Consider the following 443,791-nt stretch of genomic DNA (forward strand, 5'->3'; position numbering starts at 1 on the left):
TCCTGAGCGGGGTCGCACCGCCCCGCCACCCGGGGATCGAGGGGTGGGGACCGAGGACCCGTCGCGGGCGGTGGATACTTGCCGCCGTCCCGCGAGGTGGGGCCATGTTCGCACTGACCGCCGAGCAGGAGATGCTCCGGGACTCGATCGCGGATCTCGCCCGGGAGGAGTTCGCCGAGGACGCCTTCACCTGGGCGGGGGAGGTGCCGTGGCCGAACGTCGACCTGCTGGCCGACCGGGGCTACCTCGGAGTCAACATCGATACGGAGTACGGCGGCGGCGGGATGAGCGAGTTCGAGGCGATGCTCACCGTCGAGGCCGTCGGGCGGGTCTGCCCGGACACCGCCGAGTTCCTCTACAACCAGCAGCTCGTCGCCCCGCGGGCGATCGAGATGCACGGCTCCGAGGAGCTCAAGGAACGCTACCTGCCCGGGGTGACGGCCGGCGACACGGTGATCGCCATCGGCATCTCCGAGCCGGGCGCGGGTTCCGACGTGGGCGCGATGAACACCCGCGTCGAGGAACGCGACGGGGAACTGATCGCCAACGGGGAGAAGACCTGGGTCAGCAACGTCCCGCACGCGGACGCGGCGGTGATCTGGGCGAAGTTCGACGACGGCCTCGGCGCGTTCGTCACCGACATGGACGCCGAGGGCATCGAGGTCCAGCAGCACTACACGAACATGGCCGAGCACACCCAGACCCACTTCTACATCGAGGACGTCGCGGTGCCCGAGGAGAACGTGCTCGCCCGCGGTCCCGAGGGGTTCAGGCGGATCCTCCAGGCGCTCAACTGGGAGCGCCTGGGGAGTTCGACGCTCGCGAACGCCATCGCCGGCTGTGCGCTCGAGCACGCCCTGGACTACGCCGAGGACCGCGAGCAGTTCGGCCAGCCGATCGCCGAGTTCCAGGGTATCGGCTGGAAGTTCGCGGACATGGTCACGGAGCTCGAGGCCTCGCGGACGCTGGCCTACCGGGCGGCGCTGGAGGTCCGTGATTCGGACGAGCCGCCGGACCGCCTCCAGACCTCGCTCGCGAAGCTCTACTCCGGCGAGATGGCAGAGGACGTGGTGAGCGAGGCCCTCCAGATCCACGGCGCGAACGGTTACCAGCGGGGCCACCCCCTGGAGTACCTCTACCGACTGGCCCGGGGCCGACGGCTCGCCGCCGGGACGGACGAGATACAGAAGAACGGCATCGCCGACGCGCTACGGGAGGACGGGTTACCCTGGTAGGGATTTCCGGGCGTGGGCGTTCTTCGGGATCGGGGTGAGGGTTTGATGAGGGTCTTCCCGTAAGGAGGGGTATGGATACGGATCGACTGATCGAGATCGTTCCACACTACGTCGCGATGTTCGTGCTGGTCTTCCTGGTCCTCGGGATCGTTCAGGCGGTCGTGGGCGAGGTCGGGTTCTGGGTCGAACTGGGGATCATCGTCGTCGCCGCCTCCGCGTATCGCCCGCTGGTGACGAGGCTCGGTGTCGCTCCCAGTAGCTGGGAGGAGCGGTGAGGAGCGCGCACACCGCTCGACGGTGCCGTCCCTTTCAGAGGACGAACCGCGTCTACGACGCCCGCACCGGCCCGTATCAGTACTCCCGATCGAACTCGGGGTCGCGTTTCTCGCGGAACGCCGCGACCGCCTCGTCGTGCTCGGGATCGTTCACGCACTCCCACTGGTACTCGATGGCCCGCTCGCAGTAGTCCTCGAACGTCATCCCCGGATCCACGAGCCGGTTGGTGTTCCGGACCGCGAGCGCCGGTAACGAGAGCAGTTCCTCGGCGAGCGAGCGGGCCTCCGCCAGGGGATCCTCGGCGACGGTCGTCGCCAGTCCGACGTCGACCGCCTCCGCCGGGGGTATGTCGACCCCACGGAGCAGGTACTCGCGGGCCTTCGACTCGCCGATGAGCCGGGGGAGGAGCCACGCGCCCCCGTCGCCGGGGACCAGTCCGACGTTGACGAACCCCTCGCGGAGGATCCCGCCCTCGCCCATCACACGCAGGTCACAGGCGAGCGCGAAGTCACAGCCCGCACCGATGGCCGGGCCGCCGACGGCCGCGACTGTCGGCTTCGGTGTTCCCCGTAGCTGGCGGACGACGTTCTGGACCGTCCAGAGGTAGCCCGCGTACTCCTCCTTCGTGAGCGAGGACCAGTCGGGCATCTCGGTGACGTCCGCGCCGGCACAGAACCCGTCGCCCGCACCCGTGAGGATCACGACGTAGACGGCGTCGTCGTCCGTGGTCCGCCTGATGGCGTCGTTGAGTTCCTCCAGCGTCCGTTCCCGAAACGCGTTGTACGTCTCGGGCCGGTCGATAGTTATGGTGGCGATGCCGTCCTCCGTCTCGTAGCGTACGTCCTCGTACATGGTGCTGTCCCGTGCGCTCGACGCCGGGTGCCGACGAGGACCCGTCGGACGTACTTCAACCCGACCCACGGGGAGCGATCGACCCGTTTGGCGACCACCGACTCCCGGCGGTCGTCGGGATCGTATCGGAGACCGTGTGGTTGAGGACCCCTCCCTCCGAGGCCCCGGTCGATGCGACTGGAGGACTACTGGGGCGTCGGACCGAAGACCGCGGCGCTGCTCCGCGAGTCGCTCGGCGAGGAGCGTGCCGTCGAGGCGATCGAGGCGGTCGACTCGCGGACGCTCGCCGAGGCCGGGCTCGCGCGCGGGCGGGCCACGCGGATCCTCCGGCGGGTCGCCGGCGGCGAGGGGATGGACCTGCTGGCGACCCGGGACGCGCGCGCAGTCTACCGCGACGTCGTCTCGCTCGTCGAGTCCTTCGCGGTGACCGACCGCGCGGCCGACCGGCTCCGCGTACTCACGCCCCTGACCGACCGCGAGGCCATCGAGGGACGGCTCGACGGGACGATGGCGGCCGTCGAGGCCTGGCGTGGACTCGACGAACGGACCCGCGAGGCGGTCGCGGAAGCGTTCGCCGACCACGACGCCGAGAGCGAGGTCGGGGCGGTCGAGACGGCGCTCGCGCTCCTGGATCTCGACCTCTCCGAGGGACCGTTCGCCCCCCTCGAATCGCTCGACGAGGACGCGCTCGCGGCGGCGGCGACCGCGCTCCGGGCGCTCGGCGACGGCGAGAGCGGACGAGTCGGCGAGGGTGCCGACGACGAACTGGACCGCCTCCGGACGGCGCTGGGGAGCGCGGAGGACGTGGCCGCCGATCCGGCGGGCGTCCTCGAAGCGGTCCAGGGTGACGCCCGCGACGCCTCGGAGTTCCGCGACGCCGTCCGCCGACACCTCACCCGGGAGACCGCCGTCGAGGAGGAGTACGTCAGGGAGGCCCTCCCGGGCGAGGCGGCCGACGCCGACGGGTTCGTCACCGAGACGCTCCGGTCGCTCACGGGGGTGCTCCGCGAGCGGGTCGACGAGCGCGAGTCCGAGATCCGTGCGGGACTCGAAGCCGACGTCGAGGCCGCCCGCGAGGACGTCGACCTGGCGATAGAGGCCGTCGACGACATCGCGTTCTCGGTGTCGCTGGCCCGCTTCGCCGTCGCGTTCGATCTCACCCGGCCGGAGTTCGCCCCGGCGGGAACCGACCGGCTGGCGGTCCGCGGGGCGCGAAACCTCGACCTCCTCGCGGGCGGGGAGGGGGAGCGCGTCCAGCCGGTGGACTACGGCCTCGGCGATCACACGCTCGACGTCGACGCACCCACCGGCGACCGGGTGTCGGTGCTGACCGGGGCGAACTCCGGCGGGAAGACGACGCTGCTGGAGACGCTCGCGCAGGTGGCGCTGCTCGCACACATGGGGCTCCCGGTACCCGCCGAGGCGGCCGAGGTCTCGGAGGTCGACCGACTGGTGTTCCACCGCCGGCACGCCTCGTTCAACGCGGGCGTGCTCGAATCGACGCTTCGCTCCGTCGTCCCACCGCTCACGTCGGGGGGCTCGACGCTGATGCTCGTCGACGAGTTCGAGGCCATCACCGAACCCGGGAGCGCCGCGGACCTCCTCCACGGCCTCGTGACGCTGACCGTCGAGCGCGGCGCGCTCGGGACGTTCGTCACCCACCTCGCCGAGGACCTCGAACCGCTCCCGGACGTCGCTCGCGTGGACGGGATCTTCGCGGAGGGGCTCACGCCCGACCTCGAACTCGAGGTCGACTACCAGCCCCGGTTCGGGAGCCTGGGCCGCTCGACGCCGGAGTTCATCGTCTCCCGGCTGGTCGCCGAGGCGAGGGACGCGAGCGAGCGACAGGGGTTCGAGACGCTCGCCGCCGCCGTCGGCCAGGAGGCTGTCCAGCGGACGCTCGCCGACGCCCGCTGGAGCGGCAGCGAGTGATCCCCGGATCCGCGAGGGGACGATCGGCACGGGGCGACCGAACCGTCGGCGCCCGGTGTCGACCGCCGATCACGTTATGCGTTAGCACTGCATATCGTTCGGGGCGTGGAACGCGGAACGGATCGCGAGACCGAGGCGCTCCGCGAACGCTGGGCCGAACTGGACCGCGAGCGGGCGCTGGCCGACCAGCTCGTCTACGGGGCGGCCCTCGTCGGTGTCGGGGTCCTGCTCCTCCTGCTGTCGCTCCCGGAGGAGGCGTGCATCCACGGCGGCGGCGTCGCCGGGTCGGCCTGTAGCGCGGTGGAGGCTCCGCCAGCCGTCGAGGCGGTCCTGGTGGTCCTCGGTGCGGTGTCGCTGATCGCCGGAGCGTGGCTCTGCTGGAGCGTCGTCGGTGAGATCCGGGGCCGAACCGTCGTGCTGGAGGTCCCGTGACCGGGCGTGACGATCAATCCCCGCTCGCCCCGCCCGCGGCGAGGTCCTCGAACGCGCGGGGGTCCTCCCAGAGCTCGCGGAGCGTCGCCGCCGCGAGGAACCTCGTGGGGGCGGCCACCCACTCGGTCGTCACCGAGGAGTCGATCTCGGGGGGTTCGTCGGCCTCGAACCACCAGGCCACGTACCGGCCGTCGGCCAGCTCGGCGGTCGGGTAGATCTCCCCCTGGACCGCGACGTCGATCCGCGTGTGCGACTCGACCGTCGGCCGCTCGTCCGCCTCGTCGGCGACCGTTATCTCGATGGGAACGTGGCTGTCGGATATCATGTGTTCGCGACCGCTCGGCGACGGTCCGTCCTTCGGGAGTACCCTGATCGCCGAACCACAAAAACCCGCGTCAGGCGTCCGTCTGACGGCCGTCGAGCGGTCGAAGGACTCGCGTCGCGAGTAACGACATTATTAACCGTCCACGATCCGGAGCGACGCCCATGTCGCTCGATGCCAGCGGCGGGACCACCGCGCTCGATCGCCTCCGGGACCGGCTCGATCTCCGGTGTGCGGAGTGTGGGTACGAGGACGACGGCGGTCGGTGGACGGCGGCGACGTCGGGCGCGCGGGTCACCTACCAGCACATCTGCCCGAGCTGTGCCGCGGTACGCCAGCGGACGTTCCACCTCGACCGGTAGTCAGGAGGTCGCTACGCCGCTTCGACGCGATCGAAGAGCCACGCGCCCACGAGGACAGTGACGGTCGCGGCGAACGCGACGACCGCGGCGTCGACCCAGAGGGGGTAGGTCGTGGCTCCGGAGCCGACGAGCGCCCCGCGTAGCCCGTCGATACCGTAGGTGAGGGGGTTCAGGTAGCCCACCCACCTGACGGCGGCGGGGAGGTTCGAGAGGGGATAGAACGCCCCCGAGAGGAAGGCGAGCGGGAAGAGGACGAAGTTGACCACCAGGGAGTAGCCCTGGGTGTCGCGGAACCGGGCGGCGAGCGCGAGCCCGAAGCCGATGAACGCCGTCGAGAGCCCGACGAGGAAGAGCGCGGCGAGGAGCAGTCCCGAGAGCGAGACGGGCCGGAACCCCACGAGGAGCGTCCCCGAGAGGACCAGCCCGGATTGGAGGAGGCCGGTGGTCGCGCCGCCGGCGATGCGTCCGAGCACGACCGACGTCCGGGGGACGGGCGCGACGAGTATCTCCTTCAGGAACCCGACCTCCCGGTCGGAGAGGACCGCGAGCCCCGAGAACGACGCCGAGAACAGCGTCACGAACCCCAGGATCCCCGGGACGAGGTACTCCAGGTACGTGACCTCCTCGGGGACGCTCGCGAAGCGGACCCCCTGGAAGCCAAAGCCGAGGAAGGCCACCAGAAAGAGCGGGGTGACGAAGGTGCCGACGAGCCGTGAGCGGGCGCGAACGAACCGGCGGAGGTCGCGCTCCCACAACGCGTAGATCGCCAGCGGATCGATCCCACCCATCAGCGACCGCCCCGGCGACTGTGCCCGGTCGTGGTCGCGCGTCGGTCGGGGACCGCCCTCGCCACACCTTCGTCGGCCTCGTCGAGCGACCGCCCGGTGAGTTCGAGGAACACCTGCTCCAGCGTGGGTTTCCGAACGGAGACGGTCGAGACGGTGGCCACCTCGCCGGCGGCCGTGAGCAGTGGAGCGATGCGGCGCTCGCCGGAGTCGACGACCACCTCGATCCCACCCTCCACCTGGACGACCGTCTCCACCCAGTCGAAGGTGGCGACCCGCTCGCGGGCGGCGGCCGGGTCGTCGACGCCCACCTCCACGTGGTCGCCGCCGAGCCGCGAGGTCAGCGCGTCCGGCGAGTCACACGCGACGACCGATCCCTCGTCGACGACGGCTACCCGATCACAGAGCGCCGCCGCCTCGTCCATGTAGTGGGTGGTGAGCACCACCGTGACGCCGGTCCGCGCGTTGAGATCCCGGACGTACTCCCGAACCGCGTTGCGGGTCCCCGCATCGAGCCCCACGGTCGGCTCGTCGAGGAAGAGCACCTCCGGGCCGTGGAGGAGCCCCCTGGCGAGTTCGAGCCGGCGGGCCATCCCGCCGGAGTAGGCCCCGACGCGCTCGTCCCGTCGGTCGGAGAGATCCACGAGGTCGAGCACCTCCTCGATCCGCTCCCCTCGCCGGGGGTCGCGCATCCCGTAGAGCCGACCGTGGAAGGCGAGGTTCTCCGCGCCGGTCAGCTCCTCGTCGAGCGCCGGCTCCTGGAAGACGACGCCGATGCGTTCCCTGACCGACCCCGGCGCGTCGCGCACGTCGTGACCGGCGACGGTCGCCGACCCCGCAGTGGGTTCGAGGAGGGTACAGAGCACGTTGATGAGCGTCGACTTCCCCGCCCCGTTCGGCCCCAGGAGTCCGAACAGTTCGCCCGACTCGACCGAGAGGTCGAGCCCGTCGACGGCCACCACGTCGCCGTAGCGCTTCGTGAGCCCGTCGACCTCGATGGCTCCCATCACCGGCCGTTCGGCTCGGGGCGGTTTGAGGCCGTCGCTCGGGGAAGTGCCGTCCCTCTACCGTTCCCTCCGCCGAAGGTCCTCGGGCCGGCCGGTCACGCTCACTCCAGGTCCTCCGGTTGAGTCCCGATACCCTCCGGCCAGCCCGGCGGGCGGGCGGGCGTGGGGTCCGCGTGTTCGCGCTTGAGGACCATCGGCGTCCGCTTCAGCGAGAGGACGAGTTCGTCCTCCTGGTTGAACCCTCGAACCTTCGTGGTGACGATGCCGACGTGCTCGCGGGAGTCCGACTCGCGCTTCTCCGTGACCTCGCTCTCGGCGAACAGCGTGTCGCCGTGGAAGACCGGCGCGTGGTGTCTGATCTCGTCGTAGCCGAGGTTCGCCGTCGCGTTCTGGGAGACGTCGACGACGCTCATCCCGACGACCGTGGCGATGACCACCAGCCCGTTGACAAGCCGCTCGCCGAACTCCGTCCCGGCGGCGTACGCCTCGTTGAAGTGCATCGGGTTGAGGTTCATCGTCACGTTGGTGATCCAGACGTCGTCGGTCTCGGTCACCGTCCGCCCGTAGGGGTGCTTGTAGACGTCCCCGACCTCGAAGTCCTCGTAGTAGCGTCCCTGCCAGCCCGACACCAGTCGCCGCTCCGCCGGTTCGTCCTCGCCCATGGGTTCCCCACGCGGTCCAGGGGATAAGCCTGTGGGACGGCGGCGAACCGGCGGTCGGCACCTGACGCCTCACCTGGAGGCACGCGAGGCCGGCCAGCACGGGTGGTCGGCCGGTCGCGTCGCTTCGCAACCTTGATACGCCCGATTCCAGTACTCGGGGTATGGACCTGCGCGTCATCGAGAACCGGGAGACGGAACTCTCGATAGAGATCGCCGGCGAGGACCACACGTTCATGAACGTGCTGAAGGGGGCGCTGCTGGAGACCGAGGGGGTCGCCGCCGCGACCTACGACATGAACCCCGAGCAGTCGGGCGGACAGACCGACCCCATCCTCACCATCAAGACCGAGGGAGGGGTCGCCCCGCTCGACGCCCTCGAGGCCGCCGCCGCCAACGTCAAGGACAAGGCGACGGCGTTCCGCGAGGCGTTCGAGACCGCCGCGTAACGAACGGCGAGCGCGCGGCTATTCGTCCTCGGATCTCGTTCCTAACAGGCGTTTTCGGCCGGAGGCGACGCTCCTCCGACTCAGCCGGTCGCGGTGAAGGCACCGTGGTCCGGACACCAGTAGCGGTCGACACGGACCCGGGGACACTCCTCCCCGCAGTCCGGGCAGGTCGGGGCGTCGCCCTCGGCGTTCGTCGAGACCGACATCGCGCCGTACACCTCCTCCCACCCGCCGGAGGGGGAGGTGCCCTCCTCAGGCATCGGGACCACCCGGGGCGTCCCCACACCGGGGACAGCCCCGCACGAGCGCGGGGTCGGTGGATTCGAGGCCGCACCGCTCGCAGCGGTAGTAGTAGTGATCGAAGCGGCCGTAGCGGTCGTAGCCGGCGTGAGGGCCGGTGACGTGGGGGTCGCGGTCGGCGGGAGCCGGCCGGTCGCCCTCGGGTGAGGTGTGCATGGTGAGTCTCGTGTGTTGGGTACGACTCGGATCGCGCCACGCGCCGCTGGTCGACGCGCGTCGCGGACGACTGAACGTCCGTGGTCCCGGGCGGTCCGGGCGACAGCCGAACTAGCAGCCTGGCGGGGATAAGGCGGCGGCTAGCTCGGTGAAAGTGAACAGTTTCGAGACCGGAATACCGGGATATCGGGATTCAGAGGGCCTGAAAGAGCACTTTCTCGTGTAAGGCGAGCGACGGGTGCCGTCTCAGTCGTGCATCCGCACCGGAACCTCGCGCTCGTCGAGATACTCCTTGACCTCCCGGATCGAGTACTCGCCGAAGTGGAAGATGGAGGCGGCGAGCGCGGCGTCCGCGCCGGCCTCGGTGAACACCTCGTAGGCGTCCTCGGGGCCGCCACAGCCCGAGGAGGCGATGACCGGCGTCGAGACGGTGTCACAGACCGCCTTCGTCAGCGGGATGTCGTAGCCGTCCTTCGTCCCGTCGGCGTCGATGGAGTTGACGAACAGCTCGCCCGCGCCCCTCGATTCGGCCTCCCCGGCCCACTCGACCACGTCGATCCCGGTCCCCTCGCGTCCGCCCTTCTTCGTACACTCGAACCAGACCGACTCGCCGTCGACCTCGACGTAGTGCTCGCCGGCCTCGTCGTAGCGCCGCCGGGCGTCGACGCTGATGACGATACACTGGCTGCCGAACGCTTCGGCGCCCTCGGTGATGAGCGCGGGCCGTTCGAGCGCGCCGGTGGTGATGGAGACCTTGTCCGCGCCCGCCCGGAGCGTCTCCTTGACGTCCTCGCGGGTGCGGATGCCGCCGCCGACGGTGAGGGGGATGAACACCTCGTCGGCGACCTCGTTGACGACGTGGAGCATCGTCTCGCGCCCCTCGGCGGAGGCGGTGATGTCGAGGAAGACGAACTCGTCGGCACCCGCCTCGTTGTACCGTTTGGCCATCTCGACCGGGTCGCCCGTGTACTTCAGGTCCTCGAAGTGGACGCCGGTGTAGACCGCGGGGTTCCCCTCGTCGTCGAGGTCGACGTCGATACAGGGGATGATGCGCTTGGTGAGGGTCATCCGATATTCCCCCTCGGCGGCCGGGTGACAAAAGCCGTCTGGAACGCGCAACGACTCGACCGGTCATCGTGTCGGTCGACCGTTCGTCCCCGATCCTGGTGACCACGTTCCACTCGTATCCGGGGCACGACCGGGTTCCGACAGGTCGAAGTACCCGCTCGTACAGATCCGATGTATGGCCGACCACACGGACGAGGACCCCGCGGAACGCGCGAAGGGCCACGAGGTGAAGGAGGGGCACACCTACGCGGACCCCCACGAGGAGGCCGAGCGGTCGACCGCCCCGCAGAGCCCCTACACGGACCGCGAGGTCGGCATCGGTGCCGCCATCGCGCTCGCCGGGATGGTCCTCGTCTTCCTCGTCCCGATCCTGTTGACGTAGGGCGTCCGACCGACGGCCCGGCACGAGCGGTCGATCGGCTCGACCCGATCCGAGCGCCCCCTTTCTTGACCCGACCGGACGAGGCGGGACCATGCGCGTACTCTCCGAAAGCGACGTGCTGGGACTCATCGACCTGGAGACGCTGCTACCCGAACTCGAGGCGGCGTTCGTCCGGGACTATCGCGGCGAGGTCGAGCGGCCCGACCGACCACACTTCCCGATCGGCGCGGGGATCGACGACCACGAGGAGCCCGCCGGGACGGGCCTCACCATGTCGGCGTACGTCCACGGCGCGCCGTACCTCGCGACCAAGCTCGCGACGGTCCACGAGGGCAACGCCGAGCGGGGCCTCCCGACGGTCCAGTCCCAGCTCGCGGTGACCGACGCGGGGACGGGCGAGCCGCTCGCGTTCATGAACGCGGCGGGGGTGACGAACGCCCGGACCGGGGGTATCGGCGGCCTCTCGGCGAAGCACCTCGCCAACGGTGGGGTCGTGGGCGTCTTCGGCGCGGGCGTCCAGGCCCGCTGGCAGACCCGGGCCATCGAGGCCGCGCTCGGAGTAGAGGAGGTGCGCGTCTACTCCCCGAGCGACTCCCGCGAGGCGTGCGCGGCGGACCTCCGCGAGGACGGGATCGACGCCCGCGCCGTCGACTCGCCCGACGAGGCCGTCGACGGCGCCGACGTCGTCGTGACGGCGACCACCAGCACCGAGCCGGTCTTCCCGGCCGACGCGCTCGAAGCGGGAACCCTCGTCGTCGCCGTCGGCTCGTTCAACGCCGAACTCCGGGAGCTCTCACCGGCCGTGTTCGAGCGGGCGGATCGGGTGTTCGCGGACGTCCCCGAGGAGGTTGCGGGGATCGGCGACCTGCGCGAGACGGGGCTCGACGCCGACGACATGACGCCCCTGGGGGCGGTGTTCGCGGGCGACGACGGTCGCGGGTCGCCGGACGAGATCGTAGTCGTCGAGAGCGTCGGGACCGCGGTGCTCGACGCGGCCGCCGGCGAGTACGTCTACGACGCGGCCGTCGAGGCCGACGTCGGAACCGACGTCGAGCTATAGCCTACTCGAGCTCCCGCTCGATCACCGACCGCAGTTCGCGTATCTCCTCGTGGCCGTACGCGAGTGACTCCCCCGACGTGTCGAACGATACCGTGAGCGATCCCGAGCCGTCCGCGTCCCCGAGCGTCTCGACCGGCGCGACGCCGTCGAACGCCTCGGCCACCGCGTCGGGGTCGGTCGTCTCGATCACCGCGCGGCCCGCCCGCTCGGAGAACAGCGCTTCGAGCGGCGAGCCGGGGAGCGACACCTCGGCCCCGGCGTCGGCGGTGACCATCTCCGCGAGCGTGGCCGCGAGGCCGCCGTGGCTCGCGTCGTGGACCGCGAGCGTCGTCCCCTCGTTCGCCACCGACGCGAGCGTCTCGATGCGCGGGGCGGCGGCCGCCTCGACCACCGGGAAGGTGTCGCTCCCGCCGACGCGGGCGAGGAGTTCGGACCCGCCGAGCGGGTTCCCGACCTCGCCGACGAGCACCAGCGTCCCCTCTCCCGAGAGCGCGGCGGGCGGGGCGTCGTACCCCCGCTTCGTGCCGACCATCGCGAGCGTCGGCGTCGGCGGGACGGGACCCGCGGCCGAGTCGTTGTAGAGCGAGACGTTCCCGCCGACGACCGGGACCGACAGGGTCCGACACATGTCCGCGAGCCCCTCGACGGCGGCGGTGAACCCGCCGTAGACGTCGGGCTTCTCGGGGTTGCCCCCGTTGAGGCAGTCGACGGCCGCGAGCGGGGTCGCCCCCTTCGCCGCCAGGTTGGTCGCGTTCTCCATCGCCACCGCCCGGGCACCCTCGTAGGGGTCGACGCTCGTCCAGTTCGGCTCCGCGCCCGCCGACAGGGCGAGCCCGGTCCCCGACTCGCGGACGGCGACGACGACCGCGTCGTCGCCCGGCCGGAGCGCCGTCCGAACCCCGACCTCGTGGTCGTACTGTCGGTAGACCCACCGCTTGCTCGCGGTGTTCGGGCTCCCGACGACCGCTTCGAACGCCGCCCCGATCCCGACGTCCGGCAGGTCCCGCTCGGGCTCCGGCGGGCTCGTCGAATCGAGGTCGTTCATCGGCGCGCCCTCGGCGAGGTACTCGGCGGGGACGTCGACGACCGTCTCCCCCCGGAAGCTGCAGACGTAGTTCCCTTCGGTGACCTCCCCGATGACCGAACAGCCGAGATCGAACCGCTCCGCGACCTCCCGTACCGCCTCGACGTTCGAGGGAGCGACCTCGTAGCACATCCGCTCCTGTGACTCGGCGAGCAGTATCTCCAGGGCGTTCATGTTCGGCTCGCGCTGGTGGACCCGTTCGAGGTCGATGTCGGCCCCGAACCCGCCCTTGGCGACCATCTCGCTCGACGCTCCGCCGAGCCCCGCCGCACCGAGGTCGCGGGCGCTCTCGACCAGGCCCTCCTCGACGAGCACCTCGTTGGCCTCGATGAGCAGCTTCTCCGTGTAGGGGTCGCCGACCTGAACCGCGGGTCGGTCCTCGGTTTCCGCGTCCTCGGCGAGATCCTCGCTGGCGAACGACGCGCCGCCGAGACCGTCCCGGCCGGTGGCGTTCCCGACGAGGACGAGCGAGTTGCCCGGTTCCTGGGCCTCGGCGGTGACGAGCCGATCGGGCGGGAGCAGGCCCACGCAGGCGACGTTGACCAGCGGGTTCCCCTCGTACCCGGGGTGGAAGGCGACGCTCCCCCCGACCGTCGGGACGCCGATACAGTTGCCGTAGTGGGAGATGCCCTCGACGACTCCCTCGAAGAGGTACTTCGAGTGCTCGCGGTCGAACTCGCCGAAGTAGAGCGAATCGGTGAGCGCGATGGGGTACGCGCCCATCGACATGGTGTCCCGGACGATGCCGCCGACGCCGGTCGCCGCGCCGTCGAACGGGTCGACGTAGGAGGGGTGGTTGTGGCTCTCGATACCGAGCGTGACGTAGGTCTCCTCGCCCTCACCGTCCACGTGGTCGTCGTGAGTGGGGAGCGCGACGACGGCGGCGTCGTCGCCCGGACCGACGACGACCTGCGGACCCTCCGAGTCGAAGTTCGTGAGCAGCGGCCGCGAGGAGCGGTAGGCACAGTGCTCGCTCCAGAGGTTCTCGAACAGGGCCGCCTCGGCCGGGGTCGGCTCCCGACCGAGCTCCCCGACGATCAGTTCGCGGTCGGACGGGTCCAGGCTCATTGCCGGTGTGTGCGCGAGTGCGACCCAAAGCGCTTTCCATCGCCCGTCGAGGGCACGTTCGCGGGCTCCGAGTGACCTCTCCGTCTCGTCCGGGTCGTACCCGTTCTCGCTCCTCGCGGCTCTGCGGTCGCCGCTCGCCGATACGAGGGCTCGTTGCCCCGCGTTGCTCGTCCGACGACGCCCTCGTTCGCTCGCGCTCACGGGAGCTACGCTCGCTACGCCCTCGCCCTCCGGCCGGTATCGGACGCCTTTTCTACCGGCCGGGCGAACCGGCGCGTGTGCTCTCGGTCGAGCTCCACTGCCACTCGTCGCTCTCCTACGACGGGCGCGACCCGGTCGATATGCTCCTAGAGCAGGCGGCGGCGGTGGGTCTCGACGCCATCGCCGTCACCGACCACGACGAGATAGACGCCTCGCTCTCGGCGGCGGAGCTCGCGCCCGACTACGGCCTCGTGGGTATCCCCGGGATGGAGGTGACGAGCGCCGCCGGTCACGTCCTCGGGATCGGTGTCACCGAGCGGATCCAGCCGGGACTCCCGTTCACCGAGACCGTCGCACGCATCCGTAAGCAGGACGGTATCGCCGTCATCCCCCACCCGTTCCAGCGCTCGCGCCACGGTGTCGCCGCGCAGATCTCGAGGCGGGAACTCGCCGACGTCGACGCCATCGAGGTGTACAACTCCCGACTGCTCACGGGGCTCGCGAACCGGTGGGCCGAGCAGTTCGCCGAGCGCAACGGCCTCCCGATGACGGCCGGGAGCGACGCTCACATCTCCGAGATGGTCGGCCAGGCAGTCACGGAGGTCGACGCCGACGAGCGGAGTGCCGAGGCCATCCTCCGGGCGATCTCGGCGGGGCGGACCACCGTGATCGGCAAGCGGACGCCCTGGCGGATCAGCCTCCGGCAGTTCGGCGGCGGCGTCGGCCGGCGGATCGTCAACGGCATCCGGAGCCTGTAGATGCCCCACGCGGACGCCTCGTCCGGCGAACCGCCGGCCGTCCACGGGGGACCCGTCGAGGGGGTCGCGGGGGCGGCCGCGGACCGCGATCCGCTCCCCGGACGTCGCGGCTCACCTCGTCGCGGCTTCGCCGCCGCGCTCACCGGGCCCGAGGGTCCGGTCCTCCTCCGGGACGTCCTCGGGCGGTACCCCCTGTTCGTCGAGCACGACGGCTCCGGGTGGGCGTTCGACCGGACGGAGCTCGCGGAGCCCGTTTCGGTCCCCGCGGGTCACGCGAGAGGACGTGTCGACGGCGAGGTGATCGAGGAACGGGTTTGGTCACTCCCCGACGCTCCACCCGAGGGAGACCACGAGTGGGCCGTCGCCGCCGTCGCTGACGCGATCGAAGCGGCACTGGCGACGGCCCGCGAGGAGCCCGGCGAGACGGCCGTCGCGTTCTCCGGCGGCGTCGACTCGGCGCTCGTCGCCACCGGGATCGGCGGTCCCTGCTACGTCGCCGGCTTCCCCGACAGCCACGACGTCGAGACGGCCCGAGCAGCCGCCGACGAGATGCACCTCGATCTCGGGGTCGTGGAACTCACCCACGAGGAGATCGAGCGGGCGGTTCCCGCGATCGCCCGGGCGACGGGGCGGACGAACGCGATGGACGTGAGCATCGCCCTCCCGCTCTACCTCGTCGCCGAGCGCGTCGCCGCCGACGGGTTCGACCGCCTGGCGGTCGGACAGGGCGCGGACGAGCTGTTCGGGGGCTACCAGAAGGTCGCCCGCGCGCCGGACGACCGCCGTGTCGAGGCCGATACGGTACGCGGGGCCCGAACCGAGACGGTCCGCGCACTCCCCGAGGGGCTGGAGCGGGACGTCCTCACGCTACGGGCGGCGGGGGTCGAACCCGTCGCGCCGATGCTCGACGACCGGATGGTCGCCGCCGCGCTCTCGCTCCCCGGCGACCTGCTCGTCGACGGCGAGGAGCGGAAGGTCGCGCTCCGGCGCGTCGCGCGCGACTGGCTCCCCGAGTCGGTCGCCACGCGCGAGAAGAAGGCTGTCCAGTACGGGAGCCTCGTCTCCCGCGAACTCGACCGTCTCGCGCGACGGGCAGGGTTCAAGCGGCGGATGGACCGGCACGTCGACCGCTACGTCGAATCGCTACTGTAGGGCGACGTACGATACACGTACGTTCGATGTGCATCGATAAATGACCGGCAGGACGGTCGGAGGAGTCGAGTTCCGAAGCGACGACGGGTCCGCGCACTGGAGACCAGGACTGGCACAATACGCCCGTTCGAGCGGCGGGGCCGGGAAACGGATTTGTATACGGCCTCGTATACGCGACTGTATGAGCAAGAGCATCCGGGTCGAAGACGACACGCACGCTGCACTCGCGGCACTCAAGGGGGAGGACGAGACGTTCGACGAACTCCTCTCGCGCCTGATCCGGGTACGGCGCGAGAGCGCCGAAGCGGGAGCCGGACTCTGGGAGGGGACCGACGCGGCCGAGAGAGCCCGGGAGAAACGCGACGAGATGAAGCGAGGCGTCGGCTCGCGGTGACGGTCTACGACAGCAGCGTCCTGATCAACTACCTCGACGGCGAGGAGCGCGCCGTGGACTACGTTCGGACACATCTCGATGAACGAGCGATTGCCCCACCGCTCGTGATGTTCGAAGTGTATCAGGGGGAGGTGTTCGGATCGGGATCCGCGGATTTCGACGCCGTCGACGGAGCGCTCGAGTGGCTCACGGTGATCGACGAGACCGCCGAACTGGCGCGATCGGCGGCCGAACTGCAGGACGAACTCCACCGTCGGGGGGAGCCGCTCTCGGCTCGGGACGCGTACATCGCCGGGGTTGCGAGGGGACTCGACGAGCCGCTCGTCGTGGCCGACTCGGACTTCGACGTCGACGGCATCACCGACACCATCGACGTCGACCTCCTGTGAACCCTCTGTGGCGGACGTGCAGTTCCTTTCGGGAAAGGCCGAAGTGATGTGTCGGTGGTCCTCGTGCGTGGAGATCCGGGTGGTCGGCGGCAGGATCGTCGGATAGAACGCCCCGTGCGCTCCGTTACTCCCTACCGGTCTCCTTCGAGACCATCTCGATGGCCCGCGTTCCGGCCTCGACCACGTCCGCCGGCAGGTCGTCGGCCCGCTCGTGCAGTTCCTCGGGCGTGAACCACTCCCACTCGTCGGGGTCGGCCTCGTCGTCCCCGTCGGGGTCGATCTCCCGGCCCCCGGCCCGGCCGTAGAAGACGAAGTCGACGTGCTGGTGGCTCACGCGACCGTCGGGGTGGACGTCGATGTCCTCCAGGAGGAAGTGCTGCGGTTCCGCTATCGAGCGGACGGTTTCGCTCTCCAGGTCGCCACGGGGCGCGACGAGTTCGACGTCCAGTCCGGTCTCCTCGCGGCACTCGCGGAACGCCGCCTCGTGGGGGAGTTCGTCGCGGTCGAGGTGGCCCCCCGGCGGGAGCCACATCCCGAGACGGTCGTGCTCGTGGAGGCAGGTCGCGCCGTCGGCGACGACGTAGACCGTCGCGACGAAGTGACGTGTCGTCTCCATCGAGCGGTTCGAGACGCGGACCCGGCAAGTAGCCTCCCCTCTCGATCAGTCGTTCGTGAGATCCACGCGGTCGTGGATCGGGCCCTCGCGCCGCGAGAGGTGTTCCGGCGTCCGGTCGTGCGCCACTGCGAGTAGTTCGCCCACGATGCTGTAGGCGATCTGGTAGGGCGTGTCGCCGCCGAGGCTCAGCCCGATCGGTGTGTAGATCCGCTCCATCTCCTCCTCGGAGAAGGTCCGACCCTCCTCGGCGAAGTCATCGGTCATCTCCTCGAAGCGTTTCTTCGGGCCCATCAGCCCGATGTACGGCACCGGCGTCTCCAGGAGCGCCTCCAGCGCGATGCGGTCGTCGAGGAAGTTGTGGCTCATGATCACCGCGTAGGTGTCCTCGTCCCACTCGCGGAGGTCGCCCACGTCCCGCGGGGAGGTCGAGACCACCTCGTCCGCGCCGGGGAATCGCCCGGAGTCGGCGTGGCCCCCCCGGAACGGGACCACCGTGACGCGGAAGTCGACGAGTTTCGCGAGTTCGACGACCGGTCCCACGTCGTGCCCGGAGCCGAACACCACCAGCTCCGGGGACGGGCGCACGCCCTCGACGAACACCTCGATACTCGCCCCGTCGGTCTCGACGCTCAGCGTCTCCCCCTTCCCGTCGGCCACCAGCGTCTCGGTCGGCTCCGAGAGTCCGGAGAGGAGGGCTTCGGGGAGATCACCGCCCTCGAACCCCTCGCCGGGGCGGTAGTACGCGCGGTCGCCGAGCGCGACGTCGCTCCCGTCCGCGCCGACGACCGTGGCGACCCCGATCGGGTCGCCGGCCAGCCGGGCCTCGACCACCGGTCGGTACGACTCGCCGAGCGGTTCGAGCAGGACGGTGATGACGCCGTTACAGCCGACGCCGAGCCCCCAGACGTCGTCGTCGCCGGTGAGATCCCACGTCTCGACGCGGGGCTCACCTGCGTCGAGCACGTCGGCGGCCAGCGCGCGTACCTCGTCCTCCAGGCAGCCGGCGGTGATGCTGCCGGCCCCGCCACCGTCGGGGTCGAGCAGCATCTTCGCGCCGGGGCGTCGGTAGGCGCTGCCCTCGACCGCGGTCACCGTGGCGAGGACCGCCTCCGAGCCCGTCTCGAGTGTCGTTCGTATGCGGTCGAACACGTCCGTCTCGGGGATGCTCCATTCGCTCTGACTCATGCGTCGTTCTCCGTTCGGGCGGTCGTCTCTCGGTGCGTCGTGCGCGGGTCGAACTCATAACCGATCCGTCCCCCCGGCCCCTGCCGGCGGAGCTGTCGCGCCATCTCGGTGACGTCGGCCGGGCGGGCGAAGGCGAACAGGCCGTCGACGTAGGGGAGGGCGGCGGCCATCCCCCGCGCGGTCGGTTCGTACCGCCCGCTCGCGGCCAGCGGGTTCAGCCAGAAGACCCGCTTCGCTCGACGCGAGAGCCACGAGAGTTCGCGTTCGAGCGTGTCCACGTCGCCCATCTCCAGCCCGTCGCTGACGACGAACACGACGGTCCGTCGGTCGACGGCGTCGGGATCGGACTCGTGGAGGCCCTCGATGGAGCCGCCGATCCGCGTCCCGCCGCCCCAGGCGGTCTCGGCGGCTTCGAGCGCCGCCATCGCCGACGAGGTCGACGGCGCGTCGAACTGTCGGGAGACCTCCCGGACGTCCTCGTCGAAGAGGAACACCCGCGCCTGCCGCCAGTCCCGGCGCGCCCGCCGGAGGAAGTCGATCAGGAACCCCCGGTCGACGACGTCGAGGACCGACTGGCTGACGTCGACCAGCACGAGCGCGCGGACGGCCGTCCGCCGGCGCTCGCGCCGCGGGACCGAGAGGACGGTCCCGCCCGTGCTGACGCTCGCTCGCAGCGCGCGGCGGACGTCGGCGCGGTCGGTGCCCCGTCCGAATCGGCGGCCCTGCAGTCCGGCGAGCGACCGGGTCAGGTCGCCGAACGCCGGGCCGAGGCCGTCGCCGTCGGACAGCGGCCCGCTCTCGATCGGGCTCGCGCGCCCCGAGGGGCTGTACATCGCTGTCGTCGTTCCCTCGGCGTCGGCGTCCGCGTCCCCCCCGACCGGCCCCGCCGAGAACGACCCGGCCGGCGACCCCTCGTCGTCCCCGCGGTCCCCGTCGGTCCGATCGTCGGTGTCCCCGTCGACCGCCGCGCCGAGCGGTGCGAGGTCGCCGTCCATCTCGTCCCCGTCCGATCCCGACCCCCCGGCGTCGAGTCCGGCCGTCAGCCGCCGCCAGAACGTCTCGAACAGCCGGTCGAACGCCTCGAAGTCCTCGCGGTCGCTGAGGAGGCTCGCCCGGAGCGCCGTCCGGGCGCGGTCGCGCTCGTCGAGACCCACCTCCGCGAGCGCCCGGGCGGCGGTCGTGGCGGCGTTGGCCGGCACCGACGCCCCCGCCCGGCGGAGCGCACGGACGAACCGGACGAGCTCCTCCCGGACGCGGTCGTCGACGGCCGCGTCCACGTCCGCGCGACCGGTCCGGTCCGTCCGGTCGGTCACGACTCACCCCCCGCTCTCGCCCGCTCGGCGGCCTCGAGGAGATCGTCGAGGAGGTCGCCGTCGACCCGCTCGACGTCCTCGACCTCCTTCAGCAGGCAGCCGAGCGTGTTCCGGATCGTCTCGGTCGAGAGCCGCCCGTCGGCGTTTCCGTTCTCGCGGAGCGCGGCGACCGCCCGCGCCCAGTCGATGGTCTCGGCCGCACCCGGCGGCTTCCGGAGGGGTTCCTCGCGGAGCCGCGCGGCCATCGCGCTCAGCTCCGCGGCGACCACACCGTCGAGGTCGGGGACCTTCCGCCGGAGGATCGCCGTCTCCTTCTCGAAGCTCGGCGGGGCGACGTGGAGGTAGAGACAGCGCCGCTTGAGCGCGTCGCTCAGCGCGCGGGTCCGGTTCGAGGTGACCACCACTACCGGCGGTCGCTCGGCCCGGATGGTTCCCAGTTCGGGCACCGACACCTGAAAGTCCGAGAGCACTTCGAGCAGGAGGGCCTCGAACTCGTCGTCCGCGCGGTCGATCTCGTCGACGAGCAGGACCGGCGGCCGCTCGTCGCCGGCGCGCAGCGCGCGCAGCAGGGGACGCTCCAGCAGGTACTCCTCGTCGAACACCGAGGTGTCGGGATCGTCGCCGGTCTGGACCGTCAGGAGCTGTTTCGTGTAGTTCCACTCGTAGAGGGCGTGCTCGGCCGTGAGCCCCTCGTAGCACTGGAGCCGTATCAGCTCCGAGCCGAAGCCCGAAGCGAGAACCTTCGCCAGTTCGGTCTTGCCCGCGCCGGGGTCGCCCTCGACCAGCAGCGGCTTGCCCAGCCGCAGCGCCAGCAGGGTCGTCGTGACGATCTCGTCCTCGGCGACGTAGTCCGCCGCCTCGAAGGCGGTTCGCACGTCCGTCTCGGTCACGTCGCCGAACGCCGTCGTCGGTCCGTCGGTCATGCTCGTTGGTGTATGGGTCGGTCTCGTCGGTCTTACGGTCGTCGCCTCTACTGCTCACCGGACGGCGACCGGGTCCCGACCGGCGGGCGCTAGCGGCGCGGGCGAGGGACTCCGCGTGAGGAGACTCCCGCGGGCGTCCCGGCACGCGCGGTGACCCCCGGCCCGCGGCGGCGGATGCCCCGCGCCCCCGGGACCGGGGTGTGTCACCTCGTCGCCTCGCCCGCGCTCGGGCGGGCCCTCTCGTAGTCTTTCACCGGTGAGCGTCCGGGCGGGACCCGCGCTCACCGGTAGATCGTTACGGCCGTCCGTATCAGTCGGCCGCCGCGGGTGCCGAGAGGCGGTCCATCGCCTCGCTCAGCGCCCGCTCCGTGTACACCTCCAGGAGCCGTCCACGGAACTCGCCGGACGCCTGGAGGTCGTCCATCATCATCGCTTCGTCGAGGTCCTCGCCCGCCCGCTCGGCGGCGGCCGCGATCGTCTCCTCGTCGAGGGACTCGCCCGCGAGCGCGTCCTCGACCGGCCCGAGCCGGACCCCGCTGTCCATCACGCCGTTCGCGCCCACGCGAGCCGACGTGACGGTCCCATCGTCGACCTCCAGTAGCGCGGCGACGCCGACCATCGCGTACCCCGAGGAGGGGCTCGCCTTCTTCGCGTACGTCCCGACGGCACCGGCCGCCGAGGGTACCTCGACGCGGGTGAGTAGCTCGCTCGGGCCAAGGTCGGTCGCGTACATCCCGAAGTAAAACTCCTCGGCGGGTATCTCCCGCTCGCCGTCCGGGCCCTGGACGATCAGCGTGACGTCCGAGGCCATCGCGGTCCCGGGGAGATCCGACGCCGGGTCGGCGTGAGCGAGGTTGCCGCCGACCGTCCCCCTGTTGCGGACCTGGCGGTCGCCGACCTGCTCGACCGCCGCCGCCAGCGCGGGGGCGTGCTCGTGGGACGCATCGGCGCCGAGGAAGTCGCTGTATGTCGTCATCGCACCGACGACGAGCGTGTCGTCCTCGACCGAGACCCCCTGGAGCGCCTCGATCCCGCTGATGTCGATGAGGACGTCCGGGCTCGAGAGCCCGGTCTTCATCGCCGGGATCAGGCTGTGCCCGCCCGCGAGCAGTTCCGTCTCCTCCATCGCGTACTCCTCGAGCAGGTCGATCGCCTCCTCGACCGTCTCCGCCCTGTGGTAGTCGAACTCGTCGGGATACATCAGTCCTCGCGCCCTCCGTCGGGCCAGCGCACTTCGCCGGAGCCGGTCTCACAGCCCGAACCCGGGACGTTCCCGGTCCGCCGACCACCGTCGGTCACGGCACCGCTGCCCATCGCCTCGGCGGCGTTCTCGACCGCGTTGACGATGTTCTGGTAACCGGTACACCGACAGAGGTTGCCCTCCAGGCCGTGGCGGATCTCCTCGCGGGAGGGGTCGGGGTTCTCCGCGAGGAGGTCCGTCGCCGTCATCATCATCCCGGGGGTGCAGTAGCCACACTGGAGGCCGTGCTCCTGCTGGAACCCCGTCTGGATCGGGTGGAACTCGCCGTCCTCGGCGAGCCCCTCGACGGTGTCGATCTCCTCGCCGTCGACCTGGGCCGCCAGGAGGGTACACGACTTGACCGCCTCCCCGTCGACGTGGACCGTACAGGTCCCGCAGGTGCTGGTCTCGCAGCCGACGTTCGCACCCGTGTACCCCAGTTCGTCACGGAGGGCGTGGACCAGGAGGGTCCGCGACGCAACCGTGAGGTCGTGTTCCGTACCGTTGACCGTGAGCGTGATGTCGTGTTCCGTCATGCTTATTCACCGTCACTCTTGCCCCGACCGAGCACCCGGTCGACGAGGCCCCGTCCGCCGTCGTCGGACCCCACCTCGGACGCCTCCCGCCCCTCGACGTCCACGAGGGCGAGTTCGTGGAGCCGCTCCTGGACCGAGGAGAAGAACCGCTTTACGACCCGGTTGGCCACCGGGTTGACGACGCGCTGGCCCATCTGGGCGACCTTCCCGAACACGTCGGCCTCGGTCTCCCACTCGACCGCGACGCCGTCCCCGGTCTCGGAGAGGACCATCCCCGAGGACATCTCGAAGGAGCTGTCCCCCGAGGAGCCCTCGCCGGAGGCCGACATCTCCGGGTACTCCCGGTGGTCGATGGTCACGATCGTCTCGAAGGTGGGGTTCACCGGGCCGACGCTGATCTGCATCAGCGCGGCGTAGTGGTCGCCCTCCTCGAACGCCCGCTCGGCGATCACCTCCGGGTCGCCCGTCAGTTCGACCTCCCTGTCGGCCGTCTCCTCGCGCAGTTCGTCGAAGTCGGGGTCGGTGTCCGCGACCTGAACCAGGAACTGGCACCCCGGCAACGACTCCTCGATCAGCACCGGATCCGAGAGCGCGAGCCACACCTCGTCGACCGTCGTATCCTCGAGTTCGAACGTCCCACTGAATTCCATGGTATCGGTCTGGCGTATGCCAGTCTCCTCCACGGCACCCACTGACTCCGTAAGAATAATACTTTGCAATAGAGGGAGCTCCGGCCGGAGAGTAACCACGAAGGGTTAACTCGAACCATCCAGTAAGCCGCTCGCGCGAACCGGGTAACAAGATATATTGACGGGGGCGAGCGTCTCCCCGGCATGGACGGCCACGAGCCGGTCGCCCGGTCGGTCGCCGTCGAGCGACTGCTCGGGCTCCGCGAGGGCGCGAGCGCCGGCCCGAGCGAGCGGGTCGACGCGCTAGAGACGTCCCCGAGAATGACCACGCGACGATGGACACGTTCGCGGTCATCCATCCCGTTCGAGATCACATGACTGATCACCCCGACACCGCCACGACGATCCCGATCACGGTTCTCACCGGGCCACTCGGGGCCGGGAAGACGACGCTCGTCAATCACCTGCTCGCGGATCCGGCCGGCCACCGGATCGCGGTCGTGGTCAACGACATGGGTGAGGTCAACGTCGATGCCGAACTGCTCGAGGCGGACGACGACGGGATAGTCGACCTCTCGAACGGCTGCATCTGTTGTCGGCTCCAGGGCGACCTCGTCCAGCAGGTGACACGCCTCTCCCGGATACGGGAGTTCGATTACCTCGTGGTGGAAGCGTCGGGCATCTCCGAGCCGCTACCGATCGCGCGGGCACTGACGGGGAGAGACGAGGCCGACGGACGAGCCGCCCGATACCGCCTCGACACGCTCGTCACGGTCGTCGACGCCTACGGATTCTGGAAGGCGTTCGACCCGGAAGCGGGCCTGCCCGATACCGCACCGGATCCGGATCGACCGCTGACCGAGATCATGGTCGACCAGATCGAGTTCTGCGACGTACTCCTCCTGAACAAGTGTGACATGGTCCCCGGGGAGGCGCTCGATACCGTCGAGCGGGCGGTTCGAGAACTCCAGCCGCGGGCACTACTCCACCGGACGACCTACTCCGAGGTCGATCCGGGGGTGGTCCTCGGGACCGGCCGGTTCGACTTCGAGGCCGCCCGGCGCGCGCCGGGATGGAAGCGCGAGCTCGCAGGGAGCGGCGAAGCGGACGCCGACCGGGGTCACGATCACGGCTCGGGGGAGGCCTCGGCGGCGGAGCGTCACGGCGTCGAGTCGGTCGTCTACGAGCGCGACCGGCCGTTCGACCCCGACAGACTCGACGCCTGGCTCGACGACTGGAACGAGGGCATCATCCGAGCGAAGGGGTTCGCCTGGGTAACGAGTCGTCCGGGAACCGTGCTCGGGATCAGTCAGGCCGGGCCGTCGATCCGGGCCGGGCCGATCGGCGAGTGGGGCGGGGACCGTCCGACCACTCGGCTCGTGTTCATCGGCCGGGATTTCGACGCCGATAGGCTGGCGACGGAACTCGATGACTGCCTGGCGACCGACGTCGAGCGTACTGCGGATCGGTCACCGGCGAACGATCCGTTCCCGCGGGAGGGTTAGAGGACCTCCTCGCGGAGCTCCTCCCACGACTCGTGGAAGCCGTAAGTCGACTCGCTCTCGTCGACGATGACCTCGCCGTAGACGTCGTCGTACTCCAGAAGCGTCGTCCAGCCGTCGTGGAAATTGTAGTTACAGTACTGACACATAGGGTCGAGTATCGACGGAGGGAAATAATCCTTCGGGTGCCCGGTCCTGGTCGTCGTACCCTCAGGGCTCCAGAAGGACCTTGATGACGCCCTCCTCACGATTATCGAACCGTTCGTACATCTCCGGAGCCGCCTCGAGGTCGACTCGATGGGAGACGACCCAGCTCGGGTCGGCCCTCCCCTCGCTGATGAGATCACGTAGCTGGCGGTTGTACTCTTTGACGTTACACTGGCCGGTGCCGAGCCGCTGTCCCTTCTCGAACAGCAGCCCGAAGTCGATGCCGAGCCGGCCCTGTGCGGCCATCTCGTCGGGGGCTCCGGGATCCTCGGGGACGTATAGCCCGGGGATGCCGAGTTCGCCGGTCGGTCGGACCGTCCGTATGAGGTTGTTCAGCACGATCGCGGGGTTCTCTCGGGCCGGGTCGTAGGCGTCGTCGGCCTCCTTGGCCGGGTCGACGGCCTGATATCCGACCGCATCGACGCCTTTGTCGACGCCGCTGCCGTGTTCGTCCTTGATCTGCTCGACGGGATCTGCCTCCTCGAAGTTGATCACGTGGGCGTCGCAGTGCTCCTCGGCGAGTTCGAGCCGACTGGGAACTCGATCGACGACGTAAATCTCCGAGGCACCCTTGACCTTGGCGCTGTAGGCGGCCATCAGCCCGACCGGCCCCGCCCCGTAGACCGCGACGGACTCCCCCGGCTGGAGGTTGGCTAGCTCCGTCCCATGCCAGCCCGTCGGGAAGATGTCCGCCAGCAGTGCGAATGCGTCCTCGTGCTCGTCGCCCGGTGGGAGCTTCAGAGCGTTGAAATCGGCGTACGGGATGCGGAGCCTCTCGGCCTGACCGCCCTTGTACGGACCCATGGCGACGTACCCGTAGGCTCCCCCGGCGAACCCGGGGTTGACGTTCGTGCAGAACCCGGTGTAGCCGTTCTCGCAGTTCCGGCAGAACCCGCAGGCGACGTTGAACGGTGCCACGACCCGGTCACCCTCCTCCAGGGTCGACACCGCGTCGCCGACCTCCGAGACGGTACCCATGTTCTCGTGGCCGAATACGATCCCCGGTTCTGCGGCCGTCCGACCCTCGTACATGTGGAGGTCCGACCCACAGATACACGTCGTCGTGATGTCGATGATGACGTCGTTGGGGTGTTGGATCGTCGGTTCGTCCACGTCCTCGATTGCGACCTCGTGTGGACCCTGGTAGACAACGGCTTGCATCGACATCCGTCTCACCCCCTGAGCTCCTCCCACCGCTGGACACCTTCCTCGGCGACCTCCATGTCCTGCTCGACGGCCCCGCCGGAGACGCCGAAGGCACCGATGACGTTCTCACCCCCGTCCATCAGCGGGTACCCGCCGCCGAAGATCACGATCCGGCTGTCGTCGGTGGTCTGGAGCCCGTACAGGGAGTTGCCGGGCTGTGACGGTTCGGCCAGCTCGTGGGTCGGCATGTCCAGCGCCGCCGCCGTGTACGCCTTGTTCCGGGAGATCGAGACGGACGCCAGCCACGCGTCGTCCATCCGGTGCTGGGCGATCAGGTTTCCTTCGCTGTTTGCGACCGTGATGACCATCGGGTTATCGATCTCCTCGGCCTTCCGTTCGGCCGCATCGATCAGTTCCTTCGCCGTGTCGAGATTGATTGAATCGACCATGACACAGTTAGTTAACGGCGATCCCAGAACTATTAAACTTCCCCAGGTGGAGATATTTATTCCCCAGTGATCGTTTCGATCGCCATTATGCGGGAGACGGTCCAGGCGTCAGCGAGAACGCCCCTAATCGCCGAGCGGCGATGAAGGGGGCGACTCAGCCGGGAGCGTGTCCAGTGGTCGGGACTCATCGCCTCATCGGGACCGACATCGTGTACCCATGGTACTGGATTACAGAAGCGCTCCCCTCGAGTCGGACGAGTCGCTTCCGAGCACTGCTCTGTGGCCGTATCGGAGCGACCGGGGTCGGACCCGAGTTCGACGCGAGCGGTAGATGGGGTTGACCAATGTACGGCGCCACTCGAGCGCGGAGTACTGTGCGAAGCGTACTGGTCACTGGCTGTACTCTTCTTCTACTGTCCTGGCGATGTCGTCCGGATCGATGCCACGGGCGCGAAGTTCCTCCTCGACACGCCCCATCCGGTGGACCGTCCGCTCGTCGAAACCCCGTCGACGGAGATCACGGCTCAGACGCAGGTACCTTTGGACCAAGCGCCCGTCGGCCCAGCACTGCGGCCGTTCGTCGTCGCTGACGGAGTCTATCTCTTCGCCGTCCGTGGTGAAGTCGTTGGAGCGCATTCGTGGGGGTCTCTCGGTGTACAATCGGCCGTTGCTCCGCTCCTCGTTCCACCGGGGCGATTCGGTGACGGAACGTGAGGGCTCACGTTCGGTGTCGTCTGTCCGGCCAGAGGCCGTGAAGGTGCTCGTTGTGTCGACGAGCATGGATACGAGTGTGCGAACACGGTCGACCGCGATTCCGTTCGCTCACTCGAGCGGTCGACCAGCGCCGAGTCGTGGGGCAACTACTCGGGACCATCGTTAGCTCTCCGAGGAGCGGTGTGACTGCCGGTACTCGTGGAACAGTTCCGCATCGTCGGGCAGTTCCTCGTCGACAGGTCGTGCGACGCGGGTCGTCGTGAGGAAGTGGCGGTAGGTCAGGTTCTCGTCGAGCTGATTACCACCCCACACGCCGGCACCGAGACTCACTGTCGTATCCAGCCCGTTTCCGTAGCCGGGGAGACCGAGCCCACCGGGCTGGTTCACGACGGCACGGCAGACGTCCACCTCGCGGGCGACCCGTTCGATGCGATCGTCACGTTCGGTGTGGAGCACGCAGGAGTGACCAGCACCCTCGACTTCGAGGATCCGGTTCGCACGGGCGACCAAGTCCGTGAACCCGCGGCCGACGTAGACTGTGAGAACCGGTGCGAGCTTCTCGCGGGCGAACGCCGGTCGGTCGACGTGGGTTCCGCCACGGAGAACGAGGAATTCGGTGCTTTTGTCCGCGTCGATTCCGGCAGTGTCGGCGATATCGGTCGCCGACTGGGCCACGAGTTCCTTGGTCCGGTGGCCGTCCTCGAACAGCGCGGTCACGACGGCCGCGGACTCGTCGTACGAACAGACGTATCCACCCTGTTCGCGGAGCCCTTCGAACACCCCGTCCCTTACCCTTTCGTCGACGACAAGGTTGCTCTCGCTCGTACATATCGCGCCGTTGTCGAACGCGGCGCCGGTCGCGAGCGCAGCCGCTGCGGTTTCCACGTCGGCCGTCTCATCGACGAGGGCCGTCGCGTTGCCAGCTCCGACGCAGTAATTGGGCGTCCCCGACGTCTCCCCGGCCCGGACGTTCCGTATTGATCCCGTGACATGAGCGAAGTCGGCCATCTCGAGTAGTTCGTACGCTTTCTCCCGGGTGATCGGACGATCAAGCAGTTGGACGAGGTCCTGCGGCGCGTCTACCCGAGCCAGCTCCGCTCGGACGTACGAAACCGTGCGCTCGGCGGTTTCGACGGCCATCGGTGGCGGGGAGAGGACTATACTGTTTCGGCCCTTCAGGGCCATCATCGACAGGAACGCCGCCGTCGAAGCGGGATTCGTTGATGGGATCAGGGCTCCGATGACGCCGACCGGCTTGATTACTTCGACCACGCCAGGGCGATCATTTTCGATCCGTCCGACCGATGGCTCTCCAAGAGTCTCAGCGAGGGCATTACGGATGAGCCGCTGGAGCTTTTCGCGAGTTCCCTGTTGGGTCCCGATCCCAGTTTCGCGCGCACAGCACGCCGTCAGATCCGTACAGCAGTCCTCCCGGAGGACTCCCCACGCGACTGCTCTAACCAGTTCGTCCACCGCATCTTGGTCGTATCCTGCGATTGCCGACATTGCGTCCCGACTGGCAGCTATCCGCTCCGAGACCTGGGGCTTCGGATCCTGACTGCCCGTCTCAACGGAGGTCACTCGCACCACCCCCCTCGCTTCCTCTACTCGAATTGCATCCGGGCGCCCGGAGTGTATCGACCGAATCGGTCAGCGTACTGTTGCGTGGAAGCAGCATCTCGGCTACACCGGGATCGGAACTCGGGACAGCAACCACATCTACGAGCGACACCTTCCTCGACGGATCGGTATTGGGCGTTCCAAACGCCGTATAGGACGGCTGGGTGCGCTCTGCTAGCATACATCACATAAAATTCGTCAAATAGATAAATATTTTATTCAGGGAATTTTTTAAAAGAATTTCTATAATTATTGTATGTGTCAGACAGTCGGCGATGTAATCGATGGGCAAAACGCTGAGAGGTGGGTGAACGCTACCCCTTGATAGATGCGACCGCTCTTCGATGAAGGATCGGCGTTGTAGCCGTTCGGTCATCCGATCCTCCAAACCTCAGGCCGGTGTCGGTAGAGCCTCGGTGTGTTCCCAGATTTGCGCGACTCGGTGTTCGCTCCGGAGGTGCGGACGCTACAGGGTTTCGAAGGGAAGAAGTGATAATCAGTCCCTTCCAAAGAGCGTTCTCAGCGACTGACAGAGAGAAACCTCCACCGGGTTCTCCAGCGAACAGAAACTACGACCCGGATCAGGTCCGGTCGAGACGCCCCCCGCTCGGACGCCACTACGGAGCCCACCAAGCTGAGATGGATGCACCATCAGGAGCGGAGAAGGGAAGATCGCGATATTGCTGGATCGAGCTACCGTCGTGGTCGAGGTAGCTGAGGGGAAAGAGTGCCAAGGCCTATTGACGGGGGCGAGCGTCTCCCCGACATGGACGGCCACGAGCCGGTCGCCCGGTCGGTCGCCGTCGAGCGACTGCTCGGGCTTCGCGAGGGCGCGAGCGCCGGTCCGAGCGAGCGGGTCGACCTCACAGCGGTAGCCGGGCGGACCCTCGCCGAACCGGTCGCCTCGCCGGGGGACGTCCCCCGGCACGACCACGCGACGATGGACGGGTACGCCGTCGCGGCGGACGCGGAGTACCCCCCTGGAGGTCGTCGGCGAGGTGTTCCCCGAGGACGACCCCCCCCGAGATCGGTCGCGGGGAGGTGGTCGCGGTGGCGACGGGCGCACCGCTGCCCGCGAACGCCGACGCAGTGCTGATGCGCGAGGACGCAACCGTCGAGGACGGGACGCTATCGGGACCTTCGCTCGACCCGGGAACGAACGTCTACCCGGCGGGGGCGACCGCAGGTGCGAGAGAGCGGCTGTTCGAGGCGGGCCGGACGCTCGCGCCGCGGCACGCCGTCCTGCTCAGGGACGTCGGTATCGGGACGGTCACGGTGCGTCGACCGCTGGAGGTCGGGGTCGTCGCCACCGGGACCGAGATCCACGAGGGTCGCCAGCCAGACCGGGACTCGGAGATGCTCTGTAACCTGCTCGGCCGGTGGGGACACGATCCGACGATCACCGATCCGGTCCCCGACGACGCGGCGACCGTCCGGGAGGCGATAGCGACCGCGGTCGCCGAGCACGACGCCGTCGTCACCACCGGGGGAACCAGCGTCGGCCGCGCCGACCACGTCGTCGGTACGCTCCTCGATCACGACGTCCTGTTCCGTGGGGTCACGCTCCGGCCCGGTCGCCCGGTGACGGTCGCGTCGGTCGACGGGACGCCCATCCTCGCGCTCCCCGGCAAGCCGGTCGCGGCGCACGCGGCAGCGACGCTCGTCTGCCGGTCGTTCTTCGTCGGCGAGCACCGCCTCCCGACGGTCGATGCCCGCGCCGCCTCGCGCCTGACCGTCCCCGACGAGAACGTGGAGTTCGCGGTCCCCGTGACGCTCGACGGCGAAGGGGCGACACCACTGGGACACGCCGACTCCGCGCTGTCGCTGTACGGCGAGCGGTTCGCCCCCGGCCGCGTCTCGTCGAGCACCCGCGTCACGCTCGCCGACGGTCTCGTCCTCACCGCGGAGGGGTTCGACGCGGGCGAGCAGGTGTCGGTGATCCCCTACGGGGTGGTGGAGTGACCGACGACGAGCGAGAGCTCCCGAGCTACGACCACGAGGCGGTGGGCGAGGCCCTCGCCGGGGTCGAAGGGGAACGGCGGGTCGTCGGCGTCCTGCTCGCCGGCGGGACGAGTTCGCGCTTCGGCGAGGCGAACAAGCTCCTCGCGGAACTCGACGGCGAGTCGCTGCTGAGACACGCCACACGGACCCTCTTCGACGCCGGCCTCCCGGACGTCGTCGCCGTCCTCGGGTACGAGGCCGAGGCCGTCGCGTCGGCGCTGGACGGCCTCGACGTCCGGATCGTCCGGAACCCGGACTACGAGGAGGGCCTCTCGACGTCCGTCGCCAGGGGAGTGGAGGCCGCACGGGACGCCGGGGCCGACGCCGCGCTGTTCCTCCCCGGAGACATGCCGGCGGTCGATCCGGCCACCGTGACGCTGCTCGCGGACGCCTACCGCGCGGGGCTCGGTACGGCGCTCGCGGCCGCCTACGGGGGGCGGCGCGGGAACCCGGTCCTGTTCGACGCCGCGCACTTCGACGCGCTGCTGGCAGTGGAGGGCGACACGGGCGGCCGGTCGGTCCTGCTCGGGAGCGACGACGGGGCGCTCGTCGAGACCGGAGACCCGGGAGTCGTCGAGGACGTCGACACGACCGGGGACCTGCGACGGCGACAGTGAGCTACGGCCCCCGGGCACCGGTGGCTCGCTCGTTCGGGCGGGTGCGTGCCGACCGAGTGCGACGCCACACGGGGATCGTCGTCCCGAGCGGTCGGCAGGGTGAACGGACACGGCTCGGCCCGCGAACGCCACCGTAGGGGCTGGCGAGCGGAGAGGACCCGGGGAGGGCGAACCATTTTTCATGTGGTGGGGTGTTTGGTTCCACAACACATGCGCCGAAGTATCACGCGGATCAGGACGAGCGGAGACGAGGACTCGAACTGATCGGATGTCCTTCGAGACCATCGAGGGCGGCGACGCCGTCCCGAGCGAACTCGTCGGCTCGGCCGTCCAGCGCCGTGAGGACCCCCACCTCATCACCGGGGACGCCGAGTACACCGACGACCTCCAGTATCAGGGCGAGGTCCACCTCGCGCTGCTGGGCAGCCAGTACGGCCACGCACGGGTGAACTCGATCGACACGAGCGCCGCCGAGGCGATGGACGGCGTGCTCGCGACCGTCACGTGGGAGGACGTCGAGGCCTCCGACGCGCCCGGCTACATGCGCGTGGACAACCCGGCCGGGTCGGAGGAGTCCGACACCGACACCGGTGCGACCGCCCCCGACCACCCGCTGCTGGTCGACGAGAAGGTCACCTATCAGGGCCAGCCCGTCGCGGCCGTCGTCGCGGAGGACCGCTACGTCGCCCACGACGCCGTCGGGGCCGTCGACGTCGACTACGACCGCCTCGACGCCGTCACCGATCCCGTGGAGGCCCTGGAGGAGGGAGCCCCGCAGATCCACGATATCGCCGAGGGGAACGTCGCGTTCGACTGGGACACCGGCGACGAGGCGGCGGCCGAGGAGGCCCTGGAGAGCGCGGACAACGTCGTCGAGTTCGACCTCGAGATCAACCGGGTTAGCCCGACGGCGATGGAGCCCCGGACGGCGGTGGCGCAGTACCGCGCCTCCGACGACGAGCTGTTCGTCGAGATGTCCACGCAGAACCCACACCAGGTCCAGGCGGACCTCTCGAAGACGCTCGGGCTCCCCGACCACCGCATCCGGGTGCGTCCCCCGGACGTCGGCGGCGGGTTCGGCGCGAAGCTCTTCCCCTACACCGGTCACCTGCTCGCGGGCTGGTGTGCGATGGAGCTCGAACGGCCGGTGAAGTGGGTCGCCCCCCGGACCGAGGACTTCCAGACGATGGTCCACGCCCGCCACCACCTCGTCAGCGCGAGGGCGGCGGTCGACGACGACGGTACCCTCCGCGGGTTCCACGCCGACACGACCGTTCCGGTCGGCGGGATCCTCGCCCCCGGCGGATCGGGCGTTCCCACGAACCTCGGCGTGATGGCCAACGGCCAGTACGACGTCCCGGGGGCGTACGTCCACACCACGGGGGTGTTCACCAACACCGCGCCGACGTCGGCTTACAGGGGCGCGGGTCGGCCGGAGGCGACGTACTTCATCGAGCGGCTGGTCGACACCGTCGCCCGCGAACTGGACATGGACCCCGCGGAGTTCCGCCGGAAGAACTTCATCGACCCGGAGGACTTCCCGTTCGAGTCGGGGCTCGGGCGGACCTACGACTCGGGTGACTACGAGAAGACCCTCGACCGGGCCATGGAGATGGTCGACTACGAGGGGTTCCGCGAGCGCCAGGCCGAGGCCCGCGAGGAGGGCCGCTACCTCGGTCTCGGACTGTCGTGTTACGTCGAGGCCTGCGGGGCCGCCCCGGGGATGTTCGAGACCGGCGACGTCCACGTCCGACCCTCCGGCACGGTCGTCGTCCGGATCGGCACGGCCGAGATCGGGACGGGCCACAAGACGGCTTACACGCAGATCGTCGCGAACACCCTCGGCGTACCGTTCGAGGACGTCGAGATCCTGGAGGGGGACACCGCGGAGGTCTCGGAGGGGGGCGGCACGGCCGGGAGCCGGGCCGTCCCCGTCGGCGGCGGCGCGCTCAGGGAGAGCTCCGGGAAGGTGCTGGAGAAGGCCCGCGAGATCGCCGGCCACCGGCTGGAGGTGAGCGAGGCCGACCTGGAGTTCGAGGACGGCGAGTTCTCGGTGACGGGTGCCCCGAGCCGGTCGATCACCATCCAGGAGGTCGCCGAGGTCGCCTACGAGGGGGCCGACGAACTCCCCGACGGGATGGAGCCGGGGCTGGAAGCCACCACGTACTTCGACCCCTCGAACTACACGTTCCCGTTCGGCACTCATATCGCGATCGTGGAGGTGGATCCCGACTCGGGGGAGATCGCGTTCGAACGCTACGTCGCCGTCGACGACGTCGGCACGCAGATCAACCCGAAGATCGTCGAGGGGCAGATCCACGGGGGCGTCGCCCAGGGGGTCGGCCAGGCCCTCTACGAGGAGGCCGTCTACGACGACAACGGCAACCTCCTGACGGGGTCGCTCCAGGACTACGCGATGCCCAAGGCGATGTACATTCCCGAGATGGAGTGGGACTCGACGGTCACCGAGAGCCCCGTCAACCCGCTCGGGGCGAAGGGCGTCGGCGAGGCCGGCGCGATCGGCGCACCGCCCGCCGTCGTGAACGCCGTCGTCGACGCGATCGCACCGCTCGGCGTCAGGACGCTCGACACGCCGCTCTTCCCGGAGAAGGTCTGGCGGGCGATCGACGAGGCGGACTGACCGCCGGGTACGCTCCGATTCGACGGGGCTCAGCCCCGGATGTCCTCCAGGGTGACATCGCCACGGCCGACCGCGACACGGAGCCGCTCCTCGCCGGAGAGTTCGTCCCAGTCGTCCGGTCGCTCGGCTTCGGGGACCCGCTCGGTGAGTTCGAGGAGATCCTCGCGGAGGAAGTGGACGAACCCGCAGCCGTTCTCGCAGGTCCGGACCACCGACGGGACGCGGAAGTCGCGTTCGGTCGTCGACCCGCAGACCGGACAGACGTACGTCTCCGTCACCGCTCTCTGCGACCTGTGGATCGCGCGCTTGGCCCGGTCCGGGTAGTCACGCCGCGATGCCGTCCTCGGCCTCGAGCAGTTCGTGGTACCGGTTCCGGATGGTGACCTCCGAGATGTTCGCGACGTCTGACACCTCGCTCTGGGTCACCTTCTCGTTGGTCAGCAGCGCGGCCGCGTACACCGCCGCCGCCGCCAGCCCCACCGGGGACTTCCCGGAGTGGATGCCCGCCTCCTTGGCGGAGGAGAGCAGTTCGCGGGCGCGGCGTTCGGACTCGTCGGAGAGGTCGAGGTCGCTGGCGAACCGCGGGACGTAGCTCTCGGGGTCGGCGGGCCTGATCTCCAGGCCCAGCTCGCGAACCACGTACCGGTACGTGCGGGCGATCTCGTCCTTCTCGACGCGGGAGACACCCGTGATCTCGTCGAGCGAGCGGGGCGTTCCGGCCTGCCGGGCCGCCGCGTAGAGGCTGGCCGTCGAGACCCCCTCGATCGAGCGGCCGGGTAGCAGGTCCTCGTCGAGTGCGCGCCGGTAGATGACGCTGGCGGTCTCCCGGACGTTCTCGGGGAGTCCGAGCGCGCTCGCCATCCGGTCGATCTCGCCCAGCGCCTGTTTCAGGTTGCGCTCTTTCGAGTCACGGGTGCGGAACCGCTCGTTCCAGGTGCGCAGCCGCTGCATCTTCTGGCGCTGCCGGTTCGACAGCTGGCGGCCGTAGGCGTCCTTGTCCTGCCAGCCGATGTTCGTCGACAGCCCCTTGTCGTGCATCATGTTCGTCGTCGGCGCGCCGACACGGGACTTCTCGTCCTTCTCCTTCGAGTCGAAGGCGCGCCACTCGGGGCCGCGGTCGATCTCGTCCTCCTCGACGACGAGCCCGCAGTCGACACAGACCGTCTCGCCGTGCTCGGCGTCGTTCCTGAGCCGGCCGCCGCACTCCGGACAGGTCAGTTCTTCGGTCTCTTCCTCCTCGGGGTCGGTCCGTTCGGACTCGCCTCGCTCGCGCTGGAGTCGCCTGACGTTGGTGTCTGACATTGTGTGTGAAAGGGGGCGGACTGGGGGTTCCGCGGGGTAAAATCCGCTCGTATCCATCACAAGGAGTCCGAACGACTTAAATTCTTCGACACGTCCCCTAATAGTCTTTCCTGCACGATTTCGCCACGATAATGTCAAATTAGATACTGTCGGCGGTGAGGTCCCAGGGTCGATGACGGCCGTCGTCTCCCTACGGTGGCCATCCGAAATCCTTACCGCCGGCCCGGGCGGGTGTCCGTGTATGCCAGACCGCGTGGACGACGCGGAGGTCCGCCACGTCGCGGGCCTCGCCCGGGTCGACCTCGACGACGAGGAGGTCGAGCTGTTCGCCGAGCAGTTCGCCGACATCCTCGAGTACTTCGACGCCCTCGACGACGTCCCTGAGGTCGAGTCCGACGAGGAGCTAGACAACGTGATGCGCCCCGACGAGGTCCACGATGGGCTCACCCAGGAGGAGGCGCTCCGGAACGCCCCGGAGACCGAGGACGGCTACTTCAAGGGACCGAGGGTCGGCTGATGGCGGATCTCAACGCGTTCGTCACCCGTGAGGAGATCCCCTCCACCGAGGAGGGCCCGCTCTCGGGACGAACCGTCGCGGTCAAGGACAACATCTCCACCGAAGGGGTGCGGACCACCTGCGGGTCGAACATGCTCGCGGACTACGTCCCGCCCTACGACGCGACGGTCGTCGAGCGCCTGCGCGAGGCGGGCGCGACCGTCGTCGGCAAGACGAACATGGACGAGTTCGGCATGGGCACGACGACGGAGACGTCAGCGTTCGGACCCACGGAGAACCCCGCCGCACCCGGTCGGGTCCCGGGAGGCTCCTCGGGCGGGTCGGCGGCGGCCGTCGCCTCGGGTGAGGCGGATCTCGCGCTCGGGACGGACACGGGCGGGTCGATACGGTGTCCGGCCGCGTTCTGTGGCGTCGTCGGCATCAAACCCACCTACGGGCTCGTCTCGCGCTACGGACTCGTCGCCTACGCCAACTCGCTCGAACAGATCGGCCCTATCGCGCCGACGGTCGAGGAGGCCGCCGAACTGCTCGAAGTGATCTCCGGGCCGGACGACCGGGACGCGACGACCCGCGAGGAGGGTGGGCGTGCGGACTACTCCGGTGCGGCCGACGGCGACGTGGACGGTCTCGATATCGGCGTCGCCCCGGAGCTCGTCGAGGGGGCCGACGAGGGCGTCGTCGAGGCGTTCCGCGCCGCCGTCGACGACCTCGAATCGCGGGGCGCGACCGTCCACGAGGTCTCGCTCCCGTCGGTCGAGACGGCCGTTCAGGCCTACTACGTCATCGCCATGTCCGAGGCCTCCTCCAACCTCGCCCGGTTCGACGGCGTGCGTTACGGCGTCTCCGGTGGGTACGACGGCGACTGGAACGAGTCGTTCGCCGCCTCCCGCGAGGAGGGGTTCGGCGCGGAGGTCAAGCGCCGGATCCTCCTCGGGACGTACGCGCTCTCGGCCGGATACCACGACAGGTACTACGCGAAGGCCCAGGACGCCCGGGCGTGGGTGAAACGCGACTTCGACGAGGCGTTCGAGGACGTCGACGTCGTCGCCTCGCCGACGATGCCCGTCCCGCCGTTCGAGATGGGCGAGAGCCTCGACGACCCGCTCACGATGTACCTCGCGGACGCCAACACGGTCCCCATCAACCTCGCCGATCTCCCGGCGATCTCGGTTCCGGTGGGCGAGACCGACGGCCTCCCGGTGGGACTCCAGCTCGTCGCCCCGGCGTTCGACGAGCGCACGCTCGTCCGGGCCGGGTCGGCGCTGGCCTGATCGGTCACCGCCAGCGAACGGCCGGACGGGCCGAACGCGCGGCTGACGGGGACGCGAAGCGCGTGACCCCGGCTGCGGGCTCCGCCCCACCGAGGCGTGGTTCACCGGATACTGACAGAGCTGTTTCAGTGCCCGAGAACGCTCGTGTGTGTTCATGCTTCCGGACGGCGACCCTTCGACCGGACCGACGATGACGGAGGGACGAGGGGGAGTCGGGCGGGAGACGGGGAGGAGCGGCGGCCGGGACGGGAGCGCGCGAGCGCTGACACCGGTCCTCGGTGTCGTCCTCCTGGTCGCGATCGCACTCCTCATGAGCGCGATCGTCGCGTCGATGGGATTCGGTTTCATCGACCACCTGGTCGACCCCGCAGGGATCGCCGGCCTCGGGCAGTCCGTCGAGGTCACCGTCGGGGAGGACGAGACTACCCACGCGCTCCAGGTCGTCCACCGATCGGGGGAGACGCTTCCGGTCGAGGAGCTGACGGTCGTCGTCTCGGGCGCGGGCACGACGACCCGGACCGCAGTCCCGCCGACGGGTGACCTCGCCGACGGCCAGTGGTCGGCCGGCGAACGGGTGTCGCTCGCGCTCGACGCCGATACCGTCTGTGCCGGCGACCCCGACTCGGTGGAGGTCCGACTCGTCCAGCGGACGAGTCCGGATCGGAGCCAGGTCATCAGCTCACGGACTGTCCCCGTCCGGCCGGGCCAGTTCGTCATCACGGAGGGGTCAGTCGAACCGACGGTCGACTACTCCGCGGCGGTGGAGCTTCTCGGAACGGCGTTCACCTACGGAGCCGGCGGCCCGGACATCCCGGTCACCGTGGAGGTTGCCGTCGGGGACGACACAGACGAGCCATGGCCGGGGAACGTCAACGACGGGGGAATCCACGGGCGACCACGTACGCCGACCGGACTGCCGGCGAGCGGATCGTCGTGACGGCGGAGGGGCAGTCGTACGGTGGTTACGCCGGCCACGAGGTGAACTCGAAGGACGACGAGGGGACGTACGTCCACGTCCTCCGGGACGGGTCGGAGGCACCCGACGTCGAGGGGTTCGGCGACCAGGAGGACGCCGCGGAGTTCGTCGCGGACTACGTCGATGACGGGGAGATCGTCCTCGACGACAACCAGGCGATCTACCTGTTCGAGCTGAGCCACTCGACCGAGGGCTCGGGAGCCGACTTCCAGGACGCCGTCGTGCTCGTCTCGCTGGAAACGGAGTCGAGCGCCATCACCGTAGACGAGAACGGCGAGGGCGAGAGCGTCATCCTGTGCCCGGCCGAGGCCTGAGCGGCCGGGGGTCCGGAGTCGGGGGCGCGGCGTTCCCGATCGCGGATCCGGGTGCCCGAAGGCGCTCCGTCCGGGCGACTCAGAGGTCCTCGACGATCTCGCCGAAGTGGTCAGTCGAGGTTATCTCCATCGTCTGTGCGTCCAGCCCGTGCCGTTCGAGGGTGACGCCGGCCTTGAAGGCGACATCGGTCGTCGGGGCCTCGAAGATCACGGCGAAGTCGATCTCGCCGAGCACCGCGTACGTGTCCTCGAGCGTCGCGTCCAGGCCGTGGAACTCCTCGCGGATCTCCCCCCAGATCCGCGTCAGGTCCTGGACGTTCTGGACGTCGGCGTCTTCGACGGTCACCAGGGTGAGGAACTTCGTGAACGAGTCGTCGTTGTTCAGGGACATGGTGGGGTTCTACTTGTGTCGTCGTCGGTCAGTGCGTCTCGTCGGGCGGCCCCGGTCAGAACGAGAGCTCGTACTCCCGGGCGGGCGTCCGCGAGCGGTCGTCGTAGTGCTTGCGTCCCACGTGTCGCTCGTCGAGGTTCGCCAGCACCGAGTCGTGTAGCTCCCGACTCGAACGGTACGTCGTCTCCTCGTCGCGCTCCAGTACCGTCGACAGCTCGACCGGCTCGCCGTTCGGCGGATCGAGGCGGACGTTCTCCAGGAGAACTGCCGCTCGATCGGTCTCCAGGGGGAACGTACACTCCTCGTCGAGGCGGTCACGGAGTTCGGGGAGACGCATGCACCCCGTTCTCACGGCGTTCGGATCATGGATGCTACGCTTGCATATGACGGACTCAGTGCGCGCGAGGGTTCGAGGCGACCGTCGGCGAACGCTCGCCGGCACGCCGGCGACGGGAAACCCCTAAACCCGGCGACTCCCCACGACCGGGTATGGAGTGGAGGCTCTTCGCCAACCTCGCCGAGACGGCCGGGACCAAGCGGGTGGAGGTCGACGCCGGTCCCGGGGACACCTTCCGTGACGCGTTCGAACAGCTCCTCGAGACCCATCCCGAACTCCGGGAGGAGGTGCTCGACGAGGCGGGAGAACTCCGCGAGCACATCCGCGTCCTCCGGAACGAGCGGAACCCGTTCGTCAGCCACGAGGGCTACGACACGGTGCTCGAGGAGGGGGACACGCTCGCGCTGTTCCCGCCGGTCAGCGGCGGGTAGTCCCGGACGGGCGGCCGGGCCCGACCGCGTGCATCAGTAGTTCGGGCTCGTTCACCGCCCCCTCCAACCCGCCGACCAGCGCCTCCCCGAACAGCCCATCGGACTCCGAGACGACGTCGTCGGTCGCCGCTTCGTAGACCTCGATCACCCGATCTACGTCCTCGGCCTCCATGTACCACAGCAGGTAGTCCGTCCCGTTCACCTCCTCGACGAACAGCGACTCGGTGTACATCCCCTCACGCCCGAGCAGGTCGAGTACCTCCGCCTCGCGGTCGCGCGTCCCTTTCAGAAACTCGCGGAGCTCCGCCGTCTTCCCCTCGGCGATCTCGCACCGCAACAGGATCACGTCCATATCTCCGAAGGGGGCAGGGAGCGTCCTGGTCGTTCCGTCGAACTGTCTAGGGGATTCAACTGAAGTCCGACGGAACGGTTGCCCGTGCGGTTCGTCCGACTTACCCTCTCGCGTCCACCGGATGACCGTCATCCGGTACAGACGTTCGTGGAGACGTCCAACGCGGTCGACCGCGAGCGCAACCTCGGCGTGGCCGACCTGCCGGGCGAGCACTGGGCCCACCTCTCGCACGTCGAGGGTGACATCGCGGCCTTCCGGGAGGTGCTCGCCCGCGCCGACACCGTCGAATCGTTCGACCTGACCTCGGTGATGGAGGGATCGTTCTTCGCCTACGTGGTATACCGGATGCGGCCGATCGACGAGGCGTTCCTCGAAGCGTTCGACGATCACGGTGTCGTCGTCGTGATGCCCGTCGAGGTGGGTCGCGGAGGGTCGACGTTCACGCTCGTCGGTCCGGACGACGCGCTTGGATCGCTCGTCGAGACGTTCGAGGACGAGATGGTCGTCGACGTCCGACGGGTCGGCGAGTTCGATCACTGGCACGCACCGCTGGCGGGACGGCTCACCGGCAGACAGCGCGAGGCCGTCGAGGCGGCGCTCGCGCTCGGCTACTACGCAGTCCCGCGAGAGGCGAGCCTCGATTCGGTCGCCGAGTCGCTCGACTGCGCTCCGGGGACCGCCTCGACGCTGCTCCGGCGCGCGGAACGGGTGGTGATGGAGGCCGCGGTAGGGGACTAGTCCCGCCCCGCGAGGTCCTTCGCCAGCACGAAGTCCGGCTCGTCGCCGATGCCCGCCCGCGCGTAGGCGGCGTCGGTGACGTGCCGCGGGGTCTCGGGGATCAGTACGCGCGTCCGGTCGGCACCGACCGAGGCGGCGTCCCGGGCGACGGCGGCGAACAGCCCGCGAGCGGCCGCGAGATCGGTCCAGACGCCGACGCCGTACTCGGCCCACGTCTGGACCTCGCCGTCCTCGTCCTCGCGCTCGTACTCCCTCGTTCGGTAGCTACACGCCCTGATCCGCTCGTCGTCGACCAGCGCGATACTCGCCGTCTCCTCGGCCGCCCACCGGAACCGATCGATCGAGCACTCCGAGAGGGCCCACGACTCGCCGGGGTCGAGCGTGAGTCCGCGGAGGTGGCCCGCCGCTTCCGAGCCCTGGAAGCGCGTCCACGCCGCCTCCGGGACCCCCGTGACCTCGAACGCCTCGAACTCGTCGACCGCCGCGTCGGGGTCCGGATCGGGGTGCGCCCACCGGAACTCCGTGACGGGCTCGAACCCCACCGATCGGGAGTGGCCGAGGCCGGCCTCGTTCCACGAGAACACCATGTTGCGACACACGGACGCGCCCGAATCGGCCGCCCAGTCGAACAGCCCGTTCGTGAGCCGCGGGGAGACGCCCAGCCCACGGTAGTCGGGGTTCACCCGCATCGCCTGTGCCCACGCCTCGTGTCCCGAGAGGAGCGTCACCTGGGCGATACCCGCGAGGCCCTCCGACCCGACGGGGTCGAGCACGAGCGTCCGCTGGCCCTTCCCCTCCGTCTCCATCCAGTCCTCGTAGACGTGGGGGACGTAGTCGCCGCCGCGTTCCGGCCAGGTGTCCTCGGTGAAGGCGACGACCGCCTCGCGGTCCTCGGGACGGGCACCGCGGAGTTCGAACTCGCGAGTCGGGTCGGGCGTCATCGAACGGGGGACGGGGACGCGCTCGCGGCCGGTCGGGTCGGACCAGTCACGTTCACAGCCACGGGGTCGACCGCGCCTGTATCTCGCCGGCGAGCGAGCGGCCCATCGCGTCCTCGATCGACGCCCCCTCCAGGTTCGCCAGCACCCACATCAGCTTCACGACGGCCGTCTCCGGGAGGGTGTCCTCCCCCTCGATGACCCCCGCCTCCAGGAGGTCGCGCCCGGTGTCGTACACGCGATCACAGACCCGCCCCTCCAGACACTGGGAGGTCATCACGACGGTCGTCCCGTCCTCGACGAGTTCGGCCAGCCGCGGGATGAGATCGGTGTTCACGTGGCCCAGACCGGTGCCCTCGACGACGAGCCCCGCCTTCCCCTCGTAGACGTCGAGCACGGCGGGGTCCATCCCGGGGACGAACTTGAGCAGCTCGACCTCCGTCTCCAGATCCGGGTGGACCGCGAGGTCGGCCTCGCCGCGTTCGGCGTACTCGCGGCGGAAGGACACCTCGCCGGTCGCGTAGTCGACCTTGCCCATCGGCTCGGCACCGACTGTCTCGAAGGCGTCACGGCGGGAGGTGTGGTTCTTGCGGACGCGGGTGCCGCGGTGGAGCGCACAGACGTCGTCCGAGGACGTGGCGTGCATGCAGACCATCACCTCCGCGGCGTCGGATTTGGCAGCTTCGACCGCACAGACCGCGTTCATCACGTTGTCCGAGGAGGGCCGATCGGCCGACCGCTGGCTCCCCGTGAACACCACGGGGACGGGCGTATCGAGCGCGAACGACATCGCCGACGCCGAGTACTGCATCGTGTCGGTGCCGTGCATGACGACCACCCCATCCGCGCCGGCCTCGATCTCCTCGTGGATGGCGTGCGCGAGGTCCTGCCAGATGGCTGGACGCATGTTCTCCGAGAGGATGTTGGCGACGACGCGTCCCCGGTAGTTCGCCCGACCCGCGAGGTCGGGGACCGCCCGGAGGACGTCCTCGGCGTCGAACTGTGCGGTGACCGCGCCCGTCCGGTAGTCGACCGTCGAGGCGATGGTCCCCCCGGTCGAGATGAGCGCTACCGTGGGGAGGTCGTCGTCGAACTCGATCGCGGAGGTCCCGTCGTCGTCGGCGTCCTGGGCCGACTCGACGTCGTAGACGTCGGATTCGAGGACGTCGGCGTCGGCGTCGTCGCGGGCCACGCCGACGTTGTAGCCGCCGTCGAGCTTGACGACGAACTCCTCGGGCGTCGTCGAGGGGAGGAGGACACCCTCGTAGACGGTCCCGCCCCGTTCGACGCGGACCCTGTCTCCCGGATTCATGTCCCGAGGTTCCCCGTCGCCGGACTTGAAAGCACCTATGCGTCCGGACCTCGGTCCTCCCGGATCTCCTCGACGATACTCTCCCCGGAGCCCTCACGCGAGTCCCACGACCAGTCCTCCCGGAGGCGGAGGCGACCGTCCGCGAGGCCCTCGATCCGGCTCTCGGTGTGACCCGTGGCCGTCCCGCCGTCGACCGTCACCTGCGCGTACCGCGCGGAGAGCGAATCCCCCCGTCGAACGCCGACGAGGAAGCCGAGACGGATCACGCCGCCCGAGTATCGTGCCCATATGAGGTCGTCCTCCTCTAGTAGCGTTTGGAAGTCTTTACTCACGGACGAGAGGACCGTCCCCGTCCGGCGTGTGTCATCGGTTCCAAACGCTACTATCGTGGTACTCGAAGGTCGTCGACCCGCCGACCTCGCCATCGTGGTTCTCCACCGGCCGGAACAGCCGTCCGTCGAGCGAGACGTCCGTCATGGCCCTCCCACGCGGTGGTCCGCCCTCAACCCTCCGACCCGACCGGGTCCGGGAAAGACCGATGTATCCGCGCGACCAACGGCAGGTATGAGCCAAACGGACGACCTCCTCCAGGATCTCGACCAGGAGGTGGTCGGTGACGACCTCGACGGGGACGCCGACGCCGACCGCGAGCCCGACGGACGGCGGGGAGAACGGAGCCGCGGTCGCGGCCGTATCCGGGGTCGACTCGGCGGCGTCTTCTCTCCCCGCGGGTTCCTCCTCGCGTTCGTCCTCACGCTCGGCGGGTTCCTCCTCGGGAGCGCCGTCCCGCTCGTGGGCGCGGTCCCGTTCCTGGGTGGGATCCTGGGACTCGTCGGTATCTTCGCCGCGGGCTTCCTCCTCGGGACCCTCGGCCGCCGGGGCTACCTCGAACTGCTCGTCGCGGGCGCGGCGACCGCGGGCGTCGGCCTCCTGCTCGACCAGTTCGTGCTCTCGATCGTGGCCGACCTCGCCCTGCCGCTCGCCGCCGTCGGCGCGACCGCCGGCGCGCTCGCGGCCGTCCTCGGTCACTACTTCGGCCGCGACCTCCGCGACGGGGCCACCCGTTCGCTCTGAGCGGTCTCTCGCGGGCACTCACTGACGCTCGGGCCGGACGGCTGTCGTCTCGTCTCACGCCTCGGTTATCTGCCAGCGGTCACCGTCGTGACTCACCACGTCGTAGCGCGCGAGTACCGAGAGGGCCTCCTCGACCATCTCCGGGGCCGCGTCGACCCGTCGGGAGAGCTTCGGGACGGTGTCGACCCCGTTCGCCATCGCCGAGAGGACCTCCGCGTAGAACCGGCCGTCGAGCCCGCCCCGGGTGTCGAACTCCTCGGAGAGGCGGTCCATGACGTCGGTCAGACGGCCCTGTACCCACCGCTGGGCCATCGAGAGTTCGTTCTCCAGGCTCTCGAGCCGGTCGAGTTCGGTCGCCAGCGATTCGAGCCCCTCGGGGTCACCCCCGGGCTCGGACTCCCCCGACCGGCCGACGTCGAGCGAGAGGTAGCGACACCGGTTCATATCCAGCCCCCTGGACGCGGGATAGGCGGACTTCGCGCCGAAACCGTACGGCGTGACGTTCACCTCCAGCCGGAGGTTCCGCGCGATGGAGAAGTACTTGCGGCGCTGGCTGTCGACGCGCGAGTCGACCAGCCCCGCCTCCTCGAGCTTGCGCAGGTGGTCGATGACCGCCTTCGGACTCACCCCGAGGTAGTCGGATATCTCGGTGACGTAGCACGGTTTGCGTGCGAGCAGGCGGAGGATTCGCCGACGGTTCTCGTTCCCCAACAGGTCGAGCAGCGCGGCGGAATCCATCGACGGTGGTTGGGGCCGAGCGGAAAAAAGGGTGTCTCCCCGCGACAGACCGGTCGGCGGCAGTCGACCCCGTCGCACCCGCGAACGCGAGCCGGGGCCACGTGTCGGTATCAGTTCCCCCGGTCGCTCCCACGCCCGCCGTCGCCGCCCTCGTCGGCCCCGTTCCCACGCCCGTCCCCGTCCTCGTCCTCCGAGTCGTCGTCCTGGCTCTCGTCGTTCCCGCCGGGATCACCGCGTACGGGGGGCACGTCGCTCCCCGAACGACCCTCGTCATTCCCCTGGCCGGGGGCCTCCGCGGGGTCGGCGTCGTCACCCTCGCCCTCGTTCCCGTTCTCCCCCTCCACTCCAGGGGTCTCGTCGTTTTCCGACTCGTCGTCTCCCGCGTCCCCGTTCGATCCCCCGGGAGCCCCCGGACTACTCGGTGGGGCGTCGTCGGGCCGACCGTTCTCGCCTTCGTTCACACCGCCCTCGGTGTCCTCACTTCCCTCCCCCGGATCGCGCTCGGCAGAACCGTTCCCGTTACCGTCACCCGTGTCGTCGTCGCTCCCGTTCGCCCCTTCGACGCCGTTCCCGCCGTCGGCGCGTCCGTCCCCCACCCCCCCGGAGTTCCCGCTCTCCCCGGGGGCGTCACCGTTTCCCTGACCACCGCCGTTGCCCGACGCTCTCTCGCCGTCGTCCGCCCTCTCGCCGTCGTCATCCGTCTCCTTCCCGGGCGGGCCCTCAGTCGGCCCGCCGTCCTCCCCGACGCCCTCACTGCCGGGGTCGTCGGGAGGGCCGGCGTCGGTCCCGTTCCCCCGTTCGCCGGGTGGTCCCGGTTGATCGGTCTCGGTCCCGTTCGCGGTATCGCTGCCGTTCGCCGGACCCACGTTCTCCGGTGGGCCGGCGTCCTCGGGGGGTCCGCGCTCGTCCCCCTCGTCGTCGCCGTCGGCGACACCGGTCGCGAGCTCCTCGACCCGGCCCTCGGAGATGTTCCGGGCGCTCCGCCGGAGCTCCTCGATGTCGTCAGGGTCGACGGACACGTTCTCCCGCTCGGCCGCCTCCGACACCTGATCGAGGACCCGGGCGAGGTTGCGCGCATGCGAGGCGAGCCACGCGGCCTCCGATCGTTCGCGTGCGCTCACGTTCTCGGCTTCGAGCAGTTCCTCGCGCTCCTCGCGGAGTTCGGCGATCCGCGTCATGACCTCCTGGCTCCGCTGGCGGACGAGCCGCGTACGCTGGCTCGCGTTCGACCGGTTCCACCTCGCCAGGAACATCCCGGATTCGACCTCGTTCTCGGCGTCGGCGGCCGAGGCCGACATGAACGAGGAGAGCTGCCCACCCAGAGGCGCGTCCGAACTCCCGTTCGACGCCCCGTCCGTCCCGTCGGTGTCGTTCGTCGCGTTGCCGTCCTCCGCCTGCGAGGCGGCGACGGTGACACCCGACGACGGGGAGCCCCCTGTCCCATCCGGGTGAGCCACCGGCGCACCCCCGACCGTCGCGGGCGTCGCCACGCCCGCGAGGACGACCAGGGCCACGAGCACGACGACCGACCCGACGTTCCCCTTCATCTCTCGTCACCCACTACTGGCTCCCTCCCCTAAAAAAGAGAGCTTCGTTCGATCCGTTCACGCGAGCTCGAAGACGCCCGCAGGTGCGGCGAGAGCGTTCAATCGATGTTCTGGTGCCTCCTCGTCCCTCGCGTCGGGAACGCCGCCCACGCGAGGCCGACGGCGACGACGGACAGGGCGACGGTGAGGATCGGGAGGGCGAGTCCGGGCTCGTACCGGAGGGGCGGGTGGAGCCCGAACCCGTAGTCGACGAGGTCGTTGAGAAGCGAGAGGACCAGCGCGGTCGCGAGCGCGCCGCGCGTCGTCGTCCCGTACCGGGGGATGAGGTACGCCAGGGCGACGAACCCGGCGTGGCTCAGGACCACCCCGAAGTAGCCGAACGGGTCGGGAAAGTACGCCGAGAACCCGAGGTTCAGCGCGAGCACCGTCCAGAGACCGTACTTGACGAGCCAGACGAACGCGACGGTGTGGAGGTACGCGAGCGGGAGGTTCGCCGGTGCTCGCTCGACCCCTCGACCGAGGTTCGGCAGCAGCGTCGCGAACGAGAGCGTCGCCAGCGCCGTCGCGGTCGGCGAGTCCGCGAACAGCGGCCAGAGGAACGTCGACACCTCCGCCAGTCCCCGGTCGACGTAGAACCGCAGCCCGACGAGGCTCAGGACGGCGTTCCCGAACACCAGCACCGAGAGCGAGGGTGCCGCCTCCAGGTAGTACCTCGCGTAGCGCTCCGGGATGGGGTTCACACCCCGGATGCGTGGCCGGCCCGCAAAGGCGTGTCGGGACCGCTCCCCCGGCGACCGCCGCGGCCCTCGACCGATCGTCGGCCATCGAGCCGCGCGCCCCACCGGCGTCTCCCGGACCGACGAACCCCCTGATTGCGAGTCGATAAAAGAGGTCCGGCCAACCCTTATGTGTGAGAGTGACACACAATCCATAGACGATGTTCGAGGAGTTCTCGAGCGGCTACTACCTGGGGCGGCTCTACGTCGAGCCGCACAGTGGGGATCGCGCGGTCATGCACCGCGACCAGCACGAGCGGGTCAACGAACAGCTCTACGCCGAAGGCGTCGGGGTCGAGCGACTGGACCTCCCGCTGGTGATGAAGATCGGCGGGGCGCACCTCCCGATCCACGGGGCGGACGGCGTCCCCGAGCGGACGGTCGCACTCCCCGACGAGGTGGTCGAACGGACCGGCGTCCGGAACCTCCCGGCGCTGAGCGAGGTGTTCCTCGCCAAGGCCGACCGGGCGCGACAGCTCCTCGACATCGAGTCCGAACTGCCGGGCGTGGGCGTGTAGGCACAGTCGCGCCCGCCCGTTCCCGCTCGTGGGCTGGGGGCGTTCGTCCGCGGGGGGCCGACGGTCGCGAGCGCGACTACAGGTTTAACTGCTGGCGGCCGTCTCGCCGGGTATGCTCGACGACCTGCTGGGTCGCACCGCGCTCCGCGAGCGGATCGACGAACTGGAGGAGGAGCTCCACCACCGGGAGCGGGAGCTAGAGGCCGAGCGCGAGCGCCGGCGCGAGGCCACGACCGCGCGGCAGGACGCCGAGGAGCGCGTCAACCGGCTCGAGGACCGGATCGCCGACCTCGAGGGTCGGGTCGAGGCGGACGCGAACGGGGGCGAGACCCGCGACCTCGCGTTCCGCCGGGAGGAGCGGCTCCGCGGGACCCGACTCGAATCGGTCCTCTCGCGGCTGGAGTCGTTCGACGCCGGCCCGGAGGGGGTGCTCACCGCGATGATCGACGGGACGGTCCCCGACGAACTCGCGGACCTGCTCAGCGACAGAACCCCGCTCCTCCGGCGCGCGGCGCCGTGTCTCGCGGTGGCCGACGACGCCGGCACGCTGGCGGTGGCGCTCCGGCCGCCGATCGCCCCCGACCCGTTCGTCGAGTGGGGCGCTACCCCTCGAATCGAGCAGTCGTGGTTCCTGCCCACGGGCGAGCACGCGGTCGGGATCGTCCGCGCCGACGTGTTCGCGCTCGGCCGGTTCGACGGTCCCGAGCGGGTGGGCTTCGAGGGGTTCGAGTCGGACGTGAAGGGCGATCACTCGAAGGGCGGGTTCTCGCAGGGCCGGTTCGAACGCATTCGTGACGGGCAGATCGACGACCACCTCGATCGGTGCCGGGAGGCGCTCGAATCGGTCGAGGGACCGCTCTACCTCACCGGCGAGCGTGCGGTTCTCTCGGAACTCGACGACGTGGCGCGCATCACGAAGCCGGTCGACGCCACGGGCGATCCCGAGCCCGCCCTCGACGATGCGGTCCGTGACCTCTGGACGACGACCTGTTACGGGCTCTGATACGGGTTGTTGTAGTCCTTTACCGGCGAGCACTCGAACGGGGTCCGTGATCGCCGGTAAATCGTTACAACAACCCGTATGAGCCGCCGGTCTCGCCGGCGAGACTCGCCGCTCGCCGGGCCGTTTATACACCCACCTGCTGAGGGGCCGGGTATGCAGGACGGGACGCGTATCGCGATACTCGCACACGAGAAGTTCCCCGGGCGGGCGAAGACGGCCGTCGGTCTCCTCCGGTACAGCGACCACGACGTCGTCGCGGTCCTCGACCGGGAGATCGCCGAGTCCGACCCCGACGCCCGGGTGCACGACTACCTCCCCGACGTCCAGGACGCGCCGATCCTCGGGCGGGCGGCCGACGCCCCCGAGTTCGACGTCCTCGTGGTCGGGATCGCGCCCATCGGCGGCGGGTTCGACGAATCCTGGCGGGGTGACGTCGAGACGGCCATCGAGTCCGGCGCGGACGTCTGGGCCGGCCTCCACTACTTCCTCGCCGAGGACGAGCGGATCGCGGGGATGGCCGAGGAACACGGTGTCGACGTCTGGGACGTCCGCCGTCCCCCCGAGGACCTGACGGTCGCGGAGGGGACAGCCGGCGATCTCGACGCGACCGTGGTCCTCACGGTGGGCTCGGACTGCTCGACGGGGAAGATGACCACGACGATGGAGCTCTACGAGGAAGCGCGCGACCGTGGCTGGGACGCGGGGTTCGTCCCGACGGGTCAGACGGGCGCGATGATCGCCGGCGAGGGCATCGTGATCGACCGCGCCCCCGCGGACTTCGCCGCCGGCGCGACCGAGGGGATGGTGCTCGACGCGGGTGCCGAGAACGACTACGTCTTCGTCGAGGGTCAGGGGAGCATCGTCCACCCGGCGTACTCGGCGGTCACGTGTGGTATCCTCCACGGCGCGATGCCCGACGCGATGGTGCTCACCCACGAGGCCGGACGCGAGGTCATCCACGGCTTCGAGTCGTTCTCGCTCCCCGACCCCGGGGCGCTCGTCTCGCTGTACGAAGATCTCGCCAGTTCGGTCCACGACGCGTCGATCGTCGGGGGGGCCCTGAACACGAGTGCGCTCGAACCCGCGAACGCCTCCGACGCAGTCATCGAGTACGCCGACGCCATCGACGCGCCGGCGGCCGATCCCGTCCGGGGCGAGGTCGGCCCCCTGCTCGACGCGATAGAGGAGTCGACATGACCCTCGAAGCGTCCTTCGAGCGGGTCGAACTCCCGCTCGACGTGCCGTTCGGCATCTCCCGGGGGACGACGGCCACGACCGAGAGCGTCGTGGTTCGCATCGACGACGGCGAACACGTCGGCGTCGGCGGGGCGGGCCCCTCGGCACACTACGGCGAGACCGCCGACACCGTCGAGGCGGTGCTGCCCGCGCTGTTCGAGGCGGTCCACGAGGTCGACGACCCGCTCGCGCTCGACGCGGTCCACGACCGGATGGAGGGGGTAGTGCGAAACAACCCGGCGGCGAAGGCGGCGGTCGACATCGCGCTCCACGACCTCGCGGCCAGGCGGGCCGACCTGCCGCTCTACCGCTACCTGGGTCTCGACCCCGAGCGGACGGTCACGTCGTCGTTCACGGTCGGGCTGGCCGAGGTCGCCGAGATGGGCGAGCGTGCGGAGGAAGCCGTCGAAGCGGGCTACGGGACCCTGAAGGTGAAGCTCGGTTCCGACCCGGACCGGGACCGGGAGATAATCGAGGCGATACGGGAGGCGGCCCCCGACGCGACGGTCCGGGTGGACGCGAACGAGGCGTGGACCCCCCGCGAGGCGGTCCGCAAGAGCGAGTGGCTCGCCGACCTCGGCGTCGAGTTCCTCGAACAGCCCGTCCCCGCCGAGGACCCCGAGGGGCTGAGGTTCGTCTACGAGCGGAGTTCGGTACCGATCGCGGCCGACGAGTCCTGTATCACCGCGACGGACGTTCCGGAGGTGGCCGACCGGACGGACATCGTGACGCTGAAGCTGATGAAAACAGGAGGGATCCGCCCGGCGATCGAGGCGATCCACGCGGCACGCGCGCACGGTCTGGAGGTGATGCTCGGGTGTATGCTCGAATCGAACGCCTCCATCGCGGCCGGCGCGCACCTCGCTCCCCTGCTCGACTACGCCGACCTCGACGGCTCGCTCCTGCTCGCCGAGGACCCCTACGAGGGGGTGCCGATGCCCGACGGACGACTCGACCCGACGAGGTTCGACGCGCCCGGAACGGGGGCGCGCACGGCGTCCGATCGGGAGGGGACCGACGGGTGAGCGGGACCGAACATTACCGGAAACTCGAACGGATGTTCGCGGGGACGCCCTGTAACCAGGGGCTCGACATCGACATCGACGTCGAGGAGGGGGCGGCCGAACTCCGGCTGACCGCGGAGGAGTCGATGCACCACCCGGCGGGCGGCGTCCACGGCTCCTACTACTTCAAACTGCTCGACGACGCGGCGTTCTTCGCCGCCAACTCGCTCGTCGAGGACGTCTTCCTCCTCACCACCGACTTCCACCTCTATCTCGAACGGCCGGTCTCCTCGGGCACCCTGACGGCCACCGGTGCGGTCGTCAACGACAACCCCCGGCAGACCATCGCCGAGGCGGTCTGTCACGACGAGGAGGGGAACGAACTCGCCCGCGGCTCGGGAACGTTCGCCCGGTCGAGCGTCGAACTCGGTCCCGAGATCGGTTACGACTGAGCGCCGATCCCGGGACCGGTGACCGAGGTCAGAGAGCCCGACCCCGACGCAGTAGGCGAGTTCGCCGGGAGACCGGGGTCGGGAATTCGGGACGCCGTTCGGGACTCACTCGACGACTCGGATCGATCGTTTATGTACCGGTGATCCCTGACGGACGGTCGGGGAAGGGGGGAGATGGAACGAATATCGACGAACATCAGGATGCTGGATCACCACCTGGGCGGTGGGATCCCGGTCGGGAGTATCACCGCGCTGGTCTCGCCGCCGGCGAGCCAGGTCAACCCGCTGTTCTACGCGCTGATGGGGGAGCGCTCGTGGCTCTACCTCTCGACCTATCGGTCGGAGCGCGCCGTCAGCGACGAACTGGACGAGCTGCTCTGGGGCGACGTCGACATCGAGTTCGTCGGCGTCGAGCGGCCCGCACGGCGGACCCACGAGGCGCTCCAGCGGACCGACGAGGACCGGCACGTGATCGTCGACACGATGAACCCGCTGGAGAAGATCGCCCACGAGAGCCGGTACGTCGACCTGCTGAACGGGCTCAAGGAGTACCTGCTGGACCACGACCGGGTGGCGGTCTGTCACTGTACCCGGCTCTGTGACCCGCCGCCGCTGCGCGAGTCGACGCTCACCGTCGCCGACATGGTGTGGAAGCTCGACACCACCGTCGAGAAACAGGGGATAGAGAACACCCTCATCGTGCCCAAGCACCGCTCGCGCGAGACGGTCGAGGACGTCATCAAGCTAGATCTCGGTGAGGAGGCGGCCGTCGACGCCTCGCGGAACGTCGCGTAGCCGCCGGTCGGTGGCTCCGTTCGGCAGTCCCCGCCGGTCGACGGCACTCCGGGACCCTCCGACTGCACACCCCGGTCGTAATATCCCGTCGCTAGCCGCGACACCGCCCGGGTCCGGCCGTCGGCGCGACGCGGCTGCTGACGTCCGGACCATCGGTGAGACCACCGATTACTCGGGCGAATGCCCGACGACGGCGACCCGCTCTTCGCCCGAGTGGGGCACTCCGACGGGTCCCAGTGGCCGACTGCCGGTCGTGAGGCGGGTCGGCGGTCGCCGGGCGGCAGGGGAGGAGGTGTGAGGAATTGGTGGACATGGGCAGAGATAAGTGGAGGTATAATACCTATATCTCGCAATTATACCCATATTCTACTCCGACCAAACACTTTTACGCGGAAAACATATCCGTTCACCCATGTCGAGCGCCCCGAAAGTCGACGGCCGATCGCGGCCGAAGGCCACCCTGTTCTGTCCCGGCTGTGACCACGAGAGCCACGTCGACGGCGACTGGGTGGTCCGGACGACCGCAGCACGGGTCACGACCGAGTGCCCGGACTGTGGGACCCGTATCGACGAGCGATCCCGGCGGCCGGGCCGCTCGGACGAGTGTTCCCCCTCGATCGGGCCCGCTTCGGCCCTGGGGGCCTTCGTACCGGTGAACGTCGTCATCAGGTTCCAGCGCTACGTGCTGGGCTGGTGGTCGAGACACCGGACGCGCTACGCGTCGTCCCGCTCCTCGGCATAGGACGGCAGGACCGGCACTCCGGTCAGACCGCCACGAACCCCGACCGGACCGCCCGTCCGGTGAAGGAGTGTATCGCCGTCGCAGGGTCTCAACACACTTATCCCGGCCACACGACTCCGTGATGGTATGAGCGACGTTGCGGTCACGTTACCCGACGGCTCCGTCCTCTCCGTCGAGGCGGGGTCGACGGTCGAAGACGTGGCGTACGAGATCGGCCCCGGCCTCGGACGGGACACGGTCGCGGGCGTGGTGGACGGCGAACTGGTCGACAGACACACCCCCCTCGAGGCGGACGTAGACCTCGTCATCGTCACCGACCAGTCCGACGAGTACCTCCGCGTGCTCCGTCACTCGGCGGCGCACGTCTTCGCCCAGGCGCTCCAGCGGCTCCACCCCGAGGCGAAGCTGACCATCGGTCCCGCCACCGACGAGGGGTTCTACTACGACGTCACGGGCGTCGACCTCGACCAGGAGGACCTCGCGGAGATCGAGGCCGAGATGGCCGAGATCGTCGAGGCCGACCACGAGATCGAGCGGGTCGAACGCAGTCGGGAGGAGGCGTTCGAGATCTACGAGGACAACCCCTACAAGCGCGATATACTGGAGACCGAGGCCGCGGACGAGGACCCCGTATCCTTCTACGTCCAGGACGGGTGGCAGGACCTCTGTCAGGGCCCGCACGTCGACTCGACGGGCGAGGTCGAGGCGTTCGAGCTGCTGGACATCTCGGCGGCGTACTGGCGGGGCGACGAGTCGAACGACTCGCTGACCCGCGTGTACGGGACGGCGTTCCCGAGCGAGTCCGACCTGGAGGAGTACCTCGAACGGCGCGAGCAGGCCAAGGAGCGCGACCACCGGAAGATCGGCCGCGAGATGGATCTCTTCTCGGTCCCCGATCACTCCCCGGGCTGTGTCCACTTCCACCCCAACGGGATGCGCATCCGCCGCGAACTGGAGGAGTACATCCGCGCGAAGAACGACGAGCTCGGTTACGAGGAGGTCTGGACCCCCGAGCTCAACAAGGCCGAACTCTGGAAGCCCACGGGCCACTACGACAACTTCACCGCCCAGGGCGAGATGTTCAACTGGGACCAGGACGACACGGAGTACGGCCTGAAGCCGATGAACTGCGCGAACCACGCCTACATCTACGACCGGGAGAAACACTCCTACCGGGACCTCCCGATCCGGTTCTCGGAGTTCGGCACCTGCTACCGTAACGAGCAGTCGGGCGAGCTCTCGGGGATGCTCAGGGTTCGAGGATTCACCCAGGACGACGGCCACGCGTTCGTCCGCCCGGACCAGATCCAGGGGGAGATCGTCGACGCGCTCGGCGTGATCGAGGAGATCTACGGCGACGTGGATCTGGACGTGAAGTACGTCCTCGAGACGCAGGGCGAGAACGCGGTCGGCAGCGACGAGATCTGGGAGCAGGCCACCGAGTCGCTACGGGACGCCCTCGAGAACGAGGGGCTCGAGTACGCCGTCGACGAGGGCGAGGCGGCGTTCTACGGCCCGAAGATCGGCATCAACGCCGTCGACGCCATCGGACGGGAGTGGACCGTCGGTACGGTGCAGGTCGACTTCAACATCCCCGAGCGGCTCGAACTCTCCTACGTCGGCGAGGACAACGAGGAGCACCGCCCGGTGATGCTCCACCGCGCCCTGCTCGGGTCGTTCGAGCGGTTCATGGGCGTCGTCATCGAGCACTTCAACGGCCGGTTCCCGCTCTGGCTCGCCCCCGAGCAGGTCCGCGTGCTCCCCGTCACCGACGGCAACCTCGACTACGCCGAGGAGGTAAAGCGCGAACTCGGCAGCCGGGGGTTCCGCGCGACGGTCGAGGACCGCGACCAGACCGTCGGCCGGAAGATCCGCGGGGCCCACGACGACCGCGTGCCGTACATGCTCGTCGTCGGGGACGACGAGGAGGCGGCCAACACCGTCTCCGTGCGGGACCGTCAGGAGCGCGAGCGCAAGGACGTCGACCCGTCGAGGTTCTACGACCACCTCGAAGCCGAGCGTGCGGAGAAGCGGACGACCCCGGACTTCCTGGCGGACGGATAGGAGATCGCTCCGACGTTCCGACTCCGGTGGTCGAGAGGTGACTTCGCCGTCAGTGGAGGCGTGCGGGGAACGCACGCGAGGATCGCTCGACGGCCGGGAAACCGACGAACCGACCCGTTATCGCCGTACGTTCAGACCACCTACTAATAGTTCAAAATATACTCTAGATAAAAATTATCCACGAGCTATATATACTATTGCCTGTCATTTATTGCAGTACGGTACGACGGGTCACTCACATGTCGGATCCCACGTTCACGCTGGAATGTAGCTGTGGGAGGAGCCAGGCGTTCGCCCCGAGCGCGGATCGTGTCGAGTGTGAGTGCGGTGCGGTCTACGCGGTCACGATCACGGAGCTCCGGGCCCCGGAGAGCGACACGGGGTCGTCCGCCGACGGCTGAGGTCGTCCTCGGGGCCCGTTCGTCGAGCGAGGTGCCCGGAATCCGCCCGGCGGACGGGTATGCTTGGTGGGGGCGGACGGAACCGCGTACACTCGTCCTGGACGCGGACCGCACGTTCCCTGCACGTCACGTCCATCGATCGTCTACCGACCCACACACGGGGGATCTGGAACACACGTCCCCGGGGAGCGGCGGGACTACTCGTCGGTCGAGCGGTCGGTCTGTCGGAGGATGAACGGGCCGATGGAGAGCGTCCGGCCGGTCACCGTGGCGATCCGGAGGACGTAGGCGAGGAGGATGACGAACGGCGCGACGGCGACGGCGACGACGGCGCTCACGGCGATGGCGGTGATCGGAACCCCGAGGACGTTCCCCGAGTACTGTGCGATGTCGACGAACGTCAGTGCGGCCACCGTGACGACGAGCGACGGGAGGGCCGCGGCCAGCACCGATCGCGAGAGGGAGGTGAGTTCGGACTGGAAGTAGAGCGTCTTGAAGTGCTCCCGGGCCGGCCCGAACAGCCGCAGCGCCTCGGCGAGGTCCCCGAGCGGGTCGGCGACGGGGTCGTCGTCGTCGAGTTTCGCCAGGGCCCGCCGGGCGGCGTAGAGCTTCCAGGAGTAGTTGAAGTCGAGCGCGGCCGAGACGACGTCGAACTGGCCGAACGTCGCGTCGTCGAGTTCGTCGGTGATCTGATCCGCGTTCTCCTCGGTGCTGTCGAGCAGCGTCTCGAGTTCGTCGTCCGGCTCGTCGACGACCTCACGGACGGCCCGGGCGCGCTCGGCGGCGAGTTCCACGAGCGCGAGGAGGAACGCGGAGGGCTCGGCCGGGCTGACCGGGTCACCGAGGGCGTCCGCGGTGTCGTCGCGGAACTCGAGCGCGCCCTCCATCCGCTCGCGCTGGTCGCCGGCGGCCCCGAGCTCCTGTGAGAGGACGAGCTGGTTGAGCGTCAGGACGAGCGTGACCCCGGTGATCGTCGTGCCGATGAACGGCTGGAAGGCGGTCTCGACGGCGTCCCCGGATCGGATCGCCGCGGTCGGGTTGGGAAACAGCACCGCGAAACCGACGAGACCGAAGAAGACGCCGAGCAGGAGTCCGCCCGCGACGACCTTCCGGTCGGCGTCGAACAGGACGTACGCCCAGGCCGTGCTCCGTCGCGAGCGCTCGCGCATCGTGTCAGCTGGCTCCTCGGGCATAGCGGTGGGTCGGGTCCGGGGGTGATAACCCCCCCGAGTCGGACGGACCGGGCGCGAGCGTGGAGTGGGATTTTATACACCCGGCACCCCTACGTGGCCCATGGGAATCCTCTCTCGTGCATCGTACGTGATCCGATCGAAGCTGAACGCCATCATCGGCTCCGCGGAGGATCCCTCCGAGACGCTCGATTACAGCTACGAGAAGATGCGCGACGAGCTCCAGGACGTCAAACAGGGCATCGCCGACCTGACGACCCAGAAGAAGCGCCTGGAGATACAGAAGCGCCGGCTGGAGGAGAACGTCGAGAAGCACAACGAGCAGGCCCGCGAGGCGGTGCGCCAGGACCGCGAGGACCTCGCCCGGCAGGCCCTCGAGAAGAAGAAACAGAAGATGCAGCAGATCGAGGAGCTGGAGGGGCAGATAGCGAACCTCCAGAACACGCAGGACGACCTCGTCTCGAAGAAGGACCAGCTCCAGGGGCGCATCGAGCGCTTCCGTACGGAGAAAGAGACGATGAAGGCCCGCTACGAGGCCGCCGAGGCGTCGAGCCGGGTCTCGGAAGCGCTCTCGGGTGTCGGCGACGAGATGGAGGACACCTCGCGAGCCATCGAGCGGGCCCGAGAGCGGACCGAGGAGATGGAGGCCCGTTCGGAGGCGATGGACGAACTCGCGGACACGGGGGCGTTCGACGACGCCCTCTCCGACGAGGACGAGATCGACAAGCAGCTACGGTCCTCGCGGGCCGACACGGAGATCGAGGCGGAGCTCGACACGCTCAGAGCCGAGATGGGCAAGGAGCCCGAAGCCGAGACCGAGGCGGAGACGGAACCGGAGGCGGAGACGAACGGCTCGGGGTCGGCGGGGGAGGACGGCTCCGAGGACCCCGAGGTCGAGGCCGAACTCGAGGAGCTCCGAGAGGAGGACTCCTGATCCGAGCGACCGACCCGAGCCGATCACTCGAGGGGCCGCCCGTCGACACGTATTTGGGGCGGTACGAGGAAGACGTACCGGACGACCGTCGGTGAGCACACATGGGGGAGAACACTGATACGTCGGAGCCCGACGACCGGAGGCTGTCCGAATCGCTCCCGAGCAGGCCGATCGGTGAACAGGTGCTCGACGCGGTCCCGGAGATCGTCATCGTCTTCGACCCGGAGGGGCACGCCGTCTGGTGGAACGACCAGACGGTCTCGGTGACGGGCTACGACAGCGCCGAACTGGCCGAGGGTGACCCGCTGTCGATGATCGCGGAGGACCCGGAGGGGCTACTGGAGCGGTTCCGGACGGCCGCAGACGAGGGGGAGCCGGCCCCCATCGAGGTCGACGTGGTGACGGCCGACGGCGAGCGGCTCGCCTACGAGTTCGTGGGGGCACGGCTCCCGAACGCCGACGGCGACGCGATCGGGATCGTCGTCACCGGCCGGAACATCGCCGACAGGCGGGCGCGCCGCGAGCTCGAGCGACAGAACGAGCGGCTCGAGGAGTTCGCGAGCGTCGTCAGTCACGACCTCCGGGGGCCGCTGTCGGTCGCGCAGGGCTACATCTCGCTCGCCCGCGAGGACGGCGACAGCACCGAGCTGGAGCGGGCGGCCGACGCCGTCGAGCGGATGGGCGCGCTCGTCGACGACCTGCTCGCGCTGGCCCGCGAGGGACAGGCCGTCGGCGAGACGACCGCCGTCGACCTGGGGGACGCGGCCGAGCGGGCGTGGGAGGGACTCGGCCAGGTCGGGCGGCTCGAGGTCGAGTCCTCGCCGACCGTCGAGGCCGATCCCTCGCGGCTGCGCGAACTCCTCGAGAACCTGTTTCGGAACGCCGTCGAACACGGCTCGACCGACGTCGAGACGGGCGACATCGACGAGGTGGTCCGACAGGGCGAGGACGGCCCGGCCGGCGAGGACGCCGGAATCACCGTCCGTATCGGGGCGCTGGAGGACGGCGAGGGCTTCTACGTCGAGGACGACGGCCGAGGCATCCCCGAGACCGATCGGGAGCAGGTGTTCGAGTCCGGGTATACGACCTCGGAAGACGGCACCGGGTTCGGGCTCGCCATCGTCCGGACCCTCGCCGAGGCACACGACTGGTCGGTCGACCTCACCGAGAGTGACGACGGGGGAGCCCGGTTCGAGTTCTCGGTCCGACCGAACTGACCCGATAAACCCACCCGAACCCGTCGAGACCGTCGGACCCGCAGCTAGCGGATCTCGCTACGCCTCCCTACTCACGGCTCACTGTGACCTCACTCCTCGCGGTTCACTGCGCTCACCGCTCGGTTTCCGAGGTTCTCCCTTCGGTCGAACCTCGCTACTCCTCCCGTCGCTGCCTGAGGTTCTGCCGGGTGAACTGCGGGGTCGCGCGGATGCCACGACGGCGGCGGAACGATCGGTAGAGCAGCCCGAGGGCGACGACCGAGCCGCCGGCCGAGACGGCCGCCGCGATCGGGTCCGAGAACGCCCAGAGGATGGCCGTCGAGAGGAGCGTCCCCATGAGCAGGAGCCCGAGGACGAGCCGGCGGGCGAGCCGATCGAACACCCGTTCCTCGTCGACGATCTTCGCGTCGACCGCCAGCGACTCCCGGTTGACCCGATCAAGCGCCTCCTCCAGTTTCGGGGGGGTCCTGATCGCGGATCGCGTCGACTCCTGGACCTGCTCGGCGCGTTCCTCGACGTAGTCGCGGACGCCCTGCTCGATGAAGCCGTGCTCGCGGAGGTAGTCGGTGGCCACGTCGACGAAGTCGAACTCCGGGTCGAGCGTGACACAGACCCCCTCGACGACGGTGGCGACCCGGAGGACGAGTGCGAGGTTCGCCGGCAGCCGGAGGGGGAAGTCGTAGAGGGTGTCCTCGACCTGCGAGACGATCTGGTTGACGCGGTACTGCTCGATGTCCTCGCCGCGGGCGTCCTGGATGGCCAGCTCCATGATGTCGCTCATCAACTGGCGGTCGGCGTCGGGGCTCAGCGTTCCGAGTTCGATGAGCGTGTCGAGGATGTCGTCGATGTCCTGGCGGGCGACGGCCCCGTAGAACTGGACGATCTTCCCCTGGACGAACTCGTCGACCCGGCCGGACATCCCGAAGTCGTAGAAGACGAGCGTTCCGTCGTCCTGCACCGCGAGGTTGCCGGGGTGGGGGTCGGCGTGGAAGGTGCCGTCGACGATGAGCATCTGGAGGTACGCCTCCTGGAGCCGCCGGGCGAGGGCGGTCCGGTCGACGCCGAGCGAGTCGAGGTCGGCTATCCGGGAGATCTTCGTCCCCGGGACGTACTCCATGGTGAGTACCCGCCCGGTGGAGTGTGATTCGAGGACGCCGGGGATACGGATCTGTGGTTCGTCGGCGAAGTTCGCCTTTATATCCTCGAGCATCCGGCGCTCGCGCTCGTAGTCCATCTCCTCGCGGATCGTCTTGTCGAACTCGTCGGCGAGCGTCTCGAGCGAGAACGACCGGGCGTCGTCGACGAACCGCATGAGCAAGGGGAGCGAGAACCGGATGACCTTGAGGTCCGCCTCGACGAGATCCTCGACGCCGGGGCGACGTACCTTCACCGCCACCTCCCGCCCGTCCACGGTCGCCAGGTAGACCTGTCCGAGCGAGGCACCGCTGATGGCCTCGGTGTCGAACGCCGCGAACCGCTCGTCGATCGGGCCGAGGTCCTCCTCGAGGACGCGCTTTGCCCCCTCCCAGGGTGCCGGCGGGACGTTGTCCTGGAGGCTCTCGAACTCCTCGACGTACTCGGGGGGGAGGACGTCCGGTCGGGTCGAGAGGAGCTGGCCGAGCTTGATGAACGTCGGCCCGAGCGTGAGCATCGAGTCGAGCAGCGCCCGGGCGCGCCGGCGGCGGGTCTCGGAGTCGACCCGACGGCGACCGCCGAACAGGAGGAACCGGCGGCGGTCGCGGGCGTAGGCGAGCAGCAGCGGGAGGAACTGGTAGGCGACGACGAAGAACCGCCGGTAGGCTCTGAGGTTTACCACTCGGGGGTCCCCTCTACGCGTCCGTTACCTCGATCGACGTCGTGTCCCCGTGTGTCGTCTTGGGCAGGCGGAGTTCGAGTACCCCCCGCTCGATCGAGGCCTCGGCGTCGGTCCCGTCGGCGTCGGGCGGGAGCGGGAGTTCGGCGTCGAGGAACAGCGACCGGCTCTCCTCCAGGTAGCGGAACTCCGGCGGGAGCGCCTTCTCGCGCCGCGCCTCGATCCGGAGCCGCCCGTGTTCGACGGAGACGTCGACGGTCTCGGCGGTCGTCCCCGGCAGATCGACTACCAGGAGGTACGCCTCCTCGGACTCGAGCAGGTCCGCGAAGACGGCATCCGGCAGGTCACGCAGGGCGTCACGCAGCGCACTCATACTCCGGAGGAGGGGGCCGGGGGCGAAAAAGCCCCCGAAAGAGGCCGAACGCACACGCCGAGCACGGTCACCGATCGCCGCTCACGTCCCGATCCGACCCGAACGGTCTCGTTCCGGGAGCGTCTCGGCGGAGCCGTGACGCGTTCACAGGGCAGTTCAACCGACCGATCACTGCCAACGGAAGCCGACAGTGGGTGGGTCGATCTCTCCAACGAGGGGCCCGCGGATCGCTCGGTGGCGGTCGTGGTCCGCCACCCCGACGATCGGACGAGCGTCGAGCGGGTCCGCCTCGCCGCCGGGAGCGCCGCCCGCGTCGGTTTGCCGGCGTCCGACGGCCACCTCACGGTGGGCTGCTACAGCGACGACGGCCACGGGGGGGTCAGCACGTACCACCCTAGAGAGTCGACGACGGTCGGGTTCACCCTCCGCGAGGGGTCGATACTGCTCGAGTCCGGCTGAACCGGTCGGGGGATGGCCGGGGACGGTCGGGCACCGGGAGCCGGTCGCGATGGGCTTTTGAACACCGACCACGGGGTAGCGACACACGCCATGCAGACACGACGGCGGTACCTCCGGACGGTCGGGGCGGGAATCGGGGCGGCGACCGTCCTCGCCGGGTGCGTGACGTCCGCGGACGGGGACGGGGAGTTCGACCCGCTCGCCGGGACGCCCCTCGACCGCTCGGCTACTACCCAGTTCAGAATGGGGCTCCGTAACCGGGGCTACGTCGACGCGGCCGTCCCCGAGCGCGTGACGGTCGACTGGACGCTACCCGTCAATCGCGGCGAACACACCGCCGCGAAGTCCACGCCGGTCGCGGTGGGGGACGGTGACGGCGACATCGTGATCGCCGGCGACACCGGGGACGTCAGACGGGTGACTCCGGGGGGGGAGGTCGAGTGGAGTTCGTCGGTCGAGCGGACGACCCGGGGGATCCACGGCACGCCCGCGGTCGCCAACGGGACGGTCTACGTCGGCGCGTACGACGGCGCCATGTACGCCTTCGACCTCGAGACGGGCGCGCGCCGCTGGCGGACGGGTATCGGCGACGCTATCGGCTCCAGCCCGGTCTACTACAACGGCGTCTGCTACATCGCCGTCGAGTACTCGCCCCCGGACGGGAGCGTCGCCGCGCTCGACGCCGAGACGGGGGACGTCCGCTGGATCGACCGCCGACCCACGGACCACCCACACTCGACGGTCGCCATCCACCGCGAGGCCGATCGGCTGGTCGTCGGCTCGAACGACGGGGTCTGCTACGCCTGGACGTTCCCCGGGCTAGAGCGGGCGTGGACCTTCGAGACCGGCGGGGCGATCAAGGGCCCCGTCGCGACCCACGACGGCCTCGCCGTGTTCGGCTCCTGGGACGGGAACGTCTACGGGATCGACCTCGAAGACGGGAGCGAGGCGTGGTCGTTCGCCGCCGAGGAGGACGTCATGTCCGGGCCGGCCGTCGCCCACGACACCGTCTACGTCGGGAGCCACGACGCCCGGCTCTACGCGCTCGACGCCGCGACCGGCGAGGAGCGGTGGCGGTTCCAGGCCGGGGGGTGGATCATCGGCTCGGTGACGGCCACCCGCGAGCACGTCCTCGCGGGGGCGTACGACGCCCGGATGTACGCGCTCGACGCCGCGACCGGCGAGGAGACCTGGTCGGTCGAGGGTCGCGGCCACGCCACGAGCGCGGTGCTCGTCGACGAGGGTGCGCTCTACTACGCCGAGCGGGCGACCGGGGAGGAGCCGGGACTCCTCTACCGGCTCGTCGAGCCCTGAGTGGGTCGAGTGGGGCCGACCGACTCGGAACCGCACGTCCCGACCGGTTCCCGTCCCCGGAGAACCACCGCTTCAGAATATATCCCCCGGGAGCGTCCCTCTACCTGGTGAACACGATGTCCGACCGACCCCGCCGGTGGCACGTCCTCGCGACGGTCGCCATCGTCGTCCTCGGTGCCGTCTCGGCGTTGCTCGGTCTGTTCCGTCAGGGCCACTACCGGGACGCGCCGGCGCTCGTGGAGCTGTACCGGGTACAGGACCTCACGATCCTCGCGATCGGCCTCCCCGTCCTCGCGGTCGGGCTCTGGTACGCGAGGCGGGGGTCGCTCCGCGGCCGCGTCGTCTGGCTCGGCGCGCTCGCGTACACGACCTACATGTGGGCCAGCATCGGCGCTCAGGTCACGTTCAACGAGCTGTTCCTCGTCTACGTCGCGCTGTTCACGCTCTCGCTGTTCACGCTCGTCGGCGGGCTCGTGACCACCGACCCCGGGGCCGTCCGACGGTCCGTCGAGGGGCGGATCAATCCCCGGGTGTACGGCGCGCTCCTGGTCGTCATCGCGATCGGGCTCGCGTCGCTCTGGCTCTCCGAGATCGTCCCCGCGCTGCTTGACGGGACGGTGCCGCTCGGCGTCCGGGAGGCGGGACCGCAGGCGATGTTCTCGCACTTCCTCGACCTGGGCGTGGTCGTCCCCGCGATCCTGCTGTCCGCGGCGTGGCTCGTCCGGCGTCGTCCCTGGGGCTACGTTCTCGCCGGCGTCGTGCTCGTCCTCGGAACGATACTCTCGATCCCCATCTCGCTGATGACGCTCGTCCTGATGGCAGGGGACGCGGTCACGGTGACGCCGGTCGCGGCGTTCTTCAGCTTCCTGCCGCCGATACTCGCCGGCGGGCTGGCCGTGACGTACCTCCGTGCCATGGGTGGACGGCGAGGTGGACCGACGAGTGAGGGACGGGGGCAGTCCACCTGACGTCCGCCAGGGCGTTCGGCTAGCGCCACAGTGGGATCGAGGGGCTTCCAGGTCGGATCACCGGGGGGCGGCCGTGAGTGCTTTTCCCTGTTGGATCGGTCGAACTCCGAAGAGGTCTACCGGCTCGAAAGTGGCGACAGTGATCGAGGGTCCGTTCGAGACCCCACCGGAAAGTTAACTAACATTCATGAACCTATAGAACCAGCGAATGCTTCCCGCTAGACGGTAGATATCCCATGACAGCACAGAACGAGGAGAGTCGGAGTATCGTCGAGGGCAGCGGCGGGTCGGAGAGCCGATCGCGTGCAGTCGCACCCGACGTGGCGTTCAAGACCATCGGGAACGAGACCCGTCTCGCCATCCTCGACGCGCTCTGGGGGCCGATGAAGTCAGGGACGATGAGGTTCGCGGAGCTCAGGAGGACGGTCGGGATGCGGGACGGCTCGCAGTTCAACTTCCACCTCGGGAAACTGGTGGATGGCGGGTTCGTGGAGAAGGTCGACGACACGTACAGCCTCCACCAGGCGGGGGCACGAGTGATCTGCACGCTCCGGACCGGCTACCTCACCGATCACCCCGAGATCGAGGCGTTCGAGACGGCCGGGCGGTGTTACGTCTGCGAGGCACCGCTCGAGGCACGGTACGAGGACGAGATGTATGTCGTCGAGTGTTCCGGATGCGACAGACTCCACACTCGGGGTTGGTTCCCGCCGAACGTTCTGACCGGACGTACGCCCGAGGAGGCGCTACTCGTCGGCGAGAGAGCGATGAAGGCGTCTATCGCCCTCACGGTCGCGGGCATCTGTTCGGTCTGTAACGGCACGACTGTTCGTACCCTCTCTCGAGGGCCGTCCGACGTGCCCGTCCAGTCGGGGATCCTGGACGTGGAACGCGACGGGGGGATCAGGGACTGGTACGTCTGTAGCCACTGTAGCGCCTGGGTGACCCGCTCTCCCGGTGACGCCGTCGTCGACCATCCCGCGGTAGTCGCGCTCTACAGCAATCACGGGGTCGACATCCGGACCTGCCCGCGCTGGGAACTGCCATGGACCATCGATACATCGGTCCTCGACGTCGTCTCCGAGGACCCGTTCCGGGTCCGACTCGCCGTCGCGTTCGAGGGCGACGAACGGGTGCTAACGCTCGACGAGGCGTTCGACGTCGTCTCCGTCGAGTGACCGCATATACCGCCGTCGTTCGGACACACACGGATCCAGTCCGAACCCGGGGGAAGTTTTATTCAGCTAACATATATCCCCCAGATCGGCGTCCAGTGGTCGGATGAAGAACTTTAGCGGAACCGATACGACCGTCCGGTCCGGGGACCCCAACCCGATCGACGGCGTACTCCGACGAACGGTGTTGAAAGCCGGTGCAGTCGCGGCTATCGCACTCGGCGCGAGCGGGTCCGTCGCCGCCAGACACTCCGGACACAGTGATACCCCCTCGGTCGAGTCCGCAGTCGACAGAGCGGAAGGGTTCAGCGTCGAGATCCTCGCGGGGCACGCGAACTTCCCCGACGACGTCGCCGCGAAATTCCGTCTGAAGTACGACGGCGGAACGGGGACCGTCGTCTCGAACCTGCCGCGCGACGCATCGAGCGTCGTCTTCGCGAAGGTGACCTGGGATCCGGAGGGAACGTCCGGCTGGCACACCCACCCGGGGCCGGTCATCGTCAGCGTCGCGGAGGGCGAACTCGAGCTCGTCAACGAACGCGACTGCGTCGTCCGCACCTACGCGGCGGGCGAGGCGTTCCTCGATCCCGGGCAGGGCAACATCCACGTGGCGAGGAACCCCAGCACGACCGAAGGGGCCGTGGCCTATGCGACGTTCCTCGGCGTGCCCGACGGCGAACCGGCGACCGTGTGGGTCCCGCCGGTGGACTGCCAGTAGCCCGGTCGCAGGGGCGTCCACCGACACCTGGGGTCCCGAGCCGAGCGAGTGACTATCTCTCGTCGGTGACGACCGGGACTTCCGAACTGCCCGTCTCGGTTCCTGCCGGACGGAACCACCGCCAGTCGAACGCCGAGAAGGAGGTCTCCTTCGACAGGAGCGGTGGAGCGGCCTCAGTAGTGCCAGGGGAACCGGTCGAACTCGGGGTCCCGACCCTCGACGAACGCGTCCCGTCCTTCCCTGGCCTCCTCGGTCATGTATCCCAGCCTGGTGGCCTCGCCGGCGAACACCTGCTGGCCGACCATGCCGTCCGTATCGAGGTTGAAGGCGTACTTGAGCATCCGGATGGCCATCGGCGACTTCGAGAGGACCGCCTCGGCCCACTCCAGCGCGACCTCCTCCAGCTCCTCGTGGGGGACCGCCTCGTTGACCATGCCCATCTCCACTGCTTCCTCGGCCGAGTAGGTCTTCCCGAGGAAGAACACCTCGCGGGCCTTCTTCTGGCCGATCTGGTTGGCGAGGTAGGCGCTCCCGAACCCGGCGTCGAACGACGCGACGTCGGGATCGGTCTGGAGGAACTTCGCGTGCTCCTCGCTAGCGAGCGTCATGTCGCAGACGACGTGCAGCGAGTGGCCGCCGCCGACGGCCCACCCCGGCGCGACGCAGATCACCGGCTTCGGGATGTGACGGATGAGCCGCTGGACTTCCAGGATGTGGAGCCGGGGAGCCTGTCGGGCGCGGCGCTCGGCCTCCGTCTCGGCCTCTTCGGGTTCGCCTTCATCTTCGTACTCGTACCCGGCGTCCCCCCGGACGCGCTGGTCGCCCCCCGAGCAGAACGCCCAGCCGCCGTCCTTCGGTGAGGGGCCGTTCCCCGTCAGGAGCACACAGCCGATATCGGTCTGTCGCTTGGCGTGGTCGAGGGCGACGTACAGCTCGTCGACCGTCTCCGGCCGGAAGGCGTTCCTGACCTCCGGTCGGTCGAAGGCGATCCGCACCGCGTCGACGTCGACCCCGCGGTGGTAGGTGATGTCGCGGAAGTCGAACTCCGTGACCGTCTCCCAGCGCTCCGGGTCGAACAGCTCGGAAACCATGGCTGGCGGACGCCCGGCGCGCACAAAAGGGTTGATAGTGGCCGCCGTCGCTCCACGGCGGGGTCGTCCGATCCGGACATCCCCGTCGGACGGCACTCCGGAAGGGATGGGGGGGAGCGACCACGATCTCCCGGACTCCCTCGCATCGACGCGGTTTCGAGATCGGGGCTCGCCGATCCGAGTCGTGCGAAGGGTTTAGACGCGCCGCCGACGAGTCGGAGGCGATGGTCGAGGCGTCGGGGGAGGGGGAGTGCGAGCCGACGTTCTACGAGACGCTCGGTGTCAGCGAGAGTGCGAATGCGGCGGAGATCCGCGCGGCCTACCGCGAGCGGGCGAAGGACACCCACCCCGACGTGAGCGACGCGCCGGACGCCGGACGCCGATTCAGGCGGGTCAAGCGCGCCCGGGAGGTGCTCACCGACGACTCGGAGCGCCGGCGATACGACCGCCTGGGCCACGAGGCGTACCTCGCGTTCGACGGGGCCGAAACGGGAGCCGACGCGACCGCGTCGGCTTCCCCCGGCGCTCACCCGACCGATCGTCGGACGGCCGGGGGCGAGTCGGCGTCGACGACCGCCGGAGACGGAACCACCGGGTCCGGTGGGCAGAGCAGGGGAGGGACCGCGTCGACGGGAACGGACGACACCCCCGGAGCAGGCGGGCGATCCGGTAGTCGTGGCCGTCGGGGCCGCTCGACGGCCGGATCCGCGACCCGGACTGCCGAGGTGGGTCCTGTCGGGCGGGTCGCTTACGGCCTGGCACGGTGGCTCGGGCTGGCCGGGACGCTCGTCAGCGCCTGGCAGTCCCGGCTCGGCCCCGCGGGAGCGGCCACCGCGCTGGCGACCTTCGCGGCCTACCCCGTCCTGCTGGCGAGCTCGGTGACGCCGCTGTTCCCCCTCCCCGTGAACCTCCTCGTCGGGCTGTGTACGCTCGCGGTCCTGGGCTACCTGATCGTCCGACCGGCCGTCGGCGTGGCCGTCCTCGGGACCTGGCTGCTCGCGCTCCCCGTCGTCCTGACCCTCAGCGGTATCGGGGTACTCTCGCTCGGTGGGGTCTACGCGCTGACCCTGACCGGCGTCTCGCTGGTGCTCTGTGTCGCCACCCTCGCCGGCGTGTCGGTCTGACCGCGCGAGGTCACGCCCCGCCGTCCTCGGTGAGCTCGCCCGCCTCGCGCGCCTCGCGGACCCGATCGTGTCGGGCCTCGCGGCTGCGGTGACTCGACTCCGAGTCGAACGCCACCTCGATCACCTGCGTCCCCTCGCTCCCGAGCGACTCGCGGTAGAGGTCACGGAAGGTCCCGCGCTCCCGCGTGCGCGCGAACTCCAGCCCGTGTAGGTCGGCCGTCGGCTCGAAGTCGAGCCCGTGAGGGGTGCGGAACTGCTCGGTGAACGGCGGGTCGAACCCCTCGATCGGGAGGAGGTGGAAGATGCCGCCGCCGTCGTTGTTCACGAGGACGATCGTGGCGTCGACGCCACACCGCTCGACGGCGAGCAGCCCGTTCGAGTCGTGGTAGTAGGCGAGATCGCCGGTGACGCACACGAGCGGATCGTCCGTACTACTGCCGGCGCCCAGCGCTGTCGAGGTGATGCCGTCGATACCCGAGGCCCCGCGGTTGCCCAGGACCGTGAGGTCCGCCTCCCGGGGACGGCCGAACCGATCGAGGTCCCGGACCGGCATCGAGTTCGAGACGAACAGTGTCGCGGGGTCGGGCGCGAGCGCGACGGCATCCGCGAGGACGTCCCCCTCGATGAACTCGTCGCCGCCCGGTCCGTGGGAGCCGTCCGCGCGCGCGCCACCGATCAGCGACCAGTAGCCCCGCTCCATCGACGCGATCCGGTCGTGGAAGGACCCCGGAGGACGGTCGACGGACTCGGCAAGCGCGGCCGCTAGGGGTGTCGCGGCCGCGACGAGGAGATCCGAGGCGGCGAACTCGGCCTCGCGCCAGCCCCCCGCGGGGTCGACGACGAACTGCCGGGCTCCCGCGTCGAGCGCCGCGTCGCGGAGGTAGTTCCGGAGGGGTTTCGAGGTGGGCGAGGCCCCGAACCGGATCACCACCTCGGGGTAGGACCGGAACCCGTCGAGGTAGGAGTCGTAGCCGCCACAGACCGTGACGCCCGCCGTCCCGACGTGTGGCCCGAATCGGAGCCCCGAGAGCGGGTCCGCGAGGACGGGAAAACCCGTCGCGCGTGCGAGCCCGCGGAGGGCGTCCCGCCCGGGGGTCGGCGCATCCGCCGGGCCGGGGACGATCAGGCCGGAGCCGGCGGCCTCGAGGACCTCGCCCAGCCGCTCCCGCTCGCCGAGGGGGAGTTCCGACCGACCCCGGGCCGCGGCTACGAACGGGCCGTCGCGACCGTGGGCGGCGAGCGGGTGGTCCTCGGCCCATGTCTCGGGAACGTCGCCCTCGACCGGCGTCGGTTCGAGCGGCTTCCGGAAGGGGACGTTCAGGTGGACCGGCCCCGGTGGGGTCCCGGTACTGCTGTGGATCGCCCGGGCGACGGTCGTCCGGAGCGAGCGGACCTTTCGGGCCTCCGCTTCGGGCTCGGGGAGCGTCCGGTACGAGCGGACGGCGTCGCCGTAGAGCTGCTCCTGGTCGACGGTCTGGTTCGCGCCCGAGTCCTGTAGCTCGCGCGGGCGGTCGGCGGTGAGCAGGAGCATGGGCACCCGCGACCGGTCCGCCTCGATCACGGCGGGGTGGAAGTTCGCCGCCGCGGTTCCCGACGTACAGACGAGGGGCGTCGGGCGGCCCGTCCGTTTCGCGCGGCCGAGCGCGAAGAACGCCGCCGAGCGCTCGTCGAGGTGCGAGAACACCTCGACTCCGGAGTGTTCGGCGAGGGCGACGGTCAGCGCCGTCGAGCGCGACCCGGGGGCGACACACGCCGCATCGACCCCGGCCTTCGCCAGTTCGTCGACGATGGTCCGGCCCCAGAGCGTGCTCCGGTTCGGCGCCTTCGGACTGCTCATTCGAGTTCGTCGAGGATCGGCCGGTACTTCAGGTCCACCTCGTCCCACTCGCGGTCGGGGTCGGAGTCGGCGACGATACCGACGCCGGCGAACAGGGTGGCGACGTCATCGCGGGCGACCGCCGAGCGGAGCGCGACCGCGAACGAGCCGTAGCCGGCGGCGTCGAACCATCCGACGGGCGCGGCGTACCAGCCGCGGTCGAACCGCTCGGTCTCGCGTATGGTCCGCAGCGCGCGGTCGGGCGGGAGCCCCCCGACGGCGGGCGTCGGGTGGAGCGCCTCGACCAGCGACAGGACGTGTTCGTCCTCGCGTAGCTCGGCGGTGATGGGCGTCTCGAGGTGCTGGACGGTCGCCAGCCGACGGACACGGCGGTTCCCGGTCGCCACGCTCGAGGCGAACGGTTCGAGCTGGTCGCGGATGGCGTCGGCGACCAGTTCGTGCTCGTGGGTGTTCTTCGGGTCGTCGAACAGCTCGCGTGCCAGCCACTCGTCCTCCTCGGGGGTGTCCCCGCGGCCCGTCGTCCCGGCGAGCGCGCCCGTCTCGACGGTCCGGCCGCGCAGCGAGACGAGCCGTTCGGGGGTCGCGCCGAAGAACGAGCCACCACCCGTGGGCTGGACGAGGAAGCGGTAACAGTCCGGGTAGCGTCCGGCGAGGCGGGCGAGGACGTCGGGTACCGAGAGCGTCGAGTCGAGCGTCGTCCGGAGCGCCTGGGCGAGGACGACCTTCCGGAGCTCTCCCTTCCGGATGCGGTCGGTCGCGGCCGTGACGCTGTCGTACCAGTCCGACCGAGAGGTGGTCCGCTCGCGGCTCGCCACACCCGGTGGGTCGGCCACGGTCCCGGGGGCGTCGAGATCGGAGAGGGCCGCTCGCTCGCGTTCGAGACGCTCCTCGACGGCCGAGGGGGAGGCGTCGGGGCCGACCGCGTTCACCGTGAGCCACGCCGTCTCGGCCCCGGGCGGGTCCCCGGCGGCGTAGGTCACCTGCACCTCCGGGAGGAGGAACATCGCGCCGGGGAACCCCTCCCACGGCGGCGCGCCGGCGTGGTCGTCGTGGAAGGCGAGGCCGCCGAACAGCCGCGGGCGGGCGGCGATCGCCCCGGCGTGGACGTCCCCGGTGGAGAACAGCGCGTCCGCGCCGGCGCGGACCTCGGCGAACCGCTCCCCGCCCACGGCGGTGAGGACGGTGGCGGCACCGCTCCCCACCACGGTCGGCTCGTCCGGGGCCGTCCAGACGATCCGGGGGGTCTCGGCACGGCCGACGACCGCACGGACGGGCGGGGCCGGCACCTCGACGCTCCGGCTCACGACCGGCCCCCCACCCTCCCCGCGGGGCGGGGCCTCCTCGCCACGCAACGGTTCCATTACCCCGAATTGGGACTCCAGCGTTTTTATGGTAACTATCCCGGCGGCGTTCCGGGACGACCCGTCCCAGGATATCGACCGCGATGTGGACTGGTTTCCAACGGCGAAGCGGTTCCAGACCCCCCGGGGACGAACACGAAGACACTTGGACCGGTGCGGACTGCCGGGAACATGGTCGACGGTATCCTCCGAAGTCGGCTCGACAGTCTCCTACTCCTCCAGATGATGATCGTGAGCCTCCTCGCCGGCCTCGTGTTCGGCAGGGACTACGGCGGTGAGGCGTTCCTGGCCGTCGTCAGTTTTCCCATCGTCGCGGACCTCGTCCTCCTGTTCAGTTACGTCCGGTCCTGAACGCCGAGCGGGGCCCGCGACAGCTTCCCCGACGTTCGCTGACGACCGGTCGTCGAAAGCAGTTGCCGGCGACCGTGACGCCGGCGCGGGTCGGGATCGAAAGGCAACGGTATCAGCGCTCGATCAAACGGAGAATGGGCCATCAGTTACTGCACCGCGAGCGACCGGAGGGAGCGAGCGGCCTTTTTCACCCATGTTTTTGCGAGGAGCGGTGAGCGAGCGGAGCGAGCGCACCCGACGAGTAAAAAGATGGTCAGGCGTACCTGTCCTCCTCCCACGGGTTCGCCGTCACCGAGTAGCCCCGCCGCTCCCAGTAGCCCCGTTCGGACTCGGCCAGGAACTCGACGCCGGTCACCCACTTCGCGCCCTTGTAGGCGTAGCGGTGCGGGGTGACGACCCTGAGGGGGCCACCGTGGTCTGCGGGCAGGGGTTCGCCGTCGAGTTCCCACGTGAACATGACCTCCTCGCGCAGACACGCCGAGAGGGGGAGATCGGTCGTGTAGCCGTCCGCGGCGTGGAACATGACGTGAGCGGCGTCGTCCGTGACGCCGACGCGTTCGGCCAACGTCGGGAACGTAACTCCCGTGAACTCGTTGTCGAACCGGGACCACCCCGTGACGCAGTGGAAGTCCTGGCGCTGGGTTTCGCTGGGGAGGTCGCGGAGGGATTCGAGCGAGCGGTCGAGCGGGTCCTCGACCGCACCCCAGGCCTCGAACGACCACGTCTCGGGGTTCATCGAGGGGGTCCCGCCCTTGTCGAGGACGGGGAAGGCGGTCGTCTCGCGCTGTCCCGGGGGGAGTCGGTCGTCGCCGAACTCGCGGTAGAGGTCGGTGACGTCCCGTACCCCGTCGGTGGCTTCGGCCATACGCCCGCGAGGAGGAGCAGGGGCCTACGTGTTACGGTCGAACACGGCCCACCCATACGGGAAGCGATAGGAGTGGGCGAATCGAAAATATTTCTTCGCTATTTCGTCGAAATATTGTGTATATTCACTCCGTGTGTTGGCGAGGCGTGAATCCAGCCCACAGGAATTAAATACCCCACTACCGAAGCCTCGGGCGAACCGATGCCCAAGGTAGAGATAACCGTCCCGGAGCACCTGGAGATGCAGATCGCCCAGATGGTCGAGCAGGGCGAGTTCGTGAATCGGGAGGAGGCCATCGAGGACCTGCTCTCGACGGGCATCCGCGCCTACAAGACCAGCGGACCGATGGACGACGAGGATCCCGAGTACGAGGACGACGGGATGATGGGCCACGACGACGAGTACGTCTTCTGACCGGGTCGGATCGAAGGGTGTGTGGCCGCTGGCTCCATCCAGCCCCGGGTGAGAGCGGCTGTCGCAGAACCGTTTTAGTAGCGACGGCCCTTACGTGGGGACATGCACAAAGAAGAGCTCCTGGAACTCCACGAGCACATGGTCGCGATCATGGAGACGTTCCGCCGGATGGACGAGGTCGACGGCTCGATCTTCGACCCCTACGACGAGCTCGACGTCTCACCCGACGACGTCCACAAGTCCAAGAGCGAGCACAAACACGCGGTGTTCGTCCTCGGTAACGCGCTGGCGACGGTGATGAGCGAGGACGAGTTCTCCGACGCGGGGCGGATCGGCAAGCGGATGGCCGAACTCGCCGAGGACGCAGAGCGCAAACTCTGAGCGCGCTCTGCGAGCGCAAGGTTCCTTTCACACACGATCGGTTGGATCGAGTATGGTCGGGGGCTGTTTTACGTGGGCCGGGCCCCCAGGATCGGGTATGATACCACCGGTGGCGAACGACTTCGTCGCGGGCGAGACGGCGGCGGCGGCCATCGAGCACGCTCGCGAGCTCGAGGGACGGCGGATCGGGACGATACTCAACCTCCTCGGCGAGCACTACGAGGATCCCGCGGACGCCGCGGCCGACACCGCGGTGTACGCGAACGTCGTCGAGCGGCTCTCGGCGGTCGACGCCGACGCCTGCGTCTCGGTCAAACCCTCGCAGATCGGCCTCTCCGTCTCCGAAGAACTGTTCCGCGAGAACCTCGCCTCGGTCGTCGACGTCGCCGACGAACACGGCACCTTCGTCTGGGTCGACATGGAGGACCACACGACGACGGACGCGACGCTCGACGCCTACGAGCACCACGCCCACGGGACCGACGGGAACGTGGGCGTCTGTGTGCAGTCGAACCTGAAGCGCACCAGGGGCGACCTCGAACGGCTCGCGGACCTCCCGGGGAAGGTACGCCTCGTGAAGGGCGCGTACGACCCGCCGCGGGAGATCGCCTACCAGGGCAAGGACCGGGTCGACCGTGCCTACCGCGAGGACCTGGAGTTCGTGTTCGACGCGTTCGAGGGCGGTATCGCGGTCGGGAGCCACGATCCGTCGATGATCGAGCGCGCGAGAGAGCTCCACGACGCGTACGGCACGGGGTTCGAGATACAGATGCTGATGGGCGTCCGGGAGGACGCACAGACCGAACTCGCTCGGGAGTATCCGGTCTACCAGTACGTCCCGTACGGCACCAAGTGGTTCTCGTACTTCTACCGTCGGATCCGCGAGCGGCGGCGGAACGCGCTGTTCGCCGTGCGGGCGATTCTGGACTGATACGGACGGTTGTAACGATGTACCGGTGATCGCCCGGGTCCCGGGTCTGCGGTCACCGGTAAAAGACTACAACCGTCCGTACGGGTGGCCGGATCAGGAGTCGTCGGGACCGAGGAGCTTCGCCTCGGCCTTGCGGAGGTGTTCCAGCAGCGTGGTCTTCGAGATACCGAGCCCCTCGGCGAGTTCGCGGGTCGACGCCTCGCGCGGCCAGCGGTAGTAGCCCGCCTCGCGGGCGTGCTCGAACGCCTCGCGCTGGGCGGGCGTGAGCGTCCCCAGTCGGCGGTCCCACTCCGAGTGGTCGACCCCGGCGGTAGTGACGGACTCGACGGAGACCTCCGCGCCGGCGTCCTCGCGGACCCGGTCGAGGGCGTCGTCGAGGGCGGTCCGCTCGGCCGCGAAACAGACCTGCCAGGTCTCACGGCCGGCCTCGATGCGGATCGGCGCGCTGTGGACGAAGCCGTGTTCGAGGAGGGTGGGACACGCCATCTCCCCGGGGTCGTACTCGAGGAAGAACTCGCGGGTGACGGCACCGGGGGCCCGTGTGCGGTCGGCGTCGAACCGTTCGCGCAGTTCGAGGACCTCCCCCGCGAGGTCCGAGTCGCGTATCCGCCCGAGGAGCGCGTCGACCGCCTCGGCGGACTCGCCGTAGGCGGTGAACAGCCCGTTGACCGTCTCCGCCCTCGTCCCCGTTCCGTCCCCCCCGTCGTCGGCTTCGGGTGCCGTGTAGACGGCGTGTGCGAGTATCCCACCCCCGGCCCCGTCCGTGGCCTCGATCGCCCAGCAGTTCGGGTGCCACAGGTCGAGGGTCAGCCGCGTCCCGGCCGGGTTCCTCGGGGCCGTCTCCCCGGTGTCGCTCATGTCCGTCGGATCGGCCCCGGGGGAACGTATCAGTTCCCCTCCGCGTCCGGACCCTCCCATGGGCGGGGATGCTTATTACCATCCGTCCGTGTGAGTCTCAGGTATGGCATCCGATCCGTACCAGCACTACGTCGACGGCGAGTGGACCGACGGCGACGGAACGGAGACGTTCGACTCCGAGAACCCCGCGAACGGCGAGACGCTCGGGACCTTCCATCGAGGAACCGAGTCCGACGTCGATCGCGCGGTCGCCGCCGCCGAGGCCGCCGAATCGGAGTGGCGCGACCTCTCGTACATCGACCGCGCGGAGTACCTCTGGGATATCTACCACGAGCTCCGCGACCGCCACGAGGAGCTCGGCGAGGTCGTCACGAAGGAGTGCGGCAAGGAGATCAGCGAGGGGAAGGCCGACGTCACCGAGGCCTGGCACATGGTCGAGTGGGCCGCCGGCGACGCACGGCACCCCCACGGCGACGTGGTTCCGTCGGAGATCCCCGCGAAGGACGCCTACATGCGCCGGAAACCCCGCGGCGTCGTGGGCTGTATCACCCCGTGGAACTTCCCGGTCGCCATCCCGTTCTGGCACATGGCCGTCTCGCTCGTGGAGGGGAACACCGTGGTGTGGAAGCCCGCCGAACAGACGCCGTGGTGCGGCCAGATCATCGCCGAGATGTTCGAGGACGCGGGCATCCCCGACGGGGTGTTCAACATGGTCCAGGGGTTCGGCGACGCCGGCAACGCCATCGTCGAGGACGACCGCGTCGACACCGTGCTGTTCACGGGGAGCGCCGAGGTCGGCCAGAAGATCGCGAGCAAGGTCGGCGGCGAGCCGGGCAAGCTCGCGGCCTGCGAGATGGGCGGGAAGAACGGTATCGTGATCACCGAGAACGCCGACATGGACATCGCCGTCCACTCGGCGGTGATGAGCTCGTTCAAGACGACCGGCCAGCGCTGCGTCTCCTCCGAGCGGCTGATCGTCCACACGGACGTCTACGAGGAGTTCAAGGAGCGGTTCGTCGAGGTCGCCGAGTCGGTCTCCGTGGGCGACCCGCTCGAGGAGGACACGTTCATGGGGCCGCTCATCGAGGCCGACCACGTCGAGAAGGTCACGGGCTACAACGACCTCGCGAAGCAGGAGGAGGTGAACGTGCTCGTCGACCGGACGGAGCTCGGTGCCGACGAGATCCCCGACGGCCACGAGGACGGCCACTGGGTCGGCCCGTTCGTCTACGAGGCCGACCCCTACGAGCCGCTCCGGTGTACCCACGAGGAGGTGTTCGGTCCCCACGTCGCCCTGCTGGAGTACGACGGCGACGTCGAGGAGGCCGTCGAGCTCCACAACGACACCGACTACGGGCTCGCGGGGGCGATAATCAGCGAGGACTACCGGCAGATCAACTACTACCGCGACAACGCCGAGGTCGGCCTCGCGTACGGCAACCTCCCCTGTATCGGCGCGGAGGTGCAGCTCCCGTTCGGCGGCGTGAAGAAGTCCGGCAACGGCTACCCGAGCGCCCGCGAGGTGATCGAGGCGGTCACCGAGCGGACGGCGTGGACGCTCAACAACTCGAAGGAGATCCAGATGGCCCAGGGGCTCTCGGCGGACATCAAGACGCAGGACGATTGAGGCCGGCGACCGGAACGGGAACCTCGTGGGATCGGCGGTTCGTCCACGGATCGACCCGGATCGGACGCCGCGGTCGGAATCAACATATTCACTAGGGGGTGCCGGCTAGGGAAGCCTATGAGCTCGGAGGATTCGGTGAGCCGACGGAGGTTCATGCGGACGGCCACCGGTGCGGCGGCGGCCGCCGGCGCGGCGGGCGCGAGCGCCGGGACCGCGGCCGGGCAGAGCACGACGGAGGTCGCCGTCGGACCGGACGGGAGCCTCGTCTTCGAACCGGCGACGGTGAACATCGCCCCCGGCGACACCGTCCACTGGGTCTGGGAGTCGGACCTCCACAACATCGTCGTGGAGAGCCAGCCCGAGGGCGCGAACTGGGAGGGCACGGAGGGCGACGCCAACACCACCTACGACACGGGCCACGAGTACGAGTTCACCTTCGAGACGGAGGGGACGTACGCCTACTACTGCCAGCCCCACCGGACGTCCGGGATGGTCGGCGAGGTCGTCGTCGGTGGAAGCGGTGGAGGTGGAGGAGGCGGCGGCAACGAGAGCGGCGGTAGCGGACCGCCGCCGATCCCCGGGAGCGCCCGGACCCTCGGCATCGCGACCGGCTTCGGGATGCTCTCGACGCTGGGGCTCGCGTACTTCTTCATGCGGTACGGCGGGGACTACGGGAACGACGAGGAGTAACGGCGCGGCGCGGACTTCGTCGGCCGGCCCGTCAGAGCGTGTCGGGTGCCGAGCGTACCTCGAGGTCGACGTCCCGTGACTCCCCCTCCAGGTCGGCGACGATCCGCCGGACGATCCGCTGGGCCTCGGATTCTATCTTCGGCTTCACCCGTTCGATCACCCACGAGAGGCTGACGAACCGCGGGAGGTTCAGCGTGTCCGAGTCGACCGACTCGGGGTGGAAGTCGACGCGGAACGTCACCTGCGAGGCGGTCTCGCGGTCCGGTGGGGCTTCCTCGGGGACCTCCTCGACCGACCAGAACCCCGCGGCGTCGATGTCCTTGATGACCCGCCAGTCGATGCGATCCGGCGGGTCGACCGCCTCCACCCGCGACCGGGCGGCGTACCTGAGCTTCCACCACTCGAACACGAGTTCGTACTCCGAGCCCGGCCCGCCGTCGCCGTGCTGGCGGACCTCGGTCAGGTGCTCCGAGTAGTTCGCGTACCGCGGGAAGTCGATGAGGAACTCGTACACCTCCTCGGGCGGGAGGTAGACGACGGTGCTCACCTCGACTGCGTCCCGGCTCACGACCCCGTGTTCGGGCGGTCGGAACCTGAAACTTCCGGGAACGGTCCCCCCGCTTCCCGCTCCCCGTCCGAAGGCCGGAGGCGCTGTCCACCCGGGAGGGGGATCCCGGAACGGCTACAGGAGGAAGGTGACGAGGAACCCCACCGCGGTCGCCAGGGTGATGTAGGGGCCCGCCTCCTGGTAGGCGTCGGGGTAGATCTCGCCCGCGAGCGAGGCGAGGATGGCCCCCGGCGAACGCCCGGATGGCGTCGATCCAGTAGTGCAGTAGCGGGGGCAGGCAGTTTAGCCCCGATCGAGACGCCGACGTGCGACCGGCCCGACCGGGGCGGCCGGCTCACTCCTCGACGCTCGGGTGCTGCTCGGGCGTCTCGGGGTGGGGTTCGGCGAAGTACTCCCGCACGACCGCCATCGACTCCCGCTCGCGGTGGCGGTGCTCGTCCTCGTCGATCTCCTCACACCCGGGCGGGACGTCACGGCCACGTCCGGTGAAGTACCCCGTCGGGGCCACCCAGTCGTGGTAGAACGGGCCGTCGTCGTCCTCCAGGAGGGTGACGGCGACCTCCGCGCCGTGGCCGGCGGCGACGATCGCCTGGTGCGGTTTCTCGGTCATCCGACCGGCGGCGTACAGCCCGGGAACGCCCGTCCGACCGGATCGGTCGGTCACGACGAACGTCTTGCCCCGCTCGACGAATTCGATCCCGTCGAGGCCCTCGAGGTAGTCGGTGGTGTTCTTCGTGGCCGCGACGACGTACTCGGCCGTCCATTCGCTCCCGGAGGCTGTCTCGACGGTGAACCCCGGTTCGGTGTCCGCCCCCGAGCGATCGACCCGTGTCACCTCCGCCTCGTAGGTCTCACAGCCGTTCCGCTCGGCCTGGTCCGTCATCATGTCGAGGAGGAGCCGCGCGTCGACGCCGCCCGGGAACCCGGGGTAGTTCTCGAGGTGGGCGTTGCGCCGGAGGAGCGACCCTCCCGAGGAGAGCACCGCGGTGTCGAGGCCGTGCCGGGCGGTGAAGACGCTCGCGGACAGCCCCGCGACACCGCCCCCGACGATGATCACGTCGTAGTCGTTCACGCTGGGTTCGGACATGGCCGACCCCTCTCCGCGGGAGGCGCTAAGCGTTTGGGATCGGGCACGGCCGAGCGGATCGGCGGTGACCGTCCGCCGCCACCGCGTCCGTGGGTTGATATAGTGGGGCGACTCACTCCGGACCATGCTGGAGGGCGTGAACGTCGCGCTGGCCGTGTCGGGGTCCATCGCGGCGGTGAAGACGGTCGAACTCGCCCACGAACTCCGCCGGGAGGGCGCGACGGTCCGCGCGGTGCTGACCGGGGCGGCCACCGGGATAATCCACCCCTGGGCCGTCGAGTTCGCCACCGAGAACGACGTCGTCACGGAGATTACGGGGCGAGTGGAACACGTCGAACTCTGCGGGCGCGAGGGGTGGGCGGACGTCCTCCTGGTCGCGCCGGCCACCGCCAACACGGTGGGGAAGATGGCCGCGGCCATCGACGACACGCCCGTCACGACCACCGCCACGACCGCGCTCGGCGCGGACGTCCCGGTCGTGATCGCCCCCGCGATGCACGAGCCGATGTACGACCATCCGGGCGTTCTGGCGTCCATCGAGCGACTGGACGAGTGGGGCGTGACGTTCGTCGACCCCCGGATCGAGGAGGGGAAGGCGAAGATAGCGACGGAGGCGGACATCGTCACCGAGACGGCGAGGCGGGCGACGCCGGACCCGCTCGATGGACGGACCGTCGTGGTCACCTCGGGCGCGACGAGCGAGCGCATCGACCCCATCCGGGTGCTGACGAACCGCTCGTCGGGGAAGACGGGTCGGGCGGTCGCGCGGGCCTGCCACGTCGCCGGTGCCGAGGTGGTGCTCGTCCACGACGGCCCCGGCGTGGGGTACGCGGCGGTCAGGCGGGTCGAGTCGGCCGCCGAGATGCTCGACGCGGTCTCGACGGCGGTCGAGGAGCACAACGCCGACGCGCTCGTCTCCGCGGCGGCCATCTCGGACTACACGGTGGAGGCGAGCGACGAGAAGATCAAGTCGGGGGAGGAGCGTACGCTCGAACTCTCCCCGACGCCGAAGCTCATCGACTCGGTTCGGGACGCCCACCCCGACCTGTCGATCGTCGGCTTCAAGGCCGAGACCGAGGGCGGGGAGGAAGCGCTGGTCGATCGCGCCCGCGAGACGCTCGATCGCGCGGGGCTGGCGTTCGTCGTCGGCAACCACGCCGAGGTGATGGGCGGGGAGGGGACCCGGGTCGTGCTCGTCCGCGCCGACTCGACCACGGAGTTCGAGGGGTCGAAGTCGGACCTGGGACGGCTCGTCGCCGAGGAGCTGGCAGGGGAGCTGGCGGAGTGAGGAGATACCAGGAGCGTCCAGAAGCCCCGCCGACTCGTCCCCGAGCGACCGAGAAGCTCACGCGGGGCCGAACTGGATCAGTAGCCCGAACGCGACCATCCCGATACCGCCGAAGCGAGTGAGCGTGACGTTCCGGTCGGTCGGCTCCATCGAGCCTCTGGGGGGTTTCCGGGCTCGTGCCCGCCGCTGCTCCCCGAGCTTCGCGAGCCGGTACGGCCAGATCGCCATCGCCAGCCCGATCGAGCAGAAGAGCAGGGTCCCCGGTTCGATCATCGCGTCCCCATACGATCCCTCGTTGTCGCTCGCACCGTTCAATCCTCGGGATCACGACGAGTCCGCGACGGATTCGGACGGGTCCGATGGTTGTGACTTCCGGGACCCCGTTCCGGAGCGGACCTCCCCGTTGACCGTTCCGCGTGGCGACCCGGACCCCACATTGACGGCGCGGGAACGGTCCGGCGTGACGAGGGGTTACGGCAGGTCACGGAGCCGTTCGAGCATCTCCGACAGCGGGAGGTCCGTCACCGCGAGCGCGAACCCGTCGACGCGGGCGAGTTTCGGCGCGTGCTCCCAGAGCGACTCGGGGGTCATCCCGTGGAGGACGACGGCGCTCGGTGTCGGGGTCACGACGCGCATGGCGACGAGCGGCGACTCCCCCCGGGAGACGGCGGTGAACACGAGCGCCCGGTTCGTGGACTGGCCGTAGAGCCGGTAGAACTCCTCGCTTGAGAGGCGGGTGATGGCCTCGATGCTGTCGATGACGGTGTGGCCCGCGATCGTCGTCGCGGTGCCCTCCGCGACCTCGGTGGCGTCGATGGCGTCGTAGAACCGCGATAGCGGGATCGTCGCCGCGTACTCCCGGAGGTCGTGGACGATGTCGGACTCGAACCCCGCCGAGATGACGCGGGCGTGCTGTCGGATGCGGCCGCCGCCCCGGCGCTCGTCGATGTCGAGCAGCCCCTCGACGACCCGCCGGACGAACCCGATCCCCGGCGAGGCCCGCCGGCCGCTCTCGTAGTCAGAGACGACCGACGCCGAGACCCCCAGTTCGTCGGCCAGCGTCGTCTGGGAGACGTCGAACTCCGTGCGCCACTTGCGGATGGTCGCGCCGGGGTCGTCGGAGAGCGCCACCTCGCCGGCGATCTTCTCGCCGAGTTCCCCCCGCGGGTCGCGCTCGCGCTCGCTCATGGGGTCCGGAGTGGGCCGACCGGCAAAACACTCCCGTTCGAGAGCCTTTCCGGAAGATCATCGAGTACTGATAGATATCGGCAGGCGTGCTGAACCCACAGCGCATATCTCGCACGCTACTTCGGTCAGAGTAAGTCAGTAGAATCGATCAGGATAGGTGATGAACAGCACACTGTGAGCGGCGACGGGGCTCTGCTCCGATTCGCTACGATTTCAGTTGAAAGAGCATGAGTTCAAAGTCTGGCATATCTGGATTATCATGTCGAAGTAGATATGCACCATCGTTCAGGTTTACACCATTATTATATGCCTGTTGGATGGTTTCACCCAGAACTTGACGGAGTTCTTCTTCCGTTGTCGGTCCTTGTCTCTCCATCAATGACCCATTGTTGCACAGGAGGATACTAATTGGGCGTTATACACCAGGGGGGTTTGATCTGCGTTCTTCAGCGAACGACTCTTCCATGTGGGGTTGTGTCTAAAGAGTAGGTGGTCGACAGAGTCAATTCGATTAATATTGAGGAGCCACGTATCATCCTGCTTGCCCACTTTATTCAGGAAACTTCTTATCCCCAAAATATTGACCTTTACGTACTATATTGGCTTCTCTGTCCCATTCGACTAACCCAATGGCCTCTAATTGCTCCAGAGAGTAGTCTTTGAGTTGGAGCCGGAGTCGGGCAACGTCCTCATTGGCAGAAACAGGATCGTCACGGTGGGCATCTTCTGGAACGCTGTTCTCTGTCATAGGTTGCTATATATGTGTTCTGAACACAGATTAAATGCGAAGATTTTCACGCATTTTCAATTTTTGATTAATTGAGTGATAGTCCGCGGTCCGTGTTCAATACGCATCCGCATTGAGTGTTCAGTTCATAAAATTCGTTATGAAACAAATATGTCTACCGTGCTGACTACATCCTCTGTATCCAGCACGCGATTCCTGTCGGGTGTCGAGAGATTCGACGGAGCCGTTCGGGAGGACTCGGTTGAAGGACGACGAAGTTTATGCCCCCCGATCCCCGACACCGGCCCATGCCACCGACCCTCGTGCACGCCGCGCTCGGGGGGCTGCTCGCCGCCGCGCTCCTCGACCGGGCGTTCTCCGCGCGCGCGGTCGCCGTCGTCGTCGGGGCGGCCGCGCTCCCCGACCTCGACGCTCCGCTCGCGCTGCTGTTCCCCGGTGCTCACGGGGCCCTCCTCCACACCCTCCTGATCCCAGCGGGGGCGGCGGCCCTCCTCTACTACGACGCCCGCCGGGAGGCCCCGTGGCTCTCGGGACGGTACGGCCCCGCGGGGGTTCGGATCGCGTGGGTCGCGGTCCTCGCGTACGCGCTCGCGGGGACGGGACTCGACCTGCTGAACCTCGACGCCGCGAACCCGGTATGGCCAGCGGGCACCATGTACTACTCGCTCGTGGGGAAGCTCGAGTACTCCACGACGGAGGGGTTCGTCCAGACGTTCTACAGCTACGATCCCGACGGCCGGTGGACCCACTACGTCGGCCAGCGGGGCCGCTACCCGTACTTCTGCAAACCGAGTCTCTGGCAGCCGGGCTGCGGGAACACGGGATCGGACCCCCGAACCTCGGCGATCGTCCAGAGCGGCTGGCAGCTCCTGCTGGTCGCGGCGACCCCGGCCGTCCTGCTCGTCCGGAAGCGACTCGGCGGACGGGGTGAACGGTAGTGCCCTCGACGGTCGTCCACGTCGGGTTCGCCCTCCTGCTCGCGGCGGCGCTGCTCGGCCCGGCGTACGACCGGCGAGCCCTCGTCGTGGTCGTCGGCGCGGTCGCGTTCCTCGACCTCGACGCGTTCGTCTCGCTCGGCGTCGCGAACACCCACCGCGCCGCCTTCCACAGCCTCCTCCTCCCGGGACTCGCCGGGGCACTCCTCTACGCGGACACGCGTCTGGCCGACCGCTCGCGATTCCACGATCGATACGGCGACCGCGGCGTCCGGATCGTGTGGGTCTCACTCGTCGCCGTCGTCGTCTCCGGGATCGGGCTCGATCTGTTCGGCGCGAGCGGCGTCAACCTCCTCTACCCGCTCGTCGACCAGTTCTACGCGTTCACCGGCTCCGTCGAGTGGCGGTCCACGGGAGGGTTCGTCCAGACGTTCGTCGAGGTCCGTCCCCCCGAGGGGTCGGCGGGTGGGGCCGGCGGAGGTGGGACGGTCGACGTCGGTCAGAAGGGCTCGACCCGGGAGTACCGTGTCGCGACCGGCGTCGACCCGACGGAGGGCCGCGAGTCGCCGGACGTCGAGCGGACGTTTCCGATCGTCTACGCCGGCTGGCAGGTGACGCTCACGCTCACGGGCCTCGTCGTGACGGTCCTGAAGCTCCGGTGGGCGGAGTCGCCGCTCGCGCTCGGATCGAAAGAGCCGCGTGGGGGGCCCGAGACGCTCCCGAACGATGACGACTGAGATACGCGCGTACGACCCGGGGCGGGACCGCGATGAACTGTGGGCGCTGAAGCGAGCGTTCGAACTCGAACTCGGGGCAGGCGGAGGCGAGGAGAAGGAGTCGGCGTACGAGGGGAAACTGGATTCGACGTATCGGGAGCGGTACCTCGCGTGGGTCGACCGGTGTGTGGCCGACGAGAACTGCGTGTTCGTCGCCGAGGCCGGCGAGAACGCGATCGGGGCCGAGAACGCCGATCTCGACGGCTACCTCTTCGTCCTCCCCGAGCGGCTCGCGTTCGTCTGGGACGCCGCGGTCGTCAACGAGGTGTACGTCCGTCCCGACCGCCGGGGAACGGGCCTCGCGGACGACCTGATGGAGCGGGCGGTCGAGCACGCCCGCGGACAGGAGCTACCGCTCGACCGGCTGGTGCTGGACGTCGACCGCGAGAACGAGCGGGCGCGGGCGTTCTACGATCGGTACGGGTTCACCCACTGGGGCGAGATGGTCGCCCGAGATCTCTGAGGGCACTACCTCCGAGCGACCGCAGTAGCAGGCGTCGAGGGGAACGTTCCCGCGGTGGTGTCACGGGGGCGCTCGCCCCGATCCGTCCGTGGCCGTCAGTAGAGCACACCGGATCGAGGCCGTCGGCCGTCCCGCCGCAGGGATCGTGGGAGAGCCAGGAACAGCGAGCTTCGATCCCGATCCATCAGAGGTCGACCGACGTCCTGTCGGTCCCGGGGTAGGGGCGGCCGACCGTCCTGTGAACGCCCGGGGATCCGGTTCGAGCCGTACTGGACCTCGGAACCGAGGGAGTGGTCCGTCCGGCGAGAGACGGCACGTCCCCAGCCTCGTGGCTCCCGACGACTCGCTTCCGAGCACAGTAACTGATCTACGACCCGTCTTTATCAATTGCCGACAGTTCAGTCCGTACTGATGTCGGAGAAGAACGAAGTCGAAGAGCGAAGAGCGATAGGGGAGTCGGGAACCGGCGTGTTCACGGAGATCTTCACCGAGGTCGATCTCCGGAGCACGCTCCTGAATATCGTCGCGGTGTACACGATCGCGGGGATCAGTATCGGGGTCGCGGGATTCTTTACGATCGACGCGTTCGGGGGTGGCGGCTCGGATATCGGTTCGCAGTTCATCACTGGCGTGTTTCTGATCATCTCGGTCGTCTTCGTCGCGCTCGTCGGGGTTCCGATAGCAGTCAGCCTCGCCCCCCGAGTGTCCGACGGTCTGCGAGAGTCGAACGTACAGACGTACGCGACGGTGGGTGTCGGGATCTTCCTCGGCCAGGTCGCGATGTTCGTGACCTCGTTCGTCATACTCGGGAGCTAAGTATCCGGGAGCGGGGGAAGTTCGGCGAGTGGCAGCGGTGGCGGGGCGCTCGGCGAGTTCTTCGTGCCGATGCTGTTCGTGGCGCTCGGTGTCGCGGTCGCGGGAGTAGCGGTCGTGTACCTGAGCCGGAATCACGACCTGTAGCAGAGGGGACCGTTCGATCGAACGGAGAGGTTCGGAAAGCCGTCTCGAAGGGGCCGTGACTACCGAACACTGTGCCGGCGGACGGCTCCTGCGACCACCGAGGACGACGGCGCTACGTGATCCGCGTTCGGAGAGGCCCGATCCTGACACGGATTCGGCCCGTACTCGATCGGCCGATCGCCGGGCTACTTCACCCGACGGACCGCCCCGGCATCGCGTGGAACGTACGCGTACACCTGGGCGGCCGGCCGCGCCGGAGCCGGTAGTCGTCGTGGGGATCGGCCTCGTGGAGCGGTTCGGATCGGAGTCGGCCGATCCCGACGACCCGCAGGTGACAGTCGGTCATCCCTCCCCGTCAGCGCCGTCCGTGTCGGAGCTCGTCACCCCGCTTCCGGGACCGAGGTTCGCCGCCCACTCCTCGCGGGTGACGGAGAACCGGTACGAGTCGGCCACGCCGTCCGGATACCGGGTGTGATTGCGGAGGAGTCCCTCCTCGCGGCCCCCCGCCGCATCGACGTACTTTCGGATCGCTCGACGGGACTTCTCGTTCTCGGCGTGGCAGGTGACCGCGACGGCTTCGAGGCCGAGCCGGTCGAAGGCGACGCGCATCAGGGCGCGGGCGCGCTCACCCGAGTAGCCCCGGCCCCAGAACGGCTCCCGAAACCACGTCCCGAGCGTCCCCAGCCGGCGGTCCCATTCGACGCCCAGCCCGGCCATCCCGGCGAACTCACCTGCTTCGGGCTCGCAGCCGACGAACACCGCGTAGTGGGCGGCCTCGCCCGACTCGAAGTCGGACTCGCAGGCGTCGAGGAACTCGAACGCCTCGTTCACCGTCCCGTACGGCTCCCAGGTGAGGTAACGGGTCACCCGCTCGATCCCCGGCGCGCCCTCCCGGCAGTGCTCGTACAGCTCGAACGGGTCGACCGACGCCGTGTCCGCCGCGACGAGCCGGAGCCGATCGGTCGTCAGAACCCGGGGGAACGGCTCGACGCGGGCCTCCGAGGACCGGGACATGTGCGGGCGCAGGCGGTGGACGGTGAAGTAGGTTGCCTCGCCGTGCGAACGTGTCACGCGGTCATCCCGGCGAGCGGTGGCGACCCGCTCGCGACGGGTATCCTCCCTCCGCCCACAAGGAACAGGATTTAGAAGTAATTAGAATAGAGAGTGTGCCGAGGAGTCGTCCCAGACGACCAGAGAACCCACGAGAGAACCCGATCTCGATCGAGGATCGTCCTCCCATCACTCCGTGCCATCTGTCGAAGTACGCCGTACTTCGATCGACGTTATCGTTTCAAATCGCCTCAGCGATCGAAGGAACCGTTCCTCACTATCCGAGCGAGCTGGGAGATGATTCAATCATTTATATCGAATCGATACGCTCGTATCCGTCGGGGAGCGCCGCCGCGTCCTCGGGCAGGAGCGCGACGACGACCGACGGGGCGTAGTCGGCGAAGTGGTCGACGAGCCGCGCGATGCGCTCGGAGTCGATCGACTCGAGGGAGTCGAGCAGGACGAACGGCATCCGCTCGTGGACCTCGTGGGTGAGGTAGCCGGCGAGGGCAAAGACCAGTCCCGTCACCTCGCGCTCGGACTCGCTCAGGTGCTCGACGGTGTCCTCGTAGACGACGCCCTCGTCCGTCCGGCGGACGACGTGGAGGTCGAACTCCCCGCGGTCGGTCGGATCACGGGGCCCCTCCGGCTCACGCCGTTCGAGCCAGATCCGCTCGATGTTGTCGTACTCGAGTGCGTCGAGGAGCTCCTCGGCGTGCTCGTTGAACGACTCGACAGCGTCGCGCTCGACGGTCTCGATCCGGGTCCGGAGCGACTCGATCTCCCCGGTCAGCGTCTCGCGGCGCTCACGGAGTTCCGACTCGCGCTCGACCTGGTCTTCGAGCTCCTCGACCGTGGCCTCGGCGTCCTCGAGCTCCGAGGAGAGCCGGCCGATCTCGAACTCGAGGTCGGTCGCCTCGCGCTGGTGTTCGGCGAGGGTGTCGTCGCGGTCGGCCTCCAGGCGCTCCAGCTCCGACTCCAGCTCGGCGAGCCGGGTCTCCTGTTCGTCGAGCGTCGTCTCGAGCCGCTCCGCGCGTGCCTCCCGCTCCTCGACGTCGGACTCGGCGTCGGCCAGCCGCTCCTCGAGGTCGTCGCGCTCCCGTCGGCGCGCGTCGAGGTCGTCGCGCTCGTCGACCAGCGACTCCAGTTCGTCGGTGACGGCCGCGCGCTCGGCCCGCTTCTCGCTCGCGATCTCGCGCAGCCGATCGAGCGTGTCGCCGATATCGTCGGCGGTCGTCTCGGCCCCGCAGGTCCAGCAGACGGTGGTCTCGTCGGGGAGCAGGCCGTCGGTGACCGCCCCGCCGTCGGCGTCCACGGCCCGGTCCGACTCCTCGTTCTCGCGCATCAGCTCACGGAGGCCGTTCTCGCCCTCAAGCATGCGCTCGTTGAACCCGACGACGGTGGAGAGCCGGTTGACGAGGCCGTCGAGTTCGCGGCGGTGCGACCGGAGTTCCTCGATCCGGTCGTCGATCTCCTCGAGGCGGCTCTCGGCGGGGACGTCGATCCCGTCCAGTTCGTCACGGAGCCGTTCGCGCTCCTCGCGGGCCACCTCGAGCCCTTCGCGCGCCGTCTCGAGACGATACCGTGTCTCCCCGAGCTCGCTCCGGACGGCGTTCAGTTCGTCGAGCAGCTCCCCCCGCTCGCCGTCCATCCTCCCACCGGCGTCCCCGGCGTCCATCTCCGCCTGCAGCTCCTGCCGGCGCTCGCGCTGGGTTTCGAGTTCGGCGGCCAGCTCGTCCCGCCGTTCGCGTGCGCGTTCGAGCCGATCCGTGGCGTCATCGAGCCGTTCGAGTTCGGCGTCGACCCCCCGGCGTTCCTCGACGCGCTCGCGGAGTTCGCGCTCGATCGCGTCCGTGTCGACGGGCCGCAACAGTACCCGCCGCAGGTCACGACCGCCGGAGAGGACGGCCTGCCGGGCGTCGTTGGTCTCGAGCAGGAAGGCGAAGCACTCGGCGTAGTCCACCTCGTCGTCGGCGAGGTAGGGGTCGCCCTCGAGGGCGACCCCGTCGGCCCGCCGGACCAGCCGTCGGGTGTACGTCTCCCCGTCGAGAACCAGTTCGACCGATCCCTCGTCCGCGTCGGCCTTGAGCGAGACGTCGTCGCTGCCGAGCGCGGCCATCAGGGCACGCAGGAGCGAGGTTCGGTTCGTGGCGTTCCGCCCCGCCAGCACGTTCACGCCCGGTCCGAACTCGACCGTCGCCTCGTCGATGCCACCCACGGCGCGAACACTGAGGGAGATCTTGGTCCCCACTGCCTCCACTCCGGTCATGCCTCCCCGTTCGGCACACCGGTATTTCAATAACTCGTCCCGCACTCACAGCCGCCGGCCTCGATGAGCGTCGCCAGGTCCCGCGACCGGCCGCAGGACTCACAGACCACCCGGACGTCGACGATGACGTCGAACCCGTCGAGGTCGAGTTCGCCGCCGTCGCGTAGCGACGCCAGTGTCTCTCGGGTCACCGTCTCCGTCCGGTTCCGGAGGGCGTAGAGCGTCGATCCCCGGCGTTCGAGGCGGTCGCCGTCGGCTCCCTTCGAGACGTCGAGACAGCCCCGGAGGTGGTTGTAGACCGTCTGGTGGGAGACGGTATCCGAGAGAACGGCGTCGACGTCGACGTCCTGTCGCTCGAGCCGGCGTCTGGTGTCCAGTCGACGGCCCGCCGGGACGTCCCCGGTCAGCAGGCGGAGCAGGTTCTCGGGCTCCCCGTCGAGCGGGTCCAGCCCGGCCTCGCGCATCGCCTCGGCCAGTACGCGCCGGTTCACCTCCGCGGCGAGCTCCCTGACGCCGACCGAGTCCCCGTCCCCGCCCCATCGCTCCGCGAGCTCCTCGTCCAGTCCCTCCAGCTCGTAGCGGGCCGCCGTCCGGCCCACCTTGCAGCACGCCGCCGACCCGTCACCCTCGGTTCCAGCCATCGGGGTGTATTACTGACGTACGACCGTAAAAGATTCGGTCGTTCGGTTCGGTCGAATCGGGCACGCATCCAGGGAAGCACGCCAGCCCCCGGTCACGTCCCTCGATACCGGGCAGTAGCGGAACGGTTCCGATCACGGGAACGGCATCCGCTCGATTCCGGTCGTCAGGAGCCGGGGCCCGCCACACATTCGTTCGATCAGGTCGAACGACCGTCCGCCACGACCAGGTTCACCTCGATGGTGTTCGCCGTGGCGAGGAGCGCGTCGTGGAGCGCTTCGGGCTCTCGCTCGCTGTAGAGTCGACGGACCGGTCCCGCGAGGGTGACGGCACCGCAGACCGACTCGGTGGCGTCGAAGATGGGGACGCCAACGGCGAGAACCCCGCGCAGGTACTCCTCGCGATTGAACGCGATCCCCTCCTCGCGTACGGTCGCCAGTTCGTCGAGCAGGGTCTCGCGGTCGGTGATCGTCTCGTCGGTGAACGCCGGCAGTCCCCACCGGTCCACGATGGCGTCGACGCGCTCGCGCGGGTAGTGGGCCATCATCGCCTTCCCACCGGCCGAACAGTGGTGGTAGACCGACGTCCCGACGGTCACGTCGCCGGTGAGCGAGCGTGTCCCGGTCCCAACGTAGAGGACCATCCCGAGCCCGTTCTGTTCGGTCATGCAGAGCGCGCGCTCGCCGGTCCGCTCGGCCAGGTCGTCGATCGGCTGGCGGGCCGCGTGGAACAGCGGCTCGGCCCGTCGGACGAACTCGCCGAAGGTCAGGAACCGCAAGCCGAGTCGGTACTCGCCGCCGTCGTTGACCACGTAGCCGTTCGATTCGAGCGTCCGCAGGTGGGCGTGGACCGTGCTCTTCGGCAGGTCGAGCGCCTCCGCCACCGCCGTCACCCCGGCACCCTCCATCTCCCAGAGGGTTTCGACCACGTCGAACGCCTTCTCGACGGCCTCCAGCGTCCGTCCGGCGGGTTCGTCCGATCCCATACTCTCCCTTCCCGTCGACTTCTCTTAATCCTTGTTCGACTGGGTCGAACGGATCAGGACGAGCGGAGCGACGGGGAGGCGAGCCCACCGTCCCGGACCAGCGGGAGCGCCGACAGCAACAGTGCGAGCCCCACACCGCCGGCGCAGATGGCGTAGGTCGTCCCGAAGCCGAACCAGACGTCGACCATCGGTACGGCGAGGAGCGGGCCGAGGGTGAGCCCCGCGTCGCCGAGGATGTTGTAGACGCCGCCCATCCGACCGACCTCGTCGCCCGGCGTGATGTCCCCGAGGATGGCGAGCAGCGTCGGGCCCGACCCCCCGGACCCGAAGCCGACGAGCGCCGTGCCGAGGAACATCCCCGCGAGCGTCGGCAGGCTCGCCAACACGAGGAGGCCGACGGCCATCGCGCCGAACGTCGGGAACAGCAGGAGCGCCCGGTTCGAGAGCCGATCCGAGATCCGACCGGCGAGGAGCGTCGACCCGCTGGCCGAGAGCACCCCGACTGCCAGCACCACCCCCGAGATGCCGGTCGCCTCGAGCGTCGAGAGGGTCGCCCCGGTGGCCTCGGCGTACTTGGCCACGGTCGCCAGCAGGACGCCCCCGAAGACGAACCGGATGGTCGTGTTCCCGACCCCGATGGGGAGGACGCGGGGCTCGCGACGAACCATCCCGGGGATGTCCCGGAGCCGCGTCCGGCCGCCGGTCTCCGGGCGGACGTCCGGGAGCACGCGGTAGCCGATGACGCCCGCGAGTCCGGCGAGGACGCCCGCGAGCAGGAACGCCGCCTCGAAGCTCACGACGTCCGAGACCACCCCACCGACGACCAGTCCGGTCGGGAAGCCGAGCGACTGTCCGCCGCGCATGTAGCCGAGCCAGCGCCCCCGGTTCTCCTGGGTGGTGACGCTCGTCACGGTCGTGAACGCGCCGATGAAGACGAACGCGCTACCGACCCCCCAGGCCATCCGGGCGGCGAGGAAGACCGCGGCGGCGTTCGACACCGGGCCGATCCCCGGCGCGACGACGAACGTCCCGGCCGGGACGTGGAGGCCGAGGACGTAGCCGAACGGGGCGAGCCCCTGGACGAACAGCCCGGCGATCATCGGCCGGCGCGCGCCGATACGGTCCACGACGGTCCCCGCGGGCGCGTTCATCGGAAGCCGGGAGAACCGGTTCGCCGAGAGGATGATACCGAGCATCACCGCGCTGATACCGAGCAGGTCGTCGAGCAGCGGGAGCGTCGGGAAGGCGACGCCGGTGGCGATCCCGCCGAAGAACACCCCCGTGGTGACCGCCAGCGCCACGGTCCGCACCTGCGCGTCGGAGTACGTCCGTTCGGTCGTCGACTCCCCGTCCACGACTACCGGTCCACCTCGCGCCCCAGCGGGGTCCCGGTGGGCGCTCCGTACCGCCGGTCGTCCGCGGGGGACGTCCCGAGTGTCCCCGAACCCGACGTGCCGACGGTCGACGCCCGTGCCATGCGTCGGCGTTCCGACTCGTCGAGCAAGTAGCTTCCGGACACGGCAGGAACTCCCCGGACACGGGACGCCGTCGAGCGAACGTCGAACGATCGCGGCTCGACACCGCGGGCCATAGCTTCATATGGTTCGCTTTCCACCCACCCGTAGGGCCATGTCACCGGAACGGAGTTCGATGGAGGGCGTCTCGCTCGGCAAGGAGGAGACCGAGCTGTCGTTCGAGGCCGAGAGCGACCTCCAGCAGGCGGTCCGGCAGGTCACCAAGCGCTGGAAGAACTGGGCGACCATCGCGGTCACCGCCCTGACGGCCTGGTTCCTCTACGGCATCAACGACACCTGGACGACGGACGCGACGGCGTTCGCCCTCTTCACCGTCGGCATCCTCGGCTACACCCTCGTGACGCTCTACTCCGACATCGAGATGGCGTGAGCACGGACACCGCACTCCGCCAGCGGGGACGCGCCGCGTCGAGGGATGACGACCATCCCCACCGACAGTGACCCGGGGATGATCGACCGGCTCTTCGACGGCCTGCTCCCCACGCGCTACCGACCGGCACCGGCGATGGGGACCGCCGGCGAGGCGCGCGTCCTGCTCGCCCGGGGTGCCGCCGCCCTCGTCGATCTCCTCATCTGTTACGTCCTGCTCGAACTCCCCGTCCTCTACGCGGCGAGCGTACTCCTCAGGCGTTCGTTCGAGGCACGCGCCGGGGCCATCGCGATCGGGTCGGTCCTCGTCCTCGCGCCGCTCTACCTCACGTACTCGTTCGCCTTCGAGTGGCGCTACGGTCGGACCCCGGGGAAGGTCAACCGGGGACTGCTGGTCGTCACCGAGGGTGGCGAGGACCCCGGTGTCCGGGCCTGTGCGGTCCGGAACCTCCTCCGGTACGTCGACCTGCTCGGCGTGCCGCCGCTCGTGCTCGGGGCCGTCGTCGCGCTCCTCACCGGCGGCCGGCGCGTCGGCGATCACCTCGCGGGGACGGTCGTCGTCAGAGCGACGGCCGGCGAGGAGGCCAGCCACCTCTCGGCGGTCGCGGAACTCGTCGGACGGCGCGGAGAGCCGGAAGGAACGGACGACGGCTCGCCGCCGGAGCGGGAGCGAGAGGGATAGGGTCGAAAACGGGAACGGAATCGCGACAGTGAGAGCGGAATCGAAGCGGGACGGGTCGAGGCGGAATAACTCCGAGTAGCGGTCGGACCGGACTCAGGCGATCCTGACGCCCGATTCGGGATCGAACAGCTGGGCCTCCTCGGCGTCGATGACGAGCCCGTACTCCCGGCGCTCGCCCTCGAAGTCGGAGTCGGTGACGACGACGAGCTCGCCGAACTCCGTCTCGAAGAAGCTGTGGGTCTCGTCGCCCAGCGGCTCGTCGAGGACGTGCTGGGCGGGGATCCCCTCACCCGGATCGTTCGTGACCCTGAAGTACTGCGGCCGGATACCGACGCGGACGTCACGCCCCACGTAGCCGTCGAGCTGGTCGACCGTCATCGGCAGCGAGAGGTCGTGCGATCCGACCTCGAGGCTCGCCCGACCGTTGGCAGAGGCGACGTGACCGTCGAAGAACTGGGTGTTCGGCTGACCGATGAACCCACCGACGAACTCCGTCCGTGGCTCGTCGTACACGTCCTTCGGCGGGCCGACCTGCTCCAGGTTGCCCTCGTTCATCACCGCGACCCGGTCGGACATCGTCATCGCCTCCTCCTGGTCGTGGGTGACGTAGAGCGTGGGACAGCCGATCTCCTCGGTGATGCGCTGGACGACCGGGCGGAGCTCGCGCTTGAGCTTGGCGTCGAGGTCGCTCATCGGCTCGTCGAACAGGAACACCTCCGGGTCCCGGACCAGCGAGCGCCCGAGCGCGACCCGCTGCTGCTGCCCGCCCGAGAGGTCCGCCGGGCTCTTGTTCAGCTGGTCGGTGATCTGCAGGAGTTCGGCGGCCTCCTCGACCCGCTTGTACCGCTCGTCTCGGGAGACGCCCGCGATCTTCAGCCCGTAGGCGATGTTGTCGCGGACGCTCATGTGCGGGTAGAGCGCGATGTCCTGGAACAGGAGCGCGATGTTGCGGTCCTGGACCGGCAGTTCGGTCACGTCGCGGTCGCCGAAGGTGATCGTCCCGTCGGTCGGGATGTCGAGTCCCGCCACACACCGCAGCGTGGTGGTCTTCCCGCATCCCGAGGGCCCGACGAGCGTGACGAACTCGCCGTCCTCGATGTGCAGGTCGATCCCGTCGACCGCGACTATCTCGTCCGCGCCGTCCTGGAACACTCGTGTCAGATTCTGGATGTTGACGTCGACCATTGTGTGGTGGTAGTGTGGTTACAGGGACCGTATCTGGAAGCCCTTCAGCAGGTAGCTCTGCAGGAAGTACGCGAACAGCATCGGCGGCACGGTCATCATCATCGAGACCGCCATGATGTCCGCCCACGAGGTGTCGTACCCCTGCGTGATGAGTCTGAACACGCCCGGCGCGAACGTCGTCGCCTCGTTCTGCGGGAGCAGTATCTGGGCGAACGTGAAGTCGTTCCACGCGAGCGCGAACGCGAACAGCGCCGCCGCGATGATCGCCGGCTGGCTCTGCGGGATCACGACGTCGCGGAACCCCCGCCACCGCGAGGCTCCGACGACCCAGGCGCTCTCCTCCATCGAGCGCGGGATCGTCTGCATGTACTTCCACATGAGCCAGACCGAGAACGGCATCGAGATGGCCGTCAGCGCGACGATCAGTCCGATCCTGGTGTTGAGCAGCCCGATCTGCTTCCAGATGAGGTAGAGCGGGAGCCCCAGCACGATCGGGCTGAACATGTACCCGAACAGCAGGAACCGGGCGAAGTTCTCCTTGTGCGGGAAGTCGAACCGCGCCAGCCCGTAGCCGGCGATCAGTGAGACGATGACCACCAGGATGATCGTCCCCAGCGTGACGATGCCCGTGTTGATGATGTACAGCGAGACGTCCGAACTGGTGAGTATCGCGTAGTTGGACAGCGTGAACCCATCGAGGGTGGGGAACGCCGTCATGCTCTCGAGGATTGCCTGGCGCGTCTTGAACGAGCTCTGGGCCATCCAGTAGATGGGGAACATCCCGACGACGAACATGATGACGCCGCTGATCCCGAGCACGATGCGGAACAGGCGGTCCTCGGTGCTGAACTCGAGACCGAACACGCCGCTGGTACCGTCCTTGGTGCTCATGTAGACGTCTCCACCTCCTCGCTCGGGTTGAACAGCTTGAAGTAGGCGATCGCACCCATCGCCAGGAAGACGAACATCACGACGGCCATCGCGTTACCGAGGCCGTAGCTCCCGCCGACGAACGCCTCGCGGTAGGCGAGGATGGGCAGGGTGGTGGTCGCGAACCCCGGACCTCCCTGCGTGAGGATCCAGATGATGTCGAACTTGTTGAACATGAAGATCGAACGGAGCAGCACCGCGACGAGGATGACCCCCTGGATCCGGGGAAGGGTGATGTCGCGGAACATCTGCCACTTGTTCGCCCCGCAGACCTTCGCCGCCTCGTAGAACCGCGAGGGGATGGCCCGGAGCTGTGCGAGCGCGAAGATGGTAATGAACACTGCGAACTTCCAGGAACCGATGAGGACGAGCAGCGGCATCGCCCACGTCTTCGACCCGAGCGCGTAGTTCTTGGGGTCCCACAGGCCGAGCCACTCGGAGCCGACGATGTGGAAGACCCCGATGGCCTGGTCGAACATGAACAGCGAGACGAGCGCGACGATGATCGTCGGGATGAGGTAGGCGGTGAAGATGACGGCGGTCAGGACCTTCTGGAACCGCGTGATCCGGTTGAGCACGAGCGCTAGCCAGAGTCCGACCACCAGCTGGAACAGCGTGCTTCCGACCATGTAGACCACGCCGGTCCACAGCGACCCCCAGAACCGGTCGATGGTGAGCACCTCCACGTAGTTCGCCAGACCCACGAACTCCCAGTTGGGGTTCAACAGTGGGATCTCGTAGAGCGAGGCGTACACCGCGAACGACACCGGGAGTATCGCGATGAGGAAGTACAGGACGATGACGGGGAACACCGCCGCCGCACCGCTCAGGGTCTCCCCGTCCACCGGGAGGCGGTGCAACGGTAGCACCCCGTCCCGTCTCCGGTCGGCGTCCATCGTTTCACTGGCCATGTGTTACGGTCTAACGTGACGTTTGCTCGCAGGCATATCAATCCCACTGGTCGCACCCCTGTTGGACCCCAGGTGTGCCGACGCCCGGTGTGGTCGACCCGCGACGCGAATCCCTCGCGGAGGAGGTGACCGCGTGGCGGCCCGGCGCATCGTCCGGGGGCCGGGACTCGGGGGCCCGGGCCGACGGGCTATCCGAACCGTTCCATCCCCTCCTGGAACCGCTGTTCGAGCTTGCCCAGGCCGTACTCGTAGGCCTCCTGTGGGCTCGACCCGGTGACGACCATGTTGATCATCTCCGCCGGGAAGAAGAATCGTTCGACGTACAGCGCTACGGGAGACGTGGTGAAGTTCGACTCCGGCACGTTGCCGTAGTAGTCCTCGACGATAGTGTTCTGACAGTACTCTAGCCCCTCAAGGTGGCTCGGGTAATCCTCCCAGTAGTCGAAGTTCTGGTAGGTGTCGCTCCCGATGACGTCCTCGTAGTTCGGAAGGAACCGCGTCGGCTCGGCCTCGTAGAGCTCCGCCGTCCGGGATATTTCGTCGCCGTAGACGTACTGAAGGAACTTCTTGGTCCCGACTGGGTTCTCCGAGTTGGCGAACACGTGGTGGCCGTCCGGAGTCGGGTTGTACTGCCAGTTGTTGCTCTTGTCGATGCCACCCTCTTTCCAGCGCGGCAGTGGCGCGACCCCGGTGTTCTTCGCGATCTGATCGACCTCGGCGCTCGCCGCAACGCCCGCCGGCCACATGTTCAGGTTGTACTGCTGGGCGAAGCGGCCGCCGGCCCAGTCACCGAGTGACGCACTCCACCCGATCCCGGTCGGGTCCGGGGAGTACTGCGCGAGTTCCTGGAAGTACTCGAGGAGCTGTGTCACCTCCTCCTCGGGGTAGTGGACCTCGAGTTCGCCGCCGACCTCGCCGTCCTTCCAGCGGAGGCCGATTGCCGAGGTGCCCATGTTGTTGAGGAACACGTGGAACTCGTCCTGTGCCTTCCCGGTCTTCTGTCCCGCCAGGCCGTACCCCCGGATGTCCAGATCTGACTCGTCGATGACCCGCGCGTTCTCGATCATCCCCTCGATACTGTCGGGGACCTCTAGACCCAGTTCGTCGTAGACGTCCTGCCGGTAGTGGAAGACGGAGGTGTAGTAGCCGTGGGACACCTGCCAGAGTTTGTCGTCCTGGGTAAGCGGCGAGGAGATGAGTTCGCCGGATACGGACTGGACCTGGTCGACGACCTCGGTCACCTCCGCGAGCTGGTCCGACGCCCAGAGGTCGGCCACCTGGTCGAACGTCGAGGTGTTCATCCCCGGCGGGTCGCCGGACTGGATGAGCGTCGCCAGCCGGTTCTCCTGAGAGCCGGACATCCCGGAGTACTCCATCTCGACCTCGATACCGGTCTCGTCGGTGAACCCCGGTACGAGTTCGTCCTCCCACTGGGTCTGCCAGGCCTCGTTGTTGTAGTCGGTGAGGACGTGAACCGGCGGTAGCTCGGCCGGGTCCGGCGTCCCGCTCCCGCCGCCGTCGCTGGTGCTACCCCCGCCGCCATCGCCACCGTCCCCACCGCCGCCATCGCCATTACCACCGTCACCGCCGTCACCACCACCGCCACCGTCGCCACCGACACAGCCAGCGAGGCCAGCGATCGAGCCGGCCCCCGTGAGCGCCAGCCACCGCCGGCGGCTGAACATCTGTTCCTCTTCGTCCTGCTGGTTCCCGCCCATGACGACCGCCACAAAGGGAACTACATTATTATAGCTTTGGGACGCGCCGACGCACGGCGTACACGGTCGCCTCCCGTCGGCACCGCCGCGAGCCGTGGGTTTCGTGACGCCTGCGCCGAAGGTCCGGGGTCGGACTCCCGTGTCTACCGGCCCTCGAACGTCGGCTCGTAGTCGTCCTCGGCGAACGCCCTCGCCCCCTCGGCGTGGTCCTCCGTCTCGACCAGCGTGGGGAACACCCGCCGGTCGTACGCGATGGCCTCGCGCAGTGGGACCTGCTGGCCGTGATCGACGCTGTCCTTGATGGCACGCATCGACAGCGGGGGCTGGCCGGCGAGCTTCCCGACGAACGCCGAGACCTCCTCGTCGAACGAGTCGTCGTCGAACACGCGGTGGACCAGTCCCAGTTCCCCGGCCCGCTCGGCCGGGAGGTGCTCGCCCAGCATCGCCACCTCCTTCGCGACCGCCGGCCCGGCGATGCGGGCGATGTACTGCGCGCCGCCGGCCCCGGGGAGGATCCCCAGGTTCGACTCGGGGAGCCCCAGTCGGGAGGACTCGCTGGCGAGCCGGAAGTCACAGCCGAACGCGAGTTCGAGCCCGCCGCCGAGACAGTAGCCGTCGATCTTCGCCACGATCGGTGCACCGAACCCCCGGAGTCGGTCCTGGATGCTCGTCATCGGCCCGACGCGGGCCCCGCGCCCACCGAACTCCGTGATGTCCGCGCCCGCCGAGAACGCACGGTCGCCCGCCCCCTCGATCACGACCACCCGGACCGCGACCCCCTCGGCGTCCGCGTCGAGCGATTCGAGCTCCTCGACGGCGCTCACCACGTCCTCGCGGAGCTGGGCGTTCATGGCGTTCAGCGCGTCCGGCCGGTTCAGCGTCACGGTGGCGACGCCGCTCTCCTCGTCGTGGTCCACCAGTACGGTGTCGAACGACTCCTGCATACCCTCGGCTGTGCCACCGGTGACATAACTCTTGAGGGCCGGGGGGCCTCGCTCGGGCGCGGGACGGCGAGGTCAGTCCGCCGAGACATCGCGACCGCCCTCGACGTGGACCAGCTCCTCGATGGGTGGGATCTTCGCCTCACGGTCGGTGATGATCTCGATGCGGCGTTGGAGCTTCTCGGTGGCGTACTCGACCAGGTAGGTCGAGTCGACCTCGTTGTCCGGATCGTCGACGATACCCGCTACCAGCGGGAGGAGGTCCCCGAGGGTCTCCTGGACGATATCGGGGTCGACGCCCTCCTCGGCGACGAGCCGCTGGACCTCGTGCATCCCGAAGCCGACGTGTCGCCCCTCGTCGGACCGGATGCGGGTGATCCCCTCGACGAGCCCCTCCAGGTGGACCGGCTCGCCCGGTAGCTCGACCTCCGGGCCGGTGGGCGACCAGGACGCCTGGATGCCGTAGTAGCCGGTCTGTGCGAGCACCGATTCGACCACGAGGTGGTAGTGGCAGTACGCCCGGGCGAGCGCCTCGGACGAGTCGTCCTCCAGCAGCCGGTGCATCGCCGCCTCCGTCCGGTCGAAGAGCTCGACGTACGAGTCGTTGAAGTACCGCTCGTCGGTCGGGTGCGTCACCTCGAACCCGTGAGCCTCGGCCACAGGGTCGATCACCTCGCGCCAGTAGCGGTCGAAGAAGGCGGTGTGCTTGGCCTCCTCGTAGAGCTGGGAGGTGAGGAACATCTGCTTGTCCACGTCGTCGAGCGCGATACACATCGGCGCGAGGTCCTCGGTGACGGCCTCCTCGCCCGCGCCGAACAGCGCGAGCGTCCGCCGCAGCCCGTCGAACTGCGCCTCGGTCTGTTCTCGCTCGATCAGCCGCTCGCGGTCCTGCTCCAGCAGCTCGTCTGGGATGTCCCGGTAGGGGTCCCAGTGGCGGTAGACCGCGTTCCGGAAGTAGCCCGAAGCGAACGAGTCGGGATCGAGGCGCATCGTACGGCCCGTGTCGCTGTACCGGTTCATACCACCTGTCTGTCGTGAACGATACTAAGCGTTACCGACCGACCGTTCGGTCGGCGGGCGAGCTACCTCGAACACCGCGCTCCACGGCGAAGCCCCCCGACGGTTTTGCCGGTAGACGGTGGCCGCTACAGTCCGTCGAGCGCGCCCTCGAACACCTCGCCGAGCCGGTCGAGGACCGCGTCGTCGGTCCGGGCGTACGGCAGCGACAACGGCGAGAGGCTCACCCGATCGTCGAGTAGTGCCCGCCGGTCCGTTCCCTCCGGGTCGGGAACGTTGCCGGCAGACATCCCCGCCCAGAGCGGGTTGTGGAGCCGATACTGGCCGTCCTCGAGACGGGCGTGCATGTCGTACTCCTCGGTCGGTCGCGTGAGGGCGATCCCCGCGAGATCGCGGTCCGGACGCGGGAGGTTCAGGTTCAGGTAGTCCACGGCGTCGAAGGTGTCGCTCCCGACGGCCCGCTCGACCACGCTCGCCGCCACGGCGCAGGCCCGCTCGAAGTCGGCAGTCGAGAGCGCCGAGCGGTCCATCCCGAGGACGTCCATCGAGACGGCGACCCCCGGAACGCCGAGGCAGGCCGCTTCGGTGGCGGCGCTCGCGGTCCCCGAGCGCGGGAGGACGTGCGCCCCGAGGTTCGCCCCCGGGTTACAGCCCGCCACCACCACGTCCGGGTCGAACGTCCCGACCCCGAGGATGGCACAGTCACAGGGCGTCCCGTGGACGGCGTCACCGAGTTCGTGGGCCTCGCGGGGGATGGTCACGGTGTACGGCTCGTCCTCGCCGTCGCCGAGGCCGGTCTCGCCCTCGTTGCCCCGGTCGGGACCCATCCGCCCGTAGGAGAGCCCCCGACCGACGGCGCTCTGGTTTCGCGCCGGCGCGATCACCCGCACCTCGCCGAGTTCGGCGAGCGCGTCGGCGAGGGCGCGGATCCCCGGTGCGTCGATGCCGTCGTCGTTCGTCACCAGGACCCTCACAGTACCGCCTCCGCCGATCCGGTGATGGCCGTCTCATCCCCGTCGCGGTCGACCCGTAGCTCGACCGCGACGCGCTCGCCCGCCCCGGTCCGCTCGACGTCGGTCGCTTCGACGGTCGTCGTGAGCGTCTCCCCCGGCCACACCCGGGAACGAAACCGGACCCCGAACGACCGTACCGACCCGACGCCGAGCCAGTCACAGACGGCGTGGGCCGCCACCCCGGCGGTGAACATCCCCTGGCCGAACACCGAGGGGTTGCCCGCCCCCCTGGCGTACGGCTCGTCGTAGTGGATGGGGTTGAAGTCGCCGCTCGCCCCGGCGTACCGGACGAAGTCCCGACGGTCGAGCGGGCCGAGCGAGACGGTCGGCGCGCAGTCCCCGGGCTCGAGGTCGCCGGCCTCGGCGGGGGTCGGCGCTGTCGGCTCGGTCGCGGCCCGGTCGGTCGCGGACCACTCGGGGTCCTCGCCCAGGTCGCCGTCGGTGGCGGGCGTCGGCCCGTCGTCTCCGTCCCCCGAATCGCCGACCGTCCCGCCGGTCTCGATAGCGGTCGAGCGGGAGACGAGCACCCGCTCGCCGCCGGAGTCGCGGTACTCGGTCTCGACCTCCGCGAACGTCATCGTCCCGCCCCGTGACCCTTCCCGCTCGTAGGCGTTCACCACCGCCGTCTCACCCGTGAGCGTGTCGCCGACGACGAGCGGCCGGTCGTACTCGTAGGCCTGCTCGCCGTGGAGCGTGTGCTCGTGACGGAACCCGAGATCGACCCCCTCACCCGTCCGGTACCGGGGGAAGTCAGTAGTCCGAACGAACGAGAGAGGTGCGGGAACGGCCTCGAACCCCCTCGCCGCGGCCACCTCGGGGTCCCGGTACACGGGGTCGTCGTCGCCGATCGCCCGCGCGAACTCCTCGACCTTCCCCGCCTCGACGGTGAACCCCTCGACCGTCCTGACGCGCTCGTCGAGCATCGACTCCAGTCGGTCCAGCGTCGCGGTCACTCGCCGACCCTCCGCGTTCGGCCCCGTCTCCGGTCCGTGTCCATGCCGCCCCCTGCCGGGGGGAGGGAGATAAAACCGCCCCCCGGAGCCCCCGTCCCTCGGGCGATCGGAGAAACGCTTAACTTCCGTTTCTCGTTACCGCGTGGCATGCATCTGGAGGACGTGGCCGACGAGGCGAGGACGGGCAACGTCGCGAAGCTGTTCGACGAGACCGCGCGCCACCACGGCGACGCGCTCGCCATCGAGGCGTCGGGCCACGAGACGACCCACGCCGAACTGCGGGCGGCGAGCGAGGCGTTCTCGGGGGGGTTGCGCGACCGCGGGTTCGGCCCCGGCGACCGGATGCTGCTCTACCTGCCGAACTGCCCGCAGTACCTCGTCGCCTCGCTCGGGGCGTTCCGCGCCGGTGTGGTCGTCTCGCCGGTCAACCCCCAGTACAAGGTCCGCGAGCTCACCTACCAGCTGGAGGACACCGACGCGGACCTGATCGTCACCCACCCCGCCCTCCGGGGGGTCGTGACCGAAACCCTCGAAGAGACCGGACGCGACCCGCTCGTGGTCTCCGTCGGCGACGAGGACGAGCGCGGGGACGGTGACGTAGGATTCGAAGCGATCAGGGGCGAACCCCACACCGCGGAGTGCGATCCCGGCGACGTCGCGCTCCTGCCCTACACCTCCGGAACCACGGGCCAGCCCAAGGGCGTCCGGCTCACCCACCGGAACTTCTCCGCACAGCTCCTCTCGTACCTCGCCAGCCGGACCGACGACCTCGCCGACACGGACGTGAAGTCCCTCCTGTACCTCCCGCTCTACCACATCACCGGATTCACTCACGTCGCCATGCAGCCGCTCGTCCGCGGCGGCGCGCTCTACCTGCGGAGCCCGGCGAACTGGGACGCCGAGGCCGCCATGCGGACCATCGAGGAAGAGGGAATCACCCGCTTCGTCGGCGTCACGGCCATGTACGTCGACATGGTCAACAGCGACTCGTTCGGCGACCACGACCTCTCCTCGCTGGTCTGGGCGAGCGAGGGCGGCGCGAAAATGTCCGTGGCCGTTCAGGAGCGCTTCGAGGAAGTCGCCGGCGTCGAGATGTCCGAGGGGTACGGGCTCACCGAGACCAACGGCGCGACCCACACCCAGCGGGGCTCGACGTTCGGCCTCCGACACGGTACCATCGGTCAGCCGCTCCGGCACACCGAGTGCCGCGTCGTCGACGAGGACGGCGAGGAGGCCCCGGTGGGCGAGGAGGGCGAACTGCTCGTCCGCGGCCCGCAGGTGATGGCGGGCTACCACGGGATGCCCGAGGCCACCGAGGCGGCGTTCACCGAGCGGGGGTTCTTCCGGACCGGCGACGTCGCCCGACGGGACGCGGACAACTACTACGAGATCGTCGACCGCAAGAAGCACATGATCGTCACCGCGGGGTACAACGTCTACCCGAGCGAGGTGGAGGAGCTCCTCCGCGAGCACGAGGCCGTCGCCGACGCCGCGGTCATCGGCGTCCCCGACGAGCGGCGCAACGAGATCCCCGTCGCGTACGTCGTCCCACGACCCGACGCCGAGCCGGGCGACGACCTCGCCGATGCCATCCGGGAGTTCTGCCTCGCGAACGTCGCCGAGTACAAGCACCCCCGCGGGGTGACGTTCGTCGAGGAGCTCCCGAGGACTGCGAGCGGGAAGATACAGAAGTACAAGCTCGAAGAGGCACACGAAGAGGGCGGGACCGCGGAGGGGGACGACTGAGCGGTCGGGGGCGGCCACCGAACCCGGTCGGAGACGCCGACGGCGACCCTCGATCGAGCCCGCCGGTCACGGCCCCGTTCGATCCGCCCCGGGTTCGTCGAGGTAGTCGAGGTAGTACCGCCGGACCAGCCACAGCGAGAGCACGACGACGACCATCAGGAGCAACAGCGGGAACCAGAACACCCCGAAGAGACCGACCGCCACCACGAGGAGGACGATCAGCAGTAGATCGAGGAGGACGTGGACGGGCTTCACGCCCCGAGTGGTCGGCCGACCGCGGACATAAGTTTTGTCGCCGGTCCGGCAACCGGGTTGCGGTACCGGTCCCGCGCCCGCGGGCCGTCGAGGGACTCCCGCACGTTTATCCCCCGGTCGGACGACCGCCCGCCATGACCGACCGACCCACCGTCCTCGTCCCCCACCTCGTCATGGCACGCGGAACGGAACCGATGGCGGAGGCGATACGCGACCGGCTCGACGACGTGGATCTGCGGGTCGCCACCGACGAGGAGACGGCGCTCGAACACGCCCCGGACACCGAGGTGGTCGTCACCCACCGGCTGTCGGACGATCTGCTCGACTCGGCGACGGCGCTTCGCTGGGTCCACTCGCTCACGGCCGGTCTCGATCACTTCGACCTCGACGACCTGGACGAGCGCGGGTTGATCCTCACGAACAGCTCGGGTATCCACGCCCAGCCGATCGGCGAACACGTCCTCGGTGCGCTGCTGCACTTCGAACGCAGGTTCGATCGCGCGGTCGCCCAGCAACACCGGCGCGAGTGGGACCGCTTCGGCGCGACCGAGCTCGCCGATCGGACGGTCGCCGTGGTCGGGGTCGGAGCCATCGGTACTCGGGTCGTGGAGCTCTGCGACGCGATCGGCGCGGAGACCATCGGCGTGAAGCGCGATCCCTCCGGAGCCCCGGACGCGCTCGCGGACTGCGTGACCCCCGATCGGCTCCACGACGCCCTCGAACGGGCGGACTGTGCGGTGCTCGCCTGCCCGCTGACCGACGAGACCAGCGGGATGATCGACGCCGAGGCGCTCGACGCGCTCGGCGATGGCGTGCTCGTCAACATCGCCCGCGGGGAGGTGGTAGACGAGGCGGCGCTGATCGAGGCGCTTGATTCGGGCGAGCTCGGGGGTGCGGCCCTCGACGTGTTCGCCGAGGAGCCGCTGCCCGAGGACTCGCCGCTGTGGGGGTTCGAGAACGTCCTCCTCACGCCCCACGTCGCGGGGACGACGCCCCACTACTGGGAGCGGGCCGCCGACCAGTTCACCGAGAACTACCACCGCTACGTCGCCGGTAAGGACCTGGCGAACCGACACCTCTGATACGGTCGGGCGTAACGATTTACCGGCGATCACCCAGCCGGGGTCGGTCATCGCCGGTAAAAGACTACGCACGACCGTATGAGCACCGACGATCCCGGTCGCCGCGTCCACCCGCATCGGGTCCGTCCTGGGGCGACCCCGTAGATTGATACCACGGCCCGCGGTTGGTCGCTCATGTCCGACCTGCGGATCGACACACACGTTCCCGGGATGACCGACGGCGGGGCCGAGGCGGCCGCCCGAGCGGAGGAACTCGGATTCGACGCCGTCTACACCTCGGAGACGGAGCAGGACGCGGTGCTCTCGCTCCCGCTCGTGGCCGAGCACACCGACTCGGTGAGCCTGGGGACGAGGGTTACGCTCGCGTTCACCCGGTCGCCGATGGTGCTCGCCTACCAGGGGTGGGCGCTCCAGCGCTACTCGAACGGCCGGTTCGTCCTCGGGCTCGGGACGCAGGTCAAGGGCCACAACGAGCGCCGGTTCAGCGTCGAGTGGACGTCGCCCGGCCCTCGACTGAGGGAGGTGGTCGAGTCGATCCGGCACGTCTGGAGCGTCTGGCAGGGCGACTCGGCGGAACTCGACTACCAGGGGGAGCACTACTCGTTCTCGCTGATGACCGAGACGTTCGACCCCGGGCCGATCGACCACCCCCACGTCCCGATATACATCGCGGCGGTCAACGAGTACAACGTCCGGCTGGCCGGCGAGGTCTGTGATGGCCTCCACATGCACTCGTTCAACACGCCCGCCTACACCGAGGACGTCATCGGCCCGCTGGTCGCCGAAGGTGCGGAGCGAGCCGACCGACCGCGAGAGGTGGTGTCTCTCTCGGCCAGCCCGTTCGTCGTCACCGGCGAGACGGAGGAGGAACGCGACCGGAAGCGCGAGGAGGTCCGCCGGCGGATCGCCTTCTACGGCTCGACGCGGACCTACCACGACGTCCTGGAGCACCACGACTGGAAGTCCGTCGGCGAGGAACTCCACGAGCTCTCGAAGGAGCAGGCCTGGGATCAGATGACCGACCTGGTGAGCGACGAGATGGTGGCGACGTTCGCCCTCGAGGCCGATCCCGCCGAGCTACGCGCCGAAGCGCTCGACGTCTACGGGGACGTCGCCGACCGGATCGCGCTCCCGCTCGAACACGGCGAGGCGTTCATGGAGTAGGTACGTCTCAGATCGTCCGGTACCGTCGGACGCCGCCGTCCCACTCGAAGGTGACGTCCCCGAGACGGTCGAGCGTCCCGAGCGCGCCGAGCGTGTCCAGGAGCGGCGCGGGGTGGTCGAGACGGTCGACGCGGGCGCGAGTCACGTCCAGCGGCGAGGCCGGGCCCACGTCGGCGACCGCCCCGCGTACGTCCGCGAGGAGGTCGTCGAGCGCCTCGCGGGAGTTCGCGAGCACCTTCCTGTAGACCGTGAACGGGTGGCCGTGGCCGGGATACACCCAGTCCGCCTCGCGTGCGTCGAGCCGGTCGTAGGCGGCGTAGAAGTCGTCGATGGCGTCGTAGGCCCCGCGGTCGAGGCCGACGTTGAGCGCCGCGGACCGGAACGGCTCGACCAGGACATCGCCGGAGAACAGCGCCGTCCCTTCCGGGAGCGCGAGTTCGAAGCAGGCGTGGCCCTCCTGGTGACCGGGGGTGTGGACGGGCTCGAACGTCAGCCCGCCGGCCTCGAACGACTCGCCGTAGGTGAAGGCGTGGTCGATCTCATCGGGGGGCATGAGTCGGCGGTTGCGCTCCAGGGAGGAGAGCGCCCGCTCGACGTGCTCGTCCAGTTCCTCCGGAGGTAGCCCGGCCCCCTCGCCCGTCTCGCGGACGCCCGCGGCCAGGTCCTCGGGGTCGCGGGAGAGCCGCTCGCGTGTCATCCGTGCGGTGTGGACGGCCGCCCCCGCCTCGCGGAGCGTCGGCACCTGGCCGATGTGATCGGAGTGGGGGTGTGTGAGGAGGACGTGAGCGACCTCCTCGGGGGTTCGGTCGTGGGCGGCGAGCCCATCGCGGAGCTCCTCATCGCCCGTCGCGCCGGGGACGCCCGCGTCCACCAGGAGGGGCTCGTCGGCCTCGACGAGGAACGCGGCGGCGTGCCAGGGCGGCCAGTCGACGCCGAACTCCAGCCGGTGGACCTCGACCGAACTCGGGGAACCGCTTCCCTCCCCCTCTCGCTCCGACTCCGCCCCTCGATCCATGCCCCCATCCATCCGGTCGTCTCACTTAAACGATGCCATCGGGGGTCGTGTGGACAAGGCTCAAGGGAGCCGCGACTGGCGTAGGGCCATGGAGCCCGTCCGAGCTGAGGAGCTGCTGAGTCCCCCCAACGACGGGAGCGTCGCCAACCTCGTCGCCCGGGCCGTCCGGGAGTTCCCCGATCGACTCGCGGTCGAGCACGACGGCCGGGGCCGGACGTACGCGGAACTCGACGAGCGGGTCCGGGCCATCTCCGACGGCCTCGCCGACGTCGCCGAGCCGGGTGATCGGGTCGGTCTTTACCTTCCAAACGGAGTGGCGTTCGCCGAGGCGCTCCTCGCCTGCGTCCACGCGGGCGTCGTCGCCACACCGCTGAACCCGCAGTACCGCCGGCGGGAGATCGCCTACCAGCTCGACCACTCGGACGCGGTCGCGCTCGTCACGGACGGTCCCGGCGAGGAGCACGTCGTCCCCGTCGCGCGCGAGCAGGGAGTCGAGGTGATCAGCGCCGATCCCGAGAGCGAACACGTGACCCTCGAGGAACTGGCGGCGGGCGGGGGCGACCGCCTCGTCGAACGCGGCGACGAGGACGTGCTCCTCCAGCCGTACACCTCGGGGACCACGGGGAACCCGAAGGGTGTCCTCCTCACTCACCGGAACTTCCGGGTGCAGATCGTCAACTCGGTCGTCGCGTACACCGGCGGGCCGATCGAGGGCGACTCGCTGATCGTCCTGCCGATGTACCACATCACCGGACTGCTCGGGCTGATCGCGGGGCTCTCTGCCGGCCGCACGGTCAGAATGCTCCGACCGGACGAGTGGGACCCCGGACTCGTCCTCCGGAAACTGGACGAGCACGACGTCCCATCCTTCACGGGCGTCGCGGCGATGTTCACCGACCTCCTCGAAGCGTACGAGGCTAACCCTCGCGAGTACGACCTCGACTCGCTGTGGCGGGCGGGCCAGGGGGGTGACAAGCTCTCGCGGACGGTTCACGAGCGGTTCGAGGAGATCCTCGACGTTCCGGTCTACGAGGGGTACGGGCTGACCGAGACGACCGCCACCACACATACGGTACGGGCCTCGACGCTCGGCGACAAGCTCGGGAGCGTCGGTCAGCCCATCGGTCACACCGACTCGAAGGTCGTCGATCGGGACGGCGAGCAGGTCGCCCCGGGCGAGGAGGGCGAGATCCTCGTCAGGGGCCCGCAGGTGATGGAGGGATACTACGACGACCCGGAAGCCACCGACGAGGCGTTCACCGACGACGGCTACTTCCGGACCGGCGACCGGGGCTCGCTCGACGCGGACAACTACTACTACGTCCACGGTCGGGAGAAGGAGATGATACTGACGGCGGGGTACAACGTCTACCCCGCGGAGGTCGAGGAGGTGCTCTACGACCATCCCTCCGTGGGCGAGGCGACCGTCTTCGCGCTCCCCCACGAGCGCCGCGGGGAGACGGTCGCGGCGGCGGTCACGCCCGCGGCCGGCGCGGACGAGCCCGACCCCGAGACACTGAAGGAGTACGTCCTCGCCGAACTCGCCCCCTACAAGCACCCGCGGACGGTGCTGGTACTCCCCGAACTCCCGCGAACGGGCTCGGGGAAGGTCCAGAAGCGCCGCCTGCGCGAGCTGGCCGAGGGCAAGGAGAGCGACGGAGCGGAGAACTGAGCGAGCGGGCGACGGACCGGGGACTCGTAGGGATCATCGTAGTCGTTCGTAGATCTCCCGCCGAGGATCAGGCCCCGTAACCCACGTCGAACGGTCGAATCCGCCGACTGGCTACGACGATCCCTATCAGATGAGTTCGCGGGCGATGGTGCGGCGCTGTATCTCGTCGGTCCCCTCGAAGATGCGGAGCACGCGGGCCGAGCGGTACTCCCGCTCGATGGGCGTGTCCTTCATGAATCCCGCGCCGCCGTAGACCTGCATGGCGACGTCGGCGGCCTCGTTGGCGAGTTCCGCTCCTCGAAGTTTGGCCATCGACTCCTCCTTGCGGGCGCGCTCGTCGTTCTGGATCTTCCAGGCGGCGTATCGGTAGAGCCAGCGGACCTGCTCGATCTCGGTGGCGAGGTCGGCGATCTGGAAGGAGACGCCCTGGCGGTGGCCGATGGGCTTGCCGAACGTCTCGCGGTCGCGGGCGTAGTCGACGGCCATGTCCAGCAGGTGCTGTGCGGTGCCGACCGCACTGGCGGCGATCTTGATCCGGCCGCCGCCGATCCAGCTCATCGCCGTCCCGAAGCCGTCGTCGACCTCTCCCAGGACCTTGTCCTCGCCCACCCGGACGTCGTCGAATCTCAGTTGCGCCTGCCCGCCGGGGGTGAGCCCCATCGTCCGGTGGACCTTCTCGACCTCGTACTGGTCCGAATCGACGAGGAAGCAGGTGATCCCCCCGTAGTCGCCCTTCTCGCCGGAGGTCCGCGCGAAGGTCATCGCGAAGTCGGCGTAGGGACCGTTGGTGATCCAGTACTTCTCGCCATTTATCACCCACTCGTCGCCGTCCTTCTCGGCGGTGGCGTCCATGTAGTGGGGGTCGCTTCCGTGATCGGGTTCCGTGAGCGCGAAGCAGGTCGTGATCTCCCCGTCCATCAGCGGGTCGAGGTACTCCTCGCGCTGTTCGTCGGTGCAGGCGAGGAGGATCGGCGTCGGCCCACCCGCCCCGCCCATGATGGCGCTGTGGAACCCCGGGGGCCGGTTCGAGAGGTGCTCGGTGACGATCGCCGAGGTGAGCAGTTCGACGCCGCCGCCGCCGACCTCCTCGGGCATGTCCATCCCGTAGAAACCGGCCTCGACGGATCGCTGTCGAACGGTCTCGACCACGTCCCGGTACTCGGGGACCTGGTAGTGGTCGTCGTCGACGATGTGGCGCTGGTAGTCCTCGCCGAGGAACTCGGGGTGCTCGCTCTCCAGGGGTTCGACCTCCTGCTCGATGAAGTCGTCGAGCGCCCGCTTTATCTGCGTCGCTTCCGACGGCTCGCTGAAGTCCATGTCACGTACTGGCAAAGTCCGCACATAAGGGTTGGGGTGACGGGCCTCGTATCCGGCTCGTCGGGACGGCCGACCCTCCGCCAGTCGTCGGGAACGCCGCCACGGGGGTTACTCTCACGTCCAGCGATCCCCACCCCACAACTACGGAGCGATCCCGTGCGCTCCTGGAGGCTCCTCCCCTCGATGTCGCCCGGCTGTACCGGGGGGCGAGTGGGACCGCCGGGAGTCGATGGACGGGAAGCGAACGACAGCCGAGGCCGGACGGTGGAGAGCCCGGAACCCATCCACCGTACGTGGTCCGCACCGACACCTACTTTGGCGTGGGGGCGGAGTTGCGGGTGTCATGCGAGGAGTTCGCACAGATGTGGACCCGGACGGAGGTGGACGATGGTCGCCGTAACCGGCCACGGGGGCTACGTCCCGCTCTACCGGGTGGACCGGACCGACGTCGCCGACCTGCACGACGGGCGGGCGAGCGGCGAGAGCGCCGTCCCGGCGCGCGACGAGAACCACGTCACGATGGCCGCCGAAGCCGCCGAGACGGCGCTCGCCCGCGCGAGCATCGACGGCGAGGACCTCGGCGCGGTGTTCGCCGCGAGCGTCACCGATCCGTTCGCCGAGCACGGCATCGCCGCGCACGTCGCCTACCGCCTCGGCGCGGAGGGTGACCTTCGAACCGGTGACTTCGGCGGGACGCTCCGGGCGAGCACGGACGCCCTCTTCGCGGCACACCGATTCGTCGAGGCGACGGACGGGACCGCCCTGCTCGTCGCAGTGGATGTAATGCCGGCCAGCGCCGACGACGGCGGGACGCCCGACGCCGGAGCGGGGGCGGCCGCGCTCGTGCTCGGGCCCGATGCCGACGACGCGGTGGCGACCGTCGAGGGGCTCGGCCAGGAGACGACGGGGTTCGTCGAGCGACACCGCGAGCACGGCGCGGTCGCCGTGTCCGGCGACGAACGGTTCGAACGTCGGCACGGCGTCGCCCCGGCCGCCGAGGCGGCCGTCGAGCGCGCCGGCGGCGACCCCGACCGGGCGGTCGCGGGCGCACCGGACGGCCGGATGGCGAGCGCGGCGCTGGGCACCGTCGACGCCGAGAACGTCTCGACGTTCGGCGACGTCGGTCACGCCGGGACCGCGAGTCCATTGCTGGATCTCGTCCACGCACTCGAAGGCGGGAGCCCGGACGAGTCACTCCTGCTGGTCGTCTACGGCTCGGGCGGGGCCGACGCCGTCTCGCTCGCGACCGGCCCCGGGACCGACCGGAGCGAGGGGGCGACCGTCGAGGAACTGCTCGACGCGAAGGAGTACGTCTCCTACGCGAAGCACCTGGAGTACCGCGAGCGGGTGGAGTACGAGGGAACATAGATGAGTGGACCACGATACCAGCGGAGCAAGCGACAGGACCAGCGGCTCGTCGGGTTCGAGTGCCAGGACTGCGGGTGGGTCTCCTTCCCCGAGGAGAAGCGCACCTGCAAGCAGTGTGGCGCGGCACCCGCCGAGTTCGCGGACGTACAGCTCGCCGAACGGGGGACCGTAGAGACGTTCGTCGTCCAGCAGTACCTGCCGGACGACATCGAGACCCCCCAGCCGGTGGCCATCGTCGACGTCCCGCAGGCCGACGGCGAGGGCGAGCCGGCGAGGGTGTACGGACTCCTCACCGAGACGGATCTCGAGGAGTTAGAGGTCGGGACCGAGGTCGTCGCCCGGTTCCGGGAGATGTTCTCGGACGGCGAGCGCCCGGTCAACTCGTTCAAGTTCAGCGTGCCGCGGCGCTCGAAGGGCGCGGCGTCGGACGGCGGAACCGACGCGGACGCGGAGGCGAGCGACGACCCGGACGCAGGTGTCGAATCGGACGGAGGTGAGGCCGATGCGTGACGCCTACGTCGTCGGACGGGGGATCATCCCGTTCGGCGAACTCTACGACCAGTCGTTCGACCAGATGCTCGAGGCGGCGTACCTCGACCTGCTGGAGGACGTCGACGAGGGTATCGACCCGACGAAGGACATCGACGCGGCGTGGTACGGCACCATCGACATCGCGGACGAGGGCTCCTCGGGGGCCTCCCTGGCACACGCGACGGGGCTGTTCGAGAAGCCCATCACGCGCGTCGAGAACGCGTGTGCGACCGGGAGCGACGCGTTCCGCAACGCCTCGCTCGCCGTTCGAGCGGGCGAGGCCGACGTCGCGCTCGTCGTCGGCGCGGAGAAGATGCTCGACGACACCGGGGGACTCATCCAGTCCGCCGCCCTCGAACAGCTCTGGCGCGGCCGCGGCGTGACGATGCCCGCGTTCTTCGGGATGCGCGCGACCCGACACATGGAGACCTACGACACCGAGCGCCGGCAGATCGCCGAGGTCTCCGTGAAGAACCACGAGAACGGGACGAAGTACCCCTACGCCCACCAGCAGTTCGAGTGCTCGGTCGAGGACGTCGAGAACTCCCCGACGGTGAGCTATCCGCTGAACCTCTACGACTGCTGTCCGGTCACGGACGGCGCGTGTGCGGTGCTGATCGCGAGCGAGGACCGCGCCTACGACTTCACTGACGACCCGGTCCGGCACGTCGGCTGGGGGCTCTCCGCGGACTCCTACCAGCGCGGCTCGGACCTCGCGCTGACGAACTTCCCGGCCACCCGGCAGGCGTCCAGCCAGGCCTACGAGCGGGCCGGCATCGGTCCCGCCGACGTCGACGTCGCGGAGGTCCACGACTGCTTCTCCATCACGGAGCTCATCACCTACGAGGACCTCGGGTTCTGTGGCGACGGCGAGGGCGGGCAGTTCATCGACGAGGGCCACCCACACCTCGACGGCGACCAGCCCGTAAATCCGTCCGGCGGCCTCCTCTCGAAGGGCCACCCGATCGGCGCGACGGGCGTCGCGCAGGTCGCCGAGATCTACGAGCAGCTACGCGGCGAGGCCGGCGACGTCCAGGTCGACGACCCGGAGATCGGCCTCCAGCACAACATCGGCATCGGGCGCAACGCGACCGGCGCGGTCAGTTGCGTGAACCTCTTCGAACGGGTGTAGCGGGTCCCGGATCCGCCCTTCCGCCCGGGCTCGAATCCCCGCCGTCGACACGGGAGCGAAATCGACGAGGACGGCTCCACCGAGCATCGGGCTCACGCTCCTCGTGGCTCGTCGAACTGACGAGAGCCATACCTGACCGAATAGATGAAAACGACAAATTTCATAAACTGATTTTTTCGCGCGTTTACCAGTGTCTTATACCGCCATACCTACTGAAAGACCATTTAAGACAGGTGAAAGGAGAATCAATGTCCGAATGAGAACTTTATTACTCGTTCGATAAATCGAGTTCTTGTGACGGTCACTCGAATCAGTATGGGAAAAGTCACTCGTGAAGGAAGCCAGTAGAGTGGACGGGCGCTCTCGATCTACCGACACGGCGGGCGGCGGGATGACCCGCCTCCAGGGTGGACCGACCGTACGCTTATGTCGCGGTATCCTGTGTTCGACCCATGGAGTACACGACACTCGGTAGCACGGGAATGAGCGTCTCGCGGATCTGTCTCGGGTGCATGTCGTTCGGGTCGAGCGACTGGCGCGAGTGGGTTCTCGACGAAGCGGAGAGCCGGGAGATCATCGAGCGGGCGATCGACCTCGGGATCAACTTCTTCGACACCGCCAACGTCTACTCGCAGGGCGAATCCGAGCGCGTCCTCGGGAACGTCCTCGCGGAGTACAGCAGGGACGAACAGGTCGTCGCCACCAAGGTCTTCAACCAGATGGATCCCGACAACCCCAACGCCCAGGGGCTCTCCCGAAAGGCCGTCGAGCAGGAGCTGACGAACTCGCTGGAGCGCCTTCGGATGGACACGATCGACCTCTATCAGATCCACCGGTGGGACGACGACACGCCAGTAGAGGAGACGCTCCGCGTGCTCGACGACGCGGTCCGGCGGGGGCAGGTCCGCTACCTGGGTGGGTCCTCGATGTGGGCCCACCAGTTCGCCGAGGCGCTCCACACCAGCGACACCCTGGGCCTCGACCGCTTCGTCACCATGCAGAACCACTACAACCTCGTCTACCGCGAGGAGGAACGCGAAATGCTCCCGCTCTGTGAGCGAGAGGGGATCGGTTCGATCCCCTGGTCACCGCTCGCACGAGGGTTCCTCACCCGTCCACACGAATCGGCCGACGCGACGACCCGCGGCGAGTACATGGACGGGGACGACGACATGTCCGAGCGGGTCGCGACCTACCGGGCGAACGGGGGCGACGAGATCAACGCGCGGGTCGCGGAACTCGCCGCGGAGAAGGGCGTCTCGATGGCCCAGATCGCCCTCGCGTGGCTGCTCCACCAGGACGCCGTCGACGCCCCCATCGTCGGAACCACCAGCGTCGAACACCTCGAGGACGCCGTCGAAGCCCTCGAGATCGACCTCTCCCAGAGCGACCAGGACTACCTCGAAGAACCCTACGGGCCGGTCCCAGTCAATGGCCACGAATGAGCTAGCGGTGGCCTACTCGGCCCCGTCGGGGCCGACGAACAGGCCGTCGACCGCCGTCACCCCGTCCGGCGTAACGAGGAGCGGGTTGACGTCGCCCTCCCGTATCCAGGGGTTCTCCAGGTAGAGCTCGGAGAGCGAGACGACGGCCTCGACGACCGCCTCGTGCTGGATGGCGTCGAGCTCTATCGGGAGGTCGAACTCGTCGAGCATCGAGTTCGCCTGCTCGGGCGCGACCGGGATAGTCCGAAAGGTCACGTCCCCGGTCTCCTCGATGTCGACCCCGCCGCGACCGAGCATACACACGGGACCGAAGTCGGGATCGACGAGGATCCCCATGGCGAGTTCGCCGGCCCCTTCGACCTGCTCCTGGACGCTCACGCCCTGGGGGTCGACGCCGAGGTCCCGCGCGAGGTCGAACAGCTCCCGGCAGGCCGCGTCGAGGGCCCCGCGATCCTCGATCCCGAGACGGACGCCGCCGACCCTGTCGCGGTGCGGGAGGTCGGGCGCGACGAGCTTCGCCACCGCCGGGAACCCGACCCGTTCGACTGCCTCCCCGGTCTCGTCCGGGTCCGTCACCAGGACCTCCTCGGGGACGTCGACGCCGAACTCGGCGAGGAGCGCCTTCGCGTCGGTCTCGGCGAGCACGGAGCGCGCGTCCCCGGAGTCGGGATCGAAGTCGGGCGTCCTCGCCGGGAGGTCCTTCGCCGCCCGGAGCCGGGGCTTCGACTCGGCGAACCGGGCGAGCGACGCGACGGCCCGGACGCAGCGTGCGGGGTTCTCGAAGACGGGGACGCCGGCGTCCCGATAGCGGCCGAGTGCCGACTCCTTCTCCACGCCGCCGGTCCAGCACAGCAGTAGCGGCTTCTCGTACCCGGACGCGACCTCGACGACCCGTTCGGCGTACTCCTCGGCCGACTCCCCGCTCGCGTTCGTGATCTGGAGGACGATCGTACCGATCCCGTCGTCCTCGAACAGCGCCCGCAGGCACTCGCTGAACGCCTCCTTCGAGTTGACCACCTGCCCGGTGAGATCGACGGGGTTGAGCGCGGAGCCGAACTCGGGGATGAACTCCCGGATGCGGTCGCTCGTCCCCTCCCCGAGCGACGGGAGCGAGAGCCCCTCCTCGTCGGCGACGTCGGCGATGTGGACGCCCGCACCCCCCGAGGTCGTGACGACTCCCAGACGATCGCCGGGGAGCGCGTCGAGCAGCGAGACCGCCCGCGTCAGGTCGACGAACAGGTCGACGTCGTCGACGGACATCACGCCCGTCTCGCGGAAGACGGCCTCGTAGACCTCGTGAGCGCTGGCGACCGTCCCGGTGTGGGAGGCGGCGGCCGAGCGCCCGCGCTCCGAGCGGCCGACCTTCAGCAGCACCACGGGGAGGTCGATACCCGCGTCGGTCCGCTTGAGTTCGACGAGCTTTCGCCCGTCGTCGAACCCCTCGACGTAGCCCGCGACGACGCCCGTCCGGTCGTCGCCGGCGAGAAAGGAGAGGACGTCGAGCGCGCCCGTAGCCGCCTCGTTACCCGTGGCGATCCACTTGCTCAGGCCCACACCCTCGTCCTGGAGCATCGTGGTGAGCGCGCCGCCGAACGCCCCCGACTGCGTGACGAAGCTCACCTCGCCCGCCAGGAGCGACTCGCGCCGCAGGGCCGGCGTGAAACTCGCCGCCACGCGGTCGTGGAACTCGATGACTCCTTGACTATTTGGCCCGACGACGGTCGCGTCGTGCTCGGCCGCCAGGTCCGCGATCCGCCGCTCGGCCCGCTCCCCCTCCCCGGTGCCCGTCTCGGAGAACCCCGAACTCACGATCAGGACGTTTTCGGACCCTCGTTCGAGGCTCGCCTCGACGACCTCGACCACGGCTCCGGCGGGGACGATCACGAGTACGAGGTCCGGCGTCTCCGGGAGCGAGTCGACGTCCGGGTAGCACCGGAGCCCGGCCACCCGGTCGTGGTTCGGGTTCACGGGGAACAGTTCGCCCCCGTAGCCGTGGTCCTGGAGGTACTTGATCGGCAGGCCCGAGACGCGCTCGGGATCGGCGGAGGCACCGACGACCGCGATGGACGACGGGGAGAACAGCGTCTGCATGGCCCGCGGGTTCAGGCCGACCCCCTATATCCGTTACCCCGAGGGGGGCTACCGGATCGGGATATCTCCACGAAGTCGGTGTGTCGGCCGGAGCCGAGGCGCTCAGTACGGCCGGTCGAAGTCGGGATCGCGGCCCTCTCGGAGCGCCGACACCGCCTCCGTGTGTTCGGGGTCGTCCCTCGCGGCCCGCTGGCCCTCGATGGCGGCCTGGGCGTAGTCGTCGTAGGTGGCCGTGCTGTCGAACAGCGCCTTCGTCTCGCGCATCGCTACCGCCGGCTTGTCCCGGAGCGTGTTCGCCAGCTCGCGGCCCCTGTCGAGAACCTCGTCGGTAGGGACGGCCTCCACCGCCAGCCCGAGGTCGACCGCCTCCTCCGGCCCGACGTCCCGCCCCGTCATCACCAGTTCCTTGGCCTTCGCCTCCCCGACCAGGCGCGGGAGGAGCCAGGCCCCACCGTCGCCGGGGACGAGCCCGATGTTGACGAACTGCTCGCGGAGGTACGCCTCGGTTCCGATGACGCGGAGGTCACACGCGAGCGCGAAGTCACAGCCCGCGCCGAGCGCCGGGCCGTTGATCGCTCCCACGACGGGTTTCTCGCCGTGGAGGAGCTTCCGGACGACGTTCTGGACCTTGAACAGGCGGACGGTCGAGTCCGTCCGGTCGCGCTCGCCACCCATGCTGCTCACGTCCGCACCGCTGCAGAACCCCCTGCCCGCACCGGTGAGGAGGATCACGTACACCTCGTCGTCGTCGTGTGCGCTCTCGAGGGCGTCGTTGAGTTCGTCGATCATCGCCGAGTCGAAGGCGTTGAGTACCTCCGGCCGGTCGAGGACGACCTCGGCACGGCCCTCCGTGACGGTGTACTCCAAACTACTGAACTCCATCGGGGTCCGCGTTGTAGCCGCCTCGAATAAACCTTCCCCCGCGACCCCACGGCGGCGAGCGTCGTCCTTCCGCCCAGCAGGTTTATGCCACAGAGTCCGGAGTGAGCGATAGAGAGCCATGCTCACACTGAACGCGGAGCGGCGGATGCTCGTCGAGTCGGTGGGGGAGATCGCCGAGAGCGAGTTCGCCGAGCGGGCCGGGACCTGGCAGGGCGCGAAGCCCTGGCCGAACCTCGAACTGCTGGCCGACCGGGGCTACCTGGGGGTCAGCCTCCCCGAGGAGTACGGCGGCGGCGGGATGAGCGAGTTCGACGCGATCCTCCTCCAGGAGACCGTCGGGCGCGTCTGTCCGGACACGGCCTACGCGCTCCCGGACATGGGCGCGCCACGGGCCGTCGCGATGTTCGGTTCCGAGGCGGTCAAGGAGCGCTACCTCCCGCCCGTGTGTGCCGGCGAGGACCACGTCGCCATCGCCATCTCCGAGCCCGAGGCCGGCAGCGACGTCCCCTCGATGCGGACCCGCGTCGAGGAGCGGGACGGCGAGCTCGTTCTGAATGGCGAGAAGATCTGGGTCAGCGGCGTCGACGAGGCGAGCGCGGCGGTCGTCTGGGTGAAGTTCCCCGAGGGGCTCGGGACCCTGGTGCTCGACCTGGACGCGCCGGGCGTCGAGATCGGCCAGCACTTCACCAACATGTTCGGCCACACCCAGACCCAGTTCTTCATGAACGACGTGGTCGTCCCCGAGAGGAACGTCCTCACGCGGGGGTCGGACGCGTTCAAGGAGCAGTTGAAGGCGCTGAACTGGGAGCGACTGGGCAACGCCGCCCTCTCGAACGGGACCGCGGCGTGCGTCTTCGATATGGCACTCGAGTACGCCGGGGACCGCGAGCAGTTCGGCCAGCCCATCGGCGAGTTCCAGGGGATCGAGTGGAAGCTCGCGGACATGGCGAAGCAGGTCCAGACCTCGCGCAACCAGACCCTCGCGGCGGCGAGCGCCGCCGAGCGAGCCGGTGGAGTCCCGGACCGGCTCAGTACGCACATCGCGAACCTCTGGTCGGGCGAGGTGCTGGAGGAGGTGGCGAGCGAGGCGCTCCAGATCCACGGCGCGAACGGCTACCAGCGGGGGCACCCGATCGAGTACTTCTACCGGTTCGCCCGGTCGCGGCGCATCGCCGCGGGCACCGACGAGATCCAGAAGAACACCATCGCACGCGTGCTGAAGGACGGGGGGCTGCCCTCGCTGGTCTGATTCGTTGTTCCCGGCTTCCGGGGTGCGGAGACAGAGTTAACACGGGCGGAGAGCAGAGGGAGACATGGATCTCACCCTGACGGACGAGCACCGACAGATACGCCGGGCGGCGCGGGAACTCGCCGAACGGGAGTTCGCCGAGGACGCCTTCACCTGGCACGAGGAGTACCCCGCGGAGAACGCGAAGGTGCTCGCCGAGCACGGCTTCCTCGGGATGACCCTCCCCGAGGAGTACGGCGGCGGCGGGATGGGTTTCTTCGACGCGCTGATGGCCATGGAGGGGGTCGGCGAGGTCTGTCCCGACACCGCGCTGTTGCTCGTCACCTCGAACACGGGGAACATGCAGATCGTCGCGAAGTTCGCCGAGGAGCAGTATGCAAAGAAGTACCTCGAACCGGTGTGCGCCGGCGAGAACACCTACGTCGCCATCGCGATGTCCGAGCCGGGAGCCGGGAGCGCGGTCACCGACATGACCACCACCGCGGAGGACGACGGGGACGCCTGGATAGTGAACGGGCAGAAGGCGTGGGTCTCCCGGGCGGGCAAGTCCGCCGCGTTCGTCACCTACGTCCGGCTGCCGGACGGGAACATCGGCTCGGTACTCGTCGACGGCGACAACCCGGGCCTCGAGATCGGCGACCCCGACTACAACATGTACGACGAACCCCAGTACAGCATCTACCTCGACGACTGCCGGGTCGACAAGAGCCGGTCGCTGGTGACCGGTCCCGAGTCGTTCAAGGAGCAGATACGCACCTACAACGTGAACCGCGTGATGGGGATGGCGGGCAACTGGGTCATCGCGAAGTGGCTCTTCGAGGACGCGCTGGAGTACGCCCAGCACCGCGAGCAGGGCGGCCAGCCCATCGCCGACTACCAGGCGGTAAGCCACCGACTCACGGATATGGCCATAAACCTCGAGACCTCGCGGTGGCTCATCTACCGCGCGCTCTCGGGCGACGAGCTTCCGGGACGGGCGCTCTCCTGTATGACGAAGGTCCACGCGGGCGAGAAGCTCCACGAGGTCGTCGATAGCGCGCTCCAGATCAAGGCCGCCAACGGCTTCGTCGGCGACACGCCCGAGTCCTACGCCTACCGCCGTCTCCGTGGCTACCTCATCGCCGGCGGCACCCCGGATATCCACCGGAACAACGTCGCGAAGGCCCTGTTCAAGCACGGTTACCCCGAGGTCGAGTGATCTCGCACGTACACGGTGAACCGGCGAGAGCGGACACCGACAGGAGAGCCTCGAAGGCGCTTCCGGGACGTCGTCCGGTCCCGATCGGAGGTTATCACTGACCGAACCGTTCGGCCTCGACCGCCCCGGGTGCCGGGCTCCCGATGCGCCACCGGTCCCCGAAGTCCCGAACACGCACCCATATCGTCTGTTAGTGGCAGACGTTGCTTGGATCTAACGCTGTTGATACGTCGCCTGCGGAAATCTCTCCTGATCGCTCACCCACACGACAGGTGAGAATCCCCCCATTCCAGCGCGTCGGTCGGGACGCCGCGAAGCCCGTGATCGGTCGTCAGATCGTGACTCGTGGGAGGCGGCTGGCGCAGGGAATCGCTCCGGAGCCACCGGAAACCTCCGGGTCGATCCGCTCAGAACCCGCCGCACGCCACACGGTCTATCGCCGTTACTTTACATCCGTATTTGTGTAAACGCGTCCGTTTGTCATCGCCGAACACCCTGTGCCGTCCGGATGCCGCTGCGGCGGTCCGGTCGGGGAGTATGTTTGTTGATGACAAACGTAAAGTGGCACCCCACCGTGTGGAGGCATGGCCATCCAGAACGAGGGTCGGTCGCCCCGACGCGTCCAGTCGGTCCGGACCGCGATGGAGATCATCGGGTTCCTGGAGGATCGGGAGGGTGCCGGCGTCACGGAGATCGCGGGCGGCCTCGGCCTCAACAAGGGGACGGTCCACACGCAGCTGGCGACGCTCCGCGAGCAGGGGTTCGTCGCCAAGGAGGAAGGGGAGTACCACCTCGGACTACGGTTCCTCGAACTCGGCGATGCGGACCGGGTTGTGGAAGGGGAGCAGACACACCCCCGTCCCGAGCTTCATGTCGCCGACGTGATTCGCCAGGTACGAGACGACCGCCTCGTTGTAGAGGTAGCTGTCGTCGGTCGCGTGATGTTCGGGCACGAACAGGCAGTAGAACCCGCCGTCGCGCAGGAGCTCGGTCTGGTAGACGAGCTCCTCGGCGATACCGTCGAGCGACCGGGACCGCGCGAACTGGGTGCCGAGGGTGTAGCTGACGTCCATACGGCCTACGCGACCGTGGGTGGGGTAATAAACCTGGCCGGGGGGTCGTGGGGCGCTCGCCGGGTGTTCGGCCGGGAACGCCTCCGGAGGGACCGGATGGGATCGGATACGTATCGGATCCGATCATCTCTGTTCCCGCCACCCCTGGTCTCCCCCGAGCCGGCGAGGGAAAGGTTATGTCCGTCCCCCCTGCAGAGTCGGCCGCCATGGTAGTCCGACGCAGCGAACTCACCACCCCCGGGAGTAGCATGAAGATGATGGAGAAGGCGGCCGGCTCCGACGCCGACGAGGTGATGCTCGACCTGGAGGACGCGGTCGCGCCCAGCGAGAAGGTCGAGTCGCGCGCGAAGATCGTCGACGCCATCCACGAGTTCGACTGGGAGGGGAAGGTCATCTCAGTGCGAATCAACGACCTGAACCACCCCAACGCCCACGGCGACCTCATCGAGGTGGTCGAGGGAGCGGGCGAGCATATAGACACGATCATGGTCCCGAAGATCGAGCGCGAGCAGGACGTCTACATGGTCGAGAAGCTCCTCTCGGGCATCGAGCGGGACAGCGACATCGAGAACACGGTCGGTATCGAGGTGCTCATCGAGGAGGTCGAGGCGCTCCAGCGCGTCGACGAGATCGCCGCCACCGGCGAGCGCCTGGAGGGGCTCGTCCTCGGGTTCGGCGACTACTCGGCCTCCCAGGGGATGAACCTCGAAAGTATCGGCGGGGCGAACGACTACCCCGGCGACGTCTGGCACTACCACCGGAACCGGGTCGCGGTCGCGGCGCGGGTCAACGGTATCGACGCCATCGACGGCCCCTACGGGAATTTCTCGGACCCCGAGGGGTATCGCATGGAGTGTGAGCGCTCGCACGTCCTCGGGTTCGTCGGCAAGTGGGCCATCCACCCCAGCCAGATCGAGATCGCCAACGACGTCTACGCGCCCGAGCCCGACGAGGTCGAACACGCCCAGCGGGTCGTCGAGGCGATGGAGGCAGGCCAGGCCGAGGGCAAGGGAGCCGTGCAACTGGACGGCGAGATGATCGACGAGGCGTCGATCCGCAAGGCCCGCGAGACGATCGACCGGGCCAGAGAGATCGGCATGATCGAGGAGTAGGGGACACTCGCGTCCGAACGGTCCGCGTTCGTCCCGAGGCGGGGGGTTCCGCAACGCAACGTTTTAACCGCGCGGCAGCACACGTCAGTCCATACCACATGAGGCGAACGGACCCGTCGGCTCCGCGGACGGTCGGAGCGGCGGTGCCAGCCCGCAGTGGTACCGCCCCCACGCCGAGCGCACGAGCCGGCACCGGGGACGGCCCGAACACCGAACCATGAGTTACCTGACCGACGAACACCGGATGATCCGGGACGAGACGCGCGAGTTCGTGAAGAACGAGGTGATCCCGGAGGCGAACGAGCGGGACCCGAAGAACGAGCGGATGAGCGACGAGCTCGTCGAGAAGCTGGGCGAGATGGGCTACTTCGGCCTGAAGACCCCGGAAAAGTACGGCGGCCTCGCGATGGACAACCTGGCCTACGCCGTCGTGACCGAGGAGCTCGCGCGGGGGTGGATGAGCGTCGCGAGCATCATCGCCCGCGGGCAGAACCTCGCCGGCGCGACCGAGGAGCAGAAGGAGGAGTACGTCCCCGACATGGCCGCCGGCAGGCGCATCCAGGCGACGAGCATCTCCGAGCCCGGTGCGGGCAGCGACGTCGCCTCGATGTCGACCACCGCCGAAAAGGTCGGTGACGAGTACGAGCTCTCCGGCCAGAAGACGTGGGCCACGTACGCGAAGGGCTCGGACTTCATCGTCGTCTACGCCAAGACCGACCCCGACGCGCGACCGAAGCACCGGGGCATCTCCTCGTTCATCGTCGACAAGACGCCGGGCGAGTTCGACGTCGACGGGCTCTCGGGGACCAAGCTCAACACCATCGGCTACCACGGCTGGTACTCCTGGGAGCTCAACTTCGACAACGTCCGCGTCCCGGAGGACAAGCTCGTCGGCGAGGAGGAGGGTCAGGGGTTCTACCACATCATGGAGTTCTTCGAGCCCGCTCGCGTCCACACGGCGGCCCGGGCGATCGGGCTCGCGCGCGGGGCGCTGGAGGACTCGCTGTCGTACGCCCAGGACCGCGAGCAGTTCGGCCAGCCCATCGGCGAGTTCCAGGCCATCCGGTTCAAGCTCGCGACGATGGCGACCAAGATCGAGGCCGCCCGACAGCTCACCCACTACGTCGCGAAGCAGGTCGACAAGGACCAGCGGACGGACATGGAGGCCTGCATGGCGAAGTACTACGCCAGCGAGATCGCCGAGGAGGTCACCAGCGAGGGGATCCAGATCCACGGCGGCAACGGCTACACGACCGACTACCCGCTCGAACGCTACTGGCGGGACGCCCGCCTGACGAAGATCTTCGAGGGCACGAGCGAGATCCAGCAGCGCGTCGTCTCCGACCACCTGTTCGACCGCGGCGTCCACGCGACCGGCTCGGGCTCCTGAGTCGGTCCCTCCACAGCGCCGCAAACCATAACCACCCCCTCACTGTGGAGTGGGTATGCGAGTCATGGTCACCGGCGGACACGGGTTCATCGGGTCGCACGTCCTCGTTCAGCTGGTCGAGGCGGGCCACGAGGTCGCCTGCCTCGACATCCGCGAGCCCTCGTCCGTCGCCGAACCCGTCTCGGAGGGGTACCGGTTCGTGGAGGGCGACGTCACCGACGCGGCCGACGTCTTCGACGCCGTCGCGCGATTCGAGCCCGACCGGGTCATCCACCTCGCGTCGCTGCTCGGTCGGCCGAGTCAGAACGACCCCCGGCGGGCGTTCGCGGTGAACGTCGACGGCACGCTGAACGTCCTCGAAGCGGCCGACACCCACGGCGTCGAGCGGGTCGTCGCCGCCTCCTCGAGCGCGAGCTACGGCCCCTCGACCGGCGACCGGCTCACCGAGGAGACGCCACAGACCCCCGAGAGCATCTACGGGCTCACGAAGTACGCCGTCGAGCGGATCGGCCGGACCTACCGCGACCAGCGCGGCGTCGAGTTCGCGGCGCTCGAACCGCTCCACGGCCTCGGCCCCGACCGGAACCGGGGAAACGTCGAGGATGCCTACATCGTCAAGGCGGCCGTCAGTGGCGTCCCCGTCGAGGTCCCGGACCTGGACACCCCGATCGAGTTCATCTACGTCGGCGACGAGGCCACGGCGTTCGTCGCCGTTACACTCGCCGACGAACTGGCTCACGACCGCTACCTCGTCGGTTCGGGCAACCGGGCGACCCTCGCGGAGTTCGTCGAGGTCGTGAGAGAGCGGGTCCCGGGAGCCGACGTTACGCTCCGGCCCGGACGCGAGGACGGGGAGTACCCCCCGTTCCCGCGTTCCGACTCCTCGCGTCTGCGCGAGGACGTGGGCTGGGAGGCGACGCTCGACATCGCCGAGACGGTCGACACGTACGTCGAGTGGCTCGAAGCCAACCCCGACGCGTGGACGTTCGATCCCGACGACGCTCCCTGGGGAACGACCGACTGATCCACCCCTTTCGAGCCGATCGAACCCCCGACGGGATTTATCAGCCGGCTGTGCGTGCTGGTCACATGGTACGCATCGACTTCGCGGACCCCGAGGACCTGCCGGAAGAACGCCGCGAATCGCTCGAATCGCTCTCGCCCAAGCAGGGCCTCCCCGAGAAGTACCACCACCTCATCGAGAGCCCCGTCCGGAACATCTACCGGACGATCGGTCGGTCGCCGCCGCTCCTCGTCGCGTTCCGGGAGTTCGGCCGAACGGTCTGGGAGGAGTGCGGCCTCGAACCCCGCCAGCGCGAACTCGTCATCCTCGCCACCGGCCGGGCGCTCGACGCCGCCTACGAGTGGCACCAGCACGTCCGGGTCGGGCTCTCGGAGGGGCTCACGCCGGAGGAGATCGCCGCGATAGGGGCCGACCGGCGCGAGGCGTTCGAGGGGCGCGACCGCGCGCTCGTGGAGTTCGCCGCCGGCTTCGCCACCGGGAGCCTCGACGTTCCCACCCTGGAGATGTTCGTCGACTACTTCGACGAGCGAACCGCCGTCGGCACCGGCGTCCTGGTCGGACTCTACTCGGTCATCGGACTGGTCGAGTCCGGGTTCGACCTCGGGACGGAGGAGCCGTTCGTCGGCTGGGGGCTCGACGGCCTCTGAGGAGGGTCGCCGAGCGGTCAGATCTCGTTTCGCACGCCGAGCTGTTTGCCGCCGTCGATCTCGAGGACCGTCCCCGTGACGTAGTCGGCCTCCTCGGAGGCGAGGTAGAGCGCGCCGTCCGCGATGTCCCCGGGGTCTGCCCACCGGTCGAGGGGTATCTTCCGGCTCGTCGCCGCCCGCTCCTCGGGTTCGGTCGCCCCCTCGGTCAGCGGGGTGAGCGTCGACCCCGGACAGACGGCGGTCACGCGGACGCCGTGCTCGCCGAGGTCCCACGCCATGTGCTTGGTGAGGCCGATCACGCCCCACTTCGAGGCGGTGTAGTTCGCCGCCGCGTGATAGCTGATACCGCGGCCGGCCATCGAGGAGACGTTCACGACCGCACCCCCCGCCTCGTCCCCGTCGAGCATCTCGGGGACGACCGCCGCCGAGCAGTTGTAGACGCCCGTGAGGTTCACGTCGATCACCCGGTCCCAGTCCTCGGGGTCGAGGTCGAGGAACTCCCCGTGGACGGAGATGCCGGCGTTGTTCACGAGGACGTTCACGCCGTCGAAGACCTCGACCACCCGCGCTGCGAGCCGCCGGGTGTCCTCGCGGGAGGTAACGTCGCACTCGACCGCGAGCGTGTCGGGACACGCCTCGATCCCCCCGAGCGTGCGCGCGGCTTCCTCCGCGGCGTCGGCCTGCACGTCCGCGACGACGATCCGTGCGCCCTCCTCGGCGAACCGCTCGGCGATGGCGTAGCCGATACCCTGTGCCGCACCGGTGACGATAGCCGTCTCGTCTGCGAGCCGTCCTGGCATGGGCTGTGTCCTCCGTTCTCGTACATGAATGTAGGGGCGAGCGGTGGCGAAGGACCGTGAGACGTCGGGTGTGCCCGACCCCGATCGAATAGCCGAACGCTACGAGCCGTCGTCACGGTAGCTCTCGAACTGCTCGCGCCACCCGGTCGGTAGCTCGGTGTTCTCGCCGGTGTCGGGATCGACGACGACCTGCACCGACTCACCTCTCGAAGCCACGGTCCCGTTCGCGGAGAGCTCGTAGGCCATCGTGAAGCTCGACGAGCCGACGTCGGAGATCCACGTCTCCGCGGTCACCTCGTCGCCGAATGCGACCTCCGACTCGTAGTCGAGTTCGAGGTGGGCCACGACGGTGTCCCACTCGGACTCGGAGAGTCCGAGCACCTCCTCGCAGAACGCGAGCCGGGCCTGCTGCATGTAGACCACGTAGACCGTGTGGCTGACGTGGTACAGCGGGTCGATGTCCCGGAAGCGGACCTGTAGCGTGGTGGAGTACCGTGCCATGAGCGGTCCTCGTCCCCGGATCACTAAACCGTTCGAATCGGGGGGCGCCCGATCCGGAGAGCGCGGGGAGGACCCTCAGTCCGCGCCCTCGGGGACGCCCTCTGCCGTGTAGGTCTGCCCGGTCACGTAGCTGGCCCCCGGCGAAACGAGGAACGTCACGAGGTCGGCGATCTCGTCGGGGTGTCCCAGCGTGCGATCCACGTCCGAACGGTCGATACGTTCGGCGGTGACGCCCCGGTTCTCCTCGACGCCAGGGGTGGCGACCAGGCCGGGGCGAACGCAGTTGCCCCGGACGTTCCGCTCTGCCCACTCACTCGCGAGCGACCGGGTAAGCGCCTCGATCCCCGACTTCGAGGCGGCGTAGTGGGCGCTCTCGGCCGCGCCGTCCCGCCCGACGACGCTGCTCATCGTCACCACCCGACCGCCGTCGGCGGCCGTCAGCGCGTCGGCCAGCGCGTGGCAGTACCGGAAGGTGCCGTGGAGGTTGATATCGACGATGGTGCCCCAGCCGTTCTCGCTGATCTCCGCGATCGGCGAGTGGAAGTTCGCCCCCGCATTCGCGACGAGAACGTCGACCGCGCCGTCGCCGAGTTCGGTCGCCCGATCGACCACCCGGCTCACGTCCTCCATCTCGCGGACGTCCCCGGGAACCGCGACGGCGGTCGCACCGGTCCCGGACCCGACCGACTCGGCGACCGCCTCCAGGCGCTCCGCCGAGCGGGCGGTCAGCACCACGTCGGCACCGACCTCGGCCAGTCGGTGCGCGATGGCCTCGCCCAGCCCCCGGCTCGCACCCGTCACGACCGCTACCTCGCCCGCCAGGAGGTCCTCGCTGAACATACCGGAGCCGTTCCGTATCTCGTAGTAAGCGTGCTGGTCACCGTCCGGATGATATCCGGTACCAGCGGATACAGACAGCAGCGGATAGACCACTTCGAAAGCCCCCGCTCGCTGGACTCGTGCGCCTCGCTGCGCTCCTCACTCCGGTCGCTCCGCTCCCTCCGTTACGGTGCTTGCATCGTCGTACTTCGCCCAGCGAGCGGCCCCTTTCAGTCCCCCCGGCTCGGTTGTTCGGATCCCAATCGGATTCGCCGACCTCCGAAAACGCCAGCGTCGATCCCGGTTCGAACCTCAGTCGTCCCCACCGTCCGGCTCCTGCACGACGCCCTCGCCGACGAGCGCCTCGACGCGCTCCTCGTCGACCCCGTACTCCGCGAGCACCTCCCGGGAGTGTTCGCCCAGGAACGGCGCGCGGTGGTGGACGCCGCTCGGGGTCGCCGAGAGCTTGATCGGCGAGCCCGCGAGCGAGACCTCCCGGCCGGTGTCTGCGTGTTCGACCTCCGGGAGCATCCCGCGGACGTCGAAGTGCTCGTCCTCGAACACGTCGAGGACGGTGTTGACCGGGCCACACGGGACGTCGTCGGCGATCGCGTCCGCGACCTCCTCCTTGGTCCGCTTCTCGGTCCACTCGGCGACGATCGGTCGGAGTTCGTCCGCGTTGGCGACCCGATCGGTCTCCTCGGCGTACTCCTCCGCGAGGTCCGGCCGGTCCATCGCCTCGCAGAGCGCCGTCCACTGGTGGTCCGAGGGTGCGGCGATCATCACGTGGCCGTCCGTCGTGTCGAACCGGTCGAACGGGAACAGCAGGGGATGGGTGTTCCCCTGCGGCCCGGGGACCTCCCCCTCGAAGGCGTACTGGTGGACGATGCGCTCGGTGAGCGAGAGCACGCCGTCGACCATCCCGACATCGACGAACTGGCCCTCGCCGGTCCGTTCGCGGTGGTGGAGCGCCGAGAGCACGCCGATGATACAGAGCGACGCCGGGAAGATGTCCCCGACGCCGGGGCCGACCTTCACCGGCCCGGACTCCTCGGTGCCGGTGATGCTCATCACGCCGCCCATCGCCTGGGCGATGATGTCGAACGCCGGGCGGTCGGCGTAGGGGCTCTCGCCGCTTCGGGGATCGCCGAACCCCCGGATCGCGGCGTACACGAGTCCCGGGTTGATCTCGCTGAGCGACTCGTAGGAGAGCCCGAGCCGGTCCATCGTCCCGACTTTGAAGTTCTCGACGAGCACGTCGGCGTCCTCGACCATCCCGCGGAGCGTCTCCAGACCCTCCTCGGACTTGAGGTCGATCACGACGCTGCGCTTGTTCCGGTTGACGCTGTGGAAGTACCCCCCGTACGCGTCGTCCTCGGTGAGGTGCGGCGGGTTGTCCCGGGTCATGTCCCCGCGGGGCGGTTCGATCTTCACGACGTCCGCGCCGAGATCCGCGAGGAGCATCGTCGCGAACGGCCCGGCCAGCATCTGGGTCAGGTCGAGGACGCGAACCCCCTGGAGCGGCCCCCACGTCTCCCGCGAGTTCCCCTCGGAGCCGGCACGCGCGTCCCCGGTGTCGGTCTCGTCTGGTTCGCTCATGAGGAGGTCAGTCCCGCCAGTGGGCCGCTTTCTTCAGGAGGACGGTCTGTTCGGCCTGGAGAACCTGCTCGTCGTCCTGGTTGTGCCCGGTCACCCGGAAGGTGACGACACCGGCGTCGTCGCGGTCCTCCGCGTCGCGCTTCTCCAGCACCTCGCTCTCGGCGTAGAGGGTGTCGCCGTGGAAGACGGGCGTCGTGAAGCGAACGTCGTCGAGTCCGAGGATCGAGACGGCGTTCTCGGAGATGGTCTCGGAGGCGAGCCCGCAGGTCAGCGAGAGGTTGATCCCCCCGTAGACGATCCGCTGGCCGAACTCGCTGTCCCGCATCGAGTCCTCGTTGAAGTGCCCCTGGGCCGTGTTCAACACCAGGTTGGTGATGAGCACGTTGTCCATCTCGGTCATCGTCTTCCCGCGGGGGTGCTCGTAGACCTGTCCGACCTCGAAGTCCTCGTAGTAGTTGTCCTCGCTGGTTCGTGCCATGGTTCAGTTCGCACCCCCCGCCCTCCGCGTCCGATCGTTCGTTCGTCCCGCCGCGCCGCCCCCGCACTCAGCAGCGCCGTTCATTCCCCGGCCCCCTCGGGCGGATCCCGCTTGTTGATGAGGTTCTTGCGCTCGAACTCGAGCACCAGTTCCCCGTCGGGACGGCTCCCCTTCGTGTGCCAGTGGACGATCCCCTGGTGGGGTCTGGAGGAGCTCTCGCGCTTTCCCAGCACCTCGCTGTCGGCGTAGAGGGTATCCCCGGGGTAGACCGTCTCGTGGAAGTCGAGGCTCTCGATGCCGAGGAACGCGCCGCCCGCTTCGCTCAGGTCCTGGACGCTCATCCCGAAGACGACGTTGAACGCGAGCATGTGGTTGACGACCTCGCGGTCGTAGCCCAGCCCCTCGGCGTAGTCGGCGTTGAAGTAGGCCGGGTTGGCGTTCATCGTGAGCGTCGAGAAGACGCTGTTGTCCCCCTCGTTTATCGTCCGCCCCCAGTGGTGCTCGAACGTCTGCCCCTCCGAGAAGTCCTCGAAGTAGTTGATCCGCTCGACGGCTATCCGTTCCGTGTCCTCGTCACCCATGACACCTCCGTTCCGGGAACGGGAGCATAACGATTCCGCTTCCCACACCCCCTCCTGCGATCCCGAGGTATCTCCCGCCACGCGAACCGACCGGAGTTCGGGCGGTTGTCGGTGCGGCTTCCGGCCCGACGGGACGGGAATCGACGATCGGGGTACGGGACGGCCAGAGGATCGAACAGGGGGTGGTCGTCGGTCAGTCGTCGCCGACAGACACCCGCGGGTCGATGACGCCGTAGATGACGTCGACGCCGAAGTTCGCGACGATGACGAACGCCGCCACCAGGAAGAAGACGAACTGAACGACCGGGAAGTCACGGGAGAGGACCGCCTGGACGAGCGTGAAGCCGATGCCCGGCCAGTTGAAGACGATCTCGATGAGCACGAGGCCGCCGATGGCGCGGGTCATCGAGACGGGGTAGAGGGTGATGAGTGAGCGTGGGGATGAGCGTGGTCGTCGAGGAGGTCGAGGCGCCCGAGCGCCTCGACGAGGTCCTCGGGGCGCACGAGCGCGTCGAGTCCGTCTCCCTGGGATTCGGCGACGTCGCCGCCTCGCAGGGTATCGAGGTCGAGACCATCGGCGGGACGGCCGACTACCCGGGAGACGTCTGGCACTACGCCCGAGCCCGGACGGTCGCCGCCGCGAGGGTGGCGGGCGTGGCGGCCTACGAGGGTCCCTACGCGGACTACTCGGACCCCGAGGGGCTCCGCGAGGCCTGTCGCCGGTCGCGGGTACTCGGCTTCGACGGCAAGGGTGCCATCCACCCCGCACAGCTCCCGGTCATCGACGAGGTGGTCGGGGAGTAGCTCTCGACAGATCAGCCCGCGTCGACCTGGCGGGTGGAGCTCCTGACGAGCACGGCACTGACGAGGAGGCACCCGGCGAGCGCGGTGAACGCGACGCCGAACGAGCTCACGTCGGCGATCGCACCGATCACGGTCGGACCGGTCGCGCCGATACTGATGTAGACGCTGCGCATCGCGCCGAGGTCCCCGCCCATGCTCTCGTTCGGGAGCCGGTCCATCAGGTACGCCTGCATCACCGGTGGGAAGGAGAGCAGTCCGGCCGAGAACAGCACCACCCCGACGACGACGGCCGGCGTCGAGTCCACGAGGAGGACGACTCCCAGAGAACCCGCGCCGAGCAGGAGCGCGACGGGCGCGACCCGCTGCTTCTCGACGCGGTCGCCGAGCCAGCCCGCCGTGGGTTTGGCGATCGCGCCGACCAGGAATAGCGCGGCGAACCCGGCGTTGGCGACTGCGGGCGGGAGCCCCTTGCTCGCCCGCAGGAACGTCGGGAGGAACGCGGTCGTCGCCTGCCAGCTGAACGCGAACAGGACGTACGCGAGCACCAGCCGCCGGAGGCCGGGGCGCGCGAGGAGTCGGCGGGCGGTCGCGCCGACCGCGAGTTCGGTCCGCTCGAAGACGTACGGCTCCCGGCTCTGGACGTGTATCGCGACGACGATCAGCGCGAGCAGGGCGACGACGGGGAGGTAGGCGGTCCGCCAGGTGGCGACCGCGACGACGAGCGTCGCCAGCCCCGCGGCCGCCACGCCGCCGAGGTCGCCCGAGGCGGTGTGGAGGCCGAACGCCTGGCCCCGGCGCTCGACGAACAGGTCGGAGATGAGCGCCCGCGCGGCGGTCGGGTAGAGCCCCACGCCCACGCCGACGACGGCCGCGCCGGCGAGGAAGGCGAGATACGTCGAGGCGAGCCCCATCGCGAGGAAGCCCGCCGCGCCGATCGCCCCGCCGACCACGAGCAGCGTCTTGCGCGAGAGGCGATCGGAGAGCCGACCGCTCGGGTACTGCAACAGCGCGTAGAGCCCCCAGAGTACCGAGAAGACGAATCCGATCTCCGCGTTCGAGACGGCGAGGTCCTCGCGGACGGCCGGCACCAGCGGCGACAGCACTAGCCGACCGCCCTGGGCGGTGGCCCAGCCCGCGGAGACGATCAGCAGCAGACGCCCCCCGTAGCCGCGCACGAACCGTTCGTCGGTGGCTGCCGTCCCTTCCACGACGGGAGGCTCTCGATGGGGGTACTTCAGCCGTCCGGATTCCCGACGGGAGGACCGAAGCCGGTGTCAGGGGCGGATCGCGGCGTGGTCGGCGGGAAGCTATTTCACGGCGGCTACGCCACGTTCACGCATGGCTCGCCTGCCCCACGTCGACCCGGAGAGGTTCTCCGGTGACGGTGACCTGCTGGAGACGTCGATGGACGACGAGGCCCTCCCCGAGCGGTACCGCGGCCGGTTCAGTACCGGCGCCCGCCACGTCCACCGTGCGATCGCCAACAACCCCGCGATGCTGCGGGGTTTCAGGGACTTCAACTCGACGGTGTGGCAGGAGTCGGGGCTCAGTAGCAGGGAGCGCGAACTCGCGATACTGGCCTCGGCCAGGGCGAGCGACTCCCGCTACGAGTGGCACCAGCACGTCCGGCACGGGTTGAGCGTCGGCCTCACGCCCGAGGAGATACGCGCCGTCGCCCGCGGGGAGGACGAAGCGTTCCCCGAGGAGGAAGCCGCGCTCGTCGCCTACGCGGCCGCGGTCTCGGGTGGGACCGTCGGCGACGAGACGTTCGAGCGGTTCGCCGACCGCTACGGCCGGGAGACGGTGGTCGGGACGACGATGCTCGTCGGGTCGTACGCGGGTATCGCCCGCGCGCTCGACGCCATGGGCGTCGAACCGGAGGAGGCGTTCGTCGGCTGGGAACTGGAGGACCTCTGAGCGGTGAAGCGGCGGGATCAGGTCAGGCGGTACTCGCAGTACTCGGCGTTCCTTGGCGGGTCGTCGATCAGGAGCATCCGCCGCTCGGTGAGGTCCACGGCGACGCCGACCCAGGTGTGGAAGTCCCCCTGCGTACCCGCCCCGTCGGTCGCGTACCGGTAGATTCCCACGGGTGACAGAAGTCGTCGCGGAGAGCAGTCGTGAGCGTCTCGGTCTCGATGCGCGGGACGAACGCCGCTCGTGCGGGGCCACGGCACGCCGAGGGGCGACCAGGAGCGACTCACCGTCGTCGACCGGGGCCGTCACGCACCAGTTCGTCGACGCACCGGACGGCCTCGTCGGCCTCCTCGCGGGAGACGGCCCCGGAGTAGGTGGCCCGCTCGTGGAGTTCGACCACCCGCCGGGCCCGCGGGTCGACGGACGGGCCGAGCGCGTCGAGGTACTGGCGCGGGGTCTCGCCGGGCGCTCTCGGCCGTCGTCGCCGCGCGAGGAGGAGTTCGAGGCGGTCGAACGCACGCCGGACGTCCTCGGGGGGCGAGTCGGTCGTCGACTGGTACCTGACCCTGAGGGTTCGATAGGCGTGTTCGGCCAGTCGGAGACGGCGAACACCGAGGACGCCACCGACGAGGGCGGCGGCGAGCGTCACGCGGTCGACCCCGGCGAGCAGTTCGCCCGGCCCCCAGCCCGTCGACGTGCCGTCGGCTTCGCCGGTGGCGGCCGGTCCCGTCCCGGTCGCGGCGGACGCCTCGCCCGCCGACGCCGGTGTGGCTCCGGCCGATCGGTTCTCCTCGACGACGGCGAGCGGGTCCGGGGTGATGACCGTCGAGACGTTCGCCGGGGGCGGCGTCCGCTCGGCGAGTCGCGCCCGGGTCCCCTCGGTGTCGATCCCGCCGATCCCCGCCGTCCGGGCGGATTCGAGGCTCCGGCGCTCGGCGGCTCGGCGGGGTCCGGCGGGCGTCGGGTCGAACGCCACCCACCCGACGCCCGGGAAGTAGACGTCGACCCAGGCGTGGGCGTCGAGCCCCCGGACGACGAGTCGGTCCTCGGCGACGCGCTCGCCGGGCGCGTACCCGCTGGCGAAGCGGGCGGGGATACCGAGCGACCGGAGCATGACGGCCATCGCGGTGGCGAAGTAGGTACAGTACCCGCGATCCATCCCGAAGACGAACCCGTCGGCGACGTCGCCGGTCGGTCGCTCGACGGCGAGCGAGTACCCCTTGTTCGACCGGAGCCACCGACCGATCGCCCGCGCGGCGTCGTAGGGCGTCGCCGCCCCGTCAGCGATCTCCCGGGCCCTCCGGCCGACGCGCCCCGGAGTGCTCTCGGGGAGCTGGAGGTAGCGCTCGCGGACCGGCGCGGGGTAGTCGGTCCCCGCCTCGCGGAGCCGCCCGGAACCGACGTCCGGGACCTCGCTGACGACGGTGTAGGACCGCCCCCCCTGGATCGACTCCGCGGGGACGAGCGTCCCCTCGGACGTGACCCGAACACCCCCGGGAGACTCGCGGACCGCCACCGGTTTCCACGCGGCGGGCATCGCCCGGAGCGCCGACTCGACGCGGACCGTCTGCTCGACGGTCGTCGTCCGCGCGACCGGCGGATCGAGGGGGCCCTCGTAGGGGCCGGACCCACCCGAGCGGACCCAGGCGTCGCCGGTGTACCGGTCGAGGGCGTCGACGTGCCAGTACGAGGCGCTGTCGGCGGAGACCACGAACCTGACCGCCGGCGAGAGGGCGATGGAGCCGACGACGTCGACACGGCCGTCGGTCGCGGTCAGGCTCCCCTCGATGGTCGGTCCGCCACCGGAACCGCCGTCCGCGCCGGAGCCGTCCGGGGTCGCTACCGCCGGGGAACTCCAGTCGACTCCCCGGAGCATCCGGGCGGCGAGGACCCCGCCGACGAAGATGCCACCGAGGCGTTCGACGTGTCGCCCGGTACCGCCGGCCAGTTCGAGTGACCCGAACCCGAGCACCGCCAGCGCGCTCGTCGCCCCGACGACGGTGGTCGCCCACCCGGCGTCGCCCGTGAGGACGAAGAAGCCGAGCATCGTGCCCCCGACGAGCGACCCGAGGTCGTACCGGCGGCGGAGGAGCAGATACCAGGTCAGGAAGGTCGGGCCCGGCGCGACGGCGACCGCCCAGAGGTCGACCCGGAGGAACTGGAGGACCGAGATCCCGGTCAGGTAGGCGGCGAAGTCGACGAGGAAACCGAGCGTGAACACGCGGTCGTGGTGCTCGGGGACGAGGAGGACGTAGACGCAGACCCCGCCGAGGAGTATCGCCGTGCCGACACCGAGCGCGAGGCGGGGCGGGAGCAGTCGGGCGAACGCGGTGCTCAGGACCAGCGCGGCCGCGACGGCCGCCACGAACCACGCGACACCCCCGACCACGTCGACGAGGTGGTAGAAGACGCCGAGGAACGCGACGATGAGCGTCAGTCCCGAGAGGAGCGCCAACGCTCGGAGGACCGAGAGCCGATCCCCGAGGACTCCGGCGAGACGCCGCGCCGCTACCGGGCCGGACCGCGAGGTCACGTCGGGTCGGACCCGCGTCCGCGGTCGGTCCACGTCGGTGTCATCGTTCCTGTCGGGAGACCCCTTCTCCCCATCACCGAGGGGCCGCAGGCCAATGTATCTTTCCGGTCCCGGCAGTACCCACGAGGGTCGGACGAGAAAGGAGGGACGGGATCGGGAAACTCGCTCGGTTTACCCGGACTGGACCGCCCGTTCTCAGTGGCTCACCAGGCGTCGTGGATGACGGCCTCGATCTCCTCGGCGGTCGGGTCGAGGCCGGGGGGCGAGCGAGCGAGCGCCGCGTCGCCCATGATGAACTCGGCGATGGCAGGAGCGTCGGATCGGTGGACAGGATCGAGGTCTCGCAACCGGGTGGGGAGGCCGAGCCCGTCCCTGACCTCGATCACCGCGTCGACGACCGCCTCGGCCGTCTCCTCCGCCGAGAGCCCCTCGGGATCGACGCCGAGCCCGCGGGCGAGCAGGTCGCGCCGCCCGTCGACGTGCTCGAAGACGTACCGGAGGACGTGTGGGACCAGGATCGCGTGGACGACCCCCTGCTGGACGGGGTAGCGCCGGGAGAACCCGTGGCCGAACGCGTGGACGATGTTGGTACTGCGCTCGAACTGGACGAGTATGATCCCGGCTACCGCCCGGTCCATCGCGTCGGGATCGCCGTCGTCGAGCCGCGGGAGGGCCTCGGCGAGCAACGAGAGGCCGTGGACCGCCGTCCCGTCGGTGATCGCCGTCGGACCCTCCCCGTAGATCGTCTCGATGCCCTTGTCGAAGCCGTTCATCGCCGAACCGGCGAGGGCACCCATCGGGGTGGTTTCGAACAGCGCCGGGTCGTATCTGATCTCGACGGGCGGCGATCGCGGGTCGTCGATGCCGAGCCGGTTCACCTCTCCCGTCGGGGGCTCGTCCACGCCCGCGACGAGGAGCGACCCGCCGGAGGAGACGTCCGCACCGGCGAACGTCGTCGGGACGGCGACCAGGGGTGTCACGTCCTCGCCGCCGCGTATCGGGGTGATGTCGTCGTCCCCCTTCGCCTCGGCGAGCAGGTCGTCCATCGACCGCCCGTCGGATTCGAGGACGCCCATCGCCCGCGCGACGTCGATACTGCTCCCGCCGCCGACGGCGACGAACACGTCGGCGTCGACCTTCCGGGCGCGTTCGAGCCCGTCGAAGGCGTCCCGTGCGTCCTTCGAGGGCTTCGTCCCGTCGAACACGCCCGCGAGACGCTCGCCGAGCCCGTCGCGAACGGGTCCCATCAGCTCCTCGTTCGCGCCGACGTTCGACCCGCAGACGACGAGCGCACGCTCCAGCCCGCGCTCTTCGAGGCTCTCGCCCAGGTCGGCGATACTGTCCCGCCCGTAGACGAGGTCAACCCCGCAGTGGCCGTAGTCGAACGAGTCCGGAATCGGTATCATGCGAACCCCCGTGCTCCGGGAACACACATCACTGTTGGGGCACCGGATTCCGGGATTCCCGCGCTCGGTACATAGAGTCCCGTTCGGCTCCCGCTCAGACGGCAGGCAGGTCGAAGTCGAGCGGTTCGACGGCCGTCTCCCCGTCGGGCGCGACCGTCACCATGCTGTTTCGGGGGACCGCCCGCCAGACGCGGTCGTCCTCGAACAGCGCCTCGCTGGCGATGATCGTCGCCGCGTCACCCCCGGGATCGGGTGTCCCGGTGAACGCCCCCTCGGCCACGAACGACCCGGCCTCGCCGACGTAGAGCGACTGTGCGGTCGCCTCGTCGGGGCTGGCGTACCGGGTGGCGACGACGGACTCGCCGTCGGTCAGACAGAAGTTCGCCCACGTCGTCTCCTCTCCCTTCCCCACCTCGTGTTTCAGCGTCTCGAGGTACTCCAGACCGTCGCGGACGGCGGCGGCGAGGTCGGCCGTGGTGGGATCGAGGACCGCCTCGCCGAGCTTCGCCTGAATCACCGCGAAGGCGTGCTCGCTGTCGGTCGATCCCCTGATACCGAAGTAGAGCTCCTCGTCGAGCCCCTCGCGAAGCCGTCGCATCACGTCGCCGTAGGCCCCGAGTCCGCCGTTGTGCATGAACATGAGCTCCTGGCGCGCCTCCTCGACCGGATCGCGGTCGCGGCGGTCCTCGAGGGTGTACCGCCCGCCGGGGAACGGGTGGCAGTTGAGCCGCTGGACAGCCAGTCCCGGGCTCGCCGCACGGACGTGGGCGAAGTAGAGCGGCGTCTCGACCAGGGGGCTCACCTGCATCATGTTCTCGTCGCCCCAGGCCGGCCGGATCTCGCGGTAGACCGCGGGCTCCGGGGAGATATCGGGGTCGTACCAGCCGACGCCCCAGCCGTCGCCGTTCAGCGGCTCCTCGCGCTCGCGGGAGTCCGTCGACTGGTGGATGATGGAGTGGTCGGGCCTGTAGAGCAGTTCGTCGAGCCGGATCGGCGGGCCGTGGTACGCGACGAAGCGACACATGAACACCCTGTCACGTCCGGTGGGCTTGAACTTCGCGCCGAGTGAGAGGAAGCTCCACGAGCGTCGAGCGCGGGGCTCGGTAGCTCAGTAGAACGTCTCGTCGTCGCGTGCCATCTCGAACAGCAGGTCACACGGGAGCGCGTGGTCGATCTCCCGGATGTCGTCGTGCTTCGCGGCGAAGCGCGTACACTGGCGGATGACCGGGTCGAGGCCGATCTCGTCGGCCTTCTCGAGAGGGCCGGTCGGCCAGTTCCCGCCCAGTCTCGCCCCCGTGTCGACGTCCTCGACGCTGGCGACGTCGTGCTGGACGAGCTTCGCCGCCTCGTTTATCACGGGTGCCCAGATCACGAGGGGGTCGAACGCCTCGCCCGCCGCCTCGGAGATCGCTGGTTGATCCTGCTCCGAGTAGTCGTAGTAGCCCTTCCCGGACTTCCGGCCGTAGTGGCCCTGTTCGTACTTCTCGTGGATCAGATCGGGGACCGGGGTATCGTACTTCAGCGGACGGTCGTCGGTCATGTGGCCCTCCTCTGCCTCGACGGAGAGCTGGATCGAGCCGGTGTAGTCGGCGAGTTCGAACGGCCCCATCGGGAAGCCGGCCTTGTACTTCATCGCCGAGTCGATCTCCTCGATCCCGGCGTCGTCCCACTGGACGTACCAGACGGCCGTCCGGCCGTAGGGCCGCATCAGCCGGTTGACGATGAACGAGGGGATATCCATCCGACACCGGATGGGCGTCTTGCCGAGGTCCTCGATGAACGCCTCGGCGGTGTCCGCGACCTCCGAACCGACGTGTTCCGTCTCGATCACCTCCACGAGTTCCATCAGCATCGGCGGGTTGAACCAGTGGGTGCCACAGACGCTCTCGGGGCGGTCGGTCGTCTCGGCGATGCGGGTGATGTTCAGCCCCGACGTGTTGGTCGCCAGGATCGCCTCCGCCGGCGCGTGCTCGTCGATGTCCTCGAAGATCGACTGCTTGAGATCCTGGTTCTCGGGGGCCGCCTCGGTGACGAAGTCGGCGTCCGTGACGCCTTCGGCGGTCTCCGTGTAGGTCTCGAGACGGTCCATCGCGGCGGCCTTCTCCTCCTCTGTGGCGCGGTCGTGTTCGACGGCCTTCCCGAGGCTCCATTCGATCTCCTCGACGGCCGACTCGAGCTGTTCCTCGTCGATGTCACAGAGCGCGACCTCGTAGCCGCCGAGCGCGGTCACCGCCGCGATGCCTCGTCCCATCTGTCCTGCACCGATCACTGCCGTCCGGTCGATCTCGTCGAGACCCACGGTCATGGCCGACGACAACGGACGGGGAGTACATAAACGATCGGCGTCCATCCCGACGACATCGAACAGAAGAGTCTGTAACCGAATCCGCCGAGCCGTACGGACGCCGCCTCCGGCTACTCGGGGGAGAGGTCCGCCAGCAGCCGGCGGGCGTGCCCCACCGAGTACCGCACGCCGAACTCCCGGTCGACGTGCTCGCGGAGGAGTTCCGGCGTCCAGGTCGGTTCGTCGTACCCGACCGCCTCCGGCCGTTCGCGGAGCTGGTCGGCGAGCGTCTCGCGCTCGTCGACGGGAAGTTTCGGCGGTCGGCCCGGACGGGACTCGTCGTGGAGCGCGTCGTCCAGCGAGCGCTCCTCGAACCGATCGAGCCAGGAGTAGACCGTCGACTGGGCGAACCCGTAGCGGTCGACGAGCGTCTCGACGGGAACGCCCTCGAGATACGCCAGCGCGACCATCAGCCGCTTGACCGCCTTCGGGTCGCCGGTCCGCTCCAGCGCGTCCCTGAGCTCCGACGCCGTGACCCCGTCGAGATCGCCCATGCCCCGACGTCGAACTCGAGGGTAAATAAATACAACTACTTATATTTCTCCTCGCCCTGCTGATCTCCGGCTCGCACCGGGCCGCCGGATCCGTCCGGGCGGTGGGCTCGCGCCCCACCTCGATCCGGAGGCGGTGAGTGAGGAGTGACGCTCCGGAACCACTAAACGCACCTCGCACCTCCCTCCGCTAATGACCGACTGGACGGAGAAGTACCGCCCGTCGACGCTGTCGGAGGTCCGCGGCAACGACAAGGCCCGCGACTCGCTACGGCAGTGGGCCGAGTCGTGGGACGACCACCGGCAGGCGGTCATCCTCCACGGCGCGCCGGGGGTGGGCAAGACCTCCGCGGCCCACGCGCTGGCGAACGACATGGGCTGGGACGTCATGGAGCTCAACGCCAGCGACTCGCGGACCGGCGACGAGATCGACCGGCTGGCAGGCGGCGCGGCGATGAACCAGTCGCTGCGGACCATCGACTACGGCGGTGGCGACACCGACGGCGGAGAGAGGGACGCCGAGAGCGGCCGTCAGCTCCTGATCCTCGACGAGGCCGACAACGTCCACGGCAACGCCGACCGGGGTGGGACGCGCGCGATCACGAAGCTCGTGAAGGAGGCCGGACAGCCGGTCGTCCTGATCGCCAACGAGTTCTACGACATGAGCCAGGGGCTCCGCAACGCCTGCGAGACCGTCGAGTTCCGCGACGTCTCCCCGCGCTCGATCGTCCCCGTCCTTCGTGACATCTGCCGGAAGGAGGGCATCGAGTACGAGTCCGACGCCCTCGAGGCCATCGCCGAACGGAACCGCGGGGACCTCCGCGGGGCGGTGAACGACCTCCAGGCCGTCGCCGAGGGCACCCGAACGCTCGCCGAGGAGGACGTCGTGACCGGTTCGCGGGACAAGGAGCGGGGTATCTTCGAGTACCTCGACACGGTGATCAAGGAGGCCGGCGCACAGGAGGCCCTCGAGGCCTCCTACGACGTCGACGAGACGCCGGACGACCTCATCAACTGGATCGAGGACAACGTCCCGAAGGACTACGCGGGAGCGGAGCTCGCCGACGCCTACGCGCACCTCTCGGACGCGGACGTCTGGCTCGGACGGACGCGAGCCACCCAGCAGTACCGTTTCTGGCGGTACGCGAGCGACAACATGACCGCAGGCGTGGCGGCCTCGCGCCGCGAGCCCAAGGGCGGGTGGACCCGCTACGGTCCGCCGTCGTACTGGTCGAAGCTCGGCCGTTCCCGGGGGACCCGCGACAAGCGCGACTACGTCGCCCGGAAGGTCGCCGAGGCCGAGGGCGCGAGCATCGCCACCGCCCGGCGCTCGATCCTCCCCTACCTCTCGGCGATGACGGCCTACTGCAAGCCCCGCGATCTGACCCTGGCGATGACCGCCCGCTACGAACTCGACGCCGAGCACGTCGCGTTCGTCACGGGGTCGGGCGAGTCGACGAACAAGGTCCAGTCCATCGTCGAGGAGGCCGAGGAACTCCGGGAACGCGAGGCCGTCGAACACTCCGGGGACGCCTTCCTCCCCGGGGAGACGCTCGACGGAGCAGGGGGAGACGAGGACGGGACGGACGCGACCGGGACCGACGACGATGCGGAGGCCGGAGGCGGTGACGGGCAGGCGACCCTGAACAGCGCTGCCGACGAGGACGGTGACGAGGAGACGGACGAAGAGGAGGCGACCGAAGCCGAGGAGGACGACCAGCAGTCCGGGCTGACCGACTTCTTCTGAACGCGCCGCTCAGTCCCCGCTCGCGGCCCCGTCGCCGCCAGTCGGTCGCCGCGCGTCGCGCTCGGCGTGGAGTCGCCACGCGACGACCCCGGCGACGACGAACGTGACGAGCGCGCCGACGACCATCAGCAGTTCACCCGTCGCCCCGTAGCTCTGTCTGCCGGCGACGAGTTCGACGAACAGCACCGCCGAACCCCCGCCGGCGAGCGCTCGGATCCGTCCCCCCGACGTGAGCGCCACGGCGACGAGCGCGGCGTAGACGGCCATCCCGACGGCGTAGAAGGCCACCTGCACCGCCGGCGAGTAGACGAACACGAGCCGCGGGGAGAGCAGCGCGTAGAACGGGAGGAGCCCCGCGGCGAGGAGCGCGGCCTGCCGGCGGCGGGCCGGGAGGTCCACGCTCCCTTCGTAGGCCCACACCGCCGCGGCCACGAGGAGCGTGAGGATGGCGAACGCGGTGACGAAGTGCGCGACGAGTATCAGCAGTTCGTACCGGGTGACGGTGAGCGCCCCCAGGACGATCTGCGAGGGGAGTATCAGCGTCGCGCCGGCGAGGGCGTACGCGACCCGCCGACTCGCCTCCCCGCGCCACGCGCTGATCGTCGCGCCGATCACGACGAACCCGGTGATCATGGCCCAGAGGCGGTGGAACCACTCGACGAACGAGGGGAAGTCGGCCGGGAACAGCCCGAAGACGGCACCATCACACAGCGGCCACCGCTGGCCGCAGGTCAGGCCGGCACCGGCGGCGGCGGTGTAGACGCCCAGGAGGACGAGGACGAACGTCAGCGCGACCGATGCGCCGGCGAGCCGACGGGTACGCTGATCCATACGGTGACTCGGGGACGGGGCGACTTGTATGGTGCGTTCCGCTCCGGGGGGTGGGGGCCACCGCATAGCTTTTTCACCCTCCACGACGGCCTCCCGTCATGGGACTCGACGAGGACTCACTCGAATATCACCGCCAGGAGCCGCCGGGCAAGATAGAGATCTCCACGACGAAGCCGACCAACACACAGCGCGACCTCTCGCTGGCCTACTCGCCGGGCGTGGCCGCGCCGTGTATGGCCATCTACGAGAACCCCGAGGAGGCGTACACCTACACCGCGAAGGGGAACATGGTCGGCGTGGTGTCGAACGGTTCGGCGGTGCTGGGGCTGGGCGACATCGGCGCGCAGGCCTCGAAACCCGTGATGGAGGGCAAGGGCGTGCTGTTCAAACGGTTCGCCGACATCGACGTCTTCGACATCGAACTCGACCAGCAGGATCCGGGCGACATCGTCACGTCGGTGAAGGCGATGGAGCCGACGTTCGGGGGGATCAACCTGGAGGACATCAAGGCCCCGGGCTGTTTCGAGATCGAGGAACGCCTGCGCGAGGAGATGTCCATCCCCGTCTTCCACGACGACCAGCACGGGACGGCGATCATCTCGGGAGCGGCGCTTTTGAACGCCGTCGACATCGCGGACAAACAGCTCGGCGACCTCGACATCGTCTTCTCGGGGGCGGGGGCCTCGGCCATCGCCAGCGCGCGGTTCTACGTCTCGCTCGGCGCGACGAAGGAGAACATCACGATGCTCGACTCCTCGGGAATCATCACCCAGGAGCGGGCCGATTCGGGCGACGTCAACGAGTTCAAGCGGGAGTTCGCCCGCGACGTCCCCGAGGGTGATCTCGCCGACGCGATGGCGGGCGCGGACGTGTTCGTCGGCCTCTCGGTCGGCGGGATCGTCGACGAGGAGATGGTCCGGTCGATGGCCGACGACCCGATCATCTTCGCGATGGCGAACCCGGACCCCGAGATCCCCTACGAGCAGGCCAAGGCCGCCCGCGACGATACGGTGATCATGGCCACGGGTCGGTCGGACTACCCGAACCAGGTGAACAACGTCCTCGGGTTCCCGTTCATATTCCGGGGGGCGCTCGACGTCCGCGCCACCGAGATCAACGAGGACATGAAGGTCGCCTGCGCGGAGGCGCTCGCCGAACTCGCCAGACAGGACGTCCCCGACTCGGTCGTCAAGGCGTACGGCGACCAGCCCCTCCAGTACGGCCCCGAGTACATCATCCCGAAACCCGTCGACCCGCGGGTGCTGTTCGAGGTGGCCCCCGCGGTGGCTCGTGCCGCGGTCGAGTCCGGCGTCGCCCGGAAGGACCTGGACATGGAGAAGTACGTCGATCAGCTGGAGGCGCGGCTCGGCAAATCCCGCGAGATGATGCGCGTCGTCCTGAACAAGGCAAAATCATCGCCCAAGCGCGTGGTGCTCGCGGAGGGCGGCGACGAGAAGATGGTTCGTGCGGCCTACCAGCTACAGGACCAGGGCATCGCCGAGCCGATTCTCATCGGCGAGCGCGACGGTATCTGGGAGCAGAGCCAGCGGCTCGGCCTCGACTTCGAGCCGGAGATCGTCGACCCCGAGGAGGGTGACCTGGAGCCGTACGCCGACCGACTCTACGAGCTCCGCCAGCGCAAGGGGATCACCCGGCGCGAGGCGCGCGAGCTCGTCGAGGACGGAAACTACCTCGGGAGCGTGATGGTCGAGATGGGCGACGCCGATGCTATGCTGACGGGGCTGATGCACCACTACCCCTCGGCGCTCCGGCCCCCGCTCCAGGTCCTCGGGACGGCCGAGGACGTCGACTACGCCGCTGGCGTCTACATGCTGACGTTCAAGAACCAGGTGGTGTTCTTCGCCGACGCCACGGTCAACCAGGACCCCGACTCGGACGTGCTCGTCGAGACGGCCAGACAGACCGCGAAGCTCGCCGAACGGTTCAACGTCGAGCCCCGGGTGGCGATGCTCTCGTACTCGGACTTCGGGAGCGTCCGCAACGAGGGGACGGCGAAGGTTCGCGAGGCCGCCCGGCGGCTCCGGGCCGACCCCGACGTCGAGTTCCCGGTCGACGGTGAGATGCAGGCCGACACCGCCGTCGTCGAGGAGATGCTCACGGACACCTACGAGTTCTCCGAGCTCGACGAGCCGGCGAACGTGCTCGTGTTCCCGAACCTCGAAGCGGGGAACATCGCCTACAAGCTCCTCCAGCGGCTCGGCGGGGCGGAGGCCATCGGCCCGATGCTCGTCGGGATGGACAAGCCGGTCCACGTCCTCCAGCGCGGCGACGAGGTCAAGGACATCGTCAACCTCGCGGGCGTGGCCGTCGTCGACGCACAGGAACGGGAGGACGAGGAGTAGAAGGGTCGAGCCGGCCGGAGCGTCCAGTCAGTTCTCGTCCGGTTCCGCCCCGAGGAGGCGCTCCCTGACGGCGGCACGGTCGACCGTCCCCGAGGCGGTCCGGGGTACCGAATCCACGAGTCGGACGGTTCGGGGGAGCTTGTAGTCGGCCAGCCGCTCGCGACAGTGAGCGTCGAACGATCCGCGGTCGAACTCGCCGTCGGCGACGAGGAGCGCCGCGACCCGCTGGCCCCACTCCTCGTCCGACAGTCCGACGACGGCGGCGTCGGAGACGCCGGGAGCGGCCTTCACCACGTCGAGCACCTCGCCGGGGTCGACGTTCTCCCCCCCGGTGATGATGCGGTCGTCGAGCCGATTGAGCACGTAGAGCCGGCCGGCCTCGTCGCGGTAGCCAACGTCCCCGGTGCGGAAACCGAACGAGCAGAACTGCTCGCGGGTGGAGGCCGTCTCGCCGTAGTAGCCGGGCGTGAGCGTCGGCCCCGCGACCACCAGCTCGCCGCGCTCGCCGCGAGGGACCGCCCGGCCGTCGTCCCCGACGACCGTCACCTCGGTGAACAGCAGCGGGCTCCCGACCGTGCCGGAATAGTCGCGAGCCTCCCGGGGAGTGGCGGTAGCGATCTGCGAGGCCGTCTCCGTCATCCCGTAGGTCGGACTGGCCGGGACCCCCCGTTCGGCACACTCGTCGAGGAGCGGCTCTGAGGCGGGTGCGCCGCCGAGCAGGACGAAGCGCAGGGAGTCGGGAAAGGGGTTCCCCGTCCCCTCGCCGGCGTCGAGCAGCCGCCGGAGCATCGTCGGTACGAGCGACGTACACGTCGCGTCGTTCGCGTCGAGGACGTCGAGCGTCCGGCCCGGGTCGAACCCCTCGCGGGCATCCTCGACGAGGACGCACGTCCCGTAGAGCACAGACCGGTAGACCGGTGCGAGCCCGCCCATGTGGTACATCGGGAGCGCGACGTGCCAGCGGTCCTCGGGATCGAGGCCGAGCCGGAACGCGGAGGCGGCGGCGCTGGCGGCGAGGTTGGCCGCGGTGAGACAGACCGCCTTCGGTCGGCCGGTCGTCCCCGAGGTGAACAGCATCACCTCGATGCCGTCCGGAGTGAGCGCAGGCACCTCGAACGCCTCGGGGTCGGTCCCGAGTAGATCGGCTGCGCCGTCGGTCCCGCCGTCGAACCCGGCGACCGGGAGGTCACGGTCGAGTCCGGCGGCGGCGTCGACGGCTCGTTCGGCCGTGTCCGCCCCGCAGAGCAGGCAGTCGACGTCCGCGACGTCGAGTCGTTGGGCGAGCTCCGGGGTCGTCGCCCGGGCGTCGAGCGGGACGAGGGTGGCCCCGACCCGCATCGACGCGTGGACCACCTCGACCAGCGCCGGGCGGGTCCCCGTGACTACGCCGACGTGGTCGTCCACGCCCACGCCGTGAGCCGACAGGCGGCCCGCGAGCTCCTCGACCGTGTCGTCGAGGGCCGCGTACGTCGTGACCGCGCCCGACCCGTCCCGGAGCGCGTGGGCCTCGGGGGTCGCGTCGGCGCGGTGGGCCAGCCAGTCGCGCACGTTCAACCGTTGATGCGGGTAGACCCTATTGAACTTTCGACCGCGTTCGGCTACCGCCCGAGCGGGCACGTCGCGACGTTCCCGGGGCCGGACGGAACCCGGGCTCGACCGTCCGCGACGGGAGCGGGGTCCGCGTCGGTGAGATCCGACGCCAGCCACGACCCCGTCGCCAGCCCACAGGCACCGACGTCGGGGATCGAGGCGGCGACGTGGACGGCCGCCGTGCGGGCGAGCGCGCCGTCGATCGTGGTGGTGACGATCGGCTCGACCCCCACCTTCCTGGCCCGGAGCGCCGCCGAGCGCGCGCGGCCGGGCCCGCCGAGCGCCATCGGTTTGAGCACCAGCACGTCCGCTGCCCCCGCCGCGAGCACCTCGTCGACCGACGCCGAGGCGAGCGACTCGTCGAGCGCGACCCTCGCGCCCGCACCGCGGAGCGCCGCGTGACCCGTGATGTCGGGTCCCGAGAGCGGCTGTTCGACGTACGAGAGGTCCAGTCGGGCGAGGGCGGGGAGCACCCGCCGCGCGGTGGGTTGGTCCCACGCGCCGTTGGCGTCCGCGCGGAGTTCGACGTCCGGGCAGGCCCCGCGGACCGCTCGCAGTCGGTCGAGGTCCGCGTCGAGCGACCGCACGCCGACCTTCACCTTCACCGCCGGGAACCCGGCGTCGACCGCCTCGCGGGCCTCGTGTGCGGTCCCCGATGGGGGACCGTCGCCGACGGTCGCGTTGACGGGCACCGACTCGGTCGGGTCCTCGCCACCCAGGAACCGGTACAGGGGCTCGTCTCGCGCACGAGCCGCGGCGTCGAACAGCGCGAGTTCGAGCCCGTGGCGGGCCGCGGGCGTCCCGTCCATCCCCGAGAGCGAGAGCGCGGGAGCCTCGGCGTCGACGGCATCGAGCGCCGATCGACACTCGTCGAGCGACTCCGTCCAGCCGGGGAGGGGCGTCGCCTCGCCGTAACCCGTCTCGCCGTCGTGTTCGACCTCGACGGTGAACCCCTCTCGGGTCCTGATCTCGCCGCGAGCGGTCGAGAGCGGCCGGGAGAGTTCCAGCGAGAAGGGCTCGACGTTCATACGAGTCCGGGGAGCGCGAGCCCGGCGGCGAACAGGACCGAGTGCGCCGCGAGCAGTTTGCCGGTCGTCTCCAGGGCGGGGTTCAGCGCCGCGCCGTCGGTACTGGCGAACACCGTCCGCCCGAGGCGCACGGCGAGCGGAGCGGTCAGCAGCGGCAGGAGGACGAACGGGCCGTACCCCGTGGCGTAGAACACGAGGGGGACGACGTAGGCCATGCCGACGGCGAGGACGAACTCGGTCCTCGAGAAGCGGTAGCCGAACATCACGGCGAGGGTGCGCTTGCCCGCGCGTCGATCCGTCTCCCGGTCACGGACGTTGTTGACGACGAGGATGGCCGTCGAGAGCCCCGCGGCGGGGAGCGCCGCGACGACGGCCGAGAGCGGCACCGTGCCCGGAGGAACGGAGAGGGGGAACGCGCCGACCGGCGCGAACGTCGCCGCCTGGACGTAGTACGTTCCAGCGACGGCGACGAGCCCGAAGTAGACGAAGACGAACAGGTCACCCAGCCCCCGGTAGCCGTAGGGGTAGGGGCCGCCGGTGTAGAGTATCCCGGCGGCGATCCCCGAGAGGCCGACGAGGACGATGGGGAGCCCGCCGACGTAGACGAGGTAGGTCCCGACGAGCACCGCGAGCGCGTAGGTGAGGTACATCGCCCGCATGACCGACTCGGCGGGGATGAGCCCGCCGGCGGTGACCCGGGTGAACCCCTCGCGGTCGTCGGTGTCGGCACCCTTCACGGCGTCGTAGTAGTCGTTGGCGAAGTTCGTCCCGACCTGGATCAGCAGCGCCCCGAGGAGGGCGAACAGCGCGGGGAGGACGGCGAACACCCCCTCCGCGATCGCGAGGCCCGTGCCGACGACGACGGGCGACGCACCGGCGGGGAGCGTCTGTGGCCGGGCGGCCATCACCCACGCCTCGCGCCGGGTGATCTCACCCTCGTCGTCGACGCCGGACCGTCCCTCGGCGTCGGCGGTGTCGGCGGCGTCCGCGCTCATCCGGTGGAACGTCGGGCGGACGGCGTATAGCGGCTGTGGTTCCGGGCGATCGAGCCGCCGCGCCGGCCGGCACACCCGGACAGAAAATGTCGGGTCGGGCAGCCTTTTACCCGCCCGGTCGCTCGGAGGGGTATGGACCAACCACGGGTCGCCGGGGTGGGGCTCACCCACTTCGGCGCACACCCGGACCGGACGGGGCGGGACCTCTTCGCGGAGGCGGCCGCGAGCGCCGTCGAGGACGCCGGCGTCCCCCGGGAGGACGTCGAGGCGCTGCTCTACGGGAACTTCATCGGCGAGGTGACCGAATCCCAGGGCCACCAGGGACCGCTGATGGCGGAGGCGGCGGGGCTACGGGTGCCGGCGACGCGCTACGAGAGCGCGTGCGCCTCCGCGGGTGTCGCCGTCCGCGAAGCGGTGAAGCGACTGCGAAGCGGCGAATCGGACGTCCTGCTCGTCGGCGGGGCCGAGCGGATGCACAACGTCGGCACCCGGGGTGCGACCGCGGGGCTGGCGATGGCCGCCGACGACCTCTACGAGGTCCGGGCCGGCGTCACCTTCCCCGGCGCGTACGCGCTGATGGCCCGCGCGTACTTCGAGCGGTTCGGGGGGACGCGCGAGGACCTCGCCCACGTCGCGGTGAAGAACCACGCGAACGCCCTGGAGAACGAGTACGCCCAGTTCCGTCGCGAGGTGACCGTCGAGGAGGCCCTGGAGGCCCCGATCATCGCCGAACCGCTCGGGCTGTTCGACGCCTGTCCCATCACCGACGGCGCGGCGGCGCTCGTGCTCGTCTCGGGGAGCTACGCCGGGGAGCACGACCTCGACGCCCCGGTCGCGATTACGGGGAGCGGTCAGGGCGGGGACAGCCTCGCGCTCCAGGACCGGGCGGACGTGGCGAGGGCGCCGGCGACCGCCGACGCCGCTGAGGAGGCCTACGCCGAGGCCGGTATCCGGGCGAGCGACGTGGGCTTCGCGGAGGTCCACGACTGCTTCACCATCGCGGAGGTACTCGCCATCGAGGAGCTCGGGTTCTACGAGGCCGGCGAGGGCGTCGGGGCCGCACGCGACGGCGAGACGACCCGCGAGGGGGACCTCCCGGTGAACCTCTCGGGCGGACTGAAGGCCAAAGGCCACCCCGTGGGCGCGACGGGTGCCTCGCAGGTGGTCGAGGCGACCCGACTGCTCCGCGGGGACCACCCCAACAGCGACGCCGTCCCCGAGGGGGCCGTCGGGCTGACACACAACGCCGGCGGGACGGTCGCCAGCGCCGTCGTCCACGTTCTGGAGGCGGTCGAATGAGCCGCGAGGCTCGAACGCAGCGAGAGCCTCGGATGAGCGAGCGGGGAGCGGAGCGACCCGCGAGCCGCGAGGTCGTAGCGAACGGAGTGAGCGAGACCTCGGCCCCGCGAGCGGTGACCGGAGGGAGCCGCGAGCCGCGACGCGCGTTCGGCGATCACGCCTCGGGAGAGCGAAGAACGAACGCGGTGAGTCCCGAAGCGTTCGCGCACACCAGTGCGTCGGGGCGAGCCACGGAGGTGGTGGTGTGACCCGCGACTACCGCGACGACGGCTACGACGACCTGCTCGACGCCATCGAGGACGGCGAGGGGTTCTACCTCGCCTGCGGGAACGGTCACGGCTACCTCCCGCCGCGCCGGGTCTGTCCCGACTGCGGCTCGACGGATCTGGAGGAGACGCCGCTCGCCGACGCCGGCGAGGTCCTCACCCGGACCGTCGTCCACGTCCCGCCGCCGCGGTTCGCGGACGACGCCCCCTACGCCACCCTCCTCGCGGAGTTCGGCCCCGTCCGCGTGACGGGAATCGTCCTCGACGCGGCGGATGCACCCGACGTCGGCGAGGCGGTCCGGCCGGTCGTCGAGGCCTCCGAGACCGACGGCGACCGGCTCCTCGCGTTCGAGCGGGCCTGATACGGTCGTGCGTAACGATTTACCGACGATCACCCGGACGGATCCGTTATCGCCGGTAAAGGACTACGCACGACCGTATGAGTAGGTCGAGCCCGAACGGTCGGGCGTTCCGGGCCACGCTTATGGGCCGGGCGAACGAACCCGCGGGTATGGCAGACCTGCTCTCCGACGAGGAGATCGCCGAGCGCCTCCCCGAGGACTGGGAGCGCGACGGCGACGAGATAACCAGAACGTACGAGTTCGACTCCTACCTCGAAGGCGTGGGGTTCGCCTCGGGTGCCGCGGGGCTGGCCGAGGAGGCGTTCCACCACCCCGAACTCACGATCAACTACGCGGAGGTCGAGGTCCGGCTCACGACCCACGACGCCGGCGGGATCACCGAGAACGACACGGACCTCGCGGCCCGGTTCGACGAACTCCACGACTGACGTGGACGCGGCGTACGTCTTCCGGATCCGGTTCGAACTCGACCCCGCCGACCCGGCGGTGTCGGTCGAGCCGGGAGCGTTCGAGACGGTACTGAGAAAGCGAGCCGCGCCGCCCGGCGAGGAGGGATGGCTGTTCTTCCGGGACAACCTCTGGCGCGGCGAGGCCAACGACGAGGCCCACCTACGGGACCTGACGACGGAGGCGCTCGGCGTCGAGGTGACCTCGGTCGACTTCCGCGAACTCCGGACCGACGAGGCGTATCTCGCGGAACTCCGGGAGGCCATCGCCGCCGATCTCGACGCGTTCCGGGCCGAGGGGGTCGAGGAGGTCCTCCACAAGTACCTCGGGTCGTCCGTTCGCATCGAGCGCGAGTAGTCGTCCGCCGTCGGAACGTGACGACCGACCGCGGCATCAAAAGGTATGAACGTCAGCGTCAAGCCGATTCAGTTTCAGTTTCGCTATGCGGTCTCCATATTATCAAGTACTAACGCCGGTAGATTGACATACGACACCGAAAGATATGGAGTCCACTGCACTCGTCACTACTGCCGCGACGCTTCTCCAGATGGGTCGAACAGTCTCAGATATGGCAGACTTCCGTCGCCATGTCAAGGGAAACCGGGTCCGGCTCGAAGTCGGGACAGACGAGCGGACCAGTGGCGGAAAAACGAAGCGTCAAACACAAATCATCGAGGGCAGGGTAGAAGGCCTGAGCACGACGCCGGAAGGGTTTGAGCTCGAAGAAGTTAGAGAATATACCGAAATCCAGACTGTTCAGCGATTCCACTCAGGAGACCACGCTTCTTTCAACCGCGAGGTTCCGAAGAGCGAACGCGAGGAGCTTACCGTTCCGTTCCAGCGCGTCGAAGCCGCCCGATTCGCAGACGGGGAGGGATAACCCGAGACGCCGCAAAGATTTCCTGTCAATTTGCAGGTTTCGCAGCCACGACGTTGATTCGGCCAGGTCGTAGCACCATCGTCTTCTTTAGTCGGGCATTATAATTCGAGAGCGTCCTGCGATCGGTCCTACTTCGACGGACACTTGCCGGAGACGGCCCCATTCCCGCCCGATGGAGGGTCACCGCTGGCTCTACGGCTGGGCGCTGGGGTCCGTCGCGCTCGGCGCAGCGTCGTTACTGGTCCCGCTGTACGTGGTCGGGCTGGGTGGTGACCCGTTCGAACTCGGCCTGCTCGGGGCCGTCGCCGCGTTCGTCGGAACCCCGGGGGCCATCGTCTGGGGACGGCTGGCCGACCGGACGGGGAACCGCCGGGCGGTGGTCGTCGGGAGCCTCCTCGCGGTAGCGGTCGTCCTCGGGGCGACGCCGTTCCTGTCGACCGTTCCGCTGGTCATCGTCGCGAACGCGCTCCTGTGGGTCGCGTTCGCCGCGGCCGGACCGGTGCTCACGCTACTGGTCGTCGCCGACGTCCCCGAGAACCGGTGGAACACGGAGATCGCGGCGCTGAACCGGTACCAGGGGTTCGGCTGGGCGGGCGGGCTCCTGCTCGGCATCGTCTGGTCGGCGACCGTGGGCCGGCTGTTCGAGTCGCTGGCGAGCCAGCGATACCTGTTCCTCGCGTGTGCGGTCGCCTCGGCCGTCGCCGCGCTCGTCCTCCTGCGGACGATGCCCGCACCCTCCGAGCGACGCATCAGACGGCTCAACCGCGACCGCGTCGAGCGGTTCCTCACGGCCGGCCGGCGGGGGATCCGCGGGTCGACGTTCCAGTTCGCGCCCACGAGGCTCTACTGGCGGACCCGGAGCCTCCACCCCGACCGGATGGCGGCGCGGTTCACCCCGACGCTCGCGGCCTACTTCGGCGGGGTCGTCCTCTTTTTCACCGGCTTCTCCGCGTTCTTCGCGCCGCTCCCACTCTACCTCACCGACGTCGGCTTCTCCTCGGACATGGTGTACGGGCTCTACCTGGTGTCGAGCCTCGGGTCGGCGGTGTTCTACACGAGCGCCGGGCGGCTGAGCGGCGAGTACGACATCAGGCTCCTCCAGACGAGCGCGCTCGGGCTCCGGGGCGTGGTGATGCCGCTCGTGGGCGTGGCGGGCGTGGTCGTCGCCGCGGGCGCGGTCGGCCTCCTCGTCAGCGGCGTCCTGTTCGCGCTCATCGGCGTCACGTGGGCGGTCATCGCCGTCACGGGTGGTACCATCGTCGCGCGGCTCGCGCCGCCGACGCTCCGCGGGGAGGCCCTGGGGGTCTACACGGCGCTCTCGACGCTCGCCGGCGGTATCGGGAGCATCGCCGGCGGCGCGCTCGCGAACGCGTCCGGGTTCGTCGTCGCGTTCGCCGTCGCGGGTGCCGTCATCGTCGCCGGGGCGGCCGTCGTCGTCTCGCTCGGCGGTATCTCGGAGCGGACGGGCGCGCCGGGCCGGGGGGCCACCGTGGACGGCGACGGTGGGATGCCCGGCCATGGAGGGGAGTGACCTCCGGCGGGATCGTGGAGAACACCTATACCGGCACACGGGCACCCGGGGATATGCCGAGCGAGAAGGAGAAGATGGTAACCGGGGACCCGTACGATCCGTACGACCCGGACCTGGTCGCCGAGCGGAGGCGGGCCAGGGAGCTCACGCGCCGGTTCAACCGGACCTCGCCGTCCGAAGCGGAGCGCCGCGACGAACTGCTGGAGGAGCTGTTCGGCTCGGTCGGCGGCGACGTCCACGTGGAGCCGCCGTTCCGGTGTGACTACGGGTACAACCTCCGCGTCGGTGATGGGTTCTACGCGAACTTCGACTGCGTCGTCCTCGACGTGTGCCCGGTCGAGTTCGGGGAGAACTGCCTGCTCGCCCCGGACGTTCACGTCTACGCCGCGACCCACCCCCTCGACGCCGACGAGCGGGCCGCCGGGCTGGAGTCCGGCCGCCCGCTCTCCGTCGGCGACGACGTCTGGATCGGCGGGCGGGCGGCCTCGACTCCGGCGTGACCGTCGGCGACGGCGCGGTCGTCGCCTCCGGGGCGGTCGTGACGGGGGACGTCCCGCCCGGCGTCGTCGTCCGGGGTAACCCCGCGGAGGTCGTCAGGGAGCTGGACGGGCCCTGAGGCTCCGGTCTCCCGGCATCCTCGTCCGACGCCAGTCGACATCCGGTCGGCGGACGAGCGGGCGCACGCGACGAACTCGTTTGAGAGTCGTTCGGGGACCGTGCCGGAACGGACCCACCAGACCCGAGTTCGGCCGGGGAGCCGGCCGGAAACTATACACCTACCGATCGATAATGTACGTTCTCGATGGTCGCCGACGCGTACGACTTCTGGCTACTGGACCTCGACGGGACGCTGGTCGACGTCGAACCCGGGTACGTACACGACGTGATCGGACGGGTTGGCGATCGGCTCGGTTACACTATCCAAGATGCGGAGGCGGAGGCCGTCTGGCACTCGCTCGGCGGCGACCCGAACGCCGTCGTCCGGTCGTGGGGTCTCGATCCGGGGCGGTTCTGGGAGGTGTTCCACGAGGAGGAGGACCCCGAAGCCCGGGCGGCGTCGACGTTCCTCTACGACGACGCGGCCTGGTTCGCCGAGGTCGACGTCCCCGTGGGGGTGGTCACGCACTGCCAGTCCTACCTCACCGAACCGATCCTCGACCACCTCGGTATCCGCGACTGGTTCGACACGGTCGTCTGCTGTACGGACGAGATCGGGTGGAAGCCCGACCCCGCGCCCGTCGAGCGGGCGCTCGCCGAGATGGGGCTGCTCGACGGGACGAAACGGGGCATCCTCGCGGGCGACGGCCCGCACGACGTCGGGGCGGCCTGGAACGCAGGTCTGGACGCGGTCCACGTCGAGCGACACGGGCACGACCGCCGCGGGCTCTGCGTGCTCGGGGACCACCGCGTGAGCGGGTTCGACGAACTCGCGCGGGGCGGGCCGGCGGCCGACTGATCACCGCTCCGGATCAGAACGATTCGAGGACCGCGGGGAGCCGGTCGGCGAGTTCGTCCCGTTCGACCGTCGCGTCCGCGTCGGGGTGTGGGTCCGGGCCGCCCGCGTAGCAGACCTGCACGGCGTAGAGCCCGGCCGCCGAGGCACCGGCGACGTCCATCTCCGGGTGGTCGCCGACGAAGACCGCCTCGGCGGGGTCGGCGTCGAGGACCGCGAGCAACCGACGGAACGTCCGCGGGTCGGGCTTGGGCTCGGGGAGGTCGCCCGTCACGACGACGGCGTCGAACAGGTCGGTCCAGCCGAGCGTCTCGAGCTTTCCCCGCTGTGTCCGGACCGGTCCGTCGGTCAACAGCCCGACCCGATACGTCTCGCGGAGCGTGCGCACGAGGGATGCCGCCCGCTCGACGGGCACCAGCGACTCCTCGACGACGCGCCGGTAGGCGTCGGTGAGCCGGGCGGGATCGACCGCTCCCTCGCCGTCGGTGTGCTCCTCGACGAGCGCCTCGAACACCGGCTCCCGCGTCCGATCGCCGGAGTGTTCCCGGTGAGCGTCGAGGTACGACTCGCGCGTGAGACTCCCCAGGAGGTCCTCGGCGTCGACGGCACGGATCGCCTCGGTGAGGAGTGTCGAGCGGTCCCGCTCGGGGACCGCCAGGGTCTCGTCGAGGTCGAACCCCACCGCGCGTATCACGGTCCGGGGTCCGTCCCGGTGGGATATGAACCTCCCGGCCCGGGACGCCGTCCACTGTCGGAGCCAGCCGGGATAGGGCGGTCCGCGAGCACCCAGAAGAGCCGGCGGCCTGTCGGACCCGTGAGGAGAGCGGTCGTCGGAACCACGGGCCCGTACGGCCGACACCGATCGGATCGCCACGGCGGCGGGAGACGGCCCAGGCGGTCCGAAACGGCGGACCCGCACGCGGATCGCCGGGGCGGTTCTCAGGGGTGGATGGGAAGGCTTGTGGGGGGCGGCGGCGACCCCCGGGTATGTTCTTCGAGGACCTGCGGGCGCGCATCGAGGCGGTCGACAGCGTCGTCTCGGTGGGGCTCGATCCGGACCCCGCACGGCTCCCGGACGCCGTCGCGGGCCACGACCTCCCGCGGTGGGCGTTCAACCGGCGGATAATCGACGCGACCCACGAGCACGCCGCGTGCTACAAGCCCAACGCCGCGTTCTACGAGGACAGCGAGGGGTGGCGGGCGCTGCGCGAGACTATCGCCTACGCCCACGGCAAGGGCGTGCCCGTCCTGCTCGACGCCAAGCGGGGCGACATCGGCAACACGGCCCGGCAGTACGCGGGACTGCTCGACGACGCGGACGCCATCACCGTCAGCCCCTACCTCGGCCGTGACTCCCTGGAGCCGTTCCTCGCCCGGGAGGAGAAGGGCGTGTTCGTCCTCGCACGGACGTCGAACCCCGGGGCGAGCGACTTCCAGAACCTGGAGGTCGGCAACGGGAAGCGCCTCTACGAGTACGTCGCCCAGCGGGCGGCCGAGTGGAACGAGCGCGGGAACGTCGGCCTCGTCGTCGGGGCGACCGCGCCCGGGGAACTGGAGACTCTCCGCGAGCTGGTTCCCGACCTCCCGTTCCTCGTTCCCGGGGTCGGAGCGCAGGGCGGCGACGTCGAGGCGGCCGTCGAGTTCGGGCTCGCCGACGGGGTCGGGCTGGTCAACTCCTCGCGGGGGATCATCTTCGCCGGCGAGGGGAGCGAGCAGGAGTTCGCGAAGGCGGCGGGCGAGGCGGCAAAGCGGCTGAAGCGGCGGCTCAACGGGTACCGGTAGTCACCGCAGGGCGCAGGGGAACCGGCGGCGCGGGACGCGAGCGGCCCGGGTGCTGGACGGCGACGGACACGACGGTACCGGCGGAGGTATCCGGCTCCGCCGAACGGCTCACCTGGACCTGGCGTCGTCGTCATCCCCGACCGCACCGACGATCAGGGCGTCCTGGACGAGGGCGTCGGTACCCCGCCGGATCCGCTCGGAGAGCGCCTGGTGTGAGATCCTCAGTTCGTCGGCGAGTTCCTCCAGGGTCGTCTCCCGAGGGATGTCGAAGAACCCCCGTCTGGACGCGAGAACGAGCGCCTCGTACTGTCCCTCGGTGAGTCCGAACCGCCCGGCCGGCTCCCCCTCCATCTCCCGGATCGACTCGACCTCGAAGGTGAGCCCGTGCTCGTCGGCGAACTCGTGGGTCCGCGAGAAGTGGTCCCGGTTCGGATAGAGCACCCGGATCTGCCAGCGGTCGCCCTCGCCGTACGCGTCGAGGACGGTCGCCTCGTCGTTCGTCAGCATCCGCAACAGCAGGTCGATCTGGTCGATCCACTCCATCCGGTAGAGGAACTCGTCGTCGAACTCCGAGAGACAGGACACCTCGTCGACCGAATCGTCGGCCTCGAGGGCGGAGTCGATCGACTCGCGGTCGCCGTACCGGATCCACATCAGCGGCATCACCGTGCTCTCGCCGGTCTGGACGATACGCTCGCACTCGATCTGGATGTCCGGGAGCACGTCCAGGGTGTAACTCAGCGCGAACTCGGTAGCGGGTACGCTCCCCCTCACGATCGTGCTCATATCCCGGCGAAGGTCGGACGGGGACAAGAGCATTCGGATAGACGGCAGGCTCGACCGCGTCCGCGTTCGGTTGCCGCCCGGAACGAGCCCCCCGGTCCGGAGGTGCCGCGACTACCGAGGCCAGTCCGCGTCCGGAGCCCCGTCGAGTGTCGAGGGACCACGACGACGACAGGCGGACGACGACCGGAGCGAAGATCGGACACCCGACCCGAACGGAAGTACACCCGTCTCCACTCCGGATCCCGTTCCGTGGCCCGATAGCTTAGAACTGGTACTCGTCGACGCCGTCGGGACGGTCCCGGTCGTCGCGCCCGTCCCGCTCTCGTTTCTCCCCGCCCATCTCGGCGAAGCACTCCGTGCAGATCCCGTGACCGTCGTCGTAGTGGACCGCACAGACGAGGCGACCACAGCGGTCACAGCCGTCCTCGACCTCCCGCTGCTCACATATCTCACAGAGGCCCGATACGCTCATGTGAACACGTAACGAGCGAGCCGGTTTGAACCCTCGGCCTGCGCCCGCGGGCCCGCGGAGATGCGCCGCGTCCGAGAGCCTTACAACCCCGTAGCGTCTACAGCCGGTCGTGAAGAACGAGCGGCTGGTCCTCGCGCTCGCCGCGGTGTTCGCCGGGATGACCGTCCTGATGGTCGTCCTGGCGGCAGCGTTCCGCGACCCCGTCCCGCTGCTGGTCGCGCTCCCGCTCGGAGCGGCGACCTACTTCTTCTGGTACCACGCGACGGGCCGGGTCGCCACCGGCATCTACGACCGCGTCGAGCGCCAGGCCCGACGGAACGCCTCGACCGACGGCGGGAGCGGCGGGTTCGGCGCTGGTCCCCGCGAGGACTGGAACCCTCCGGGCGGGGAGGACCGCTGGGAGCGCGTCCGCGAGGCCAGGCAACGCGCCCAGGGGGCGAGCCGAACCGCACGCGGCGGTCGACGCGCGTACGACGGGCGGTCGCGCTCGGCGGGCACGGAGCCGGGGGCGAATTCGGGTCCGAGCCCGGCCGAGGCCCGCCGCGTGCTCGGCGTCGAACCCGAGGCGGACGCCTCGACCATCCGTCGGGCCTACCGCGAGCGGGCGAAGGAGACCCACCCCGACACCGAGGACGGCGACGAGGCGGCGTTCAAGCGGGTCAACGCCGCCTACGAGCGACTCTCGGACTGACTCGACTACCGGGGGCAGGGGTTTGATACGCCGGGCAGTCGCAGATCGACCATGGCCGAGTCGCCTCCCCTGCCGCCGCTCGCCGTCGACATCGACGGGACGCTCACGGACGACCGGCGTCGGCTCGACCACCGCGTTCCGTCGCTGCTCCGGAAGTGGGCCGACGCCGCCCCGGTCGTCGTGGCGACGGGCAAGGCGCTCCCCTACCCGGTCGCGCTCTGTGAGTTCCTCGGCATCCCGACCACCGTCGTCGCCGAGAACGGCGGCGCGGCGTACGTCGAACGGACGGACGAACTCCGATTCGTGGGTGACCGGCGGGCGGCCGAGGCCGTCGCCGAGGAGTACGCGGCCGCGGGACACTCGCTCGGGTGGGGCGAGGTCGACCTGCCGAACCGGTGGCGCGAGACGGAACTGGCGGTCTCGCGCGAGCAACCCCTGGAGCCCCTCGAAGGGATCGCTGCCCGGCACGGTCTCGAGGTCGTCGACACGGGCTTTGCCTACCACGTCAAGTCACCCGACGTCGACAAGGCGAAGGGCCTGACAGCGGTGGCGGACGCCCTCGGAATCGAGGTCGAGTCGTTCGCCGCGATCGGTGACTCGGCGAACGACGTCGGGATGCTGGAGCGAGCACGCATCTCCTACGCGGTGGCGAACGCCGACGAGGCCGCACGGGAGGCGGCCGACCACGTGACCGACGGGACGTACGGCGACGGGTTCATCGAGGCGGCCGAGCGGATACGGGCCGGCGTGGACTGAGGATCGGAGAACGCTGTGGGTCGATGCCAGGGTGATTACCGTTACGCGATCGCGGACTGGCTCCGGGATAGGGTGGGACTGAAAGGGGCCGCTGGCTGGACGACGGAGGACGACGCAAGCACCGTGGTTCGAGAGACGCTTTGCGTCTCTCGTCACTGAGCGAATCGGAGATTCGCGAGGTCTGCGAACGCTTCGCGTTCGCCCGATCACGAAACGGCGGAGCCGTTTCGAACGACAGCGAAGCGAGGAGCGCAGCGAGTCACCCGAGTCCAGCCAGCGGGGGTTTTCGAGTCGTTGCTGTGTCTATTATCTGTAGTAGGGAACAGTTCGAAAGTCCCACCCTACCGTACGTCCGAACGAACGGTACGGACCTGGACACGACTCCTTCGCAACCACGAACCGTCCCTCACCCGCCACGTCCCGACCCCGCCCGTTTTTGCCGTCCCGTCCCCGAGGTGCGTGTATGACAGACGTCTCAGAGAGCGGATTCAAGGAGGTGACACGCGTGGACGACGCCCGGACACGGCTCCGCGAGGCCGTCACCCCACACGGGCGGACCGAGCGCGTCACGCTCCACGCCGCGGAGGGGCGCGCACTCGCCGAGCCGATACGCGCGAGCCGCGACGTGCCCCACTACGCCCGGGCGGCGATGGACGGGTGGGCGGTCCGGGCAGAGGACACGTTCGGCGCGGGCGACCGTTCGCCCGCCGTCCTCCGGGAGACCGACCGCGAGGGGCCCGTCTCGAAGGGCGAGGCGGCGCGGGTCCACACCGGGAGCGAACTCCCCGAGGGTGCCGACGCGGTCGTGATGGTCGAGCACACCGATCGGTTCGGCGAGGAGGTCGAGGTGTTCGACGCCGTCGCCGGGGGAGAGAACGTGGCCCCGCCCGGCGAGGACGTCGCCGCCGACCAGCCGCTGTACGAGGCCGGTCATCGGTTACGACCCTCGGACCTGGGCCTGCTGAAGGCCACCGGCGTCCGCGAGGTCGAGGTGTACGACCGTCCGACCGTGGGCGTGATCCCGACCGGCGAGGAGCTCGTGCAGGGCGACCCCGAACCGGGTGAGGTGGTCGAGACGAACGGGCTGACCGTCTCGCGCTACGTCGAGCGCTGGGGCGGGGCGGCGACCTACCGCGACGTGGTGACCGACGAGGCGTCGGCGCTCCGGGCCGCCATCGAGCGCGACCTGACGAAGGACGTCGTCGTCACGACCGGGGGATCCTCGGTCGGGGAGCGCGACCTCGTCCCGGAGGTCGTCGACGGACTGGGCGAGGTTCTGGTCCACGGCGTCGCACTGAAACCGGGCCACCCCGCCGCGCTGGGGGTGGTCGAGGACACACCCGTGCTGATGCTCCCGGGGTATCCCGTCGCGTGCATCGTCAACGCCGTCCAGTTCCTCCGGCCGGTCATGAACTGGGTCGGGAACTACCCGCTCTCCGAGCACCCGACCGGCGAGGCCCGCCTGTCGAGGAAGATCGCCAGCGAGCCGGGCGTCCGCACGTTCGCCCGGGTGTCACTGGAAACTGACGACGCGGGCGAACGGGTCGCCACCCCGACACGGGCCTCCGGATCGGGCGTCCTGTCGAGCGTCGCACTGGCGGACGGCTGGGTGGTCGTCCCCGAGGGAACCGAAGGATACGACGAGGGAGCGACTGTCGACGTGGAGGACTGGGAGTACTATGCGTAAGCTACCCACGACTGGAGTCGTAGGCTTTCTCCCGCAGCGGGGTTTCGGCCCACGATTAGTCCGCCGTCGAAGGCTCGGCTTCTTAGTCCCGTCCTCGTTCCGGCGTGGGCGCATTTGTGATGCCTCCCACTCCGACCGGGACGAGGAGTGTCCCGCCGATTTAATTCCCGGTGTTCTCGCGCTCTACCCTCGAACGAGGGACGTGAGTCGAACCCGCTCGCGGTCATCGTCCCCGAGTTCGGGGCCGGCCTACTCACGGCCCGTACTGACCGACACTTGTGGCAGGCCAGCACTACCATGAAATATGACCAACACACAACTAAACGTATCGCTCACGTTCGGAAACCGGACGGTCGGAAGAAATCCACTGCCCGATCTGATGTCGGACATCTATCACGATTAACGTCGTGGGGTTCCACCTCGTATGCCATCTGATCGAAAGCAGTTCCGTGACCTGGCACCGCCCGAGGAGGCACACGAGGCTATCGCGTCGCTCGACCTCGAACCCGGGACCGAGGCGATCCCGCTGGAGGAGGCCCGGGGGCGCGTACTCGCCGAGCGGGTCGACGCGGAACTCGACGTCCCGGGGTTCGACCGGGCGAGCGTCGATGGCTACGCGCTCCGGGCCGAGGACACCTTCGGGGCCGACGAGGCCGACCCCGCGCGGCTCGAACTCGCCGGGGTCGTCCACGCCGGCGAGCGCCCGGACGTCGAGGTCGAACCCGGAACCTGTGCGGAGATATCGACCGGAGCCGTGGTGCCGCCCGGCGCGGACGCGGTGGTGATGGTCGAGCGAACGGACCGCGTCTCGCGAAGCGAGACGGATAGCGCGAACGGGGAACCCGTGAGCGACAGGGAGGGCGAGGACGTCCTCGTCCGCACGTCGCTCGCGCCGGGCGACCGCATCATGTTCGCCGGCGCGGACGTCGCGGCGGGCGAGCGTGCGCTCGGACCGGGAACCGAGCTCACGGCCCGCGAGGTCGGCCTGCTCTCGGCGCTCGGGGTGAGCGACGTCCCCGTCCGAGAACGGCCGAAGGTGGCGATCATCTCGACCGGCGACGAACTCGTCCGCCCCGGTGAGGAACTCGACAGCGACGCCGGGGAGATCTACGACGTGAACAGCTACACCGTCGCGACGGGCGTCGAGGAGGCGGGCGGCGTGGCCGAGCTCTACCCCCACGCCGGCGACGACTACGAGGAGATGGAGCGGATCCTCACCGAGGCCGCCGCGGAGTGTGACCTCGTGCTCTCCTCGGGATCGACGTCGGCGTCGGCGGTCGACGTCATCTACCGGGTCATCGAGGACTCGGGCGAGCTGCTGTTACACGGTGTCGCCGTGAAGCCGGGCAAGCCGATGCTGATCGGGACCGTCGGGGACTCGGCGTACGTCGGGCTCCCGGGATATCCCGTCTCGGCGCTCACCATCTTCCGGACGTTCGTCGCGCCCGCGATCCGGCAGGCGGCGGGTCTCCCGGAGCCCCGGACGGCGACCGTCGCGGGTGAGATGGCCGTCGAGGAGCGCTACGCGGAGGGACGGCTCCGGCTGATGCCCGTCGGTCTAGTGGAAGACGAAAGCGGGGAGACACTCGTCTACCCCGTCGACAAGGGCTCGGGCGCGACCACCTCGCTCGTGGAGGCCGATGGCGTCGTCGAGGTCCACCCCGACACGGAGTACCTCGCGGCGGGCGAACGCGTGGAGGTGCGGCTGTTCTCGCCCGACGTTCGCCCGCCGACGGTGTTCGGCGTCGGCGAGGACGATCCCGCGCTCTCGCGGCTCCTCGACCGACTCGACAGGCCCCGCTACCTCGCGCTCGGCTCGCGGGAGGGGCTCCGCCGGCTCCGCAACGGCGTCCCGGACGTGGCGGTCACCTCCGCGCCCGGCGAGGTCGGCTTCGACGCCGAGGTCCTGGGGACCTGGACCCGCGAGTGGGGTCTGGTCGTACCCTCCGGGAACCCCGACGGGGTCGAGGGGCTCGGCGATCTCGTCGACCGGGACCTGCGCTTCGTCAATCGAACCTCGAACTCCGGACTCCGGACGACGCTCGGAAACGCGCTCGCGGACCTCGCCGCAGAGCGGGGCGTCGAGCGCCACGATCTCGTCGAGGCCATCGACGGGTTCGACGCGGGCGTTCGAGCCCACGAGTCGCCGGCGAGACGGGTGCTCGCGGGGAAGGCCGACGCCGGCCTCGGCCTGCGGGCGACGGCCGAGGCGCTCGGTGCCGGGTTCGTCCCGGTGGGCGAGGAAGAGGTCCGCGTCCTCGGGAACCCCGAGCGGACGGGGAAGGAGGGAATCGAGAGGCTCCGCGAGGCGATCTCGGAGGCGACGGACCTGCTCGATTCGCTCGCCGGCTACGGGCGGTAGCCGCTACTCGGTCCCCGCTTCGGCCCCGCTAGAGTCCCTCCCGTCGAGCGCCTCGACGACCGCCCTGAAGAGCGGGAGCGCCCGCTTCGCTGCGACGCCGTCGTCGAGGAACACCACGGTCTTCGGGGGGTTGCCGGCCTTCGGTCGCGTCCGGAGGCCGGCCCGCCGCCCGGCGTCCGCGGCGGCGTCGGGTGCCTCGCGGAACTCGATCCGGGTGCGGTCGTCGTGGACGTGGACGTCGGCGATCCGCAGGCTCCCGGAGTCGATGCGCGCGTCGACGCCGAACGCGAACTCGCCGACCGGGCACCCCTCGACGTCCCGGACGTCGACGACGGCGAGCCGACCGAGCGGACCGCGCTCGCGTCCGCGCACCTCGCTCGCGAGCAACTGGGCGATGCGCCGCCCGTCGGCGATGCGTTCGTCGACCATCAGCCCTCGGCCTCCAGTTCGGCGAGCGCCCGCTCCGCGAGCGCGTCGACGTCGATACCCTGCCGCCGGGCGTAGAGTACGCCGACGGCCTCGACGGTCAGCCCGAGGTCGGACTGGAGGCGGTTGACGGCGGCGACGGCCTCCTGTTTCTCGTGGCCCGCGTCGGTGAGCGCGTCGAGGACGCGCTCGAACGTCGAGCGCCGCTGGACGACCGACTCCTCGGGGGTGAACCCCTCGGGGATGGACGCCTCGCGTGGCTCGAAGGTGGCGACGAGCGAGTCGGCGTCGCCCCGCTCGACGAGCCCCTCCGAGATGGCGACGTCCACCACGCGGCGGGCCTGCTCGGGCGTGAACCACCCGCGTTTCATCGAGAGGTCGACGATGAAGTCGCTCTCGGTGACCCGCTCGCGACCCTCCCGGCGGAACGGCGCGGCGACGACGACCCGGAGGCTCATAGCCGGGAGTCTACCGCCCGGGACAAGTATTGGTCGGTCGCATCCGTGCTATCCGACCACGACCGTCCCCGTCATGCCCGAACTCTCGTGGGGGACACACAAGTACTCGTAGGTCCCCGGGGTATCGAAGGTGTGCTCGTAGCTCTCCCCGGCGGCGATCAGTCCGCCCTGGACGTCGTTCCGGGCAGCACGCTCGGCCTCGAACCCGCCGCTGGCGAAGTAGGCCGCGCGCTCGGGAATCCCCGCCTCGTAGGCGGTCACCGTGTGTCCGACGTCGCTGTCGTTCACCCACCGGACGGTCGTCTCGGGGACGATCCGAACCCGTTCGGGAGAGAACGCGAAATCCTCGGCCATCGAGACGTGCTTCGAGTCGCCGGACACGCCTCCGCCGAGACAGCCGGCGGTGGCCGAGAGGGCGAGCGCGGCCCCTCCGAGACGGAGGACGCGTCGGCGGTACATGGACTGGGGATACGGCGAGACGATTAAAGTGCGACGAAGAGGTCCGTCGCGTACATCACCACGACGCCGACGAGGAACGTCACGAGGTTGAGCGCCGTCCCGACGCGGCCCTGCCGCCCCACCAGGTCGCGCAGTTCGAGGACGACCTGAAGGATGGCCCCGACGCCGATAGCGAGGAACAGCGCGCCGAGCGTCGGCGAGAACGCGAGACTGCCGATCCAGCCACCGAGAATGACGGGTGCGCCGGCGATGGCACCCAGCGCGACGAAGTGACCGAGGGACGGGCGCGACCCGCGGGCGACGGGGGCGACCACCGCGGGACCCTCGGTCACGTTGTGGAGCATGAATCCGAGGACGAGGAACGCGCCGAGCGAGACGCGTCCGAGCGCGAACGAGCTCCCGATGGCGAGCCCCTCGGCGAGGTTGTGCAGGCCGATCCCCACCGCGACGAGGTAGGCCACCCAGAGGCCGCTGCTCGCGCGCGAGTCGCCCGCCTCGGCCCGGCCCCGCCGCCACGCGCTGACCGACTGGACCAGCAGGAGCGCCCCGACGACGCCGAGGACGACGAGGATGAGCCCGTCGAACGCGCCCGGTATCCGCTCGGTCAGCTCGATGGCCTCGATACCGGCGTCGAGCGCGAGGAACACCAGTATGCCCGCGGAGAACGCGAGCACGGCGTGGAGCGCCCGGTCGCTCATCGATTGCAGGAACGGGAACCAGAGCATCCCCAGGACGACGGGGATGACGCCGACGAACACGCCCACCACCGCGAGCGTCAGGAGGACGCTCCCGGAGAGTCCGGGCGAGACCTGCGGCGCGACGATGGTGTGGTGGACGGTCGCGCCGTCAGAGAGGACGAGCGCCGTCTCGAGGTCCCAGCCGGGGTTCCAGTGGTAGGGGATCACGACGCGAGCGGTCTCCAGAGCCGCGAGCGTGGCGTCGCCGCCCGACCCCTCGACGGTGAAGTCCCAGTACGCGTCGTTGACCAGCACCTGCGAGACCGTCACATCGCCCGGACCGTTGTTCGTGACGTGCAGGATTATCGTCTCGTCGTTCGGCAGACTGGCGTACGAGACCGTCACGTCGGGGAGCGGCTCGCCGCCGGACTCGAGCTCGGCGAACGGGTTCGCGAGGAAGAACCCCGCGAGGACGACGGCGAGCAGGAGGATCGGCAGGGCGGCGGCCACCCACCGCGGGAGACCGAGCGGCCGATCGCGGGCGACGACCGTGCCCCCGTCGCTCTCCTTCGTCCGCTCGCGATTCGCCTCCGTCCCGCCGTCCCGGGGTCGTTTGCTCATCTCAGACCACCTCGAAGAAGCTCATCCAGCCCAGTTCGGCGAACTCGGACTGGTGGGCGTGGAACATGTACAGTCCCGGCTCGTGGTCGGAGTAGTCCAGTTCGATGATCCCCCGCTGGGCCTGGCACTGCATCACCGTGTCCACCCGCTTGCTGGTGGGCAGGAGCGTCGTCCCGTGGTCGTAGTAGTCGAAGAACTGCGAGTGGGTGTGAAACGAGTTGATCGGGTCGAACTCGATGGTGTTGATCAGGTAGACCCGCTGTGGACGCTGACCGTCGATCCGGATCGGACGAACCGTCTCGCCGGCCGCCCACTCGCCCTTCCCGTTCGTCCTCCCGACGCCGTAGCCGAACGCGCGGGTGTTGGCGGCGTAGACCTCGTTGTCGCCGTCGAAGTTCGTGTCGAAGCCGTTCATCACCATCACCATCTCGTTCACGTCGGCGTTCGCGTCGGACTCGTGGTTGCGCGATTCGGCCCGCGCGACGAGCTCCTCGCGGAGTTCGGCGGTGATCTGCGAGGCGTGGAAGCCGCAGTACTCCTCGGGGCGCGCCGCGACGCGCTCGGGGTCCGGGTCGATTATCATCGCGCCGTAGAGCCCGCGGTGGATGTGTTCCTTCAGGGGGAGCGAGTGACAGTGGTAGAAGTGGACGCCCGCAGGCTGGGCGAGCCACTCGTAGGTGAACGACTCGCCCGTGTCGAGCACCCCCGGGCCGTTCTGCGGGATGCCGTCCATCCGCGGGTTCAGGTTTCGCAGGTGCGGGTGGATGGTGTGGGCGTGTCGGCCGAGGTTCTCGAACTCGACTCGGACGAGGTCGCCCTCGACGGCGCGCAGCGTCGGACCCGGGACCTGGCCGTTGTAGGCCCACGCGGGGAACTCGATGCCCGGCGCGATGGTCACGGTCGTATCGACCGCGGTGAGGGTGAACTCCCGTACCGTGCGCTCGACCCCGTCGACGGTCTCCCGGTAGACGTCCTGCGGGACGTTCTCCTGACCTCCCTCCCCCGTATTGAACTGGTAGAGGTACTCGTGGGGATCGAAGGCGAGGTCGGCGTACTCCCCCTTCGATCCGAAGTTCCCGTGGGTGCTGTCCTCGTCGTGGGCCGCGATCGCGTGCGATCCCTCGTCCGCGCTTCCGAGGCCGGCGAGCGCCGCCCCGCCGGCGATACCGAGCCCACCGAGGACCGCTCTGCGAGTGACACCGGCATCATCGGCGATGGAGTCGACGAGTCGGGACTGGAGCCGCTCGGTCAGGTCGGCCGCCCGGCCGTAGTCGAGCGACGTCACCTCACCACCCCGTGTATCGACGCCGATCTCCGGACGTCCGCCGTCCCGTGCCGGGGTCGGCCGGCGACGGAACCCGGTTACTGAGGGCCGATATGGTGGGCTCTCGCCCCGTCCAGCCGGCCTGTTTTGGTGTTCGCATGAGCGAAGATTAGACGTATCTAATGAAATACTTTGTGTAGGCAAATAGAAGGAGGTTCGAGCAGCCACGGTGCCCGTCGCGAGCGGCGCTCTCGAGTCGAGCGGGAGTCGAACGATTGAAGGCCACGAGCCTCCCTCTCTGGAATATGAAGAGCCACGCGCGTTCGGGGACGAAGCGAACCGGCGGTCGACGGCGGAACGTCAGGAAGAAGCGCAAGTCCGAACTCGGCAGCTCGCCGACGGAGACCCGGGTCGGCGACCGTAGCCTGAAGACGGTCGAGACCCGCGGCGGTAACACGAAGACCCGCGCGCTCCAGACCGACGTGGCGAACGTCGCCACGGACGACGGGGTCGTCAGCGCGACCATCGAGAACGTCGTCGAGAACGACGCCAACCCGAACTACATCCGCCGGAACATCGTCACCCGCGGCGCGGTCATCGACACCTCCGAGGGGCGCGCCCGCGTCACCTCCCGGCCCGGCCAGGACGGCCAGGTCAACGCGGTCCTGGTGGAGTAGCGACCCCCGCCGGAGACCGAGCGTTTTTCCCTCCTGCCCGACCCACCGCGAGTAATGAGTTCCACGGACCCGGACGCCGACGCCGAGGCGGATCCGGCCACACGCGGCCAGGAGGCTGCGTACGACCACGACTACGCCGAGCTGGGGCTGGTCGCCGGGCTGGAGATCCACCAGCAGCTCGACACCGCGAGCAAGCTGTTCTGTGACTGCCCGACCGAGCGACGCGATCCCGGGGCGTCGATCCGGTCGTTCACCCGCTATCTCCACCCGACGAAGAGCGAACTCGGCGAGCTCGACGAGGCCGCCGTAGAGGAATCCCGCGTCGACCGCGAGTTCGAGTACCTCGCGTTCGACACGACCTGTCTCGTCGAGGAGGACGACGAGCCGCCCCACCGCCTCGACCGCGAGGCGCTCGAGGTGACCCTCGAGATCGCCAAACTTCTCGACATGGAGGTGGTCGATCGAGCCCACCTCATGCGGAAGATCGTCGTCGACGGGTCGAACACCTCCGGGTTCCAGCGCTCGACGCTCGTCGCCACGGATGGGGAGATCGAGACGAGCGACGGTCCCGTCTCGGTCACCGATATGCTGCTCGAGGAGGAGTCGGCGGCCCGCATCGAGGAGACCGAGGACGGTGTCCGGTGGGGCCTCGACCGGCTCGGGATCCCGCTGGTGGAGATCGGCACCGGCCCCGACATCCGCTCGCCCGAGCAGGCCCGCGAGGCCGCCGAGCGGATCGGGATGCTCCTTCGCTCGACCGGGCAGGTGAAGCGGGGGCTCGGGACGATCCGGCAGGACGTGAACGTCTCGATCGCGGAGGGTGCCCGCATCGAGATGAAGGGCGTCCAGGCGCTCGACGAGATCGAGGACCTCGTCCGGATGGAGGTCCACAGACAGGTCCGCCTGCTCGAGATCGCGGAGGAGCTCGGCGAGCGCGAGGCATCCGTGGGCGACCCGCGGGACGTCACGGAGGTCTTCGCGGACACCGACAGTGGGGTCATCGCCTCCGCGTCGGCGGTGACGGCCGTCCCGCTCTACGGGTTCGCCGGGCTCGTCGGGAGCGAGATACAGCCCGACCGCCGCCTCGGAACGGAGTTCTCTGACCACGCGAAGCGCCACGGTGCGGGCGGTATCTTCCACACCGACGAACTGCCCGCCTACGGCGTCACCGCCGAGGAGGTCGCTGACCTGAAGGCGGCCGTCGACGCCGGGGAGGGCGACGCGGTGGCGCTCGTCGCCGCCTCCGGGGAGGTCGCCGAGCAGTCCATCGAGGCGGTCGCCGACCGCTCACGGGTGGCGATGGAGGGCGTCCCCGAGGAGACGCGCGGCGCGAACGAGGACGGCACCTCGCGGTACCTCCGGCCGCTCCCCGGGGCGGCGCGGATGTACCCCGAGACGGACGTCCCGCCGGTCGAACCCGATCCGACCGAAGTGGAGACGCCCGAACTGCTGACCGAGAAGGTCGAGCGCTACCAGGCGGAGTACGGCCTCGACGCCGGCCTGGCCGAGCAGGTCGCCTACGGCCGACGGATGCCGGTCTTCGAGACGGCCGTCGAGCGCGGCGTCGATCCCACCCTGGCCGCGGGCACCCTGGAGTCGACGCTGACCGAGCTCCGGCGGGACGACGTCCCCGTCGAGGACCTCACCGACGAGGTGCTGCTGGACGTGCTCGCGCTGGTCGCGGCGGACGACCTCGCCAAGGAGGGGGTCGACGAGGTGCTGCGGGTGCTCGCCGAGAACCCCGAGATGGACGCCGAGGCGGCCGTCGAGGAGGCCGGGCTCGCGGGCGTCGACGAGAGCGAGGTCCGCGAGGCCGTCGTCGAGGTGGTCGAACGCAACGCCGACCAGGTCGAGGCCGAGGGGATGGGCGCGTTCTCGGCGCTGATGGGCGAGGCGATGGGGGCGCTCCGCGGGAAGGCCGACGGCGAGGTCGTCAGCGAGGTCCTCCGCGAGGAGATCGGCAAGCGAAGCTAATCCTCGGAGTCCTCGACGAGCCGCTCGGGGTGTTCGAGAAGTCCCGAGGCCCGCCGGAGCAGTCCGCGGAGCGTGCTGACCTCCCGACCGGTCGGGTGGGCCCGGCCGAGCACCCGCCGGAACATACGGGTCGTCTTCGCCCGCTTGCCCTCGGGGTGATTGATATTCCCGAGGAACCGCTCGAACTCCCCGTAAAGCCCCTCGATCTCGCGCTCGGTGGCCCGCTCGTGGATCGAATCGGGGTGCTGAGTGTCGTCGAGGGTGAGCTCGCGGAGCTCGTAGAGGACGACCGTCGCGGCCTGCCCGAGGTTGAGAACCGGGTAGTCGGCGCCGGCGGGCACAGAGCAGATCTCGTCCAGTCGCGCGAGTTCGTCGTTCGTGAGACCGACGCGCTCGCGTCCGAAGACGAGACAGGTGTCGGCATCGACCCCGCCGAGCGAGTCGGCGAGCTCCCGTGGGGTTCGGAAGGGGTAGCGCACGTGGCTGGTCTCGTCCTCGTTAGTGACGGCCGTGCAGCCGACCGTGTGGAAGCGCTCGACTAGGTAGTCGAACTCGACCTCGCGGGCGTCCGGCAGGACGTCCTCGCGGGCGTGGCCGGCGAACCCGTAGGCCTCCCCCTCCGGGTCGAGCTCCGGGGGATCGACGAGGTAGAGATCCGAGACGCCGAAGTTCTTCATCGCCCGGGCGATGGTCCCGACGTTCCCCGGCGTTTCGGCACCGACGACGGCGACGGAGAGCGAGCCGACCATGATCGGCATAGTCGAAGCGCCGAGAAAAGCGCCACGTTCTGCCGTTGGGCGTGCAGACGGTGGCTGTTCGCTGCTCGCGGGTCGCTCCGTTCTCAGCCGGTCGTCCGAGGCATTCGCTGACGCTCGCGCCTCACGCCCCCCGCTCACGGCTCCGAGGCCGCGATCGCTCGTTCGCTCCCCGCGGCCTCGCTACCCACGAGTCGGTGCCACCGCGCTACCACGGACCGACCCGCGCGGTCTTCAGATCACGGGGGTGAGTGGTCCCGTCCCGGTACAAGAAGCTACGGGCGTTCAGATGTCGAGGTCGTCGATCGCGACACCCATCTCGTCGAGCTTCTCGTCGTCGAGCTCCGCCAGCTCCTCCTCCAGCGACGGCATCTCGACGTCGGGATCGGGCTGGGGGATCGAGTCGGGGTCGGTGTCGACGTGCTCCATTCCGGCGTACCCCTCGGGGGCGCGGTTGCCGTCGGCGAACCACTCGTGGAAGCGGTCCTTGAACTCGGGCGAGCCCGCGAGGTCGCGCCCGCCGGCCTCGCGGAACCAGTAGAGGAAGTCCCGTTCGTGGGGGTTACAGAGCACGACCTCGTCGAGCGGCTCGCCGTAGACGACGCGGGCGACCCGGCACTGCTCGATGTCCTCGTCGCCGTGGATCAGCCAGCAGGCGTCACACGGCTGGCCGGCGATGACCGTCAGCCTGACCAGCCGCTGGCGGGTCTCCTCGGGGAGTTCGCGGAGCGGACGCATCTCGCCCGACTCGTCGAACACCTCCTCCTCGTCGAAGCGCCACCCCCGCAGCGCGATGCTGACCTTGCCCATGTCCCGACTACCGCGGCGGAGTAGAAAAGGGCCGCGAGTCCCGCCCGCCGTCCGTTCGGCGTCCCTCGTGCCGGTACCGGCCGTTACTTGTGGGCTCGAAGAGCAGTTACGGTATGCGAACTGTCGACGCCGCCGGCCTGCGGATCGGCGACGATCATCCGCCCCGGATCATGGGCGTTCTGAACGTCTCCGCGGAGTCCCCCTACGAGCCGAGCGTCTTCGACGATCCCGCCGAAGCCGCCACCTACGTCGACGAACGGCTCGTCGGCGAGGGCGCGGACATCGTGGACGTCGGGCTGGAGTCGGCGAACAAGCGGTTCGACGTCCTCCCGGTCGAGGCCGAACTCGACCGTCTGGGGACCGCCGTCGAGACCATCGAGTCGGTGTCGGGCGACGCGGTGTTCTCGATCGAGACGCGTTACCACGAGGTCGCCGAGGCGGCCCTCGACGCCGGCTTCGACATGGTCAACGACATCTGCGGATTCGCCGACCCCGAGATGCCCCGCGTCTGTGCGGAGTACGACGCCGCCGTCGCGAAGATGGCCTCGCCGCCCGACCTCGAACGGCCGGGTGCGATCGAGGACCCGGACGACATCTACGAGGCGCTCTCGCACAACGGGTTCACCGAGAAGACCATCGTCGACCCGGCGTTCGGCGGCTGGTCGGAGGCCAAGACCCTCAAGGACGACCGCGAGACGTTCCGTAGACTCCGCGAGTTCCGCGCCTACGGTCGGCCGATGCTCGTCTCGATCAACCGGAAGAACTTCCTGCGGGAGATCGCCGGACGCGAGACCGAGGAGGCCCTTCCCGTGTCCCTGGCGGCGACGTCGATGGCCGTCGAGCGGGGGGCACACGTGATCCGCACCCACGACGTGGCCGAGACGCGCGACGCCGCCCTCGTCGGTTACGAGTTCGCCCGCGACCGGCTGGTCGGGGAGATCGGGGTCGAGGAACTCGACGTAACGACCGTCGACGAGGCCCGACGGTACGTCGACCGCATCGAGGGCTCTCCGGGTCACGCCGAGGAGATGGTCGTCAGGGTGTTCGAACTCTCCGGGCTCTCCCGCCCCGCCGTCGAGGCCGTTCCCGACGGGCTCCCCGTCGGAGCGGTGTTCGTTCCCGGCGAGGACGGCGGCCTCCTCTACGGGACCGTCGCGGCGCTCCACGCGGTTGAGCCGGATCGGGTGGGCGAGGACGCGGCCGCCGCGCTCCGGGCGGTCCGGTCGGCAGTCCGATAGATGGGCTCGTCGTTCGTCGTCACCCCCGGTGGGGCCGGAAAGCCGGCCGCTCGACCCGTCGACTCACGACCGTCCGTGAGGACGATACCCCACTGCGTCCGCCGTGGAGCGCCGAGAGCGTCAGACGAGGGCCCGACGCGACGAGAAAACTTATACCGTGCGCAGGGTTATCCGGGCGTGGAAGCCGGAGGGGTATACCGGGTAGGGGTACCTTGGTACCCATCCGGCCCGTACTATCACTAGCGATGGAGTACGACACCTGGAGCCCCGCGTATCGCGCCGTGCTCGCCGACTTCGGCTACGACCCGGCGGGCGACGAGCGCGCGCGTGACACCCTCGCAGGGATCGCGGAACCGTTCGACACCGACCGGCTCCGGGCGCTGTTCGAGGACCGGACCGTCGCCGTCGCCGGCGGGGCGGGGGCGCTCGCCGGCGAGTCGGAACTCTCGCTCGCGCGGGAGGCGGACGTCGTCGTCGCCGCCTCGACGGCCGCGGACGTCCTCGCCGAGGCCGGCGTCGGCGTGGACCTGATGGTCACCGACCTCGACAAGAACGTCGGGACGGCGCGCGACCTGACCCGCGATGGGGTCCCGGTCGCGGCTCACGCCCACGGCGACAACGTCCCCGCTATCCGGGAGTGGGTTCCGCGGTTCGACCTCGGACACACCCTCCCGACCACCCAGGCCGAGCCCCGTGGCCCGGTGGAGAACTTCGGGGGGTTCACCGACGGAGACCGGGGGGCCTTTCTGGCGGATCACTTCGGTGCCGACCGGCTGGACTTCCCGGGCTGGGAGTTCGACGACCCGTCGGTGGGGGCGGAGAAGCGCCGGAAGCTGGTGTGGGCCGAGCGGCTGCTCCACTGGCTCGAACGCCGCCGTGACGAGCGATTCGACGTCCTTGACGGCCGTCGCGGGGCCATCGACACGTCCTGGCTTCCGGTCTGATCGGTCGGGTCTACTCGGCCCCACCGCGGAGTTCGAACTTCTGGACCTTCCCGGTCGTCGTCCGGGGGAGTTCCTCTACGAACTCGACCTCTCGGGGGTGCTTGTACGCCGCGAGGCGCTCCAGACAGTACTCCTTCAGCTCCTCGGGCGTCGTCTCGGCGTCCGGCGTCGGGACGACGAACGCCTTGACGGTCTCGCCGCGGCGCTCGTCGGGGATACCCACCACTGCGACGTCCGCGACGTCGGGGTGCTCGAACAGCAGTTCCTCGACCTCCCGGGGGTAGACGTTGTACCCCCCGGTGACGATCATGTGTTTCTCGCGGTCGACGACGTAGAAGAAGCCGTCCTCGTCGCGGTAGCCCAGATCGCCGGTGTGGAACCAGCGCTCGCCGTCGACCTCGGTGAACGCCTCCTCGTTGGCCTCCGGGAGACCGTAGTACCCCTTCATGACGTTCGGGCCGCTGATGACGAGTTCGCCGACCACCTCGTCGAGATCGGTCCCCTCCGCGACCGGCCCCCGCTCGACCGGATCGAGCTCCTCGAAGTCGTCGTCGACGACCATCGACTCGACGCCCGGGATGGGCTTGCCGATCGAGCCCGGCCGACGGTCGTCGGGACTGTTCGCGTGGGTCACCGGCGAGGTCTCGGTCAGCCCGTACCCCTCGTAGAGGTCGACGCCGAACGTCTCCTCGAACCGCTCCATCACCTCGCGGGGGAGCGAGGAGCCGCCGGCGTTGGCGAACCGGACCGAGGAGAGATCGTAGCTCCCCGCGTCGGGGACGTTCACCGCATCGTTGTACATCGCCGGGACGCCGTGGACCAGCGTGATCCCCGCCGATTCGATCAGCGAGAGCGACTCCTCGGCGTCCCACTTCGGCAGCGACCAGTAGGAACCCCCCTCGAACAGCGTCGCCAGCATCGTGATCGTCATGCCATAGATATGGAAGAGCGGGAGGACCCCGAGCATCCGGTCGTCGGGCCGGATGCCGTCGTGGATCTCCGCCGAGGACCGCGCGGTGAAGGCGAGGTTGTGGTGGGTGAGCAGTACGCCCTTCGGCCGGCCCGTCGTCCCCGATGTGTAGGGCTGGACCGCCACGTCGTCGTCCTCGCGGTCCTGAACCGGGAGTTCCTCCTCGGCGAGGAACGACTCGAACTCGGTCGCCCCATCGACGTCCGCCCCCACCGAAACGACCGTGTGGACGTCGGTGTCGTCCTGGACCTCCCGGACCTGCTCGACGAGATCCGGGAGCGTGACGACCCCCTTCGCGCCCGAGTCGGCGAGCAGGTGGGAGATCTCCCGGGAGCGGTACTGCGGGTTCATCGGGACGACGATCCCACCCGCCCGGAGCGTCCCGAGGAACGCCGTGACGTACGCCTCCACGTTCGGAAGGTACACGCCCACGCGATCCCCAGGTTCGATCCCGGCGTCGGCGAGCGCCCGCGCGAACCGGCCGGTCCGCGACCAGAGCTCGCCGTAGGTCAGTTCCCCCTCGGGGAGCCCGAGTGCCGTCGCCCCGGGGGTCTCCGTCGCCGTCTCCTCGATGTCCGTGACGAGGTTCGTCATCCGGAGGGACCTCCGGTGGCGCGGACAAAAGGCTGTCCACACGGGCCGACAGGACGCGGGAAGGGGAGCTGCCGAACCGGGGTGGGATCACCGACGCGCCAGGGACCCTACGGGACGAGGACGACCTTCCCGGAGGACTTGCGGGCCTCGATGAACTCGTGGGCCTCGGCGGCGTCCTCCAGGTCGAACTCGTGGCCGACCTGCACCTCCAGGACGCCCTCGGCGAGCATCCCCGTGAGTTCGGGGACCGCGCCGAACACGCGGCCGGGCTGTCGGGCGCTGGCGCGGCCGAGGTGGTAGCCGACGACGCGCTTGTTGCCGAACAGGAGCTTGTCCGTCGGGGGGCGTCCCGGCTGGCCCGAGGCCGCGCCGTAGGAGACCATCCGGCCGAACTCGCGGAGGGCGTCGAGGCTCCGCTCGGTCGTCTCCCCGCCGATCCCGTCGAGCACGAGGTCGAGCCCGTAGTCGGTCTCCTCGCGTGCCACCTCGACGAAGTCCTCCTCGGTGTAGTTTATCGGGTGGTCACAGCCGAGTTCAGTGGCGAGATCGAGCTTCTCGGCGGTGCTCGCGGTGCCGAACACGGTCGCCCCGGCCTCGCGGGCGAGCTGGACGGCCGCGGTGCCGACCCCGCCCGCCGCGGCGTGGATCAGCACCGACTCGCCCTCCTCGAGTTCGCCCCACGCGTGGAGGCAGTTGTGCGCGGTGAGGAACTGGACCGGGAAGCCCGCCGCCTCCTCGAAGCTCATCCCCTCCGGGACGTCGAACACCGCCGAGGCGTCCACGACCGCGTAGTCGGCGTACCCCCCGCCGCCGCTCATCGATACGACCCGGTCGCCGGCCTCTCTACCCACACCTTCGCCGACGGCGTCGACGACCCCCGCGACCTCCATCCCGGGGACGTACGGCGGCTCCGGTCCGCCGTGGTAGTGGCCGCGGCGCTGCATGATGTCGGCGAAGTTGACGCCCGCCGCCCGCGTCTCGATGCGGACCTCTCCCTCGCCCGGCTCGGGCGTCTCCCGTTCGACGACCTCCAGGTTCTCCGTCCCGCCGAATTCGGTGACCTCGATAGCTCTCATACGTCGAGGATCGCCTCGCGTTCACAAAAAGTCGCTCCTCTCGGTCGGAGACACCGGGGGAAAAGCCGAGATCGCGGCGTTCCAAACCGAGGCGTCTTTGCCACGGGGGGCCATCGAACCGACCGACCGAACTCAGATGACCCTCCGAGTCGACGTCCGGACCACCGCCGCGCTCCTCGGGAGAGTGCTCCAGCTCCTCGCACTCCCGCTCGTCCTCCCGCTCGGCACCGCGATCCTCTACGGCGAACCCGCCCTGCCGTTCATCGTCACGATGGGGGTCGCGCTCGGGCTGGGGATGGGGCTCTCGCGCCTCGAACCCGACCCGGACATCGGTATCTCGGAGGGGTTCCTCTTCGTCGGGCTGACGTGGCTCGTCGTCCCGCTCCTGGGGACGCTCCCGTACCTCCTCGCGGGCAACGGGACGGTCGCGTACCCGACGAACGCGCTGTTCGAGTCGATGTCGGGGTTCACGACGACGGGCGCGACCGTCCTCGGGGACATCTCGTTCGAGACCCACTCACACGCGATACTGATGTGGCGACAGCTCACCCAGTGGCTCGGCGGGATGGGCATCGTCGTGCTGATGGTCGCCATCCTGCCCGAACTCGGGGCCGGCGGGGCACAGCTCGTCGAGTCGGAGGCCCCGGGCCTCGAGATCGAGAAGCTCACACCCCGTATCGCCGAGACCGCCCGCGCGCTCTGGATCATCTACGCAGGGTTCACCGTCGTCCTCGCCACCCTGTTCTACGCGCTCCACCTCCTCGGGGTCGCCCCGGAGATGGGTCTCTACAACGCGATCGCGCACGCGCTAACCACGATGCCGACGGGCGGGTTCTCCCCCGAGGCCCGGAGCGTCGAGCCGTTCTCGCCGGTCGTCCAGTGGGTCATCACGCTGTTCATGATCCTCGCGGGGACGAACTTCGCGCTGTTCTGGCACGCCAGCCGCGGGAGGTCCGAGCGTCTGACGGGCAATCCCGAGTTCCGGGCGTACCTCCTCGCCATCACGTCGGTGGGGGCGGTCATCTCCGTCCTGCTGTACCTGGGACCCGGCCTCGCCGAGACGCCGGGAATACCCGCCCTACCGGGGAATCCCGAGCGTGCGCTCCGACAGGGGCTCTTCCAGGCCGCCGCCATCGTCACGACGACCGGCTACGCGAGCATGGACTTCAACACCTGGAGCACCCCCGCGAAGTACGTCCTCCTGTTCGCGATGTTCTTCGGCGGGTCGGCCGGATCCGCCGCGGGCTCGGTCAAGATCATCCGCTGGTACGTCGTCCTCCTGTCCATCCGCAGGGAGCTGTTCACGACCGGACGGCCGAGTGCCGTTCGACCGGTGCGGTTCGGCGACGCGGTGCTCGACGAGGACACCGTCCGCGGGGTGCTCGTGTTCACGCTCCTCTTCCTGGTGTTCTTCTTCGTCGCGACCGGGCTGCTGTTCTTCGACGTCGTCAGGACGGGGATGGAGCTCTCGCTGCTGGAGGCGACGAGCGCGACGGTCGCCATCCTGGGGAACGTCGGCCCCGGGTTCGGCGTCGTCGGCCCGATGAACGGCTATCTCCCCTTTTCGGACGCCGCGAAGCTGTTCATGGTGTTCCTGATGTGGATCGGCCGGCTGGAGATCGTCTCCGTGCTCGTCCTGCTGACGCCAGCGTTCTGGCGGTCGTGAGCCGGCCACGGACCGTGTCAGTCGCCGCGATGTTCGTGGACGGACTTCGTCCGTGCCTCGACGACTCATACGAATTGTTGTAACGATTTACCGGCGATCACGGATCCCGTTCGAGTGATCGCCGGTAAAAGACTACAACAATCCGTATCAGGCGAGGTCGTAGTACCGGACACCGTCCTCGACGCTGACGACGGCCCGACCGACCGATTCGAGGTGGCAGGCCGCGGCGTAGACCTCGGGGAGGAGGTACCGTGCGGGGCGGTCGCCGGCGATCCGGGCCGTGACCTCGGGTGCCGTCCGGCTCCCCTCGCCGATCGCCCGCTCGACGCCGTCGAGCCGCCGGTCGAGGCTCCCCCGGTCGCGCTCTACGATCTCCCGAAAGCGCCGGTGGACGGGGCCGTGTCCCGGATGCACCCGGTCGACGTCGAGTGCCGAGAGCCGATCGAGTCCGCCGTAGAAGGCCTCGAACGTCTCGGAAACGCCGTCGTCGAGGCCGTCGTGGATCGCCACGGCGCGGAACGGCTCCATCGCCGCGTCGCCCGCCAGCAGGACCGACTCGCCGTCGAGGTCAGTCCGGAAGACGAGGTGGTCGGCCTGGTGACCAGGGGTGTGGGTCGGCTCCAGCGAGTGGCCGCCGACGTCGATGGGATCCCCAGACTCGACCCACCGGTCCACCGCGGCGGGCGGGAGGAGGTCGCGGTTGCGTTCGAGCGAACGGACGGCCATCTCCACGGACTCTTCTACCCGTTCGCCGTCGAGGCCGGCCTCGCGGACGTTCCGCTCGACCCGCTCGGCGAGCGCGTCGGTGTCGCCCGCGAACCGCTCGCGGACGCCAGCCGGCGCGTAGACGGTCGGGTCGCCGGCCGCCAGCAGCGTGTCGACCTGGCCGATGTGGTCGACGTGGGGGTGGGTCACCACGAGGTGTGCGACGTCCGCGGGGTCGAGACCCGCCGCGGCGAGCCCCTCGCGGAGGGTCCGCTCGCGGTCGTGATCGTCCGATCCCTCCGGGTCTGCGGGGTCGCGGTCGTCGGGCATCCCGGCGTCAACGAGCACCGGTTCGGGGCCGGGGAGGAGGTAGCAGGCGACGTGACCCGGCGGCCAGTCGACGTCGAACTCGATCCGGTGGACGCCGGTCATCCGGCTCTCGCTCATCGGTTGGAAACCCGCTATCGCTGGGGATAAGTCTTGATCTTCGCACAGTTCGTCGCGCTCTCTACCGTTCTCCCGGCGCGGATCGCCCGGCTCTGCGGACGTAGCTTTATTTACAACTGGTGAGAATCGCCCGGACGGTGTTAACGATGGAAACAGGTACACGAGGACGGGTGACCGGTCGATGAACGGGAACTTCTCCGTGGAGGGGCAGACGGTCGTCATCACGGGGTCGAGCCAGGGTATCGGGAAGGTGACCGCAGAGCGGTTCGCCGAGGAGGGGGCGAACGTCGTCGTCTCCTCGCGTTCCCGGGAGAAGATCGACGAGGTCGTCGCGGGCATCGAATCGAGCGAGGCTCCGGGCGGGGCCATCGCGGTCGAGTGTGACGTCCGCGAGCGTGAGGCGGTGGAAGCGCTCGTCGACGCCGCGATCGAGGAGTTCGGCTCGCTCGACACGATGGTGAACAACGCCGGCGCGTCGTTCATGGCACCGTTCGATGACATCTCCGAGAACGGCTGGAAGACCATCGTCGACATCAACCTCCACGGGACTTACCACTGCTCGCAGGTCGCCGGGAGCGTCATGCAGGACCAGGAGGGCGGCGGGCAGATCGTCAACCTGGCGAGCGTCGCCGGCACCCGCGGGTCGCCGTACATGAGCCACTACGGGGCCTCGAAGGCGGGCGTGGTGAACCTCACCACGACGCTCGCGAACGAGTACGCCGAGGAGGGGATCAGGGTGAACTGTATCGCACCCGGCCTCGTCGCCACGCCGGGCGTCGCCTCGCAGATGGGGATCACCGCCGACGAGATCGACCGGAGCGCGGTCGACCGACGGATGGGGCTCCCCGAGGAGATCTCGGACACGATCCAGTTCCTCGCCAGCGACGCCTCCTCGTACCTCGTCGGCGAGACGATCGAGGTCAAGGGCGTCCCCCGGATCGGCGAGAGCGACGCCGAGGTGTGAGATGGGGGGACGAGACGTCTTCCTCCCCGTCGCGGCCCAGCCGAGCGTCGACGCGCTCGTCGACCAGGCGAAGCGCGGCGAGGAGCTCGGCTACGATCGGGCGTGGCTCCCCGAGACCTGGGGCCGGAGCGCCACCGTCGTCCTCACCAGCGTCGCCGAGCACACCGACGAGATCGGGATCGGAACCTCGATCGTGCCGGTCTACTCGCGCTCGCCCGCGCTCATCGGGATGACGGCCGCGACGCTCCAGGAAGTCTCCGGGGGGCGGATGCGCCTCGGTCTCGGTCCGTCGGGCCCCGCGGTCATCGAGAACTGGCACGGCGTCGACTTCGGCAACCCCCTGAAGCGGACCCGCGAGACCCTCGACGTCGTGAAGCAGGTCCTCTCGGGCGAGGTGGTCGAGTACGACGGCGAGTACTTCGACCTCTCGGGGTTCCGCCTCCGACAGGGACCCCCCGAACCCGTCCCGTCGGTCGACGCGGCGGCGATGGGGCCGAAGGCGGTCGAGCTCGCCGGCCGGTTCGCCGACGGCTGGCACGCCCTGATGCTCACCCGCGAGGGGCTGAACGAGCGAACCGAGGACCTCGCCCGGGGGGCCGAACTCGCCGGGAAGGACCCCGACGACGTCAGGACGACCCTCTCGCTCACCTGCTGTGCGCTGGAGGACGGCGATCAGGCGCGCGACCTGGTCCGCCAGCACCTCGCGTTCTACCTGGGCGGGATGGGGACCTACTACCGGGACAACCTCGCCCGACAGGGCCACGAGGAACTCGCTCACGGCGTGTACGACGCCTGGAACGACGGGCGGCGCGAGGAGGCCACCGCGATGATCGACGACGACCTGCTCGACGCGATGGCCGTCGGCGGGACCCCCGAGCGAGCCCGCGACCTGCTCGCCGAGTTCGAGTCGCTCGATCCCGTCGACGCCGTCTCGGTCTCCTTCCCGCGTGCGGCGAGCGTCGAGGAGATCGTCTCGACGATGGAGGCGCTCGCGCCCGGAGCGTAGGTGTCCGCTGTCCAGGTATCCGATACCCTGATATTGGATACCCGGATATCCGATGCCCGGATATCCGATGCCACAAAGTATTTTCAGATAGAATTTGGGTTGAAAGTATATGTCCCCGGATGGCATCAACCGGTCTACCGTCGTCTGTGTCGACGACGACGATCTGGTCCTCGATCTCCTCGAAACGGCGCTCCCGCGGTTCGGGACGTTCGAGGTCGAGGGGTTCACCGATGCTGGAGCGGCGCTCTCCCGGATACGCGAGGGAGGGGTCGACTGTGTCGTCAGCGACTACGAGATGCCGGAGTTCGACGGGTTCGCGCTCCTCGAGCAGGTTCGCGCACTCGATCCCGACGTCCCGTTCATCCTCTACACCGGCCGGGGGAGCGAGGAGATCGCCAGCGACGCGCTCTCGCGCGGCGTGACCGACTACCTCCGGAAGGAGTCGGGGATCGCCCAGTTCGCGTTGCTGGGCTGGCGGATCGAGGAGGCGATCTCGAAGTACCTGGCCGAACGGGAGACCGACCGCCGCCTGCGAGCGATGGAGACCGACCGCGAAGGGATCTGCATCGTCGGGGAGGACGGGACGTTCGAGTACGCCGACGGCGCGTACCTCGACCTCTACGGCTACCGCGAGGACGACCTGATCGACGCGGAGTGGCGTCTCCTCCAGCCGGCCTCGGTGGTCGAGCGGACCCTCACCGAGGCGCTCCCGGTCGCGAGGGAGGAGGGCCAGTGGTCCGGCGAGAGCGTTGGGAGGCGCGCGGACGGGTCGACGTTCCGCGAGTTGAGGTCGGTGACGAGCCTCCCCGACGGCGGTCTCGTCGTCGTGGTGGACCTCGACGACCCGCCGTGGGGGGACGCCGAGTAGGGCTCATCCTCCGGCGGGGGGTTCGAGGACGCGATCGATCGCCTCCCGTATCTCGGCGACGGGCGGAACCTCCCGGGTCGGGTCGAGCCAGTGTTCGGCCAGCCAGCGGTATCTGACGACGCGATCGGTGTCGACGAGGAAACACGATCGACGGGCCCGGGCGAACAGCTTGAACGTCCGGTAGCGGATCCCGAACGCCTCCGCGACCGCCAGGTCCGTGTCGGAGTAGAGCGGGAAGGTGAGATCGAGGTAGGAGATGAACCGGCGGTGGAGGTAGGGCCCGGACCGGCTGATCCCGACCACACGGACGCCGTCGTCGCCGGAGAACCACTCGAAGTCGCGGAACGAGCACATCTCCTCGATACAGTCCGGGCTGAAGTCGTTCGTGTAGAAGGCGAGCAGGACCGGCCCGTCCGCGAGCAGCGACGAGAGGGACACCTCGGACGTCTCCCCGTCCGGGCGGACGAGCGGCGCGGTGAACTCGGGCGCTTCGGTCCCGACGTCGATACCGACGGGGTCGGGCATGCGTCCCCCTCCACCCCCGAGGGGTATGTCTCTACGGCCTCGCTCACCGACTCGAAGCGAACCCTTCTGGTCCCGTCCCTCGACGTTCGACCGAACGTGTACGGGAGCGAGAAGATCCGGACGGACAAGCACGGGAACCACGTCGAGTGCTACTCGACCGAGACCGACCACGGTCGCCTGCTGGGTATCGACGTCTACGGGAACGCGGCGTACGCGACCGACGACCGGGCGACCCTCGCGGTGCTCGACGACCGGGGGGAACTGCGGGTGCCGCCGCGCGAGCGGTGGCTGGCGGCGGAGTTTCCGCTGGCCGAGACCGGGTTCTCGCCCGGGGACTACGTCCTCTACGTGGCGAAGGAGGCCGGGCCGTGGCGCGTGCTCGCGGACGCCGGCCACGAGGGGGTGGCGAACCGGGGCGTCGACCCCGAACGGGTAGTCGCCGACGGCCGCATCGAGGCCGACGTCGACGCGCTCGTCGAGCGGGTGTCGGCGCTCGACGGCTGGGACGACCGTGCCGAGCCCGCGGGCGAACTCAGGCAGGCCGCGATGGATCGGCCCGAGGAGGTGGCCGAGCACGTCGGAACGCTCGTCTCGATCCTGTCGGCGGGCGATCACGTGGATTCCAAGCGGACGGAGGACTCGGACGACGCGCCATACCACGGGCTCGCGGCCCGGAGCGACCTCGCGTTCGCCGTCGCCCGCACGATCCGGGGTGAACCCTCGAGGATCCACCCGGTTCTCGGGGAACTGCTCGCGCTCGTGGCCGCCGGGCGGGACTCGACGGCCGACCACGACCGGCACCTGCTCGACGCGCTCGACGTGGCGGGGCGGGCCGAGCCGGCGGCGACGGCTGCCGCCCTCGCGACGGCGATGGACGACGGGGACCCCGCCGTCCGGCGTCGAACGCTGTACGCGGTCTACCGGCTCGAACACCGGCACCCGGCGGGCGATCACCCGCTGCTGTCGGCCGACGAGCTACGCGGGACCATCGAGGCACTCGCGTCGGACCCCGACGCGACGGTCCGGGAGGCTGCCGAGAGCGTCCGGACGATCCACGGGTTCCACCACGAAGTATCGAGCGTCGAATCGGGTAGATCCGCCCGATAGACCGCCGGTCCGGTCGTTCGATCGACACGCTACTACGTCCGTCGCGTGCCGACTGGTCACAGGAGCGCGTACAGGGGAGCGGAACGGTTCGTCGACGCGCTCTCGAGGAGCGACCTCGAGTGCGTCATCGGGCTAGAGGGGGACATCGCGATCCGGAGGGGCGCGGGGTACACCCGGATCCGGCGCTGAGACGGTGGTCGAGCAGTCCCGCGAGGACTCGACGGAGGTGAGGGGTGTCGACGCGTCCATCGACCACCCACTTCCCGCGCTCCGTGGCTATATAGGGAAGTCCCGTCCACCTAGAAAAGCTTAGGGGTTCCCTACCCGAAAACCGGATCGATGTCCGACGACGGCCGGACGAGAGGGGTTCTGCTCGTCACGGTAGACTCGCTACGGGCCGATGCCCTCGACGTGATGCCTCGCGTCCGTGGGCTCGCCGACCGCGGGGTCCGCTTCGACCGGGCGTTCGCCCACGGCAACTGGACGCCGTTCTCGTTCCCGTCGATACTGGGCGCGGACCCGGTGTTCGCCGACGCCCCCCGGGTCGGTCCCTCGCGGCGGCCGACACTGGCCGAGTCGCTCGATCGCGACGGGGTCGACACCGCCGGGATCAACGCCGCCAACGGTTTCCTGACCGCGCACTGGGGCTACGACCGGGGGTTCGGGACCTACGAGACGTTCATGAACCCGTCGGGTCCCGTCGGCCGGTTCCTCGCGGCACACCCGACCGTCGGCGGCTGGGCGCAGGTGCTCGGATCGCCGCTCCGGCGGGCCGCGAACGCGGTACGGGGGATCGAGCGCCACCACGCCGTCGACACCTCACACCTCCTCAGGGCCGAGGAGCGCGCGCTCGAGTTCCTCGACCGCGAGACAGGAGGTCTCGACCGCGAGGGCCAGGCCCTCGACCGCGACGGTGCCCCCGACCGCGGGGAGGCGGTCGGGGAGGCCGAGAGGGCCGGGAACCGTGCGGACGACCCATTCTTCCTCTGGGTCCACTACATGGACACCCACACCCCGTACGTCCCGGCCCCGAAGCACGTCCGGGCGGTCACCGACGGCGAGAAGGGCGCGGCGAGGATGTTCGGGGCGCACCTGCGGGCGGGGCTCGGCCGGGGCGTGAGCGACCGGACCCTCGACGCCCTCCGGGACCTCTACCTCGGGGCGGCCCACCAGGTCGACGCCTCCGTGGGCCGCCTCCTCGACGCGCTCGAAGCACGGGGGCTGCGCGAGGAGACCGCGGTCCTCGTGGCCGGCGACCACGGCGAGGAGTTCATGGAGCACGGTCACCTCGCGCACTACCCGAAACTCTACGACGAGCTCATCCACGTCCCGCTCGTGGCCGACGTCCCCGAGGGGGCCTCCCTCCGGGTCCCGGAGGCGGTCGGCCTCGACCTCATCCCCCCGACGGTCGCGGACCTGCTCGGCGTGCCGGGTGACTTCGACGGGCGGTCGGCCCTGCCGGTCCTCCGCGGGGAGGAGCCCCCGGCGGACGAGCCCGTCGTCTCGGTCGCGGTCCGCGGCGAGTCCGTCACCCAGCAGCCCATCCCCCGGCGGCTCGACGACGGCGACCTGCTCGTCTCGGCCCGGACCGACCGCTGGACCTACGTCCTGCACACCGCGACCGGGGAGCGCGAACTGTACGACCGGGAGGTCGATCCGGGAGAGGAGGAGAACGTCCTCGAAGTCCACGAGGGGGAAGGAATCGCGCCGGTCGAACGGCTCGACGCGGCCGTCGGGGAGCGGGTGGAACGGATCGAGGCGATGGAGCGTCGGTCCGGGTCGGAGGGGGACGACCGTCGTCCCGAGACGCCTTCGGATATCGACCGGCAGCTGAAGGCGCTCGGCTACCGGTAGGGCCCGACGGCCGGGTGGACGCCAGTCGTCACATCTCGGCGTACAGCGAGTAGGCGATGACGCCGAAGCCGAGCGCGGTGAGCGCGCTCTCGACGACGAGCGCGATCTGCCGGTCGAACCCCAGGAGGAGGTCGACCGCACCCGCGGCTGCCGCCCCGAGCGTGACGACGCCGAATCCGATGGCGAGTGCCCGGAGCGCCGGCGATCGCGTCCTCGCGTACGCCCGGTAGGCGAACAGGGTGATGACGCCTCCGAACAGGAGGGTTGCGGTCTTCAGTGCGGTGATGACGAACGGGTGTACCATTATGTCTCCTTGCGGACCTCGCGCCAGAGGTCGGCGAGCTGTTTCTCCGGGGGGCGGTCGGGCCGCTCGATCTCGACGTCGAACCGCTCGAACCCCTCGAGGACGACGCGAACGGCGGCGAAGTCGGTCCGGTAGGTGCTCGTGTGCTTCCCGTCGGCCCGGATCTCCGTCCGCTCCTTGACCAGCTTCGCCTCGCGCAGCAGGTCCACCTTCCGGTAGGTCGTCGACTGGGGGACGTCGGCGCGTTCGGCGAGCTCCTGCGTCGTCCGGGGCTCGTCGGCGACGAGCAGGATCGCCCTGCAGTCCTCGTCGTCGAGCGCCGAGAGTACGGACCCGAGTTCGGGGGACTCGTCGTCGCTCACCCGGACCACCGAGGTGTCGACCGACCTCGCATGCGTGCCGGTTCCCCGCGGGGGTACAAAAGGGAGACGAAAGCGCCCCACGACTCAGTCGTCGCCAGCACGCCCGATCCGTCCACCTTCGGGGATCGTCTCCGGGAACACCTTCCCCGGGTTGAGCACGTCCTCGGGGTCGAACGCCCGTTTGACGCGGCGCATCATCTCGACGCCCACCTCGCCGTGTTCGAGTTCGAGGTACTCCCGCTTGCCGACCCCGATGCCGTGTTCGCCGGTCGAGGTCCCGCCGAGCTCGATGGCACGCCGGACGATGCGGTCGGAGACCTCCTCTGCGAGCTCCAGCCGTTCGGGATCGTCGGCCTCGGCGAACACCGTGTAGTGGACGTTGCCGTCGCCCGCGTGCCCGAACGTCGGAATCAGGAGGTCGTGCTCCGCGGCGAGATCCTTGGCGAACCCGACGAGCTCCGGGTACTTCGAGATCGGAACGGTGACGTCGCCCGGCTTCAGCGGTTTGAGGTCGGGGTCGTACGCCCGGAGCGCGAACGCGAGTTCGTTGCGCGCCTCCCAGAGCTCGGCCATCCGCGCGTCGTCGTCGCTGACCTCGAAGCGCTCGACGTCGTGGCTCTCGAAGACCGCCCGGCAGAAATCGATCTCCTCCTTGATCCCGTGGTTGGCGTGGAACTCGAGGAAGATCATCGGCTCGTCGTCGAGCCCGGTGTCGAGGTAGGCGTTGGCCATCCGGGCGGTGAGCGCGTCGATGAGTTCGATCTTCGCGACGTCGACCCCCGAGCGGACGGCGTCGAAGACGGCCGCGCTCGCGTCGTCGATGTCCGAGAAGGTCGCCCGCCCCCCGCGGATCTGCTCGGGGCGCCCCTCGAGTTCGAGCGTCGCCCGGGTGACTACCCCCAGCGTCCCTTCGGAGCCGACGATCAGGTCCTTCAGGTTGTACCCCGCGCTGGTCTTCACCGCCTTCGACCCGCAGGTCATGACCTCCCCTTCGGCGGTGACCACCTCGAGTTCGAGCACCCAGTCGGCCACCTCGCCGTACTTCACCGTCTTCTGCCCGGAGGCGTCGTTGACGATCATCCCCCCGATGGTCGAGAAGTCGCCGGAGGAGGGGAGCGGGGGGAAGAACATCCCGTGGTCGGCGGCCGCCTCGTCGACCGCCGATCCCATCACGCCCGGTTCGACGTCGATCTGGAAGTCGTCGGGGCGGATCTCGACGATCTCGTCCATCCGCATCAGGTCGAGGCTGACACCCCCGAACGCCGCGACGGGGTTGCCCTCCAGGGACGTCCCCGCGGCGTAGGGGGTCACCGGCACCCCCCGCTCGCTGGCCGCCGCGAGCACCGTCGCGACGTCCTCGGTCGACTCGGGCCGGACGACCGCGTCCGGGGAGCTTCCGATCGCATCCGTCTCCGTCCCCCAGTCGGTCGAGTGGTCCGCCCTGTCGGCGTCGCCGAACGACACCTGCGAGTCGGGCAGGACGTCCGTGAGGAACGAGCAGTCGTGGGACATGAACTACCACGACGGCCGCGGGCGTATAAGCCTCACGCGGCGACCGGGAAGGTTCGAGCGGGGACGGGACGCCGGACAGGAGCCCCGGCGGGAGCGCCCGAGAACGCCACGTCGTCCGCCGACCTGTCCGGTTCGAGGCCCCTCACCCGGCAGTCGTCACGCTCATCACCGCTCCGTGAGTCCGCCCGCCCATGACCGACACCGAGTGGGAAGGGGTGCTCTGGGACATCGGGGGCGTGATCGTCGAGCTGAAGTCGATCCGGGACGGCTACGCGGCGTTCGTCGAGCGGCTGGCGGACGAGCACGGGCTCGACCCGGCGGAGAGCCTCGACGCGTGGAATGACGAACTCGGGGGCTACTTCGCCGGGACGACGGGGAGCGAGTACCGGCCGGCCCGCGAGGGGTACGTCCGGGCGACGGAGTCGCTGTTCTCCGGGATCGAGGACCCGCCCGGGCGCGAGGAGTGGTGGCCGCGGTTCCGCGAGGCCGCCGACGCGAACGTCCGCGCGGTGCCCGGTGCCGTCGACGTGATCGAGGCGCTCGACAGCGGGGGAGTGTACCTCGGCGTGCTCAGCGACGTCGACACCGAGGAGGCCCTCGCCATGTTCGACTCGTTCGGCATCCGCGAGCGCTTCGACGACGTCACCACCTCCGAGGAGGTGGGCTACCGCAAGCCCGACCCGCGGATGTTCACGACCGCGAAGGACCGGCTCCGGGAGGCGGGCGTCGATCCGGCCCGGACGCTGATGGTCGGCGACCGCTACCGGCACGACGTCGAGGGTGCGAGGGAGGCCGGGCTGGTCCCGGTCGCGTACGGCGAGGACGCACACGGCCCCGCCGCCGAGTTCGAGATCCACGACCTCCGCGAACTCCTCGACATCGTGGGCGTCCGAGGGGACACCGGGACGGTGGAGGACTGATACGGACGGTTGTAACGATGTATCGACGATCCCCCGGACGGGGTCGGCGGTCACCGGTAAAAGACTACAACCGTCCGTATGAACCCCCGAACCCGGGGGTCTCCGACGCTGCCGTTCCGATCCAGAGCGGGGCGACAGCCGGCGTGAGAGAGCGGTCGGGGGGCGACGCTCAGGCGAGCTCGTCGGCCAGGGCCGCGTAGGTCGGGACCACCAGATCCGGCTCGAACCCGAGCCGGTGGGGCGGCACGCGGTGGCGGTTGACCAGCACACCATCGAGACCGGCGTGTTTCGCGCCGGCGACATCGAACGTGTGGGTCGCGACCATCGTACACTCCTCGGCCGGCCGGTCGACGTAGTTCTCGACGTTTCGATACACCTCGGGGACGGGTTTGAACTTCCCGACGTCCTCGACGCTTACGATCCCGTCGAGGACGGCGTCGAACCCGGAGTTCTCCGCGAGCGTCGCGAGCATCCCGGGGGTCCCGTCCGAGAGGACGTAGAGTTCGTGGCCGGCGTCGGCGAGGCGCTCGAACGGCTCGATACCCTCGTAGAACTCCAGGTGTTCGTAGGCGTCCATCACCGTCCCGCGCTCGGATTCGGTGAGGTCGATCCCGTAGTAGTCGAGGACCCACTCGAACGCCCGCTCGGTGAGCGACCACCAGGACTCGTACTCGCCCATCAGCGTGACCTCCATCGAGTAGTCGATCTGGTGTTCGACCCACAGCTCGGACATCTCTCCTGCCACGTCGATCGACACGTCGGCGACCTCCGCGAGCGTCTCGACGATGCTGTGCTGGTCGTGGGTCGACCCGTACACGTCGAAACAGAGGACTTCCGTCTCGGGCACAGTCGTTCGGCGCTACCGATCGGGTTAGCTCTTGGGGAGCGCTAGATCTCCGCGGCCCGTCTCGCCGTCTCACGAACTCGACCGATCGACCCGAGAACGCCGAGCTGGTCGCAGGCCGGACCCGCTCGCCGCCAGCGAGTTGTGGGCCGACCCTGCCCGAGCCGAACCCTCGTCAACTGGTGTTAGTAGATATTTACAAACATTTATACCCCGCCGATCCCTCGGGTCGCGTGTTGAATAGATGTTCAGCACCGACGACGGTGGGTCGGCTGACTGTATATACAGTCACCACCCGCGAAAGGTGGGGTATCGGCGATGAGAGGTAGACGACTGCTCGCGGTGCTGTTCGTCGGGATGCTCGTACTGCCGGGGGTGGCGCTCCCCGCCGTCACGGCGGGCGCGGCGGCCGCGGCACCCCAGGCCGTGGGGGAGCCCGATCTGTCGGTCCACGTCCCGCAGAACGAGCTCTCGCCCGGCGAGACCGACACGCTCGCGCTACGGATCTCGAACAGCGGGACGCTCTCGGTCGCCGGTGCGGACTCGAGCGCGAACCGGCAGGTACAGACCGCCCGGGGCGTCGACGTCACGCTCGACGCCTCGGGGAGCGCGATCAGGGTCGAGACCGGGGAGACGCCGATCGGGTCGCTCGCACCCGGATCCGTCACCTCGGTGCCGTTCCAGGTCGTCGTCCCCGAGGGAACCGATCCGGGCGAGCACACCCTCGAAGTGGAGGTCGACTACGAGTGGACCTCGACCGTCTCCAGCGGCGGGGCCCAGGACACCGACACGAGGACCGAACGGTTCGACGTCGAGGTCGTCGTCACCGACGACGCCCGCTTCGCGGTGGCGGACGTTTCGACCGACGTCGCCCCGGGGAGCAGCGGCGAGACCCGAGTACGCCTGCGGAACGTCGGCGGCGAGCGGGCCACTAACGCCACCGTCTCCGTCGAGTCGACCAGCGGGGACATCCGCTTCGGTCAGTCGGCATCGGCGACCCAGTACGTCGGTGGCGTGCCCGCGGGCGGGACCGCGCTCGTGACAGTCGACACGACCGCGGCGGCCGGCACGACGACCGACCGGTACGCGCTCCGGGCGACCGTCTCCTACGATGACCCCGACGGCCTGCCCGCGAGCGACGGCCCGATCACCTTCGGCATCAGCCCCGTCGCGGACGACGGGCTGTCGCTGCGTAACGTCTCCTCGACGCTCGCCATCGGCGAACAGGGCACCCTCGCCGGGACGCTCACCAACGACGGCCCCGAGCCCCTGCGCGATGCGACCGTCGTCCTCCAGCCGAAGGGCGAGACCGTCCTGCCGGTCGAGCCCGACCAGGCGCTCGGCACGGTCGAGCCCGGCGAGTCGGTCCCCTTCGAGTACCCCGTTCGGATGGCCGAGGGCGCGGAACCCGGCGTTCGACAGCTCTCGATGGTCGTCGAGTACAGCGACGATAGCGGTGGTACGCACACCAGCGCCCCGCTGAACACGCGGGTCGAGGTCGCCGGTGCGCAGTCGTTCGCCCTCTCGAACGTGGAGAGCGATCTCCGGGTCGGGAGCGAGGGCGAGCTCCGGATGACCCTCACGAACCAGGGCCCGAACACCGTCCACGACGCGGTGGTCCGGCCCCGGGCGTCGGGGACGACCCTCCAGCCAGAGGGGACGGAGTACGCCGTCGGCCGGCTCGCCCCCGACGAGTCGGTAAACGTGACGTTCCCGGTGGACGTGACGAGCGCGGCGACGGCCGGCCCGCGACAGCTCTCCGTGGTCGTCGGATTCCGGAACGGGGACGGCGACGCCCGCGAGAGCGACCCGCTGAACGCGCGGGTGAGCGTCGCGCCCCCGCAGGACGAGTTCGACCTCGGCTCCGTCGAGACGACGCTCGAAGCGGGGTCGAGCGGGACCGTCCGTCTCTCGATCACGAACAACGGCAACGCCACGCTCGCGAACGTCAACGCCAAGGCGTTCGTCGACGACCCGCTCACGGTCGACACCGACGAGGCGTACGTGCCCGAACTCGCGCCCGGCGAGTCGACGGAGATCGCGTTCGACGTGAGCGCGGCGTCCGACGCGCCCACCCGGGCTCACCCCCTGGAGATCGACTTCCAGTACGACGAGCCCGACGGTGACACCAAGCTCTCCGACACCTACCAGGTACCCCTGACCGTCGAGGAGTCCTCGGGCGGCGGGGTCTCGCTGACGCTCCTCGGCGTCGGTCTCGTCCTGGTGCTCGGGGCGGTCGGCGGGCTCGTCTACGTGAGGCGCTGACCGTGAGCGACGTCGTCGACGCGGTCCTCGAGCGTGCCGACGGCTGGATCGTCGACCGACCCAGGGCCGTCATCGTGGCGTTCGTCCTCGTGACGGCCGTCTTCGCCGGCGGCCTCGGGGGCATCTCGACGGAAGCCGGGACCTCGCAGTTCCTCGACGGCGTCCCCGCACAGGAGGCCCTGGAGGACGTCAACGAGCAGTTCGTCGGCTCGACGTTCGGCGGCGACACCGGGACCACCCAGCTCATCCAGCGGGACCAGAACGTCCTCTCGAAGCCCGGACTCGTCCGGATGCTCGAACTCCAGGAGCGGATCTCCCAGCGACCCGACCTCCGGGTGTCGGGCTCGTCGAGCGCGGCGGGGATCGTCGCCACGCAGCTCGACCCGGACGCGACGACGACGGCGGCACAGATACGAGTAATCGAGCGGTCGAGCCCGGCGGAGATCGACGCGGCGGTGCGGCGGGCCGCCGAGCGGCCGGGGTTCGCGTCGCTGTTGAGCGACGACTTCAACCCCGAGGCGGCCTCGGCCTCGGCGACCATCGGGGTCGTCGAACACGACCTCCCGGTCGAGCTGTCGAGCTCAGGTACGAGCAGTACCTCCCCGCTGACGCCCATCCAGCAGGAGATCGACCACATCGCCGCCTCGAGCGACGGCGAGTTCACCGTCTTCGGGAGCGGCCTCGTCGCCGCGGAGTTCGGCAACGTCGTCGGCGACTCGCTGGCGATCGTCGTCCCCGCAGCGGCGGTGCTCATCCTCGCCTTCCTCGTGTTTGCCTACCGCGACCCGGTCGACCTGCTCATCGGGGTGATCTCGCTGGTGATGGCGCTCGTCTGGACGTTCGGGTTCATGGGGCTCGTGGGAATCCCGTTCGGCCAGATGCTCATCTCGGTGCCCGTCCTGCTGCTGGCGGTGGGGATCGACTTCGGCATCCACACCGTGAACCGCTACCGCGAGGAGCGCGTGACCGACAAGGGGATACACGAGTCGATGCGCGTGACGACCGACCAGCTGCTCGTCGCGTTCTTCATCGTCACGGGGACGACCGTCGTCGGGTTCGGCGCGAACGGGATCAGCGACCTCGGGCCGATCCGGAACTTCGGTATCGTCGCCGCCATCGGCATCGTGTTCACGTTCCTGATCTTCGGCGTGTTCGTCCCCGCGGTCAAGGTCGAGTTCGACGAACTCCGCGAGCGGATCGGGTTCCCCGAGTTCGGCAGCCGACCGCTCGGGAGCGAGGACTCGCTGCTCGGCCGGTCGCTGGGCGTCGGCAACGTGATCGCAAAGCGCGGCCCGCGGGCCTTCCTCGCGCTGACGCTGATCGTGAGCCTGATCGCCGGGGGCTACGGGATGGGGCTGGACACCTCGTTCAGCCAGGACGACTTCCTCCCGCCGGAGGAGCTCCCGGCCTACGTCGAGGCGCTCCCCGAACCGTTCGCCCCCGGGGAGTACACCGTCACCGGGACGATCAACTTCCTGGAGGACAACTTCGACACGTACGAGGGCAACAGCGTCACCGTCTACGTCGAGGGGCCGTTGCGCCAGGACGACGCGCTCGAGCAGATCCACGACGCCTCGCAGGACCCCCCGGAGACGTTCGTCGCGCGGGACCGCGAGGCCGAGGCACAGAGCATCGTCACGGTCGTCCGGAGCTACGCGGAGCAGGACCCGCAGTTCGCCGCCCTGGTCGAGCGTAACGACCTGAACGACAACGGCGTCCCGGACGACAACCTGGAAGTGATCTACGACTACCTGCTCGACTCGCCGGCCCGCGCGCAGGCGACACGGTACATCGAGCCCGACTACAGCTCGACGCGGATCGTCTACACGACGGAGGGCGACGCCGAACAGGCGGCGGTGTCCGCCGACGCGCGGTCGGTCGCCGAGGAGTATCGCCTCGGGGCGATCGCGACGGGTCAGGTGGTCGTCTTCGAGGCGATATCGGGGATCATCTTCGACTCGGCCATCCGGAGCCTGCTGCTCGCGCTCGGGCTGACCGCCGTCTTCCTGATCGTCATCTATCGGGTGCTCGGCGGACGCGCCTCGCTGGGGATCGTCAACCTGGTTCCGATCGTCGTGACCATCGCGCTGCTGGCGGGGACGATGCGGCTGCTCGGCATCCCGCTGAACGCGCTCACGGCGACGATCCTCTCGATCGCGATCGGCCTGGGGATCGACTACTCGGCCCACATCGTCCACCGGTTCGGCGACGAGTTCGACGAGAGCGGCGACCTCTTCGACGCGCTCGACCGCACCGTCCGGGGGACCGGCGGCGCGCTCGCGGGGAGCATGCTCACGACGACGACGGGGACGGCGGTGCTCGCGCTCGCCATCACGCCCATCCTCGGGCAGTTCGGACTGGTGATCGCCCTCTCGGTGTTCCTGTCGTTTATTACGGCCGTCGTCGTGACCCCCTCCGTGGCGGTCGTCTGGCACCAGGTGATGGCATGAGCTCCGAGGATCCGGACCACGGGGAGGAGGAATCCGGGGCGGTGGCGGCGCTCGAACGGCTCGGCCTCCCCAACTACGAGGCTCGCGTGTTCGTCGCGCTCCAGCGCCTCGGGACGGCGACGGCCCGTGAGATCCACGAGTCGTCGGGGCTCCCGCGCTCGCAGGTCTACGGGGCCGCCGACGAACTGGAGGACCGCGGACTGGTCGACGTCCAGCAGTCGCGCCCGAAGCGCTACCACGCCGTCGACCTGGAGCAGGCCCGCGACATCCTGACGCGGGCGTTCGAGCGCGACCGCGAGCGAGCGTTCGATCGTCTCGAATCCGTCCGGTCCCGGCGCGAGATCCCGGACGAGCGCCCGGAGGAGATCTGGACGCTCACCGGGCGAGCGGCGATCGACGGTCGGGTGGGGACGCTGCTCGAGGAGGCGGAGGAGTCGGTGCTGGTGTCGGTGACGGACCTCACGTACCTGCCCGACGCGGTGGCCGAGACGCTCGAAGCGCGGGTGGCCGACGGGCTGGACGTGATCGGCATCACCGAGGACCGGGCCGTCGCCGAGCGGTTCGAGGCGCTGGGACTGGAGACGATCGAACCGCCCGCCCGGTTCCGCGAGACCGACGAGAAACGGGGAACCCGACTCCTCCTCGTCGACGACGACGCGCTCCTCGTCGCCGTGGAGTCGAGCGAGGAGGTCGCCGTCTGGAGCGTCGGGACGACGTTCGCGACCGTGTTCGGACAGCTCATCAGACGGGGGCTGACCGACGGGTTCGACGGCTGAGCGATCCGGCCCCGGAACTCCGGGTACTCGACACGACCGACGTCGACCGTCCCGGCTCGTCCCGCCCCGGTCGAGACTGCCGAGCCGACCACGGACGCTCCAATCGCGGGCGATCACCGGTGCCGGCGTCCGTATCCTCCGGAACACGCACGGACCGAGGACGAACTGATACCTTCAGCAGGAGGGTGTTCGGGGTCGGCGGCTCACGGGCAGCGTGTGCGGCTACTCGCGCGAGCGTTCCTCCCGACGGTGACTCGTCGACGATCGGTTCGTCTCCGCGAGCGATCGGAGCGGCGTCACGTCCGCCGTCTCGGCGAGACGGTCGAGCGCCCGGTCCGCCCCGTCCCATCTGCGGGCCGCGTACTCGCGTAGCTCCAGCCCGTCGACGGCGTGCGGGGTGACCCGAACCAGGCCGGGGTCGGCGTCGAGCACGCGGTGTATCTGTCGCGCCGTGCTGAGCCCGCGTCCGACTCGTGCGGCGTACTCGCGTTCCGTATCGGCGACGTCGGCGAGCGCCGCACCGAGCACCGCGGAGCCCTCGCCGATGGCACCCGCCGTCTCGTCGAAGAAGGAGACCCGGTCCGGATCCGATGACTGGCCGTAACCGGTCGCGAACGCGTTCGTGACCCCGTCAGGACGCGTGTGAACACCTCGAAGTAGTCCCCAAGTTCGGAGCGGGTGATCGAGTCCAGCGACGAGTACGCGGAGGTGTAGAGGTAATCGCCGGCCAGCAGCGCCGTCGACTCGTCGTGAGTCAGGGAGTGAGCCCGCTGGTCGTCGAGCTGGACGAGCAACTCACCCCGGAGACGGTAGTACCCGCGGAGGAGTTCGACCGCCGCTGCGGCGGGAACCACGACCCCGGACTCCGACCCGTCGGTCATCGAGTCGTAGACGCTCACGAGGAGCCGTCCGTACCACACGCCGTCTCCCCGGTCGAGCGTCTCGCGGACGACCGTCAGCCCGAGTTCGTCCACCTCGTCGATCACTCGCTCCAGATGCGCGTCGACACGCGCCAGTCGGTCGTCGCGTGTTTCGTTCGTCACGCTGGACACCTCGTTCACGTTGCGGAAGCGACACCGGGATCGGGGAGGTCCGATCTCACGGCGTCTCCTCCCGGTCGTTCGGACGATCCGTAGGAACGGCCATCGGTTCGACGTCCTCCGCCGCACACCACTGACAGAATTCGATGTCCGGGTCGAGTTCACGACCGCAACTCGGACAGTGCGTGAGTCGGCCACCCGACGAAACCGTCAGCCGGGCGAGCGCGTTCTGTACGTGTGCGAGGAGGTAGGCGTCGACGACGCTCAGACCGCCCACGACCAGGATCGGCGCGAGCGCGGCCGGGTCGACCGGGCCGCCGTTCACGAGCGCGTCCACCGCCGCGGGATCGACCAGGAACACGGTCACGCCGGACAGGACGGCGAGCCACCCTGCCGCGCGCCCCCACCGCCGGAGGTAGAGGTGACCGAGACCCGTGGCGACCGCGGCGAGCAGCGCGGCCAGCCACGGGCGTTTCCGGGATATCGACTCGCGCATAGGCTGACTAACCAGTTAGTCAGTCATAAGCCTTCCCGTTCGATCGGGGGTCTCGCCGAGTTGGGGCCGCACCGAGACGCCCGTGATCGAGGACGCCGAGTCTCGGGTGGCGGGAGTAGTTCGTATAGCCGTGGACGGTTTATTCGGTGTCGAGTCCATCGGCTACGACAGCTTCCCACCTGATCGAAGGCAAGAGACGTCTCACACTGCGTGTACCACCCCGTCGGAACTGTTAACACGTGGAGACCGGATAGCCGTGCTGTCATGGACTTCGGACTCGGGGACAGGTCGGCGGTGATCACCGGCGGAGCCGGTCGCATCGGAAGCGAGGACTGCCGCGTGCTCGCCCGCGAGGGCTGTGAGGTCGTCGCCCTCGACGTCGACGAGGGCGGCGCACAGTCCGTCGCCGACGAGATCAACGATGGCGAATACGACGGAAAGGCCCACGCCGTGGGGTGTGACCTGACCGACCGCGACGACGTCGCCGACACCGTCGCCGCCCTCGAGGAGGAGACCGGTGGGATCGACATCCTCGTAAACAACGCGGCGATGGTCGACGCCCGCTCGCAGGTCAAGGACTACCCCTACGAGACCTGGGACCGCGACGTCGCCATCAACCTCACCGGCGCGTTCAACATCACCCGCGAGGTGTTCCCGCACATGCTCGAACGCGAGTGGGGACGGGTGATCAACATGTCCTCGATGGCGGGCTGGGAGGGCGGGTTCGGACAGGCGTCCTACTCGGCGACGAAGGCCGCGCTCATCGGCCTCGGCAAGACCCTAGCGCTCGAAGGGGCACAGAGGGGCGTCACCTCGAACGTCATCACGCCGAACATCGTCGTCGAACAGTTCGCGGACATGAGCGTCGAGGAACTCGAGGAGGTCGACGAGTACTTCGCCCGCATCGCGAAGGCCACGCCGATGCGTAAACTGGGTCGGGAGGCCGACGTCGCCAACCTGATCGCCTACCTCTGTTCGGAGCAGGCCTCCTACGTCACGGGACAGGTGGTCGGCGTCACCGGGGGTATCGACCTGTTCTCGTTCTAAACGGAGAGACGACCCCCCCTCGAACGGGGACTCCGTGAACGGAACCGGGAGCGTTAGGACCCCAGGCGGCCACCGCCGAGACGTGCGGAGACTCCTCGCCGTCGCACCCTTCGCCCTCCTCGCCGTCGTCTGGGGGTTCTCCTTCCCCGCAATCAGCGTCGGCCTGCGGACCCTCCCTCCCGTCCTCTTCGCGGCGTTCCGGTACGACGTCGCCGCCGTCCTCCTGCTCGCGTACGCGGTCACTCGAACGACGGAGTGGCTACCCACCGCCCGCCGGGACGTCGTCGCCGTCCTCGCGGGCGGGGTGTTCCTCGTCGCGGGCAACGGCCTGCTGTTCGTCGGCCAGCGGACCGTTCCGTCGGGCGTCGCCGCCATCATGCAGAGCCTCGTCCCCATCGCGACGTCCCTGTGGGCGCTCCTGCTTCTCCCCGAGGAGCGGGTCACCCCGACCGGCGCGGTCGGCATTTTCCTGGGTCTGCTCGGCGTGGCGCTCATCGTCCGGCCGGACCCGGCGAACCTCCTCGGGGCGAATCTCGGACGCCTGCTGATACTCGTCCAGGTTGCGAGCGTCGCGCTCGGGGGAGTCCTGATCCAGCGGGCCGGACCGACGCTCGACCGCGCGGCGCTCTCGGGCTGGTCGATGGGACTCGGCGGGCTGCTGCTGCACGCGACCAGCGCCGCCCTCGGCGAAGCGTTCTCGCTCCCCGGCGACGCGCTGGGAGTCGCCGCCGTCGTCTACCTCGGCGTGTTCGCAACGGCGCTCGCGTTCTTCGTCTACTTCCGCCTGCTCGAGCGCCGGGGAGCGCTCGAGACGTCGCTCATCGCCTATCTGGTCCCGGTGGTCGCGACGCTCGCGGGCGTATTCCTGCTCGACGAGTCGATCACTCCCCTCACCCTCGTCGGGTTCGGCGTCGTGGCGGCGGGCTTCTTCGTCCTCAAGCGCCGGGCTATCGCGGGGCTGATCGGCGACGCGTCCCGACCCCAGCCGGGCGACTGACACCCTCTCAGAGGCCCCGACCCACCGGGCAGAAAGGGTCAAGCACCACCGGGCACTCGACCCGGACATCGAATGCACAGGGAGGAACTCCCCGAGACAGCGTTCGTCGCCCCCGATGGCGAGAACGCCGAGGCCGTCCGTGAGCTGAGCGAGGCCGTCCTCGATACGGTGCTCGGGACGCTGACGACCGCGACCGACCGCTCGCCGCTCCCCGAGGATCCGACGGTTCCGGACGCCACCGTTCCCGAGACGGGTCGCTCCGATGAAGCCCTCCTCGACGGGATCGAGCGCGCGATGGCCGAGTCGATGAACCCCGCCCATCCGGGCTACGTCGGCCACATGGACACCCAGCCGACGCTGATCTCCGCCCTCGGCGACCTCGTCGCCGCCGCGGTCAACAACAACATGCTGAGCGTCGAGATGTCGCCCGTCCTCTCGAGGCTCGAGATCGAGCTCTGCCGTGAGCTCGCGGAGGCGTTCGGTCTCGGCCCCGATCCGGGCGGGGTGATGACGAGCGGCGGGAGCCTGGCGAACCTGCAGGCGCTCGCCGTCGCGCGCAACCGGGCGTTCGACGCCGTCGACTCGGGTCTCGGTGGGGCCGAACCGGTCGTCCTCGCCTCGGCGGTCGCACACACCTCGCTTCGGAAGGCCGCGATGCTCCTCGGCATCGGTGCCGACGCCGTTCACCCCGTTCCGACGGACGCCGACTCCCGGATGGATCCCGACGCACTCGACGAGACGGTCGCGGCGGTCCGGGACGACGGTCGGGAGCCGTTCTGCGTGGTCGCGACGGCGGGGACCACGACCACGGGGAACGTCGACCCGCTCGGGAACGTCGCCGACGTCGCCGACGAGCACGATCTCTGGTTCCACGTCGACGCCGCCTACGGCGGGGCGCTCGTCTTCTCCGAGCGCCACCGGCACCTGCTGGACGGTATCGAGCGGGCCGACTCCGTGACGTTCAACCCGCAGAAGTGGTGCTACGTGGCCAAGACCTGCGCGACGCTCCTGTTCGGGGATCGGACGGTGCTCGAGGAGTCATTCCGGATCGACGCGCCCTACGTGGACCAGGAGGGAACGCCCAACCTCGGCGAACGGTCCGTACAGGGCACCAGACACGCGGACGTGTTGAAGTGCTGGCTCACGTTCGGGCACCTCGGTCGGCGGGGGATCGAACGGCTGATCGAGGAGAGCTATCGTCTCACCGAGCGTCTCGTCGCGGGTATCGAGCGGCGTGACGCCCTCGAACTCGCCAGCAGGCCGGAGACGAACGTCGTCTGCTTCCGTGCGAGCCCCGGGGACGGGTCGGACGTGGACGCGCTGAACGCCGCGCTCCGGGACCACCTCCTCCGCGCGCACGACGTGTTCCTGTCGCTCCCGACCTACCGGGGGTCGCGGTGGCTTCGGGCGGTACTCCTCAATCCCCACACCGACGAGACCGTACTCGACCGCCTCCTCGACGGGATCGACGGGTTTCTCGCGACAGTTTGACCGCCGTTCACGGGTGAGGGGCCATTCTCCGTGACCGGGCGGTTCCGTGCTCCCGACACGATGGCCGAGCGGTCCGACCCGGACGTGACCGCGTAGGTAGCCCTCCAGAGAGGCGATCGTGGCCGAACTCGTAAACCGAATATCGGGATATCGAATCGGCAGGAGGTGCGCAGGTCCGCTCGCTGGCGTGGCTTGCGGGGTCGAGACACACGCCGGACGTTGTACCACCGGATTACGTCGGGCGGGACATCCCAGAGCAGTGCTACACAGTGTTCGTGCCGTCATACCGAGAGATACAGCCCGTCGAACGGGGGGTCGTCTGCCGGCGGGGCCGTCAGAGCCGCTCGGGAGAGAGTTCCTCGACGGTCCGCTCGACCATCTCCGCCGAGGCGTTCTGCGGGACGGCGATCATCGGCTCGTCGATCACGTCGATACCGAGTACTTCGCGGAGGCGCTCGCGGGCGGTCTCGGGGGTGCCGGCGACGCCGAGCGCCTCGATCATCTCGTCGGTAACCACCCCCTTCGCGGCACTGCGGTCGCGCTCGCGGCCGTCGCCGCGCCAGCGTGCGGCGATCTCGCCGGCCTCGTCGGGGAACCGCATCGCGACGGCCCGCTCGTACCCCTCGCCGCTCCCGACGTAGTAGGCGATGTGGCCACGAACGGCGTCGCGTGCCTCGTCGGGGTCATCGGACACCGCCGCGGGGACGTACGGCGAGACGGAGATGTCCTCGGGGGCCCGTCCGGCCTCGCGGGCGTGCTCGGTGACGTACTCGAAGGACTCCTCCAGATCGGGGAACGGGACGTTGTGGGGCATCCAGCCGTCGGCGAGCCGAGCCACGACGCGGCGGTTCGCCTTCCCGAGCGCGGCGTGGTAGACCGGGACCTCGGTGTCGAGCGAGGGGAAGTCGGCGGTGTGGAACACCTCGCCGTCGTAGTCGACACGACCCTCGCCCGCGAGGAACTGTTTGGTGAGTTCGATCGTCTCGTGGGCGCGGCGGACCGGGTTCGGGTCCGCCCACTCCATGGCGTGGAGGTCCTCGATGGCCTTCCGCGTGGAGGTACCGACGCCGAGTGTGAACCGCCCTTCCGAGGTGCGGTCGAGCGTCGCCGCCGTCATCGCGAGCACCGCCGGCGTCCGCGAGTAGACGTTGACGATGGCCGTCCCGAGCCCGATTCGTTCCGTGCGGACCGCGAGTTCGGTCAGGATGACGACCGAGCTCGTCCCCCAGAGCTCCCCCATCCAGACCGAGTCGTAGCCGAGCTCCTCCGCCCGCAGGCCCATCTCGACCGGCTCGCCGTCTGTGTCCGGGAGCAGCAGTCCGGGGACCGTCATCGCCCCACCCCCGCGACGCCCGCCTCGGCGAGACTGTCGACCCGGGCCTCCGAGAGGCCCACCTCCCGAAGCAGTTCGCCGGTGTGCTCGCCGTGGCCCGGGGCACCCCCAAGTGGTCCGTCGGGGACGCCCTCGCCGCGGGCCGGGTAGCCGACGCGGGGGAGCGAGTCACCCGAATCCTCGACGATCTCCATCGCCTCGACCTGCGGATGTTCGAGCGCCTCGGCGGGCGTGTAGACGCCGTCGACGGTCGCGTCGGCGTCGCCGACCGCCTCGACCCACTCGTCGCGGGTCCGGGAGGCGAACAGCGATTCGAGTTCCTCGCGCAGCGCCGCCATCTCGGCGGGGTCGTCGGTCGTGTGATAGCCGAGCAGGTCCTCGCGGTCGACGGCCTCACAGAACCCCCGCCAGAACCTCGGTTCGAGCGCCGCGAGTGTGACGTACCGGCCGTCGTCACACTCGTAGACATCGTACCACGGGTATCCCCCCGTGAGCGCCGTCTCGCCCGGTCGAGGGTCCTCGCCCATGAACGCGCTGGGCGCGACGCTCTGTGAGAACGAGAGGACGGGATCGGTCAGCGAGCAGTCGATGTACTCGCCGTCGCTCTCCCCCGCGCCGAGTTCGCGGGAGAGGAGGGCACAGACGATACTGAACGCCGCGAACACCCCGCCGGCCATGTCCGCGATGGGGTAGCCGGGCATCTGCGGTTTCGCCGCCTCTGACTCGCGAGTCATGTCGAGTAGCCCCGCGAGCCCGATGTAGTTGAGGTCGTGGGCCGCCTTGCCCGACTTCGGCCCGGACTGGCCGTAGCCCGACAGCGAGCAGTAGACGAGACCGGGGTTGTGCTCGCGGAGGGTGTCGTAGTCGACGCCCAGGCGGTCGACGACGCCCGGTCGGAACTGCTCGACGAAGGCGTCGGCCGTCGAGACGAGTTCGTAGAGCGCCTCGCGGCCCCGCTCGTCCTTCAGGTCGAGAGCGACGCTACGCTTTCCCCGGTTCACGGCGTCGAACAGCGCGCCGTGACCCTCGTCGGTCAGCGGCGGGGTGTACCGCGCGTCGTCACCCGCGTCGACGCGCTCTACCTTCACCACGTCCGCGCCGAGGTCGGCGAGGAGCTGTGTCCCGTACGGTCCCGGCAGGAGCGTGGTCAGATCAACGACGCGTACGCCATCGAGTCGCATACCTGGAGGTCCGCGTGGGCCGACTTAACACCTGGCGGTGCCGTCGGCCGTTCCGCCAGAACCCGTCTCGAGACGGGGGGACGCGCCTCGAACGACGCTCCGGGCGGGGAAAGCGTCATGCCAGGTGCTCCCGAACCACACGACAGACCATGATGGACGTGCAACTCACGGTCGACCAGCTCCTCGGGCGCGCCGTCGATCTGTTTCCCGATCGCGAGACCGTGACGAAGACGGCCGACGGGAGCGTCCACCGCTACACGTACGCCGACCTCGGCAAGCGGGTCCGGCAGCTCGCCGGCGCGCTCGACGACCTCGGGATCGAGCGGGGCGAGCGGGTGGCGACCGTCGCGATGAACAACTATCGCCACCTCGAACTCTACTTCGGGCCGCCGTGTACGGGCCGGTCGACCCACATGTGCAACCCGCGGCTCCCCGCAGAGCACTTCCAGTACATCATCAACGACGCCGAGGACCGCGTGGTGTTCGTCGACCCGGCGCTGCTGGACGTCGTGGAGGCCAACGCCCCCGAACTCGAGACGGTCGAGCAGTACGTCGTCATGGGCGAGGCGGTCCCGGAGGACTGCTCGCTCGATCCCGTGGTCGCCTACGAGGAACTACTCGGGGAGCAGTCCACCGACTACGAGTTCCCCGAGATCGACGAGGACGAGGAGTGCGGGATGTGCTACACCTCGGGGACGACCGGCAAGCCGAAGGGTGTCTCCTACTCCCACCGCGGGGTCTACCTCCACAGTATCATGTGCGGCCACACCGACGCGAACGGGGTGGGCGAGGCCGACACCGTCCTCCCCGTGGTGCCGATGTTCCACGCCAACGGGTGGGGGCTGCCCTACGCCGCGACGCTGGTCGGGGCGAAACAGGTGCTCCCCGGCGTCCACACCGACCCGGGTGCCATCGCCGAACTCATCGACGCCGAGGGAGTGACGCTGTCGGCCGCGGTCCCGACCATCTGGCTAGAGATGGCGAACTACCTCGACGAGAATCCCGAGACCGATATCTCGAACATCGACCGGCTTACGGTAGGAGGAAGCGCCCCGCCCGAGTCGCTCATCCGGCGCTACGACGAGGAGTACGACGCCCCCATCGTCCAGGGCTGGGGGATGACCGAGATGTCGCCGCTTGGATCGCTGTCCGTCCTCCGCAAGGAGCTCGCGGATGCGGAGCCCGAGACGCAGTACGCCTACCGGGCGAAGGCCGGGATGCCGGTCTCCGGCGTTCAGACCCGCATCATCGACGACGACGGCGAGGAGGTACCGCGCGACGGCGAGGCGTACGGCGAACTCCAGGTCAGGGGACCGTGGATCGTCGACGAGTATCACAACCGCCCCGATGCGAACGCCGAATCGTTCACCGAGGACGGGTGGCTACGGACGGGTGACATCGCCACGATGGACGAACACGGCTACCTCGACATCGTGGACCGCGCGAAGGACGTCATCAAGTCCGGCGGGGAGTGGATCTCCTCGGTCGAGCTGGAGAACGAGCTGATGGCCCACGAGGCGGTCGCGGAGGCGACGGTCATCGGGGTCGAACACGAGAAGTGGCAGGAGCGGCCGATGGCCTGTGTCGTCCTCCGGGACGGCCACGAGACGACCGCCGAGGACCTCAGACAGCATCTCGGCGGTCGGTTCCCTTCCTGGTGGGTGCCCGACGAGGTGGAGTTCGTCGAGAGCATCCCGCGAACCTCGACGGGCAAGTTCGACAAGAAGGTCCTGCGCGACCAGTACGACCACATCACGCTCACCGAGGGCGAGGCCGGCGGTTGACCCCCCTCGGCGACAGGAACTTATCGTCGTGTCACCGAGTGGATGGCATGAGCCGACACATACTGGTAGCGATGGACTACTCCGAGCAGTCGGAGACAGCGCTCCGGCGGGCGCTCGAGGACTTTCCCGACGCGGAGATCACCGCACTCCACGTCATCGACTTCCGTTCGAGTGATCCCGATTCCGGCGGGTTCGGGGACGTGAACGCCTGGGACGACTGGTTCGAGTCCGCTCGCGAGCACGCGGAGGAACTCCTCTCGACGGCCGAGGGGATAGCCGACGAGTTCGACCGCGAGATAACCACCGAGACTACCGTCGGAGAGGACACGAGAAGCATCCTCGAGTACGTCGGCGAGCGCGACGTCGACCACGTCTACGTCGGGAGCCACGGTCGCCACGGCGTGGCGCGCGTGCTACTCGGGAGCGTCGCCGAGACCGTCGCCCGGCGGTCCCCGGTCCCCGTGACCATCGTCCGGTAGCTCGAGGTCAGCGGTCGGAAGTGGAGTTCGGGCGGCATCGGGGTTCGCTACTTCACGGTCCCAGTGGTCGTTACAGTGACGTGGAGGTCACAGCCCGTTCGCACGCACTGCGTTCCACGCTCCACAGGCCCCACCTGCGCCTGCCCCCGCCCCCTACCAGCCGGCGAGACTATCCCGAACCGGACCGAACAGCCGCCGATGCCGGGAGCCCTCGAACCGACTCGAATGCCACTCTCGCCGCCCGTTCGCGAGGCCTGCGAGGCGACCGACTGGCGGGAGTACGCGGTCCTCGACGTGGTGACGTTCCTCCCGGCGACGAGCCGTGGCTTCGAGGGCGATCGGCAGCGCATCGAGGTCAACCGCCATCGCGAGCGGGCACTCCCGTCGAGTGCTACGAGAACGCCGAGCGCGCCTTCGGCGTCCAGCGCCTGACTCGACCGCTGTTCGAGCGCCTATCGAACATTGACGAAACCGATAGTAGATAGATGAAATCGATGTTACGATAGTAATACAGATCTCCGACTCGTCGACAGAGAGGGGCCCCGAACCGGCCGTCGGCCGCCCACCGCGCGGTTATCCGGAGAGTTCGCGGATGCTCCCCTCCAGGTCCCGCGTCGGGACGGGACTGATGTAGTCCTCGCCGAGCCAGCGGTCCCGGACGACGCCGTCGCCGTCGAGAACGTAGACGGCGCGTCTGCTCGTGTGTACCCCCGCCATCCCCTCGCGCTCCGTGAGCAGGTCGAACGCGCCGGCCACCTCGCCGTCCACGTCCGCGAACAGGGAGAACGGGGAGTCGATCTCCCGGAGGAAGGCGTTCATGCTGTAGGGCCCGTCCCGGCCGACGCCGTAGACCGGGACGTCGAGGTCGGCCCAGCCGTAGCGCTCGTAGCGTTTCCACCAGTTCTCGGCGATGGCTCCGAAGACGAACCCGAAGAACACCAGCACGCCGCCGTCCTCCCCGAGCGACGCCGAGAGTGTTCGGGGTCTGAACGTCTCGCCGTCACAGCGGAGCGCCTCGAACTCCGGAACCGCCTCGCCGACCTCGGGTGGCATACGCCGACCACTCGCCCCGGGAGTAAAAGGGAGCCGGGGGCTCGGACGACTCGGGATTTAAGCCCCCGCAGTCCCAGGTGTCGAGTATGAGCCTGACGCTCTACCGGCTGGAGGGCTGTCCGTGGTGTGAGGCCGTCGTCGACGAACTGGAGCGACTCGACCTGGAGTTCGACTCGGTCTGGGTCGAGGGACTCCACTCCAAGCGAAACGAGGTCAAGCGCGTCTCCGGCCAGCGCGGCGTCCCGGTGCTGGTCGACGACGAGTACGGCCTGACGATGGCCGAGTCCTCGCGGATCGTGGAGTTCCTGCGCAACACCTACGGCGAGGAGGACGAGCGAGTGACCCCCGGCGAGTACCAGGTCACGATCTAGCGCGATACCGGCGAGTCATAGGGACGGTTGTAGTCCTTTACCGGTGAGCACCGGCCCCGGCTGGCTGCTCGCCGGTAAATCGTTACAACCGTCCCTATCAGAGCGAGTGGGGGTCGACGCCGGGGTCGTCCTCGGGCGGTGCGCCGAGCGCGAGGACGACCCCGCGCTCGTCGCCGACGTTCCGGTGGCCGTGGCCGATCTCGGGCTTGGCGAGCCAGAACGTCCCGGGGCCGGCGTCGACGTACTCCTCCTCGCCCGACTTCCCGAGCTTCAGCGAGAACTCCCCCTCGATCACGTAGAAGATCTCCTCCTGCTCGTTGTGCGCGTGGTACTGGATCTCCTCGCCCGGCTCGAAGTACCAGACGGTGAGGCGGACCTCCTCGGCCCCGAGCGCGTCGCCGACCCGCCTCACGTTCAGGTCCGGCGGCACCCCCTCTACCTCCGAGAGATCGGTCTCCGTGACGTCGTCCAGGTGCATCACTTCGTAGTCTACCATGTCAGCCGTCCGGTCTCGGCCCAGGGGGAAAAGCGTAGTGCAGGCAGGCTCCGAGGTGGATCAGCCGCCGTCGAGTACCTCGCGCCGGAGCCGCGGGAGCGCGTCGACGACGTCCACCCGGAAGTCGTACTCGGCCCGGTCGGAGACGGTGGTCGAGTCGAGGTTCACGACGACGAGCGTCGCCCCCTTGCCCGCCGCGGTCCGGGGGAACGAGGCGGCCGGCTCGACGGTGAGCGAGGAGCCGACGACGAGGAACGCGTCCGCGCCCTCCGCGAGCGCCTGCGAGCGGTAGAGCGCGTACTCGGGGAGCTGTTCGCCGAACAGCACGGTGTCGGGCTTGAGCGTCCCGTCGCAGGAGGGGCAGGTCGGCGGGGCCGGACCGCCCTCACGGACCGACTCGAAGTGTGGCTCGGCGTCGTAGCGTTTCCGGCAGTCGGTACAGACCACGCGTCCGCCGTTGCCGTGTATCTCTACGACCTCCTCGCTCCCCGCCCGCTGGTGAAGCCCGTCGATGTTCTGCGTGATGACGGCGTCGAGGTGCCCCTCGCGTTCGAGGTCGGCGAGCACCTCGTGGGCGGAGTTCGGCTCGACCCCGTCGCCGAAGACGGCGTCGACCATGCCGATGCGGTCGCGCCAGAACCCCTCTGGGTCGGACTCGAACCGGGAGATGTGGAAGTCCATCGGGTCGTACTGATCCCAGATGCCGCCCTCGCTCCGGAAGTCGGGGATACCCGAGGGGGTCGACACCCCCGCACCGGTCATCGCGACGACCGAGTCCGCGTCGCGGATCGCCCCCGCGGCGAAGCGGAGTTCGGTCTCGTCCATGTGAACGCACAGCACGTCGAGGCGCAAAAGCCTCGCGCCTGCAGCGAGGCCGCCGTGTGACACCGTGTCGTTCTCGGAGAAGACACTTGTATCGGACCGCCGGGGTCGACCGTGTGAGCGAGGAGCTCGACGCGGGGACACTCCGGCGAATGGCCGACCTCGTCCATCCCACGTGGACGGTCACGGCTGCCACGCCAGTGGAACGAGGGTTCTGTCGGGTCTACCGACTGGCCGTGGAAGGCAACGGGGAGTCCCAGGAGTGTTTCCTGAAGGCGGCACCGGCGGAGACCGAGGCGGGCGTCGGGGCGGACGCCCGCATCCTGGCCGTCCTCGACCGGCACACCTCCATCCCGGTTCCGGAGGTACTGGGTGTCGTCGACGACCACCCCGAGGTGCCGTCGCCGTTCTACCTCATGACCCCGATGCCCGGGGACGAACTCCCCTACGAGCGGGTCGGCTGGCTCCCCGACGAGGCCCTGGAAACCCTCGCACGGGACGTCGGTGTCCACCTGGGTGAGCTCCACCGGATCGATGCCGTCGACTCGTTCGGGTACGTCGACCGCGATCCGACGGGAACGCTCGACGGTGGTCGTCCCTCGGGGGCGGTCGCGGAGCTGACGGTCAGAGACGGGATCGACTCGTGGCCAGCGTACCTCGGGCGGTACGTCGAGCGTGAACTGGAGCGACACGCCGACTCCCGGTTCGTCGAGCTCACGCCACGGATCGAGGCGTGGTTCGACGAGCGGATCGGCCGGCTCGACGGGCCGTTCACCCCGGTCCTCGGCCGCAACGATCACGGGCTCCACAACCTCCTGGTCGACCCCGACAGCGGGAGCGTCACCGCGATGCTCGACTGGGCGTACACGCTCGCCGTCCCCCCGTCGTTCGACTTCGCGTTCGCGGTGTATCTCTTCGGCGGGGCGTTCCTGTCCGCGCTGCCCGGCGTCACCGACCGCCGAGCCCTCGTGCGGGACGCGATGCGCACCGGCTATCGCGCTACCGCTCCCGAACTCGCCGAGACGGTCGCGACCGGTCGCTCAGCCTACGAGGCGCTGGCGATGGTCCGTGTGATGAACGACTTCGACAGGCTGGCATCGAGGCTCCCCGACGGAACCGAGAACGACGTCGCCGACGGACTGCGAGCGGACGCCGAAACCGTACTCGAAAACGACGGTCGCTGAGCCCGGGGCGGATCACCGGGCCAGCCGTGCGAGGAGGAACGGCTTGCCCGAGCCGTCGTCTGCGAGTTCGTCGCGCCGGTGCCAGGTGTCGAGCACCTCGAACCCGTTCCGATCGAGATCCTCGCGGGTCGTATCCAGGCCGGCGAACTCCCACCGCATCTCCACGCCGCTCCCGAGCCAGTCGGGGTTCTCGCCGACCCACTCGTCGTCGCCCTCTGTCAGGAGGAGGAGTCCACCCGGCGAGAGGACGCGCGCGAACCCCTCCACGACCGTCGCGTGCTCGGCGAGCGGGACGTGGATGAGCGAGTGCAGCGCCGTGATGGCGTCGAACGCGTTCGGGGAGAAGGGAAGCGACGTCATGTCCCCCCGAACGAGCGCCGCGCCGGGGGCGTTCTCGGCCGCCAGTCGGAGCTGCTCGCCGGAGAAGTCCAGTCCGATCGTCTCGACGGTTCCGGCGAGCGCCGTGAGGACCGGCGTCCCCTGCCCGCACCCGGCGTCGAGGACGCGAGCCCCCTCGGGGAGCGGCTCGACGAGCCGGTCCAGTTCGACGAGTCCCGGCGAGCGCTCGGCGGCGTAGGTCTCGGCGAGTTCGTCGTAGGCCCGTCGGACCGCGTCGCGATCGGTCACGGTGGGAGGTGTCGCGACCGGAACAAGTGTCTTTCCCGGCCGCGAGGGAGCCTCACAGGGATCGGTCGAGCTTCAGCCGTCGGGCCTCGAATCCCCGACGCTCGTAGAACGACCGTGCACGGTCGTTCTCGGCGTTCACCGAGAGGCCGACCCGCTCGCAGTCCCGCTCCTCGCCCCACTCGGTGGCCCGGTCGAGCAGCGCGTCGGCCACCCCCTCGCCGCGGGCCTCGGGGACGACGTAGAGTTCGCCGATCCGCAACGTCCGGCCGCGGTCGAACACCGGCGGCGGCGAGGAGACCGAGGCGCGGACGTAGCCGAGCCACCCCTCCTGCACCGCGATCCACACCCGGCAGTCCTCGTCCCTCAACTGCTCGTGTCGGTAGCTGAGCCCGTGTTCCCGGGCGGTCCCCTCGTCGACGAGTTCGTTGTAGTCGTCGACGTCGGCCATCTCCCGGGCGAACGGCAACCAGAGCTCCTCGACTAGCCGTTCGACCTCCGACTCGTCCTCGCGAAGGGGGCGCACCCGGGCGTCCATGCCGGGAGAGCGCGTCCCCGACTCAAAGCTCCGGCGGACCCGATCGACGCCTCACGACGTCCCATCGATCCGCCACGAGCCCGTCCGGCGAAGACGGAAGGACCACCCGGCGAAGACGGGATGTTTGCCCGGCGAAGACTTATTCTCGCGCGTGCGCCGATGCGAGCCATGGAGGCCCGCGAACCGGCCCGGGGAGGCGGCAGCGGATGAGCACGTTCGTCCTCGTCCACGGGGCGTACCACGGCGCGTGGTGCTGGTACAGGGTACGGCCGGAACTGGAGTCCCGCGGCCACGAGGTCGTGACGTTCGACCTGCCGGCCCACGGCGTCGACGAGACCCCCTACGACGAGGCGACCCTGGAGGGGTACGTCGATCGGGTCTGCGAGGCGGTCGGCGAGGCCGACGACTCGCCCGTGCTGGTCGGCCACAGCATGGCGGGGATGCTGATCACGGCGGCCGCGGAGCGCGTCACCTCGGAGATCGAGACGCTGGTCTACCTCACCGCCTACCTGCCGGGCGACGGGGAGTCGATGCTCGACCAGCGCAGCGAGGCATCGCTGGTCACCCAGCACTTCGAAACCGACGAGGACCGCGGCGTGGGGTGGGTCCCCGAAGCGTGGCTCGACGAGGCGTTCTACGCCGACTGTGGCCCCGAGGATCGCGCGCTCGCCCACTCGCTCGTCCGCCCGGAGCCCATCGATCCCATCTCGACGCCCGTGACGGCCACGGCCGAGCGGTTCGGGAGCGTCCGCCGGGTCTACGTCGGCTGCACGGAGGACCGCGCGATAACCCGCGAACAGCAGGAGACGATGCTCGACGAGCACGGGGCAGACCGCGCGCTCACCCTGGAGGCCTCGCACTCGCCGTTCCTCTCGATGCCCGGGGCGACGGTCGACGCGCTGGAGGCGGCCGCCGAGCGGGAGTGAGCGAGTAGGACGACGGGATCGGGGACCGGAAGAGCCGGACGTCCCCGTCCGGAACCTCAGTACGTCGGGATGTTCTCGAGTTCGTCGGGGTTCAGATTCGCCTCGTCGAACGCGTCGCGGGCGATGACGCGCTTGTGGACCTCGTCGGCCCCGTCGACGATGCGGAACGCGCGGACGGACTTGTAGAAGTCCGACAGCGGCAGGTGCTCGGAGATGCCCGCCCCGCCGGTACACTGGATGGCGAGGTCGATGGCCTCCTGGGTGGTGTTCGCGGCGAACACCTTGCACATCGAGACGGGGATGCGCGCCTCCTCGCCCTCGGTGATCTCGCGGGCGGCGTGGCGGACCATCGTCCGGGTGGCGTGCAGCCGGGTCTCCATGTCCGCGATGGCGTAGCGCTGGGACTGCTTGTCCGAGAGCTTCGTGCCGAACGCCTCGCGGTCGTCCATGTACGTCTTGGCGATGTTCAGCGCGCGGGTGGCCATTCCGGTGTAGCGCATACAGTGGGTGAGCCGGGCGGGGCCGAGCCGCTGCTGGGCGTGGGTGAACCCCTCGTCGAGTTCACCCAGGAGGTTCTCCTCGGGGATCCGCACGTCGTCGTAGCGGATCTCGGCGTGGCTGGAGTGGACGAGCGAGGGGCCGAGGTGTGGCGTCGGCTCGACGATCTCCACGCCCTCCGTGTCCGCCGGGACGAGGAAGAGCGACGTGCCCGTGTAGGGGTGGGCGTCCATGTCCGTGCGGGCCATCACGATGAGGAAGTCCGCCTCGTCGCCCTGCGTGGTCCACCACTTGTGGCCGTCGATGACCCACTCGTCGCCGTCCTTCTCCGCCCGCGTCTTCATCATCTTCGGGTCCGATCCCGCGCCGTCGCGGGGTTCGGTCATCGAGAAGCCCGAACTGACGTCGCCGGCGACCAGCGGATCGAGGTACTCCGACTTCTGCTCCTCGGTCCCGACGAGTTCGATGGTGTGCATGTTCCCCTCGTCGGGCGCGTCGACGCGCATCGCGGTCGCGCCGAGCAGCGACCGCCCGGCCTCCTCGAACAGCGGGAGGACGTCCGCGAACTCGTGGCCCATCCCCCCGTGTGCCTCGCCGATCTGCGGGCAGTAGAGGTCGCGTTCGCGGGCCTGCTCGCGGAGGTCGTCGATGGTCGAACGGGGGACCCGCTCCGCGCCGAGATACTCCCGCTCGGTGGGGATGACCACCTCGTCCATGAACTCGCGGGCGCGCGAGGCCAGTTCCCGTGCCGTCTCGGAGTCGTGGTACTCCATGTCCTGCGTGTCTCCGTACAGCAATGTAAAATAACCGCCGGCGAAGGTCACGGGGAGCCGACAGGAACCCCCAACTATTCGTGGTGGCGCGGGGAATCCCACCTTACAATGTTAGGAGGCTCGCCATGACCGAACGGAGCGAGGAGTACTTCCGGCGGATCGTCGACGTCGACGCGCTCGAGGAGTACCTGGAGGACGAGCTCGACCCCGTCGAGGAGTACGACGTCCGTCGCCACCAGGAGGGCCACTCGAACGAGACGCTGTTCGTCACCTGGGGCGACCTCGAACTCGTCGTGAGGAGACCGCCGCCGGGCGAGACGGCCGAGACGGCACACGACGTGCTCCGCGAGTTCCGCGTGATCGACGCGCTCCAGGACACCGAGGTACGGGTTCCCCGGACCGTGCTCGCCAGCGACGACCACGACGTGATGGGCAGTGACTTCTACGTCATGGAGCGCGAGGAGGGCGACGTCCTCCGGGAGGCCGAACCCGAGCGGTTCCGGAACCCCGACGCCCGACGGGCCATCGGCGAGGAGCTCGTCGACGGGCTCACCGAGATACACCAGGTGGACTACGAGGCCGTCGGGCTGGAGGAGGGCGACTTCGGCTACCCGCCGGGGTTCACCGAACGGCAGGTCAGACGCTGGTCAGAACAGCTGGAGTGGGCCTTCGAGGTCACCGAGGCGGAGCGCGAGGTACCGGTGCTCCACGAGGTCCGCGAGTGGCTCGAATCGAACACTCCCGAGGATCCCCCCTCGACGCTGGTCCACGGCGACTACAAGCTCGACAACGTGATGTTCGGGCCCGGCGACGAGCCCGAGATCGTCGCGATCTTCGACTGGGAGATGTCGACCCTGGGCGATCCATTCACCGACCTCGGGTGGATGCTGTCGTACTGGTGGGACGCGAAGGACCCCGACCCGCCCGAGGGGAGCCGCACGCTGAACGCGACGTTCATGGCGGGCGAGGACTACCTCACCCGGCGCGAACTCGTCGACCGCTACGAGGCGGAGACGGGATTCGAGTTCGAGAACGAGCGGTTCTACCGGGCGCTCGCGGTGTACAAGCTCGCCGGGCTCGGCGAGATGTTCTTCCGCCGGCACCTGGAGGGCAACGCCGACGACCCGATGTACCCCAAGATGGAGCAGGGCGTCCCGTCGATGGCCGACCGCGCGAAGCGGATCATCGAGGGCGAGGAGCCGCTGTAGCGGACAGGGACCACCGACACCGGCCGCTGTGCGTCGCTTCTCGCCCGGGAACCAGCGTACGCCGAGCCCGTGTACGCCGAACCGGTCGATCCGGTTCCGGAAGCACAAACCCTCGACTGCGATATAGAATCGGCGGTCGGGTCCCCGAAGCTATAACGCCCGTCGCCACGCCGTCCCCGTATGCGCGCAGCCGCGTTCACGGAACTCGTCGGGCCGGACGGCGTCGAGGTAATCGAGCGGGACGACCCCTCTGCCGGGGAGGGGGAGGCCGTCGTCGACGTGCGGGCCTGCTCGATCAACCACCACGACCTCTGGATACTCGAGGGCGACTCCGCGATGGTCGGAGAGGACGTCCTCCCGTTCGTCTCCGGGCTCGACGTCGCGGGCGTGGTGAGCGAGGCGGGGTCCGGAACCGACGTCGAGGAGGGCGACCGGGTCGTCCTCTGTCCGAACGAGACCTGCGGGACCTGCCGGTACTGCCGGGAGGGACCCGAGAACCTCTGTGAGCAGTTCTCGCTCTACCACGGCGGGCTGGCCGAGCGGGCGACCGTCGAGGCCTCGCGGCTGGTCCCGCTCCCCGAGTCGGTGTCGTTCGCCGAGGCCTCGGCGCTCCCGACGGCCTACCTGACGGCGTGGCACATGATGCGGAAGGCCGACGTCGGTGCCGGCGACCTGGTGTTCGTCCCCGGCGCGACGGGGGGCGTGGGCGTCGCCTGCGTCCAGCTCGTCGACCTCGTCGGGGCGGAGTCGATCGGCACGTCGACTTCCGCCGAGAAGCTCGACCGGCTCGCGGGGCTGGGGTGCGATCACCGGATCGAGACGGCCGATCCCGAGGCGATGGTCGAGGCGGTCGGCGAGATCGGCGAGGCGGACGCGACGCTGAACCACCTCGCCGGCGAGTACGTCGAGGTGGGGCTGAAGGCCATGCGACGCGGCGGGACGCAGGTCGTCTGCGGGCGGACGGCGGGGAGAGAGTCGGAGTTCGGTGTCGCACCGTTCTTCCTCGGCCACCAGGAGATCCTCGGGAGCACGATGGGTACCCAGCCGGAACTCGAGACGCTGGTGTCGCTGGTCGCCGACGGGGACCTCGACCCGGTGGTCGGCGGGACCTACCCGCTCGACGCGACCGACGAGGCGTTCCGGACGATGGCGGACCGATCGGTGTTCGGGAAGCTGGTGGTCGAACCGTGACGAGAGGACGGGCTTAAATCACGGGCCGACGTGGGGGTGCTATGGCAGTCGCGGTCCCGCCGTGGGTGTGGCAGGCGGGCCTCCTCGTCTCGGCGCTGGTCGGCCTGGTCGTCCTCGTCAGCCTCGCCCGGCCGAACGGGCGGTGGGGGCGAGCCCTCCGTCGACGGTTCGTCCTCGGGGTCCCGTGGGGGACCCTCCTGGTCGTGGGCTTCGTCCTCTCGGTCTACCTCCTCCTCCAGGGCGGGTGGGAGCACTGGTACCGGCCGGTCGTCATCCCGTTCCGGGCGTGGTCGTATCTCTACCCGCTTGGCATACTCACGGCGGGCTTCTCACACACCGGACAGAGCCACCTCGTGGGGAACCTCCTCGCCACCCTCGCGTTCGGCACGCTGGCGGAGTACGCCTGGGGACACTTTCCGACCGAGCGGGGCTCGGCGACGTTCGCCTCGCTCCGGACGAACCCGTTCGCCCGCGTGGGCGCTTTCGTGCTCGCCTCGCTCGCCGTCGGGGTGTTCACCTCGGCGTTCTCGCTGGGGCCGGTCATCGGCTTCTCGGGGGTGGTGTTCGCCTACGCCGGGTTCGCGCTGGTCCGCTACCCGCTCGGGACGCTCGTGGCGCTGCTCGCGAGCGGGTTCGTCAGCCTCCTCTACCGGGCGCTACAGAGCCCGACACTGGTCAGGAGGGCACAGCCGAGCTTCTCCTCGCCCTGGTGGGCGGACGTCGCCATCCAGGGCCACGCCGTCGGGCTGTTCGTCGGCGTGCTCCTGGCGGCGCTGCTGGTCCGTCGTCGGGGGATCAGACCGGACCCCGCCCACCTGTTCGTCGCGGCGCTGCTGTTCGCGATCGACCAGGGCCTGTGGGCGGTGTACACCTTCCTCGGTGGGAGTCGGTACGAACTGTTCCGGGCCGGGGGGCTGGCACTCGTGATGCTACTCGCGGGACTGGTCGCGGCCGCACCGACCGCCTCCACCCGGACGCTCCTCGCCCGTATCGACCTCCGGAGCCACGAGGCGGCCCTGGGGCTGACGCTGGCCGTGCTGGTCGCGCTCTCGGTCGCCGCGGTGCCGTACAACACGCTCGCGCCGAGAGCCGGGGACGAGGCCATCGAAGGGAACCCCGGTGTCGAGGTGCGCGACTACGACGTCTACTACGCCGAGGGGGTGACCAACCAGCTCGTCTCCGTCATCGACATCCCGGGCATCAACACCTCGGTGCGGGCCAGCGGTGCCATCGTGGTGAGCGAGGACCGGGGCATCTGGTGGACGGCGGTCAGCCGCTCGCAGCTCGCGTTCGCGGGCGAGCGGCGGATCCGCCTCGGCGGGGTCGGCTGGCGAGAGTCCGTCGTCGTCAACCGGACCGGCTGGTCGGTCGCGGGTGCGGGTGCGACGTACAAGATCCGTCTCCACCGGGTCGGCGAACCCCCGGAGCTGGCGTGGACGGCGGACCCGGCCACCGCCGAGCCGATCGTCGCCGGGCGGAACGTCACCGTCTACCCCGTCAGGGACGGCTTCGGCCTCCTCGTGAGCCGGGGGAACGTCACCCTGGGTCGCGCGCCGATACCGGCGGCCAACGGGACGGTCGAGACGGGCGGGTTGACGTTCACCAACCGGGAGGGGAAGCTGTTCGCCGCGGCGAACGGGACGCGAGTGAGGGTCGCACAGCGCGAGACCTACGGGCCGGAGGCCCAGGAGTAGCTCCCGTCTTACGCGACGGGGATCGGGAGGATGGACGCACGGATTCGGGCACCGAGGGTCACTGCCACGTGATGTACGTGAGAACCCCGATGGCGACGGTCTCGAGGACCTGGAGGAGCATCATGACCTGGACGGCCAGCGACGGCATCGCCGGGGCGTTGAAGTAGAAGTAGAGCGCGACGGCGTTCTCGGCCAGCAGGAGGACTGCGAAGACGATCGATCCGAGGGTGAGGGGGGCGCGGATCTCGCGGTACGTCCCCACCCATATCCTGAGCAGGAGGAGTAGCATGAGGACGTTGAGTGCGGCCGCGATCCTGGCCGCGTCTAACGCGAGGCTCATGGCGTCGAACCTCCGAACTCGGGGCGTGGCGGTGCTCGGCTGTCGTGTCGATCGTGATTCATATCAGTCCTCCACCTGTGAGATGATCTCCTCGACGGTGTCCCAGTGGGACCGGGACCGCTCGCTCGGCAGGTACACCGTTCCGTAGTCCGCGTCACCGCTCGTGACGATGCCGTTCCGTTCGAGCACGTCGAGGTGGTGACGGACCGTGTTGTACGCCAGATCGAGGTCCTCGGCCAGCTGGTTGGCGTTCCGCGGCCGTGCGTCGAGCGCCCGGATGATGCGGGCACGGTTAGGTCCTCCTCGGGTTCCGGCGAGGGCCTGCCAGAGGACCGTCTCCATGATACCCCGAATATTCAGCCACGGGAGAAGAATCCACCGAGACGGATTCGGGTCGCCACGGGTTCCCCTCTCGGCCGTTCGACCGGTCGGTCCCCCCCGAGCACGACCGCGGGGGCGGACCGATCTCTCCACCGGCCCCACCTCGCCGGGGCGGCCCTCGGCGGGGAGCGCGAACGTCTCCCTGGATCCGTTACTCACGTGAACACGTCGGCAGATGACGGTAAAAACGGTTTCGACCGCTCGCCAGAAAACGGGGTTCTAGAGGCTTCTACCACGCATCTTCGGGACTCTAACGGGAGATTCTAGCCTCAGTTCCCAAAGTCGTTATTCGGTGAACGGACCCAGAGGAGACCGGATGACGAAAGATCCATCAGACACCACTCGACGACGGATCCTGCTGGGTATCGGAGCCGGAGCGGCCGTCGGCCTCGCCGGCTGTTCCGGAGGCGGCCCCGACGCCGACGGCGGTGGCGGTGACACCGGGACGCCCACCGAGGCGCCGACGTCGACCCCGACCGCCGAGCCGACCGAGACGGCGATGGAGACGGACACCGAGACGGAGACGGCGACCCCGGCCGGCAGCGCGAACGTCCGTGTCGCCCACATGTCGCCGAACGCCCCGAACGTCGACATCTACGTCGACGGCTCCGCCGTCCTCGAGGACGTCCCCTTCGGTGCCGTGAGCCAGTACCTCGAGGTTCCCACTGGGGAGCGGGAGGTAGAGATCACCGCCGCCGGGGACCCCGACACGTCGGTCTTCTCGGGCGCGGTCCCCGTCGCCGCGGACACGGACTACACGATCGCCGCCGTCGGCGAGATCGGCGACATGGCCGACCAGCCGTTCGAGCCGCTCGTCCTCGAGGACGACAACTCGGGCCCGGGAAGCGACACCGCCCGGGTGCGACTGGTCCACGCCTCGCCGGACGCACCGGCGGTCGACGTAACGCTCGCCTCGAACGGTGACGCCCTGTACGACGGGGTCGCGTACGGCGAGTCCGGCTACGTCGAAGTCCCCGCTGGCGACTACACCCTCCAGGTCCGCGGCGACACGGAGAGCAACGACGGCGACGTGGCCGCGGAGTTCGATATCAGCCTCGCCGGTGGCCAGGTCTACACCGCGTTCGCCGCTGGCTACCTCACTCCGGACGACGAACCCGCCGACACACCCTTCGATCTCGTCGTCGCACAGGACACCGGTGGGATGGCGGACGGTGGCATGGCCAGCCTCCGCGTCGCGCACATGTCGCCGAACGCCCCGAACGTCGACGTCTACGTCGACGGCTCCGCCGTCCTCGAGGACGTCCCATTCGGTGCCGTGAGCGACTACCTCGACCTCTCGGCCGACACGCACACGGTCGAGATCACCGCCGCCGGGGACCCCGACACGTCGGTCTTCTCGGGCGACGTGTCGCTCGAGGCCGAGCAGGCGTACACGGTCGCCGCCGTCGGCGAGCTCGGCGACATGGCCGACCAGCCGTTCGAGCCGCTCGTCCTCACGGACGACAACTCGGATCCGGGAAGCGACACGGCCAGGCTCCGTGTGGTCCACGCCTCGCCCGACGCTCCCGCGGTCGACGTGACGGTCGCCGCATCCGGGGATGCCCTGTTCGATGGGGTCGCGTACGGCGAGTCCGGCTACGTCGAGGTCCCCGCCGGGGACTACACCGTTCAGGTTCGCGGTGATACGGAGGGCAACGACGGGGACGTGGCCGCGGAGTTCGACGTCAGTCTCGCGGGCGAGCAGGTCTACACCGCGTTCGCGGCGGGTTACCTCACCCCCGACGACGAACCCGCCGACACCCCCTTCGACCTCGTCGTCGCGCAGGACACCGGCGGGATGTCCGGATAGTCGATCGCCGAGCTACGAGACACGAGCGATGGAGTCCGCCGTGACGAACCGCTCCGTTCCGCTCACGAGCCGTTTCGGACGGGAGGTCCGGGCGCTGGAGAGAGGGTAGCGTTCCACCGCGGGCCCGTTCAGCCCCAGGCGATCCGGTAGACCTCGACGTCGATGACCTCGGCGTCGGCCTCGTGGAAGTCGAACTGTCTCGGGAGGTCGAGCTCGGCGGAGAAGGCGTGTGTGACCTCGCCGCCCTCGTCGGCGGCGAACGCCTCGACGAACTCGCGGCTCCCCTCGTTGTGGACGGAGTAGGAGACGCCCGCCAGCCGCGCGGCCGTCGCGAGGAACGCCCGGTCGGCGTGCTCGTTCCCCCGTTGAGCGCCGAACGGCGGGTTCATCAGCACGGTGACGTCCTCGCGGGAGGGGGGACACAGCGGCGCGTCGGTCGCGTCGGCGCGGATCCACTCGATGTCCGCACGCGCGCCGACGCGCCGCTCGTTTCGCCTCGCGGTCGCCAGCGGCGCGGGGTCGATCTCGACGCCGACCGCGCGGGCGGGACCCCGGAGGGCCGCCCCGAGCGTCAGCATTCCCGTCCCCGCGCCCAGGTCGAGGACCGTCCGGCCCTCGACGTCGTCCTGGAGGTCGGCGAGGTGGACGATGTGCGCCGCGAGGTCGGGGGGCGTGTGGTACTGTTCGAGGGGGGCTTTCGGGTCGTCGAACCCCGCGACGACGCCGAGTTCCTGTGCCAGTCGCCGCCGCGTCTCGGTCACGCCCGACCGCCACCGTGTCGCCACGAGGGCCCCGCCTCGCGGGTGCTCGCACGCCTCGATGCGCCGCCCCTCCGGCGCGGAACGGAGCCGCGCCACGTGCCGTTCGGTCTCACGAGCGACGCATTTCTCTCGGACATACAAAGACCTTATTAATACCCTGTAGTAATTTCCGGAGCCGCACCGTCCGGGCTCCCGTCGAACGCGAGCGTCTCGACCCGACGGACGAACGGTGTCCAATCGGCCGCCACCGCCCGTAATCGAGCGAGGAATTAACACTCGCGGGTGGGACGTTCCGACATGGACTGCCCACGGTGTGGGGAGCGACTCGACCGCTACCGACAGGGCGACCGCGAGGCCTCCTCGTGTCCCGGATGTGGGTGGGCCGGCGTCTCCGCCGACCACCACGGGGAGATCCGGATACCGGAGACGTGGAGCGAGGCGCTCAGACGGTTCCACCGGGGCGACCGACGGGAACTCGGTGCGGAGCGGCTCGCCGAGACGGCGGCCGCGATGGACGGCCGCCGGTCGAACGGGGACGGCGACCGGGCCAACTGAGCGAGGCGCCGGACGGGATCGTCGATCGAGAACGGCGCGGACTCCCACCGACGGGGGGACACGTACGTGCACCACGAGTCGACGGACGGTCGGTTGTCGGATCGGCCGAGCGTCGTGGTGCCGGCGCTCTCGGCTGTGGCGTCGAAAGAATCGTGGTTTCTGGTCCGCTCATACGGTCGGGCGTAGTCCTTCACCGATGATCGCTGACGGAGTTCTGCGATCGCCGGTAGATCGTCACGCCCGACCGTATCAGTCCTCGGCCGACGGCGCTTCGACCGCCGCGTCGGCCTCGGCTTCCGGGGTGCCCTCGGCCTCCTCGGTCCGGGAGGCGACGAGCGCGCCGCGGGCGACCGAGTACATCGGCTCCTCGGCGCGGCGGACCTCGCTGATCGAGAAGGGGACCGTGGCGTCGTCGAGTCGATCCTGGAAGAGATCGGCGAACCCCTCCGGCGAGGACGTGCCGCCGGTGACGACGACGGGGACGTCGAGGTCCTCCTCGACGTCCTCCTCGTTGACCTCCGCGATGACGTTCTCGATGACGTAGTCGAGCAGGTTGTCGTAGTAGATGCTGAGCGCACCCTCGATCCCGCCGACGTCGGTCGTGAAGTCGAGCCCGAAGTCGTCCTCCTTGGTGGCCGTGACCTTGTCGACGCTCGTCCCGGTCGCGCGGGCGGCCTGCTCGTCGATCCAGTCGCCCCCGCGGGCGATGGAGAACGTCATGACCGGCACCGCGTAGTACGCCAGGCAGACGTTGGTCATGCCCGCGCCGAACGAGACGCCCAGTCCGGTGAAGTTCGAGTCGGCCAGCTCGGAGTAGATGACCGCCATCCCCTCGTTGATGGGCTCGGGGTCGTACCCCATGTCCCCGAGCAGTGACTCCAGGGTCTTCTGGTGGTAGAGGGTGTTGAGGTCGGAGTCGATCGGGTCGGCGGGTGTCGAGAAGAACAGCCGCTCGCGCGGGCGCTCGGGGTCGCCGACGACCTGTTCGAGGATGAGCTTGATCATCGGGATCGCCGAGCTCTCGTCGCTCGAGAGGATCCCGTGACTCATCGGTCGACGGGTCTCCTGTTTGAAGATGTTCGCGAAGTTCAGTGCGTCGTCACCGACGACGTACACCGAGTCGTCCTTGCGGATATGTAGGACCTCGCTCCGGGAGAGCATCTCCTCGGCCATGTCCGAGTACTCGATCTCCACGAAGGAGTTGCGCTGCTGTACGAACACCGTCTCGTTGCCGTCCTGCTCGGCCGAGATGATGTTCATCGTGCCGACGTCGATGCCTCGAGCCATGTCTGACGATCGTCGTACGGAACAAATACTACTTGTCCCAATTCAAATTATGAGCTAAAGAAAGACACGTAGCGTCGCTATTCGGTGAAAACCCCGCGAAGAATCCACCGTTCGCCCGGCCCGCCTACCGGGAGCCGTCCATCCCGAGCACGCCCCGGATCCGGGCGACGATCCCTCCCTCCCGGGTGGCGAGCTCCTCCGCGCGCTGCTGCTCGCGGAGCTCCTTGAGCGCGGAGGCCTGGCCGTCGACGCCACCCTCCGAGCGGGCGCTCCGATCGACGTCGCCCTTCATCGCCTTCAGTCCCTGGATGGAGTCGTCGATGCCGGTCCCGCGGACGCGCTTCGCCTCCACGCCGTCGAACCCCTTCCGGTCGAGCTCCTCGACGCCGTCGGTGTTGAGGTTCAGTCGCTTGGTCTCGGTCTTTCGGACTCCGCCCCAGGAGAGGTCGGCGGCCGCCGTCGCCTCGTCGATGTCACGCCGGACCTGCTCGTCGGTGACCTCCGGACCGCCGTCCGCGTCCTCCGTTTCGGTCGCGACGACGGGGCCGTTCGCCCGCTCGACGTGATAACTCACGAGCGCCGCGCCCGCCGCGGCGACGACCGCGATCAGCCCCACGGCGTAGACGGTCGCACCGGCCGCGCTGTAGTCCGCCCCCGAGGTGACGTTCCACTCGTAGGGATAGGCGTAGACGAAGAACCCCACGGCACCGAGACAGACCGCGCCCCCCGCCGCGGCCCCGTAGAGCGCCCGCCGGTCGACGGGTAGCAGCACGACCGTCCCGAGGAGTAGTCCCGGGAGCCCGAGCGCCCCGGCGACGAACGCCACCTCGCGGATCCACCAGACCCGGCCGTCGAACAGCCCCCGCTCGACTACAAATAGCACCAGCCCGCTCAGCCCCATCGCGACGCCCGCGAAGAACAGGCCGAAGCCGAGGTAGACGTCGACGCGACGGTCGGGCTCGCCGAGGTGTTCGCTGTACCACGCGACGAGGAACGGCTCTCCTTCCGGGGGCATCTGCTCACGATTCCAGTTCGAGTAAATTAGTCCTTCGTCCGTTTTCGAGCGCGGATCGCCGGTCTCTACGAGGAAAGAGCGCCAGCGCGCGCCCGTTACCAGGTGCCGTGGAACGTGTCGAACGAGAGGTTCTCCAGGGGCTCCTCGCCGACGGCGATCCGGTACTCGCCGGGCGTGAGCATCGGCTTCTTGAACTGCGGGCCGTCGTCGGTCGTGATCCGGGGACAGCCGGTGTTGACGTAGGCGTCCATCCCGAAGTTCGTCAGTCGGTCGGGCGTGATCTCGTCCATCGTGAGCAGGTAGGCGTCGTCGTTCGAGTCGACGATCTCCTCGGCGACGTCCCAGCGGCCCTGGCCGATCTTCGTACAGAAGATCACGCCCCAGGTCTCGGCGTCCATCGCGCGGTGGACCGCACCGTAGCGCTGTTTGAGGAACTTCTCCGTGTCCGCGACCGTGACGACGTTGTTCACGGGGTCGGCGATCACGACCTTCTTCTCGGGGTGTTCCATCGCCAGCCCGAGCGGGTGGAACTTCCCGCCGCCGACGTAGAGCACCTGGTCGGCGTCGACCTCGGCGCTGGCGTAGTTACAACCGAGCACCTGTCCCTCGTGGGTGAGCCGCTCGTCGCCCCGCCTCGTGTGGACCGTGTAGCCCCGCTCCTCGAGCCAGGCGCGCATCTCGTCGAACTTGTTCATGTGCTGGGCGGTCGTCACCAGCCCCACGTCGGGATCCGCCCCGGGATCGGCGAGTTCGGCCAGCGACTCCTCCATGATCGGCGTGACCTCGACGTTCGAGAACAGCGGGACGTAGATGATCTTCTCCGACTCCTTCATCGGGGAGTGGCCGAAGTGGACGAACACGTCCGTCCGGCGCATCAGGTAGGTGTCCAGATCACACGCCCCGTAACAGGGCTGGCCGGAGATCAGCACGTTCACGTCCTCGCCGAGCAGGTCGCGCAGGTCGTCGGCGACCGCGGGGCCGCGGCGTTTGAGCCCCTCGGGGAACTGCAGGCCGACGGTCGAGGCGTCGCGCTCCTCGACCGCCTCGACGATGCGGTCGAGTTCGTAGTCCCACGTCCGCTCGTGTTTGAGCGACATCCCCGTCCGGGTGAGGTCGCCCTCCCTGTCGCCCTCGGCGGGCGTCTCGTGGCTCATTGGGTCGCGATAGCGCCGCGCCGCGTAAAACGTGCGTGCTTCGCGCCGACCGACCGAATGGGAGTCGGCCCGCAACCGGTCGGACGGGCGGTTCGGGAGCCCGTTCGGGTTCGGGAGCGGTAGCGGACGCCCCCGCCAGAACGCTCATGTTCCGCCGTCGAGACGTCCGTCCGATGGAGGGGCGACGGGACACCGGGGGGCCGACGCGACGGTCCGGGGACCGCGACGCGCCACCGGTCGACGGCTCGGTCGACACGGCCCCCCGGACCGGCGGAGCGGAGGGTGGAGAGAGGGACCACATCGAGGTACTCTCCGGTCGCACACGGCTGCTCTGGGCGCTCGCGGTGGGGCTCTACGGCGTCGGTGACCTCCTCACCACCGTCGTCGGCGTTTCGAGCGGGCGAGCCGTGGAGGCCGGGCCGGTCGCCGCGGGACTCGTCGATATGTACGGTCTCGGGGCCGTCTTCCCGCTCAAACTCGGCTCGCTCCTCGCGTTCTACGTCCTCTGGCGTCTGGTACCGGATCCCCACGCCGCGGGCGTCCCGCTCGGACTGGTGTTGACGGGCGCGCTGCTCACTAGCTGGAACGCGCTCGTCGTCCTCGGCGGTGCCCCCTCGGTTCCCTGAACCGGACCCGCTAGCCGGAATACTCTTTTCAGCGGGCAGACACCGGGATGGTATGGATCGCCGAGCCTTTCTGGCCCTCCTGACCGGAGCGGGTGCGGCGCTCGCGGGGTGTAACCAGCCCAGCGAGACCCCCACCACGACCCCGACGCGAGCCGCGACCGACAGCCCCACCGAGACGGGGACGCCACCGACGGAGACGACGACCGCGACCGAAGGACCGACCGACACCGCGACCGGAACGGCCACCGAGGAACCGACGTCGGAGCCGACCGACACGGCGACGGGGGCCGAGCGGGCGACCCGGGCGATCGAGGCGGCCACGGCGGCGCTCGGCGAGACCGTCGACGCCTACGAGGCGGCGGCGAACGGCGGCGGTGACGTCACCCTCCTGTCGGTCGACGTCACCGTCCCGTTCACGACCGACCGGCTCTCCGATCCGCTCACCCGGGCCGAGGAGGCGATCGCCCGGGCGGAGGGGTCCGCGACGGGCGACCAGACGGAGACGGTGGAACGGCTCCGCCGTGCGGCGACCTGGCTCCGCAACCTCGGCGAGGCGCAGGCCGCCGCGACCGGGGCGCTCGAGACCTACGTTACGGCCCGGGACGCGATCTACGCCGGCGAGGCGGCGGCGGCCGCGTCGGCCGCGGACGACCTCGAACCGCTCGTCGATCCCGTCGAGAGCGGACTCGACGCCGCCACCGAGTCCATCGCGGCCGAGGATGCGGCGGTCGTCCCGGGCGTCACGGCGGAGCTGTTCGAGGAGAAGAACGCCCAGCTCCGCGCCGCCGCCCGGACCTTCCGGGTCGTCGTCGAGGAGGCCGAACGCACGGCGGCGGCCGTGGCCTCTTTCGTGGCCGGCGTCGCCGACTACGAGGAGCGCCAGTTCGGGCAGGCACGTCGGCACTTCCGGGCGGCGAAGGGGAGCCTGTCGAACGCGAGCGCGGCGCTCTACGCCCCCGACGTCTCCGCCTCCGTGGTGGGCGAGCGGACGACGGACCTGGCCTGCGCGGCGGAGCACCTCGCGGCCGCCGCGGACGACCTGCAGACCTCCGCCGACGCGGGCTCGGAGGACAACGGCAGCCGGCGCAGGCGGCTCCTCGGCGACGCGAAGGATCGGCTCTCGGGGTGTAACGGCATCTTCGAGGAACTCCCCCTCACCGAACGGACCCGGAATCTGGAGTAGCGTTCCGGACAGGAGCTGGTTATCCGGACTCGGGTACTACTCTCAGTACGACCGTGGGAGTCCGAGCGCCTTCGTCCCGAGGAAGTTCAGCACGAGCTCCTGGGCGATCGGGACGAGGCGGGTCAGCCGGGCCTCGCGCATGTAGCGTTCGACGTCGTACTCCCGGGCGACGCCGAAGCCGCCGTGGGCCTGGACGGCGATGTCGGCGGCCTCGAAGGCGGCCTCGGCGGCGAGGTACTTCGCGGTGTTGGCGTGGACGCCCGCCATCCGGCGATCCGCGCCGTGGATGGCCTCGGTCGCGTTGTAGACGACCTGCTTGGCGGCGGTGGTGTGTGCGAACGCCTCGGCGAGCGGGTGCTGGATGGCCTGATTCTTCCCGATCGGCCGGTCGAACACCTCGCGTTCGTTGGCGTAGTCGACGCCGGCCATGATGGCCGCCTCGGCCAGGCCGATACACTCGGCGGCGATGACGACCCGCTCCTCGTTCAGCCCGTCGAGCACCTGGTAGAACCCCTCGCCCTCCTCGCCGATGAGGTTCTCCGCGGGCACGCGCATGTCCTCGAACCAGAGCTCGTAGGAGTGGACTGCCCCCGACGCAGTTTTGGGGATGGCCTTCATGTCGAAGGTGCCCTGATCGCGCACCTCGTCGAGGTCGACCAGGAGCATCGAGATGCCCTCGGTCCGCTTCTCGACCTCCGATTTGGGGGTGGTGCGGGCCATCAGGACGATGTAGTCGGTCGCGTCGACCCGTGAGATCCAGATCTTCTGGCCATTTACAACGTACTCGTCACCGTCGCGCTCGGCGAACGTCTCGATGGAGGTCGAGTCCGAGCCCGCGTTCGGCTCCGTGAGTCCGAGCGACTGGATGGCGATCTCGCCGCGAGCAAGCTTCGGGAGGAGCTCCTCCTTCATCTCCTCGCTCCCGTAGTTGACGATCGGCGGGACGTTGTAGATGCCGCCGTGGATGGCCTGCGCGGCGGCGAACCCGCCGCCGCTGGCCGCGATCTCCTCCATCATCACGACGACCTCGCTCGTGCTCATCCCGGGGCCGCCGTACTCCTCGGGGACGAGTGCGCCGAGCCACCCTTCCTCGGCCAGCACCTCGACGAACTCGCTCGGGAACTCCTCCTCGCGGTCCTTCTCGCGCCAGTACTCCGGGCCGAACGACTCGCAGATCTCGCGGATGCTCTTCTGGACCAGCCGCTGCTCCTCGGTGAGGTCCACGGTCTCCATCGCCGGAAGTAACGACGGCATCGGTGGTGACGGTTCGAACGACCGCCGAATAAAGCTACGCCTGGGGGGAGACGGCCCCCGGATTCCTTTAAGTGCCTCTGGCGACAAGCTTTCTATACGAGGGAGTTCTGGACGGATCGATCCGCCCGCGAGCCGACGGGTCGAGCCGGTCGAACCGTTCTTACGCCGCGAGTCACAACACCGGGGACATGGGCGACCAGTCCGGGCCCGGGACCGCCGGGGGCGGAGCGGAGGTGCCGGAGGAGGGGGTCGAGCCGCCGGTCCGCGAGCGCGAGGCCCGCGAGGTCAGCGACCGCGCCGGTCACGGGTCGCTCTCGGAGGTGGAGCTCCTTCGGGACGCCGCGGTCAGGCGCTGGGACGTGGTCTCGCCGAGCGCGACCACCATCGGCCGCGCGAGCGACCCCGCGAGCGACGTCTCCGAGTCGATCCGGCGTCTCCACGAGGAGCGCCACCCGGCGATGCAGGGCCACAGCTCCCGGATCCACCGGCTGGACAAGCTCCGGGTGGCCCACGCGCTCTGTAACCACCTCGACCTGACGGGCTGGCAGCGCGACCGCGTCCTCGGGGTGATGGAGGAGCTCGATCTCACCGCATTCGGGAGCCAGCGGGCCATCCCCAAGGTGGCGCTGGTGGTGGTTCGACACGTCGTCGACGTCGAGCGCCGGCGCTACCTGGGGCTGGAGGACGGCGAGTACCTCGCCGGGAAGTCCCCGGACGAACTCGCCGACCTCTACGACGCCTTCCACTCGATCAAGGACGAGCCGTCGTTCGAGCGCCTGCTGGAGGCCCACGACCTCGACAAGACGAGCCTCAACAGACTCAGGAACGTCCTCGTCGAGCGGCTGACCGAGCAGGGCATCGAGGACAGGGCGTTCGGCCGGAACCCCTACCGCGACCCGAACCTCCCGCAGCTTCGAGACCGCGGTCCTGGGAAGGATCCCGACGCTGATCCGGACGACACCGACGACACGGGGTAGGGAGGCACGGCCCCGCGGGTACCGGTGGGGTCGTGATCGGCGGCTCAGGCGGCTCCGAGGAAGTCAGCGCCCGGCCGCCGGACCGGCACCGCCGACAGCGAGTCGAACGCCCGGACGACGTGCTGGTCGGGGTGGAGGTCAGGCAGGCTATTCAGGTGCGAAGCGTTGGCGTAGAGGTGATCGAGGAGCCGGAGGTGGATCACGTCGGCCGCGGAGGAGTCCTCGTTCAGCAGATGGTGGACGACCCGGTAGACGCCGAAGGTGTCCTCGACGGCGTGCTCGCCGCGCGTGCCCGCGGCGACGAAGTGGATCGGATCGCCCTCCGCTTCGAGCCAGTCGGCCACCGCGCGGGCGTTGACCGTCGAGGCGACCACGACGGAGGCGTCCGCCCTGACCGCCTCGACCGCGTTCGCCCCGTTGATCGAGTTGAGCCCGACTACCTGTCCCGTCCACTCGAACCCCCGCTCGGCGCAGTCGGTCGGCGAGTTCCGTACCAGCGAGTCCTCGCCGCTGTCGAAGGCGTAGTCGCCCCCCACGAGCGCGTCGGGGTTCTCGGTCCCGAACCGCTCCGCCGACGCCTGATCGACCAGCGGGACGACCGAGGAGACGCCGCGGTCGAGCAGCCACGCGACGGTCGTGCTGAAGTTGATCGCGTCGACGACGACGTACGTCCCCTCGGGCTGCTCGTCGGGGGCGGGGAGTTCGTGGTACGTCTCGTAGAACATCCAGTCGTGGCCGTCGGGGATCGGGATGTCGACCACCCCGGGCTGGAGCGGTTCCTCCGCGGTCCGGTGAGTGAGGGGCTCGGTCCGTGACACACTCCCCGTAGCGCGCGCAGCGAGGTAACGCTAACTACGGATCCTCATCCCCGAGTCCGTTTCACACGGGAGTCGCGCGACCGACACGGTTCGGCGGTGAGATCCGCGTCCGCCCGACGACCGACCGTTCTCATGAACCCTGGGAATACCGCGCTCGGCGGCCCATGCTTCGGGCGAATTCCCGTGCCGCGTCATAGCCTGGCAAACGTGCAAAAACGTTAATATCTATGCCCTTACAGGGGATGATACGTTCGTCCGATACGGACGAGCGGTGACCGACGATGAAGACCACCACCCCCAACCCGACGCTCGCTGTGTCCGACAGCGAGGGGTCCGGGGTCGGCACCTACGACGAGGTGATCGGTGCCGACTGGTCCGGGCCGGGTGCGGATGGGGTGGCGGTCTGCGGTCACCTCCGCACTCGGCCCGCCGCGTGATCGCGCGCCGGAGCTGAGCAGTTCTCTCCCGATCCGATCCGGGAGCGGCTGCCTCCGGCGGGCGGCGAGCCCGGGTGCGATCCACCCCGATTCCTGCCGCCCGTCCTCACGCGCGCCGAGTCCGGAGACCACTCCGCCCCGCTACCGCCCCCACCCGGGGGCGTGATACCGCCCGATGCGAGCCCACCGCCGGACAGCGACAGCTCCGTCCGGCCGATACGGGGTGCCCATTCGCGTGTGGCACTCCGACGCGGACCGTTCCCCCGACACGCCGCGTGAGTACGCCCGCCCACACGGACCCACTCCCGTGGTGTAGCGGTAACACGCGGCCCTCAGCGGGGCCGAGACGCGCGCTCGAACCGCGCCGGGAGCCTGTATGGCAGCCGAACCATCGAACGAGACCGAACAGCACACGAACGAACCCGCGGACGAGCTCGCGGCCGTCGAGGCCGCGGTCACCCTCCGCGTCCCCCGCGGCGCGATGGGCGACCTCCCGGCCGGCGTCCGGGAGGTCCTCACCGGAGTGGCCGGCGTCGAGACGGCCGACGTCGGCGAGATACACGCCGTCCGGCCGACGTCGTTCGACATCTACGTCGACGTCACGGCACGGCTCGGTACCGGTATCCAGACGGCCGATCCCGACGCCGTCCGCGACCGGCTGCTCGACGGCTTCGGCATCGAGGCCGTCGAGGCGGTCGTCGTCGACGTCGGGTAGCAGGACGAGGTGGTCTACCGGGGCGGTTCGACTCCGCCCGCGTCCCCTCGCCGCCGCGAGGCGGCTGATCCACCGTGCAACCGACCGAGACGCTGCTCGAACGACGCACCGATCTCAGACTGGAGCGAGCCCGGCGGCGCGCGCCGCCGGTCCTCGCCGCGCTCGCGCTGGCGGTCGTCCCGCCCGCCGCGCTCTACGCGCTGACCCACCCCACGCTGGCCGTCGCCGCGCTGACCGCCCTTGCGGTCCTCGTCGTCGCGCGGGGCCGGCCGCGAGAGGAATGACGGCGGCCTTCGGACTGGACGCTCCCGAGGGGCGTCGTAGCCCGATACCGGGACACCCGGACCCCGGCGCCCGACGACGGGCGCGGCCGCTGGTGCGGCCACCCGCACGGTTCGATCCCGTGCGTGCCCCTCCCCCGCCCGAGTCATCACTTGATGCCAATCGACGCCGATTCCCCCCGTCGAGGGCCGTCCGACGCGTCCGAATCCGTGTCCTTCACGTCGAGTTATGGCCCCGCTGTCGTCCGTTTTCGTCGATTTCGGGGGACGGCTCGCCCCCGCCGGAGAGGTGGTGACGATTCAGTCAGCGCCTATACGAAAGGTTTTATATATGGAGTCGGCCTTCCACAAAAGTATAATGGCAGGGCCGACACGCCAGCGAGAGCGGAGTGTCGAAGTGGAGGACGACGAGTCCGAAACCGAGACAGGCTGTCCCGAGTGCGAGTCGACTAACCTTGTGCAGAGCGGGGAAGGGGAACTCGTCTGCGACGAGTGTGGCCTCATACTGGAGGAAGAACACATAGACCGCGGCCCGGAGTGGCGCGCGTTCAATCACACCGAGCGCCAGAACAAGTCCCGGGTGGGCGCGCCCACCACCCAGACGATGCACGACAAGGGGCTGACCACCCAGATCGACTGGAAGGACAAGGACGCCTACGGACGCTCCATCAGTTCGGAGAAGCGCTCACAGATGCACCGGCTCCGGAAGTGGCAGGAGCGTATTCGGACCAAGGACGCCGGCGAGCGCAACCTCCAGTTCGCCCTCTCCGAGATCGACCGGATGGCAAGCGCCCTGGGCGTTCCCCGCTCCGTACGAGAGGTCGCCTCGGTGATCTACCGCCGGGCGCTCAAAGAGGACCTCATCCGCGGGCGCTCGATCGAGGGGGTCGCCACGAGCGCGCTCTACGCCGCCTGCCGGCAGGAGGGCATCCCCCGCTCGCTCGACGAGGTCGCCGAGGTGGCCCGCGTCGAGCAGAAGGAGATCGGCCGGACGTACCGGTACATCGCCCAGGAGCTCTCCCTGGGACTGGAGCCCGTCGACCCCGTCCAGTACGTCCCGCGGTTCTGCTCCGAACTGGGACTGAGCGAGGAGGTCGAGCAGAAGACCCGCGAGATCATCGAGGTGACCGCCGAGAAGGGGATGCTCTCGGGGAAGTCCCCCACCGGCTACGCCGCGGCGGCGATCTACGCGGCCTCGCTGCTCTGTAACGAAAAGAAGACCCAGCGCGAGGTCGCCGACGTCGCCCAGGTCACCGAAGTGACGATCCGCAACCGCTACCAGGAACAGATCGAAGCCCTCGGTATCCACTGACCGGGTTCCGGGTAGATCGTCGAGGAGAGCGAACGGGCCGGAAGGCCGACCCGCACTCGCCCGCGCGCATCTTATGGGTCCCACCGTCGTAGCGGCGGCCATGACCGTCGACGAATCTTCCGGGTCGATACGGCGGACGGGCGGCCAGAACGCGACTGACCGGCCGGCGCTCCCGGCCGGGCTGGTCGACCTCGCGACCACGACCGGCGAGGAGGGATCGATGTCCGTCGAGGAGCCCTACACGGGGGACGAACTCGCGGAAGTGCCGTCGTGCGGTGAGGCGGCCGTCGAACTCGCGGTCGAGCGGGCACGAGATGCACAGGAGGCCTGGGCCGAGCGCCCCGCCGACGAGCGTGCCGCGGTGCTAGAGCGCTTTCACGACCGGCTGCTCGACCGCCAGGACGAGCTCCTCGACGTCGTCCAGCTGGAGACGGGGAAGGCGCGCCGACACGCCTACGACGAGGTGATGAGCGTGGCGACGACCGCTCGGCACTACGCGGTCCGCGCGCCGGGGTACCTCGAATCCGAGCGCCGACGGGGGGCGTTCCCGCTCCTCACTCGGGCGGACGTCCACCACGAGCCGAAGGGTGTGGTCGGACTCATCGCGCCGTGGAACTACCCGTTCGAACTCGTCGTCTCCGACGCGGTTCCGGCACTGCTCGCGGGGAACGCCGTCGTCTGCAAGCCGGCCGAGCAGACCACACACGTCGCCCTCTACGCGAAGCGACTCCTCCGAGAGGCCGGCCTCCCCGCGGGCGTCTTCCAGGTCGTCCCGGGGGAGGGATCCGAGGTCGGTCCCCCGCTCATCGAGCGGGTCGACCACGTCGGGTTCACCGGCTCGACGGCGGTCGGCCGGGAGGTCGCGGCGCAGGCCGGCGGGCACCTCACGTCGTGCTCGCTCGAACTCGGCGGGAAGAACCCCGCCGTCGTCCGGGCGGACGCGGACCTCGACCGCACCGTTCGAGGACTGGTCCGGGGCTGTTTCGACAATGCGGGACAGACCTGCATCGCCATCGAGCGGATCTACGTCCACGAGTCGATCTACGAGGAGTTCGTGCGGCGTTTCGCCGCCGCCGCGCGCGACCGTCGGCCCGCCGCGACCTACGACTTCGGCTCGGAGCTGGGCTCGCTCGTCTCGGCCGAGCAGCTAGAACAGGTCGAGTCCCACGTCGAGGACGCGCGGGCCGACGGCGCGACGATCCGTGCCGGGGGACGGGCGCGCCCGGACGTGGGGCCGTACTTCTACGAGCCGACCGTCCTCACCGACGTCGAGGAGGAGATGGACGTCTGCTGTGAGGAGACGTTCGGGCCGGTCGTGAGCGTCCACCCCGTCGCCGACGACGAGGAAGCCGTCGCGCGGGCGAACGACTCCGAGTACGGCCTGAACGCGTCGGTGTGGACCGAGGACGAGGAGCGCGGGCGCGAACTCGCCCGCCGTATCGAGGCCGGGACGGTCAACGTCAACGAGTCGTATATCGCGGCCTACGCGAGCGTCGACGCGCCGATGGGCGGGATGAAGGATTCGGGGATCGGCCGACGCCACGGCGAGGAGGGCTTTTTCAAGTACACCGAGTCGAAGACCGTGGCGACCCAGCGGGTCGACGCCTTCTCGGAGCCGCCGATCCCGTTCGGGGCGTTCACGCGGGTGATGGCCGGCGTACTGAAGGTCTGGCGGCGGATTCCGGGGCTGCGGTAGGGGTTCGTCGGTTGACCGCCACGACCGCCATCGGTTTGACTCCCCCGTCCGCCGTGCAGGTCGTGGACGAAACGGACACGCAGACGGAGGGGACGTACACGCTGGTCGTCGAACTCGCTAGCGACTCGGTTCTGGAGGTGGGGTCGCTCGGCGAGCACGCGTTCGACCGTGGCCGGTACGCCTACACGGGGTCGGCGTTCGGCCCGGGCGGGTTCGCCCGCGTCGAGCGCCACCGCGAACTCGCGGCCGGCGAGCGCGGGGCACGCCACTGGCACGTCGACTACCTGCTCGGCCATCCCGACGCGGCGATTCGGGAGGTCGTTCGCTCGCCTGGGGCGAACGTCGAGTGTGCGGTCGCCCGGCGGCTCCCCGCGGGACCGGTCGAGGGATTCGGCGCGTCGGACTGTGACTGCCCGAGCCACCTCGCCACCCTGGCGGACGGTGAGACGGCGGCGCTGGCGGCGGTCGAGGCGGCTCACGAGGCGGCCGGGAGCGCGAACGAGTAGGAGCTGGACGGACGAGCGCCGACGCCGGCGGGGCAAGCTTTACGCTCGGGCGCGGTACCCGAGAGACATGGACGGCGTCCACGACATGGGCGGGATGCACGGGTTCGGCCCCGTTCCCGAGGACGACGCGCAGTTCCACGCCGACTGGGAGCGCGCCGTCTACGGGATGGACAAGATCGCCAAGGCCGAAGGGTGGTTCAACATCGACGAGAAGCGCCACGCCATCGAGCGGATGGAGCCCGCCGACTACCTCGGGGCCACCTACTTCGAGCGGTGGCTGGACGGCCTCGAACGCCTGCTCGTCGAGAAGGGTCACGTCACCGAGACCGAACTCGCGGCGGCCCGCGCGGAGTTCGAGGACGACGGCGACACCGCGGTCCCCGAGCGCGAGAGCGAGGCGCTCGTGCGGGCCGTCCGCGAGGCCTTCGGGACCGACTCGGACTTCGAGCGCGATGGACCGGAGCCGTCGTTCGAGGTCGGCGACCGGGTCCGGGTCCGCAACGACCACCCCGAGGGACACACCCGTTGTCCCCGGTACGTCCGGCGAACGGAGGGCGAGGTCGTCTCGGTCCACGGGGCACACGTCCTGCCCGACGCGAGCGCACACGGCGAGGAGCGAGCGGAGCCGCTCTACACGGTCGGGTTCGCGGCGGGCGAACTGTGGGGGCCGGACCGCGAGGCCGACGACACCGTCCACGTCGACCTCTGGGAGGGCTATCTGGAGGAACCAGAACCATGACGCACGACGACCACGACCACGAGGAGCACGACGGCTACGAACACGGTCACGGCGATCACCCGTACGGCCACGATCACGACCACGACCACGCGCACGACCCCCACGAGGGGGTGACGGCCGACGACCCGCGTCCGCGAGCGCGCGCGCTCCAGTCGCTCCTGGTCGAGAAGGGACTCGTCTCGACGGACGCCATCGACGAGGCCATCACGGCGTACGAGCAGGAGATCGGCCCGCTGAACGGCGCGCGGGTCGTCGCCCGGGCGTGGACCGACGAGGCGTTCCGGGAGCGACTGCTCGAGGACGCCGACGACGCCATCGCGGAGTTCGACTTCGACGTCGGCGTCCAGCACGTCGAGGTGAAGGAGAACAGCCCACAGAGACACAACGCCGTCGTCTGTACGCTGTGTTCGTGTTACCCCTGGTCGCTCCTGGGACTGCCGCCGACCTGGTACAAGACCCCGGCGTACCGCTCGCGGATGGTGCGCGAGCCCCGCGCCGTGCTCTCGGAGTTCGGCGTCGAACTCGACGACGACACCGAGGTGCAGGTGTGGGATTCGAGTTCGGAGATCCGCTACATGGTCCTCCCGCAGCGACCGCCCGGCACCGAGGGGATGGACGAGGAGGAGCTCCGGGAGGTCGTCACGCGGGACGCGATGATCGGGGTCGAGCGCCTGGAGGGAGTCAGCGATGCCTGAGCGCCCCGATCCTGGACCGGTCGACCCGGCCGCGCTCGCCCGTGACGAGGACGCGGACGGCCCGACCTTCGACGAGCCCTGGCAGGCCCGCGCGTTCGGGATCGCGGTCGCACTCCACGACGACGGCGCGGGGTTCGAGTGGTCGTCGTTCCAGGAGCGGCTCATCGAGGAGGTCCGGCGCGAGGATCCAACGGCAAGCGACAGCGATGCGGTCGAAGGTGTCTACTACGAGCAGTGGCTCGCGGCGCTCGAACGCCTGCTCGTCGAGGACGGGGTGCTCGACCACGACGAACTCGGGGAACGTGCCGCGTCGTTCGCGGCCGGCGAGCGCACCGCCGAGGAGTTCGTCGAGGGCGAGCGCGAGCACTAGCCCTGCGGTGTCGGATATCGGACCGAGAGGGTCCGGCGTGCGTTCCGGCCCCCGTCGTCCCGACGGTAGAGCGGGGATACTGGACTCGACTCCGTGTCGAGACGGACTCGAGAGTGCGGCCCCTTTCGGTTCCCCCCGACTCCAGCCCCGGCCAGCATCGCACGCCGGCCACGGCACGCGAGGGGTGAAGGGTTAAAACCCGTCGCGGCGATCCCGTGGGCATGTACGAGACGCTGCTCGTTCCGACGGACGGTAGCGAGACGGTCGAGCGAACGCTGCCACACGCGCTCTCGCTGGCCGCCGACCACGACGCGACGGTCCACGCGCTCTACGTCGTCGACCAGCGGGTGGTCAAGGCGAGTTCGGGTGACCTCGTCGAGGACGTCCGCACGGACCTGGAGCGCCAGGGCGAGTCGGCCGTCGAGATGGTCGCCGACCGGGCGGACGAGGCCGGCGTCGACGCCCGAACGGCCGTCCGACACGGGACGCCCGACAAGGAGATCGTCGCCTACGCCGAGGAGACGGACGCGGACGTCATCGTCATCGGCCCGCACGGGAAGACCCCCCGGAAGAAGGTCGAGGGACTGGGCAGCGTCTCCGATCGCGTCGTCGCCGACGCCTCGACGTCCGTCCTCCTCGTCAAGGACGACGTGACGGACGGGGACGAGAGCTAAACGACCGACGGACGCCCCGGGGGTTCAGTCCTCGTCCGCGTCGATCGCCGTCTCGACGGCCTCGACGGCGTCGTCGGGCACGTCGAAGTCGTGGTAGTGGTCGCCGCGCTCCTTCGTGAGGACGTTGAGCGCGGCGGCCGCGCCGTCGCCGGCGGAGATGACCGCCTGCCACTCCTCGGCCCGGACCATCGCGCCGGTCGCGTAGGCGTCCTCCACGCTCGTCTCCATCGTCACGTCCACGTCGACGACGTCGTCGTCGGTGAACGCACAGCCGAGGTCCTCGGCGAGGTCGCGGTTGGCTCCCGTGGCGAGGATCACGTATCGCGCGTCGTGCTCCTCGTCGTCGGTCGAGACGGTGAACCCGTCACCGTTCGCGGAGACACCGGTCACCTCGGCGTCGTGGCGCTCGACGCCGAAGTGATCGACCTGCGCGCGTGCCGTCTCCAGGAACGCCGACCCGTCGACCGATCCGATCCCGAGGTAGTTGAACAGGTGGGCCTTGTGCATCCACGTCCCGTCGGTGTCGAAGACGACAGTGTCGAGGCCGTTCTTCTGTGTGAACAGTGCCGCGCTGAGGCCGGCGGGACCACCGCCGACCACGACTACGTCGACCATGTCTTCACGGATCATCGCCAGGACAATAAGCGGACGGTAGCGTGAACGCCCGCGGGTGACGGGAGGGTAACCGACTGGGGTCGAGACTCCCTCGGAGGACCCACCGTGACCTACGCGGTCCGAGCGGGAGCGCCCCCGAGCAGTTCGCGGGTCCGGCGGTGGCGATAGCGGAACATCGGCTCGAAGCCCGCCCACCCCAGCGGACCCACCAGATCCCCGACCGGGCCGCCCGGGAGGCGGTAGGCCACGTGGTCGACGGCGAGCGTCTCGTCGCCGTCGGCGAAGAACCGGTGGGTGTGGTCCCACTCGGGGAACGGTCCGCCCTCCATCGTGTCGCGGAACATCGCGCTCCCGTCGCCCTCCTCGCGCTCGGTGACGACGGAGGTCCAGGACTGGCGGGGACCGACGCCGAACGGCCGCATCGACAGGTCGATGCGCGAGCCGGCTCCCAGGATCTCGGGATCCGGCTCGCCGTCGGGGCCGGTGACTCGCTCGACGCGGAGGTTCATGAAGTCGGGCGTGAGCGCCTCCAGCCCCGAGATCCGGGAGTAAAAGTCCCAGACCTCCTCGATCGGGGCGGCGACGCGCGTCTGACGCCGGTAGGTCGGCATGGTCGTTCTACGCGCCTCGGCCTCAAAACGGCCCCGTTCCCGACGGACCAACGGGCGTCGGCAGTTTCAGTCGTAGACGAACCGGTCGGCGACGGGGTCGACGACGACGATCGAGACCAGCCAGAGGACGGCGACGGCGACGACCGCGAGCCACCCGTCGGTCGGGAACCTCGGGCCGGCGCTGACGAGGAACAGCGCGATCACGCTCGCGACGAGCGCGAGCGCGAGAACGTCGTTGGCGAGGTACCAGAGGGCGTGGAGACGCTCGCCCGTCGTGGCGTCGCCCCACCCGGCCCGTATCTCGGCGAGGACGTCGACGATCATCGGGTGTCAACCCGACCGTGGGGACGGCTCGGAGATAAAGCCGGCCACCCGCTCGGGGAGCGTGGGGTCGTCGTAGGGAGGGCGTTCGAGGGAGCGGTTCCGGGGTGGGGAGGACGACGGCCTCGCGGTGGTCACTTCAGGCGCTCCTGGAGGAACGAGGGGTGGGCGGCCTCGACGCCTTCGATGGTGAGGATGCGGTCGGAGATGACCTCGCCGACGGCGTCGCCGTCGGGGGCCCGGACCTCGGCCATCAGCATGTGGTCGCCCGAGGAGGTGTAGAGCGACTCGACGGAGTCGAGCTCTTTCAGCTCGCGGGTGGCCTCGACGTAGCGCTCGCTGGCGACGTCGATGCCCACGAGCGCGATGGACTGCGAGGAGAGCTTCTTCGGGTTGACGTCGGCGGAGTAGCCGACGATCACCCCCTCGTCCTCGAGCCGGTTGATGTACTTCCGCACCGTCGGCTTCGATACGCCCGCCCGCTCGGCGATCTCCGCGTAGGAGGCCTGTGCGTCCTCCTCCAGCACGGCGAGGATTCGGTCCTCCGTCGAGCCAGCACTCATGCACACTGATTTACGTTCCCCGAAAAAATATCTTCCGAACCGGAAAACGACCGGGTGAGCCCCGACCTCGCCGATCCGGAACGGGGCGAACGTCGACCGAATACCGACCCGGTCGGGGAAGACGAGCCGTCACCGTCCTCCGGTTTCGGCGTCGTGTCCCGCCTACCCGGGCGCGTCGTGACGGCTCTCCATCCGGAGGTAGAGGACGGATACCGCTCCCAGGTACAGCACCATCCCACCGACGACCCCCCACGTCAGCGGGTTCGACGGGTCGAAGTCGCTCCACGCGCGAGCGACGCCGACCAGTACCAGCGCGAACCCGAGCAGCTGGCTCCGGACCAGGAGTCGGGCCGCGCTCCAGCGCGGGTCCAGTACGACGACGCCGCTGACGACGCCGAACAGCGCGAACCACCCGGCCAGGATCCGCGCGGTCAGCGGGGAGACGGCCCACGGCCAGGCACCGACCATCGGTCCGGGAGCGACGAACAGGACGACCGCACTGGCCGTGACGAGGACCCCGAGTGCCCCGCCCACGAGTCGCACCGCTCGGGGGAGACGGACGTCCTCGACCGACGGCTCGCTCGCGGTCCGGCGGTTGACCCACCAGATGGCGGGAACGAGCACGGGCGTCACCGCGTAGAGGGCGACCCAGAGGACGAACGTGTAGTGGTCGTGGTTGAAGTTCTCCCAGTGGAGCACGGTGGCGACGGCCATGAACCAGGTGAACGCCGCGATGCCGGGGAAGACGGGGGCCACACGGTGCCACTCCTCGCCGGTGGCGACCCGGTAGAAGAAGTAGACCCCCGCGCCGTAGCCGGCACCCATCAGCATCGGTGTCATGTCGGGCCGTATCGTCCAGGCGAAGAGTTCGGTGGTTCGCCCCGGAAACCCGAAGAGGACCAGGAACGCCGCCGCGAGGAACGGGACGATGATCCAGGCCACCAACCGGGTGACGTGGAGGATCCGGTCGTCGCGGAGGGGGGCGTCGGTCGCCCCGTCGTCGGTCATTCCGCCGGGGGAACCGGGCGGGTCTACACCTCCGGGAGCGCCGCGCACGCCGGACGGAGCCATGGCTACTGACTCGTCCGTGGTGTGAAATATCTACCTGCGGGTCGCGCGGCCCGAGCGCGGGTCCGGATCGACGGCTCGGGCACCACCGGGAGATCGGATCGGCCGACGACGGTGTCGATCCCTACCGGTGGGGGTCGAGCAGGTCGTAGGACCGCTCCCACTCGTAGTCCTCCTCGAAGTAGCGCTCGGCGAGGGGGGTCTCGGGCATCTCGCCGGTCGAGCGCTTCTCCTGGCCGTAGGAGGGGCGGTCGGCGTCGTGGTAGAACCGACCGGTGAGGACCTTGCCCTCGTGGAGTGCCGTCTCGGTCTCGTACATCATGTCGGCGGCCTCGCGGCGGTCGCCGGTGTCGAACTCGTAGTCGTCGTTCTGCTGGACGTCGATGTACGGGACGTACTGCTTTGCGTCCTTGTTCCAGGTCGGACACTGGGTGAGGAAGTCGATGTGGGAGAACCCGTCGTGCTCGATGGCCTCGACCAGTATCTCGCGGGCCTGGTTGGGGTTGACCGCGGCGGTCCGGGCGACGTAGGACGACCCGGCGGCCAGCGACATCGAGAGCGGGCGCACCGGATCCTTCGCCGAGCCGTGGGGCTGGGTCTTGGACTTGTGGCCCTTCGGGCTCGTCGGGGACGTCTGGCCCTTCGTGAGCCCGAAGATCTCGTTGTTGAACACGATGTAGGTCATGTCGTGGTTCTCCCGGGCGGTGTGCATGAAGTGGTTCCCGCCGATGCCGTAGCCGTCGCCGTCGCCGCCCGCCGCGACCACTTCGAGGCCGGGATTGGCGAGCTTCGTGGCGCGTGCGACCGGGAGCGATCGGCCGTGGATGGAGTGGAAGCCGTAACTCTCGAAGTACGAGGAGAGCTTGCCCGAGCAACCGATACCCGTGACGAGCATCACCTCGTCGGGGCTCTTGCCGAGGTCGGACATCGCCCCCTTCAGCGCCTTGAGGACGCCGAAGTCACCGCATCCGGGACACCACGTCGCCTGTGGCTCGATACCGGGCGTGAACTCGTCCTGTTCGGTCGTCTGTCCCTCGTGTTCGCCGATGGCGCTGAATGCACTCATGGATTAGTCACCCGCAGCGGGGAGGTACGTGGTCGTGTCGTTGGGCACGTCCGTCTCCCCGTTCGTGTTCGTCTCGAACCCCTCGACGATCTCGCGCGGCTCGAAGGGGTTGCCGTTGTACTTGAGCAGACTGGACATCTTCGGGCCGAACCGACCGAGACAGCCCTGGACGTGGCGCTTGAACTGCGCCGTCGCGTTCATCTCGACGACCAGGCACGACTCGACGGATTCGAGGAACGCCGTCACCTCCTGCTCGGGGAACGGCATCAGGTCCGAGACGGAGATGGACTTCACGGAGTGGCCGGCGTCGTTCAGCCGGTCGACGGCCTCCTCGACGGTGCCCTGCTGGCTGCCCCAGGTCATGATGCCGTACTCGGCGTCCTCGGGGCCGTGGTAGGCCTGGTTCGACTCGTCCTGGCCGCGCTCGTCGAGCTCCTCGCGGATGTTGGTGAGCTTCGAGAGCCGGCGGTTCATCTGGGCGACCCGGTTGTCGGGGTCCTCCGCGATGTGGCCGGTCGGCCAGTGCTCGTTGCCCGAGGCGAGGAAGCGCCCACCGGTCTGGCCGGGGATCGACCGGGGCGAGGAGCCGCGCTCGGTCTCGTAGTTGTAGCGCTCGAACTTCCCGGAGTGGTGGTGGGCCGCCTCGGCGATCTCGTCCTCGGTGAGCGTGTTGCCCGGGTCGGGGTTGGGCTCGCGGTCGAACACCGACTCTGGGACGTTCACGAGCTCGCCCGAGAGCTTCTGATCGTAGACGACGATGGCCGGCAGGTGGTACTCGTAGGCGAGCCGGAACGCGTCGCGCGTCTGCTCGTAGGCCTCGATGGCGTCGCCGGGCGCGAACACGACGCGGTTCGAGTCACCCTGACTCGTGTAGAGGACGTGCTCGAGGTCGGCCTGCTCGGGTTTGGTGGGCATCCCGGTCGAGGGGCCGGCCCGCATCGACTCCAGGAGGACCACGGGCGTCTCGGTCATCTCGGCGAGCCCGAGCGGTTCGCTCATCAGCGCGAACCCGCCACCCGAGGAGCCGGACATCGCCTTCACGCCGGCGTGGGAGGCCCCGATAGCGAGCGCGGCGGCGGCGATCTCGTCCTCGACCTGCTCGGAGACGCCACCGAGGTCCGGGAGGTACTGGGTCATCAGCGTGAACACCTCGGTCCACGGGGTCATCGGGTAGCCCGCGATGAACCGGCAGCCCTCGTCGATGGCACCGAAGGTGATCCCGTTGGAGCCGCTGACCAGCACCTGCTCCTCCTCGTGTTCGCCCTCGGGCATCCGGAGGTCGTGGGTGAAGTCGAACTCGGCCGCGTCGTCTGCGGCCGCCTGGAGGATCTCGAGGTTCGTCTCGAGCACCTCGCCGTCCATCCGCTCCTCCATCAGTTCCTCGATGTGGCCGAGGTCGTACTCCAGCAGGGCGCAGGTGACGCCGACGCCGGCGGTGTTGCGCATCACCTCACGGCCCATCTCGCGGGCCATACCCCGGAGGTCGACCGGGTAGACGTTCCAGTCGTTCTCCTCGACGCGCTCGTCGAAATCCTCGATGTCGTCGGTGTCGAGCAGCCCCTCGTCGTAGACGATGACCCCGCCCTCCCGAAGCTCGTCGAGGTTCTCCGAGAGCGGCTTGACCTGCTCGTTGCCGTAGACGGTGCCCTCCCGCTCGTTCCGGGCGAACGAGTCGCCAAGCGCGAGCAGGCAGTTGTACCCGTCGCCGCGCGAGCGGACCGGCTCGGGCGACGCCCGCACCTCGACGTACGTGTGGCCACCGCGGATGCGCGAGGGGTAGTGCCGGTGTGTGAACACGTGCAGCCCCGAGCGCATCAGCGCCTTGGCGAAGTTCTGGCTCGTCGAGTCGATGCCGTCGCCGGACCCGCCGGCGATCCGCCAGACGAGTTCTTCAGTCATGGTGCATCACCAGGGGGTTACGCATACCTCTAGAAGAACGGGCGCGCGACTAAAGCGTTTGCTACTCTATAGCACGCATTAATAATGACAGAAAACGCAGGACGGACCGGAGGTAGCCACCGGCGACGGATGACACGGAGGGTCGTCCTGTCAGGTATATTTCCCAACTTCCTAACTTTAATTCCTATTTTGTGTTAATAAAATTTATAAAGTCTGGCGATCCGGCCGGCGGGGACAGTTCGGCGGTGGCGGAAACGGGAGGAATTACCGTGGACCGGGCCGCCTCGGTCGGACAGCCATCGCGAGCGGACGACCGACGGGGGGTGTCCGGGTCGACGGATGCGCCCGTCCGCGGTCCTAGGAACCCCCGACTGGGATGCCGGCGTCGATGGCCCGGCGGCCCGGAGGCTGGTCTGGCGTCCGTTCTCGACCGGCCGTTCGAACCGGTGCCGCAGGAGATATAACGACGTAACCCCGAAGGGACACGAGACGGATGTCCCTCAGCGAGCTGATACGAGGCGTGGAGGACCACGAGAAGACGCTCACGGTCTTCAACGCCGATCCGGAGGCAGTCGAGGCGGTCGAGGAGCGGTTCCACGACCGGAACCTGACGGTGAGGGCCGAACGGACGGAGTCGGGTAGACCGCGGGCGTTCGTGGTGCTGTCGAGCGGCGATCCCGAGGAAGAGGAGGAGGAGTTCGTCACGGCGGCCGGTCTCGAGGACCTGATCGGCGAGGGCGACCGGACCGACCCCGGCTTCGACGACGCCTCCTACCGGCCGATACTCGACCACCTCGACGAGACGATGTTCACGTCCTACGACACCCGGCAGATGGTCGCGGCCTCCCGCGAGATCGAGGACCGCGCCTGGCGGCTCGGAACGGGGTCGCTCCACGCCGGGTTCCAGTACCTCTCGATCCTCGAGGACCAGATGGACGTCTACGAGCGCCTCGCCTCGAAGGACGGCCTCGACGTCCACGCCTACGCCTACCCCGACCAGGAGACGGTCCCGGTCCACGACACCGACCTCACGATCCACGTCGAGCGGAGCCGGGAGATCGAGACGTCGTGGTTCGTCGCCTACGACGGCGGCGGCGTCGACGTCAACAAGTGTGCTCTCCTGGCCGAGGAGCGCGACCCGCGGACGTTCTACGGCTTCTGGACGTACGACCCGGACACCGTCGACTGGATCGTCGAGTACCTCGAACGGTCCTACGGGCTCGTCGAGTCCCGCTGAGCGCCCGCTCGCCGTTCCGCCCTGTCCCGCATCCGCCCTCGGTTTGGAATAAACTTCGACAACGTTGTCAGTAGTTTGCCGAACCTTATTGGCCTGGCATCGTTCGGTCCGGGCATGAACTGTCGAGTCGGCGCGACGAGGCGGGAGGATCCGTCGTGAGAGGTCGTCGCGCGCTGATCCTGATTCTGGTGGTGGCGATGGTGGTGGTCCCGGCCGCGACGGTCGTCGTCGCGGACACGCGGGGCGAGCCCCACCTGTCCGCCGAACTGCCCGACAACCGCGTCGAGGCGGGCGAGGTGACGGCCCTCGAACTACAGATAAGCAACACGGCGACGGTCGAGTCGGGTAGCCGCAACCCCACGGACATCCAGCGGGCCACCGCCGCCCGCGGCGTGCGGGTCAGCCTCCGGTCGGGCGACGCCCCGATCCAGGTGCGGACGAACGCGAGGCGGCTGGGACAGATACCGGACGGCGGGGTCGCCTCGGTCCCGTTCGAGGTCGTGGTCGACGAGGACGCCGAGCCCGGGCGGTACCGGGTCCCCGTCGACGTCGAGTACACCTACACCGAACTCATCGACGACCGTGACCGGTTCCGCGACGAGGACACGGTCGACGAGACGCTGTACGTCGGCGTCCGGGTCGTCCCCGCGGCGGACTTCGCCGTCGTCGAGACGACGACCGAGGCGGCGATCGGCGCGAACGGCTCGATCCGGATGGCCGTCGAGAACACGGGGAACGCACCCGCCCGGGAGGCGACCCTCTCGGTGCAGTCGACGAGCGGTTCGCTCACCTTCGGGGAGAGCCCGACGGCGGAGACATACGTCGGAGACTGGCCGGCCGGCGAGCGCCGAAACTTCACGTTCAGCGCGAGCGTGGCCGGCGACGTCGAACCCCGTTCGATCGCGCTCGGTGCCAGCGTCCGGTACGAGGACGAGGACGGCGTCCCGCAGAACGCCTCGCTCACGACGGGTGCCAGACCCGCCGAGGAGCAGTCGTTCTCGCTCGCCGAGACGGACGGGAGCCTCCGCGTCGACAGCGAGGGTAACCTGACCGGGACGATCCGCAACGGAGGGCCGGTGGCCGCCGACAACGCGGTGCTGGTCCTCGAGGACCCCGGCTCGAACGTCGACGCGACCGAGCGGGAGTTCGCGCTCGGCGACCTCGAACCGAACGAGTCGACGAGCTTCGGCTACGAGATCGAGATCTCCGACTCCGCACGCGCCGGCCCCCGCCAGTTCACCTACCGGGTCCGGTACGACGACGCCAACGGTGTCACCACCCGGTCCGACCCGCTGTACGCACGCTACGACGTCGGCCCCTCACAGCAGGTGTTCGACGTCGAGACGAACGCGACCGTCGGTGCCGGCGGGTCGACACAGCTCCGGGTCCAGCTGACCAACAACCGCGACGTGCCGGTGAGCGACGTCTCGGCGAAGCTGTTCGCCGACTCGCCCATCAGCGTGAGCGACGACGAGGCGTTCGTCGACACCATCGAACCGGGCGGGACCGAGACCCTGACGTTCGCCATCGGGGCGGCGGGGTCGGCGACGCCGAAGGTCTACCCCGTCTCGCTCGACTTCCAGTACGACGAGCCCGACGGCGACACGAAGCTCTCGGACACCTACCGGGTCCCGGTCGAGGTGACCGAGAGCGAGGGCGGCGGGTTCCTGGGCCTGCTGCTCGGCCCGGGCGGCCTCCTGGTGTTCCTGGCCGTCGGCGGGGTCGCGGGCGTGGTCCTGTTCCGCCGCTCGCGCTCGGCGTAGATGGCCGGTCCCGTCGACTACCAGCGGTTCATCGACGCCGCCGACGACCAGATCGTCAACCATCCCAAGCGGATCGTCGTCGCGTTCCTCCTACTGACGGTCGTGTTCGCGGGCGGGCTGGCGAACGTCTCGACCGACGCCGGGACCATGGGGTTCACCCAGGACGTCCCCGCGCAGGTCGCCTTCGAGCAGGTCCAGGAGAAGTTCGGGCCGGCGTTCGCCGCCGACACCGGGAGCACGCAGCTCATCCAGTCGGGCCAGAACGTCCTCTCGAAGCGGGAGATGATACGGATGCTGACCGTCCAGCAGCGCCTCCAGGAGACCGAGGGGCTCCGGGTCGAGTCGACCTCGGGGGCCGCGAGCGTGGTTGCCCGGAGCATCGACCCGTCCGCCGACACCCTGGAGGAGCAGATCGACGTCCTGGAGGAAGCGACGCCGGGTCGGATCGACCGCGCCGTCCGGGCGGCCGACTCGCGGGGTGACGGCATCGCCGGACTCCTCTCGCAGGACTACAACCCGCAGTCGGCGTCCGCGTCGGCGACCATCGGGGTCGTCACCCACGAGATCCCGACGGGGATATCGAGCTCGGCCGGGCAGGGCGGCTCCTCGCCGCTGACGCCGATCCAGCTCCGCGCGGAGTTCGTCGTGAACTCCGTCGACGCCGACATCCGCGTGTTCGGCGAGGGGATCATCTCCGCGGAGTTCGGCAACGTCATCTTCGACTCGCTCATCGTCACCGTCCCCGCGGCGGTCGTGTTCATCGTCGTCTTCCTGATCGTCGCCTACCGGGACCTCGCCGACCTGCTGCTGGGGCTACTCTCGCTGTTGATGGCCATCGTCTGGACGTTCGGATTCATGGGACTCGCCGGCATCCCGTTCAACCAGATACTCATCGCGGTCCCCCCGCTCCTGCTCGCGGTCGGGATCGACTTCGGCATCCACGCGGTCAACCGCTACCGCGAGGAACGCGTCGAGGGGTACGATATCGAGACGTCGATGCGGACCGCGACCGACCAGCTCCTGGTCGCGTTCTTCATCGTGATGGGGACGACCGTCATCGGGTTCGGAGCGAACCTCACCTCCGCGCTCCCGCCGATCAGGGACTTCGGTATCGTCGCCGGCGTCGGTATCGTCTTTACGTTCCACATCTTCGGTATCTTCCTCCCCGCGGCGAAGGTGCTGCTCGACAAATCGCGGGATAAGTACCCGATACCGACCTTCTCGACGACGCCGCTGGGCTCGGAGGGGTCGGCACTGGGCCGGGCGCTCTCGGGCGGCGTCGGTGTCGCCCGCTACGCGCCCGTGGTGTTCGTCCTCCTCATGATCGGGGTCGCCGGGGTCGCCGGGTTCTACGCGACCGGTATCGACACGACGTTCTCGAACGAGGACTTCCTGCCCCCCGAGGAGACCCCGCCCTACCTGGCGAACCTCCCCGAGCCGTTCAAGCCCTCCGAGTACACCGTCACGCGCGACCTCAACTACCTCGAGGAGAAGTTCTCCGTGAGCCAGTCCTCCTCGGTGACGATGTACGTCGAGGGACCGTTGCGCCGGAGCTACGCCCTCGAATCCATCTATCGTGCCGGGGATGACCCGCCGGATTCGTTCGTCCGGACGGACGGCCGCGCCGAGTCCACGAGCATCGTCACGATCATCCAGAATCGCGCGGCGAGCGACCCCGAGTTCCGGCGGCTCGTCGACCGAAACGACCGCGACGACAACGGCATCCCCGACCAGAACCTCGAGCGGGTCTACGACTACCTCCTGAACTCCGACTCGCGGGGGGACGCCCTGGAGTACATCACCGAGGACTACCGGGCGACGCAGGTCGTCTACAGCGTCGAGGCCGACGCCTCCCAGTCCGAGATCACCGCCGACGCCCGAACCATCGCGGATGACTTCCGCCTCGCGGCCACGGCGACCGGCTCGACCGTCGTCTTCGAGGCCATCTCCAGCCTCATCCTCGAGTCGGCCGTCGTGAGCCTCGCCGTCGCGCTCGGCGGGACCGTCGTCTTCCTCCTGTTCATCTACTGGGTGCTCGAGGGACGGCCCTCGCTGGGGCTGGCGAACACCCTCCCGATCGTCATCACGGTCGCGATGGTGGCCGGGACGATGCGGCTCGCGGGCATCTCGTTCAACGCCTTCACCGCGACCATCCTCGCCATCACCATCGGGCTGGGCATCGACTACTCCGTCCACGTCACCCACCGGTTCGCCGACGAGTACGAGACGAACGGCCACGATCTGTTCACCGCCCTCGGGCGCACCGTACGCGGGACCGGCGGGGCGCTCGCGGGGTCGATGCTGACGACCGTGTTCGGTATCGGCGTGCTCGTCCTGTCGGTGTTCCCGGCCATCGGCCAGTTCGGCCTGCTCGCGGCGCTCTCGGTGTTCTACGCCTTCCTCGCCTCGCTGTTCGTCCTCCCGTCGGCGCTCGTGGTCTGGGCGCGCCTCTTCGACCGGGGAGGTGGGGGGATCGCCGAGACCGGCGAGCAGAGCCCCCCCGACGAGCCCGAACGGACCGGACCGGCGGGTCCGACCGACCGGGAGACCCCGACGTAGCGTCGTCACCCCCTCACCGGTCGGGGGGCACCGGCCCGCTCGACACCGATCAGTGTCAAACGGGACACAACACCTATCACCGGCGGGACCCCACAACGAACTGAAGAGTTCGGTCACTCTAGAGAGGATGGGTGGATCAGACAGGACCCCGAGATCGACAACCCCCGGTAGCCCGGTCGAGCGTCTCGCGGCCGTGACCGGCCGCAACCTGCTCGTCGTCGGCCCGCCGATGTCCGGCAAGCGGTCGTTCGGCCTGAGCGTGCTCGGCGACGGGATCGCGAACGGTCGTGACGCGCTCGTCGTCGCCGCCTCCAGACACCTCGCCGCAATCCCGTTCGATCACACCGGGGGCGGCCGGTTCGGCGTCGTCGATTGCACGCCGAGCGACGCCGACGAGGATGGCCCGGTCGTCAACGTCGCCTCCCCCGGGGACCTGACCGGTATCAGCATGCCGGTCTCCCGGTTCCTCGACGGGAGCGAGCGCCCCGTCGTGCTGTTCGATTCGATCTCCTCGATCCTCCAGTACGCCGACGAGGAGTCCGCGTTCCGCTTTCTCTCGGTGCTGACCGCCCAGGTCGCGGGCGCGGACGGCGTCGGCCTCTACACGTTCGACGGCGGGGCCCACACCGAGGAGACACACCGGACGTTCGCCCAGCTGTTCGAGGGGCGGGTCGAACTCCGTGGCGGTACCGATCCCGCCAGCGGCGGGCGTGACGAGGGCGCGACGGAGGTCCGCGTCAGCGGCGTGGCCGGCACCGCGGGCGAATGGACGGGGATCTAATTCCAGCCGTCGGCGAACCGCTCGATCATGACGGGGTCGTGACCGAGCAGGACGTCGGCCCCGGTTCGTCGCTCGATGTCCCGGACCCGTTCGAGGCTCTCGTGCCACGCCCGGTTGTCCCAGAGCAGCGACGCGGCCATCGACTGGCCGGCCTCGTAGTTGGCCTCCATGTACGCCTCGTCGCCCACCACCAGGAGCGTCCTGTCGCCGGCCTCGATCTCCGCGCCGAGCAGTCCCGGGGTGTGTCCGGGCAGGTGGAGCAGATCGAACCCCTCGTAGAGCTGTCGGTCGCCCTCGACGACCGTCCAGTTCAGGTCCCGGTCGAAGTCCGGGGCCCAGTAGGCGACCGACCCCACGTCCGTCTTCGCCGAGAGGTAGGCGAACTCGAGTTCGCGGCGGTGGACGTACACCGGGACGTCCGTCCCCTAGAACTGGTAGAGCCCGCCGGCGTGGTCGAGGTGGAGGTGGCTCATCACCACGGCGTCGATATCCGAGAGCGCATAACCCGCCTCCGAGAGCGCCGTCTCGAGGTCGCGCTCGGCGGCGTCGACGTGGGCGAACGCCTCGTACAGCGGCGCGGGCCAGTAGCCCTCGCCGGCCTCGGGGTGCGAGCCGGTGTCCCAGAGCACGGTCGCCTCGGGGTGGTCGACCACGAGGTTCCAGACCGCGAACTCCCCGTAGTCGAGGTCGGGGTTCGGCTCGCTCGCGGTGGCGACGACGTGCCCGTCGAGCACGAAGTTAAGATCGGCCTCGATGCGTCCCCGGTCGAGGAGGGCGATGGACGTTCCTTCCATGACGTCCGGGAAGCGCGGACCCGGGATAACGCTTCGGCGAGGGTACGGGGTTGCCGGTAAACAGGGATCTCCCGGGGTCTCTCGACCCTTCTCGGTCTCACTCGCCGTCGTGTCACACGCGGCCGACCACGACGCGGCTGGAACGACGGACAAGACGGAAGTTCCTCGCCCACCGGAACCCGTCATGGACCAGCCCACACCCGCGGAGGGGTGGCCCGACGGCCCGCTCACAGAGGAAGAGGTCCGAGACCTGCTCGGGGGAACCGATCACACGGACGACCCGGTCCGCGCAGTGTGGGTGTTCGACGGGGGTGGTGAGGGGGCACGGGAGGCGATACTCGGCGATGACGGCCCCGAGGACGTTGCCGAGGGGACCTCGGCAAGCAATGGGCGTCCAGTGGACGCTGATGACGCCGTGATCGACCTCGTCCTGGAGACCACCGATGAGTACCGGATGTTCTCGTACACGTACGGCCGAACGGGGCTCGGCTGGCAGGACTACGGATCCGAACCGGCGGAGAGCGAGACGATGGCGGACACCCTCGAGTCGTACCGACTGCTCGTCGGCGAGACGGAGCTCAAGGGGTAGCCCCGCGGCCGGTCGTTCCGCGAACGCCGGCGGAACCGTCGACACGTGGTACAAGAACCTTTCGACGGGCTGTGAGGAACTGCGGACAGTCCCGGGGGATGACAGGGGTCGGTCACGTCGTACCGGACGGAACGATGGTCCCCGAACAGAGGCCCTCCACGAAACCGCGAACTCGCCGTGGACTCCTCCGGGCCGCGGGCGGCACGCTCGCGGCCGGAGTCGCCGTAGGAGCGACCGGCTGTCTCTCCTCGCTCCCGCCACTCGGTCGCGGGCAGTCGTACGGACGCCTCGAGGTCCCGCCGCCGGACGAACCCGCGTACCGCCGCTGGCTCCCGGCCCCGTCGACGTTCGAGGTACACGAGTCGAACTACGCGTTCGCCTACCGCGAGCCCGCACCGGTCGACGGCGGCGAACCCGAGGAGTTCCTCGGCCGGCGGGCGATGTCCAAGAGCGAGCTCGACTACTTCGGACTCGGCGAGTCGAACTACGACCGTCTGCTGGAGACCCCCTTCGGGATCGTGGTCGAGGCGGAGTTCGAGGCGTCGACGGCGACCGAGACGCTCGCCGGGAGTGGCTACGAACCCGACGGCAGTTACCGTGGGTACGACCTGTTCTCGCGGTCGGACGTCCCGCGGCGGGCGGCCGTCCGCGACGGGGTCGTCGTCTGGTCAAGCGAGCGGGTCCACGACCGCCCGGACGTCGAGGCGCTCGTCGACGCCGGAGCGGGCGATCGACGGCGGTACCACGAGGAGAACGAGGCGTTCGCGCGAGCGAGCGAGGCTGCCGGGGCGAACCGGATGCTGATCGTCGGTCCCGACTTCGGCGACCCGACGGACACGGCCGAGATGGGTGCCGACGCGTTCCGGTTCGACGGCGATGTCGCCTACCAGGTCGTCACACTCCGCTTCCCCGATGGACGGGTCCCGACGGCCGACCGGCTCGAACGCGCCTTCCGCGACGAGTACGGCCTGACCGAGGAGGCCGAGGTGTTCGACGTCCGGATCGACGGCCGCCTCGCGACGCTCGAGACGCGGGTCCCGCTGGGCGAGCCGCGCGACCTCACGCCGATCGAGGATCCGCCGCAGGTGACCTGGGGCGCCGAGTTCGACGCCGACGCGCGGGCGCTGACGCTGCGCCACGAGACGGGCGAAGCCGTCGACACCGAGTGGCTCTGGTTCGACGCCGAGACCGAGGCCCGCCCGGGGATGATCGAGACGGAACCGCTCTGGACGGACGAACGAGGGATCGGGCCCGGCGACGGCGACACCGTGGACCTGTCCGACCGGCCGGACGTGACTGGCGCGTCCGTGGTGCTGGCGGGGGATGAATGCTGTGCGTTCCGCACCCTCTTCGACTACGGACTCGGGGGTGAACGGTGACCGTGATAGCGACCGTTAACGCCTCCGTCCGCGGCCGTGCGACCATCGCCGCCGGCTGTCCGCCCGCGAGCGGACTCGATACCGAAGCGAGTCCGTGGTCACCACTCCGAGCGAGCGTTCGGTCGTCACGGACGGCGAGGGCGGCGAGCAGCCGCGACCGTGGATACGATTTATACACATATGGGATGACAGAACGGAGTGTGAGCGAGGAGCCCGACCTGGCGACGGTCGTCGACCTCATCGACGACGAGCACGTCAGGTCGATCCTCGCCGCGACGAGCGCAGAGCCACTGTCGGCGACGGAGTTGAGCGAGCGGTGTGACGTCTCGCCGTCGAGCATCTACCGCCGCGTCGAGCGGCTGGCGGAGGCGGACCTCCTCGACGACCGGACGCGGCCGCGGGCCGACGGCCACCACGAGACCGTCTACGTGGCGGCGCTCGACCGGTTCGAGGTCAGGGTTAGCGACGGCGACCTGGAGTGGATGGTCGAGCGCCGACACCGGGACGTCGCCGATGAACTGACGCGGATGTGGGGGGAGCTCTGAGATGACCACCGTTGGGTCGGTCCTGGGGTTGCTAGCCGGTGGGGCCGCGACGGGGTCGGCCGTTATCGGGCTCTATATCGGCTACCACGCCTACCGCGGGCTCCGCCGGCACGACGAACCGTCGATGCGGTACCTCTCGATCGGGATGATCCTGCTGTTCGGTGTGACCTACGTCCTCGCACTGGCGGGCCAGGGCCTCATCGCGTTCCGGGTGGTCCCCATCGACCTCCAGAACACGGTCCGCCTCGTTGTCCGGGCCGTCCAGCTCGCGGGGCTGGTCTGTATCGCCTACTCGCTGCGGGTCGCGACGGGCCGCTGAGACGATGCCGGGCGTCGAGCGGCTCGCACCGGACGTGCCGACGGACGTCGACGCGGACCCGAGGGTGTTCAGTCCAGAACGTCGGCTACCACCTCGACCGCCTCGAGACGACCGGCCTCGTCGAGGTCGTCGGGGGCCGGTACTCCGAGAAGAGCACCGAGATGGGCGTCTACGCGCCGACCGGGTCGCCGCTCGTGATCCGCGTCGAGCCCGGAGCGGAGCGCCCTCCCTGGCTCCTGTGGGAGAGCGCAAGGGGCCCGGGCGTCCGCCCCGCGATGGCGTCCCCGGACCAGGGCGGCCTGATCACGGTCACGTCCCCGAACTCGACGGTGTAGGTGTGACGGAGGGTGGCGTTCCGCCCGCCCAGCCGTATCGGGAACTCGACGACGAACCGGCGGACGCCGAACGAGGCGTTCCCCCAGACGTGGGCCTCGACGAGCGACAGGTCGGGAACGGGGTAGTCGGTCGTGCCGTTCCGCCACAGCGAGATGCCGCTCGCGTTCGCCCCGTGCCGGTCGATGTACGTCTCCTCGACGGCCAGCGACCCGTTCTCGAACCGGACGGTCGTCCGGGCCCGCTCGACGAAGGTCGCGTTCGAGAGCGTCCCGAGGTGGGCGGCCTCGAGTCGCTCGGCGTCGGTCACCCCGTCGGTCGAGACGCCGGGGGCAGGGATGCGTCGGTCGGCGGGTCGGTCGGCACCGGTGCGGGCGTGACCGTCCGCCCGGTCTGCGTGTCGGCCGTCCCGGACGAGTGGTGTTACAGCCGGCGAGGGCGATCGCCGACGCCAGGGCCAGGAGCACGAGCGCGGGACGAACCACCCGGTAACCCCCGGTCACGTCACCCCTCCCCTCGGTATCCGGGCGTGGGCGTCCCGTTCTCGATGGCCTCGTCGTACCACGACGGTCGCGGGACGGTCGTCGTCCCGACGTCGGCGTACTCGAAGACGTGTTCGACGGTCGCCGACCGACCGCGGTACTGCGCCGGGTACGTCACGGCCACCCGGTAGACGGCACCGTCCGCCCCCACGACGGCCCGGAGGGAGGCGTTGCCCGTCGGGATCGTCCCGGCGAGCCCGAAGACCGGGAGGGCGAGGACGTCATCGGCGGCGAAGACGTAGCGGGCCGTCCCGTCGACGACGCGCCGGCCGACCCGGCGGAGCGACGCCCGTTCGAGGGTCCTCGCGTAGGGCCTCGCGTCCGGGTCGACGAAGTCGTCGTAGAGGACGTTCGATAGCCGGGCGCGACGGGTCGAGCCGTCCCCGTCGGTCACCGACTGGACGGTCGTCCGGCGGTCGGACCAGACTTCGGCCGCGACGACCTGAAACGAGCGGGCGTCGCTCCGAGGACCCTCCTCGAGCGCGTAGGAGAGGGCGAACGCCTCCGGACCGCGCCGGACGACCAGCGCCTGCCGCCCGAGGACCTCCTCCCCGTCCCGGACGGTCGTGACGGTCCGCTCGGTGAACGGGACGTCCTCGAACGCCCGAGCGTGGGCCGCCGCGAGCAGCGAGGCGTTCTCGACGCCGCGCGGCGAGAGCCCGGGCACCGTCGCCCGCGAGGCGGGCGTCGCGTCCGTCGGGACCGGGACGGGCGTCACCGAGCGGGTCGGGGTTCCGTCGAAGCCGGTCGCCCCGCTACATCCGGCGAGGACGGCCAGAAGAGAGAGAAGAAGCGCGAGACCGGGATCGGATCGAGGGTCGTTCATCCCCACTCAACCCCCTGCTCGCGTTCTCGGGACGGACGTTCCGTTCTCGACGACTTCGTCGGACCACGGCGGCCGAGGAACCGTGGTCGTCCCGATCGCCGTGATCTCGAAGACGTGCTCGACGGTCGCGGTCCGGCCACCGTGGCGAGCGGGGAGGGTAGCGACCACCAGCCGGACGACACCGTCAGCACCGACGACAGCCCGGAGGGTGGCGCTGCCGGTGGGGGTCGTCTCGAGGAGGCCGAACGTCCCGAGCGAGTCGACGCCGTCCGCTTCGAAGGCGTACAGCACGGTCCCGTTCTCGACCCGTCGGTCGACGCGCCGGAGCGACGCCCGTTCCAGGGTCCGGGCGTACGGCTCCGCGCCGGGGATAGCGAAACGGGAGTAGAACGTGTTGGGAGCCGGCTCGCTCCGGACCGACCCGTCCCGGGCGGTGATCGACTGGACGACGGTCTCCCCGTCGGACCAGACTTCGACCGCAACGGCCTGCCGTGGTTCGAAGCCGACACGCAGGTCACCCTCGAGTCCGAACCGCAGACGGAACGCCTCGGCGTCGCGTCTCACCACGAGCGTCCGCCGACCGATCACCGTCCCGTTCGTATCACGGACGGTCGTGACGGTCCGCTCGGTGAACGACATCTCAGAGAGCACCCGGCGGTGGGCCGCCTCCAGCGACGAGGCGTTCTCGACGCCGTCGGGCGAGATACCGGGGGTCACCCCCTCGACCGCGGGGGTGGCGTCGCCGGGGACCGGTGCGGGGGTCACCGACCGCGTCGCCGTCGCGTCGGTGTTAACCCCCGCGCTACAGCCCGCGAGGACGACCGCCGCGGCGAGGGTCGGGAGGACCCAACCCCGGTGTGATCCGGGACCCATAGCTGTACGAGAGGGGAGACGGTGGTATGCCTTGCGCCTCCGTGGGGGGGGAACGCGGACACCCCGGCGTGTTCGGTCCGCCCCGGAGGGGCCGGTCGGCGACGACCGTCGTGGGCGGTGACGGGTCCCCGGACGCCCCTCAATCGTCGAACGGCCAGTCGCCGGTGACCTCCATCCCCTCGACGTAGCGCTGCTCCTCGAGCAGTTCGACGATCTCCGAGTCCGGCTTCCGCGGGAGGTCCAGGTCGTCGCTCGCGAGTTCGACCGCCAGTTCAGTGAGGAGTATCGCCGACTCGCGAAGGTCGCGCGACTCCAGTTTGTCGAACGTGTCGGCCTCCGTGTGCCCCCAGCCCCGTCCCTCGTCGCCGGTTTCGGCGTAGACGTGGTACCCCGGAATCCCCCGGACGACGTACGGCCAGTGATCGGAGTGCGGCCCGACCTCGGGCACCGGGTCGAACGGGTGGTCGAAGCGATCCGCGACCGTCTCGATCGCCTCACCCAGTTCGTCCCAGCCGTGGGTGTAGGCCGCGAGGTCCCGTCCCCGGCCGACGCCGTCGAAGTTCAGCACCGCCTTCACCGCGTCGGGGTCGACCGACTCGGCGTGGTGGGTCGACCCCACCAGCCCCACTTCCTCGGCACCGTAACAGACGAACTCGACGCGGGTGTCGAGTTCGGCCTCCCGTTCGGCGAGCGCCCGGGCCAGTTCGAGCACCATCGCCGTCCCCGCGCCGTTGTCCATCGCGCCCTCGGCGATGTCGTGGGCGTCGATGTGGGAGGTGACGAGCACGCGTTCGTCGGTCCCGGGTCCGAGTTCGGCGTGGACGTTGTGGCTCGTCGCGTCGGGCGTCTCGCATTCGACCTCGACGGAGAGCTCCTCGCCCTCGAACCGGCGGGCGAGCCGCGAGCCGACCTCCTTCGAGACGCCGACAGCGGGGATCTCCCCGATGGGCGCGTCCTCGGTACCGACGCTCCCGGTCGGCGGGAGACAGCCCTCAACGTGGTTGCGGAAGACGAACGCGGCCGCGCCCGCCTCGACGGCGTGGTAGTACTTCTCCCGGCGGTGGAGGAACCGGTGGTACCACGACGGGATGTTCGAGGCCGCCATCACGACCTTCCCCTCCAGATCCGCGTCGAAGTCCTCGGGGAGCCCGTAGCCGAGGTCGACGAACTCGCCCGACACCTCGCCGGCGAGCGATCGCGGGAGGGCGATGCAGTCGTGGGGCTCCCCGCCAGCCTCGATACCGCTGTCCCCCCTGACCCACCCCTGGAGGTCGAACGGTTCGAGACGGGCGTTCTCGGCATGGGCGTCGAGGGCGTCGCGCGTCGCCTCGGCACCCGCTCGCTCGCCCTCGGTGCCGGCCATCCGGTCGCCGATGTCGACGAGCGTCTCCAGCAGGTCCCAGCCGACGTCGCTCGTGAACGTGCCCGCGATCCAGTCCTCGTCCGTCTCGGGTGATGACATGGGGGGGATGGCGGAGGCCGGGGGCATACCCCTTTCGCCCGACGACGGGGCGGCCGGATCGCGGCCGGGAGCGCGCAGGCTTTTTAACCACCGCCGGGGAGGGTCGACCATGCACGACGTGCTCGCCGAGTGGCGGCCGGCCGTCGACGAGACCATCGCGAGGATCCTCCCGCGGACGCTCGACGAGGCGTACCTCGCGGAGTTCTTCGGCGAGCCGACCTACCGCTACGACGCCGAGGCCATCCAGCGGGCGCTCGCCGAACCCATCTGGGACCTGCTCGATCGCGGTGGCAAGCGGTGGCGGGCGGTGCTGTTCCTCATGATGGTCGAGGCGTTCGGGGAGGATCCCGAGGCCTACCTCGAGTACGCCTGCATCCCCGAGATACTCCACAACGGGACGATCATCGTCGACGACGTCGAGGACGGGGCGACCCTGCGCCGGGGCGAGCCGGCGCTCCACCGCGTCTACGGGACGGACGTGGCGCTGAACGCCGGCAACGCGATGTACTTCATCCCCCTGAAGCTCATCGAGCGGAACCCGGGAGATCTCGACGCCGAGACGCGGCTGCGGGTCTACGAGATGCTGATGGGCGAACTCAACCGCACGCACCTGGGCCAGGGGATGGACATCGTCTGGCACAACCGGCAGGCCGTCGAGACGACGGAGGCCGAGTACCTGGAGATGTGCGCCTGCAAGACGGGCGGGCTGGGGCGGATCGTCGCCCGCCTGGCGGCCATCGTCACCGGGAACGAGGAGCACGAGGAGCACGTCGCCCGGTACGCCGAGTCGATGAGCATCGCGTTCCAGATCGCCGACGACGTCCTCGACGTCGAGCACGCCATGGAGCGCGGCGGCGCGTTCGGCAAGGGGGCCGGCAACGACGTCCGCGAGGGGAAGAAGACTCTGCTCGTCATCCGGGCGGTCCGGGACGCTCCCCCCGAGACGGCCGAGCGGCTGGAGGAGATCCTGGGAACCGAGGAGAACACCGACGAGGAGGTCGTCGAGGCGGTGGAGATCCTCCACTCGGTCGGGGCCGTCGAGGGCGCGAGGGAGACGGCCCACGACCTCGCGGCCGAGGCGCGCGAGCACCTCGGTCGCGCCGATCTCGACTCCGAGACTGCCGCGCGGCTCGCGGATTTCACGCGGTTCGTCGTCGACCGGGAGGTCTGATACGGACGGTCGTGGTCTTTTACCGGCGATCACTGACCCGGCCGGGCGATCACCGGTAAATCGTTACAACAATCCGTATCAGGAGGTGTCGAAGACGCCGGCGCTCGCGTCGACGACCGCGACCGCGAGGGATCCCCGGGTCGATACCGACAGCCTGTCGTGGGGTTCGACGGTCCCGGCGTCGCGCCCGTCGGCGACGAGGCGAACGGGCGTCTCGTCGCGCTCGACGCGGAGTCCGACCCCGTCGGTGGGGAGCACCCAGTGGTCGGCGTCGGTGACGAACGGTGAGATGGGGACGACGGCCACCACGCCGGTCCCCGGGGCGACGACCGGCCCCTCGGCCGCGCGGGCGTAGCCGGTCGACCCGGCGGCCGTGGCGACGACGACCCCGTCGGCGCGGAAGGTCGCCACCCGGTTTGCCCCGCTCAGCACGGTGAACTCGGAGATGCGCGCGGGCTCGTCGGTGACGAGCGCGAGGTCGAACAGCGCGGGCGTTCGTTCCGCGTCCGTCCCGTTCGCGACCGAGAGGAGCGGCCGGGTCACGGTCTCGAACTCGCCAGCCAGGACCGAGGCGACGGCCGGCACGATCCCGGATACCGACACCGACTGCACGGCGTCGGCGATCGACACAGGCAGGACGGGAACGTCGACGCCAGCGGCGACGAGGTCGACGAGCGCCGGCTCCCCGACGGCGACGACGACCCGCGGTCCGGCGTCGACGACCGCGGCGGCCTCGCCGGTGACCGGGTCCCCCCCCGCGGCCGCGACGGCGTCGGCGACCGACCCGTCACCGCCGACGACCCCGACGGGCACGCCGCCCGGCGCTTCGCTCATGTCACGTCCGGTCGCCGCCGGCCGGCAAAAGCCTGCGGGATTCGGCGCTCCGGGTCGTCGAGACGCCGACGGTCGTTCCGCTCCACGACTCGCGCGAAGAGGGAACAGCTCACGGAACGCGTTCGGAGACGTCCGCGCCGGACCCCACTGGCGGGCACCCGGCGGGTCCGCGTATCCGACGGGACAAGAAGGCCCGTCTCACTGAAAACAAGGCTTACACGGCCGAACGACCCGGGACCACGTGATGATCGGCGAGGAGCGATCCACGACCTCGGCATCGGCATCGGTCGGCGACTGTCCCAGCTGTGGGGGCGCGCTCGCGTGGGAGGGCCGCTCGTGGGCGTGCGAGGACTGCCGGTTCGTCCCCAACCACGGGGCCGACTGAGTCGGAGCCGTCGCAGGCGTGGGCGACCCGCGAGCGACGAGCGGGTCGGGACGGCCGCGGGACGGACCGTCCGGTTCGGAGCGTACGGCGAGCGAGAGCGAGGCCGACCGGAGGGGGCCTCGGAGAACGGTGAGTGAAGCGAACCGTGAGTAGGCGAGAGCGAGGCGTTTCATCCGCCCCGAGCGAGCGGAGTCCTCGTGAGCAGTAGCGAACGAGGACGTTGGCGGACGAACGGAGTGAGTCCGCCTGAGCGAGTGAGGGGCGCAGTTTTTCCCCACGTTTTTGCGAGCCGAGCGGGACGGCAGAGCCGTCCACTGGCCGTGCGAACGGGCGGCGAAGCCGCCCGTGAGCAGAGAGAGGTGCGCGAGCGAACGTGAGCGCACCCGACGAAGCAAAAAGTGGTGTCAGACCACCGCGTTCCACACCGGGGCGATGACGAAGAAGAGGCTCTGGTAGCCGATGTACAGCAGCGCGAGAAAGGAGGCGGCGATGGCCCCCTTCGGGGCCTCGATCTCGATGCCGCGGCGGGCCTCGACCTTCCGGGACTCGAACTCGAAGAGGTCGGTGAGGAACAGCCCGAGGACCAGCACCGAGAACACCATCCCACCGTGCTGGTGGACCGTGAGGTAGTAGAACGAGCCGACGACGAGCAGGAAGTTCGTGGCGACGCGGGCGGCGTTGCGCTCGATGGCGTCGGCACCGCCCTCCTCGGCCTGGTCGACGTGCTGGGAGTACTCCCAGCCGCGGACGGCCATGTTGACGACGAGCAGGGCCAGGAGGAGGTACTCGATGATCGGCGCGAACAGGGTGTCGATGGGCCCGAACAACGAGACGAAGGGCTCCGTGGCCAGCACGAACGGCTCCATACCGGCCGGTGCGTCACGAACGCATTAGAAGGTTACTGATTGACGGCACGCGGTGTCCGGGGATCGCGGGCGAACCGGCGGACGGTACCGGGGCCGATCGCCGCTCATAGGGATCATCGTCGTAGTTCGTAGATTTCCCGTCGAGAATCGTGCCCCGCGACCCACCTCGAACGGTCGAATCCTCCGGCTGGCTACGATGATCCCTATCAGCTCCCGGGGAGCGCCGACTGCTCGACCCGGTAGATCGTCACCGTCCGTTCCCCCCGGTAGGAGAAGGTCTCGGCGACGCTCACTCCGGGGACGTCCTCGAACGAGACCTCGCCGTACATCGACCGCTCGGCCGGGCCGACGTAGACGTACTGGACGTCGTACCGGGCGAGCAGTCGGGCCCTGGCTGCCGTCGAGCCGGTGTAGATGGTCTCGACGTGCTCGACCCGTTCGGCGTAGGCCTCCCCGCCGCGGTAGCCCCGCTCGTGGTACCACCCCGCGACGGTCGGTACGCCCGTGAGGCTCGACGGGGCAGACGCGCCCCGGCCCTCGTCGGGCTGCCAGTAGTAGCCCGCCGGCGCGGCGGTGACGATAGTCGGGGTGCCCGAAAGCGAGCCGATCCAGTCGATGGCCGCCGCCTCCCGCGGGTGGGAGAGGTCGACGAAACGGGTCGCGTCGAGCGTCGGGCCGTCGACGTTCGCCGTCCGCGATCCCGCCTCGAAGTGCGCCGGGAACGCGAGCGCGGCGTACAGCCCCGAGGAGAGCACGAGGAAAGCGACCAGGACGGACCCGGCGAGCCGCCACGTCTCGGGCCGGGGGGTCGAAAGCGCGGACCGGTCGGGGAAGGGGAGCCGCGCGAGCATCACCGCGGCCGCGACGCTCCAGAGCACCCACACCTGGGCGTAGGTCTTGAAGACGGTGTTGAGCCGTCCCGGGCCGGCCTCCTCGACCACGTAGAGGAACTCCACGATGAGGAGGACGCCGAGGCCGCCGATCATCAGCACGGTCTCGTAACCGGCGTCCCGGCGGAGGCGGACGAGCAGCCATCCGGCGAGCAGGAGCGGCCCGAACAGCGCGACGGCGGCGAGGTCCCACGCCCAGGCGAAGACGGCGAGGAGGCCGACGGCGGCGACCGCCAGCGAGGGCCGTTCGAGCCCGGCGAGACCCCGACGGGCGATGTATGGCACGAACGCGAGGAGGAACCCGCCGTGGACGATCAGTAGCCCCCGGAACGAACTCCGGTTGACGCCCGGGAGGACGCCGATCGAGCGACCGCTGGCGGTCCCGAGCCAGAAGGGGAGCGACCAGGCGAGCGCGAGGACGGCGAGGCCGACCGCCAGCGCGAGCGCGCCCCCGGTTCGACGGAGTTCGAGCCCGAGCCACCGACGGGGGTCAAGCTCGACTCCGGTCGTCGAGGATCCCGTCCCGGCGGGCGCGGACGTCGACTCCGGACCGCCGTCCGTCCGTGCGGCGGCGGGCAGCCGGTCGGCGAGCGACGGCGGGAGCAGGTCGAGCGGGTCGGCAGGGGCGAACGCGAGCGCGAGCCACGTCACGCCGAGTGCGGTCGGGAACGACCAGGTGTTCACCACCGCGAGGAGGCCGACGACGGGCGGGACTGTCCCGAACACCAGCAGCCTCCGGCGGCCGATCTCGGTCGCTGGCGTCCGCCAGTAGGCGTAGCCGAGCGCCACGACCAGAAGCATGAACGGGGTGCTCGTCATGTGGGCGTGGAGGTCGCCGTTGAGCCAAGCGAACAGCGGGAACTCCGTGATGAGCCCGAACGCGTCCGGCGACCCCGGTTCCGAGGACATCACCCGCGAGGCCGACCAGTAGGAGAACGCGTCCGGGGTCCACCCGAGCAGATCGGTTCCCCCGCCGAACGCACCGGCGAGTGGCCGCGCCACCGCGTCCGGGAGCGCCCAGACGAGCACCTGCACGAAGGTCCAGAGGTTGCTGGCGAGGCCGACCAGGAACGCGGCGAGGCCAGCCGCGAGCCGGCGGGGCGCACCGCGATCGGCAGCGATCGCCCCCGCCACGCCGTAGGCGGCGACCACGAGCGTCGCGTAGAAGCCGGCGAGCGCGAGGTTGTACGCGATCCGGGCCGGGGTGAACGTGAGGCGGGCGAGCAGCGCCGAGATCACGTGGCCCCCGTAGTAGTACTTCACCGGCTCGCCGGCGAACCACATGTCCTCGGGGGGGAGCCGCGGGGCCCGGAGGAGCGACTGGAGAAGCCCGAAGTCGAGGAACTTCTCGCCGCCGATGGGGTGGACCGCCGGGTCGACGGCACGGACGGCGACGAGCAGCGCAAACGCGAGGAGGAAGACGACGCCCGTCTCGGCGGCCATCCGGAAGTCGGGCGACGCCTCGGCCCGCCCGGCGAGCAGATACGACCCCGCAGCGAGGACGGCGAGTCCGGCGAGCAGCGCCGGCCACCCGAACACGAGGTGTCCGACCAGGTAGCCGACGACGCCGAGGACCGCCAGGGCGACGGGGAGGGCGAGCGCGGCACCGCGGTCCGGAAAGCGAGGGAACAGCGCGGCGGCGATGGGGAGCGTCGCCACGGCGAGCGCGGCGTAGACGCCGACCCAGACGAGGACGTAGCCGTACTCCATCACCACGTGAGCGGGTCCCCCCGAACTAAACCTCTTGTCATCCTCGACGTTTTCGAGTCGCTCCTGATGGGAGTCGGACCTCCCGGTCGACCGGTGGTGCCCCGGCCGGCAGCCACGGTCGAATCCTCTGGAGGGGAACGAAGCCGAACGGTTTTTACCGCCGCCAGCGGACCCGTGAACCGATGAGACCGTCGCTGGGGGTCGTGGTCCCCGCCTTTCGACCGGACCCCGATCACCTGGTCGAGTACGTCCGCGAGCTCGTGGCGCGGCTCGACATCGACACCGTCCGCGTCGAACTCGACGCCCCGCGATCGGGGGTGGAGTCACGGCTCCGGGCGGCCGACCTGCCCCCGTCGGTGACGCTCTCGGTCGCCCGCACCCGCCGGGGGAAGGGGGCGGCGATCACCGCGGGCTTCGAGGCGCTCGACACCGACCTCCTGCTGTTCGTCGACGCCGACGGGAGCACGCCCGTCGACTCGGTCGAACGGATCCTCGGACCCCTCTACGGGGGGCGGGCGGACGTCGCCGTCGGCTCCCGCCGACACCCCGACTCGCGGATCCTGAGCCACCAGACGTTCGCCCGCCGATACCTCGGCGACGGCTTCGCGTGGCTGGCGAGCCGACTGCTCGAGGCCGAACTCCACGACTACCAGTGTGGGGCGAAGGGACTGACCGCCGAGTGGTGGGAGCGGGTCCGGGCGCACCTCTACGAGCCCGGGTTCGCCTGGGACATCGAGCTCGTGGCGATGGCCGCCGCGCTCGGTGCGCACGTCGTCGAGGTCCCCATCGAGTGGGAGGACAAGCCCGGCTCGACCGTCTCGCCGATCGGGGATACGCTCTCGCTCGCCCGGGCGCTGTTCGTCGTTCGACACCGGGCGAAGCGGCTCGGGAGCTCGCGGCTCCACGACGCCATCGCCGAGCGCCGCGATGAGACGGCGATCGTCGACCGGAAATGACCGGCACCGGCTCCGAGTGGCTCCGCTCGCTCCTCTCCGCCGACAGGTTCGGCCGGTTCGCGAGCGTCGGCGTCGTCGGCGCGGCCTTCGACGTGACGACCTCGACGGTGCTCCGGGAGCTCGGCGTCTTCCCCGAGCTCGCCGTGTTCATCGGCATCGAAGTGGCCATCGTCGTCATGTTCCTGCTGAACGACAACTGGACGTTCGCTCAGCAGGGAGCCGCGGGCGTCCGGGCCGCGCTGGGCCGGCTCCTCCGCTCGAACCTCGTCCGCGCGGGCGGTATCCTCGTCCAGCTCGCGACGTTCCGCTTCCTCTTTCGCGTGATCGCCGTGGACCTGGACGTGGCCGGTATCGACGGCTGGTTCATCGTCTCGAAGATCGCCGGCATCGGCACCGGGATGATCGTCAACTACGTCGCCGAGAGCCTCGTCACCTGGCAGGTACAGCACGACCCGGAGTGACCGGAGGCGTGCGGGTGTGAACCGAACCCACGGAGGACGGCCGAAAACGGCGACCGAAACACAAGCGTTAAACAGCGAGTTCCTCTACGGGTTGGTAGCGGGATGGGATAGCCAGGAGATTCCGCCGGGCTCATAACCCGGAGATCGGACGTTCAAATCGTCCTCCCGCTATTCTTCCGAAATTCTACCTGTTGAGTCTTCTCACCGCGTATTTCACTTTCACCGAGGCGGCCAGAGATTAATAAATGATAACGCCCGATACATCCCTGTATGGCCGACGGATACCGGTACCGGACGGCGGTGACACGCCTTCGAGTTACCGAGTCGGACCGTCGGCTCCTCGAACAAACCATCGACCACTGGCAGTCGGCTTGTAACATCGCCGTCGAGATCGCATGGCCGGAGATGACTGACGCGGGGGCAGTCCAGTCTGCCGGGTACGGCGAGATCAGGGAGCGGACCGATCTCGGAAGCCAGCATTCGATACTCGCGACGCGACAGGCGGCAAGTACTGTTCGGTCCTGTGTGGAACACCGCAAACAAGGGCGGTCCACAAGCAAGCCGACCTTCACAGCCCCGACCATCACGTACGACCCGCGGTGTATGACGATGTTCGACGACGGAACGGTCTCGCTCGCGACCGTAGAAAACCGGGTCAGAGTCGAACTCGCGCTCCCGGACGAACCAGGTGGTTACCAGGACGAATTCCTCGATGACGATTCCTGGACACTCGGAGAGAGCACACTGACGGTCGAGGACGGCGAATTCCGGCTCCACATGGGGTTCAAGAAGCGAGTTACCGACCGGGAGACCGCCGAGGACGGAACGGTTCTCGGGGTCGACCTCGGCGTAGAGAACCTGGCAGTCACCAGTACCGCCCGGTTCTTCTCGGGGCGGGAACTACAGCACGTCTGTCGAGAGCACGCGCGCCGTCGCCGAGCGCTCGAAAAGACGGGGACCAGGAGCGCAAATCTCACAGTACGGCGTATCGCGGGACAGGAGCGCAGATACATCCGGAACGAACTCCACGAGATATCGCGTGCGATCGTGGACGAAGCTCGGAGTCACAACTGTTCGGTTATCGCGCTTGAGGAACTCGAAGGGATATACGACACGATCGCGGCTAGGGGAGTTCGCCCACCGCTGGGCCTATCGTCAGCTCTGTGAATTCATCGAGTACAAGGCCGAAGCATACGAGATCAGCGTCGACTACGTCGATTCTCGATACACATCCCAGCTGTGTGCGGAGTGCGGACATCAAGCGCGTCAGAACAGGCCGGAACGCTCTCGATTCGAGTGCGTGAACTGCGGTTCGACGTCGAACGCGGACTACAACGCTGCGAAGAACATCGCGTTACGGTACGTCCGCGACGGCCCTCAGTCGTCGTCGCGGACGGGCACCCGTCGGTGTGCCCTGAAATCGGGGACTGTGAGTCCGAACGGAGCGTTCACCCCCTACCCGGACGGGTCAGAGGAGGAGTTCGCCGATAGGTCGGTCGCCTAATGGCGACCGACGACCGATATCTACTTCCCGCTATGGGCTTAGCGAACCCGAGACGTTGATCGAAAAGGAGAGCCACTCCCAAGGATAGGCACACGATAGAGCGGCCATCCTCACGTCGGTAATGTACCGGGAGGACCCGCCCGTCTAATGAATCAATCTACGAATGTCGCCCGGAGATGTACACAAATCGAGGGTTCAGGACTCCACTAAAACCGTAGGTACCCAAAGGTTCCAACGGCCCGCGGAAGACCGAATGCGCAGGGGGAGTACCGTCAAACGAGGCACGATCCACGGCGCTCACAGCGGACTCTTCGATAAGCCGATAGTAGTGATTTCGAGGACGACGGTTCTGTCGCTAGGCCTACCCGTCGCCGTTCTCGTCGACGACGACGACCTCGTCGCCGTCCATGCGGATGTTGATGAGCGTCTTCGCCTCGTAGGGCGTCTCCTCGAGGGCGTTCTCCCCGCCCTCCTTCTTGATGACGGCGACGACGTCCACGACCTCCGCGCCGATCTCGTCGAGCGCGCCGGTGATGGCCGAGAGCGTCCCGCCCGTCGAGAGCACGTCGTCGAGGACGAGCACCCGGTCGCCCAGGTTCACGTCGTTGACGTACATCTCCGACTCCGAGTAGCCGGTCACCTGCGACAGGGAGACCTCTCCCGCCAGCCCGTACTCGCGCTTTCTGACCACCACGAGCGGGATGTCGGTCATCAGCGAGACGGCCGTCGAGATGTGGATACCCATCGCCTGCGGCGTGACGATCTTGTCCACGTCCTCCAGGTCGGCCTTCCGGATGATCTTGATGACGACCTCGCGGAGGAGGCCCGGTTCGAGCATCGGGACGCCGTCACTGATCGGGTGGACGAAGTAGTGGTACCCCTCCTTCTCGACGACGGGCGTGTCGAGCAGGGACTCCCGCAGTTGGTCCATGTCGCCGGTGTGCGGGGGGTCGGGTAAAGCCTGGCGGTGTGAAGCAGACGGAGACGAACGCTCGCAGACCGATCACACGCCGTGGTCGCGGAACCGCTCGACATCGACGTCGACTGGGAGCGTGTCGAAGTCGTCGTCACCGCCGGCCAGCAGGGTGGCACCCCGCTCGTGAGCCAGCGCCACCGCGGAGGCGTCCGCCAACGAGATGTCCCCGTAAGCCTTCACTTCACCGGCGAGCCGCCAGTCCGCCCGTTCGAGAGAGACGCCGAGACGGGTCAGCGTGCGGACGTCGCGATCGGCCGTCCGGAGCGACGCGGTCGTGGGTCGTTCGTCGGTGGTTCCCTCGAAGCGGGCGACGAGGTAGTCGCCCACGTCGACCGCTTCGAGTAGTTCTCCGACGTACTCGTGTCCCGGCTCGTCGTAGAGAAACGCGATTATCGCCCTGGTGTCGAAAACGTAGGCGGCGGTCATCCCTCGGAGGGACGAAGCCTGTCGGCCCGCTCCTCCTCGTTCCGTAGCTCACGCACCTTCGCCAGCACCTCGCCCGGTTCGTGGTCGCCGGCGTGGATGCCGTGCAGCTCGTCGAGAGACGGGACCGGTTCGAGGACGATCCGGCCGTCCTCCTCGTAGACGAACATCTCGCCCGGCGTCTCGATGCCGAACTTCTCCCGGAGCGGCTTCGGAATCGTCGCCTGTCCCTTCCGGGAGACGCGTACTACTACGGGCTCGTTCGTACTACTCATCGTTCGAATCCATCATGATAATTCGAGTAAGACTAAAGGTACCGCCATCCCGACCGGTCTCAGCAGGTAACGGCCTCGACGCCGAGCTCTCGACGGCCGCCTCGTCACCGCGTATCGGGTCGACGAGGAAGGTCGTATCGAGGAGCACGTTACCCCCCCTCTCGTCGGCGATGGATTCGAGCTCCTCGTTGCGGCGCTCGCGTCGCTCCTCGACCGCAGCCTCCGGTGCGTCGGCCCGCTCGTCGGTGAGAACCCCGGTGAGTTCGAGCAGCGACCGCTTGTCTGCCAGACGGAAAACGACGTCCGAGAACGTCTCGTCGTCCCGCTCGTGGGGCGCGAGGCGCTCGTACGCCTCCTCCGAGAGCCGGACGTTCTTCGACACGTGCACGCAGGTGTATGCAGCCGATCGTTTAGTGTTTGTCTCGGGTTAGCGCTTGGCGGAATATGACGACGGTGCCTGGGGGAGTATCTACTCGGCGGGAGGAAGAAATCAGAAAGGGTTAGTCAGTCTACGCTTCGGGGCCGCTCCATTTGCCGAGCGTGGCGGAGTTCTCGCCGGACTCCGAGGTCCAGACGACACGGACTGATGCGCCCGAAAGATCAAGATCTGCATCGTCACCGGAGTTGCCAGATATCTTGGCAGTACCCGTGGAATCCTTGAACATAGTATTGTCAAGGGTATCCGAGGTACCTGCGGTAATCTCATTTGGGAACACGTCATCGCCAAGACTGACAGACGTTGAGGCGTCATTAACGGCCCCAGAAACAGTGGCGTTGAGTCGGTCTGCAGCGATGGAATCACCACCATCGTGCGTCACGACAAGTTCGTCTGAATCGTCCGTAGCGTCTTCAGTGTAGTCGAAGTTGAAACTCGCCTGTGGGCTAGTGCTCTGCACCTGGTCGCCGAGGCCCAGCACGAACGTGCCGATGACCGCGGCCAGGATGACCGTGATGGCGACCATCAGGATGACGCCAATGACCGGTGATACTGCATCCTCGTCCGTAAAGATGGATTTCAATCTCATCGTTACGCGTCAGGACCGCTCCACTTGCCGAGCGTAGCCGTCTGATCGCCATTAGTCGATTGCCAAGTTACTCGAACCGTAGCAGTGTCAAACTCACTGCTGCCCGTCCCGTCATCTTCTGTGATGGTGGCGGACGAACCAGCAGCGACACTATTGCCGGACTTCGATGCAGTGTCCACAGCGGACCAAGCCGAGGATGTCGAGGCAGTCACGTAAGAACTGTTCGCAGCATAGTCTGTTGTGGACTTGATGTTCAGCTGAGTGTCCGGAATCGAGTCACCACCGTCGTGCGTGATAGCTACAGAACCCTCGCTTGAGCCGCTGTCCGATGTATAATCGAAGTTGAAGCTCGCTTGCGGGGCGGTACTCTGCACCTGATCGCCGAGGCCCAGCACGAACGTGCCGATGACCGCGGCGAGAATGACGGTAATCGCCACCATCAGGATAACCCCGATGACCGGCGACACCGCCTCCTCGTCCGTGAACAGTTGTCTGATGTTCATTGTTGTCTCGTGCCGTGTGCCGGTCACGCCGAGAAGGGGTACGGAGCCGCGTCCGACCGAGCGAGACTACTTCGGTCCCCCGGTCCACCCTCCACCCCAGATCCCACCGTGGTTCGACACCCGGTTGGTTTCCATCTTATCCGGATGCCTCTTAAAAGCAGATCAGGAATCAGAGTTTGAAACGGCGGTAGAGATGCGTAGAGGATCTACTGAACAGATACGGGCAGATACCTGTGGGTCGTTCGATCCTGACCCGCTGGGGTGAGAGGTCTCTACGGAGTCCACGGATAAACGAAGTGTTCGCCAGCTCAGGCGTCCGGGCCGGACCACCGACCGAGTGTCGACGACGAGTCGCCGCTCTCGCTGGTCCAAGTCACGCGAACAGTCGCGCCACTGAGGTCGAGGTCGCCGTCGCCATCGTTGACATTTGCGTCGGTTACCTCGATCGTCGTTCCGGCAGTCACGTCAGAATCGGCGGTGACACCGAGCGTATCGACATCTTTCGCCCCATCGGTTACGGACGTTCCAGCCGCGTCCGAGAGCACGACGGCAAGCCGGTTCTCGTTAATGCTGTCACCACCGTCATGAACAATATCGAGCGAATCGGCTGTACCCTCGGCATAGTCGAACGAAAAGCTCGCGGATGGAGCGGTACTCTGCACCTGGTTACCGAGGCCCAGCACGAACGTGCCGATGACGGCGGCCAGGATCACCGTGATGGCGACCATCAGGATGACGCCGATGACCGGCGACACCGCCTCCTCGTCCTTCAGCAGGTTTCTGATTTCCATGGGTCTTGTCTTCCCGCGAGAACGCTCGGGACGCTTTATCACCACGGGCGTCTCTCGCCCGGATGGAGGGGGACGACCCCTCGTGCACTCGGTCCCGGCTCGTCGCGGCTGGTATAGCGTATCCTCAAGTCATTATTAAGCGCCAACTGAGGATCGAAAAATGAGTCGGGGAGCCGTGCTAGCAGGCGATATCCCCCGTGAGCGGCATCCCCTCCGGGAGTCAAGCGGCGAAGCGGGGTCCGTAGCGCCCGAAATCGTCCCGAGTGCTTCCGGGCGGCGGGTCGGACGTGGTTCTCAGGGGGAGTCACCGAACCGGAACTGGATAGGCGGGACCCGGATCACTGCTGGACGCCCGGCCGTTCCCGGAAGTCACTCACAGTTTTGAGAACCGTTAAGTCTCGCCCCTCCGGCGTTCCCCCCGTGCAACCGACTCCGGCCGTCCTCCCGAGCCCGGCCGTCGTGTTCGCGGCGCTGGCCCTGCCGTTCCTCGGCGCGGCGCTGGCCTACCCGCTCTACCGGGTGCTCGGCGAGCGGACGGCTCTGTTCGCCGCCGGGACCGCCGCGGCCTCGTTCGGCCTCCTCGCCACCCAGTACGGTGCCGAGGGCGCGGTCACGATGCCGTGGGTGCCCTCGCTCGGCATCTCGCTCACGCTCTACTTCGACGGCTTATCCGCACTCATCGCCTTCCTCGCCACCGGGATGGGCGTCCTCGTCTTCACCTACTCCTACGGGTACATGCACGCCGAGCCGGGCAAGCGCAAGTACTACCCGACGCTCCTCGCCTTCATGGGCGCGATGGTCGGCGTCGCGCTCGCGGCCGACCTCGTCGCGCTGTTCCTGTTCTGGGAGCTCACTTCGGTCACGTCGTTCATGCTCATCGGCCACTACGGCGACGAGTCCGGCCAGTACGCCGCCCGGAAGTCCATGCTCATCACCGTCGCCGGGGGACTGTTCATGCTCGTCGGCTTCCTGCTCCTGGCGTACGTCTCCGGCGGGACCGAGATCGGCCGGACGTTCACGCTCGTCGGCGATCGGGCCGCGACCCTCTCCGGCGGGACCGTCGAGCTGGAGTCGATGATCGGCAACAGCGAGGTGATGCGCGAGGGGCTCCGCGAGGCGGGGCTGTTCCTCCCGGTCATGCTCCTCGTGGGGATGGGCGCGGCCACCAAGTCCGCGCAGGTGCCGTTCCACTCCTGGCTCCCGAACGCGATGGAGGCCCCGACCCCCGTCTCGGCGTTCCTCCACAGCGCCACGATGGTCAAGGCCGGCGTCTACCTCGTCGGCCGGGTCAGGCCGCTGTTCCTCCCCGAGACCCCACAGCCCGACTGGATGCTCGTCTTCGCTACTCTCGGGCTGATCTCGATGGCGATCACGGCGATCCTCGCGGTGGGTGCGACGGACATCAAGGAACTGCTCGCCTACTCGACGGCCTCGCACCTCGCGTTGATCGTCGCGGCGTTCGGCCTCGCGGGCGCGGAGGGGGTCGAACTCGGCGCGGAGACCGGCGCGTTCCACATCTTCAACCACGCGGTTTTCAAGGCGACGCTGTTCCTCGTCGCCGGGATTATCGCCCACGAGGCGGGCACGCGCGCGATAGACGAACTCGGCGGCCTCCGGCGGGAGATGCCGATCGTCGCCGGGATCACCGCGATCGCCGCCCTCGGCATGGCCGGCGTCCCGCCGTTCAACGGCTTCTGGTCGAAGGAGCTTCTCTACGAGACCACCTACCTCGTCGCCGTCCACGAGGGTGGGCTGTACTGGGTCTACCCCGCGCTCGCGGTGTTCGGCTCCGTGTTCACCTTCCTCTACTCGATCCGGTTCCTGATGCTGTTCTTCGGCGAGAAACCGAGTGCACTCGGACACGTCCACCGGCCGCCCCTGGCGATGCTCGCCCCGCCCGCACTCCTCGCCGTCATCGCGCTGGTCGTCGGCCTCGTCCCGCAGATCGCCATCGACGGCATCGTCCAGTCGGCGTTCGAGTCCGCGCTCCCGCCGGGGTTCGAGGCCCACGCGCTCGAACTCTCGCTGGCGAAACTGGTGGATCCGACGCCGTGGCTCGGAATGAGCCTGCTCACCATCGCCATCGGCGCGGTCGCCTACCAGGGCTACGGGAGCCTCCACCGCGGGGTGCGGCGCGCGCGGTCGGTCCCCGTCTGGAGCCCGGACTGGTACTACGACACGCTCACGGCGGGGGCCGAGCGGTTCGGGGTCACGACGGACCGATACGTCCACACCGGGCTGCTCCGCACCTACGCCGGCGCGCTATTTATTGGAGTCTCGGCGCTCGCGCTCGGCGGCTACGTCGCCACGGGCGCGGTCCTCCCGGCGCTCGGTGGCGTCGACGTCGCGATCCCGATGGTGCTCGTACTGTTCGTGGCGGTCGTCGGGGCGGTCGCGGTCGTCGCCGCCCCCTCGCACGTCGCGGGCGTGCTCACGCTCTCGATCCTCGGGTTCATGGTCGCCGTCTTCTACGTGCTCGCCTCCGCACCCGACCTCGCGCTCACCCAGTTGGTGGTCGAGACGCTCGTGCTCGTCATCTTCCTCCTGGTGCTCGACAAGCTCCCCGCCTACTACGGGGAGATCGAGCGCAGGAGAGCCGTCACGGACCTCCTCATCGCGGGGACCGTCGGGACGACGGTGTTCATCACGGTGATGCTGGCGACGGCCGCCCGGCCGGACGATCCCATCTTCAGCTACTTCGTCGAGCGCGCGCCGGTCCCCGCCGAACACGGGCCGTACTTCTTCGACTACGGCGGCGGCGGGAACATCGTGAACGTCATCCTCGTCGACTTCCGGGCGTTCGACACGCTCGGGGAGATCAGCGTGGTCGCGCTGGCCGCCCTCTCCGTGCTGACGATGGTAGCCATGCGCGGCCGCGGGCGCGAGGGGACCACGGGCACCGCCGACGCGGGGAGCGCGGCGGCGACGGACGGCGGAGAGGCGAGCGCGGCGAGCCGATCCTCGTCGGACCTCCGTTCCGACGGTGACGGCACGGGAGGTGGTTCCGGTGGCTGACCGCGAACCGACCGTCATCGCGAAGACGGTCACCAGGACGGTGGTCCCGCTCATCGCGCTCACCGCGATCGCGCTCCTGCTCCAGGGACACAACCTCCCGGGTGGCGGGTTCATCGCGGGCGTGCTGACGACGACGGCGTTCGCGCTGCTGTACGTCGTCTACGGCATCGACTCCGTGAGACACGACCTGATCGACGACGACGAGGAGCGGTTCGAGCCCGTCCTCGGCGGGTCGGCCTGGGCGTACACTCGCGCGTTCGCCGTGGGGCTGACCATCGCCGTCGCGGCGGGGATCGGCTCGATGCTGCTCGGGCTACCGTTCCTCACCCAGGGCGTCGTCTTCCTCGAGGGCGTCCCCGTCTACCACGAACTCGAGATCGCCTCGGCGCTCTGGTTCGACATCGGCGTCTACTTCGTCGTCGTCGGATCGCTCCTGACGGTCCTCTCGGTGGTGGGTCGGGAATGACGGAGTTCGTCCTCGCGGTGGCGCTCGCCCTGCTGTTCGGCCTCGGCACGTTCCTCGTCCTCCGGCGCGACGTCGTCCGCGCCGTCTGGGGGGTCGCGATCATCTCCCAGTCGGCGAACGTCTACCTCGTCACCGTCGGCATCGGGCCGACCGGCGGGGCGGGCGCGCCGATACTCGGACACGGCCACGCCGGCGAGGCGACGGTCGTCGACCCGCTGGTCCAGGCGCTCGTCCTCACGGCCATCGTGATCGGCTTCGCGACGACCGCGTTCGCGCTCGTCGTGACCTACCGGCTCTACGAGGAGCACGGGACCATCGACCTCGACAGCATCGCCGGCGGGATGGACGACGCCGACGGTGCCGGCGGGTCGACCGATTCGGGGGTGAGCGCCGATGACTGAGCAGGTCGTCGTCGCGCCGCTCCTGGCGGCGCTCGTCACGGCCGTGCTCGCGCTCGCGCTCCGGTCGTACCCGCGACTCCAGCGCGGGGTCTCGGTCATCGGTGGCGGGGCCTACGGCCTCGCGGTGCTGTGGCTCGCCTCGCGGGTCGCCGCCGACGCCGACGGTCGACTGGTCTACCAGGTCTCGGACTGGACCGCCCCGTTCGGCATCTCCCTGGTGGCCGATCCGCTCTCGATCCTGATGCTCGGGCTGACCGCCGTGGTCTCGCTCGCGGCGCTCGTCTACTCGCTGTCGTTCATGGACCGCGAGGTCGCCCGGCTCTCCTACCACCCGCTGTACCACTTCATGATCGTCGGCGTGACGGGCTCGTTCCTCACCGGCGACGTGTTCAACCTGTTCGTCTGGTTCGAGGTGATGCTCATGAGTTCGTACGTGCTCGTGGTGTTCTACTCCGGGCCGGAGCAGACCCGGGCGGCGCTGCTCTACTCGCTGCTGAACCTCGTCGGGAGCGCCGTCATGCTCCTCGCGATTGGCGGGCTCTACGCCACCACCGGCACGCTGAACATGGCCGACATGACCCGACGGCTCGCGGACCCGGCGGCGTACGGCATCGACCCCGCTCCCGTGCTGGGGATCTCGGCGGTACTCCTCTCGGTGTTCGCGCTCAAGGCCGGGATCGTCCCGTTCCAGTTCTGGGTGCCCGCGGCCTACCGGGCCGCCCCGGCACCCGTGACTGCGGTGCTCGCGGGCGTGGTCAAGAAGGTGGGAATATACGCCGTGATCCGGCTCTACTTCATGGTGTTCGCGGCCACCTCGATCCCGGTGTCGCTCCCGGGGGTCGGCGGCGAGTCGTTCCTCGCCTTCTTCGGACCGGTACTGTTCGTGACGGCGGCGGCGAGCATCCTCCTCGGGGGGATCGGTGCCGTCGGCCAGGAGGGGATGGACGGCCTGCTGGCCTACTCCTCGATCGGGCAGATCGGGTTCGTCGTCCTCCCTCTGGCAGTTGCGGCGACCGCCCCCGAGTTCCGCGTCCTCGGCGTGACCGCGGCGCTCGTCTACGCGGTCAACCACGGCCTGGCGAAGTCGCTCCTGTTCCTCGTCAGCGGCGCGATCCGGAGCGGGACGGGGACCGACCGGTTCGCCGACCTCGGCGGGCTCGCGGGCAGGGAGCCGATCCTCGCGGGGTCGTTCTTCGTCGGCGGGCTCGCGCTCGTTGGCATCCCGCCGCTGGTCGGCTTCTTCGGGAAGTTACTCGTCTTCGACGTGGCCGGTCGGGCCGGCTCGGCGCTCGGGCTCGCGGTCGCGCTCGTCGGTGCGGTGTTCACCATCGCGTACGTCACGCGGGCGTGGAACCGCGGGTTCTGGGGCGAGGTCGGGCCCGCCGTGGTGGTCTCGACCCGACAGCCGGTACTCGTGGGAGTCACGGCGGCCCTCGCCGGCGTCGTCGTCCTGCTGGGCGTCGGGTTCGACCCGCTGTTCGCCGCCGCGGAGAACGCCGCCGAGGCCGCCCTCGACGCGCAGGGCTACGTCGACGCGGTCGACCCGGCGACGGCGGCCGAGGCGACCGGGGACGGGGCCGGTGCCCTGAACGGGGGTGTGAGCCCGTGAGCAGCGCCGACGCCGACTCGAACGCGGGGACCGCGACGGGTGACGTGGACGACGAACGCGAGGCGGCGGGCGTACCGAAGTGGCCCGTCGTCGGCGTCGTACTGGCCGTCCTCTGGCTGTTCGTCCGCGGGGTCGCGCCCGGCGAGACCGTAGAGGCGACCGTTCGGACGGTCCTCGGGGAGTTCCTCATCGGCCTCGCGGTCGGGCTCCCGACGGCGTTCGCGCTGCGCCGGTACTACCTCCCGCGCGTGCCGCTCGGCCGGGAGATCCGCGTCCTGCCGTACGCGGCGCTCTACGTGCTGGTGTTCGTCCGCGAACTCCTGACGGCGAACGTCGACGTCGCCTACCGGGTGCTCGCGCCGTCGATGCCCATCAGGCCGGACGTGGTCGCCATCCCGCTGCGCGTCGAGAGCGACGCCGCGATCACCACCATCGCCAACAGCATCACGCTCACCCCGGGGACGCTCACCATGGACCACGACGCCACGACCAACACGCTGTACGTTCACGCCATCGCCGCCAGGGACCGCGACAGCCTCGTCGACCCGATACGCACCTGGGAGGACTACGCGCTCGTCATCTTCGAGGGGCGCGATCCGAATGTCGAGATACCGCGCGAACCGCCGGGGGTCTCGGTCGACGACCGGGGCGATCCCGTCGACGAGGGAGGTGAGGAGGATGGTCGCTGAGAGTACCACGCCGGCGTTCCTCGAGGCCGTCCTCCTCGGGGGGGCTGGTCATCTCGGCGGCGGTGACGCTGGTCGCTGGCTACCGGGTCATCCGCGGGCCGACGACCCCCGACCGGGTCGTCGGCCTCGACACGATCGGGACGAACGTCGTCGCCATCGCCGTCCTGTTCGCCATCCAGTCGGGCGAGGGCTACTTCGTCGACGTCGGGCTCGTCCTCGCCATCATCGGGTTCATCAGCACCATCGCGGTCGCGCGCTACGTCACGGAGGGGGACATAATCGAATGACTGGGACGCTCCAGGCGGCCGTCGTGACCGTGCTCGTCGCGATCGGGCTGTTCTTCCTCGTGGTCGGGACCGTGGGGCTCGTCCGGCTCCCGGACGTCTACAACCGGATGCACGCCACCTCGAAGGCGACCACGCTCGGGGCGGCCTCGATCTTCCTCGGGGGGGTTCGCCTACTTCGGCCCGCAGGGCGCGGGGCTGGTCTCGCTGGTCGGCATCGTCTTCCTGTTCCTGACCGCGCCGACCGGGGCCCACATGATCTCACGGGCGGCCCAGCGGATGGGCGTCGACTTCGACGGCGATGTCACCTGGCCCGGTGGGCTGGGGGTCGACGATCCGACCGGCGACGGGAGCGAGGAAGGCACCGACCCCGAGCCCGGGAGCGGCGACTGAGCCGACCGCGAGGATCGGGAGGCCTCGGATCGGACGCGGGACGAACCCCACCTTCCCGGACCGGGACGTTCGCCGGCACCGGTACTCGCCCCGGCGGGGGCCGACGAGCAAGAATATTAGTCGCTCCTCCGTCAGCGTCCGTCATGGATATCGATTACGAACGCGAACTCGCCGAGTTCGAGTGGGACGTCCCCGAGGAGTACAACCTCCCCGCGGTGATCGAATCGCACGCCGAGTCGTTCGGCGACCGCGTCGCCCTGACGTTCCGCGACGAGGCGGGAGGGCGGGCCGAACGGACCTTCGCCGACCTCCGGGACGACACGAACCGCTTCGCGAACGCGCTCGCCGACCTGGGGGTCGGGAAGGGCGACCGCGTGATGCACCTGTTCCCGCGTCACCCGGACGCGTTCGCCATCCAGCTGGGGGTCCTGAAGCGCGGCGCGCTCGTGGTCTCCTGTTCGTCGATGCTCCGTGCGAAGGACATCGCGTTCCGCGCCGAGGACTGCGAGGCCACGACGGTCGTCTGTCACGAGTCGCTGACGGACATGGTCGAGCCCGTTGTAGACGACACGCCGCTAGAGACGCTGATTGTCCTCGACGGCGAGAAGGAGGGCTGGCACTCGTTCGCCGACCTCCTCGACGGCCGCTCCGACGAACACGAGGGGCCGGCCCTGTCCTCGACCGATCCGATGACGATCAACTACACCAGCGGGACGACCGGCCGACCCAAGCCGGTGATGCACCGCCACCGCTGGATGCGGTGTTTCGAGCTGATCAACGGTCGGTACTGGTGGGGGTACGAACGGGACACGGACTTCTCGGACGAACTCATGTGGGCCACCACCGGCACGGGCTGGGCGAAGTGGTTCTGGAGTCCCGTCGGTGTGGGGATCACCACCGGCGCGCCCCAGTTCGTCTACGACGGCGAGTTCGACCCCGAGACGTTCCTGGAACTCATGGAGGAGGAGGGCGTGACGAGGCTCTGTGCGGTCCCGACGCAGTACCGGATGTTCAGCCAGGTCGACGATCTGGGGAGCTACGACGTCTCGCTGCGGGAGGTGCTCTCGGCGGGCGAACCGCTGAACCGCGAACCGATCGCCGCCATCGAGGAGGCATTCGGCGTCACCCCGCGGGACGGCTACGGGCAGACCGAGACGGTCGCGCTCGTGACCAACTACCCCGGCATCGACGTGAAGCCGGGGAGCATGGGCAAGCCCGCACCGGGGATGGGGACCACGATCATCGACCCCGCGGAGGAGGTCGAGGTAGAAACGGGGGAGATCGGCGAGATCGCCGTTCCCGTGGGGTGTCCGGGCATCTTCGACCGCTACTACGAGCGGCCCGACCTCGACGAGCGAACGTTCGACGGCGACTACTATCGTACTGGGGACCTCGCCTCCCGCGACGAGGACGGCTACTTCTTCTTCGAGGGCCGGGCCGACGACATCATCATCTCCGCCGGCTACCGCATCGGGCCGTTCGAGGTCGAGGACGCGCTGATCGAACACGAGGCCGTCGCCGAGGCCGCCGTCGTCGAGAGCCCCCACGAGCAGCGGGGGAACGTCGTCAAGGCCTACGTCGTCCTCGCGGAGGGATACGAAGGGAGCGACCAACTCGTCTCGGATATACAGGCGTTCACCAAGGAGTCCACGGCCCCCTACAAGTACCCGCGCCGGATCGAGTTCGTCTCGGAGCTCCCGAAGACCTCCAGCGGGAAGATACGCCGGATCGAACTCCGGGAGGCCGAGAAGGAGGAACACGGCGCGGAAGGGTAGAGCGGTCCCCACGGGGGCAACGCTTTCGCTCCCCCGCTCTCACCGGTCCGCATGGGAGACACCGAGATCCGGGAGCTCACGACCGAGGCGGAGTGGCGCGAGGCGTTCCCCGTCCTCGAAGAGCTCCGGGACCACCTGACCGAGACGACCTACCTCGAGTACCTCCGCGAGATGCGCGAGGAGGGCTACCACCTGTTCGCGGTCTTCGAGGACGAGGGAGTCCTCGCCGTCGCGGGCGCGGGAATCCGGACGAACTTCTACAACGGCCGGCACCTGTTCGTCTACGACCTCGTCACCCGGCCGGACCGTCGGTCGGAGGGACACGGGGGCCGACTGATGGGCTTTCTCGAGGACTGGGCCCGCGAACGGGACTGTGAGAGCATCACGCTCGAGTCGGGCCTCTGGCGCGAGGACGCCCACCGTTTCTACGAGGACCGACTCGGCATGGACCGCTACTGCTACACCTTCAAGAGGACGTTCGAGGAGGGCTGATACGGACGGTTGTAACGATTTACCGGTGATCGCCCGGACGGGGTCGGCGGCCACCAGTAAGAGACTACAACCGTCCGTACGAGGCGGGGGCGATCGCTCGTCAGGTTCCGCGGGTGTGGGCGCGCCCGGTCGTACCCCAGCGTTCGTCGACCGTATCGAGCGCTACAGTGATATTCGTGCACGTGCATCATGGTGTGAGGAATACCCATGAGCTTCCTACTCGATCCGCCGGTGCTGTTCGCCTCGGGACTGTGCCTCGGCCGCTTCGTCCCGGAGGGGAGCCGCCGTCGACGGATCTCGCTCGCCGTCGTCGGGCTGTTCTGGGGGGTGAGCGGGCTGCTCTACCTGGACGTGCTCCCCTGGTGGGACGGCAGCCGGCTGACCCGCGGATCGGGATGGATGCTCAACTCCGGGCTCAACACGCGGCTGACGCGCCGCGCCGGTCACGACGTGCTGGCGATACTCCTCTTCGCCGCGTATCCACTGTGGATGTGGTTCGGGATGCGCCTCGGTCGGCAGAGCCTGTCCGGGCGGACCGACGACACGGAAATCGAGGGGGAGCGACCGGAGCCGGTCGAGATCACGACCTGAGGCGAGCGCCGACGGGCGGAGTAGCCGTGTAACGGCGAACGGTGTGCGGCGCTCTCGTGTCTACGCCTCGAAGTAGCGTTCGACGATCCGCTCGCCGGTGCGTGCCGCGAGCGCCTGCCCCGTGTTCGTGGGGTTCGCCCCGCCGACGCCGTTCGAGAGGGCGGAGTGGTCGGCGACGAACAGCCGGTCGACGTCGTAGGCCTCGCAGGCCTCGTCGACCACCTTTCCCATCGCCATCGTGCTGTGGATGTGGAGCGCAGTCGGCGGCGAATCCGAGCGGTGGACGTGTGAGGCTCCGCCTTCACGGAGTATCTCGGCGGCGATCTCGGCCAGGCGGTCGCGTCGTTTCCGGTCGCCCTCGCTCGGCTCGTAGTTCACCAGGGGGATCGGTCCGTGTTCGTCCTCGACGCCGTCCACGACGGAGATGCCGTTTCGCTCGTGTGGCCGGTCGTCGCTCACGACCAGGATCTGGAGCATCCGACGGTAGCCCGCGAGAGTGCGCTTGAGTTCGGTCCCGGCGAGTCGGCCCATCGTGTCCCAGGGGGCGTCCTCCGGGTCGTTCTGAAAGGCGAACCCCGACGCGCTGCTACCGAACCCGAGGATCGCGCCGATCCCGGGCGTGGTCCCGACCGTCTGGAGCATCCCGAGCCCGGGGTAGTCGAATCGGGCGGCGATATCCTGGCCCTCGAACTGGTCGACGGTCCGCTTGCCGATCGTCGCCTCGAGGTCGTCGCCGTCCCACAGCCCCATCACGTTGTCACCGAAGTGGATGGTCATGCCCCGGCCGACCCACTCGTTCTTCGGGAGGTCGGCGTTGAGCCACAGCCGCGGGGTCTCGACCGCGCCCGCCGCGAGCACCACGACGTCCGCGTCGACCCGTTCTCGCTTGCCCGACCAGGTGTCGCGGAACCGCACGCCCGTCGCCGTCGGCTCGTCGCCAAGCGGTGTCTCGGTCAGGATGTCGGTGACGAAGGCGTTCGGTCGGACCGTGACGTTCCCGGTCCGCATCGCGGCGGGGACGAAACTGACGTTGCTCGCCCGCTTTGCCTTCTCCTCGAACGGCGCACCCCGGGGATGGGGGTTGCCGGCGATGTTACCGAGCGCGAGCGTGTCGCCCTCGATCTCCGGGTACCGAAAGTCGCCGTCGTAGCCCGCGTCGACGTGGAGGCGCTCGTCCGGTTGCCGGATCGCGTTCGGCTGGGGCCGGTAGCCCGGGCCCGTCACGTTCAGGTCGTCCAGCAGGTCCCAGCCGGCGTTCGCGGCCCCGCGGAAGAACAGCTCCTCCTTCGCCGTCACCGGCGCGGGCGTCACCTCGCACATCGCCTCGATCTCCCGGTAGTAGGGGAGGAGGTCGGCGTAGTCGATCGGCCAGTGGTCCTGCTCGTCGATGGAGGCCGGGTACGCACGGGGGTGACAGCCCGTGTAGTGGAGGGTGGTGCCGCCCACCCCGGAACACTGGAGGATCGCGCCGTCCCCGGGGAACTTCCGGAACCAGAACCCCCGCTCGTAGTCCGCCGGCCCGAAGACGAGCTTGTTGATCATCTCGAACTCCCGCGTGGTGAACTGCTCGTCGAGGAGCTCCCCGCTGAGATCCTCGACGCTCGAAGAGGCCTCCCCGCCGGGCTCCTCGTGAGGGTTGGGCCACTGCTCGTTTCCGTGGAACGGCCCGGCTTCGAGCAGTAACACCGACAGCCCCGCTTCGGCGAGCTTCCAGGCCGTGACCGGTCCGTCACCGCCCGCACCGACGATCACCGCGTCGTAACGATTCTCGACCATCTCAGGCCACCTCCGGGTAGGGCTCCTCGTAGTCGCTCGTGTCGTAGTCGTTCTCGCGGAACGACCCCGAGCCGTGGGTGAGGCGAACCGGCGAGGAGTCGTCGTCTATCGTCGTCCAGGTCTCGCCGTCCCCGAGCGTGCTCCCCTCGGCCCCCAGGTATCCCCGGAGCGCGGCGTACCCCGGGGCGGTTCCGGGATAGCCGGTCTGTCGCCAGCTCTGGACCGTCCTCCGGTCGTTCGGGTGCGTGAGTTCGTTCGGCGCGCGGACGAACTCCCCGTAGCCCTGCCACTCGCTGTAGTAGATCATCTCCGCGAACCCGACGACCAGCTGGCCCACGAGCCCCGCGTCGAACTCGAACAGCTCCCCGTCGAACGCCCGCATCTCGAGTTCGAACCCCTCGAGGCGGCCCAGCGCACGGAGCCGGTCCCGGCGGGAGAGCGTCGCGAACGTCCCCGTCGCCCCGGCGCTCGCCGCCGGATCCCGATCGGTCGGATCGAGCAGGTCGACGACGCGTTCGTGGCTCGGGTCGTCCTCGTTCTCGCCCCGCTCGAGCAGCGCCAGCGCCGCGGCGTCGATGAGATCGGCGACCGGGCCGGCCAGCGGGAGGTTCCCCCGGATGCCGACGTCCGGGAGCCCGAACTGGAACAGGTCGTCGACGTAGACGACCAGGAAGTCACCGAGACCGACGCTCGCCCCACCGGGGACGTGTTCGGGGCCGAGCTCGTCGGCGAGTTCGGGCGTCTCAGGGACCACGGCGTCGGCCACCGCCCGAAAGGTCAGCTTCGTGTGTACGTCCGTGTCCGGATCCGGCTCGGGCCCCACGAGGGCCTCCAGCGTTCGCCACGCCGAGGTCGACCCACGCAGTATCCGGTTCCACAGACTCGCGTCTCCCATGCCTCCCCGTCGACCCCCCACGTCAAGACACTTGTCCACGAGGGCGGGACCGGCCGGGAGGACCTCGGATCACCGACCGAGGCGTCCGTGTCTTCCCTGTGGTTACATCGCACCCGGCGTGCCGGCCACTTCGGGTCCGGCGTACCGCCCATCGGTACGGACGGATCGTCTGCGCGTATCGAGCGGGTGCCCGAGTACAGGCGGCCGATGGGGATGGGAGTGGCGGGGAGAAGCTGAGCCCCGTCGAAGCCAGCGCAACCGTCGATGGGATCGGCGTCGGTAGTATCAGTTGATGGGAATCAGTGTGCGGGTCGCCGGTACGCTCGGTCGAATGCCACAGACGAGATGACGCTGTGAGGGGCCCGTCCGCACCGGCGACCCCACCGGGCCCGCCTCCGTTCCAACCGTTCACGGGCCGCTCCGCTCGTCGCCGGACTCCGTTTCGACCGTTCCAACCGTAGGAAAAAACGTAGGTAACCCATAGCATTATCATGTCCCGTCGATGGGGGACCATGGCGACGATCATCGAGGGGGAGATTCCGGCAGCAGAACTCGCGCTCGATCACCTGCTCTCGACCCTGTCGGGAGTGGAGGTCGAGTGCGAGCGCGTCGTCCGGAGCGGTGACGACGCCGTGATGCCCCTTCTCAGAGTCCGATACGCGGACCGCGACGAAGTCGAGCGAGTACTGGATGACGACCCGAGCGTGCGGACCGCCACGGCCGTCTCGGAGGCCGGAACGGACATGCTCTACCGTATCGACTGGGTCGAACGGGTCGAGCTGCTCCTGGGGATGCTGACGAGCGCGGAGGCGTCGATCCTCGACGCCTACGGTCGGAACGGCCGGTGGGAGTTCCGACTGCTCTACCCGGAGCGCGAGGCGTTCTCCGAGACGCACCGGTTCTGCGAGGAACACGGGCTCTCCTTCGACCTCATGTCCATCCGGGAGCTCGACGGCCGCCCCGAGGGCCGGTCCGGCCTCACCGAAGGCCAGCACCGGGCGCTCGCACTGGCGATGCGACGCGGGTACTACGAGGTCCCCCGCAAGACCTCCCTCAAGGAGCTCGCCAGCGAACTCGACGTCTCCCACCAGGCGCTCTCCGAGCGTCTCCGTCGGGCGACCGGGTCGCTCGTCAGCGAGCGGGTCACGGACGGCGAACTGCCCGAAGAGGCCGAAGTCGACAACCGGGTCGCTTCGAGAGGATAGCTCAGCCCGCCCGTCGGAGGGACCCGGAACTCGGCCACGGCTACGATAGCCATCGGCTCCGTCCTTTCAGCTTGCCGGGGCACGAACGAGAACACGATCACCGTCCGGTAGCGGGTTCGGATCGCTTCTCGACGCTCTCTCGTCGCTACAGCACGGGTCGGAGAGGGACGGGTTCCCGTTCGGCCGGTCACGACATCGAGTCGAACCGGAGCGGTCCTTCCGCCGATCGGGAACCGACCCGTGCTCGCCCGTCGGTCCCGCGTTCAGAGTATGAGCGCGATGACCGCCAGGACGATGAAGATGATGACGAATATCCGGGCGATCTCCATCGAGACGCCGGCGATCCCACGCAGCCCGAGCACCCCCGCCACGATGGCGACGGCGAACAGTACGATCGCGGCCCACAGGAAGTCCCCCGAGAACAGCATCGGGGGAAGGAAGCCGGGAACTGGGAGGGTCACAGCGATCCCCCCGTCGGCCGGCCGGCCCCGCTGCCGTGACGCACGTTTCCGCTCGACGCGACCGCTGCGGCCGGGACCCCCCGGTCGCTCCTGGCGTTCGGTGTAGTTCGCATGGCACCCGATAGACCGTTTCCCCGCGCCTAACCCCTCTGCAGGCGTCCGCAGGCCGTTTATCACTCCTCGGGGGCGGTCCGTCCGAACGCGACTGGATCCGTCATCCGAGGCGGGTCGGCTCACGCCTACCCTTATGGCCCCTCGCGGTCTCCCGGAGATCATGCGAGCCGTCACGTTCGAGGAACACGGCGGGCCGGACGTACTGCAGGTGACCGAGGTCGACCGTCCCGATCCCGGCGGACACGAACTGCTGGTCGAGGTCCGCGCGGCGGGCGTCAACCCCGTCGACACCTACTTCCGGGACGGGTCGTACACGCCCGCCGACCTCCCGTTCACGCCCGGTGTCGACCTCGCGGGGGTCGTGAGCGAGGTCGGCGAGTACGTCGAGGGGTTCGACCCCGGCGATCGCGTCTACGGGACCGGCATCGGCAACGACACCTACCAGGGCGGGTACGCCGAGTACGCGACGGTCCCCGAGGACCGCGTCGTCGCGCTCCCCGACGGCGCCGACCTCACCGAGGCGGGCGCGGCGGGCGTCGTCGCCGGCACCGCCTGGCGGGCGCTGATCGACCACGCCGACCTCTCGCCGGCCGAGTTCTGCCTGATCCACGGGGGATCGGGCGGGGTCGGCCACGCCGCGGTCCAGATCGCCGACGCGGTCCACGCCCGCGTGATCACCACCGCCGCCCCCGAGTACCACGACGCGCTCTCGGCGTTCGGCGCGGAGACGGTGCTCGACTACGGCCGGGAGGACCTCTCCGACGCCGTCCTCGACGCCTCCGGCGGGGGCGTCGACGTCGTCCTCGACCACCGGCTCGACGACTACATGCAGTTCGACGCCGACGTGGCCGCTCCTCATGGCAGGGTGATCGGCATCGGCGAGAACAGCCCCGATCCGGCGTTCTCGAACGACGGTGCCGCCCGCTCGAAGGACGTCAGCTACCAGTTCATGTCCATGTTCAACACGCCCGACATCCGGGTCCTCCTGAACGGGGCCGCCCACCTCATGTCGACGGACGCCCTCTCGATCGAGGTCGCCCGGAGCTACGACCTCGAGGAGGCCGGGGAGGCCCAGCGGGCCGTCATGGAGGACAGCTTCCTCGGGAAGCTCGTCGTCGAGCCCTGATCCCCGGTTCGCCCCGCACGCTCCCGGCGAGGGTGCCGTGACCGGTCACGACTTGATCCTGGACGGCCTACCGTGACCCGTTCATGGTCGAGGACACCCCCGGCATCCACCACGTGACCGGCATCGTCGGCGACGCGCAACCGAGCCTCGACTTCTACGCCGACGTGCTCGGGCTCCGGCTCGTAAAACGGACGGTGAACCACGAGGATATCCTCCGGCACCACCTCTACTACGGGAACGGAACGGGGGCGCTCGGGTCGCTGTTCACCGCCTTCCCCTACCCCGGCGACCCCCCAGGTCGAGTGGGAAAACCGCAGGTCGCGGCCGTCGGGTTCGCCGTTCCCCCGGGATCGCTCGACTACTGGGCGAGCCGACTGGAAGGGAGAGGTGTCGACCCCGAGTACCGGGAACGGTTCGACGGGACGGTGCTCCGGTTCGAGGACCCCGACGGGACCCACGTCGAACTCGTCGCCGGCGAGTCGCCGCTCGACTCCTGGGAGTCGGGGCCGGTCCCGGCCGAATCGGCGATCCGGGGGATCCACGGCGTCACGGTGCTCCCGACGAACCCCTACGCGACCGCGAGCACGCTCAAGACGCTCGGGTTCGACCTCGTCGGCGAGGAGCCCGAACCAGCTGGCAAGGACGGCGCGGAGGGCTCGGCAGGTTATTCGGGTACTCGCGTCCGATACCGGGCACCGGGCGATGCCGCGACCGTCGTCGACCTCCTCGACCGGGATGTGGCCTACGGCCGGGAGGGTCCCGGGACGCTCCACCACGTCGCCGTCCGCGTCGGGAGCGAGGCCGAACTCTTCGAGTGGCACGACCTGTTCCGCGAGCGCGACTACCACGTCTCGCGGGTTCGCGACCGGATCTACTACCGGTCGATCTACGTCCGCGGTCCCGGCGGGGTGCTGTTCGAGCTGGCGACGGAGGGGCCCGGGCTGGCGGTCGACGAGCCCGGAGCCCCCGAGACGATGGGCGAGTCGCTCGTCCTGCCCGACTGGGCCGAGGAGGACCGCGAGATGATCGAGTCACAGCTCCCGCCGATCTCACCCCCACGGGTCGAGTCGACGTGACCGGGAACCGGGACGGCTCCGACCCGCACGCGGACGGGCCGCTCGTCACCGCCGGCGCGCCCGCGGGAGCGACCGAGGTGGCCGTCGTCCTGCTCCACGGGCGGGGAGCGACCGCCGACGGCGTCGTCCGTCTCGCGGACCCGCTCTACCGTCACGGCGTGGCCTTCTACGCGCCGGAGGCCGATCGGAGCCGGTGGTTCCCGCACTCTTTCCTCGCGCCGGTCGGGCGCAACGAGCCGCACCTCTCCTCGGCGCTCCGACGGGTCGGGGCGGTCGTCGAGCGGGCCACGAGGACCCTCGCGGCCGAGCGGGTGGTCGTGGGCGGGTTCTCCCAGGGGGCCTGTCTCGCCGCGGAGTTCGCGGCCCGACACCCGCGGCGCTACGGCGGGGTGTTCGTCCTCAGCGGCGGGCTCGTCGGCCCCGAAGACCGCCTCGCCGACCCGCCGTTCGAGGGCTCGCTCGACGGCACCCCAGTCTTCCTGGGGTGCGGTGACGCCGACGAGCACGTCCCCGAGGAGCGGGTCCACCGCACGGCCGAGATACTCCGCTCGCTCGGCGGCGACGTGACCGAACGGATATACGAGGGGGTTGGCCACGAGGTGGTCGACGAGGAGTTCGCCGCCGTGGGTGCGACCCTCGACGCCCTGCTCGGATCCGACTGAGCCCGAACGATGCCGTCTCCGTCGGTCCCGGGATGTGCGCGGCTTGCGCACGCTTGAGGGCTGGTTAAGAGGATGGCGGTGCCACTCCTCCACGATGACCGGCCAATCTCCTCCGACGTCCGAGTCGTCCGCGAGCGTGCTCCGTGACCTCCCCCCCAGTGCGAAGCTCGTCGCCAAGACGCTCGAGTACGAGGGGAAACTCACGCAGTCCGAGCTCGCGGGCGAGACGCTGTTGCCGCGCCGGACGGTCCGGCACGCGCTGAAACGGCTCGAGGAGAACGGCTTCGTCGACTCGCGGACCTCCTTCGTCGACGCGAGACAGCGCGTCTACTCGCTCCGGGACGGCTCCTCGACCGTCGAGGACGCCTCCCTGGCGGCCTCGCAGTAGGCTCCCACAACCGGTCCGTTCGATCCCGATCTGTCGAACCGTTCGTTCCGGCTACCGTCCGTGCCCCGGGAGAACGTCCGTCCCCGTGATGAACCGAATCCCCCGTCCCGCCGGGCGGAGGTGAACCCGTGCGGTCCCGGAACGCGCTCGACGTCTCTCGGGGACGGGGGCGCTCTGCCGCCGAGTAGGTGGGTTATTACTCGTGAGCGGACGCGGCGAGCACACGCCCACCCCCGATGTCCCCCGCCGATCCACCGAGCGTGCCACCGAACCGCCCGCACAGCACCGTTTCGAACCCCGTCAGTGGGGTCGACGCCCGATGAACGCGGTCCGGGAGGCGGTGGGTCGCCTCCGCGCGGGCCACGGGTGGACGCTGCTCGTGGTCGCGGCCGGCTGGCTCCTCATCCAGGGGTTCCGGGTGGCGCTCCCGGCGCTCCTCCCACAGATCAAGGCGGAGTTCCTCGTGGACAACACGAGCGCGGGGTTCGCGCTGACGGTCCTCTGGTTCGCGTACGCCGCGATGCAGTTCCCGAGCGGGGTCGTCGCCGACCGGATCGGCGAGCGCCGGCTCCTCGTCGGGGGCGTCGCCCTCGCGACGCTCTGTCTCGGGCTGTTCTACCTCGCCCCGCTGTTCGCGGTCTTCCTGCTCGCCTGCGGGGCGTTCGGCGTTGGCGCGGGGCTGTACGGGACACCCCGCGACATGCTCCTCTCGCGGACGTTCCCGAGGACGGTCAGCACGGCCTACACGGTGACGTTCTCGGCCGGGAGCATCGGTGCCGCGGCGCTCCCGCTCGTCGTCACGGCGCTCGCCGCCCGGTTCGACTGGCGGATCGCCGTCCTCTCGCTCCTCCCCCTGTTCGCGGTCGTGGGTCTCGGGCTGTGGCGGGTCGTCCCCGCCGCCCCGGCGACGGACGACGACGGCCTGTCCGCGCGCGAGACGGCCGTTCGGACCGTGCGGGCCCTCTCGGATCGGACGGTCCTCCTGGCGAGCGCCGGGATGGTCCTGTTCATCTTCACCTACCAGGCCATCCTCTCCTTTCTCCCGACCTACCTCGTCGAGGTCAAGGGGCTCGATTCCAGTACCGCCGCGGCGCTGTTCGGCCTCCTGTTCGTCTTCGCGGCGATCGTCCAGCCGATCGCGGGAACCCTCGCCGACCGGTACGGCGAGCGGCCGACGATACTCGTGCTCGTCGTCCTCTCGACGGTCACGCTGCTCGCGCTCCCGTACACCGACGGCCGCCTCGCACTCACCGTCCTGGTCCCGGTGCTCGGGATCCGCATCGCCATCGGGCCGCTCACCAGCGCGTACGTCGTCCCGGAACTCCCGGCGGACGTCCAGGGGTCGGGCTGGGGGCTTCTTCGAACTGTTTTCTTCGGGGTCGGCTCGACCGGCTCGACCGTCGTCGGTGTCTTCGCCGACGCGGGGCTGTTCGACGCCGCGTTCCTCTTTCTCACCGTGCTGACGGGTGCGATCGTCGTGTTCTGGCTGCTGCTCCCCTCGAAGGACGACCGCGATCGTGGCGCGGCCGGCTGACCGGTCGGACCAAGTCGTGCCGCCGCCGTCCGCATCGTTCCCCCCGGCTCGCGCCCGCCGGTCGGGTCGGATCCTCAGTCGTCGTCGGCCCCGGTGCCGACCTCGTCGACCGCCCGGACTGCGGCCCCGTCCCCTCGTGCGCCGAGGCCGCCGTCGACGACGTGGAGGTCGCGCTGTGGGAACGGGATGGCGATCCCCGACTCTTCGAACGCCGAGTACACCCCCTTGTTGAGGAGGTGGCTCGCCCGGCCCCGGAGGACCGGATCGCGTATCCAGCAGAGCAGTTCGACGTCGACCGAACTGTCGCCGAACCCCCGCACCCTGACCCGAGGCGTGGGCTGTTCGAGCACCAGCGACTCGGCCGCCGCCACCGACAGCAGGGTCTCCTCGACGTGGTCGAGATCGGAGCCGTAGGCGACGCCGACCGGGATCCGGATGCGGCGCTCGCGCTCGGGGACGGACTCGTTGACGATCGTCGCGGAGTTGAGCCGCGAGTTCGGGATGGTCACGAGGACGTCGTCGCGCGTCCGGACGACCGTCGAGCGGATGGAGATGTCCTCGACCCGGCCGCGCTCGCCCGTCTCGAGGACGATGTAGTCACCCACCTTGTACGTCCCGTCGAAGTAGAGCGCGATGGAGCCGAAGAAGTTCGCGATGGTGTCCCGCGCCGCGAGCCCGACGATGATGCCGAGCACGCCCGCGGAGGCGAGCAGCGGCGTGACGTTGATCTCCCAGTAGTAAAGCAGGAGGAACCCCCCGACGCCGAGGACGAGGAGCGTCCAGACGTTCTGGAAGATGGGGACGATCGACCCGTCGATGCCCTCGGCCGACTCGACGAGTGCCCGGGAGGCCTTCCGGCCGACGCGGAGGAGCGTGACCATCCAGACCAGCGTGATCGTCGAGAGGATGGTCGCCGTGACGCCCACGTCGAGCGCACCGGATAGCCCGATGGGTTCGCGGGCGAGGTACGCCCCCACGAGGACGACCGTCACGTACCCCGCAGGGTGGACCCCCCGGAGGACGATGTCGTCGACCTCGCCGTCGATCCGGCGGGTCACCCGGCGGATGAGGACGTCGCCGCCGACCTGTATCAGGCGGGCGACGCCGAGCGAGACGACCACGATGAGCACGAGCGCCTGCCAGTCCGGCAGCCCCGCCAGCGTCCGCTCGAACGCCGCGAACCACTCCCCTGCCGCCACCGGTTGCATCGGATCGAGTTGGCGAACGACCGGTAAATACGTGTCGGGGCGCTCACACCTGTCGGGCGCGACACGGTTACTTCTGTGGACACGACGCCGAGGCTCCGGCGAATCCGCTGGACGATCGCGAGTTCGGGCGAACCCGCCGAACGGAGAGCGTACTTCCACCGTGGTTTGATACTCCCTCGGGCTCGATCGACTACGAGCGGCAATGATCGAGACGACCGTCGGAAAGATACCGCCCCGGGCGATCGCGCTCGTCCTCTCGGGGATCGCGCTCTCTACCGCGCTGTTCTATCTGGTGTCGACGCTCGTCGTCTACCGGGACACCGCCGTACCGTTGCTGTTCGAACTCGCCAGCACCGTTCCGGTCGGTATCAACTCGTATCTCGCCCTCTCGTACCTCCTGGGCTTCGCCACGAGCTACGCGTTCCTCTACGGAGGTGGACTCGATCGGCTTCACGGATACCTTCGGAGCGACCGCTGAGATCCACCGGCCGCTCCCCGCAGGAACCCGTTGCATCGACGTTCCGAACGCGGATCCACTGAACGCGCTCTCACTATACGTCGTACCACTTGCTCGCTGCCGGGTATCTCCGGCAGGTCGACTCAGCCGAACAGCTCCCGCATCTCGCCCGGCGTCGCGTCGGTCCTGAGCGTCGTCCCGCCGTAGTGGGTCCGTGAGGCCTCGAACCCCGCCCCGCGCAGTCCCTCCAGGAAGTCGTCCATCCCGATCGCCGGCTCGCCCCAGGTCCTGTAGAGGCGGTGCTGGTCGTAGTGGGTCGGCCGGTCGAGTTCGGACCCGATGCGTTCGAGGAGGTCCCGGGCCTCCCCGGCGGTGCCGAACTCGTCGGGGACCGCCTCGCGCGTGGCCGCGACGAACCCGCGGTCGTGGGGGATCGCGAGGTAGATCGGTCCCGCCGTCTTGATAGTCCCGCCACACTCCGGACAGGCGTCGAGCGGGTCGGCGATCAGCCCGCGCTCGGCCTCGCGGTAGAGGCAGTCCTGGCACCAGTCGACGTAGCCGAGTTCGTCCACGCGGTCGTCGGCGCGCTGTGCTCCGGTTTCGAGGTGGAGGTAGGTCCGGACGTAGTGGGCCGAGACGTGCGAGAGCACGGGCCTCGCGGCGACGTCGTACCGGGCGGCGGTCCGGACGAGCGCCGACAGGAGGACCCGGAGGCCCATCTCGGCGTGGAACTCCGTGTTCCGCGGGACCGTCGAGTAGGTGCGCACGCCCGACCGGAAGTGCGCGCCACAGAGCGGCGCGGTGTCGGTCGCGGTGACGCAGAGCAGCGATCGGGCGCTGTCGAACGCCGCGTCGGTGAACGGGATCGGCGTCCCGAACGGGTCGAGGTCCACGACGTCGAAGTCGGCCTCGTGCATGAACGCCTGCGCTTTCCTCCGAACGACCTCCCCGTCGAGGCCGTTGCGTTCGAGGTTGCGACGAGCGAGATCGACGGCGTCGGGGTCGACGTCACAGAGCGTCGCGTCGAACCCGGCGGCGGCCGCCCGGACCCCCCGCACCCCGGAGGCGGCCGTCGCGTCGAGGTAGGTCTCGACTCCCCGGTCCGACCAGTCGGGGTAGGCCCGGAGCGCCGCGACAGTCACGTCGCGGTTGAGCTCCTGGACGGGGTTGAAGAACACCCCCTCCTCCCGGCCGTCCTCGTGGGTCCCCTCGACCTCAAGGCGACACCCACCCTCTACGTGCTCCATACGCGTGACCCGGGACCGGGCGCGAAAAGCGCGGCGTTATCCTCATACGGATTGTTGTAGTCTTTTACCGGCGATCACGGACCCCGCTCGGGTGATCGCCGGTAGATCGTTACAACAATCCGTATCAGACGGGCGACGCTCCCGGCGCGCCACTCCGTCTTCGAGGAGGAGAACTGCCGAACGCTTTTCTCGGCGCGTCCCGAACCCCGACCGTGACCTCGGTCGAGGACTGGCAGGACCTGCTCGACGGGACGGGGCGGCTCACCCCGGAGGCGGTCGACAGCATCGTCGCCGCCCACGGCTCGCGGGGCCGCCGTGCCATCGAGGCCGTCGGCGAGGAGCGGGTCAAGGAGTACAACGACTTCACCGTCGTCGTCGGTCACGAGGACGAGTACATCGTCGAGGACGGGGGCTGTACCTGCGAGGACGCCCAGTACAACCTCGACGGCGAGGACCCCGAACAGCTCTGCTGGCACGCCATCGCCGCCGCGGTCGCCCGCCGTGTCGGTGCCCTCGACCGCCACGACATGTGGTACTCGGACGTCCGCGAACTGCTCTGATCGGCCGGAGAATGCCGCTTCGCACCCGCTATTCCTCCCGCGGATCGGGATCCAGGCGGACGTGCCGGGTCGCGTAGGCGACCTGGTAGCCGAACCAGACCAGCGTGAGCGAGCCGACGGCCGCGACGACGGCGAAGGCCGCGTCCCCGCCCCGCACCCCCTCGACGACCGGCGCGAGGTAGCTCACCGTGAGCCCGGCCCCGAGGAGCGCCATCGAGACGCCGGCGAGGTGGTTCCAGCGGACCGCCAGTCCCGCGACCGCGTACCGCTCCCGGACCCCGGCGGTGAGCAGCAGGAGCGCCGCGAGCGTCATCGTGCCGTACTGGAGTGCGACGCGCGGCTCGGCGAGCCCGTCGATCCCGAACAGGACGACGAGCAGCTGTGCGACGACGAACAGGAAGCCGCCGAGCCAGGGGAGCCACCGCCGGTTCACGCCCACGGGAAGGGCCGGGGGCGTAATGAACCCCCCGTGGAGTCCACGCCGATCGGGTCGGGTGAACCGACGCCCGGACCCCGCAGGGACTTTTACCGGGACGCCCCTGAGGGTGGGTATGGAACTGGAGCTCCGTTTCTTCGCCACATTCCGTGCCGCCGTCGGGCAGAAGACCATCGAGCGGGAGTTCGACGACGGGGCGACCGTGGGCGAGATCCTGGCGGCCCTCGAAGCGGAGTTCGAGGGGCTGTCCGGCGAACTCATCGAGGACGGGGAGATACGCGACCAGCTGAGCGTGCTGAAGAACGGCCGCGAGGTGCTCCACATGGAGGGGATCGACACGGTGATGGAGGACGGCGACCGGCTGTCGGTGTTCCCGCCGGTCGCCGGGGGGACTTCGGCCGACACCCCCGGGAGTGGGGAGTCGAGCGGGACGGCGGACGTAGCCGAGAACGGGGCCGGGGACGACCGGGGGACGAAGCGAATCGAGCGATCCTGGCGGGGCATCTCCGAGCGGCTAGCGCTCGAGTACCTGGAGGGACTCGGCGGCGAGCACGTCGACGAGCACGCCGTCGAGGCCGACGACTGGCGGGCCCGGACCTCCGCCGAGAAGGTGTCGATCTACGAGGGGTCGACGATGAGCCTCACGGAGGTGACGGTCGTCTTCGAGGGCGACCCGGAGGCGCTCGACGACCTCGTCGAGCGGTTCGCGCGGAAGGCGATGCGGGCCGGCGGGTAGATGGCACGGGGCGACCCGCTCGACGGGCAGGTGCTGGTGCTGGCGGCCGCGAAGGCCAGCGTCGCACCCGACCGCCTGCCCGGACTGGTCGACCGTGCCCAGGCCCACCTCGGCCCGCGGATCGGCGAGTACCGTCGGGAGTACGAGTGCGTCGCCGAGGAGGACGACCGGTCCGTGTTCCTCGCCGAGCAAGGCCACTGGGCGAGGATCGGCGAGGAACTCGGGCTCGGCGAGCGGGAGGTGGACGCACTCCGGCGCGCCCACGAGGAGCAGTTACGACGGTCGGGGACGGTCGAGGACCGCCGCGAGGAGTTCGAGTCGGCGCTCGACATCCGCGAGGCGGTCGTCGTGGGAACGTAGCGACGGGGCGATCCCGCAGGTCGTCGGGTGGGAGATGGGTCACTCCGCGAGGGGTCGACGCCGATCAGGGGTCGTTGTCCTGGGCCTCGACGAGCACGGCGTTCTCGACGTACTCGGTGCCGCCGCCCATCCGTAACTGGAGGGTCGAACCCGGGAGGTCGGGGTCGTCCCCGTCCTCCTCGTCCTCGTCGTTGTCGTGCGGGACGGAGACGGCGACGACCTCGTCGTAGTCGACCGCGCGCCGCTGGAGGACGCGGCCGTCGACCTCGACGCGCTCCCACTCGTCGGTCTCCAGGTCGTCGACGTCGAAGTACTCCGAGGCGCTGGTGTCGGGGCCGACCGCATCTCCCGACCGGACGGTCTCCGTGGCGTCGTCCTCGCGGTACTGGTGCAGGTAGACGAGCATGCTCGATCGAGCGACGCATCCACGATAACGGCTCACTCTGCACGTTCATGCCGGTGCCGTCGTCGGCCGGCGGAGCCGGGACTCGGCGTGGGTGCGGATCGTCGAAAGAAGCGGTGGGTTCCGGTGTTCAGTCGTCGGCTGGTGCGGCCGAGTCGCCCCGCGAGACGCCCGTCCCGGGACCGATGTCGATGCCGAGGTCGTCCAGTCGCTCGTCGGGCACGACCCCGTCGACCCAGCCCCGGCGCTCGTAGTACTCGTCGAGCATCGGGTCGAGTTCACAGAACTCGCCCTCGCTCGCGCCCTGTCCGGGCATCCCGCCCTCGCCGTCGAGGAACCGGGCGGGCAGGGAGTCCTCCTCGCGACCGAACCCGTTGAGGTTGTTGTAGTACCGCTCCAGGGTGTAGATGCGGTCGCCGGTCTCGAGGAGCTCGTCCTCCGTGACGTCGAGGCCCGTCATGCCGTTGTACTGCTTGACGTACTCCTCGATGCCCTCCGCGAAGGCGTTGAACTTGCAGATGTCGAACGAGTCGGAGATGGCGTGCATGTCCTGGAACATGGCGCAGAGCTCGCCCTTGCCCTCCCACTCGTAGGGATCCGTCTTCTCGGGGAGACCCAGGAGTTCGGCGGAAGGGGTGTAGCCGCGCAGGTGGCACGCGCCGCGGTTCGAGGTGGCGTAGCCGATGCCCATCCCCTTCATGCAGCGGGGGTCGTAGGCCGCGATGGCCTGGTTCTTCACGGTGAGCGTCGAGCCGTGCCCGTCGAACGCCTCGGCCATGTGGGCCTGCCCGTCGGCGAGGTGGTCCGCGAGGTCGGTCTCGCGGGTGGCGATGCGCTCGATCATGTCGATCATCTCGTGGGCGTCGCCCCACTCGATCCCCTCGCCGAGATCGTCGAGCTTGCCGTCCTCGGTCAGCTCCATCGCCATCGCCATGATGTTGCCCGTCTCGATGGTGTCGACACCCATGTCGTTACACCGGTCGATCATCACGGCGATCTCGTCGCGCTCGGTGTGGCCCGAGTTGGGCCCGAGCGCCCACGCGGACTCGTACTCGTAGGACTCCATCCGGACGTTCAGGTCCTCGCCCTTGTGCATCACCGACGTCTCGACCTCCTTCTTGCACGCCACGGGGCAGGAGTGGCAGGTCGGCTCGTCGACGAGGATGTTCTCGCGGACGTTCTCGCCGGAGACCCGCTCGGAGTCGAAGTCGTCGGGGATCGAGGAGTCCTCGTTTTTGGCGTCCTCGGTCGAGGTGTACCGCCCGTTCCTCGTCGGGAGGCCGGAGGTCTCCTCGGTGACGTTCATCAGGACGTTCGTCCCGTACATCGAGAGGCCGCCCTCGTTCGGGGCGGTGACGTCCGACTCCTGGATGACCTGCATCGCCTGCTGGTGGCCCTCGCGGAACAGTTCGGGGTTCGCGGGTTTGGGCATCTTCGTCGAGGACTTGACGACGACTGCCTTCAGCCGCTTGTTGCCCATGACACAGCCCGTGCCGCCGCGCCCGGAGGCGCGGTCGTCCTCGTTCATGATGCAGGCGTACTTGACCTCGTTCTCGCCGCCCGGCCCGATGGCCATACAGGAGAGGTTCTTGCCGAACGAGCCCTCGCACTCGTCCTCGAGTTCGTCCATCGTGTCGTGGACGCCCCAGCCCCAGAGGTGCGAGGCGTCCCGGAGTTCGACCTCGCCGTCCTCGACGACGGCGTAGACCGGGTGTTCGGAACGACCCTCGAACAGGAGGCCGTCGAACCCGGCCCACTTCAGCCGCGCGCCCGACCAGCCGCCGTGGTGGCTGTCGGTGACCGTCCCGGTGAGCGGGGACTTCGTGCAGATGGCGATGCGCCCGCTCATCACGACCTGGGTTCCCGTGAGCGGCCCGTTCATCATGGCGAGGAGGTTGTCCTCGCCGAGCGGGTCCACGTCGGGCCCCTGGTCGAACACGTACTTCACGCCGAGCCCGCGGGCCCCGATGTACTTCCTCGCGTCCTCCTCGTCGATCCCCTCGTAGGCGACGTCGCCCGAGGAGAGGTCGACGCGTGCCACGTTGTCCTGGAATCCACCTAGTTCTGTCATAGTAATCCGTACAGCTTGCTAGTGGGGTGGATGTGGGGTAACGCTTGCCACCGGGACGTAACCAGATAAGGTTACATCCGTGTTCGGACTTCGGCCCAACAATCGGAAGACGTCGCTCCGAATCACGGCCACCGGTGGATCGGTCGGAGGAACGTTGCTGGTTTCATCTCCACTCGGGAGGAAGGAACTCCGTTCGAACCGGTGAGAGAGGTGTGGCCGCCGCCGACCGACAGGCGTATCCCGGTCGCGGGAACACGGCCCGGCGTGCGAGCGCTCGGGGACTCACGGCTGGGCTACGCCGTCCTCGCCGTCGCCGCGGTGGGGCTGTTCGTCGCCAGCGTCGTCCCCCCTCCGGCGGCCGCGACGGGGCCGCCGGCCCCGCGACCGCTCGGCGTCCCACTCGACAAGTGGATCCACGCGGGAGCGTACGGCGTCCTCGCGCTCCTCCTCTGTTTCGCGACTCGCGCCCGGCGGACCCGTACGGTGGTCCTCGCCGCCGTCGTAGTGGCGGCCTACGGTCTCGCGATCGAGTTCGTCCAGGCACCCCTCTCCGCCCGGTCGTTCGACCTCGTCGACGCGGCGGCGAACGCCACCGGAGCCGCGCTCGCCGCGCTCGCCTGGCGGGTCAGGACCGCACTCGAGGACCGTCGGGACCGCTCACGCCGGTAACTCGGTCGGCGAGAAGGGGTCGGACCGGTCGACCGCGACCGTGACAACGCAGGGGCTTTACTCGTCCGCGGGGAACGTCGGGTATGAGCAAGCCCGATCCCGGCGTGTACGAGCAGGGCCGGGGGATGGACGCCCACAACGCGGTGATGCGGGAGATCCGCGCCCGGAACGACCGGACGTACGATCCCCGCGAGCCGACCCGCGTCTGGCTCGACGAGGACAACACGCCCGACGGGGTGGTCCGATCGCTCACCATCATCCTCAACACGGGGGGGTGTCGGTGGGCACGGGCCGGCGGCTGTACGATGTGTGGCTACGTCGCCGAATCGGTAGAGGGCGGGACCGTCGCCCACGAGGACCTGATGGCCCAGGTCGAGGCCTGTCTCGAACACGAACGCGAGAACGCCGAACCCCACGAGCCCGCCCCGCTGGTGAAGATCTACACCTCCGGGTCGTTCCTCGACGAGCGCGAGGTGCCCGCCGAGACCCGCGAGGCCATCGCGGGGACGTTCGCCGACCGTGACCGGATGGTCGTCGAGTCGCTCCCGGACTTCGTCGACGCCGAAAAGCTCGACGACTTCACCGACCGAGGGATCGAGACGGACGTGGCCGTCGGGCTGGAGACGGCCACCGATCGCGTACGCCACGACTGCGTGAACAAGTACTTCGACTTCGCGGACTTCGAGGCGGCCTGTGCGGAGGCCCGCTCCGCGGGAGCGGGCGTGAAGGCCTACCTCCTCCTGAAGCCGGCGTTCCTCACCGAGTCGGAGGCGGTCGAGGACATGGTGCGGAGCGTGCGCCGGTGCGCGGCCGTCGAGGGCTGTCACACCGTCTCGATGAACCCCACTAACGTCCAGCGCCACACGATGGTCGAGGAGCTCTACCACGACGGCGGCTACCGGCCGCCGTGGCTCTGGTCTGTCCGTGCGGTCCTGGAGGAGACAGCGGACACGGACGCCATCGTCGTCTCCGATCCGGTGGGCCACGGGAGCGACCGTGGACCGCACAACTGCGGGGAGTGCGACGACCACGTCCAGACCGCGATCAAGGACTTCGACCTCCGGCAGGACCCCTCGGTGTTCGGTGAGGTCTCCTGTGAGTGTGAGGCGACCTGGGAGGCGGTGATGGAGCGCGAGCGGAGCTACGGGATGCCGCTCTCGCGGTGATCGGGGTACGGACGGGCTAACGGACCGGTTAATCGCCTGTTAACGGCTTCTCAGCGGTCGAGGTCACCGATCGGAAATGGAGAACGACGAGGATCCCCGTTTCCAGCCGCGAATCCGGCCTTAACCGGCAGATAGCTAAGCGGCCCCGGGGTGTGCCCCGAAGCGGGGATGCAACTGTGACCGAGCCGAAGCGGGAACGGGTGAAGCTGGGGGACTACGAGAGCGTCGTGCTCGACAACGGGTGGTACATGATCCGTCGGGCGCGGACGGAAGGAGCGGACGGGCAGTGGATAGCCACGGAGGAGGCGACACCGATACGGCAGTGAACCGCCCGTGGAGACCCTGCGCCCGTTTCGGGACGGGAGCCCCTGTCAGACGGCGTCGTCGGGGTCGTACCGCTCGCGGACCCGCTCGATCTCCGCCGCGTACCGCTCGCGGGTCTCGGGGTCGTCGACGGTCCCGAGGTTGGTGGGCGGGACGTCGACCGCGGCGGTCGTCTCCCGGTGGTCGCCGGTGAAACTCGTCAGGGCACGCTCCTTCCGGTAGTCGCGACGCCCGTCGGGCGTCGCGTACGTCAGGATGATGAGGTTCTGTTCGTCGTCGGAGTAGGTCCGCTCGACCAGCCAGACCCGAACCGTCTCCTCCTCCGTCGTGCTCATGGGCGATCGTACGGCCCTCGAGCCCATGAGTCCTCGGTCGTCGTCCGCCAACCGGAGAGGAACCGACGGTACGGTCCGTCCTCCCGTGGTTCAGGCGCTCTCGGCGAACCCGCGGAGGACGGCCGCGCCGTCCGTCCCGCCGACGTCGGGGAGCGTCGCCCGCTCGGGGTGGGGCATCAGCACGGCCGTCGTCCGGCGTTCGCCGACGATCCCCGCGACGTTTCGCTTCGACCCGTTGGGGTTCGACTCCCCGGTGACGCGGCCGTCGGGGTCACAGTAGCGGAACAGCACTCGGTCCTCCTCCTCCAGTTCGTCGAGGTGTCCCTCGGGGAGTTCGAACCGGCCCTCGCCGTGGGCGATGGGGAGTTCGATCACGTCACCTTCGGAGAACGCGGCGGTGAACGGGGTGTCCGTCGATTCGACGCGCAGGTGGACGTGCTCGCACTGGAAGCGCGCCGACCGGTTCGTGGTGAACGCGCCCGGGGTGAGCGAGGCCTCACAGCCGATCTGTGCGCCGTTGCAGATCCCCAGTACCGGAACGCCGTCGCGGGCGGCCTCGCGGACCTCGTCCATGATCGGGTCGCGAGCGGCCATCGCGCCCGCACGGAGGTAGTCCCCGTAGGAGAACCCGCCGGGGACGACGATCCCCGAGACGTCAGCCGGGAGGCCCTCCCGGTACCAGACGAGCTCGGCGTCGACGCCGACGTGGTTCAGTGCCTGGACGGCGTCCCGGTCACAGTTCGACCCGCCGAAGCGCACGACGGCGACTGTCACAGACGCCACCTCCCGTGCTGGCGACCGACGGGCGGCGTCGGGGAGACGGCGACCGTAGTCATGCTCGCTCCCGTTCGGCGATCTCGACCTCGTAATCGTGGATGGTCGGGTTCGCCAGCAGCCGCTCGGCCATCTCCTCGGCGCGCTCGGCGGCCGATTCGGCCGATTCGGCGTCCATGTCGACCTCGAAGCGGTCGGCAGAGCGGAGGTCCTCGAGTTCGAACCCGAGCCGTTCGAGCGCCCGCGCCGTCGTCTCGGCCTCCGGGTCGAGCACCCCGTGTTTCAACCGGACGGTGACGGTGGCGGTGTAACCGGTCATTACGCGTGGGACCGCGGCCGTGGGCCATACCGCTTTCGGAACGGCGGGCGCGAGGCCTTCGACCGAGGGCTCAGAGCTCCCGCACGGTCTCGACGGCGTCCGCCAGATCGGGCGCGTCGAACAGGTCCATCCCGACGTAGGCGTTCGCGCCCGCCGCGTAGAGGTCCCGCATCGCGTCGATCACGTGTCCCGAGAGCGGTTCCGGCTCGGCGGCACAGAGCGTCCGCCAGTCGGCGACGTCCTCGGCCTCCGCGCGGGCCTTCGCGTCCTCGACCGCCTCGATCCACTCGGTCTGGGTGCGCTTGTGGTACTGCCGGATGACCTCCTTCGAGACCTGCTGGCCGTCGTAGGCGAAGCGGTTCTCGTCGAACGTCCCGACGACGTCGGCCACACGGACCTCCCCCCGGAAGTAGAGACACTCGATCTTGCCGTCCTCGTGGGTCAGCCCGGCCTCGGCCGCCCGGTCGGTGACGACGCGGTTGACCGTCCGCGCGAGCTCCTCCAGCCGGGAGAGGTCCGCGGAGCCGGCGATCCGGTCGGCCTCCGCCCGGGAGAGGTACCGGTCGGACTCCTCGAACTTCGTGGAGAACTCGACGACGGGGTCCGGGAGGTCGACGGCGTCCTCCGGCCAGGACTCGTGGTCGAGACCCACCTCCTCGGGGGTCGCCCGCGAGCGAAGCGAGGAGCCCACGGGAACGCGGTTCCGGAAGACGATCTCGAGGGGGACCAGGTAGTTCTCCCCGGCCGCCTCGTGGAACGCGTCGTAGTCGTAGCGCCGCCCCTCGTGGGGGAGGTCGGGGACCCGCGTGAGATCGATCGCCATCTCGCGGGGCGGGCTCCCCACCCGGTCGAGCTCTCGAACCTGGCCGCCTGAGACGACACCGCGGTAGTGGGTCGGAACCCCTTCGGCTTCGAGCAGTTCGAAGTTGTTCGCGCCCATCGCACACAGCGACGCCCCCTTGTTGGGGATGGAATCGGGCATCTTCCCCCAGTCGAAGACGGAGTAGTCGTCGGTGAAGACGAACGACCCCCGGCCGAGGCGCTCCGGGGTCGCCGGCTCCTCGACCCGGAACTCCTTGACGCTGGTCATGAGCCACCCTCCGGGGGTGCCGGCAAAGGCGTTTCCCATCACCGGCCGGGACGGATCCGTCGCGTGACGCCGGGGCGGTGGGTGTGACTGCCCGGACGCAACGTCTTTGCCGGCGAGCGGGCTACGAGGAGTCGATGTGGCGTCGGCTCGAAGCGCGTGTGCGTGCCGTGGTCGCGAGAGCGCGACGACTGGAGCGACGCGAGATCCGGACGCTCCTCGCCTGGCTCGAGAACACGCGCAACCTCGTCCACGTCTCGATACTCCTGTTCGTGCCGTTCCTGATCGCGGCGGTCTCCGTGCTCTCGGGGACCCTCGAGGGGATCTCGTTCCTGCTGTTCCCGCCGCTGGCGTCGGCGACGTACACCCTGTTCTCGGAGCCCGAGGGGCGGTTCGCCTCGCCGTGGCGGTTCGTCGGCGGCCTCTCCGTCGGCGCGATCTGTGGCTGGGCCGCCCTCGAGGCCGGCGCGATCATCTACGGCGTCCCGATCAGCGGGCTGGAGGTCGACGCCGCGGGCGCGGCGTTCGCCGTCTTCCTCGCCGGCGTCGCGACGTGGCTACTCGACCTGGAGGAGCCGGCGGCGTTCTCGACGGCGCTACTCGTCCTCGTCACGAAGACCTCGCAGCTCGCGTACGTCGTGAGCGTCTTCCTCTCGAGCGCGTTCGTCGCGGGCGTGTTCCTCCTCTGGCGCAAGCAGTTCTTCGAACAGCGCGCGGAGTACCTCTACGCCTCGACACAGGGCGACGACCACGTGCTCGTCCCCTGGCGCGGGGACGAACCGCTCGCGACGGCACGGCTCGCCGCCCACGTCGCCGCCGCACACGAGACCGCCAAGGTCGTCCTGTTCGGCACCGTCGACGCCGAGGACACGGACGGGTCGCCGGCCGTGGACGCGGAGGGGGTGCCGCTCTCCGACGGCGGGGAGATCGGGGACGAGGCGGCGTCGGCGGAGCCGACGCTCGGTCTCGACGTCGTCGCCTCGGAGCTCGAAGCCGAGTTCGGGGTCCCCTGTGAGGTACTCGTGGCGGCCACGGAGGACGGCACCGCCTCCGCCGGGCGGGTGCTCCAGGCGGTCCACGACGCGAACTGCGACCTCGTCGTCACGCCCTACGAGACGCAGGACGGGCGTCTCTCACCCTTCGTCCACGACCTGTTCCACTCGGACACGGACACCCTCGTCCACCGCTCCGCCGACGGCCGCGAGCGGTGGCCGGAGGTGCTCGTCCCGGTACGGAAGGCCGGTGACGTCGCCCACAAGATGATCGACTTCGCGGCGCGGATCGCCGGCGAGGACGGCGGTGTGAGCGTCTGTCACTGTGTCGCGACCGACGGGGACCGGGACCGGGCGGAGCGGATGCTCGGGGACCTCGTCGAGACGGTCCCGAGGAGCGTCGAGACCCGCATCGCCCGCGCGGACATCGAATCGTACCTCGACCGGGTCTCGTTCGACTACGACCTGATCGTCATCGGCTCCTCGTCGGACCGGTCCGCGGCCTCGCGGTTCGTCTCCCGGCCCACGTTCGAGCGGATCGAGGACCTGCCCTGCGACGTGGCCGTCCTCGATCGGAACTTCCGGTACTGAGCGCCGGGAACAGCTCAACGGTTCGGGGCGTCCAGCAGGGGACTCGTGGGAACGGCCGCGGATCGGATCCCCGGGAGCAGACGACCCCGAGGACGACCCGTACGTCCGACGAGCGAATCGCCGGTCCGGTCTACGCCCCTACGCCTCGTCGTCCGGCTCCTCGGTCACCTGCGCGACGTCCTCGTCGTCGTCGACCGTGAGGATCCGGGCCGCGACGTCCTCCATGCCGCCCTGGCCGAACGCCGACTGGACGAGCATGTGGCCGCCGATCACCGACGGCGAGAGGACGATGTCGGCACCGGCTCGCCTGAGCTTCTTCTCGTTCTCGCGGTCGGTCGCGGCCGCGACGATCCGGAGATCCGGATTGAGCTCGCGGGCCGTCAGGATGACCATCGCGTCCTGTGCGTCGTCGTTGGTCGCGGCGACGAGCGCGCGGGCGCGCTCGATGCCGGCCCGCCGGAGCGGGTCCTCCTCGGAGGGGTCGGCCGTGATGACCTCGTAGCCCCGTTCGCGGAGACGCTGTGAGTTCTCCGGGTCACGCGAGATGACGACGAACGCCGCGTTATCCTCGGCGAGCTCTTCGAGTACCGGTCCGGTCAGGTCGCCGACGCCCACCACGATGAAGTGGTCGTCGAGCAGTTCGAGTTGTGAGTCGCTCATTGTTCCGAGTGCCTTCGTGAGTCTGGCCTCGATGGCCGGCGTGAGCAGCGTCCCGAGCGCGACGGCGAACGACGCCGTCCCGATCAGGAGGACGGACATGGCGAACAGCGTCGCGCCCTCCGTCTGCGGGGTGACGTCGCCGTAGCCGACCGTCGAGGCCGTGACGAGCGTGAAGTAGAACGCGTCGGTCAGCGTCTCGACGCCGGTGAACTCCTCGCGGAGGACCCACGCGCCGGTGGTCCCGTACAGCTGCGCGCCGGCGATGGCGGCCAGCGCCGACAGCTGTGTCGCCGAGAGGTCGAGTTCGCGGTCGAACACCCGCCAGTTGATCAGCAGTGCCGGGAGCGTCAGCGCCGAGAGCACCATCAGCGGCAGCGAGACGGGGACGGGGATCTCGAGTCCGGGGATCAGGAGCGCGCGTGACTGGGCCAGTCCCTGGAGCGCCGTCACGGGCAGGAGCACCAGCGTCGAGACCCAGGCGGCGCGGAGCCCTCGACGGAGGCCGACGACGCTCGCCAGCATCAGAAACCCCGTGAGCGCACCGGTGAACCCGACGACGCCGCGGAGGTTCGGCGGGACGTAGGGCGCGACGGGTCCGGAGACGGCGGTCGAGCCGATGTTCGCGATACCGGTCACGACCGAGAGCACGGCGACCGCGGCGCTCAGCAGCACCGCCGCCCTGACCCGGAGGAGCGGGCTGGAACCGCCCCCGCCGTCGCCCCGGCCTCGTGCCATACCCGTCGGGGAGGCGAGGGGGGCTGTTAAACCACACGCCCTTCGGGCGATGTGCCCCCCGTATATCCCGTTAGGGGTTTAACCGCGGCTGCAGGACCGTGGGTATGGCACCACTCCCAGTCGAGGTGCTGTTCGGCATCTATCTCGGCGTACTGACGGGTATCATCCCGGCTCTGGTCTCGGGGGTGCTGGGGTTCGTGTTCAAGTACTTCACCGACGTGACCGTCCCGGGGTTCGCCGTGGTCGTTCTCGGCCTCGCGATCGCCGGAGTGAACGGCGGGTTCCTCGCGCTCGCCGACCCGTCGCTCATGCAGAACGCGAGCGCCCCGGTCATCGTGGTCGCCATCATCGTCGTGCTCATGATCACGCTGTACGCCCACGCCAAGGGCGACGAGCTCGGGGCGAAGTTCCCACACCGGCTCTCGTTCGGGGCGATCCGCGATCGAACGCTCTCCTCGGACGTCGTCGATTTCGTGGGGAGCCGGGGGGAGGTCCGTGTCGAGGTGAGCGGCGAAGTGGGGGACATCGAGGGCTACCCGCCGCTCCCGGACGCCACCCGGACGGGCATCCGGGAGGGTGACTGGCGGCTCCCCGCCGACCTCCCCATCTCGGAACTGGAGACGCGGCTCGCCGAGCGGCTTCGAACGGAGTTCGACCTCTCGGAGGTGATCGTGGAGATCGACGAGCGGGGACGCGCGACCGTGTCGGCCGCCCCGCCACTGTCGGGGCTCTCGAAGCGGGTTCCGAGCGGCCGCAGGGCAGTCTCCGTCCAGACGCTCGTCCCGTCGGGGCTCGCCCGCGGCGACGAGGTGAGCGTGGTCACTCCGGAGGAACGGGTCGAGGGGACCGTCCTGAGCGTCGGGACGGGTAGCGGATCGTCGTTCAGCGACGACGCAAAGGCTCCCGCTGGGGACCCCGATTCCCCACCCACCGACGGCGAAGCGACCGACGGGGAGACACCGCCACCGCCGCCCCGATCCACGTCGAGAGGTGGTGATGGGCGACTGACCGTGGCGGTCGCGCGTCCCGACGCGTCGACGCTGCTGCGGGCCGATCGTCCCCGCGTCGTCGTCGGGTCGCGAGGGGTCAGACGCGAGTTCGAACTCGTCTCGCTGCTCCGGCGGGCCGGCAGGCGATTCCGCCGAGTGGCGGTCCGCTCGGGCAGCACCCTCGATGGGGCGACCCTCGGATCGGCCAACGTCCGGGAGACGTACGGCGTGGCCGTCCTCGCGGTCCGACAGCCCGACGGCTGGACGGTCGCACCGCGCGGGGCGCAGTCGCTGACCGGCGGCGACGAGGTGTTCGTCGTCGGGACGCGCGAGCGCCTCGACGGGTTCCAGGAGGCGGTCGCGTGACGGCCCTCGTGCTCCCCGCGGCACAGATCGCGCTGACCGAGGACCTGCTTCCCGCGGTGGCTCGTGCCGCGGGGCTGGTCCTCCTGTCGGGCGTGCTCGCGACGATGATCTCGGCGCTCTATCGGTGGTACGCCCGTACCCGGATCCCCGACGGGGTGGCCGTTCTCGTGGGCGTGAGCGGTGTCGGTATCCTCCTCAACTCCACGAGTGCGCTCGCGTCGGTCATCGACGAGAGCACGGAGATACTCACCATCGACGACGTGCTGTTCAACGTCGCGGTGCTCCTCCTCGCGGTCGGAGCCGCCCTGGTCGGTCGCCGCTCCGGTGACCGGCTGGGCGAGAGCGTGCTCGTGCTGCTGGGCGCTCGACAGATCGAGGCCGACGTGAGTACCATCGTCCGGACCGTCGGTCGGCGGACCGCCGTCACCCTCCCCGACGAGATCGAGGACATGGAGGGGTACGACCCGATGCCCCCGGAGACGAAGGCGAAGTTCGCCGGCGAGACCCTGGTGTTCCCGCGACGGCAGACCGTCGGCGAACTGGAACGGCGGGTAGTAGAGCGCATCAAGAGCGACTACGGCGTCGGCTACGTCGACATCGACATCGACGAGACCGGCTCGGTGACGTACCTCGCCGTCGGATCCCGGCAGGCCGGGATCGGGCCGACGCTCCCCCCCGAGACGGTAGCGGTAGCCGTCAACGCCGATCCCTCGTCTGCCGCCAGCGCCGGCGACGTCGTCCAGGTCTACCGGACGACGGCCGAGAGCGCCGAGCGTGTCGCCGGTGCCGAGGTCCGCAGCGTCGACGGCGACGTCGTGACGCTCGCGGTCGACGCCGCCGAGGCCGACGCGCTCGACCCGGAGACCCGTTACCGGCTCGTCACGATGCCGGTCGAGCCGCGCGCCGACCGCGAGTTCGCCTCGCTCCTCCGTGCCGCGGCGGAGACGCTCGGCGTCGTGACCGTCGCCGAGGGGAGTTCGCTCGCCGGCCTCCCCATCGGGGCGCTCGACGTCGCCGTCGTCGCGGTCCGCCCCCCCGACGCGCCGGTCGAGACCCTCCCCTCGCGCGACCGGACGCTCGCGCCCGGTGAGACGGTCTACGCGGTCGCCGAGCCGGCCGTGCTCAGGAAGCTGGAGACCGCAGCTGCCGCCTCCGGCGCGGAACCGGTCGTCGCCACCGACGCCGATTGATCCACAGCGATCGATAGCGACTAATCCGGTGCCTCCCGACGCCCCGACATGAGCGAGACCGACGAACCGATCGACCCCTCGGAGATCGGCGAACGTGACGCCCCGCCGATCGAGGAAGCGCCCTACAAGATCGTCTTCGAGGCCAACAAGTGCATCGGGGCGGGCCGGTGTGCCGAGGTCTCGACCAACTGGGAGCTGTCGCTCGACACCGGAATCGCCGCCCCGAAGGTCTACTTCTTCGACGAGGCCGACCTCGAACACAACGTCCGTGCGGCAGAGGTCTGTCCGGCGAAGAAGGACCGTGGCGTGATCCACGTCGTCGACCGGCGGACGAACGAGGAGCTCTCGCCCGACCCGAACGGCGACGGGACGCTCTCGGTGGACTGGTAGCGGACAGGCGGTGCGAGGCCGACCCGGAGCGGCGCACCGCGCGACCGCGTCCCGATCCGGGATGAGGGCTACGTCACGGAGCGAGGTGGTCGCGGTTTCCTACTTGAACCCTCGCGTGACTCCGACCACCCCCGTCGACCGAAACCGACTTTCGACGCCCCGTATCAGGTGTGACTGCGCGGGGGTGGCCGAGTCCGGCCAAAGGCGGCGGACTTAAGATCCGCTCTCGAAGGAGTTCGAGGGTTCGAATCCCTTCCCCCGCACCTTCTCGCTGCGAGCGGACGCGAGCAGCGTGAAGTGCGAACGGAGGGTTCGAACCGGACGAGTCGCAGTCCGCGCAGCGAGCGGAGCGAGCGAGCGAGCAGGACCGTCTCGGCGTGGTTCGAATCCCTTCCCCCGCACCTTTTTACACGCTCGCGGACGCCTCCGGCGTCCGCTCGCGGCAAAAAGGTGCATCAAAAAGGCACGCCTCGCTCCCGTTGGTCGCTCGGCGCGGGTGAGTGCATAGCGGTTACCACGACAGCAACGCAACAGCACAGTGGCAGCACTGTCTGAGGGGTCACTATCGGCTGTCCTCACTGTCGAGTCAGAGATCGGCGGTCGTTCGACGCGCTTTTTCCCCTCTCGGACCTACTACCGGTAATGACCGACGTTCCAGACCGATTCGTCCGGGCGTTCGAGGCCCACGAGGCGTTCGAGCGGGCGGGGAGCGAGGCGTTCGGCCTGACGACGACGCGGCTCGACGCCCGCGTGACCGCGACCGCGACCGGCGACTGGGAACTCCGGTACACCCTCACCGTCCGGGCACCGATGCTCTCGACGGCCGTCGTCGGCGAGGCGGTCGGCCCGGCCGTCGAGGATGGGTGGTTCGACACCTACGAACTCAGGCTCGAGGACGCCGCCGGCGCGGTCCGCCAGGACGTCGACGTCGAGGAGTACACCGTCGAGGAGCGCGACGGCGAGGCCGTCGCCACCTTCGAGTTCGAGTGGGGTAACGCCGACCGGGCACCGGACATCGCGAAGGCCATCGCCGAGTACGCCGAGGGGACGTACGTCGAGGGTGTCGTTCCGGGGTACGAGTACGGCCCACCGGTCTCGGACCTGCTCTCCTCGGCCAGGCAAAGCGACGAGGGCGAAGGGTCGAGCGGTCCGATGCCGCTGTAGGCGGGGGCCGCACGCTCACGGGATCGAGAGCGAAACGGATCGGAACCGGGAGGATAAGACGTCACGGCGGGACGACCCCACGTTCGCCGGAGAAACGTGCGGCGGATCGTTATTCGAGCGCGACGTACGTCTTGGTGTCGACGACCCCGTCTATCGAGCGGATCTCGGTCGCGGACGCGCCGAGGACGTCGTACACCTCCTCGGCATCGACCTCGGCGATGATGTCGAAGTCGCCGGCGACGATGTGCGCCTCGGTGACCCCACCGACACCGAGCACCGCATCGAGAACGGTCTCCGCGGCGACCGAATCCGCCTTCACCATCACGAACGCGTGAACCATGTCAACTGGGAACACGGCTGCGGACAAGAAGCTTTGGCCGGCCCTCGCGGAGCGCCGGCGACCGGAGCGGCCCGCCGTCGGGTATCGACCACGGGACGATGGCGTGGAAGAACCGTGCCCGCCCCCGGAGTCGGACCGACCACCTCTCCCACTCGCCCCGGTGCGTCCCGACCGTTCGACCATCCCCAGTACGTCGATCAGCCTCCTCGTCGTCCCCGACCGCGTCCGCCTTCGCCCGGACGTGGCCCGAGGGGGGCGGCGAGCTACTCCGCGGGTTCGAGCTTGAACCCGTAGCGCGTGACGCCCTCCTGCGTGTAGATCCGCCGGATCACGGGATCGACCCGGTCGCCCGCCTCGACGGTCGCCGTGGAGACCACCTGCGCCGGCGCGGTCGCCTCCTCGCCCGCCGCCTCGAACGCGACGATCGCCACCTGGAAATCGCCGCTCCGGGCCTGCTGTTCGGCGAACTCGGGTGGTGCGCCGCCGCGACCGATGGTCGTGATAGCCCGGACCTCACCCGGGCCCGAGAGTGGGACGTCCTCGAACTCGACGAGCGTGTCGCAGTCGTTGCACGCGCCCTCCGGCGGGAAGGTGAGCCCGTCACACTCCGGACACCGCCCGGCGACGAGACGGTGGCGCTGCGGGAGCGACCGTCGCCAGGTCGGAACCGAGACGTACGCGCCGCCACCGTCGGGCTCGCCCGGCGTGATCTCGCCGCGCCGCTGGAGGTACTCGGCGTAGGGGAGTTCCGTCTCCCCGTCGAGGTCCACCTCGGCCGGTACCTCACCCCGGCGCTCGACGACGAGCGCGTCCGCGCCCGCGCCGGAGCCGAACGAGGCGGCGAGCACCCGTTCGTGGCCGTCGTCGAGCGCCCGGGCGAGCGAGAGCGGGACGCTCGCCGCACCAGTATCCCCGAGATCGGCGACCGTCGCACACGTCGCGATGGTCTCGGCGTCGACGCCGAGCGCGCCGGCGGCGCGGTACGGAATCCCCCCGTCGGGGGCCTGTACCGCGGCGGCGTCGACTTCCCCGAACTCGATCCCCTCGACGGCTCCGCCGAGCGCCCCCGAGAACGCGCCCCTGTCGTAGTTCGTCACACCGAGCCCCTCGACCGACTCGCTCCCCGATCGGCGGAACCGCGTCCCCGGGTACGGCGTGGCGTACTCGCTCCGGGCGACGACCTCGGCGGGTGCGTCGGGGGAGAGCAGGAACGCGGCCGCGCCGGCCCCCCCGGCGTGCTCGTGGTCGTCGTGGGGCTCGCCCCGCGGGCAGTCGGCGGCGACGACGAGCCCCGGTCCCTCGTACGCGGCGTCGAGGCCGGCGACGAGCGCCCGCGTCCCCGCGCGGGTACTCGCGCCGAACGACTGCCGGACCGCCGTCGGGGGCACGCCGAGGACGGACCCGAGGCGAGCGGTCAGGTCCTCCTCCTCCAGCGGGGGGGTGGTCGTCGCGAACGCGAGGAACCCGACGTCCGTCCCGTCGAGGTCACCGGCCCCGAGCGCGCGCCGACCGGCCTCGGCCGCCATCGTGAGCGCGTCCTCGTCCGCGTCGGGCACCGATTTCGTCTCGATACCTCTGGGGGAGCTCCCCCACACCTCCGCGAACTCCTCGCCGTCGATGCGGAGGTCGGGGGCGTAGGCACCGACGGCCGCGATACCTCGGTGCCCCTCGCCTCCGGAACTCATGCGCCCACCTCCCGCTCCCGTTCGAGGACGTGGACGACCGCGGCACCACCCGACCCGCCGACGTTGTGCGTGAGACCTCGTACTGCTCCGTCGACCTGGCGCTCGCCGGCCTCGCCCGAGAGCTGTTTGAACGCCTCGACCACCTGTCCCGCGCCGGTCGCACCGATGGGGTGACCCTTCGACTTGAGGCCACCGGAGGTGTTCACCGGAGTCTCCCCGTCGCGTCTCGTGGCTCCCGAGGCGACGAGTTCGCCCGCCTCGCCCGGCTCGCAGAGCCCGATGTCGGCGTAGGCCATCAGCTCGGCGATGGCGAAACAGTCGTGGACCTCCGCGAAGTCGAGGGCTTCGGGGCCGACGCCGGCCCGCTCGTAGGCGGTCTCGGCCGCCTTCCGGCTTGCCGGCACGCCCGAGTAGGTCTCGCGCTGGAACAGTCCCACGCGATCCGAGGCCGCGCCGACACCCGCGACCCGGATCGGGTCGTCCGTGTACTCCTCGACGACGTCCTCGCTGGCCAGCAGGACACCGGCCGCGCCGTCGGTCGTCGGACAGCAGTGATAGAGCGTGAGCGGGTCGGCGACCGTCGGGGCCTCCATCGCGTCCTCCAGCGTACACTCGAACCGGAGCTGTGCGTGGGGGTTCTTCGCCCCGTTCTCGTGGTTCTTCACGGCGACGTGCGAGAGCTGTTCGCGGGTCGTCCCGTACTCGCGCATGTGCGCGCTCGCCATCTGGGCGTAGACGCCCGCGAACGTCGTCCCCGAGAGGCGCTCCCACTCGGTCTCGCCCGAGACGCCGAGCCAGTACCGGACGGCGTCACCCGAGATGTCCGTCATCACCTCGACCCCGCCCGCGAGGACGACGTCAGCCATCCCCGATCTGATGGCCTGGACGCCCTGGCGGACGGCGTAGCCGCTCGCCGCACAGGCGTTCTCGACCCTGGTCACGGGGATCCCGTGGAGCCCGACGTGTTCGGTGACGGCCGGCCCCGGGAGACCGAGCTGTCGACCCCCGACGCCGAGCGTGCCGACGACCGCCTCGTCCACCTCCTCAGGGTCGATACCGGCGGGGACGCTGTCGATCGTCGCCTCGAACGCGGTCTCGAACAGCGACCGGTAGCTCTCGTCGGGGAACGAGCCGAACTCCGACTGGCCCGCGCCGACGACGTACGCTTCGCGCATACCCCCTTCCCCGATGCGCGTGATAAATAACCCCCGGGCAGGAGCCCACGGTACTCCGAGGGCGACGTCCGGGCGGTCCCGTCACCGTTCGCCTCGACACCAGCCATCAAATGCGAGCTCCCCGTACGGGGCGTATGGCGCGATCACCGTGGAGCGTCCTCCTCGTCGCGGTGGTGGTCGCGCTCGCTGGCTGCGGGAGTGTGATCTCACCTACCACCTCGACGACGGAGACGCCGCTCACTCCCGTAACGGTCCCGACCGACTCCCCGACGGCCGAACCGACGGAATCAACTGCCACCCGGACGCCGGCCTCGCCGGTCCCCGAGCCACGCTACCTCCGTCTCCGGCCGACCTGCGAGCGCCCGCCGGGGCTCGTCGTCGCCATACAGGTCGGGGCGCTCCGGAACAACCCGCCCGGGAGCCGCGAGGGGTTCAACACCGCCTGGCAGTTCGCCGCACCGGGCAACCGCCGCGCGATCGGTTCCTTCGCCCGGTTCGTCGACGTCGTCGAGCGGGGGTACGGACCGCTGCTCGACGCCGAGGCGGTGACGATCGGACCGGTCGGTCGCGAGGAAAGCATCGCCTCCCTTCGTGTGACCGTCCGGAACGGGAACCGGACGACCGCCTACCGGTGGCGGCTCCAGCGACAGTCCGACGGTCCGCTGGAGGGCTGCTGGCTGTCGACCGGCGTCGTCGGTGTGGAGGGCGAGTCGACCCCCACGAGCGGTCGACCGACGGTCGGTCTCCTGCGATAGGGCCCCGTCTTACCCCCGGACGTGCTCGACCCCGCAGAACCCCAGCGCGACCCTGGCGTGGGTCCTCGCGGCGTCCAGTATCGACGGCAACGTGGTACGCCCGTCGGTGCCGTGGAGTCGGTCGCCGGTCGGGCTCGAGGAGTGGCTCGGAACTGTTGGCTCCGTGGGCCCCGAGCGGTCCCGACGCGGGGCCCGTTCTGGGGCGGCGACCGCGAACCGCGTCGGAGCCCCATTCGGTCGGCAGTCGTCTCCGTCACGCCGAGTGATCCGCTTCGAGCGCGATGGCCCCGCGATCCTAATGGTGCTTCTCGGTCCACTCCTCGATCGTGAGCCCCATCGCCTGCATCGTCATCGCGTTCGTGCTCACCGAGTTCGCGCTCTCGATCAGCGCCGCCTCGATGGTCTTCCCGGGGATCGCGTACCGTCCGTGGGGGATCCCCCGCGTCACCTCCGGAGGGAGGCCGACCTCCGCTGCGAGCGCGTATCCGGACAGCTGGTGGGGCACGTCATCGCCGGCGTACCGCGGGTCCGGGTCGACGAGCAGGTCGTCGTCCACGTGGACGGTGTACTCGAGGCACTTCCCCACGTCGTGGGTGAGCGCGAGGACCCTGACGACGTCCCTGTCGACGTCGATCCCGTAGAACTCCTCCTGGACGTCGGCGCACGCGATGGCGGCCCTGAACACCCCTCGCAGGTGGGCGACGGTGTTCGGCTCCGGGATGTTCCACGTGTGCGGGACGTCGTGGACGTCGCGCCAGCCGCCGCGGTCGAGCGCGAGCGTCCAGACCTCGACCGTCTTCTCGCGCAGGTCGGCGTCCGCGATCGATTCGATCTCGGGAAACGCCTCCCTGACCTGGTCCTCGTAGTCGATGTCCGTGTTCCTCTCGTCGGTGTCTCCTGGCATCGGTCGGTCCTCGCGGGACCCGCGCCCGTCCCGCGTGACGCCTTCCGAACTGAGGTACATAAACACCCCCGCCGGATCCCCCGCACCTCGAGAACACGAACCGCGGGAGCGCCGGACGTCACGTCGGGGGCGATCGGAGCACGGGCCTCCCTCACGCGGCGTCCTTCGGCGTTCCGGCCCTCCGACCGCGGTCACCGAAACCACCTTGCGGTACACCCGCCCAGTCCGATCCATGCGCTACTTCGATGACCTGACCGAGGGCGAGTCGTTCGACCTCGGCGAGTACACGCTCACGCCCGAGGGGGTCGTCTCGTTCGCCTCGCAGTGGGACCCACAGCCGTTCCACCTGGAGGAGTCGGGCGCGGAGGGATCGGTGTTCGACGGCCTCGTCGCGAGCGGGCTCCACACGCTCTGTATCGGCGGGAAGCTACTCGTCGAGGGGTTCATGAACGACGTGGCGAACATGGGCGGCCGCGGCATGAGCGACATCCGGTGGCACCGCCCGGTCGCCCCCGACGAGACGCTCTCGGGCCGCGTCACCGTCGCCGAGAAGGACGAATCGACCCGTCCCGACAGGGGTGACGTGTCGTTCGACCTCGCGGTCTACGGGTCCGGGGGCGAGCCCGTCCTCACGACGACGTTCCGGAACATCGTCCGCCGACGGGAGTAGCTCATCCGCGGTAGGATGGATCGGTTCCGGGGGCGGTGAGGTGGTGGAACCGACGGCCCACGAGTGGTGACTCGATATTTGAGTCACCACAAATACTTACAACGACCACTCTTCCCGACCGGCAAGGGGATTGACAGCTCAGCATGCACAACAGTACGCGCTATCCGGATACGATCCGTGACGTGTCGCGGATCGTCGCCCTCCTTCTCGCCGCGCTCGTCGTCGTGGCGACTGTCCCGTCGGTCGCGCTCGGAGCGGGAGTCGCGGATGGGCCAGCCGACACCGCCGCTCCGGTGACGGGATCGGCGTCGGCCCAGGTCGGAACAGCTCCCACAGCACAGTCGCCCTCCGGCGTCCAGACGAGCCAGCAGGGGGCGGCCCCACAGGAGGTGACAGACTGTACGACGATCGACTCGCCGGGGAGCTACGCCCTGGCCGGGAACATCACCCAGGACGCACCGCCCGAGGAGCAGACGACCTGCATCGAGATCTCCGCCGACGACGTCGTCCTCGACGGTAACGGCTACGAGATCCAGGGGAACATCACCGACGGCTACTACACCATCATCGGTGGGTCCGCGATCCGCGCGGCCAACGCGAGTAATCTCACGATACGGGACGTTCAGGTCAGATCCTGGAAGTACGGCATCCGACTGGAAAGCGTGACCGAGGCCGACGTCCAGTTCCGCGGCTACGACTACGCCGGGATCAGCGCGGTCGGCTCCGAGCACATCCATCTGCACGACAGCGTGCTCCGCTCCGCTAACGCCCACCTCGACGCCGAGCACGTCGTGGTCCGTCGCAACGACATCAACGCGGAGGGCCTGATATTCGATGGGAACGGGATCGGCGTCGAAGGCTCCGACGCGATCATCGAGAACAATTTCGTCAATGCTCCACGGGCGGACCAACGTCTCCGTCTGAAGGGTATCCGGCTCGAGGGCAACCGGAGTCTGATCCGTGACAACCTCGTGATCGGGACACCGCCGCCGACGAGACGCGACCCCCTCGAACTGGACGGTGGTGGGTTTGACGTGTCCGGTGACGACAACCGGATATCCAATATGACAGTGAATCGTACTTTGCAATCTTCAGGTGTCTTCGGCGACAACAACACACTGACGAACAGTCAACTGAACATCAGCTCTAGAACTTATTGGCCACTATATATAAATGGAACAGGTAACGTCGTCTCCGATTCTGCGGTCACGACCGGCGGTACTATCCGGTTCTTCGGTTCCGATGGGAAAATGACGAATTTCTCGGTGGGCCAAGGGGAGATAAACTTCAGGGCGACGGCCGGCAGTATAGTGGACACCCGGGCCCAGTCAATTTCGCTCGCCACGAACATCACTGCACGGAACATCACGGCGAACGGGATCTACGTCGGCGGCGGGAGTCTCACGAACAGCAGCGCCGAATCCGTCGACGTAGGCCCGAACTCGACGGTCGTTCACAACGAGATCGAGTCCGACATCGCGGTCGACGGTTCGAACAGCCTGGTCCGCGATAATGGGGCGCTGACGGGCACGCTCTCCCTGGACGGGGCGACGGACAATACCATTCGAAACGTCTCGGTCCCCACCGTCGAGGTAGGCAACTCAGACGAGAACCGTCTCGAAAACGTCACCGCCGACACGATTAACCTCGAAAACGCAGAGGAGAACACCTTCTCTCAGATCACCGCCGAGACGATCACTCTCCGCTCGATCAGCGACAACAACACCATCACCCGGAGCACCGTCGGCCTGATCAACGTCACCGAGAACTCCCGGAACAACACCGTCCGGGCGAACGATGCCGCCATCCGCGTCGCCGGGCAGAACTCCTACGACAATCGCCTCCTCGACAACGATGCCTCGGACGGGGCCGTCGGGATCGAACTCGACCAGGCCAGTCGGACGCTCGTCCGGAACAACACGATCACCAACAACAGTCAGGGCATCCTCCTCGAGGCCGCCAGCGACAACCGTCTTCTCAATAACACCGCCACCGGCAACGACGGGGCGGCGTACCGCTCGCGGAACGGCTCGATCAACAACACCGTCGAGGCGCTGACGATCGGCCCGACAGTCTCGTTCCGGAGCCGTGACGTCGCGCTGGCGACCGAACCCACCCCGCCCGCGCCGCCGGCCGGCCGGACCGACCTCGGAGTCTTCCTCGAGGCGACCCCGACCAGCCCCGACGCCTGGCTCGACCTCACCACCAGCTATCCCGACCCCGCCGCCGATATCGAGGAGGCGTCGATCCGGCTCTGGCAGTATAACGACACCTGGGCGGAGGTGTCGGGGGGCAACCGCGTCGATCCGGCGACGAACACCGTCCGGGCGAACGTCACCGCCGGGGAGTTCGGCGTCCTCGCACCCCTGGCTAATGGGACTGACGAGACCGACACTACCGCCCCGACGGTGACGGGCTTCGACGCAGGGACCGACGACGACGCGCTCGTCGTCACGTTCGACGCCAGCGAGCCGCTCGCGGCCATCGACGTCGCCATCACGAACACCACTGGCGCGACGGTCGCACGCCTGAACGCGAGCGACTTCACCGACGCCGGCACGGGACCGTACACCTACACGGGCCGAGTGTCCCTGCCGAACGGGACCTACACTGCGACGCTCGAGCGGGCGACCGATGCCGCCGGGAACGACGGCGCGGCCGGCCAGTCTGCGACGGCGACCCTCGGCGGCGGGTCGGCCCCCGCCGGGAAGTCCCGACTCGCGGTCGCACCGGCGAACGAGACGATCGCGCCCGGCGAATCCATCCAAATTCCGATCGTCTACACCGCCAGCGCCGGGGCCGAAGTCTACGGGGTGCAGTTCGGGCTCGCGTACAACGCGACGCTGCTGAACGTCACGACCGTGACCCGCGGATCCTACCTGGGGGCGGCCAACGAGACGCTGGTGGTCACCCAGTCGGTCGACAACGAGGCCGGCCGGGTCAGCTACGGCGAGTCACGCCGGAGCGCCGGGGGCGTCTCGGGCAACGGCACCGTGGCGGTCGTCGAGGTGCGGGTCGCCGATGGGTTCGAGGCGGGCGTACTGACGCGAACGGATCTCTCGCTGGTGGACGTGAAGGCCAGCGATCCGGAGGGCCAGCGCATCGCGACGACGCCGACGAACGCGAGCGTGCTGGTGGGCGAGAACGCGCCGCCGACGCTGACGGCCGAACTCTCGTTCGCGAGCAACAACGTCGGCAGTCCCCTCGGAGTCGCGGTCGAAGCGAGCGATCGCTCGGGGGTCAGTAGCGTCCGGCTGGTCGACCCGAGCGGGACCGAGGTCGACAGCCTGGCGTGCGACACCACCGAATGTAACGGGACGCTCTCGACGGTGCCCGAGACGTCCTCGTGGAACGCCTCGGCGGGAGCCTACGACGAAGTGTCCTATCGCGTGGTGGCGACCGACAGCGAGGGGGCGAACGCGACGGCGACGGTCGCGAGCGAGGTCTACATCGCGGGCGACGGGACCGGCGATGGCGTCGTCGACATCGTGGACGCGGTCGCGGTCGGCCAGAGCTGGAACTGCGCGGTCGGCGAGTCGTGTTACGCGGCGGCGGGCGACCTGAACAACGACGGGGTCGTCGACATCTTCGATACGGTGCTGATCGGCCGCAACTGGCAGGAGACCGCCGGGACTGGATGAGCGACGGGGGCCTCGCAGGACGGGATACGTCCGGCCGGCGGCGTGGTCGTGCTGCTCGTGGCGGTGCTGGTGGACTACGTGACGACGCCGACGGCCCGGAAGTGGCGTCTCGGTCCGATCAGAAGTCCGCCCGGCGGAGCCACTCGACGGCCGTGAGGACGAACCAGGCCATCCAGACGGCGAAGGCGACGAGGTAGGCGCCGTAGCGGGCACTCGGCGTCGCCAGGAGTTCGGCGGCGGCGAATGCCCCGGCGACGAGCACGACGGCGGCGACGTGTCGGGGCCAGTCGGCTAGCGCGGCCCTGAGGGCCGCCCTGGCGGGCCGCTCGGGCATGGCTGGTCGTTCGGACCGGGGCGTAATCAGTCCATGGGGACCGTTCGGCGAAATCCGGTCACGGACCGGTTCGACCTCCGCACTCACCTGTCAATACGATACTAAATCTTATATTGGACGAGTATCAAATTCGGCGCGATGGAGCTCTCGGATATCGCCGCAGGGATCGAGGTCACGACCGAGCAGGTCGACCGGGGGGTCGCGGCGGTCGACGACACCGAGACGGACGTCGTGACGCGCCTCGAACCGTTCGCCGAGGACCTGCCGTGTGGGGTGGAGGCGGCCGCCGAACTGGTCGCGGTCTACGCCGAGGGGGCCACCGTGGGTGAGGCGGCCCGCCGCGCCGGACTCGCGCCGACGACCGGTGCGAAGACCCTCCACCGCCTCGGCGAGCCGGTCTCGCCGCTCACCCCTCACCAGCGGACGGTCGTCGACGACTTCCTCGCGGCGCGGGTCCCGCGGACCGAGGCCATCCGGCTGATCGGCGACGAGGCCGACTTCGCGCTCGGCGTGTACGCCCACACGCACGATCCGCTTTCCGGGGCCAGCGAGGCCGTCGAGGGACTGCTCGCACCCGGCTCCGCGAACCCCGATCCACTGGTCGAGGCACGGAGCGACGTCGACGACCTGCTGTAGAGACGACCCAGTCAGAGGAACCGCTCTCTGAGCCCCGGCGGGCGCATATCGGCGAGGTTCACCGACAGTTCGACGTCGAGGACGTCCTGGACCGCCCGGCCCACGCCGACCGTGAACGCCCCGTTCCGGAGGACCGCCGGGGCCGCGGCGGCCTCGGTGGGTCCCTCGGGGACGGTGACCATCGCTCGCTCTATCTCGTCCCCGTCGCCGCGGTTGGCGATCTCGACGGTCGCGGGGCTGTCGACGTCCCGCAGGCGGGCGACCATCCGGGGGAGGGCGTCCGTACCCCGGCCCGTATCGGGCGCGACGACCGCGACCCGGTCGGCGGCGTCGACGGCCCCGAGCGACTGGTTGGCCGCCACGGGCGGGACGTCGAGGAAGACGTGGTCGAACGCCTCGCTCGCCTCCCCGACGCGCTCGGCGAACCGCCTGGCGGCCTCGGGCGTCTTCGCCCTCGCGACCCGCTCGAACGGGGCGAACGCCGGGCAGTAGGCCACCCGGCCGGGTGCGTCGAGGTGGGCGTCGTACAGCCCCGCCTCGACCGGTTGATCGGTCGCGTCGGTACACAGCGCGGTCACGTCGGGGTCGATGCGTCCCCCGACGTGGTCGGCCAGCCCCTGCGTGGCGTACGCGGCGTCGAACACCGCCACGTCGCGTCCGTCCCGGGCGAGGAGGGCGGCGAACTCGACACACAGCCTGGTCGTCCCGGCTCCCCCCACGGCCCCCACGAGAGCCAGCGTCTCGGCTCGACCCATACGGGTGGTGGTCCCCCGTTCGGACAAAAACCTACGGAGCGACTCGACGGCTGCCGCCGTCCACCCTTCTCGCGTGGGGCACGCCCTGCACTCTGTACTCCCCGCTGGGTGTTGGCGCTCGGCGGTCGACCGGCGACGTCCGGGGCCTACCGTGCCTCGCGGATCGACTCGGCCACGTCGTCGAGCGCCGCGTCGTCCAGGTCGGGCCGCGCCCACTGGAGCGAGTGGATGGGGCCGACGCCGTCGCCCTCGAACCGGGGGACGAGGTGGCCGTGGACGTGGGGGACCTCCTGGCCGGCGGCCTCGCCGTCGTTCACCGCGACGGTCATCCCGTCGGCGTCGACCGCCCGCTCGATCGCGGGGGTGAGTTCGCTCATCGCCGTGAACACCGCGGCGGCGACGTCGTCCGGCAGGCCGCCGACGCGCGGATCGTGTGCCTTCGGCACGACGAGCGTGTGGCCCTCCGCCAGCGGGTTCACGTCGAGGAACGCGAACACGTCCTCGTCCTCGTAGACCGAGCGGCTCGGCAGCTCGCCGTCGATTATCTTGCAGAAGATGCAGTCCTGGCTCATATGCGGTGGCAGGCCCGGCCCGTCCATGAAGGTTTCCCGGTACAGTCGGTCCAGTCCGCGCCGGTCCGGTACCCGCCGGCCGTACGTCTATTAGCCCCTGGCCGCTCGGTCCCTCATGGACGCGGACGAGGACGGAACCACCGCCGGGGAAGGGACCGCGGGATCGACGAGCGAACGCGAGATCGATCCCCGGTTCGTCGGCGCGACGGACTGTCACGTCCACCTGATGCCCGGGCGGCTGATGGCCGCGATCAGGGACGCGCTGCACGAGGAGGCGGGCTGGGAGTTTCCCCACCCCGCGGACCGCGAGGGCATCGAGGCGACCCTCCGTGCCCACGGCGTCGAGCGGTACGTCGCGCTGCCGTACGCCCACCGCCCGGGTATCGCCCGGGAGCTGAACGACTGGGTGCTCGACTCGGCCGCCGAGTCGGATATGGCGGTCCCGTTCGCGACGGTCCACGGCGACGACGAGGTCGGATCGGTGGTCCGCGACGCCTTCGAGTCGGGCGCGCGCGGCCTGAAGTTCCAGTGTCCCGTCCAGGAGTGCGGCCCGGCCGACCCGCGGCTCGACCCGGCGTTCGAACTCGCCGCCGAGTACGACCGGCCGATCCTCTTTCACGCCGGCACCGCGCCGATGTTCCGGGACTCCCCGCACGTCGGCATCGACCCGTTCCGCGAGTTCGTCGCGTCGTACCCGGAGGTGCGTGCCTGCTGTGCCCACATGGGGACGTTCGAGTGGGAGGCGTTCGTCGACCTCGCCCGCGAGCGCGAGTCGGTCTACCTCGACACCTGCTTCGCCATGGCCACGGTAGTGAGCGACTACGTCGACTTCGATCCGACGACGGTACCGGACGCGGTGTTCGAGGAGCTCGCCGGGCGGGTGATGTACGGCTCGGACTTCCCGAACATGCCCCACGACTACGTCCGCGAGCGCGAGGGACTGCTCGAACGCGACCTCTCAGAGGAGGCGTTCGAGGCGCTGTTCCGCGGGGCTGCGAAGAACTTCCTGGGGGAGTAGCGAGCCGAGGAGCGCTCGCTTACGCGACCGCCCGCTCGACCGCCTCGATCGCCCGGTCCACGTCCTCGGTATCGACGTCGAGGTGAGCGACGAAGCGGACCCGGTGCTCGCCGAACGTCCCGGCGAGCACGCCCTCCGCCTCGCAGGCCGCCACGAACGACTCGGCCGGGTCGTCGGTCTCGGCGACGACGATGTTCGTCTCCGGTTGTGGTACCCTGACCCCCTCGATCCCGTCGAGGCCCGCCGCGAGCCGTTCCGCGTTCTCGTGGTCCTCGGCGAGCCGCTCGCGGTTCTCCAGGGCGAGCAGGCCCGGCGCGGCGATCACGCCGGCCTGTCGCATCCCCCCGCCCAGGAGCTTGCGGACGCGGCGTGCGGACTCGACGAACGCCTCGCTCCCGGCGAGCATCGATCCGACGGGAGCGCCGAGCCCCTTCGAGAGGCAGAACATCACGCTGTCGACGTTCTCGACGAGACGGGAGCCGGGGACGTCGATGGCGGTCGCGGCGTTGAACAGCCGGGCACCGTCGAGGTGGACCGGCACCCCCAGGTCGTGGGCGGCCTCGCACACCTCGTCCACGTACTCGGGCGCGATGGCGGTCCCGCCCTTCGAGTTGTGGGTGTTCTCCAGGCAGACGAGGCCGGTCCCGGGCCGGTGGTCGTCGGCTTCGACGTATCCCTCTCGAACTTGCTCGGCCGTGAGGACGCCGCGATCGCCGCCGTCGAGGGGCCGGGTCTGGACGCCCGAGTGCTGGGCGAGCCCGGCGAGCTCCCATTTGAAGACGTGGCTCTCCTCCTCGACGAGCACCTCCTGGCCCCGGTCGGTGTGGGTCCGGACCGCCGCCTGGTTGCCCATCGTCCCCGTCGGGACGTACAGCGCGGCCTCCATCCCCACGATCTCGGCGGCTCGCCGTTCCAGTTCGTTCACGGTCGGATCCTCGCGGTAGACGTCGTCGCCCACCTCGGCGTCGCGGGCCGCCTCGCGCATCGCGTCGCTCGGCCGCGTCACGGTGTCGGAGCGCAGGTCGATCATACCGTCGGCTTCCGGGTCGAGACGCATATACGGCGCGGTATCGCCAGCGCTCGCCCATCCCCGGAGCTACGCCGGACTCGGCTACCCGGAGTCGACGACCGCGACGGATCGCGCGTCGGCCAGTCCGAGCGTGCGGTCACGCCAGACCTCCTCGGCGGTGTCGTGGGCGAGGAACGTCCCGTCGTCGGTGACCGCGTAGGTCGTCTCGGCGTGGGCGACGTCGACCACCCGGTCCCCGGCGGGGAGGTCGACGGCGGCCCACTCGTCGGGCGCGCCGACGCGCTCGTAGAGCGCCCCGTCGGTGGCCGCGTGGGCGCGCTCGCCGTCCGACGCGACCACTCGAAAGTCACCCTCGTGGGCGTCCATCCACCCGTTCCCGAGGTAGTAGAGCCCGTCGTCGGTGGCGGCGAAGGGGAGGCCCGAACTCGCGACGTCCCGCGCCGACCCGAGGCCGACGTGGGTGCCGTCGAGCCGGTGAACCCCGCTCTCGGCGGCGATCAGGTCGCCGTCGATCGCCCGCACGCCGTCGAGTTCACAGAGCGTCGTCCACTCCCCGCCGTCGAGGCGGGCGACCCGCCCGCCTCCGGCGGCGACGATCCCCGCCCCCTGCTGGTCGCCCTCGCTGTCGACCTCCACGGCGGTCGCCGGTCCGAAGCCGGTGGCCTCGAACGACGGCTCCTCGTCCTCGGCACCCGCCGCCACGTGGACGTCCCCGTCGGCGGCGAGGACGAGCGAACCGGCACCGGCGGCCACGTCGCGGGCGTCGCCGCGCCGGACCAGCCCGAACTCCCCGACGAGCGCGTCGGAGACGGCGACCCGCGCGAGCCCGACGCCGCAGGCGACGAACGCCTCCGTCCGCCCGGCGGTGGCGGCGTACACCCGCTTCTCCTCCAGCGTGATGTCCTTCTCGGCGCTCATACTCGACCCTGCGCCGGCGCGGCCAAAGGCGTACCGACCGGACGGCGTCCGGGTAGGGGGACTGTAGGACGCTTCGTAGCGGTTCCAACTCCCAGGAGAGTCGAGCTTCCGCCGTCACTCCTCGACGAACGCCAGTTCGGGCTCGGCGAGGAATCGCCCCACGTCGCGCACCTCCGCCTCGATCCCCTCCTTCTGGTTCGCTCCGAGTGACTCGAACGCGTCGACGAGGACGACCGGCGGGTCCGCCGAGCGGTCGAGCTTCCACGTCGCGACGACGTTCCCGTCCAGAACCACCGTCGGGCGGACGATACCCGCTCCCGGCCAGACCCGCGACCGGTACGGCTCGGGGACGGGACGGTTCTCCGGGGTGTACCCGAGCAGATACGTATCGTAGCCGGGCAACAGGCTCACGGTCGGTTCGTCGGGGGACGGGGCGCGCTCCGAGATCGCCTCCGTGAGCATCGAGGCCGGCCGGCCGTCGACGTCCACCTCGGTCCGCTCGGCGGCGATGGCCTGCCAGGCATCGCGAACGTCGCGCATGTAGAGGCCGCTCCAGGCCGCGAAGTCCTCCAGCGAGGCAGGCGCGTACGCCGAGAGGTATCGCCGCGCCAGGTCGGCCAGTTCCCGCTCCCGGTCCCTCGGCTCGTCGGGAGACACCCACTCTCGGAGGCGGTCGTACGCGTTGTCACCGTCCCTCGGGGCGACCTCACAGATGGCTCCCCGGAGCGCCGCCTGCCGGATCAGGACGTTCGGTACCCGGCTCCCCGGTTCGATACCGACACCCTCTACTACGAGTCGGTCCGCGAGTTCGTCCCGCGTGAGCGGCCCGTCCGCCGCGAGTATCCTCTCGATGATCCCGACGGCTCGGTCCACGCCGCCCTCGTCGAACCCCATCTCGGCGAGCTGCTTCGTCTCCGGTCCACGGGAGGCGAACGCCGGGCCGAGGATCGACAGCAGCCGGGAGAGGTTCTCGCTGGCGACGAGGTGGAGCGTCCCGCGCATACACCACGTTCGCACGACGGACCGCTCCTCGTAGAGCGCGGCCTCGACGTCGGCGAGGGTCGCCCCGGACGTCCGGGAACGGACCGAGAGGAACGCCGACGGCTTCTCCTGGGCCTGTATCCCCGCGGCGGCCGAGACCGCCTCGTGAACCGATCCCGCCGCCGCGTCCGGACCGAGCCGCTGTGATCGAAGACGGATCGCGAGCGCCTCCTCGGTCGAGAGCGAACGGGTCATTCGTGCAGCGTACCGGGGCGCTCGTCGGAGATGAGCCTGCCGCCGCCTGTGCCCACTCGCACGACACGCAGGACCGCCAGGACGGTCACAGTCGGTCCACGCTACGTCCGAAGCGTTGATGAGCGTATTCCCAAACACGGACACGTGGACGAAGCCGCCCTCCACCGCCGTCTCGACGCCATCGAACGTCGGCAGTACCTCGTGCTCGCCCTCCTCGTACTCCCCTATCTCGTCGGCGGCCTCTCGCTACTGGTCGGAGCGGTGGAGGCCAGGACGCTTGTCGCCGCCGGCATCGGAACCGTCGTGCTGGTCTTTCTCGTGTTCCTCTACGCCGGCTACCGCGCCCGACAGCCGTCCCGACGGTAGTCCGCTCGGCACCGTTCCCTGCCGGGCGCACCAGGTGGTTCCGCCGTGGCGGGTGAGCCGCTCACGCTTATCCTCTCGGGGAGCCTCCACGTGCCATGGATCCGGTACGCATCGGGGTCGTCGGAACGGGGAGTGTCGGGAGCACGCTCGGACGACGGTGGGCGGAGGCGAGTCACGCCGTGCGGTTCGGCACCCGTGATCCGGACCGACCCGAGGTCCGGGACCTGATCTCGGGGATCGACGGCGACGTCGCCGCTGTCGAGGTCGGGGAGGTGTCCGATACGGACGTCCTCGTGCTCGCGATCCCCCCGAACGCCGTCGAGCCCGTCCTCTCGGCGGTCGAGTTCTCGGGGGTGCTCGTCGACCCGACGAACACCTACCCCGATCCGGGTCCCGAGCCCGGTGTCGAGCGGGCGGCCCGGCTGGCACCCGACGCACGGGTCGTCAAGGCGTTCAACACCGTCGGGTGGGAGGTGATGGTCGATCCCGTACTCGGGGGTGTCGCGGCGACGATGCCCCTCGCGGGCGACGACGACGGAGCGAAGTCGCTGGTCGCCGACCTCGCCCGGGAACTCGGGTTCGAACCGCTCGACGCCGGCGACCGCTCGGCCGCCGTCCACCTGGAGAACCTCGCCCGGCTGTGGATCCACCTCGCGGTCTCGGGCGGCGATCGCGAGTTCGCGTTCGTCCACCGGACCCGCTGAGGCCGAACGAGGGGACGTGCGACCGTCCCCCGATCGGCTCTCGAAGGGGCCGAGGATCGATCTACGACCCGGGGTCGATCGGGGTGGCGTCCTCCCGGAAGCGCCGGTAGGTCCGGTCGGCCCACCGGTAGGCCTCGGGGGCGTCGCTGAGGAGCATCCCGACGACACCACCCTGGGGGCCGTAGGCGAACAGCCCCGCGAGCTCCCGGTCGTCACCGAGGAACAGGCCGACCTCGATCGATTCGTCCGTCCCGAGGACGTCGAACCCGGGGGTGGCGAGCGCCTCGTCCAGCCGGTCGTACTCCCGGAGGTACTCGACGGCACCCGTCTCGACGAGCAGTTCGGCCACGAGTCCGTCGTGCTCGACCCGTTCGTGGATGGTCGAGAGGAACCTGGGGAGTGCGATCGGCGAGAGCACGCGGTACTCCGAGGAGCGACGGGCCTCCGTCCGCAGGCGGTCGATCGGTCGCTCGGGGGCGTGCGGCGTCGCGACCACGAGGTGTCCCCGTTCGACGAACGACAGCGGGACCAGCAGGTCGTGCGGGAGCGCCTTGACGACCACCTGGGCTTCGGCGAGCCGGTTTACGTGCTCGACGTACTCGCTGTGGCGCCGGTGGGCGAGCGAGCCGTACTGTGTGAGCCGGTAGCGTCCCTCGTCGGTCTGTCGGATCAGTCCCGCGTCCTCCAGTTCGCGGAGCGACTTGTACGCGGTCGACCGGGAGACGCCGAGCGCGTCCCGCAGGTCGCGCTGATCCTTCGGGCCGCTCGCCAGCGCGTCCAGCGTCTGCTCGCGGCGGCCCAGGACCCCTCTGAGGTCCCGTGAGCCCTCGCTCACGTCACGGGACGGACCGGTCATGACCGGTGTTCGGTGGGGACCCACTTAAACCCGTATCTCCTCGTCGGACACGTCCGAGCTACTCGGACAGTCTCACGCTTCGAACGCTGTGTCCGGTCGGGAACAGCGGTTCGCGGGGTAAAGTGATGCGTTCCGTACCCCGAGGAAGGCACGGGGGAGCCCGAAAGGCCCGCTGACTCCGGGCGACCGTCCGACGGGGGGGACGGTCGCCGACACGAACCCGTGTCGACCGGCCACTGGCCTCGATGGCCCGGCTCGGCCCGGGTGGTCCCCGCGATCGACCGTCGATTACCGATGGTTCGGCCCTCCGCCGGCGACTCCGGAACCCCTTTGCCCCTCGCACGCCCAGAGTCCTCCGATGGAGGTATTCGGGTCGAGCGGGGTCAGAGGGACCGTCGGCGAGACGATCACGCCGACGTTCGTCGGCCAGGTCGCCCGGGCCGCCGGCAGCGAGTGGTTCAGCGCCGGCACCCGGACGGTCGCGATCGCCCGCGACACCCGACGGACGGGGGAGATGCTGGCCGACGCCGCGGCGGCCGAACTCGCGGCGGTCGGCTGTGACGTCCGCCGCCTGGGCGTCGTCCCCACGCCGGGCACGCAGGCCTACTGCGCACGCGAGGGGCTCCCGGCGCTGATGATCACCGCCAGCCACAACCCCCCGCGGTACAACGGGGTGAAGCTGATCGGTGCGGACGGACACGAGCTCTCCCGGGAGGCGCTCGAACGGATCGAGGCGCGCCTGCTGCGAAGCGACCGGGACGGCAGGGGCTCCTCGGTCACATGGGACCGGGTCGGGCGGACGGAACGGGCCGACGGCGCGCGCCGACGCTACGTCGAGGAGCTCCTGTCGGCCGTCGACCGCAAGTCCATCGCGTCGGCCGACCTCACGGTGGCGCTCGACCCCGGCCACGGGGCCGGCGCGACCACCTCGCCGGAGTTCTTCCGCCGGCTCGGGTGCGAGGTCGTCACCGTGAACGCCCAGCCGGACGGTCGCTTCCCCGGCCGCGATCCGGAACCGGTGGCCGAGAACCTCTCCGAGCTCGGCGAGCTCGTCCGGGCCTCGGACGCCGACGTCGGGGTCGCCCACGACGGCGACGCCGACCGGGCGATCTTCTTCGACGAACGGGGGGCGTTCCTCGACGGCGACGCGGTGCTGGCCGCGCTCGCCGCCGCCGTGCTCGAACCCGGTGACGCCACCGTCTCGGCGGTCAACGTCTCCCAGCGGCTCGTCGACGTCGCCGACGAGGCCGGGGCGGACCTCGAACTCACGCCGATCGGCTCGACGTTCATCGTCACCCGCATCCTCGAACTGGTCGGGGAGGGCCGCCGGGTCCCCGTCGCCGGCGAGGGGAACGGCGGCGTGCTGTTCCCGCCCTACCGGCCGGCCCGCGACGGGGCCTACACGGCCGCGCGGTTCCTCGAACTGCTCGCCGACCGCTCCGCGAGCGAGGTCGTCGCCCCCTACGACGATTACGAGAACGTTCGCATCAACATCCCTTACGAGGAGGACGCGACCCGGCGGGCGATGCTCGAGGCCGCGGAGGCCTACGCCTACGACTCCGTCGCCGAGGTGACGACCATCGACGGCTACCGCCTCGACTACGGGGACGCCTGGGTGCTCGCACGCCCCTCCGGGACGGAGCCGCTCGTCCGCGTGTACGCCGAGGCCGGATCCCGCGACCGGGCCGCCGAGCTCGCCGAGGGGATGCGAGAGGCGCTCGAAGCGTCCATCGAGGAGCCACCCGCGGACGCCTGAGACGGACTCGGGCCCGGTACTATACCCCCGTGAGCGGGACCGCTCCGGTCTCCCGTCGATAGCCCCGATACGGGGTTCACTCTTAAGTCGCCCTGGCCGGCAGAGACGGTGTGCTCGCGACCGTGATCGTCGTCACCCTCCTGGGCGTCGTGGCAGCGCTCGATGTCCTCCTCGGACTGGGGTCGACCGCCGATCTCCTGCGGCTCGTCGCCGTCCCCGCGTTCGCCTGGGCGGCCTACCGGGACGTCCGTACCCGGCGGGTCCCGAACCGGCTGTGGCCGCCGCTGGTCGGCGTGGGCGTCCTCGTGCTCGCCCTCGACTTCGCCGGCGGGCTCCCGGCCGGGTTCGGGGGCGAGATCGCGCTCCTCCGGATCTCCGTGAGCGTCGGGCTCGTGGCCCCGCTGGGGTACGTCTTCTTCCGCGTGGGCGGGTTCGGCGGTGCCGACGCGAAGGCCGTCATCGCGCTCGCGGTCCTGTTCCCGCTCTACCCGGTCTACTACCTCCCGTTCGACGCCCTGCCGATGCACGCGGCCACCCTCGGGGTGTTCTCGCTCACCATCCTCACGAACACCGTGGCCGCGGGGGCGCTCTACCCGGTCGGCCTCGCGGCCCGGAACCTCTCGCGTGGACACCTCGCCCCGCCGATGGTCGTCGGCCGACCGGCCCGGATCGAGGACCTCTCGACGGCTCACGGGAGCCTGATGGAGACGCCCGACGGCTACACGCGCCGCGGGCTCGACCTCGACGCGCTCCGGATGTACCTCAGGTGGCGGGGGACGACCCTCCCGGCGGTCCGCGAGTCGCCGGATCACCACCGCGACCCGACCTCGCTCCCGCCGCCGGGAGCGCGGAACGATCCCGGCGACGGCGCAGTCGGCGACGGCCCGCCCGTCGCGGACGGGGGGACACAGCGGGTGGAACCGGAGCCGCGGACGGACGACGCGGCCGAGCCGACCGCGGTGGCGGCCGAAGTGGATCTGGACCCGACCGGCGGGGCCGCCACGGAGGACCCGTGGGGAGCCGAGGCGTTCCTCGACGAGATCGAGGGGACGGCCTACGGGACGACCCCCTCGAAGCTCCGCGACGGTCTCGAAGTGGTCGCCGATCCCGATCGGGAGACGGTGTGGTTCACGCCGGGCATCCCGTTCGTCGTCCCGATGTTCGTCGGACTCGTCGTCGCACTCACCTACGGCGACGTGCTGTTCGTCGTCCTGCGGGTGCTCGGTCTGCTGCCGTAGGCTGTACACCTGGTGTCGTCGACACCGACGGGGGCGCACCGAGGAGGACGTGTACGTCGATCCCCAGGGGAGTCACGGGAGCCGTATCGTATTCGACGTGCTCTCGCCCGCGTGTCGATCCGGGGCGGGGGTAGTGGAGCTGACTGGTCCAGTCGAATGCGAACAGCTATGTGCCCACACCGGGCGAGATGGGGACCATGGAAGGACGGGAGTGGCGGTTCGCGCTGACGATCAGCGCCGCCCACGGCATGGATCACTTCCTCAAGCGGGTGTTCCCGCCGCTCGTCCCGATCTGGGGCCTGGCGTTCGGGTTCCCCCTCTGGAAGCTCGGCGTGATCCTCGGCGCGCGGTCGTTCGGCTCGGCCATCGGCCAGGCACCGATGGGCCACCTGTCCGATCGCTTCGACCGCCGGGTCATCCTGCCCGCGGGGATCGCGCTCATGGGGGTGAGCTTCGTCGTCTTCGCAGCGCTTCCCTACCTCTCGCTCGACGTCGCGTTCTCCGTCGCCGGGGTGTCCCTGAGCGGGGAGTTCCTCGGGATGCTGCTCACGATGGTCGCCGCCGGCCTCGGGTCGAGCACGCTCCACCCGACGGGCTACCCGCTGATCAGCGAGAACGTGGGCGAGGCCCGCAAGGGAAAGGTCCTCGGGATGTGGGGCTCGGCCCGGGCGTTCGGTGACGGCACGGCTCCGGCGGTCGTCGGCGTCGCGTTACTCCTGACGGGCTGGCAGCCGATCCTCGTCGGGTTCGGTCTCCTGGGCCTCGCGTACGCCGGCTACCTCTACGTCGTCCTCGGCGCGTTCGAGACCCGGCCACCCGACCACGTCGAGGGACGAACGGAGACGACCGACGACGCGCCGAGCCTGTGGCGGGCCGACCGCCGGCGGTACGTCTATCCGATGCTCGCCGTGTTCGCCGCGTTCGTGCTCCAGATCACGGCGACCGCGGGCGTGAACGTCTTCCTCCCCGAGTTCATCACCAGCGAGTACAGCTACTCGCTCTCGCTCGCCGGCTTCACCGTCACCCCGACGTCGACGGCGAGCTTCTACTACTCGGCGCTCCTGCTGACCGCGGGGATCGTCCAGCTGGGGACCGGAGAACTCGTCGACCGGTACGACCACCGGAAGGTCCTCGTGGGCTTTCTCGTCGCCGGCGCGCTGGTGCTCCTGATCCTCGCGACGAGCGCCTTCTCGCCGATCGTGCTGTTCGGCGTGCTCCTCCTCCTGGGGGCGAGCCTCTGGGGGCTCAACCCGGCTCGTGACGCGATCGTCTCGGACATCGCCCCCGCGGCCCACGAGGGACGGACGTTCGGCTACCTCTGGACCGGCGCGCTCCTCCTCGCCTCGGCGTCCCCCGCCGTGGTCGGCTACATCGGGGACGTCGCGGGCCTCCGACAGGCGTTCGCCGTCCTCGCCGGGATCGTCTTCCTCTCGGTGATCCCCATCGCGCTGCTCCTGTCGAGCCGGGTGTACCTCGATAGCGGTGCGACCGACGTCGCGAGCGGTGACTGACCCCGCCACCTCGAAGCCGGCGAGATCTACTGCTCCCGGCGGGAGCGTTCCCGGTCGGACTCCGGGAGCCGACGGATTACACCGCGCGAGGGTATCGGTACCGCCTCGACGCTCGATCCACCGACCACTACTGATTGGTGAGCTGCCGGGCTTTCGACGACGCGGACCCCCTCGGGCGTGCCCGTGAGCCGCTCATGACAAGCACTATCCGTTCTCACGACCACCTCCCGTCGATGAGCGAGAGCGAGGCCGACACACCCGATCTGGCGTTCGACGCCCAGGGGCTCCTCCCGGCCGTCGCCCAGGACGCCGAGAGCGGCGACGTACTGATGCTCGCCTACGCCAACCGCGAGGCGCTCGAGCGGACCCGCGAGACGGGCCTCGCACACTACTACTCCCGTTCGCGCGAGGAGCTGTGGCAGAAGGGCGCGACCAGCGGACACGTCCAGCGCGTCCGGGAGGTGCGCGTCGACTGCGACGGAGATGCCCTGCTCTACCGGGTCGACCAGGACGGCGGGGCCTGTCACACCGGGTTCGAGTCCTGCTTCTACCGGACCGTCGACGGCGAGGTGGTCGGAAACCGGGTGTTCGATCCAGATGACGTCTACGAGGACTGACGCGGCCGGAGCCGAGGGGGACGAGGTCGACGACCTCGTCACCGAACTCCGCGAGGCCCGCGAGCGCGTCGACGAACTTGAGTCGCGGGTCGAGGAGGTCGGCCAGTCCGACCTCGAACGGGTCGCCGACGCCTACAACGGGGCGACGCGCCTGCTCGACCGCTACGAGGACCGCGCGACCGACTACGACGACTTCGAGGGGTACGTCGAGTTCCAGGAGGCGTTCGTCGACTTCGTCGAGGGGCTCCCCGAGGACCTGCCGGCCCGCGAGGGGTTCGAGGACGCCGACGAGACGTTCCAGAAGTCCCGTCTGAACGAGGAGGACTTCGAGCGGGCCCGCGAGCACCTCTCCCAGCCACGCGAGTACGCCTCGCTGCTCTCCTCCTACCGCGAGGCCCGCCAGCGGCGCTCGGACGCAGAACACGCCGTCCGGTCGCGGCTCCGCGACCTCGAATCGCGGGTCGACCACCTGGAGCGGACGCTCGCGCTCGGTGCCGCCGACCTCGACGCTCCCATCGAGGAGCTCCACGAGCCCATCGAGGCGTACGACGAGGCCGTCCGCGAGGCGTTCGAGGCGTTCAAACGCGAGGCCTCGGCCCGCGAGGTGTTCGCGCTGATCGACGTGATCGGGTCGTTCCCGCTGGTCGACTTCCGCGAGCCGCCGACCCGCCTGCGCGAGTACGTCGAGTCGAGCGAGGCCGGCGAGGAGCCCATCCCGAAGCTGCTCGAGTACGCCGACTACTCCGCCTCGAAGCTCGATCACTACGTCGGCGAGCCCCACGAACTCAAGCGCCACGTCGCCACCAACCGGACGTACCTCGATCGGCTCTCCGCCGAGCCGCTGACGGTCGGGTGGCCGCCGCCGCCCGCCTCGAAGCTCCGCTACCGGACACGCGAGTACGAGGCCGTCGTCCGCCGGTTCGCCCCCGAGGGAACCGTGGCGGCGCTCCGGGACGTCCGCCGCCTCGCGGCCGACCCGGCGTGGTACGGCGATCTCCGCGAGGCCGCCCACGCGGTCACCGAGCTCGACGACGAACAGCGGTCGATGCTCGAACGCGACGCCGTCGAGCCGGCGCTCCGCGAGGCCGGAGCGAAACGCGACCGGCTCCGCGAGGCGCTCGACGCCGGGTAGGGGAGACGGAGTCCCCGGAGGCTACTGGCTCTGCTGGACACCGATGACCGTCGCTCGCTCGCCGCTCTCGCTGTAGGTGAGTTCGGCGACGTCGCCGACGGAGACGCTGTTGAAGTCACCCCTCGAGACCACCGGGCTCCCACAGCCCGAACAGTCGTGACGGACGCGGTACTCGACGTCGCCGTAGCGGGCGTTCAGTCGACGGTGGAGCTCCTGTGAGACGAACAGCCGACCCTCCGCGGCGAAGTCCGAGGCGTGGGCCTCGGCGATCAGCCGCTCGCCCTCGGTCGAGTCGTAGACGAGCCGGCGCGTGTCCGTCCGGGTCGTCGCCGTGATCCACTTCGCCGTGACGCGACCGCGCTCGGTGATGCCCAGCGTCGTGAGACAGCCCGCGGTGGCGAGGCCCCCGGCGGTGGCGAGGGTACCGACGCTGGTGAGGACCGTCCGGCGGTTCACGGTCGGACTACGTGCCAGCGGGGGTTGTGCCTTCCGTTCTCGTTAGTAGGCCCTCGACGGTCGACGGCTTCCGATCGTCGTCCCGAGTGGACCTGCTTCCGGCAGTACGTGGGATCGCCGGGGCGACCGTTCGCCCGGAGTATTATTACACGCAGATGGGAACGTGAATCGTGGACCGAGCTATCGTCATCACGTCGATACACGGCGTGACCGACGCCGTCGAACAGTTCCTGGACTTCGGCGAGTGGGAGGTCGTGCTGGTCGGCGACCGGAAGACGCCCGACATCGACCGCGACGCGTTCGGGAATCTCACCTATCTCTCCCTCGAGGATCAGCGATCGCTGCCGGGCGAGCTACACGAACTCCCCTACGACCACTACTGCCGGAAGAACCTCGGCTACCTGTACGCCATCCAGCAGGGCGCCGAGGTCATCGCGGACACGGACGACGACAACATCCCGAAGGCCGACTGGGACGCCTGGCTCTCGGAAGCCACGACCGAACGTTCGGTGTCCGGGCCGACGTTCACGAACGTCTACGACTACTTCACCGACGACTTCGTCTGGCCGCGAGGGCTCCCGCTGGACGAGGTGACGACGGCCGCCCCGACCCCGACCGAGCGGGCGGCCGCCGGGTTCGACGAGGTGGGCGTCGTCCAGGGGCTCGCCGACGTCGAACCGGACGTCGACGCCATCTTCCGGCTCGTCTTCGACGACCTCGTCGAGTTCGACGACCGCCCGCCCGTCGTGCTCGACCGGGGGACGTACAGCCCGTTCAACTCACAGAACACTCTCTGGCCCGTCGAGACCCTCTACCCGTATCTCTACCTCCCGAGCACGGTCACGTTCCGGTTCACCGACATCCTCCGGGGCTACGTCGCCCAGCGTGGGCTCTGGGCGGCCGGGAAGCGACTCGCCTTCACCGGGGCCTCCGTGGTCCAGGACCGGAACGTCCACGACCTGATGGCCGACTTCGAGAGCGAGATACCCTGTTACCTGCGGACGAGGGAGCTCGTCGAAACCCTCGAATCGCTGGAGCTGTCCGGATCGCCGGCCGACGACGTGGAGACCATCTACCGGGAACTGGAGCGGATCGGTATCGTCGAGCGCGAGGAACTGGACTACCTCGATCGCTGGCTGTCCGCCATCCGGGCCTGACGGTCGGGATCAGGACCCCGAGTCCCGCCCGGCGCTCTCACGGGCGCGGTCGAGCAGGTAGGCCACCGCCTCGTCGGGGTTCCGCAGGCCGGTCATCAGTTTCCGCTTCGACGGGATCCGGTTCCGTAGCCGGGCGTCACGCCGCGCCTGCTCCTCGACGTAGGCCCGACTCCTGAGGATGTGATCCCCGACGTCGAACCGCCGTACGTCGATGTCCGACCGGTCCATGTGCTGTTTGAGGAGGCGCTCGCCCACCCTGTGCTCTTCGGGCGTGTCGCCGAGTGGGTCGGCCCAGTACGCCCCGAGCTCCTCCCAGACGGAGGCGTAGTAGTCCATGTTCTCGGAACTCGAAACGGCCAGTTTGTCGCTGACCTGGAACGGCGTGACGTGGGTGTGCCAGAGCGTCCCCGGGGTCGACAGTACCTCCGGCGGAAGCTCCGCCGGCACGCGGAGATCCGGTCGAAGCCGTATCACCACGTCGTATCGGAACCCGTGTTCGCGCTCCCACTCGCGTTTCAGTTCGCTGCACCGGTAGATGCTGTAGAAGTTCGGGATGTTCCCCTGCCAGTGGTCGGGTTCGGCCTCGATCAGTTCGTCCGGGACACGCACGCCCTCGAACTCGCGGCGGTCGGCGGCGGAGAACGGCGGCGTGATCTCGACCGCCTTCGGTTCGTAGAGCCGCTCGATCGTCTCGCGAGTGACCGTCCCCCGGCCCTCGCCCTGCCCGCTCGCCTGCAGATTCAGCCGGTTCGTGATCCCGACGCTCTCCTCGGTGTGGACGAAGACGTCCGGGTCGAGCGGCTCCAGCACGTTCTCGGTGAGATCGCCGTAGCACTCCCTGAACGTCCGCATCTGCCCGCCCAGACACAGGGCGATACGGGTGTCCTCGGCGACTCCGGACGTGGAATCCGCTCCCATCAGCGTTGGTTTCCGAGGACGAACACAAGAAACTACCTCAGGGGGCCGTCCAGTCGTCGTTCCGACTACCCGGTGACGACGAAACGATCCGGAGCGGCGGGAGGCGCGTCTAGATGACGCGGTTCTGGAGGTAGTCGAGGTGCTTCGCGTTGTAGACGATCCTGACCTCCTCGGCCGTCGGCGAGCCGATGCAGGTCAGGCGGACGTTCTTGTCCTCGACCTCCTCGTCCGAGAGGATCTGCTGCATGTCCATCTCGATGCCGCCCTCCTTGAGGATGGCCGCGCAGTTCGCACACGCGCCGGCCCGGCAGGAGAACGGCCAGTCGTAGCCCTGGGCCTCGGCGGCCTCGAGGATGTACTCGCCCTCGTTGACGTCGAGGGTTCCGTAGTCCTCCTCGTCGAGGCCGGCGTCGGCCGCCTCGTCGAACAGGTCGTCGTCGTCCATCGACCAGCCGTGGTCGTCAAGCACTTCGTAGTTGAGGTATTCGACGGTGGGCATCACCTCGCGCCTACTCGCGCGGGTATGTTAGGTCTTGCTGTTGCACGTTCCGGTGTGGGTGAGATCCACGAATTCAGAGCACGAACCGGAAGACGACGTAGGCGGCGGCGGTGGCGACCGAGGGGACGAAGTTCTGCAGGACTATGACCCGGGCGGTGGTCTTCGGCTCGAACAGGTCGGCCGCCTTCGGGATGTCCTCTGAGACCTCCTCCCCGATGGGCGTTCGCTGTCCGGGCGTCGGCGTCGACTTCCCGCCACCGCCGACGGTCGGTGCGTCCTCGGATTCGGCCGCGAGCGCACCGACCGAGACGTCCGGGGTGTCCTCGCCCGTCACCGTCTGTGAGATGGTCGTCGTTCGCGTGGCCCGGCCCCACCCGAGCCCGACGATGCTCATGGTGGCGATGATGACGAAGCTCGCGGGGATACCGAGCGCCGAGAGGAACGTGACGATCGTCGCGGAGACGACGGCGACGACCAGCGCCGCCAGCAGCGGGAGTTCGGTGAGGTCGTTGCCGACCGTATCGAGGGTGCGTCGGGCGATGGTGAACGCCCCGAGCGCGATGGCTCCGCCGCCGAGGAGGACGCCTTGCTCGATCGTGATGGAGTCGTTGCCGACCAGCGGCGCGACGGCGTTGGCGACGTTCGACGCCCCCGCCGAGAACGCCATGTAGCAGGCGATGAGCACGACGAGGCCGGTTCCGACGACCTCCCGTGGAGTGGTCGAGGGACCGAGCACCGGCCGCGGGATCGTCCCCGAGCGGTCGAGGGCGAGCAGCGATCCCTCGGTCTGGGTGACGGCGAACCACTCGACCAGCCGGGGGTAGAAGTACCGGCCGATGACGCCGCTGACCCAGAAGGCGACGATCGGCGAGACGATCCACCAGGTCACGATCTGTCCGAGCACGCCCCAGGCGATCGTCCCGCGGGCGAGACCGAGCCCCGCGATGGCCCCCACGGCGGTCATCGAGGTCGAGGCCGGCACGCCGACGACGTTCGAGAGGAACAGCGCGAACCCGATGAAGAACAGGACCGCGATGCTCGACTCGATGGTGAACAGGCTCGACGGGACGATCTGTCCGCCCATCGTCTCGATGACCTGGCGGCCGACCGTCCACCCACCCAGCAGCGCGAACACGGACATGAGGACGGCCGCGCCGAACTTCGAGACCGTATTGCTCCCAACCGCCGGCCCGAACGCCACGCCGGTCGAGGAGCCGCCGATGTTGAACCCGACGAAGACCGCCACGAGGAGACCGACGGCCAGCAGTGGCGATATCACATGCGACAGTTCAAAACCGTCCGACTTAAGCGGTACTCTCTCGCCCGCCGGTGGTGATCGGTCGCCACACGCCATCGCCGGTATCGGTTCCGGAACGCTTAGGCGCGCCACGGCGGACACTCGGGTATGTCTGCGTTCCCCGAGTTCGAGGTGGTCCCCGCCGTGGACGTCCAGGACGGCCAGGTCGTCCAGCTGGTGGGTGGAGAGCGCGGGACGGGCAAGCGATACGGCGACCCCGTCGAGGCCGCACAGCGATGGGTCGACGCCGGCGCGCGAACCCTCCACCTCGTCGACCTCGACGGGGCGTTCGAGGGCGAGCGGGCGAACGCATCCGCCATCGAGCGGGTGGTCGAGGCCGTCGGCGATGGGACGGGTGTGCAGGTCGGTGGTGGCATTCGCAGTTCGGAGGACGCCCGCTCGCTGCTCGACTCGGGCGTCGACCGGGTCATCCTCGGGACCGCCGCCGTCGAGGAGCCCGGGATCGTCGCCGAGATCAGCGAGACCTACCCCGAGTCGGTGCTGGTCTCGCTCGACGCGAAGGGTGGCGAAGTCGTGGTTTCGGGCTGGACCGAAGGCACAGGAATAGACCCCGCCGAGGCCGCCGTCCGCTACGAGGAGCTCGGAGCAGGGGGGATACTGTTCACCGACGTCGACGTCGAGGGGCAGCTAGAGGGCGTCCGGACCGAGCCCGTCCGTCGGATCGTCGAGGCGACGTCGATCCCGGTGGTCGCCTCCGGCGGGGTCGCCTCGGTCGAGGACGTCCGGGCGCTGGCGGATGCCGGGGCGGCGGCCGTAGTAGTCGGGACGGCGCTGTACGAGGGTCGGTTCACGCTCCGGGAGGCGCAGGAGACGGTCTGAGGTACGATCGATCTCGACCGTCGCCGGTTCGTGTTCGCCGTCTCGATTTCCCCTCCACCGTCGGTCGGCCCGATCGTCGTCGACCGCGTCCGGTATTTCGGGAATCCGGGGCGTCCCGAAGAAGCGGATCGCGAACCACGGCCGGCGCGGGTTAGCACTGTGCCATCGACGCGCCGAACGATCGCGTTCGCGGGGGACTGTTCCAGCGAGCGTTCGATCGGAGCGGTCAGCCGTCGCGTTCGATAGTCGAGATCACCCTCCCGAACTCGATCTCCGCCGATCGCTCGAGTTCGGTCGCCCGTGTCTCCATCTCCTCGACAAACGACGGATCCGAGATCCGATCGAGGTTACACCGAACGGTGAAGACGGACGCTCGGAGCGCTCCGTGCACGAGGAACGAACCCGTCCCGGCGTCCGGGACGGCGTTCCTGTTGCCCTCCTTCGCGAGAACGGTCGCGTGTTCGAGGACGGGCACGCACGCTTCGGCGATCGCGAGGGGCACGCCCGTGGCCCGTTTCTGTGCGACGACCCGGTCCGGTTCGTCCGGTGACGTCGCGAGCAACTCGTCGACCACGTCGGCGTCCCTCTCGGCGAGTTCGAGGAGGAGCTCGCGCTGCGTTCCGAGGTCGTCGAGTACGTCGTTCATCTCCGCCTCCACGTCCGCGTACCCGTCCTTCCCGATGGTGTGCAGACAGACCATCTCGCAGAGTGCCGTTCCGATCGCACCGACGAGGGCCGCGGCCGTGCCTCCGGCCGGAGTGACGTTCCGGGAGGCGACGCTGTCGAGGAATTCGTCGATCGTCCGGTCCGCGTAGCTCATACGAACGAGAGGTCGGAGGGACCGTACGTGGGCGTTCCCCTGTACAGGGGGTTCCACCACGGGTCATCTCTGCCGGATAGAGATATCATCGACCTCCGGAGGTCAATCGCCGTCGTCGTCAGTACTGCCGAACGGGAAGGGAATCCGGGCATGCACGAGGATCAGTCCTGACCTCCCCTATCTTTCATCAAGGAGAGAATCCCGCCGTGTACGGCGGGCGTGAATCCGACACGCACACGTATGTTGTCTGGGGAGTGAGTAAGTATCACCGACACAAAAGAATTGAGATACCTCCGAGTCACCGGGGCAGAACCACCCGAACCCACCGGCGGATAGGAGTAACGGGGGCGTGGCACTCCCATCGGCACGTCGGGTCGTACACGTACGTTCCCAACCCAGCGGTGCGGGACCGTGGGAAGCCTCGCCGTGTACGGCGAGGAGGATGTCACCGCTGTCCCCGGACGTGTCCACCGGTCCGGTGGTCGGTCGGCCACCGACCGGCGGAACGGGACAGTGGTGGTCGACGCGTCGGCTTCCACGATGCTTCCCGAGCGGGGAGGAACGATCGGTTCGCCCGAACGTCTTCTCGTGCCCCTGCTCTCGGTCGGCAGACGGTCAGCCCCCGGCTCAGTCGACGTACACGCGAGTCACGTGGCCCCCGCATCCGCACTGCTGGACGTACTCCCACCCCACGGTGTCGGTATCCACCCGTTCCTCGAGGGCATCGTAGAGATACTCGGCGGGATGGCCATGGTCACCGTGGGTGACGAGATTGACGTGGTTCCCGGATCCGGTGTGTTCGATCGCGTCGACGGCCTGGGAGACGACGAGGTCGGCGTCGGCAGCGTGTTGCGGTTTCTCGAGGTTCGCCGACCACGAGTTGTCGTGTGTCCGGTCGGTGACGGGTCCGGCTTCACTGTGGTCGTGATCGTGGTCGTGAGAGGTGCTCATCGTCCTCTGTAGCGAGGAGACGGATCCCGAAAGTGGTGTGGCCGAACACGTTCGCTGGAGTCGGACGGGTGAGCCATCGATCACTCCGTCCCGGTGTTCCGTTTCGGTCCGGCGCTCGGGACGGGGCGAGGAGTGTTCAGTGCCGATCGGGCCGCCGGTTCGTGGCCCACCAGTACCAGCCCGACCCACAGAGCGCGACCAGTCCCATCGCCACGGCGACCGCGAAGGCCGCCCGGTAGCCGAGCGCGGTGTACACCCGCGCGCCGTCGACGGTCTCGCCCGTCCAGAACGCGTCGAGGAGCCATCCCATCACCACCGGCAGCGCCGCCACGCCCACGAACCCGAGGCTGTTGACCGTCCCGGTCGCCGACCCGCTGGCCTCGGCCGGGTGGCGGTTCTTGACCAGCGTGAACGTGATGAACCCCGCCCCGCCGACGAACGTCGTGCCGAAGAACACCGCCCCCGTGACCAGCAGTGGCGGCCGCCCGAGGACGGCGAGGAGGCCGTATCCGGCGGCGAAGAGCGCGCTCGCGGCCGCCACGATCGGCGTACGGACGCCGAGCCGGTCCGACAGTCGTCCGATCGCGGGTGGACCGACCAGGAAGCCGACGTTTCCGACGAGGACGTACGTCGACGCCTGCTGGACCGTGAGGTCGTACCGGTCGACGAGATACGGGACGCCCCAGATACCCAGCACGGTGAACGTCGTCCCGACGAACGCGAAGAAGACGACCCCGAGTACCCAGGTCATCGGATCGGCGAGCACCCGCCTGGCGTGGCCGGCCGCGGATCGGAACGTGGTTCCCGACGGCGGCGAGACCTCCTCGATCGGGGGGAGGCCGGCGTCGGTCGGCGCGTTCCGCACCCCGGCGTAGATCGCCACCCCCGCGCCGACGCCGAGGAGACCGACGCCCGCGAGCGTCGTCCGCCAGCCGACTTCGGCGACGCTCACCGCGAGCGGCGTGGTGGCCAGTATGCCGCCGATCCCCGCCATCGCCGAGGTGAGGCCGGTCATCGTCGCGAACTCGTCGGGGCGGTACCAGTTCGCGCAGTACCGGAGCGTGGCGATGTAGATGACGCTCCCGCCGAGCCCGATCGTCGCTCGCGAGACGAACGCGAGGGCGTAGCTGTCGCTGCCGGCGAACGCGACGACGCCCGCGCCCATGAGCAGGGTCCCCACGGCCGCGACCCGTCGCGTCCCGAAGCGGTCGGCGAGCACCCCCGCCGGCACCTGCATCAGCGCGTAGATGTAGAACAGCGAGGAGTGGAGCACGCCGAGTTCGGTCCCCGTCGCGTCGAAGGTCCGCATCAGTTCGTCGGCGATCACCGAGGTCGACACGCGATGGAAGCTGAACAGCGCGAAGCCGGTGGCGAGCACGACCCAGCCGAGCCATCGTCGTCGTCGTCGTGGATCCGACCACACGTCCATCGTGTTCCCGCCACCGACGTTTTCCCGGGGGGGCAATAACCCACCGGTCGCCGCGTGCGAGATCGCGAAACACGGCGTGTTCCAGCGGCATCCACCCGTCCGTGACGGGGGACGACGCTGTATACGAACGGGAGACGACTATGTTCGGGAGAATCGATTAGGCCGTCGGAAAGCGATCGTCGGGTATGACTCGCTCCGGGCCTGGGGGAAGCTGGACCGAACGACAGCAGCTCGTCGTCGGCGCTTTAGCGCTGCTGGTTGGCACGGTATGTATACTGGCACTCGTGCCGGTGGGAACAGGCGGTGGCCCGAGTGGGATCGCTTTCGCACTCATCGGGGTGGCTCTGTTCGTCGCCGGCACACTGTCGATCGGAACCTCGGATCAGTAACAGTTCAGCGATGTGCTCGCCTCGATTCGGTCTCCTCTCGATCTGTCTATGGAGCTCCGATGGTGGACGGACCGTAATGACGACACCAACGCGACATCACGTGGTGTTCGGGTCGAATCTGGTCTCTCCCCTACATTTACTCGAAGATATTCTGGACGGTGGGTGTCGCGGATTCGTCGATCGATCGTCGAGTTGCCACACGACGTCAAGACGGAGACGAGGAGTCGTTCGATGACTGCGGGAGACTGAGCTCCATCGATTAGCGGCCGAACTGCGGGACCACGAGGCCATCGACGATGCGTTCCTCGCAAAGAGCTTCACCGATCGCCACCTGATCGTCGGTGTCGCGACGACACCGTTCCGGAGGACGTCGAGAAACGACTTGCGGAACACGACCTGTACGGTGCCGATAGAGTGTACGGGGACGAGACCGACGCTCGTTCGTTTGCCGGTCCCGCCGGTAAGGGGCCCGTCACCACTTCGTCGATGTACGGACCCGCGACTCACATCAGTCCTATGTCGTAGACTGATAGTCTACTACCGCCCCAGGATTCGTCGGCGGGATCACGAAACCATCCCTCATATCCGAGATCACTCCACATTCGATAATATGTCCGGGACCGTTCTTATTCTCTCTCTCTCTCTCGTGGTGACGGCGGTCACCTACGCGATGGCCTGGACGGTCGCCGTCCACGAGGTCCTCCTCCAGGTCCTTCCGGTGTAGCGAGCGTCGGCCGGCGCTCGACCTCAGAGATCATCCCACACCTGTCTGATCTTCGTACCCGGACGGCGCAACCAGCCGAAAACGCTCCGGAGTACTCCGGCTGGATCGCGACGGAGACGTCGAATCGCCGGAACCACGTCGTACTTCAGCATCTGGGCACCCTTGATCAGGAAGACGCCCGTGAGTGTAGTGGCGACGGCGAGTCCGGACAGATCGTGATGGCCTGTTCGATAGGGATATCGTAGCCAGCCCGAGGATTCGCTCTGCCACCGTACTCCAGTCGCGTGATCCCGGGCCAGGGGAGCTAAACTACGATAATCTGGATCTGTTGAAACCCTCAGTGGCTGATTTGTACTGCGTGCAAGATACGGAGGATGAGTTCAGCGAGTGAGAGGAACTAACAAAGAGGCCGATTTGAGCCTACGCTGCTTATATCTAAATAAAGGACATATCCGGGAGTAATGCATGCACGATCTAATTCATCGTGGACTGTACCACTTCTGGTCGTCGGCCTTGGCGGTGCTCTTGGGGTTAGTGTTGATCTATTTGACATCGTCACGATCGCGATCGGAGGACCACAGTGGCTCCATCAGTTGGATGTCCTCACGGCAGTTCTACTTACTCTTGTTATTGGCGGTCTGGGTGCATATTCCCGCCGACGTGATCGAACACGGCGGTCCACCGAAGATAATCAGCGGTATACAAGGGCTGATTGAATTCGTTGTCGCACTCCCCTAATTCCGCACAACACTCCAAACGTCTTGATGCTGACTTTGCGCCCTCTATGCAGCAGCGGCTCAGTGAACTACCCGGATCCCGTCAGTAACGCTGTGATCGGTGACATCCTCCCCGCCGTGAACGGCGGGGCTTCCCGTACCGCAGGTGGGATATTTGCCGGTCTACGACACGACCTGTTCTCGCGGTGCGAACGCACCACTCTTTGCATCGAACAGGTGTACCGAGGGCTGTGCCACACAGCCGTTACTCCTATCCTCGCCGTGCGGATTCGGAGTTATCTTCTGTCGCATGTTCTCCGCCCCGTTGCAATCTGCGTTCCCGACCAATCCACACGACTGACAGACGTACAACCCACGATGTTTGCGGTTCGCTTTCGTGTCGTCTCCACACTGTGAGCAGGTCTGCGACGTGTTCCACTCGTTGGAATGCCACGGCCTTCAGGCCGTGGTAGCTTACTCAGACGCCCACTCTCCGGGAGATCTCCGGCTCCGTGTTGTCCTCTCGAGGTCGGATACACTGCCGTCGTCTAGCGGAGGCAGACCGACCGTCGGCGCGGGACGAACGCACATATCAATAACCACAACTGCTTGCAGACGAACCTCATCGCATGGTCCTCACTCGACGACGCGTCCTCCAGACCGGCGGTGCAACGGCGCTGACAGCGCTCGCTGGCTGCACGGCGGAGTCACTCCTCGGATCGAACGACGATCCCCCCGAGTACAGCCTCACCGTCGACTCGATCGATGTCTCCCCGGTCGAACACGCGCTCTACGAGCCCGACGATGGGCCGCTATTCGGCGCTCCTGCTCGGTCCGTTCTCGATGATATCCTCCCGGACGGACGGCACACGACCTACGGGTTCAGACCGCTCCCCAGCGACGCGTACGTGGAGTACGAGGATTCGTACTATCAGACGAAACACGTCGTCACCGGGCGCACGGGGAAGGAACGTCAGCTGGTTCGGGCCGACCCGGTTCCCGAAGAGCAGGTGCCCGAGGACGCGGTACTGATCGATACGCTCGAACGGCCGAGCGCGCGGACGCTCAAGATCCTCCACAGCTATACCCAGACCGATGGCGAGACGAGCACTGCCGAGCTACTTCGAGGGGACGCCTACGTGTTGCGGCGACCGGCGGAACTCGAAAGTCGACTCGCGACCGGCAATCTCGATGGGCGGGTCGTGACGATGACCGAGAGCGGGACGTGGGCCTACCGTGTCCGTGTGAATCGAGAGCAGATCGTTGAGACCGCGTATACGGCACTGGCGATCCCCGTCGCTGGCTCGCGTGCCCAGTTCCGCGACGTCGTCTTTGGCTCACGGATCGATACCGAAGTCACGCCAGCGGCGCTTCCGAGGGACGCACGGGATATCCTTGACCAGGCAATCGAAGGGGAGACGTACACGGAGACAGTTCCGATCTCAGAACCGTTCGATACAGTACTCGAAGCCCTCGGTCTGGGTGCCGTCGATACGGGAGTGAACGGCAAACTGCTCTGGTACGATGAGGAGTTCTATCGCTACGGACTGTACGTCAATCCATCCGCGTCGTAGGTACAACGAACTGTGCGGTAGAATTGTTTTCAGGCCGCCGGTTAATCTCCGATATCGTCGTCCTGAACCCCGCCGCTGGAGGGCGAGCGCGTTTCACGACTCCGTTAACGCCCAATGGATGCTAACTGTGCACGGGGGATCCCGACATGGGGCCGCGCACTTAGCTACCGAGTAGTGCCACCGAGAGCTCTCTGAGCAGGTAGAGTGGTATGGCCCACAGTAGACCGAGGCTGATCAGGCCAATTAACAGGCTCAGTGGCCCATTGCGCCCGGATGATGTTTGCACGAAGATCATCACTACGAACCAGAGTGTGAGCGCTTGGAAGAACGCGGACTTGTTCATGGAGGACGTATCGATCTGAGACTGAACTGTCAAAATCACTTCGGAGGTGTCCATCAGATATCGTCAGCCGCTTCCTCATGATACAGTGAGCTGCTTCGACGGAGGATGATGCTGTTCAGTTGAGGGTCGCCGTGAGAACCCGTGTAATGGACGGCTCGGCCGTGGAAGAGGCCGACCGAAATCCAACAGCTATTCGACAGACACATACGGGAAATCGCTCGATATCGTGTATGGCCATCGGGCTCTCCGGGGGGCAGCTCTTCGGCGCTCTCCTCGCGATCGGAGGGGTGGTCATCCTCGCGTTCAGTGGGCGCTACGTCTGGCGTGCAACCGGCATCTACCGGGCCGACCCCGTCTCGGCTCTCGAAGGGACATCCCGTGGGGCGCTCGTTCGCGTCTCCGGGGCGGCTCAGCAGGGCAACGCTGACCTCCTGAGTGCGCCCTTCAGCGGGACCGACTGTCTCGCCCTTCGGTACGCGATCGAGGAACGGCGGCTGAGCCCGTCCCTGCTCCCGTGGTTCGTGACGATACGCGAGCTAGCCGGCTCGGCCGCGTTCCGTGTACGTACACCCGAGGCCGCAATTGACGTCACCGAGCCAGCACGGACCGTTACGCTCGAACGACAGGTCGTCGCCACCGTCCCGCCGGGCGACGAACCCTCCGAGCGTATTGCCCGGTTCGAGCGGACCGCCGGCGCGGACCCGGCGACGACACACTGGCGATCCCCGCCGCCGATTCTGAAACCGATTACGACACGTCTCTCACTCGGGACCCGTCGGTATACCGAACAGCGCGCGACGCCTGGCGACGAGATCACAGTCGTTGGCCGCATCACAGAAACGGGCGACGGTGTCGACCCACTCGTCGTCTCCGATCGTCCACCCCGACAGACGCTTCTCCGGATGGCTAGAACATCACTCGTCGGCCTCTGTATCGGTGGGTTCGCCGTCGCACTCGGTCTCGTGCTTGTCGTGCTCTGAGCGGTTCCGAAGCAATACACCTACGCCGATAGTTCATCTACGGCCTCTCGATGCCCTCCACGCCCTTGTTTGCCCCAGGTGAGTTCTTCACCCGCCGATCCCCGTCACTCGCCAGTGCCGCGATCATCGTCCTGTTCGCCGGCATCGTCGCCGTCGCGAGTGCAGCACCGTACGTAGACCAGTTCAGCTCGATCGAATTCTCGGTCGAGTTACTCGTGTTCTCGATACTGTTTGGGGGTCTACTCGGCGCCGCTGGCGTCCGGACGGTCTCGACGGTCGCCGTGTATCTGCTCACCGCAGTCGCCGGTGGCTCGGGATCACTCACTCGGGTCGCGGCTAATATCGGATGGGCGTTACTGCCGCTCCTGCTGGTGAACACCATCACGACAGCCACGATCTGGGCGGTGGCGCTGTTCGGAAGCCTTCCGACAGTGACACCGGCTCAGATGCAGCTTCCTCGATGGCTACTCCTGTTCAACACCGTCACCGGTGTTATTTGGTATCTCTGGATCGGATATCTTCTCACCTACGCGATCCACGACGCTCGAAGTCTCACTGTCCGACGTTCGGTCCTCATCGCGGGAGTTCTCGTCGTTCCGCCGATCCTCAACGCCGTCTCGAATCTCCTGTGAGGGATCGATCGATGAGCGACGGGAACGTCCAGGAGCGAACCTGGTGCTCCGACAGTCCGGTAGGACTCGTCGTCTCTCGGGTAACACGTACGTTCTAGCTGGGTCCGTGCTGGTGGTTCGATTGCTACTACGTGGACATACTGGCACCGCTCTCGACAGTGTGGTACGCCGGCGGTACCAGTCTCCGGACACCCGAACAGACTACTCATGCTATCGAGCGAAGACGGACCTTCGAACGGATACCGGAAAGGAAAGCAGAGCTTTTGTGATGTCTCTCGATCCCTTTCTCTATGCGGTGGTCCCCGCTTGCACGCAGCGAATGTCGAACAGTTCTCACCTCCAAGGGGGCGTGGATACTCGCCGCTCTCGTCGTCCTCTGGGGATTCCGACCGACCTACGCAGGGTGGGACGCGGTCGGGCGAAACATCACCATCGGGTACGTTCAGGTCGGTGTCAGTCTGTTCCTCCCCGTCGGTGCCCTCCTCCTGTCGTATCAGTCCCTCATCGGTGAGCGAACGACGGGCAGTATCAAGTTCCTCCTCGGGTTGCCGCTGACGCGAATGCAGATACTCTTCGGAAAAGCGACAGGCCGATTCGTAGGGATCGGCGTGGCGATGGTCGCGGCGACGCTCCTTCTCGCCGGTATCGGCCTCGTCGAACACGGTCCGTTCGCCCCGCTCCGTCTTCTCGGGACGCTCGCCGCGACCCTGTTGCTGGGCTGTGCGATGGTTTCAACCGGAGTATTCATCTCGACGGTCACTCGCCGGACCGTGACCGCCGCGACGGGGGTGATCGCGTACTTCCTCGTGACGCTGTTCTGGAGTCAGATCGTCACATCGGTCTACACTGCCGTCACCGGGGTTCCGGTCGATCCCTACGACGCCCCGCCGAGTGGGCCGCTGTTTCTCGCGCTCAGACTGACTCCGGACGGTGCGTACAACGTCCTGACGAACTGGATTCTCGGCGTCGGCAACTCGGCTGAACTGTTCCATATCGTCTACACCAAACTCGCTCCGGGTGTCGGGATAAACGCCTTCGTGGTCGAGGCAGCGTTCGACGGGGGCGGTCCGTGGTACCTCCACCCCGCGCTGAGTCTGGTCGTGCTACTCGTCTGGCTGGCGGTGCCGCTGGTGCTCGCCCGCCGTGTTTTCACGCGAGGTGATGCCCTGTGAGTAGAGCAGGACCGGTGATCGAAACCGATGGAGTGACCAAGCGATACGGCGATGTTCGGGCCGTCGACGGCCTTAGCCTCACCGTCGAACGCGGCGAGACGTACGGGTTCCTCGGGCCGAACGGGGCCGGCAAATCGACGACGATCGGACTGGTACTCGATTATCTTCGACCGACATCCGGGACGGTCCGCGTCTTCGGGCGTGATCCACAGACCGACGCTGTCGAGGTACGCGACCGGGTCGGTGTTCTCCCCGATCGGTTCGGTCTCTACGAGGACCGGTCCGCTTGCCAGCACGTCGCGTTCGTCGCAGAGACGAAGCGAACGAACGACGACCCCGAGACGCTCCTCGAACGCGTTGGACTCGGAGACGCCGTCGACGACGACGCCGGTGACTTCTCCAGCGGGATGGAGCAACGACTGGCGCTCGCGATGGCGCTCGTCGGAGAGCCGGACCTGCTCGTCCTGGACGAACCGTTCAGCGGCCTCGACCCACACGGCGTCCGACGCGTTCGAGATATCGTCCACGAGGAGAACGAACGGGGCGCTACAGTCTTCTTCTCCAGTCACGTCCTCGGTCAGGTCGAACTCGTCTGTGACCGGATCGGCGTCCTTCACGAAGGACGGTTGGTCGCCGAGGGAACGCTCGATGAACTCCGGGACAGAGCTACGTTACCCGACGACGCAACGATCGAAGACGTATTTGTCGAACTCACTGATGCCCGCATCGATGACGGCGGCGAGTCACGATGAAACGCCGAACGTTCTTGACGGCGAGTTCGTTGTCGATCGTCGGTCTCTCCGGCTGTCTCGGCGATACCGAGTACAGGATCACCGACACGGCCGTGGACGCGTCACTGGAACGGCTCTCGCTATCGGTGCGACTCCCAGTCGCTGCCGCTACTATCGAACATCCTGCTGCCCTCGCGCTCACGCTGGAGAACGACGGCGACGAACCGATTCGAATCCGTAGCTATGGAGTCTGGCCGTTCGGCGTGCTCGCGCTCGCTCCGTCGCCGACGCCGGATGAGAGCGCGTGGAAGACGACGCTGTTCTCCCCGTCCTACGGGGCGAGCGACCGCGTAGAGGTCGACCGTGGCGGATCTTCGATGTCGATGGACGGGACTCCAATAATCGGAACGCTCGGACCTGACGAGACCGTCAGCAGACGATACGAACTCCGCGGTGACGATCTCTCACGTGCTGGTACGCACTTCGTCGTCGAGAAGTTCGAGGGCCGAGCGTCAGGTTACTCAACGGACGACGGCTGGGAGCCGCTCGATTACCGAATCCGTCTTACTATCGAGGAGAAAGGACGGTTGCCGGTATAGGTGGGGTAGAGTCGAGAAATTCCCTACGACCCGTGCTCGGAAAGTGGCACGATTTCGTTTCGTCTACTCGCATCTGCGGGGTATAGAGTAAGGGTGTGTACCTGAATCAGCGGGATCCATCCGGAGAGCGTCCTGGTCTCGCTCGATATGAAGGGCCACGAAGTCGTAGTTTCGGATTGGGCCGAGGGTACGGTGCAGAGCCCTGCTGAGGCCGCCATCTACTACGGGAAGTTCGGCGCGGGCGGGATCCTGTTCACCGACGTGGACGTCGAGGGGCAGCTAGAAGGCGTCCGGACCGAGCCCGTCCGTCGGTCGTCGAGGCGACGCCGATCCCGGTGGTCGCCTCGGCCGATGACAGCCAGACACTGGCGGCTGGCGCGACGGCGGCGGCGGTGATCGTCGGGACGGCGCTGTACGAGAGTCGATTCACGCTCCGGGAAGTACAGAGGGTGTCAGAAGGGTTGACCAGGGGGTGATCATGTACCCCCGAGATCACGCTGGAACAAGCCGTTCTACTACCGCTCGCAGCCACCTTCGTGATCGAGTTGAATTAACTCTAGTCGTATTATCTCGATATAATACGCCACTCTTTTGTTTGGAATTTAGTAGGGTACAACGCTTTGGGACCGAGTACACTGCCGGCGTGGCGGCCGGGACATACGATATCGATGTCCGGATCGCGTCGTTCAACGAGGGAGGAGCGCCCGACGGGCAAACTCGGGCGCTCAGCACGCGGTGGATCGGTTCAAGCAACTGTGATGCGGTCGTGATTGATCCACAATGCCAACACCAACCGACAACTTCGATCTGAATCGACCCGACGAAGGCACCAAGGAGTGGCACATCCCGCTCAACCATAACTTTACCAGAATCGACGAGTTGCTGGCGAGCGATTCCAAGCCAGCCGCCACCATGAACGGCGTCCACGCCAACGATTTCGATGGGGCGGGGCTCGCGTCGAAGGTCGACAACGCCCTGCAATGGCTCGCTGACAACGTCGACGGCCGTGGCGTGGTCCGCGTCACGCCGAAAGACGACGGCACCGCCTGGAACTGGGATACGGAGCTCACCATCGACGACTCGGTCCACCACGGCGTCCAACTGTTCATCGACGAGAACGTACCCATCGACTACGGCGGCTCCGGTGTCGCCATCACTATCGAGGGCGAGATCGCCGAGCGCCGGCCCCAGATCATCGGTGGCCTGTGGACGTTTTCCGGCGACCCGACGGGCTGGCTCCGTCTCAAAGATTGCTACGGCTGTGTCGTCTCGCCCACGCAGGTTGACAACATCGAGAACAGCAGTGGTGATGCGTTTGGTGTCAGTATCGAAAATCACGACCTCTGGTCGGAGCACACGAAGATCCGGGACTGTTTCATCCGCGGCGACCGCTGCGTCCAGTTCCGGATGGCCAGCGAGACCGGCGGGAGTGGCACCGACTCGTTCCAAGAGACGAAAATCCGCGAGTGCCATTTCCAGGGTAATGATTACTGTGTGAAAACCAAAGGAAACATGAAATACTCGTCGTTCACCGAGACGACGTTCCGCCCGGGCAGGGATGGAGCGAACTGTCTGTTTCTCGACCACAACCGGATGACCGGGTCGACGTTCCGCGACCTCAAGTTCGAGAACGCGGGGACGCAACTGAGCAACGATACCGGTATCTACGACCCGAACAACGCGACGTTCTACGGTCCGCTTATCATCAACTGCGCGTTCTACCGCATGGAGAACGACTTTGCCGGGGGGTCGGCACTCCACAACGTCACGTTCTACGGCGGCAACGGTATCCAGTTCGAGTTCCCGACCGGCGGTGCGAACGTCAACGTCGGCGACGGCGAAGTGTCGTTCGGCACGGACGGTGCGCGTATCTATCTCGATGGCTCGGGGGATCTCGTTGCCGTCGACGATGCCGGCAACGAGACGACGCTCACCTGAGGTCGTCGGATTCCCTTCCGACAGCGATAACAAGGGCGGCTACAACGATGGGGAAGTCGACGTCCAGGAGACCAGCGACGAGGGTGGTGGCTACGACCGATGCCTCTCAGACGCTGGAGACCTCGGACGGCTCGTCCGAGTCGTTGGGAAGCAGTTGGAGACCAGCACATTTGCTGTGTATCGTTGGCCAAGTTGGGTAGTGTGCCCCCCGCTCGCCAGTTGCCAAGGGATAGACACAGCCGCGACCGAGATTCGTAACGATAGGGCGTTCTTTGAACTCGGTGTGGTTAAAATGATACACGGAGAGAAGGGTGGCATCGACTTCCTCCCCCGTGCCATCATCGGTGACAACAGTACCGACTCGTTTCGGGGACTATTATTCGTAACACCCGTATCAACCTCCCTCGCGGAAGAGGGACATATATGATCTCCGAATGGAAGCACATCACAGACATCCGCGACCTCGACACCACCTAAGGGCCGCATCGCCTATCGCGACGGGTCTCTCTACGTTAACGAAGGCCCAGCGTTCTATGACGGATCAGTTGGATCGGCCAAGCGGGCAGTTCCAGAATGTGGTGAACATGACCAACGACGATCCTTGATCTACAAGCCGTCACAATCCAACATCAGACTGTTTCAAGTCACAACGCCCCGAATGTTCCTTGTCAGTCGGTACCGCAGTGGACGGTAGGCAGAGAGAGTTACGAAATAAACACCACCACCAAATATAATCAATCCGATTAAAACTGGCAACCCGTCAACGGCCAACTCAGTCCGAAGGCCAGCAATCACGGCTGTCATGACCATCGTCGCAACCCCACACCAAGCGAGCTCACCGACAGGTATGGTGACAGGAACTGTTTGGGCCAAGCTCCGCCAAAACAAGAACGCCCCTACGCCGAACGATAGCAAGGTACCGACTGCTACGCCTTCAATTCCGAAAGGCCGAATCAACAACAGGTTGACCACGAGATTCAACGCTAATGTTATGATGATTCCGCGGGCGGCCAAGTCCGGTCGATCGATGGCGTGTAGCGACCGGTGGAACAACCGATAAAACGCTTGCAGTATCTTCTCGCCCGAGAGCACGATAAAAACGATCGAAGCGATCGTGTACTCCGGTCCGAACATCAATCCTAGAATCTCCGATCCGAGTACCAATGCACCGCCAAACGCCGGGATGACGAGGAGAAGTGACGGTATCGTGGCGTCTGAAATCAGACTTTTAATCTTGTCTTTCTGGCCATCGGCGTGCCATTCACTGATCTGGGGGAGGATGGATTCCGCGACCGCATTGGTAAGGACAATAACCGCCTCGGTGATACGCCACGCGATCTCGTATGCTCCCACTGCCTCCGTCGTCAAAAAGAAGCCAATGATAGCCACGTCCATCCAGCTGTAAATATAACCCTGAGCGCTCGAGACGACGTGGTACTTCGAGAACCTCAGAAGCGACCGAGCACTCTCTATCGATGGTGACCCGAGCGTACTCTCCGAGCGGTGCCAGTTCCAGAGGAACATCACCCCGTTCCCGAGAATCAGTCCATAGATCATTCCGACTACCCCATACCCGAGCGTGACGAGTACACCACCGACACCGAACCATACGACCTGTCGTGCCATATCCGGCAGTGCCCGCTTCCCGATTCGTTTCTCCCCGCTGAGAACCTTCTGCAGTGTCTGAGCCAGTTCCCGGAGCACGAGAGCGACGAGCAGGAGGATGACTACATCCGCGCCGATGTAGTTGTTCACTCTCCCCTCGAAGACTAAGACGACTAGGCAAACGGGTACCGTCAGAATCAATTTCATGAGTAACCCTGTCGATAGGACTTCGTCTCCGGGCTGGCCCTCGCTGATGCGCTTCTCTATAGCACCTCCGAGCCCGAGATCGGAGAACAGGGCGAGTATGTTCAGGGTCGCCTGAAACAGAAAGTAAACGCCCATCCGTCCCGCCCCGAGCTCACGAGCGAAGAAAGCAATAGCTACGAACCCGACGATGGTATTGAATCCCTGCGCACCAAACAGCTTTGAGCTGGCTTTTGCGATATTCATATCCAGTCCGTTCTCTCGAATATCAACTGCCGATCTGGAGTGTCTCGACGAGGTTGCGCGGTGGAATCACACGGAGAGGACACACATACGTATCGTTTTGTGATTACTGGAAACAAAGTGATCGGAATCCAAGGAGGCAGGAAACAAGGTGATATCTCGTAGCCGGGTATCACATTTAGTGTTACTGTTTCGTCGGATAGATCCCGGACATTCGTACGAAATCGCGTGCATATTTATATTATAACTGTCGATATGAAAGCACTACTGGATAAGTGGGTTCTCCCCCTCGTATTCCCGGAACTTCATTTCACTCATGGGGGCACGAGAGGAAGTTCACCTAGAGCCCCTGGGGAGAGTCGGCAGAAGTTTCGAGGGGCGCGGACTCTGCCCGGGGCAGAGCGCACTCCATATCTCCAAGTAAGTCCGCGGGGGCCATTAGAGGGCGCGCCTAATATTTGCCACGACTGTGGTGTTACCACACACTATCTCCGATCTCTGTTGATCTACGGTCCGGTTTGATATCGTCAGGATTCATCAGAGGCGTGATCAAGCGCCTCGAGGAATGGTTTAATACCCTGTGACATAGTGTTCTCTTCAGCTATAATCTCTTTTGAACGTTCGGACATCTGATCCCTGAGATCCTTATTGTGAATCAGTACCGACAGGGCATTCCGAAGTGCGTGTGGATCTTTTGGAGGAACGACGATGCCGTTACCGCGAACGAGGTGCTCCGCGCCAGCAGCTGCATTCGTTGTGATCACTGGAAGGCCGTAGTGCATCGATTCGTTAAGTACCAGCCCCCAAGGGTCATGGAGCGTAGGGAGAACGAAGATGTCCGCCTCGGAGTAGTACGCGGCCTTAGTGTCCCCTTCGACGTATCCGACGAAGGAGATGCGGTCATCTCGTTCGGCCTGTCTTTCTAGTTCTTCGCGTTTATTACCATCCCCAGCGACTACTAACCTCACGTCCTCGTGTTCTATCTCCGAGAACGCCTCGATAAGGAAGTCGATTCCTTTCACGTCCCGAAGATATCCTAGCGATAGAATAGTGATTTTCCCATTATTTGCTAAAACCTTCTCGGAGTCCGGCGGGGTGGGCAATTGACTATCGGGCATCACCTGCCCACCAACAAAGATGTCGTCGGGGTCCGCGCCTCGAGCGATCAGATACTCGCGCGCCTTGTTACTGTATGCGACGAAGGCATCGGCATGACGGTACAGTATTTTCCTGTAGGCTGTCTCGAACCTTTTCAAGCACTCGATTCCTATTCGCTTCAGGACCGGGCTGGTCGAAGCGTTATGTATGAGTTCTGGAAGACGTTCGTACGAGGTCGGGGTCTTCATCGCTCCTGACCAGAGAACGAATGGCTTGTGTCTTATTTTCGACACCAGCAGCGTCAAGAACGTCGTGACGATAGTCGAAAAGGTGTCTACCGCGACGTACGCGTCTCGGTCGCTCAGGAGGATTCGTATCGGTAGTAAATAATTCAGGACGAACGGGCCGACATTAGCCGATCGAAGCAAGTGACGATCGAATGTATACCCCTCCAGTGACGTGTCCCAGAGACGATCGCTCTCCTCCTCGAAGCAAAAATATACCATCAGATCCACGTGCTCGCTGATTCGTTCGAAGAGATCGTTCCTGTAGGGTGAAATCGTGTTGTGAATAATCGCTACTGCGGTCTCTCTGTCCATCGTTCTCGTCTCCAGTACAACCAATTAACAGATAATTATTACTATCGTCTAATACATCAACGACCACCGGTCCTACAATACCGACCCGGATCGTCACCCTCCGAAGCCGCCGTCTCGCTATCTGTTTTCCTGTGTCCGTATAGAGGGCTTGTTACAGCGTCCACGATTGCGAGATAGTTTCGTACTGTTTATCAGTCGTACTATCCGGGAAATTCATATTGCATGACACCAATATCAGACAGACGAAGGCCGATCGCAACGAATATGAACCGATCTGATCAGGTGTCAAACTTAGTACGTCAAGCATACGCAATCGCCCTTCACGACGGGCCCCGCATGTTCGCCTATCGAGCCGCCAGATTCCTCCCAAACAAACTCATCACAGCGCTAATAAATCGGCGGTCGCTCTCTCGAGAGGAGGTACAGAGGCTCGCCGAGCAGCGTGAGGCGATTTGGTATATAGAGGAAGAAGATCCCATCGAGATATCTCAGTGTTACACCGGGACCGGCGAGCGGTTGTTTGATGGGTATCCAATGGAGTTCTCGCCTGCTCGCCCGTTCGTGATAGAGATAGAGGACGGTCACATCGTCGGGCCGAACGCGGTTGTCTTCTCGGAAGATCACCAGGTCGTGATCGAGTCGATTCGTTCGGAGGAGTTCGATCTCAACCTGTTGAAGAGACCGGACGACCTACACGTCCCCCCCTCGGTATTCGCCATCTTTATCCGACGGTTGTTGAATATCTATTCGTATACGGCCCCGTACTACGAGGAGGACTGCGTCTTCCCGCTGATATCGCCGGACGCGAGTTACTATCATTGGGTCGTGGAATACCTCCCCAAGCTCCGACTACTGGAGCACTACGAACGCCAGACCGGTAGAACACCGACGGTCCTCGTCGAATCTCAACCTCGTGATTTCGTCCGACAGAGCCTGCACCTCGCCGGAGTTGACCCACTCAGATATCGTGAGTGGACGAACGTAGAGAGACGTGTGAAACGACTGGTTTTGCCGATTCACCAGCTTCAAGGGCTCAAAAACCGCGCACCCCACCGCTCGAGGTACGATCCGTCACGTACCGGATTAGAGTGGGTGCGGACGAGGATGCGGTCCAACATTTCCGACGGGAACACCGGCGGTAAGGAGCGGATCTACGTCTCCCGTCAGAAGGTGCAGTCCAGTCGGAGCCGTAAAGTGGCGAACTACGATGCGTTGGTCGAACTCCTCCGTGACTACGGGTTCACCACCTACGTACTTGAGGAGTTAACGTTCGAGGAGCAAGTCGAACTCTTCGCCGATGCGGATATCGTCATGGGCCCTCATGGCGCAGGGCTAGTCAATATGCTCTTTGCCAACGATCCGCTCGTTATCGAACTGCTCCCAGAGTACAAAAAGACACCATATTTCTACTACATCTCCGACATGTTCGACTTCGAGTACGAGCCGATCGTATCATCGACGACAGACGGCGACCTGCTCGTCGATATCCCGGATTTGAGATCACGGCTAAACGCGCTCGGCATCTAATCGAGCGACAGATCATCGACGAGTCGTCCGAGAGAGGAGCAGTTCGGCGGACAGGACAGGGGTTACGACGAGATCGGGGCAAAAACTACCTCGACAGAGAACGAACGGTCTCCACAATATGGTATCTCCCCATAATATAATATCTTGTTATGTAATCTAAGTAAATAAACGATACGTAGCCTCTTCTCTCCCTCTAAAATACGTTCTGGATTCCGGGTTACCCACGTCTACATCTCTCTCTCTCTCTTTGTCCGGTTTAGGCAACGAACTCAGCTCGGATCTATACATACGCCTCGGTGGGTATCGGGGTTAATCGTTGTTCCAGCTAGATCTCTCGATCACGGACAGTAGCGAGTCTTCGAAGTGCTTCCTGTCGAATCGTTCACCGTGTGCTTGTATTTCTTCAGTGTCAAATTCGGCAGGGTCGAAACTCCGGACCGCTTCGACGAGCGATTGCGTATCCGGGTCGAACGTCCGGCCTGTTTTGGGAGTGATGTGATGCTGGAGGAATCCTTCACTGACCCCGATTATGGGCTTTCCTGCTCGGAGGGCTTCGGCACCGACCATACCAAACGGCTCCTGTACGGGAGCATAGATCACCGCGGTGGCATTCGCCACCAATGATTCTATATCGTCGACGTACCCACGAATCTCGATGTTCTCGTGCCCACGCGCGATCGAACGGAGTCGGTCTTTTTCCGGTCCATCACCGGCAATGACGAGCCGTTCATCGAGGCTCTCGAAAGCCCTGGCAATCATAACGATACGCTTCTTTTTCGAGAGCCGAGACCAGGTGACGTAGTAGCCGTCATCGCCTTCGTTCCGCCAGTCTCCGATAATAGGAGGGTAGACGATTTCCGAGGACCGGTCGTAGTACGTGTCCAGGCGATTTTTCGTTACTTCGCTGTTGGCGATAAATTGATCAACGTAATCGTTCGCCTCCTTATCCATCAGCCTACACGTTTTGATATATAGTTTGAGGAGTGAGGAGATAACGGGATAATCGAACTGTTCCAAGGTGTAATGATATAGATTGTAATAGTACTGTGGTAGCGTGTGGACATAGTTGAGGACTCGCTGATTCTCTGAAGGTGTGTAGTGTTTCGCGGCATGATTGCTTTCGAGTATCACATCGTAGTCATCGAGCTCAGGTATATCGCTGAGATCCAGCATCAGGCTCCACGTGCGCATCTGGTCTGCAACTGCTCCGGGCGAGTCAACGATGCGACTTAATACACCACTGGTGTACTTAGACTGGTTCACCGGGTAGATCGGTACATCCGATGGGATCCGTACATCCGGAGATATATACGCGGTGTAGATGGGGGCATCAAGAATACGTGCAGCCTCGATAACCACTCGCTCTGCACCCCCTATTGTCGGAAAATTATCGTGGAGAATAGCGACGGAGGGTGTGTGAGCAGCATCCATCACTCCACCCCGACGATAGGGGAGAATAAATCGTTTATCACCTCTGTCACTGCACCGGTCGTCAACTTTCCTGGCGGGACTGTGATCAACAGGCGACAAACCACGATCTTATCGGATGAGTCCGTCGCTCTCTCGTATATAGCCCGCCCAGATACCTCTACAGTCCCCCGTATAGTACCAAGAACCATCATCTGGTTGTTCAGTGTCACTGCACGCTAATCACGCTCTCACATGGGCAGAACCGGTCTCGAACACCGGTGACGAAATACAAAGAGACCGTAGGAACGCGCGACACACCCCTAGTCGGGAGCAGCGACACGCCTGCCTCAGTCGCGAGGCAGGAGAGGTTACCGGACTACCCTACCCCTGGAGGAGGGCAGCCGCGTCGCCGTCAAACGGGGGCCGACCGAGCGCCGTGCTGTCCCCGCCGCTGATCGTCCCACCGTCGGTCTCCGATCCGCTGCCAGGATCGAACCAAGTCAGTTGGTACTCTCCGGCCGAGAGGTCGAGGCTGACCTCGTCCCCGTCCGGGAGGTAGACGGCGTAGGTCCGACCCGAATCTTCGAGCATGTATCCGTCTCCCCCCGAGACCTGGCCGTGGACGACCTCCATCTGCCAGTACGGTATCCGATCGAAGAAGTCGAGCAGGTATCCGCTCCACTCCAGCGCGGGGGCGATGTCACGGAGGTCGTCGATATCCTGGTCGAGCGAGTGGCCACCACCGTCCTGCATGACGTACCACTCGAAGCCACCGCCGCCGCTCATGAACGTCGGCCACATCTGACGTACACGGCCGTGCGGGAGCCCCCGGTCCCGATCGTCGTGGTCGTTCTCGACTCCGTACGGTTCGTCGAGACTTACGACCCAGGGAGCGCCGGCGTTCGCCGACTGGCGCCGCCACTTCTGGACCACGTTCGCCAGCGTGTCACCCTTCCAGTCCCAGGCGCCCTGGAAACTGGTCATCTCGATGTCGTCGTTGCCGAGGAGCGAATCGTATACACTCTCGTCGCCATCACGCGTGTGGACCGCTACGGGGTGGTCGTAGGGGTCGACATCGTGGAGGTACGCCGAGAACCGCTCGTGTTGCGTCGTCGTGAAGTCGTTCTCCTCGCCGAGGTTCCACTGCAGACCCGGCTGGTGACCGAACCGAGCGGTGAGTTCGCGGAAGAACAGCTTTCGCTCGACGCCGAGGTTACCGTCGTCGAAGTAGTTCTCGTTCGCCGACTCCGTCTCTGCCAGCACGACGTGGAGGAACACGCCCTTGGACTGGGCGTGGGTGAACACGGTCTCCCACTGCCGGAGTTTGTCGGCATCGTACCTGGTTTTGGCGTCCATATCGACGAACGGCCAGGTGTCGTTCCCGTCCCCCCCGACGTTCATCGGGAGGAAGTAGACGCAGTTCGACCCCGTCGACGCGATGTAGTTGATCGCGCCGACGATTCCTTTTCCGTCGCCACTGTTCCAGTCGGGGTCACCGGACTCCCAGTCGTCGCGGTGCGCGGCGTAGTCGTGCGCCGCGTTGGGCTGGTTCGTGAACCCGGTGTACCCCATGAAGTTCTCCGGGATGTCCGGACCACACTTGAGCCACCGCGTCCCGTCGGGGAACTGCAGGTAGTGGTCCCCACGGTTCTTGAGGGTACCGTACGCCCGGAAGTCACGACCGGACTTGTCGGACTCCGCCACCGAGAACGTCCCGCTCGCGCCGTCGAACGACGTTGCGGACCCGGCCGTCGGATCGAGGCTGACGGCTACGTCGGTCCCCGTTCTGAACGAGGCACGGTAGCTCCACGTACCAGCCTCGTCGGGGGCGAATCGTGCCTTCCAGACGTTGCCCGACTCGCCACCGTTCCCGTCCGTCGCGTAGAATCCCGGAACCACGTACTCCTGGCCGCTGGGACCCGTGAACGTGACGTTGAGTCGGTACTGGAGGAACGGGTTCGGATCCGCCCGTTCGTCCGTGGATGGGCCCTCGAAAGCGAGCGTGACACGATGCCACTCCTTCATCTCGCCGGACACCCTCGGGCCGTCGGGCGAGGGAGTCGGCGTCGCAGTCGATGTCGGCGTCGGCGTCGGCGTCGCGGTCGACGTGTCGGTCCGAGCGAAGCCGACCCAGTTGATATTGAACCCGTACTCCGCACCGTTGGTGAGCGCCTCGAGTCGAAGGACCCGCCCGCCGCTGATATCGAGGCCGGTGAGCGTCACGGTCTGCCAGTTCTGCCAGTCGCCGGTGTTCGGCACGTCGAACGTTCCGATGACCTCGCCGTCGAGGATCGCCCGCAGCTTCGTCCCGTCGTGGATCGACGCGACGCGGGCGCGGAGCTCGTAGGTCCCCGCGGCGAGATCGACGGTGTACTCGATCCACTCGCCGTCTTCGATCCACCCGACGTTGTAGCCGTCGTCGTCGGTCGTCGGTTGGATATCCACACCCTCGTCCCGGTACGCGCCGCCGGAGTTCTGCCCGTCCACGTCGTGGTACGCGATACCCTCCCCGCCCTCGTCGTACGCTTCGGCCTCGATTCGCGACACGTCGTGGTCGGTGTACGCCGGCTGACGTGGATCGGGCGTAGGTGTCGGTTCGGGGGTCGGCGTGGCCGTCGCCGTGGGCGTGGGTTCGGGCGTCGGCGTGGCTGTCGTGGTGTCGCCGCCCGTTCCCGACGGCGTGAAGCCCGTATCGTCCGTCACGAGTAGTTTGTCGAGGGCGGTCCCGTCCTCGCGGTACGCGATCGTTAGTTTGTGGGTGCCAGCCGAAAGCGTGGGCGACAGTGGGAGCTTGCTCCAGCGCCACTCGTCGCCCAACTCGACGTGCCACTCGGTGTCGGGACTGCCGTCGACCCCCACGTAGAACGTGTTGCCGTTCGACTGCCCTCTGGTCCGGCCCCACAGGACGTAGTCGTCGTCGGCCGCGAGGTCGAACGTGTATTCGGCGTGGCCGGCTGCCGGGGGCCCGTCGTAGTTGTCCCGGCCCTGGTCCGGGGTGACGATGTACTCGCCACCGGCGGCCGCGGCGTCGGTCCGGATCTCGAACGGGTCGAAGTTCGCGCCGTCACGGGCCGACTCGGCCTCGAGCCAGACGTGTCCGGAGGGCGTCGGTGCCGGCGCGGGCCCGGGCGTCGGCGTTGGCGTTGGCGTCGAGATCTCGCAGGCGCTCTTCAGGCTCTCGGCCTCGCCGAGCCCGGAGGGCTGATACGATTCGTCCCGAGTGAGGACGAACTTGTCCATCTCGAACCCGTCCTCGCGCATCGCGAACTGCACGGTGTGCGTGCCCGCGGTGTCGACGTCGATGTACGCACGGACGTCGGGGTCGCCACAGTGGTTCGAGGACGTGCGGAGACGGCTCCGCCAGTGCCACTCACCGTGCGGCGTACACCACTGGATCCGTGCCCCGGACCGCTCCCAGGTGCCATCGACGCCGACGTGAACGCCGTTGTCCTCGCTCCCGGTCCGGAGCCCACGCACCCAGACGTAGTACCGGCCGGGCTGGTCGAACTCGACGGGGTAGTCGACGATCGCCATCGGGTCACCGTCGGTCGGATAGTCGTCGAAATTCACACCGCTTTCGAGTGGGTCGTCGTGCGTGACGCGCGTGTCCGGGAGGATCTCGATGTACTCGCCGTTGCTCGCCGTCGACGCGTGACTGCCGTCGGGGTCGGGCGAGACGTCCGGCTCGGACCCCTCCGAGACGCGGTACCACTGCCGTTCAGCCGTGGCGTGCTGTGCGGTGAAGTGTTCGGCCTCCGCGACGATCCGGCCGGTCGCGTTCGGCGCGAAGGTCGTCGTCGAATCACACGGCTCCGGCGTCGGCGAGGGAGTCGGCGTCGACGTGGGAGTCGGTGTCGGCTCCTGGTACGTGCTGTCGTGGACGAGAAGTCGGTACGAGCCCGCACCGTCGTTGAGATCGATCACCTGAACGAACATGGTCCCGGCCGCGTCGGGGGTGACCGTCAGCTCGTTCGGTGCCGTCCCTTCGACGAGAAGATCCGCGAACGTGCCGTCCGTCTTGTAGACGGCGACGGCCGCGTTACCCGAGCCGCTGACGCGCTCGAAGGCGATGGTGAGTTGCTGGTCGGCGTCGACCTTCGTCGCGAACCAGTCGTGTTCGTCCGCGGTGAGGCTCCCCTCGGCGCCGCGATTGACGTCGACCGACGTGGCACTCTCCTGATCGTCGTTCGGTTCCGTCTCCTCCGTCGTAACGGCGATCGACTCCGTCGAGCGAATGATCTCCGTGCCCTCGGACGTATACGCGTACGCCGGCTGAACGAGGCCGTTTACGCCGCTGGATCCGAATCCGACCCCGGCGCCGAGTAGTGCTCCCGCGAGCACCGTGCCGCGGAGGTACGACCGCCGCCCCATCCATGCTCGGCCGTCGTCGTCGGGTTCTCGTGGCTGGTCCGTCGTGCTGTCGCGAGTCACATTCACATCTCGAAGAGGTGTAAAAAAATAGATTCGCACGAGTATATTTCGTGATACTGATGATGGTTTATAGCTACGGAAAATATGCATACCATCTCGACCAGGCTGATATATCATAGAGCCCGGACCTGTAAGAAAGTGCATCCAGAGCTGGAGACCGAGAGAGATATCTCTCCTAATACATATTTATCTCAATATCGACCTCTAATTCGATTCCGAGATGTTCCCGTCCTTTCGCGGTGCGTCATCGACAGCGGTCCACACGGATTCCGACTATGGGATAGACCAACTGTCGGCGGGGTTCTTCACCTCCCAAGCGGATCCGGTACAGCGCACCGTAGCGCGAGAGGAAGAGCCCACGGGACAGACTGGTTCACGGCCGTCGTCCCGATGATTCGCTCGAGGCGCCATACGGCCGTTCGTAACTACCACACCTTCGTGTGCGAGTTCGTGGCCTCCGTTCCCACCCGCCCTCCCGACTCTGTCCCCGGTCTCGGCGGAAAGCGTGTGCCGTGAGCAGCTACCCGTCCCCGCCTTTCTGAAGGTCTCGTATCACCTCGCACACCCGGTTCAGACTGTTCTCTCGAAAGAAATCCGGTTTCGTTCCCGAACCGTCCTGTGAGTCCCGGAGTTCCTCGCTCAATCGTTCCGGGGAGTCGACCAGCGTCGCATCGCCCCGATCGATCAAGGGAGCCATGTGTTCGACACCGGGAAGTTCGACCAGATAGGTGTCTAGGCCATAGGAGAGCCCCTCGAAGATGGTCGTCGAGTAGACGGCCACTTGGGCACCGGATTCGGCCAACAGCCGGTGGAGTGCCCGTCCGTCGGGACCGGCGACATCAACGCTCGATTCGGCGAGCCACGGGTATAGCCGCTGCCAGTTCTCGTACTCGTTGGGGTGGAGCTTGTAGACGATGTCCCGGTCCGTTTCCAGCTGCTCCGAGAGGTCTACGGCGAACTTGGATAGGCCCGGGGCGATCATCCACTGGGACATAAAAAGTATCTGATCGGTCGACTCGACATCGGCGTAAGTCTCCTTGCACCTGTCGAGATACGGGGAACCCACGCTGATGACGTGGTCTTGATCGATCGGATACGCACCGGTATGGTTCCAGAATTCCCCGAAAGTAAGGAAGTAATCCGGAAAGGTCCGTTTCGTCCGGTCGCCAGGGAAGGAGTACTCTATCAGGTATTCACTGATGTGTCCGTGCTGTAGTTCCGCGACCGGTATGTCCAGGTTCTTACAAGCACTAATAAACGTCTCTTTCCCCGAACTCGCGACCAGAACGACGAGTTCGGGGTCGACCCGGTTGAGTACCCGCTCGTACAGACCGACCGTCGCCTTGTGACGCCGCAGTTTGTTCAGGGCTTTCCCGGTGACGTCCACTTCGACGTCGAAGTCAGATCGGATCCGTTCGTGGGTCGCCCGGAGTTTACCCCACTCCCGTTCGTTCGGGGAGATTGACCCGAGACCGAACTCCCCGCTCAGGCTCCCGAAGTAGTGGATCAGGTCCAGATAGCGGAGGTTGTCGGTCTTGGCCGGCCTGAAGTGCCGGTTCAGGAACGGCTCTTCAACCTGCTGGTAGTCCGCGTCCGACGCCTCGTGTATCGGATCGCAGTAGATGTCCCACCAGCGGCCATCATCCATCCGTTTCCGCCTGGAGAGCCCATGAAAGAGTAGATCCGACTCGGGTGTGAAAAACGGGTTTCGAATCACGGTATTCCGGGCCAGCAAATACGCTCCCTTGAGTCGGTCTCGAACCCCTCGACTTAGCGGTTCGTGGTGGTACCAGACCTCCGTAGCGAACATGATTTCCTGGAACACGTCGTAGCGAATCAGCTCCCAGATGTGTACCCCATCAACGGCGAGCGAGAATAGATCGAGGTCGGCCTCAATCGTTAAAAACTGCTCATGGATATCGCTATATCGGGTAGAGACCACGGAATCAGTAAGAGTCATAGAACGGCCATCGGTAGTAGAAATATTTAAGCTTCTGATCGAGATACGAACGCGTTCCGGGCCGTTCGGAGGGAACTGGACCGAGGCGCGTCGCGATCGTTGATAAGACGGGCGTAAGGACACTCGCTGATGTTACGCCATTCTGCATCACAGCCACGGTCATGGGGGGCCGACCCGCCCCCCAGCAGAACGGAACGCTTGAGGCTTTACGCCTGTTCGTCCACTCGTACGGTAACCGCGTCGAGGGAGGAGCAATCGCCATCCCCGCCCGGCGGGTCGTCGGTGTGCCAGAGGTGAAGTTCGCGATACGCGTTCCCGATCCTCGGCGACGCAGGGACGTCGTTTGCGTAGAGGAGGAAGGTGACTCGGCAACCGGTTTCGGCCTCGGCCGACGTGAATCGATACGGGATCCTGACGCTCTCGTTGTGTGCCAGTTCGACACTGAATCGACTCGCCTGTCTCCGGTCTAGGACCCTTACCGACCGGTTCGTCAACTCGGTCCGCTGAATCTGGACGACGACCGTGTAGTTCAGCCGGCGGTGCTCGTTGTTCGTAATGCCTGCCTGGATCCGGGCCGTGTCGTTCGGTCCAACTGTCGATAGGTACTCGCTCATCGTGGGATCGCCGGACTCGTCTCCACTGAGGACGTAGAACTCGGTGAACTCCGCCGTGTCCTGTCCCACCGACGGGGCGACGACGATCGCCCCGCCGACGAGTACCAGGATCAGGAGCGAGATGTTGAGGATCGCATCGATCCTGGTCGGGGGGGTTCTCAATCGGTCAATCCATGAGCCGGATCCTCCGACGGGCGATGCGAACGTCCCCTCTTCGCTCATCCACCGGCGGAGAGTGGCCACGAAAGCCAGCAGGAGGGTGTACACGGCTACTGTGAGGACGATCGTCATCGGGACGATCCTGACGGAGGCGAGACTCAACAGGATACCCAGCACCGGGACGACGACGACGCTGACTAGTGCCGATAGCCCTACCCACTCCGACCGGTTCAGACCGGCTGCCGTCCACCCAGGTAGCGAGGTATTCTGACTGCCCGGTAGTCTGACCCACTCGGCGGGATCCGATCCGGATTCCTCCATGGAATAGGGCAATAACGCCGCGAGGGTCGCGTATCCCGGCGCGAGCAGCACGCTGAAAAGGCCCAGTACTGTTCGTAACGTAGCCAGCGGAGCCGGAAGCTCGAACGGCCAGTACGCGAGGACGGCCGTGACGGACACGAGCCCGACGACCGCGGCCAGGTCGACAGGCACTGTTTCGCGACCGGCTCCGGTGCTCCCGTCGGTCATCGAGTGACTCCCCTGGAACCCGTAGACCCGACGGACCGTCGATTACCCGCTGTCGGCGACGGACCGTTCCGGCCCTGCGCCCCATTCCGTCCCGCGTAATCGTCCGACACTACCTGACTAGCTCTCATAAGATGACGTACACGGAGAGGCTGAGCATCCATCCGCCGAATCCGATAGCGATCGTGAGGTTGAGGAGTTCCCGATTCGGGAGCTGCAACCCGAGCGCCGAGCCGAGTTCCACGACACCGAGAAACGAGACGTACAAGAGGGAGGCGTAGACCGACAGGTAAGTCCCACCGAACCTCCAGAACCAGGCGCCGAGACACGCCCAGACGAAGAGCAGGAGGGCAACCCACGCCAGGGGATCGGGGACGATGTATGACTTCTCCATGAGACCACACAGGACTGCCGAAAGGTACACCGGAGGTCACTAAAAACGTTACCGCCGACGGGTGGTACTGAAGCGCACACAGGTGACAGGGGAACAGGAAAGTCCCCGCCGCCGCGGTCGGCAGGGAGACGGACGTAGTCGTCGTCTACTTCCGCTGCCAACACTCGAACCGCTCCACTCGAACATCTTCTCGAGCAGCTCTTGGAGCGACGTAGGCACTCGGCCCATGAACGGTTCACGTTCTCAGACTGGTTCAACTAGACGGTGTGATTCAGCTATATATCACCGTGCTACTGTTCGTCGCCCACTCGACCTATTATTAGACAGGTATACGTTTCGCTCCCACACTACCCCGGTCATTCCGGTCGTGTAAACCTTGTTCGTCGCATTTATTTCCCGATAGAGCCACCAGTCGGCGATGTATAAGGTGCCGGCGACGTCAGTCGCATAGCCGACTTGATGCTCGGTCCATCGGGTCCGGTATACCAACGCACTATCCGCTCGTATCCCATCGGACGAGACGTCTGCTGCCTCCATGCGTCCCTGATCGCTGAACCGGTGGGACGCCTCTCTGGTCACCCATAGCATCGTGATCTCAGGGTTGTGCAGGTCCACGTATCTCACCATTGTCTCTAGTTCCCGCAGTTCCTGCTCGGAGAAGTCGACCTGCTGCTCGGGAGTCGAGTACGTCTCCCACATATTCGGTCCGGCGTGGAGGCCGTACAGGTCGTCACCAGCGGTGAGCGGTCCGGTGACACCGACGGTGACGATAAGCACGAGGAGGATCGCACGCTTGACCCCGATCCCACCTACCGAACCCCAGTCGGTCGAGTCACCGAGCCCTCTACTGAGATGCCAGAGCCCGATTCCAGCGATTACCGAGAAAAACAACGTCAGCGGCAGGCTCAACCGGGAGACCGTATTGAGAAGTGGGGTTTTCAACACGGCCAGTGCACTGCCTAACCCCAGGATCACGGCCCCCGCTACCTTCGTATACTGGGTGTACCGAACGAACACTCCCACCACGCCCGCGACGAACAGCGCCGTCAGCCCGATGAAGTACAGGCCGTCGACAGCGAAGAGACTCTCGAAGGCGACACGGGGCGTGTGGTACGGGATATCGGTTCCAAATCCGAACACCGTCCGCTCGCCACCGGTATCGCTGACGAAGGGATCCGAGACCTTGCTCGTCGTGAACTGGACGAAGTAATCGACTATACTGACCCTGGCGGTGACGAGATGTGTAATGCCTGCGGTGAGCGCGAAGAGTATCGGAACGAGCCTCGGGAACGCGTCGTTCACCTTCCACTCCCGCCCGAACTCCATCGTCTTCAGAACCGAAGGGGCGTACAGGGTGACGACCATCCCAGCGAACAGGATCTGTGTCACGTGGTGTGCGAACACGAGTCCTCCCACGGCCAGTAGTGCGATCACGGACAGCGCCGCGTGATACCGTTCAGGGACCGATTCCCGCCGAACTGTCACATAGAGCAGGAAGAAGACGAGTACGGTCGCGAACGCCTGTGGGAAGAAGTACGTCGTGTAGTTGTGGACGACGCTCAGCGTTGAAAAGACGAACGTCACCGCGATGGCCTTCGACGGCGACAGCAGGTCCCGACTCAGGTAGTACACTACCAGGACTGCGACCGTATACGAGAGTATCCCTAAAACGATCAAGGAGTCGTAGGCCGGGAGCCCGGTGAACGAACCAACGGCCCCGGCCGTGATGTGAAGCGCAGGGAACGAGTCGTAGCTCGCATACACCGGTCCGATCGATTCGATCTGACCGGTCCGGTAGAGGACCTCGATCGCCCTCGTGTGACTGAGAAGGTCGGTCTCGCCGTAGTAGAACCCCGTCGACAGGTACTTGGTCATGGGACTCACGGTGAAGAGGATCACGAGTTGTGGGACGACGGCCCTCGTCGCCCCACCGAACAGCACCTGATAGGCGAGCAGTGAGTAGCCGATCCCGAGGGCTGCGACGACGACTGCTAGACGAGTGCCAGTTACGTACGTCACGATGTATGCCACACCAGTGAGAAGCAGCACGATCTTGATCGACCAACGGTTGATGTGTTCCGCCTGCCAGGTCGGAGTCCCCGTTTCACTTCGGGTACTGTACAGCGCAGCCGCGATCAGGATGCCCAGGAGGACGTAGCCCCCCTTGATCGCTGTGACCTCGCCGATGAACCGGTACACGACGGCGAGTGTCAGTAGCATCAGGAGACCGAAAGCCGCGAAGAGGTAGCGGGCGGGATGGTCCACCACCGATAGGGAGTTGGACTGGAAGGAATCCGCGTCGCTCATGCCTTCTCCCCTCCGGAAGATGATATCATATCCATACTCGTGCTGGTCAAGCTAACTCCTTCTGTCCGCAGATATGGTACGACGACGGTTAAATAACCGACGACGTCGGTCGGTCCTTGAGACCGACGTGGTTTCATACTGGAGGGCACAACGGAACCATGATCCCTCGTTCGCTGACGCTGGGGTAGTGAGCGCCAGAGGACTCGGGGACCTCCGATCGAGATACGCGACGTAGACGACGATGAAGAGGGATCAGTGCATAGATGCACAGCATCCCGTTGATATCGAGGGATAGCGCCCGGTCGATATAGGTTGTCACCAGGGATTCGGCACACGGGCTAAGAGAGAACACAAAATGACAGCACACTCGACCGCGATTCTGTGGGTCGGGCCTTCGTCCTGTTCCGCGACACCTTGGGGATGCTGGGGCCCAGCTCCTCAACAAGAACGGTTTCCTCATAGATTCGACCCGGACATGCTATCGGGAAGCGGGACTTAGAGAGGATCAGACACTAACCACGACATACTACCCCCGAGAGTCCTAGATACGAGTCATGGCAGACGTGCACTTCGAGTATTCCTTGACGAATGTCGTTTGCTACCGGTTACGCTGATAGCCCGGTTAGGCTCGTCGTCACCTAATCCCCCCTCTTTATTACCTCCCCGCTTACCGAGGTTCCGCGAGTTGGCTCTTCGGATCTCGTCTGCTCGTAAATATCATGGTGTAACTCCGCGACGTTAGCGTATGAACACGCCTCCGCATATTCACGCATATTCTGGGATAGTTTTTCACGTTGCAGGTTATCCCTCAGTAGGGTTTGAACTGTTCTCTCTGCGTCGTCGATACGATCGAAATCACAGATCTCCAGGCACTCCCACTCCTGTTTGAGGCTTCGGAAGTAGGGGAGGTCAGCTGCAACGACGGGCTTGGCGTACGTTGCGCACCAGTTGAAAATACCGCTTTGACCAACTGTATTGATGATTCCGCCCTGTTCCGCCTGCTGATATGGAAGGATGATGAGGTCGCTGGCGATAAATGCCGCATGAAATTCGTCTTCTTCGAGAAAACCGCTGACGGTTAGATTGTCGGATGCGTTATCGAGTATGTCATTGTAGTACTCCTCATATGCCTCCTTGGATGGCCCTCCGGCGAGCAGAAACTCGTGGTCATCAAACTCGGTGGCCAGGTCGACCATATGATCGTTCCCTTTTCGGGGCTCGATATAGCCCGGTTGGGTGATTACGGTCTGTTCCGGGTCGTAGCCGAGACGCGACTTCGCCTCATCTTTGCTGATCTCGAACGGCCGCTCCTTGGTTGCCCCATGGGGGAGAACGGTGAATGCCCCGGGCCGGACGCTCTCGATGAATTCATCAGCAGTCCTGTTGGAGAGGAATATCACATGGCTTGCGCCAGAGACGATCAGAAAATTGAGTATCCTCAGATAGAGGCCTTTGAGCCCTCTTGCTGGCCCAGAAAGGTGATTGGCGTTTAATCCTTCATGGATCGTCACGACAACGGGGATTCCACGGAGTCGAGTCAGCAAATATAGTACCGAGAAGAAGGGCCATGTCATTCCTGCAAAGAGCCCATACATTCCATACTCATGCTGAACATGTACTACGTCAGAGTCATTCGCCCCGGCTAGAAGAGCCTGTTTCATAAAGACCAATGGATTATTGCATTCCATTGGAAGTATGACTTGATTAACCTCGACCTCGGACATTTCCTTGACAAGCTCTTCGGTATAATCACCGATCCCTGATCGGCCATCCGCTGGCCCGGTCACAATCTTCACCTTCATCTGTCACCATCTAGATTAGTTAGGCATAGGTTTCTCACTCACTCTCCTCCTATATGTTAAACTTACTTTCCCACCTGATATAACTTACGGTTGGTATGAATTTCATCCCCCATATAAATTTTACCTATAAATTCTTGGAATAAGCCATAGCGTGAACGATTCAGGCGCGGGTAGTAGAGAGTACACTAAATAGATTTCCTGGGTGAATACGGGGGGCAAAAAAATTTGATATCCTGGTAACCCTTTCATTACCGGCCCTCCCGATGCTGAAATTCTTAACTCTATCGCGGCGTATCTCATCCGGAGCACTGTTTTTGACAATATTCAGCTGCTTCCAGCGTTGAAGGCTGTACTGAACGACCTCAGATATCTCGATGAAGGGGGTAGGAGTGCGAGCCTTCGGATCGGGTAGGTTGGGGTTATATCTTTAGATACAGTAATCCGAATAATAACGAACAAAGGACGGTTTAGTTGAGTACTCCTCGACAAGCATTCGATCACCCATTTCCAACCGTGTCGCCAGGGCGGGTTGATCCAAAGCGGTGCCGTTGCCTGGATTATGACGAGGAAGCCGAAGAGTGCGACGAGGAAGAAGACTTCGTAGGTGAGAGACCCGACAACGACGAGTACGAGCACGGCGAGCATCCACGCGAGGTGGGCGTAGATGGATCACTGACGTTTTGTAATCGGTGTCTCCTGCCGTTCGTCAGTTCTCGATTCGAAACTGACACACCCTGGAATATTTGACTCGATCGAACAATACCGGCGCGAGGGTATGAAAGTGACATTGGTTTCTCCCCGATCATGTTAGTCGTCTAGGGACGTCGGTTCGGTCTCCACTGCGACTAGACGTTCATCCCGGGCCACCTCGTCGCCTTGATTTACGTGTCGACGGGTACAGTCGAACACAGGCCGCAGTCGTCAGGAAGGGAGTTTTCGTTACCGATGAACTGATTGACACACTCGCCGGCTCTCGCTGTCGAACCGGACACCGCTTCGATCGTCGTGAATATTCGTCTCTGGAGTCCTCAAGCGGCAGCTGGTCGAGTTTGAATCGTGGCCCGGTGTTGGTACCACCCCCACATTATGCTCGGGTACTCCTCAATAGATCGCTCGACGAGACTCACGGACCAAAGCACTACGAGACGGATGATACGACATCGTCAAGAACGCAAGCATGAACAGATACAACAGCGCGCGGAGGGCGGTGGGGGTTTCAATATCGCCGCGGAACTAGAAGCAGATATCGAGAACGATGACCGGGGACCGATCGGCTACGGACATCTTTCGACTCCTCGCCGACGACACCCGGGTCGAGATCCTTCGTGCTGTCGCTGTGTCCCAGTACGAACTCGAAGGCGTCGGATCGGGGGCGGCCGAGCTCGCGTTCTCCGAGATCTACGAGCGCGTCGACGTGGAGAACACGTCGAAGCTGTCGTACCACCTCGGCGAGCTCACCGGAACCTATCTTCGAAAGAGCGAGGACGGCTACTCCCTCTCGCACGCCGGCGAGCGCATCGTCCGGTTCATCCTGTCGGGGAACTACGAGCAGCCGTCGTCGTTCGGCCCCGAACCGGTCGATGGCGTGTGCGTCTTCTGCGGCGAGGAGGCGCTGGAAGCGAGCCTCTCCCACCAGTTCTTCCGCATCGACTGTGCGGCCTGTGAACAGCAGGTGACGGGACAGCCGATAACGCCAGCACAGGTCGAGACGCGCGACGGTGATGCGGTCGTACGGAGCGTCAAACTACGCAGTGCGGAGGTCGCAAGGCAGGTCCGACGGGGGATGTGCCCGGAGTGTGGTGCACACCTCTCCACGGACGTGGTCGAGGTACCCGAGAGCCCGTTGCCCGATGCCGATCCGTTCGTGGTCACGAGTGCCTGCGAGGCGTGTCTCCGAGAGTACAACAGTCCGCTGACCTACAGTGTCGTCTACCACCCGGCGTCGGTCGCGTTTCACTGGGACCGCGGGGTCGACGTGACCGCACGGGGTATCTGGGAGTTCCACGAACACGTCCACGAGGGGCGCTGGACGTCCGAGCGGGTGGTGTCCGATCCCGACGAGTACGAGGTCGTGTTACGTCACGGCGACGATGCGGTTCGGCTCCACCTCGATGACTCCGCGACGGTGGTGCGGACGGAGCGCGTGCGACGTGAGAGCGGCGAGTTTCGGCGTTCCTGACAGTATTGTTACGAAAGCGACGTTGAGCGGATCGCGGTAGTCGTCAAGGAGGACGCGGATTGACGGGATCAGGAGGACGGTCGCCCGGATTTCTGCTCAACACAGATTTTGAAACGGATCCGATGAGTTATCATATCTCCAATACTTTTATCGGTGTCGCTTGTCCGAGCCACGACCGCGGTCGACGGAGACCAACCCATGCAAGCGAACGATCCACGCGATCCGACGATCGAGCGGAATCGAGACCCGAACCGGAATCCCGACCGACGGCAGTCGGTGCAGCGCGGATCGATGTCCGTCGAGGAGATCGCCGACGCGTACGCGGACGTGGCCGACGAACTGGCTCGATGGCGACGACTCGACCGGCTCTTCGCCGGCCGGTATCGTCGTAGCCAGTTCGAGCGCGCGGACGGCCGCGTCCTGGACGTCGCCTGTGGCACCGGGCGGAACTTCCGCTACCTCCGGTCGGCCAGCGGAGTCGTCGGCATCGACGTCAGCGACGGGATGCTCGCTCACGCCCGCGACGAGCTCGACAGGCTCGATGCGGACGGCACCGTCCACCGAATGGACGCCCAGTCACTCGAGTTCCCCGACGACAGCTTCGACACCGTCGTCTCGTCGTTCTCGACGTGCACGTTCCCCGATCCGGTCGCGGCACTCCACGAGATGGAACGGGTCTGCACTCCCGATGGGAGCATCCTGCTGCTCGAACACGATCGCAGCGACGCCGCCCCGCTCGCCTGGCTCCAGGACTGGCGGGCCGACTCCCACTACGAGAGGAACGGCTGCCGGCTGAACCACGACCCCCTGAGGACCGTCGAGGAGGCCGGACTCCCGGTCGAGGACATCTCGACCGCACTCCTCGGTCTCGTCACCGCCATCGACGCCGTTCCGAGGTGATCGCTCGATGAGCACGTACACCGCCGCATACTCGCTCGAACGTCGGGTCGAACGACCCACACACAGCCACCCCGACCGATGACACCATCAGGACCCTCCACGGCGTGCGACTGCACCGATCGAACCACCAGACGGTCGTTCCTCACCGGTATCGGCGGACTCGGACTCGCGGGCCTCGCGACCGTGGCCGATCGAACGAGCGCCACGGTCGGCTCACGGAGCGCCGACTCACGGGTGGGTGACGGCCCCTTCGATGACCTCGACGAACTCGAAATGTTCGTCGATGAGGTGATGGCCGAACGGGTCGGGACGATCACGCCCGGAGCCACGGTCGCCGTCGTCTCGGGGGATACGCCACTCCTCACCAGGGGCTACGGCTCCGCCGACGTCGACTCCGGCGATCCGGTCCGGGCCGACGAGACGGTGTTCCGGGTCGGCTCGGTCGGCAAGCTCGTGACGTACACCGCCGTCGTGCAGGGCGTCGAACGGGGCGTGCTCGATCTCGACACCGACGTCAACGCGTATCTCGGCGGCTCCGCCGTCACCGTTCCGGACACCCACGGCGATCCCGTGACGCTCCGGCATCTCGGTACACATACAGCCGGATTCGAGTCCGCGCTCGATCCGGAGGTCGTCGCCGATCCGGACGCACTGGAGCCGCTGGAGACGGTTCTCGCCGATCGGCAACCCCCGCGCATTCGTCCCCCCGGCGAACTCGTCGGCTACTCGAACTACGGGGCGGCTCTCGCGGGACACGTCGTCGCCGAAGCCCACGGCACGACGTTCGAGGCGTACGTCCAGTCGGAGATCTTCGAGCCGCTCGGGATGACCCACAGCACGTTCGCCCAGCCCGTTCCATCCGATCGACCGGGCGAACTCGCTGCGCCGCACGTCCGCGACGGCGGGTCGTTCTCGGTGGCCGACGACGCGTACATCAACATGCGGCCGGCGGGGTCGCTGAGCGCGACGGCGACGGACATGGCCGCGTTCGTGAGGGCACACCTCGGCGGCGGCGCAGTCGATGACGCGCGGATCCTCGGCGCCGAAACCGCCGAGACGATGCACAGCCGCCACCACGTGCGCCACCCGGCGGTCACGAACTGGCGGTACGGGTTCCACGAGTACGGCGATCCGGACGCGAACCTCGTCGCCCACTCGGGCGCGACCGTCGACTTCACGAGCTACCTCCTGCTCGCGCCGGATCGCGATGTCGGGATCTTCGTCGCCTACAACAGCAATCCGAGTGAACATCCGAAGGCCGTTATCGACGAGATCGTCGCGGAGTACGACCTCCAGGAAGCGCCGACCGCGCCGACACCGACCTCGAGACCGGGCGGTCGGGAGCGCGCGGAAACCGTCGCCGGGGAGTACAGCCTCTCGTCTCTCCCGCGGAGCGGTCCGCTTCAGGTCGTCGATCTGCTCGAACACCTGATCGTGGAACCGGCTGGCGAGCGTCACCTGCGCACGGCGACCCTCGACGGAGATGTCCGACAGTGGGTCGAGACCGACCCGTACGTGTACGAGGAGCTCGGCGGCCACGACGTCCTCGCCTTCGAGGTCACGGATGGTGCCGTGGACGTGGCGAATATGAGCAGCGAACCCACCGGCGTCTACCAGCCGGTCCCGTCCCACGAACGCCAGCTCGTCACCGGGGGTGTTCTCGGGGCGACGGTATCCGGATTCGGCATCTCGCTCGTCGGGTGGGGCGGGCACAGCGCCTGGCAGCGGTGGACGCAGTTCCGGAGGGGCGGCGACCCCGGTACGGAGGATACAGAATGACGGATCGGCAGGCCGCTCGGCAACGAGCCGGAGAGCCACACGAACGGGATGACCGACGCGGCCTCGCACACGCCGCTAAACGTCGATTAACTACCCCCTCGTGGCTCGCCCGCGCGGCGGGCGTCGCCCTGAGCGGTGTCTCCGTCGGGTTCGTCGTGCTCTTCGTGTCCGTCCTGGAGGTCGGCGGCGAGCTCGCGCTGCTCACGCGACCGCTTCCGATGCGGGTCGCACTCGCACTCCCGTATCTCGTCGGGAGCCTCGCGCTCGTCACGACCGCCGGAGCGCTACTGGCGTGGCGGTACCGCTACTGGTCACTGCGCGCACGGATCCACCAGACGGTACTGGCGCTGCTGGGTCTCGCGTTCAGCTGGCAGCTCTCGATGCTCGGCTTCCTGCCAGTGTGATCACGTTTCGAGCGGAGCGGGATTCACGACCTCAAGGAGATACACGACGAGGAGTGCCAAGCGCGCATCGTCTCGCCGGATTCGAATCCCGGTCCTCGAATTAATGTAGGGACTGGACCCAACGTTTACAGTGTAGGGATTCATCCCTACAACAGGGATGGGGGACGACGTGACCACGCTCCGGGACGAAACGAACGCCTACGACGACGGCGAGGTCGTCACGATACGGTTCCTCGCCGTTCCGACCTCGGCGCGCTTCCCTCGGGGGCTGAAATATGCCTTCCACTACGGCGTTGCAGGGGCCGAACGCCCGATCATCCGGTTCGACAACCACCACGGACCCCACGAACTCCACCTCGGGGCCGCGACGTTCGACATCGAGTTCCCCGGGCTGGAATCCCTCGAAGCCTGCTTCGTGGCGGCCCTTCCACCGGAGAAGCGTGCCGACTGGTAGCGTCGTCGGCCATCCCAACACACGAGACTCACCATGACCGATCCAGCGCACATCCCAGACCCTGACGGCCGGACACTGCACATTCGGCTCATCGGGGCGGACGACGATCTCGCGGAAGACACCGACTCGATCGCCGCCCGGATCGACGCCGGTAACATCGACGACCTCGAGCCCCGCGACCCGGTCCTGCGGGTCGAGAGCGTCGCGACGCTCGGGCGCATCCTGCGCCCGACGAATCTCGAGCTCCTGGAGGCGATCGCCGCCCACGAGCCCGAGAGCATCCGCGCGACGGCACGGCTCGTCGACCGCGGCCCGAAGGAAGTCCTCCAGAACCTCGACGAGCTCGAGGACTACGGGCTCATCGCCTACGCCGAGCACGGTCGGGCCAAGCGGCCGGTCATTCCCTACGAGCGACTCGACATCCAGTTGCCGTTCCCGCTGCCGCCCGACGTCGACGACCCGGTCGCCTCCTCGACGGCGTGACCAATCTGTAGTAGCGTTTGGACGTGGTGGACCCGGCCGCTATCGACTACCGTTGGAGGAAGGCCTCGACCTCCGCCGCGATCCGCTCGGGGGCCTCACTCGGACCGCTGTGGCTGACGCCGTCGAACTCGACGAGGCGGCTGTGCGGAAGCGCCTCGTGAACGCCACGAGCGCTCTCGCGGAGGAACGCCGGCCCGTCGGTGCCGGTCATCACGAGGACGGACGCATCGACGTCCAGGGTATCCGGTAGCCGGTACTGCTCGACGGCACGGTTCATCCGGACCACCTCCTCGGCGAGTTCCACACAGTCGGGCCAGACCGGCCACTCGGCCAGCCAGGCATCGAGGTCGTCGATCCCGTCCGGGTGGAGCACCTGCTCGACGTAGCGTTTCACCGCCGTTCGACGGTCGCCTGCCTCGATGAGCGTCGCCATCCGGTCGGCGAGTTCGGCTTCGCTTCGGAACGCCTCGGGGAGCACCGCCGGTTCGTACGCGAGGACCGCCTCGACCGCCGCATCCCTCGCGGCCTCGACGGCCGTCAGCGCCCCGAAGGAGTGACCGAACAGGATCGGATCCCCGTCGACGGTATCGACGGCGTCGACGAGCGTGCGAACGTACTGGATCTCGCGATCCAGCACCTCATCGGCGCTCGTCTCCGCCGGATCGTCGAGACACGTGCCGAACCCCGGTCGCTGCGGGATCACCGCGCCGTACTCCTCGAACTGCGGCAGGACCGGGTTCCAGTACTGGCGCGGGGCCATGCCGCCGTGGAGGAGGATCAGCGGCTGCCCGTCGCCGTGTCGTTCGTACGCGATCTCGTTACCATCCGCGAACTGGGTCGTCGCCATGCACCCACGTCTCCGGGAGCGACTCCGCTAAGCCGTTCTCCCAGTGATTCGGCCATTTATACGATCCGGGACGACGGCAGATGAGACTAGGTCGGATAGAACACCCGGAGAGATACCGAGGGGACCGTCGAGATAGGTCGGAGAAGAGGGTCGAGCGCGACGGGCCGTTTCGATCCGATCGTGTCTTTCGATATCCCTATAACGATCGGTAGGAGGGGCAACATATGGGGCTCGTTGCCGAATTCGAGATCAGCTGTGAGGCGTTGCCGCTCACCGGCGTGGCGGCGGACCTACCCGACGCGGCGATCACGCTCGAGATGCAGTTCAACCACGGCAACCGACCTCCCTTTCTCGTCACCGTACAGGACGGGTCCCGGAGGGCCATCGAGGACGCCTTCACCGACGCCTACGACGTCGGCGAGTGGACGCTCGTCGGCCAGGCCGGGGAGACGCGTCGGTACCAGGTACTCCCGGCGTTGAGCCTGGAGGAGCAGCTCGGTGAACGGCTCGACGACCTCGAGGGGCTCGAAGCGCTCGCTACTGCCGGTGCGATCATCGAGCGGATCGACGTCCTGCCGGACGGGTGGCGACAGACCGGGTGGTTCACGGACCGGGAGACGTTCCGCGAATTCTCCTCGTTCTGGCAGCGCAACGCCGGCTTCCAGCTACACCGTCTCACGCGGGAGGGGGAGTCCGAACCACCGGGAGACGGCCTCACCGATCGCCAGGACGAGGCGCTTCGGATCGCCTACGAACGGGGCTACTTCGACATCCCACGGGGTGCGTCCCTCGAAGACGTCGCCGCGGAGCTGGACCTTTCCCCGTCGTCGGTCTCCGAGCGGCTGCGTCGGGCACAGACACGGCTCATCGAGGAGACGGTAGCGACAACGTGGCCACCACTCGGGGACTGAACCACTGTATCGAGACTCACTCGTGCTCGAACAGATGGACGACCGAGAGAGAGAAAGAGGGGCCTTCTCCACCGATGCGAGAACATCGGGACGCACCGATGCAGATGGACACGTCAGCGGACCGGACCGGATCAGGGTCGAAACGGTACCGGGATCGAGTCAGGCTTCCACGGGGTTTTCCAGGTATTCGTTCTCCCACTCCCGCCGGTCCTGGATTTCGCGTCTCCCGCGCCGAGTCAGCCTGTAGACGTTGGTTCGGCGGTCCTTCTCCCCCTTCTCGACGAGGCCCTTCTCGACGAGCGTGTCGAGGTTCGGATAGAGTCGGCCGTGGTGGATCTCGGACTCGTAGTACTCTTCGAGGTTCTCCTTGATAGCTAACCCGTGGGGGTCCTCGAGCCCCGCGATCGTGTACAGCAGGTCGCGCTGGAAGCCGGTGAGGTCGTACATTATCCATGACTGTTGTATCTGGATTCTATTAACTCTGGCGCAGACAGGTAAGACGGACGTGAGATACTGGTCGCACCCGCATCTCTCGGCCTCCGGGTCTCCGTCGGGTCCGAGTATCGACCTCACGTTTGTCGCTTGGCCGAGAATTGCCATCCGGTAACCGCCGGTCTCCACCCAGGTCACCGCTGTATTCGCTTTAACCGTCGGTTCCACGCTACCATCTCGGATCTCAGGATACTAGTAATTAGTATTAAGATTATATTCCTCGAATACATTAGGCCCTCTCCTCAAACACCGTCTGCCGGTGGGAGCAGCGGTAGAGCCCCATTCCGGTTCTGAAAGCGTTTGTGAGGACATCTATCGAAGTCGAGACCACTCCGAAAATATCAGAAATTATTCATTACGTTTGCGAAATTCTTATTGAAGGTAGTGTGATCATAGAGGACATGACCAGGGAGAGGGAGAATGAGTCGAACGGGTGAACGGTCCGAGACACCCCGGGCGATGATCCACCAGCGGATACTGGACGTCGCGAAGTCGAACCCGAGCGCGACACTGGAGGGGATCGCCGACGAGATCAGCGGGGCGTCGATCGATCTGGTCGAACGCGTACTGGAGGAGTACGGGGATCCGGCCGAGGACCAGCAGGGCGGTCACGATCCCGAGGCTACACCGGAAAGCGGGGATCGCCAGGATCCGGTAGACGGGAAGACGCCGGAGAACGAGGACCACGATAACCAGGAGGAGATAATGGAACAAGGGAGCGAGGATTCAGTGCTTCGAAAGGAGCCACCGACGATGGAGGAGACGGGTGACGATGAACTCGAGCGGGAATCGTCGCCCGAGGTAGCCGACGAAGAGGACGAGGACGGTCTCGATGGAGGGAGCACAGTCGACGCCGCGGACCTCACCGAGAAGCAACTGAGAACACTCCGCCTGATCGCGGAGCGGCCGGACGCGACCCAGGGTGACCTGGCGGAGCGGCTGGACGTGACCCGAGCGACGGTCAGCCGGTGGCTGAGCGACATCCCGGAGTTCGAATGGACGGAACGACAGGAGTTCATCACGAAGATGCTCGACGACGACGAAAACGCCGAGGGAGCCACGCCGGACGAGTTCGTCCAGCAGGACGACCGTTTGTCCGAAACCGAGCAGTCTACGCCGGACGGCGTTGGACGGAGCGAGTTCGAACGGCTCAACGAGCGCCTGGACGAGATCGAGGGTCGGCTCGAGACGATGCAGACCGGAACGGACACCGAGACGGAGTCGACGCACCTGGTCGTCGGCCCGGAACTCGCGCACAAGGTCGTCCATGCCTCGATAAATTCGGACCTGCTGACGGAGGAAGAGGAGCTGCAGTTGCTGAAGGATCTGCGGGGGTAGGTCGATCTTCCGATCGGAGAAGGGTCTGCTGTGGATGGCCAGCTGTCGATCCGGAGTTGTCCAACAGTGGAATACCGGAGAACCGCAGACTTACGATCGCATGGGTTCCAGGGACGACTTGTCCAGCTAAGAATCGGTAATCGTGCGTACCGGCCATCGAGACCGCCGCAGACCCCTTCCTCTGCAGATCCGATGTACTATCCGCACCCGCTGTCGGTCGAAGCAAGACCCTCTTCGGGGCGACCGTCGAAGCGTACGATCGGCCCACGCAGCCGAGACTCCGCTATAGCAGCGTTTGAACCGGTGATTCACTCCGGGGGCTAGACGACGCACAGCCGGTTCAGGTAGTGTCACGGGCTGGCTGTGGCGTGATACCACGAATATTGATGGCTGCGCCGACCGAAGCGCACGTATGGACGTCGCGCTTCCCGATTCGGTCACCGCCCAGTCCGTAGATACCGGTCGCCTAGAGACGAACGTCCTCGTCTCCGGTGACCCGAACGGAACACCGGTCTGTCTGATCCACGGAAACGTCTCGTCGTCGCGGTTCTGGGCCGAGTTCATGGACGAGATACCGGACACCTATCGGGTCGTCGCTCCGGATTTGCGGGGGTTCGGCGACTCGGAGACGAAACCGGTCGACGCGACCCGCGGCGTTCGTGACTTCACGGATGACCTGGCGGCGCTGTTTGACGAACTCGGTATGGGGACGGTGACACTGGTCGGGTGGTCCATCGGTGGCGGGGTCTCGATGCAGTACACTATCGACCACCCCGACCAGGTGACCGGACTGGCCCTCGTCAGCACGATGTCACCGTACGGCTTCGGCGGCACGACCCGCGATGGGACGCCCTGCCAGCCGGACTACGCCGGGACCGGCGGCGGCCTGGCGAACGACGAGTTCGTCGAACACCTGGCGACAGGCGACACGAGCGCGGAGGCCGACGCCTCGCCGCGGACGGTCATGCACGCCTTCTACGGCGGCCCGGACCACGAGTTCGACCCCGAGACGGCCGATGCCTACGTCGAGGCGATGTGCGCGACGGCCGTCGGCGACGACAACTACCCCGGCGATGCGGTCCCCTCCGAGAACTGGCCGGGCATCGGTCCCGGCGAACGCGGCGTGCTCAACGCGGTGTCGCCGAAGTACTTCGACGCGTCGGGACTCGCCGAGATCGACCAGAAGCCACCGGTGCTGTGGGTCCGGGGTGACGCCGACCGGATCGTCTCGGACACCTCGTTCTTCGACGCGGGCTTTCTCGGGCAGGCCGGCGAGTTGCCCGACTGGCCCGGCGAGGAGGCGTACCCGCCACAGCCGATGAACGCCCAGACCCGGGACGTCCTCGAAGCGTACGCTGCTGACGGTGGAACCTACACCGAAGAGGTGTTCACTGACGTCGGCCACTCACCCCACATCGAGCGACCAGAGCAGTTCCGGTCGCTGCTGCTCGATTTCCTGCGTAACTGACGTTGCTACTGGGGGGAGTCGAGAGGGTTTCAAAACCCGGAGTACCGTCCGCCAGAGGGTCTACCTTATCGGGATTTGTCTATCGAGAGGTGAACGGGGAGTACGACCGCTTCTAGAGCGAGGGTCGGAGACGTCGACGACGCGAGCGACGCCGACGTGGTGCTCACCGACTCCAGAAGGCCCGTTGCCGATCGTCGATCTCGCCGAGCACCATCGAGAGCACGTCACGCCATTCGGCCGGGTGTGATCCGTCGGTTCCGGGGGTCGGTGCGTCCGGGCCCGGGTGGACGTGGTCTCGCGCATTGTGCTCGGACGGATGGCGATCCCAGCGGTGGTCGAACGTCCTCTCGTCGTGCTCTTCGTGATAGTGTAGCGATAAATACCCGTTCTCGGACCACACGACCTCAAGGCGAGCACTCACGACCCGCTGTGGGTAAAAGCCGGAGTCGAAAAGACAGACGAGTCGGTCGGGTGCGAATTCGGGCTGGACCTCGATCCGGGTGAAGCGATCGTCAGTCGAGAGTCGTTCCGCGATGACGGCCAGACGGTCGAAGTCAACCGGGGCGCCGCTGGCGTCATCCGATGGACGAGCGGTATCTCCGCCACCACTCATGCAACGGACCGCTGATCGGCCGTATCGTCCGTTCTGGAAATAAATCTATTTAGAAGAGGGATATGGCGGCTAATCGGATGGGACGAGCGTCTCCGCTCTACAGCAGTCCGCCCACTCCTCTTCGACTGATTCGTCCAGGATAGGTTAGACTCTCTCGAATCGGGACTGAAAAGACGCTGGACGGTCCTTTCGGCCTGGTTCGAGAATCAATGATCGCGATGAAACCACGCCCTAACCCCTTTGAAGTAACTCAGTGAACCAGACCGTTATGGGAACGGGGGTGCCGGCTGCCGAGGCGTTACCGGAGGGGATCGTCTCTCGCGACCAGTGGTTGTGCTGGCGAACCCAGGAACGAAACGGCAAACCGACCAAAGTCCCGGTGAACCCGCACACCGGTTCGTTCGGCTCGGCGACGGACTCGGGCTCGTGGGCGAGCTTCGAAGAGGCGCGGGCGTACGCCATCGACGGAGCGGCCGACGGGATGGGCTTCGTCTTCACCGACGAGGACCCGATCGTCGGCGTCGATCTCGACGACTGCCGAGTCCCGGAAACGGGAACGCTCACTGGTGTCGCACCGGCGGTCGTCGAGACGCTCGTCTCCTACACCGAGGTCAGTCCCTCCGGAACCGGCGTGCACGTTCTCGTCGAGGCCACGTTACCGGATGGTCGCAATCGCCGCGGAAGCGTCGAGATCTACGAAACCGACCGGTTCTTCACGGTGACCGGCGACCACGTCGACGGGACGCCGCTCTCGATCGAGCGGCGACACGACGAACTACTCGAGGTCTACACCGAACACATCGCCACGGGAGACGAGACTTCGGGTGACACGCCGGCCGAGACCACCGAGGGCGCAACTCGTGAGCCGAGCAGTAGCATCTCAGACGAAGCGACGGATCTCTCCTCAGAGACGGCGGATGCGCCCGACGAACCGATCGACGAGACGGCCAACTCGAACGGGGGCTCGACGTCGAGCAGTAGTCGCTCCGATCTCGGTGATGCCGAACTGCTCGAGCGAGCGCGGGCGGCCGCGAACGGGGAGAAGTTCAGCCGACTGTGGCGTGGTGATACGAGCGGGTACGAGAGCCACTCCGAGGCCGATATGGCCCTCTGTGCGCTACTGGCGTTCTGGTCCGGCTGCGACGAGAGCCAGATCGACCGGCTGTTTCGGGAGTCGGGGCTGATGCGCGAGAAGTGGGACGAGCCCCACTACGCCGACGGATCCACCTACGGCGAGAAAACCATCGAGCGCGTGATCGCGGGGACCGACGAGTTCTACGACCCGAATCCGGAGTCCGAAGGCGGGAGTGGGCACGAGGACTCGGTCGATGTCCGGACCTCGTCCGACACAACCCAGGCCGACCCCGATGTGGAGGCGACCATCCTGCGGCTCCGGGAGGAACGCGACGCACTCGTCGCCCGAGAGCAGGAACACCTCGAGCTCATTGACGACCTTCGGGCCCAGGTGGAGCGACTGGAAGCCGAGAACGAACGACTCCACGCGGAACTCGACGAGCTGCGCGAGACGACGACTGGGGCGGACGCTGGGACAGATACCGAGGCGACCACGCCATCGACAGCCACGCGGTTCTGGCAGTGGGTCACCGGCGACGGTACGGAGTAGCGGACGGCTCGCCGGAAACGATCGCTGGATTCCACCTGAAATAGGGGTCTTTGGTGGGGGAGAAAACCGAACCGGTTCAGTAGGTGGCACAGCGTCGGACAGTTCGGCCGTTGTGACGGAGGAATCTCCCGACCGTGGCCGTACATTGCCGTTTGAGCCGTTTTCGCGAGTGAATTCCAGCTGCCACCGTATTCTGAGTTCCTGGATGGTGCGTGTACATCGACCCGATATCCGCAGAACTGTGCGGTAGAGAGCGTGTACAGCAGAATATACTGAGCCAAGATCGAGAAACCCATCCGATCCGACGGCGTCACCGAAGAGAACCGCCCGGAGCAGGCCTGTCCGTCATCGAACTCGGAGTCGTCATGTATCCGGAACGGAGGCGAGAGCGACCGACGAATCCCGTTCACCCGTACACGGGTCGCTGACGAGTCAGATCGGGCAGTACGTCGTCTCGTACCAACAGCCGATCGAGACCGAGCTATCGCTCGATACCCCGATTGAGAGCCGCTACTGATGCGAATTTCTCGATCATCCGGATCCACCGGGTATCGAGCCATCAGGGCCTCGGATCCGAATCGAGACGTAGGCCCCCGTACACGCCTGATTTCACTCGCGTTCGGGGGGCGACAGCGACCGTAATGCCAACAGTGCGATACCGCTCGAACGGGGAGGAGACGCTCCGTGCCGGGGGATCCGGTCGCCCCTGAAACCAACCGGGCACGTCCTGTCCGACGTACCTCAGGATCCACGTACCGTACATTCCCACAGAGAGGCCTTACTGCGGGAGATTACAGGAATGTACGCGTTGGTCAGAGGCCGAATCGCCTGCTAGCATCCGCGTGACGGCTGCTGTGACACGAGACCGACCTCGACACGACGATGCCGTTGACAGCGCCGCAGATCGGAGACTGTGTCGGGGTCACGCACTCCGATCCGACGGGATCGAACGAGGTCACTGCTGGGCCACGAGTACCCCCTTTTCGAGTGGAGTTCCTTCACCGAGCTCCGGCTCCCCTGATGACGTTCACTCCTCGGCAGAGAGCCGGCCTCCCCCGGCGACGGTTACGCCTCGAGGAACCGGTCGCGGAACGTCCCGATCGTGAAGATATCCGTGAACCCGGGCTCGTCGATCGTAACCCGCGAGAGCGACGAGGAATCGCTGTAGGTCTTCCCGACGCGTGGCTCCCCGTCGCCGGGGTTGTGAAGCGCCCGGATGACCTCGTGGCCCTCACTGCGGCCCTCGACCACCCAGACCGCCCGCTCGGGGTCGCAGGCGGCCAGCTTGTCGTAATCCGCGGGGACGGCCCGGAGGGTGTCGTGGTTCGATCGCTCGGCCTCGCCGGCGACGACCACCTCGCCGTCGGCATCGAGCACCGCGACGTCGAGCCGCCCCGCATCGATCGCGTGGTACGTCGACACCTCCGCGCCGGGATGATCGGGGTCGTCGACGAACCGGGCCCGGAACCCACGGCGCATCGTCTCGACCATCATGACGTGGAAGCTGGACTCGCTGAGGTCGCCCACGCCGTCGCCGTGGGCCCGCCCCTCGCGGTGGGCGGCATCGATCAGGTCGCGCCCCTCGGGCGTGACCGTATACAGCGTGTGTGGGTGGCTCGTGTCGACCGTCAGGAGCCCGTCGGTGACGAGCTCCTCGAACGCCCCGTCGTCGAGCCCGGTGTACGTCCGGAGTCGCTCCATCCCATCGAAGACGAGATCGTACTCCCACTCGGTGTCGTAGCGCTGCTGGTGGGCGTTGTAGACGACCTGCAGGAAGGCCAGCTGGGTATCCGAGTACGCGAGTCCGGCCCGCTCGCCTCGAGAGAGCGTCAGCCCGACGTGGACCGTCGGCACGGTCGCCCGGTCGACGGCTTCGCGATCGCCGTGACAGTCGACGGCAGCCATCAGTTCTTCGAACCGACGCCCGTGGCGGGTCCCGCAGGTCGTACAGGTGACCGAATCCGAGGCCGGGTGGTAGGAGATCCCATCGGGGAGTCGTTGCGTCAACGGGAGCGTCGTGTCGAGCGTGGCGGCCCTCGCACCGGCGCCGGTGTCGGGCGCACTCGGCTCGGAGTCGTCGTCGGACTCGATCCCCGCCCCGACCGTGACGGTCCGCGCCACGTCGACGCCGTGGCGTCGCGACCGCTCCCGAAGCGACGTTCGGGCCGCCTCGAAGGTCGCCCGCTGTGACTCGGTGAGCGGCTGTGGGCCGTCGGGATGGCCCGGTGGGAGTGGCAGCGACCGGACCTGGAACGGCCGTGGGGGGTCGGCGCCGAACGAGGCGGGGAGCGAGACCAGCCACTCGCCGGGCGCCAGTCCGCGCAGTCGGTTGGCGACCGCCTCGGGCGGCATCTCGGCTGTCGCGAGGCGTTCGGCGAGCCCGGCGTCGCGCTCGACCGGGCCGGTGACGACCGTACCGATGTTGTTGATCGCCTCCTCGTGGGTGGCCGCGTCGGCCCGTCGGAGCTGGTCGGGGTACTGGAGCGAGAGCGTGACCCCCGCACCGTAGCTCCGTCCCTTCTGGAGTATATCGGCGAAGACGCCGGACGTGGCGACGTCGGCGGCCTCCTCGATGTGGAGGTTGACCAGCGGTGGATCCCCCTGCCTCGGCTCTCGTTCGTGGTCGCGACGCTGGAGCGCCGTCCACAGCTGCGAGATGACGACCAGCGTGACGATGCGCTGGGGGTCCGCTCGGAGGTCACTCGTGTCGACGATGATGACGCAGTCCTCGTCGAGCCTGGTTCGCCAGTCGAGCGGCGTCACGTCTTCCGGCTCGTCGTCGGGGACGTAGTCGAACAGCGGGGCGACGCGGCTATCGAGGGCCGCCCTCGCGATCCGGCGGGCGGCGCCGTTCATCATCTCGGTGAACGTGTCCTCGGTGTTGTTGGCGAGCCGCCGGAGTTCCCGGGCGAGTCGCTCGTCGATGACCGGCGGCTCGAGCCCGCTCTCGGTGAACTGCCCGGCCCGCTGCTGAAGCTCCGAGAGCGTGAACCGGTCGTCGCCGTGGACCGGATCGAACAGTGCCTTCACCAGCGCCTCGATGATCAGTGGCGAGGTGACGGCGCTGTCGAACTGTTCGTCCCCCATGATCGCCCGCAGGAGCTCCTCCGTGTGGTCGGCGACGTCCTCGACGGCCTGCGAGCGGGGGATCCCCGACTCCTGCTGGCGGGTGACGTCGAAGAACGGTTCCGCGGGCACCCGCCTGGCGGCGTCGAATCGGTAGACGTTCTCGAGGCTCCCGTACACGGCATAGTGGCTTCGCACGTAGTCATCGGCCATCTCTCCGTCCTTCGACTCGACGATGACCGTCGCGCCCTCGGTGGCCGCGTGGTTCGCCAGCAGGCCCGTCACCCCCCAGATGCTCTTGCCCGATCCCGTCTTCCCGGCGACGAGCATGTGCCGACGCTGGAGCGCCGGTGGGAGCGCGATCGGCTCCGGATCGGTCGTCCGGTCGCCGGTCGCCGGGACGCCGAGGGCGTACCCTGGCTCGCGGTAGCGGTCGAGGATCTCCTTTGGCGGGAGCGGCTGCCCGGTCCGTTCGCCCGGTCGCGTCCCGATGGCGCGCTGGGCGGCCTCGGGGAGGTCCGCACCGCCGACGAGACAGAAGTTCCCGGCCGTCGTCGGATCGGCGACGATCCGCGGCTGGACATGCGAGGTAAAGGGGAGCCCGATGTCGAGCGACCGCTCCAGTCGGCGCCCGCGCGTGAACTCCCTGACGGTGCGGGTCTCGAGCGCCGCCAGTAGCTCCTCGGCGTCGCTGCTGCCGGCGCCGTGGACGTCCGTCCGTAGCTGGTAGGTCGTCCGGCCGACCTCCGAGAACACCCCCGAGAGGGCGTCGAGAACGATCTCCGGCGAGGCCGACTCGTCGCCGTCGCCGAACGCCACCGCCCGTGCGTTGACGTCGAAGGACTGTCGCGCATTGCTCGCCTCGATCTCCTCGATCCGCTGGCGGTACGCGCGGGAGACGTCCTCGCGATCCAGGCGCTCGTACTCGAACTCCGCGCCGAACAGCTCGAGGAGGAACTCGCCGACGATCGAGCGCTGCGGGTAGTGATACTCTTCGATGGTCGCGTCGGCCTCCCAGGTCCAGTCCGGCTTCGGCCGCAGGAGCACCTGGAACGCGACCGGGACGTCGCTGTCCGCGAGCGCGCCGATGACGTCCGCGAGCGGCCAGTCGGCCCGCCCGTCCTCGCCGAAGCGCTCGAGGGGATGGAGCCGGGTCTGCCAGTCACCGCGGCGGTCCTCGCGAGCGCGGACCTCGAGCCCGGCGACCGGTCGATCGGCGAGCGGTGTCGATCCCTCCGGGACGACGTCGGGCGTGACCTGCTCGGCGAGCGTGGTCGTCGTCCGTGCGAGTTCGTATTCGGTCGGAAAACAGTCCCTGAGCGCCCGCTCGAGCGTCCCCGTGTCGATATCGCCGCCGAACAGGTACGTGACCCCATCGTCGTCCCCGGCGGTGGCGAGGAGCATCTCGACGGTCGGCGGATCCTCGGTCGTCCCGCCCGCCCGGCCGTGGAGCGAGCGGAGCCCGTCGACGATCCCGCCGGGTACGAGACGGTCGGTCGTCGGTCGAACGGCGATGTACTCTCGTTCGGTCGTGAGCGACAACTCGTCCGTGGCCATCCTCGGGTGGGTCTGCCGAACAGCGACGACTAATACCGACGTCCCGTTTCGAGATCTGTGTCAGGGCGTTCCAGACCCCGACTGGATGAAATCAAGCAGATCAGGGAAAATCCAGGTCTATAATGGCGTAATAAACGGTTCCCCGGGAAGCAGCGCGCGGATCCGCTCAGGTGAGGTGTTTCCAGACGTCCATCGGATCGGCATCGTTCAGTTCGGCGTTCGTTCGTATCGTCCGCAGTTCGGCGATACAGCGTTTCGCGACCAGCGGATACACATCGGCCGGCGTGACCGACCGGTCCAGGTCCATCAGCTCCGGCCAGTTCTCGGCCCAGATGTCCTCGACCACTCGCGGGTAGAGGTCTTCGTTCAGGTGGAGGCCGAACTCACGGCCCTCCTCGACGACCAACTCCCGGACCTGCTTGCGGATCCGGGCCGGCGTACAGTACCTCGCGACGACGTACTCCGCTCCCGAGTCGGCCGCCTCGGGTCGGCCGCCGAACTGCTCGCGGTTCAGTTCCTCGAACCGCTCGCGGACGAGTTTCACTCGTCGGCTGTGCTCGTCGCTCCGGACGACGACACCCTCGACGGTCACGTCGTCGGCGAGCGATGAGGTGGGAAACGCGTACGACTCCGGGTCGAACCGGCTTCCGGGACGGTCCAGGATCGTCGCCGGAAGGAACGAGACGTCGGTCGGGGCCTCCTCGACGCGGATGCGTTCGAAGACCGTCCACGCAGCCTCCTGTCCGAGGAACCCCTCGAACGTCTCCTCGTAGGGGTTCCCGGGCGGCGTCATCGTTTCGATCGCCGAGTAGGGGAGCACGTCGAAGCCGACCAGTGCGGGGAGTTCCCGGTCCGTGTACCCATAGTCGAGCGTCGAGTAGACGAGGTTCTCGGCGTAGACGATCAGCGGTCCATCGTACTTGTCGTGAAGCGACCGGAGGCTGGTAGAGTCCACGCCGTCACGGAGACAGCGCACGGCCCGACGGAGCGCCCCGTCGACCTCTTCTAGTGAGTCGCGGTGGCTGCCGCGGACGCTCCTTCGCGTCCCGAAGACGAGGCTCCCGTCGCCGTCGGCCGCGGCAACGACCCGGTCCGGGTAGGTCGCCCGATATCGGTCCTCGTACAGCGTGAACCGGAACGAACTGCCGTCGACCTTCTCGACGAGGGTCAGATCCCCCGTCTCGAAGAACGTCGATGGGACGACCGGGTGGTCGTGCCGCGGGATCTTCGGGTAGACCTTCATCCTCGATCGCCCGTAGGGACGAGCGGGGTGCGATCCATACGGGTGCCTCGACACGGCGCTTCAAGAACGATATCGTCCCGTGTATTCATTTGACATCCTCCTTCGGCTAAAGCCGGAGGAATCCCGAGCGTTGGGATATTTCGGTTTGCAGTCTCCCCGTTCTCTCGGTGTGAACCGTCCGCTCTCGCGGTCGAACAGCAAGACTCCGGGCTGTGCCAACCAGCCGTTACTCATATCCTCCGTCGGGGGACTCTGAGTTATCTTTCGTCTGCTGTGTTGAATAGCGATCTTAGCTACCGATATTACCGGTTTAGCAGGGCGAAGCCGAGGGGTCGAACCTGCCATGGAAATCGACACCCTCGGCTTCATTGAGCAGTCCATGTCAACTCCTTTGATTTAGTGTCCTACCTCCCTGATGTATGGCGGCTAAACACGGGCGTCGGCCCCACCCCCAACAACTTTTATTCACTTCTTATAGATGATGAATCGATGGAGCCACCATCGAACGATTCGTCTGCCGTGTTTCTGGTGGCAGTCGCGACGAACGTCGTCCCGCTGGTCGGCGTGTTCCACCTCGGGTGGAGCGCACAGACGTTCGCGGTCGTCTACGCGATGGAACTGGTTGTCGCTGTCCCGTTCGCCGGGTTGAAGGCGTTGTTCGCGGGCCGCCCGCCGAACTACGACGAGCTGGAGCGTCCTAGGGAGGATGACCCGCTCAAGCCCGACGAGTGGGGCGGGGGCTCCGTCGGACCGAGCGACCTCAACCGCCGGCGTGGGAGCGTCACGGTCGTCGACCCTCTCCCGCCGATCTACCCCCGGAACTTCCCGTTCGTCTTGCGAGCGTTCGGGGCTGCCGTGGCGCTCGTCGGGATGTTCCTCTTCGTCCTGAGCCGTTTCGTCGACGTGCCGGCGACGCTCGCCGATCCGATTGTGGCGGCCAGCGCCGTCTCCCTGATCGTCTCTCACGGCGGTGTCATCAACCGCGAGTACTTCCGGAAGCGGCGCCACGAGACGACCACTCCCCGAGACGTGGTCGCAAGCGCGAAGAACGAGGCCGGGGTAGCCGTGGTGGTGCTCTGGTTCGCGACCGTCGGCGGCCCGGCCGGCGCGCTGGTCGCGTTCGTCGCGGTGAAGCTATTCGCGGAGTGGCGGGGCTACCGCGGCGGGCTGGCGTTCGACCCCGACGAAGGGGTGGGAACGCTCCCGCCTGTGGCGGCTCCGGACGCGTCGCCGACGGCGGAGGTCCGTCCGGACCGGCGCGCCGTCCGCGGCGCCGCGCTCTGGCGGGGCGCGAAGTCCGCAGTCGGCAGCGGCCCGGCGTACCTCCTCGCGTGGGTTGGGCTCACTGGCGGGTCGGCAGGGGTAGTCGCCGCCACGGTGGTCTGTTTCGGCCTCCTGCCGGCCGGCATTGGCGGGCTGAAGGCCGTCGAGTACGCTCTCACTCACGGTACGCTGGCGTACCAGCGCCGCGACGACGCGGTAGTCGCGTACGACGACCTCACCGGGGCGGTCCAGTGGGCGACCCCCGTCGATGACCTCCGGGACGCCGATCTGTGCGAGGGAGAGCTCCTCGACCGCGCCTGCGACACCCGAACGTTCTCGCTTATGCCGTCCGCGGGGGAATACGAACTCAGCGTCGCGCACCTCCGGGAGTATGGCCGGGCCGTCGAGGCGTTCGAGCTTCCGGTCGAGACGACGGCGTTTGGCCCACTCGACCGACGCGTGGTCGGGGTGGCGGCCGCAGTCGGTGCTTGTGGCATCGCCGTCGTGGCTGGTCTCGCCTACTACGCCCCCTCCGTCGCGGCGGTCGCCGCCGGGTTCGGCGGCCCGTTCGGCGTCGTCGCTCTCAGATCGGCGTGGCGGTGGGCGCTCCCGGCGACGCCGTGAGAGCGCTCGGCTGGTCTCGGCAGTTCCATGAGATCGTTTTGATGTTTGTCCTCATCAACATAGAACCGCTGCGTGAATCACTGTAACCGTAACTCAGCATCTATTCAACACAGCAGTCCATTCAGGGTCTAAGGTCAAGAGCATAGTAGACGACAGCCATCACGACTCCCATCATCGCTGCGTCGGTGATTGTCAGATCGCGTAGTAATAGACTCACTGCGAACACCGCGAGGAAGCTCACAAAGCCAATCGCGAGGGCATATTCCAATCGGGGTAGGTCCTCAGCCCACGCCTCCAGACGGTGGTACAACTGCAATACCATTACTGTACATCCTCTTGAACGCGAGATTGGATAAATCATAATCAGATACACACGCATCTACTGAGCGGCTGTTCCACGACGGTCGTGTCGAACTACTAGGATTCCGACAGAGCCTTGGGACTTTACTTTTCGTGTCCGTCCCTCGAGCGTTCAGTCCCACTGTTTGATGATTGCGATATCACACACTCCGCCTGCATCCCGTTAGTGTACAGCGCCGATTGCTGGGGATTATACCCGTTCCATAGAACGTCTGTCGTCTAGTGGCTTTTCAGATAGTGTCGTTCCGTCCGGAAGTCGATTCGTAGCGGCGGGCACCGCGAATCATCCGGACGGCGATGGCAACGACGGCGATCACGAACACGAACCAGTACCACTCGCTGTTGGCCGGTGAGGATTGGAATTCCAGAATACCGACACAGACCGTCAGGACCGCAACGTAGAGTGAGTTCGTTCCAATGAAGTCAGCCAGACCTTCTTCGTCTGCAACCTTCTCGGGGTCGTATCCGGCGATCAGGTCCATCATGCCGACGTACTTGATCAGAATACCGACGAAAATTCCCGCTCCGATCGCAGACAGCGCGTGTTCAGTCATGGGACTGCCGAGACACCACTTTCCCTCGGAGTCGTTCGATACTCGATCGGCCGAGATATCCAACGGCGAACCCGCCGGTTCCGATGACGAGGGTGGCGACACCGAGTACCGCCAGTCCGACCGGGTCGAGGAGGAAGGCGAATTTCCCGCCGAGCGAGTGACTCGAGAGCCCGAGGAACGCCCAGTCGGCCCGAAAGCCGATGTAGGCCGCGAACAGACCAAGCCACGCGACGACCAGTCCACCATGTCGAGCCCCGACCCCAACGGCGACGACGAAGCCGACGAGTGTCGCCGCTGCCGGCAGGACGATCACACCACCGGACACCTGAAAGAGTCCGAGCGCGTACGCGCCGAACGTCCCGGTGAGGACCGTGAGAATAACGAGGACATCGAGCGCCCACTGAAGGCGACTGCGCGGACGACCGAGGAGTACTCTACGGAGGGGGACCATATTCCCGGTTCCAGAGCGAACGGGAAAAGTGCTGTCTCGTCTATTGTTCGTTCGTTTACTATAGACTTTTTGATACTTATTGTGTCTCTCGGTTAGTCGATGATCCGGTACTGGATTCTGGTCGTGACTCGATCGGTTCCCGGCTCATCTCAGTCTTTAAGTCACCAAAAATTGCTTGTCAGTCCCGATTGACGACTCCGTATGGCCCTCCCCGCAGTGCTCGGAGTCCCAGATTCGACACTCGGTATACTTCTTGGACTCGCCTGGTTGGTCGTTCTCGTTTTCGCCGTGTACCAATACGCGAACGGCAATCGATCACAGGAGCAGTTCTATATGGTGGCGTGTATGGGTTCGTTCTGGCTGGCGTACAGCCTGTTACAGGTTTCAACTGCTGTCCCGGGGACAGCAGAGATCGGTGTCGTGAGTCTCGCTGCTGGATCGTTCCTCGTTGGTGTCGTTACCGGTCTGCGATGGCGAGAAAGCCGCCGTTCGGACACCGAGAACGACGTAGCTGTATGAGACTGTCTATTTCGGGGCACATGTTCCACAGACATATCGATTGTGGATACCTATTGATTGAGTTCTGTGGGAATTCTCAACAGCTGACAAAGTTTGGCGTGGGCAGATACGTAGCGGTATGTCCCTATCCAGAATAGGATCTTAAAACGACCATGACAGCAAATGCGCTAATTGCGCCCAGTAATCCGACTTCGACCGAGGAGTTGCCGAGGGCGACGAGTCCGATCAATGTGCCGATGGCGATGGCGAGACCAGATGCGAGAGGGCTACTGGTCACAATATCTCGTTTTCTGCCGACACAGGTGACGCTTTCGAGCAAGAAGTTTCAGCGACGGGGCCGTCGGGTAATTGATCGGCAAATGTTCGAGCAGATTTAGCGGGCTCTTCTGATAACGAGCAATACGGCAATTCCGGCCACGGCCACACCGATAAGCGTCGGAACGAGTTGCCCAGATCCCCACTCCCAGTCCAAGAACTGCGTTCCCATGATCGCGATAAGTGCAACTAGGAGGCCGAGTGCCGTGATCCATGAGGACTGCTCTCCGTATCCGGGACCCATACTACCGTGTTTGTTGTTGAAGAGGTATGAACTTGTTCTGTACCGCATCTAGGGGACGTAGGGACAGCTCAGCTCTTACTGTCGCATGCTCCCGGTATCGGTAAGTGAGATACCCTTCAACAGCAGGATATGCGTGACGCCCTCCACCGAGCAGCCATCGGGTCGTACGTCCTGTGGCTTCTGTTCGTCGTACTGCTCATACTCGGACAGTATATCCCGTTCCCGTTGTTGGATATCGTTCACGCTGGAGTCGTGTTTGGTGCGGCCGTTTTGACGGTCGTCGGGAGTGGTAAATTGCTTCGAAGTGGATACCGGCGAGTCACAGGCTGAGATATTCGCACACCTCACGAACGGCCGTCATACCGACTCGATGTCGAAGTAATGGGGGTCGATAGGTCACCGGCGTCCTTCAACTGAAAGTCACGTCGAAATCCGCCCGCGTATCCGACGGTCGATCTGCCATCCCACACCGAGGCTGACGAGTATCGCGAGTAGACCAATCCACGGGAGGACTGCTTGGTCGGAGAGGGACAACGGGATTCCGATCGCGAACAGTCCCCATTGTAGGGATTCACGCTGTTCTCCGTCTCGGTAATGCGAGACGATTGCGGGGAGGAGAAACAATCCGCCAAGCACCCCGACGGCGAAGCCCGTCGGAACCGTATAGCCACCAATCGACACCGTTGGGGCACTAGAAATCACGAGCACTCCTCCGCCGATAAGTACGACGAGGATACCGAGACGGAGGAAGAGGTCACGGGAGGGCATTGCCTCTTGAAGTGACGTGGCTCTTGACAAAAAAGTACGTCAGCGAGACCAATATCTACAGTCACCGTACCGTGCCTATTGAGCCGATTCTCGTGGCGCTGTCTGTGCGAACGCGTAGCCGTATCCGAACGGAATGACGCCGGTACCGATTCCGATGAATACGACTAGCGGTCCGAAAAAGAGACCGACAGGACCGAGGACAGCCGAAATTGACGCCGTTGTGAGCAAGCCGATCCCGATTGTCACTCCAGCCAGCGAAAGCCACCGCCGCTGGGCTGTGAGAACACCCGCAACGACACCGGATGCGACGACGGCTACACTCATGGAACCGGTAACGAAGCGGGTGGCGGAGCCACTCTCGAAGAGTGCCGTTCCGACGAGCGCGATCGGAATCGCGAGTACGGCGATCGCAGCGGCTCGACGGGCGGTCAACGGGCGATCACGTGTCGGGTCGCGGTAGCGGTATGCCAGAAGCCCTAGCGCGACTGCGACGTACCCACGTCCGACTGGTGTGAGTACGAAACCGATAACGGTGCCTGCAAGCTGGGTGGCCAGTGCATCTTCGTTTTCAGGCGCGACGACGTAGTACGTCCCGTCCTGCCGGTACAATCCCGACTCGACGATTGAGCCGGTCGTGGTTCCCGTTTCGATGGCCGTTTGGACTTCGGGTGGCGCTTCTGACACCGGACGGGCGACGGAAGTGAACACTGTTTCGGGATCGGTCTGGCGCATCCGGATCGTCGCGTTCGTCGTCTCCTCATCGGTCGACAGCGTCCAGGCGTAGTAGCTTCCATTGTACCGAACGTACGGTGTCTCGATATCGTCGATCACGATGTGCAGTTCCGGCGAGAGCGTTCCGTTGTAGGTGCCGGTTGCGGCGGCGGTTCGGATCGGTTGCTGATATTGGCTGGGTGTATCCGAGAGTCGTTCGTCGAGGTCGGTCACGTTGCTCGTCGCGCGTGTGACCAGTTCCGGATTTCCTCCCGGTTCGACGGCCGTAGCCTCGTAGGTGATCGTTGCACCACCTGCCGTTGCGTGGAAGGCGAAACTGAGAGTACTGCCGACGACGAGCAGGAGGAGTACTGCGATGGTACGGATGGAGGGGTAAGAGGGGGACATGTATAGACGGTGGATGAAGGCCGTTTGAAAAGTTGTGGTTCACGAGTCGTGGTAGTTCACATAAGACGGACGAGGGGTGGTCCGAATGATGCCCCGCCCAGTGGTCGCGTTTCCCTTGACGTACTCTGGTACGTCTACTGAATGGCATATAGAGGACGAAATCGTATTGTACTGGCTGCCGAGGACTGTCACAGCGTATCGAAGCGACGATGGCCTCAGACTCGTTCGTGACGTCTGTACAGGTAATACGAAAGCGCTGGGACTGACAGAATGACGAGGACTTCTCGCTGTTTGTCGAGAACTGGACGATCCGTGACCCCGACACGGGAGAGTCACTGGCGACGATTCGATCGAAGAGCAAACCCCTCGCGGCGCTCCGACACCTCGTCTCCGTCGCGAACCTCATCCCGAACAAGTACGAGATATTCGACGCCGACGGCGACCACGTCGGCGACATCGAGGGACAGTTCTCGTTACGGGACACCTACACAGTCAGTATCGACGACGCGAGCGGTGTCCCGAAAGAGGCAGTGGTCGCCGCCGCATGCATCCTCGACGCCCTCGAAAACCAGTGAGCTGACATCCCATACATTGTGGTCCTGTCACCCCCTCCTGTTCGTTGGAGGGAGAATGTGCCCGGCCCCAACTATCTCACAGTCTCACAGTCGCAGACCCCGTGTCATAGACGGGACTCGACTCGCCGATGGATCTCAATTCGCCGCAAACTGTACTCGACACCGCCCGCCACGAGCAGGATACCCAGATACAGGAACCAGCCACCGAAGTAGAGCGCGTGAGGGTCCTCGACACTCGCCGTGAACTCGGCCCGTGCGTCGAGCAGAACGAACAGCGTTAGCAGCGTCGCTGGCGCGACCAGTCGGTGGCGAACGAGCAGATACAGCGGGACAGTAGCGAGGACCCACATGCCAGCAGCCCCGAAGAGATACAACGCCCACTCCCACCCACCAGAGACCGTCACGCCGAGCCTGGCGGCGAACCACACCATGGCCGCTGCGTGGAGAATCCCGCCCGTCGTTGCCACGGCTGCCGCCTGTCGACGCGACGCCGGGATCGATAGTTCCGGAACCGTCCGTCCGACGGCCGGGAAGACGTGCCACGTGCTTCGGACGACGTACTCGACGAGGCCCAGAAACAGGAACCCCACCGTCCAGACCGACGCGTTGACCATGTACCGGACGATGTAGAGGCCGTTCTCGACGACCGTGATGCCGGTCGGCTCGGCGAGCCGTTCGAGTTCGGCGACGTCGCGAAAGGTCGGCCCCGGGGGCGTGAGTTCCATCCCAAGAACGTAGCCGGCCGTGACGACGAACGCGACAAGCGGTGCGGCGAGTCGATACCGTAGTGCGAGCCACACCGGAAGCGTCGCCACGACGACGAGGCCCCCGTACCGCCAGACAGCCCCTAGGAGCGAGTACTCGGCCGGGCCGACTGCATAGCCGAGGTGGAGTGCGACGGCAAGCAATCCTGCTGCGTGCACCACGCCGACGACGAGGCTGATGACGAGCGGACGTCTGGAGGGCATCGTCCGGACTGTGTTGCCCAGGGATTTCGGTGTTACAGTGGTTCGAGGAGAAAGCCCACGACTTCAGTCGTGGGAGGAATCCGACAATTCCGTAACAACTATGTTGGTCTGCCCTGTCGGTTGTGGTACCGAGTCCGAGGTAAGGATATGCACGCCATCGGGCGGTAGATGAAGCCCGCTATCTCGGTCGGGGGCCGTACTGGCTCGGCCCACAACCCACCCGTGCGGTGCGACGAGTTGGGAACCTCCCGAAGTCGGGGCACGGTCTGTGACCGTGGAACCCCACGACTTCAGTCGTGGGAGGAAGTCAGCGCTCCGGAGTTTCAGTGGATTTGCGAGGCTCTGTTGAGATTCGACTATCGTTGCGCGACGACCGGGCTGACGTGAACTCTTGATGAGTGAACCCCTGAACAGGTTCGATGTGACTCGGTACTCCGACTGACGACGAGAAACGATGCGAGATGGATGTACGGAATACACTGTCCCTTCTCGGGAAATACCCACGCCACGGACGATACCATCAATTACCCGTGTGCTGATCGATGAGTATACGCCCTATGCCCCTCCACTCTGAACTCGCAAGCCGCCGAACGAGGCCCATCGTCGTGATTATCGGCGGCAACGTATACTCGATCCTGGTTTTGTCGTGGCTCTTCTCGTCAGGTGTGTCCATCTCCGGGCGTGGAATTGTGGCAGTTATCGCGTTGGGATATGCCTGGCTCGGGATGTTTCTGACGGCCGCCGTACCCCTGTATCTGTTCGCACGCTTCTCACTCCTCACCCCACCGCTCGTAACGCTCTGGATATTGGGGAATACGGTGTATCAGTGGCTGTACGGGGCGCACCTCCACCCTCTCTCGTCACACCTGACCGTCTGGCCACTTCTCTTAGGCGTCACGCTGGTGATCACACTCGGGGAAACACTACTGAGAGTCGCTCTCGACCGTACTTCCGGGCGATTTGGACTTCGTCCGGCCTTCTAACTACCGAATTCGTGTATTACTCGTCTCGAGTCCCTGCCCAACGCTGCCACAGGTCCATGGTCCACTCGAGGAGTGTTTTCCCGGGATCCGGCAGTATCTACTGATCCTCTTTGCTGTTTTTGGACTTCTCTGGCTTTGTTGAAATCCTATGCGTTCGACATCATCATCGCTGAAAAAACCGTAGGTGGATGTGCGCATTCAGCACCGGCAAAGGTAGACCGTTACAGGTAGTTATAAGATATCGAAATACTGGAGGCCGGCAATCAGCAGGATGGCACCAATCAGTACGAGTTTCATCACCCATGATGGAACATCTTTTCGAATTCTGAAGCCCCAGTCCATACGAGTCAATTATCTGCCCGGCTATTAAAATACCAAGCCGGGTATCTGGTTAAGAGACATGATTGAATCGCCCGCTACGTGGGTAACCTCTATCGAACGTTCAGAGTGTCTTGTCGATGTTGTGAGTGAGACAGCAGACAACGAGTTCACGGAACTGCTTCCACCAGTACCGTGACCGGACGAATGCGCTATATTTCCGTTTGAGGCGAGAGTTCACCGTCTCACTCTGACTACGTTGCCCGTAGAGGTCGGCGTCCAGTCGAGCATTCCACGCCCTGTGAAGTGACGAAAATTCTCGATGCTTGATGACCGGGCGAACATCCTCTTCGTGAGCTAATGCGCGAATCTTCTGGTCATCGTATCCCTTGTCGCCAAGGAGAATCGCAACATCACTGGTATTCCGCTTGATGAGCGACGGCGCAATTTGCGAGTCATGTTTTCGGGTCGTCGTCACGTGTATGTCGATGATTGCGTTCGACCTCGTGTCTACGAGGAGCGTGACTTTCAACTGCTGAATCGTCAGCTTCGTTCGCTTCGTGTAGTGTTTCGAGGCGTGACTGCGGTCGAAACCGGAGGCGTCAATCCCGACGACGCCGTTGGTCGGGAGGAGTGTGACCGAGAGGTTGAGAAGGACGCGCCAAACCGCCATATCAAGCCGATTGAATGCCTTACACAACGTCGAAGGAGAGGGGAGTTCCTCAAGATTGAGGGCGCTCCGAATCCGGGGCATCTCGATGAGTTCGTCAAGAAGCATCCGGTACGTCGTATTCTTCCGAACCTTGAGACAGAGGAGGACGATGTGTTGATGAAGTGTGTACCGCCGTTTCGAGAACTTCGACGAGTAACGAGCGACAGCTCGCCGAGCCAAGTGCATCGCTTGCTCGACGAACCGGAGTAACTGCGACTTCGGGAGGGCTTCCATCCGGTCAGACTACCAGTTGAACTTGTATCTCTCTGAGGATTTCAACAGAGCCACTTCTCTGTAGACGCTTGGGTTTCCGTGGAACGCCCGCTCGCGATAGGTTCGCTTCAGTCAACTAAATATGAGGACGTGATCGATACCGGCCTTCTTTTCGGTAACGTGCTCGTACTGACACTCGATTTCGGTCTCATGACTCAGGACCCGCTCACAGGGGCGTTATCCAGTGTCAATCCCCACTATGTAGCTACGTTAGTACTGATTCTCGCACCGATAGGGGCGATCCTTGGAGATGGCTTCACATCGCACCTTGTTCAAGACGAGTTGATGGCAGTCTGGCTCACGATTGCTGGACTGATGATCCTTGGGACATACACTCTCTCACTTACTTCATAGGTGGACTTCATTGAGGCTTGACTCAGGGCAGTCGTCTTGTTTCCCTGTCACTCAGTAATTGGATCCCACTGGGTCACATGTTCGTTGATTTGTAACTGCCCGTCCCGCCAACGAATATACGCAAGAAGCAATAGACCACCGAGCAGTGCAAAGATGACGTGGATCAGCCCCTCCTCACCGACCCATTTGTCGGGGCCGACGAGATCGAGAACGATGAGTTCGGGCGTGACTTGAGAGACACCGAGCCCGAAGAGTCCCTGTGAGAAATTGTAAAACACGTGAAAGCCGATCGGAAGTGCGAGATCGCCGGTAAGCACGTACACGCTCCCGAGCACCAGACCCGCTACCATGTAGTACCCATACTGACTGATGTGGGCTACCTTCCCGCCGTGTAGTGTCGCGAAGACGAGGGTGCTGAGAAGAACGGCCAGAAGTACTGCTGGCTTCCGCCCCACATATCCCGTCCCTCCTTCTGCGAGGTTCTTCAGCATGGTCGCTCGGAAAATGAACTCTTCCCAGATTGCTGCGACAGCGATATATGCGAACGTGACGAACACCGCCGGAATGAACGGGAGGAAACCGGGGGTTTCGGCGAACTCCATCACGGTAACCCAGCCGGCGTAAAGCGACACGATGAGAGCTCCGGCGTTGACTGCGACGCCCATCACGCTCCCAACGGTGACCGCTTTCCACCAATCGCGGTCGAACGATAGCCCGTAGTCGACGACCGGACGTCGATCAAGGAGCCTCGTGGCGACGAGGATCCCCCCAGCGAGGACGACTATCAAGCCGCTTAGCTCGAGAAACTCGCGGATCGGGTGTTCGAATCGGGCTCGTACCGCCGTCTGGATAACCGCAAGAGACAGAAACGTCAGAACAAGCGGTAACAGCGCCCGGAGCGGGGCCCGAAGTCGTCGATCGTCGTGGTTCCAAACCGGCCAGGTAAGCCAGTAACGGACACGCCACGTCGTCCTATCTTGGGTCTCTGTGGAGGGCATACTCGACTGGAGGGCCGGTATCACAGTAGCACCCCGGCATCGGCTTCCGACCCAGAAGTCGTGAGGGCTTTTTATTTGCTATCACTCGCAGGGAGACAGTATGGACGAGGACGGCGACGATGAACTCCTCGCGTTGCTCGACGACGAGTACGCGCGAGCCATCCTCGCCGAACTCACCACTGAACCGATGTCCGCCTCCGAACTCTGCACGGCCTGTGACATGTCCGATCCGACAGCGTACCGTCGTCTCGAACAGTTACAGGAGGCCAATCTCGTGGCCGAACAACAGACGATCGATCCCGATGGTCACCACTACAAGCGATACGTGGCGACCGTAGACGAAGTGTCGGTCACGTTCGAAGATGGTACGTACGAGGTGACCGTGACGAGATCCACGACGAATCCGGCCGACCGATTCACGGACCTGTTCGAGGGGTTGTCCTGAATGCTGGACGTATTGTTACAACTACGTTCGCCATCGTCGGATCCGGTGATCGCGCTCACCGTCGTCGTCCTGACGCTGCTGTCGATCAGCCTCTCTGTCGGAATCGCCCTCGTACTTCTTCGCGGCTATCGTCGGGGGCCAGGACACCCAGGAATGCTGTATCTCGCGGTCGGGCTAATTCTGCTCACGACCGTTCCGGAACTTCTTCGGATCGGATTGCCGACTCTCACGAGTGTGGATGCCGTCGGTCGATCTGTACTCGTGAGTGGGAGTGAACTTGCCGGGCTAGGAATCATCCTCTGGACTGTCTACGGAGGCGAGTCGCAATGATACTTGGCTTCCTCGGTGTGGACGCGCTTTCGGCCGGTAGTATCGCCTGGCTCTCACGGGGATTGACCGCTCTCGTTGGTCTGTTCGTCGCAACGCTAGCCTATCGTGGTTTCAAACGAAACGACGCCCCGAAGATGCGCTTACTCGCTCTTGGAATCGGGCTCCTGACGACAGGGGTATTCCTGACAGTTACAATTGCGAACTTCGCAGGAACTGACACAGGAGGTATTCTGATAGCACGTGGGGTCGTGACCGTGGCTGGCCTTTGTGCCGTGCTGCTGGCCCTTCTGAATCAATAAAGAGTACACTCTCTCGCCCCGACCGTTACGAACAACTGCTCGACAAGTACGTCCGCTATCAGGCAGGCGATTCAGAACGCTGCCTCTCGCTGGACCCCGGCAAGAACTGTACCATCTGCCTTGGTCACTCGCGTGGCCAGATATACGACCGCGATAATGGTAGCGTATTCGACGACACCGACGACAAAGTGGAGCTCAGGAGGAACACTCATGGCAACCAGAACAGGTGGGCTGTTCATCGTCGCGTGGATGAAAGCGACTAGCCAGAGGTTTCCAGTTACCGCGTAGACGATCCCGTAAGTGATGCCCATTAGAGTCAGGCCAAGGAGGTGGCTGGCCAGTGCGAGGCCGACTCCGTGTCCTAACGCGAGAAACCACCTCGGGAGGTGGAAGATGGCGAATATGACGGCTACGACCGCGACGCCAGTGACGACTGCGCGGCGGGTTTCGCCACCACCAATTACAGTGAACTTCCGCTGGAGATACGTCCGGAAGACGAGTTCTTCTGGAATCGCAGTGAACAGAAGCGAACTGAATAGTGCTGCCAAATAAGCGAGCGGATGGGCAGCGACCCCCGACCACGTGGCTTCGACCCCGACAACTCCCCATAGCGCGAGGCTGAATGCCACGAGATTGTACAGCACCCAGAACACGACCAGAACCGCGAGCACGGGGACGAGAGTGCGAAGGGACGGGAGGATCGAGCGTGGTGAGACGCCCTCGAGTTCGAACGTACCGAGAACGAGTGCAACGAGAAAAACGGCCCAGGCCATCCCTAGGATGGGTGGAGGTGATTCTCCCGGAACCGCAAACACGAGTACGGACAATACACTAACCACTACGAGATATACGGCAACAGGGACTATAGTAGCGTTTGGAAGTCTTTACTCACGGACGGGGGGACCGTCCCCGTCCGGAGTGTGTTATCGGTTCCAAACGCTACTATAGTAATCCGTCTTCGAAGGCCGTTGGATCCGCGTCAGTGTGTGCCATCACTCAGACGGCCTCCCACTCTGGCTGTTCGACGTGACGCTCCCAGAAGGACGCATCGAGATACGTATCATCAATCCCGGTCGCTCCTGATAGCCGAGCGACCCGTCCGACGATCGCCCAGAGGAGTCGCTGGAGCGGCAGGGGGAGCACCGCCATCGTCGTCTCGTCATACAAATCCGCCGCGACCAGGAGCGATTGCATCGTCCCCGGGCCGGGATAGTTTCCCTGTTCGTCGCTGCCGCGCTCGTGAGCCAGTCCCCAGGCGGTGTAGAGTCCCCTCACCGTTCGCATCGATGGGAGCTCGGCACAGAAGGCGACGATCTCGTCAGTATCGTTGCGGAAGGTGTGCTCTTGCCCCGGTTCGACAGTCAGCGATTCCCCGGGGCCGAGCCGGATTGGGTCCCCCTCACGGACGATGGTGACTTCTCCTTCGAGTGTCCTGAACGTCTCCGTCGTGGGATGATGGTGGGCAGGCGGCTCGGGAGACTCCGGCGACACCCACTGGACGAGAACGGGACGATCGGCCTCTTCCAAGTCTGGCTCCTCCAGCAGGGTCGCCCACGTCCGGCTCACTGGATCTGAAACGAGCGGGCGAGGCGACCGTCGCAGGAGGACACTGGCAGGGCTCTCGGGGTCCAGCTCGAGTGTCGCCCCTTCGATCGGTGTTCCGTCCGTGAGCGGGCGACCAGTCCGCAGGGGCCGTCTCCCTCTCTCGTCGGTACTCTGTCCCCGATCTCGGGGCCGCATCTCGGACTCCATCTCTATGCCGTACTATGGTCCATCATGGGATGGAGCTTCTGTGAGGTATGTATGCGGGATTTATCTCTTCCTTGGTTCGATAAACTGGACGTGAAACACCTCCAGGTCACCGTCCACGTCGACGACGACCACGCACCGGAGTTTTTCGAGTTGCTGGCCGATTCGCCGACTATCGCGGAGACCCGTCTGGTCGACTGGAGTATGACGGTCAGCGAACAGTCGACGCTCTTGTATACCGTCGATGGTGATCCGTCGACCTTCGCCGAGCGGGCGGCTGACACCGCTGGCATCGATTCGGTGGAACTGTCCGAAACGACACGGGGGCAGACGTACGTATTGGTCGTCATGCGACCGCTCGAGACGCCGCTGTTCGCTGCCGTCCAACGAGCAAGCACACAGGCGGGCCTTATCGTTCGCAAACCGATCATCTATCGTGATGGGACGATGTCGGCTCGCGTTGTCGGCGACGCCGAGCCACTCCAGCGCGCTCTTGACGCTGCTCCCGATGGCGTCGAGGTACAGATCGACGAAATTAGCCAACTCCAGGGCCATGCCAGTGATCCGGTAGTACAGTTGAGCGACAGACAGCGCGAGGCAGTCGCGGTTGCGCTCGAACTCGGCTACTATAATCAGCCTCGTGGGGCGACTCACGAAGACGTCGCCGCCGAACTCAACTGTGCGCCGTCGACAGTCAGTAATCATCTCCAGAAAGCAGAAGCGACCATCGTCCGCGGAGTGATAGATGAATTCGGGATCGATACGTAAGTTGTCTCGCATCGATGTGATTTCTGACTTGCACTCCCGGAGGCTGTCAGAGGCCTCTTCACAACGAGTTGGTGGCATCTCGATAAGTTCGTCGAGAAGCGTCTGATACGTCGTATTCTTCCGTATTTGAGGCAGAGCAAGACAATATGGGTGAAGTGTGTACCGTCGTTTCGAGAACTTCGAGGAGTAGCGAGCGACAGCTCGTCGGGCTAAGTGATACGCCTGCTCAACAAACCGGAGCAATCGTGACCGCGGGAGGGCCTGCATTCGGTCAAACTACTGTTCGATTCTGTAACTTTCTGAGGATTTCAACAGATCTACTTCGTCCGGCCTTCTAACTACCGAATTCGTGTAGCACTCGTCTCGAGTCCCTGCCCAACGCTGCCACAGGTCCATGCTTCACTTGAGGAGTGCTTTTCCAGGATACGGCTATTGATGATCTTCCTTTTGCACCACCCATTTATATTGTCGATAGAATAGACCGTTCCATGTCCTCCAAAATCAAAGACGTTGTCTTTAGTGAACCCTCCGGAAGGCTCCATGCGTTCGTAATGTTTGCTGGCGCATTAGTCATGTTGAGTATCTATATCTACTATGGTATTCTACTCGATGGATCCTCCCTCAGTTCGCTTATTATGGCCGTTGGATTCGCTCTCTCTGGATTCGCCGAGTCTCTTCCAACGGAACGCCGACAGATAGCAGGTGGATTGCGTGTCACCGCGATTCTCTGGCTACTCGGTCTACTCGGCCTCACCATCTTCGCTCCTGAAGTCATTCTTGGCCCTCGGTAGGGTGCGTGTTCGGTTCGCAGAGCACCTAGTGAGCCGACATCCCGGAGACGACGTTGAGGCAGTACACGCCGGCGATGATGAGACCGATACCCACGATCCCTGCGATATCGACCGGCTCGTCGAAGGCGACGACGCCGATAGCCGCGATAGCGACGATCCCGAGTGCGGCCCACGTTCCGTAGACGACACCGACCGGCAGATCCTCCAGCGCAAGCGAAAGGAAGTAAAACGCGGCACCGTACCCGACGAGGACGCCCAGACTCGGCAGCGGGCGTGAGAATCCCTGCGAGAGTTTGAGCGACGTCGTTCCGACGACCTCCGCGAGAATGGCCGTCCCGAGCACCACGTACGGGTTCATATACGGATGTCGACCGCCCGGTTCAGTAGTTGTTTCGACCACTGCGTCGACGCTCGGCGCTGCGCAGTGTGGTTTCCCGGCGGTCGTCCCACCACCGCCATCCCATCGTTCGTGTTCACACGTCCGGGTGCGGGTCGGAGGTCACTGTCTGTCCGCAGTGGATGTACGTCTTCGCCCGCTCGCTCCGGGCCAGTTCGGGATGAGCCGTCGCGGCGACGAACTGGACGGGCAGTCCCGCTCCAACGTACGGAACCCGGTGATCCTGAACGTGGAAGTGAAGGTGCGGTTCACTCGAATTTCCCGAATGGCCACAGCGGCCGATTGCTTGTCCTTGCTCGACGTGTTCTCCGGGGGTGACGCAGACGCTTCCCTTCTTGAGATGAGCGAGAAAGCTGTACTCGCCATCAGCGTGCTCGATGACGACGTAGTTGCCGGCCAGTCGGTACTGGAGCGGATCGATCCAGCCAGTCGTACGATGGTGGTCGCGATGACCGTCTTTTGCACGAACGACCGTGCCGTCAGCCGGGGCGAGGATCGGCTCGTCGAAGCAGTAAAACGAGTCGAGCCCGCCGCTGCCGTCGTGTGTCCGTCCGTCGTCATCCGTGATGACGAAATCGTGGGCGTATCGCTGTCGAACCGGGAACCACGAGTGGGAGTACCGTTTGTCTGGACTCCCGTTCACGACGGTCCACTCCCCATCGAACGGGAGCTGATACTCGACAGTGGATTCGTACGTCTCGGGGCGAGGAAGCTGGCCCCCGTGCCTGAAGAACGCCACGATAGCCCCCGCTACTTGGAAGATACCTCGAATCATAATATTCGGATGGACGAGGATCAGCAGGATCTGGAGTTTCTTGAGAGCCCCCGGTTCGTATGCCATCTCGATCCAGTGGCGCGGATCGTCGTCAGCGTAATATGACTCCGTCTCGGTTCGTTCTCCGGTCAGGCGGTGGTACAGGGAGCGAACACTATCTCGGAGCCCACTCAGTACGACGAGACCGGGCGGCACGAGGAAGAGCAAAAAGAAGAGGTAGAACAACTGGGCGAGTTCGAAGGCCTCGTGGACGAACTGCAGATACTCGAGAAAACCCAGGACGCCAAGCAGACCCAGCAGAAACGAACCCCGTTCTATCCGGTCCGTCAACGATTCGTCCACCGACGAATCGGCAGGGTGAGAGATAGAGGCAGTCATCGGTATCTGGTTTCGAAGCGGTATTTGTATAGCTTGGGCAGGTGCTGTCGACGAACGCTCGTGGGCCGATCACCATCATCTGGTGTGGTCGGCCGGAGTGTTCGTTCGCTCACAAAGACTCGTGGCTGGCGTGCTGTAGCGGTGAAGACGTTGTAAGTTACCCACGACTGAAGTCGTGGGCGTTCCTCCGCGAGGGGTTTCGGCCCACACTTCGTCCACCGTCGAGGGCGGGTTGTACGACGGCGGGCCGGGCACACGGAGGGGTTTCCTGCGTGGTGTTCCGACCCGTGGTCTGCGTCCGAAGCCGTCTCACACCGCTTTAATTATCGGTGGACTCCCCTCATTTCATCGCCGTGTAAGACGACGAGAGCGACGAGGCGTCATCCGTCCCCGATTTCAGGGCGTACCTACGGACGCCCCTCCACGGACGACACGTTTGGCCGACCGGGAGTGTAACTCACGGTACAGAACGCAGGAACATAACTCGAACGGTGGCGAAACCGGCCAATCGTCGCTCGTGGAACGTGTCGGGAGCGTCGGCTTCCTCCCACGGCTAAAGCCGTGGGCTTCCTCCTTGTATTCGTGTGAATACCGGGGTCACAACGAGGAGAGCAGGGAGAGGAGCTGAAAGGCTGCTCCGCCGAGAAGTACCAGTGCAAGGAAAATAGCAAACCATCGCCGACCGTTCCCCGGAATAGACGGAGCTTCTGAGGGATAGTACGACGAAAGCGGATTGTTGGGTTCTGGATCGCTATTACTCGTTGCGCAAAATCAGACAGTGTCCGATACAGTGAAACGAGACATAAGCGTCTGTTCGGATCCATGCCTTCCTTGCTAGCTGCTCGTCGCAGGGCACGAGTGTCTTTGTACTTCTGGAGAGTGAATGATTCTCACGAGCCACTTCATGATATCTCCGGTTACACCTAGTGGCAGAGTACTTCGATCAGTGGCTATCAGAGTGGCAGAAGACTCCTTCTTGTGCCAGAAAACGCCGGATTTACACTTCGCAGGCGGGGGGCTCAGGTCATTCCCCGAACGGTTCAAAGATGTCGACGTAGGCGGTCGTGAAGAGCCGTTGCACAAATTTCAGAGAATCCCTGTGATGAGTGCTATTGGTATCGAGACCAATAGTGTTATCGCATTGGCCTTCGAACCAATAGCTGAGGATGGGCTCGCTGACCGATGACGACCTCGATGGCGTAAGCGAGGGACAGAAGTACCCTGACGGGACTGTAGTCCGCGTGTTCTGCATGCGGACTGACCGCGACGCATACCCGTCTGGGTGGGCGTACAAGCTCCACTACGGTGCGACGGAGCCGGACCCGCCCCGCACGCTTGATGATGGGACGATTCGTCGGTATGATAACTCGCACGAGGACACAAAAGGGCACGAACTGCACGTCGCCCCTGACCCAAAACCAGAGATCATCGAGTTCCCCGGCATGGTCGAACTCTGGGAACGGTTTTGGAGCGAAATCCCGAAACCCGAACTCGAGGTCAAGTGAGGCCATCACCACGGTGATACCCATGAACGATTCCACCCCACCGCTGCATCCGATCGAACGCGAACAGCTTCGGACTGCGTCGACGCTCGTCGTGACAGTCAAATCGTCCGACGAGTTCCACGGCGATGTTACTGATGGCATCACGTCGCTCGAACAGGGTGATACGGTGGACGCTACGCCGACGCTCTCATTTACCAGCTACGACGACCTCATGGAGACGCTGACGCCGCGTGTCCTCGAACTCATTGAGGCCATTCGTCGGGACGAACCATCCAGCATCAACGAGGCTGCCCGGGTCGTTGATCGAGACGTAAAGAACGTCCACGAGGAACTCAGTCGGCTTGCCCAACTGGGCATCATCTTCTTCGAAGAAGATGGTCAGAGCAAGCGCCCCGTCGTCTGGTTCGACGAACTCGTCATCAACCTCCCGTTCGATCCCGACGCTGGAGACACAGCGGCTGCAGCACCGTAGGGGCACACATGCTGTTCGATGACGTAAGGTGTTCAGGGTACCTCGGAACAGACGCACTGATGTGTCGCCTGTGCGAAGTCCCGGATCGAGCGGTAGAGTTCTTCTGCGAGCATGAGCATGGCCTCCGCTTGGGCGACTGTGGCAACTGTGTCCCGTTGACATCCTCCCCGCGCTAAAGCGCGAGGATTCCTCCGTTGGGGGTTCGGCTATCGACCCACGGAGGCAACTTGCGGGTTTGTGCGCACTTCTTTGGGACGTTCGTGAGGGTGTGGTTTCCCCGACCAATCGTGGTCGTCCCACTCGAATCGCACGGGCCGTGCCATCGGCCTGACTTCCGTATCGCTGTTTTCTCGAAGGAACGTCTCTGACGCCGTGAGGTCGGCGTTTCCCTCGAATCCGCATGGACACGTTAGCGTATCTCCGTGGCGAACCGTCTCCTCGTGGTCGCCACACTCGGGACACGTCTGACTCGTCCACGCTTCTGACTCGGGGTCGAGGGAGATACCGTGTTCCTCACAGACGCACGCGAGACGGTGGATGAACTTCTTGAACGCCCAGAAGTTATGCGTCTTCTCGTTCACCCTGACCGACCAGTGCGTTTCCAGCACGTCGGTCAAGTCACCCACGTACACCGTCGCCACGCCCTCGTCGTACAGCCGTTCAACGAGGTCGCGCACCAGCGCGTTCTGTGCGTGGTCACGGCGCTTCGTCCGCTGTCGGTACAGCCGTCGAATCCGCTTGGAACTGTAGCGTCCCTCTCGGAGTTCCGACTGGAGACGGGCGATTTCGTCGGTCGTCTCGCGGAACCGCCCGAACAACTCCCGACCGTCGTAGAGATACTGGGAACCAGTGGTCGTGGAACAGGCGACGAGATTGTTTGCGCCAACGTCAAGGGCGGCTTCTTCGGAAGCCAGTGGTGAATCCAGTCGAGAATCAGGGACGGTGACTGGTTGGAAAGCCCTGAACGTGTCGCTCATCTCGTCGTACTCAAGTTCCAGACGGCCCTGTTCGCCGTCCCATTTCGGGTTGCCTCGGACTTCGAGGCGGAGTCGTTCGTGGTAGCCGAGTCCGTATTCGTCTTTCAGGTCCTGCCCGACAGGGATTTCCAGACGGCTACGCTTGCCCCACCGAATCGTGTACTGGTTGTTTCGGATGTAGGTACGGAGTTCGCGTCCGTCCTCCTCGTTGCCCCAGTACGACGGCGGGTTGGCGTACTCACCTTTCTCTTTGAGGGCGAAGAACGACCGCCACGCTTCGCTGTTCTTGCGCGTGACCTGTTGGACGGTCGCGCTTCCGACGACGCCGTTGTACTGTCCACGGTACTCGGAGGTGTCCCACACGTCGCCGTCACCGAAGTAGTTCTGACGGCGTTCGTAGGTCAGTTCATTCCACAGGGAGGCGGAGGCGTCGAGTAGCCGTAGAAGGCACTCTTTGTCGTTCTCGGTCTGTGGAACGACCTCGAAGGTGTTGACGCGCTTCATTCGTCGCCACCTTCCTGTTCAGCGATGTACTGTTCGACAGCGCCCTTCGAGGCGCTTCCCGCCGTACCGACGTAGTACGAGCGAGTCCACTTCACGCGGTCGTCGTATCGCTGATTGTACTTCCGCGCGGAGATTCCCTTCACCCAGTTGACGATGAGGGACGGGGCGTTCCTCGGGGGACTCCCGATGAGCAGGTGTACGTGGGCGGGCATGACCTCGGACTCGGCCAGTTCGAGGTCTTTGTCCACACAGATTTCCGCAAAGATGGCTTCGAGACGTTCCTTCGTCTTCCCCGTCAGGTGCGAACGCCGATACTTCGGCACGAATACTATGTGGTAGTAGAGTTCGTATTTCGCGTGACGGGTACTCTTCACCATCTATGCATACTATTGTGGTAATACGACTTAAAGATCGCGTTGGAACCCCGTCTATGCCATCGTTGGCGGTTGAATACTGTTGGTCGGCTTCATCCCCGCCCTGAAGGGCGAGGCTTTCGCCTCGAATTTTCCGTAATAAGCGGCGGACCGGTTCGTACGCCAGAGATCGATGAGCTGCTCCATCGTGTCCGCCGAGTAGAGAGTCAGCTCTGCTCCACGTTCGAAGACGGTTTCATGATCCTGGAAATCGTCGACGGTATCCGTCGTCTTGGCCAGTGCATAGTATTGGATCGTCCGTTCGATCGCTCCGAACGAGAGTTCGACCACGCTGGTGTAGTAGCCGTTATTGGCCTGAAGCACCCGGCAGGCATCCAGCAGCCGACATGCCTTGCGAAGTTGCGTGACGGCCGGTGTCGTCGGATCGAGATGCGTCTCACGGTCCTGACCGCGTGTATCGCGAAACGCGTGGGCGGCTTCTTCCAGCGCTCCTCGGACAGCGGCGTCATCAGGCATTATGAAGCACCTCCTGCTTGCGCTTCTGGAGCGCCTCGGAGTCCCGGAGAGTGAGCCCGGATGCGAAGACATCGTGGAGTCGGTCACTGTAGTCGATAGCCGTTTCGATCGATTCGACGAGAATCTGGAACTCGTACCGGTCGCCGTCGAACCGTTCGCTCCCAAGAGCGTTCGCGATATCGTGGGCTTGCCGTTGATTCGTCGCTCTGTCGTCCGTTACGAGCACCCAGAGATCGATGTCGCTCCGGCGATCCGCCTCGCCGCGTGCCACACTACCGAACACCATGACCCCGCACACATCCTCGATATCCTCCTCGATCCGGGTGAGCGCAGCACGGACGGGCGGCTGAAACTCCGGCTGCGGGATCTGCAGGATAGGGTCGTCCGGTTTCGAAAGCCGAGCCCGGTTGATGCCGACAAGCCGCTTGTTCCCCTCGTGTCGAGCTGTCACGAGTCCGTTCGCTTCTAGGACGTCCACTGCCTTGGAGACACTCCGTGTATTCGCATCCGTCGCTCTAGAGAGCTCGCGGATAGTGAACTCCGAGTACGGATTGTCTACGAGGACGCTGAGGAGCGGATCGGTGACGCCGTATCGATACAGCGAAGACTCTACAGCCGGCACCGGAATGGCGAGCGAATTCGTGCGGTCGGTCAGTTTGGACCCGGTCGGTGAAGTGACACCCGAATCGCTCCCCTGTGCCGAATCTTGGGTATTCTCGCTCTTCATGAGTACTAGTGGTCTCTACTAGAACAAAAACCTGGCTGAACGATCACCGCAGAGTGAGGAGTCGATGTGTCTTCGAAGAACCGTTGGACGAATGCCGCGGATCAGGGCCGTTCCCCGTGAGCCGGTCGGCCGAGGATCCGCTCTCTCGAACTCGGATCGGACAGCTGGCCGGCTGGTCAGTCGAGCGACGGGTTCAGATGAGTTACGGTCGTCCGCTGGCCCGCCCCGCGCGTCGGGCCGCCCTCCGCCTGCTCACGGCGCCTGGCTCGCGTGCGGTCGGTGAGGTCGTAGAGGCTGCAAACGTCTCTGCAGTGACTGTCAAACCCGGAACGACGCGCCGGACGCTGTCGTAGATTACCCCGGCCATTCGGGAAGTGCCGGCTTCTCATCCACCCACTGGATCGTCTCCAGTGCGGATGGGAGCTGCTGAAGCCGTTCATCGAGGACTGAGAGTGGATGTGCATCGAGAAATGCCGCCTCATACCGAGCGAGCGGCGTGTCTTCGAAATCGAGCTGGATGTGGCAGGGACCAAGGTTCTGGTGGCCGGCGTCCTGATGGAATCCAAGCATGAGGTTCCGCGCCGGTTCGATCCAGTTGATACGATAGTATTCATGCTCGACACCCGCTGGGTACCAAAATCGAAGTTCTAGCCGAGCGCTATCGACCGCGTAGGAGCTGCCGAGGAACGTCACCGTATCGACATCAGCAATCACGTAGCGAGGGCGACGACGAGACGGACGATAGCGCACCTCCTCACAGCCGGCATGGTTCGTCAATCGGTCGTGGACGGCCCGGAGGAGCGTGCGTTGCGTGTAGCGATCGCGGCCAGCAAGGAACATCATAGAGCGGGCGAAAAGGTGGTCAGCTCGTGGCGTGGTCGGGGGCGCCCGTCATATACTCACGAGCGGATTCGACGTCCGCGTAGAGCGCCAGGGCGTGTTTGATGAGTTGCCGATCCTCTTCGTTTTCGCGCCAGAACGCGATCACGTCGCGCCGTTCACGAAGCTCGGCACTCGACAGGTCGCCGTCGGCGAGCGACTGTTCGAGGTCCTCCCAGGTCTCGACATCGTACGTCTCCTTCCACGCTTCGATTTCCCCGGTGATCGCCGCTAGTTCGTCGCGAAGCGCATCGCGTGAGTTCTCCTCGATGAGCGATCGGATTTCGTCGAAGAGCAACCGGGTATAGTCCGGCTCATAGAGCGTCGTGTCGCCGACCCCAACGCGACGCACCCGTCCCTGCTCGACGAGGGCGTGGAGTTCCTCGTTCGTCGTACTCCACGCCGTGTCCGCCTGGTTACTGATCCAGTTGACCGAGCGGGGTTCCCGAAGGGTTTCGGCTACGGCCCGGATGCGCTCGCGTGCGCTCATCGACTCGGTCCACGACCGGACACCGTCTTGCGAGGACTCGGACATCTTGATCACCTCTCACGATAGTGTTCGCGTTTTACTCTCAAATATCTTTGTGCGTTCTAGAATAGTCTAGACTTTAGCAGGGACACTCGGAGATGGGAGCGAATGCGTCCGGTGAATCCCCCTCGCTTCCGCTCGGAGTTCGGCTTCTTCACCCAGGTCTCCCGCTGATTCCGTCGAGACGGAGAGGGGTACGACGATGAAACCCCCCGGCCACTCGGTGCTGAGCTAGGGCACCTCGAAGGAGCCTACACGTCTGCGTCCGCTGTAGTCCCGTGAGCCCGCAATATACTCGGCACGAAGAGCCGTGAGCTTGAGAGACAGAGTCTCCCGGCGATCGAGGCGACCTCGCCCTTTCTGAGTCCGCCAGGAGGTGGATGATTCGCCGAGCATCGATGTCGGGGTGGACGGTGTGTCTCTATGGCCCGCCCCGCGCGTCGGGCCGCCCTCCGCCTGCTCACGGCTCGCCTGTGGCCTCCGTGCGGTCGGCCACGCCGTCGCCGTTCGCGGACTCGCGGTTCACGCCGGTCACCGCTCGCATCGAGGCGCTCCCTGCTCGCGGTTCCCTGCGGTCACCGCTCGTCTGTGGCCTCCCTGCGGTCGGCCACGCTGGTCGCGCCTCGCAACGCTCGCGACTGACCATTCCGGGCGTGCGGCTCGCTCCTGCCGTCGCTCGCCGTTCCGGGCTGAAGTGCATGTGCCCTCGACGCCAGCGGGTATCCCTGCCGATCGTGCCCCTTGCGGGCGTTCACGTTCTAACGTTGGGTGCCACCTGGGCTATTCCATACAAAGATCGGGAGACGACGTGACGATACAAGGTGCAGGCGCTCGGCTTCCTCCCGGCTGAAGTTAGGCCATCCTCCGGGGACTCCGCCCCGTCATGCACGGCCAGGTTGACATCACGGTGTCGGGCACGCCTCCCGGGGACATCGGCGAGTGGACGCCGCACGTCGTCGACGAAGACGATCGGGACTGAGATCGCGCGATCCCCACCTGCGCTTTTATATGACTCACGAACTTGTTTTCGAGTAATGCGAATCGCCGAGTCGACCACTCTCGGCCCCTCCCTCGATCTCGACGCCCTCCAGGCTGTCCTCTGGGAGCATCCGGTCCAGCTCGCGATTCTCTTCGGCTCTCACGTCACCGACACGACCCACGCCACGAGCGACATCGATCTCGCGGTCGAGTTCGACGAGCATCGGCCTTCCGACCCGAGCTACAACGACGTCTTCCTCGGCCTGAGCGCTGACCTCAGTGTCGCGCTCGAGACGGATGATGTGGATCTCGTTGACCTCCACACGGTTGCCCCACCGCTCGCAGCGGCCATCTTCGAGAACGGCGTCCTCTTGGTCGGGACGGAGGAGCACGCCACCGAGCTGCGTCGCCAACTCACGACGTCCGGGAACGACCAGCAATCACCCCGCGACCGGCTGGATACGGCCCTGGAGAGAATCGACCACCATCTCGGCGACGACGATACTGGTGTCCCAGCCGCGGGCGAGGCCGAGGACGACGGATGAGTAACGCGGCACCGCCGGCGGATCGCCTCAACCGGATTCTAACCGCTGTCGAAACCATCGAGGAGAGTCTCGGCATCCTCGCCCGCAAGCAACAGGTCAGTCGGCCGCGTTAGGACTATCAGTCTACCAGTACTATACGACGTTATGGCTCCCGAGGAGGGATCTACTGACCTCGCGTCCGACATCGAGGACATCCGGAGGTATCTGCGCGACCAGCCGCTCGAATTCGCGCTCCTGTTCGGCTCGCAGGTCACGGGGACGGCCACTGATCGGAGTGACGTCGACTTGGTCGTAAAGCTCTCGGATGATCTAGAACCCGACGAGCGATTTCAGCGACGAAATCGTATCGCCGGTGAACTGATGGCCCTGCTCGGTCGCGACGACGTCGACGTGAGCGAGCTCGACCATCTCCCGACGGAGATTGCCCACTCGGCCCTCCAAGAGGGTGTACTCCTCGTCGGTGACGAGGAGACTGTCGCGGACTACAGACAGCAGGTCGCCAAGGCGTACGAACAGACGGCGACCGACCGGAAGCGAGATCGGGACGCATTGCTGCGGCGGCTCGAGCAGGGCACGTATGGTCGATGACGAGGTGGTGATACGGAAGCTTGAGGCCATCGAGCGGTATCTTCGACACCTTCGAGACGAACAGCAGATCGACGAGGCTGCGTACCTCGACAACGATCGAACGCAACGCGTTGTCGAACGCCTGTTTAACAACCTGATCAACACGTGTATCGATCTCGCAGCTCACATCAGAGCTGCAGAGGAGCTCCCAGACACAGGGAGTGCAGCAGGGGATATGCAGACGCTGGTTGAGGCCGGTATCCTCCCGGAGCCGCTCGGCGAGCAGATGATCGAAATGACCGGCTTTCGAAACCCGCTCACGCATGATTATGAGGCGGTCCGTCAGCCAGAGGTGTATCGCCAGCTACAGGATCTCGATCGGTTTGAACGCTTCGCGGAAGCTATCTTTCATCAAGGAGAGAATCCCGCCGTGTACGGCGGGCGTGAATCCGACACGCACACGTATGCTGTCTGGGGAGTGAGTCAGTATCACCGACACAAAAGAACTGAGATACCTCCGAGTCACCGGGGCAGAACCACCCGAACCCACCGGCGGATAGGAGTAACGGGGGCGTGGCACTCCCATCGACACGTCGGGTCGGAAACGTACGTTCCCAACCCAGCGGTGCGGGGCCGTGGGAAGCCTCGTCGTGTACGGCGAGGAGGATGTCACCGTGGAGTACTACGAAGACGAGTTGAGATAGTATCGGTATCCGGGCTCTCGGCCAGAATACACAGGACGCTCCGGCCATACCATCGTTCACATGACCCAGGGGGAAGTCCACGGCTTTAACCGTAGGACGAATCCGACTTCGTTCGCGAACTCGATGAGTATCCCGTCGAACGAGACGTATTGCCGACTACCCTCTGTCTACTAACGGAGGAGAGAGTTTGAGCACGCTATTTATACCCTGTAGCACGATGGTACTACAATGAACTACGCGAGTGTGAGCGTCAGGTTCCCGGTCGACCTCGACACCGAGATCGAGCGATTCCTCGATGAAACGGGGATCTACACGAACAAGAGCGAGTTCATCAAGGAAGCCTGCCGTGCCCATCTCCGCAAGCTCAACAACGACACAGCAATCGCCGCGCTTCGGCTCGAGCAGCTCCTCGCGCAGGCTGAACAGCGCCGCGCGCCCGATAGCGAGATCAACGCCGGGCTCGCGGCGCTCGGCGGGAACGTCGATGCAGACGACCTCGAACGAGCCGTCGAAGAGGCACGGGAGGAAACGTCCGAGCAGGTGTACGGATCCGACGCGTGACGATCCTCGAATATGGATGGGGGTGCGGGTCGTTCACCCAGTTGGAGCCAGCCGCACTCACGCCCTGGGATCTCCATCGGACTCGTTCTCTGATGGGCTGTCTTGCTACGACCGTCCCCTCGGCATCGTGTGAGTAAATGACATTGGCCCCACATATTGAAATCGGCAGCGGTACTCGGTATCGGTATGGAATGCCCTGCGTGTGGCGGTCCGGTCACGATGGAAGTGGGGCCGGACCAGCCACTCTCGGCATCAGTGGCGGATGCACTGCTCGCCGCCGCCGAAGACGAGTCGATCTTCGTCGCCAGAGATTGCTGGGCGTGTGGGTGGAGCGAAGAACGGTCAGTGATCATCGATTCTATCGAGACAACCGAAGGTGATTCCCAGGCGGTCGAGCGAGCCGCGCTTCTCGACGAGATCATGAGTGAGGCCGAGGCGATCGACGAGCTCGCGACGCTCGAGGATGCCCTCACAGCGGTTCGCCGTCAGCGGCGTCTCGAAACTGCTGGGTCTGACTCGCCTGAGGATGTCGACGGGGAGTAGGGACGACTCGTGACCGATACCGACGCTCTCTACGATGTTCGAGAACGGACGGGGGAGCCAGTCCACGCGTCGGTTGACGACGTCATCGCACTCGTGTTCGAGCGAGCACAGGAGCCACGTGCGGACCACCAGGACGCCCATCTCGACGAGGCGATGGCAGCGATTGTCGATCAGTATGGAGCGGAGATCGTCCGAACCGTTATCCGCCGTATTCTCGTCGAGCACTACCCGTTTCGGACAGCCACGGTCGGCCTCAATATGCGCAACATCGATGGCGTGCGTATCGGAACGACGGCCGGCTGGTTCCTGCGAGAGTTGAACGCGGAGCAAACCAGCTGAGCCCTCACACCTGAAAGCCCTCGGCCGTTCACGGGCGGTGACCGCCCGTGAGCTCGGGAGAGCAAGAGTGGTCAGCGCAACGTTTGAATGACGTCGAGACGACACGCGTTGAGTCGCTTGAAAGCCCTCGGGCGCTCGACTCCCGCGGCTCGCCGCGGTCCTCGTCGCTCACGTCGTTCGCTCCTGCGGTCCTTACATCGCCGGGGTTCGTCGAGCGCCTTCGCCCTTTCAGTCCGCCAGGAGCGTGGCTGATTCGTCCAGCGTCGATGTTGGGTTGGACGGTGTGTCTCTCCGGCCCACCCCGCGCGTCGGGCCGCCCTCCGCGCGCTTACGGCTCCTGGCTCGCGGTTCCCTGCGGTCACCGCTCGCCCGTGGCCTCCCTCGGTCGGCCACGCCGTCGCCGTTCGCGCTGTCGCTCGCGACCGACCATTCCGGGCTGCCTGCCTGCGGTCGCGGGCGGGCTGCCGGGCTGAAGTGCATGTGCCCTCGACGCCAGCGGGTAAGCGCCGGGGGTTGCGCGGCGTGGCTGCTCACCCCGCGACGCTTACTCCGCTGGCCGCTCGCTCCGGGCGGCCGCTTCCCGCGCGGGGCTGGATGTCTCACCTGTCGGTGGCGCGCGCCGCTCGCGCCCGAGGGCGCTCGCGAAGGCGCGAGACGGCGCGCGCAGAGTCAGTCGGTGCAGTGGCGCTGGTAGCCACGGCTGAGGACCGTGGTCGTCGGAGAAAGGCGCCGAGGAAGCGCCTTCGGTCTGAGTAGACCAATGATAGCTAGAGACATCTTCGCTGATGAAGGTTCGGATGGATCGAGCGGAAACGAACGGTTCGACGCGCGGAACGTGGCCTGGCGGCCGACCTGTCCCGAGTGCGATGGACGGGTAGTTTCGGAGGACTGTGAGGCGGTGTGTGCCGACTGCGGGCTGGTCGTGACGATCGATGCGCTGGAGCGGAAGCCAGGGCTGAAAGCCCATGCGCCCGATTCGACGGATCGAAAGGGCGAGTGGGCGGTCGAACCCACCACGGAGCTGCGGGTCGACAAGGGCCTCCATACGACGTTCTTCCTCAACACCGACGGGAAGGGCAACGCGCTCTCCTCGAAGCAGAGAGAGCGGATGGGGCGGCTCAGAAGGCGGCACAAGCGCTTCCAGATGGACTCCAAGCGTGACAACCGGCTGAACGAGGGCTTCCGTGATATCGGGATGATCGGGGCGAATCTCAGTATCCCCGAACACGTCCAGACGGATGCCTCGCGGTACCTCGAAGCGGCCAAGGAGGCGCGGCTTCCGGGCGGGCGGATGGCCTGGGAGTCGCTGGCCGCGGGGGCGGTGTTGCTGGCAGCGCGCCGAGCGAGCATTGATCGGACGCCGACCGAGATCGCAGAGTATGCGAAGGCCCCCGAAGAGCGGGTGTGTGCGGCCGCCCGGAAGATCCGCCTCCAGACGGATGTGGATGCACCCCCAGTCAGAGACCGGGCGGTCGACCAGGTGGTCGCGGCGCTCGACGATGCGGTGGACGTCGGGACCGGTATCGAACTGGTCCGGATCGCGGATCGGCTGATGCGGGTGGCCGATTCGGAGCCGATCGGACCGGGGACGTCGCGGATGAGCGTGGCCGGAGCGGCCGTCTACGCGGCTGATCGGCTGACCGATGGGAAATCGGTGACGCAGGGTGAGGTCGCGGTGGCCGTCGAACGGACGCTCCCGACGACGAAAGGACGGGTCGCGCGGTACTCCCGAAAGCTGTACGACGCGGCCGAGCGGCGGTTGAAGACGACGACTGAGGTGGCCGAGCTGGTCGCGGCGGACTGAAGCGGTCGTCCTCTTTCTTTTTTGACCCCCACCCACCAGCCACCGCCCCACCCTCCGCTCCGTGCTCGCTAGCGCTGCGCGCGCAGCCACGACCGTGATGCAAGACGGTCTCATGCGGTGTTTCAGTGGCAGACGGAGCGAACACGGCGAAAGGTACCGATGGATGCTGTCGGTCAATCCAATCGCTGATAGCGTGAGTTGGAGCGAGTACTTAGCCGCAGGACAGTAGCGCACGTATCCAGAATCCGTCCAAGAGAGTAATGTGGACTCCGGGTGCTCGATGATTTTCTCTATCCGCCCCCGAAATCGAGGTAGTTACGCGACTAGGTGGTGCAGGATGTCCTGTCGGTGCTCATTGAGGGGCCTGCGGGTATGCTACGCCGAGTCGTGCTCGCCGCCCGGCCTATCAAAAGTAGAAATCTAGTTTTCAGAAATTACGATTTCAGAAATCGGAAGTTCTAATCGCTGGGGCACGCTACGCGCTGTATGGCCCGGTTCGTTGATCGAGAGACCGAACTCGACCGACTCACGGACTGTTACGAGTCCGACACGGCGGATTTCGTCGTCATTTATGGCCGCCGTCGTCTCGGGAAGAGCGAACTCGTTCGCCAGTCGATCGCTGATCGCGACGACGCCGTCTACTACCAGGCAGTCGAATCGACCGCGCAGAACCAACTCGAGCAATTCGTCGAGACCGCCACAGCGCAGTTTCCATCGACACAGACCGTCAGACGCGACTGGGAGGTTCTTCTCCAGGCGCTCGGTGAGCAGGATGCTGTCGTGGTCGTTGACGAGTTCCCCTTTCTTATCGAGGAGGACGAGTCGCTCACCTCCCGGATTCAGCGCGTCTGGGATCTGCATCTAGAGGCGACCGGGATGACGCTCGTTCTCGTCGGCTCCTCGATCAGTGTCATGGAGGACAAGGTCCTCTCCGGAGGCGCGCCGTTGTACGGTCGGCGAACCGCGACGATCGACCTCGAACCACTCACGACCGCTGACGCACGCCAGTTCTTCCCCGCGTATGATGCTGAAACTGCCGTCATGGCCTGGTCGATCTATGGTGGTACGCCCTTCTATCTCCAGACGATCGATCCCGAAGAGTCGCTCGGGAGGAACGTCCAGCAGTCGATTCTCTCGGAACGGGGGCTGTTGTATTCCGAGCCCGAGTTCCTGCTTCGAACCGACCTCCGCCAGCCGAACACGTACTTCAGCATTCTTCGCGCGCTCGCCCATGGCCGGCGAACCCCGAACGAGATCGCGGGTATGGCTGGTGTCGAATCACAGTCGCTCAGCTCGTACCTCCAGAAGCTCCGGCGGCTGCGCCTCGTCGAACGACATATTCCGGTCACGGAGTCGGCGACTGCCTCGAAACGGGGGCGATATCGGATCGCTGCCCCGCTGTTCCGCTTCTGGTTTCGGTTCGTCTACGGAAACCAGGACCAGCTCCGTCTGCTTGGCGATGATGCCTATGAGGAACTGGTCGCGCCCGAGCTCGCCGATTACGTGAGTCCGTTGTTCGAGCGTCTCTGCCAACAGTCGCTCCCGACCCTTGTCGATCGACGATTCCGCGCGGTCGGGCAATGGTGGTTCAAAGAGCACGAACTGGACGTGCTCGGTCTCACTGACGAGGGGCTCGTGGCTGGTGAGTGTAAGTTCACGTCAACACCCGTGAGTGAGGGCGTGCTCTCGGATCTCGAGGGAACCGCAACAGAGGTTCAGTGGTCGGATATGCCAGAGGCTCCGGACAACGTGTACGTCTTGTTCAGCAGATCCGGGTTTTCCGAGGATCTCAAGCGCACCGCGGATTCACGTGAGGATGTCCATCTCTTCGGAATATCCGATCTCGTCTCAAACGGATAGACCCGATTTACTGGCGAGCAGGACGAGGATATCACCGGTCGCTGTAAACCGAAAGAGCCGATCGCTCGGTATGGGTAGTGGGAGTGTGGATTCCATCCCGTTCTGCTGTTCGCTGAGCGCTACCGTGGTTGCTCTGAGCTACCGATATGCTCGTACATTGGGGTCAGGCACCCGCTCGGTTCACTGTTGATATCCTCCTTGCGCTGAAGCGCGAGGGGTCCCGACGTGCCCAGTCATAATGGTTTCTGGTACGTGCTGAATCTCGGCCAGAGGAGATTAAGGGACCCGACCGCGAACACCGGTACTGAGTCGTCGCAGGTCATGAACATCACGGAGGACGCCATTCGAGACCTCTGTACCGACGCCGTCTACGAGCGCGGGGAGACCTATCTGGCGGAGGGGCGGATCCAGCAACTGTCTCGCTTCGACGACACGATCACAGCTGTCGTCAGCGGGAGTCGGGACTACGACATGACGCTCGATCTCTCGGCGGAGGGGTTCGACCCGCAGTGCGGTTGCCCGTACGACGGACCGGGCGCCTGCAAGCACGTCGTCGCGGTGCTGTTACGACTCGCAGACGGGCTCCCGGCCGACGAGAGCGAGCGGATCGACACAGTACTCGAACGCGCCGGGGACGACGAACTCAGGGCGTTCTTCCGTGAGAAACTGCGAACGGACCCGTCGCTGTGCGACCGCTTGCTCGCTCGATTCGGCGAACCGACGACCCGCTCGGTCGATGAACTCCGTGCGAAGATCGACCGGCTGTTCGAGGAGACGAATCCGGACTACGCCGTCGTCTTCGAGCCCATCGACTTCTCGGAGTTCTTCGATCTCGCCGAAGAACACCGGGCACGGGACGAGTATCGGTCGGCAGCGACGGTGTACCGCGCACTTGTGGAAGGCCTCGACGACAACATGGACCTCGTCGATGGCGCGTACGATCACTTCGCGCAGGCGTTTCAGCGAGCGCTCGACGGCTACGTCGACTGCGTGGTGGCTGGCGAGTTCGGGGTAGGAGAGACCGCCGAGCACGTGCGGTTCCTCGAAGAACGAGCGGTGTCGGGAACCGACTACCTCCGAGAGCGGTTCGTGCGGGCCGCGGACGAGCTTCGAGAACGAACTGACACCGATCCCGAAACATGGTGCTGTGGATGACCGTATTCGAGAACATCGTCTGCTCGGACATCGTCTTCATCCTGCGGCTGTGCTTTGTGCAGCCCTGCGCTCGACCTGTCGCGGGATAGTGTCATGTGCGAAGCCGGATTTGTCGTCATCCTCGGCGGCGACTTTGAGGATCTCCGCGGCCATCGGTACCAAGATTTGGATTCGGGTTCTCGTCCCTAGCGAGAACGAACCGATACGCGAAACCCAGTCCGTTGTATCGACCATACCGTAGACTGGAGTGCGGGGCTGGAGGCCCCGACGAGAGGCAGTCTCACGGGAGCTCGTGTGAATATATTACTCCCAAGAGTAATATGCTTAGCCGAACAAGCTCGAGTATGACTGATGTTCCGGCCGACGTGAACGAGCGCGTCACCGAGGAGTGGAAGGCAGACACCACTCCAGGCGAGCGCGTCCGCACCGTGATGAAGCGGACGTACGACCCGCAGTCAGTTGCCACTATCGCCGAGCGGGCGCTGACGTCCGAGACGACCGCCCGCAAGCACCTCGGCGTCCTCGCCGAGGACGGGTTCGTCGAGGCCGTCTCCCGGCCGGACGAGCGAGGGACGTGGTACAAACGCGCCCCACGGTCGGTCGTCCTCGAGCGGGCCCAGCAGATCCTCGACTCGATGGACATCGAGACGTTGTCGACGCGTATCGCGGAGTTGCGCGAGACCGTCCGCGAGTTCGAGGAGCGAACGGGGGCCGAGTCGCCCACCGCAGCGACCGTCGCCGATGCGGAGTTGGACCCGGAGGCGGTGACGGAGTGGCAGACGGCGCGTCGGAACCTGAAGCTCGCGCGGGCCGCCCTCGCGCTCGCGGACGCCGAGGAGACCATCGGGGAGGACGCTCGATCGGGTGAACCCGCTGGACTGCTCGGTTGACGCGATGCAGGATGAATTTCACTCGCTTCGTGGCGCAATTGATGCCGGCGCACTCCACGACTTCCGAACCGAGTTCGAACGCCTCGAACCGCTCGCGAGCGGCTCACTGGACGACCCGTTGAACCCCGGTGAACTGCGGCTCCATCTCGAGGACGGCATCGGCGAGGCTTCGACGGCGACCTTCACCGTCCGGTGGTCGGTACAGGACGACTACAACGTCCATTACAGCGACGACACAGGCCGGAATCTGCGCTGGGACGTGCATCCGCACGACTACACCGTCTCTGCCGGTGACGCCCACTACCACCCGCCGCCGAACGCGTCCAGCAACGACGAAGATGTCGACGCGTCCTGTATCACCGTCCGGGAGCTCGTACTCGTTGCCCGTGCCGTCCATCAGTTGTGGCGGGCCGGGTACGACAGTGGGACTGTCGACCTGCTCAACGACGCGATCAACCCACCGTGACATCCTCCCCGTCCTGAACGGGGTGGAAGCCTTGACACCCTCCACCCCTGAAGGGGTGGGCTTCCACTCGCTACGTGTCACGATCCCGGACGAACGGGGCACACAGACCCACCAGGAGAACTCGTACATCCAGTTCCTCCCTCCCTCCGACGAGGGAAATCGCCGGAGCAAACGGGCCGACGTTCCGATTCCTTTCGACTATGCGTACGAATTCACGATGTCGTCCGGGTGGGGATCAGAGATAGGCGTCGATCTCGGTAAGATCGAACAGCGACCAGTTGTCGCCTAACTCGTCGACGAGCCCGTCAACGAATCCGCTCTTCGAGAACAACGCGAACGCCTCGTCCCGCGTGCTCGGCCCCCATCGAACACGCTCGGCCTTGTCGCGTAGTTGTGCGGCGAGGGAGTGACCGACGGGTTCAGTCGTCCATTTACATTCCGCGAGCAGAATCCGGTCGGCATCCGGAGCGAGCCCGACGATGTCGATTTCGTCTTCTCCATACCACCACCGCCCGACTGCGGAGTACGGGCCGAGGCCGTCACGCCGAATCGCTTCCCATACGACCTCCCGGCATACGTCCTCGAACGTTACTGCGACGTGGTCGGGGAGATCAGCTTCGATCAGCCCGTCGTAGACGACTTCGGGAGCCTCCTCGATACTGGAACGGTTCGGCTCGATGAACCGAAACCAGAAGCGGAGGAACTCGTCGGCGACCCGATACCGCGACCGCTTCGACTGCTTCGCTGACGCTGTCACGGGGACATCACGATCGATGAGGCGCAGGCGACGGAGCGTCTGGAGATACTTCGACAGCGGTCCGGGATCTACGCCGGTCGCACCGGCGATCTCGTTGGGGGTCGTATGTCCCGTTGCGACTGCCTCGAGGATACTCATGTACCGGGCCGGGCTGCGGAGTTCGGTTCGGAGCAGGAACTCGGGTTCGTTGTAGAGCACGGCTGTCGGGGAGAGGATCCGTGTCCGGATGTTCTCACCGAGGGATCGGTCGTAGTCGAAGAGGGTGAGATACATCGGTGTCCCTCCAGTAACGGCAAACGACCGGATCGCATCCTCGATATCGTACGTGACGACGTCACGGGCTTGCTGGAACGAAAACGGCTGGAGATCGACCTGTCCCGTGCGACGACCGTAAAGCGGACTCTCGTGGCCGAGTACTTCGGACTCCATCGTGCTCACGCTCGATCCACACAGGACGAGCATCGATTCCGTGTCCTAGAGCTGTTCATCGACGAACGACTGGATATAGGACGGGAGTGAATCGTTCTCCTCGATGAGGTATGGGAACTCGTCGATGACGACGAGCTGTTCGGTGGCGAGTTTCTCGCAGACGTAGTCGGACGCCTCATTCCACCCATCGATGCGGGGGACGCGGTCATCGAAGTGATCAGCAATCTTCTCGAACTCAAGGAGAGTGAGAGTGTCCTCCGTAAGTCAGTCACCGCTGACGACAGTAGCGCACTGGCCTCGGTAGGTCGCTAAATGACGAGGGCCCGATGTTGAGTATTGTGGACGAATACGCCACAGAGTTAATTGACGAACGACCTGAATTAACCCCGTGACATCGAACATTCTCCCTCGCCGACTTGATGAATTGAGCCGGCAATTGGCTCGCCTCCCGGAGACCAAAGAACCTCCACCGACAACGCTGCAGGTCCTCGGACGGAGTCGCCGAGAAGGTGACTGGCAACGGCTTCTCGCATATTTCCTCACCCCGGAAGCGCCACACGGTCTCAACCATAGCGTGACGGAGCAGTTTCTGCAGGGACTCAGCAGTCGTGATGATGTCGAATTCGAGTTTTCACGTTTCGATCTCGAAGACGTAGAGATCGCGACTGAAGTTCCGACTTCGCGCGGACGACTCGATGTCGTGATGTGGTGCGAGGATGAGTGGTTCGTCCTCCTCGAGTTGAAAATCGATTCCGCGGAAGGAGACGCCCAGACTCAGAGATACGTCTGTGCCGATTCATTCGAGAACATCGGCCTCGATCCGACAGCGGTCCCAGAGAACCGCCGGCACTACCTCTATGTCACGCCCGACCGGTCCCACCCGAAAGCAGCCGAGTTCGTTCCCGTCGCGTGGTCGTGGATCGCATCGCAGCTTCGAGCCGTACAGGAGTCTGACTACGGGAGCTATCCAGCACGGACAACCAGCCAATTGGATGATTTCATCGATACGATCGAAACCGAACTGACGATGACCGAACACGAGCAGAACGAAGCCGAAAAAGCGGGACTGTACGTCGACTATTACAACGAGATCTTCGAGGTGGAGAGCGCCTTCGAGAGTGAGTGGACCGAGCTCGTCGACAACTGGGGGCGTCAGCTTGCCGGGGCCCTTAGCGATGCTCGTCTCGTTGAGGATCCCGAGGGCGTTCCGCCCGTTCCCGACGAAGACGTGATGCTCGAACTCCCGGATGGCCCGGATCGCCGTCGTTACTGGCTGTGTCGACAATCGAACGGTAAGTGGGCGTGGCTCTTCCCGACCGACTGGTGGACTCACCTCGACCGTGATGAGCCGGTCTACCGAAACGAGAAACCGAACGCGCGCGTAGGGTTTCTCCACCGCCCTGAGTTCGATCGGGAAACTGTCCTCAAGGACCACGAGTTGACCTTCTACCTCCGAAACGCGCCCTCGGGGAACGAGAAGTTCTATTCGGAATTCTCGAGCCGGTTCAATGCGGACGACGGTGTCGCAAACGCCCTCCCGGAGCGAACTGAACGCCCCGGTCGAAAATCGAACGTGCTTGAGGCCACATACGGATTTGATGTGGATGAACACGGCGATCTATTCACGGGTTATATCGCTGCGCTGGCTGCTGCTGTCGACGCCCATATTATCTCGAATCACCGTCTAATTGAACGAGTCGACGAAATCTATGCGGAAACGAGGAAAATGGACCTTGACGACACCGGAGGCGGTCATTAAGTAATAAACGGTCTGTCTCCTGCACGATCCTCGTTGTAAAATATTCCTTTCCCAGATTCGAATCAACCGGTTCAGCCCCTATATTCGGTGGCTCCGGCTGATTTACAAAGCGATAGAGGAGCGTTCGTCCTTGGAGTATAAATGCACCTGTAAATCACCGGCATCCGAGGTCCCATACCCCGCGCACGAGTGCTCTATCGATTACTCCAGGCACATTTACAAATCGAAAGTGGGGTCGGTTCACCGGTCGTTTCGTATTACCGATCCCATGTCGCTGGCCTCTATGCCGTTTAGGAGGGCTGACCAGCAGGCCTATCACTGTTGACGTCATAAGACACGGTATGTCCCGGCCCGACTCCGACGTCGGTGAGTCACCTGACGAGTCCGTTCCTGAGCGCCTCCTTCAGCAGGACGAGTTCGCAGCCGATCTCAATGCGCGAGGGTATACGGACGTCCTTGTACTACGTCGGGAGAACGGACGAGACGTCCTCACCGACCAGCGTCTCGCGATCATCCGGTTCCTCAAGCAGCACGGCAAGAATATTGAATCGGTGAGCGACCTCGCCCGCCAACTGGGGCGGGACAAAGGTGCAGTCAGCAAGGACCTCCGCCGACTCGCCGAGCTCGATATAGTCACCTACGAAGGTGAGGGCAACGGCGAAGCAAAACGACCTGTACTGAAGCACGAACACGTCGTCATCGAGCCCGTCATCTACTGACTGTATGTATAAACTCCGGACGCTTAATCTCCCACCTCACCGAGGGCGCGATTTCTTCGCGACGATCTTCGTCGAACCCGATCCCAGTACGGTTGATTCGTTTTCGATCCTCGAAGACGCCGACGAGTGGGGTATCACGATCCACTACCAGCCAGACGCCCCGTACGAATCGCACGTCGAGGTGGCTCGTATCGATACGAAGCACGGGGAGCCACACTTCGATCATCTCTACGAGTCTGGACAGCGAAAGGAGTGGCTTGGGCAGGACTACACCTACGAGGACGCTCGACGAGATCTCCTCTCGAATTGGCGGGAGTACGCTGACCAGTACCTGCAGAACCATCATCATAATGACTGATCCATTCACACTCGTCCTCGTCGGCTGCGGAAAGGCCAAACACGAGGGCCGGATGGCTGCGAAAAACAAGTACAGTTCAAACTACTTCACGCTCAAGCGCGAGTACGCAGAGACAACCGGCGACAGCTGGATAATCGTCTCGGCCGAGTACGGTCTCCTCCACCCCATCGAGAGGATCGACGACTACTATACGACTGTCTCGGGCATGACCGACGAAGAGCGCCAGAAGTGGGCCGAGGGGGTCTCGACGTCCTTCACGCGCGTTCTGGGCATGATCTGTGACAAACTCGACTACGTCCAGATCCACCTACTGCTCGGGAAGGACTACCGTGAGCCGGTCGTCGATGCGATCACCTCGATACAGCTCCATGCCGACGTCAAGATCATCGACCCGTTCGAGGGAACCAGTGGGATCGACGAGCAGATGTCGGTACTAAAGGAGGCCACCAGATGATCCAAGCTCATGCCCTCACCCCTATTGAGGGAAGTCGTGTGTTTGTGCTACTGCATCCATTCGGGGCGGAACATAAAAACGGGGAAGACGTCCCTTATTGTTCATTCGGGAACAAAATGTGAGGCCCGTGCTCTCCTGTGGAGTCCCGTTCACTTCTCAATCAAGGAGAGAAGAGGTTGGTAATGCATAATGAAGCCGCCGAATCCGGGAACGTCACGCCGACGACGGCCGGGGTGCATCAAGAGACGGTAGCGGACCACGTGGTCTAACCCACGTACGGAGGCGGTGGAAAGAATAGGTTTTTCCAGATAGTAATTTGTTCCAAGCGTGGAGCTAGCCCTGTAAGCTACCACGGTCTGAAGGCCGCGGTATTTCCCCCATAATGGGTTTCCAGCCACCGACCTGCGACAGACCGAGGCCGCGTGTACGACGACCCCGATGGTCGTATCACCGCCGTTTAATTCCCGGTGAGCCTCGGGTGCGTCACCTCGGAAGTGAGCAGGGGATTTCTCACCCGCCGTATGGCGGTGCAGTACCAGATGTACACGACCTCGGTGGGTCGCTTCGGAACGTCCCTCCTATCACCCGATGGGAGTGGCAATCCGTCGATGGCTCCCGAGTTCCGGGCCAGCTTACAGTGGTCCCTCCACCCGAACCGTTTTGATTCGGATGCAGTACCATGACACACAATCAACACATACCTAAACGTATCTTTCACGTTCGGAAACCGGACAGGCGAAAGAAATCGGGAAGGACGGCACCATGTCGGCTTCCTCCACGGGCTAACGCCCGTGGTATCCGCCTTGAGGTTCCTATGAGCAACGACGACCGCGCCGGCGAGTTCGGACCGATCTATCTCCCGGCTCTCCAGCGGATTCGCGACCCCTGGCTCGAACTCGAGCCGATCGTCGACGCAACCTCGTACGACGACGTCGTCTCACCAACGGAGCTGCAGATCAGTCTCACCGACGGGCTCAGAGACGCCGACGCCGCGCGGATCGATATCCAATGGAGCGAACGGTGGATGTATTCGTTTCATTACGTCGATGCTGCGGACGTCAACTGGCGATTCGATCGTCACCCGAATACACACGCACCCGAGAGCCACGTTCATCCCCCGCCCGATGCCGCCACTTCGGCAACCGAACCGTCCTGTATCGACGTGATCGAGGTCTCACTCGTGACCCGTGCAGTCCACGCGATGTGGCGAGCAGCGTACGTGAACGCCGATATGGACCAACTGAATAGTGCATCAAACCCGCCGTAACGGCCCCGGGAAGGACTGGTCACAGTGTCCCTCGTGACGCATCACCCGTTCGGATTTTCGCGTCTCTTCATACGCGCAACTCGCTGGTCGGACGGGAACACAGTCGGGTCGGTCACTCAGCCCTGACCTCGGAGGCGCCGAACCTGAACGGCGATTACACAAAATCGAGGAGAAAGCCCACGACTTCAGTCGTGGGATGAATCCGACCACATACGACACAATCCATCCTCGATAGCCAACCGAGGGTTGATGAACGCGTAGCACCTAGTATAGTCTGCGTCCATCTAACGGTATGCCACGGGGGTACAGCCGAGAGCGAACGTCGGTTCACAACCTCCACTACCACTTCGTATGGTGTCCGAAGTACCGCAAGCCGGTACTCGAGGACGAGGTTGCCGACCGCCTCGAACACCTCATCGAGGAGAAAGCCGACGAACTCAACCTCGACATCCTCCGACTGGCAATCCAGCCCGACCACGTACACCTGTTCATCACGGGCACCCCGAAACTCGCCCCGAACAAGATCATCCAACAGGTCAAGGGCTACACCTCGCGGAACCTCCGCGAGGAGTTCGACTTTGGCCTCCCCTCGCTGTGGACGCGCTCGTACTTCGTCTCCTCAGCAGGAGAAGTGTCGGATCAGACCATCGAGGAGTACATCGAAGCACAGAACGGGCGATAACGATGCGCCGAGGAGTCACCACCACGGTGCGGGTCAAACTCCACTCGCTCACCGAGCGGAAAGCCCGACTCGTCGAACGCGAATACTCGGCGTTCCAAGACGCCGTTCACGGTGATGACGACGCGAACCTCTACTCCGCCACCAAGCAACAGGCGGGCAAAGTCCAGTCGAACAAGAATCCACGAGTGGACACCGAGCAACCCGTCGTCCTCCGCAACGACTGCATCACCATCGAACACGACAAGGACACGGTTCTCTCGTCGTGGTGGTTCAAACTCCCCGTCTACAACCCCGAAAAGGAACGCGGGGACAGCATCTGGGTGCCCGTTCGCGTCCCCGAGAAGGACACGCACCTACTCACCGACGAATGTATCCGCGACTCGGAACTCGTCCACCGAGACGGCGAGTGGTATGTCCACCTCGTCTGCAAGCGGTCTGTGGCCGTTGCAGACGAGTACGACGACGTTCTCGCCGTCGATATGGGGGCGAAGTGGATAGCCGTCAGCACGTTCCTCTCCGACCGCGACACCGTATTCCACGGCGCGCAAGTCCGGCGTGTTCGTGAACACTACAAGCAACTCCGAAAGAGCATCGGGAAGGCGAAAGTTCGCTCGGGAGCGCAGGTCATCGAACGCCTCGGTGACAAGGAGTCCCGAACGATCGAACACGAACTGCACCACGTGGCGAACGAACTCGTTGTTCGTGCCCGAGAACGAAACGCCGTCATCGTATTCGGTGATATGACGGGGTTGCGCTTCGACAACGACAAGGGACGGTACGTGAACGACAAGACCCACAAGATGCCGTATGCGAAGATGGCGAACATCCTCACGTATAAGTCCCACCTCGATGGACGAGAGTGCATCCCAGTGAAAGAGTACGACACGTCTATGACGTGCTGGCGGTGCGGGTCGCAGAACACGAGTCGTGAGATGCAGGGCCGAGTGGAGTGCCACGACTGTGGGCTGGACGACAACGGCGACAAGAATGGCGCGACGAACATCGGCAAACGAGCCGTCGGTAAGAACATTCAGAGTCCGCTATCGACGGTGGGGGCTGTTGTGGCTCAGCCCGAAACGCAGGTCGTACTCGAAGGAACCAACGGTGAGATGGAACCTGCGAACTCCCCAGACGACGTGGGCATAACCCTCCGTGAGGGAAGCCCGCGACGTTAGTCGTGGGAGAGGTCACTGCCGGCTCGGCGCCCGAGCACGCCACCAGTGCCGACCGCCACCACCGCGAGCGCCGCGAACACCATCACCGCGAGGGGCGCGAATGTCTGTGTCCGGACGACTGTCCCGGAGAAGTCGGCCGCGAGGTCGACGTCCGGCTCGTGAACGGCCCCCGCAGCGGCGAGACGATTCGATCCTCGACCCGATTCGATATAGGTCGAATAGCCTCAATCTATATCAAGAATAAACTCGAAGGATGGGTCATGGCCGAGAACGAAGGTGACCCCGAGACCGGGCTTCTGCAGCGCCGGACGACGGGCGAGGACCGGGTCCGAATGGTCGCCCGCCAGCTGGCAGAGCCGCAGACGGCGAACTGGATCGCCTCGGAAGCGGAGTGGTCCCACGAACCGACCAAGCGTGTCCTCGAGCGACTCGTCGACGACGGCGTCCTCCGTCGCGACGATAGCGGCCCCCACACCACCTACTACCCGGACTATCGCCAACAGGCGCTACAGGAGGCCGTGCGACTTCGCGACGGTGATCGGTCCGCCGAGGAGCTGACCGACCGGCTCGCGGAGATGAAGGCCCAGATTCGAGATTGGGAGGGCGAGTTCGAGGTCGACTCGCCGAATCAACTCCGGGCGACGCTCGTCGATGCGGATCTGGACGCGGAAGCCGAGGAGCGTCGGCGCGAATTAGCACGCGACTGGGAACACCTCCAGCGTCGCATCCGGATCGTCGGCTTTGCGATCCGCGAGTGGGAGTTCCTGACGCCGAGAACGGAGTCCGCCGAGGCCAGCAACTGACCGATGTCGATCCCACATCCGGGAGGGGATCCGAACGCGAATCTGTATGCACAGCTGGAGCGGGACGTCCTCGACCGAGTTCCCCACATCACGACCGTCGAGTACGTCCCAAACGATGTCGAGGCCAGGCAGCTGCAAGCGATATTCGATCCCGCTCGCTTGGATCCGCCAACCGGACCAGACCCTCCGGAACTGGTTGTCACGTGGTATCGCCAGTCTCCACACGATTGGTTCCGCGTGAACTACAGCGACCCGAACACCGGATTTCACGCTGGCTGGCATCAGGACGAGGACCATCCTGACCTCGGCCGGGCTCATTTCCAGTACTCGACGAACGAGGAGACCGACCGATGGGGTATCACGTTCGACCACGAGACGCCATCCCTGATTCTCTGGGAGATCGTCGAAGAACTCCTCGAGGACGTCCTTCCAACATACGAGTGACCGATCTGCGAGACGAGAGTTGACGACAGCATCGTACGGACATATCGTGCCGCCGCTCGCAGGTTCGTTCGAACATTCCCCTTAGGAGAAGCAAAAAGAGCCGTACTGGCGAAGACGTGTTCTGCGAGTTTACCTTCATCAACCGGGAGATCAGGGCCTTGGATAGGCCACCGGCAAGGGTACTACGCCTGCATTTTCGTGGTGTGAGTAGTGCGTCAACGAAGGATACGTCGGGCCTACTACGCTTCGCGAGCGATCCTCTCGGCCTTCCGAAGCGGTACAACACCCGATAGAGGCCCCTGGTTCGATGACGGTCGTGACCCCGCAGCACACCTACTATAGAGCACCGAGGACCGCCGAGCGAAGAGCTGGGGGGCACGCTGTCCGCGATCGGTGTTCCACACCTCCCGAATTTCCCCGGAAGAGACCCCGTGTCGATGCGTGTGTGGCTGACCCCCGGAGAAGCGAGACCGAAGAGACCCTGCTGGTCGGCTGTAACGTGTTGGCGTGAAGTGGCGAAAACCGACGCCCGAAGGACTCTACGGCGGTATCGAGGGAATTCCAGTTGGCTCTCACCTGACTGCAAATCGGCAACTACCTATACACTCGTCATCATATTACTTCACACACGTCTTCGGTACCGAGTTTTGATCGTTTCATGGAAACTATACGAAGGCGATGAATCGCCTCGTTCAGCCGCCGATCGGGTTTGCGGATTTGCGGGTGAGATCGACTGTGTCTGCCAGTTTCGCCCGATACGGCTGAATCGGGGATTGTCGGGGGCTATGTGCGCCTCCATCTGAAACGGTCGTTCTCCCATTTCCACATACGGTTTCAGTACGGGACTTTCTCCGAGATTCATCGCAACGGTATCTAAGCAAATATTTCGAGTGGAGATTGACACCATCCTCGGTTATTCGGCCAGTAGGCGCGCTCTCTGCCGTGTGCAGCTCTGGGATCCAATTCGCTTCGTCAGGACCTTCCGCGGGGATGAGGACACCTGGGCACAGCAGCCATTCTTTCGGAGAAGATCGGACCCTGTGGACCGCTTTGCGTGGGATCAGAGCTGTGGAAGCCGCCTCTTCGTTCCGCTACTGCTTTTCAACGAGTTGTGGAAGTGCTCGATCGACGAGAGCTGTGGACGTTCGACCGAAATGGTCCCTGGCCGTCTCTGATGCCTTCCCCGAGAGGTGCCCCCGATCGACTCAAGGGGGAGAGTGGTCGTCCCTTGAGAACGCGTCGTGTCGTAGCACAGTGACTATCACACCCACGGGACGGGAAACTCCGGCGTTTGGACCGGGGAGGACTCACCTCGAGAGAACGCCTCGAACCTGAATCCAGTTATCCGACCAGAGCTGGTACACACGTGAGAGGACGACCCCGACCAGAAAGACGCTCGCGATGAGGACCGAGTAGTCCCCCGCGATCCCGAACACGGCCATCTGATCGGCGATGATCAGGAGCATCCCGAGGACGCCCGTCCAGCGGTAGAAGGTGCTCCAGGTGATGCCGTACGGACTGAACACCTCCATGTAGATGTTCACCTTCCGGGCCTCCGGTCGAAGCGTGATCTCCTTCCGATCGTCGTCGTAGTCAACGATGCCGTGTCGGTGGAGTCTCGGGAGGTGTGTCTGGTGGAGTGAACAGTAGACGCTCTGCCGGACGTCGGACCGTCTGGCTTGGAGAACCAGCCGGGATGTCGTCTCGGGGACCTGAAACGTCGCGTAGGCAGGTTCGGCACCGACTGCCCGATCCTCACGGGCGAGCAATGCAGTGACTCTCGCATCACCCGACGGTACCGCCGAATCCAATCGACCCGTGGGAAGAACCCACCGGTGGCGTTCGTATAGACGGTTACCTCCGCGAGCCGGACGGCCCCCTGCCCTGACAACGATAGGGATCCTTCCGACGCCAGTCTCGTTAACGCGGAAGGTCCCCTGGACGCGGACCTGGGCGCCGAATCCGGTCGATGACGGGACGCTCACGACTCGGAGCGTGCCGTCTGTCTCACAGGCTGTGATGCTCGTTCGCGCTATCGTTCCCGTGTACTAGGAGTCGTTCCGTGGGAGGCACCGGACGACGAGTGTCGCGGTGCGGATCGTGCCGATTGCGGGCGAAACGTGACCGCGAAGCCGCCGCTCGCATTCGTCGCGGTTCGGACCGTCCACTTCAGCGGGGCGTTGAGTCGACATCGATTCTAGTGGTGGCCTCGGACAGAGTCGCTTCGGTTGAAGAGCTCCAGGCGCTGGTTGCAGCAGTGCTCGTTGGGATGGCGCTGTACGAGGGGCAGTTCACGCTCCGGGAGGCGCAGGAAGTGGTCTGAGGTCCGATCCCGATCGTCACCGGTTCGTGTTCCCGTCTCCGCTCACGGCCGTCTGCTCGTCCTCGCCCCGGTCCGTGAGTGTTGTCGGACTCGGCTCGACCTCCGCTTCGTTCCAGTCCGGCGGCAGCGGCGCGGTGTAGGTGTAGAGGTAGCCGTCGTTGATGACGTAGAACACCCCCGCCTCCGGCGGCTCGACCACACCACTATCGACGTCGATGGCGAAGTCGACGAGTTCGCTGAGCGATTCCGCCCGCGCTCGTGGCAGGTCGTATGCCTCCGAGGGGAGGCTGACTGTGTGGATCCACTCGTCGAACTCGGCGCGGTCGGTCCGGTACGCGAGCCACCTCCGCTCCTGGTCCGTGAGGTCGAACTCGCCACGGCGCTGTCCCAGCCCCAGTGCCAGTAGTGCCACCAGGGAGCCGACGAGAACGACCGGCCCGCCGATCGAACGGATCGGGCCGTAGCTGCGCTCGACGGTGACGCTCTCGGTCACCTCGTAGCGCTCGCGAGAGACCCCCCCACCGGTCACCCGGTACGTGCTCTCCTCGGGGGCGATGGTGAGGTTCTGCTCGAACGTCTGCGTCCGCGTCCGGCCGTCCGACTGCGGGGTCGCTACGACGGTCGCTCGGACGAACATATCGGCCCCGCCGCCCACGCCGAGTTCCGATGTTATGTCGTCGGTCCGGTTGCGGGCCGCGGGCACGTCGATCGAGAAGGGGACCCTCATCGTCTCGCCCGGCCGGAGGTCCGCTACCGACCGCCGCTCGATCGGAGTGGCGGTCTGCCACAGTGGCTCCCCCTCCGTCTCGAAGTCGTTCGAGACCCCGCGAACGACCAGTTCGAGCGTGACCGTGGCGTTCAGTCGGCCGTCGTCGGACGCGGCGTATCCGAGGGTGTAGTTCCCGTCGAGAACCGGCGCGACCCGGGTGAAGTAGACCGTCCGGTTGGGGAGGCGTTCGCCCTCCTCGAACACCGGGTTGCCGTCCGTGATGGTCGCTCCGTGATCGAATCCAGCGGTTCGGGACCAGGAGTCAACTACCCGTTCTTCGGTGGTCGTTCCGGGCTCGACGTGTGCCGTGTAGGTCACCCACCCGCCGACGAGCGCGACCACGACGAGCACCATCGCGACCTCCATCCAGCGCTCGGAGAGCACCGCCCTCGCCCGCAGCCCCCAGTCCCTGTCTCCCATGTACCCGTTCGATCCACCCGTTGCATCAGTCGCGTTGTCAAGTTTTCGCTCCTACAGATCGGTCATCGACGACCGGGGAGCAGGCCGCCCAGTCGACGCCCGAGGGACGAGCGCCCTCCCCGCGAGCGTCGGCGGGTCCGGACGCGGCCGCCCCCCACGAGCGCACGCCCGAGGAGGTAGAACCCCCCGCCGAGCAGAGCGTCGATGGCGGCGATCGGTGCCCAGGGGTGGAGCCGGTAGAGCGAGTCGATCACCGACGGCGGGAGCAGAGCGAGGTAGCGGTGTTCGACGAGGAATCGCCGGTAGTACCCCGTCTCGGGGGGGGCATGGAGCGTGACGGTCGCGTTGACGCGCTCGCCGCGAGCGAGACGGGCCTGCCCCGGGTCGACCTCGATCCCCTCGCTCGCGGGTTCGAGGTACGCGATCACGGGGACGAACCCGCCGTTGCCCACCGGGTACGGGACCGTACCGCTCTCGCCCATCGGGATCACCGTGGGTCGCTCGGAGTCGAACTCGGCGCTGACGACCCCGTACTCCTGCGTGCCGCCCGGGGCGACCATCGCGCTCGTCGCCCCGACGACCAGGATCAGCGCGAACCCGACGAGGTAGAGGTCGACGCTCCTCCCGGTGCTCCGTTCGCGGGCGCGCTCGGCATCGTCCTTCTCCTTCACGTTCCCGCTCTCCCGCAGGAGGTCGAGGACGTACAGGAGCCCCATCGCGCCCGCGAAGACGTACCCCAGGCCCGTCGGCCCGAGCAGCGCGCGGGTACCGAGCATCGACGCGAGGTTTCGTTGAACCGTGCCGAGGACGCCCTGGACGGCGAGGACGGCGGTGCCGAGATGTGGAACGACGAGAACGTCGCCACCGGGTGCCCACGCGACGGCGACGATCTGTGCGTCCTTGACCGGCGGCTCCTCGCCGTCTTGGTCGGTGAACGGGTTGGCGTCGCCTCGCGTGACGTACCCGCTCTCGGTCTCGCCGACGACCCGATGGGTCGTGAGGCCGCCGCCGTGGAGCTCCTCGGCGCGGAACGTGACGACGTCCCCCTCCTCGGGCGGTCCGGCGAGCTGTGCCGGGATGGCGACGAAGCCGTCGCCGGGCTCCATCGTCGGGGCCATGCTCCCCGTCTCGACGAACGCTAGGAGGACGGGCTGGCCGAGGACCTGGCCGACGACCAGCGAGAGCACCACCGCGACGGCTGCGAGTTCGAGTGCGACGACGAACGCCCGGCGAGCCGACACCATCAATCGAGTGAACTGTCCGGATGAGAGGTCAATAAACGCACCGGTGGCTCGGACCCTTCTACTCAGACTCAACAATTTCGATACATCTTAAAGGACCATATTCACTTACGTGAGGTCGGTGAAGTCGTAGTCCTAGGGACAAGGGTGTAGCCCTGTTCACAGGCCCATGAGCGACCGAGCGTGCCACGGGCGCTCGGCAGCGCCCCGTCGGTTTGGAATTACCGACCTAAATCGGCTGTCGCGATAGGGCTCCATGAGGCCGATTCGGGGATGTCAAGCGTCTGCAAGAAGCCTCTGACCCGATTGAGCTGAGCGGTGGCCCTCGCCGCTGCGCGGAGGACTGTGAACGCGCTGTTGGAAATGTTTTAGTAATAAAATTGTGGAGATACTGTGGTCAGTTGTTGTATCCCTGAGCGTAAATGCTGAGTTCTTCCGGAATCTGGCCCGGTACCGTCTTCACATCGCTAAGCGTGTCAGAACTGCTCAGGTAGAACTCGAGATGCACGTAGATGTCGTCACCCGGTGCCAGTACCGGGAGGCTGGTACTCGTACCCCAAGTTTCGTCACCGAGTGGATTCGGTGAGCCATTCATCACGGACATCTCGCCGTATCCTGGCGAGTTTTCGTCAACTTCCCCGTCGGTCCAATATACGGTAAGGGGATCAACCCCGTCTCCGTCACTCGTAGATGTATCTAAGCCATTGAGAACTACGTTAATAGTATTCGTCCCCTGGTTTTCGATCCGAAACACGTTCTGGACGAGGGTGTTCGCCTCGTCATTTAGTCCGGCCCCGTTCTGACCGTTGGATCCGTCGAACTGCAAGACCATTTGACCATTGCTATTGATAGACCCGTACTCGCTGATCGAAGGATCAAGCCTGAGATACGCTTGTTGGTCGCCCACCACATCCACGGACATACTCCGACCTGCGCTAACGATTGAAAACGCACCAGTACCCATTGCGGCTGCCCCGCCGGCAGCGAGCGATCCGAGTCCCGCCAGCATCTTGCGTCGTCTCATTATTTTCTCTTCCACGCCCGCCTCTCCCCCACGGGGACGAGCGCTTGTCTCGCTCCTAACGCGGTACTGACCTTGTTATATACTCCCACGTGGGAGACATGCAAGAGGAGGGTCGCTCCGTAGACGTGGCCAAGTTACGCCGGCTAAGCGGAGTTATCAATGCCAAGTCCGGTTCTATCGGAATCACATGTCACGACTTACGATGCTAAGCAATTAGCTATCAGCCGTTAATTATCAACAAATTAAAACAGGTATATGTCGCTAGAGGAGGCGATCAGCTGATGAAATCAACCGAAGGGGTCCCACCACTCGGGAATGTGTAGGTCGGAACGACGTCTTTAAAGTATTCAGAGTCTGCGGAAGCCGCGTTGATACCGATATCTGCCTCGTACATGCTTCCTATGTCATCTTCAGGCACGTCGTAGAAGCCAAGGGCTATCTCGGCCTGCTGCCCGGGGGCGACGAATACACCCCACGCCCCCGGGGCACCACTTGTCCCCTGAGTGGATGAGGTGCCACCTCCACCGTCCATGCCTGCCCCGTAACTATCCATCGAGAGATACGAGGTTACGTACTGTCCATCACTTGTACCTGGATCCGGTCCAATTTGGCTGTTCAGATCATTGAGATTGAGCCAGAGGAGCACGTTTTCTGTCCCCTGGTTTCTCACCAGCAGTAAGTCGGTGAACTCAGTGGTGGCGTTTCCGTTCAGTCCGCTTCCTTGACCGTTCCCCTGGAGGTCAACCTGCAGCGTCCCGTTGGTTTGGCTCGTATAATCTGGGTCACCCTGAATCTGAAGGTACGCGTTCTCGTCCGTACTCACGTTCACATCGATTGCCCTGCTTGCACTAACAGAAGAGAACGCACCAGTACCCATTGCGGCTGCCCCGCCGGCAGCGAGCGATCCGAGTCCCGCCAGCACTTTGCGTCGTCTCATTAGTTGTCTCGTCCGCGCCCGCCTCCCACCTCGGGGACGAGCGCTTGCTCTCCACCAGAGCGGACAGAGCTATTGTTATACAGTCGCACACCGGGTGACTCCGTCGGCGACACTTGGGGACAATCGAGGGAGAGTCGACCAGCAGAGAGTCCCGAGTCGGTCGCAACGCCTCCCACGTCACCACTCGACGCCGCCCCGGATCGGCCTCGGGGTCGGACTAACCCTACCCATCCGACGGTAACGTCTGTCGCCACTCGCTGAACGATCGAAAGTTTCTTTTACCGAAGCCGAAATTCGTCTCGAATTCCCTCCATTTCTTGAATAATGATCCAGTTGATAGATAGGCCGAGCGGGCGCGAGAGCAGATCCCATAGCGACCGACTGAGACCAGTTTACCACTCTCTTGGGCTCGTAAAATCCGTGATCGGTTCCGTGGTCAGCGCCCCGATTCTCGTCGTAGGATCCAGGAACTTCCACTAAATATCTCATTCGGAACAAGAGTTAAGTGATGTCCTGTGAACGTACTTTCCGGAGGAGGGAGACTTGTGAGTTCGGGAACCGATACTGACATGTCCGGCGCGGTCGGTCCGGACGCGACCGAGACGGTGGCGGACAGAGCGGAAGACCACCGGGCGGCGCAGGAGGGCGAGGAGGAGGAAGCGGCGGTTCCAGGGAGCATCTCGAACGACGAGCTGTTCGACGTACTGAGCAATCGGCGGCGGCGCTACACGCTCCACTATCTGAAGCAGAACGGGGACGAGCCGGTCGAGATGGGGGACCTCTCGACGAAGGTCGCGGCCTGGGAGCTTGGGATCGAACCGGAGGCGCTCGCCTACGACGAGCGAAAGCGGGTCCACACCTCGCTCTACCAGTACCACGCGCCCAAGCTCGACGACGCGGGCATCGTCAACTACGACTCCCAGCGGGGGACGATCGAACTGACCCGGGCCGGGGCGGACCTGGATCTCTACCTCGAAGCGGTGGCGGGCCGGGAGATCCCGTGGTCGACCTATCTCCTGTTGCTCTCGGTGTTCGGCGCGTCGCTGATGGGGGCCGTCTGGCTCGACGTCCCCCCGCTGACGGCGATCCCCGACGCGACCTGGGGGCTGTTCGTCGCCGTGGCGTTCCTCGCCTCCTCGGCCGTGTTCGTCTACGACAACCGCTACTCGATGCGACTCGGCGGGGAGGGACCGCCGCCCGAGGCGGGTGAGGACGATGACTGAGCGGAGACTCACGGGGCCGTGAACCGCCGTCGGTTGCTGGTGCTCGGCGTCGTCGTCGCGGTGCTCGCCTCCGTGGGCGGGACGGGCGGATTCAGTGCCGCGAACGCCGACCGCGGCGTCCAGGTAGCCGTCGTCGATGACGAGCAGGCGTATCTGGGAATCGAGAGCGAGAACGTGACCGGCGAGACATGGAACGTGACGGTAACCAACCGGTTCCCGGACGGGGCGACCGCGGAGGTGACCGTCGAGGTCGGCGACCGGACGGACTCGACGACCCTCGGGGCGGGCGCGTCGGAGCGCCTGACGCTGACCGGGGTCGCCTGCGGCACGACGGCGAACCTGACCGCGAGCGCGGGTGACGGGAGCGTCGCGATCGAGGCGTCACGAGAGGTGACCTGCAGCGCCGCGGTAGCGGCGTCAACCACGAATACTACCCTGACGACGACGCCGAGTTCCACCTCTACACCGGATACGAGTGCCACTCCGACGCCGACCGGAACCCCGGGAGCGTCGTAGCCGTCGCTAGTAGACGAGGACTTCGGACGTCTGTGTGCCCGCGTCCCACACCGGAGGCGACGACACGGGACTGTACAACGGCCGAGACACGATCGCGTGGGGCGGCCGGCTCCGGCCCCGAACTTGAGTAACCAAAATCAGGCCGCTGTTCGTACCGATCGCCAGCCGATGACCTACGTTGTCCTGTGGAACTCGTTCACCATCGGTGCTCTCTCACGTGAGGGCGCTGTACGCGGAGCTCCCTCGCCGAGCGGATCGGAGAGCGTCGGCAGCTAAACGCCGTCAGGCCGAGGGGCGTTCTCGTACTTGACCATCTTCTCGGGTTTGTCGGAGATGGTGTCGTAGATCCGCTGGAGCGTCCCCTCCGCAGCGAGCAGGCTGTGCTCCTCCAGGAACTCCCGGCCCGCTTCGGAGAGGCCGTAGAACTTCCAGGGGTAGCCCTGTCGGCGCTGGCCATCGTCCAGGGCGACCTCCGTGACGATGCCGGCGTCGATGAGCTTCTGGATGTGCTTGTAGACGGTCGCGTCGCTCACGCTGGGGTTGAGCGCCTCGAGCTCGTACATCGAGGGGAGCCCCTCGGGGTGCTGGAGGATGTTGTTGATCAGTGCGAACCGCATCCGTTGGGTGACGAAGTGGACGAGCTCCCGGGATCCCATCCCCTCAGCAGTCCCCAGGTCGGTGCTCATATGCCACGGTAACGTCCGGAGGGCAAGTAGTTTACCGAGGTTCGAGGAGAACGCCCACGACGGTAGTCGTGGGATGAATCCTACACACTCGTGACACATCGTGTCACACATCCTGTTGGTATCCCGTTCCGGAACGGGAGGGATACCGAGGCCGAGGGAAGGATATGCACCCGTCCTGCGGTGGATGGGGTAGATGAAGCCCGCTCTCTCGGTCGGGGGGTCATACTGGCACGACCCTGAACGCAGATCCGTCCCGGACTGTGGATGGACGGGACCTGCGAACCTCCCGACGTGGGCGACCCCCTCTGTGGTGGGCGACCCCACGACTGAAGCAGTGGGCTTTCTCCTTGAGTCTCCGTAACTACGGGGGCAGGACACCCTCACACGTCGGGACCGGCACAAAATATCCGGATCTTTATTCCGTTTTCCTGACTAACTGGGTGTACGATGAGTGAAGAAACCGCCCGTATTTACGCCCGAGCCCGCCAGCGGGGCGTGTCCGCGGTTGAGGCGTGGGCGAACATGCGGGAACTCGCCGAAGAGTACGACTGGGACGTCGAGCAGATGCTCTCTGATTCGGACGCGGATACTCACGCTATCTCGGATCGCGAGCTGCCGCAGTAGGCGGCAATGGAGATTTTCGATTCGAACGTCTGGATTCACGGACTCGTAGGTGACTGTGAGGAGGCTATTGGCGGTGGACTGTGTAGTTGAATGTCGGATTCATCCTGACCCTAAAGGGTCAGGCATTCTCCTCGAATCTCTGAACCCATTCGGAGCATAATGGGATGGACTCTCGAGCCCCAATTGGTATCCCAATTGACGGCGAAGCGTACGATATGGCGACGGACGAATCGACGATCACCGAGAACTACGCCGCGACGATCCCGGCGAGCGTCCGTGAGCGCCTCGACGTCCAACCAGGGGACAAGCTCCGGTGGACGGCGACCGACGAGGGCGACCTCCGCGTCGAAATCGTCCGGCAGCGGGAGGGCGCGCTAGATGACTTCGAGCCCGAGCCGATGGGCGGAGACGGAACGACCGCTCATGACCTGATGGGCGCAGAGCGGTAGGCATCGACCGATGGCCCGGGCGCTGGTCGATGCGACGGTCGTCATCGCGTTCGCCGATACGGATGACGTCGATCATGACCGCGGTGAGGCGATCGTCCGGGCGATCGACCACGGTGAACTCGTGACGGGTGTCATCGTGCACGACGCGCTGCTGGAGGTCCTGAACTTCGTGAACGAGCGGCTCGGACACCGGAAGGCGGTCCACCTGCTCGACAGGTTAGAAGAGAGTGCTCACTACCGATTGCCGTACAATCCGAAGGGGAACGTCGGGAGCGGCAGGGGACTCTTTCGACAATATCCGGACCTCTCGCTGGGGGACGCGATGCAGGTCGCGTTCATGCAGAGCGAGGGGTTCGAGTACATCTACAGCTTCGACGACGACTTCGACGCGGTGGAGGGCGTGACCCGGCTGACCACCGCGACCAACCCGTTTGTGTGACCGGCAACTCTTCCAACGTCGGCCTCCGAGTGCTGGCCGTCGGCTGGCGCACACTCCGGTCGCCTGGTCATTCCGGCGGCGTCGGCACGGCGTCGAACTCTCGTGCTGCCGCCGGACGGAGTAGCACGCCCTGTTCGGCGAGCGTCACCGACTCGGCCGGCGCGACCCCGGTGAAGAGATCGCGGAGCTGCCGCTGGAAGCTCCGATTCCGGGTCTCGTAGAGCTGAAGCGCGTATCCGTGTCGCTCCTCGTCGAGAGTTACGGAAAATCGAGGAGAAAGCCCCGTGCTTTAACGCGGGGATGAATCCGCAAAACCCTCTACAGCCGACATTATCAAGTCCCCCGGCCTCGTACCGTGCGGGAAGACAACTCGCGTAAACGTTCAATCGGAAGAATCGGGGCCGCTTCCCGCTGATATGGACGGTTCCACGCCCACCACTGGCAACCCCGGTGGGGAGTACGTGGTTGAGATTCGTTCGCCGTCCTCACAGTACCCCTACCCGTCACTGGAGACGGTCGGCAACGACCGCGCAAACGAGGGGGTGACAGCACACCAAAACACGCCCCGTTCGCGGTTGCACTCCGTCCTCGCCGGCGGAGTACGGTCGATGGCACGACCCGTGTCCGCCCACGTTCCAACCGTGGGTGGTTGCCCGGTATTCGGACGCCTCGGTTTAGGCGGTCTCGGGGACGACACAAGCGGATACCGCGTCCCTCTCGGACGCCGAATACGCCACACCCTCGTTTCGAGGGCCGACGTGTAGCGCATGTTCGCGGCCAGTCTGGGAGGACGCACCCCGGGGCGATCTGGAGGCGCGTGTGCGTGCATTGGAGGATGCCCTTGGCGAGGACGACGGACGGGACTGAGCGCCATTACTCTCATTTCTGAGAACGGTAAATCGCGTCGCGCTATACCGTCATGATCTTCGCGAAGTGGTTCATCACCGGGATGCCCGACACCAATGAGGAGTGACGTCAGAACCCGTAGCGTTTGTGCGCCTCGTCGATAGGGACGATTTCGAGGACACGAACCTCTTTCTGGTCCTCCAAGATGGTGTATATGGCTGTATACGTCCGGGAGATGTGCATCCGGTACCGGTCCCGCCGGCCGTCGATGGGGAGCTTCTCCTTGTCCCCACGGCCGCGTCCGGGGTACGGGTTATCGGCGAGATATCCCAGGTTTTCCTTGCAGATTCGCCCGGTCTTCTCGTCAGCCGCGCCGAGGAACTCGCGCACCCCATCTCCGAGGAGGACCTGGTAATCAGACATCCTCAAGCGGCGTCAACTCGTCGCGGTCCGCCTCCTCCAACTCCTGAAACCGTCGCTCTAGGTCCTGCCGGCGCCGGTCCTGGGCTAGCTCCTTCAGGAGATCGTCGTAGGTCTGTCCCGGCTCCTTCAGGTCGTGGAGTTCCTTCCGCGTCTCCTCGGTCACCGGAATGCGCTTGTCTGCCGACATAGCTGTCCGGACGTACAGGACTGACAGTCTTAACAGTTTGGTAGTGGCGGTGGTGTCACTTCATCCGACAAGCATAGCCGGTGTAGCCGGGTATTGCAAAAAACCCCATTCCGGCCAATGTGTCCGATGGAATCGTCGTCGCGACCCGATCGACGCCACCAGCGGTGTCGGCAGGGTTTGTCTGGAGGAACGGTTGGTCGGCGTAGATGCCTCCGGCGTGATCGGTAGTCAGTTCTCGATGACCGTGTATCGTCTATCGCAGCTGATCACGACACGGCTCAAATCGGGGCTGAACGTCAGGACCTGCCCTTGTCGTGGCCGGCTCCCTCGGGACGATCCACACCATCTGCACGAACTCGCCAAAGATCCGGACCGGGAGACCGAGTACTACGCTCGACAGATTGTTGATCATGGAACGACCACGTACTTATTGTTGGCCGTGAAACCAACGCTGTAGCGAATGGGATCGACGGCTGGTGACCTCGACGGGTACGCCGACGTGACGGTGTACGAAGACGGCACCGTCGTACGCATTTCGATCCGTCGTACCAGCGACGATGCGTACCCGTCGGGGCGGCGGTATACGGTCCACTACGGAGCGCTGACCGCAGGTCCTGAGACGCTCGACGACGGAACGGTCCGGCGGTACGACAACGCCCACGAGGAGACGAAAGGCCACGAGCGCCACGTCGCGCCCGATCCGGAACCGGAGCGCATCGAGTTCCCCGGCATCGAAGAACTCTACGAGCGGTTCTGAGACGAGATACCGAAGCCGCGGTTCGGCCCATCCACCGACACTGGTGATCCCCATGCCTGACAGCACGAACGTACTCCTGGTCACGGTCGACGACGACCACGACCCGTATGAAGCAGGAATAGAGGCAATTCAGCAGCTCAAAGCTGGCGAGGCCATCGACCAGCCGGCGACCATCCGCTTCGCCAATGAGTCACAACTCACGGACGTCTTCAACGAGCGGACGTACACGCTCCTGCGCGCCATCAGGGACGAGACACCGGGGAGTATCCGCGAAACCGCACGGCTGGTCGGCCGGGACAAGAAGAACGTCCACGAGGAGTTGACGACGCTCGAGGCGCTCGGTGTTATCCGATTCGAAGCGGATGGACGCGCGAAGCGACCGGTGTTCCCGTACGACGAACTCGTCGTGACCCCGCTCGCCCGCGGCTCCAGTGACGGAACACCGGCAGCGCCCTGACGCCGCCGCCCTCGCTCCGCCGGGCACGGCAGAGTAGCGCTCGAGTGGAGGACGCGTCGTTCAGTCTCTCGTGGGCTTCGTCTTCCTCGCCAGATAGTTCGAGATGGATCTCGGTGGCCGCACTGACGATCTCGATGTCCGAGAGATACAAAAACGCCTGCCTGGCAGAAGATCTCATCGTGGACTGCTGAATCCACTCTCTGTATGCAGTACTGGCGTCTTCGGGAGAAACGACGTACGATGTGTACGAAGTCCGTGCCGCACGGCGAATGATGTGGTGTCCATCTGTCACGACCATAGTGTTATTCCCTCCGTCCCCGAAGCGTACGAGATGGGAGACACCAAACGAGGTCGAGAGAAGCAGGCCCGTGACGCGGACGATCGCCAGCGGGAGCGCGACCGCAAAGAGGCCCAGGAGCGTGCGGACGAGCCCGAGCCACCTCGTGACGTATCAGACACAGCCGAGGGAACGCTACGCGAGGAGGGCGACCCCCGTGATTCCCCTCGCACGTGTCATCGTCGGGACTGCGACGAGCCCGCAACGTTCGTCGCCATCGAACGGTATCTGGAAGAAACCGGTCATGGACCCGTTACGGCAGAAGCGTTCCTGTGTCAGGAACACACCGCCGAAGAGAGTCCGACAAACCTCGATCATGCCTATCCCGACTACGTGTTTCGTGTCGTTCCACTCCCAGAGACACGGACGACAGATTAGAGCTGCCACGAGGACCGCCAGGCGAGATGATAAAGATACGAGCGCATACCCCCGTCTTTAGGCGGGGGTCAAGCGGACAATAGCCTACACACCCACCGACGACGTTATGGCTGGATTTCCCACAGTTCTATCTTTCTTCGAGGAGAGAATCCCGCCGTTTACGGCGGGAGTGAATCCGACAACTCCTACACCGACCGCCGTCGATACTGACTTCCTCCCACGACTGAAGTCGTGGGGTTCCACGGTCACAGACCGTGCCCCGACTTCGGGAGGTTCCCAACTCGTCGCACCGCACGGGTGGGTTGTGGGCCGAGCCAGTACGGCCCCCGACCGAGATAGCGGGCTTCATCTACCGCCCGATGGCGTGCATATCCTTACCTCGGACTCGGTACCACAACCGACAGGGCAGACCAACATAGTTGTTACGGGATTGTCGGATTCATCCCACGACTGAAGTCGTAGGCTTTCTCCTCGAACCACTGTAAGACCGGATATTCCATACCAATACAAGCCATTAAGTAACTCCTTCGACATAGGCTATGTATGGCGATTGAGGTCACGCGCACCTACGTTGGTTCAATCCAGAACCACCAACAGGTCTGCGATGGCCTCAATTCGCTCGGAGACTCCGTCTCGAAAATTTGGAACGTCGCCCGATGGACAGCCGACCGAATCTGGGATGCGACCGGCGAAATCCCAGACGAGGGCGTGCTGAAATCGTACATGAAGAACCGTGAGTGCTGGAAAGACTTGAACGCACAATCCAGTCAGAAAGTCATCGAAGAACTTTCCGACGCTTTCCAGTCATGGTTCGACCTGCGACACAAGGTTGACGAGGCGAATCCGCCCGGCTACCGCAAACACGGCGATACCCGACCCAAGAGTACGGTCACGTTCAAAGAAGACGGCTTCAAACACGACCCCGAGAACAACCGCGTTCGCCTCTCGAAAGGCTCGAACCTGAAAGAATACTGGTCGGACTTCATCCTCTGCGAGTACCAGACCCGACCCGACGTTGACCTCTCGAAAGTCAACAAGGTGCAGAACGTTCGCGCCGTCTGGAACGGCGACGAGTGGGAACTTCACTTCGTCTGCAAAGTCGAACTCGAAACCAACGACTCCGCAGGCAACGAAGTTGCGGGCATCGACCTTGGTATCACGAACATCGCCACGGTCGTCTTTCCCAACGAGTACGTTCTGTACCCCGGTAACTCACTCAAGCAG

General features: G+C 67.3%; 447 protein-coding genes, 3 tRNA genes and 14 pseudogenes (2 of these 464 cut by a window edge). 248 read left to right on the forward strand and 216 right to left on the reverse strand.

Annotated features, from left to right (window positions below; translation table 11 throughout):
* From WDJ58_RS16685 to WDJ58_RS16695, 3 genes are all read left to right on the forward strand, one after another.
* Positions 1–6: the 3' end of an acyl-CoA thioesterase gene (locus tag WDJ58_RS16685; protein WP_338914420.1), read on the forward strand. Its footprint begins 375 nt before the window's first position; only the last 6 of its 381 coding nucleotides appear in the window; its start codon lies beyond the left edge, outside the window; its stop codon occupies positions 4–6.
* Between the two features lie 98 nt (positions 7–104).
* Positions 105–1,235 carry an acyl-CoA dehydrogenase family protein gene (locus tag WDJ58_RS16690; protein WP_338914421.1) on the forward strand — a complete coding sequence of 377 codons (1,131 nt, stop codon included), beginning with the start codon at positions 105–107 and terminating at the stop codon, positions 1,233–1,235.
* Positions 1,236–1,306: 71 nt separating this feature from the next.
* Entirely contained in the window at positions 1,307–1,510 is a 204-nt protein-coding gene (locus tag WDJ58_RS16695) for a hypothetical protein (protein WP_338914422.1), read from the forward strand.
* A gap of 76 nt (positions 1,511–1,586) precedes the next feature.
* Here the strand turns inward: WDJ58_RS16695 and WDJ58_RS16700 are convergent, their stop codons facing one another.
* On the reverse strand, positions 1,587–2,363 hold the full coding sequence (locus WDJ58_RS16700; RefSeq protein WP_338914423.1) for an enoyl-CoA hydratase/isomerase family protein: 777 nt from the start codon (positions 2,361–2,363) through the stop codon (positions 1,587–1,589).
* Positions 2,364–2,534: 171 nt separating this feature from the next.
* Between WDJ58_RS16700 and WDJ58_RS16705 the strand changes: the two genes are divergently transcribed.
* Both WDJ58_RS16705 and WDJ58_RS16710 read left to right on the forward strand, forming a co-directional pair.
* Entirely contained in the window at positions 2,535–4,295 is a 1,761-nt protein-coding gene (locus WDJ58_RS16705) for a MutS-related protein (protein ID WP_338914424.1), read from the forward strand.
* A gap of 105 nt (positions 4,296–4,400) precedes the next feature.
* Positions 4,401–4,727 carry a hypothetical protein gene (locus WDJ58_RS16710; RefSeq protein ID WP_338914425.1) on the forward strand — a complete coding sequence of 109 codons (327 nt, stop codon included), beginning with the start codon at positions 4,401–4,403 and terminating at the stop codon, positions 4,725–4,727.
* A gap of 13 nt (positions 4,728–4,740) precedes the next feature.
* Here WDJ58_RS16710 and WDJ58_RS16715 read toward each other — a convergent pair whose 3' ends face one another.
* Positions 4,741–5,052, reverse strand: a complete 312-nt coding sequence (locus WDJ58_RS16715) for a hypothetical protein (protein WP_338914426.1) — start codon at positions 5,050–5,052, stop codon at positions 4,741–4,743.
* A 161-nt stretch (positions 5,053–5,213) separates the two neighbouring features.
* Here WDJ58_RS16715 and WDJ58_RS16720 point away from each other — a divergent pair, with 161 nt between their 5' ends.
* Positions 5,214–5,411 (forward strand): HVO_0649 family zinc finger protein, encoded by a 198-nt coding sequence (locus WDJ58_RS16720; protein ID WP_338914427.1) that lies wholly within the window; start codon positions 5,214–5,216, stop codon positions 5,409–5,411.
* 11 nt (positions 5,412–5,422) lie between these two features.
* Here the strand turns inward: WDJ58_RS16720 and WDJ58_RS16725 are convergent, their stop codons facing one another.
* From WDJ58_RS16725 to WDJ58_RS16735, 3 genes are all read right to left on the reverse strand, one after another.
* Positions 5,423–6,199: an ABC transporter permease gene (locus WDJ58_RS16725; protein ID WP_338914428.1), complete on the reverse strand. Its 777-nt coding sequence runs from the start codon at positions 6,197–6,199 to the stop codon at positions 5,423–5,425.
* Positions 6,199–7,203 (reverse strand): ABC transporter ATP-binding protein, encoded by a 1,005-nt coding sequence (locus tag WDJ58_RS16730; RefSeq protein WP_338914429.1) that lies wholly within the window; start codon positions 7,201–7,203, stop codon positions 6,199–6,201. Before WDJ58_RS16730 ends, WDJ58_RS16725 begins: the two co-directional genes overlap by 1 nt.
* Before the next feature lie 101 nt (positions 7,204–7,304).
* The gene (locus WDJ58_RS16735) at positions 7,305–7,865 is read right to left on the reverse strand and encodes a MaoC family dehydratase (protein WP_338914430.1); all 561 of its coding nucleotides are present in this window, start codon (positions 7,863–7,865) and stop codon (positions 7,305–7,307) included.
* Between the two features lie 161 nt (positions 7,866–8,026).
* On the opposite strand from WDJ58_RS16735, the gene WDJ58_RS16740 reads away from it, so the two are divergent.
* The gene (locus tag WDJ58_RS16740; protein WP_338914431.1) at positions 8,027–8,311 is read left to right on the forward strand and encodes a DNA-directed RNA polymerase subunit L; all 285 of its coding nucleotides are present in this window, start codon (positions 8,027–8,029) and stop codon (positions 8,309–8,311) included.
* 80 nt (positions 8,312–8,391) lie between these two features.
* On the opposite strand, the gene WDJ58_RS16745 is transcribed toward WDJ58_RS16740, so the two are convergent.
* The 3 genes from WDJ58_RS16745 to hisF all read right to left on the reverse strand — a co-directional run bounded on the left by WDJ58_RS16745 (position 8,392) and on the right by hisF (position 9,835).
* Positions 8,392–8,571 (reverse strand): hypothetical protein, encoded by a 180-nt coding sequence (locus tag WDJ58_RS16745; RefSeq protein ID WP_338914432.1) that lies wholly within the window; start codon positions 8,569–8,571, stop codon positions 8,392–8,394.
* Positions 8,564–8,767, reverse strand: a complete 204-nt coding sequence (locus WDJ58_RS16750; protein ID WP_338914434.1) for a hypothetical protein — start codon at positions 8,765–8,767, stop codon at positions 8,564–8,566. Before WDJ58_RS16750 ends, WDJ58_RS16745 begins: the two co-directional genes overlap by 8 nt.
* 246 nt (positions 8,768–9,013) lie before the next feature.
* Entirely contained in the window at positions 9,014–9,835 is an 822-nt protein-coding gene (gene hisF / locus WDJ58_RS16755; RefSeq protein WP_338914435.1) for an imidazole glycerol phosphate synthase subunit HisF, read from the reverse strand.
* A gap of 175 nt (positions 9,836–10,010) precedes the next feature.
* Here hisF and WDJ58_RS16760 point away from each other — a divergent pair, with 175 nt between their 5' ends.
* Positions 10,011–10,217, forward strand: coding sequence for a DUF7550 family protein (locus tag WDJ58_RS16760; RefSeq protein WP_338914436.1), 207 nt, complete (start codon positions 10,011–10,013; stop codon positions 10,215–10,217).
* A gap of 91 nt (positions 10,218–10,308) precedes the next feature.
* Complete coding sequence (locus WDJ58_RS16765) at positions 10,309–11,277, forward strand: ornithine cyclodeaminase family protein (protein WP_338914437.1); 969 nt, start codon at positions 10,309–10,311, stop codon at positions 11,275–11,277.
* 1 nt (position 11,278) lies between these two features.
* Here the strand turns inward: WDJ58_RS16765 and purL are convergent, their stop codons facing one another.
* A complete protein-coding gene (gene purL / locus WDJ58_RS16770) occupies positions 11,279–13,429 on the reverse strand; it encodes a phosphoribosylformylglycinamidine synthase subunit PurL (protein WP_338914438.1) in 2,151 nt (716 codons plus the stop codon).
* A 278-nt stretch (positions 13,430–13,707) separates the two neighbouring features.
* Between purL and WDJ58_RS16775 the strand changes: the two genes are divergently transcribed.
* The 4 genes from WDJ58_RS16775 (at position 13,708) to WDJ58_RS16790 (ending at position 16,323) form a co-directional block, all read left to right on the forward strand.
* Positions 13,708–14,388 carry a PHP domain-containing protein gene (locus tag WDJ58_RS16775; protein ID WP_338914439.1) on the forward strand — a complete coding sequence of 227 codons (681 nt, stop codon included), beginning with the start codon at positions 13,708–13,710 and terminating at the stop codon, positions 14,386–14,388.
* A complete protein-coding gene (locus WDJ58_RS16780) occupies positions 14,389–15,540 on the forward strand; it encodes an asparagine synthase C-terminal domain-containing protein (RefSeq protein WP_338914440.1) in 1,152 nt (383 codons plus the stop codon).
* 181 nt (positions 15,541–15,721) lie between these two features.
* The gene (locus WDJ58_RS16785; protein WP_338914441.1) at positions 15,722–15,934 is read left to right on the forward strand and encodes a DUF7557 family protein; all 213 of its coding nucleotides are present in this window, start codon (positions 15,722–15,724) and stop codon (positions 15,932–15,934) included.
* The gene (locus WDJ58_RS16790; RefSeq protein ID WP_338914442.1) at positions 15,931–16,323 is read left to right on the forward strand and encodes a PIN domain-containing protein; all 393 of its coding nucleotides are present in this window, start codon (positions 15,931–15,933) and stop codon (positions 16,321–16,323) included. The genes WDJ58_RS16785 and WDJ58_RS16790 overlap by 4 nt, the downstream gene beginning before the upstream one ends.
* Positions 16,324–16,447: 124 nt before the next feature.
* On the opposite strand, the gene WDJ58_RS16795 is transcribed toward WDJ58_RS16790, so the two are convergent.
* The 7 genes from WDJ58_RS16795 to WDJ58_RS16825 form a co-directional block, all read right to left on the reverse strand.
* Entirely contained in the window at positions 16,448–16,939 is a 492-nt protein-coding gene (locus tag WDJ58_RS16795) for an NUDIX hydrolase (RefSeq protein ID WP_338914443.1), read from the reverse strand.
* A gap of 45 nt (positions 16,940–16,984) precedes the next feature.
* Positions 16,985–18,124, reverse strand: coding sequence for an XdhC family protein (locus WDJ58_RS16800; RefSeq protein WP_338914444.1), 1,140 nt, complete (start codon positions 18,122–18,124; stop codon positions 16,985–16,987).
* Positions 18,121–19,437 (reverse strand): VWA domain-containing protein, encoded by a 1,317-nt coding sequence (locus WDJ58_RS16805; protein ID WP_338914445.1) that lies wholly within the window; start codon positions 19,435–19,437, stop codon positions 18,121–18,123. The genes WDJ58_RS16800 and WDJ58_RS16805 overlap by 4 nt, the downstream gene beginning before the upstream one ends.
* A complete protein-coding gene (locus tag WDJ58_RS16810) occupies positions 19,434–20,360 on the reverse strand; it encodes an AAA family ATPase (protein ID WP_338914446.1) in 927 nt (308 codons plus the stop codon). Before WDJ58_RS16810 ends, WDJ58_RS16805 begins: the two co-directional genes overlap by 4 nt.
* Before the next feature lie 310 nt (positions 20,361–20,670).
* On the reverse strand, positions 20,671–21,561 hold the full coding sequence (locus WDJ58_RS16815) for an FAD binding domain-containing protein (RefSeq protein ID WP_338914447.1): 891 nt from the start codon (positions 21,559–21,561) through the stop codon (positions 20,671–20,673).
* Positions 21,561–22,136: a (2Fe-2S)-binding protein gene (locus WDJ58_RS16820; RefSeq protein ID WP_338914448.1), complete on the reverse strand. Its 576-nt coding sequence runs from the start codon at positions 22,134–22,136 to the stop codon at positions 21,561–21,563. Before WDJ58_RS16820 ends, WDJ58_RS16815 begins: the two co-directional genes overlap by 1 nt.
* 2 nt (positions 22,137–22,138) lie before the next feature.
* Positions 22,139–22,786, reverse strand: a complete 648-nt coding sequence (locus WDJ58_RS16825; RefSeq protein ID WP_338914449.1) for a CoxG family protein — start codon at positions 22,784–22,786, stop codon at positions 22,139–22,141.
* A gap of 183 nt (positions 22,787–22,969) precedes the next feature.
* Between WDJ58_RS16825 and WDJ58_RS16830 the strand changes: the two genes are divergently transcribed.
* Both WDJ58_RS16830 and WDJ58_RS16835 read left to right on the forward strand, forming a co-directional pair.
* A complete protein-coding gene (locus WDJ58_RS16830) occupies positions 22,970–23,143 on the forward strand; it encodes a hypothetical protein (protein WP_338914450.1) in 174 nt (57 codons plus the stop codon).
* The gene (locus WDJ58_RS16835; protein WP_338914451.1) at positions 23,140–24,270 is read left to right on the forward strand and encodes a CobW family GTP-binding protein; all 1,131 of its coding nucleotides are present in this window, start codon (positions 23,140–23,142) and stop codon (positions 24,268–24,270) included. Before WDJ58_RS16830 ends, WDJ58_RS16835 begins: the two co-directional genes overlap by 4 nt.
* Here WDJ58_RS16835 and WDJ58_RS16840 read toward each other — a convergent pair.
* The 5 genes from WDJ58_RS16840 to WDJ58_RS16860 all read right to left on the reverse strand — a co-directional run bounded on the left by WDJ58_RS16840 (position 24,267) and on the right by WDJ58_RS16860 (position 28,364).
* Positions 24,267–24,416, reverse strand: a complete 150-nt coding sequence (locus WDJ58_RS16840) for a hypothetical protein (protein ID WP_338914452.1) — start codon at positions 24,414–24,416, stop codon at positions 24,267–24,269. The two genes, WDJ58_RS16835 and WDJ58_RS16840, sit on opposite strands and share 4 nt — an antisense overlap.
* A 61-nt stretch (positions 24,417–24,477) precedes the next feature.
* Entirely contained in the window at positions 24,478–25,635 is a 1,158-nt protein-coding gene (locus tag WDJ58_RS16845; protein WP_338917870.1) for a glutathione-independent formaldehyde dehydrogenase, read from the reverse strand.
* Positions 25,636–25,646: 11 nt separating this feature from the next.
* Positions 25,647–26,069: a GlcG/HbpS family heme-binding protein gene (locus tag WDJ58_RS16850; RefSeq protein WP_338914453.1), complete on the reverse strand. Its 423-nt coding sequence runs from the start codon at positions 26,067–26,069 to the stop codon at positions 25,647–25,649.
* Positions 26,070–26,459: 390 nt separating this feature from the next.
* On the reverse strand, positions 26,460–26,849 hold the full coding sequence (locus WDJ58_RS16855; RefSeq protein WP_338914454.1) for a hypothetical protein: 390 nt from the start codon (positions 26,847–26,849) through the stop codon (positions 26,460–26,462).
* Between the two features lie 96 nt (positions 26,850–26,945).
* Positions 26,946–28,364, reverse strand: a complete 1,419-nt coding sequence (locus tag WDJ58_RS16860) for an aldehyde dehydrogenase family protein (RefSeq protein WP_338914455.1) — start codon at positions 28,362–28,364, stop codon at positions 26,946–26,948.
* An 805-nt stretch (positions 28,365–29,169) separates the two neighbouring features.
* On the opposite strand from WDJ58_RS16860, the pseudogene WDJ58_RS16865 reads away from it, so the two are divergent.
* The 4 genes and pseudogenes from WDJ58_RS16865 to WDJ58_RS16880 form a co-directional block, all read left to right on the forward strand.
* Positions 29,170–29,603: pseudogene (locus WDJ58_RS16865) on the forward strand (molybdopterin molybdenumtransferase MoeA); the annotation flags it as partial.
* Between the two features lie 156 nt (positions 29,604–29,759).
* Complete coding sequence (locus WDJ58_RS16870; RefSeq protein ID WP_338917871.1) at positions 29,760–30,365, forward strand: molybdopterin-binding protein; 606 nt, start codon at positions 29,760–29,762, stop codon at positions 30,363–30,365.
* Entirely contained in the window at positions 30,362–31,021 is a 660-nt protein-coding gene (locus WDJ58_RS16875) for a nucleotidyltransferase family protein (RefSeq protein ID WP_338914456.1), read from the forward strand. Before WDJ58_RS16870 ends, WDJ58_RS16875 begins: the two co-directional genes overlap by 4 nt.
* Before the next feature lie 268 nt (positions 31,022–31,289).
* Complete coding sequence (locus WDJ58_RS16880; protein WP_338914458.1) at positions 31,290–33,662, forward strand: xanthine dehydrogenase family protein molybdopterin-binding subunit; 2,373 nt, start codon at positions 31,290–31,292, stop codon at positions 33,660–33,662.
* 29 nt (positions 33,663–33,691) lie between these two features.
* Here WDJ58_RS16880 and WDJ58_RS16885 read toward each other — a convergent pair whose 3' ends face one another.
* Positions 33,692–33,940: a hypothetical protein gene (locus WDJ58_RS16885; protein WP_338914459.1), complete on the reverse strand. Its 249-nt coding sequence runs from the start codon at positions 33,938–33,940 to the stop codon at positions 33,692–33,694.
* 46 nt (positions 33,941–33,986) lie between these two features.
* Positions 33,987–34,964: a transcription initiation factor IIB gene (locus tag WDJ58_RS16890; protein WP_338914460.1), complete on the reverse strand. Its 978-nt coding sequence runs from the start codon at positions 34,962–34,964 to the stop codon at positions 33,987–33,989.
* A 241-nt stretch (positions 34,965–35,205) separates the two neighbouring features.
* Between WDJ58_RS16890 and gatC the strand changes: the two genes are divergently transcribed.
* The 4 genes from gatC (at position 35,206) to WDJ58_RS16910 (ending at position 38,042) form a co-directional block, all read left to right on the forward strand.
* Positions 35,206–35,481, forward strand: coding sequence for an Asp-tRNA(Asn)/Glu-tRNA(Gln) amidotransferase subunit GatC (gene gatC / locus WDJ58_RS16895; protein WP_338914461.1), 276 nt, complete (start codon positions 35,206–35,208; stop codon positions 35,479–35,481).
* A complete protein-coding gene (gene gatA, locus WDJ58_RS16900) occupies positions 35,481–36,752 on the forward strand; it encodes an Asp-tRNA(Asn)/Glu-tRNA(Gln) amidotransferase subunit GatA (protein ID WP_338914462.1) in 1,272 nt (423 codons plus the stop codon). Before gatC ends, gatA begins: the two co-directional genes overlap by 1 nt.
* A 190-nt stretch (positions 36,753–36,942) precedes the next feature.
* Positions 36,943–37,689: a type IV pilin N-terminal domain-containing protein gene (locus WDJ58_RS16905; RefSeq protein ID WP_338914463.1), complete on the forward strand. Its 747-nt coding sequence runs from the start codon at positions 36,943–36,945 to the stop codon at positions 37,687–37,689.
* Positions 37,686–38,042, forward strand: a complete 357-nt coding sequence (locus WDJ58_RS16910; RefSeq protein WP_338914464.1) for a hypothetical protein — start codon at positions 37,686–37,688, stop codon at positions 38,040–38,042. The genes WDJ58_RS16905 and WDJ58_RS16910 overlap by 4 nt, the downstream gene beginning before the upstream one ends.
* A gap of 79 nt (positions 38,043–38,121) precedes the next feature.
* Here the strand turns inward: WDJ58_RS16910 and WDJ58_RS16915 are convergent, their stop codons facing one another.
* Positions 38,122–38,433 carry a GYD domain-containing protein gene (locus tag WDJ58_RS16915; protein ID WP_338914465.1) on the reverse strand — a complete coding sequence of 104 codons (312 nt, stop codon included), beginning with the start codon at positions 38,431–38,433 and terminating at the stop codon, positions 38,122–38,124.
* Between the two features lie 55 nt (positions 38,434–38,488).
* Positions 38,489–38,770 carry a hypothetical protein gene (locus WDJ58_RS16920; protein WP_338914466.1) on the reverse strand — a complete coding sequence of 94 codons (282 nt, stop codon included), beginning with the start codon at positions 38,768–38,770 and terminating at the stop codon, positions 38,489–38,491.
* 152 nt (positions 38,771–38,922) lie between these two features.
* Here WDJ58_RS16920 and WDJ58_RS16925 point away from each other — a divergent pair, with 152 nt between their 5' ends.
* Positions 38,923–39,201 carry a ubiquitin-like small modifier protein 1 gene (locus WDJ58_RS16925; RefSeq protein WP_338914467.1) on the forward strand — a complete coding sequence of 93 codons (279 nt, stop codon included), beginning with the start codon at positions 38,923–38,925 and terminating at the stop codon, positions 39,199–39,201.
* On the opposite strand, the gene WDJ58_RS16930 is transcribed toward WDJ58_RS16925, so the two are convergent.
* Positions 39,188–39,553 carry a DUF6176 family protein gene (locus WDJ58_RS16930; RefSeq protein WP_338914468.1) on the reverse strand — a complete coding sequence of 122 codons (366 nt, stop codon included), beginning with the start codon at positions 39,551–39,553 and terminating at the stop codon, positions 39,188–39,190. The genes WDJ58_RS16925 and WDJ58_RS16930 overlap by 14 nt on opposite strands.
* A 147-nt stretch (positions 39,554–39,700) precedes the next feature.
* Between WDJ58_RS16930 and WDJ58_RS16935 the strand changes: the two genes are divergently transcribed.
* The gene (locus WDJ58_RS16935; RefSeq protein WP_338914469.1) at positions 39,701–40,291 is read left to right on the forward strand and encodes a helix-turn-helix domain-containing protein; all 591 of its coding nucleotides are present in this window, start codon (positions 39,701–39,703) and stop codon (positions 40,289–40,291) included.
* Here the strand turns inward: WDJ58_RS16935 and WDJ58_RS16940 are convergent.
* The 3 genes from WDJ58_RS16940 to WDJ58_RS16950 are packed head-to-tail and all read right to left on the reverse strand — an operon-like array spanning position 40,288 to position 42,873.
* Positions 40,288–41,232, reverse strand: coding sequence for a GNAT family N-acetyltransferase (locus tag WDJ58_RS16940; protein WP_338914470.1), 945 nt, complete (start codon positions 41,230–41,232; stop codon positions 40,288–40,290). The two genes, WDJ58_RS16935 and WDJ58_RS16940, sit on opposite strands and share 4 nt — an antisense overlap.
* 52 nt (positions 41,233–41,284) lie before the next feature.
* The gene (gatD, locus tag WDJ58_RS16945; RefSeq protein ID WP_338914471.1) at positions 41,285–42,541 is read right to left on the reverse strand and encodes a Glu-tRNA(Gln) amidotransferase subunit GatD; all 1,257 of its coding nucleotides are present in this window, start codon (positions 42,539–42,541) and stop codon (positions 41,285–41,287) included.
* 35 nt (positions 42,542–42,576) lie between these two features.
* Positions 42,577–42,873 (reverse strand): hypothetical protein, encoded by a 297-nt coding sequence (locus WDJ58_RS16950; protein ID WP_338914472.1) that lies wholly within the window; start codon positions 42,871–42,873, stop codon positions 42,577–42,579.
* 232 nt (positions 42,874–43,105) lie between these two features.
* Between WDJ58_RS16950 and WDJ58_RS16955 the strand changes: the two genes are divergently transcribed.
* Positions 43,106–43,615: a hypothetical protein gene (locus tag WDJ58_RS16955; protein WP_338914473.1), complete on the forward strand. Its 510-nt coding sequence runs from the start codon at positions 43,106–43,108 to the stop codon at positions 43,613–43,615.
* 54 nt (positions 43,616–43,669) lie between these two features.
* On the opposite strand, the gene WDJ58_RS16960 is transcribed toward WDJ58_RS16955, so the two are convergent.
* From WDJ58_RS16960 to WDJ58_RS16970, 3 genes are all read right to left on the reverse strand, one after another.
* Positions 43,670–44,353 (reverse strand): ArsR/SmtB family transcription factor, encoded by a 684-nt coding sequence (locus tag WDJ58_RS16960; RefSeq protein WP_338914474.1) that lies wholly within the window; start codon positions 44,351–44,353, stop codon positions 43,670–43,672.
* Between the two features lie 110 nt (positions 44,354–44,463).
* Positions 44,464–45,900 (reverse strand): hypothetical protein, encoded by a 1,437-nt coding sequence (locus WDJ58_RS16965; RefSeq protein WP_338914475.1) that lies wholly within the window; start codon positions 45,898–45,900, stop codon positions 44,464–44,466.
* Between the two features lie 98 nt (positions 45,901–45,998).
* Positions 45,999–46,640: a DUF1405 domain-containing protein gene (locus tag WDJ58_RS16970; RefSeq protein WP_380661099.1), complete on the reverse strand. Its 642-nt coding sequence runs from the start codon at positions 46,638–46,640 to the stop codon at positions 45,999–46,001.
* 197 nt (positions 46,641–46,837) lie between these two features.
* On the opposite strand from WDJ58_RS16970, the gene WDJ58_RS16975 reads away from it, so the two are divergent.
* From WDJ58_RS16975 to WDJ58_RS17020, 10 genes are all read left to right on the forward strand, one after another.
* Positions 46,838–47,194, forward strand: a complete 357-nt coding sequence (locus WDJ58_RS16975; protein WP_338914476.1) for a DUF5802 family protein — start codon at positions 46,838–46,840, stop codon at positions 47,192–47,194.
* A gap of 112 nt (positions 47,195–47,306) precedes the next feature.
* Positions 47,307–48,197, forward strand: a complete 891-nt coding sequence (locus tag WDJ58_RS16980; protein WP_338914477.1) for a Vms1/Ankzf1 family peptidyl-tRNA hydrolase — start codon at positions 47,307–47,309, stop codon at positions 48,195–48,197.
* Between the two features lie 153 nt (positions 48,198–48,350).
* A complete protein-coding gene (locus WDJ58_RS16985) occupies positions 48,351–49,394 on the forward strand; it encodes a DUF1611 domain-containing protein (protein WP_338914479.1) in 1,044 nt (347 codons plus the stop codon).
* Positions 49,391–50,458, forward strand: coding sequence for a dipeptide epimerase (locus WDJ58_RS16990; protein WP_338914480.1), 1,068 nt, complete (start codon positions 49,391–49,393; stop codon positions 50,456–50,458). The genes WDJ58_RS16985 and WDJ58_RS16990 overlap by 4 nt, the downstream gene beginning before the upstream one ends.
* Positions 50,455–50,889, forward strand: coding sequence for a PaaI family thioesterase (locus tag WDJ58_RS16995; RefSeq protein ID WP_338914481.1), 435 nt, complete (start codon positions 50,455–50,457; stop codon positions 50,887–50,889). The genes WDJ58_RS16990 and WDJ58_RS16995 overlap by 4 nt, the downstream gene beginning before the upstream one ends.
* Positions 50,890–50,907: 18 nt before the next feature.
* Positions 50,908–51,033 carry a hypothetical protein gene (locus WDJ58_RS17000; RefSeq protein ID WP_338914482.1) on the forward strand — a complete coding sequence of 42 codons (126 nt, stop codon included), beginning with the start codon at positions 50,908–50,910 and terminating at the stop codon, positions 51,031–51,033.
* A 30-nt stretch (positions 51,034–51,063) separates the two neighbouring features.
* Positions 51,064–51,684: an RAD55 family ATPase gene (locus WDJ58_RS17005; protein ID WP_338914483.1), complete on the forward strand. Its 621-nt coding sequence runs from the start codon at positions 51,064–51,066 to the stop codon at positions 51,682–51,684.
* A 412-nt stretch (positions 51,685–52,096) separates the two neighbouring features.
* Positions 52,097–52,426 carry a hypothetical protein gene (locus tag WDJ58_RS17010; protein ID WP_338914484.1) on the forward strand — a complete coding sequence of 110 codons (330 nt, stop codon included), beginning with the start codon at positions 52,097–52,099 and terminating at the stop codon, positions 52,424–52,426.
* 126 nt (positions 52,427–52,552) lie between these two features.
* Positions 52,553–54,490 (forward strand): threonine--tRNA ligase, encoded by a 1,938-nt coding sequence (gene thrS / locus WDJ58_RS17015; RefSeq protein ID WP_338914485.1) that lies wholly within the window; start codon positions 52,553–52,555, stop codon positions 54,488–54,490.
* Positions 54,491–54,729: 239 nt separating this feature from the next.
* The gene (locus WDJ58_RS17020; RefSeq protein ID WP_338914487.1) at positions 54,730–54,891 is read left to right on the forward strand and encodes a hypothetical protein; all 162 of its coding nucleotides are present in this window, start codon (positions 54,730–54,732) and stop codon (positions 54,889–54,891) included.
* Between the two features lie 197 nt (positions 54,892–55,088).
* On the opposite strand, the gene WDJ58_RS17025 is transcribed toward WDJ58_RS17020, so the two are convergent.
* Entirely contained in the window at positions 55,089–56,084 is a 996-nt protein-coding gene (locus WDJ58_RS17025) for a hypothetical protein (protein WP_338914488.1), read from the reverse strand.
* 100 nt (positions 56,085–56,184) lie between these two features.
* On the opposite strand from WDJ58_RS17025, the gene WDJ58_RS17030 reads away from it, so the two are divergent.
* On the forward strand, positions 56,185–57,015 hold the full coding sequence (locus WDJ58_RS17030) for a PspA/IM30 family protein (RefSeq protein ID WP_338914489.1): 831 nt from the start codon (positions 56,185–56,187) through the stop codon (positions 57,013–57,015).
* Between the two features lie 101 nt (positions 57,016–57,116).
* Positions 57,117–58,232, forward strand: coding sequence for a sensor histidine kinase (locus WDJ58_RS17035; protein ID WP_338914490.1), 1,116 nt, complete (start codon positions 57,117–57,119; stop codon positions 58,230–58,232).
* Between the two features lie 154 nt (positions 58,233–58,386).
* On the opposite strand, the gene WDJ58_RS17040 is transcribed toward WDJ58_RS17035, so the two are convergent.
* Both WDJ58_RS17040 and WDJ58_RS17045 read right to left on the reverse strand, forming a co-directional pair.
* Positions 58,387–60,048, reverse strand: a complete 1,662-nt coding sequence (locus tag WDJ58_RS17040; protein WP_338914491.1) for an ABC1 kinase family protein — start codon at positions 60,046–60,048, stop codon at positions 58,387–58,389.
* 13 nt (positions 60,049–60,061) lie between these two features.
* On the reverse strand, positions 60,062–60,418 hold the full coding sequence (locus tag WDJ58_RS17045; RefSeq protein ID WP_338914492.1) for an Hsp20/alpha crystallin family protein: 357 nt from the start codon (positions 60,416–60,418) through the stop codon (positions 60,062–60,064).
* Between the two features lie 135 nt (positions 60,419–60,553).
* On the opposite strand from WDJ58_RS17045, the gene WDJ58_RS17050 reads away from it, so the two are divergent.
* The 5 genes from WDJ58_RS17050 (at position 60,554) to WDJ58_RS17070 (ending at position 65,052) form a co-directional block, all read left to right on the forward strand.
* Positions 60,554–60,877: a hypothetical protein gene (locus WDJ58_RS17050; RefSeq protein ID WP_338914493.1), complete on the forward strand. Its 324-nt coding sequence runs from the start codon at positions 60,554–60,556 to the stop codon at positions 60,875–60,877.
* Positions 60,878–60,967: 90 nt separating this feature from the next.
* Positions 60,968–62,191, forward strand: coding sequence for a PQQ-binding-like beta-propeller repeat protein (locus WDJ58_RS17055; protein ID WP_338914494.1), 1,224 nt, complete (start codon positions 60,968–60,970; stop codon positions 62,189–62,191).
* Between the two features lie 116 nt (positions 62,192–62,307).
* Positions 62,308–63,159, forward strand: coding sequence for a hypothetical protein (locus tag WDJ58_RS17060; protein WP_338914495.1), 852 nt, complete (start codon positions 62,308–62,310; stop codon positions 63,157–63,159).
* A gap of 236 nt (positions 63,160–63,395) precedes the next feature.
* Positions 63,396–64,337: a winged helix-turn-helix domain-containing protein gene (locus WDJ58_RS17065; RefSeq protein WP_338914496.1), complete on the forward strand. Its 942-nt coding sequence runs from the start codon at positions 63,396–63,398 to the stop codon at positions 64,335–64,337.
* A 103-nt stretch (positions 64,338–64,440) separates the two neighbouring features.
* Entirely contained in the window at positions 64,441–65,052 is a 612-nt protein-coding gene (locus WDJ58_RS17070) for a hypothetical protein (RefSeq protein ID WP_338914497.1), read from the forward strand.
* 173 nt (positions 65,053–65,225) lie between these two features.
* On the opposite strand, the gene WDJ58_RS17075 is transcribed toward WDJ58_RS17070, so the two are convergent.
* The gene (locus WDJ58_RS17075) at positions 65,226–66,143 is read right to left on the reverse strand and encodes a 1,4-dihydroxy-2-naphthoyl-CoA synthase (protein WP_338914498.1); all 918 of its coding nucleotides are present in this window, start codon (positions 66,141–66,143) and stop codon (positions 65,226–65,228) included.
* Between the two features lie 224 nt (positions 66,144–66,367).
* Here WDJ58_RS17075 and WDJ58_RS17080 point away from each other — a divergent pair, with 224 nt between their 5' ends.
* Positions 66,368–67,267: a DnaJ domain-containing protein gene (locus WDJ58_RS17080; protein WP_338914499.1), complete on the forward strand. Its 900-nt coding sequence runs from the start codon at positions 66,368–66,370 to the stop codon at positions 67,265–67,267.
* 10 nt (positions 67,268–67,277) lie between these two features.
* Here WDJ58_RS17080 and menD read toward each other — a convergent pair whose 3' ends face one another.
* Together menD and WDJ58_RS17090 are read right to left on the reverse strand one after the other, a co-directional pair.
* Positions 67,278–69,104 carry a 2-succinyl-5-enolpyruvyl-6-hydroxy-3-cyclohexene-1-carboxylic-acid synthase gene (menD, locus tag WDJ58_RS17085; RefSeq protein WP_338914500.1) on the reverse strand — a complete coding sequence of 609 codons (1,827 nt, stop codon included), beginning with the start codon at positions 69,102–69,104 and terminating at the stop codon, positions 67,278–67,280.
* Positions 69,101–70,465, reverse strand: coding sequence for an isochorismate synthase (locus WDJ58_RS17090; protein WP_338914501.1), 1,365 nt, complete (start codon positions 70,463–70,465; stop codon positions 69,101–69,103). The genes menD and WDJ58_RS17090 overlap by 4 nt, the downstream gene beginning before the upstream one ends.
* Before the next feature lie 171 nt (positions 70,466–70,636).
* Here WDJ58_RS17090 and WDJ58_RS17095 point away from each other — a divergent pair, with 171 nt between their 5' ends.
* Positions 70,637–70,816 (forward strand): hypothetical protein, encoded by a 180-nt coding sequence (locus tag WDJ58_RS17095; protein ID WP_338914502.1) that lies wholly within the window; start codon positions 70,637–70,639, stop codon positions 70,814–70,816.
* A gap of 253 nt (positions 70,817–71,069) precedes the next feature.
* On the opposite strand, the gene WDJ58_RS17100 is transcribed toward WDJ58_RS17095, so the two are convergent.
* Positions 71,070–71,681, reverse strand: coding sequence for a sulfite oxidase-like oxidoreductase (locus tag WDJ58_RS17100; RefSeq protein ID WP_338914503.1), 612 nt, complete (start codon positions 71,679–71,681; stop codon positions 71,070–71,072).
* Positions 71,682–71,882: 201 nt separating this feature from the next.
* On the opposite strand from WDJ58_RS17100, the gene WDJ58_RS17105 reads away from it, so the two are divergent.
* The 3 genes from WDJ58_RS17105 to WDJ58_RS17115 all read left to right on the forward strand — a co-directional run bounded on the left by WDJ58_RS17105 (position 71,883) and on the right by WDJ58_RS17115 (position 73,407).
* Positions 71,883–72,095: a ribbon-helix-helix domain-containing protein gene (locus tag WDJ58_RS17105; RefSeq protein WP_338914504.1), complete on the forward strand. Its 213-nt coding sequence runs from the start codon at positions 71,883–71,885 to the stop codon at positions 72,093–72,095.
* A 102-nt stretch (positions 72,096–72,197) separates the two neighbouring features.
* Positions 72,198–72,476, forward strand: coding sequence for a UPF0058 family protein (locus tag WDJ58_RS17110; RefSeq protein ID WP_338914505.1), 279 nt, complete (start codon positions 72,198–72,200; stop codon positions 72,474–72,476).
* Between the two features lie 97 nt (positions 72,477–72,573).
* Positions 72,574–73,407 carry a proline dehydrogenase family protein gene (locus tag WDJ58_RS17115; protein ID WP_338914506.1) on the forward strand — a complete coding sequence of 278 codons (834 nt, stop codon included), beginning with the start codon at positions 72,574–72,576 and terminating at the stop codon, positions 73,405–73,407.
* 93 nt (positions 73,408–73,500) lie between these two features.
* Here the strand turns inward: WDJ58_RS17115 and WDJ58_RS17120 are convergent, their stop codons facing one another.
* The gene (locus tag WDJ58_RS17120) at positions 73,501–74,265 is read right to left on the reverse strand and encodes a helix-turn-helix domain-containing protein (protein ID WP_338914507.1); all 765 of its coding nucleotides are present in this window, start codon (positions 74,263–74,265) and stop codon (positions 73,501–73,503) included.
* Positions 74,266–74,368: 103 nt separating this feature from the next.
* On the opposite strand from WDJ58_RS17120, the gene WDJ58_RS17125 reads away from it, so the two are divergent.
* Positions 74,369–75,892 (forward strand): aldehyde dehydrogenase family protein, encoded by a 1,524-nt coding sequence (locus WDJ58_RS17125; protein WP_338914508.1) that lies wholly within the window; start codon positions 74,369–74,371, stop codon positions 75,890–75,892.
* Between the two features lie 117 nt (positions 75,893–76,009).
* Entirely contained in the window at positions 76,010–76,582 is a 573-nt protein-coding gene (locus tag WDJ58_RS17130) for a plastocyanin/azurin family copper-binding protein (RefSeq protein ID WP_338914509.1), read from the forward strand.
* Between the two features lie 31 nt (positions 76,583–76,613).
* Here the strand turns inward: WDJ58_RS17130 and WDJ58_RS17135 are convergent, their stop codons facing one another.
* Together WDJ58_RS17135 and WDJ58_RS17140 are read right to left on the reverse strand one after the other, a co-directional pair.
* Positions 76,614–77,150: an SRPBCC family protein gene (locus WDJ58_RS17135; RefSeq protein WP_338914510.1), complete on the reverse strand. Its 537-nt coding sequence runs from the start codon at positions 77,148–77,150 to the stop codon at positions 76,614–76,616.
* 334 nt (positions 77,151–77,484) lie between these two features.
* Positions 77,485–78,237 (reverse strand): NAD(P)/FAD-dependent oxidoreductase, encoded by a 753-nt coding sequence (locus WDJ58_RS17140; RefSeq protein WP_338914511.1) that lies wholly within the window; start codon positions 78,235–78,237, stop codon positions 77,485–77,487.
* A gap of 124 nt (positions 78,238–78,361) precedes the next feature.
* Here WDJ58_RS17140 and coaBC point away from each other — a divergent pair, with 124 nt between their 5' ends.
* Positions 78,362–79,525: a bifunctional phosphopantothenoylcysteine decarboxylase/phosphopantothenate--cysteine ligase CoaBC gene (coaBC, locus tag WDJ58_RS17145; RefSeq protein ID WP_338914512.1), complete on the forward strand. Its 1,164-nt coding sequence runs from the start codon at positions 78,362–78,364 to the stop codon at positions 79,523–79,525.
* Positions 79,526–79,582: 57 nt separating this feature from the next.
* Here coaBC and WDJ58_RS17150 read toward each other — a convergent pair whose 3' ends face one another.
* From WDJ58_RS17150 to WDJ58_RS17160, 3 genes are all read right to left on the reverse strand, one after another.
* Positions 79,583–79,798, reverse strand: a complete 216-nt coding sequence (locus WDJ58_RS17150; RefSeq protein ID WP_338914513.1) for a hypothetical protein — start codon at positions 79,796–79,798, stop codon at positions 79,583–79,585.
* A 198-nt stretch (positions 79,799–79,996) separates the two neighbouring features.
* Complete coding sequence (locus WDJ58_RS17155) at positions 79,997–80,713, reverse strand: helix-turn-helix domain-containing protein (protein WP_338914514.1); 717 nt, start codon at positions 80,711–80,713, stop codon at positions 79,997–79,999.
* A 550-nt stretch (positions 80,714–81,263) separates the two neighbouring features.
* Entirely contained in the window at positions 81,264–81,461 is a 198-nt protein-coding gene (locus tag WDJ58_RS17160) for a hypothetical protein (RefSeq protein ID WP_338914515.1), read from the reverse strand.
* Between the two features lie 287 nt (positions 81,462–81,748).
* Here WDJ58_RS17160 and WDJ58_RS17165 point away from each other — a divergent pair, with 287 nt between their 5' ends.
* From WDJ58_RS17165 to WDJ58_RS17180, 4 genes are all read left to right on the forward strand, one after another.
* The gene (locus tag WDJ58_RS17165; protein WP_338914516.1) at positions 81,749–82,399 is read left to right on the forward strand and encodes a metal-dependent hydrolase; all 651 of its coding nucleotides are present in this window, start codon (positions 81,749–81,751) and stop codon (positions 82,397–82,399) included.
* Entirely contained in the window at positions 82,399–83,133 is a 735-nt protein-coding gene (locus WDJ58_RS17170; RefSeq protein ID WP_338914518.1) for a metal-dependent hydrolase, read from the forward strand. The genes WDJ58_RS17165 and WDJ58_RS17170 overlap by 1 nt, the downstream gene beginning before the upstream one ends.
* Positions 83,123–83,635, forward strand: coding sequence for a GNAT family N-acetyltransferase (locus tag WDJ58_RS17175; protein WP_338914519.1), 513 nt, complete (start codon positions 83,123–83,125; stop codon positions 83,633–83,635). The genes WDJ58_RS17170 and WDJ58_RS17175 overlap by 11 nt, the downstream gene beginning before the upstream one ends.
* A 411-nt stretch (positions 83,636–84,046) precedes the next feature.
* Complete coding sequence (locus WDJ58_RS17180; protein WP_338914520.1) at positions 84,047–84,451, forward strand: hypothetical protein; 405 nt, start codon at positions 84,047–84,049, stop codon at positions 84,449–84,451.
* A gap of 334 nt (positions 84,452–84,785) precedes the next feature.
* Here the strand turns inward: WDJ58_RS17180 and WDJ58_RS17185 are convergent, their stop codons facing one another.
* The 6 genes from WDJ58_RS17185 to WDJ58_RS17210 all read right to left on the reverse strand — a co-directional run bounded on the left by WDJ58_RS17185 (position 84,786) and on the right by WDJ58_RS17210 (position 90,893).
* Complete coding sequence (locus WDJ58_RS17185; protein ID WP_338914521.1) at positions 84,786–84,941, reverse strand: hypothetical protein; 156 nt, start codon at positions 84,939–84,941, stop codon at positions 84,786–84,788.
* The gene (locus tag WDJ58_RS17190) at positions 84,938–85,666 is read right to left on the reverse strand and encodes a GNAT family N-acetyltransferase (RefSeq protein ID WP_338914522.1); all 729 of its coding nucleotides are present in this window, start codon (positions 85,664–85,666) and stop codon (positions 84,938–84,940) included. The genes WDJ58_RS17185 and WDJ58_RS17190 overlap by 4 nt, the downstream gene beginning before the upstream one ends.
* Positions 85,667–85,955: 289 nt before the next feature.
* On the reverse strand, positions 85,956–87,914 hold the full coding sequence (locus WDJ58_RS17195; RefSeq protein ID WP_338914523.1) for an archaea-specific SMC-related protein: 1,959 nt from the start codon (positions 87,912–87,914) through the stop codon (positions 85,956–85,958).
* A gap of 26 nt (positions 87,915–87,940) precedes the next feature.
* Positions 87,941–88,555 carry a rod-determining factor RdfA gene (gene rdfA, locus WDJ58_RS17200; protein ID WP_338914524.1) on the reverse strand — a complete coding sequence of 205 codons (615 nt, stop codon included), beginning with the start codon at positions 88,553–88,555 and terminating at the stop codon, positions 87,941–87,943.
* Between the two features lie 197 nt (positions 88,556–88,752).
* A complete protein-coding gene (locus WDJ58_RS17205) occupies positions 88,753–89,538 on the reverse strand; it encodes an IclR family transcriptional regulator (protein WP_338914525.1) in 786 nt (261 codons plus the stop codon).
* 53 nt (positions 89,539–89,591) lie between these two features.
* Positions 89,592–90,893 (reverse strand): MFS transporter, encoded by a 1,302-nt coding sequence (locus WDJ58_RS17210; protein ID WP_338914526.1) that lies wholly within the window; start codon positions 90,891–90,893, stop codon positions 89,592–89,594.
* A 274-nt stretch (positions 90,894–91,167) separates the two neighbouring features.
* Here WDJ58_RS17210 and WDJ58_RS17215 point away from each other — a divergent pair, with 274 nt between their 5' ends.
* Positions 91,168–91,443: a hypothetical protein gene (locus tag WDJ58_RS17215; RefSeq protein WP_338914527.1), complete on the forward strand. Its 276-nt coding sequence runs from the start codon at positions 91,168–91,170 to the stop codon at positions 91,441–91,443.
* A 45-nt stretch (positions 91,444–91,488) separates the two neighbouring features.
* Positions 91,489–92,124: an RDD family protein gene (locus tag WDJ58_RS17220; protein ID WP_338914528.1), complete on the forward strand. Its 636-nt coding sequence runs from the start codon at positions 91,489–91,491 to the stop codon at positions 92,122–92,124.
* 93 nt (positions 92,125–92,217) lie between these two features.
* On the opposite strand, the gene WDJ58_RS17225 is transcribed toward WDJ58_RS17220, so the two are convergent.
* The 8 genes from WDJ58_RS17225 to WDJ58_RS17260 all read right to left on the reverse strand — a co-directional run bounded on the left by WDJ58_RS17225 (position 92,218) and on the right by WDJ58_RS17260 (position 100,792).
* Positions 92,218–93,309 carry an ABC transporter ATP-binding protein gene (locus WDJ58_RS17225; RefSeq protein ID WP_338914529.1) on the reverse strand — a complete coding sequence of 364 codons (1,092 nt, stop codon included), beginning with the start codon at positions 93,307–93,309 and terminating at the stop codon, positions 92,218–92,220.
* Positions 93,310–93,327: 18 nt separating this feature from the next.
* On the reverse strand, positions 93,328–94,200 hold the full coding sequence (locus WDJ58_RS17230) for a carbohydrate ABC transporter permease (protein ID WP_338914531.1): 873 nt from the start codon (positions 94,198–94,200) through the stop codon (positions 93,328–93,330).
* Positions 94,197–95,150 carry a carbohydrate ABC transporter permease gene (locus tag WDJ58_RS17235; RefSeq protein WP_380661118.1) on the reverse strand — a complete coding sequence of 318 codons (954 nt, stop codon included), beginning with the start codon at positions 95,148–95,150 and terminating at the stop codon, positions 94,197–94,199. Before WDJ58_RS17235 ends, WDJ58_RS17230 begins: the two co-directional genes overlap by 4 nt.
* Positions 95,151–95,338: 188 nt before the next feature.
* Positions 95,339–96,868, reverse strand: a complete 1,530-nt coding sequence (locus WDJ58_RS17240) for an ABC transporter substrate-binding protein (RefSeq protein WP_338914533.1) — start codon at positions 96,866–96,868, stop codon at positions 95,339–95,341.
* A 143-nt stretch (positions 96,869–97,011) separates the two neighbouring features.
* On the reverse strand, positions 97,012–97,812 hold the full coding sequence (locus WDJ58_RS17245; RefSeq protein ID WP_338914534.1) for an enoyl-CoA hydratase/isomerase family protein: 801 nt from the start codon (positions 97,810–97,812) through the stop codon (positions 97,012–97,014).
* A gap of 72 nt (positions 97,813–97,884) precedes the next feature.
* Positions 97,885–98,829: a ribonucleoside-diphosphate reductase gene (locus WDJ58_RS17250; protein WP_338914535.1), complete on the reverse strand. Its 945-nt coding sequence runs from the start codon at positions 98,827–98,829 to the stop codon at positions 97,885–97,887.
* A 125-nt stretch (positions 98,830–98,954) separates the two neighbouring features.
* A complete protein-coding gene (surE, locus tag WDJ58_RS17255) occupies positions 98,955–99,800 on the reverse strand; it encodes a 5'/3'-nucleotidase SurE (protein WP_338914536.1) in 846 nt (281 codons plus the stop codon).
* Positions 99,797–100,792 carry an FAS1-like dehydratase domain-containing protein gene (locus WDJ58_RS17260; RefSeq protein ID WP_338914537.1) on the reverse strand — a complete coding sequence of 332 codons (996 nt, stop codon included), beginning with the start codon at positions 100,790–100,792 and terminating at the stop codon, positions 99,797–99,799. The genes surE and WDJ58_RS17260 overlap by 4 nt, the downstream gene beginning before the upstream one ends.
* Positions 100,793–100,939: 147 nt before the next feature.
* On the opposite strand from WDJ58_RS17260, the gene WDJ58_RS17265 reads away from it, so the two are divergent.
* Entirely contained in the window at positions 100,940–102,538 is a 1,599-nt protein-coding gene (locus tag WDJ58_RS17265; RefSeq protein ID WP_338914538.1) for a class I adenylate-forming enzyme family protein, read from the forward strand.
* A 66-nt stretch (positions 102,539–102,604) separates the two neighbouring features.
* On the opposite strand, the gene WDJ58_RS17270 is transcribed toward WDJ58_RS17265, so the two are convergent.
* Positions 102,605–102,793: a hypothetical protein gene (locus tag WDJ58_RS17270; RefSeq protein WP_338914539.1), complete on the reverse strand. Its 189-nt coding sequence runs from the start codon at positions 102,791–102,793 to the stop codon at positions 102,605–102,607.
* 134 nt (positions 102,794–102,927) lie between these two features.
* Between WDJ58_RS17270 and WDJ58_RS17275 the strand changes: the two genes are divergently transcribed.
* Together WDJ58_RS17275 and WDJ58_RS17280 are read left to right on the forward strand one after the other, a co-directional pair.
* Complete coding sequence (locus WDJ58_RS17275) at positions 102,928–103,875, forward strand: D-2-hydroxyacid dehydrogenase (protein ID WP_338914540.1); 948 nt, start codon at positions 102,928–102,930, stop codon at positions 103,873–103,875.
* A gap of 174 nt (positions 103,876–104,049) precedes the next feature.
* Complete coding sequence (locus tag WDJ58_RS17280) at positions 104,050–105,039, forward strand: TIGR03617 family F420-dependent LLM class oxidoreductase (protein ID WP_338914541.1); 990 nt, start codon at positions 104,050–104,052, stop codon at positions 105,037–105,039.
* Between the two features lie 7 nt (positions 105,040–105,046).
* Here WDJ58_RS17280 and WDJ58_RS17285 read toward each other — a convergent pair whose 3' ends face one another.
* Complete coding sequence (locus WDJ58_RS17285; RefSeq protein WP_338914542.1) at positions 105,047–106,054, reverse strand: MBL fold metallo-hydrolase; 1,008 nt, start codon at positions 106,052–106,054, stop codon at positions 105,047–105,049.
* Between the two features lie 88 nt (positions 106,055–106,142).
* On the opposite strand from WDJ58_RS17285, the gene WDJ58_RS17290 reads away from it, so the two are divergent.
* The gene (locus WDJ58_RS17290) at positions 106,143–107,726 is read left to right on the forward strand and encodes a class I adenylate-forming enzyme family protein (protein WP_338914543.1); all 1,584 of its coding nucleotides are present in this window, start codon (positions 106,143–106,145) and stop codon (positions 107,724–107,726) included.
* Between the two features lie 126 nt (positions 107,727–107,852).
* Here the strand turns inward: WDJ58_RS17290 and WDJ58_RS17295 are convergent, their stop codons facing one another.
* On the reverse strand, positions 107,853–109,043 hold the full coding sequence (locus tag WDJ58_RS17295) for an acyl-CoA dehydrogenase family protein (RefSeq protein ID WP_338914544.1): 1,191 nt from the start codon (positions 109,041–109,043) through the stop codon (positions 107,853–107,855).
* A 387-nt stretch (positions 109,044–109,430) separates the two neighbouring features.
* On the opposite strand from WDJ58_RS17295, the gene WDJ58_RS17300 reads away from it, so the two are divergent.
* The 4 genes from WDJ58_RS17300 (at position 109,431) to WDJ58_RS17315 (ending at position 113,519) form a co-directional block, all read left to right on the forward strand.
* Positions 109,431–110,411 carry a hypothetical protein gene (locus WDJ58_RS17300; RefSeq protein ID WP_338914546.1) on the forward strand — a complete coding sequence of 327 codons (981 nt, stop codon included), beginning with the start codon at positions 109,431–109,433 and terminating at the stop codon, positions 110,409–110,411.
* Complete coding sequence (locus tag WDJ58_RS17305) at positions 110,412–110,921, forward strand: Zn-ribbon domain-containing OB-fold protein (protein WP_338914547.1); 510 nt, start codon at positions 110,412–110,414, stop codon at positions 110,919–110,921.
* Positions 110,914–112,074, forward strand: coding sequence for a thiolase family protein (locus WDJ58_RS17310; RefSeq protein WP_338914548.1), 1,161 nt, complete (start codon positions 110,914–110,916; stop codon positions 112,072–112,074). The genes WDJ58_RS17305 and WDJ58_RS17310 overlap by 8 nt, the downstream gene beginning before the upstream one ends.
* Positions 112,075–112,526: 452 nt before the next feature.
* Positions 112,527–113,519: an aldo/keto reductase gene (locus tag WDJ58_RS17315; RefSeq protein WP_338914549.1), complete on the forward strand. Its 993-nt coding sequence runs from the start codon at positions 112,527–112,529 to the stop codon at positions 113,517–113,519.
* Positions 113,520–113,531: 12 nt separating this feature from the next.
* Here the strand turns inward: WDJ58_RS17315 and WDJ58_RS17320 are convergent, their stop codons facing one another.
* Both WDJ58_RS17320 and WDJ58_RS17325 read right to left on the reverse strand, forming a co-directional pair.
* The gene (locus WDJ58_RS17320; protein WP_338914550.1) at positions 113,532–115,610 is read right to left on the reverse strand and encodes an acetate--CoA ligase family protein; all 2,079 of its coding nucleotides are present in this window, start codon (positions 115,608–115,610) and stop codon (positions 113,532–113,534) included.
* A gap of 102 nt (positions 115,611–115,712) precedes the next feature.
* The gene (locus tag WDJ58_RS17325; protein WP_338914551.1) at positions 115,713–116,492 is read right to left on the reverse strand and encodes an enoyl-CoA hydratase/isomerase family protein; all 780 of its coding nucleotides are present in this window, start codon (positions 116,490–116,492) and stop codon (positions 115,713–115,715) included.
* A 118-nt stretch (positions 116,493–116,610) separates the two neighbouring features.
* On the opposite strand from WDJ58_RS17325, the gene WDJ58_RS17330 reads away from it, so the two are divergent.
* The 3 genes and pseudogenes from WDJ58_RS17330 to WDJ58_RS26370 all read left to right on the forward strand — a co-directional run.
* Positions 116,611–117,741 carry an acyl-CoA dehydrogenase family protein gene (locus WDJ58_RS17330; RefSeq protein ID WP_338914552.1) on the forward strand — a complete coding sequence of 377 codons (1,131 nt, stop codon included), beginning with the start codon at positions 116,611–116,613 and terminating at the stop codon, positions 117,739–117,741.
* Positions 117,742–117,805: 64 nt separating this feature from the next.
* Positions 117,806–118,939 carry an acyl-CoA dehydrogenase family protein gene (locus WDJ58_RS17335; RefSeq protein ID WP_338914553.1) on the forward strand — a complete coding sequence of 378 codons (1,134 nt, stop codon included), beginning with the start codon at positions 117,806–117,808 and terminating at the stop codon, positions 118,937–118,939.
* A gap of 641 nt (positions 118,940–119,580) precedes the next feature.
* Positions 119,581–119,703: pseudogene (locus WDJ58_RS26370) on the forward strand (helix-turn-helix domain-containing protein); the annotation flags it as partial.
* Positions 119,704–119,736: 33 nt separating this feature from the next.
* Here WDJ58_RS26370 and WDJ58_RS17340 read toward each other — a convergent pair.
* Positions 119,737–120,012, reverse strand: coding sequence for an LLM class flavin-dependent oxidoreductase (locus WDJ58_RS17340; RefSeq protein WP_338914554.1), 276 nt, complete (start codon positions 120,010–120,012; stop codon positions 119,737–119,739).
* 206 nt (positions 120,013–120,218) lie between these two features.
* Here WDJ58_RS17340 and WDJ58_RS17345 point away from each other — a divergent pair, with 206 nt between their 5' ends.
* From WDJ58_RS17345 to WDJ58_RS17360, 4 genes are all read left to right on the forward strand, one after another.
* A complete protein-coding gene (locus WDJ58_RS17345; RefSeq protein WP_338914555.1) occupies positions 120,219–121,124 on the forward strand; it encodes an HpcH/HpaI aldolase/citrate lyase family protein in 906 nt (301 codons plus the stop codon).
* Positions 121,125–121,341: 217 nt separating this feature from the next.
* Positions 121,342–122,514 carry an acyl-CoA dehydrogenase family protein gene (locus tag WDJ58_RS17350; RefSeq protein WP_338914557.1) on the forward strand — a complete coding sequence of 391 codons (1,173 nt, stop codon included), beginning with the start codon at positions 121,342–121,344 and terminating at the stop codon, positions 122,512–122,514.
* A 55-nt stretch (positions 122,515–122,569) separates the two neighbouring features.
* Complete coding sequence (locus WDJ58_RS17355; RefSeq protein ID WP_338914558.1) at positions 122,570–123,538, forward strand: NAD-dependent epimerase/dehydratase family protein; 969 nt, start codon at positions 122,570–122,572, stop codon at positions 123,536–123,538.
* A gap of 65 nt (positions 123,539–123,603) precedes the next feature.
* Positions 123,604–124,185, forward strand: a complete 582-nt coding sequence (locus WDJ58_RS17360; protein ID WP_338914559.1) for a carboxymuconolactone decarboxylase family protein — start codon at positions 123,604–123,606, stop codon at positions 124,183–124,185.
* 17 nt (positions 124,186–124,202) lie between these two features.
* Here WDJ58_RS17360 and WDJ58_RS17365 read toward each other — a convergent pair whose 3' ends face one another.
* The 7 genes from WDJ58_RS17365 to WDJ58_RS17395 form a co-directional block, all read right to left on the reverse strand.
* Positions 124,203–124,985, reverse strand: coding sequence for an SDR family NAD(P)-dependent oxidoreductase (locus tag WDJ58_RS17365; RefSeq protein WP_338914561.1), 783 nt, complete (start codon positions 124,983–124,985; stop codon positions 124,203–124,205).
* 99 nt (positions 124,986–125,084) lie between these two features.
* On the reverse strand, positions 125,085–125,486 hold the full coding sequence (locus WDJ58_RS17370) for an acyl-CoA thioesterase (protein WP_338914562.1): 402 nt from the start codon (positions 125,484–125,486) through the stop codon (positions 125,085–125,087).
* Between the two features lie 75 nt (positions 125,487–125,561).
* Positions 125,562–126,326: an SDR family NAD(P)-dependent oxidoreductase gene (locus WDJ58_RS17375; RefSeq protein WP_338914563.1), complete on the reverse strand. Its 765-nt coding sequence runs from the start codon at positions 126,324–126,326 to the stop codon at positions 125,562–125,564.
* A gap of 291 nt (positions 126,327–126,617) precedes the next feature.
* Positions 126,618–127,904: a CaiB/BaiF CoA transferase family protein gene (locus WDJ58_RS17380; RefSeq protein WP_338914564.1), complete on the reverse strand. Its 1,287-nt coding sequence runs from the start codon at positions 127,902–127,904 to the stop codon at positions 126,618–126,620.
* 7 nt (positions 127,905–127,911) lie between these two features.
* On the reverse strand, positions 127,912–128,382 hold the full coding sequence (locus WDJ58_RS17385; RefSeq protein WP_338914565.1) for a MaoC family dehydratase: 471 nt from the start codon (positions 128,380–128,382) through the stop codon (positions 127,912–127,914).
* Positions 128,383–128,462: 80 nt separating this feature from the next.
* The gene (locus WDJ58_RS17390) at positions 128,463–128,963 is read right to left on the reverse strand and encodes a MaoC family dehydratase (protein ID WP_338914566.1); all 501 of its coding nucleotides are present in this window, start codon (positions 128,961–128,963) and stop codon (positions 128,463–128,465) included.
* 193 nt (positions 128,964–129,156) lie between these two features.
* Positions 129,157–129,369, reverse strand: a complete 213-nt coding sequence (locus WDJ58_RS17395; RefSeq protein WP_338914567.1) for an ABC transporter permease subunit — start codon at positions 129,367–129,369, stop codon at positions 129,157–129,159.
* A 23-nt stretch (positions 129,370–129,392) separates the two neighbouring features.
* Here WDJ58_RS17395 and WDJ58_RS17400 point away from each other — a divergent pair, with 23 nt between their 5' ends.
* Positions 129,393–129,767: an aldolase/citrate lyase family protein gene (locus tag WDJ58_RS17400; RefSeq protein ID WP_338914569.1), complete on the forward strand. Its 375-nt coding sequence runs from the start codon at positions 129,393–129,395 to the stop codon at positions 129,765–129,767.
* An 11-nt stretch (positions 129,768–129,778) separates the two neighbouring features.
* On the opposite strand, the gene WDJ58_RS17405 is transcribed toward WDJ58_RS17400, so the two are convergent.
* Positions 129,779–130,975, reverse strand: coding sequence for an MFS transporter (locus WDJ58_RS17405; RefSeq protein WP_338914570.1), 1,197 nt, complete (start codon positions 130,973–130,975; stop codon positions 129,779–129,781).
* Positions 130,976–131,105: 130 nt separating this feature from the next.
* On the opposite strand from WDJ58_RS17405, the gene WDJ58_RS17410 reads away from it, so the two are divergent.
* Positions 131,106–131,684, forward strand: coding sequence for a carboxymuconolactone decarboxylase family protein (locus WDJ58_RS17410; protein WP_338914571.1), 579 nt, complete (start codon positions 131,106–131,108; stop codon positions 131,682–131,684).
* A gap of 17 nt (positions 131,685–131,701) precedes the next feature.
* Here WDJ58_RS17410 and WDJ58_RS17415 read toward each other — a convergent pair whose 3' ends face one another.
* The 6 genes from WDJ58_RS17415 to WDJ58_RS17440 form a co-directional block, all read right to left on the reverse strand.
* Positions 131,702–131,854: a hypothetical protein gene (locus WDJ58_RS17415; RefSeq protein ID WP_338914572.1), complete on the reverse strand. Its 153-nt coding sequence runs from the start codon at positions 131,852–131,854 to the stop codon at positions 131,702–131,704.
* A gap of 110 nt (positions 131,855–131,964) precedes the next feature.
* Positions 131,965–134,214, reverse strand: a complete 2,250-nt coding sequence (locus tag WDJ58_RS17420; protein ID WP_338914573.1) for a transglutaminase domain-containing protein — start codon at positions 134,212–134,214, stop codon at positions 131,965–131,967.
* Between the two features lie 203 nt (positions 134,215–134,417).
* Entirely contained in the window at positions 134,418–135,620 is a 1,203-nt protein-coding gene (locus WDJ58_RS17425; RefSeq protein ID WP_338914574.1) for an iron-containing alcohol dehydrogenase family protein, read from the reverse strand.
* 94 nt (positions 135,621–135,714) lie between these two features.
* Positions 135,715–136,644, reverse strand: a complete 930-nt coding sequence (locus tag WDJ58_RS17430; RefSeq protein ID WP_338914575.1) for a class II glutamine amidotransferase — start codon at positions 136,642–136,644, stop codon at positions 135,715–135,717.
* Positions 136,645–136,728: 84 nt separating this feature from the next.
* Positions 136,729–137,925 carry a 3-hydroxyacyl-CoA dehydrogenase gene (locus WDJ58_RS17435; RefSeq protein ID WP_338914576.1) on the reverse strand — a complete coding sequence of 399 codons (1,197 nt, stop codon included), beginning with the start codon at positions 137,923–137,925 and terminating at the stop codon, positions 136,729–136,731.
* 110 nt (positions 137,926–138,035) lie between these two features.
* Positions 138,036–138,458, reverse strand: a complete 423-nt coding sequence (locus WDJ58_RS17440) for a helix-turn-helix domain-containing protein (protein ID WP_338914577.1) — start codon at positions 138,456–138,458, stop codon at positions 138,036–138,038.
* Positions 138,459–138,648: 190 nt separating this feature from the next.
* On the opposite strand from WDJ58_RS17440, the gene WDJ58_RS17445 reads away from it, so the two are divergent.
* The gene (locus WDJ58_RS17445) at positions 138,649–140,202 is read left to right on the forward strand and encodes a replication factor C large subunit (RefSeq protein ID WP_338914578.1); all 1,554 of its coding nucleotides are present in this window, start codon (positions 138,649–138,651) and stop codon (positions 140,200–140,202) included.
* A 9-nt stretch (positions 140,203–140,211) separates the two neighbouring features.
* On the opposite strand, the gene WDJ58_RS17450 is transcribed toward WDJ58_RS17445, so the two are convergent.
* Complete coding sequence (locus tag WDJ58_RS17450) at positions 140,212–141,033, reverse strand: COX15/CtaA family protein (protein ID WP_338914579.1); 822 nt, start codon at positions 141,031–141,033, stop codon at positions 140,212–140,214.
* A gap of 98 nt (positions 141,034–141,131) precedes the next feature.
* On the opposite strand from WDJ58_RS17450, the gene WDJ58_RS17455 reads away from it, so the two are divergent.
* Positions 141,132–143,396, forward strand: a complete 2,265-nt coding sequence (locus WDJ58_RS17455; RefSeq protein ID WP_338914580.1) for an NADP-dependent malic enzyme — start codon at positions 141,132–141,134, stop codon at positions 143,394–143,396.
* 27 nt (positions 143,397–143,423) lie between these two features.
* On the opposite strand, the gene WDJ58_RS17460 is transcribed toward WDJ58_RS17455, so the two are convergent.
* Genes WDJ58_RS17460 through WDJ58_RS17470 form a run of 3 tightly spaced genes read right to left on the reverse strand, consistent with a single transcriptional unit; the run spans position 143,424 to position 146,919 of the window.
* Complete coding sequence (locus WDJ58_RS17460; RefSeq protein WP_338914581.1) at positions 143,424–144,944, reverse strand: AMP-binding protein; 1,521 nt, start codon at positions 144,942–144,944, stop codon at positions 143,424–143,426.
* A 50-nt stretch (positions 144,945–144,994) separates the two neighbouring features.
* A complete protein-coding gene (menC, locus tag WDJ58_RS17465; protein WP_338914582.1) occupies positions 144,995–146,014 on the reverse strand; it encodes an o-succinylbenzoate synthase in 1,020 nt (339 codons plus the stop codon).
* Positions 146,011–146,919: a 1,4-dihydroxy-2-naphthoate polyprenyltransferase gene (locus WDJ58_RS17470; protein WP_380661637.1), complete on the reverse strand. Its 909-nt coding sequence runs from the start codon at positions 146,917–146,919 to the stop codon at positions 146,011–146,013. The genes menC and WDJ58_RS17470 overlap by 4 nt, the downstream gene beginning before the upstream one ends.
* 222 nt (positions 146,920–147,141) lie before the next feature.
* Between WDJ58_RS17470 and WDJ58_RS17475 the strand changes: the two genes are divergently transcribed.
* From WDJ58_RS17475 to WDJ58_RS17510, 8 genes and pseudogenes are all read left to right on the forward strand, one after another.
* The gene (locus WDJ58_RS17475; protein ID WP_338914584.1) at positions 147,142–148,308 is read left to right on the forward strand and encodes a thiolase domain-containing protein; all 1,167 of its coding nucleotides are present in this window, start codon (positions 147,142–147,144) and stop codon (positions 148,306–148,308) included.
* 244 nt (positions 148,309–148,552) lie between these two features.
* Complete coding sequence (locus WDJ58_RS17480) at positions 148,553–148,936, forward strand: Zn-ribbon domain-containing OB-fold protein (RefSeq protein ID WP_338914585.1); 384 nt, start codon at positions 148,553–148,555, stop codon at positions 148,934–148,936.
* Between the two features lie 149 nt (positions 148,937–149,085).
* Positions 149,086–149,364 (forward strand): 4a-hydroxytetrahydrobiopterin dehydratase, encoded by a 279-nt coding sequence (locus WDJ58_RS17485; protein ID WP_338914586.1) that lies wholly within the window; start codon positions 149,086–149,088, stop codon positions 149,362–149,364.
* A gap of 1 nt (position 149,365) precedes the next feature.
* The gene (lwrS, locus tag WDJ58_RS17490) at positions 149,366–149,740 is read left to right on the forward strand and encodes an LWR-salt protein (protein ID WP_338914587.1); all 375 of its coding nucleotides are present in this window, start codon (positions 149,366–149,368) and stop codon (positions 149,738–149,740) included.
* Between the two features lie 211 nt (positions 149,741–149,951).
* A complete protein-coding gene (locus tag WDJ58_RS17495) occupies positions 149,952–150,263 on the forward strand; it encodes a hypothetical protein (RefSeq protein WP_338914588.1) in 312 nt (103 codons plus the stop codon).
* Between the two features lie 172 nt (positions 150,264–150,435).
* The gene (locus tag WDJ58_RS17500) at positions 150,436–151,794 is read left to right on the forward strand and encodes an MFS transporter (RefSeq protein WP_338914589.1); all 1,359 of its coding nucleotides are present in this window, start codon (positions 150,436–150,438) and stop codon (positions 151,792–151,794) included.
* Between the two features lie 53 nt (positions 151,795–151,847).
* Positions 151,848–152,410: pseudogene (locus tag WDJ58_RS17505) on the forward strand (sugar O-acetyltransferase).
* A 186-nt stretch (positions 152,411–152,596) separates the two neighbouring features.
* Positions 152,597–153,250: an HAD family hydrolase gene (locus tag WDJ58_RS17510; protein WP_338914590.1), complete on the forward strand. Its 654-nt coding sequence runs from the start codon at positions 152,597–152,599 to the stop codon at positions 153,248–153,250.
* Positions 153,251–153,263: 13 nt separating this feature from the next.
* Here the strand turns inward: WDJ58_RS17510 and WDJ58_RS17515 are convergent, their stop codons facing one another.
* Positions 153,264–153,941 (reverse strand): HAD family hydrolase, encoded by a 678-nt coding sequence (locus WDJ58_RS17515; protein ID WP_338914591.1) that lies wholly within the window; start codon positions 153,939–153,941, stop codon positions 153,264–153,266.
* 293 nt (positions 153,942–154,234) lie between these two features.
* Here WDJ58_RS17515 and pyrF point away from each other — a divergent pair, with 293 nt between their 5' ends.
* A complete protein-coding gene (pyrF, locus tag WDJ58_RS17520; protein WP_338914592.1) occupies positions 154,235–155,029 on the forward strand; it encodes an orotidine-5'-phosphate decarboxylase in 795 nt (264 codons plus the stop codon).
* 108 nt (positions 155,030–155,137) lie between these two features.
* Here pyrF and WDJ58_RS17525 read toward each other — a convergent pair whose 3' ends face one another.
* Together WDJ58_RS17525 and WDJ58_RS17530 are read right to left on the reverse strand one after the other, a co-directional pair.
* Positions 155,138–155,815: a helix-turn-helix domain-containing protein gene (locus WDJ58_RS17525; protein WP_338914593.1), complete on the reverse strand. Its 678-nt coding sequence runs from the start codon at positions 155,813–155,815 to the stop codon at positions 155,138–155,140.
* Between the two features lie 262 nt (positions 155,816–156,077).
* Complete coding sequence (locus WDJ58_RS17530; RefSeq protein ID WP_338914594.1) at positions 156,078–156,287, reverse strand: hypothetical protein; 210 nt, start codon at positions 156,285–156,287, stop codon at positions 156,078–156,080.
* Positions 156,288–156,396: 109 nt separating this feature from the next.
* Between WDJ58_RS17530 and WDJ58_RS17535 the strand changes: the two genes are divergently transcribed.
* From WDJ58_RS17535 to WDJ58_RS17550, 4 genes are all read left to right on the forward strand, one after another.
* Positions 156,397–156,978: a J domain-containing protein gene (locus WDJ58_RS17535; protein WP_338914595.1), complete on the forward strand. Its 582-nt coding sequence runs from the start codon at positions 156,397–156,399 to the stop codon at positions 156,976–156,978.
* A 51-nt stretch (positions 156,979–157,029) separates the two neighbouring features.
* The gene (locus tag WDJ58_RS17540) at positions 157,030–157,734 is read left to right on the forward strand and encodes a phosphoglycolate phosphatase (RefSeq protein ID WP_338914596.1); all 705 of its coding nucleotides are present in this window, start codon (positions 157,030–157,032) and stop codon (positions 157,732–157,734) included.
* Between the two features lie 463 nt (positions 157,735–158,197).
* On the forward strand, positions 158,198–159,421 hold the full coding sequence (gene glp / locus WDJ58_RS17545; protein ID WP_338914597.1) for a gephyrin-like molybdotransferase Glp: 1,224 nt from the start codon (positions 158,198–158,200) through the stop codon (positions 159,419–159,421).
* Between the two features lie 424 nt (positions 159,422–159,845).
* The gene (locus WDJ58_RS17550) at positions 159,846–161,783 is read left to right on the forward strand and encodes a molybdopterin biosynthesis protein (RefSeq protein ID WP_338914598.1); all 1,938 of its coding nucleotides are present in this window, start codon (positions 159,846–159,848) and stop codon (positions 161,781–161,783) included.
* 3 nt (positions 161,784–161,786) lie between these two features.
* Here WDJ58_RS17550 and WDJ58_RS17555 read toward each other — a convergent pair whose 3' ends face one another.
* The 5 genes from WDJ58_RS17555 to WDJ58_RS17575 are packed head-to-tail and all read right to left on the reverse strand — an operon-like array spanning position 161,787 to position 165,709.
* Positions 161,787–162,212, reverse strand: a complete 426-nt coding sequence (locus WDJ58_RS17555; protein ID WP_338914599.1) for a hypothetical protein — start codon at positions 162,210–162,212, stop codon at positions 161,787–161,789.
* A complete protein-coding gene (locus WDJ58_RS17560; protein WP_338914600.1) occupies positions 162,212–162,667 on the reverse strand; it encodes a DUF2240 family protein in 456 nt (151 codons plus the stop codon). The genes WDJ58_RS17555 and WDJ58_RS17560 overlap by 1 nt, the downstream gene beginning before the upstream one ends.
* 48 nt (positions 162,668–162,715) lie before the next feature.
* The gene (locus WDJ58_RS17565) at positions 162,716–163,126 is read right to left on the reverse strand and encodes a plastocyanin/azurin family copper-binding protein (protein WP_338914601.1); all 411 of its coding nucleotides are present in this window, start codon (positions 163,124–163,126) and stop codon (positions 162,716–162,718) included.
* Between the two features lie 23 nt (positions 163,127–163,149).
* Positions 163,150–164,424, reverse strand: a complete 1,275-nt coding sequence (locus tag WDJ58_RS17570; protein ID WP_338914602.1) for a ZIP family metal transporter — start codon at positions 164,422–164,424, stop codon at positions 163,150–163,152.
* A 1-nt stretch (position 164,425) separates the two neighbouring features.
* Entirely contained in the window at positions 164,426–165,709 is a 1,284-nt protein-coding gene (locus WDJ58_RS17575; protein ID WP_338914603.1) for a multicopper oxidase domain-containing protein, read from the reverse strand.
* 284 nt (positions 165,710–165,993) lie between these two features.
* Here WDJ58_RS17575 and WDJ58_RS17580 point away from each other — a divergent pair, with 284 nt between their 5' ends.
* Together WDJ58_RS17580 and gatE are read left to right on the forward strand one after the other, a co-directional pair.
* Positions 165,994–166,365, forward strand: a complete 372-nt coding sequence (locus WDJ58_RS17580; protein WP_338914604.1) for a 30S ribosomal protein S8e — start codon at positions 165,994–165,996, stop codon at positions 166,363–166,365.
* A 54-nt stretch (positions 166,366–166,419) separates the two neighbouring features.
* Entirely contained in the window at positions 166,420–168,339 is a 1,920-nt protein-coding gene (gene gatE, locus WDJ58_RS17585; protein ID WP_338914605.1) for a Glu-tRNA(Gln) amidotransferase subunit GatE, read from the forward strand.
* Here the strand turns inward: gatE and WDJ58_RS17590 are convergent.
* Both WDJ58_RS17590 and WDJ58_RS17595 read right to left on the reverse strand, forming a co-directional pair.
* Complete coding sequence (locus WDJ58_RS17590) at positions 168,336–169,088, reverse strand: RNA methyltransferase (RefSeq protein WP_338914606.1); 753 nt, start codon at positions 169,086–169,088, stop codon at positions 168,336–168,338. The genes gatE and WDJ58_RS17590 overlap by 4 nt on opposite strands.
* A 291-nt stretch (positions 169,089–169,379) precedes the next feature.
* The gene (locus WDJ58_RS17595) at positions 169,380–169,904 is read right to left on the reverse strand and encodes a hypothetical protein (protein ID WP_338914607.1); all 525 of its coding nucleotides are present in this window, start codon (positions 169,902–169,904) and stop codon (positions 169,380–169,382) included.
* Between the two features lie 113 nt (positions 169,905–170,017).
* Between WDJ58_RS17595 and WDJ58_RS17600 the strand changes: the two genes are divergently transcribed.
* Together WDJ58_RS17600 and WDJ58_RS17605 are read left to right on the forward strand one after the other, a co-directional pair.
* Positions 170,018–171,142 carry a dihydropteroate synthase gene (locus WDJ58_RS17600; RefSeq protein WP_338914608.1) on the forward strand — a complete coding sequence of 375 codons (1,125 nt, stop codon included), beginning with the start codon at positions 170,018–170,020 and terminating at the stop codon, positions 171,140–171,142.
* 245 nt (positions 171,143–171,387) lie between these two features.
* A complete protein-coding gene (locus tag WDJ58_RS17605) occupies positions 171,388–172,086 on the forward strand; it encodes a 6-hydroxymethylpterin diphosphokinase MptE-like protein (RefSeq protein WP_338914609.1) in 699 nt (232 codons plus the stop codon).
* 10 nt (positions 172,087–172,096) lie between these two features.
* On the opposite strand, the gene WDJ58_RS17610 is transcribed toward WDJ58_RS17605, so the two are convergent.
* Positions 172,097–173,650, reverse strand: coding sequence for a long-chain-fatty-acid--CoA ligase (locus WDJ58_RS17610; protein ID WP_338914610.1), 1,554 nt, complete (start codon positions 173,648–173,650; stop codon positions 172,097–172,099).
* 107 nt (positions 173,651–173,757) lie between these two features.
* Positions 173,758–174,726, reverse strand: a complete 969-nt coding sequence (locus tag WDJ58_RS17615) for a quinone oxidoreductase family protein (RefSeq protein WP_338914611.1) — start codon at positions 174,724–174,726, stop codon at positions 173,758–173,760.
* Between the two features lie 136 nt (positions 174,727–174,862).
* Here WDJ58_RS17615 and WDJ58_RS17620 point away from each other — a divergent pair, with 136 nt between their 5' ends.
* The gene (locus WDJ58_RS17620) at positions 174,863–176,392 is read left to right on the forward strand and encodes a TrkH family potassium uptake protein (RefSeq protein WP_338914612.1); all 1,530 of its coding nucleotides are present in this window, start codon (positions 174,863–174,865) and stop codon (positions 176,390–176,392) included.
* A gap of 147 nt (positions 176,393–176,539) precedes the next feature.
* On the opposite strand, the gene WDJ58_RS17625 is transcribed toward WDJ58_RS17620, so the two are convergent.
* A complete protein-coding gene (locus WDJ58_RS17625) occupies positions 176,540–177,544 on the reverse strand; it encodes an MBL fold metallo-hydrolase (RefSeq protein WP_338914613.1) in 1,005 nt (334 codons plus the stop codon).
* 181 nt (positions 177,545–177,725) lie between these two features.
* Between WDJ58_RS17625 and WDJ58_RS17630 the strand changes: the two genes are divergently transcribed.
* The 3 genes from WDJ58_RS17630 to WDJ58_RS17640 all read left to right on the forward strand — a co-directional run bounded on the left by WDJ58_RS17630 (position 177,726) and on the right by WDJ58_RS17640 (position 180,382).
* Positions 177,726–178,508, forward strand: a complete 783-nt coding sequence (locus WDJ58_RS17630) for an SDR family NAD(P)-dependent oxidoreductase (RefSeq protein WP_338914614.1) — start codon at positions 177,726–177,728, stop codon at positions 178,506–178,508.
* Position 178,509: 1 nt separating this feature from the next.
* The gene (locus WDJ58_RS17635; protein ID WP_338914615.1) at positions 178,510–179,514 is read left to right on the forward strand and encodes a TIGR04024 family LLM class F420-dependent oxidoreductase; all 1,005 of its coding nucleotides are present in this window, start codon (positions 178,510–178,512) and stop codon (positions 179,512–179,514) included.
* Between the two features lie 109 nt (positions 179,515–179,623).
* Entirely contained in the window at positions 179,624–180,382 is a 759-nt protein-coding gene (locus tag WDJ58_RS17640) for a response regulator (RefSeq protein ID WP_338914616.1), read from the forward strand.
* Between the two features lie 3 nt (positions 180,383–180,385).
* Here the strand turns inward: WDJ58_RS17640 and WDJ58_RS17645 are convergent, their stop codons facing one another.
* A complete protein-coding gene (locus tag WDJ58_RS17645; RefSeq protein ID WP_338914617.1) occupies positions 180,386–180,907 on the reverse strand; it encodes a peroxiredoxin family protein in 522 nt (173 codons plus the stop codon).
* A gap of 96 nt (positions 180,908–181,003) precedes the next feature.
* Between WDJ58_RS17645 and WDJ58_RS17650 the strand changes: the two genes are divergently transcribed.
* Both WDJ58_RS17650 and WDJ58_RS17655 read left to right on the forward strand, forming a co-directional pair.
* A complete protein-coding gene (locus WDJ58_RS17650; protein ID WP_338914618.1) occupies positions 181,004–182,014 on the forward strand; it encodes a hypothetical protein in 1,011 nt (336 codons plus the stop codon).
* Between the two features lie 339 nt (positions 182,015–182,353).
* Entirely contained in the window at positions 182,354–183,868 is a 1,515-nt protein-coding gene (locus tag WDJ58_RS17655) for a sulfatase-like hydrolase/transferase (protein WP_338914619.1), read from the forward strand.
* Positions 183,869–183,896: 28 nt separating this feature from the next.
* Here the strand turns inward: WDJ58_RS17655 and WDJ58_RS17660 are convergent, their stop codons facing one another.
* The 3 genes from WDJ58_RS17660 to WDJ58_RS17670 all read right to left on the reverse strand — a co-directional run bounded on the left by WDJ58_RS17660 (position 183,897) and on the right by WDJ58_RS17670 (position 186,046).
* Positions 183,897–184,172 (reverse strand): DUF7521 family protein, encoded by a 276-nt coding sequence (locus tag WDJ58_RS17660; protein ID WP_338914620.1) that lies wholly within the window; start codon positions 184,170–184,172, stop codon positions 183,897–183,899.
* Positions 184,172–184,534 (reverse strand): helix-turn-helix domain-containing protein, encoded by a 363-nt coding sequence (locus tag WDJ58_RS17665; RefSeq protein ID WP_338914621.1) that lies wholly within the window; start codon positions 184,532–184,534, stop codon positions 184,172–184,174. The genes WDJ58_RS17660 and WDJ58_RS17665 overlap by 1 nt, the downstream gene beginning before the upstream one ends.
* An 84-nt stretch (positions 184,535–184,618) precedes the next feature.
* Entirely contained in the window at positions 184,619–186,046 is a 1,428-nt protein-coding gene (locus tag WDJ58_RS17670; RefSeq protein ID WP_338914622.1) for an FAD-binding oxidoreductase, read from the reverse strand.
* A gap of 191 nt (positions 186,047–186,237) precedes the next feature.
* Between WDJ58_RS17670 and WDJ58_RS17675 the strand changes: the two genes are divergently transcribed.
* Positions 186,238–186,966 (forward strand): HAD family hydrolase, encoded by a 729-nt coding sequence (locus WDJ58_RS17675; RefSeq protein WP_338914623.1) that lies wholly within the window; start codon positions 186,238–186,240, stop codon positions 186,964–186,966.
* A 169-nt stretch (positions 186,967–187,135) separates the two neighbouring features.
* On the opposite strand, the gene WDJ58_RS17680 is transcribed toward WDJ58_RS17675, so the two are convergent.
* Positions 187,136–187,813 carry a haloacid dehalogenase type II gene (locus WDJ58_RS17680; RefSeq protein WP_338914624.1) on the reverse strand — a complete coding sequence of 226 codons (678 nt, stop codon included), beginning with the start codon at positions 187,811–187,813 and terminating at the stop codon, positions 187,136–187,138.
* Between the two features lie 315 nt (positions 187,814–188,128).
* On the opposite strand from WDJ58_RS17680, the gene WDJ58_RS17685 reads away from it, so the two are divergent.
* Genes WDJ58_RS17685 through WDJ58_RS17695 form a run of 3 tightly spaced genes read left to right on the forward strand, consistent with a single transcriptional unit; the run spans position 188,129 to position 193,301 of the window.
* Positions 188,129–190,075, forward strand: coding sequence for a COG1361 S-layer family protein (locus tag WDJ58_RS17685; RefSeq protein ID WP_338914625.1), 1,947 nt, complete (start codon positions 188,129–188,131; stop codon positions 190,073–190,075).
* 2 nt (positions 190,076–190,077) lie between these two features.
* Positions 190,078–192,525: an efflux RND transporter permease subunit gene (locus WDJ58_RS17690; RefSeq protein ID WP_338914626.1), complete on the forward strand. Its 2,448-nt coding sequence runs from the start codon at positions 190,078–190,080 to the stop codon at positions 192,523–192,525.
* Positions 192,522–193,301 (forward strand): TrmB family transcriptional regulator, encoded by a 780-nt coding sequence (locus WDJ58_RS17695; RefSeq protein ID WP_338914627.1) that lies wholly within the window; start codon positions 192,522–192,524, stop codon positions 193,299–193,301. The genes WDJ58_RS17690 and WDJ58_RS17695 overlap by 4 nt, the downstream gene beginning before the upstream one ends.
* A gap of 222 nt (positions 193,302–193,523) precedes the next feature.
* Here the strand turns inward: WDJ58_RS17695 and WDJ58_RS17700 are convergent, their stop codons facing one another.
* Positions 193,524–193,829 (reverse strand): hypothetical protein, encoded by a 306-nt coding sequence (locus tag WDJ58_RS17700; RefSeq protein WP_338914628.1) that lies wholly within the window; start codon positions 193,827–193,829, stop codon positions 193,524–193,526.
* A 570-nt stretch (positions 193,830–194,399) separates the two neighbouring features.
* The gene (locus tag WDJ58_RS17705) at positions 194,400–194,837 is read right to left on the reverse strand and encodes a zinc ribbon domain-containing protein (RefSeq protein WP_338914629.1); all 438 of its coding nucleotides are present in this window, start codon (positions 194,835–194,837) and stop codon (positions 194,400–194,402) included.
* A gap of 264 nt (positions 194,838–195,101) precedes the next feature.
* Here WDJ58_RS17705 and WDJ58_RS17710 point away from each other — a divergent pair, with 264 nt between their 5' ends.
* From WDJ58_RS17710 to WDJ58_RS17720, 3 genes are all read left to right on the forward strand, one after another.
* Positions 195,102–195,884 carry an SDR family NAD(P)-dependent oxidoreductase gene (locus WDJ58_RS17710; RefSeq protein WP_338914630.1) on the forward strand — a complete coding sequence of 261 codons (783 nt, stop codon included), beginning with the start codon at positions 195,102–195,104 and terminating at the stop codon, positions 195,882–195,884.
* Between the two features lie 82 nt (positions 195,885–195,966).
* On the forward strand, positions 195,967–196,881 hold the full coding sequence (locus tag WDJ58_RS17715) for a DMT family transporter (RefSeq protein ID WP_338914631.1): 915 nt from the start codon (positions 195,967–195,969) through the stop codon (positions 196,879–196,881).
* A 72-nt stretch (positions 196,882–196,953) separates the two neighbouring features.
* The gene (locus WDJ58_RS17720) at positions 196,954–198,372 is read left to right on the forward strand and encodes a pyridoxal phosphate-dependent decarboxylase family protein (RefSeq protein ID WP_338914632.1); all 1,419 of its coding nucleotides are present in this window, start codon (positions 196,954–196,956) and stop codon (positions 198,370–198,372) included.
* A gap of 334 nt (positions 198,373–198,706) precedes the next feature.
* Here the strand turns inward: WDJ58_RS17720 and WDJ58_RS17725 are convergent, their stop codons facing one another.
* Both WDJ58_RS17725 and WDJ58_RS17730 read right to left on the reverse strand, forming a co-directional pair.
* Positions 198,707–199,705, reverse strand: coding sequence for an LLM class flavin-dependent oxidoreductase (locus WDJ58_RS17725; protein WP_338914633.1), 999 nt, complete (start codon positions 199,703–199,705; stop codon positions 198,707–198,709).
* A complete protein-coding gene (locus tag WDJ58_RS17730; protein ID WP_338914634.1) occupies positions 199,702–200,886 on the reverse strand; it encodes a CaiB/BaiF CoA transferase family protein in 1,185 nt (394 codons plus the stop codon). Before WDJ58_RS17730 ends, WDJ58_RS17725 begins: the two co-directional genes overlap by 4 nt.
* A 152-nt stretch (positions 200,887–201,038) precedes the next feature.
* Here WDJ58_RS17730 and WDJ58_RS17735 point away from each other — a divergent pair, with 152 nt between their 5' ends.
* From WDJ58_RS17735 to WDJ58_RS17745, 3 genes are all read left to right on the forward strand, one after another.
* Positions 201,039–202,670, forward strand: coding sequence for a long-chain fatty acid--CoA ligase (locus tag WDJ58_RS17735; protein WP_380661639.1), 1,632 nt, complete (start codon positions 201,039–201,041; stop codon positions 202,668–202,670).
* Between the two features lie 47 nt (positions 202,671–202,717).
* Positions 202,718–203,149: a universal stress protein gene (locus tag WDJ58_RS17740; RefSeq protein ID WP_338914636.1), complete on the forward strand. Its 432-nt coding sequence runs from the start codon at positions 202,718–202,720 to the stop codon at positions 203,147–203,149.
* Positions 203,150–203,374: 225 nt separating this feature from the next.
* Positions 203,375–203,581, forward strand: coding sequence for a hypothetical protein (locus WDJ58_RS17745; protein WP_338914637.1), 207 nt, complete (start codon positions 203,375–203,377; stop codon positions 203,579–203,581).
* Positions 203,582–203,722: 141 nt separating this feature from the next.
* On the opposite strand, the gene WDJ58_RS17750 is transcribed toward WDJ58_RS17745, so the two are convergent.
* Positions 203,723–204,202: a peroxiredoxin family protein gene (locus WDJ58_RS17750; protein WP_338914638.1), complete on the reverse strand. Its 480-nt coding sequence runs from the start codon at positions 204,200–204,202 to the stop codon at positions 203,723–203,725.
* Positions 204,203–204,288: 86 nt separating this feature from the next.
* Here WDJ58_RS17750 and WDJ58_RS17755 point away from each other — a divergent pair, with 86 nt between their 5' ends.
* Complete coding sequence (locus tag WDJ58_RS17755; RefSeq protein ID WP_338914639.1) at positions 204,289–204,573, forward strand: glutaredoxin family protein; 285 nt, start codon at positions 204,289–204,291, stop codon at positions 204,571–204,573.
* Positions 204,574–204,670: 97 nt separating this feature from the next.
* Here the strand turns inward: WDJ58_RS17755 and WDJ58_RS17760 are convergent, their stop codons facing one another.
* Together WDJ58_RS17760 and WDJ58_RS17765 are read right to left on the reverse strand one after the other, a co-directional pair.
* Positions 204,671–205,069, reverse strand: a complete 399-nt coding sequence (locus tag WDJ58_RS17760; protein ID WP_338914640.1) for a cupin domain-containing protein — start codon at positions 205,067–205,069, stop codon at positions 204,671–204,673.
* Positions 205,070–205,129: 60 nt separating this feature from the next.
* On the reverse strand, positions 205,130–205,894 hold the full coding sequence (locus WDJ58_RS17765; protein ID WP_338914641.1) for an SIR2 family NAD-dependent protein deacylase: 765 nt from the start codon (positions 205,892–205,894) through the stop codon (positions 205,130–205,132).
* 113 nt (positions 205,895–206,007) lie between these two features.
* Here WDJ58_RS17765 and WDJ58_RS17770 point away from each other — a divergent pair, with 113 nt between their 5' ends.
* Positions 206,008–207,075 (forward strand): phosphotransferase family protein, encoded by a 1,068-nt coding sequence (locus WDJ58_RS17770; RefSeq protein ID WP_338914642.1) that lies wholly within the window; start codon positions 206,008–206,010, stop codon positions 207,073–207,075.
* A 12-nt stretch (positions 207,076–207,087) separates the two neighbouring features.
* On the opposite strand, the gene WDJ58_RS17775 is transcribed toward WDJ58_RS17770, so the two are convergent.
* Together WDJ58_RS17775 and WDJ58_RS17780 are read right to left on the reverse strand one after the other, a co-directional pair.
* Positions 207,088–207,702: a class I SAM-dependent methyltransferase gene (locus tag WDJ58_RS17775; protein WP_338914643.1), complete on the reverse strand. Its 615-nt coding sequence runs from the start codon at positions 207,700–207,702 to the stop codon at positions 207,088–207,090.
* A gap of 52 nt (positions 207,703–207,754) precedes the next feature.
* Positions 207,755–208,237, reverse strand: coding sequence for a GNAT family N-acetyltransferase (locus WDJ58_RS17780; RefSeq protein WP_338914644.1), 483 nt, complete (start codon positions 208,235–208,237; stop codon positions 207,755–207,757).
* A gap of 206 nt (positions 208,238–208,443) precedes the next feature.
* Between WDJ58_RS17780 and WDJ58_RS17785 the strand changes: the two genes are divergently transcribed.
* Entirely contained in the window at positions 208,444–209,163 is a 720-nt protein-coding gene (locus WDJ58_RS17785) for an alpha/beta fold hydrolase (protein ID WP_338914645.1), read from the forward strand.
* Positions 209,164–209,219: 56 nt separating this feature from the next.
* Here the strand turns inward: WDJ58_RS17785 and WDJ58_RS17790 are convergent, their stop codons facing one another.
* A complete protein-coding gene (locus WDJ58_RS17790) occupies positions 209,220–210,434 on the reverse strand; it encodes an acyl-CoA dehydrogenase family protein (RefSeq protein ID WP_338914646.1) in 1,215 nt (404 codons plus the stop codon).
* Positions 210,435–210,559: 125 nt separating this feature from the next.
* Here WDJ58_RS17790 and WDJ58_RS17795 point away from each other — a divergent pair, with 125 nt between their 5' ends.
* From WDJ58_RS17795 to WDJ58_RS17805, 3 genes are all read left to right on the forward strand, one after another.
* A complete protein-coding gene (locus tag WDJ58_RS17795; protein ID WP_338914647.1) occupies positions 210,560–211,642 on the forward strand; it encodes a phosphotransferase family protein in 1,083 nt (360 codons plus the stop codon).
* A gap of 180 nt (positions 211,643–211,822) precedes the next feature.
* Positions 211,823–212,833: an alcohol dehydrogenase catalytic domain-containing protein gene (locus WDJ58_RS17800; RefSeq protein ID WP_338914648.1), complete on the forward strand. Its 1,011-nt coding sequence runs from the start codon at positions 211,823–211,825 to the stop codon at positions 212,831–212,833.
* A gap of 41 nt (positions 212,834–212,874) precedes the next feature.
* A complete protein-coding gene (locus WDJ58_RS17805) occupies positions 212,875–214,527 on the forward strand; it encodes a rhomboid family intramembrane serine protease (RefSeq protein WP_338914649.1) in 1,653 nt (550 codons plus the stop codon).
* A 58-nt stretch (positions 214,528–214,585) separates the two neighbouring features.
* Here the strand turns inward: WDJ58_RS17805 and WDJ58_RS17810 are convergent, their stop codons facing one another.
* Together WDJ58_RS17810 and WDJ58_RS17815 are read right to left on the reverse strand one after the other, a co-directional pair.
* The gene (locus WDJ58_RS17810; RefSeq protein WP_338914650.1) at positions 214,586–214,867 is read right to left on the reverse strand and encodes a hypothetical protein; all 282 of its coding nucleotides are present in this window, start codon (positions 214,865–214,867) and stop codon (positions 214,586–214,588) included.
* A 63-nt stretch (positions 214,868–214,930) separates the two neighbouring features.
* The gene (locus tag WDJ58_RS17815) at positions 214,931–215,209 is read right to left on the reverse strand and encodes an ArsR/SmtB family transcription factor (protein ID WP_338914651.1); all 279 of its coding nucleotides are present in this window, start codon (positions 215,207–215,209) and stop codon (positions 214,931–214,933) included.
* A gap of 355 nt (positions 215,210–215,564) precedes the next feature.
* On the opposite strand from WDJ58_RS17815, the gene WDJ58_RS17820 reads away from it, so the two are divergent.
* Complete coding sequence (locus tag WDJ58_RS17820; protein ID WP_338914652.1) at positions 215,565–217,058, forward strand: DUF4397 domain-containing protein; 1,494 nt, start codon at positions 215,565–215,567, stop codon at positions 217,056–217,058.
* Positions 217,059–217,186: 128 nt separating this feature from the next.
* Here the strand turns inward: WDJ58_RS17820 and WDJ58_RS17825 are convergent, their stop codons facing one another.
* Complete coding sequence (locus tag WDJ58_RS17825) at positions 217,187–217,819, reverse strand: METTL5 family protein (protein WP_338917874.1); 633 nt, start codon at positions 217,817–217,819, stop codon at positions 217,187–217,189.
* Between the two features lie 297 nt (positions 217,820–218,116).
* Here WDJ58_RS17825 and WDJ58_RS17830 point away from each other — a divergent pair, with 297 nt between their 5' ends.
* Complete coding sequence (locus WDJ58_RS17830; protein ID WP_338914653.1) at positions 218,117–218,374, forward strand: hypothetical protein; 258 nt, start codon at positions 218,117–218,119, stop codon at positions 218,372–218,374.
* 249 nt (positions 218,375–218,623) lie between these two features.
* Here WDJ58_RS17830 and WDJ58_RS17835 read toward each other — a convergent pair whose 3' ends face one another.
* From WDJ58_RS17835 to dph2, 3 genes are all read right to left on the reverse strand, one after another.
* The gene (locus tag WDJ58_RS17835) at positions 218,624–219,661 is read right to left on the reverse strand and encodes a hypothetical protein (RefSeq protein ID WP_338914654.1); all 1,038 of its coding nucleotides are present in this window, start codon (positions 219,659–219,661) and stop codon (positions 218,624–218,626) included.
* Between the two features lie 124 nt (positions 219,662–219,785).
* A complete protein-coding gene (locus WDJ58_RS17840; protein WP_338914655.1) occupies positions 219,786–220,676 on the reverse strand; it encodes a DUF7139 domain-containing protein in 891 nt (296 codons plus the stop codon).
* A 95-nt stretch (positions 220,677–220,771) separates the two neighbouring features.
* Complete coding sequence (gene dph2, locus WDJ58_RS17845) at positions 220,772–221,830, reverse strand: diphthamide biosynthesis enzyme Dph2 (RefSeq protein ID WP_338914656.1); 1,059 nt, start codon at positions 221,828–221,830, stop codon at positions 220,772–220,774.
* Positions 221,831–222,003: 173 nt separating this feature from the next.
* Here dph2 and WDJ58_RS17850 point away from each other — a divergent pair, with 173 nt between their 5' ends.
* Together WDJ58_RS17850 and WDJ58_RS17855 are read left to right on the forward strand one after the other, a co-directional pair.
* A complete protein-coding gene (locus tag WDJ58_RS17850; protein WP_338914657.1) occupies positions 222,004–222,456 on the forward strand; it encodes a hypothetical protein in 453 nt (150 codons plus the stop codon).
* A 52-nt stretch (positions 222,457–222,508) separates the two neighbouring features.
* Complete coding sequence (locus tag WDJ58_RS17855) at positions 222,509–223,639, forward strand: hypothetical protein (RefSeq protein ID WP_338914658.1); 1,131 nt, start codon at positions 222,509–222,511, stop codon at positions 223,637–223,639.
* Between the two features lie 42 nt (positions 223,640–223,681).
* On the opposite strand, the gene WDJ58_RS17860 is transcribed toward WDJ58_RS17855, so the two are convergent.
* Complete coding sequence (locus WDJ58_RS17860) at positions 223,682–224,893, reverse strand: acyl-CoA dehydrogenase family protein (RefSeq protein WP_338914659.1); 1,212 nt, start codon at positions 224,891–224,893, stop codon at positions 223,682–223,684.
* 188 nt (positions 224,894–225,081) lie between these two features.
* Between WDJ58_RS17860 and WDJ58_RS17865 the strand changes: the two genes are divergently transcribed.
* The gene (locus WDJ58_RS17865; protein ID WP_338914660.1) at positions 225,082–225,870 is read left to right on the forward strand and encodes a DNA-directed RNA polymerase subunit epsilon; all 789 of its coding nucleotides are present in this window, start codon (positions 225,082–225,084) and stop codon (positions 225,868–225,870) included.
* Between the two features lie 44 nt (positions 225,871–225,914).
* Here the strand turns inward: WDJ58_RS17865 and WDJ58_RS17870 are convergent, their stop codons facing one another.
* Positions 225,915–226,688 (reverse strand): 2-phosphosulfolactate phosphatase, encoded by a 774-nt coding sequence (locus WDJ58_RS17870; RefSeq protein ID WP_338914661.1) that lies wholly within the window; start codon positions 226,686–226,688, stop codon positions 225,915–225,917.
* 281 nt (positions 226,689–226,969) lie between these two features.
* Between WDJ58_RS17870 and WDJ58_RS17875 the strand changes: the two genes are divergently transcribed.
* From WDJ58_RS17875 to WDJ58_RS17925, 11 genes are all read left to right on the forward strand, one after another.
* Positions 226,970–227,125: a hypothetical protein gene (locus WDJ58_RS17875; protein ID WP_338914662.1), complete on the forward strand. Its 156-nt coding sequence runs from the start codon at positions 226,970–226,972 to the stop codon at positions 227,123–227,125.
* 301 nt (positions 227,126–227,426) lie between these two features.
* A tRNA-OTHER gene (locus WDJ58_RS17880) sits at positions 227,427–227,498 on the forward strand.
* 3 nt (positions 227,499–227,501) lie between these two features.
* The gene (locus WDJ58_RS17885; protein ID WP_338914663.1) at positions 227,502–227,840 is read left to right on the forward strand and encodes a hypothetical protein; all 339 of its coding nucleotides are present in this window, start codon (positions 227,502–227,504) and stop codon (positions 227,838–227,840) included.
* 74 nt (positions 227,841–227,914) lie between these two features.
* Positions 227,915–228,124, forward strand: coding sequence for a hypothetical protein (locus WDJ58_RS17890; RefSeq protein WP_338914664.1), 210 nt, complete (start codon positions 227,915–227,917; stop codon positions 228,122–228,124).
* A gap of 355 nt (positions 228,125–228,479) precedes the next feature.
* Entirely contained in the window at positions 228,480–229,433 is a 954-nt protein-coding gene (locus WDJ58_RS17895) for a transcription initiation factor IIB (protein ID WP_338914665.1), read from the forward strand.
* 100 nt (positions 229,434–229,533) lie between these two features.
* Positions 229,534–231,129: a succinic semialdehyde dehydrogenase gene (locus WDJ58_RS17900; protein ID WP_338914666.1), complete on the forward strand. Its 1,596-nt coding sequence runs from the start codon at positions 229,534–229,536 to the stop codon at positions 231,127–231,129.
* A 62-nt stretch (positions 231,130–231,191) separates the two neighbouring features.
* Positions 231,192–231,635, forward strand: coding sequence for a GIY-YIG nuclease family protein (locus WDJ58_RS17905; RefSeq protein WP_338914667.1), 444 nt, complete (start codon positions 231,192–231,194; stop codon positions 231,633–231,635).
* Positions 231,636–231,702: 67 nt separating this feature from the next.
* Positions 231,703–232,374 carry a nitrile hydratase subunit beta gene (gene nthB, locus WDJ58_RS17910; RefSeq protein ID WP_338914668.1) on the forward strand — a complete coding sequence of 224 codons (672 nt, stop codon included), beginning with the start codon at positions 231,703–231,705 and terminating at the stop codon, positions 232,372–232,374.
* Positions 232,371–233,069, forward strand: a complete 699-nt coding sequence (nthA, locus tag WDJ58_RS17915) for a nitrile hydratase subunit alpha (RefSeq protein WP_338914669.1) — start codon at positions 232,371–232,373, stop codon at positions 233,067–233,069. Before nthB ends, nthA begins: the two co-directional genes overlap by 4 nt.
* Positions 233,062–233,439 (forward strand): nitrile hydratase accessory protein, encoded by a 378-nt coding sequence (locus tag WDJ58_RS17920; protein WP_338914670.1) that lies wholly within the window; start codon positions 233,062–233,064, stop codon positions 233,437–233,439. Before nthA ends, WDJ58_RS17920 begins: the two co-directional genes overlap by 8 nt.
* 221 nt (positions 233,440–233,660) lie before the next feature.
* The gene (locus tag WDJ58_RS17925; RefSeq protein ID WP_338914671.1) at positions 233,661–234,113 is read left to right on the forward strand and encodes a universal stress protein; all 453 of its coding nucleotides are present in this window, start codon (positions 233,661–233,663) and stop codon (positions 234,111–234,113) included.
* 24 nt (positions 234,114–234,137) lie between these two features.
* On the opposite strand, the gene WDJ58_RS17930 is transcribed toward WDJ58_RS17925, so the two are convergent.
* The 7 genes from WDJ58_RS17930 to WDJ58_RS17960 all read right to left on the reverse strand — a co-directional run bounded on the left by WDJ58_RS17930 (position 234,138) and on the right by WDJ58_RS17960 (position 240,256).
* Positions 234,138–234,728 (reverse strand): FAD-dependent oxidoreductase, encoded by a 591-nt coding sequence (locus WDJ58_RS17930; protein WP_338914672.1) that lies wholly within the window; start codon positions 234,726–234,728, stop codon positions 234,138–234,140.
* A 110-nt stretch (positions 234,729–234,838) separates the two neighbouring features.
* Entirely contained in the window at positions 234,839–235,339 is a 501-nt protein-coding gene (locus tag WDJ58_RS17935; RefSeq protein WP_338914673.1) for an SRPBCC family protein, read from the reverse strand.
* A gap of 66 nt (positions 235,340–235,405) precedes the next feature.
* Positions 235,406–235,663 carry a hypothetical protein gene (locus tag WDJ58_RS17940; RefSeq protein ID WP_338914674.1) on the reverse strand — a complete coding sequence of 86 codons (258 nt, stop codon included), beginning with the start codon at positions 235,661–235,663 and terminating at the stop codon, positions 235,406–235,408.
* Between the two features lie 131 nt (positions 235,664–235,794).
* A complete protein-coding gene (gene lrpA1, locus WDJ58_RS17945; protein WP_338914675.1) occupies positions 235,795–236,223 on the reverse strand; it encodes an HTH-type transcriptional regulator LrpA1 in 429 nt (142 codons plus the stop codon).
* A 162-nt stretch (positions 236,224–236,385) separates the two neighbouring features.
* Positions 236,386–237,231, reverse strand: coding sequence for a hypothetical protein (locus WDJ58_RS17950; RefSeq protein WP_338914676.1), 846 nt, complete (start codon positions 237,229–237,231; stop codon positions 236,386–236,388).
* A gap of 184 nt (positions 237,232–237,415) precedes the next feature.
* Positions 237,416–238,357: a thiamine pyrophosphate-dependent enzyme gene (locus tag WDJ58_RS17955; RefSeq protein ID WP_338914677.1), complete on the reverse strand. Its 942-nt coding sequence runs from the start codon at positions 238,355–238,357 to the stop codon at positions 237,416–237,418.
* Positions 238,358–238,360: 3 nt separating this feature from the next.
* Positions 238,361–240,256, reverse strand: a complete 1,896-nt coding sequence (locus WDJ58_RS17960; protein WP_338914678.1) for a 2-oxoacid:acceptor oxidoreductase subunit alpha — start codon at positions 240,254–240,256, stop codon at positions 238,361–238,363.
* Between the two features lie 493 nt (positions 240,257–240,749).
* Here WDJ58_RS17960 and WDJ58_RS17965 point away from each other — a divergent pair, with 493 nt between their 5' ends.
* From WDJ58_RS17965 to WDJ58_RS17980, 4 genes are all read left to right on the forward strand, one after another.
* Positions 240,750–241,493 (forward strand): DICT sensory domain-containing protein, encoded by a 744-nt coding sequence (locus WDJ58_RS17965; protein WP_338914679.1) that lies wholly within the window; start codon positions 240,750–240,752, stop codon positions 241,491–241,493.
* 155 nt (positions 241,494–241,648) lie between these two features.
* A complete protein-coding gene (locus tag WDJ58_RS17970) occupies positions 241,649–243,256 on the forward strand; it encodes a COG1361 S-layer family protein (protein WP_338914680.1) in 1,608 nt (535 codons plus the stop codon).
* The gene (locus WDJ58_RS17975; RefSeq protein WP_338914681.1) at positions 243,257–245,815 is read left to right on the forward strand and encodes an efflux RND transporter permease subunit; all 2,559 of its coding nucleotides are present in this window, start codon (positions 243,257–243,259) and stop codon (positions 245,813–245,815) included. It begins immediately after the preceding gene.
* A gap of 193 nt (positions 245,816–246,008) precedes the next feature.
* Complete coding sequence (locus WDJ58_RS17980) at positions 246,009–246,596, forward strand: RAD55 family ATPase (RefSeq protein ID WP_338914682.1); 588 nt, start codon at positions 246,009–246,011, stop codon at positions 246,594–246,596.
* Here WDJ58_RS17980 and WDJ58_RS17985 read toward each other — a convergent pair.
* Positions 246,593–247,390: pseudogene (locus WDJ58_RS17985) on the reverse strand (N-acyl homoserine lactonase family protein). The gene WDJ58_RS17980 and the pseudogene WDJ58_RS17985 sit on opposite strands and share 4 nt — an antisense overlap.
* A 184-nt stretch (positions 247,391–247,574) precedes the next feature.
* Here WDJ58_RS17985 and WDJ58_RS17990 point away from each other — a divergent pair.
* The 4 genes from WDJ58_RS17990 (at position 247,575) to WDJ58_RS18005 (ending at position 250,222) form a co-directional block, all read left to right on the forward strand.
* Entirely contained in the window at positions 247,575–247,979 is a 405-nt protein-coding gene (locus tag WDJ58_RS17990; RefSeq protein ID WP_338914683.1) for a hypothetical protein, read from the forward strand.
* 134 nt (positions 247,980–248,113) lie between these two features.
* Positions 248,114–249,358: a hypothetical protein gene (locus WDJ58_RS17995; RefSeq protein ID WP_338914684.1), complete on the forward strand. Its 1,245-nt coding sequence runs from the start codon at positions 248,114–248,116 to the stop codon at positions 249,356–249,358.
* A gap of 185 nt (positions 249,359–249,543) precedes the next feature.
* Complete coding sequence (locus WDJ58_RS18000; RefSeq protein WP_380661175.1) at positions 249,544–249,903, forward strand: helix-turn-helix domain-containing protein; 360 nt, start codon at positions 249,544–249,546, stop codon at positions 249,901–249,903.
* Position 249,904: 1 nt separating this feature from the next.
* Positions 249,905–250,222 (forward strand): DUF7521 family protein, encoded by a 318-nt coding sequence (locus tag WDJ58_RS18005; protein WP_338914686.1) that lies wholly within the window; start codon positions 249,905–249,907, stop codon positions 250,220–250,222.
* Positions 250,223–250,391: 169 nt separating this feature from the next.
* Here WDJ58_RS18005 and WDJ58_RS18010 read toward each other — a convergent pair whose 3' ends face one another.
* The 4 genes from WDJ58_RS18010 to WDJ58_RS18025 all read right to left on the reverse strand — a co-directional run bounded on the left by WDJ58_RS18010 (position 250,392) and on the right by WDJ58_RS18025 (position 254,258).
* Positions 250,392–250,865, reverse strand: a complete 474-nt coding sequence (locus WDJ58_RS18010) for a hypothetical protein (RefSeq protein ID WP_338914687.1) — start codon at positions 250,863–250,865, stop codon at positions 250,392–250,394.
* A gap of 194 nt (positions 250,866–251,059) precedes the next feature.
* Complete coding sequence (locus tag WDJ58_RS18015; RefSeq protein ID WP_338914688.1) at positions 251,060–251,923, reverse strand: hypothetical protein; 864 nt, start codon at positions 251,921–251,923, stop codon at positions 251,060–251,062.
* A gap of 6 nt (positions 251,924–251,929) precedes the next feature.
* Positions 251,930–252,796 carry a DUF7537 family lipoprotein gene (locus WDJ58_RS18020; protein ID WP_338914689.1) on the reverse strand — a complete coding sequence of 289 codons (867 nt, stop codon included), beginning with the start codon at positions 252,794–252,796 and terminating at the stop codon, positions 251,930–251,932.
* Between the two features lie 139 nt (positions 252,797–252,935).
* Positions 252,936–254,258 (reverse strand): M28 family metallopeptidase, encoded by a 1,323-nt coding sequence (locus tag WDJ58_RS18025; RefSeq protein ID WP_338914690.1) that lies wholly within the window; start codon positions 254,256–254,258, stop codon positions 252,936–252,938.
* A gap of 109 nt (positions 254,259–254,367) precedes the next feature.
* Between WDJ58_RS18025 and WDJ58_RS18030 the strand changes: the two genes are divergently transcribed.
* Positions 254,368–255,429, forward strand: coding sequence for a polyprenyl synthetase family protein (locus tag WDJ58_RS18030; RefSeq protein ID WP_338914691.1), 1,062 nt, complete (start codon positions 254,368–254,370; stop codon positions 255,427–255,429).
* A 78-nt stretch (positions 255,430–255,507) separates the two neighbouring features.
* Here WDJ58_RS18030 and WDJ58_RS18035 read toward each other — a convergent pair whose 3' ends face one another.
* Positions 255,508–256,263: an ATP-NAD kinase gene (locus WDJ58_RS18035; RefSeq protein WP_338914692.1), complete on the reverse strand. Its 756-nt coding sequence runs from the start codon at positions 256,261–256,263 to the stop codon at positions 255,508–255,510.
* Positions 256,264–256,507: 244 nt separating this feature from the next.
* Between WDJ58_RS18035 and WDJ58_RS18040 the strand changes: the two genes are divergently transcribed.
* Complete coding sequence (locus tag WDJ58_RS18040) at positions 256,508–256,648, forward strand: hypothetical protein (protein WP_338914693.1); 141 nt, start codon at positions 256,508–256,510, stop codon at positions 256,646–256,648.
* Between the two features lie 404 nt (positions 256,649–257,052).
* Here the strand turns inward: WDJ58_RS18040 and WDJ58_RS18045 are convergent, their stop codons facing one another.
* Positions 257,053–257,514 (reverse strand): DUF7313 family protein, encoded by a 462-nt coding sequence (locus WDJ58_RS18045; RefSeq protein WP_338914694.1) that lies wholly within the window; start codon positions 257,512–257,514, stop codon positions 257,053–257,055.
* Between the two features lie 206 nt (positions 257,515–257,720).
* Positions 257,721–260,114, reverse strand: a complete 2,394-nt coding sequence (locus tag WDJ58_RS18050; protein ID WP_338914695.1) for a DUF2298 domain-containing protein — start codon at positions 260,112–260,114, stop codon at positions 257,721–257,723.
* 182 nt (positions 260,115–260,296) lie between these two features.
* Between WDJ58_RS18050 and WDJ58_RS18055 the strand changes: the two genes are divergently transcribed.
* The 4 genes and pseudogenes from WDJ58_RS18055 (at position 260,297) to WDJ58_RS18070 (ending at position 263,035) form a co-directional block, all read left to right on the forward strand.
* A complete protein-coding gene (locus tag WDJ58_RS18055) occupies positions 260,297–261,070 on the forward strand; it encodes a glycosyltransferase (RefSeq protein WP_338914696.1) in 774 nt (257 codons plus the stop codon).
* Entirely contained in the window at positions 261,067–261,531 is a 465-nt protein-coding gene (locus tag WDJ58_RS18060) for a GtrA family protein (RefSeq protein ID WP_380661180.1), read from the forward strand. The genes WDJ58_RS18055 and WDJ58_RS18060 overlap by 4 nt, the downstream gene beginning before the upstream one ends.
* A 96-nt stretch (positions 261,532–261,627) precedes the next feature.
* Positions 261,628–261,702: transfer RNA gene (locus tag WDJ58_RS18065), tRNA-Met, on the forward strand.
* A 99-nt stretch (positions 261,703–261,801) separates the two neighbouring features.
* Positions 261,802–263,035, forward strand: a pseudogene (locus WDJ58_RS18070) (RNA-guided endonuclease InsQ/TnpB family protein).
* Between the two features lie 361 nt (positions 263,036–263,396).
* Here the strand turns inward: WDJ58_RS18070 and hpt are convergent.
* From hpt to WDJ58_RS18110, 7 genes are all read right to left on the reverse strand, one after another.
* Entirely contained in the window at positions 263,397–263,966 is a 570-nt protein-coding gene (gene hpt, locus WDJ58_RS18080; protein WP_338914699.1) for a hypoxanthine/guanine phosphoribosyltransferase, read from the reverse strand.
* 72 nt (positions 263,967–264,038) lie between these two features.
* Positions 264,039–264,437, reverse strand: a complete 399-nt coding sequence (locus WDJ58_RS18085) for a PIN domain-containing protein (protein ID WP_338914700.1) — start codon at positions 264,435–264,437, stop codon at positions 264,039–264,041.
* Positions 264,434–264,709 carry an AbrB/MazE/SpoVT family DNA-binding domain-containing protein gene (locus WDJ58_RS18090; RefSeq protein WP_338914701.1) on the reverse strand — a complete coding sequence of 92 codons (276 nt, stop codon included), beginning with the start codon at positions 264,707–264,709 and terminating at the stop codon, positions 264,434–264,436. Before WDJ58_RS18090 ends, WDJ58_RS18085 begins: the two co-directional genes overlap by 4 nt.
* Positions 264,702–265,091, reverse strand: coding sequence for an antitoxin VapB family protein (locus tag WDJ58_RS18095; RefSeq protein ID WP_338914702.1), 390 nt, complete (start codon positions 265,089–265,091; stop codon positions 264,702–264,704). The genes WDJ58_RS18090 and WDJ58_RS18095 overlap by 8 nt, the downstream gene beginning before the upstream one ends.
* A 127-nt stretch (positions 265,092–265,218) precedes the next feature.
* Positions 265,219–265,734, reverse strand: coding sequence for a type IV pilin N-terminal domain-containing protein (locus WDJ58_RS18100; protein ID WP_338914703.1), 516 nt, complete (start codon positions 265,732–265,734; stop codon positions 265,219–265,221).
* Between the two features lie 2 nt (positions 265,735–265,736).
* Entirely contained in the window at positions 265,737–266,237 is a 501-nt protein-coding gene (locus WDJ58_RS18105) for a type IV pilin N-terminal domain-containing protein (protein ID WP_338914704.1), read from the reverse strand.
* Between the two features lie 308 nt (positions 266,238–266,545).
* Positions 266,546–267,028, reverse strand: coding sequence for a type IV pilin N-terminal domain-containing protein (locus tag WDJ58_RS18110; RefSeq protein ID WP_338914705.1), 483 nt, complete (start codon positions 267,026–267,028; stop codon positions 266,546–266,548).
* A gap of 420 nt (positions 267,029–267,448) precedes the next feature.
* Here WDJ58_RS18110 and mbhE point away from each other — a divergent pair, with 420 nt between their 5' ends.
* From mbhE to WDJ58_RS18160, 10 genes and pseudogenes are all read left to right on the forward strand, one after another.
* On the forward strand, positions 267,449–270,043 hold the full coding sequence (gene mbhE / locus WDJ58_RS18115; protein WP_338914706.1) for a hydrogen gas-evolving membrane-bound hydrogenase subunit E: 2,595 nt from the start codon (positions 267,449–267,451) through the stop codon (positions 270,041–270,043).
* Positions 270,036–270,509, forward strand: a complete 474-nt coding sequence (locus tag WDJ58_RS18120) for an MnhB domain-containing protein (protein ID WP_338914708.1) — start codon at positions 270,036–270,038, stop codon at positions 270,507–270,509. Before mbhE ends, WDJ58_RS18120 begins: the two co-directional genes overlap by 8 nt.
* The gene (locus tag WDJ58_RS18125; protein ID WP_338914709.1) at positions 270,506–270,910 is read left to right on the forward strand and encodes a sodium:proton antiporter; all 405 of its coding nucleotides are present in this window, start codon (positions 270,506–270,508) and stop codon (positions 270,908–270,910) included. Before WDJ58_RS18120 ends, WDJ58_RS18125 begins: the two co-directional genes overlap by 4 nt.
* Positions 270,903–272,519 (forward strand): complex I subunit 5 family protein, encoded by a 1,617-nt coding sequence (locus tag WDJ58_RS18130; RefSeq protein ID WP_338914710.1) that lies wholly within the window; start codon positions 270,903–270,905, stop codon positions 272,517–272,519. The genes WDJ58_RS18125 and WDJ58_RS18130 overlap by 8 nt, the downstream gene beginning before the upstream one ends.
* 44 nt (positions 272,520–272,563) lie before the next feature.
* Entirely contained in the window at positions 272,564–273,208 is a 645-nt protein-coding gene (locus WDJ58_RS18135) for a Na+/H+ antiporter subunit E (RefSeq protein ID WP_338917875.1), read from the forward strand.
* Entirely contained in the window at positions 273,205–273,495 is a 291-nt protein-coding gene (locus WDJ58_RS18140; protein ID WP_380661642.1) for a monovalent cation/H+ antiporter complex subunit F, read from the forward strand. Before WDJ58_RS18135 ends, WDJ58_RS18140 begins: the two co-directional genes overlap by 4 nt.
* Positions 273,492–273,885, forward strand: a pseudogene (gene mnhG, locus WDJ58_RS18145) (monovalent cation/H(+) antiporter subunit G). Before WDJ58_RS18140 ends, mnhG begins: the two are co-directional and overlap by 4 nt.
* 143 nt (positions 273,886–274,028) lie before the next feature.
* A complete protein-coding gene (locus tag WDJ58_RS18150) occupies positions 274,029–275,660 on the forward strand; it encodes an acyl-CoA synthetase (RefSeq protein ID WP_338914711.1) in 1,632 nt (543 codons plus the stop codon).
* Positions 275,661–275,711: 51 nt separating this feature from the next.
* Positions 275,712–276,152: a GNAT family N-acetyltransferase gene (locus tag WDJ58_RS18155; protein WP_338914712.1), complete on the forward strand. Its 441-nt coding sequence runs from the start codon at positions 275,712–275,714 to the stop codon at positions 276,150–276,152.
* 207 nt (positions 276,153–276,359) lie between these two features.
* Positions 276,360–276,743: a hypothetical protein gene (locus WDJ58_RS18160; protein WP_338914713.1), complete on the forward strand. Its 384-nt coding sequence runs from the start codon at positions 276,360–276,362 to the stop codon at positions 276,741–276,743.
* A gap of 60 nt (positions 276,744–276,803) precedes the next feature.
* Here the strand turns inward: WDJ58_RS18160 and WDJ58_RS18165 are convergent, their stop codons facing one another.
* On the reverse strand, positions 276,804–278,519 hold the full coding sequence (locus WDJ58_RS18165) for a GMC family oxidoreductase (protein ID WP_338914714.1): 1,716 nt from the start codon (positions 278,517–278,519) through the stop codon (positions 276,804–276,806).
* Position 278,520: 1 nt separating this feature from the next.
* Positions 278,521–279,414 (reverse strand): hypothetical protein, encoded by an 894-nt coding sequence (locus WDJ58_RS18170; protein WP_338914715.1) that lies wholly within the window; start codon positions 279,412–279,414, stop codon positions 278,521–278,523.
* A gap of 512 nt (positions 279,415–279,926) precedes the next feature.
* Here WDJ58_RS18170 and WDJ58_RS18175 point away from each other — a divergent pair.
* Positions 279,927–280,619 (forward strand): helix-turn-helix domain-containing protein, encoded by a 693-nt coding sequence (locus tag WDJ58_RS18175; RefSeq protein ID WP_338914716.1) that lies wholly within the window; start codon positions 279,927–279,929, stop codon positions 280,617–280,619.
* 263 nt (positions 280,620–280,882) lie between these two features.
* On the opposite strand, the gene WDJ58_RS18180 is transcribed toward WDJ58_RS18175, so the two are convergent.
* A complete protein-coding gene (locus WDJ58_RS18180; protein WP_380661644.1) occupies positions 280,883–281,047 on the reverse strand; it encodes a DUF1328 domain-containing protein in 165 nt (54 codons plus the stop codon).
* Between the two features lie 307 nt (positions 281,048–281,354).
* Here WDJ58_RS18180 and WDJ58_RS18185 point away from each other — a divergent pair, with 307 nt between their 5' ends.
* The 5 genes from WDJ58_RS18185 to WDJ58_RS18205 all read left to right on the forward strand — a co-directional run bounded on the left by WDJ58_RS18185 (position 281,355) and on the right by WDJ58_RS18205 (position 285,980).
* Positions 281,355–282,320 (forward strand): NADPH:quinone reductase, encoded by a 966-nt coding sequence (locus tag WDJ58_RS18185; protein WP_338914718.1) that lies wholly within the window; start codon positions 281,355–281,357, stop codon positions 282,318–282,320.
* Positions 282,321–282,403: 83 nt separating this feature from the next.
* Positions 282,404–283,396 carry a VOC family protein gene (locus WDJ58_RS18190; RefSeq protein ID WP_338914719.1) on the forward strand — a complete coding sequence of 331 codons (993 nt, stop codon included), beginning with the start codon at positions 282,404–282,406 and terminating at the stop codon, positions 283,394–283,396.
* Positions 283,393–284,058 (forward strand): alpha/beta hydrolase, encoded by a 666-nt coding sequence (locus WDJ58_RS18195; RefSeq protein WP_338914720.1) that lies wholly within the window; start codon positions 283,393–283,395, stop codon positions 284,056–284,058. The genes WDJ58_RS18190 and WDJ58_RS18195 overlap by 4 nt, the downstream gene beginning before the upstream one ends.
* Positions 284,059–284,152: 94 nt before the next feature.
* Positions 284,153–284,446 carry a helix-turn-helix domain-containing protein gene (locus tag WDJ58_RS18200; protein ID WP_338914721.1) on the forward strand — a complete coding sequence of 98 codons (294 nt, stop codon included), beginning with the start codon at positions 284,153–284,155 and terminating at the stop codon, positions 284,444–284,446.
* A gap of 319 nt (positions 284,447–284,765) precedes the next feature.
* Positions 284,766–285,980: an MFS transporter gene (locus tag WDJ58_RS18205; protein WP_338914722.1), complete on the forward strand. Its 1,215-nt coding sequence runs from the start codon at positions 284,766–284,768 to the stop codon at positions 285,978–285,980.
* Positions 285,981–286,054: 74 nt separating this feature from the next.
* Here WDJ58_RS18205 and WDJ58_RS18210 read toward each other — a convergent pair whose 3' ends face one another.
* Entirely contained in the window at positions 286,055–287,188 is a 1,134-nt protein-coding gene (locus WDJ58_RS18210; RefSeq protein WP_338914723.1) for a mechanosensitive ion channel family protein, read from the reverse strand.
* 202 nt (positions 287,189–287,390) lie between these two features.
* On the opposite strand from WDJ58_RS18210, the gene WDJ58_RS18215 reads away from it, so the two are divergent.
* The gene (locus WDJ58_RS18215; protein WP_338914724.1) at positions 287,391–287,666 is read left to right on the forward strand and encodes a hypothetical protein; all 276 of its coding nucleotides are present in this window, start codon (positions 287,391–287,393) and stop codon (positions 287,664–287,666) included.
* 122 nt (positions 287,667–287,788) lie between these two features.
* Here WDJ58_RS18215 and WDJ58_RS18220 read toward each other — a convergent pair whose 3' ends face one another.
* Positions 287,789–288,892, reverse strand: coding sequence for a tRNA (guanine(26)-N(2))-dimethyltransferase (locus tag WDJ58_RS18220; protein ID WP_338914725.1), 1,104 nt, complete (start codon positions 288,890–288,892; stop codon positions 287,789–287,791).
* Positions 288,893–289,104: 212 nt separating this feature from the next.
* Between WDJ58_RS18220 and WDJ58_RS18225 the strand changes: the two genes are divergently transcribed.
* Positions 289,105–289,452, forward strand: a complete 348-nt coding sequence (locus tag WDJ58_RS18225) for a hypothetical protein (protein ID WP_338914726.1) — start codon at positions 289,105–289,107, stop codon at positions 289,450–289,452.
* Positions 289,453–289,480: 28 nt separating this feature from the next.
* Here the strand turns inward: WDJ58_RS18225 and WDJ58_RS18230 are convergent, their stop codons facing one another.
* Entirely contained in the window at positions 289,481–289,885 is a 405-nt protein-coding gene (locus WDJ58_RS18230; RefSeq protein WP_338914727.1) for a hypothetical protein, read from the reverse strand.
* 118 nt (positions 289,886–290,003) lie between these two features.
* Here WDJ58_RS18230 and WDJ58_RS26375 point away from each other — a divergent pair.
* From WDJ58_RS26375 to WDJ58_RS18240, 3 genes and pseudogenes are all read left to right on the forward strand, one after another.
* Positions 290,004–290,279, forward strand: a pseudogene (locus WDJ58_RS26375) (ubiquitin-like small modifier protein 1); the annotation flags it as partial.
* Between the two features lie 90 nt (positions 290,280–290,369).
* On the forward strand, positions 290,370–290,624 hold the full coding sequence (locus WDJ58_RS26380; protein ID WP_380661646.1) for a hypothetical protein: 255 nt from the start codon (positions 290,370–290,372) through the stop codon (positions 290,622–290,624).
* Positions 290,625–290,984, forward strand: coding sequence for a hypothetical protein (locus tag WDJ58_RS18240; protein ID WP_338914729.1), 360 nt, complete (start codon positions 290,625–290,627; stop codon positions 290,982–290,984).
* A 64-nt stretch (positions 290,985–291,048) separates the two neighbouring features.
* Here WDJ58_RS18240 and WDJ58_RS18245 read toward each other — a convergent pair whose 3' ends face one another.
* Both WDJ58_RS18245 and WDJ58_RS18250 read right to left on the reverse strand, forming a co-directional pair.
* The gene (locus WDJ58_RS18245; RefSeq protein ID WP_338914730.1) at positions 291,049–291,390 is read right to left on the reverse strand and encodes a hypothetical protein; all 342 of its coding nucleotides are present in this window, start codon (positions 291,388–291,390) and stop codon (positions 291,049–291,051) included.
* A 127-nt stretch (positions 291,391–291,517) separates the two neighbouring features.
* Entirely contained in the window at positions 291,518–293,458 is a 1,941-nt protein-coding gene (locus tag WDJ58_RS18250) for an aldehyde ferredoxin oxidoreductase family protein (protein WP_338914731.1), read from the reverse strand.
* A gap of 264 nt (positions 293,459–293,722) precedes the next feature.
* Here WDJ58_RS18250 and WDJ58_RS18255 point away from each other — a divergent pair, with 264 nt between their 5' ends.
* The 3 genes from WDJ58_RS18255 to WDJ58_RS18265 all read left to right on the forward strand — a co-directional run bounded on the left by WDJ58_RS18255 (position 293,723) and on the right by WDJ58_RS18265 (position 295,619).
* Positions 293,723–294,127, forward strand: coding sequence for a VanZ family protein (locus WDJ58_RS18255; protein ID WP_338914732.1), 405 nt, complete (start codon positions 293,723–293,725; stop codon positions 294,125–294,127).
* Between the two features lie 83 nt (positions 294,128–294,210).
* On the forward strand, positions 294,211–295,293 hold the full coding sequence (locus WDJ58_RS18260; protein WP_338914733.1) for an archaeosine biosynthesis radical SAM protein RaSEA: 1,083 nt from the start codon (positions 294,211–294,213) through the stop codon (positions 295,291–295,293).
* Positions 295,294–295,469: 176 nt separating this feature from the next.
* A complete protein-coding gene (locus tag WDJ58_RS18265; protein ID WP_338914734.1) occupies positions 295,470–295,619 on the forward strand; it encodes a hypothetical protein in 150 nt (49 codons plus the stop codon).
* Positions 295,620–295,664: 45 nt separating this feature from the next.
* On the opposite strand, the gene WDJ58_RS18270 is transcribed toward WDJ58_RS18265, so the two are convergent.
* From WDJ58_RS18270 to WDJ58_RS18285, 4 genes are all read right to left on the reverse strand, one after another.
* The gene (locus WDJ58_RS18270) at positions 295,665–295,952 is read right to left on the reverse strand and encodes a hypothetical protein (RefSeq protein ID WP_338914735.1); all 288 of its coding nucleotides are present in this window, start codon (positions 295,950–295,952) and stop codon (positions 295,665–295,667) included.
* Positions 295,953–296,042: 90 nt separating this feature from the next.
* Entirely contained in the window at positions 296,043–296,726 is a 684-nt protein-coding gene (purQ, locus tag WDJ58_RS18275) for a phosphoribosylformylglycinamidine synthase I (RefSeq protein WP_338914736.1), read from the reverse strand.
* A 58-nt stretch (positions 296,727–296,784) separates the two neighbouring features.
* Positions 296,785–297,045, reverse strand: coding sequence for a phosphoribosylformylglycinamidine synthase subunit PurS (gene purS / locus WDJ58_RS18280; protein WP_338914737.1), 261 nt, complete (start codon positions 297,043–297,045; stop codon positions 296,785–296,787).
* A 70-nt stretch (positions 297,046–297,115) separates the two neighbouring features.
* The gene (locus WDJ58_RS18285; RefSeq protein ID WP_338914738.1) at positions 297,116–298,135 is read right to left on the reverse strand and encodes a phosphoribosylaminoimidazolesuccinocarboxamide synthase; all 1,020 of its coding nucleotides are present in this window, start codon (positions 298,133–298,135) and stop codon (positions 297,116–297,118) included.
* Between the two features lie 134 nt (positions 298,136–298,269).
* Here WDJ58_RS18285 and WDJ58_RS18290 point away from each other — a divergent pair, with 134 nt between their 5' ends.
* Positions 298,270–299,715, forward strand: a complete 1,446-nt coding sequence (locus WDJ58_RS18290; RefSeq protein ID WP_338914739.1) for an HPP family protein — start codon at positions 298,270–298,272, stop codon at positions 299,713–299,715.
* Positions 299,716–299,853: 138 nt separating this feature from the next.
* Here WDJ58_RS18290 and WDJ58_RS18295 read toward each other — a convergent pair whose 3' ends face one another.
* Positions 299,854–301,110: an NAD-binding protein gene (locus WDJ58_RS18295; RefSeq protein WP_338914740.1), complete on the reverse strand. Its 1,257-nt coding sequence runs from the start codon at positions 301,108–301,110 to the stop codon at positions 299,854–299,856.
* A gap of 104 nt (positions 301,111–301,214) precedes the next feature.
* Here WDJ58_RS18295 and WDJ58_RS18300 point away from each other — a divergent pair, with 104 nt between their 5' ends.
* From WDJ58_RS18300 to WDJ58_RS18320, 5 genes are all read left to right on the forward strand, one after another.
* Positions 301,215–302,465: a potassium channel family protein gene (locus tag WDJ58_RS18300; protein ID WP_338914741.1), complete on the forward strand. Its 1,251-nt coding sequence runs from the start codon at positions 301,215–301,217 to the stop codon at positions 302,463–302,465.
* Positions 302,462–303,655, forward strand: a complete 1,194-nt coding sequence (locus WDJ58_RS18305; RefSeq protein ID WP_338914742.1) for a potassium transporter TrkA — start codon at positions 302,462–302,464, stop codon at positions 303,653–303,655. Before WDJ58_RS18300 ends, WDJ58_RS18305 begins: the two co-directional genes overlap by 4 nt.
* A 48-nt stretch (positions 303,656–303,703) precedes the next feature.
* Positions 303,704–304,045, forward strand: coding sequence for a ferredoxin (locus WDJ58_RS18310; protein WP_338914743.1), 342 nt, complete (start codon positions 303,704–303,706; stop codon positions 304,043–304,045).
* Positions 304,046–304,223: 178 nt separating this feature from the next.
* Positions 304,224–304,308 (forward strand) — tRNA-Leu (locus tag WDJ58_RS18315).
* A gap of 379 nt (positions 304,309–304,687) precedes the next feature.
* Entirely contained in the window at positions 304,688–305,209 is a 522-nt protein-coding gene (locus WDJ58_RS18320; RefSeq protein WP_338914744.1) for a DUF5813 family protein, read from the forward strand.
* A gap of 109 nt (positions 305,210–305,318) precedes the next feature.
* On the opposite strand, the gene WDJ58_RS18325 is transcribed toward WDJ58_RS18320, so the two are convergent.
* From WDJ58_RS18325 to WDJ58_RS18335, 3 genes are all read right to left on the reverse strand, one after another.
* Positions 305,319–305,549 carry an Lrp/AsnC family transcriptional regulator gene (locus tag WDJ58_RS18325; protein WP_338914745.1) on the reverse strand — a complete coding sequence of 77 codons (231 nt, stop codon included), beginning with the start codon at positions 305,547–305,549 and terminating at the stop codon, positions 305,319–305,321.
* A gap of 263 nt (positions 305,550–305,812) precedes the next feature.
* Positions 305,813–307,234 carry a zinc ribbon domain-containing protein gene (locus tag WDJ58_RS18330; protein WP_338914746.1) on the reverse strand — a complete coding sequence of 474 codons (1,422 nt, stop codon included), beginning with the start codon at positions 307,232–307,234 and terminating at the stop codon, positions 305,813–305,815.
* Positions 307,231–308,409 (reverse strand): thiolase domain-containing protein, encoded by a 1,179-nt coding sequence (locus WDJ58_RS18335; RefSeq protein ID WP_338914747.1) that lies wholly within the window; start codon positions 308,407–308,409, stop codon positions 307,231–307,233. Before WDJ58_RS18335 ends, WDJ58_RS18330 begins: the two co-directional genes overlap by 4 nt.
* Positions 308,410–308,543: 134 nt before the next feature.
* Here WDJ58_RS18335 and WDJ58_RS18340 point away from each other — a divergent pair, with 134 nt between their 5' ends.
* Complete coding sequence (locus tag WDJ58_RS18340) at positions 308,544–309,164, forward strand: DUF4864 domain-containing protein (RefSeq protein WP_338914748.1); 621 nt, start codon at positions 308,544–308,546, stop codon at positions 309,162–309,164.
* Between the two features lie 295 nt (positions 309,165–309,459).
* Here the strand turns inward: WDJ58_RS18340 and WDJ58_RS18345 are convergent, their stop codons facing one another.
* Complete coding sequence (locus WDJ58_RS18345; RefSeq protein WP_338914749.1) at positions 309,460–310,068, reverse strand: HDIG domain-containing metalloprotein; 609 nt, start codon at positions 310,066–310,068, stop codon at positions 309,460–309,462.
* Positions 310,069–310,300: 232 nt separating this feature from the next.
* On the opposite strand from WDJ58_RS18345, the gene WDJ58_RS18350 reads away from it, so the two are divergent.
* Entirely contained in the window at positions 310,301–310,738 is a 438-nt protein-coding gene (locus tag WDJ58_RS18350; protein ID WP_338914750.1) for a MaoC/PaaZ C-terminal domain-containing protein, read from the forward strand.
* Positions 310,739–310,881: 143 nt separating this feature from the next.
* Positions 310,882–314,379, forward strand: coding sequence for a cohesin domain-containing protein (locus tag WDJ58_RS18355; RefSeq protein WP_338914751.1), 3,498 nt, complete (start codon positions 310,882–310,884; stop codon positions 314,377–314,379).
* Positions 314,380–314,497: 118 nt separating this feature from the next.
* On the opposite strand, the gene WDJ58_RS18360 is transcribed toward WDJ58_RS18355, so the two are convergent.
* Positions 314,498–314,713, reverse strand: coding sequence for a hypothetical protein (locus WDJ58_RS18360; RefSeq protein WP_338914752.1), 216 nt, complete (start codon positions 314,711–314,713; stop codon positions 314,498–314,500).
* A 138-nt stretch (positions 314,714–314,851) separates the two neighbouring features.
* Between WDJ58_RS18360 and WDJ58_RS18365 the strand changes: the two genes are divergently transcribed.
* Positions 314,852–315,349, forward strand: coding sequence for a hypothetical protein (locus WDJ58_RS18365; RefSeq protein ID WP_338914753.1), 498 nt, complete (start codon positions 314,852–314,854; stop codon positions 315,347–315,349).
* 11 nt (positions 315,350–315,360) lie between these two features.
* Here the strand turns inward: WDJ58_RS18365 and WDJ58_RS18370 are convergent, their stop codons facing one another.
* Both WDJ58_RS18370 and WDJ58_RS18375 read right to left on the reverse strand, forming a co-directional pair.
* Positions 315,361–316,104, reverse strand: a complete 744-nt coding sequence (locus tag WDJ58_RS18370) for a ParA family protein (RefSeq protein WP_338914754.1) — start codon at positions 316,102–316,104, stop codon at positions 315,361–315,363.
* A 146-nt stretch (positions 316,105–316,250) separates the two neighbouring features.
* Positions 316,251–316,676: an HIT family protein gene (locus tag WDJ58_RS18375; RefSeq protein WP_338914755.1), complete on the reverse strand. Its 426-nt coding sequence runs from the start codon at positions 316,674–316,676 to the stop codon at positions 316,251–316,253.
* 115 nt (positions 316,677–316,791) lie between these two features.
* On the opposite strand from WDJ58_RS18375, the gene WDJ58_RS18380 reads away from it, so the two are divergent.
* Complete coding sequence (locus WDJ58_RS18380) at positions 316,792–317,694, forward strand: amidohydrolase family protein (protein ID WP_338914756.1); 903 nt, start codon at positions 316,792–316,794, stop codon at positions 317,692–317,694.
* Between the two features lie 19 nt (positions 317,695–317,713).
* Here WDJ58_RS18380 and WDJ58_RS18385 read toward each other — a convergent pair whose 3' ends face one another.
* The 3 genes from WDJ58_RS18385 to WDJ58_RS18395 form a co-directional block, all read right to left on the reverse strand.
* Positions 317,714–318,724, reverse strand: a complete 1,011-nt coding sequence (locus WDJ58_RS18385) for a threonine aldolase family protein (protein ID WP_338914757.1) — start codon at positions 318,722–318,724, stop codon at positions 317,714–317,716.
* Between the two features lie 81 nt (positions 318,725–318,805).
* Positions 318,806–319,642, reverse strand: a complete 837-nt coding sequence (locus tag WDJ58_RS18390) for an HVO_0234 family beta-propeller protein (protein WP_338914758.1) — start codon at positions 319,640–319,642, stop codon at positions 318,806–318,808.
* Between the two features lie 114 nt (positions 319,643–319,756).
* Positions 319,757–320,878, reverse strand: coding sequence for a winged helix DNA-binding domain-containing protein (locus WDJ58_RS18395; RefSeq protein WP_338914759.1), 1,122 nt, complete (start codon positions 320,876–320,878; stop codon positions 319,757–319,759).
* Between the two features lie 144 nt (positions 320,879–321,022).
* Between WDJ58_RS18395 and WDJ58_RS18400 the strand changes: the two genes are divergently transcribed.
* Together WDJ58_RS18400 and WDJ58_RS18405 are read left to right on the forward strand one after the other, a co-directional pair.
* On the forward strand, positions 321,023–321,244 hold the full coding sequence (locus WDJ58_RS18400; protein WP_338914760.1) for a hypothetical protein: 222 nt from the start codon (positions 321,023–321,025) through the stop codon (positions 321,242–321,244).
* A gap of 95 nt (positions 321,245–321,339) precedes the next feature.
* Positions 321,340–321,948: an NADPH-dependent F420 reductase gene (locus WDJ58_RS18405; RefSeq protein WP_338914761.1), complete on the forward strand. Its 609-nt coding sequence runs from the start codon at positions 321,340–321,342 to the stop codon at positions 321,946–321,948.
* Positions 321,949–322,009: 61 nt separating this feature from the next.
* On the opposite strand, the gene WDJ58_RS18410 is transcribed toward WDJ58_RS18405, so the two are convergent.
* Entirely contained in the window at positions 322,010–322,804 is a 795-nt protein-coding gene (locus WDJ58_RS18410) for a helix-turn-helix transcriptional regulator (RefSeq protein ID WP_338914762.1), read from the reverse strand.
* Between the two features lie 358 nt (positions 322,805–323,162).
* On the opposite strand from WDJ58_RS18410, the gene glmM reads away from it, so the two are divergent.
* The 5 genes from glmM (at position 323,163) to WDJ58_RS18435 (ending at position 329,058) form a co-directional block, all read left to right on the forward strand.
* Complete coding sequence (glmM, locus tag WDJ58_RS18415) at positions 323,163–324,560, forward strand: phosphoglucosamine mutase (RefSeq protein ID WP_338914763.1); 1,398 nt, start codon at positions 323,163–323,165, stop codon at positions 324,558–324,560.
* A 149-nt stretch (positions 324,561–324,709) separates the two neighbouring features.
* Positions 324,710–325,798 carry an A24 family peptidase gene (locus WDJ58_RS18420; protein ID WP_380661648.1) on the forward strand — a complete coding sequence of 363 codons (1,089 nt, stop codon included), beginning with the start codon at positions 324,710–324,712 and terminating at the stop codon, positions 325,796–325,798.
* A 197-nt stretch (positions 325,799–325,995) separates the two neighbouring features.
* Positions 325,996–327,309 (forward strand): MFS transporter, encoded by a 1,314-nt coding sequence (locus WDJ58_RS18425; RefSeq protein WP_338914764.1) that lies wholly within the window; start codon positions 325,996–325,998, stop codon positions 327,307–327,309.
* 233 nt (positions 327,310–327,542) lie between these two features.
* Positions 327,543–327,926, forward strand: coding sequence for a phosphoribosyl-AMP cyclohydrolase (gene hisI / locus WDJ58_RS18430; RefSeq protein WP_338914765.1), 384 nt, complete (start codon positions 327,543–327,545; stop codon positions 327,924–327,926).
* Positions 327,907–329,058 carry a DUF7118 family protein gene (locus WDJ58_RS18435; protein WP_338914766.1) on the forward strand — a complete coding sequence of 384 codons (1,152 nt, stop codon included), beginning with the start codon at positions 327,907–327,909 and terminating at the stop codon, positions 329,056–329,058. The genes hisI and WDJ58_RS18435 overlap by 20 nt, the downstream gene beginning before the upstream one ends.
* A 21-nt stretch (positions 329,059–329,079) precedes the next feature.
* On the opposite strand, the gene WDJ58_RS18440 is transcribed toward WDJ58_RS18435, so the two are convergent.
* The gene (locus tag WDJ58_RS18440; protein WP_338914767.1) at positions 329,080–329,514 is read right to left on the reverse strand and encodes a hypothetical protein; all 435 of its coding nucleotides are present in this window, start codon (positions 329,512–329,514) and stop codon (positions 329,080–329,082) included.
* 170 nt (positions 329,515–329,684) lie between these two features.
* Here WDJ58_RS18440 and WDJ58_RS18445 point away from each other — a divergent pair, with 170 nt between their 5' ends.
* A complete protein-coding gene (locus WDJ58_RS18445) occupies positions 329,685–330,671 on the forward strand; it encodes a hypothetical protein (protein WP_338914768.1) in 987 nt (328 codons plus the stop codon).
* A gap of 9 nt (positions 330,672–330,680) precedes the next feature.
* Here the strand turns inward: WDJ58_RS18445 and WDJ58_RS18450 are convergent, their stop codons facing one another.
* From WDJ58_RS18450 to WDJ58_RS18460, 3 genes are all read right to left on the reverse strand, one after another.
* Complete coding sequence (locus tag WDJ58_RS18450; protein WP_338914769.1) at positions 330,681–331,589, reverse strand: hypothetical protein; 909 nt, start codon at positions 331,587–331,589, stop codon at positions 330,681–330,683.
* A gap of 109 nt (positions 331,590–331,698) precedes the next feature.
* Positions 331,699–332,088: a ferredoxin Fer gene (gene fer / locus WDJ58_RS18455; RefSeq protein ID WP_338914770.1), complete on the reverse strand. Its 390-nt coding sequence runs from the start codon at positions 332,086–332,088 to the stop codon at positions 331,699–331,701.
* 73 nt (positions 332,089–332,161) lie between these two features.
* A complete protein-coding gene (locus tag WDJ58_RS18460; RefSeq protein WP_338914771.1) occupies positions 332,162–333,367 on the reverse strand; it encodes an inorganic phosphate transporter in 1,206 nt (401 codons plus the stop codon).
* A 126-nt stretch (positions 333,368–333,493) separates the two neighbouring features.
* Between WDJ58_RS18460 and hisA the strand changes: the two genes are divergently transcribed.
* Positions 333,494–334,225, forward strand: coding sequence for a 1-(5-phosphoribosyl)-5-[(5-phosphoribosylamino)methylideneamino]imidazole-4-carboxamide isomerase (gene hisA, locus WDJ58_RS18465; RefSeq protein ID WP_338914772.1), 732 nt, complete (start codon positions 333,494–333,496; stop codon positions 334,223–334,225).
* Positions 334,226–334,451: 226 nt separating this feature from the next.
* On the opposite strand, the gene WDJ58_RS18470 is transcribed toward hisA, so the two are convergent.
* The 4 genes and pseudogenes from WDJ58_RS18470 to WDJ58_RS18485 form a co-directional block, all read right to left on the reverse strand.
* Positions 334,452–335,045 carry a cyclodeaminase/cyclohydrolase family protein gene (locus WDJ58_RS18470; protein WP_338914773.1) on the reverse strand — a complete coding sequence of 198 codons (594 nt, stop codon included), beginning with the start codon at positions 335,043–335,045 and terminating at the stop codon, positions 334,452–334,454.
* Positions 335,046–335,672: 627 nt separating this feature from the next.
* Positions 335,673–335,996: a CGCGG family rSAM-modified RiPP protein gene (locus WDJ58_RS18475; protein ID WP_338914774.1), complete on the reverse strand. Its 324-nt coding sequence runs from the start codon at positions 335,994–335,996 to the stop codon at positions 335,673–335,675.
* A 136-nt stretch (positions 335,997–336,132) separates the two neighbouring features.
* Positions 336,133–337,425 carry an MFS transporter gene (locus WDJ58_RS18480; RefSeq protein ID WP_338914775.1) on the reverse strand — a complete coding sequence of 431 codons (1,293 nt, stop codon included), beginning with the start codon at positions 337,423–337,425 and terminating at the stop codon, positions 336,133–336,135.
* Between the two features lie 2,012 nt (positions 337,426–339,437).
* A pseudogene (locus WDJ58_RS18485) lies at positions 339,438–339,698 on the reverse strand (zinc ribbon domain-containing protein); the annotation flags it as partial.
* Positions 339,699–339,883: 185 nt separating this feature from the next.
* Between WDJ58_RS18485 and WDJ58_RS18490 the strand changes: the two are divergent.
* From WDJ58_RS18490 to WDJ58_RS18525, 8 genes and pseudogenes are all read left to right on the forward strand, one after another.
* Complete coding sequence (locus tag WDJ58_RS18490) at positions 339,884–340,828, forward strand: hypothetical protein (RefSeq protein ID WP_338914776.1); 945 nt, start codon at positions 339,884–339,886, stop codon at positions 340,826–340,828.
* Between the two features lie 489 nt (positions 340,829–341,317).
* Positions 341,318–342,151 carry a hypothetical protein gene (locus tag WDJ58_RS18495; protein WP_338914777.1) on the forward strand — a complete coding sequence of 278 codons (834 nt, stop codon included), beginning with the start codon at positions 341,318–341,320 and terminating at the stop codon, positions 342,149–342,151.
* Positions 342,152–342,201: 50 nt separating this feature from the next.
* Complete coding sequence (locus WDJ58_RS18500) at positions 342,202–342,783, forward strand: YIP1 family protein (protein ID WP_338914778.1); 582 nt, start codon at positions 342,202–342,204, stop codon at positions 342,781–342,783.
* A 290-nt stretch (positions 342,784–343,073) separates the two neighbouring features.
* Positions 343,074–343,955, forward strand: a complete 882-nt coding sequence (locus WDJ58_RS18505; protein WP_338914779.1) for an ABC transporter permease subunit — start codon at positions 343,074–343,076, stop codon at positions 343,953–343,955.
* Positions 343,952–344,707, forward strand: coding sequence for an ABC transporter ATP-binding protein (locus WDJ58_RS18510; RefSeq protein WP_338914780.1), 756 nt, complete (start codon positions 343,952–343,954; stop codon positions 344,705–344,707). Before WDJ58_RS18505 ends, WDJ58_RS18510 begins: the two co-directional genes overlap by 4 nt.
* A complete protein-coding gene (locus tag WDJ58_RS18515; RefSeq protein WP_380661210.1) occupies positions 344,704–345,285 on the forward strand; it encodes a hypothetical protein in 582 nt (193 codons plus the stop codon). Before WDJ58_RS18510 ends, WDJ58_RS18515 begins: the two co-directional genes overlap by 4 nt.
* A gap of 105 nt (positions 345,286–345,390) precedes the next feature.
* Positions 345,391–345,761, forward strand: a pseudogene (locus WDJ58_RS18520) (HisA/HisF-related TIM barrel protein); the annotation flags it as partial.
* A gap of 304 nt (positions 345,762–346,065) precedes the next feature.
* The gene (locus WDJ58_RS18525) at positions 346,066–347,223 is read left to right on the forward strand and encodes a hypothetical protein (protein ID WP_338914782.1); all 1,158 of its coding nucleotides are present in this window, start codon (positions 346,066–346,068) and stop codon (positions 347,221–347,223) included.
* A 639-nt stretch (positions 347,224–347,862) separates the two neighbouring features.
* On the opposite strand, the gene WDJ58_RS18530 is transcribed toward WDJ58_RS18525, so the two are convergent.
* Positions 347,863–349,278, reverse strand: a complete 1,416-nt coding sequence (locus WDJ58_RS18530; RefSeq protein ID WP_338914783.1) for a flippase — start codon at positions 349,276–349,278, stop codon at positions 347,863–347,865.
* A gap of 524 nt (positions 349,279–349,802) precedes the next feature.
* A complete protein-coding gene (locus tag WDJ58_RS18535) occupies positions 349,803–350,972 on the reverse strand; it encodes a glycosyltransferase family 4 protein (protein ID WP_338914784.1) in 1,170 nt (389 codons plus the stop codon).
* 336 nt (positions 350,973–351,308) lie between these two features.
* Between WDJ58_RS18535 and WDJ58_RS18540 the strand changes: the two genes are divergently transcribed.
* Positions 351,309–352,499, forward strand: coding sequence for a glycosyltransferase family 61 protein (locus tag WDJ58_RS18540; RefSeq protein ID WP_338914785.1), 1,191 nt, complete (start codon positions 351,309–351,311; stop codon positions 352,497–352,499).
* A 309-nt stretch (positions 352,500–352,808) separates the two neighbouring features.
* Here WDJ58_RS18540 and WDJ58_RS18545 read toward each other — a convergent pair whose 3' ends face one another.
* From WDJ58_RS18545 to WDJ58_RS18575, 7 genes are all read right to left on the reverse strand, one after another.
* Positions 352,809–353,930, reverse strand: a complete 1,122-nt coding sequence (locus tag WDJ58_RS18545) for a glycosyltransferase (protein ID WP_338914786.1) — start codon at positions 353,928–353,930, stop codon at positions 352,809–352,811.
* A 360-nt stretch (positions 353,931–354,290) separates the two neighbouring features.
* Positions 354,291–358,340 (reverse strand): carbohydrate-binding protein, encoded by a 4,050-nt coding sequence (locus WDJ58_RS18550; protein WP_338914787.1) that lies wholly within the window; start codon positions 358,338–358,340, stop codon positions 354,291–354,293.
* 520 nt (positions 358,341–358,860) lie between these two features.
* Positions 358,861–360,300 (reverse strand): hypothetical protein, encoded by a 1,440-nt coding sequence (locus WDJ58_RS18555; protein WP_338914788.1) that lies wholly within the window; start codon positions 360,298–360,300, stop codon positions 358,861–358,863.
* Positions 360,301–360,506: 206 nt separating this feature from the next.
* Complete coding sequence (locus WDJ58_RS18560) at positions 360,507–361,601, reverse strand: DUF1616 domain-containing protein (protein WP_338914789.1); 1,095 nt, start codon at positions 361,599–361,601, stop codon at positions 360,507–360,509.
* Positions 361,602–361,725: 124 nt separating this feature from the next.
* On the reverse strand, positions 361,726–361,992 hold the full coding sequence (locus WDJ58_RS18565) for a hypothetical protein (RefSeq protein ID WP_338914790.1): 267 nt from the start codon (positions 361,990–361,992) through the stop codon (positions 361,726–361,728).
* A gap of 282 nt (positions 361,993–362,274) precedes the next feature.
* Positions 362,275–364,299 carry a hypothetical protein gene (locus tag WDJ58_RS18570; RefSeq protein ID WP_338914791.1) on the reverse strand — a complete coding sequence of 675 codons (2,025 nt, stop codon included), beginning with the start codon at positions 364,297–364,299 and terminating at the stop codon, positions 362,275–362,277.
* Positions 364,300–364,937: 638 nt separating this feature from the next.
* Positions 364,938–366,101 (reverse strand): glycosyltransferase, encoded by a 1,164-nt coding sequence (locus WDJ58_RS18575; protein ID WP_338914792.1) that lies wholly within the window; start codon positions 366,099–366,101, stop codon positions 364,938–364,940.
* A 1,255-nt stretch (positions 366,102–367,356) separates the two neighbouring features.
* Between WDJ58_RS18575 and WDJ58_RS18580 the strand changes: the two genes are divergently transcribed.
* The 6 genes from WDJ58_RS18580 (at position 367,357) to WDJ58_RS18605 (ending at position 372,300) form a co-directional block, all read left to right on the forward strand.
* The gene (locus WDJ58_RS18580; RefSeq protein WP_338914793.1) at positions 367,357–368,280 is read left to right on the forward strand and encodes a helix-turn-helix domain-containing protein; all 924 of its coding nucleotides are present in this window, start codon (positions 367,357–367,359) and stop codon (positions 368,278–368,280) included.
* Between the two features lie 198 nt (positions 368,281–368,478).
* Positions 368,479–369,180: a class I SAM-dependent methyltransferase gene (locus tag WDJ58_RS18585; RefSeq protein WP_338914794.1), complete on the forward strand. Its 702-nt coding sequence runs from the start codon at positions 368,479–368,481 to the stop codon at positions 369,178–369,180.
* A 78-nt stretch (positions 369,181–369,258) separates the two neighbouring features.
* Complete coding sequence (locus tag WDJ58_RS18590; RefSeq protein WP_338914795.1) at positions 369,259–370,959, forward strand: serine hydrolase domain-containing protein; 1,701 nt, start codon at positions 369,259–369,261, stop codon at positions 370,957–370,959.
* Between the two features lie 164 nt (positions 370,960–371,123).
* Positions 371,124–371,363 (forward strand): hypothetical protein, encoded by a 240-nt coding sequence (locus WDJ58_RS18595; RefSeq protein ID WP_338914796.1) that lies wholly within the window; start codon positions 371,124–371,126, stop codon positions 371,361–371,363.
* 157 nt (positions 371,364–371,520) lie between these two features.
* Positions 371,521–371,817, forward strand: a complete 297-nt coding sequence (locus WDJ58_RS18600; RefSeq protein WP_338914797.1) for a toxin-antitoxin system TumE family protein — start codon at positions 371,521–371,523, stop codon at positions 371,815–371,817.
* A gap of 33 nt (positions 371,818–371,850) precedes the next feature.
* A complete protein-coding gene (locus tag WDJ58_RS18605; protein WP_338914798.1) occupies positions 371,851–372,300 on the forward strand; it encodes a hypothetical protein in 450 nt (149 codons plus the stop codon).
* Between the two features lie 46 nt (positions 372,301–372,346).
* Here the strand turns inward: WDJ58_RS18605 and WDJ58_RS18610 are convergent, their stop codons facing one another.
* Positions 372,347–373,147: an alpha/beta fold hydrolase gene (locus WDJ58_RS18610; RefSeq protein WP_338914799.1), complete on the reverse strand. Its 801-nt coding sequence runs from the start codon at positions 373,145–373,147 to the stop codon at positions 372,347–372,349.
* Between the two features lie 224 nt (positions 373,148–373,371).
* On the opposite strand from WDJ58_RS18610, the gene WDJ58_RS18615 reads away from it, so the two are divergent.
* Positions 373,372–374,058 carry a helix-turn-helix domain-containing protein gene (locus WDJ58_RS18615; RefSeq protein ID WP_338914800.1) on the forward strand — a complete coding sequence of 229 codons (687 nt, stop codon included), beginning with the start codon at positions 373,372–373,374 and terminating at the stop codon, positions 374,056–374,058.
* A 159-nt stretch (positions 374,059–374,217) separates the two neighbouring features.
* On the opposite strand, the gene WDJ58_RS18620 is transcribed toward WDJ58_RS18615, so the two are convergent.
* Positions 374,218–374,505: a PadR family transcriptional regulator gene (locus WDJ58_RS18620; protein ID WP_338917877.1), complete on the reverse strand. Its 288-nt coding sequence runs from the start codon at positions 374,503–374,505 to the stop codon at positions 374,218–374,220.
* Positions 374,506–374,970: 465 nt separating this feature from the next.
* Between WDJ58_RS18620 and WDJ58_RS18625 the strand changes: the two genes are divergently transcribed.
* Positions 374,971–375,888, forward strand: a complete 918-nt coding sequence (locus WDJ58_RS18625; protein ID WP_338914801.1) for a MarR family transcriptional regulator — start codon at positions 374,971–374,973, stop codon at positions 375,886–375,888.
* A 412-nt stretch (positions 375,889–376,300) separates the two neighbouring features.
* Positions 376,301–377,356 (forward strand): alpha/beta fold hydrolase, encoded by a 1,056-nt coding sequence (locus WDJ58_RS18630; RefSeq protein ID WP_338914802.1) that lies wholly within the window; start codon positions 376,301–376,303, stop codon positions 377,354–377,356.
* 163 nt (positions 377,357–377,519) lie between these two features.
* Here the strand turns inward: WDJ58_RS18630 and WDJ58_RS18635 are convergent, their stop codons facing one another.
* Entirely contained in the window at positions 377,520–377,969 is a 450-nt protein-coding gene (locus WDJ58_RS18635) for a hypothetical protein (protein WP_338914803.1), read from the reverse strand.
* A 268-nt stretch (positions 377,970–378,237) separates the two neighbouring features.
* On the opposite strand from WDJ58_RS18635, the gene WDJ58_RS18640 reads away from it, so the two are divergent.
* The gene (locus tag WDJ58_RS18640; RefSeq protein ID WP_338914804.1) at positions 378,238–379,593 is read left to right on the forward strand and encodes a hypothetical protein; all 1,356 of its coding nucleotides are present in this window, start codon (positions 378,238–378,240) and stop codon (positions 379,591–379,593) included.
* 1,065 nt (positions 379,594–380,658) lie between these two features.
* Here WDJ58_RS18640 and WDJ58_RS18645 read toward each other — a convergent pair.
* The 3 genes and pseudogenes from WDJ58_RS18645 to WDJ58_RS26385 form a co-directional block, all read right to left on the reverse strand.
* Entirely contained in the window at positions 380,659–384,216 is a 3,558-nt protein-coding gene (locus tag WDJ58_RS18645) for a hypothetical protein (RefSeq protein WP_338914805.1), read from the reverse strand.
* Between the two features lie 166 nt (positions 384,217–384,382).
* Positions 384,383–385,459: a hypothetical protein gene (locus WDJ58_RS18650; RefSeq protein WP_338914806.1), complete on the reverse strand. Its 1,077-nt coding sequence runs from the start codon at positions 385,457–385,459 to the stop codon at positions 384,383–384,385.
* A 141-nt stretch (positions 385,460–385,600) separates the two neighbouring features.
* A pseudogene (locus WDJ58_RS26385) lies at positions 385,601–385,729 on the reverse strand (RNA-guided endonuclease TnpB family protein); the annotation flags it as partial.
* Between the two features lie 219 nt (positions 385,730–385,948).
* Here WDJ58_RS26385 and WDJ58_RS18655 point away from each other — a divergent pair.
* Both WDJ58_RS18655 and WDJ58_RS18660 read left to right on the forward strand, forming a co-directional pair.
* A complete protein-coding gene (locus tag WDJ58_RS18655; protein ID WP_338917878.1) occupies positions 385,949–387,346 on the forward strand; it encodes a DUF6498-containing protein in 1,398 nt (465 codons plus the stop codon).
* Positions 387,334–387,432: pseudogene (locus WDJ58_RS18660) on the forward strand (IS5/IS1182 family transposase); the annotation flags it as partial. The gene WDJ58_RS18655 and the pseudogene WDJ58_RS18660, both read left to right, overlap by 13 nt.
* Positions 387,433–387,936: 504 nt before the next feature.
* Here WDJ58_RS18660 and WDJ58_RS18665 read toward each other — a convergent pair.
* Together WDJ58_RS18665 and WDJ58_RS18670 are read right to left on the reverse strand one after the other, a co-directional pair.
* Positions 387,937–388,260: a DUF3784 domain-containing protein gene (locus tag WDJ58_RS18665; protein ID WP_338914807.1), complete on the reverse strand. Its 324-nt coding sequence runs from the start codon at positions 388,258–388,260 to the stop codon at positions 387,937–387,939.
* A complete protein-coding gene (locus WDJ58_RS18670; protein ID WP_338914808.1) occupies positions 388,253–388,711 on the reverse strand; it encodes a hypothetical protein in 459 nt (152 codons plus the stop codon). Before WDJ58_RS18670 ends, WDJ58_RS18665 begins: the two co-directional genes overlap by 8 nt.
* A 201-nt stretch (positions 388,712–388,912) precedes the next feature.
* Here WDJ58_RS18670 and WDJ58_RS18675 point away from each other — a divergent pair, with 201 nt between their 5' ends.
* Positions 388,913–389,230, forward strand: a complete 318-nt coding sequence (locus WDJ58_RS18675) for a hypothetical protein (protein ID WP_338914809.1) — start codon at positions 388,913–388,915, stop codon at positions 389,228–389,230.
* A 979-nt stretch (positions 389,231–390,209) separates the two neighbouring features.
* On the opposite strand, the gene WDJ58_RS18680 is transcribed toward WDJ58_RS18675, so the two are convergent.
* Together WDJ58_RS18680 and WDJ58_RS18685 are read right to left on the reverse strand one after the other, a co-directional pair.
* Positions 390,210–390,557, reverse strand: coding sequence for a hypothetical protein (locus WDJ58_RS18680; protein ID WP_338914810.1), 348 nt, complete (start codon positions 390,555–390,557; stop codon positions 390,210–390,212).
* Between the two features lie 75 nt (positions 390,558–390,632).
* Positions 390,633–391,676 carry a hypothetical protein gene (locus tag WDJ58_RS18685; protein WP_338914811.1) on the reverse strand — a complete coding sequence of 348 codons (1,044 nt, stop codon included), beginning with the start codon at positions 391,674–391,676 and terminating at the stop codon, positions 390,633–390,635.
* Between the two features lie 272 nt (positions 391,677–391,948).
* On the opposite strand from WDJ58_RS18685, the pseudogene WDJ58_RS26390 reads away from it, so the two are divergent.
* Positions 391,949–392,251, forward strand: a pseudogene (locus WDJ58_RS26390) (hypothetical protein); the annotation flags it as partial.
* Between the two features lie 104 nt (positions 392,252–392,355).
* Here WDJ58_RS26390 and WDJ58_RS18690 read toward each other — a convergent pair.
* The 3 genes from WDJ58_RS18690 to WDJ58_RS18700 all read right to left on the reverse strand — a co-directional run bounded on the left by WDJ58_RS18690 (position 392,356) and on the right by WDJ58_RS18700 (position 395,466).
* The gene (locus WDJ58_RS18690) at positions 392,356–393,219 is read right to left on the reverse strand and encodes a hypothetical protein (RefSeq protein ID WP_338914812.1); all 864 of its coding nucleotides are present in this window, start codon (positions 393,217–393,219) and stop codon (positions 392,356–392,358) included.
* A gap of 520 nt (positions 393,220–393,739) precedes the next feature.
* Positions 393,740–394,000 carry a hypothetical protein gene (locus WDJ58_RS18695; protein ID WP_338914813.1) on the reverse strand — a complete coding sequence of 87 codons (261 nt, stop codon included), beginning with the start codon at positions 393,998–394,000 and terminating at the stop codon, positions 393,740–393,742.
* 644 nt (positions 394,001–394,644) lie between these two features.
* Positions 394,645–395,466 (reverse strand): IS5 family transposase, encoded by an 822-nt coding sequence (locus tag WDJ58_RS18700; protein WP_338914814.1) that lies wholly within the window; start codon positions 395,464–395,466, stop codon positions 394,645–394,647.
* A gap of 78 nt (positions 395,467–395,544) precedes the next feature.
* Here WDJ58_RS18700 and WDJ58_RS18705 point away from each other — a divergent pair, with 78 nt between their 5' ends.
* Positions 395,545–395,859 (forward strand): hypothetical protein, encoded by a 315-nt coding sequence (locus WDJ58_RS18705; RefSeq protein ID WP_338914815.1) that lies wholly within the window; start codon positions 395,545–395,547, stop codon positions 395,857–395,859.
* Positions 395,860–395,906: 47 nt separating this feature from the next.
* Here WDJ58_RS18705 and WDJ58_RS18710 read toward each other — a convergent pair whose 3' ends face one another.
* Complete coding sequence (locus tag WDJ58_RS18710; protein WP_338914816.1) at positions 395,907–396,857, reverse strand: CPBP family intramembrane glutamic endopeptidase; 951 nt, start codon at positions 396,855–396,857, stop codon at positions 395,907–395,909.
* Between the two features lie 100 nt (positions 396,858–396,957).
* Between WDJ58_RS18710 and WDJ58_RS18715 the strand changes: the two genes are divergently transcribed.
* Together WDJ58_RS18715 and WDJ58_RS18720 are read left to right on the forward strand one after the other, a co-directional pair.
* Positions 396,958–397,302, forward strand: a complete 345-nt coding sequence (locus WDJ58_RS18715; protein ID WP_338914817.1) for an ArsR/SmtB family transcription factor — start codon at positions 396,958–396,960, stop codon at positions 397,300–397,302.
* A gap of 45 nt (positions 397,303–397,347) precedes the next feature.
* Positions 397,348–397,632 (forward strand): hypothetical protein, encoded by a 285-nt coding sequence (locus WDJ58_RS18720; protein ID WP_338914818.1) that lies wholly within the window; start codon positions 397,348–397,350, stop codon positions 397,630–397,632.
* Between the two features lie 370 nt (positions 397,633–398,002).
* Here the strand turns inward: WDJ58_RS18720 and WDJ58_RS18725 are convergent, their stop codons facing one another.
* Positions 398,003–398,602: a type II CAAX prenyl endopeptidase Rce1 family protein gene (locus WDJ58_RS18725; protein ID WP_338914819.1), complete on the reverse strand. Its 600-nt coding sequence runs from the start codon at positions 398,600–398,602 to the stop codon at positions 398,003–398,005.
* A 325-nt stretch (positions 398,603–398,927) separates the two neighbouring features.
* Complete coding sequence (locus WDJ58_RS18730) at positions 398,928–399,497, reverse strand: cupin domain-containing protein (RefSeq protein ID WP_338914820.1); 570 nt, start codon at positions 399,495–399,497, stop codon at positions 398,928–398,930.
* Between the two features lie 276 nt (positions 399,498–399,773).
* On the opposite strand from WDJ58_RS18730, the gene WDJ58_RS18735 reads away from it, so the two are divergent.
* Positions 399,774–400,448, forward strand: coding sequence for a helix-turn-helix domain-containing protein (locus WDJ58_RS18735; protein WP_338914821.1), 675 nt, complete (start codon positions 399,774–399,776; stop codon positions 400,446–400,448).
* 63 nt (positions 400,449–400,511) lie between these two features.
* Here the strand turns inward: WDJ58_RS18735 and WDJ58_RS18740 are convergent.
* A pseudogene (locus tag WDJ58_RS18740) lies at positions 400,512–400,715 on the reverse strand (IS5/IS1182 family transposase); the annotation flags it as partial.
* A 221-nt stretch (positions 400,716–400,936) separates the two neighbouring features.
* Between WDJ58_RS18740 and WDJ58_RS18745 the strand changes: the two are divergent.
* Positions 400,937–401,239, forward strand: coding sequence for a hypothetical protein (locus WDJ58_RS18745; protein WP_338914822.1), 303 nt, complete (start codon positions 400,937–400,939; stop codon positions 401,237–401,239).
* Positions 401,240–401,264: 25 nt separating this feature from the next.
* Here WDJ58_RS18745 and WDJ58_RS18750 read toward each other — a convergent pair whose 3' ends face one another.
* Positions 401,265–401,597, reverse strand: a complete 333-nt coding sequence (locus WDJ58_RS18750; RefSeq protein WP_338914823.1) for a DMT family transporter — start codon at positions 401,595–401,597, stop codon at positions 401,265–401,267.
* Positions 401,598–401,712: 115 nt separating this feature from the next.
* The gene (locus WDJ58_RS18755; RefSeq protein WP_338914824.1) at positions 401,713–402,789 is read right to left on the reverse strand and encodes a M23 family metallopeptidase; all 1,077 of its coding nucleotides are present in this window, start codon (positions 402,787–402,789) and stop codon (positions 401,713–401,715) included.
* Between the two features lie 1,166 nt (positions 402,790–403,955).
* Between WDJ58_RS18755 and WDJ58_RS18760 the strand changes: the two genes are divergently transcribed.
* A complete protein-coding gene (locus WDJ58_RS18760; RefSeq protein ID WP_338914825.1) occupies positions 403,956–404,294 on the forward strand; it encodes a toxin-antitoxin system TumE family protein in 339 nt (112 codons plus the stop codon).
* A 22-nt stretch (positions 404,295–404,316) separates the two neighbouring features.
* Positions 404,317–404,766, forward strand: a complete 450-nt coding sequence (locus WDJ58_RS18765) for a hypothetical protein (protein ID WP_338914826.1) — start codon at positions 404,317–404,319, stop codon at positions 404,764–404,766.
* 206 nt (positions 404,767–404,972) lie between these two features.
* Here the strand turns inward: WDJ58_RS18765 and WDJ58_RS18770 are convergent, their stop codons facing one another.
* The 6 genes from WDJ58_RS18770 to WDJ58_RS18795 all read right to left on the reverse strand — a co-directional run bounded on the left by WDJ58_RS18770 (position 404,973) and on the right by WDJ58_RS18795 (position 409,278).
* Positions 404,973–406,247 carry an RNA-guided endonuclease InsQ/TnpB family protein gene (locus tag WDJ58_RS18770; RefSeq protein ID WP_338914827.1) on the reverse strand — a complete coding sequence of 425 codons (1,275 nt, stop codon included), beginning with the start codon at positions 406,245–406,247 and terminating at the stop codon, positions 404,973–404,975.
* Positions 406,244–406,624, reverse strand: coding sequence for an IS200/IS605 family transposase (gene tnpA / locus WDJ58_RS18775; protein WP_338914828.1), 381 nt, complete (start codon positions 406,622–406,624; stop codon positions 406,244–406,246). Before tnpA (WDJ58_RS18775) ends, WDJ58_RS18770 begins: the two co-directional genes overlap by 4 nt.
* Positions 406,625–406,675: 51 nt before the next feature.
* Positions 406,676–407,137: a DNA-binding protein gene (locus tag WDJ58_RS18780; RefSeq protein WP_338914829.1), complete on the reverse strand. Its 462-nt coding sequence runs from the start codon at positions 407,135–407,137 to the stop codon at positions 406,676–406,678.
* Complete coding sequence (locus tag WDJ58_RS18785) at positions 407,130–407,864, reverse strand: nucleotidyltransferase domain-containing protein (protein WP_338914830.1); 735 nt, start codon at positions 407,862–407,864, stop codon at positions 407,130–407,132. The genes WDJ58_RS18780 and WDJ58_RS18785 overlap by 8 nt, the downstream gene beginning before the upstream one ends.
* Before the next feature lie 354 nt (positions 407,865–408,218).
* Positions 408,219–408,707 (reverse strand): hypothetical protein, encoded by a 489-nt coding sequence (locus tag WDJ58_RS18790; RefSeq protein WP_338914831.1) that lies wholly within the window; start codon positions 408,705–408,707, stop codon positions 408,219–408,221.
* 19 nt (positions 408,708–408,726) lie between these two features.
* Positions 408,727–409,278 carry a DUF7342 family protein gene (locus WDJ58_RS18795; RefSeq protein ID WP_338914832.1) on the reverse strand — a complete coding sequence of 184 codons (552 nt, stop codon included), beginning with the start codon at positions 409,276–409,278 and terminating at the stop codon, positions 408,727–408,729.
* Between the two features lie 1,028 nt (positions 409,279–410,306).
* On the opposite strand from WDJ58_RS18795, the gene mntA (WDJ58_RS18800) reads away from it, so the two are divergent.
* From mntA (WDJ58_RS18800) to WDJ58_RS18850, 11 genes are all read left to right on the forward strand, one after another.
* Positions 410,307–410,795, forward strand: a complete 489-nt coding sequence (gene mntA, locus WDJ58_RS18800; RefSeq protein ID WP_338914833.1) for a type VII toxin-antitoxin system MntA family adenylyltransferase antitoxin — start codon at positions 410,307–410,309, stop codon at positions 410,793–410,795.
* Positions 410,796–410,939: 144 nt separating this feature from the next.
* Entirely contained in the window at positions 410,940–411,383 is a 444-nt protein-coding gene (gene mntA, locus WDJ58_RS18805) for a type VII toxin-antitoxin system MntA family adenylyltransferase antitoxin (protein WP_338914834.1), read from the forward strand.
* Entirely contained in the window at positions 411,373–412,155 is a 783-nt protein-coding gene (hepT, locus tag WDJ58_RS18810; RefSeq protein WP_338914835.1) for a type VII toxin-antitoxin system HepT family RNase toxin, read from the forward strand. Before mntA (WDJ58_RS18805) ends, hepT begins: the two co-directional genes overlap by 11 nt.
* A gap of 139 nt (positions 412,156–412,294) precedes the next feature.
* Positions 412,295–412,627, forward strand: a complete 333-nt coding sequence (locus WDJ58_RS18815; RefSeq protein ID WP_338914836.1) for a ribbon-helix-helix domain-containing protein — start codon at positions 412,295–412,297, stop codon at positions 412,625–412,627.
* Positions 412,628–412,813: 186 nt separating this feature from the next.
* On the forward strand, positions 412,814–413,170 hold the full coding sequence (locus WDJ58_RS18820) for a hypothetical protein (RefSeq protein ID WP_380661237.1): 357 nt from the start codon (positions 412,814–412,816) through the stop codon (positions 413,168–413,170).
* A gap of 9 nt (positions 413,171–413,179) precedes the next feature.
* Positions 413,180–413,509, forward strand: coding sequence for a hypothetical protein (locus WDJ58_RS18825; protein ID WP_338914838.1), 330 nt, complete (start codon positions 413,180–413,182; stop codon positions 413,507–413,509).
* A gap of 760 nt (positions 413,510–414,269) precedes the next feature.
* A complete protein-coding gene (locus WDJ58_RS18830; RefSeq protein ID WP_338914839.1) occupies positions 414,270–415,313 on the forward strand; it encodes a transcription initiation factor IIB family protein in 1,044 nt (347 codons plus the stop codon).
* A gap of 486 nt (positions 415,314–415,799) precedes the next feature.
* Positions 415,800–417,173, forward strand: a complete 1,374-nt coding sequence (locus WDJ58_RS18835) for an ATP-binding protein (RefSeq protein WP_338914840.1) — start codon at positions 415,800–415,802, stop codon at positions 417,171–417,173.
* A gap of 321 nt (positions 417,174–417,494) precedes the next feature.
* Positions 417,495–418,328, forward strand: coding sequence for an SWIM zinc finger family protein (locus WDJ58_RS18840; RefSeq protein ID WP_380661240.1), 834 nt, complete (start codon positions 417,495–417,497; stop codon positions 418,326–418,328).
* Positions 418,329–418,672: 344 nt separating this feature from the next.
* Entirely contained in the window at positions 418,673–419,218 is a 546-nt protein-coding gene (locus tag WDJ58_RS18845) for a winged helix-turn-helix domain-containing protein (protein WP_338914842.1), read from the forward strand.
* Complete coding sequence (locus tag WDJ58_RS18850; protein ID WP_338914843.1) at positions 419,193–419,684, forward strand: hypothetical protein; 492 nt, start codon at positions 419,193–419,195, stop codon at positions 419,682–419,684. Before WDJ58_RS18845 ends, WDJ58_RS18850 begins: the two co-directional genes overlap by 26 nt.
* A 235-nt stretch (positions 419,685–419,919) precedes the next feature.
* On the opposite strand, the pseudogene WDJ58_RS18855 reads toward WDJ58_RS18850, so the two are convergent.
* Positions 419,920–421,101: pseudogene (locus tag WDJ58_RS18855) on the reverse strand (ATP-binding protein); the annotation flags it as partial.
* 157 nt (positions 421,102–421,258) lie between these two features.
* Between WDJ58_RS18855 and WDJ58_RS18860 the strand changes: the two are divergent.
* The 9 genes from WDJ58_RS18860 (at position 421,259) to WDJ58_RS18900 (ending at position 428,531) form a co-directional block, all read left to right on the forward strand.
* Complete coding sequence (locus WDJ58_RS18860) at positions 421,259–422,629, forward strand: PD-(D/E)XK nuclease family protein (RefSeq protein WP_338914844.1); 1,371 nt, start codon at positions 421,259–421,261, stop codon at positions 422,627–422,629.
* Positions 422,630–422,970: 341 nt separating this feature from the next.
* A complete protein-coding gene (locus WDJ58_RS18865; protein WP_338914845.1) occupies positions 422,971–423,348 on the forward strand; it encodes a MarR family transcriptional regulator in 378 nt (125 codons plus the stop codon).
* Between the two features lie 4 nt (positions 423,349–423,352).
* A complete protein-coding gene (locus tag WDJ58_RS18870; protein WP_338914846.1) occupies positions 423,353–423,706 on the forward strand; it encodes a DUF7718 family protein in 354 nt (117 codons plus the stop codon).
* Positions 423,699–424,160: a DUF6884 domain-containing protein gene (locus WDJ58_RS18875; protein ID WP_338914847.1), complete on the forward strand. Its 462-nt coding sequence runs from the start codon at positions 423,699–423,701 to the stop codon at positions 424,158–424,160. The genes WDJ58_RS18870 and WDJ58_RS18875 overlap by 8 nt, the downstream gene beginning before the upstream one ends.
* Positions 424,161–424,974: 814 nt before the next feature.
* Entirely contained in the window at positions 424,975–425,427 is a 453-nt protein-coding gene (locus WDJ58_RS18880) for a hypothetical protein (RefSeq protein ID WP_338914848.1), read from the forward strand.
* A gap of 292 nt (positions 425,428–425,719) precedes the next feature.
* On the forward strand, positions 425,720–426,109 hold the full coding sequence (tnpA, locus tag WDJ58_RS18885; protein WP_338914849.1) for an IS200/IS605 family transposase: 390 nt from the start codon (positions 425,720–425,722) through the stop codon (positions 426,107–426,109).
* 2 nt (positions 426,110–426,111) lie between these two features.
* Positions 426,112–427,284: an RNA-guided endonuclease TnpB family protein gene (locus WDJ58_RS18890; protein ID WP_380661245.1), complete on the forward strand. Its 1,173-nt coding sequence runs from the start codon at positions 426,112–426,114 to the stop codon at positions 427,282–427,284.
* 260 nt (positions 427,285–427,544) lie between these two features.
* The gene (locus WDJ58_RS18895) at positions 427,545–428,087 is read left to right on the forward strand and encodes a DUF7342 family protein (protein WP_338914851.1); all 543 of its coding nucleotides are present in this window, start codon (positions 427,545–427,547) and stop codon (positions 428,085–428,087) included.
* Positions 428,088–428,090: 3 nt separating this feature from the next.
* The gene (locus WDJ58_RS18900) at positions 428,091–428,531 is read left to right on the forward strand and encodes a hypothetical protein (RefSeq protein ID WP_338914852.1); all 441 of its coding nucleotides are present in this window, start codon (positions 428,091–428,093) and stop codon (positions 428,529–428,531) included.
* Positions 428,532–429,838: 1,307 nt separating this feature from the next.
* Here the strand turns inward: WDJ58_RS18900 and WDJ58_RS18905 are convergent.
* The 5 genes from WDJ58_RS18905 to WDJ58_RS18925 form a co-directional block, all read right to left on the reverse strand.
* On the reverse strand, positions 429,839–430,300 hold the full coding sequence (locus tag WDJ58_RS18905; protein ID WP_338914853.1) for a DUF7344 domain-containing protein: 462 nt from the start codon (positions 430,298–430,300) through the stop codon (positions 429,839–429,841).
* A 570-nt stretch (positions 430,301–430,870) separates the two neighbouring features.
* The gene (locus WDJ58_RS18910; protein WP_338914854.1) at positions 430,871–432,043 is read right to left on the reverse strand and encodes a DUF5305 domain-containing protein; all 1,173 of its coding nucleotides are present in this window, start codon (positions 432,041–432,043) and stop codon (positions 430,871–430,873) included.
* Between the two features lie 62 nt (positions 432,044–432,105).
* Positions 432,106–433,284, reverse strand: a complete 1,179-nt coding sequence (locus WDJ58_RS18915; RefSeq protein ID WP_380661651.1) for a S26 family signal peptidase — start codon at positions 433,282–433,284, stop codon at positions 432,106–432,108.
* A gap of 397 nt (positions 433,285–433,681) precedes the next feature.
* A complete protein-coding gene (locus WDJ58_RS18920) occupies positions 433,682–434,323 on the reverse strand; it encodes a hypothetical protein (protein WP_338914856.1) in 642 nt (213 codons plus the stop codon).
* A 259-nt stretch (positions 434,324–434,582) separates the two neighbouring features.
* Positions 434,583–435,245: a hypothetical protein gene (locus WDJ58_RS18925; protein WP_338914857.1), complete on the reverse strand. Its 663-nt coding sequence runs from the start codon at positions 435,243–435,245 to the stop codon at positions 434,583–434,585.
* A gap of 545 nt (positions 435,246–435,790) precedes the next feature.
* Between WDJ58_RS18925 and WDJ58_RS18930 the strand changes: the two genes are divergently transcribed.
* Both WDJ58_RS18930 and WDJ58_RS18935 read left to right on the forward strand, forming a co-directional pair.
* Complete coding sequence (locus WDJ58_RS18930) at positions 435,791–436,468, forward strand: DUF7344 domain-containing protein (RefSeq protein ID WP_338914858.1); 678 nt, start codon at positions 435,791–435,793, stop codon at positions 436,466–436,468.
* A gap of 18 nt (positions 436,469–436,486) precedes the next feature.
* Positions 436,487–436,984: a hypothetical protein gene (locus WDJ58_RS18935; protein WP_338914859.1), complete on the forward strand. Its 498-nt coding sequence runs from the start codon at positions 436,487–436,489 to the stop codon at positions 436,982–436,984.
* 272 nt (positions 436,985–437,256) lie between these two features.
* On the opposite strand, the gene WDJ58_RS18940 is transcribed toward WDJ58_RS18935, so the two are convergent.
* Positions 437,257–437,670: a PadR family transcriptional regulator gene (locus WDJ58_RS18940; RefSeq protein ID WP_338914860.1), complete on the reverse strand. Its 414-nt coding sequence runs from the start codon at positions 437,668–437,670 to the stop codon at positions 437,257–437,259.
* A gap of 447 nt (positions 437,671–438,117) precedes the next feature.
* Between WDJ58_RS18940 and WDJ58_RS18945 the strand changes: the two genes are divergently transcribed.
* The 3 genes from WDJ58_RS18945 to WDJ58_RS18955 all read left to right on the forward strand — a co-directional run bounded on the left by WDJ58_RS18945 (position 438,118) and on the right by WDJ58_RS18955 (position 439,182).
* Entirely contained in the window at positions 438,118–438,294 is a 177-nt protein-coding gene (locus tag WDJ58_RS18945; RefSeq protein WP_338914861.1) for a hypothetical protein, read from the forward strand.
* A gap of 215 nt (positions 438,295–438,509) precedes the next feature.
* Positions 438,510–438,743 (forward strand): AbrB/MazE/SpoVT family DNA-binding domain-containing protein, encoded by a 234-nt coding sequence (locus WDJ58_RS18950; RefSeq protein WP_338914862.1) that lies wholly within the window; start codon positions 438,510–438,512, stop codon positions 438,741–438,743.
* A gap of 10 nt (positions 438,744–438,753) precedes the next feature.
* Positions 438,754–439,182 carry a type II toxin-antitoxin system VapC family toxin gene (locus WDJ58_RS18955; RefSeq protein ID WP_338914863.1) on the forward strand — a complete coding sequence of 143 codons (429 nt, stop codon included), beginning with the start codon at positions 438,754–438,756 and terminating at the stop codon, positions 439,180–439,182.
* Between the two features lie 975 nt (positions 439,183–440,157).
* On the opposite strand, the gene WDJ58_RS18960 is transcribed toward WDJ58_RS18955, so the two are convergent.
* Both WDJ58_RS18960 and WDJ58_RS18965 read right to left on the reverse strand, forming a co-directional pair.
* Positions 440,158–440,451 (reverse strand): type II toxin-antitoxin system RelE family toxin, encoded by a 294-nt coding sequence (locus WDJ58_RS18960; RefSeq protein ID WP_338914864.1) that lies wholly within the window; start codon positions 440,449–440,451, stop codon positions 440,158–440,160.
* Positions 440,444–440,638, reverse strand: coding sequence for a hypothetical protein (locus tag WDJ58_RS18965; protein WP_338914865.1), 195 nt, complete (start codon positions 440,636–440,638; stop codon positions 440,444–440,446). The genes WDJ58_RS18960 and WDJ58_RS18965 overlap by 8 nt, the downstream gene beginning before the upstream one ends.
* A 460-nt stretch (positions 440,639–441,098) precedes the next feature.
* Between WDJ58_RS18965 and WDJ58_RS18970 the strand changes: the two genes are divergently transcribed.
* From WDJ58_RS18970 to WDJ58_RS18985, 4 genes are all read left to right on the forward strand, one after another.
* Positions 441,099–441,395 (forward strand): toxin-antitoxin system TumE family protein, encoded by a 297-nt coding sequence (locus WDJ58_RS18970; RefSeq protein WP_338914866.1) that lies wholly within the window; start codon positions 441,099–441,101, stop codon positions 441,393–441,395.
* Between the two features lie 52 nt (positions 441,396–441,447).
* On the forward strand, positions 441,448–441,852 hold the full coding sequence (locus WDJ58_RS18975) for a hypothetical protein (RefSeq protein WP_338914867.1): 405 nt from the start codon (positions 441,448–441,450) through the stop codon (positions 441,850–441,852).
* Between the two features lie 331 nt (positions 441,853–442,183).
* The gene (locus tag WDJ58_RS18980; protein WP_338914868.1) at positions 442,184–442,567 is read left to right on the forward strand and encodes a hypothetical protein; all 384 of its coding nucleotides are present in this window, start codon (positions 442,184–442,186) and stop codon (positions 442,565–442,567) included.
* Positions 442,568–443,110: 543 nt separating this feature from the next.
* Positions 443,111–443,791 carry the 5' portion of an RNA-guided endonuclease InsQ/TnpB family protein gene (locus tag WDJ58_RS18985; protein ID WP_338914869.1) on the forward strand. 570 nt of this gene lie beyond the right edge of the window, so only the first 681 of its 1,251 coding nucleotides appear in the window; it begins with the start codon at positions 443,111–443,113; its stop codon lies off the right edge, out of view.

This window comes from Salinirubellus litoreus (genome assembly GCF_037335815.1).
Lineage (GTDB): Archaea > Halobacteriota > Halobacteria > Halobacteriales > Haloarculaceae > Salinirubellus > Salinirubellus litoreus.

What these genes read in the sequence shown, in the direction of transcription:
- WDJ58_RS16690 (WP_338914421.1), top strand. Translation starts at nt 105, where the DNA reads ATGTTCGCACTGACCGCCGAGCAGGAGATGCTCCGGGACTCGATCGCG.
- WDJ58_RS16695 (WP_338914422.1), top strand. Translation starts at nt 1,307, where the DNA reads ATGGATACGGATCGACTGATCGAGATCGTTCCACACTACGTCGCGATG.
- WDJ58_RS16700 (WP_338914423.1), bottom strand. Translation starts at nt 2,363, where the DNA reads ATGTACGAGGACGTACGCTACGAGACGGAGGACGGCATCGCCACCATA.
- WDJ58_RS16705 (WP_338914424.1), top strand. Translation starts at nt 2,535, where the DNA reads ATGCGACTGGAGGACTACTGGGGCGTCGGACCGAAGACCGCGGCGCTG.
- WDJ58_RS16715 (WP_338914426.1), bottom strand. Translation starts at nt 5,052, where the DNA reads ATGATATCCGACAGCCACGTTCCCATCGAGATAACGGTCGCCGACGAG.
- WDJ58_RS16720 (WP_338914427.1), top strand. Translation starts at nt 5,214, where the DNA reads ATGTCGCTCGATGCCAGCGGCGGGACCACCGCGCTCGATCGCCTCCGG.
- WDJ58_RS16725 (WP_338914428.1), bottom strand. Translation starts at nt 6,199, where the DNA reads ATGGGTGGGATCGATCCGCTGGCGATCTACGCGTTGTGGGAGCGCGAC.
- WDJ58_RS16730 (WP_338914429.1), bottom strand. Translation starts at nt 7,203, where the DNA reads ATGGGAGCCATCGAGGTCGACGGGCTCACGAAGCGCTACGGCGACGTG.
- WDJ58_RS16735 (WP_338914430.1), bottom strand. Translation starts at nt 7,865, where the DNA reads ATGGGCGAGGACGAACCGGCGGAGCGGCGACTGGTGTCGGGCTGGCAG.
- WDJ58_RS16740 (WP_338914431.1), top strand. Translation starts at nt 8,027, where the DNA reads ATGGACCTGCGCGTCATCGAGAACCGGGAGACGGAACTCTCGATAGAG.
- WDJ58_RS16745 (WP_338914432.1), bottom strand. Translation starts at nt 8,571, where the DNA reads ATGCCTGAGGAGGGCACCTCCCCCTCCGGCGGGTGGGAGGAGGTGTAC.
- WDJ58_RS16750 (WP_338914434.1), bottom strand. Translation starts at nt 8,767, where the DNA reads ATGCACACCTCACCCGAGGGCGACCGGCCGGCTCCCGCCGACCGCGAC.
- hisF (WP_338914435.1), bottom strand. Translation starts at nt 9,835, where the DNA reads ATGACCCTCACCAAGCGCATCATCCCCTGTATCGACGTCGACCTCGAC.
- WDJ58_RS16760 (WP_338914436.1), top strand. Translation starts at nt 10,011, where the DNA reads ATGGCCGACCACACGGACGAGGACCCCGCGGAACGCGCGAAGGGCCAC.
- WDJ58_RS16765 (WP_338914437.1), top strand. Translation starts at nt 10,309, where the DNA reads ATGCGCGTACTCTCCGAAAGCGACGTGCTGGGACTCATCGACCTGGAG.
- purL (WP_338914438.1), bottom strand. Translation starts at nt 13,429, where the DNA reads ATGAGCCTGGACCCGTCCGACCGCGAACTGATCGTCGGGGAGCTCGGT.
- WDJ58_RS16780 (WP_338914440.1), top strand. Translation starts at nt 14,389, where the DNA reads ATGCCCCACGCGGACGCCTCGTCCGGCGAACCGCCGGCCGTCCACGGG.
- WDJ58_RS16785 (WP_338914441.1), top strand. Translation starts at nt 15,722, where the DNA reads ATGAGCAAGAGCATCCGGGTCGAAGACGACACGCACGCTGCACTCGCG.
- WDJ58_RS16795 (WP_338914443.1), bottom strand. Translation starts at nt 16,939, where the DNA reads ATGGAGACGACACGTCACTTCGTCGCGACGGTCTACGTCGTCGCCGAC.
- WDJ58_RS16800 (WP_338914444.1), bottom strand. Translation starts at nt 18,124, where the DNA reads ATGAGTCAGAGCGAATGGAGCATCCCCGAGACGGACGTGTTCGACCGC.
- WDJ58_RS16810 (WP_338914446.1), bottom strand. Translation starts at nt 20,360, where the DNA reads ATGACCGACGGACCGACGACGGCGTTCGGCGACGTGACCGAGACGGAC.
- WDJ58_RS16815 (WP_338914447.1), bottom strand. Translation starts at nt 21,561, where the DNA reads ATGTATCCCGACGAGTTCGACTACCACAGGGCGGAGACGGTCGAGGAG.
- WDJ58_RS16820 (WP_338914448.1), bottom strand. Translation starts at nt 22,136, where the DNA reads ATGACGGAACACGACATCACGCTCACGGTCAACGGTACGGAACACGAC.
- WDJ58_RS16825 (WP_338914449.1), bottom strand. Translation starts at nt 22,786, where the DNA reads ATGGAATTCAGTGGGACGTTCGAACTCGAGGATACGACGGTCGACGAG.
- WDJ58_RS16830 (WP_338914450.1), top strand. Translation starts at nt 22,970, where the DNA reads ATGGACGGCCACGAGCCGGTCGCCCGGTCGGTCGCCGTCGAGCGACTG.
- WDJ58_RS16835 (WP_338914451.1), top strand. Translation starts at nt 23,140, where the DNA reads ATGACTGATCACCCCGACACCGCCACGACGATCCCGATCACGGTTCTC.
- WDJ58_RS16840 (WP_338914452.1), bottom strand. Translation starts at nt 24,416, where the DNA reads ATGTGTCAGTACTGTAACTACAATTTCCACGACGGCTGGACGACGCTT.
- WDJ58_RS16845 (WP_338917870.1), bottom strand. Translation starts at nt 25,635, where the DNA reads ATGCAAGCCGTTGTCTACCAGGGTCCACACGAGGTCGCAATCGAGGAC.
- WDJ58_RS16850 (WP_338914453.1), bottom strand. Translation starts at nt 26,069, where the DNA reads ATGGTCGATTCAATCAATCTCGACACGGCGAAGGAACTGATCGATGCG.
- WDJ58_RS16855 (WP_338914454.1), bottom strand. Translation starts at nt 26,849, where the DNA reads ATGCTCGTCGACACAACGAGCACCTTCACGGCCTCTGGCCGGACAGAC.
- WDJ58_RS16870 (WP_338917871.1), top strand. Translation starts at nt 29,760, where the DNA reads ATGCTCTGTAACCTGCTCGGCCGGTGGGGACACGATCCGACGATCACC.
- WDJ58_RS16880 (WP_338914458.1), top strand. Translation starts at nt 31,290, where the DNA reads ATGTCCTTCGAGACCATCGAGGGCGGCGACGCCGTCCCGAGCGAACTC.
- WDJ58_RS16890 (WP_338914460.1), bottom strand. Translation starts at nt 34,964, where the DNA reads ATGTCAGACACCAACGTCAGGCGACTCCAGCGCGAGCGAGGCGAGTCC.
- gatC (WP_338914461.1), top strand. Translation starts at nt 35,206, where the DNA reads ATGCCAGACCGCGTGGACGACGCGGAGGTCCGCCACGTCGCGGGCCTC.
- gatA (WP_338914462.1), top strand. Translation starts at nt 35,481, where the DNA reads ATGGCGGATCTCAACGCGTTCGTCACCCGTGAGGAGATCCCCTCCACC.
- WDJ58_RS16905 (WP_338914463.1), top strand. Translation starts at nt 36,943, where the DNA reads ATGACGGAGGGACGAGGGGGAGTCGGGCGGGAGACGGGGAGGAGCGGC.
- WDJ58_RS16915 (WP_338914465.1), bottom strand. Translation starts at nt 38,433, where the DNA reads ATGTCCCTGAACAACGACGACTCGTTCACGAAGTTCCTCACCCTGGTG.
- WDJ58_RS16920 (WP_338914466.1), bottom strand. Translation starts at nt 38,770, where the DNA reads ATGCGTCTCCCCGAACTCCGTGACCGCCTCGACGAGGAGTGTACGTTC.
- WDJ58_RS16925 (WP_338914467.1), top strand. Translation starts at nt 38,923, where the DNA reads ATGGAGTGGAGGCTCTTCGCCAACCTCGCCGAGACGGCCGGGACCAAG.
- WDJ58_RS16930 (WP_338914468.1), bottom strand. Translation starts at nt 39,553, where the DNA reads ATGGACGTGATCCTGTTGCGGTGCGAGATCGCCGAGGGGAAGACGGCG.
- WDJ58_RS16940 (WP_338914470.1), bottom strand. Translation starts at nt 41,232, where the DNA reads ATGACGCCCGACCCGACTCGCGAGTTCGAACTCCGCGGTGCCCGTCCC.
- gatD (WP_338914471.1), bottom strand. Translation starts at nt 42,541, where the DNA reads ATGAATCCGGGAGACAGGGTCCGCGTCGAACGGGGCGGGACCGTCTAC.
- WDJ58_RS16955 (WP_338914473.1), top strand. Translation starts at nt 43,106, where the DNA reads ATGAGCCAAACGGACGACCTCCTCCAGGATCTCGACCAGGAGGTGGTC.
- WDJ58_RS16960 (WP_338914474.1), bottom strand. Translation starts at nt 44,353, where the DNA reads ATGGATTCCGCCGCGCTGCTCGACCTGTTGGGGAACGAGAACCGTCGG.
- WDJ58_RS16965 (WP_338914475.1), bottom strand. Translation starts at nt 45,900, where the DNA reads ATGAAGGGGAACGTCGGGTCGGTCGTCGTGCTCGTGGCCCTGGTCGTC.
- WDJ58_RS16975 (WP_338914476.1), top strand. Translation starts at nt 46,838, where the DNA reads ATGTTCGAGGAGTTCTCGAGCGGCTACTACCTGGGGCGGCTCTACGTC.
- WDJ58_RS16980 (WP_338914477.1), top strand. Translation starts at nt 47,307, where the DNA reads ATGCTCGACGACCTGCTGGGTCGCACCGCGCTCCGCGAGCGGATCGAC.
- WDJ58_RS16985 (WP_338914479.1), top strand. Translation starts at nt 48,351, where the DNA reads ATGCAGGACGGGACGCGTATCGCGATACTCGCACACGAGAAGTTCCCC.
- WDJ58_RS16990 (WP_338914480.1), top strand. Translation starts at nt 49,391, where the DNA reads ATGACCCTCGAAGCGTCCTTCGAGCGGGTCGAACTCCCGCTCGACGTG.
- WDJ58_RS17005 (WP_338914483.1), top strand. Translation starts at nt 51,064, where the DNA reads ATGGAACGAATATCGACGAACATCAGGATGCTGGATCACCACCTGGGC.
- WDJ58_RS17010 (WP_338914484.1), top strand. Translation starts at nt 52,097, where the DNA reads ATGTCGAGCGCCCCGAAAGTCGACGGCCGATCGCGGCCGAAGGCCACC.
- thrS (WP_338914485.1), top strand. Translation starts at nt 52,553, where the DNA reads ATGAGCGACGTTGCGGTCACGTTACCCGACGGCTCCGTCCTCTCCGTC.
- WDJ58_RS17020 (WP_338914487.1), top strand. Translation starts at nt 54,730, where the DNA reads ATGTCGGATCCCACGTTCACGCTGGAATGTAGCTGTGGGAGGAGCCAG.
- WDJ58_RS17025 (WP_338914488.1), bottom strand. Translation starts at nt 56,084, where the DNA reads ATGCCCGAGGAGCCAGCTGACACGATGCGCGAGCGCTCGCGACGGAGC.
- WDJ58_RS17030 (WP_338914489.1), top strand. Translation starts at nt 56,185, where the DNA reads ATGGGAATCCTCTCTCGTGCATCGTACGTGATCCGATCGAAGCTGAAC.
- WDJ58_RS17035 (WP_338914490.1), top strand. Translation starts at nt 57,117, where the DNA reads ATGGGGGAGAACACTGATACGTCGGAGCCCGACGACCGGAGGCTGTCC.
- WDJ58_RS17045 (WP_338914492.1), bottom strand. Translation starts at nt 60,418, where the DNA reads ATGAGTGCGCTGCGTGACGCCCTGCGTGACCTGCCGGATGCCGTCTTC.
- WDJ58_RS17055 (WP_338914494.1), top strand. Translation starts at nt 60,968, where the DNA reads ATGCAGACACGACGGCGGTACCTCCGGACGGTCGGGGCGGGAATCGGG.
- WDJ58_RS17060 (WP_338914495.1), top strand. Translation starts at nt 62,308, where the DNA reads ATGTCCGACCGACCCCGCCGGTGGCACGTCCTCGCGACGGTCGCCATC.
- WDJ58_RS17065 (WP_338914496.1), top strand. Translation starts at nt 63,396, where the DNA reads ATGACAGCACAGAACGAGGAGAGTCGGAGTATCGTCGAGGGCAGCGGC.
- WDJ58_RS17070 (WP_338914497.1), top strand. Translation starts at nt 64,441, where the DNA reads ATGAAGAACTTTAGCGGAACCGATACGACCGTCCGGTCCGGGGACCCC.
- WDJ58_RS17075 (WP_338914498.1), bottom strand. Translation starts at nt 66,143, where the DNA reads ATGGTTTCCGAGCTGTTCGACCCGGAGCGCTGGGAGACGGTCACGGAG.
- WDJ58_RS17080 (WP_338914499.1), top strand. Translation starts at nt 66,368, where the DNA reads ATGGTCGAGGCGTCGGGGGAGGGGGAGTGCGAGCCGACGTTCTACGAG.
- menD (WP_338914500.1), bottom strand. Translation starts at nt 69,104, where the DNA reads ATGAGCAGTCCGAAGGCGCCGAACCGGAGCACGCTCTGGGGCCGGACC.
- WDJ58_RS17090 (WP_338914501.1), bottom strand. Translation starts at nt 70,465, where the DNA reads ATGGAACCGTTGCGTGGCGAGGAGGCCCCGCCCCGCGGGGAGGGTGGG.
- WDJ58_RS17095 (WP_338914502.1), top strand. Translation starts at nt 70,637, where the DNA reads ATGGTCGACGGTATCCTCCGAAGTCGGCTCGACAGTCTCCTACTCCTC.
- WDJ58_RS17100 (WP_338914503.1), bottom strand. Translation starts at nt 71,681, where the DNA reads ATGGCCGAAGCCACCGACGGGGTACGGGACGTCACCGACCTCTACCGC.
- WDJ58_RS17105 (WP_338914504.1), top strand. Translation starts at nt 71,883, where the DNA reads ATGCCCAAGGTAGAGATAACCGTCCCGGAGCACCTGGAGATGCAGATC.
- WDJ58_RS17110 (WP_338914505.1), top strand. Translation starts at nt 72,198, where the DNA reads ATGCACAAAGAAGAGCTCCTGGAACTCCACGAGCACATGGTCGCGATC.
- WDJ58_RS17115 (WP_338914506.1), top strand. Translation starts at nt 72,574, where the DNA reads ATGATACCACCGGTGGCGAACGACTTCGTCGCGGGCGAGACGGCGGCG.
- WDJ58_RS17120 (WP_338914507.1), bottom strand. Translation starts at nt 74,265, where the DNA reads ATGAGCGACACCGGGGAGACGGCCCCGAGGAACCCGGCCGGGACGCGG.
- WDJ58_RS17125 (WP_338914508.1), top strand. Translation starts at nt 74,369, where the DNA reads ATGGCATCCGATCCGTACCAGCACTACGTCGACGGCGAGTGGACCGAC.
- WDJ58_RS17130 (WP_338914509.1), top strand. Translation starts at nt 76,010, where the DNA reads ATGAGCTCGGAGGATTCGGTGAGCCGACGGAGGTTCATGCGGACGGCC.
- WDJ58_RS17140 (WP_338914511.1), bottom strand. Translation starts at nt 78,237, where the DNA reads ATGTCCGAACCCAGCGTGAACGACTACGACGTGATCATCGTCGGGGGC.
- coaBC (WP_338914512.1), top strand. Translation starts at nt 78,362, where the DNA reads ATGCTGGAGGGCGTGAACGTCGCGCTGGCCGTGTCGGGGTCCATCGCG.
- WDJ58_RS17150 (WP_338914513.1), bottom strand. Translation starts at nt 79,798, where the DNA reads ATGATCGAACCGGGGACCCTGCTCTTCTGCTCGATCGGGCTGGCGATG.
- WDJ58_RS17155 (WP_338914514.1), bottom strand. Translation starts at nt 80,713, where the DNA reads ATGAGCGAGCGCGAGCGCGACCCGCGGGGGGAACTCGGCGAGAAGATC.
- WDJ58_RS17160 (WP_338914515.1), bottom strand. Translation starts at nt 81,461, where the DNA reads ATGACAGAGAACAGCGTTCCAGAAGATGCCCACCGTGACGATCCTGTT.
- WDJ58_RS17165 (WP_338914516.1), top strand. Translation starts at nt 81,749, where the DNA reads ATGCCACCGACCCTCGTGCACGCCGCGCTCGGGGGGCTGCTCGCCGCC.
- WDJ58_RS17175 (WP_338914519.1), top strand. Translation starts at nt 83,123, where the DNA reads ATGACGACTGAGATACGCGCGTACGACCCGGGGCGGGACCGCGATGAA.
- WDJ58_RS17180 (WP_338914520.1), top strand. Translation starts at nt 84,047, where the DNA reads ATGTCGGAGAAGAACGAAGTCGAAGAGCGAAGAGCGATAGGGGAGTCG.
- WDJ58_RS17185 (WP_338914521.1), bottom strand. Translation starts at nt 84,941, where the DNA reads ATGACCGACTGTCACCTGCGGGTCGTCGGGATCGGCCGACTCCGATCC.
- WDJ58_RS17195 (WP_338914523.1), bottom strand. Translation starts at nt 87,914, where the DNA reads ATGACCGGAGTGGAGGCAGTGGGGACCAAGATCTCCCTCAGTGTTCGC.
- rdfA (WP_338914524.1), bottom strand. Translation starts at nt 88,555, where the DNA reads ATGGCTGGAACCGAGGGTGACGGGTCGGCGGCGTGCTGCAAGGTGGGC.
- WDJ58_RS17205 (WP_338914525.1), bottom strand. Translation starts at nt 89,538, where the DNA reads ATGGGATCGGACGAACCCGCCGGACGGACGCTGGAGGCCGTCGAGAAG.
- WDJ58_RS17215 (WP_338914527.1), top strand. Translation starts at nt 91,168, where the DNA reads ATGTCACCGGAACGGAGTTCGATGGAGGGCGTCTCGCTCGGCAAGGAG.
- WDJ58_RS17220 (WP_338914528.1), top strand. Translation starts at nt 91,489, where the DNA reads ATGACGACCATCCCCACCGACAGTGACCCGGGGATGATCGACCGGCTC.
- WDJ58_RS17225 (WP_338914529.1), bottom strand. Translation starts at nt 93,309, where the DNA reads ATGGTCGACGTCAACATCCAGAATCTGACACGAGTGTTCCAGGACGGC.
- WDJ58_RS17230 (WP_338914531.1), bottom strand. Translation starts at nt 94,200, where the DNA reads ATGAGCACCAAGGACGGTACCAGCGGCGTGTTCGGTCTCGAGTTCAGC.
- WDJ58_RS17235 (WP_380661118.1), bottom strand. Translation starts at nt 95,150, where the DNA reads ATGGCCAGTGAAACGATGGACGCCGACCGGAGACGGGACGGGGTGCTA.
- WDJ58_RS17240 (WP_338914533.1), bottom strand. Translation starts at nt 96,868, where the DNA reads ATGGGCGGGAACCAGCAGGACGAAGAGGAACAGATGTTCAGCCGCCGG.
- WDJ58_RS17245 (WP_338914534.1), bottom strand. Translation starts at nt 97,812, where the DNA reads ATGCAGGAGTCGTTCGACACCGTACTGGTGGACCACGACGAGGAGAGC.
- WDJ58_RS17250 (WP_338914535.1), bottom strand. Translation starts at nt 98,829, where the DNA reads ATGAACCGGTACAGCGACACGGGCCGTACGATGCGCCTCGATCCCGAC.
- WDJ58_RS17265 (WP_338914538.1), top strand. Translation starts at nt 100,940, where the DNA reads ATGCATCTGGAGGACGTGGCCGACGAGGCGAGGACGGGCAACGTCGCG.
- WDJ58_RS17275 (WP_338914540.1), top strand. Translation starts at nt 102,928, where the DNA reads ATGACCGACCGACCCACCGTCCTCGTCCCCCACCTCGTCATGGCACGC.
- WDJ58_RS17280 (WP_338914541.1), top strand. Translation starts at nt 104,050, where the DNA reads ATGTCCGACCTGCGGATCGACACACACGTTCCCGGGATGACCGACGGC.
- WDJ58_RS17285 (WP_338914542.1), bottom strand. Translation starts at nt 106,054, where the DNA reads ATGGATCGAGGGGCGGAGTCGGAGCGAGAGGGGGAGGGAAGCGGTTCC.
- WDJ58_RS17290 (WP_338914543.1), top strand. Translation starts at nt 106,143, where the DNA reads ATGGAGCCCGTCCGAGCTGAGGAGCTGCTGAGTCCCCCCAACGACGGG.
- WDJ58_RS17295 (WP_338914544.1), bottom strand. Translation starts at nt 109,043, where the DNA reads ATGGACTTCAGCGAGCCGTCGGAAGCGACGCAGATAAAGCGGGCGCTC.
- WDJ58_RS17300 (WP_338914546.1), top strand. Translation starts at nt 109,431, where the DNA reads ATGGTCGCCGTAACCGGCCACGGGGGCTACGTCCCGCTCTACCGGGTG.
- WDJ58_RS17305 (WP_338914547.1), top strand. Translation starts at nt 110,412, where the DNA reads ATGAGTGGACCACGATACCAGCGGAGCAAGCGACAGGACCAGCGGCTC.
- WDJ58_RS17310 (WP_338914548.1), top strand. Translation starts at nt 110,914, where the DNA reads ATGCGTGACGCCTACGTCGTCGGACGGGGGATCATCCCGTTCGGCGAA.
- WDJ58_RS17315 (WP_338914549.1), top strand. Translation starts at nt 112,527, where the DNA reads ATGGAGTACACGACACTCGGTAGCACGGGAATGAGCGTCTCGCGGATC.
- WDJ58_RS17320 (WP_338914550.1), bottom strand. Translation starts at nt 115,610, where the DNA reads ATGCAGACGCTGTTCTCCCCGTCGTCCATCGCGGTCGTCGGTGCCTCC.
- WDJ58_RS17325 (WP_338914551.1), bottom strand. Translation starts at nt 116,492, where the DNA reads ATGGAGTTCAGTAGTTTGGAGTACACCGTCACGGAGGGCCGTGCCGAG.
- WDJ58_RS17330 (WP_338914552.1), top strand. Translation starts at nt 116,611, where the DNA reads ATGCTCACACTGAACGCGGAGCGGCGGATGCTCGTCGAGTCGGTGGGG.
- WDJ58_RS17335 (WP_338914553.1), top strand. Translation starts at nt 117,806, where the DNA reads ATGGATCTCACCCTGACGGACGAGCACCGACAGATACGCCGGGCGGCG.
- WDJ58_RS17340 (WP_338914554.1), bottom strand. Translation starts at nt 120,012, where the DNA reads ATGGACGTCAGCTACACCCTCGGCACCCAGTTCGCGCGGTCCCGGTCG.
- WDJ58_RS17345 (WP_338914555.1), top strand. Translation starts at nt 120,219, where the DNA reads ATGGTAGTCCGACGCAGCGAACTCACCACCCCCGGGAGTAGCATGAAG.
- WDJ58_RS17350 (WP_338914557.1), top strand. Translation starts at nt 121,342, where the DNA reads ATGAGTTACCTGACCGACGAACACCGGATGATCCGGGACGAGACGCGC.
- WDJ58_RS17355 (WP_338914558.1), top strand. Translation starts at nt 122,570, where the DNA reads ATGCGAGTCATGGTCACCGGCGGACACGGGTTCATCGGGTCGCACGTC.
- WDJ58_RS17360 (WP_338914559.1), top strand. Translation starts at nt 123,604, where the DNA reads ATGGTACGCATCGACTTCGCGGACCCCGAGGACCTGCCGGAAGAACGC.
- WDJ58_RS17365 (WP_338914561.1), bottom strand. Translation starts at nt 124,985, where the DNA reads ATGCCAGGACGGCTCGCAGACGAGACGGCTATCGTCACCGGTGCGGCA.
- WDJ58_RS17370 (WP_338914562.1), bottom strand. Translation starts at nt 125,486, where the DNA reads ATGGCACGGTACTCCACCACGCTACAGGTCCGCTTCCGGGACATCGAC.
- WDJ58_RS17375 (WP_338914563.1), bottom strand. Translation starts at nt 126,326, where the DNA reads ATGTTCAGCGAGGACCTCCTGGCGGGCGAGGTAGCGGTCGTGACGGGT.
- WDJ58_RS17380 (WP_338914564.1), bottom strand. Translation starts at nt 127,904, where the DNA reads ATGAGCGAACCAGACGAGACCGACACCGGGGACGCGCGTGCCGGCTCC.
- WDJ58_RS17385 (WP_338914565.1), bottom strand. Translation starts at nt 128,382, where the DNA reads ATGGCACGAACCAGCGAGGACAACTACTACGAGGACTTCGAGGTCGGA.
- WDJ58_RS17390 (WP_338914566.1), bottom strand. Translation starts at nt 128,963, where the DNA reads ATGGGTGACGAGGACACGGAACGGATAGCCGTCGAGCGGATCAACTAC.
- WDJ58_RS17395 (WP_338914567.1), bottom strand. Translation starts at nt 129,369, where the DNA reads ATGACCCGCGCCATCGGCGGCCTCGTGCTCATCGAGATCGTCTTCAAC.
- WDJ58_RS17410 (WP_338914571.1), top strand. Translation starts at nt 131,106, where the DNA reads ATGGCTCGCCTGCCCCACGTCGACCCGGAGAGGTTCTCCGGTGACGGT.
- WDJ58_RS17425 (WP_338914574.1), bottom strand. Translation starts at nt 135,620, where the DNA reads ATGATACCGATTCCGGACTCGTTCGACTACGGCCACTGCGGGGTTGAC.
- WDJ58_RS17430 (WP_338914575.1), bottom strand. Translation starts at nt 136,644, where the DNA reads ATGTGTCGCTTCGTCGCGTACCACGGCCCGCCGATCCGGCTCGACGAA.
- WDJ58_RS17435 (WP_338914576.1), bottom strand. Translation starts at nt 137,925, where the DNA reads ATGACCGTGGGTCTCGACGAGATCGACCGGACGGCAGTGATCGGTGCA.
- WDJ58_RS17440 (WP_338914577.1), bottom strand. Translation starts at nt 138,458, where the DNA reads ATGGGCGATCTCGACGGGGTCACGGCGTCGGAGCTCAGGGACGCGCTG.
- WDJ58_RS17445 (WP_338914578.1), top strand. Translation starts at nt 138,649, where the DNA reads ATGACCGACTGGACGGAGAAGTACCGCCCGTCGACGCTGTCGGAGGTC.
- WDJ58_RS17450 (WP_338914579.1), bottom strand. Translation starts at nt 141,033, where the DNA reads ATGGATCAGCGTACCCGTCGGCTCGCCGGCGCATCGGTCGCGCTGACG.
- WDJ58_RS17455 (WP_338914580.1), top strand. Translation starts at nt 141,132, where the DNA reads ATGGGACTCGACGAGGACTCACTCGAATATCACCGCCAGGAGCCGCCG.
- menC (WP_338914582.1), bottom strand. Translation starts at nt 146,014, where the DNA reads ATGAACGTCGAGCCCTTCTCGCTGGAACTCTCCCGGCCGCTCTCGACC.
- WDJ58_RS17470 (WP_380661637.1), bottom strand. Translation starts at nt 146,919, where the DNA reads ATGGCCGCCCGGCCACAGACGCTCCCCGCCGGTGCGTCGCCCGTCGTC.
- WDJ58_RS17475 (WP_338914584.1), top strand. Translation starts at nt 147,142, where the DNA reads ATGGACCAACCACGGGTCGCCGGGGTGGGGCTCACCCACTTCGGCGCA.
- WDJ58_RS17485 (WP_338914586.1), top strand. Translation starts at nt 149,086, where the DNA reads ATGGCAGACCTGCTCTCCGACGAGGAGATCGCCGAGCGCCTCCCCGAG.
- WDJ58_RS17495 (WP_338914588.1), top strand. Translation starts at nt 149,952, where the DNA reads ATGGCAGACTTCCGTCGCCATGTCAAGGGAAACCGGGTCCGGCTCGAA.
- WDJ58_RS17500 (WP_338914589.1), top strand. Translation starts at nt 150,436, where the DNA reads ATGGAGGGTCACCGCTGGCTCTACGGCTGGGCGCTGGGGTCCGTCGCG.
- WDJ58_RS17510 (WP_338914590.1), top strand. Translation starts at nt 152,597, where the DNA reads ATGGTCGCCGACGCGTACGACTTCTGGCTACTGGACCTCGACGGGACG.
- pyrF (WP_338914592.1), top strand. Translation starts at nt 154,235, where the DNA reads ATGTTCTTCGAGGACCTGCGGGCGCGCATCGAGGCGGTCGACAGCGTC.
- WDJ58_RS17525 (WP_338914593.1), bottom strand. Translation starts at nt 155,815, where the DNA reads ATGAGCACGATCGTGAGGGGGAGCGTACCCGCTACCGAGTTCGCGCTG.
- WDJ58_RS17530 (WP_338914594.1), bottom strand. Translation starts at nt 156,287, where the DNA reads ATGAGCGTATCGGGCCTCTGTGAGATATGTGAGCAGCGGGAGGTCGAG.
- WDJ58_RS17540 (WP_338914596.1), top strand. Translation starts at nt 157,030, where the DNA reads ATGGCCGAGTCGCCTCCCCTGCCGCCGCTCGCCGTCGACATCGACGGG.
- glp (WP_338914597.1), top strand. Translation starts at nt 158,198, where the DNA reads ATGACAGACGTCTCAGAGAGCGGATTCAAGGAGGTGACACGCGTGGAC.
- WDJ58_RS17550 (WP_338914598.1), top strand. Translation starts at nt 159,846, where the DNA reads ATGCCATCTGATCGAAAGCAGTTCCGTGACCTGGCACCGCCCGAGGAG.
- WDJ58_RS17555 (WP_338914599.1), bottom strand. Translation starts at nt 162,212, where the DNA reads ATGGTCGACGAACGCATCGCCGACGGGCGGCGCATCGCCCAGTTGCTC.
- WDJ58_RS17560 (WP_338914600.1), bottom strand. Translation starts at nt 162,667, where the DNA reads ATGAGCCTCCGGGTCGTCGTCGCCGCGCCGTTCCGCCGGGAGGGTCGC.
- WDJ58_RS17565 (WP_338914601.1), bottom strand. Translation starts at nt 163,126, where the DNA reads ATGTACCGCCGACGCGTCCTCCGTCTCGGAGGGGCCGCGCTCGCCCTC.
- WDJ58_RS17570 (WP_338914602.1), bottom strand. Translation starts at nt 164,424, where the DNA reads ATGAGCAAACGACCCCGGGACGGCGGGACGGAGGCGAATCGCGAGCGG.
- WDJ58_RS17580 (WP_338914604.1), top strand. Translation starts at nt 165,994, where the DNA reads ATGAAGAGCCACGCGCGTTCGGGGACGAAGCGAACCGGCGGTCGACGG.
- gatE (WP_338914605.1), top strand. Translation starts at nt 166,420, where the DNA reads ATGAGTTCCACGGACCCGGACGCCGACGCCGAGGCGGATCCGGCCACA.
- WDJ58_RS17590 (WP_338914606.1), bottom strand. Translation starts at nt 169,088, where the DNA reads ATGGTCGGCTCGCTCTCCGTCGCCGTCGTCGGTGCCGAAACGCCGGGG.
- WDJ58_RS17595 (WP_338914607.1), bottom strand. Translation starts at nt 169,904, where the DNA reads ATGGGCAAGGTCAGCATCGCGCTGCGGGGGTGGCGCTTCGACGAGGAG.
- WDJ58_RS17600 (WP_338914608.1), top strand. Translation starts at nt 170,018, where the DNA reads ATGCGAACTGTCGACGCCGCCGGCCTGCGGATCGGCGACGATCATCCG.
- WDJ58_RS17605 (WP_338914609.1), top strand. Translation starts at nt 171,388, where the DNA reads ATGGAGTACGACACCTGGAGCCCCGCGTATCGCGCCGTGCTCGCCGAC.
- WDJ58_RS17610 (WP_338914610.1), bottom strand. Translation starts at nt 173,650, where the DNA reads ATGACGAACCTCGTCACGGACATCGAGGAGACGGCGACGGAGACCCCC.
- WDJ58_RS17615 (WP_338914611.1), bottom strand. Translation starts at nt 174,726, where the DNA reads ATGAGAGCTATCGAGGTCACCGAATTCGGCGGGACGGAGAACCTGGAG.
- WDJ58_RS17620 (WP_338914612.1), top strand. Translation starts at nt 174,863, where the DNA reads ATGACCCTCCGAGTCGACGTCCGGACCACCGCCGCGCTCCTCGGGAGA.
- WDJ58_RS17625 (WP_338914613.1), bottom strand. Translation starts at nt 177,544, where the DNA reads ATGAGCGAGAGCCGGATGACCGGCGTCCACCGGATCGAGTTCGACGTC.
- WDJ58_RS17630 (WP_338914614.1), top strand. Translation starts at nt 177,726, where the DNA reads ATGAACGGGAACTTCTCCGTGGAGGGGCAGACGGTCGTCATCACGGGG.
- WDJ58_RS17635 (WP_338914615.1), top strand. Translation starts at nt 178,510, where the DNA reads ATGGGGGGACGAGACGTCTTCCTCCCCGTCGCGGCCCAGCCGAGCGTC.
- WDJ58_RS17640 (WP_338914616.1), top strand. Translation starts at nt 179,624, where the DNA reads ATGTCCCCGGATGGCATCAACCGGTCTACCGTCGTCTGTGTCGACGAC.
- WDJ58_RS17645 (WP_338914617.1), bottom strand. Translation starts at nt 180,907, where the DNA reads ATGCCCGACCCCGTCGGTATCGACGTCGGGACCGAAGCGCCCGAGTTC.
- WDJ58_RS17655 (WP_338914619.1), top strand. Translation starts at nt 182,354, where the DNA reads ATGTCCGACGACGGCCGGACGAGAGGGGTTCTGCTCGTCACGGTAGAC.
- WDJ58_RS17660 (WP_338914620.1), bottom strand. Translation starts at nt 184,172, where the DNA reads ATGGTACACCCGTTCGTCATCACCGCACTGAAGACCGCAACCCTCCTG.
- WDJ58_RS17670 (WP_338914622.1), bottom strand. Translation starts at nt 186,046, where the DNA reads ATGTCCCACGACTGCTCGTTCCTCACGGACGTCCTGCCCGACTCGCAG.
- WDJ58_RS17675 (WP_338914623.1), top strand. Translation starts at nt 186,238, where the DNA reads ATGACCGACACCGAGTGGGAAGGGGTGCTCTGGGACATCGGGGGCGTG.
- WDJ58_RS17685 (WP_338914625.1), top strand. Translation starts at nt 188,129, where the DNA reads ATGAGAGGTAGACGACTGCTCGCGGTGCTGTTCGTCGGGATGCTCGTA.
- WDJ58_RS17695 (WP_338914627.1), top strand. Translation starts at nt 192,522, where the DNA reads ATGAGCTCCGAGGATCCGGACCACGGGGAGGAGGAATCCGGGGCGGTG.
- WDJ58_RS17705 (WP_338914629.1), bottom strand. Translation starts at nt 194,837, where the DNA reads ATGCGCGAGTCGATATCCCGGAAACGCCCGTGGCTGGCCGCGCTGCTC.
- WDJ58_RS17710 (WP_338914630.1), top strand. Translation starts at nt 195,102, where the DNA reads ATGGACTTCGGACTCGGGGACAGGTCGGCGGTGATCACCGGCGGAGCC.
- WDJ58_RS17720 (WP_338914632.1), top strand. Translation starts at nt 196,954, where the DNA reads ATGCACAGGGAGGAACTCCCCGAGACAGCGTTCGTCGCCCCCGATGGC.
- WDJ58_RS17725 (WP_338914633.1), bottom strand. Translation starts at nt 199,705, where the DNA reads ATGACGGTCCCCGGACTGCTGCTCCCGGACACAGACGGCGAGCCGGTC.
- WDJ58_RS17730 (WP_338914634.1), bottom strand. Translation starts at nt 200,886, where the DNA reads ATGCGACTCGATGGCGTACGCGTCGTTGATCTGACCACGCTCCTGCCG.
- WDJ58_RS17735 (WP_380661639.1), top strand. Translation starts at nt 201,039, where the DNA reads ATGGACGTGCAACTCACGGTCGACCAGCTCCTCGGGCGCGCCGTCGAT.
- WDJ58_RS17740 (WP_338914636.1), top strand. Translation starts at nt 202,718, where the DNA reads ATGAGCCGACACATACTGGTAGCGATGGACTACTCCGAGCAGTCGGAG.
- WDJ58_RS17745 (WP_338914637.1), top strand. Translation starts at nt 203,375, where the DNA reads ATGCCACTCTCGCCGCCCGTTCGCGAGGCCTGCGAGGCGACCGACTGG.
- WDJ58_RS17750 (WP_338914638.1), bottom strand. Translation starts at nt 204,202, where the DNA reads ATGCCACCCGAGGTCGGCGAGGCGGTTCCGGAGTTCGAGGCGCTCCGC.
- WDJ58_RS17755 (WP_338914639.1), top strand. Translation starts at nt 204,289, where the DNA reads ATGAGCCTGACGCTCTACCGGCTGGAGGGCTGTCCGTGGTGTGAGGCC.
- WDJ58_RS17760 (WP_338914640.1), bottom strand. Translation starts at nt 205,069, where the DNA reads ATGGTAGACTACGAAGTGATGCACCTGGACGACGTCACGGAGACCGAT.
- WDJ58_RS17765 (WP_338914641.1), bottom strand. Translation starts at nt 205,894, where the DNA reads ATGGACGAGACCGAACTCCGCTTCGCCGCGGGGGCGATCCGCGACGCG.
- WDJ58_RS17780 (WP_338914644.1), bottom strand. Translation starts at nt 208,237, where the DNA reads ATGGACGCCCGGGTGCGCCCCCTTCGCGAGGACGAGTCGGAGGTCGAA.
- WDJ58_RS17785 (WP_338914645.1), top strand. Translation starts at nt 208,444, where the DNA reads ATGAGCACGTTCGTCCTCGTCCACGGGGCGTACCACGGCGCGTGGTGC.
- WDJ58_RS17790 (WP_338914646.1), bottom strand. Translation starts at nt 210,434, where the DNA reads ATGGAGTACCACGACTCCGAGACGGCACGGGAACTGGCCTCGCGCGCC.
- WDJ58_RS17795 (WP_338914647.1), top strand. Translation starts at nt 210,560, where the DNA reads ATGACCGAACGGAGCGAGGAGTACTTCCGGCGGATCGTCGACGTCGAC.
- WDJ58_RS17800 (WP_338914648.1), top strand. Translation starts at nt 211,823, where the DNA reads ATGCGCGCAGCCGCGTTCACGGAACTCGTCGGGCCGGACGGCGTCGAG.
- WDJ58_RS17805 (WP_338914649.1), top strand. Translation starts at nt 212,875, where the DNA reads ATGGCAGTCGCGGTCCCGCCGTGGGTGTGGCAGGCGGGCCTCCTCGTC.
- WDJ58_RS17810 (WP_338914650.1), bottom strand. Translation starts at nt 214,867, where the DNA reads ATGAGCCTCGCGTTAGACGCGGCCAGGATCGCGGCCGCACTCAACGTC.
- WDJ58_RS17815 (WP_338914651.1), bottom strand. Translation starts at nt 215,209, where the DNA reads ATGGAGACGGTCCTCTGGCAGGCCCTCGCCGGAACCCGAGGAGGACCT.
- WDJ58_RS17820 (WP_338914652.1), top strand. Translation starts at nt 215,565, where the DNA reads ATGACGAAAGATCCATCAGACACCACTCGACGACGGATCCTGCTGGGT.
- WDJ58_RS17830 (WP_338914653.1), top strand. Translation starts at nt 218,117, where the DNA reads ATGGACTGCCCACGGTGTGGGGAGCGACTCGACCGCTACCGACAGGGC.
- WDJ58_RS17835 (WP_338914654.1), bottom strand. Translation starts at nt 219,661, where the DNA reads ATGGCTCGAGGCATCGACGTCGGCACGATGAACATCATCTCGGCCGAG.
- WDJ58_RS17840 (WP_338914655.1), bottom strand. Translation starts at nt 220,676, where the DNA reads ATGCCCCCGGAAGGAGAGCCGTTCCTCGTCGCGTGGTACAGCGAACAC.
- dph2 (WP_338914656.1), bottom strand. Translation starts at nt 221,830, where the DNA reads ATGAGCCACGAGACGCCCGCCGAGGGCGACAGGGAGGGCGACCTCACC.
- WDJ58_RS17850 (WP_338914657.1), top strand. Translation starts at nt 222,004, where the DNA reads ATGGAGGGGCGACGGGACACCGGGGGGCCGACGCGACGGTCCGGGGAC.
- WDJ58_RS17855 (WP_338914658.1), top strand. Translation starts at nt 222,509, where the DNA reads ATGGATCGCCGAGCCTTTCTGGCCCTCCTGACCGGAGCGGGTGCGGCG.
- WDJ58_RS17860 (WP_338914659.1), bottom strand. Translation starts at nt 224,893, where the DNA reads ATGCCGTCGTTACTTCCGGCGATGGAGACCGTGGACCTCACCGAGGAG.
- WDJ58_RS17865 (WP_338914660.1), top strand. Translation starts at nt 225,082, where the DNA reads ATGGGCGACCAGTCCGGGCCCGGGACCGCCGGGGGCGGAGCGGAGGTG.
- WDJ58_RS17875 (WP_338914662.1), top strand. Translation starts at nt 226,970, where the DNA reads ATGAAGACCACCACCCCCAACCCGACGCTCGCTGTGTCCGACAGCGAG.
- WDJ58_RS17885 (WP_338914663.1), top strand. Translation starts at nt 227,502, where the DNA reads ATGGCAGCCGAACCATCGAACGAGACCGAACAGCACACGAACGAACCC.
- WDJ58_RS17895 (WP_338914665.1), top strand. Translation starts at nt 228,480, where the DNA reads ATGGCAGGGCCGACACGCCAGCGAGAGCGGAGTGTCGAAGTGGAGGAC.
- WDJ58_RS17900 (WP_338914666.1), top strand. Translation starts at nt 229,534, where the DNA reads ATGACCGTCGACGAATCTTCCGGGTCGATACGGCGGACGGGCGGCCAG.
- nthB (WP_338914668.1), top strand. Translation starts at nt 231,703, where the DNA reads ATGGACGGCGTCCACGACATGGGCGGGATGCACGGGTTCGGCCCCGTT.
- nthA (WP_338914669.1), top strand. Translation starts at nt 232,371, where the DNA reads ATGACGCACGACGACCACGACCACGAGGAGCACGACGGCTACGAACAC.
- WDJ58_RS17920 (WP_338914670.1), top strand. Translation starts at nt 233,062, where the DNA reads ATGCCTGAGCGCCCCGATCCTGGACCGGTCGACCCGGCCGCGCTCGCC.
- WDJ58_RS17925 (WP_338914671.1), top strand. Translation starts at nt 233,661, where the DNA reads ATGTACGAGACGCTGCTCGTTCCGACGGACGGTAGCGAGACGGTCGAG.
- WDJ58_RS17930 (WP_338914672.1), bottom strand. Translation starts at nt 234,728, where the DNA reads ATGGTCGACGTAGTCGTGGTCGGCGGTGGTCCCGCCGGCCTCAGCGCG.
- WDJ58_RS17935 (WP_338914673.1), bottom strand. Translation starts at nt 235,339, where the DNA reads ATGCCGACCTACCGGCGTCAGACGCGCGTCGCCGCCCCGATCGAGGAG.
- WDJ58_RS17940 (WP_338914674.1), bottom strand. Translation starts at nt 235,663, where the DNA reads ATGATCGTCGACGTCCTCGCCGAGATACGGGCCGGGTGGGGCGACGCC.
- lrpA1 (WP_338914675.1), bottom strand. Translation starts at nt 236,223, where the DNA reads ATGAGTGCTGGCTCGACGGAGGACCGAATCCTCGCCGTGCTGGAGGAG.
- WDJ58_RS17950 (WP_338914676.1), bottom strand. Translation starts at nt 237,231, where the DNA reads ATGACCGACGACGGGGCGACCGACGCCCCCCTCCGCGACGACCGGATC.
- WDJ58_RS17955 (WP_338914677.1), bottom strand. Translation starts at nt 238,357, where the DNA reads ATGAGTGCATTCAGCGCCATCGGCGAACACGAGGGACAGACGACCGAA.
- WDJ58_RS17960 (WP_338914678.1), bottom strand. Translation starts at nt 240,256, where the DNA reads ATGACTGAAGAACTCGTCTGGCGGATCGCCGGCGGGTCCGGCGACGGC.
- WDJ58_RS17965 (WP_338914679.1), top strand. Translation starts at nt 240,750, where the DNA reads ATGTCCCTCAGCGAGCTGATACGAGGCGTGGAGGACCACGAGAAGACG.
- WDJ58_RS17975 (WP_338914681.1), top strand. Translation starts at nt 243,257, where the DNA reads ATGGCCGGTCCCGTCGACTACCAGCGGTTCATCGACGCCGCCGACGAC.
- WDJ58_RS17990 (WP_338914683.1), top strand. Translation starts at nt 247,575, where the DNA reads ATGGACCAGCCCACACCCGCGGAGGGGTGGCCCGACGGCCCGCTCACA.
- WDJ58_RS17995 (WP_338914684.1), top strand. Translation starts at nt 248,114, where the DNA reads ATGGTCCCCGAACAGAGGCCCTCCACGAAACCGCGAACTCGCCGTGGA.
- WDJ58_RS18000 (WP_380661175.1), top strand. Translation starts at nt 249,544, where the DNA reads ATGACAGAACGGAGTGTGAGCGAGGAGCCCGACCTGGCGACGGTCGTC.
- WDJ58_RS18005 (WP_338914686.1), top strand. Translation starts at nt 249,905, where the DNA reads ATGACCACCGTTGGGTCGGTCCTGGGGTTGCTAGCCGGTGGGGCCGCG.
- WDJ58_RS18015 (WP_338914688.1), bottom strand. Translation starts at nt 251,923, where the DNA reads ATGAACGACCCTCGATCCGATCCCGGTCTCGCGCTTCTTCTCTCTCTT.
- WDJ58_RS18020 (WP_338914689.1), bottom strand. Translation starts at nt 252,796, where the DNA reads ATGGGTCCCGGATCACACCGGGGTTGGGTCCTCCCGACCCTCGCCGCG.
- WDJ58_RS18025 (WP_338914690.1), bottom strand. Translation starts at nt 254,258, where the DNA reads ATGTCATCACCCGAGACGGACGAGGACTGGATCGCGGGCACGTTCACG.
- WDJ58_RS18030 (WP_338914691.1), top strand. Translation starts at nt 254,368, where the DNA reads ATGCACGACGTGCTCGCCGAGTGGCGGCCGGCCGTCGACGAGACCATC.
- WDJ58_RS18035 (WP_338914692.1), bottom strand. Translation starts at nt 256,263, where the DNA reads ATGAGCGAAGCGCCGGGCGGCGTGCCCGTCGGGGTCGTCGGCGGTGAC.
- WDJ58_RS18040 (WP_338914693.1), top strand. Translation starts at nt 256,508, where the DNA reads ATGATCGGCGAGGAGCGATCCACGACCTCGGCATCGGCATCGGTCGGC.
- WDJ58_RS18045 (WP_338914694.1), bottom strand. Translation starts at nt 257,514, where the DNA reads ATGGAGCCGTTCGTGCTGGCCACGGAGCCCTTCGTCTCGTTGTTCGGG.
- WDJ58_RS18050 (WP_338914695.1), bottom strand. Translation starts at nt 260,114, where the DNA reads ATGGAGTACGGCTACGTCCTCGTCTGGGTCGGCGTCTACGCCGCGCTC.
- WDJ58_RS18055 (WP_338914696.1), top strand. Translation starts at nt 260,297, where the DNA reads ATGAGACCGTCGCTGGGGGTCGTGGTCCCCGCCTTTCGACCGGACCCC.
- WDJ58_RS18060 (WP_380661180.1), top strand. Translation starts at nt 261,067, where the DNA reads ATGACCGGCACCGGCTCCGAGTGGCTCCGCTCGCTCCTCTCCGCCGAC.
- hpt (WP_338914699.1), bottom strand. Translation starts at nt 263,966, where the DNA reads ATGGACCAACTGCGGGAGTCCCTGCTCGACACGCCCGTCGTCGAGAAG.
- WDJ58_RS18085 (WP_338914700.1), bottom strand. Translation starts at nt 264,437, where the DNA reads ATGACCGCCGCCTACGTTTTCGACACCAGGGCGATAATCGCGTTTCTC.
- WDJ58_RS18090 (WP_338914701.1), bottom strand. Translation starts at nt 264,709, where the DNA reads ATGAGTAGTACGAACGAGCCCGTAGTAGTACGCGTCTCCCGGAAGGGA.
- WDJ58_RS18100 (WP_338914703.1), bottom strand. Translation starts at nt 265,734, where the DNA reads ATGAGATTGAAATCCATCTTTACGGACGAGGATGCAGTATCACCGGTC.
- WDJ58_RS18105 (WP_338914704.1), bottom strand. Translation starts at nt 266,237, where the DNA reads ATGAACATCAGACAACTGTTCACGGACGAGGAGGCGGTGTCGCCGGTC.
- WDJ58_RS18110 (WP_338914705.1), bottom strand. Translation starts at nt 267,028, where the DNA reads ATGGAAATCAGAAACCTGCTGAAGGACGAGGAGGCGGTGTCGCCGGTC.
- WDJ58_RS18125 (WP_338914709.1), top strand. Translation starts at nt 270,506, where the DNA reads ATGACGGAGTTCGTCCTCGCGGTGGCGCTCGCCCTGCTGTTCGGCCTC.
- WDJ58_RS18130 (WP_338914710.1), top strand. Translation starts at nt 270,903, where the DNA reads ATGACTGAGCAGGTCGTCGTCGCGCCGCTCCTGGCGGCGCTCGTCACG.
- WDJ58_RS18150 (WP_338914711.1), top strand. Translation starts at nt 274,029, where the DNA reads ATGGATATCGATTACGAACGCGAACTCGCCGAGTTCGAGTGGGACGTC.
- WDJ58_RS18155 (WP_338914712.1), top strand. Translation starts at nt 275,712, where the DNA reads ATGGGAGACACCGAGATCCGGGAGCTCACGACCGAGGCGGAGTGGCGC.
- WDJ58_RS18160 (WP_338914713.1), top strand. Translation starts at nt 276,360, where the DNA reads ATGAGCTTCCTACTCGATCCGCCGGTGCTGTTCGCCTCGGGACTGTGC.
- WDJ58_RS18165 (WP_338914714.1), bottom strand. Translation starts at nt 278,519, where the DNA reads ATGGTCGAGAATCGTTACGACGCGGTGATCGTCGGTGCGGGCGGTGAC.
- WDJ58_RS18170 (WP_338914715.1), bottom strand. Translation starts at nt 279,414, where the DNA reads ATGGGAGACGCGAGTCTGTGGAACCGGATACTGCGTGGGTCGACCTCG.
- WDJ58_RS18175 (WP_338914716.1), top strand. Translation starts at nt 279,927, where the DNA reads ATGGCGACGATCATCGAGGGGGAGATTCCGGCAGCAGAACTCGCGCTC.
- WDJ58_RS18180 (WP_380661644.1), bottom strand. Translation starts at nt 281,047, where the DNA reads ATGCTGTTCTCGGGGGACTTCCTGTGGGCCGCGATCGTACTGTTCGCC.
- WDJ58_RS18185 (WP_338914718.1), top strand. Translation starts at nt 281,355, where the DNA reads ATGCGAGCCGTCACGTTCGAGGAACACGGCGGGCCGGACGTACTGCAG.
- WDJ58_RS18190 (WP_338914719.1), top strand. Translation starts at nt 282,404, where the DNA reads ATGGTCGAGGACACCCCCGGCATCCACCACGTGACCGGCATCGTCGGC.
- WDJ58_RS18200 (WP_338914721.1), top strand. Translation starts at nt 284,153, where the DNA reads ATGACCGGCCAATCTCCTCCGACGTCCGAGTCGTCCGCGAGCGTGCTC.
- WDJ58_RS18205 (WP_338914722.1), top strand. Translation starts at nt 284,766, where the DNA reads ATGAACGCGGTCCGGGAGGCGGTGGGTCGCCTCCGCGCGGGCCACGGG.
- WDJ58_RS18210 (WP_338914723.1), bottom strand. Translation starts at nt 287,188, where the DNA reads ATGCAACCGGTGGCGGCAGGGGAGTGGTTCGCGGCGTTCGAGCGGACG.
- WDJ58_RS18215 (WP_338914724.1), top strand. Translation starts at nt 287,391, where the DNA reads ATGATCGAGACGACCGTCGGAAAGATACCGCCCCGGGCGATCGCGCTC.
- WDJ58_RS18220 (WP_338914725.1), bottom strand. Translation starts at nt 288,892, where the DNA reads ATGGAGCACGTAGAGGGTGGGTGTCGCCTTGAGGTCGAGGGGACCCAC.
- WDJ58_RS18240 (WP_338914729.1), top strand. Translation starts at nt 290,625, where the DNA reads ATGGCACGGGGCGACCCGCTCGACGGGCAGGTGCTGGTGCTGGCGGCC.
- WDJ58_RS18245 (WP_338914730.1), bottom strand. Translation starts at nt 291,390, where the DNA reads ATGCTCGTCTACCTGCACCAGTACCGCGAGGACGACGCCACGGAGACC.
- WDJ58_RS18250 (WP_338914731.1), bottom strand. Translation starts at nt 293,458, where the DNA reads ATGACAGAACTAGGTGGATTCCAGGACAACGTGGCACGCGTCGACCTC.
- WDJ58_RS18260 (WP_338914733.1), top strand. Translation starts at nt 294,211, where the DNA reads ATGAGCAAGCCCGATCCCGGCGTGTACGAGCAGGGCCGGGGGATGGAC.
- WDJ58_RS18270 (WP_338914735.1), bottom strand. Translation starts at nt 295,952, where the DNA reads ATGAGCACGACGGAGGAGGAGACGGTTCGGGTCTGGCTGGTCGAGCGG.
- purS (WP_338914737.1), bottom strand. Translation starts at nt 297,045, where the DNA reads ATGACCGGTTACACCGCCACCGTCACCGTCCGGTTGAAACACGGGGTG.
- WDJ58_RS18285 (WP_338914738.1), bottom strand. Translation starts at nt 298,135, where the DNA reads ATGACCAGCGTCAAGGAGTTCCGGGTCGAGGAGCCGGCGACCCCGGAG.
- WDJ58_RS18290 (WP_338914739.1), top strand. Translation starts at nt 298,270, where the DNA reads ATGTGGCGTCGGCTCGAAGCGCGTGTGCGTGCCGTGGTCGCGAGAGCG.
- WDJ58_RS18295 (WP_338914740.1), bottom strand. Translation starts at nt 301,110, where the DNA reads ATGGCACGAGGCCGGGGCGACGGCGGGGGCGGTTCCAGCCCGCTCCTC.
- WDJ58_RS18300 (WP_338914741.1), top strand. Translation starts at nt 301,215, where the DNA reads ATGGCACCACTCCCAGTCGAGGTGCTGTTCGGCATCTATCTCGGCGTA.
- WDJ58_RS18310 (WP_338914743.1), top strand. Translation starts at nt 303,704, where the DNA reads ATGAGCGAGACCGACGAACCGATCGACCCCTCGGAGATCGGCGAACGT.
- WDJ58_RS18320 (WP_338914744.1), top strand. Translation starts at nt 304,688, where the DNA reads ATGACCGACGTTCCAGACCGATTCGTCCGGGCGTTCGAGGCCCACGAG.
- WDJ58_RS18325 (WP_338914745.1), bottom strand. Translation starts at nt 305,549, where the DNA reads ATGGTTCACGCGTTCGTGATGGTGAAGGCGGATTCGGTCGCCGCGGAG.
- WDJ58_RS18330 (WP_338914746.1), bottom strand. Translation starts at nt 307,234, where the DNA reads ATGAGTTCCGGAGGCGAGGGGCACCGAGGTATCGCGGCCGTCGGTGCC.
- WDJ58_RS18335 (WP_338914747.1), bottom strand. Translation starts at nt 308,409, where the DNA reads ATGCGCGAAGCGTACGTCGTCGGCGCGGGCCAGTCGGAGTTCGGCTCG.
- WDJ58_RS18340 (WP_338914748.1), top strand. Translation starts at nt 308,544, where the DNA reads ATGGCGCGATCACCGTGGAGCGTCCTCCTCGTCGCGGTGGTGGTCGCG.
- WDJ58_RS18345 (WP_338914749.1), bottom strand. Translation starts at nt 310,068, where the DNA reads ATGCCAGGAGACACCGACGAGAGGAACACGGACATCGACTACGAGGAC.
- WDJ58_RS18350 (WP_338914750.1), top strand. Translation starts at nt 310,301, where the DNA reads ATGCGCTACTTCGATGACCTGACCGAGGGCGAGTCGTTCGACCTCGGC.
- WDJ58_RS18355 (WP_338914751.1), top strand. Translation starts at nt 310,882, where the DNA reads ATGCACAACAGTACGCGCTATCCGGATACGATCCGTGACGTGTCGCGG.
- WDJ58_RS18360 (WP_338914752.1), bottom strand. Translation starts at nt 314,713, where the DNA reads ATGCCCGAGCGGCCCGCCAGGGCGGCCCTCAGGGCCGCGCTAGCCGAC.
- WDJ58_RS18365 (WP_338914753.1), top strand. Translation starts at nt 314,852, where the DNA reads ATGGAGCTCTCGGATATCGCCGCAGGGATCGAGGTCACGACCGAGCAG.
- WDJ58_RS18370 (WP_338914754.1), bottom strand. Translation starts at nt 316,104, where the DNA reads ATGGGTCGAGCCGAGACGCTGGCTCTCGTGGGGGCCGTGGGGGGAGCC.
- WDJ58_RS18375 (WP_338914755.1), bottom strand. Translation starts at nt 316,676, where the DNA reads ATGAGCCAGGACTGCATCTTCTGCAAGATAATCGACGGCGAGCTGCCG.
- WDJ58_RS18380 (WP_338914756.1), top strand. Translation starts at nt 316,792, where the DNA reads ATGGACGCGGACGAGGACGGAACCACCGCCGGGGAAGGGACCGCGGGA.
- WDJ58_RS18385 (WP_338914757.1), bottom strand. Translation starts at nt 318,724, where the DNA reads ATGATCGACCTGCGCTCCGACACCGTGACGCGGCCGAGCGACGCGATG.
- WDJ58_RS18390 (WP_338914758.1), bottom strand. Translation starts at nt 319,642, where the DNA reads ATGAGCGCCGAGAAGGACATCACGCTGGAGGAGAAGCGGGTGTACGCC.
- WDJ58_RS18395 (WP_338914759.1), bottom strand. Translation starts at nt 320,878, where the DNA reads ATGACCCGTTCGCTCTCGACCGAGGAGGCGCTCGCGATCCGTCTTCGA.
- WDJ58_RS18405 (WP_338914761.1), top strand. Translation starts at nt 321,340, where the DNA reads ATGGATCCGGTACGCATCGGGGTCGTCGGAACGGGGAGTGTCGGGAGC.
- WDJ58_RS18410 (WP_338914762.1), bottom strand. Translation starts at nt 322,804, where the DNA reads ATGACCGGTCCGTCCCGTGACGTGAGCGAGGGCTCACGGGACCTCAGA.
- glmM (WP_338914763.1), top strand. Translation starts at nt 323,163, where the DNA reads ATGGAGGTATTCGGGTCGAGCGGGGTCAGAGGGACCGTCGGCGAGACG.
- WDJ58_RS18425 (WP_338914764.1), top strand. Translation starts at nt 325,996, where the DNA reads ATGGAAGGACGGGAGTGGCGGTTCGCGCTGACGATCAGCGCCGCCCAC.
- hisI (WP_338914765.1), top strand. Translation starts at nt 327,543, where the DNA reads ATGAGCGAGAGCGAGGCCGACACACCCGATCTGGCGTTCGACGCCCAG.
- WDJ58_RS18435 (WP_338914766.1), top strand. Translation starts at nt 327,907, where the DNA reads ATGACGTCTACGAGGACTGACGCGGCCGGAGCCGAGGGGGACGAGGTC.
- WDJ58_RS18450 (WP_338914769.1), bottom strand. Translation starts at nt 331,589, where the DNA reads ATGGGAGCGGATTCCACGTCCGGAGTCGCCGAGGACACCCGTATCGCC.
- fer (WP_338914770.1), bottom strand. Translation starts at nt 332,088, where the DNA reads ATGCCCACCGTCGAATACCTCAACTACGAAGTGCTTGACGACCACGGC.
- hisA (WP_338914772.1), top strand. Translation starts at nt 333,494, where the DNA reads ATGTCTGCGTTCCCCGAGTTCGAGGTGGTCCCCGCCGTGGACGTCCAG.
- WDJ58_RS18470 (WP_338914773.1), bottom strand. Translation starts at nt 335,045, where the DNA reads ATGAGCTACGCGGACCGGACGATCGACGAATTCCTCGACAGCGTCGCC.
- WDJ58_RS18475 (WP_338914774.1), bottom strand. Translation starts at nt 335,996, where the DNA reads ATGAGCACCTCTCACGACCACGATCACGACCACAGTGAAGCCGGACCC.
- WDJ58_RS18480 (WP_338914775.1), bottom strand. Translation starts at nt 337,425, where the DNA reads ATGGACGTGTGGTCGGATCCACGACGACGACGACGATGGCTCGGCTGG.
- WDJ58_RS18490 (WP_338914776.1), top strand. Translation starts at nt 339,884, where the DNA reads ATGGTCCTCACTCGACGACGCGTCCTCCAGACCGGCGGTGCAACGGCG.
- WDJ58_RS18495 (WP_338914777.1), top strand. Translation starts at nt 341,318, where the DNA reads ATGGACGGCTCGGCCGTGGAAGAGGCCGACCGAAATCCAACAGCTATT.
- WDJ58_RS18500 (WP_338914778.1), top strand. Translation starts at nt 342,202, where the DNA reads ATGCCCTCCACGCCCTTGTTTGCCCCAGGTGAGTTCTTCACCCGCCGA.
- WDJ58_RS18505 (WP_338914779.1), top strand. Translation starts at nt 343,074, where the DNA reads ATGCGGTGGTCCCCGCTTGCACGCAGCGAATGTCGAACAGTTCTCACC.
- WDJ58_RS18515 (WP_380661210.1), top strand. Translation starts at nt 344,704, where the DNA reads ATGAAACGCCGAACGTTCTTGACGGCGAGTTCGTTGTCGATCGTCGGT.
- WDJ58_RS18525 (WP_338914782.1), top strand. Translation starts at nt 346,066, where the DNA reads ATGCCAACACCAACCGACAACTTCGATCTGAATCGACCCGACGAAGGC.
- WDJ58_RS18530 (WP_338914783.1), bottom strand. Translation starts at nt 349,278, where the DNA reads ATGAATATCGCAAAAGCCAGCTCAAAGCTGTTTGGTGCGCAGGGATTC.
- WDJ58_RS18535 (WP_338914784.1), bottom strand. Translation starts at nt 350,972, where the DNA reads ATGGACAGAGAGACCGCAGTAGCGATTATTCACAACACGATTTCACCC.
- WDJ58_RS18540 (WP_338914785.1), top strand. Translation starts at nt 351,309, where the DNA reads ATGTTCGCCTATCGAGCCGCCAGATTCCTCCCAAACAAACTCATCACA.
- WDJ58_RS18545 (WP_338914786.1), bottom strand. Translation starts at nt 353,930, where the DNA reads ATGGATGCTGCTCACACACCCTCCGTCGCTATTCTCCACGATAATTTT.
- WDJ58_RS18555 (WP_338914788.1), bottom strand. Translation starts at nt 360,300, where the DNA reads ATGACTCTTACTGATTCCGTGGTCTCTACCCGATATAGCGATATCCAT.
- WDJ58_RS18560 (WP_338914789.1), bottom strand. Translation starts at nt 361,601, where the DNA reads ATGACCGACGGGAGCACCGGAGCCGGTCGCGAAACAGTGCCTGTCGAC.
- WDJ58_RS18565 (WP_338914790.1), bottom strand. Translation starts at nt 361,992, where the DNA reads ATGGAGAAGTCATACATCGTCCCCGATCCCCTGGCGTGGGTTGCCCTC.
- WDJ58_RS18570 (WP_338914791.1), bottom strand. Translation starts at nt 364,299, where the DNA reads ATGAGCGACGCGGATTCCTTCCAGTCCAACTCCCTATCGGTGGTGGAC.
- WDJ58_RS18575 (WP_338914792.1), bottom strand. Translation starts at nt 366,101, where the DNA reads ATGAAGGTGAAGATTGTGACCGGGCCAGCGGATGGCCGATCAGGGATC.
- WDJ58_RS18580 (WP_338914793.1), top strand. Translation starts at nt 367,357, where the DNA reads ATGACCGGGGACCGATCGGCTACGGACATCTTTCGACTCCTCGCCGAC.
- WDJ58_RS18585 (WP_338914794.1), top strand. Translation starts at nt 368,479, where the DNA reads ATGCAAGCGAACGATCCACGCGATCCGACGATCGAGCGGAATCGAGAC.
- WDJ58_RS18590 (WP_338914795.1), top strand. Translation starts at nt 369,259, where the DNA reads ATGACACCATCAGGACCCTCCACGGCGTGCGACTGCACCGATCGAACC.
- WDJ58_RS18600 (WP_338914797.1), top strand. Translation starts at nt 371,521, where the DNA reads ATGGGGGACGACGTGACCACGCTCCGGGACGAAACGAACGCCTACGAC.
- WDJ58_RS18605 (WP_338914798.1), top strand. Translation starts at nt 371,851, where the DNA reads ATGACCGATCCAGCGCACATCCCAGACCCTGACGGCCGGACACTGCAC.
- WDJ58_RS18610 (WP_338914799.1), bottom strand. Translation starts at nt 373,147, where the DNA reads ATGGCGACGACCCAGTTCGCGGATGGTAACGAGATCGCGTACGAACGA.
- WDJ58_RS18615 (WP_338914800.1), top strand. Translation starts at nt 373,372, where the DNA reads ATGGGGCTCGTTGCCGAATTCGAGATCAGCTGTGAGGCGTTGCCGCTC.
- WDJ58_RS18620 (WP_338917877.1), bottom strand. Translation starts at nt 374,505, where the DNA reads ATGTACGACCTCACCGGCTTCCAGCGCGACCTGCTGTACACGATCGCG.
- WDJ58_RS18625 (WP_338914801.1), top strand. Translation starts at nt 374,971, where the DNA reads ATGAGTCGAACGGGTGAACGGTCCGAGACACCCCGGGCGATGATCCAC.
- WDJ58_RS18630 (WP_338914802.1), top strand. Translation starts at nt 376,301, where the DNA reads ATGGACGTCGCGCTTCCCGATTCGGTCACCGCCCAGTCCGTAGATACC.
- WDJ58_RS18635 (WP_338914803.1), bottom strand. Translation starts at nt 377,969, where the DNA reads ATGAGTGGTGGCGGAGATACCGCTCGTCCATCGGATGACGCCAGCGGC.
- WDJ58_RS18640 (WP_338914804.1), top strand. Translation starts at nt 378,238, where the DNA reads ATGGGAACGGGGGTGCCGGCTGCCGAGGCGTTACCGGAGGGGATCGTC.
- WDJ58_RS18645 (WP_338914805.1), bottom strand. Translation starts at nt 384,216, where the DNA reads ATGGCCACGGACGAGTTGTCGCTCACGACCGAACGAGAGTACATCGCC.
- WDJ58_RS18650 (WP_338914806.1), bottom strand. Translation starts at nt 385,459, where the DNA reads ATGAAGGTCTACCCGAAGATCCCGCGGCACGACCACCCGGTCGTCCCA.
- WDJ58_RS18655 (WP_338917878.1), top strand. Translation starts at nt 385,949, where the DNA reads ATGGAGCCACCATCGAACGATTCGTCTGCCGTGTTTCTGGTGGCAGTC.
- WDJ58_RS18665 (WP_338914807.1), bottom strand. Translation starts at nt 388,260, where the DNA reads ATGACTGAACACGCGCTGTCTGCGATCGGAGCGGGAATTTTCGTCGGT.
- WDJ58_RS18670 (WP_338914808.1), bottom strand. Translation starts at nt 388,711, where the DNA reads ATGGTCCCCCTCCGTAGAGTACTCCTCGGTCGTCCGCGCAGTCGCCTT.
- WDJ58_RS18675 (WP_338914809.1), top strand. Translation starts at nt 388,913, where the DNA reads ATGGCCCTCCCCGCAGTGCTCGGAGTCCCAGATTCGACACTCGGTATA.
- WDJ58_RS18680 (WP_338914810.1), bottom strand. Translation starts at nt 390,557, where the DNA reads ATGCCCTCCCGTGACCTCTTCCTCCGTCTCGGTATCCTCGTCGTACTT.
- WDJ58_RS18685 (WP_338914811.1), bottom strand. Translation starts at nt 391,676, where the DNA reads ATGTCCCCCTCTTACCCCTCCATCCGTACCATCGCAGTACTCCTCCTG.
- WDJ58_RS18690 (WP_338914812.1), bottom strand. Translation starts at nt 393,219, where the DNA reads ATGCCCTCCAGACGTCCGCTCGTCATCAGCCTCGTCGTCGGCGTGGTG.
- WDJ58_RS18700 (WP_338914814.1), bottom strand. Translation starts at nt 395,466, where the DNA reads ATGGAAGCCCTCCCGAAGTCGCAGTTACTCCGGTTCGTCGAGCAAGCG.
- WDJ58_RS18710 (WP_338914816.1), bottom strand. Translation starts at nt 396,857, where the DNA reads ATGCCCTCCACAGAGACCCAAGATAGGACGACGTGGCGTGTCCGTTAC.
- WDJ58_RS18715 (WP_338914817.1), top strand. Translation starts at nt 396,958, where the DNA reads ATGGACGAGGACGGCGACGATGAACTCCTCGCGTTGCTCGACGACGAG.
- WDJ58_RS18745 (WP_338914822.1), top strand. Translation starts at nt 400,937, where the DNA reads ATGTCCTCCAAAATCAAAGACGTTGTCTTTAGTGAACCCTCCGGAAGG.
- WDJ58_RS18750 (WP_338914823.1), bottom strand. Translation starts at nt 401,597, where the DNA reads ATGAACCCGTACGTGGTGCTCGGGACGGCCATTCTCGCGGAGGTCGTC.
- WDJ58_RS18755 (WP_338914824.1), bottom strand. Translation starts at nt 402,789, where the DNA reads ATGACTGCCTCTATCTCTCACCCTGCCGATTCGTCGGTGGACGAATCG.
- WDJ58_RS18760 (WP_338914825.1), top strand. Translation starts at nt 403,956, where the DNA reads ATGGGCTCGCTGACCGATGACGACCTCGATGGCGTAAGCGAGGGACAG.
- WDJ58_RS18765 (WP_338914826.1), top strand. Translation starts at nt 404,317, where the DNA reads ATGAACGATTCCACCCCACCGCTGCATCCGATCGAACGCGAACAGCTT.
- WDJ58_RS18770 (WP_338914827.1), bottom strand. Translation starts at nt 406,247, where the DNA reads ATGAAGCGCGTCAACACCTTCGAGGTCGTTCCACAGACCGAGAACGAC.
- tnpA (WP_338914828.1), bottom strand. Translation starts at nt 406,624, where the DNA reads ATGGTGAAGAGTACCCGTCACGCGAAATACGAACTCTACTACCACATA.
- WDJ58_RS18780 (WP_338914829.1), bottom strand. Translation starts at nt 407,137, where the DNA reads ATGCCTGATGACGCCGCTGTCCGAGGAGCGCTGGAAGAAGCCGCCCAC.
- WDJ58_RS18785 (WP_338914830.1), bottom strand. Translation starts at nt 407,864, where the DNA reads ATGAAGAGCGAGAATACCCAAGATTCGGCACAGGGGAGCGATTCGGGT.
- WDJ58_RS18790 (WP_338914831.1), bottom strand. Translation starts at nt 408,707, where the DNA reads ATGATGTTCCTTGCTGGCCGCGATCGCTACACGCAACGCACGCTCCTC.
- WDJ58_RS18795 (WP_338914832.1), bottom strand. Translation starts at nt 409,278, where the DNA reads ATGTCCGAGTCCTCGCAAGACGGTGTCCGGTCGTGGACCGAGTCGATG.
- mntA (WP_338914833.1), top strand. Translation starts at nt 410,307, where the DNA reads ATGCGAATCGCCGAGTCGACCACTCTCGGCCCCTCCCTCGATCTCGAC.
- mntA (WP_338914834.1), top strand. Translation starts at nt 410,940, where the DNA reads ATGGCTCCCGAGGAGGGATCTACTGACCTCGCGTCCGACATCGAGGAC.
- hepT (WP_338914835.1), top strand. Translation starts at nt 411,373, where the DNA reads ATGGTCGATGACGAGGTGGTGATACGGAAGCTTGAGGCCATCGAGCGG.
- WDJ58_RS18815 (WP_338914836.1), top strand. Translation starts at nt 412,295, where the DNA reads ATGAACTACGCGAGTGTGAGCGTCAGGTTCCCGGTCGACCTCGACACC.
- WDJ58_RS18820 (WP_380661237.1), top strand. Translation starts at nt 412,814, where the DNA reads ATGGAATGCCCTGCGTGTGGCGGTCCGGTCACGATGGAAGTGGGGCCG.
- WDJ58_RS18830 (WP_338914839.1), top strand. Translation starts at nt 414,270, where the DNA reads ATGATAGCTAGAGACATCTTCGCTGATGAAGGTTCGGATGGATCGAGC.
- WDJ58_RS18835 (WP_338914840.1), top strand. Translation starts at nt 415,800, where the DNA reads ATGGCCCGGTTCGTTGATCGAGAGACCGAACTCGACCGACTCACGGAC.
- WDJ58_RS18840 (WP_380661240.1), top strand. Translation starts at nt 417,495, where the DNA reads ATGAACATCACGGAGGACGCCATTCGAGACCTCTGTACCGACGCCGTC.
- WDJ58_RS18845 (WP_338914842.1), top strand. Translation starts at nt 418,673, where the DNA reads ATGACTGATGTTCCGGCCGACGTGAACGAGCGCGTCACCGAGGAGTGG.
- WDJ58_RS18865 (WP_338914845.1), top strand. Translation starts at nt 422,971, where the DNA reads ATGTCCCGGCCCGACTCCGACGTCGGTGAGTCACCTGACGAGTCCGTT.
- WDJ58_RS18870 (WP_338914846.1), top strand. Translation starts at nt 423,353, where the DNA reads ATGTATAAACTCCGGACGCTTAATCTCCCACCTCACCGAGGGCGCGAT.
- WDJ58_RS18875 (WP_338914847.1), top strand. Translation starts at nt 423,699, where the DNA reads ATGACTGATCCATTCACACTCGTCCTCGTCGGCTGCGGAAAGGCCAAA.
- WDJ58_RS18880 (WP_338914848.1), top strand. Translation starts at nt 424,975, where the DNA reads ATGAGCAACGACGACCGCGCCGGCGAGTTCGGACCGATCTATCTCCCG.
- tnpA (WP_338914849.1), top strand. Translation starts at nt 425,720, where the DNA reads ATGCCACGGGGGTACAGCCGAGAGCGAACGTCGGTTCACAACCTCCAC.
- WDJ58_RS18890 (WP_380661245.1), top strand. Translation starts at nt 426,112, where the DNA reads ATGCGCCGAGGAGTCACCACCACGGTGCGGGTCAAACTCCACTCGCTC.
- WDJ58_RS18895 (WP_338914851.1), top strand. Translation starts at nt 427,545, where the DNA reads ATGGCCGAGAACGAAGGTGACCCCGAGACCGGGCTTCTGCAGCGCCGG.
- WDJ58_RS18900 (WP_338914852.1), top strand. Translation starts at nt 428,091, where the DNA reads ATGTCGATCCCACATCCGGGAGGGGATCCGAACGCGAATCTGTATGCA.
- WDJ58_RS18910 (WP_338914854.1), bottom strand. Translation starts at nt 432,043, where the DNA reads ATGGGAGACAGGGACTGGGGGCTGCGGGCGAGGGCGGTGCTCTCCGAG.
- WDJ58_RS18925 (WP_338914857.1), bottom strand. Translation starts at nt 435,245, where the DNA reads ATGAGACGACGCAAAGTGCTGGCGGGACTCGGATCGCTCGCTGCCGGC.
- WDJ58_RS18940 (WP_338914860.1), bottom strand. Translation starts at nt 437,670, where the DNA reads ATGAGCACCGACCTGGGGACTGCTGAGGGGATGGGATCCCGGGAGCTC.
- WDJ58_RS18945 (WP_338914861.1), top strand. Translation starts at nt 438,118, where the DNA reads ATGAGTGAAGAAACCGCCCGTATTTACGCCCGAGCCCGCCAGCGGGGC.
- WDJ58_RS18950 (WP_338914862.1), top strand. Translation starts at nt 438,510, where the DNA reads ATGGCGACGGACGAATCGACGATCACCGAGAACTACGCCGCGACGATC.
- WDJ58_RS18955 (WP_338914863.1), top strand. Translation starts at nt 438,754, where the DNA reads ATGGCCCGGGCGCTGGTCGATGCGACGGTCGTCATCGCGTTCGCCGAT.
- WDJ58_RS18960 (WP_338914864.1), bottom strand. Translation starts at nt 440,451, where the DNA reads ATGTCTGATTACCAGGTCCTCCTCGGAGATGGGGTGCGCGAGTTCCTC.
- WDJ58_RS18965 (WP_338914865.1), bottom strand. Translation starts at nt 440,638, where the DNA reads ATGTCGGCAGACAAGCGCATTCCGGTGACCGAGGAGACGCGGAAGGAA.
- WDJ58_RS18970 (WP_338914866.1), top strand. Translation starts at nt 441,099, where the DNA reads ATGGGATCGACGGCTGGTGACCTCGACGGGTACGCCGACGTGACGGTG.
- WDJ58_RS18975 (WP_338914867.1), top strand. Translation starts at nt 441,448, where the DNA reads ATGCCTGACAGCACGAACGTACTCCTGGTCACGGTCGACGACGACCAC.
- WDJ58_RS18980 (WP_338914868.1), top strand. Translation starts at nt 442,184, where the DNA reads ATGGGAGACACCAAACGAGGTCGAGAGAAGCAGGCCCGTGACGCGGAC.